This window comes from Paenibacillus sp. FSL R5-0887 (assembly GCF_038002305.1).
GTDB classification, from domain to species: domain Bacteria; phylum Bacillota; class Bacilli; order Paenibacillales; family Paenibacillaceae; genus Paenibacillus_AQ; species Paenibacillus_AQ odorifer.
The window spans coordinates 1,499,010-1,960,382 of the sequence record NZ_JBBOCE010000001.1 but is presented as its reverse complement, the minus strand read 5'-3'; the positions used below and the strand labels follow the sequence as shown (position 1 = coordinate 1,960,382).

Here is a 461,373-nt window from a genome sequence, read left to right as displayed (position 1 = left end):
CGGTCGTATAGGAGTTTTTTTGGTGATGGAATATGTGTCGAGCGCTTTTCCACGATATACCTCCAAGCTATATATAGGATGAACTTGTAAGATCGTTTTTTATATAGTTTGTATTTATTAACATGAATATAGTATAACTCATAAACCCTTGGTTGTATTTTACCGTTCAAAAAACTTAATTCCATTTTGGGAAAAAGTGATATAATGAAATTACGACAGATTATATAAGGGTGGATTCCATGAGAACAACTATGAAAACAAATATGATACCGAATACAGACCTGAGGATAAGTCTATTGTTTCAGTTGTTTTGGGTATTTGTTCGAATTGGTCCTGTAACCTTCGGGGGAGGTTATGCGATGATCCCTATGATCGAACGGGAAATTTCCGCTAAACGAAAATGGCTGGCTGAAGAGGAGATGGATGAAATTCTATCTTTAGCTGGTGCTGCACCTGGGGGTGTAGGTGTAAATGCAGCAGCATTCATTGGTTATCGTCTTGCTGGTGTGAAGGGTGCGATTGCTGCAATCGCAGGGATAACGATTCCGACCTTTATCATTGTTTGTTTGCTTAGCGCCGTATACTCCCAACTGGCAGACCAGCCAAAAGTCATTGCCGCTATGAAAGGGATAAATGGTGCTGTTATTGCCTTGATCCTAGTAGCTGCATATCGAATGGCCAAGAACGCTATAATTGACAAGACTACCGCTGTTACGGCGTTAGTTATACCGGTTGTTTTACTGGTTTTCGGAATTAATCCCATTTACGTGATTGCAATTGGTTTATGTATTGGGTTTGTATATCTGCAAATTAAACAGCTCTTTGGGCTCCAAGTTCGAACGGAGAAGGAGTCCTTGAAAGCTTCTGATGAAGAATCGAATTATCCGGAGTATTACATCTAGGGGGAAGCGATGTGATTTGGAGTTTATTTTTCACTTTTATAAAAATTGGCCTTCTCTCGTTTGGAGGAGGGTACGCCATCATTCCGATGATTCAGCATGAAGCCATGGCTGGGGGTTGGTTATCCGAAGGGGAATTCCAAGAGGTAGTTTCCATCGCAGGGATGTCACCCGGGCCTGTTGCAACGAACAGTGCAACCCTGATCGGATATCGTATAGCCGGAATCGAAGGAGCGATTGTGTCAACATTAGGCATGGTTCTGCCCTCATTTTTAATCATCATCGTTATTTCCGTCTTCTTTTATCGGGTGAGGGACAGTCAATGGATTAAAACGTTATTTTATGGTTTGCGGCCAGTGATTACAGGCTTGATTGCCTATGCTGCGATTCGTTTTGGCTTAAATAGCGTGGAACATGCTTTTATTACTTGGCAGACCCTTGGCATGTTGATCATTGTATTCGCTGCACTTTATGGTTTAATGAAATATAAGCTGCATCCGCTCACCATTATCGTTGCTTCTGGCATTCTTGGGGTAGCTTTTTTTTAGACAGAGCCGGGACGATCCCAGATTGGAGGTAAATCATGTCAGAGAATATACGGGCTTGTTGTTCAGCTAGTCGAAATCAAGTCGCGAAACAAGAATCTATTGATGTTTGTAAGGAGAACACAACGGTTCAAGGAATAACAGGGGTGAAAGATTTCTCGGACATGATCCTTATCCCTGGAGGCACTTTTCTTATGGGGACGGATGATAAGGAAGGGTTCCCCGCAGATGGAGAAGGGCCGACTAGGAAGGTTACCTTATCTTCCTTTTTGATGGATGCAACGGCGGTTACGAACAAGCAGTTTGCTGCTTTTATCAAGGAAACAAACTATGTTACAGATGCGGAACGATTTGGATGGTCTTACGTGTTTCATTCTTTTGTTTCCATGGAGACTGGGAAAAAGGTGACCCAAGTAGCCACTCAAACCCCCTGGTGGTGGGTGGTGGAGGGAGCGGATTGGTGTCATCCTGAAGGTCCGGATTCCCATTTAGATGAACGACTTGATCATCCGGTTATTCACCTATCATGGCATGATGCGGATGCATATTGTCGCTGGGCTGGTAAACGTCTGCCTACGGAAGCGGAGTGGGAGTATGCCGCACGAGGAGGACTGGTTCAGAAACGGTATCCTTGGGGGGACGAATTAAAACCAGGCGGAGAGCATCGCTGTAATGTATGGCAGGGAAAGTTTCCCGATAAAAATCATGCCAGCGATGGATTTGCAGGTACCGCACCTGTAAATTCCTATCTGCCTAACGGCTATGGTCTTTATAATATGTCAGGAAACGTGTGGGAATGGTGCGCGGATTGGTTTACTAAGGATTATCATTTATCTTCCGAAGCCGTGAATCCGAAAGGTCCAATAAGTGGTGTCGCAAGATCAATGCGCGGAGGATCGTATTTGTGCCATAAATCTTACTGCAACCGTTATCGGGTGGCGGCTAGAAGCAAAAATACTCCAGACAGCTCTGCCGGAAATATTGGCTTTCGATGTGCGGCTGATTATACAGGTTAGAGCACTTTTACGACTACTACATAAGAAGGAGGAACTTCCTTGTCCTCTATCATCCATAGTCAGTTTGACATCAGCGTGCTGGACGTCCTAAAGATTCAATATCAGAAGCGGATCCTGTTCGATTATGTCCAGTCTTGTTATACCGTCTCTTATATCCAAAAAGGTGAGGTATTGACGACATCCTCCGAAGGAGAATATGTTGCTTCTGCCGGAGATGTGATGATCCACCGTCCTAACGAGCCTTTCAATGTGATCTCCAAAACGGATGGCGTACATTATCTGTTTAATATTAACGCTAAAGTTAAAGACGGAGATGACTTTTTTAAGTTATTCCCTTTAGGCAAGGTGATTCGGGTCCGGGATCGAAGCGAATATGAGCGAAGGTTTGACGAGTTGCGAAGCCTGTGGTTGCAGGAGGAAGATGATTTCAGGAATGTTCAGGTCGGTTCATTGGCATTTTTTCTTCTTTATGAAATTATGGAGAGTACCAAGCTTGGCGGGCGCCGCTCTTCACGAGATCCCTTTATCACGGACCGCTTTAACGAAGCGTTGCAATATATGGAGGAGAGGCTTGATCAGGAGATTAGTAGAGAGGAGCTTTCCAAGCTCTATCATATGAATCCTGTTTATTTTAGCCGGGCATTTCAGAAAATATATAAACTGACACCCATGCAAATGCTGCGAAAATTGCGGCTGCAGCAAGCTAAACAAATGCTGGAATATACGGATTATACAATCGAGCATATCTCCCAGAGATGTGGTTATTATGATGCTTCACACTTCAGCAAGGTATTTCGTGGCGAATACGGCAAGGGGCCGGCAGAGTACCGGAAAAGTATCGAATTTACAAAAACAAACATCGCTGCTCCATAGCGGAGTTTTCCATATTCATTTACTCTTATAAGCATGAGCAGATCATTCTAAGCTCCCCGAATCGAGCGTAACCATTTCGATGAAAAGGAAAGGCAGGGAATAACTCATGAGAATCTTGTATTTGGATTTGGATTCGCTTCGCCCGGACCATCTGGGATGTTATGGCTATCATCGGAATACCTCCCCGAATATCGATTCAATCGCTAAAGAAGGTGTCACCTTTACCAACTACTATTGTTCAGATGCTCCTTGCCTGCCGTCTCGTTCCGCCTTAATGTCGGGGCGATTTGGCATTCATAATGGGATTGTAGGGCATGGCGGAACCGCTGCTGATATGCGTAGAGAAGGAGCCAAACGTGAATTCAATGACCGTCTGGGGATGGAGAGCCTTCCGGCTATATTAAGGCAAGCGGCGATGAAAACCGCATCGATCAGCACCTTCTCCGAACGACACTCGGCGTGGACCTTTAACGCCGGGTTCCAAGAAGTGTTTAATGTTGGTGGCAGAGGGCATGAGACGGCAGAGCAGGTGCTTCCAGTGGCACTTAAATGGCTTGAGGATAACGGGGAGTCCGAAAATTGGTTTCTGCACCTGAATTTCTGGGATCCGCATACACCTTATCGTACACCCGAGAGCTACGGTAATCCGTTCGAGAAGGAGCCTTTACCCGATTGGATCACGGAAGAAGTGTTTGAGCTTCACCGAAATAAGAAGGGGCAGCATAGTATTGAAGATATGAATGCGCTCGCGAAATCGCATTATCAGCAGCATTTCAGGCATCAGCAGGAGATAGAGAACCGTGATGACCTGCGTGTTATCTTTGACAACTATGATGCTGGAGTTAAGTATCTGGACGAGCATCTCGGGAAAGTTTTTTCTAAGCTGAGAGAACTTGGCGTGATGGAAGATACGGCTATCTTGATCTCTGCGGATCATGGAGAGAGTCTGGGTGAACTAGGAATTTACTCCGAACATGGCACAGCAGACGAGGCGACTTGCCGTATTCCGATGATTGTTCGCTGGCCAGGGGGCAAGAAGGGAATTGTGGAGGAGGGGCTACATTATCACCTTGATCTAGGACCTACATTAGCAAGCCTTTTGAATTTGAAAGGGGCTGCTTCTTGGGATGGTGAAAGTTATGCAGGTGCCATTCTGGAGGGGAATTTGGGAGGGCGTGAGTATCTCGTAATCTCACAATGCGCGCATGTGTGTCAACGCAGCGTCCGATTTGCGGATTGGTTATATATACGTACCTATCATGACGGACACCATGGATTCCCGCAAGAAATGCTGTTTGATTTGAAGCATGATCCTTATGAACAACATAATCTTGTCGAAGTACGTAAAGACGTTTGTATGGAGGCTGTCTATCTGTTGAATGAATGGCATGATCATATGATGGGCTCCATGGATTGTGATATCGATCCATTATGGACGGTACTTATGGAAGGTGGACCCTACCATGCCAAAGAGTATCTGAGCGCATCCTTATAGGATGCTTAATAATATCCTAATAAATGCGGCGAATGAAAGACATATGAAAGGGAGGTTGCCCTGAATGGGCAACCTCCCTATTTATGTTCTCGCTTTTTGTGGATCTATTAAAGATCCGGGAAGCCTCAAAACGGTCTTCGTCCCGCTACCCTCCTTACTGTACAGCAGAACGCCGCAAGGATCGCCATACTTAAGATTTAGACGATTATTGACATTTAGGAGACCGATATGATCTCCTGATTCTATATTCTTACCAGCCAGCAACTCCGTAAGTTGTTCCAGTCTTGTTGTATCGATACCTACACCATTATCTTCAACCACGATTTCAAGCAGCCCCGCTTCGTTTTTCTCTACGGAGATCAGCAGAATTCCTTGTCCTTGTGCCTCAAGCCCATGACCAAGCGCATTTTCAACAATAGGTTGAAGGATCATTTTAGGCACGGGAATGTGTAACCATTCCTGTGGACACAACAGCTTGTAAGTAAATTTGTCCGGGAAACGGCCTTGGTAAATCCTCACACAAGATTCCGCGATTTTCAGCTCTTCCCCAAGAGTTACCTCCTCTTTGCCTTTGATGCTGTACTTGAGCATTGTGCTTAAGGCGGTAGTCATCTCGAAGATATCCCGATTTCCTTTTACGATCGCAACGCCCTTGATTGTATCTAAAGTATTGCTTAAGAAATGCGGATTAATTTGACTTTGTAAATACGAATATTCCGCCCGCTGCTTTTCCAGATCGGTCAGATAAAGTTGAGTTGAAGCATCGATTAATTGGTCCGTCAAATCGTGGATTCGTGTGGTCATATCGTTGAACTGTCGAGAGATGATTTCAATCTCAGCATAGCCCTTTAAATCGACCTTGTTGTTCAATATCCCCAGACTTCCACCCTTTAATTGATTCATATAGCGCATAAGCCTAGACAACGGTCTTAAGAGATTCATCATAAGTACAGAATAGGGAATAGAGACGACCAGCAAGATTAAGGCTAGAAGAGCATAGCTGACCTTCTTCAATTTCTCCAGTTCTTTCATTAAATTATGGACAGGAACAGCAGTTATGATTTTTCCAGAGATCTCCGGTAAGCTAAAGGACTGAATTGCATATTTCTTTCCATGAACCGTCTCGACGATGGACTCTCCATCCCTTCCAGTTGCCCGAGTTTGAAACTGCTGGAGCATATACTCCGGCTCATTGCTATTAGAGTAGATCATGCCTTTATCATCCATCATAAAAAAGCTGGTTCCGACCAATCGGGGATACTCAGAAATTTCAGTTTGAATGGCTTTCATATCTACAATAACTGCGAGATAGCCAATTTTTTCACCATATAGGGACGTGTCACCTGAAGCGAAGATGTTCATCCCGAAAAGCAGTTTTCTCTTGTCGATGACTTTGTCTGGAGGACTGTATCCGCGATAATGAACGATTCCATCCTCCTCAGCTGTTTTCATAAGATCGATAGCATATTTTGTTCTTCCTGCTAAGGAAATACGTGTGTTTGAGCTACCGATAACAATAATATCTAAGATATCCGTGTTCATATTTCGGGCGATGCTCAACAATCCTTCAACTTTCTGGGATAGATCGTAGACTCGAAGCTTATCATTCTCGACTAGGAACTTTTGGACGGTCGAATCGTAACCCACATTCATCATCATGGAAGAAACGTTGGCATAGTTGTCAGAAATCCGTTGCTTGAGGAGGGAGACCAGCTCCGTATTGTATTGCGTATTTTGATTAATGATAGTCTCGCTTGATAGTTGGTAGACTCGTGAAACGATGATTGGGATAATGGCAACAATAAATAACCCGAATAGCAAAACCTGAGTACGGATGGATAGTCTCTTAAATGTTTTCATTGTTTTGTTCCCTATATTGTGTAGGTGTCATTTTGAGATGCCGCTTAAAAATTCGTGTGAAATAGAAATAATCCTGAAAACCGCATTTCTCACCGATTTGGTAAATGGAAAGGTTGGTTTCGATCAGCGTTTTACAAGCGTATTCAATTCGTAAACGACTGATATGTTCGATGATGGTCTCGCCGGCCTCTTTTTTGAATAATTGGCATAAGTAATTTGGGCTTAAAAAAAACTGATTGGCTAATTGCTGGATCGAAATTTCTTGATTGAAATGGTTGCGGATGTATAACATGATTTCTTTGACTTTGTGGTTTGAGATTCGTGAAATATCAGATTCGTTTCTGTTCATAAAAATATCAAGTGTCATAAGAATCAGATCATCAATCATAGCTTCAGCCGTGCCGTACCGATAATAGAGCTGTTCATATCCTTCAAAAAAACGGCCGCTAACCCGAGTCCCTTCCCGAGGAAATAAGTAGAGGATCGATGTATAGAGCAAATAGGCTTCTTTAATGGTGAACGTTCCCTCTTTGAATAATTTCTTTATCGATTCCATGGCTGCTATGAAACCGAGCCGGTCTTTATTATGAAGAATCCGGGAAATCTCTTTGAGCTTCTCGTCGATCGGTATTTCCTGTTGTGGATTCACCCGGTAACATCCGGGCATCCCCGTTGTGAACATACTGAAAGCAGCATGAGAGGCGGACTCTAAAGACGCATCCAATTGGTGTATATCCGAAATAGGAGGACCGATCCCGACTCCGCACTCTTGTACAACTTCTGTTTGTTTAAGACCCTGGAGGAAGACTTCGTATTGGCACTCTTCCAATAAGTAACCATACCGACGGCGGCTCATTGGGAAGACCAGGGAAGAGAACTGCCTGACATCTACAGGTGAACTTAACCCTTGGATAACAATGGGGATATGAGGGGTATCTTTCGACAAGGGTATTTTCTTCTCATCCAACCATAAGTTAATTCGTTCAAGATCTCCGGAACAAACCGCTTCATAAAGTTCGAAGTCGTGGATAGGTTGTTCTTTAACTGTCTTGGAATCGTGTTGCTGGGCTATTCGGTTGAGCATTCCTTCAATTTCTTCGATTTCAAAGGGTTTGAGACAATATCCGAAAGTACCATAATTCATTGCTTTTTGTGCATAAGCGAACTCGGCATGTCCGCTGAGTACGATAAAGATCGTATCCGGCGCGATGGCCTTGCCACGTTGAATGAGCTCTAGTCCATTCATAACAGGCATCTTGATATCTGTTAGAACAAGGGTGGGGCGAAGCGATTGAATTAATTGAAGGGCTTCTTGCCCGTTTTCGGCATCGTCGATCACTTCAAAGCCGTATTTCTTCCAATTCACTCCTGCTTTAATTCCTTCTACAATCCACTTCTCATCATCTGCAATAATTACTGAACGCATAAGTGAATCCCCCTCTCTTTATAGAGCTCTTAGATTTATCCTAGCGATTGTGGACCAAGGGGGGTATGGACGATCTTACGCTCACTATGTCCGATATTACGTGCCACAGGAAGGTCTCCCGCAAAGGTGTGAAAAATCCACATGATCGGAGTTGTATTCTCTATACAAGAGAATTTACACTCCCGATATAATTTACCATATAAATCGCTTACAAGCATAACAAACTCATACAGAAAGGTGGGGAGAAGATTGGCTGATTCTGTAACCGCTCGTACGCCTAAACGAAACTTAAAAACTCGTGCTCCAAAGCAAAGTTTAGGAAAAACGATTTTACAGTACAAGTATTTTTACCTCATGGTTCTACCGGTGTTAATCTGGTATGCCCTCTTCAGCTATGCTCCCATGTACGGTGTAACGCTAGCGTTCAAAACATTTAATTACAGTGAGGGGATTCTGGGAAGTCCTTGGGTTGGGTTGGAGAATTTTCAAACGCTGCTGACCGACCCCGATTTTCGCAAGGCGTTTTGGAATACGGTCATTATCAGCTTGATGAAGCTGGTCACTCATTTCCCGATGCCCATTATCCTGGCGATTGTTTTATATGAGTTTTCCAGGACAAAAATGAAGCGGTTTTTTCAGACGATCCTGACGTTCCCGCATTTTATATCGTGGGTTGTACTGTCGGGGATTATTATCAATATTTTAAGCAAGGACGGGATTTATAACCAGATCATCATGCTGTTTGGTGGAGATCCGAATTCTCCTCTTGTCGATGAAAGTGCATTCAGACCCGTTCTGTATATCACGCATGTGTGGCGAGAGATCGGTTGGGATTCAATCATTTACCTGGCGGCTCTGGCAGGGATCAATCCTGAGCTGTTTGAAGCGGCTGAAGTGGACGGAGCGAACCGGTTTCGCCGTTTGCTAAACATCGCATGGCCGGGTTTGAAGAGTACAGTCGCAGTTCTGTTAATCCTTCAAGTTGGACAACTACTAACCCAAGGTTCGAGCTTTGAGCAAATTTTCAACCTGTATAGTTCGCCGGTATATTCGGTTGCCGACACGATCGATACTTACATTTATCGGACTTCCTTCACGATTGGAGGAGACTTTGGATATATGACCGCCGTGGGTGTCGTCAAGTCCATTATCAGCCTAATCCTTTTATGGGCGGCCAATACGTTCGCTAAGAAGATGGGCGAGGAAGGGCTGTATTAATCTGCAGGAAAAGGGGAGAAGCAAGTGACCGACACAACGGTTAAAAAGAGAAAAAAGTGGAGTGTCTTCGATATCGTCGCATTCGTGGTTCTGGGGCTCCTAGCAATAGTAACATTTTTTCCTTTCTATAATGTTCTTATTATCTCTGTGGCAAAGTTCGAAGCGATTAGTAAAAGTGACTTTTATATTTTTCCGCTTTCGTTTGACCTGTCCGCTTACAAGCTTTTGCTTCAGGATATGAAGTTTTGGACTTCCATCTTTAATTCTGTCATCGTAACTGTGGTTGGCGTGTTGTTCAGTATGACAATCTCTGTGGCGGGAGCTTACGCATTATCCAAGCGGGGTATGCCCGGCAGAAACATAATGCTCAGCTTGATCTTGTTCACTATGTTTTTCAATGGCGGTTTAATTCCTTTTTACTTAGTCGTCAAGGATCTAGGATTCGTAAACAATATACTCGTCATGATCATCCCCGCGGGTCTCAATACGTTTTATCTAATCATTATGAAAAACTATTTCAATACCATTCCAGAAAGCTTGGAAGAATCGGCTAAGCTGGACGGGGCGAATGATCTGTACATTCTTTTCAAAATCATTATTCCGATCTCTGCTCCATTCATGGCGACTTTTGCTTTGTTCTATGCTGTGGAAAGATGGAATGAATGGTGGTATGCGCTGATTTTTATCAGTGACGCTGCTAAAGCACCACTTCAGATTTATCTGCGGGAGACACTCATTACTTCGAATTCCTTGCTAAGCCAAATGGCACAAACGATGGCCGAGCAGGAGCAGACGGGGAAGGTCTACACACCTGCACTTCAAATGGCAGCGATTGTAGTTTCGAGTATTCCGATTATTGTTGTTTATCCGTTCCTGCAGAAGCATTTTAATAAAGGGATTATGGTGGGTTCAATAAAAGGATAAGAAAGATTTTAAATAGATTGATTCTATCCTAAAATAGTATAAAGGGAGGTTTCAAGCATGCATAGAAAGAAAATAATGACATTGGCATTATGTATAACTTTGTTGGCTTCAGTACTCACGGCTTGCGGTGGAGGCAATAACGGCAAAGGGCAGGCTGGTTCAAACGGTGAAACATCTCCGAATTCTTCTAACTCCACGGATAATCCTTACAAGGATCCAATGACCATTTCTCTTGGGTTTTGGGATGCGGATGCCGAGATTGCTAACATCGAAAAGGACCCGATCGCTAAACAAGTATTGGAGAAATTCAACATCACACTAAAACCTGTCAATTTGTCTTGGGATGACTATACCCAGAAGATTCAAATGTGGGCCGCTTCCGGCCAATTGCCAGACATTTTCGCGATCGACGCCGTCGGCACGCAATATCAGCGCAAATGGGTGAATCAAGGCGTTGTCAAAGCGCTCCCGGATCTTTCAAAGTATCCAAACCTTGCAAAATACTTCGAATCCCCAGATATTAAAGGATTAGGAGTAGATGGAAAGTATTATACTGTGCCTCGCCGGATGTTCCCGAGTGTTGATTGGAGCGCACTGGATCGTATGGTCTTCTATCGTTGGGATCTTGCTCAAAAGGCAGGGATCACCAAAGAGCCAGAGACATGGGAAGAGTTTGAAGCCATGCTTGATGCAGTCGTAAAGTCGGATCCGGAAGGCAAGCATGTTACTGGTCTTACGACGACAACTACCAAGATGCTGGGCGGATTCTTCTGGTTGTATGGCAACCCGGTTGCTACTAGTGATGGAAGCGGCAGTGATTTTAAATGGATCAAAGAGGATGGAAAGTTTATCCCTGCTGTATTCTCTAAAAATGCGCTGCCAGCGCTGCAAAACATGAAGAATATGTACGAAAAAGGATTGATCGATCCAGACATCGCGCTCGTCAAACCAGCAGAGTCCTATGACAATTTCGTAGCAGGCAAAGCAGCTGCTCTTCTAAGCGGTGGAGGTTTCATAAATTTAAATAGCGATATGTATGAAAAACGCTGGAAAACAGCTTATCCGGATAAGGATATGACGGAGAGCGTGAAGGCGCTCAAGCCGCTTATCGGTCCTGATGGTGAACGCTCACACGCCATCTTTAAAACATACTGGTCAGAAAGCTATTTCAGCAATAAGATTGACGATAAAAAGATGGATCGCATCATGGCACTCTATGATTATGTGTTGTCTCCTGAAGGCAAGGATCTGTTGACTTATGGCATCGAAGGTGTAGATTATAAGCTCGAAAATGGGCAGAAGGTTGTCATTGAAAAGGGTTCATTAAATGAGAAGTATCCAGCTAGCAGATTTCTGAAGAATTTGGTGGCTTATGAAACTTCAGATAGCTATAACATGGATAACCCGACGATTGCTAATGAAGGAATCCGCAAAGAAGCTGTCGATTACATCGACTGGATTCAGAACAATACAAAGGTGCCAGAATACGACATTCGGTTAACTTATATGTCCACCCCAACAAAGGATAAATTTACTGTGCTTGACCATGATGATTTGCTTAAGATCATGCTTTCCAAAGAACCCGTTGAGAGTTACTGGAATAGCATTGTGAACGATTATAAGGCTAAAGGTCTTGATAAAATGATAGAGGAAGTAAATGAGAAGGCCAAGGAACAAGGTATTGAATAATGGATGAATAGAGAAGATCCGGGCGGAAGTAGCCCGGATCTTCCGTTTAATTATTTGAAGTATGGCTTAGACTGTGCGGCGCTACTGACCGCATACTTATAAGATTGGGAGGGTAAAGTCTATGAACCTTAGCATTCACTTGACAGGGTTAACCGAGAAACAGTTAGCAGCTGTTTCAGAAGTAGCGGGAATATTGAGTATTCGAATGGAACGCTCAGGGATACCAGTGATTTGTAAGAAGCAAGGGAAGGGCATTCAAATATCTTACGATGAGGCTCAGGTCACCATTGCGTATGAACAGGAACATCAATTGTTCCGGGCACTCAGCCGATTTCTTGAGAACGTACGCCGTGGAGAACGAGTTGAAATTAATGAACGGCCGGTTTATGAACAGTTAGGCTTCATGGTAGACTGTTCGCGAAATGCGGTTCTTAACTATGAAGGATACAAGGAATTGATCCGGCGTTTAGCGCTTATGGGATATTCAACGGTTCAGTTGTATACGGAAGACACCTACGAACTGGAGGGATACCCTTATTTCGGCTATTTGCGAGGCCGATATACAGGAGATCAAATTCGGGAGCTGGATCAGTATGCCGCGTTATTTGGCATAGAACTGGTTCCTTGTATTCAGACCCTGGCCCATCTCGGCCAAGCGTTGAAATGGCAGGCACATGCACCGCTTGTGGATTTCCAGGATATTCTCCTTATTGATGATCCCAGAACTTATGAGTTAATTGATCGAATGTTTGCTTTTATGTCGGCTCATGTAAGCAGTCGCCGCATAAATATCGGGATGGACGAAGCTCATATGATGGGACTTGGTAAATACCTGGATAAGCATGGGTATCAGGATCGAACCTCATTAATGTTAAAACACTTTAGCACTGTTATAGAGATCGCCAGAAAATATGGTTTCCAGACTATGATGTGGAGCGACATGTTTTTCCGTCTGGCCAGTTCCGGAGAATATTACGATGCTGAAAGTCCAATTAGCCCTGATATTGTAAAGCTGATTCCTGAAGATGTTACCTTGATCTACTGGGATTATTATTCGGAAACGCAGGAGAAATATGACGGGATGTTAAGCAAACATAAGCAGTTGAATGATCATATTGGATTTGCAGGTGGTGCTTGGAAATGGATGGGCTTCGCTCCAAACAATGAATTCAGTCGCCATGTCAGTCTGCTGGCTCATGATAACTGTGTTAAGTATGGAATTCAAGAAGTGTTGATTACCGCATGGGGAGATAATGGCGCTGAAGCTTCCGTTTTCTCGGTTCTTCCTACCCTTCAACTTTGGGCGGAGCTCTGCTACACGAGATGTTTCGTGGAGAACCATGTCAAAGAAAGATTCAGTAGCTGCGTGCAAGGCAATTATGATGACTTTATGGCACTCGATGCGGCCAACTTGGTTCCGGGTAATTCGGCACCGGGGGGATGTTCTATCAATCCGGCTAAATACTTGCTTTATCAAGATATTTTATGTGGTTTGTTCGATCGATATGTTATTCCTAGCGCGTATTCGAAGCATTATCAGCAAAGTGCAGAAAAGCTCGAACAGGCGATCACTCGCAATTCGCCTTGGCAATCCTTATTCTCTGTACAAGCCAGCTTGTGTCGCTTGCTCGAAATAAAGAGCGAAATCGGGATTTCTATACGCGAAGCTTATCATCGTGGAGATTTAGAGGAATTGGCTCACTTTGCCAAGGTGACTTTGCCACAATTATCTGATTTGGCCAGACAATTCATGGACGACTATCGAGTGCAATGGGAGCAGGAAAATAAGGTGTTTGGTCTTGATGTCTTTGATCTTCGTATGGGAGGATTGCTTCAGAGAATCAGAACGGCGATTCATCGAATCAATCGTTATGTCGAAGGGAACGTGGAACAGATTGCTGAATTAGAAGAGGAGCTTCTGACGTTCGACGGCCTTGTTGACGAGGGCGACCCCAGGGCGATAAGTGCGAATTTATGGCACACGATTGCAACACCGTCCGTGATCGCTGGGATTTAAGAAGGGGGTGAGGTTATGATTGATACTAATCTGGACAATCAAAAGGGCACAAAGCAGCCTAACCTTCTGCTTATCACCGTAGATCAGATGCGTTTTGATTGTCTGAGCATTATGGGACATCCCGTCGTTGAGACACCCAACCTGGACGCTCTGGCATCAAGGGGGATCTTATTTGAGCACGCGTATTCGGCTACCCCCAGTTGTATTCCCGCCAGGGCTGCTATCATGACAGGAATGGGGCAGAGATCACATGGCCGGGTTGGTTATCAGGATAAGGTTGAATGGAATTACGCCCATACGATTGCCGGAGAGCTTGCTCAAGCTGGTTATCATACGCAGTGTGTTGGCAAGATGCATGTGTATCCTGCACGTAATCTATGTGGATTCCATAATGTGGTGCTTCATGATGGATATCTTCACTACAATCGGGATAAGAACCAAACGTTCCATGATGAACACTATGATCAAGTGGACGATTATTTGCAGTGGCTGCGAAGACAAACTGATGCCAATTCGGATATCACTGACTTAGGCCTCGATTGCAACGCCTCAACGGTTGCCCGCCCCTGGCACTTGCCGGAAGCGATGCATCCAACGAATTGGTGCGTAACCGAGTCGCTAGACTTTTTGCGAAGAAGAGATCCTGGGAAACCATTTTTCCTATGGTCTTCCTTCGTTCGCCCCCATTCCCCCTTGGATCCGCCACAATGTTATCTAGATATGTACAAGGACTTGGAATTTCCTGATCCTCCAATCGGAGACTGGGTGAACGAGAGTGCGGCCTTAAACGCAGCTAAGGATCCAACTTCTTCGTTCACTAATTTGCCAAAGCGCAGATTGGATCGTGCCCGTGCCGCGTATTACGCGCTAATTACGCATCTTGACGACCAAATTGAGAGGTTGATCAATGGGCTGCAGGAGTATGGAGTTTTAAATAAAACTTTGATTCTATTTACTTCTGATCATGGTGAAATGATGGGGGATCACCATTACTTCCGCAAATCTCTTCCTTATGAGGGAAGTGCTAAGATTCCTTTCATAATGTTTGATCCGGGAAAAACGCTTGGACTTCTTGCCGGCTCCCGGCTTGATTCCATTGTAGAGCTTCGTGATATTATGCCCACATTTCTTGAAGCTGCTGGCGTCCAAATACCATTTACAGTAGAAGGGCAAAGTGTGTTGCCGCTGTGCAGGGGAGATCAGACATTATGGCGATCTTATATTCATGGGGAACAAGCCTATGGAGAAAAGTCCCACCACTTCTTAACGGATGGAAGAGAGAAATTTATTTGGTATTCTCAGACAGGGGAAGAGCAGTATTTTGATCTAGTGGCAGACCCCTCAGAGAAGATTAATGCGATAGACTGTACTGATAAATTTGAGCGTATAAAAGAGTGGAGAGAGCGTCTTATTCAAGAGCTGGAGGGACGAGAGGAAGGGTTTGTAAACAACGGCGAATGGATTGCCGGACGCCCAATTTCTCATATTCTAAAGGCATCCGAATTGGGAAAATAATCATAACGTAGGGCAACCTGAACTTTCAGGTTGCCCTACGTCTGTTACGGAAAGATTAAGGAGTTTAGCGTGTATTTTGATTTACCAGCTACTCCGGCGTTCAGGCAAAGGGTCCTGATCTTGAATCATTCGATGGACGAGCAATTCAATCATCGAATGGCGAATATCACTATAATCGGGATCTTCAAAACGATTGGAGTTCTCATGAGGATCCTCTTTCAAATCATACAATTCACCGTAGGTCTCACCTGCAAAGATTACCAGCTTATAGCGTGTTGTACGCAAACACTTAGCGTTAATGCCGCGATCATGAGCAATATAAGCGGTTAGGGCAGAATTACGCACATGGGACTCTCTTCCAGCCAGCACCTCCATCTGTGACACACCTTGAATTCCGTAGGGAGTTTTGAGACCTGCGGCTGCAAGCAGTGTGGGGACAATATCAACATGTTCCATTAAAGCAGGGACCCGTTGCCCGGAAGCAATCCCAGGACCGCGTACGATCATCGGGATTCGTGTTAACCCTTCATAAAACCACGGCCCTTTGTAAATCAGCCCATGGTCACCGAGCAGTTCTCCGTGGTCGCTGGTGAAGAGGATGACTACATCATCGTACATTTCTTTTTGATGCCAAGCTTTTATAATACGTCCGATCTGCTCATCAATGAAGGTAATCATCGCATAATAATTTCGGGTGAGCCGTTTCATATGCGCTTCATTAAGAGAATGCTCCTCACCGCCACCAGGCCAATATCCTCCCTGGCTCTGACGCAGCAGATGTGGAGGACGAAGATGCACGTCGTCTGCTTCGCTGGCTGGAGATGGAATGTCAGTGTCAGCGTACATATCCGCATAAGCTTTTGGAGTCAAAGGGGTGATGTGGATCGACGAAACTGGTCCATAAAAATAGCGGTTGTTCGGTTTTGTGAGAGAGGATCACATCGATGCTCCGTTCAGCAATCCAGTATGACTGGTGTAGCTCTGGAGGGATTTCGCTCTCCCACACATCGTTTTGAGCATTAGAAGCTCTGTAACGGTCCTTGCTGAAACGTTCTGCCGCTTCAGGGTTGCGCTCTCTAAGCCACTCCATATATTCCCCGATACAATTGTCTTCCGTAATATGATGTTCATCAAATCCGTAGTACGTTCCATCGGAAGCTCTTCCGCGGTCACGATAAGCAGGCTCTTCATATTCTTGTGAAAAGTCCCCCTTCATCTGAGGGCGGAAATGCATCTTTCCTATACCGATGGTTTTATAATCCGCTTTCTTTAAATGATCGCATAAGGTAAGTTCGTCTTCTCTGAGTGTGGTACCGATGTTCCAGGCACCGTGAACATGCGGATACCTGCCTGTAAAAATGGAAGAACGTGAAGGCGTGCAAACAGGACTAGCGCAGTAAGCACCAGTGAAGAGTGTGCCTTCCGAAGCAAGCTTGTCAAGCTCAGGTGTCAGTACGGAAGCGTTTTCGATACCTAGTGCGTCCGCACGCATTTGATCTGTGGTAATTAACCAAATATGAGTTCTTTTTGACATCCGTAACAACCCCCTATGAATATAGTGTATAGCATCACAAAAGCCTCTAGCAACCAATGAATTCTCCATATATTTCATTAGAATCGTCCATATGGGTTGATATTTTTATTACCTATAATTAAATAGTCTATCTCAATGTTGGAGGAGAAATTATATGCGGAAGTTATCCATATCAGGGGATCATTTTACATTAGACGAACAACCCATCCGGTTGCTTTCTGGTGCGCTTCATTATTTCCGGATCGTTCCGGAATATTGGCAGGATCGTTTGCTGAAGCTGAAGGCTTGTGGATTGAATACTGTTGAAACCTATATTCCTTGGAATTTACACGAACCAGAAGAGGGGAGCTTCAATTTTGCTGGATTTGCTGACATCGAGGCTTTCGTTAGACTTGCTGGAGAGCTTGGTTTGCACGTGATTTTGCGGCCAAGTCCTTATATTTGTGCGGAATGGGAATTCGGTGGATTGCCAGCTTGGTTACTTGCGGACAATAACATACAGCTGCGTTGTAATGATAACGTCTATTTATCTAAGTTGGATGCCTATTTCGATGAGTTGCTTCCACGTCTGCGGCCTTTGTTAAGCACTAACGGTGGGCCTGTGCTTGCTCTTCAGGTAGAGAACGAATATGGAAGCTTTGGTAGTGATAAGACTTACCTGAATGATCTAAAAGCAGGAATGATCGCCCGCGGCATGGACGTTCTGCTGTTTACTTCAGATGGAGCTGAAGATCATATGCTCCAAGGGGGTATGATTGACGGAGTGTTCGCCACCGTGAATTTCGGTTCACGGGCAAAGGAAGCCTTTGCTAAACTACGTGAATATCAGCCTACGGGACCGTTGATGTGTATGGAATTCTGGAATGGATGGTTTGACCACTGGATGAAACCGCATAATACACGCCCCGAATCTGAAGTAGCGGAGACTTTGGATGAAATGCTGGCTTTAGGAGCCTCTGTTAACTTCTATATGTTCCATGGGGGGACGAATTTTGGATTTATGAATGGGGCAAATCTTTTTGACAAATATGAGCCCATCGTAACCAGCTACGATTATGATACGCTGCTGGACGAATCCGGCAAGCCAACTGCAAAATTCTATGCAGCTCGAACAATAATTGAGAAATACGTAACGTTGCCGCCCCTGGAATTACCGCCGTTAATAAAGTCACAAGCTTATGGTAAAGTGTTGATGACAGAAGCAGCACCACTGTTCACTCAGTTAGACGTTTTGTCTCACCCAGTACATAGAGCATGTCCCGAGCCAATGGAGAAACTGAATCAGAATTATGGGTTCATTTTGTATTCGACGAAGATCAGTGGACCCCGCAGCAGTACGGAGCTCTTCCTTCAAGAAGTACGTGATCGTGCGCTTGTATTCGCGAATGGGGCCTTTGTCGGTACAGTTGAACGCTGGGATCCGCGAGGAATTCCATTAGAGGTTCCAACGGAGGGACTGCAGATCGACATCCTTGTGGAGAATATGGGGCGTGTAAATTATGGCCCGCTGCTTCGTGATCCAAAAGGCATAACCTGTGGCGTTAGACTCGGCTATCAATTCCTGCATGATTGGACGATTCGTTCTTTGCCTTTAACCCATCTTAAGGGATTATCATTCACACCGATAGATTGCGAGCAACGTCAGCAGCCCACTTTTTACCGGGGGAGCTTTCAAGTCAGTAAGCCTGAGGATACTTTTTTGCAGCTGGATGGATGGAGTAAAGGTCAGGTTTTTATAAACGGCTTTAATTTAGGGCGCTACTGGGAGCAAGGTCCCACTAAAACACTGTACTTACCAGCGCCGCTTCTGCGTCAAGGTGATAACGAGCTAATCTTATTCGAACTACATGGCGTAATGGAGCCAGTGGTTACTTTTGTGGATACACCGGAGCTCACATGATATTTAACGGGTGAGGAAGTATCATGATTCTATAGTATGGGTCTGATGATTTTTAATATATAATCAAAACAGCCCAACAATTTATAGGAACTGAAAATGCACGATTAGGGTGGGTTAGAGGAGGATTTTAAATGAGCTATGATTTGATGGCATTCGAGACGTCTAAAGCACCGCAAGAGAGAGCAGCGTTTATGGAGTGGTATGAACAGCAAGTGCAGTGGTCGGAAGACCATGCCTATAATGATCCATCAGTTTTATCGGAGGCGTTGCAACGCTTTTATAGTGAGTTGTCTGAGCAATTTCCTAATATGAATGTAGAGGACGAGATTTTTGAGGCGATGGAGGAAGCCGGAACGGATAACCGGTTGACTGACTACTCACTTGGCTCATCCGTCATCTATGCAGCTTTCGCTTATTCTGTAGCTGAGGAAGCTTATATGGCGATGCGGGAGTTGGCTATAAAATACAAAGTAGGATTTTTTGATGTAAGCAGCAACGAAGGCGATATTATTTTTCCTTGAAGCAAAATGATTTAGAGTGTAGACAGCTGGTTGCTCTCCTAGTTGTTAATAAAGTAGTGGCAACCAGCATGTTTTCTATCTTCTTTACTCTACAACAGACGGAATAATACAATCCTTAATCAGAGGCCACCGGTCACGAGGCTGAAGTGTGAATTCTGAGGCGATGGCTACGACAAGTTTTTTTTCTGGAATGCAGCAAATGACATTACCACCATCACCTAACGCTGAGTAGGTGTAAACCCCGTCTTCTTCGCGTAGCCACCACAAGTAACCGTAATGATTAGGGTTCATCGCTGTTGATTTCTCAATCCATGTCTCCGAAATGATCTGATTATTCTCCCATTGTCCATGGTTCAAATATAATAAACCAAAACGCGCCATATCGCGTGGAGACAACGTAAGTCCCCAACCTCCTGTGGTGATACGATTGGGGTCTTCCACCCACCCCTTCACCTTAACCCCAAACAAATCATCGAACCCAAATGAGCTCATCTCATAATCCGGGATTTCATTCATTCCGATAGGTTTAAATAAACGTTCGTTGGCAAACTCACGGGCACTTTGTCCAGTGCTGCGCGTGATGATGGCAGAAAGCAGATGTGCTCCAGCGGTAGAATATTTGTAATCCCCAATTGTTCCTTGTTGGCCTAGCATATCCAGCGTATATTTTACCCAGTCAGGCTGCATACACATTTGCTCCAGCGGTTCGTGCCAATCTGCAAAAGCATAAGGTGCGGTCATCGTCAGGAGATGGCGTAAGGTGATTTCTTGTTTTTGCGGATCTTGAGCAGCGTTTGGAACATAGTCCGGGAAAAACTCCAGTACCTTTTGATCTGCATTGTTAATACAGCCAGCCTCTATGGCAATGCCTATGAGCGCGGATATGATACTTTTTGTTACAGAGGCCACATGATGTGTGTCATTCGGGCTAGCGCCATTATAATATTTTTCATAAGCAATAGTTCCATTTCTTACCACAACAATCCCGTTGATATTGCTATACTCGGATTTGATCCTTGATTCTAGCTCTGAAAGCATATTAGCATCCATTCCTAAGTTTGCGGGGGCTGAGATTTGCCAATCTGAAGTTGGATAATTGTTTTTGAGCATGAAAGGTACTCCTTTATGAATTTTTTTTCTTTACTGGAAAATAGACCTCGGTAACCAGATCCTCAGGCACAGCAACCTGTGTCGGGTCCGTTAAGTAGATTTCATAAGGTGAGTTCACCCATTCATAACCTTCATTTTCTATCCATTCTCTCAGCTGAGCATAGACCGAGGTCAATTCTGAATAGGCGCCTTTAAGAACAGATCTCGCACAAAGAGCATCAGGCAAATCTCTTGTACCTTTTACACTCTCTTTTATAGGGAGGGCAAACTCTGTATCATTTCCGGCTGGATTATATTCATGGCTGTGATATATCGTTATTGGCGTACCGAGCAAAGTGAGTTTTTCCGTGGCGATTTTTTCATATAGCCTGCTAAAATAATGTCCATAACCTAACGCATAGTCATCACTGCTCAACATCTGACGCGTAAAAAGAATATTCATAGGCTGAGTTTCAACAAGCTCTACTTTTATCTCATTCAGGTAGGACATCATGGGAATACCTTTCTCCAAATTTAAAACATCACTATTGATTTGTTGTAAGGTGTATTCATAAGCGCTTATTTTCTCCTGTATTTCTTTTTTCTTGAGATTAAGGGCTGAGTAGAGCTTCTCTTCTGAATGATTCTGTTCCCATTGTAAAATGTCTTTGATTTCTTCCAGCGAGAAACAATAACCTTTCAGACGATTGATAAAAAGCATTTTTTTAAGTTGTTTAATGGAGTAATACCTATAACCGTTCTCAGGGTTAATCTCATCGGGATGAATTAATCCGATCTCATCATAATATCGAAGCGTCTTCGTAGAAACTTCGCATATCTTCGAGAATTCTCCAATTGACAGCAAAAAGTCATCTCCTTTTTTCGTTTTAATTAAGCTTCCAAGCCAAAACATCGATGTTTGGTTCTAGCTCTACTTAACACCTTACCCTAAGGTCAAAGTCAACAGCAAAATAGTGAACCGATTCTAAGGTTACGACAATATATAGGTGAATGGCCATTCAGAAAGGAGTAGCCTACTTGGAAATTGAAGAGTTGAGTGACCTAATAAAATTACATGGCAAAGCAATTTACGCATTTTGTTTTACGCTTGCGGGGAATAGGGTGGATACGGACGATCTCTATCAGGAGACTTTTTTAAAAGCTATGGAAATGCGGCATAAAATGGACCTGAACCAAAATCCGAAAGCGTTCCTTATCTCGATTGCTATCTCATTACGCAAAAACAAACGCAGAAAATGGGCATGGCGGCAAAGAATTGCACCTACAGCAGATTATAATGAAGCGGTCGATCTGGCGTGTACTTCCGATGGAGAGGTTATGCCAGAGGATGCATTGCTGTCCCAGGAGCTTCGGCACATGATTCATGCTGCCGCAGACCGGCTGAATGAGAAACTGAAAATACCGCTCTATCTGTACTATACCGCAGAAATGACCGTTGATGAGATTGCTTCAGCGCTAAGGATTCCACCGGGCACAGTTAAAAGCAGACTTTTCCAAGCCCGCAAGGCGATGAAAAAGATTTTGGAGGTTGAATCCCAATGAATGACTCCGAAAAGTTGGATCAACTGCTAAAGCAAGCGCTAGCTTCTACAGCAGAGCCGACAGAGGAATTAAACGAAAGAATCATCCAACAGTTTAAGGAGACTAAACCAATGAAACCAGCCTATAAAAAAAGAGTTTCTATTGGACTAATGGTTGCTATATTCACGCTTGTAATGTCTTTAACGGCTTATGCAGCTACACAGCTATTTAGCCCCAAGCAGGTTGCTGAGCATCTGGGCCAGCAACTGCTGGCAAAAGCATTCGAAAGCAGGGATGCTGTTGAAATCAACCAATCGGTTATATCTGGTGATTATAACGTGACGTTGAATGGAATAGTCTCGGGGGAAGGTCTTTCAGAACTGAGTAAGTCTGATCAGAATATTAACCCAAACAGATCCTATGCCGTTGTATCCATCGCCAGAATAGACGGTGGCCCCATGCCTGCTACAAGTGAACCGGAGTATGGCCAGGATCCATTCTTTGTGTCACCGCTTATAAAGGGACTAAAACCATGGCAGGTTAATATCACAACAATGAATGGTGGCTATAGCGAGGCTGTTATAGATGGAATTATGTACCGGCTGATTGAATGTGATGGAGTGGAGATGTTCGCTGACCGAGGGGTATATCTAGCTGTCAGTAATGGTAGTTCTTTTTTTAGCAAAGATGCGTTTGCTTATAATGAAAGTACAGGGGAAATTAGCGCTAATAACGATTACAAGGGGACCGCTATTCTATTTGAACTTCCGCTGGATCCAACCAAAGCTGACCCTGTCAAAGCTGAGAGCTATTTACAGGAGCTGTTGAAAGAACCCTCTGCCGACAGCAAAGTTGATTCAGCGGTTTCAACAGATGCAGCTGCCTCTATTGATGATGATGAGAAGGAACTAATTAAAAAAATAGAGGATATGAAGAAAAAAATCTCCACCGGCACGATTATCCCTGAATCTGTAAAGGAAGTGCGTGTTGATGAACAAGGGGCTTTCAATTATGAATACGATAACTGGAGTGTTAAGCTTTTTGTCCAAAATATGTTTGAGGAAGGGCAAATCGGTTACTCGGATTCCGTAAGTTTCAGTGCGGACGATAAAGAAACTAGGGCACTTCAATTTTCCAGAGATGAAAAGGGTGTAATCACGGGCAGGATTATTATTTTGAATTAGAGTATCATTCAGATAACTTTTCACAAGACTTATCTATATTCGTTTTATTTATCGTCCATGACCTTCAGATCAATTCTTTGATCGGTCAGTAAAGAATTTAACGAAGAATTTAAAGCAGGAGAGATTGTTGAATATCAAATCATAATAGAACAAAACGAAGTATCTATTCAAAAGATTAAGGCCAATAAGTAGCAGACTCAATGATTGCAATGAAAAAAGCAGGTGGACTAGCCACCTGCTTTACCGATCACCACACTTTAATATAATTTTTGCCCTTATTCAAAAGTGTAAGAGGTCCTAAAGTGCTTTTATTCTCTTTCTTGTTATCCAGAAAATCTGTATCCAGAATTATATTGCTGCCATCCGGATTCTCAAACTCGGCATCCACGATGCGCACCCGCGGCAAAGTCTCAGTTGAATGTACCTCACCTAAGAAGTTAACGAAGCTTTCAGGCAGAGCAATGGAAAGGAATCCCTCATCTCCTTGATCTACAATAAAGAAGTCTGGATCAAAGCTTTCTTCAACTAGCTTTACATTCTCTCTTTCGAAAGGCTCTGCACTGTTTAAGTAAGCGTTGTTATTAATGAACATAGGCTGTTCAACGAGTTCAAACTCCTCAAGATCACCGTGTAACTTATGGACATTCTCGATATACTCCGCCAAAGAGGTGGTGTAGTGATTGAAATGTGATGTGCCCACGCCTGTCCATCCGTCTTTTCCAACAATGATATTGTTATAGAACCGATCGTCCCCACCATAAATAAGTGAGAAACCGGCAATTTTTGTACTATGCGGAAGATGATATTGCGTGGACCGGTTTAGTACCTTTCGATGAACCATCCTGCCGCCGATCAGATTGTTGATATAGGCTCCACCTTGGGCTACATTCTCTAAAGCATGTTTAGCTGTCAAGATATTATGGTCAACAATGTAAGGGCCATGGCTTACTTCTATAAACAAATCCCGATGATTTTGATAGAACAGATTTTTGCTGATTCTTGTCCCTTGGGTCTGCCAATCCAGCCATAAACCTAAAGTACAATCGTGAATCCGGTTATGGTGGATGTGAGTATCGATCGGTGCGTGAAGCTTGATCCCGGCAATTTCGTGGCCCCAGAATTCCCGTTTTGTCGCAATGTTGTAAATATGGTTATGATGAATTTCGCTGAAAATACAACCTAAGTGGCCGACGATGGCATTTTGGCCGCAATCATAAATGGTATTATGGCGGATAAGATGTGAACCGATCGATTCTTTGCTCCAGCCCTGACGCTCAGCAGTAAAGACGGATTCAAGCTGATATTGATATCCGGGTTTGTCTTTTCGAAGGGTGCGGTAATTATGGCCTGTGGAAGCTTCTTTGCCGATACTGATAGCGCTGCATTTGGCATCGTGAATGATATTATTTTCAATAATCCAGCCTTTGCTCCAGTTAGTGCCTAGCAGTCCGGGCTGGTCTGCCGTTGGAGGTGCCCAAGGTGTTGCCGCATGCGCCATTTCAAAACCTTTTACAGTAATATAATCAATTCCGGTTTCTTCAGGGTAGAAACAAGATCTGCGTACATTGATTTCTACCAGTTCTTTGTTCGGGTTGGCACCTTGGAAATTAGCGTAAATCGTGGTGTGGTCAGGGCTTACTTCGGCAAACCAAACGTAGGTCGTCTGTTTTGGATTTTGGACCGGAACCATCTCTTGTGTCCAGAGATCCTTGAACTCCAGCTTTTCGACAGGAGCTGCCAGTTGATCATACTGACTGACCTCATAAAAAGACATGCCATTTAGATATACATCCCCTAAGTGTCTTGTCTCCTCTATAGTGACGAGCCAATCGCCAGACACTTCCTCAACATACGGATTAAAGCTGCCAAAAAACGTGTTCGGCAAGATCACTTTCCATATTTGGTTCTCAACCTGCTGCCAATCTTGTATATGCTCAGAGCCTTTTATGACAACCTGCTCGTCTTCAGCGGCTTGATAAATAATTCTTCTTTGTTCGCTTAATCCTTTGTATCTCGGTTTTACCCACTCGCGATATATCCCTTCATGAACGATAACCTTATCCCCAGCCACAGCTACTGAAGCCGCTTTATTGATGGTTAAAAAGGGATCCACCTGAGTGCCTTGACCTTGATCTGAACCGGTTTTTGATATGTGATATTCCATTGTCCTATAACCTCCGCTTGGTTGACTTTATCCAATATTATAGGAAATAACGTTGTTAGTTCTATACTTTATATAGTACACTTTAAGACAAAATTAGTGTTTTCGTGAAGGAGAATCTACTTGTGGCCCTTTTTTGAAAAACATGGTGTCAGCGAAAAAGATTACTTTAAACTCATTCCATTGAAAAACTATCATTTTCCACTTCATTTTCATCGGGCATTTGAGATTATTTATGTCAAAGAAGGGCAGTTATCTATCACCATTGATGGGAAAAGCTATCAGGTACAGAAAAATGATCTGGTTTTTATTTTTCCTAATCAGATGCATGAATTTGAGACGATTGATTTTTCGGAGATTATGGTAATCCTCTTCTCCACAGAATTGATAGGTGATTTTCACATGAATTATAAGAGCTTTATTCCAACTGACAATGTTCTCCATGCTGTGAATGAACCTGATTGTACAAAGCTGGATTCGATTTATAGCCAGAAAAGTTTCCTGTATGGTGTATGTGCGCAGTTGATCTGTCAGACATCATTTGCTCCGGTCAAACAGTCCCCGCAAACAAAGGTGCTCTATAAAATCCTGCTTTTTGTAGAACAAAATTATTCTGCCGATTGCACATTAAAAGCTGTAGCAAAATATCTGCAATATGATTACCCGTATTTATCAAAGCTGTTTGTCCAGCTGATGAAAATGCCCTTCACAGATTACTTGAATCACTATCGGATCTCACAAGCATGTTATATATTAAAAAACTCGAATCTGACTATTGGTGAAGTTGCCAACCTTTGCGGCTATAGTAACTTACGGTCATTTCATCGGAATTTCCAGAAAATCACCCATCAATCGCCGAAAGGGTATCGGGTTTCCAATCCTCCTGATAAGGAAATGAACTAGAAGACTTAAAGGGGGGAGGGAAGAGAATAAAAAGAACTCCAAAACCACGAGTATAGTGGTCTTGGAGTTCTTTTTTTTATTTTTGCATCATAATTCTGTAAATCAGCATGGCGGCTTCGGCACGTGTGGAATGGGCAGTTGGTGTAAGCTGCTGCTGAGAGTCTCCTTTAATAAGACCTGCTGATACCAGCGCCGCAATATCATTTGCCGCATAATTAGAAATTTGATTATGGTCGGTGTAGCTGTCTAATGCAGAGGGGGAGGAAGCGGTCGTATTCGATTCCCATACCTCAGCAGCCTTCAATGCCCTAGCTGCCATAACAAACATTTCTTGTCTGGAGATGGAGTCATGAGGGTGGTAAAGGCCGTCGGTTTGGCCCGTAACGACCCCTAATTTCTGAGCTGTCATAAGTCCCTCATAAAAATAATCGTTAGGTGACACATCAGCAAAGCTATTTCCTTCTGCTGCAGATAGACCTAAAGCTCTAACCAATAAAAGTGCGAAATCTGCACGTGTAACAGTCTGGTCGGGCCTAAACTCTGTTTCTGTTACACCATTAATGACCCCTTTTGATGTTAGTACTTCTACAATAAACTTCGCCCAATGAGAATCAGATATGTCCCTGAACGTTTTGTGATTGTAGACGGCGGCATATTGCCCAGATGAATTTGTTGTTGAGAAAATAGCTTGCTTCTTATCTGAATCATAATTCCCGCCTACTACCGGTTGGATGACTCCGTGCGCATTGACGTTCCACACTACAATAAAGGCGTTGTTCAATGGAACTACAGCAGCTGGATAAGGAAGCCCAATTTGTATGGCCGAATTTAAACTCTCTAATTGAACTGTTGTACCATCCAAAAGTAACTCGTAATCAATAAGCAAACTTTCACCCAATTGCTTCTTTAAACTTCCTGTTGTATCGACAGGCTTGAGGAGCAAGGTAACCGTCTTCACATTGTCCAGTGTCTTCGCCGGGAATAGATTATCCGGAAGTACAAAGGTAGCTAGTGATGTATTGATCTCCAGCTGCAATGTGGATGCTCCAACAAGAAATGCTGCGGCAGGGAGAGTGACTTCAAATGAGCCAACATTTGACGATTGTTCCTCTGCGAGCTGAATTCTTAGGATTTTGTGGCCTGCGGAATTAGGTTTGGCTAAAGCCATAATCTTTTGTAAGGAAGATTCAGTCAATATTGCGCTAGCTTTTTCTCCATTCATAGTAGTAGGTATCTCAATCCTTGCGCTACCGTCCAAATGGAGTATAGTAGTGGCCGAATCTCCAACCGATGATCCGGAACTGCCTGAGCTCGCGGCAGCCGTCGGACTTGGAGAAGCGGTCGGACTTGGAGAAGCGGTCGGACTTGGAGAAGCGGTCGGACTCGGAGAAACAGTCGGACTCGGTGAGGCCGTTGGGCTTGGAGAAACAGTCGGACTCGGAGAAGCCGTCGGACTTGGAGAAGCCGTCGGACTCGGAGAAGCCGTCGGACTTGGAGAAGCCGTTGGACTCGGAGAAGCCGTCGGACTTGGTTCCGGCCCATCCAAAGGAATGAACTTCAAGAAATCGCCCCAGATTATATTCCCGTCAGTATCCCGAGAGTAATTGACTACAGGATTTAAGCTGACAAAGTTAGAATCACTCAGTTCTAAACCTGATTTATTCGCCGATCGCGTACCGTCAAACATGAAATTATTGTCCGCAGCTAAAGAAGCTGGATATTGGTCTTTTGCAATGTTGGCAGTTCGGTAAGATAAGAAACCGTCAATCGTAAAGTCTGCAGTAATGTGATCATAAGTGGTGAAGCTTATATTACCACGCGTATTGTTAAATCCGATGTTGTTGATGGCGATCACACCTGGATTACTATTGCTTGTAAAACCATAAGCGCCATTACCAAAGGCGATGGAATCGCGGATGGTATGTGTGACATGAATGCCTTCGCCACCAAGCTTGAAGCCATTTTTATCACCGGCACCTACGGTTCCGTCTGTTAAGAACCCATTGTTGAAGGCGGCGCTGTGCTCAATCAGCACTGAACCTATTGCACCTGAGCCTGCTTTCGTATATAAGTCCCAGCCATCGTCGATATTGTTATGCGCCAGACAACCTCTAAAAATATTACCAACACCCGCAGTCAATTTTGCCGCAAAGCCATCGGCATTATTGTCAGATGGATCACGGTTGTCGAAGGAGGTACTGTTGAGAATTAAGTTGTAGGAAGGCCATTCACTGAGTTCTATCGCGGTACCATCTGTTCGGCTGATTTGTAGACCAGTGTCACCATTCGCATAGAAACGGCTATTTTCAACGATGTTATAATGGCCTCCCACCGTAAAGCCCTTGGTATTCCCAGCTGAGCGAGTGAAATCAAGTCCTTTCACATGCCAATAGTTTCCGCTCAAGAGAACGCCTTCTGTTTTTTTGTCAAAATCAAAGATAGGTCTTGCTCCTGGTGCTGCTTCTATATACTTTTTGGCGGAGGCTTTGCCATCATTGTACTTTTTAATCTCAAGTGGTGATTTCCGCACATAACGACCCTCAAGCACAATAATATGCTGACCTGGTTTAACGAAATCAATCGCAGTATCGATATCAAGTGGGAGATTGATTGTTCCATCTCCGGAGCTTGATCCGGTGGGGGATACGTAGATATCATCATCTTCGTTATAACTTTTTAGGGTGACGGTAAAGTTGCTGATGATCTTCTCATAAGAGGTCAAATACTGAGTATCATCTGGTAAAAAAGTAATGCTGAAGTTCGTATCTCCTTGATCAAGAAGTCTCGTGGGAATAGAAAGACGTTTACCAGCTATTGCCTCGATATCCTGAGCGATGATCGTAGAACCTTGCTTCAACGTCACCGTTCCGTTGACATTAGAGCGCACAATCATTTGGTAAGCTGGATCTGAGGTTTTACTTAGTGAAAGTATATTTAAGCTAGGTGTGACGGGAGTCGCAGGTGGTTCTATTTTAGGAGAATCTGTAGCTGCTGAAGTGACTGTTAATTGAATATTGCTTACATTAATTGTGGCTAAACGAGCAGCATAGAATCCGACATACATTTTTGAATCCTGTATGCTTAGAATGTCTGGTGTGAAATGAATAGCTTGCTGGCCATTATTGAGCTGTCCTGTAAAACCACTATTCGTCTTTGCTAAGGTTAAATGGTAAGGTGCTGCTGGAACAGTATTGGCAGGTGCAGGACGTTCTTTTTGAAGCATGATGGTTTGAATCCCTTTACTGCCAGTCCCATCCGTTTTTTCAACTCCCGTACGGACAAAAAGCTGTGTGCCCAGATCGCTTTTCGTCCCGCCGCTATAACCACCGATGGCAGCTATATTGGATGCAAAGACGCTAGAATTTCCTTGTGTGCCGATGACGTCACGTGCCATAATGCCAAAAGATTCTTGCCCGTCATATGGATTTTTTGCAAAAGCCAACACTTGGATATCCGCAGACAGCACGAAATTATCTTCCGCAGCATCTAGCTCGGTGTAATAGAAGGTAATGCCGTCATGATCTTCGGTGACTTTACCGCCGCCTTCCAAAGCGATCAGTTGGGCGGATCCATCCTCGTTGACAATCGTCTGATTGTTAGCAGCTGAAGTGGACTGACCGAATTGAATGCTTTTCCAAACGGGATCGATCCTTTCTTTTACTGTAACGGAATACGTAATGGGCATAATAGAAGAATCGGTAGGGAGTATGCCAATTTCATACACTCCAGCTGCCTGATTGTCGAACTTGGAAGTGTCGAGCGTATAGCTGTTTAGCTTCTCTCTATCTGAATTATCATACACTTTGGATACGAAGAGATCTTTGCTGTCAAAGTTTTCGTTAATAAAAAAGGTAGTTTTAGGATAGCTGGTGACTTCGATGCCTACTAGTTTTTTAACGTTGACCTTAACTTGAAAAGAGGTTGTTAAGCCTTTATGCGTAATTGTGATTTTTTTATCCCCAGGTGTCGTGGTGTCGAGAGGAGAGACCTTGTATTCATTGTTCAACAGCCGAATCTGTGTACCATCACTGTAATGAGCATAAACCACAAGTCCTTCTAGTTTGAGGGAGTCCCCGATATAGTAGAGTGTTTGTTTAGGTTCATTTCGAATTTCTAAAGCGGATAACGTCGCTGCTTTTACTTCCACATTAAAGGTCGATGTGATTGCCGGCGCCTCTGTTGAAGTAACGGATACCGCTGTGGAGCCTGATTGCGTAAATAGATACGGTAATAAATCGCTGATCGGTTGTCCGTTAATGGAGAGGGAATAAAGATCACTGGTCAGTTCTTTGGTCAGGAAGCCGTCGTTATAATTGGCAACAAGAACAAGGCCTTCTGGATCGAAGGTATCCCCTGGGTAATATACGGTTTTAGCTGGATAATACTTCACTGATAATGAGGTCATAGATAATGGAACGATTTGCAAAGGAATGCTCACGAAAGCACCGTTGTAGTTAATGGTTATGATATTTTCTCCAACCTTGCTGCTATCAAAGCCTGTAACAATATAATCCGTAGAAGACAAAACTGCTTCACTCTCATCAGAAAAAATAGCCTTAACGACTAATCCAGTCAAATCAAGGGGCTCACCAACCAGATAAGTGGTTTTCGTCATTGCGCTCGTATCAGCGGTTAAGCTGGTTACGATTTTGGATTCAAGCTGGATGTCTATGTCACTGAAAGTAACAGTTGCATCTCTAGCTACATAAATTCCGGCAAAAAGAGTATCTGTGAACGTATCGTCCAGAGTTATGATTTCGGTCTGATCACCCACACTTAATCGATAAGTATCTCCTGATTTTTTAATACTTAGCGAATATACAGCTCCTGCGGACGGGGCCTGGATATCGCTAAAAGGATTTAACTTCACTTGGGTATCTTTTTTATAAAAACCTTTCATTACCTGATCCAAAGCACCGACCGCCGCGTAGTTAGAAGTAGTTGTGTTTGTATCTCCGTTCGTCCCAATACTGTCGCGGAGCATAAGACCGAAGGATTTCTGGTTAGGTGTGCTGACAGTGCTATTGCTATTAAAAGCAATCACTGAAGCGGTCGCTTTCAGTTCAAAGTTCGCATCCACAGGAATCTCTTTCGAATAAAAAGATAATCCCTCATCGCTGCTGGAGATTTTGCCGCCGTAAGTCGTCATCGTTACAGAGGTTGGACTTTCAATTATTGGTTCGGGGTTCTTAGCTGGACTAGTATTGCCTCCGAAGGCGCTGAAGCCCCAAGGTCCTAGCTCGATTTGGCCTTCTTGACTGAATTGAATGTTTCGGAACGTAACCGTAGTATTTCTAGCAGTATAAAGGCCCGCATATTGAATGGAGCCGTCAAAGCTTTCGATCGTTTTGGTTTCATTGCCGATGCGGACAATATACAGATTTCCGGTCTTTTTGATGCTTAATTCGTAATTCTCTCCTTGGGCAGGGCGATTAGCGTTATCAAACACGTACCCAAGTTTCTGTAGGCTTGTATTTTGCAATTTGTGAAACGCTTTCATTTCTTGATCCAAAGCACCCAAGGCGACATAATCTCCAGAGTAGGCTCCGAATTGGTTATCCCACACATTGCCGCGCAGCATTATTCCGAAGGAAACTTGGTTATTGGCTGTCCAAGCATCCACGTGAGCCGTTGCCTTTAACTCAAAATTAACACTTGGATCAACTTCTTTAAAGTAATAAGCGATACCTTCCGTGCTGCCCGATACTTTACCTCTATCGTTCGAGCTTCGCAGTGTTGCTGATCCATCCGTGTTCTCCGTAATGCCAAAGTTGGCCGCAGTAATCTTGTCTTGCCCCCCAACATCACCAAATACGCTGCCTTGCCATTCACTTTGAATGTTAATCATTCCTTCATAAGGATCAGGTGCTTCCTCTGCAAACATCGATAACGGAAAAGAGGAACACAAAAGCAGGAAGGTTACGAGCATGGCTAACAAACGTTGTTGTTTTCTCAATGATTAAAACCTCTCCTTATATGATCGATTTTGACCAAAGCTAAGCTTGATCATCCGAAATTATACGTTATCACTAAAGCGTACAGCTATAATCAATACGCCATATAACGCTGTTTATGCAGCAGGAGAGGGAGAATCTGAGTTAATGACACCCGGTTTATGCCTTTGCTTCTGCTATTTACGTGGAGTTTTCGGAGTCTGTTGCTGGTGGTTAGTACGCTGGCGTGGTGGTTACGGGTGCCGAAGTTGTCGGTAAGTATGCTCGCAATGGAAGTCCGCGATCGTTTGAGCCAAAATTACATACTCGGTTGTCGTTAGTGAACCTGAGCTGCCGATAAGTACATTCGCAGTGGAAGTCCGCGACCGTTTGAACAATAATTACATACTCGGTTGTCGTTAGTGAACCTAAGCTGCCGGTAAGAACGCTTGCAGTGGAAGTCCGCGACCGTTTGAGCAAAAATTACGCCCGCGATTGGAGTTACGGACCGTAGTGCAGCTATTTCAGCTAATTCGCTCATTTTCCCTGAGTTTCGGACTGCATAGCTCTTAATGAGCTGAAAAAGTGGAACTGAGGAGTGTTTTTGAGTAAATAGCTGCAACTGAGTCCGATAACGTGGCGAAAACGGTGAAATTCAGCAAATAAGGGCTGTACGGTCCGAACGTATGGAGTGCATTGGTGATAGTCGTAGGTATTCTGTAAAATGCGTAGATTCTGGGGAGATTAAAGCCAACATATGGGTTTGAGCTGTTGTTAAGTACTTTCCGCATGGTGGTTACGGACCGTAACGCAGCTATTTCAGCTAATTCGCTCATTTTCCCTGAGTTTCGGACTGCATAGCTCTTAATGAGCAGAAAAAGTGGATCAGAGCAGTGTTTTTGAGTAAATAGCTGCAACTGAGTCCGATAAAGTGGCGAAAACGAGGAAATTCAGCAAATAAGGGCTGTACGGTCCGAACGTATGGAGTGCATTGGTGATAGACCTAGGTATTCTATAAGATACGTAGATTCTGGGGAAATCATAGCCAATACACGGGCTTGGGCAGTCATTACTTCCGCGGTTGTCGTTACGGACCGTAACGCAGCTATTTCAGCTAATTCGCTCATTTTCCCTGAGTTTCGGACTGCATAGCTCTTAATGAGCCGAAAAAGTGGATCTGAGGAGTGTTTTTGAGTAAATAACTGCAACTGAGTCCGATAACGTGGCGAAAACGAAGATAATTGGCAAATAAGAGCTATACGGTCCGAAAGTAGGGACTTCAGCTGGCGAGAGTGCATAATGGATGGCAAACAGATTAAAACTGGCTTACAAAGTGAACCAAATCATCTAAATATGGCTCAACAACAATATGTCGTGGAAAAAAGACAGCGGTCAAATATGTTCTTAATGGTGATGAGGCATTCTTTTTTGAGAGCATAGAGTGATCAGCATCAGGAATATAGAAGACGGAGAGTAGGTTTTCAGGAATTTTTTCACGGTAAACACGTTCGGTTTCCTCAACATCTACATTTATATCTTGCCCGCCAAGAACTAAGTGGACAGGTGTAGTGAAGTTTTTTAAATCCCCGCTCGCATCTGACTGATAATTTTTAGCGAAAAAACCCCATTTTTCTTTGGAAATTAAATCGTCCGATTGTGCAATTCGCAAGTAACTTTCATACGACGCCTGTTCTTTAAGTAGCAGTAGGATTTGCGCGTTATAATCTTCTCTCTTTTTTATCTCCTGTTCTGAAAAACCTTCTAAAATCATCTCTTGTCTGGTATTGTATTGTCCTTGAGAAATCCATTGAATGGCGGGGGATACAAGAATACTGAAGGCGAGATCAGGCACTTTTTTAACAATCTTAGGAATCACCCAGCCCGCCTGACTTGCTCCCCACAAACCAATAGCTTGAGCATCAATCATAGGTAAGGCTTTAGCCCAGTTAATCGCATATATAGTTTCTTGTGCTCTATCTTCCATGCTTTGTTCTAGCCAGTTCCCTGAGGAACCCCCAATACCCGGTTTGTTAAGAGATAAGGAAGCATATCCGGCAGAGGCGAGCTTTTCCCACAAAGGTTTATATCCATCATCGTAAGTATCATTAACTGGGCCATCCCCATGAACAAAAACTACCAGTCCGACGGTTCCAGAGTAACTTTCGGGCAGAACTAAGGTTCCTGTTAGTTGACCTTGAGGTGTATCTATTTCAATTTTTTGCTCAGTCATTGAAAAAGAATGTTGCTGTAGTACGAACAGGACCGCTGCAATCAACAACGAAATGGTAATCATCCAGACAGTTAGCTTAATTTTCTTTTTCATTCATTGCTCCCCCAGATTGTAGCGATGTTTTTCTTATCATGTAATGCCAAACAGGCTCTTTAAAAAGTAAATGTCTTACCGCGCTATAGTCAGATTTATGGATCTCAAAGTTCAACTGCTGGTACATATTAATGGCTCGTTTATTATTGTTAGCAACATGTAGCGTTAATCTTTCAACCTCAGAATGACTGTTGACAAAATCCGCCGCCCAAACCAGCAACTCTTTGCCAATTCCCTTATTACGGTGACTGGACCGAACAGCCAAATGAGCCACATAACACTCTTTTGCTCTAGGTTGATAATCCAAAAAATATAACCCAAGGATTAACTTACAAACATTTAAGTATCCAAATTTCTTGAATAGCTGCAAAAAGGGAGCCCGATTCAGTGGTTTAATTGATCCTTTTTTAAGGGAGAGCGTATCCTGCCATTTTAAGTAGATAGTGCCAACCACTTCTCCGTTTTCATAAGCGATTATTTGTTTAGATGATAAGGAAGAAGAATCTTGTTCCCAAAGTCTTATAAGTAGATCAGCAATTTCATTGTCCTCGAGAGAGAGGAGAGAGTGAAATTTCCCGTGAAATGCATCTACCAAAAGCCTGCTTACAGCCTCACGATCTTGTTCCTGGTAATGGGCGATGATAACCTCGTTTGTACTCATTTAGTGGTATCATCTAAGGCATGCTCGATTTGAATTTGAAGCTCATAATGAAGCTTGTCGTTGTTAAACATGGATAGGTACGATTTCTCCAAAATGATGATTGGTCCCAATACCATGTAGTGATGCCCATTTAAAAAGTGTTCCAGCTTGGCAATCTCATGATCTACATCCTGATCGTCTGTTACAAAAAATGCTTTATAGAGATAACACCCTTTTTCTAAAACAATGTCAGGGGCGGGAGTGGTTTCAATGGTTTCAAAGCATAAGGTTACTTGTTCAGAATCGTATACATAATGCAAATCTGTTTCAAATAAATGATGGTATTGCGGTCTTTTTTCATATAAACTTCGTGCAGTTATTGTTTCGTTATCCTCTAGCACCAACCACTTTTTCAGATAACGATTATCCACATGTTTAATTTGATACTCCCCCTCCATGTTGCCATAATCTGCATGCTCTTTTAGTACCTTTTGTATAAATTGTTGCAGCATTATTAATTGGTTTATTTCTGTGTTGATTTTGTTTAACGATTTCGCTAACAGCAGTCGGTAGTCATTCGTTGCGGATTTATTCATACTTTGGTTAATGGTGCTGACAGGGATGTTTAATTTGCGGAGTAACAGGATATGTGCCAATTGATAGATTTCATCGATGCCGTACATCCGGTACTGATTATTGTCTATATAGGATGGAAACAGGATTTCTTTTTCTTCAAAATATCGAATCTGGTGGATAGATACATTCATAAGTTTTGATAGTTCGCCAATTGTAAGGTACGGATTCAAGGGCGGTGCTCCTAACTGTAAGTTATTTGATAAAATAACTATAAACCTTAGGTCAGACCTAAGGTCAAGCGTTGATTAAAATACGGACTAAGCAGAGCACTTTTTTTCTGAATAATGATTAGTAATAGTAATAGTAATAGTAATAGATGGTAATGAAAAAGACTTAGATTTTGGAAGGACAATGCGGGGGTGCAACGGATTAGATTCATGATCATTTTTTTGTATGAGCCTTGCTGGTATGACCCTAGAGTTGCCATTACGGACCGTAATGCAGCTATTTTAGCTAATTCGCTCATTTTCCGTGAGTTTCGGACTGCATAGCTCTTAATGAGCTGAAGAATTGGGTCAGAGCAGTGTTTTTGAGTAAATAGCTGCAACTGAGTCCGTTAGTGTGGCGAAAACGAGGGGAATTGGGAAATAAGAGCTATACGGTCCGAACGTAACTTTGATAATCAAACCAAACTAATCAAACCAAACTAGTCAAGTCATCACATTCTAAGCTGATAGGTTCGATTGCGTTCTTTTCCACCGACGATCTCTAGTAGCTGCTGTTCAACTAACTCATGTAAAACACGTCGGGCATGGCGATTAGTGACTCTAAGATGGTGGGTGAGCTCTACAGGTGTGAACGGACGCAGAAGACGTCTTGCGAAACGAAGTGTTTCAGCTTCTAACCAAGTTAATGAAGAGGGCGCGTCTGAAGCCATGAATTTGCCGATGAATGCGAGTACTAGTTGTTGACATAGCTGAGGCTCGTCCGTGATTGAGGGATAGGCGATGGATAGGAAGGTCCAACCGTCTAGCGATAATAAGGAATGGCGTCTACATAAATCTTTGAATCGTCGTACATCAAGATCTCTAGCATGTGGACCGTAACCTTGAATCTCAATTCCACCCTTTGCTCCACCTGGCATATAGGCCAGATCAAGATAACGATAACCATTGTTGAAATCGCGCACTTCCCATTCGGGGAACAAGTAGTTGAAGTTTCCTACAGCAGGAAACCATACCGCACGCAGAAATTCGACTGTTCCATAGCCCAACCCTTTTGCAAGAAGCTCCTGTCTGCGGGGATTGTTCTCCTTATCCAAGTTGATCTGTAACCATTCCTCTAGTTGCTGTTCGAATCTGGACATTTTGTATATCCTCCTTAAGTAATTTTTTGAAAAAAGAAAAAGCCGCTCCCATACAATTCCTCCTGAGCTTAGCCCAGGATAGAGATTGTATAAAAGCGGCGTGTTCTTCACGACCTATAGTTGCTATTATAACGAGTGCTGGGGATTTCTTCAATGAGTTACTGTGTATAAAGATGACGAATTCTAGTAGGTTTTAAAGGAAGGAAGCTAGCATGGTGAACGAGCTGAATTTGCTGAAGTTAATAGTTACTCTAAAAGCGGATTCTTCCCCCCGCGCGGCCGCATGGCTTTTCTAGGACGATCATCATGTGCTTACTGATCCGCAAAAATGGATTACGTGCTCTGCGCAATATCATTATTCATTTTCGAACGTTGCGGACCGTATTGCAGCTATTCGTACATTTTCGCTCGTATTCCAAAAGTTACGGACTGCATAGCTCTTATTAGCTGCAAATCGACTCAAAAAAGGGTGGTTATGAGCATATAGTTGCAACTGAGTCCGATAGCGTGGCAAAAACCTCGGTTTTCAACAAATAAGGTCTTTTGAGCCCGCAAACGCGCAGTGTAAGTATTCAGAGTTCCCAATGACGTCAGAATTGTCTATCTAGTCCAAGTCGTCAGATTATACATGTTGTCTATGTCACCAAAGTCATGTAACTCCGGGATGAACGGACCGTATTGCAGCTATTCGTACATTTTCGCTCGTATTCCAAAAGTTACGGACTGCATAGCTCTTATTAGCTGCATATCGACTCAAAATGGGGTAGTTATGAGCGAATAGTTGCAACTGAGTCCGATAGCGTGTCAAAACCTTCGTTTTTCAGCAAATAAGGTCTCCTGAGTCCGCAAGTGCCGGGCAGATGCGTTCGAGTCGCCAAAGTAGCACAAGTCGCCCAACTGGTCCATTCATTTCATCATTAAACTCATCATGCTCATTTCGTCATCTTACTCATCGTGCTCATACCGTCATCCTACTCATCATGGTCATATCAGACCCTCTTTTCATACAAGTCCCGCTTTTTCCGAAAAAAATCCTAATAAAGGCCTATTACTTTGTCGAATTGTGAAGGAAATTAGAAAATTTTATAGAATTATCTATGTTCATCTAAACTTTTTACTCTACATCACGTGTTGCAGGATGGCCCTGGTGATTGCTGCAGCTTTACTCTTCCATAAAAGGGGCCGATACGATGCTCAAAAGGACATTACTTATCTATCTGATTGGTTTAATTTTATTATCTGCGATTCCTCTATCCATTCTTATGGGTCACGATAAACAAGGAAGTCACCTGCAAGTGCAGCGTGGAGTCATGGATCTCGCGGCTTGGGATTACGAACAGGATAAGATTATCAAGTTAGATGGTGAATGGGAGTTTTATTGGAACCAGCTATTAACTTCTGAGCATTTTAGGGCGGGTAGCGCAGATATACCTGATTCTACAGCTTGGATGGAGGTGCCCTCCCGGTGGAACGGCAACATCGTTAATGGAAGCCCTTTACCCGCCTTCGGTTCCGCCACCTATCGGATGGTTCTAAAAAACCTGCCCGTAAGCGGGGTATTCGCCTTGAAAAAAACAAATATCCGCTTTTCAAGCAGGATTTTTGTTAATGGACAGTCAGTTATTGAGGATGGAAATCCTGCTGCTAATGAAGCTGATTATCGGTCAGGGAATATCCCGCTGATAGGGCTTTTTTCGTCTGATAAGGGAGATGTAGAAATCATAATTCAAGTCTCCAACTTCGATTATGTAAATGGGGGCATTCCGGTTTCTTTATCCTTTGGTGAGGAAGCAGCAATGATGGAGGTTCAGCAGAAGAGTACGGCCCGTGAATTTAGCACCGTTGCTATTTTAGGCACACTTGCCCTTATCTTTTTTATCTGCTTTGGGGCAGCGTCCTTATACCGTAAGCAGGATTACTCTTTACTTGTGTTTGCAACTATTTGTTTGCTGTTTGCGATATATCATGGGTTGATCGGCGAGCGTTCACTCTTACTCTTTTTCCCTAAACTTTCGTTCATAGTGCTCTACAAAGTAAAGGATATAAGCTCCATCTCCTGCTTTATTGTGCTCGCAATATTTTTTTACCAAATGCACAAAAGCATAATATCTTTAAAATTTACTCAAGCCATAACGATTGTTTTAGGCAGCTTTATAATTCTGGTCGCCATCCTGCCGATTCGTTCTTACACGGTCATTTATCCGTATGTGATTATTTTATATGAGCTGATGTTAATTTGGATGTTATGTAGAGTGGCCACCCTGTATATCAGAAGCGCAGAAGTAAATAGAATCAAATTGCTGCTGATGTTTATGGCGATTCTAGCTATTAATCTATATTCCATAGACATTATTTTGTTTGCTCTTTCTATAAAAGAGAACCTTTGGCTCGGGCAGTTTTACATTGTGGCTTTTAATATCATCATGATCGTGCTGATTGTTCTACGTTTTTTTGAAGCCTACCATACCATAGACGAGATGAAAAACCAGCTGATCGGGCTGGATAAAATTAAAGATGAATTCCTTTCCAACACCTCACATGAACTAAAAACACCTCTAAATGCCATAGTGAACATTACAGCTACGCTGCTGGATGGGGTTGAGGGTCCAGTTAATGAAAAACAAGCGCAGAATCTAGCGATCGTAATAGGGAGCGGCAGAAGATTAACACATATGGTAAATGAACTACTTGATTATTCCAAAATGAAGTATGGAGACATCACATTATACAAAAGCAACCTGGATTTGAAAGCCGTTGTTGATTCCGTCATGGGTATTCATTCTTTTTTGCTCGGAGAAAAGTCGATCCTGCTCGTTAACAGAGTCGCTTCGAATTTTCCTATGGTGAATGCAGATGGCAATCGTCTGATTCAAATTTTCCACAACTTGGTTGATAATGCGATTAAATTTACGGAACAGGGTGAAATAGAGATTAGTGCCAGAGTTATTCAGGAGTGGGTGGAAGTACGTGTGGCAGACACAGGTTTGGGTATCTCACCGGATATGCAGGAGCGTATTTTCAAAGCTTTTGAGCAGGTGGATGAGGCGGAGATTCATAGTCATGGTGGAACAGGGCTCGGATTAAGTATTACTAAGAAGCTAGTAGAACTGCATGGTGGGAACATAGCTGTGGAATCTACAGTGGAAAAAGGTTCGGTGTTTATTTTTACACTTCCACGGTGGGATAAAGCGGTTAAGCCAATCTCGAGGCCAACCCTTAAGGCGGCACATTCTTATAAAGAATTAAGTTTCTCCCATGGTAGTTATCCCCTTTATATCAAAGGCGAGATCAATGAGCCCATTTTAGTAGTGGACGATGATTTTGCCAATCTGCAATCTATGATCAATCTGTTTAAGCTAGAGAAATATTCTATTGTGGTTGTCAATCGCGGGCAGATGGCACTTGAGGAGCTAGCGAAAAACACAGACTTTTTTCTGGTGGTACTGGATATTACCATGCCGGACATTTCGGGTTACGAGGTTCTGCAAAAGATTAGAGAGAGATTTACTCCTTTTGAACTGCCTGTGTTAATGTTGACGGCCAAGAACAGGGTGAGCGATATGAAGATGTCCATGGATAACGGTGCAAATGACTATGTGGGAAAACCTTTTGAAGCTGAAGAGCTAATGGCACGTGTTAAAAGTCTGACCCGATTGAGAGCTTCCGTGAAGACTGCCAAAGACGCCGAAATTGCTTTTTTACGATCCCAGATCAAACCTCATTTCTTATACAATGCTCTGAATTCAATTGCTGAACTATGTGTGGAGGAACCTGAGAAGGCCGAAGAGTTGACACTGCAGCTGTCCCAGTATTTGCGAAGCAGCTTTGATTTCAAACAACTGGATTCACTAACGAGTCTGGAGAATGAGCTTGAGCTGGTAGAGGCTTATATCAATATTGAAAAAGCACGCTTCGGTGCCAGATTAAATGTGGAATATGATGTGAGAGTGAATACGGATTACCGAATTCCTCCGCTGATTCTACAGCCTTTGGTCGAAAATGCAATAAGGCATGGCCTAATGTCCAATTTGCGGGGTGGCACGGTAATTATATCTGTAAAAGAATTAGAGAATTCTGTGATTAGCTTTATTGTGGAGGATAATGGATCTGGAATGAGTGAGCATAAATTGAAAGAAGTAATGCAGTCAGATGTAGATAAAAGAGGGGTGGGGCTGTGGAATATCAGTCAGCGCATCAAGCTATTATATGGAAAAAATATTCATATTCAAAGTGCTGAAGGATTAGGCACAACGGTATCTTTTGAAATTCCAATACAGCAGCTTAAGCGGATGGGAGGTTGAGGCATGCTGCGAGCGATTATTGTAGATGATGAGGAGTTATCGGTAAAACGCCTGAAGCGGATCTTATCGCAGAGCGGAGAGATTGATGTCTATGAGACGTTTTTGAATCCTGCGGAAGCCTATGCTTTTGCGAAGGCCAATCCGATAGATGTAGCTTTTTTGGATATTTCTATGCCTGAGACGAATGGGATGAAGCTTTCTAGCCTTTTGCATGAATTGGATGAATCGATAGATGTGGTTTTTGTAACCGGATTTGATGAGTATGCGCTGCAGGCTTTTGACCTAAGTGCAGTGGATTATCTTTTGAAGCCTGTAACTGCGGAGCGGTTGTCTAAGACGTTAGAGAAACTCAAAAAAATAAATCGAAATACAACGGCTGAGCCTACGTTAGAAGTTTTTTTATTTAATGGTTTAAAAGTGTACCGCAGAACGCAGAACAGAGAGCTAATCAAGCTGAGAAGTCCAAAAACAGAAGAATTATTTGCTTTTCTGGTTAGTAAAGGGACGGTTAGCCGGGAGGAAATTATCGACACGTTGTGGAGCGGATTGGAGCCTGAAAAAGCATGGAAGAATCTGAACTCGACGCTGTATTATATTCGAAAAGCAATCGGCGCCAATTATATAAAAGCTAGCAGGAATGAAATTCATGTAGTAGAAAGCAGCATTTATTGTGATCTGTATGAATTTGAGCGATTGTTAAAGCAAATCAGGCAAACCTCTGAAAGACATGTTGAATGGATGATTCAAGCAGAAGTTTTATACACAGGAGCATTACTCAAAGGAAAAGCCTATGAATGGGCCAGTGGCAGGACGCGCAGACTCGAGCATGAATATATAGGATTGCTAGAGCTGGCTGCAAGATTTCATTTGGAGCAGAATCAGCAGCAGCAAGCACTGCATTATTTTGGAGAAATATTAAAATTAGATTCCTTGCGAGAGGACATCTATCATGAAATCATCAACTTATTAATTGAATTAGGGCGAATGAATGAAGCACAGCGGAAATTTGGTCAATTGGAAGAGATGCTGCAGCAAGAGCTTGGAACAACACCCGATCCTAAACTTAAAGCTTTAATGAAACAGAAGTTATTGTAATGGAAGGAACCTTCGAAAGGATGGCTATCGAGGGTTCTTTTTTTGTTTATTTTTTGTTTATCTTAATTTTGTATAATACTCACGATTATTGTCGAATTAAGGACATGATTTATGCTAGAGGGGGAAATAGAGTTTGAAGCCATCATTTATGAAAATAGGCATTAGTATTTCGTTATGTACTGGACTTGTGGTGCAGGGGGTAGGTCCTATGCAAACTCCAATCATAAGTGCAAAAGCTAGTTTCGGTTGGATCGAGAATAGCCCAGCTATAATAACGTCGATCAATGAAGATGACTATTCCAACGCAGGAGTTGAGGTAGCCAGCTTTTTGACAGGAAAAGTATCGGATCCAGCGTCAACAGGGATTGCTGTAGTAGCTTTAGATAATACCAAAGGGGCCTGGCAGTATTACAACACGGTGGGACGAATTTGGTATAATATCGAGCCGGTGTCGAACAGTAATGCTTTTCTGCTGCTGAAATCGGAGAAAATCCGTTTTGTCCCGGCGAAAGACTGGAACGGAACGGCATCCATTAGCTTTAAGCTATGGGATACAACAGCATCCGGTTATCAAAATTATCAAAAAAATGCGAATACCACAGTATCTGCCGCGTTCAGCTCAGATCCGGGTATAGCCGTAATTACTGTAAATCCAGTGAACGATGCACCTTATCTGACAGAACTAAATGGTGGGGACTATCTTAGTTTTGACGGTAACGGGGATTATGTGACGTTCCCGGATCAACGGATTTATGGGAATTCTTTTACAGTTGAAGGATTTTTGAAGGTAGATGCTTTTCAGACATGGATGAGATTTTTTGAATCATCGATCGCAGAGCAGAACCACAATATTTTTGTAGGTTTTAACGGTAAACGGATGAATTTCACTGCCTACACTAATAAGGGAGATATTAATGTCACTGAGGATTTCCCGATTTCTAAATGGGTTCATGTCGCAATTGTTTATGATCACAGTCAGAAAAAGGGACGGATTTATTGGGATGGTGTACTTAAGGCAGAAGGGGCCATGGATTTAAGTACAGTAGGAAACGTTGCACGTCCGAATAACTGGCTTGGAAAAAGCACGTGGAGACAGGACGGAGATTATAACGGCGGAATGAGAGACGTTAGGTTCTGGAGTAAAGCCAAGACCCAAAGTGATATTGTTCGAGAAATGAATGTCGACTTGACAGGCTCGGAGCCTAATCTGGCTTTAAACTATAAATTAGCGAATAGCAATGATGGGAATGTCGCTATTAATACCTCTGGTCTTCCCCTTAAGAACGGTACAATTACTGGGGCAACCTGGAAGCAGGACACAGGTTTTATGGGGAATACTACAACCGATAAAAACAAGTCGGTCTCACGATCCTTTAAGGTCCTCGATGTGGATGGAGATGACCTACAAGTATCAGCTACTTCCTCGAATACGCTCTTAATTCCGAATAATGGACTGAAAATAAGTGGAAGTGGTGAGCAACGAACTTTAGAAATAACACCCGCAGCGAATGCTTTTGGCACCAGTGTGATTTCTGTTAAGGTAAGTGATGGAGCATTAAGCAACACCTACACTTTTAATGTGACCGTGAACAATACGGGGGATGTAATCGTAACCGGAGTGACCCTGGATAAACCAACACTCAGTTTAACGGAAGGAGAAGCAGGAGACACGCTTAGTGCCGTAATAGCACCTATTAATGCCACGAACAAAACAGTAAATTGGAGCTCAAGTGATGAGACTGTTGCAACCGTTGTAAACGGGGTGGTAACTCCAGTTGGCGTTGGAACAGCGATCATCACGGTAACGACTACTGATGGAAGTTTTACAGCTTCGTCTGTAGTAAATGTGAGTGCTCCAATCCCGCCGGTTGTGGATGTAACTGGAGTGAAGCTAGATCAGGAGACACTGAATTTAACAGCTGGTGAAGCTGATGGACTCCTCAAAGCAACAATAGAGCCTGCCAATGCAACGGATAAAGACGTGATCTGGAGCTCGAGCGATGAAACAGTCGCGACCGTTGTGAACGGAATAGTAACTCCGGTTGGAGAGGGGACAGCAGTTATTACGGTAACGACCAAAGATGGAAGTTTTACAGCTTCGTCTGTAGTAAATGTGAGTGCCCCAATCCCGCCCGTTGTGGACGTAACTGGAGTGAAGCTAGATCAGGAGACACTGAATTTAACAGCTGGTGAAGCTGATGGACTCCTAAAAGCAACAATAGAGCCTGCCAATGCAACGGATAAAGACGTGATCTGGAGCTCGAGCGATGAAACAGTCGCGACCGTTGTGAACGGAGTAGTAACTCCGGTTGGAGAGGGGACAGCAGTTATTACGGTAACGACGAAAGATGGAAGTTTTACAGCTTCGTCTGTAGTAAATGTGAGTGCTCCAATCCCGCCGGTTGTGGATGTAACTGGAGTGAAGCTAGATCAGGAGACACTAGATTTAACAGCTGGTGAAGCTGATGGACTCCTAAAAGCAACAATAGAGCCTGCCAATGCAACGGATAAAGACGTGATCTGGAGCTCGAGCGATGAGACAGTTGCGACCGTTGTGAACGGTGTGGTAACTCCGGTTGGAGAGGGGACAGCAGTTATTACGGTAACGACCAAAGATGGAAGTTTTATAGCTACAACCACAGTTAATGTAGCCGCTCCTAAGCCACCTGACGTTATCGTAACTGGGGTGACTTTAGACCAGACAGAACTTAACTTAACGGTGGGTGAAGGCGAGGGAACTCTACAAGCGACAGTAGCACCTGCTAATGCAACAAATAAAGGTATGATCTGGAGCTCGAGCGATGAGACAGTAGCTAAGGTTGTTTATGGAGTAGTAACGCCGATTGGTGAAGGAACAGCCATCATAACGGTAACGACGAAAGATGGTAGTTATACGGCTTCTACAACCGTTACTGTGAAGGCACCTGTTAAACCAGTTACAGCACCTGGAATTCCAACATCCGTAACTGCAACTGCAGAGAATGCTCAAGCAATCATCACCTTTATCCCGCCGGTGAACGATGGAGGCAGCGAAATCACAGGATATATTGTAACTGCTAATCCGGGAGGTTTGACGGTTACAGGAACTGGAAGTCCTCTGACAATCAGTGGTTTGACGAATGGAACAAGCTATACCTTCACGGTACAGGCAATCAATAAAGCTGGCATCAGCGAATTCTCTGCTGAGTCCAATGCAGTTGTTCCTAGCACTCCATCTGGTGGTGATGTTGTTGTTCCGTCGCAACCAACCCCATCACCAACTCCGGCACCTGTGGTAAATGCTGCTTCCATTCTAATCAATGGTAAAGCTGAAACAGTGGGAACCGCAACGAATGGTAAACGGAATGAGCAAACGTTAACCACTATTGTGTTAGATCAGAAGAAGCTAGAGGACAAGCTCGCCACTGAAGGTAAAGGTACAGTAGTTTCTATCGGTGCAAATAGTAAATCTGATGTTATAGTTAGCGAATTAAATGGACAAATGGTTAAAAATATGCAGGGTAATCAAGCGATTCTTGAGATTAAAGCGGGAAATGCGACATTTACACTGCCTGCTCAACAAATTAATATTGACGCTTTGAACGAGCAAATCGGCAAGTCGGTAGCTTTGCAAGATATTAAGATACAGATTGAAATTAGTGCTCCTACAGCCGATAAAGTTAAAGCTTTAGAAGCAGCTGCGCAAAAAGGAGCCTTCTCATTAGTTTCCGCGCCAGTTAATTTTACGGCTAGAGGTATCTACGGAGATAAGAGTATTGAACTTTCCCAATTCAATACGTATGTTAAACGTACCATAGCCATTCCTGAAGGGATGGACCCGAACAAGATTACAACGGGAGTGTACGTTGATTCCGAAGGTTCGGTACACCATGTTCCTACTAAAGTGGTTGTAATTGATGGCAAATATTTTGCTACTATCAACAGCTTAAGCGGAGGTACTTACTCCGTAATCTGGCATCCGCTTGAATTTAGTGATGTAGCTAATCACTGGGCAAAAGAGGCAGTGAACGATATGGGCTCCCGATTAGTCATTGAGGGAACAGGTAGTGGTCAATTTACTCCGGATCAAGCCATTACCCGTGCTGAGTTTGCGGCGATTGTTGTGCGCGGTCTGGGACTTGAGATGGAACAAGCTGCAACACCATTCTCAGATGTAAAGACCACGGATTGGTATAACAGTGCGATCAACACGGCATTTACTTATCAATTAATCAATGGTTTTGAAGATGGCATGTTCCGCCCTGATGAACATATTACCCGTGAACAAGCGATGTTAATTATTGCTAAAGCGATGAAAATTACAGCGCTACAGACTAAGCTTTCTGTTCAATCGGCTGACGTTTTGTTAGCTCCATTTACAGATAGTAGTGAGGTTTCTAACTGGGCAATCAGTGGAGTTACTGACACTTTGCAGGCAGGCATTATCATGGGAAGAAGCAGTAAAGGGCTTGCTCCGAAAGATGATATGACCAGAGCTGAGGTTGCAGAGATCGTGAAGCGGCTACTTGAAAAGTCGGATTTAATCTAATCTACTGAGCTCCAGAATTGTGATCATTAGAGGATTCGTTCAAAGAACATTGAACGAATCCTCTTTTTTTTTTATGGCTTAGCTCGTTTATACGATAATTAATCATTAATGATGTATTTCAGACAGCACAATCAGGCCATGCAGAACGGCTGAAAGAAATCCTGAAAGTTCATCCGCACCTTGCGAATATGGAGAATAATATATTCGATAGTGATGGTTATACTTCCTTACATTCTGCTGCTTTTCATACGGATAATGTAGAACTAATAGAGTTGTAAATCGAACATGGCGCCGACATTTCTGCTAAAATAAAAAGTGGTGAATCTGCATGGTCGGTTGCGATTAAGCAGAGTAATCATAATGTTGCAGAAATTCTTCGCGGAAAAGGAGTAGTCTTGAATGAAAATCACAGTGGATGATAAGAATGATTCAACGGTAGCTATAATTTCTGGTGAGGAGATCATAATCAATAATGTAAGGGATGCCTTAGACTTAATGATGAATGTGAAATACCAAGGATGCGATAAAATGCTTCTGAGGAAGGAACAGATTACGGATGATTTTTTCGAGCTAAAGTCTGGAGTTGCTGGTGAGATTGCACAAAAATATACAAACTATCAGATGAGAGTTGCTATCGTAGGAGAATTTACAAGCTATAACAGCAAAAGTCTGAATGATTTTATTTACGAATGCAATCAAGGCGATAAAATGTTGTTCAAAAGTACTGAAGCTGAGGCTTTAGCGGCCCTACATTTATGCAAATCGTGGAGATGATCCAGAGAGGAGTTATATCATGGATGAAAGTAAAATCACATATGAATCGATCGATGCCTATATTTCCGGGTTTTCGCTTGAGGTTCAGGAAATCCTTAATACGTTAAGAAAGGTGATAAAAGAGGCGGCACCGGAAGCAGAGGAAAAAATAAGCTATCAGATGCCTACTTTTGCATTACACGGAAATTTGGTGCATTTCGCTGCTTATCCCAAGCATATTGGATTCTATCCAACTCCAAGTGGAATTAATGCTTTTAAAGATGAATTATCAGGCTATAAAGGTGCTAAAGGTTCCGTTCAATTCCCTATTGATAAGCCTATGCCTTATGAATTAATTAGCAAGATTGTAACCTTCAGAGTCGCTGAGAATCTAAAAAAAGTTGAAGCAAAATAAGGTCTCTACTGGTATGAAATAGAGAGGTCCATCTGGTCAGGGCTGGAAGTGTGCATCCATTGTTGATGTTCTTCTTGATGCTGGTGAACATTGGATCCACTTCCGAGGCACTCCTGCCTCTTTTTCCTCATTTCGGACGTCGTACAAACGCCAGTATGATATCCTGGGCATAGTCCCCGAACCCACTTCCGAACAGATTTAGTCCTCGTTTATTGAGTGCATCCTCCCGAATTTCAAAACGTACACGAATAGGTTCATTAAACGCCAGCTTTAAAGAGCTGATTGTAGTGGAAGATGAGAGAGAACCATTACAGCTGCTGCCCGATTCCGAGACACTCCATGTAGTAAGAGCTCCATATTCAGTTCCACTTCTCCAACGTTCAGGGGTCAGTTTCCCTTTGCGGTTCCCGAAATCGGAGGGACAGGTCCAAGTCCCGACTAACTGGTCATTGATGGATAAGCTGATATCACTGGCCCAATCCTCTCGAAATGAAGGGGCTTCTGAGCATACTTCTGCCGAAATGCGGATTTCGTCCAACTCGACGCCTGGAGGCAGGGGGTTGGCAAAATAGTATTCGACATAACCGGCTTCTGCGAACCATAAGAGAGAGGCATCGACTCGTTCAGGCATGTAGAATGCTCTTGGATCATCTTGGGAGCCAATGACACCACCATCTTTTCCGGCCATCCCGCAGGACGGTTGTATGGAGCAGTGGGAGAACATTCCGATGGGCATATGTATTTCCTCAGTTTGATGCAGCCCATCCCCTAGCTTTGAAGGGAGATCGAGTTGAATAGAGCGACAGGTGACCGCACAGATTTTTTCGCGATTTGCTCCTTGTGTAGATGAGATAAGATTAACCTGTTCTAACGTCTGCACATTGATAGATATCGTTGGCTGAGCTACACCTAACGTCTCAGCTAATTGACTGACACTCATAGGCTTCTCTCCAAGGGCTTCAAGAATGCGGACGCGGACGTCACCAGACAGTGCTTTAGCTACATCTAAAATGCGTGACGCGGGATAACGTATCGTTTCTTGTGAAATATCATTCATCATATTTGTTCCTTTTCGTATAGGATGGGTTGAGGTTATTGTACAATGAAGAACGAGTATTGTAAAATCATAATAAACATTGCGAAAAACATATACTGGTGCTAAAATGGGCTCAACTTCTTATTTTGAAAGGCTGTGCTCGCCATATGACAACTTCTATATTAGCTTCTGAGACACTTGCGATTCCTCGTTCTGAACACCCTCATCCACATTGGCAACGTCATGAATGGATGAATTTGAATGGGCAATGGTCATTTAAGTTTGATCCGAACAATGAAGGTATGAAGGCGTTATGGTACTCCAATCCTGAAATCGCTTACGACTCAATGATCACTGTACCTTTTTCTTGGGTAAGTCCCTTATCCGGAATTGGCTGCGATCAACAAGGAATAGGCTGGTATCGCCGCACCGTGAATGGGCAGGCTGTTGACCAACAAACACGATTGTTTTTACGTTTTGGGGCAGTAGATTATTCATGTGATGTGTGGATAAATGGAGAACATGTAGGTTCACATCAAGGTGGATATGGTTCATTTGAATTTGATATTACACCTTACTGGGCAGCTAATTGTGAGAATAATATTGTCGTAAGAGCTGAGGATTTCGATCATGCTTATCAAGCGCGGGGCAAACAAGGATATGGAGAAATCCGTGGAATTTGGCAGCCTGTATGGCTTGAAGCACGTCCCGAAACTTATATGAAAGATGCAAAGTTTGTGACCCGTATAGATGGACAGGTGAAGGTAACTACAAGAATAATTGCGCATGAAACGGGTTCGGCAGAGTTTACGCTGCAATTCGCTGATCATTCTGTTGTTCATACAGAGAAGCTGCAGCTTATAGCAGGGGTGAACGAATGTAAGCTGTCTATCGATGTTCCCAATCCGCATTTGTGGAGTCCAGAAAATCCTTATTTATATGAAGGTGAATTGCAGCTCAGTGGATCGTTTGGTACAGATACAGTCAGCACTTATTTCGGAATTCGCGAAATTCAGACTGCCCGCTTTGAAGATCGTGATTATCGGTGGATCACCTTAAATGGTAAGCCGATATATTTGAACGGTACTCTTGATCAGTCCTATCACAAGACAGGGTTTTTCACCTATCCAACGGATGAAGACATGCGGGATGAAATTTATCTAATGAAACGTTTAGGGCTAAACATGGTGCGAATTCATATTAAGCCCGAAGAACCCCGAAAGCTGTATTGGGCGGATAAGCTTGGCATTCTTGTTATGGAAGATATGCCTTGTTTCTGGGGTAATCCGGATGACAAGGCCAGAGCCTCCTATGAGAGAGAAGCCCTTGAGGTGATTGAACGAGATTATAATCATCCATCTATTTTTTCGTGGGTTATGTTCAACGAGACCTGGGGTTTGAAGACAGATGCTCAGGAGGCTAGCCTCACAAGTGATGTACAGCAGCAGAGTAGTTATCTTAAAGAGACACAGGAATGGGTGCGGGAGAAATATCGCTGGGCGAAGCAGCTTGATCCGACTAGAATTGTTGAGGATAACTCGCCGTGTAATTATGATCATGTGGAATCGGATATTAATACATGGCACTTTTACATTAATGGTTACGAGCAGCTGCAAGCCCACTTAAATGAGGTTGTAGATAAAACATTCCCGGGATCGGAGTTTAACTGTATTGGCGGCAACGTACAGTCTGATGCCCCTCTAATGAATAGCGAATGCGGTAATGTGTGGGGGATAGAAGGTGGTGCAGGGGACAGTGATTTGGCATGGCATTACCGCTATATGATGAATGAATTCCGGCGGCATGATAAGCTATGTGGATTCGTATTTACTGAATTCCGTGATGTTACGAATGAGTTCAATGGTTATTACCGGCTAGACGGGAGCGATAAGGATTTTGGATATGGGGATTTTGTTCCCGGGATGACGATTGCGGATCTGCATTCCCCAGATTTTATCGTGTTAGATGCTCCTCCATGCCAGACAGTAGAAGCAGGGCAGAGTGTTAAAGTACCTTTGCTAGGTTCCAGCTTCGCGGACAGCTATCACGGTCATAATTTGAAGCTGAGATGGGAACTGTGGTACGACAATTTGGGGACTCGGGTCACTGCGCAAAGTGGACATATGTCTGTGAAATGGGATAACTTTGGAAACACTATACTTCCTTCTTTGAACATTACAATGCCTGGTCAGGAGGCGGCTGCAATACTTGCTGTTTCTCTGATTAATGAGAAGGGTGAAGCGATCACGCGGAATTTCATTACTTTTGATGTAAGAGGCGGTAATAACACTGTATTGTTTAAAGGTGAAGGAGAATTTATTCAAATTCCAGTGGGAGCTTATACCGATCATAACTTTAAGCATCAATGGGATGCTATCCAAGGATCTAAGATCAATGGTGCTGGGCAAGGTCAGTATGTATACGAGGTTACACTGCCAGATGCAGCAGATAAATCAATGATTGGTGAGATCGAAATCATCTTCGAAGCAAGTGCTAAACGATTGCTGGCGCGGCATGTTGAAGGTACGAAGCTTAATGATATGGGCCTTGATCTTATGCATGGGGCAGATGCGAGGGTGGAATATAATCCGAATACGTATTATATGACGGATGAAGAGCGTCATCCTTCCCGAGTGAACGTTCTGGTGGATGGGCAGCGGATTGGTTCTTTCTATTTACCGGATGATCCGGCTGATAGCAGAGGGATTTTGTCTTGGCATTATCAGCCAATAGCGAATAAGCTGGATGAGGCTGGATCTTATGGCTACCTATGCAAGGCAAGTGTACCGGGGCAGTTAGCAGCGAAGCTGGATCGCAATCGTGTTTTCCGTTTGGAGCTGCAAGCAGAGGACGGCGGGCTAGCTTTGTATGGCCGTAATGCAGGTCGTTATCCACTGGACTTGTTGATTCGTTATCGCTAAATAACCTTAATATGAAAATAAAGCAATCCCAGCTAAGAAGCAGGGATTGCTTTTTTATCGGTATTGCAAGGTATTATTAAAGTTCTTTATCATTAATGCTGTTTAACCAGCTTTCAATCTCCCCAATGACCGAACTAATGCAGCCATCTTCAAAAGGTGAAGTCAGGCCCGCAAGTTCAACCAGCTTGATAAAGGATTTGCTTCCTCCAGCTTGACATAACTCTAAATAATCACTCCAAGCGGATTTAAAATCTTCATTTGAACGTTTCCAGAACTGGAAGGCACATAGCTGTGCTAGTGTATAGTCAATGTAATAGAACGGGGAGGCGAAGATATGGCCTTGCTTATGCCAAAATCCACCCTGTTCCAGATAAGCATTACCTTCATAATTGCGGTGCGGCAAATATTTTTTCTCGATTTCTCGCCATGCTTGCTTACGTTCAGCAGGGGTTGCTTCAGGATTGCTGTAAACAAAATGCTGGAATTCATCTACAGTAACTCCGTAAGGAATAAACTGAAGGCTATCTGCCAAATGATTGAAACGGTATTTGTCTGCATCCTCTTCAAAGAACAATTCCATCCATGGCCAAGCAAAAAACTCCATGCTCATGGAATGGATCTCACAGGCTTCATAAGTAGGAAAAGCATATTCAGGTACATTAATATTTCGGCTTTCATACACCTGGAAGGCATGCCCCACTTCATGGGTCAAGACATCAATATCCCCTGAGGTTCCATTGAAATTTGAGAAGATAAAAGGTGCTTGGTATTGGCTGAAGTAAGTACAATAGCCACCGCCTTGCTTACCTTTTTTACTTACTAAATCCACTAGATTGTTATCCAACATAAAAGTAAAAAATTCATCAGTTTCCGGAGAGAGCTCTTTGTACATCTTGGATCCGTTAGCTACAATCCAGTCAGGATCTCCTTTAGGAGTGGCATTGCCAGTCTTGAAGCTGAAGTTCTCGTCATAAAACTTCAAGGCATCCAGACCTAGGCGTTCAGTCTGCCGTTTCTTAAGCTGTTGGGAGACGGGTACGATATGCTCCAGAACTTGTTTCCGGAAGTTGGCTACCATGTCGGCGTTATAATCGGTACGCATCATCCGGTCATAACCTAGCTCAACAAAGTTGCTGTAACCAAGCTTTTTAGCAATGCGGTCACGGACTTTAACTAGCTCGTCATAGATTCGATCAAAGTCACTCTCATGTTCAGACATAAAATCATATCTGGCTTGTGAAGCACGTTTGCGCATATCGCGGTCCGTGGACAATTCAAAAGGAGTAAGCTGAGTCAGTGTCCGTTCTTCGCCTTCGAATGGAATCTTGGCGGACGCGATAAGCTGAGCGTATTCTGTAGAGAGTTTGTTCTCCAATTGTAAATCTTCGATGATTTCTGGACTAAAAGTACGCAGAGCTACTTCTGCAAGCTGAAGCAGCTGCGTGCCCCATTCTTGTTCGAATTCGGCTCTGTATTTGGAATTGACGAGTGCTTTGTAGTAGTCCGTTATGTATTCCTGAACGATAGGGCCAATCTCGTCCATGAATTCCTGTTCAGCCTTGTAGAATTCATCTGTTGTATTGATCGAATGGCGAACGCTAACCAATGTCTGCAGGGTGTCAAACTCATTGCGAAGCTTGTTAATAGCGGTAACGGAAGCCTTTTGCACTTCTAATGGCTCGGTGTCATTGAGATCTTTAAGCAGGTTGTTAAAATCCTGTTTGAACTTCTCTACATCCGGGCGCTCATAGCGATAATCATTAAATTTCATTAACTATTCAACTTCCTTTCTATACCAGATAGTCTCTATTATATATTCTGAACAGCAATTTACGATAGACCTGTGTTAGCTGTTTTTGAATAAAAAAAGAACAAATGGACAAAAGTGTAAAAACTTGTTAGATGAAATACGGTTTGATATTATCTAAGAATATAGTAGAAATGATATTTATAGCGATTACTTAGCCTTTATTTAACCCTCATTCACTGAATACGGGTTATCTCTGTTTATATACGAAGTTTTGTATTTTTCCACTTTACATCCTTCCTCCCTCTTTTTTTGCTGTAGCCGCACAACTGTCGACAAACTTAATATATCATGATATATTATTATGTATAAGATGAAAAAATTAGAGTCAGGAGATAACGAAAGTCATGAGTGAGACAACATCATCCAAACCGATGTATGAAAAAATATTTGATGAAGTGAAGCAGCTTATCGTTAATAAATCCTATGGACAAGGGGAACGGGTTCCCTCTGAGAAAGAACTGGCTGAAGCCTATAATGTTAGTCGGATTACGAGTAAAAAAGCTCTGGAAATGCTCGCCGCGGAACAATTAATTGTGAGAAAACCGGGGAGAGGTTCATTTGTGGCAGATCCAGCAGTCGATTACATGGAATCAGCGATATCTCCGGGGACGGTCTCCGACGGAACTGTTTTTAATTCCTTTAACCATGAGGAAAAGACGATCGGTCTGGTTATTACCGACTTTGGCAACAGCTATGGCACAGGCTTAATTTATGGCATGGAGCAGGCTTCACGTGATAATGATTGTTTTCTGGTTTTAAGAAGAACGTTTGGGGTGCCGGAGAACGAAGAGAAATCTATTCAGAAGTTGCTCAGCTTAGGTGTAGATGGTCTGATCATTTTTCCGGCTCAAGGCGAATTTTTTAATGCGGAGATTCTAAAATTGGTGATAGGGCGGTTCCCGCTAGTTCTGGTAGATCGCCATTTAAAAGGAGTGGCAGCAGCATCAATCAGTACTGATAATATGCAGGCTGCACTCAAAGGTACGGAGTATTTATTTGATCTCGGGCATACTCATATCTCCTTTCTCTCTCCACCTCCAGCGGATACCACAGCTCTTGAAGAGCGGGTAGAGGGATTTATTCAAGCGCATGCGGAACGGGGAATAGCTGTAGACAAGGGATTGTGGGTCAGCGATTTGACCTCAACACTACCGGATTCCTTCAACGATGAGAATATTGAACATGACATTTCGCGGCTAATTTCTCATATGCAAAAGAATCCAACAATAACGGCGCTTTTTGCTGTGGAATATAATATTGCGCTGCTGGCTAGAACTGCGGTCCAACGACTTGGGCTACGAATTCCAGAAGATATTTCGATCATTTGCTTTGATAGTCCGCCAACTCCACTTGGTTCGGGTTATGCATTTACCCATTTACGGCAAAATGAAGAAGAGATGGGGCGGCTTGCAGTAGAAAATGTATTGCGAATTATGAACGGGCAGAGTGTGTCCAATAAGATAATGCTGGAAGCTGAGTTAATTTCTGGTGAATCCACAAGCTCCGCTAAACAATCTATCTCTAAATAGAATTTTGGCTTATTCTCCAAATTAAACATATATTAGTTGTTATAAAAACCTATCTTTTTGGATGGGTTTTTTTATTTGTTTTAGATATGTATTTATCATTATGGATGTATTGATATATCATTATAATAAAATAAACATATTGACATACTAATCACATGACAATATACTAATCAATGAAAGCGCTTCAAATTTAAAAAGTAAAAGGGGGTATTATAACTGAAAGCAACTAGAGAAATACCCGAGTCAATGCATAAACTGGCATCTAGCGTAAAAGCACAGCTGAGTGATCGCCCGAAATTAGCCGAAATGTTCGAGAAATGTATGGCCAACACCTGGAACACAACCTTAAAACGAATGCCAAACGGAAGCACTTTTGTTATTACCGGAGATATTCCAGCGATGTGGCTACGGGATTCCGCCGCACAGGTCAGACCTTTCCTAATCCTTGCCTCCGAAGATGAAGAAATTGCAGACATGATTGAGGGACTTGTACGTAGACAATTTACTTACATCCAGCTTGATCCGTATGCTAACGCATTCAATGAAGAAGAAAGTGGGCATGGCCACCAAGAGGATCTGACGGAGATGAGCCCGGGAGTCTGGGAAAGAAAATATGAAATTGATTCGTTATGTTATCCAATCCAACTGAGTTATCTGCTCTGGAAGAATTCGGGCCGTACTAGTCAGTTTAATGAGTCGTTTGTAACAGGCGTAGAAAGAATCATAACATTATGGACTACCGAACAGAACCATGAGCGCGATTCAAAATATCTTTTTCAACGGATGAACTGTCCGCCCACGGATACGTTAGCTCGAGAAGGCAAAGGGACGTTGACGGCTTATACCGGAATGACTTGGTCTGGATTTCGTCCTAGTGACGATGCCTGTGAATATGGGTATTTGGTTCCGGCCAATATGTTCGCGGTGGTTGTTTTACGATATGTGTGTGAAATTGCCCGTAAGATTTTAGGTGATCAGGAGCTGGAAAAGAAAGCTAGAAAACTATCTGACCAGCTTAATAAGGGAATAAGTGAGTATGGAATTGTAGAACATCCAGAGTTTGGAGCGGTCTATGCTTATGAAGTAGATGGTCTGGGACAGGTGAATTTTATGGATGATGCAAATGTACCTAGTCTACTCTCTATCCCTTATTTGGGTTATGTGACTGCTGATGATCTTATTTATAAAAATACCCGTGAACTTATTTTAAGTAGCACTAATCCTTATTTTTTCGCAGGAAAAGCGGCTGCTGGCATTGGAAGTCCGCATACGCCAAATCGGTATATCTGGCCCATAGCTTTAGCGATGCAGGGAATGACATCTACCCGCTTTGAGGAACAGGAAGCCTTACTTCATCTGCTGGAGAAGACGGATGCAGGAACTGGATTTATGCATGAAGGGTTTCATGTGGATAATCCTGATGAATTTACACGTCCATGGTTCTCTTGGGCAAACATGATGTTCTGTGAGCTTGTACTCATGCGCTGTGGTAAGCAGATTAAGCGCGGATGAGACCAACAAGGTTTGAATAATCGACTCTAAAGGGGATAGAGAACATGAAAAAATGGCTGGTTACCTCAATTGTTTTGGTAATGACTACTGCACTTGCTGCGGGCTGCGGTGGTAATAACGGATCTGCGGACAAAGAGACCGGAAACACAAGCAAAGCTGGGAGCAGTACCGGGAAAAAGACAGAGCTTACCTTCTGGGGAGATTGGGGCGGTGAGGGGCAGAAGCAATTCGAGACCATGGTGGATGCTTTTAATAAATCGCAGGATAAAATTCACGTAAAATATGTGCTGCAACAGGATATGATCACGAAATTCCTAACTTCTGCGACCAATGGCGGCACTCCTGATGTACTGTTTTGGGACCGTTGGAGAACTTCGCTGTATGCCCCGAAAAATGTACTGCATCCGGTGGATGAATACTTAACGCGTGACGGTATTTCCGAAGATGATTTCTACAGTGAATCCCTACGGGAGCTTTCATACGATGACAAATTATATGGGCTGCCGCTTACAGTAGATGCCCGTGCTCTTTTCTATAATAAGAAGCTGCTCGCAGAAGCAGGACTTCAGCCTCCAACAACTTGGGATGAGTTAGAGGCAGCGGCTACGAAGCTAACGAAATGGAATGGAAATAAATTGGAGACTGCAGGTTTTTCTATGGGAGATTTGGGACTTTTTAATATGTATCTCCAACAGGCTGGCGGCACCATGCTTACAGAGGATGGAAAGACCAATTTTAATAATGAGCAGGGCAAGCAGGTGCTTGAGTTCTGGGATCGCCTAATGAACAAGGACAAAGTGTATAAAGTAGGGTTCGAACTTGGACTTGGTGAAGGGCAAGATGCTTTTGTCACAGGTAAAGTGGCTATGCTGTATTCCGGTCCGTGGATGCTCAGCACCTATAACAAATATGGTAAAGACCTGGATTATGGAATCGTTCCTCCTCCGGCCGGACCAAATGGTGATAAAGGTAGTGTCATGGGTGGATTTGGGCTAGTGATTCCAGAAGGCTCCAAACATAAGGAAGAAGCATGGGAGTTCATCAAATGGTGGACAGCGAACAAGGATAACGCGTTGCTCTGGGCAAAGACGAGTCTAAACCTGCCGGGTTATAAGCCATCGATGGAAGATCCATTTTTCAAGGATGATCCAAAGTGGCAGCCGTTTCTGGAAACGTTGGAGTTCGCCAAGGTTCGTCCGAACCATCCTGGATATTCCGTGATGGAGACTGATGCTTTGGCCCCTAATTTGCAGCTTAATCAGCAAAACAAGATGAGCATTGATGAGACCTTGAAGAAATCGCAAGAAGAGGGCGACAAAATGCTGAAGGATAATGAAGTAGTGAAATAATAAGTAAGACATTTGAAGTGAAGGGAGGTTTCGCCTCCCTTTTGCTTAGGAGGGGGTAGCTGAAATGGCTTCCATCAGAAAGCTAGAGAAACATCAGGCGCGGACGGCTTATCTGTTTATTACACCCACGGTATTGCTGTTTACAGTATTCACAGTCATCCCTGTGGTAATGGCGCTATATTTAAGCTTTACCAACTACGATGTACTTAGTAGAAACGATTGGATCGGTTTTGATAACTATCGCCGTTTGATAGAGGACAGTTTGTTATGGAAAACATTCCGAAATGTATTTCTGTATTCCATCATTTTCGTTCCATTTAATATTCTGATTTCGCTTCTCCTCGGGATTCTGCTTAGTCGATCCTGGCGTGGGGTAAAGTTGTTCCGCACATTGAATTATCTGCCTACCCTTACATCCGCCGTTGCTGCTGCTACCGTTTGGATCTGGCTTTTGCATCCTGAATTTGGTTTGGTTAACGGATTGTTGTCTTATGTTGGGATTACGGGTCCAGCTTGGTTATCCGAGACCCGAACGGCGATGTTATCCATTATTATGCTTACCCTCTGGCAATCGGTAGGTTCTAATATGATTATCTACTTGGCAGGTCTGCAGGGCGTGCCCGACTATTTGTATGAATCTGCACGGCTGGACGGTGCTAATAAGCTGGCTTGTTTCCGGTTTATTACTTGGCCGCAGCTGCGACCAACAACCTTTCTTGTCAGTACGATGTCAATCATTGGTGCGTTGCAGTTGTTCGACCAAGCTTTTGTGCTGACGCAGGGTGGTCCGGCGAATATGACAAAGACTCCAGTTTATCTGATCTATCAGCAGGGCTTTAATCAATTGCAAATGGGGTATGCGTCTGCACAAGCATTTGTGCTTGCTGTGGCGATTCTCATTTTCTCACTAATAAACATGCGGATCACAAAGGCGGAGGAGTCCATTGTATAAGCCGGGCTTGCCATGCAGAAGGGGGATAGAGGTATGGATACTAGCGGAAGTTCGTTATTAAAAAGAAGCTTAAGCAAATCTATCTATTATATAGTGTGCATAGTTATTGCTATCGTAATGTTTCTACCTTTTTATTGGAGTGTTCTTACATCCTTGAAGCCTGACGAAGAGATCTTCGCCATGCCCATCCGGTGGTTTCCTTCACATTTGACCTTAGAACACTATCGTAAGGCATTTACTACGGTTCCGTTTGCGCTCTATTTCTGGAATTCGCTTGTACTTGCAGTGGCGGGTGTATTGGCGAATCTGTTCTTTGGTTCTATCAGTGGTTATGCGTTCGCAAAATTGAATTTTAAGCTCAATAAGCCGATATTCCGCGTGCTGCTTGCGGCGATGATGATACCAGGCATTGTGACGATGATCCCCACGGTTTATGTCATGCGCCATATTCCTCTTTTTGGAGGAAATGATATTTTTGGTAGCGGGGGTAACGGGCTGATGAACTCATTCTGGGGGATTATTCTTCCGGGCGCTTCTGGAACCTTTGCTGTGTTCTTCATGCGGCAATTCTTTCTCACCTTGCCTAGTGACATGATGGAAATGGCCCGGATCGAAGGCTGTGGAGAGTTTAAAATATTTTGGCGGATATATTTGCCGTTGACTAAACCAGCGCTGGCTACTTTAAGTATCTTTACCTTCCAAGCGGGCTGGAACAGTTTCTTGTGGCCAATGATTGTGCTGAATGATCCCGACAAAGCAACGATTCAGATGGGACTTCAAGCTTTTTCTTATAATTTTCAAACAGACTACGGTCCAATGATGGCTGGAGCGCTAGTAGCAATCTTGCCGATATTGGTGTTGTTTTTAGCTCTTCAGCGTTATTTTGTACAGGGGATAGCCTTCAGTGGTATTAAGGGTTAATGCAATAAAAATCGAACCAGGGAGAGAGTCTATATGAATCAATTGGAGATAGGGATTTGGGAGGAACGGGCGAATCAAGCACAAGCTGCATTGGATTCATTCTTCTGGAATGAAGCGATCAAAATGTACAATATAGAAACACCTTGTCCAAATGGAGAATGCAACACTATTTTTCATTATTGGTGGATGGCCCATGCTGTGGATGTATTGGTAGATGGACTACAGCGGACTGGAGAGAACTGGTATGCCAAAAGGCTTTCCGCACTTCATGAAGGTCTGCTACAACGAAATGGTGGTATGTGGCCAAATGAGTTGTATGATGATATGGAATGGATGGCTCTCGCGTGGCTTCGTGCTTATCAAGCAACAGGAGTGGAAGGTTATAAAGATACAGCCCTTCTTTTATGGAACGACATTCAGACAGGTTGGAACGAGCATATGGGCGGTGGAATTGCTTGGCAGAAATCACAGTTGGATTATAAAAATACACCAGCCAATGCACCGGCAGCTATACTTGCGGCACGCTTGTATCAAGCTTTTGGTGAAGCTGGCAATCTTGAATGGGCGTTAAAAATATACAGATGGCAAAAAGAGCATCTAGTAGATCCGGCAACGGGTTTTGTATGGGATGGCATGAATCGCACTGGCGATGGAAAGATCGATAAAGATTGGAAATACTCCTACAACCAAGGTGTTTTCATTGGCGCAGCAGTTGGACTGTACCGTATCACTAAAGAGCAGGAATATTTAGAGGATGCTCGTCTAACCTTTGCCGCCGCAGCCCATGAACTTGCTGACTCTGAGGGAGGTGTGCTGCCAGATGAAGGAAATGGTGATGCGGGACTGTTTAAAGGAATCCTGATTCGCTATACAGCTGAATGGGTCAAAGCTGATTCCGCAGCAGTTAAAGCTGTAGATTTCCTGCGAGCGAATGCAGAATGTCTCTGGGAACAAGGAAAGTCAGAGGATAAAGTGTTGTTTGGCACAGATTGGACTTCGACTTCCGCTGGTGTGATTCAGCTCAGCTCCCAGCTTAGTGCGATCAAGCTGCTGGAGAAGATGGCTGAATTAACTAAAGAACAGGGTTGAGGTGAGTTCTTAATGACACAAGCAAAGGAAGCCATAGAAGCAGTCAGTTGGCAGGAAAAGTCCGAGTGGTTCCAACAATGTCTACTACGTAATTATTATAATGCTGAGACGGGGATCATGAACCAATGGTATCCCAGAGCGTACAACGTTGCGGGGGAAAACTTTTATTATTGGTGGCAGGCTCATGTCATTGATATTTTAGTAGATGGTTATGAGCGTAGTGGAGATCCTGTGTATTCCTTGAAAATTAAGGAGCTAAGTCAGAGTCTGCAAGCTTATAACGGGGGGACTTTCAGGCATAATTACTATGATGATATGGAATGGACAGCATTGGCGTTGCTGCGTGCTTATCGGGTAACAGGACATGAAGCCTATTTAAATGCTGTGCTTGATCTATGGGAGGATATTAAGACGGCTTGGAATGAACAGTTGGGTGGAGGTCTGGCGTGGAAGAAGGATCAGCTAGATTATAAAAACACACCTGCCAATGCACCTGCCGTCATCCTTGCAGCCCGGTTATATGAACTTTTTCATAAGCAAGAGGATCTGGAGTGGGCGCTCCGTATCTATGAATGGAACAAGACATATTTGATGGATTCTACGACTGGTTTTGTGTGGGATGGGATGAATAGACTTGGGGATGGCCAGATCGATTACGACTGGGAGTTTACTTACTGTCAGGGAGTGTTTCTAGGCGCTGGCCTAGAGCTTTACAAGAATACGGGTGATGTTCATTACTTAGAAGATGCGATTCGAACGGCTAATACATGTATTGATCGGTTATGCGATCCAATTAATCTGATGTTGCCTGATGAAGGCATTGATGATACTGGATTGTTCAAGGGCATTCTGATTCGTTATTTGGTTCAGCTCTGTAAAATATCTCCTGTAAATATCCGTATTCGCGAGGTTATATTGGCCAATGCAATGCAGTTGTGGGAAAAAGGTCTGGATAAACAACTGGGTCTGTGCAGTTCATCGTGGGAAGTGAAACCGGAGCTTCCGGTTCAGCTGAGTATTCAACTCAGCGGCTTGATGCTTCTGGAGGGTGCTGCGGCACTGGTGAACGAATAGCCTGAAATATATAAAGACACCTCAAGAGAGGTGTCTTTTTGTTGTTTAAATTAACTATCTGCAATTAGAAAATCCGATGTTTCCAGCCATTTAATTTAGCGATAGCCTCAATATAATAGTAGTCTCCATAGATCAGGGATACATCAATGAAGGAATTGCCACTGCCAGTTCCGTGCAATAAAATCGCTTCATGCTCCGGCAGCTCCCAGGTTGCGTAATTTTCCGTCAGTGAGCGCAGAATTCGCTCCGCTGCATTTGCATATAGACTTTTTTCGCCTAAGGGTACGATATCTGCAAGCTCTAATAATCCTGAAGCGGCTATAGAGGCTGCGGAGCTATCTCGGAACATCCGGGTATCATCCTCTAGGCGGAAATCCCAATAAGGGACTTGATCCTCAGGCAAAGCAGAGATGAAATAATGTGCGATCCGCTTAGCAGTGTTCAGGAAACGTTCATCACCAGTGTGGCGATAAGTATTGATAAAGCCGTACAATCCCCAAGCTGTTCCTCGGCTCCAAGAGGATTCAGCCGAGTAGCCTTGACCGCCAAAATTCTCAAGATAAGCACCTGTCTCTGCGTCAAAAGAAATAATATGTTTGGTGGATCCATCCTCACGTATGCCAAATTGCATTGTCGTTTCGGCGTGGCTAATTGCAATATGCTTATAGCGGGGATCACCTGTCACTTTGCTGGCCCAGAACAGCAGGGAGATATTTAACATACAGTCGATAATTACCCAGCCGTATTTATCTTCATTCCATGCGCGGATGAATTTGCCTACAGGATTATAGCGGGCAGCGAGGAAATTCGCAGCTTCAATTCCTCTGCGCAGGGCATCTTCGTCACCTGTAATTGTATGTTTGATTACAGCTGTCGGAAGGAATTGGAATCCCACATCGTGATGCATCTCAACCGTTGGTTTAACAAACCATTCCTCCAAGGTACCGTCCCAATGCCAAGCAGCCTCCTTGTAAAGATCTTTTCCGGTCATATCATGCATGATCCAGAGGAGTCCAGGCCAGAACCCTGTAGTCCACCAGTCTGAACCGATATCATCAAATTTGCCATCTTTCCCGGCGAAATGCGGGCACTTGTCACCGATCTGCTCTACCATACGTTCCACTTTTGTATCAAGTCTACCCATGATTTCCTGCCAATAAGGGCTTGTCATTATTATTGCCTCCAGTGTAATTAGGATGTTATGAGTATAGCTTTCTAAAGCTCAGGAAAGTTGTGTTTTGATATAAGGAAATGTTTGATTATTGTCATGTTGAAGTTGGCTTATAATTTAAAACTGACAAAATACAAACATTTCTGCATAACACATTAAAACTTTATCGGTGTTGGAAGCGATACAATCGAAATGAACAGGAGGATGGTAAAGTGGATGATTTACAAGTATATAAAGCACCTAAAGATATCCCGGGACGTGAGGATTATAAGGTTAGAGTACGGCAGCCTGAAGGAGAATGGCATAGCTTGTTTATTTACGAGGTTAAGGTAGATATGCATGAGGTGCGTCCTGCATCCATGGCTTATTTTGATCTGGAAGGTACAGTAGAAGTTGAAGTCACCTGTCTTTATACGGAGATTGATTGTGTGAACATTGCTCCGGCTTCGCGAGGGATCTCTTACGAATATCATGGAAATACCATTTTGTTTAAGCTAACAGGTCCGCAAAAGTTATCGATTGAGATCAACGGTGATATTTTTCGAAATCTGCATTTATTTGCTAACCCTAAGGAGAAGGATGCCCCTCAACCAGAGGATGCTAATGTTCTAGTAGTCCAACCGGGTATACACCGGAAACCTGATCTTTTACGGCTGCTGGATAATGCCGCTGCTGATCCTCGTGAAAAAAGGAAGGTGCTTTATTTCGCTCCAGGCACACATTATATAGAAGAAACAGTATTGCCGGTCCCTTCGGAAACCACGGTGTATCTTGCCGGAGGTTCAGTGCTTGTAGGTTCCTTGGTATGCGAGGGAGTTCATGATGTATCCATTCGTGGTCGCGGTATAATTTATCTTGCGGATTTTCATCGATTCTCGGCCTTTCGAGGGATACGAATTATTTTTTCGCGATCCATAAATGTGGAAGGTATTACCGTGATTGATCCGCCACATTACAGCATTTTCATCGGGCAGTCTGAGCAGATTGTGATTGATAATTTCAAATCGTTTAGCACTCGGGGGTGGTCTGATGGCATTGATATTATGTCTAGTTCCGAGGTTAGAATCCGGGATGTTTTTATGCGTAATTCGGATGATTGTATTGCTATTTACGGCTCGAGATGGGATTTTTATGGGGATACCCGTAATATTAGCGTTCGTGATTCCATTCTGTGGGCGGATGTCGCTCATCCATTAATGATTGGTACACATGGGGACCATGAACGGAACGGGGACACCATTGAGTCTATTGTTTTTGCAAATATTGATATCTTGAATCATCACGAACCGCAAGAGAACTATTGGGGGGCAATGGCGATTAATGCCGGGGATCGAAATAGGGTATGTAATGTTCTATATGAAAATATACGTGTAGAGCGTATTGAGCGGGGGCAGCTAATTGATGTGCGGGTGGTCTATAACAAGGATTACAATCCAGAGCCGGGGACAAGCATCCGGGACATTACATTTCGCGACATCAGCTATAGCGGGACGGCCAACCCTTCACGAATTTATGGATATGACGAAGAGAGAGCTGTTGAAAATGTGACCTTTGTCAATTTAAGGATCAATGGTGAACTGGTGGACGCCCCCCGCCCAGAGCTGATAGATATTAATCATTTTGCTAAAAATATACTCTTCGTGACTGAAAAAAATACGGTTGTGTAGATTGGATCTAATTACTTTTTCTATATTTTAATGGCGTCGTCCCTAGGACTCTTTTGAACAGTTGATTGAAATAAGAGGCATTTGGAAAACCAACAGTGATTCCGATTTGCTCCACAGGCAGGTCTGTCGTTCCTAACAAGCGGCAGGCCTGTTTGATCCGGCGGGCAGTCAGATAATCAACAAGCCTTCCTCCGGTTTCCTGATGAAAGATTCTGGAGATATAGGATTTGGACAAGTGAATCTCCTCAGCCAACTGATCCAGATTAACCTCCTCATGATAATGCTCTTCGATAAAACTCATGATTTTCTCAGAATAACGCAAGGTTCGCCGTTCTCCGGATTGGAATACATGCTGATCTTCAGTTCCTATATTGCTCAATAATTGAAGAATTAACAGTGAAATGTCTTCGGTATCCTCAGTCAGACTGACTTTTTTATTGTGATTATATTGCTCCAGAATCCACTCCACAGACTCAACGTGATCCTTAAGATCAAAGGCACAATGTGTATTTTTCCCTTGCCAAAGCGCTGTGAATAAAGCCTTCCTTTTCGCAAAACCCTCCAGCAGGTGTTCAGCAACATGTGGATCAATGTAGAAGATGGTTCGTTCAAAAGGACATTCGGGAGAAACCTCAGAATAGATCCGGTGCAGCTGATAGGGCTGGAAAAAGAATAACATTCCCCTGCGGATATCGTACATCTGCTGATTCACAACAACGTTTCCCTGTCCGCCATACACGAACATGACTTCACAGCATTGATGCCAGTGATAATAACCTTTGTAATAGTCGTCGGTATATATTTTATAATCCCAAATCAAGGTCTTATGTTCTTCAAAAACAACAGGTTCGAACAGCTGCTTCATAGGCCCTCCAAGATGACAAAATACAAACATTTTCTTATATCTCATTATAACTTTAATCGTTATGAAAGCGATACAATAAATACGTTAAACTATGAAAAATCCGGTAGTGGAGGGTAACATTATGACGCAAAAAATTGTTAATCCGGTGTTGGCAGGTTTTCATCCAGATCCGTCTTTTATTAGAGTAGGGGATGATTATTATATCGCAACCTCTACTTTTGAATGGTTTCCAGGTGTAGAAATTCATCATTCCAAGGATCTAGTTCATTGGCATTCCATTTCACGTGTGCTGACAGAAGCCTCACAAGTAGATCTGCGTGGTAACGTAAGCTCTGGTTCCATTTGGGCACCCGCGCTTTCTTATGATCAAGGCGTATTTTATCTGCTATTTACAGATGTGAAATCTCGCAAAAGTGTATATAAAGATCTGCATAATTATTTAATTACAGCGACGGATATCATGGGCCCGTGGAGTGAGCCGGTTAGACTTAATGGCAGCGGATTTGATCCATTTTTATTCCATGATCTGGATGGGACCAAATGGCTGCTTAATATGCGTTGGGATTTCCGTAAAAATCACAATAACTTCTCTGGCATCATTATGCAGCAATATGACCCGGAGACTGGCAAATTAACGGGACCTATCCATGAAATTTATAAAGGGACACCTATCGGAGTGACCGAAGGTCCGCAATTGTACCAGAAGGATGGGTACTATTACTTACTGACAGCTGAAGGAGGCACTGGCATCAACCATATGGTCACCTTAGCTAGAAGCCGAAGCCTCACAGGTCCTTATGAGACGGATCCGGATTTCCCGATTATGACCACGGCACATGATCTGACCTACCCGTTTCAGCAAGCAGGGCACGGATCGCTCGTAGAGACTCAGAATGGGGACTGGTACATGGCGCATTTATGCACACGCCCGATTCCGGGAACGTCAACGATGAATCCGTTAGGCCGGGAAACTGCGATTCAACGTTGTGAATGGACAGAGGATGGCTGGTTGCGATTGGCCCACGGAGGGAAGCTGCCTGCATTGGAGACCGTGGCTCCTGACCTGCCGATATTCACTTTTGAGGAGCTGCCAAACAGAGATGAATTTGATGGAGAGGTTCTTGGATTTCCATACCAAAGCTTGCGTGTGCCTTTTGATGAATCTTGGGTTAGCTTGAAGGAACGTCCGGGTTTTCTTCGTCTGCGCGGCAGAGAGTCATTAGCTTCACTGCATGATCAGAGTTTAATTGCCCGGCCGATTCAACATTTTGAATGCTTAGCTACAACCTGTCTGGAATTCGAGCCGGATAGCTTCCTGCAAATGGCTGGGTTAGTCCTCTATTATGATGACAGTGATTACTATTATTTGCGTGTTACCGCAGATGAGATTCGTGGAACTAGTTTGGGCGTTGTGCTGTGTAGAGGTGGCAAATACGATGAGATTTCCTCTATGCAGCTATCTGTGAAAGATTGGGATCGTTATTATCTAAAGGCGGAAATTCATGGACGTGATCTGTTGTTTTATGCTTCATCAGACGGGGTGAATTGGACAGCTGTCTGTACTCCCTTAGATTTTGGTACGCTTTCGGATGAATATGGCGGCAAGCTTGGCTTTACCGGTTCCTATGTCGGGGTATGTGCTCAGGATTTGGATCAGCAAGCGAAGCCGGCTTATTTTGACTACTTTGAATATAAAGCTTTATAGGTGTTCGGAAAAACCATAACATTCTTCATAGTCTATTTTAGGATAAAATGTTAATTTTTACTTATCTTACATAGAAAGGGATGTTTATGATTTTGAAAAAGACTTATAAAGCCGCAATAACCTGCACGCTCTTACTGAATCTGGCCCTGTCCTCTGCTGCAATGGCCGCACCTATCGACGTCGACGTCAGTAATTTGAAAGAAGTCCAAACTTCTGGACCGGAAAAGGTTTGGGTTGGAGAATGGAAGGGCGACGATACGATTATTGTGGACACACAAGGAAATGTTACTACAGTTGGAGAACTCAAAGAGTCATCAAGCTTTGTACCCCCGGCAGATGACAATCTTATTAATAATGAATTGTTAGCACCGGAGCTAATAACACCTACTTTTGAACCTGATTCTCCGCAAGCAACTCTAGCTTCCGCTTATGGTCATGCGTGGCCGTATACAGCCGAAAATAGTTATGGGATTAACTGTTATGGTTATGCCTTAAGATTTCCAGGGGCAATCAACCCTGGTGATGGAGACGGGGTCTCAAATGTCAGAGATCCTGCCTATTTTACTAACGTGTATTATACTGCTGGTCTTGTGGTTCAAGATGGCAATACGAATCCTTTATACTTTAAACCGGGTTGGCGGATACTTCCGGGCCGAACTGCAGCGATTAATTCCGATGAACATCGAATTGCACTAAGAGTGGGATGGATCGACTCAAATGGTAATGGTAAAGTCGATATTCCTGAGGATAACGTAGATTACCACTTCATGCTTCAAAATAGCTCAGGTCTATGGTCAGAGAAACATGGACATCAAGCGTCTCAAAATACGGGAATTTCAGATCCTAGCAATTTCGTCTGGAGCAATGGTTCTCTTTATGGTTTTTACAATAGCGTAACCGTTTATATTGCTGCAAAAGTATTTTAGAATTTCATAAAACATTACGTATGGAATAGCGATAGTCTTTTTTTTTGAAGATTATGGCTATTCTTTTTTTAGTGTCGAATTGTTTATGGGATTTTGTATACACTTTTGAGTTTTAATGTGATACAATTAAATTGTACACAAATTAAAATAAGGTGGTTATTTTGATGGTATGGGTAGCTAATATTATGGTCGGTGTTGTTGCGTTAATACATATCTATATTGTTTATTTAGAAATGTTCGCTTGGTCAAAGCCAAAAGGGCTTCGAGTCTTTGGAATGACACAGGAAATTGCGGATGCTTCTAAAACACTGGCAGCGAACCAAGGGTTATACAATGGATTTTTGGCGGCAGGTTTAATTTGGGGATTGGTTCATCCGAATGTAAATTTCGGCCATCAAATTGAAATCTTCTTCTTATCAACTGTTATAGTGGCGGCGTTATATGGCGGACTGACGGTGAAAAAGTCTATTTTATTTATGCAAGGACTGCCAGCTTTAATTGCATTAATCCTCGTGGTTTCGATTTAAGATAACATAGAAGTAATCGATTAGGTTTCTACCTCGCGTACTTGCGTGGTGGAAGCCTTTTTTGCGTAAGATCAAGAAATTATTGGGTAATGAAATGCGCTGGATTAAAAACAGGAATTATGGATGGTGTACTAAGAAACAATAGAGAAGTGGTTGATTAATGTGTTTTAGGTACAGGTGTGGTCCTTAGATAAGATGTAAGGGACTTTAACAAACCTATTGCATGCTTGTGTGGGCTGAAAGAGTAGACGAAATGGCGTTTAATCTGAAAGTTCTAGACTTTAAAAGCAAATTCTCATCATAAAAAAAGAGCTGCTACCTAGCAGGGAACACCTGTCAGGGACACAGCTCTTTTTATGTGCTGGTTTAAATGAGGATCTTATTTAATAGAGGCTGCATAAATCGCTTCTACAGATTTAGAGAGGAGCGCGTTAAACTCTTCTTCTGACTGCCCAGCGCTTAGTCCCTGTGATAACGCACGTGAGAAGCTGGCGATCAGTCCTTGATTATGGGCGAGCTTATCGTTGGCCTCTGCTTGTGTGTAACCGCCGGACAAAGCGACAATTCGCAAAACATGAGGATTCTCCATTAATTCACGGTAGAAATTATTCTCCGTTGGGATGGAGAGCTTAAGCATGACCTTCACGTCTTTGCCCAGCGTAGACAATTGGGCTGATAGTTCTTCTTTTAGCAGCTTCTCTGAAGCCGTTTTATCAGCACTGTGGATATCAACTTCCGGTTCGATAATAGGTACGAGTCCCGCTGCTAAAATCTGCTTACCGATTTCAAACTGCTGTTCAACCACCTTTTTGATACCGGAAGGATTAGCCTCTTTAATCACCGAGCGCATTTTTGTACCAAAGATGTTACGTTCGTTGGCCCGCTTCAGAAGATCACTCAAGCCGGGAATAGGCTTCATTAGTTGTACTCCGTCTTCAGGGTCGGCAAGACCTTTATCGATTTTCAGGAAAGGCACAATCCCTTTTTTCTCCCATAGAAAATCGGCAGTATATTGCCCGTCTATGGAACGATCCATTGTGTTCTCAAATAAGATTGCACCCAGTATATGCTTTGAATCAAATGCAGGGCTCTTGATAATGCGCGTTCTCATCTCGTGAACCAACCCATACATTTGATCTTCATTAGAGTAACTGTCCTCTGCAACACCATATTGCAGCAGCGCTTTTGGTGTACTGCCACCACTTTGATCCAAGGCAGCTATAAATCCCTGTCCCGTCCGAATTCTTTCCCATTGCTCCATATTCATGAAAATACTCCTTCCTTTCGTGAACTGAATGAAAAATCTTATGTTCATTAACTATAACACTTAATGTACCGGCTCTAAACAAATGGCATTGTAAACTTGGCTGGTAACTAGTCTATTGTGAGGTGGTTTGAATCTGCGTTATAAGGACTTCCGGATCTGATTGATCCATGGGGATGACGAGATATCTACGTGTAAGGTCTCCTGAGTCCGATCTCAAGATGGTGAAGGCTTGCAATCTTAGCATACGAGAACGAATCGACGTATAATGTCAGCTGAGTCCGGACTAACCAAGATTGATGATACTACAGCATCGTTCGGACTGTATTGCAGCTATTTGGTGTTTTTGGAGCATTTTTCAGAAGTATCGGACTGCATAGCTCTTATTGCCAAGTATTTGCTCCAAAGAGGGGTGGATTTGGTTCAATAGCTGCATCTGAGTCCGATAGCATGGCGAAATGGGCTAAATCTGCGAAATAACGTCTCCTGAGTCCGAACTCATAGTTAGTGTGGACATCCAGTCTAGGTTGACGAGTATGAATCGATGTTTATGGTCATCTGAGTCCGGACTAGCCAAGATTGAAGATACTACAGCATCGTTCGGACTGTATTGCAGCTATTTGGTGTTTTTGGAGTATTTTTCAGAAGTATCGGACTGCATAGCTCTTATAGCCAAGTTTTTGCTCCAAAGAGGAGTACATTGGGTCGAATAGTTGCATCTGAGTCCGATAGCATGGCGAAATGACCTGAATCTGCGAAATAGCGTCACCTGAGTCCGGACCATCGATGGCAAGAACATGTAGCCTCCGCAGACGAGTAAGAATCGACGTATAGCGTCACCTGAGTCCGGACTAGCAAGATTGAAGATACTACAGCATCGTTCGGACTGTATTGCAGCTATTTGGTGTTTTTGGAGCATTATTCAGAAGTATCGGACCGCATAGCTCTTATTACCAAGTTTTTGCTCCAAAGAAGAGTGAATTTGGTTCAATAGCTGCATCTGAGTCCGATAGCATGGCGAAATGACCAAAATCTGTGAAATAGCGTCTCCTGAGTCCGGACCATCGATGGCAAGAACATGTAGCCTCCGCAGACGAGTAAGTATCGACGTATAGGCGTCACCTGAGTCCAAACCCATAGTTAGTGAAAACATGTAGCCTCAACTGACGAGAACGAATTGACGTCTGAGGTCATCTGAGTCCGGACTAGCAAGATTGAAGATACTACATTACCGTTCGGACTGTATTGCAGCTATTTAGTGTTTTTGAAGCATTTTTCAGAATTATCGGACTGCATAGCTCTTATTACCAAGTATTTGCTCCAAAGAGGAGTACATTGGGTCGAATAGTTGCATCTGAGTCCGATAGCATGGCGAAATAACCTGAATCTGCGAAATAGCGTCTCCTGAGTCCGGACCATCGATGGCAAGAACATGTAGCCTCCGCAGACGAGTAAGTATCGACGTTTAATGTCACCTGAGTCCGGACTAGCCAAGATTGACGATACTACATCATCGTTCGGACTGTATTGCAGCTATTTAGAGTTTTTGGAGCATTATTCAGAAGTATCGGACCGCATAGCTCTTATTGCCAAGTTTTTGCTCCAAAGAGGAGTGAATTTGGTTTAATAGCTGCATCTGGGCCCGATAGCATGGCGAAATGACCAAAATCTGTGAAATAGCGTCTCCTGAGTCCGGACCGTCGATGGCGAGGACTCGTAGCCTCCGCAGACGAGTAAGTATCGAAGTAGAATGTCACCTGAGTCCGGACTAGCCAAGTTTGAAGATACTACATCATCGTTCGGACTGTATTGCAGCTATTTAGTGTTTTTGGAGCATTTTTCAGAAGTATCGGACTGCATAGCTCTTATTACCAAGTATTTGCTCCAAAGAGGAGTACATTGGGTCGAATAGTTGCATCTGAGTCCGATAGCATGGCGAAATGACCAAAATCTGTGAAATAGTGTCTCCTGAGTCCGATCCATAGTTGTGTGGACATAAGGCCACGGCAGACGAGTACGAATCGACGTATAAGGACTCCAAGGTCCGATATCGCCGCAGCCGGAGATGCGGGTAAACATAAATGTTACTCCAAACTGAAACTAAAGACGCTCTATGCGAACTTTAAAGTGATCCCCCAAAGCGCACACTTAGCAAACTTCAAGACATCCACACGGTTCACCTAGCAAACTTCAGGACATTCCCAATGGTTCACCTAGCAAACTCAAGACATTCACAGGGTACTCTTAGCAACATTAACCTATCCCCAATGGTACTCTCTGCAAACGTCATCTCATCCCCAATCGTTCTCTTCACAGACTCCAAGTCACTCCAATGTGCTCAGCAAAAATTCCTTTGAAGTATTCTCAAGTAATATTCCTCGAAGCAGTCACTTTTTATGCTTAATTCCCAAACTTGGAATCAAATCGCATAGTCTTCATCAAGGCGCGCGAGACCAAACCACTCTATTACTTAAAGTTAGTTTGAAACACAGGGGAAGGATGAGCTTATTTAAGCGACTGGGAATTTTGTTTATGTTGTAAACAGCTTTGGATGAAGAATTTTAAATCAGAGTGTGTAAAGTCAGAACGCCAAAAGCCATGCTGGGAGCGGGTTGTTATCTTATTTTTGGATTATTTCCTAGTAAATTAATACGAATAATCCAATAAGATAATTGGTGTGACATTAATCATAATTACCAATTCGAAGCTTTGTGAAAATAATAACTTTTCGTAAATGTCGAAATGAGGTTGACGAATAAAAATATCAGTCGTATGATTGATTCTACTGAGTATGCTAGTAATTAAAAGTAAGTTAATAAATAATATATAATAGCGGGAGGAATGAAAGTGGAATCATCAACATTTGTGCTTTTTGGCGCTACAGGAGATTTAGCAAAACGTAAAATCTATCCTGCACTATATAACCTCTTTTTAGATGGTCAAATTTCAGGTCCTCTCTCAGTGATTGGATTAGGAAGAAGAGAAGTTTCAACTGAAGCTTTCCGTAAGCAAGTCCTGCAATCTTTGCAGACATTTTCTAGACAGCCAGCAGTAGAATCTCCACAGTTGCAGGTTTTCTTGGAAGCTTTTGAATATAGCGTTCTAGATGTAGGTAATACAGAGGATTATTTGAAGCTCCTGGAGCATGTTAAACGTCGTGAGCAATTTTTTAACATTCCGGAGAATCGGATGTTCTATTTATCGGTGGGTCCTGAGTTTTTCAAGGAAATTGCCGCCAATATTCACTCCAGTGGTCTGGGATCTACGAAGGGCTGGAAGCGTCTGATTATTGAGAAGCCTTTTGGTACAGACTTGCAAACAGCAAGAGAGTTAAATGACAGCTTGAATGCCGTATTTACTGAAGAGGAGATTTTCCGAATTGACCACTTCTTGGGTAAACCGATGGTTCAGAATCTGGAAGTTCTAAAATATTCAAATCCTGTGCTTAGAGCACTGTGGAAAAATCGGTATATCGCAAATGTGCAAATTACGGCGAGTGAGATTGTTGGCGTTGAAGAACGGGCAGGCTATTATGATAAAGCTGGGGCACTTCGTGATATGTTCCAGAACCATATGCTTCAATTGCTCATGATGATGGCGATGCAGCTTCCAAAAGGCAGTACACCTGAAGAGATCCGTGGGAAGAAAAGATATGTCATGGAGCGCCTCATTCCGCTAAGTAAAGACGAAGTTAATCAATATGTTGTCCGCGGACAATATGCTGAAGGTGAAATTAAAGGTAAATCTGTTGCAGGCTACTTGGATGAACCCGGAATTAGCCAATCCTCACAAAATGAGACGTTTATTGCAGCGCGTTTGTTTATAGATGATCCATTGTGGAATGAAGTTCCGTTCTATATCCGTACTGGCAAGAGAATGAAAGAGAAATCAACAAGAATCGTTATAGAATTTAAAGAACCGTTTAATGATAACAATAACAAAAATAAAGGGAATGACGTTCCAAATCTGCTCATCATCGAGATCGGTCCAAATGAAGCCATTACGCTTCAGTTGAATACGAAGGATCAGCTGCAAAAAGGGAAACTTGAACCTGTCCTCGCTACTTATGAAGCCGGAACTTCAGACGTACCAGAAGCTTACGAAAATCTGATCTTTGATGCACTTCGTGGTGACGCCACTTTCTTCGCTCATTGGAAAGAAGTCGAGCTGTCATGGCAATGGGTTACACCAATCCAGGAAGCTATGGAAGAGGGGCTAATGCCACTTCATACCTATGCTTCAGGTTCTTATGGTCCAGATGCGGCTATGGAGCTTTTGGGTGAAGACCGCTGGTGGTTTGATGATACAGATCAGGAGTCAGATCTTCTCGACGCTCAAGCAGAAGTTGCAGCAGCGCAGGAATCTATACGGCCAGGGGCTTAAGCCCCTGCCTGTTTTTTTTGCCAATTTAGCTAAAATACATCACAAGAATCTATAAATCGGAGGGAATTTACATGAAAGTAGGATTAGTTGGGTTAGGAAAAATGGGTTTTAATTTGGGTCAAAATTTGCTGGATCATGGACATGAGGTTGTTGCTTTTGATCTGAATGCACCTGCTGTAGAAGAAATGAAAGCTAAAGGCGCTAGTGGAGCAGTAACGCTTCCAGAATTGGTACAGCAATTGGAAACACCAAGAATCATTTGGATCATGGTTCCGCATCAGGTCGTTGATTCTGTAATCGCTGAACTTACTCCACAGTTGTCTAAAGGTGATATCGTTATTGAAGCAGGAAACTCGCATTATAAGGAATCGATTCGTCGGTATGAGGAATTGAAGGAGCACGGAATTCACTTTATGGATGCAGGTACCTCTGGCGGTATGGAAGGGGCGCGTAATGGCGCTTGTTACATGGTTGGCGGAGATCCCGAAGCTTGGGAAGTTGTGGAGCCTATTTTCCGTGATACAGCTGTAGAAAGCGGCTTTTTATATGCTGGTAAAGCAGGTAGCGGCCATTTTCTAAAAATGGTGCATAACGGTATCGAATACGGCATGATGGCTGCTATCGGTGAAGGTTTTGAGGTTCTGGAAAAGAGTGAATTTGACTACAACTTTGAGGAAGTAGCTCGGGTGTGGAATCATGGCTCTGTAATCCGTTCGTGGCTGATGGAACTTGTGGAACGCGCCTTCTCGAAGGACGCTAAACTAGATGAGATTAAGGGCATTATGCATTCGTCTGGTGAAGGCAGATGGACGCTTGAAACCGCCTTTGATTTACAAGCGGCGACTCCGGTTATCGCAATGGCGTTATTGATGCGTTACCGTTCCCTTGAGACCGACACATTCACTGGAAAAGTAGTTGCTGCACTGCGGAACGAGTTCGGCGGACACGCTGTGGAAACTAAATAAGATTGGCCGACTCTGAATTGAGTGTTTACAAGCTCGAATTTCTCGCAATTTATGTTGCGGAGAAATTTGGGCTTTTTATTTTAAGGGGAATAGATAATGGGAAGTATAGATGGAGTACGAATTTAATGCAGTTTACATATTTTAGGGGGAGAAGGGTAAGTTAGGAAGCAAGGGGGAGATTTCATGCAAAGTGGAATTCGTGAGCGACTTCATTTTCTAAATAAATTTCTGCATGCGCCCCGACAATATGGTAGTGTGACTCCCAGTTCACATTGGCTGGCCCAGACGTTGCTTGATCCAGTGCCTTGGAACCAAGTGCATTCTATGGCTGAGTTGGGTGCGGGGACTGGTGCAATCACAAGGTTTATTCCGCGTGGAGAAAAGACCGGTATGAATGTTCTTTTATTTGAAATAGATCCTGATTTTCGCAGTCAATTAAGAGAGGAATTCCCTGGATGTTTCTGCAACAATGATTGTCTCCGGCTGCGTCTTGCGCTTCATAACAGCAGTCTGGAGAAGCTGGATTGTATCGTGAGTAGTTTGTCTTTGATGAATTTCTCGAAACCAGACCGCACTAAGTTTATGGAACAGATCATTTCTTCTTTAAAAGAAGGAGGGTGGTTTATAACCTATGAATATTTTCCGCGGATGAAAACAGAGTTGAGCCAGCATTTTGAGATCCTACACACGAAGTGGGTGCTGCTGAATTTTCCACCAGCGCTTGTATATATTTGCAGGAAAAAAACTACAACGCAAGTGCAACGCGAAAATCCCAAATCAACAGTCAACGTAATCCCAATCTCTCAGGTTTATACAAAAAGATAATCATCTTTATATAACAAATGCCGTCACCCATTACTCATTGGGAAACGGCATTTTTAAATGGGCTGCGAAGGCGTTTGAGCCCGATTAATAGAGAATCTCAATATTCTCTTTGTTCAGGCGCTTCAACCAAACCTCAGAAGGCTGGCGGTCTGTGATCAAAAAGTCGATTTGGCCAAGCTCGATCAGCTTTGTAAAGGCGGTCTTATCGAATTTGGTGTGATCGGCCAGGAGTATGACCTTGTTAGCTTGACGTAGCATATATTTCTTGAGCTCACACTCCGGTTCATTAGAATCTGTGATGCCTCGCTCCATATCTATTCCTTTACAACTGATAACCGCAGTGTCCACATTGTATCTTTGAATGGTGTCATGTGCTACAGGACCCACGAGTGACATGGATCGGTAACGTAAAGAACCTCCGGTAGAGATGATATCCATCCCAGAATTCGAGAACTCATGCAAGATATTAATCGAGTTCGTGATAATGGTCAGATTGTTTTTATTGCCAAGCAGTTTTAGAAACTCAAAGGCTGTGGAGCTAGGATCCACCATTAACGTATCTCCATCATTGATTAAATCTAGCGCCTTAAGGGCGATTCCCCGTTTGATATCTGTATTCAGCGCATTGCGTGTAACAAATGGCAAATCCTCGTTCGTGTGACGATTCAGCATGGCCCCGCCATAGGTTCGGCTTAGAATTCCATCCTTCTCCAGCTTCTCCAAGTCTCTGCGTATCGTCTCTTCTGTAACTTCAAACATCCGGCTTAGATCAGAGACTAATACTCGTTTATCCTGATGAACAAGATCTATTATTTTTTTGCGTCTTTCAGCTGCAAGCATAGGGATCACCTTTCCGAAATCTGTATATTCCTTAATCATAGCTCCAAATATCTGTGTTTTGCAATAAAATCAACGTAGAATCATGTTTGTTTTCCAATAAATATTCACAAAACGGATATAAAACAAATAAAAACAACATAAATAATATTTAAAATGTTGACAACAAAGATTTGCGGGCATACGATGAAGGAGAAAATAAGTCCTGTAGTGGTAATTAGATTTGAAAGATACCAGAGCCGGCCCAGTTGCGATTCAGAGGCCAGCCTGAGGCGCTGCAGCCGGAATACTACGCTCTAGCTTGCAGAGTTGTGTGTAAAACTTTGGTGTTGATAAATTAACTTTAGGAGGCTGGTCAAGCATGAGCACGCATGTGTATTATGTTCCATCGATCAATATTATGGGCAAGGGATGCTTGCAGGAGATTGGTCCATACATCCAAGAGCTTAAATTAAAAAAGGCGCTTGTTGTTACGGACAAATTCCTTATGAAAAGTGGCATTGCTGGTAAATTGCTGGCGGTATTGGACGAAGCGGGGATTGAATATGCCATCTATGATGAAGTGAAACCCAATCCGACCTGTAAAAATGTCCACGATGGCGTTGATTATCTCAAAGCGCAGAATTGTGATTATCTGATTTCCATTGGCGGTGGATCACCACAGGATACTGCCAAAGCCATTGGTATCATTGCCACAAATGGCGGTCATATCAAAGAATATGAAGGTGTACACAAGTCTAAGCATAAATCACTGCCGATTGTCGCCGTGAATACCACTGCTGGTACTTCGGCTGAAGTGACCATTAACTATGTAATCACAGACGAAGAACGCAAAGTGAAGATGGTTATGGTAGATAAGAACAGCCTTGCGACGATTTCAGTCAACGATCCTGAGCTTATGGTTGATAAACCCGCTGCACTTACCGCGGCCACGGGTATGGATGCATTGACTCATGCGATTGAAGCGCTGGTGACGCCGGGAGCATATCCGGTAACCGATGCTACGGCACTAGCCGCAGTGGAGCTTATTTTTGCTAATCTGGCTCGTACTGTGAAGAATGGCCATGATATCGAAGCGCGTGAACAGATGGTATACGCGATATTCCTTGGCGGATTGGCTTTCAATAATGCGGGGCTTGGTTATGTGCATGCGATGGCGCATCAGCTGGGCGGCGTATACGATCTGCCGCACGGCGTATGTAACGCGATGCTGCTGCCTTTTGTGGAAGAAGAAAATGCCAAATATGTGCCTGAGAAATTCAGATCCATTGCTAAAGCGATTGGATTAAATGTAGAGAACCAAACAGATAAACAATGCGCAGATTTCGTAATTGAGTCGATCAAGGCGTTATCTAAAGAAGTAGGGATTCCAGCCAAATTATCCGAGCTTGGCGTAGAAGAAGTAGATCTTGATCTTCTGGCTGAAAATTCGATGAAGGATGCTTGTGCACCAGGGAACCCTTTTATTCCTACTAAAGAAGAAGTTATTACACTGTTCAAAAAAATATTATAAATCACCCCTTATCATAGGAGATTGTTTATGAATAATCACATCGCGGTTGACATCGGTGCCTCAAGTGGGCGGCTGGTGCGCGGAATATTGCAAGAAGGTATTCTTTCCTTAGAAGAGCTTCATCGCTTTAGCAATAGCTTTACGGAACAAGAGGGTTCCTGTTTCTGGGACATTGATTATTTAGTAGAGCAGATTATGATCGGGCTTCGGAAGGCTAAAACCGATGGAATTACTACCTGTACGCTCGGTATTGATACATGGGGTGTAGATTATGTGCTGGTAGATGCGGACGGGAATCGTGTTCAGGAAGTATACGCCTACCGGGACCGCAGAACGGATCTGGCTGTGGATCAGGTGGCACAGCAGCTTTCACCACAAACCGTCTATGAAAAGACAGGAATCCAGCAGTTATCCATCAATACCTTGAATCAGTTATATGTTCATAAAGAAGAAGAGCTAGCGCAAGCGGATCAGATTTTACTTGTACCAGATTATCTATATTACCGACTGACTGGCCGTAAAATCAACGAGGTTACGATTGCATCTACAACACAGCTGTTGAATCTGGAAAGCCGGGATTTTGACGATGACCTATTAGAATTTTTGAATATCAGGAAAGATCAATTTGCAAAATTAACTGAGCCTGGTGTAGTGGTTGGTCCTCTTGACGAAGCTTTAATCCAACAATATGACCTGCCTGAATGCCAGCTGATCTGTGTGGCTTCCCATGATACGGCCTCAGCAGTGCTAGGTGCTCCACTTCAAGAAGGCTCAGCTTATATCAGCAGTGGAACTTGGTCTTTACTCGGTGTAGAAAGAACGGAGCCTCTAAATTCTCTAAAAGCCATGCAGGCTAACTACACCAATGAGTGGGGAGCCTACGGAACTTATAGATTCCTCAAAAATGTAATGGGCTTATGGCTTATTCAAGAGGTTCGCAGATTACTGAACAATTGTTATAGTTTTGCGGAGCTTGCAGAGCTTGCACAGGGAGAAGAGGGGTTTCGCAGCCTGATCCCTTGTAATGCACCAAGGTTTCTTAATCCATCGAACATGATAGAAGAAATCCGCAGTGCCTGTATGGAGAGTGAGCAGCCCGTTCCGGAGACACCTGGACAGTTAGCACGTTGTGTTTTTGACAGCTTGGCGTTATCCTATCTAACTTATTTAGAAGAGTTGGAGGAGCTGACAGAACGTCGGATCGAGGGATTGCAAATTGTCGGCGGTGGGGCGAACAATCGGCTTTTATGCCAACTAACCGCTGACGTTATCGGCAGGGAAGTAAAGGCTGGACCAACGGAAGCGACTGCTCTAGGAAATATAGTAGTGCAGATGATTAGCACAAATTCCATTGCAGACATAACTGAGGCAAGAGCTATTATCGAACAATCTTTTGAAATAACATCATACATTCCGCAGCCGATCAAGCATTTTAATAACATTCTAAATCGCTGGAGAAGCCTTCATCTGTCCAAGGTGAATGAGCTTATCTAAGCGAAACAGACGTTGCACTAATTTAGGAGGATAAACAGCATGGATCAGAGCATTATCACTAGTTATAACGAAGCCAAAAAACTATACGCAGCCCACGGTATTGATGTGGATAAAGTGCTGGAGCGACTCGCGCAAATTAAAATTTCCATACATTGCTGGCAGGGTGATGATGTAAAAGGTTTTCTTTTTAAGGAAAAAGAACTAAGCGGGGGCATTGCGGTAACGGGAAGTTATCCGGGCCGAGCGGGTACACCAAATGAACTACGTCAAGATTTAGAAAAGGCGTTATCTCTTATTCCTGGTAAACATAAGGTTAACCTGCATGCTATTTACGCAGATACAGATGAACCTGTAGATTTGGATGAACTAGAGCCACGACATTTTCAATCCTGGGTGGATTGGGCGAAGGAACAGGGCTTAGGGCTTGATTTTAACCCTACTTGTTTCTCACATCCGAAAGCAGCCGATGGATTCACCCTCAGTCATTCGGACGCGGAGATTCGGAATTTCTGGATCAGACACTGTAAAGCTTCACGTACGATCGCTGAGCATTTTGGGCGGGAGCTGGGTCAGCCTTGTGTGACGAATTTTTGGATTCCAGACGGATATAAAGATACGCCAGTAGATCGGCTAGCACCAAGAGTACGTTTAAAAGAGTCGCTGGATGAGATTTTTAGTCAGGAAATAGATCCGCTTTATAATATGGATGCCTTGGAAAGTAAACTGTTTGGAATTGGTTCTGAAAGTTATGTGGTTGGCTCTCATGAATTCTATATGGGTTATGGTTTAACAAATGGAAAAGCGATCTGTTTGGATGCGGGACATTTTCATCCTACAGAAGTGATTTCGAATAAATTATCTTCGATTCTGATGTTCAGTGAGCAGCTGCTGCTGCATGTCAGCAGACCTGTCCGCTGGGACAGTGACCATGTGGTAACAATGGATGATGAGCTGCTGGAAATCGCCCGTGAATTGGTTCGCGGGGATTTACTTCCTCGTACGAATATTGGATTGGATTTCTTTGATGGCAGTATCAATCATCTCGCGGCATGGGTCATTGGCACCCGCAACACTATTAAGGCGTTGCTGCGTGCGATGCTGGAACCAGTGGAAGAGCTTAAGCAAATCGAGCGGTCCGGGGATTATACTTCACGTCTTGCTCTGGTAGAAGAGTTCAAATCGTATCCGTTTGGAGCGGTCTGGGATTACTACTGTGCATCACAAGGTACACCGGTGCGTGAGCAATGGCTTACAGAAGTGAAAAATTATGAACAAGACGTTTTGTCTTTAAGATAAAAGTGGATACGGAGAGCAGCAAATACAAAGGAGAGAATAGACTATGAGTACATCGTTGTTAGAATCAAAAGGTTATATTGCCAGTAGTGAAGCTCCATTTATTCAGGAAATGTCAGAGATCACCCGTCATATGTGGGAGCTTGGCTGGGATGAACTGAATGGTGGGAATGTCAGCTATTTACTGGATGAGAATGAGGTGGCTAAGTATATTAATGTACTGGAGCCGTTGCGCACGATCAAACTCACCTTTCCGGTAAAAGAATTAGCAGGCAAGTATTTTATCGTAACAGGTTCGGGCAAATATTTCAGAAATGTGATTAAAGACCCTGAAGCGAATCTGGGTGTGTTAAGGGTTAGCGGCAATGGCGAAAGTGTGGAAGTATTGTGGGGATTGCGGAATGGTGCAGTTCCTACGAGTGAGCTCGCTTCGCATTTTATGAGTCATATTGAACGTCTGAAAGTAGATCCCACACACCGTATCGTGCTGCATACACATGCTACAAATGTTATCGCGATGACCTTCACGCATGATCTGGACGAACTGAAGTTTACCAAAACGTTATGGGAAATGTGCACAGAGTGCCTTGTTGTTTTCCCTGATGGCGTCAGTGTTATTCCGTGGATTGTTCCGGGCAGCAGTGAAATCGGCCGTGAGACTGCCAAAAAAATGAAGGATCACCGTTTAGTCATCTGGCCGCAGCATGGGATTTTTGGCACTGGCTCCACCATGGATGCTACCTTTGGTCTAGTAGAAACGGTTGAAAAGGCTGCGACGATCTACAACTTGATTGGCGGTAGAGAAATCAAACAAAAGATCACAGACCAACAGCTATGGGATTTAGCTAAAGCATTTGGAGTTACACCTAAAGCGGGGATTCTTGAAGTCTAGAGAGTCATTATAATTTGGTGAAAACCGGACATTCGTAGATTCTGCGAGGTCCGGTTTTTGTTGTCTTTTTCTTAAAATTTGCATTTCCCATCTTTTGGGTGGATAATAAGCTTACTTAAAGTAATCAATTAATAAATTGGAGGTAACATATGAATACAGAGCAACTATTTTTACCTTTTCAAGTGGGGAATCTTTCGCTGTCGAACCGATTTGTAATGGCGCCGATGACACGCGCGCAGTCTCCGAAGGGTGTGCCGGGAAGCAATGTTGCCGCTTATTATCGTAGACGTGCAGAGGGTGGAGTGGGATTAATTGTTACTGAGGGTACTGCGATAAATCATCCAGCGGCTGTCAGTCACCAAGATATTCCTAATATACATGAAGATGCATCTTTAGAAGGCTGGAAGAAGGTTGTGGAAGAGGTTCACGCAGCTGGCGGCAAGATCATCCCGCAGCTTTGGCATGTGGGGATGGCGCGTACAATCGGCGAGTATCCTAACGTTGAAGCCCTTCCTGTAGGCCCTTCGGGTCTGAATTTAGCAGGTGAGCCGGTGACAGAGCCGCTGACCACAGAAGAGGTTGAAAGTTTAGTAACAGCCTTCGCTCAAGCGGCGGCAAATGCCAAAAGCGTTGGCTTTGATGGCATTGAGCTGCATGGCGCTCATGGGTATCTGATAGACCAGTTCTTCTGGGATAGAACGAATAAACGTACCGATCGTTACGGTGGTGATTTGGTAGGAAGAACAACATTCGCTGTCGAGATCATTAAAGCATGTCGTCAAGCGGTTGGACCAGACTTCCCAATCGTGCTGCGCTTTTCCCAGTGGAAGTTGGGGGCGTATGATGAGAAGCTGGCGAAGACTCCAGAAGAACTTGCGAGTTTCCTAGCACCGCTTAGCGAAGCGGGTGTAGATATCTTTCATTGCTCGACCCGACGCTTCAGTCAACCTGAATTTGCTGGCTCTGATCTTAATTTAGCTGGGTGGACTAAGAAGCTTACCGGGAAGCCGTGTATTACAGTAGGCTCTATTGGCCTGCAAAGCGATTTCTTCGAGGAAGATAAAGCTCAGAAGCCTGAGGATAATATTGATGAGTTAACTGAAAGGTTCGATCGGGAGGAGTTTGATTTGGTTGCAGTGGGCAGAGCGCTTATTAGCGATCCGGCTTGGCCTGCCAAAGTACAAAGTGGAGCGATAGACGAAATCATCCCATTTACTCCTGAAGCGACGAATACGCTTTACTAAAACTAGCAGAATATACAATGACTATTTTTTTAGGTAAGAGGTTGTGTAACTGTTTCAAGAGTAGTGTATCTGCTTATAATAGTAGCATACCCCCCTTAATATGATAGAACTTGACCCTGCCAAACGTTGGCGGGGTATTTTTTTGTCGATATGCAACGCTTCATTACATCATTAATAGACCGGGCACTTCTATGTTAGGCCAGCATTATGTTATAATTTTAAATTAGCAAAGTATAAAAATAATTGTTGAACAATAGAGGACGTGAAAACAGCATGACAAAGGGGAACCATAACTCACCGGACTTAAAATCCGGCAAGGGTTCTAAGGATTATTCGAAATATTTTGATTTTAGTGATGCAAAGGTAATTAGTGAAGAGGAAGGTAAGGTTACTTACCGGATTAAAGGAAGAAATGTGCAAATTAATAGCCAGCCTGACTATAAAGAAGGAAAACGGCGCGGCAAGGAAGAAATAGAAGTGCATTATGATTTCGAGATTCCTGAAGAGATGCAGAATTTCGGAGTGGGCAAATATTATCATATAACGACTTATGGCTGCCAAATGAATGAGCATGACACGGAAACGATGAAGGGCCTATTGGAACAGATGGGCTACCGCAGTGTCGCTGACCGGAATGACGCGGATCTCATTTTGCTGAATACTTGTGCGATTCGGGAGAACGCCGAGGATAAGGTATTTGGAGAGCTAGGACATCTTAAGAACCTGAAGATCGAGAAGCCGGGTCTGTTGTTAGGGGTATGCGGTTGCATGTCGCAAGAGGAAGGCGTAGTCAACCGGATTATGTCAAAGCATGGCTTCGTGGATATGATCTTCGGTACGCATAATATTCACAGGTTGCCACACCTCATTAAAGAAGCGGTATTTAGTAAGGAGCTTGTGGTTGAGGTATGGTCCAAAGAAGGCGACATTATTGAGAACTTGCCGAAGAAGCGGGAAGGCATGCGCGCTTGGGTGAACATTATGTATGGTTGTGATAAGTTCTGCACGTATTGCATCGTACCGTTTACACGCGGTAAAGAACGCAGTCGTCGTCCAGAGGACGTTATCGCTGAGGTGAGAGAGCTTGCGCGCCAAGGCTTCAAGGAAGTAACGCTATTGGGGCAGAACGTAAATGCTTACGGTAAAGACTTTACGGATATTGATTACACCTTCGGGAACCTGATGGATGATATGCGTCTGATTGATATTCCGCGCATTCGTTTTATGACATCGCATCCACGAGATTTTGACGATAAATTGATTGAGGTTTTGGGCAAAGGCGGCAACTTGGTGGAGCATATCCATCTGCCGGTTCAATCGGGAAGTACTGCCGTTCTTAAGAAAATGAGCCGTAAATATACCCGGGAAGCTTATCTGGAATTAGTACGCAAGATTAAGATAAGTGTGCCGAATGCTGTATTAAGTACCGATATTATCGTTGGTTTCCCTGGGGAGACTGATGAGCAATTTGAAGATACCCTATCGCTTGTGCGTGAGGTTGGGTATGATATGGCATATACGTTCATTTATTCTCCACGTGAGGGCACACCAGCAGCGGCGATGGAAGATAATGTACCGATGTCGGTGAAGAGTGAACGTCTGCAAAGATTAAATGATCTCATCAAAGAGAACAGCCGGATTATTAATGACCGAATGCTGGATGAAGTTGTAGAGGTGCTGGTTGAAGGGGAGAGTAAGAATAACTCCGAAGTCCTTTCCGGCCGTTCCCGCGCTAACAAGCTGGTTCATTTTGAAGGTCCTAAGGAGCTTATCGGCACATTTGTGAACGTGAGAATTACAGATACCAAAACATGGTACATTAAAGGGGATATTGTGGTTGAGGCCGCAGCTGTTCATTAATCACATACGAATGGGGAGATGACTAATGAGTACAGAAGAACAACAGTTGAATAAATATGGAATGAAAACTTATAATACCCGTGATCTGATCGTTCGCGAGGATATTATGGGCAAAGCTAAAGAACTAGCATCATTAATCTCAACCAGTGAAGAGGTACGCCATTTTCAGCAGGCTGAGCAAAAAATTCTTAATCACGAGCGTGTGCAAGGACTGATTGCGACCATTAAGAAAAAACAAAAAGAAATCGTGGCCTTCGAAAGCTTCAATAATAAAGATATGGTCGCCAAAATTGAACGTGAAATTGAAGTGCTGCAAGATGAGATCGACGGTATTCCAGTCGTGAACGAATTTCAGCAAAGCCAGAGCGACATTAATTATTTGCTTCAGCTGGTAATTTCCGTGATTAGAGATACCGTTTCGGAAAAAATAAATGTGGAAGCCGGCACTGAAGCGCCTCCGACCACATGCGGATAACCCACACTCAGTTCAGGGGGCGGATGCAGATCCGTCCCTTTATTTCAATATAAGAGGTAGAAGTAAAGTACATGAAAATACATAATCCTTATAATTCAACGACAACGTCGTTTCTCATATAGTCTTTTTTGTAGGATAATGTAAAATAATGGAATTCATCTGTTGATTTATGAAGAACATGTTTGGTACATTTAAAGATACGAATAAGTAAAACTACAGCTTCGGAAAAGGATGGGGCAATTATGAGCGACAATGGGGAATTAACCTATAACGCCAAAAAATATCGTACACCGGATGGTGTTCCGGCCGACATTGTAATGTTTACACTTACCAAACGCGAGCGGAAGACGGTCACCAAGACGCTGCCTTTACGTGAGTTGAAGGTAATGTTAATTAGACGGAAAAAATGGCCATGTGCAGGCATGTGGGCTCTACCAGGCGGATTCTGTCAGGAAGATGAGTCTATATATGATGCTGCAACTCGTGAGCTGAAAGAAGAGACCGGTGTTGATGGAGGTCACTTAGAATATCTTGGGGTTTATAGTACACCTGGCCGCGACCCTCGGGGATGGATTATCAGTCATGCCTTTTTCGCTTTAGTAGAAGAGTGGATGCTGGAGCAAAGACAAGCTTCCGACGATGCGGGTGAAGTGGGTTTATTTACGTTGCAGGAAGCGTTAGAAGAACTGGAGCTCGCTTTTGACCACCATGAAATCATCAAGGATGCATACGTACGTATCCAACAGCAAATGCTGCAGACAACGATAGCAAGACAGTTTTTGCCTAGGCATTTTACGCTAAGTGAGCTTTATCAGGTAATTCAGACAGTAGTGCCAGAATTTAAAGAACCAAATTTTATTCGTAAAATCACGTCAACACGCAGCCGTCAGGGTATATTAAAAGAAGTGAGAGATGAAGAGGGCAATGCACTCAGCTCCAATCAATACTCACAACGCCCGGCTCAGTTGTATATGTTTACAGATCACGAGCCATTGTTGTCCATTTATACGTAGTGTCTTAAATCAGGGGAGGGACGATTCTCATGAGAGCACTAATAGTAATTGACTTTACCAATGATTTTGTCGATGGGAATTTACCGGTTGGGCAGCCTGCAATCGATATCGAGCCAAGAATCAGCCAATTAACGTCTGAGTTTGTCCAAAATGGCGATTATGTTGTAATGGCTGTGGATTTACATGAAGACAATGATCCTTATCATCCCGAGAGTAAACTGTTTCCACCTCACAATGTACGAGGGACTAGAGGGCGGGAGCTTTATGGAAGTTTGAAAACTGTTTATGAAGCTGACCAGGATTCCATCTATTGGATGGACAAAACTCGATATAGCGCTTTTAGTGGAACTGATCTGGAGATTAAGCTGCGGGAACGTGGCATTACTGACCTTCATTTGATTGGCGTATGTACAGATATATGTGTTTTGCACACTGCGGTGGATGCATATAACAAAGGTTTTACTATTACTGTGCACGAAGATGCGGTCGCCAGCTTCAACGCGGATGGACATAAATGGGCACTAAATCATTTCCGGGGAAGTTTAGGAGCAGACGTTGTTAAGGCATAATACTATAAAAAACATACACATACAGCAACGTGGATATTAGGAGATGAGGACTTGAAGAGAGAACTTGCGCTACATACAGATAAATATCAGATCAATATGATGTATGCTCACTGGGTGAATGGAAGCCATAAGCGAAAAGCTGTATTTGAAGCTTATTTCCGCAAATTGCCTTTCGGAAACGGCTATGCCGTGTTCGCAGGACTAGAGCGTATCGTTGGGTACATCGGCGGCTTGCGTTTTACCGAAGATGATATCCGTTACTTGTCGGAGCAAGAAGAAAATTACGCTCCTGCCTTTTTGGAAGAATTGCTGCAATTTCATTTTCAGGGCAACGTTTATTCGATGAAAGAAGGGGCGTTGATTTTCCCGGATGAACCGCTAATCCGTGTGGAAGGGACGATCATGGAAGCGCAGCTGGTGGAGACCGCTATTCTGAACTTCATGAACTACCAGACGCTGATCGCTACGAAGGCTTCCCGAATCAAGCAGGTAGCTCCGAATGATATACTCCTGGAGTTTGGTACCCGTCGGGCACAAGAAGCGGATGCGGCGGTCTGGGGCGCTAGAGCGGCCTATATCGGCGGCTTTGATGCAACCTCCAACATGCTGGCAGGTAAAATGTTTGGCATCCCTACCAAAGGTACACATGCTCATTCTTGGGTTCAGAGCTTCAGCAGTGAGCAGGAAGCTTTTGATGCTTATGCCAAGGTGATGCCTGATGAAGTTACACTATTAGTTGATACCTTCGATACGTTGCGCAGTGGTGTGCCGAATGCGATTAGAACCGCCAAAAAGCTTGAAGCTCAAGGTAAAAAGATGATCGGTATCCGTTTAGACAGCGGTGACTTGGCCTATCTATCCCGGCAGGCACGGAATATGCTGGATGAAGCGGGGCTCGATTATGTGAAGATTGTGGCGTCCAACGATCTGGATGAGAATACAATCATGGATCTGAAGCTGCAAGGTGCAGCCATCGACACATGGGGTGTAGGCACACAATTGATTACGGCTTCGGATCAACCCTCTTTGGGTGGAGTTTATAAGCTGGTAGAAATTGAGTCCGCAACTGGAGAAATGGTACCGACAATCAAGATTTCTTCTAACCCTGAAAAAGTATCCACACCAGGCAGCAAGGACGTATTCCGGATTATCGGGAAAAATGGCAAAGCGCTAGCAGATTATATCTGCTTCCCGGAAGAGGAATCTCCACGTAACGGCGGTCGGGTGAAGCTGTTTAATCCGCTGCATCCATACATGCACAAGTATGTGGAGCGTTATGAAGCGCTGCCTATGCTTGAGCCGATTTACGTGAACGGCTTCCAGGTCTATACTTTGCCGGATCTGAATGAAGTTCGCCGTTACCATCGGGAGCAGAAGGATCTGTTCTGGCCGGAATATCTGCGTAAGCTCAATCCAGAGGTGTACCGGGTGAATCTGAGTGAGAAGGTCTGGACCAGCAAGCAACAATTGATCGCGGAGCATATTCAGCCGGAGATCGAGTAGATTTTGTAGTTTCGATGGAAAGAAGCACGGGAAGATTAGATTCCCGTGCTTTTTTGCGTTTGGGTGAAGCCGACGTTTGGGTGAAGCTGACGTTTGGGTGAAGCTGACGTTGGGTGAAGCTTTCGTTTGTTAACTTCGAACGCCGTGAGTTTATTTTCTGAAAGTATATTAAGCTAGTTTGTCCGCGTATATCTGATTTGGCTTTTGTTGCATTTTGTGCAACAGAACACTAGTTAAAGTATATCGACAAATTATCATACCCCCAAAAGAATAAGTACATCCCTTAGAATGAGGCGAATCCGGTGCGATTAGGTAAATCAACGGTATAAATCCCGTAGAATGAGGCGAATCCGGTGCGAGTGAGCAAATCAACGGTATAAATCCCGTAGAATGAGGCGCCCGGTGTGAGTGAGCAAATCAACGGTATAAATCCCGTAGAATGGGGCTCGTCCGGTGCGAGTAGGAAAATCAACGGTATAAAACCCGCAGAATGAGGCGTATCCGGTGCGAGTGAGCAAATCAACGGTATAAATCCCGTAGAATAGGGCGAATCCAATACGAGGAGGCAAATCAACGGTATAAATCCCGCAGAAGGAGGGGAATCCGGTGCGAGTGAGCAAATTAACGGTATAAATCCCGTAGAATGAGGCGCATCCGGTACGAGTAGGAAAATCAGCGGTATAAATCGCGCAGAATGAGGCGCATCCGGTACGAGTAGGAAAATCAACGGTATAAATCCCGCAGAATGAGGCGAATCCGGTGAGAGTAGGCAAATCAACGGTATAAATCCCGTAGAATGAGGCGCATCCGGTGTGAGTAGGTAAATCAACGGTATAAATCCTGTAGAATGGGGCGAATCCGGTGCGATTAGGTAAATCAACGGTATAAATCCCGTAGAATGAGGCGAATCCGGTGCGAGTGAGCAAATCAACGGTATATATACCGCAGAATGAGGCGAATCCGGTGCGAGTGAGCAAATCAACGGTATAAATCCCGCAGAATGAGGCGAATCCGGTGCGAGTGAGCAAATCAACGGTATAAATCCCGTAGAATAGGGCGAATTCGATGCGAGTAGGCAAATCAACGGTATAAATCCCGCAGAATGGGGCGCATCCGGTGTGAGTGAGCAAATCAACGGTATAAATTCCGTAGAATAGGGCGAATTCGATGCGAGTAGGCAAATCAACGGTCCCATAAGAAAAGGTGTATCCCCGTTCTACGCGATCGCGAAGAATAATGGATACACCTTTTTTCATGTAAGTGCGAGATATATAGTTTAGTTCTTCTTTCGGAATTTAGCGAATGACCAGATGGTAAGCATCAGCAGGAAGCCCAGACATGTGCCTATGCTGATCCGGTTCTGAGTGTCGAAAAGGAAGGAAATCGTGATAACCGACAAACAGATAAGCGTCAAAATCGTAATATAAGGGAAACCCCACACTTTAAAGCTTGGCTCTTTAGGATAGGTTTTCCGCAGCTTCAGCTGTGATAGGCAGATGCTGATCCATACCAAGCTTACTACGAAGCCGGGAACAGCCATCAGCAGCCGGAAAAGTCCATCCTGTGCGAAGTACGCTAACATAGAACCAACAAAAAGAACTATAGCGCAAAGTTTAAGACTGTTGATCGGCACACCTTTTGCTGAGGTCTTTGCTAAGCTACGTGGAGCTTCACCCTGTGAAGCCAAAGAGTGCAACATCCGTGTGGCGCCGTAGATACCAGAGTTAGCAGCAGAGAGCACAGCCGTAATCAGTATGAAGTTCATAACATGGTCAGCACCCTTAAGTCCTGTAGCTGCTAATACCTGCACAAAGGGGCTGGTATGCTCGTTAAGCTGATTCCAAGGAATTAACCCACAGATGATCAGAATTGGAATGGTGTAGAACAGAATAACACGTAAAATGAAGCTTTTGACAACTCTAGGCAACACTTTTTCTGCATCTTGAGTTTCTGTTAAAGTTAGTCCAATCAGCTCAGATCCGCCGTAGGAGAACATGACGACCAGAAGGGCAGAGAAGATAGGTGTCCAGCCTTGTGGGAATAATCCGCCATAATCCGTAAAATTACTTAAATAGGGAGTCCCTTCAGACATAGGCAATAGCCCAAACAATAATGCAGCTCCCAGAATAATAAAGATGATAATCATAGCTATTTTGATTCCTGCTAACCAAAACTCCGTCTCTCCATAACCGCTTACACTCATCATATTGATGCCAATAATTAAAGCACCACTTGCTAGACTCAGTAGCCATAATGGAACATCCGGTAACCAGTACTGCAAGAAGCTTCCTGCCGCCAGCACTTCGATTACGCAGACAGTCAACCACATGAAGCAATATAGCCAACCCACGATGAAGGAGAGCCGTTCTCCAAAAGCCTCGCGGATGAATTCCTTCATATTTTTGTTCGGGTATACCGTGGCCATTTCGGCAATTGCACCCATAACGACTAGTAGCAGCAAGCCTGCCAATACATAGGAGAGAACAACCCCTGGTCCAGCAATGCTTATCGTCTCAGAGCTTCCTTTAAAAATCCCCGTACCGATTACGCCGCCCATCGCCATAAAGCTGATATGCCGTGGAAGCAATTTTTTCTGTAATGATGCTTCGTTTGACTTCACATTTAATGCCTCCTAAGTAGGTTCAAAAAATTACACCAAGAATCAGTTTATCCTGAAATGGACTAGTTGAAAAGTATAAATGATACACATTTGTAGAAATAGAGGTGATTTTTCATCGGTGTGTGATATTTATCATGAAGAATGTGATGAATTTAACATCTTAATTTTTAATTTTATTGCTAAATGAAAGTAGATAAATAAGCTTAGGCAACACTTGGAAAATGCAAGATTTATCACTTCGCGTCTTGCAAAATCAAGTTACAATCGTTGAAAAAGTCAAAAGGATATTATACTAGATGACATTCTGAAAGGGGCTATGTCGGTGGTACAGTTACCAAAAGTGAACGAGCTCGGATTTTTTGAGATTCGTCTGGAGTCAATTGGAGGGTTGGGTGCGAACCTGGCTGGTAAAATGCTTGCAGAAGCAGGTGTTGTCGGTGCTGGAATGAATGGGGTCAGCTTTTCATCATATGGTTCGGAGAAGAAGGGATCAGCGGTAAAAGCGCATATCCGGTTTTGTGATTTGAATACGCCTATTCGTGACACGTCTCCGGTTGAGCGTCCGCATGTTGTTGGGGTATTTCACGAAGCATTAGCAAAGACAGTTAACGTAATTAGCGGAATTTATGAACATAGCACAGTATTGGTGAACTCAGCAAAATCGCCGGAGGAATTGAAATCCTCCCTGAATATGATGGCAGGAACTATTGCAGTCGTTGATGCTACAACGATCGCCTTAGATGAGAAAAACCGCGTTAATATGGCGATGCTAGGCGCGTTGTTCCGGATGTGTGATTTCTTGGACCCTGAAATTATGAAAGGCGTTATAGAGACATCACTAGGCAAAAAATATCCACAGGCAGTACAGTCAGCACTGACTACTTTCGACCGTGGATTTAATGAAGTTAAGTTTATGCATTTTCCACTGCCTGCGGGCGTGACAATGCCTGAGTTCGTGCGGTCTGATATTTCCGCATTGGGTTATGAAACACAGCCTATCGGCGGTACCATTACGAATCCTGGCAGCAGCTTTTTAAAGAACTTGAGCATTTCTCGCTCCGGTTTGCTGCCTCATTTTAAGCAGGAGGATTGTATTCATTGTGCGCAGTGCGATACGGTGTGTCCTGATCTGTGTTTTGTTTGGGATGAGCAGCCTGATAAGAAGGGGCGTCCACAAATGTTCCTGCAAGGTATTGATTATCAATACTGCAAAGGCTGTTTAAAATGTGTAGAAGCTTGTCCTACAACTGCCTTGTCTGGCGAACGTGAGGAAGAGGGCTACGCAGAGAGTCATACGGTCCGGCATATTTTTGATCTCGTTACTGAGGCCTAATTAACGGAGGAAAGGTGGAATACACGTGGCTATAGATTATGAAAAAGAAGTAGGCTCTGCTAAAGTAGAGCAGAAATTCCTATATGAATCCGGCAATGAAATGGCGGCTTATGCTGCTCATCAGATTAATTATCATGTAATGGGGTATTTTCCGATTTCTCCATCGACAGAAGTAGCGCAATTTCTTGATACGATGAAAGCGAATGGCCAGCATGATATTATGCTGATTCCGTCAGATGGCGAGCATAGCTCTGCTGGAATCTGTTATGGCGCTTCAACGGCTGGCGGACGTGTATTTAATGCTACCAGTGCCCAAGGTTATATGTTCATGCTTGAGCAATTGCCTGTACAAGCTGGTACGCGTATGCCTATGGTTATGAATCTAATCTGCCGTTCGATCTCTGGACCGCTGAATATTCACGGGGACCATTCAGATTTGTATTTTGCTTTGAATACAGGTTGGCCTATTTTAATGTGCCGGGATCCACAATCTGTTTATGATATGAACCTAATGGCATTGAAGCTTGCGGAACATGCTAAAGTTCGTCTTCCGGTAATGGTGGCTTCAGATGGATATTTCACCTCCCACCAGAAACGCCGCGTTCAAGCTTTTACTCATCGGGAGGATGTTCATAAATTTGTTGGACCGCAGCCTCCAACAGGCTTTACCGATACTTTAGACCGCAATAATCCGGTAACGGTTGGTCCTTATATGAACGAACCTGACTATATTAACAACCGCTATCAGCAGTCCGTAGCTATGTACAATGCGGGTGAAGTTTTTGAAGAAATTGCGAAGGAATTTGCTGAGTTAACCGGACGTCATTATCCAATGATCGAGGAATATCGGATGGAAGATGCTGAAGTAGCCGTATTCTTGATGAATTCTGCCTCTGAGATTATTAAGGATGTTGTGGATCAGCTTCGGTTGCAAGGGATCAAAGCCGGTGCAATCTCGCCGAATATGATCCGTCCTTTCCCGCAGAAGCAAATTGCTGAAGCGCTGAAAAATGTTAAAGCAATCACCGTTGGTGACCGTGCAGATTCTGTTGGCGGACATGGTGGTAACATGGTCAATGAAATCAAGGCAGCCCTGTTCACATATGGCAACACTACGACTAAAGTAATTAGCCGTATCTACGGTTTGGGTGGTAAGGACTTCTACGCAGAAGACGGTCATGCCTTTTTCCAATTAGCAATAGATGCTGTTGCTGCAGATCGAGTAGACATACCATTTGATTATTATGGCCACAATCCGGGTACACCAGATAAAGCTCCGCAACGTCTTCTGAAGCCAATGGACTTTGACTCACTGAAGACAGGCTTAATCACTGTGAAACAGGATGAAGCAACAGGCAAATTAAGCGTACGGATTCCGCCGCTGCGCAGCTTGACGAAGAAACCTAAACGGCTCTCCCCAGGGCATGGTGCGTGTCCAGGTTGTGGAATTTTCTCAGGACTGGAGACTTTCTTCAAAGGAATTGAAGGGGATATCGTCGCACTTTATCATACAGGCTGTGCCATGGTAACGACTACGGGGTATCCGTATTCCTCCCATAAATCAACGTTTATCCATAATCTTTTCCAAAATGGAGCAGCTACCTTGTCCGGTGTCGTAGAGATGTTCTGGGAACGCAAACGTCGCGGTGAGCTGGATGGACTAGGGCTTAAAGAGGACTTTACATTTGTTATGGTAACCGGAGATGGCGGTATGGACATCGGGATGGGACCGGCAATTGGAGCTGCACTGCGTGGTCACAAAATGATTATTGTAGAGTACGATAACGAGGGTTACATGAATACTGGAGCACAGCAGTCCTATTCGACACCACTGGGTCACCGTACTTCAACCTCCAGTATCGGCAAGCAGCAGCAAGGTAAAGTTACTCAGCATAAAGATACAGCACAAATTATGGCGGCTACTAACATTCCTTATGTCTTCACGGGTTCGGAGGCTTATCCGCAGGATCTGGTGAAAAAAGCGGCAAAAGCACAGTGGTACGCACAAAACGAAGGTTTGGTGTATGGTAAAATCCTGATCGCATGTCCGCTAAACTGGATGTCTGATGATAAGGAAGGCACGAACATCGTATCATTAGCTGTTGAGTCTTGCTTCTTCCCGTTATATGAAGTAGAGCATGGTTCTACGAATATCACATATAATCCTGAAGATAAGGGCAAACGTGTTGAGCTCTCAGCATGGCTGAAGACAATGGGTAAAACTCGTCATTTGTTGAAACCTGAGAATGAGCCAGCTTTACACAGCTTCGAAGAAGAAGTTGAGCGCCGTTGGAATCGTCTCAAGGCAAAACACGAACATCCTGACTTATAAGCTGTGTCTATCTCCAGTATATAAAATATGAAATAACCCGGCAGATTTGTCTGCCGGGTTATTTTGTGGTTAGGGAGCATTTGCGCGTAAGAAGCAGTTTTCGGACCCCACTGACCTTAAACAAAGCTTTCTCTCCCGTTTGAAATTCTAACGGACTCCAAAGCAGTTATCGGCCCTAAAACTCCCAAAATGAACCCTTTTTGAAGGAATAGTGTCACTGGAGTCCGCGAAACTTCTGAAAAAGCTAAAAACCAGCAAATAACGTCTCTTAGGTCCTATGTGTAAAAGACTTGGTCATTTACAGTTAGAATAAAGTCCAGTTTCCTTTTACTCTTGCATGTTGTTCTGCTCTAACCAGAAGATAGCGGGTACAAATGACAAGACAAGCACTACCTACGATTAAAGCGCCGAGAGCCCACCACCAGCTAGTACCGATATTATCGTATAACGCCCCGCGCACAAGAACCAGACTATATGTGAGTGGAAACAGAAGGGATAAACCCGTTGCCCATGCTGGGAATACTGCTGGTGGAATACGAACCCCGCCAAACAGCTCCATTGGTGCTTGAAAGATGTAATAGAGTAGCCCTGAATCCCTTGAGAATAGAGATATCGCACACAGCAAAGCTCCCCATATAACCGCTGATATCATGATAAGTATTAATACAGGTAATAAGGCGCCCCAGTTAACAGTCGTTACGTCCGCAAGAAAAATGAAAGTCAGAATGGAGAAGCAAGCGAACATCCATATTCCGTGAAATAGTGAATATACGGAACGTCCATACAGGAAGGCCATTTTTGACGCTGGCGTTAGGAACACTACCTCAAGTGTGCCCCCTTTGCGTTCTTGTTCGAATAACCATGCGGCTTGCACAACCGTCCAGTATAACTGAAAGACGAGATATCCGCTCAGCAGAAAAAGGGGAATCCGTCCATCTGGTATTACTTTTGAGAGTGCTGATCCTGCTCCGGTTCTAAAGGGCTGCATAGTAAAGTAGGTGGTTAAAAAGGTGAGCGCCGGCCAGAGTAGAAGTGAAAAAAACACTGCGCGTCCCTTAACTCTATTTCGATGCTGCTTAGTGATCTCCGCGCTAAGGGTAAACCATAAGCTATGTAAGTTCATGATACCCTTCCTTCCGAAAGGAGGATAATCGCATCCTCCAAAGTAGGTTTTTCGGATGCGAAGCTTTTAATGCTAAGCCCCTGCTCAGTAGTCCATGGCAGCAGCTCTGTAATGATTCTATCAGCCGAAGGTGTCTTTACAGAAATGCGCTGCAGTCCATCATTTTGAAGTTCTAGTTTTTCTGTTGCGCAGACACCCATTAATTCCGCAGGCTGAGTAAATGTTCGTAGATGCTCTAGTAGCTTGGGACGAAGTGATTCATGCCAGCCTGTAACCTCTAAATGAGCAGTTTGCGAGCCTGCAACCTGATGGACAATCCGTTCAGGTTTGTCACAGAGCAGAAGCTCGCCTCGATTCAGTACATAAACTCGGTCACAAAGTTCTTCGACCTCCTGTAAATAATGGCTGGTCAGAAGGATACCCTTTCCACTGTCCAGTGCAAGCTTTCTTATCGTACTGCGAAGCTGCCTGGCAATAGGGGCATCAAGACCAAGTGTGGGTTCATCTAGAAATAAGTATTGTGGATCATTGATAAGTCCGCGGGCGATTTGCAGCCGTTGCTTCATCCCTTTAGAATATTGTTCAACGGGTTGGTCAGCAGCTTGGGTCAAACCTACTTCCTCCAGAAGACGTTCTGCTTCTCTAGCAATTTGAGGGCTGTTCATTCCATAGAGTTTACTGAAATATTCAAGATTCTCTCTACCAGTGAGCCGCCAGTACAACATTCGTTCTCCTCCGGCGATCATATTTACTTTTTGCTGAATGGCCTGTCGATTCTTGTGTAGTAACATTCCATCGACTTCAATACTGCCGGAGGTTGGCTCTAGGAGAGTAGAAAGCATACGTATTGTAGTGGTTTTTCCAGCGCCATTTAGACCGAGAAGACCTACGATTTCCCCCGCAGCGATATCTAAAGATAGTGATTTCACTGCTGTCACTGATCTTTTTTCCGAACGGAACCAGCTCAGTTTATGTTTGCTCTCGTAAATCTTAGTAACTTCATGCATATTAATCAATGGTTTCACTCCTCCAAGGTTTTAGAATCGTTCGAACAACCAGCGCTCTATGCGCCGGTTTGTCCATTGACCAACCGTTATGTATACAACACTAAGCAGTATGATTGGCCATATGTCAGGTAATCGTATTGCTTCTCCAGTTAGCAACGAGCCTCGAAGGAGTTGTAGCGCATAGGTCAATGGGAAAATCTCACCTATAACCTGCAAATAGTCAGGCAAGTATTGCCTTGGAAACTGAAATCCACACAGTAGAGCAGTTAGCGTAAATAGAGTATTTTGCACAATGAAGGTGTCCCTTGTATAAAGCATAATGCTTCCTAGCACCAGCGCCATCGCATAACACGATAGTAAAAATAGCAAAATTCCCACGAGGACAGATATGAAGTGAACAGAGGGGAGTCGAAGTCCTGCCAAAAGGCCAAAGAAGAGAACCACCAGCAATTCCGCCCCACTTCGATACAACTGCTGGACAGCGTTTCCTAGAAAATAACCGCTCCGGCTTGAAGGGGAGAGCAACAGTGCCTCAAGTGTACCTTCCCTCCATTCGGTAATAAGTGCCCTGGATACATTCATCATCATACTGACGGAAAATATACTGAGCATACCTCCAATAATTACATAGGTCAGATAGTCATCATTGCCACTATAGATAGCAAATTTTGAATCTATATCCCCTTTGATTAGATACACATAAGAAAAATAAGAGATGATGACTAGATAAACTCCATCAATAATGTGCCCGAATGTAAAGGTCCAGGGAAAGGCTCTAAGATTAGATTTTTGGTTTCTTTTTAGGGTTGCGATAGCGATATGCCACATATGTACTCACACCTTTCGTTAACCTCATTGTTCAAGGTACTGCCTTTGCAGGATGAGCAGATTATCAAAGACTTCTTTGTTCACTGAATAAAATAAATAGTTCCCTTTTCGCTGTGATTGGGTAAATCCTGCTTCACTTAGTTGTTTTAGCTGTTTAGAGACCGCAGCTTCAGAAATACCCAATATTGGCGCAAGCTGCTTGGTACAATGCGGCCCGTTCCACAGCAGTTTCAGAATTCGCATCCGCGTATCATCACTTAAAGCTTTGAGTTGGCGCAACAGGTCACTCGGCGGTCCCTCACTAAAGGCAAGACCGGGAACATCCACCGTGAGAGGCAAAAATAAAGTGTCTTCGAACCAGCCAACAAGCAGATGCGGAAATATGAATGTAGAAGGAAAAACGTACACTTGTCCAAGCTGGTCATAAGGAAAGTAATACGTTACAGCCTTTTGTACTGTCAGAGTCCCGTTCTCTGAGAGGAGGCGTGGGTGGAGCGTATTTAATGCCTTTTCCGGGGAACGACTGGCTAAGTCTTGAAACTGAGCGGCTGAGATGTTCATAAATGGTTCGATATAGTCCCATTCCTGCCCGAAATAATCATGTTCGTATGTAATTAATGTTGAGATTAACAGCTTGCGAACACTAGCCAGATTGTTTATCAGGTACTTCACGTTTCCACTCAACTTCATCAGCGAACGTTTGCTTTCAGATTCATTCAGCCATTCGACTATGGTACTTAGTGCAATTTCTTGATTCATAAATAGATACACTAGCTCTGCATCCGGAAGTTTTTTGAGTAGGGTGATTCCTTGATTGCAAGAAATAGGGACACCCATACGGTCCGGTAAATCTAGCAGAGCGATCCAACGTTCTGACAACTGCCCAAGTGTGTGGATGTTCTCCTGTAGAGCAAGAGGCATTCTTTTCTTGAGCTCCAGAGCCCATTGTAATCTTGTTGGATGGTGTTCTGGTTGATGGAAGACATGCAGACTGCATAATAACTCATGAAAAGGACTGACGACCGTTTTGATCTTTCTATTTAAAGTTTGGAGTGAGCTCATCTCTTTCCTTTCCGATTAACTGTTTGGTTAATCAAAAACCACTTTCGCGTAAAGTGTTCAAAATTATAGGGGGAATGATCAGGATTGTCAAATCTTTTATGCAGAAAAAAGCGAGAGCACATCCCCATGCGTTGGACAAGGATGTTTCTCTCACTTATAGGATTCTTTTAATAGAGTTATGAAGTAGAGTTTTATCTTCTGCCTCTAGGCATCATGGAGTTATCGCACATGATATCTTTAACAGAATAGGTGTAGCAATGGCGAGGAACTGGGACACAGTGATGGCGTCTAACGATTTCTACCGGGTGAATAACATTCACAACTTGAGGGTGGTAATAATCTTGATAAACCACCTTAGGTGGGTCAGTGACAGTTTGGGCCGGACATTTTGGACATTCTTCTGACATTTCCTTCAGCTCCTTTGTGTGTGAACTTACCGTATTATACGCACAGAACAAAGGTATGCTTGGTTATTTGTCTAGTTTATAAAAAAATGGGTGGGATTATTGTTTGTATATCTCTCGCATTACATGACGAAGCTCCGGGATAATTAGCCGTTCCATAGCCAATTTAACGGCTCCAGTGGAGCCGGGCATAGAAAAAATAGCTGTGTTGCCAATCGTACCTGCAATTGCTCGACTAAGGATTGCCGCCGAACCTATATCCTCTGTGTAGCTTAACATTCGAAAAATCTCACCGAAGCCCGGCAGCGTTTTATCCAGCAAGGATGAAACAGCTTCGTAGGTGGTATCACGGGGAGAAATTCCTGTTCCACCCGTGAGCAGTACGGCTTCAACTCCAGTGTGATCAGCGTTTTTATAGAGTAGTTCACGAATGTCTTGATAGTTGTCTTTGATAATGGTACGGCCTATAACTTCATATCCGGCAGCCTCAAGCATGGATTGGATTAAAGCTCCACCGGTATCGGTTTCGGTAGTTCTGGTGTCTGAGACGGTAATGATATAGCAGGACACGGACTGTGGTGCTTCCTTCCGATGTTCTTCAACGGATGACAATGAGATCAGCTCCTAAATTAGAGATGTTCTCATGATAGGGTATGGGGGAAGCAAAGACAAGTTTCGTTATCCAGCGCTAATCTTTTGAGGATATAGGGGTGCAGCTTGCGTGCTTTGGCATCATGTAGTAAACTCGCTACCATACCCGTAATTTGCAAGGAGCGATGAATCATGGAACAGGTTGTACCTGTGTATATATTGTCAGGATTTCTGGGAAGCGGCAAAACTACCCTGCTGCAGCGCCTGCTGGAACATTGGAAAGATCAGGGCTTACGCCCGGCAGTAGTGATGAATGAGCTGGGTGAAGTGAATCTGGATGGGCTGCTGGTTGAGCAAACCGTTCCTATGGCAGAGCTGCTCGGCGGCTGTATCTGCTGTTCTATTCGAGGGGATCTCAGCACAGAGCTAACAACTCTTATCAAGAAGGAATCACCTGATGTTGTTGTTATTGAGGCCACAGGTGCGGCGAACCCGCTGGAAATTGTAGATGGCGTAACCGAAACTTCACTGTATCAAAAAGTAGAGCTGAAAAGCTTGATCACCGTCGTTGACGCCGCGCATCTGCTCGAATTGTACCGTGCGCAGCAGGGCGCAACCTATCGACTGATGCAGGAGCAAATTCGCTGCGCCTCTGTTTTGATTCTGAATAAAACTGACCGTGTCTCAGCAGATGAAGCGGAAGAGATCACAACCGTTCTGCGAAAATGGAATTCTTATGCACCGATTATGCCAGCGGAGCGTTGTGAGATCGACACAGAGGAGCTCCTGCGTAGCGCAGGTGGAGTTCTTACGGATACACAGCTTGAAGAGAGCGACAGCGAAAGCCATGTGCATGAGGAAGCTCTGCAATCTTCAGGAGCCACCCACGCTTCCCACGATCACGTGATGGCATACACACATTACTTCAAACGACCTGTCAACAGCGAGACCTTTGAACAGTTCGTCAAGGAGCTTCCGCGTGATGTTTATAGGGCTAAAGGCATTGTGACCTTTAATGACACCTCCAGTCGCTTTCTTTTTCAATATGCTTACCGTGAAGCTGATTTTATGAAAATCACACCTCAAGGCGAAGTGCCAGACGTAGCTGTATTTATCGGGGAACATTTCTCATCCAGTGAGTTACGCACGAAGCTGCTGGAGATGGAAGGACGTATTTTAGTTCGGCCTGGAACGATCAAAAGAAGCCTGTAATCCGTTCTGCTTCAGAAGAAGCTGTGGTTCATTCCTAATCTTGTAGGTTAATAGTAAGGCATACCATTAAAAATGCAGGAGGTTGAAGGCTATGACCCGAATTCAATATCAGGAGTGCATTGACGCTTGTCTCGTAAGTATGAATGCCTGTAACTACAGCTATGTCTCAAGCCTAAAAGAATATGATCTTGCATCTCTTCGTGAGAGCATGCGACTCGATCGTGAATGTGCGGATATTTGTTCTTATGCCATTCAAGCAATGACCCGTCAAAGTCCGTTTGTATCTGGAATTCTAAAACTATGTGCAGAAATATGTGAAGCATGCGCGGATGAGAGCAGCAAGCATATACATAATCACTGCCAAGAATGTATTAATGCCTGCCGTAAAGCTGCAGAGGCATGCCGTTTGATTAGCGATGCTGTTGAGGTATACGCGTAAGATCGTATAACTTAACTCTCATATATGAACTGATAGCCAGATTGTTGCTGTAGAAATATAGCAATAGTCTGGTTTTTTATATCCAGGTCTGTTTGATTCATGCTATTGGTAGAAAAAAAGGAAACAAGCATGTAGAATGCTAAATACATACAGATTTAACCTTTTACATATTATTGATAGCGCTTACAAAAAAGATTGGAGGAGCAGTATCATGCAAAAGGTCCTTTTAGTTGATGATGAATTTATTATCCTGGATGGCATCTCATCGGTAATGAACTGGGAAGCATTGGGCACAGAACTTATTGGAACCGCGCAAAATGGCTTGGAGGCATTAGAATTAATCAAGCAAGCTATACCTGATATTATTATTACCGATATTCGTATGCCGGGAATGGACGGGCTGGAGCTGGTGGCGACGGTTACAGCGCTTCATCCTGAGACCTCTTTTATTATGCTGACAGGCTTCTCAGAATTCGATTATGCTAAGATGGCGATGCAGTATGGGGTTAAACATTATTTACTGAAGCCGTGCAGCGAAGAGAGCCTGAATGAAGCGCTAAGCGAGGTAGTTCAGAAGCGAGAGGAACGGCAGTACGAGGAGAACTTTATCCTATCGATAAAATATGGACTGGAACGTGTACTTCCACATGCCAAAGAACAATTCCTGAAGGAGCTTGTGACGAACAAGACCTATGGTGTGGAGGAATGGAAATATTTTGGTGAGCTGTTTGGACTGAATTTTCAGAGTCAACGTGTTAGGCTACTGCTGGTAGAGATTGAAGGAGAACATGAATATGAGCATTTGTTCGCGGTCAGTAATATTGCGGGAGATATTTTTCAACATCATATTTTAAGCTCCACCGTAGGGCGGCGTGTTCTGTTATTAATGGAAGATGACCTGTCTGAAGCTGCTTTATTTGAGAAAATAGACAGCATCCGCGCTACCTTTATGAAATATTATCATATTGATCTGACGGCCGCATTAAGTGAACCTGGAGAGTTGACGCAAGTAAGGCGTTTATTCACGCAGACGATTGAATGTCTTAGCCATAGATTTTATCTGGGGGAAGGGAGCTTAATTACAGAAAAAGATATCAGCATTCCAGAGGATGAGGAAGGTCTAGAGCTGCAACTGGATCTCGAACACCTCGTTATGCTCATTAAAGCGGGGCACTGGGCAGATGCTGAATGCGAGCTGTTGTCACTTTTGCATCAACTTCTGAATCTTAGATATGACATTGCCAAGACCAAATCCTATCTGATCCAGATCTTCATGGAGATTATACGTTTGAGTGATCAGAACAAGATGCAGACGTATATTGATAAGCTGCCCCGAATGATGGAGACTAGCACGCTCCAGTCTTTTCAGCAGTTTGTAATGAGTATTGCAGAAGAGATTACCCTTGATCGTTATAGCCGCAATCGCAGTAAGCAATCGCAAATGGTGGCAGAGGTAAAGCGTATCGTGGATAGGCGTTATTGTGAAGAGACATTAACTTTGCAGACTGTTGCACAGGAGATTTATATGAATCCTGATTATGTTAGTAAGATGTTCAAGAAAGAAACGGGGGAAAAGTTTACGAATTATGTTATGAAATACCGGATGCAAAAAGCGCTCGAAATCATCGAAGGATGTGCACATTTTACGATTGGACCTCTAGCTGAAGAAGTCGGTTTTGGAGATAATGTATCCTACTTTAGCAAAGCCTTCAAGAAATTCACGGGTTTTTCTCCTTCCGAATATAAAAAAACGGCTCCATAATTGTTTCATTTAAAGATTGCCCATATACCCTACGTACTTGATCGATAAGTACTGTGGGGTATTTTTGTGTGCGAGGACAAAGAGGGTTCCACGGTTTTGAACAAATAATTACCGGATATGAACATGGGGAAAGGACAGCTTTACCTGTAAAGTTATGTGCATAAGGAAGCTAGTCATATTACATACGGGGAGGCCAACCAATGGAGCTTAAGCATCAGCTGCTGACCAAGAAGTCCGGTATGAAACTCGGCAAATGGTCTTATGTGAAAAAAGAACTGCAGCGGAATAAATATGTGTATATCATGTTAATTCCCGTGGTGCTCTTTTATCTGATTTTCAGCTATGGGCCGATGTACGGTCTGCTAATGGCTTTTCAGAAATCCTATAGTCCTATAAAAGGGATTATGGCGGGGCAGTGGATCGGGTTTGATAATTTTAAAATGTTTTTTGAAAGCTACTACTTTTGGCGGATTATTAAGAACACACTGATTCTTAGCTTTTACAGTATTATTTTCGGATTTCCGGCACCCATAATATTGGCTTTGCTGTTAAATGAGGTCCGGAATAAGTGGTTCAAAAGCACGATTCAAACCGTTAGCTATATGCCGCATTTCATTTCAGTCGTGGTTGTTGTCGGCATGTTAAAAACATTCTCAGCACTTGATGGCGGGTTGTTTAACGTAGTTCGTAGCTTTTTTGATCTACAGCCTGTGATGTTTCTGGCAGAGAAGGATATGTTCCGGCCACTTTATATTCTCTCCAACATCTGGCAAGGTGCGGGCTGGGCTTCCATCATCTTTTTGGCGGCGCTTAGCGGAATTGATCCCCAATTATATGAGGCTGCCAAAATAGATGGCGCAGGTCGCTGGAAACAGCTTCTGAACATTACCCTGCCGGGAATTATGCCTACTGTCGTCGTTATGCTGATTCTGCGTCTGGGCGCGGTTATGAATTCCGATTTTCAAAAAATATTACTGATGCAGACCGCTCCAACCTATGAAACCTCGGATGTTATCTCAACCTTTGTATACCGTTCTGGGGTGCTGGAAGGCAATTATACGTATTCCACAGCCATTGGATTAATTAACGGGGTTATAAATTTCTCACTGCTTTTGCTTGCCAACTCTATTAGTAAAAAAGTGAACTCCACCAGTCTTTGGTGAGGAACAGGAGGTGAACCTATGCGACGTTCGGCAGGTGAACGTATCTTTGACTGTATTAATGTGTTGCTGTTGTTAGGCATCATGGCTGTATCGATTTATCCGCTCCTGTATGTGCTGAATTCCTCTGTGAGTGATCCGAACGAACTGCTGCGTTCCAGGTCATTAATGCTGCTGCCTGAAGGCTTTCAGCTCGAAGCTTACAAAGCGGTATTTCAAAATTCGAAAATCTATAGTGGATATTTAAATACACTTTTTTATGTAACTGTTGGGACAATCGTTAATTTATTGATGACATCAATCGCAGCGTATTCCTTGTCCAGATCAGATCTTTTCGGTAGAAAAACACTGATGAAGTTAATCACATTCACGATGTTTTTTGGCGGAGGGATGATCCCGACTTTTCTGCTCATTCAGAACCTCGGGATGGTCGATACCCGCTGGGCGATGATTATACCTGGAGCGATTAGTACTTTTTATTTTTTGATAATGAAAACTAGCTTTGAGGGAATACCGATCAGCTTGATCGAGTCGGCGAAGCTTGACGGAGCTAATGATATCTTGATTTTATTCCGAATTGTACTGCCACTGTCCAAATCTATTCTCGCGGTTATGACTCTTTATTATGCGGTTGACCATTGGAATGATTATGTAGCCCCGATGCTGTATTTGCGCAGTCAGGATCTCTATCCGATTCAAATTGTAATGCGGGATATTCTGATTAGCAGCAGTACAGAGTCAATGGGAGCTGGGGTAGATACAGGCTTCGCTATCGGTGAGAACATCAAATACGCCACTATCATAATCTCAACGTTACCAATCATGCTGGTGTATCCGTTTATCCAGAAATATTTTGTTCAAGGCGCTTTAATCGGTGCCGTGAAACAATAAATAACATTTATTTATGGAGGCGATTTTGGGTGAAAAGAAAAATAGGGGCCATGATGTTAAGTTCCGTCCTTCTTTCTACAATGCTGGCTGGCTGTTCAGGCAATAATGATGGAACTAGTGCGGGTAATAAGGCGGGAGATCATAAGGGGAATACTACCGCAACTAATACGCCGGTGGAGAAGCTGACAGAAATTCCACTGCCAATTACAAAAGACGGAATGACGATTAATTACTGGCGTGCCAATGATGGTAAGCTTACCGCTTCTTTGGAGAGTTTTGGTGATATGGCCAGCTATAAAAAGAAAGAAGAGTTGACTGGCATCAAAGTGAAGTTTACGCACCCACCACTTGGACAGCAGAAGGATCAGTTCAACCTGTTGATTTCTACGAAAGAGCTTCCAGATGTCATTTATTATAATTGGGCGGATGCGGTTGGTGGGCCGGAGAAATTAATTGAGGATGGCCGAATTATCCGTTTAAATGAGCTGATAGAACAATATGCACCGAATCTTCGCAAAATCATTGAATCCGACCCGGATGTAAAAAAACAAATCACACTGGATGATGGAACGATCTATATGTTCCCTCTTCTGAAGCTGGATGCGCTGAAGCTGAATGCCACTTCAGGGTTGATTATGCGCAAGGATTGGCTCGATAAGCTGGGACTGAAGCCGCCGACCAACATTGAGGAATGGCATACTGTTTTGAAAGCGTTTAAAGAAAAAGATCCTAATGGCAACGGGAAGGCCGATGAGCTGCCGTTCACTGGAAACTGGGGTCCTGGTGACCTGACGAAGCTGCACGATTTCTCACCAGGGTTTGGGGTAATCGGCGGTTTTCAGATGAATGGGGATAAGGTCGAATACGGGCCGATTCAGCCAGGTTATTCAAGCTTCTTGGAAACGATGGCCACATGGTATAAGGAAGGGCTTATTGATCCGGAAATTATGACCAACGATGGCAAAGCCTTTGATTATAAAGTGACGAATAATTTAGCCGGTTCTTATGGCGGTGGTGTCTTTAGCGGTATGGGTAAATTCTTCAACCTGATGCGCGATACCGATCCGAACTTTAATCTTACAGGTGTACCTTGGCCGGTTTCTCCTAGCGGAACAGCTTATGCTACTTTTAATATGAACAATAAAGTATTGACGTATGGTGAAGCAATCACTACCGGAGCGGATAAGGATAAACTGAAGGATATTGTCCAATGGATGGATTTCAATTACAGCCCACAAGGACATGAATTGTTCAACTTCGGAATTGAAGGTGAGAGCTATGTGAAGGAAGGAGAAGGAATAAAATTCACAGATGTCATTACCAACAATTCTAAAGGTTTGACTTACGATCAAGCGTTAGCCTCATATGCGCTTTCGATTATGGATGGACCCATCAATCAGGATAGCCGTTATTTGGATGCTTTATTGTTCGATGAGGGGCAACGAGAGGCTAATGCTTCTTGGATGAAGGCTAGCTCTGATTTGACGCTTCCTCCGTTTCGTTTGAGCGTTGACGAAGCCAGCAAAAGCACTTCCATTATGAGTCAGGTCAACACGTATCTGAATGAAACGATGACAGCAATCATTAATGGCCAGAAACCAATCTCAGAATTTGAAAAAATGGTGGATACGATCAAAGGAATGGGCATTGAAGAAGCTATAAAAATCCATCAGGCTGCGTATGACCGTTACATGGCTAAATAAGCGGATTAAGAAGACTATCCGGGTTATCCATAATGTGGTATACAAGTTATATTACAGTGACAAAGGAGAGCCCGGATGAAAGTTTATCGGAATTTGAGTATTAAAATGAAGGTGTTCCTGATGATTGTTCTGATACTGATTCTGATTATATCCATGGCGTTCGGTTCTTTATATTATGCCTACTCTATTTATGACAAGCAGCTTTATGACAAGTCGTATCGGCTGCTTAATTTGTCTTCGACTACGATTGATATGGAGCTTAAAAAGCTGGAATCCATGACTTTGACGATGATTGCTGATCGGCAAATTCAAGAAGGCCTTAAGGAATTGCGCAAAGATGATTCCGATTTTACTGGATATGTTACACGGCAGATGATTGCTGATCGGTTATGGACGCATATCAGTATGGACGAACGTTACATTCAGTCTGTACATTTGATCGATTCCCAAGGGAAGGTCAGCAGATACGGAGAGACGATTCTGTTCACAGAGGAGAAATCGGCACGAATGACCCGAGAGGCAGAAGCGGGGAATGGTGCTGTACGTTGGTTGTATCCTGACGATTCAGATCCGATGCTGGTCATGGTCCGAGAAGTGAGAGCTTATGATCCAATGACGCTAGATAAGCTGGGCACGCTCTATTTACGCATTAATATAGGGAGGTTAGCCCAAGATTACGCTGGTGTGGCCGCAGAAGACAGCGATATTATTTTGAAAGCAGGTCAGGAACTGGTTTATCCTTATCGGAAAGTGGCGGACGGTGTAACAGCGGTTTTACAGCCTTTAAAATCAGGGGCTGGATACGAAATCAAAGAGATGAATGGAGAAGTTGCCTTTGTATCACAGAAGCAATCTTCCTACTCTGGATGGACTTACTACAACTATGTTTCTTATAATGATATTTTTGAAAAAACCATTTGGCTGAAGAATACAATGATCATTGTATTTGGAATTGCGATTGTGATTATAATTGCGCTAGGGATGAGCTTTGCCCGTAATCTGACACAACCGATTCGCTCGCTGATCAGTCAAATGAAAGAGGTTCAATATGGAGATCTGGACAGTATGGATACTAAGCTGATGGCTCCTCCACTTCAGCAAATGGATGAGGTGGGGTTATTACAACGGACATTTCGTCAGATGATAACACAGATTAACACATTGATCAAAGAGAACTATGCCAACCAGCTGATTATAAAAGAGACAGAATTTAAGGCTTTGCAAGCGCAGATTAATCCTCATTTCCTCTATAACTCACTGGATTCGATCCACTGGTTAGCTAAAAAAAGTGAACATGCACAGATTTCGAGCATGGTTGTCTCGCTTGCTTTTCTTCTTCGGTCATCGATCAGCTTGAAACAAAATGTAATCACAGTCGCGCAAGAGCTAGAAATTGTGAAGCATTATATCACTATTCAGAATTACCGGTTTCAGAAACGTTTGGATTTTCATATGGAGATTCCAGAGGTCTTTAATACTGTCTCTATTCCAAAGCTAACCCTGCAACCGCTGTTGGAGAATGCTATTCAATATGGTGTTGAGACGATGATTGAACCTTGTCAAATTCTATTATATGCTGAACCATTTGATGGCAAGCTAGCGATTGTAGTTGAGGATCGTGGGCCCGGAATGGAAGCAGATTTCCTCAAACGATTACTAAATGGGGAAGTAGAGACTAGAGGCACAGGTATTGGCTTGCTTAACATCCGTGACCGGGTCAGACTTGCCTTCGGTGAGGAATATGGCATTTATGTTGAGAGTACGGTTGGGTTTGGAACAAAAGTCAGTGTTCTTTTGCCGTTCCCGCAGGAGGTGTAGGTGATGCGCAGATTCATACTTAGCTTGGCACTGCTATGCATGATTACAACTCTCGGAAGCTGCGGGCAACAAACGGACCTTCCACCAGAGAATGCAGTAGAAAAAATTAACCTCCGGATTGCCTGGTGGGGAAGTGACTTCCGGAATAACGCTACAATTCAGGTTATCCAAATGTATGAACAACAGAATCCTCTGGTGAAAATTGAATATGATTACAGCGCCTTTAATGAGTATTGGAAAAAGCTTGCACCTAGTGCAGCAGGCAATGTTCTTCCAGACATTATCCAAATGGATATCTCTTACCTTTCGCAATATGGAACTTTGAATTTATTGCAAGACTTGTCACCTTATATTAAGAGCGGACTTATAGATACGAGCAGCATCAGCGACAACAATCTTGCCGGAGGTAAACTAGGCGAGCAGCTATATGGTTTTAATCTAGGGATTAATGCTTTGTACAGTGTGTATGATCCAGAAGTTTTTAAGGAGCAGGGAATTGAGCCTCCAGGGACGGATTGGAGCTGGGAGGATTTTGAGCAGATCGGCGTTACTTTAAAGGAACAGGGGAAAGGAATTTATCTGGGAACTTATCTGACGCCAGAACAGTTTTTTGCTTATTATTTACGGCAGAATGGAGCGTCATTGTTCTCGGAAGATGGAATAACCCTTGGCTATAGCGATGATCGCTTGTTTGTAGAGTATTTCGGACGTATGCAGCGTCTGATGCAGGAAAAACTGATTTTCGAACCTGATATCTGGACGTTAGATGTTAACAAACCGGATCAAGACCCTTTTTACAAAGGGGAAGCATTGCTGGGTTGGGGATATTCTAATCAGTTTATTAGCACTGTTCAGCGTTACGGAAAACCGCTGGCTTTAGCCACCATGCCAGGCCCGCACAATGATCGCGGCTTATTCTTGAAACCAGGGATGTTTTTTTCGATTTCAAAAAGCTCTAAGCAAAAGGAGGAAGCAGCAAAATTCATTAATTTCTTTGTCAATAATCTGGAAGCTAATAAAGTGCTTAAGGGAGAACGTGGCGTCCCGGTGTCCTCAGCTATTAAAGAGCAGATGAAGCCATTTCTAGAGCCAGAGCTTGCACAGGTTTTTGAATATATTGACTGGGTGGAGCAGAATAGCAGTCCGATGGATCCACCGGATCCGGTGGGTGCTTCAGAAGTAACTAGCGTATTACGTCAATTATATGATCTGCTTATGTTCAGCAAAATCACTCCTGAAAAAGCTGCCGAACAGTTCCGCCTTCAAGCCGATGAGATTTTATCTCAGAATATAAAATAAACAAAAAAGGGGAGAAATACTGGATTGAAAGTAAATTTTAGAAAGGGCTGCTATAGCAGTTCTTTCTTTTTTTTGATTCCTAGAAGAGGAAATTCGTAGGGAACCGGAGAATTAACAGTAGATATGAAGGGAGAATGTTAAGTGGCGAACTTAGTAGATCGTAACTTTGCCGGCGGTAGTATAGGTGTTGCTACTTCCCTAATTGAATTAGAGCAGATCAGTAAACAGTATGGACGCCGACCCGTATTGGAGGATGTATCGTTCACTATTGAAAAGGGAACTGTAACTGCTCTGATCGGACGAAACGGATCCGGCAAAAGTACCCTGTTGTCAATCTTAGCTGGACTTGTCCACATTTCCTCAGGAAAGCTGAGTTGTAAGGATCCAAATCTGAGAATTGGTTATGCACCTGAGATGTTTCCAGGGTTGAAGCTGACCCCAGAACAGTACTTACGAAGTATGGGTCAGATTAGCGGCCTTGCGCCAGTCCTGATCGAACAGGAGCTAACAACGTTATTTCAACTTTTTAAACTGGAGCACTTTCGCAAGCAGTCGATGCTAAATTTCTCCAAAGGAATGCTGCAAAAAATTAATTTGATTCAAAGCTTGTTGGGAAGTCCCTCGTTGCTGCTTCTTGATGAACCTATGTCGGGCCTTGATCTCCCCTCAATGAATAAGTTAGCTGATCTTCTCATCGTTTTGAGAAATAAGGGGACTGCTATAGTCTTCTCTGTACATGAACCCCAATGGATTGAATTGCTTGCGGATCAGGTTCATGTGATACATGAAGGGAAAATTGTAAAGTCAATTCAGGGGTCAGAGAAGCTAAACATAAAACCCTCTACATACATACTATTGTCTAATCTGTCGATTCAGAAACTGCAGCAATTGAAGGAAATGGCAGGTTTCATTTCAATAAATACGTTTAAGGATAGTTGTAACATAGAACGTACGGCGTTGACAGTAACAAGTTCAGAATCAGATACTTTTTTGCGGGTTATCTTGGAGTCGGGTGGTTCAATACAATCGGTAGAACCTCGCGGAGGATCGCATGACTTAGAAAAATGGATGAATCCTAGGAGTTGAACAGGGGGTCTTACGTGTATCCGTTTATCGTTTACATGCTGCGAAGTTATACTCGATCTCAGCGTTATTTCGGCCCGTTAGCAGGGATTGTGATTGCAGTCTTGATATTGTATTCTTATAAGCCCAATCCAGTTATGAATAGCTATGCCGCTACAGCAGTAATGCTCTTTATAAGCTGCGCTTGGATGAGTCTTAGTTTTTTGAATCATGAGCACGCTGTTCATCGGCAGATTGCAGTTGTTCACATGCGAAGTGCGGCTAAACATAGTGCAGGTGGTATCTTAACGCTTGCATTTCTAACGCTGCTGCTAGATCTATTGATTGTCCTTTATCCTTGGGTAACGGGTCATTTTGCAGAATCACCCGGGGGATATCGGTTAATTCTCGCGCTCATAGGACATGGATTATTGGGTATGCTTGGTGTGGCTATTGCCCTATTCTTTCAATCTTCTTGGGTTCAAAAAGGCAGTCATGCGACAGGTATGTTGTTAGCTATCGTTATACTATCACTGGGCGGAGCACAAATCAGCGAAAGTTTGCCTGGTATATTTCATTTTTTGATCTGGTTGTTGCCGCCAGTAACTCCTGTAATGGAGGCCATGATGAAAGCTGATACTTTGTCATTAGCGGAGTTGTTAGGTTCCTTTGCACAAGCATTAGTATATATAACACTGCTTATCGGTTTTTATTTGTACAGATCAAGACAGAGGGATTACAACAAAACATAACTTGTATAGATAAAAGGAACAAGGATACAGAAGTGGGGGAAAAGATGAAGGATACATATGTACCTGAGAGTGAACAATCAAAAGAGTTATTCGCCTATTTTGGACTGGCAGTTTATTATGGACAGGCCCTCGAGCAGCAGCTTACCAACTTGCTATTGCTTACTAAGCTATCACAAGGAAAAACGCCAACAGAAGCAGATCTGACAGACCTTTATCAGCGAAAACTCAGCAATTCACTCGGCCAACTCATCAAAGAAATCCAACATCATTTTCCTTTCTCGGAGCAAGAAACCGCTCAGTTGGAGGAAGTATGGAAACAACGTAATTACATCGTTCATGATTACTTTAAAGAGCGTATACAGGAAACCTTTACGCCTGCCGGAAGGGCTAAAATGATTCGGGAGCTGAAACGTTTTAAAAATAAAGCAAGTAGACTTGAAGTTAAACTGCAAGGCTACTGCACAGAAATGTTCACGAAACTTGGATTAGAGGAGGAAAACTTATTGTAATAATCCTTCTAATCCGCAAGCTGTTACAACCTCTGGTCTAAAATGAACCGAAGAAGCTCTAACACAGCGAGAGAGTGCAGTTAAAGCTTCGCCTAATGCCGGAATCATCTCCGGTGTTAGGCTTTCTCCAGGTTCCCACCACCAATTGTTAATATTCAATGTTTGGCTCTTCTTATCCATCACCGGTTCAAATCTGCCAACAAAACGATCATTATATAATATAGGCAGTACATAGTAACCATATTCTCGTTCTATTGCCGGCTTATAGACCTCCCAGCGGTAATGAAATCCGAATAATTGCCGAACCAGCTCACGTTCCCACAACAAATTATCCAGCGGAGCCAAAACGGCCGCAAATGAATCACGTGGTTGAAGCCCAATCTCTTCAGATTCTTGCAGTATCACAGACTCCAAGGTTGGAGCATCTATACTGCGGATATAAAGCGGAACCTTAATCCCCTCGACCCAAACTTTTCTGAGACTATCCTTCTCCAGCAATCTCTGAATCGCCGCCGCACGCTCTTTGCTCTTCAGTCCGGATATGCCCAGCCATCCGTCTCCAGATTTATTCCATAACAAGCCGATACTTCCTATTCTACGTAACACATACCAATCATGAAATTGTTCTTCCGTGACATTTGGATCGGCTGAACTCAGCAGCTCTGAGGGTAACAAACGTTCAGCGAAATCATAATATCGCCGGGTATGTACACGATGGTGGACAACAATCTCTCCCCAAAAGTACATGCTTTCCATTGCAGCTCGTGATAATCTTGTCGGAGCCCAAGCCCAATCTACTTTTTCCTTTCCGTCTAAATCCAGAGAGGAGAGGGGGCCACGCTTCTGAAGCTCTTCACGAACCTGTGCTACAGCGACCATTACAGGCTCATTAGCCTGATGGTGGGAGGCAGCAGCTGTTCTTCTCCGCTTAAAATAAGGCCAATCCTCTGTACAATAAATTGACATGTTCTTGTCCCAGCCATCAACGAGCAGTCTGTCTTCATACAGAAGCTCTTGGACCAGTTTTGGCGTAAATCCCGGAATCCGTGCCTGGAGGACCAGCTCATGATTATGGCCAGCGATATTAAGGGGGTCATATTGGATGCAGCCTACGTGACGAACATAGTCATAAATACTAAGTTTTCCAGAAGGGATAGCTCCAGCAGTTAACTTTTGATGAGATAGCAGAAAAAGCCTGGCTTGTTTCTTAGTCAAATTATAAGTAAGCATCGTTTGCTCCTCCAAGGTTATGTATTAATTTCCATAATACAGAACATCTGTTCTAAGATCAAGCAGGAAAAAACCCTGAATCACAATGAAGTGACTCAGGGTTGTAAATTACATTTTCTCAAGAGAGGGTTGCAAGTTTCCGAGTGCTGGACGGTTGCTTGCGCCAGCGTTATCGTCAGAGCTGTTAGCAGCAGCACCTACTTGCAGCTGGTACATACGGAAGTATCTTCCGCCAAGCGCCATCAGTTCATCATGGCTGCCGCGTTCTACGATCTCTCCGTGATGCAGGACTAGAATCTGATCTGCACTGCGAATCGTGGATAAGCGGTGAGCGATGATGAAAGTGGTGCGTCCTTTTTTGAGAACTTCCAGCGCATCCTGAATGACGCTTTCCGTTTCTGTATCGATGTTGGAGGTAGCTTCATCTAGAATGAGAATAGCTGGGTCAAAGGAGAGAGCTCTCGCAAAAGAAATCAATTGCCGCTGACCCGCAGATAAAGTACTTCCTTTTTCGATGACAGGTTCATCAAATCCTTGTGGAAGATGAGCGAGTAACTTATCCGCACCAACCTCACGCAAAGCACGTTCTACCCGTTCACGGGAAATTCGTTCATCCCCTAGGCTGACGTTCGAAGCAATGGTGCCCGTGAAGAGGTACGGATCCTGCAGCACGATGCCCATGTGATTCCGCAGCCACTGCTTCGGAATATCCGTAACCTTTTGACCGTCAATCGTAATATCGCCTTTTTGTGGATCATAGAACCGGAACAGCAGATTGATGATTGAGCTTTTGCCGGAACCCGTATGACCTACAAGAGCGACAGTTTCACCCGGGCGTGCTTCAAAGGAGATATCGCGCAGGACGTAGTCTTTTTTATAAGCAAAAGATACATTCTTAAATTCCACTTTCCCTTTGTAGCGTGGCATGGAGCCGTCCGTAACATTCTCTCCAGGTTCATCCATAAGCGTAAACACACGTCCTGCAGATACCATAGAAGTATCCAGGTTCGCCAACTGGTTCACCATGCCTGTGATAGGCTGGAACAAACGTCCGAGCACATCGACAAAGGCATACAGAACGCCTAAGGATACAAAGGTTGAACCAGTAATACTGCCATGTCCGAAATACCAAAGCACCATCACAAAAGAGAGACTGCGAAGTGAGTTCACCAGATTGTGGGACGTGAAAGCATTCAGATTTAACATTTTATTCTGATATTTCAAGTAATCATCGTTCAGGTTCTCAAATTCTGCACTAAGCTGCTTCTGACGGCGGAATATCCGGACGATTGACATCCCCTGAATCGATTCATTAATAATGGCGTTAATTTCACTTAGACGTGAGCGAATGATCGTATTGTATTTGGTCGCAATTTTGCGATAGAGCACGATCCATAACACAAGAATAGGTACAATGAACAAACTGATCAGACCCAGACGGACATCAAGTAAGAACAGAGCGATATATACGCCAGTTATATTGATAATACCGGTGCTGAAATTGGAGAGGACGGCAATGAATAGATCCTTAATCGCCTCGGTATCATTTGTAACCCGCGACACTACCTTACCAGCAGGCAAATTGTCAAAAAAATGAACGGGTAGTCGCTGGATATGCGCGTATACATCTGTCCGCAGCTTCCGGATTACCTGATTCGCCGAAGATTGCAGCCAATAGGTTTTTCCGAATTCAGCAAAGATGGAGATTACAAGAAAAATAGCATACATTCCGACCAACTGATAGATTCCAGGAAGCTCGGGTTTGTAAAAAGCGAACAGCTCATCGGCCGACAGCTTAACCGCGGGATAGATAACTTCGTTATCACCACGGGTGATATGCATCTCTCCATCGATGAACTTTCGTTCACCGTCAGGCTGTGTTACAGCTTCGTTAATAAAATAGAAACTTCTCCCTGCTTGAAGAACACGAATTTCTTGGCCTTTAGTTTCACCAGGCTCAAAGCGATCGCCGCGTTTGTATAAATTATTGTTATATTCAGCCGCCTTATCGGGAGACGTAGTGCTGAAATAGGGCTTCTCGATGGCTAGCATGTGATTGTCGATCATGCTTTTGGCTATAAATGGACCTGCCAGCTCTGCCGCTACCCCGATTGAAAGCAGCAGAAGGGCTGCGATAAAGGTTTTCTTTGCGGTCAATGCATATTCCAGCAGGCGTTTGCCTGTACTTTGTGTCAACCGTGACACCTCCTAAAATGTTTTGCGTAGTCGTAGCTCGTTTATTTATGGTTGTAGTTTAATCATTCGATAAGTTATTTTCGACTTGCTGCCGATCATATTGTTCACGGTACCAGCCATTCAAATCCAATAGTTCCTGATGTGTACCTCGCTCAACGATTTGTCCGTTATCCAGTACAACAATCATATCGGCATGTTGGACGGCGGAGAGACGGTGAGTAGAGATTAATGTGGTTTTTCCGGCACGTTCATTCCGGATGTTGTCGATAATCTGAGCTTCCGTACGAGCGTCAACGGCTGATAAGGCATCGTCCAGAATAAGAATATCTGGATTAGCGATAAAAGCTCTGGACAGAGAGACACGTTGCTTTTGTCCACCGGAGAGGGAAACACCACGTTCACCCACCAGAGTATCCAGACCATCGGACAATGTGCCCAGGTCGTTCTGGAAAGCGGCAGCTGTAATGGCTTGCATAATCGTATCGTCATCGGCGTTGTCTAGACCAAACTGAATGTTTTGCCGAACGGATTTGGAGAAAAGGATTTGCTCTTGTGGAACATAACCCATCCAGCTATGCAGCTGATCCAGGGAAATCTGTTGAATAGGCACGCCAGAGATAAGGATTTCTCCATTACCTGTCGGATATTCGCGGAGCAATTGTTTGAGCAGTGTAGATTTCCCGCTTCCTGTACGCCCGACTACACCTAATGTCTGCCCTTGGTTCAGGGTTAGGTTGACATGGGTTAGATTGTCTATCGTCGAAGAAGGATAACGGAAAGTCACATCGTTAAGCTCGATTCGAGTAGGGTGGGGAACTTGAACGGGATGGGCAGCATTTTGAACATCGGGTTTGGAGTTTAACGTCTCGTCGATACGTTCGAGGGAAGCTCCACCACGCTGCATAATGTTGATCAATTCTCCAATAGCGAACATCGGCCATACAATCATACCGAGATACATATTAAAGGAGACTAGATCACCCAGTGTGATCTGATTGCGGAATACAAGGTAAATCCCATAAGTAAGACCAATAATGTAGCTGAGTCCGACACAGAAGCGGATGGTTGGTTCGAAGAAAGCATCGACACGAGCTACGGCCATATTTTTGTTGTAAACATCTTCAGTAATATCCGAGAAACGTTTTTCATCAAGACACTCTTGGACATAAGCACGGATTACGCGCACACCAGAGACAGATTCGAGCACTTGGTCATTCATATCTCCGAATGCATCCTGCGCTAAGCTGTACCGATCATGAATAGCTTTACCATAAAAAATCATAGCTATTGCAATTAGAGGTAATGGTAATACTGCTGCAAGGGTCAGCTTCCAACTGACGAGAAAGCCCATCGCAAACAGCACAACCGTAAGGTAGATTGTAGAATCCACCAGTGTAAGCATCCCGAATCCTACGGTAGCTGAGACGGCTCTGATATCATTGGTTGCCCGGGCCATGAGGTCACCAGTTCTATTTTTTTCGAAGAACGAAGGTGTCATAGTCATAAGATGATTCATAAATCGGGAGCGCAGCAGGCGCTCAACAAGGTTGGAACCTCCGAAAAGTTTGTGCATCCATATGTAGGTAATCCAATAAATAACTAGCAGCAAAATGAAGATCATGCCGATATATTTGGCAAGCGAAGCTGTAGTAATCGAACCGCGTACTATGTCGTCAATGGCATTGCCTAGCAGACGTGGAGGGAGTAATTCAAGAACGCCCACACCTATGAGTAATATGAGTCCAATCAGGTAACGCCTTTTTTCTCGGCGAAAAAACCAGCCGAGATCGCGAAGAACAGAGAACAAGTAAATCCCTTCCTTTCAGGTTGTAATGATTGCTTGTGATGCTGATAAAAGCGCAAGTGATTATCTCTTCAGCAAACAAAAAAGGCATATCATCCGAAAACGGACGATATGCCTGTAATTTACAGCTATCATGCGCACGGTGCGTTACAGCACCAAGCATGTGAGAGACCTTCAAGAACTAAAGTTATACGGTCCATAAGACTCGCAAAAACTTCAGGATGGCTTAATCACTTGGGCTGCTTCGGTATTCGGTTGAGTAAAAATTCCAACAATAGTAAAATAATATGGCTGTAACTTCGTAAACACCGCGCTCACCCCTTTCATTAATTTGGTAATAACTAGAAGACGTTTAGTTATGTTCAGAGTTTATCATCCGGTTCGCGAATTTGTCAAACTTAATTTTAAATGGATTGGGAAATCATTAATTGCATAAAGTTGTTTGAATATCGACTTATTTTCGTTATGATTAGAATATACAAAGGAGCTGAGAGAAATGAACATGGAAATTAGTCAAGCAGCGGCAGCTTGGTTTAAGAGAGAATTGGACCTTAAGAATGGAGACTATATTCGTTTATTTCCCCGTTATAGCTCGGGAGGTGGACTTCACCCCGGTTTTTCGCTGGGCATTGCTACAGAAGCACCTGGGCGTCCAGCTATTCAGGTCAAACAGGATGATATTGTGTTCTACATGGAGGAGCAGGACTTGTGGTATATGGAAGGTTATGACCTATCTATCGTATACTCTGAGTCAGAGGATGACATTGAATATAAGTACGAACCAAAGCCGGTATCCGGCGAAGTGCAGGTATAGTTGTCTTAATGATTGTTTATTTTAATCAGGAAAAGCCCTTGCCAAAAGGCAGGGGCTTTTCAAATGCTGTCTTTAAAATGAGGGTATTCCAGTTGGAGATACATAGGTGTTATCAGTGCAAATTGCGTGAGGTTTCTTCCTCCAGAGCGAAGTCGAAGTCGTCAATATCGTACACCTGAACTGGAACTCCACCCTCGATGATCCGTTGAATCAATTCAAATTGATCCGTTAGGATAGGTACTTTCTCACGTTGTGAGGACAGCAGAAGCTCTGTTTCGATGGGATCGAACATCTCACCGTAGGCAGCGGTATCCATACTGTTAATGATGGTGATTTTGGATTGCCCGCCAAGGAGAATACCTGAGCTTTTCGCCCAAGGCACAGCTAAACAGCGGTTGATCTTCTTCGCGTTGAGCGGTTCTTCAAAATAAGCAATGAGCTCACTTATCTTCAACTTAACATGCTTGTCGTCGTCCGGACGGTTCATCAACGGATCATCGCTGTCTCGCAGTTCGTATAGTTCCATCACGGTAGTATAAGGCACTATATATTCTACAGGGCTGCTCGATACGAGAAGCTGGCCGTAAATCGCCATCATGACGGCTTCCGTCACAAATTGTCTAGACATCGTTATCCTCCTGAAGTTCGGTACTGCAATTGTACTTATGATCTAAAATTATAAAAACACTGTAGAGAGCAAAAGTCAACTGTACTTAGCAACTCACTAAAGAGAAGGGACAGAATATTCCTGTGAAGCAATGGAAATCATATTTTACTTTTGTACGACCTTATATGAAATTGATTGTGTTTACGCTGTTTATCGGCATGATCAAATTCAGTATTCCGCTAACACTGCCAATGATTCTGAAATACGTGGTCGATGACCTCCTAATGAACCCGAGCATGGGGATTGAGGAACGGGTATCACATTTGATGCTTATTTTGGGTGGTGCCTTAATTTTATTTGTTATCGTAAGAGGGCCCGTAGAGTATTATCGCCAATACTTTGCTCAGCTTATCACAAGTAAAGTGTTGTTCGATATGCGAAATAAGCTTTACAGTCATTTACAGCGGCTGTCGCTGCGGTATTATCAGAATACCAAGGTGGGAGAAGCCATCTCCAGATTTATTAACGATGTTGAGCAGACCAAAAATTTGGTCGAAGTCGGCATGATGAATGTATGGCTCGACACGTTCACACTAGTTTTTGCTTTGGGATTTATGTTTTATTTAAATCCGGTGCTGGCGCTCGTGTCTATCTCGGTATTACCTTTTTACGCAATTGCAGTTAACAAATTGTATAAGCGGCTTAAGCTGTTAACGAAAGATCGTTCCCAAGCTCTGGCTGGCATTCAAGGTTATCTCCATGAACGGATTCAAGGGATATCAATCATCCGCAGCTTTACGATGGAAAAAGTGGATCAGAAGCAGTTTGAGGACATCAACGGTAACTTTCTTAAAAAAGCGATGGCGCAAACCCGCTGGAATGCTATGACCTTCGCAATTATTAATACATTAACGGATATAGCACCTCTTTTGGTCATCGGATATGGTGGTTATCAGGTCATTCATGGCAATTTGACAGTAGGTACCTTTGTAGCTTTCTTTGGCTATCTGGACCGGATGTATTCCCCGCTGCGGAGATTGATTAATTCCTCGACGGTGCTTACGCAAGCCTCTGCTTCTCTTGAACGGGTGCTTGAGCTGCTGAATGAGCCTTATGATATTGTAGACAAGCCGGGAGCAAAAGTGCTAAAGGATTCACGTGGTGAGATTGCTTTTGAGAATGTATGGTTTAAATATAACGAAGAGAATGATTGGGTCTTAAAAGATATTAATCTGAGTATTCAGCCCGGACAGACCATTGCGTTCGTCGGAATGAGCGGTGGAGGAAAGTCCTCCCTTATAAGCTTGATCCCGAGATTCTATGACATCAGTAAAGGCAGCCTCCAAATGGATGGTTATGATATACAGGAATTAACACAGGAAAGCTTGCGTAGGTCTGTCGGCATGGTCCTGCAAGATAATTTCTTATTCAGCGGATCTGTGCGTGAGAATATTTTGTTCGGTAATCCTAATGCCACGGAAGAAGAAGTCATTTCAGCAGCAAAAGCTGCCAATGCGCATGATTTTATTGAGCAGCTGCCACTGGGTTATGAGACAGAAGTGGGAGAACGTGGTGTTAAGCTATCCGGAGGACAGAAGCAGCGGGTTGCTATCGCAAGGGTATTTCTCAAGGATCCGAAGGTTCTTATATTAGACGAAGCTACTTCGGCGCTGGATCTGGAATCGGAGCATTTAATTCAACAAGCGCTGCAGTCTCTTTCTTCGGAACGTACTACACTAATTGTAGCGCATAGACTATCAACGATTACACATGCGGATCAGATTGTCGTACTTGAGAATGGTGAAATTACTGAACGGGGTACGCATGAACAGCTGATGGCGATAGAGGGTAGTTATGCGCGATTATTTAACGTACAGCATTTAGACGCTTAATATTTTTTTGGGAAAATACTTGAACACCTTAGTGGTCCTCTCGAAAGAGAAGGCCACTTTTTTTGAATTCCAATCAGGGTGGCGGCACACAGTAACTTATACTATGGCAAAAATTCTAAACGGAATCTGAGTCTTTTCGGAGATCATGTGCGTCTAAAGCTTATAAACATCATGAAAGGAAGTGAGGAACGTGAATAAAACCACGCTTGAGGAAAAGGCGATAGCAGGTGATGAAGACAGCTTTACTGCGCTTATTGACGGCATGCAGGAGCGTTTATACCGAATGGCCTACTCCTATGTGCGGAATCAAGAGGATGCGCTGGAGATTGTGCAGGAGACCGTCTTCAAAGCCTATATCTCCATTCATAAATTGAAGCAACCGCAATATTTTAAAACTTGGCTCACCAAGATCGCTGTCAACTGTGCGCTGGACTTTATCCGTAAATCTAAAAAAATCGTGTATATAGATCAAGAGCTGGGAGGCAGCTATGCTCCGAAATCTAGGGAAGAAGTTATGGACTTGCATGAAGCGCTCAGCGGCCTTGATGAAAAATCAAGAATGGTGATTGTGATGAGATATTTGGAGGACTTGCCCATAAAGGAAATTGCAGAGGTTCTCGATATGCCCCTGAGCAGCGTCAAAACCGTTATTTATAGAGGTTTGGAAAAATTAAAAATAAGTATGGAGGAGAGTGAGTACTTTGGATAAGCAACTAGAACGTCTACAGCAAGCCTATAATGAGATTGAAATTCCTAAAGAACTATCATTCGCTTCTCGTAAAGGAATTGAAAGAGGGAAAATCTATAAACAAAAAAATAGTTCTTCAAAACGTGCCTTGAAATGGACAGGATCAGTAGCTGCGGCTGTATTGATTTCTTTTACGGTGGGTGTAAATACGGTTCCTGCTTTTGCGAGTAGTATGGATCAAATACCGGTTCTAGGTAAGCTGGTCAGTGTTCTGCAATTTACGGAAGGAAGTGCAGGCGGTGGAACCATTCAGGATGGAGTAGATGTGAATTTTATTTCGGTGAAACAACTGAAGAATAGTGATCAATTGATTTTGAATTTTGCAAATCCGGATGAAACACAACAGTTAGCAAGCTCATATAACGTAAAGTTTACGGAAAATCCGGCAACAATGACGATTACAGTAAGTGGGGCCAGAAAATTCTCAGCAGTCAAAGATCTGGAGACATTAAAACAAAGCCGATATGTTCAGGATGCTTATCCACTAATTACACTAGATGATTCGGCTATTCGGTTCAATGTCACGCTTACGGACTCGGTTGCTTATGAGGTAAAGGAATATAAAGAGCCAGCACAGGTAGTGATTACGTTAAAAGAGAAAGGAGACGAAGCAAAAGAGGGCTCTGTATATTCGTTAAGAACGGTCTCACAGCCTTCTGGTGAGGCGCTGGGTATGGCTGAAGAAATGTTATATGGGTTAGAGGATGTGCGGATGTTAAAGGATGAGAAAGGCTTATATCTCGTGGAAGCAGGATATTTTAATACAGAAGAAGAGGCTTTGAAGCAGTTGCAGAAAATTAAGACAGAGTATGGCGTTGAAGATTTATTAGTCGTTGAAAAAAGAGCGGTGCAGCAAATTCCGCAGTCCATTTCTCAGGTGGAGGAATAGAGAGAAAGATGGTTGTATAAAAGGCACAATAAAAAAGACCGCCAAAAGCGGTCTTTTTTATGTGCTGTTCTATTACATTTTGCCGATCATAAGTGATAAAATGCCGGCTGCGATCAGCGGACCGACCGGAACGCCTTTAAATAACGCAACCCCGATCACCGTGCCAATCAGCAGACCTGCAACAACTGTGGGTTGGTTGGTCATGAGCGTAGCACCGCGGCCTCCAAGAAAAGCGACAAGAATGCCGATAGCGATAGCAAGCAAGGACTTCCAGTGCAAGAAGGATTGACCGACTGTCTGCAGTGATATTTTGCCGCTGGCTAATGGGGTCATGACCCCGATGGTCAGGATGATAATCCCGATGGTTAAACCGTATTTTTCTAGCCAAGGAAAAGTTTGCTGTAAGCCAAGTACTCTTAGCAATAATAGGACGACCATTGCTATTGTTACAGGGGAATTGCTGCTGATAATTCCGAGCGCTGCAAGTCCAAGCAAAAGCAAAGAGGTCATGTCCATATTAATGTTTCAACTCCTTAGGATTAGAACTTTCTTTTGACACAATGTGATCTGCAATAAGCTTACCATGCCCTCTTCCGGTCTCAATAAACACTTCGTTAGCATTGCGGCCGGAGGCGATTACTCCAGCAACATACAACCCTGGAACATTACTTTCCATGGTAGAGGTGTTAAAAGCAGGCTTATCCATGTCGTCGTCCATGATCACACCTGCTGAAGTGAGGAGGGTACGGCTAGGACGGAAGCCAGTCAAGGCAAGAACGAAATCATTATCCAATGCTTTCTTGTCCCCCTTATGATCCGTAACAATTACTGAGCTTGCAGTAATTTCAGTGACACGCGAGCCTAAGTGCAGAGTGATTTTCCCTTTTTGCACCATGCCTTCAAAGATTGGCCGAACCCAAGGTTTAATATTCTCTGAGATGCTTTCACCACGATATACCATATCTACCGTAGCTCCTACACGCATAAGCTCCAGCGCTGCATCTACTGCGGAATTACTGCCGCCAATTACAGTTACCTTCATTCCCGTGTAAGGATGGGCTTCACCGAAATAATGAGTAACTTTAGGTAGTTCTTCACCTGGAATGCCAATCATATTCGGCTGATCAAAATAACCTGTTGCTATAACTACATTTGCAGTGATACGTTTCTGATGCTCACCACGCATATTTGACGTATGTACGGCAAAGGTTCCATCTTCAAGCGGTTCAATGGATAATGCTTCTTCATAAGCGGCGATCTCTAGACCATATTGCTCGGCGGCTCGGCGATAATAGACAAGCGCTTCATGACGGAAAGGCTTGTCGTTGGTCGAAGTGAAAGGAACATCCCCGATTTCTAATAACTGAGCCGTACTGAAAAATTGCATATTTGTTGGATACAAATAAATGGAGTGCACAATAAAGCTTTTTTCAATGATAAGGCTGGACAGGCCTTGGCGTTGGCATTCAATAGCTGCCGAGAGGCCGCAAGGACCTGCACCGATAATAATGACATCTTTCATAAAGCGGGTTACCTCCTGATTGTTACTATCTTTTCTTTAAATCCTACCCTAAATTCATGAATTTTTCCATAAGAGCAGATTGAGTATAATAACCATTGCAAGAACAACGTTGATTATTATATAATTAGATATATATCTAATGTATCAATGTATTGTGAAATTCTAGGAGCGTGAACCCAGTGCAGTTGGAGAAAATCGTGAGTTATCATAAAGCTTTAGCTGATCCAACGCGTCTTCGCTTATTGTTGCTTCTGTCCCAAGGAGAAATGCACGGGCAAGCGCTGGCTGAGAAGTTGAATTTATCGCAGCCTACAGTCACTCATCATGCGGCTAAATTACGTGAAGCGGCTCTAATAAAGGAAAGACGCGACAAAAATACAGTTTACTTTAAGTTGAATCCGGAGTTTATCAATAATGGGGCTGAAGCTTCACTGCAATTTATTTTTTCGAAAGGAGCTGAGAATATGGAAGAGCAATTGCCTGAGAATAGTCTTCAGGATACTGTAATTCGTAATTTTTTCTCTAAAGATGGCCGGCTGCGGCAAATTCCCGCACAATACAAGAAGAAATTGATAGCGCTTCAATACATGGTTGAGAAGCTGGAGCCAGGTGTTGTTTATACGGAAAAGGAAATCAATGAGTTTATTAAGCAGTTTCATGAAGATTTTGCCACTATTCGTCGTGAATTCATCATGCATCAGTTTATGTATCGTGAGAAGGACAAGTATGAACTAAATCCTCGAGAAGTATGGACTCGGTGGGAATATGTCAAATAATGATCTTTTAAATATTAACATTCTGTGTCGATTTGAAATGTACTGATTAATTATTCGAATTTCGAATAAAATGGAATTGTAAGCGTTATCTGAGACATATTTAGAAAGGAGACTTTCGTTATGTTATTTAAACGCACAAAAAAGCAACCCAAATCAGATCATGTAACCGTCACATTACCTCAAGTGAAACAGGCGATTCGAAAGTTCGAAGAAGATATGCCTGGACCTATTAATAGAACAGCATTAATCTTAGAGGACAAAAGAATCGATATGAGTCGTCTGAAACGTTATTTGGGTGGAATACCCGAACGGAATTTCTATATGTCTCGAGAGACCTATGAAATTTTCGAGGAAGAAGACAAGTTAGTACCGTATTATCTGGATTTAGTTCAGGCTGCTGTAGACAGTTATATTAGTGATACAGGCAAGCTACCGCTGCTTGAAGACACCTGGTTGCCAGAGGTTCATTATCGGTTGTTATCTACAGAAAGTTATCTAAAAGAAACACCTCCTTTTCCGCTGTATATTACGGATGAAGAAATGATGCTGACCCATCGGGCAGAGCATTTCGAGTAAAGGAATGACGCAGATATGAATCTTCACAAAGACTGTTCAGTAAAAGGGAAGCCACAAATCCTTTTTGTTGAATAGTCTTTTCTTTGTCTCTAAAGGCATAGTACAATTACATTCTGTAGGTTAGGTTTGAAAATTAACAGCATGTAAGGGGAATTGCTTGATGAAGGAAGTACAGGCTATTTTATTTGATCTGGACAATACTTTAATGGATCGCGACTATACATTTCGCAGCTTTAGCACTCAGTTCGTGCAGGATTTTCTTGGGCATCTTGAACCTGCGGAAGCGCAGGCCGTGATCGAGGATATGATCCACAGAGACGCTGATGGCTACCGTGATAAAGACGGATTTTTCTTAGAACTTAGTGAGATCCTGCCTTGGGAAAAGCCTGTGACGGCTGAACATATCCGAGCGTATTATGATGCGAGCTACATCAATCATGGTGCAGCCATGGAGCATGCTTTGGAGGTTCTGGAGTATTGCGTGGAGCGTGGATATACTTTGGGGCTGGTCACCAACGGTAAAAAAGAAATCCAGAACACCAAAATTGATATTCTCGGCCTGCGAGAGTACTTCAAGGCTATAGTTATATCTGGAGAAGTTGGCATTGCGAAGCCTGATCCTGCGATTTATCAATTAGCTTTAGACAGGCTGGGTGCCTCTGCGGATCAAACCTTGTTTATAGGGGATCATCCGGTAAATGATATCTGGGGGGCAGGTAAGGCTGGCCTTGAAGGGATATGGCTGCAAAGGAAACATCCTTGGGATGATCAGCTGGACATCCAACCTTGGAAAATGATCCGTGAGCTGAAAGAATTAAAGGCTATTTTGTAATCTGGAAAATTTGGGGTTGACATTTTACTGCTGCACCAATTATGATAACAGCATCTTAAATTTCGGAAGGAGACGATGTTTTATGACAGTTTTAAATGTAATGAACTCAACTGTTGTGGATACGTGTCTTCCGGGAACAGCTGCTGCCGAATAATTGATTCGGGCAGTTTAGCAGGTAAGCTCAATTACGCTTATTAGAGCCACCGGGAACCGTATAGGGTCCGGTGGCTTTTTTGCGTGTGTAGAAAGATTGGATTTGGTGTAATAAATCCACATGTCTATATACCGCCGCCGGAGTCTTTATTTCCGGCGGCTTTTTGTGTTCTCGGAAAACGCCAAGGGGCAAGAAAAAACATAAACATATCTTTTAGGAGGAAATGAATGAATAGCATAAAGCAATATGGTTGGAATGAAAACTGGAGTACAAAATGGAATGAAAAGTGGAGTCATGCAGAGGATAAACAATTTATTCCCGGGAGAATCGTTGGTGACTTTGGCAGTAAGTACAAGGTGTTAACTGATGTAGGAGAGACGTGGGGAGAGCTTGCCGGGAAGCTGAGACACACATTTGTAGCCTCGGGTGATTTTCCTGCCATTGGAGACTGGGTAGCATTGGCGATGCAAGATGGCGGCGAGCATGGAATCATACATGGCGTATTGCCTCGGCAGAGTGTGATCTCACGCAAGGTCGCAGGAAATACACAAGATGAGCAAATTGTTGCCTCCAATGTAGACACATTATTTCTGGTCAGCGCGTTGAATGATGACTTTAATGTTCGCCGGATGGAGAGATATCTGATCATGGCTTGGAATAGTGGGGCAAATCCAGTTATTCTACTCACTAAAGCGGATCTTTGTCATGATGCAGACAGTAAAATCGCTGAAATGGAGAGCGCGGCTCCCGGAGTATCAGTACATGCTGTTAGTGCAATACAAGATGAAGGACGCGAGAAGCTGCTGCCTTACATTGGTGAGGGTCAAACAGTAGCTCTTACGGGCTCTTCCGGTTGTGGGAAGTCGACAATGGTCAACTGGCTATGCGGGAAGAACCTTCAGATTACGCAGGATGTTAGAGAAGGGGATAGCCGCGGACGTCATACTACTACCCACCGTGAACTGTTTGTTTTGCCGGATGGGGGGATTATCGTAGATACACCGGGGATGCGGGAGCTGCAGCTCTGGGAAGATGAAGGTGGTCTTGATCTAGCGTTTAGTGATATCAGCGGTCTAGCTTCTAAGTGCCGGTTTAGTAACTGTAGACATGAACGCGAAGAGGGCTGTGCTGTACTGGAAGCAGTCCAAACAGGTGAACTGGAAGAGAAGAGACTATTCAACTACCGAAAAACACAACGAGAAGTATTGTACCAAAATAATAAAGAAGCCAAGCTTAAGAGAAAAAGCGCAGCTTCCACTAAAGTGAGTTCATCCAGAACCAGAGGATACGGATGGCGTAAAGAGCTGGATGAATATTAAAAAGAATTGATATAACGGCATAGACATTGAAAAAGGGCGCCCATTAGCTTTTGACAGCTAAGGGGCGCCCTTCATTATTGAATTGAATCTAAACGGTTATGGTTTAGAAGGATGCAGCAGTTTCCTTAGCCAGTTGCAATCCGTTTTCAATGATTTCAGCGGATTGTGCTGGAAGTTGGTTGTGGCCTTCGATGATTACTTGTGTAATATCTTTAATTCCCCACAGGTTAAGGTTACCAACGATGAAGTTTACTGCCATTTCAGCACTTGCAGCAGGACCTTCAGAGTAGATACCGCCTCTTGCATTCAGAACGATTGCTTTTTTACCTGTCAAAAGACCAACTGGACCTTCAGCAGTGTAAGAGAATGTTTTACCAGCTTGGCAAAGGTAATCTACATAAGTGTGCAATACAGCAGGTACAGTCATGTTCCACAGTGGGAAACCGAATACTACCTTATCTGCAGCGATGAACTGATTAAGATATTTATTAACGATAGCGGCACCAGCTGCTTCCTCAGGTGTTGCTTCGTATCCTTGAGCGGCTTTATACATACCAGTGATCAGGGTATTGTCGTAGTATGGAAGTTGCTCTGCGAACAGATCAAGCTCAGTGATTTCATCTTTTGGGTGGTTGAGTTTGTAGCTCTCCAAGAATTCATTGTACAGCTTAACACTTACGGATTGTTCTGCTGGACGGTTGTTTGCTTTAATAAATAGAACTTTAGACATTATGATTTCTCCCTTGCATGTGTGTATTTAATATTAACTATATTTAATATAGCATATAATCTTTTGTTTGTAAATTATTTTTTTGTTCTTGAAATTTGTTTGCGCTTAAGGAGTTTGAAAAAATGAAAACAAGGTTAATAGGTGATACAAGAGAACAGGAAATAATTTCCTGTCTCTATAAGTTCCAGAATGATCTAAAAGGAGCGATTGACATGTCCATCGATCGGTTTATCATTAAAAAATTGGACAGCTGTCACGAAGAGCATACGCGTCAGAATTTAGTGAAGCTATTTAGACTTCGAATCCAGAAAGCTGAAAAAGCAGAGCAGAAGAATTACAAGATCAGCTGATAATTGCTTAGCTCTTCCTAATAGTCGATTTTTCGCTGAATGAGACAGAGTCCTTGGGTTAAAAAAGTCCGTAAATATAGCAGAGCAGTGATCCTCTCGTTAAGGGGGGATCACTGCTCTGCGTTTTTTAGTCCTGGCAGATTGCTTCAGCATAAAGGGGCAGCAAATGAAAGCCAACCTACGACAAACGTCACTTTTGGCAGGTGACATAGTAGGGTCAGGCCACCTGATACATCTAATCTGCTAACCAATGCAAAGTCATTTGTTGAGTTACATACCAAGTCAACTGCTAAGTTACACACTGAGTCAGTCACACGCCAAGTTAACGGCTAAGTTACTAACTGAGTCACATAACTAGTAACGTGTAGGTTACTAACTGAGTCACACATTAAGTCAACCGCTAAACGACTTACTAAGCCACACAACAAATCTCCCGCTGAGTTACCCACTGAGTCACACACCAAGTTAACGGCTAAGTCACCTCACTGACTAACACAACTAATCACCCGCCGAGTAACTCACTGAGCTACACACCAAGTAACACCAAGTCACCCGCTGATTAACTAACCGAGCTACACACCAAGTAACACCAAGTCACCCGCTGATTAACTCACTGAGCTACACACCAAGTTAACGGCTAAGTCAGACAACAAATCACTCGCTAAGTGACCTTCCAAGTATCCTCAGCGGCCAACGGACTCAGATGACGCTATATACGAATTTTTAGTCATTAGAGCAAAGTTTCGGACTCCAGCGCAGCTATTCAGCTTTTTGAGGTCGATAATTAGTGTTTTTCGCGCCAATAGTGACTCTGGGGTCCGATAGGATTCCAAATGAGCCCAAAAGTTGCGATTAAGGTCATCTGAGTCCGAAAGCAGTGGCTATGAGTTCAAAAGTAGCGACTAAAACTACAACAGTAGCAACTATGTACACGATAATAGCAATTAAAGCAAACTGAGTTTCGAATTTAGATTACTGCGGACTCAGATGACGCTATATGCGAATTTATGAGCATTAGAGCAGAGTTTCGGACTCCAGCGCAGCTATTCAGCTTTTTGAGGTCGATAATTAGTGCTTTTCGCGCCAATAGCGACTCTGGGGTCCGATAGGATTCCAAATGAGCCCAAAAGTTACGATTAAGGTCATCTGAGTCCGAAAGCATCCAACTATGAGTCCGAAAGCAGTGGCTATGAGTTCAAAAGCAGCGACTAAAGCTACAACAGTAGTAACTATGTACACGATAGTAACAACTATGTACGCGACAGTAGCAACTATGTACACGACAATAGCAACTAAAGCAAACTGAGTTTCGAATTTAGATTACCGCGGACTCAGATGACGCTATGTGCGAATTTATGAGCATTAGAGCAGAGTTTCGGACTCCAGCGCAGCTATTTAGCTTTTTGAGGTAGATAATTAGTGTTTTTCGAGCCAATAGTGACCCTGGGGTCCGTTAGAATTCCAAATGAGCCCAAAAGTTACGATTAAGGTCATCTGAGTCCGATAGCAGCCGGCTATGGGGATGGCCGGCAAGCAGAAATCCAACAGTGCCATGAAATAGCACAAATCAGTACAAAGTGGCATCAAGCAGAACTAAGTAGAACCAAGCAGAACCAAGCAGAACCAAGCAGAACCAGCGAACCAAGGTCCCTGACTTTGAGAGTTGAAGCTATGTATGCGCAAATAGTATCTAAATCAAACGGAGTGTCATTTTGGATCAAGTTTAGCTTCAAAAAGACAACGAGTCCAAGCAGCACCTCTTGGCTACTTAGGACGTTCCTTATTAGAAAGCTGAGGACAGCAATGTTGTGACAAAAAAACTACCCCTCCATTAATAGAGGGATAGCGCCAATGAATCATTTTCACTGTAACTGTGCAATATAGCTTCAGAGCCTTTAATTTCGATACTAATCAGAGAATTGAGGCATTTCTGGAGGGCACTTTTGCCCTTTTGAATTTTGAGCTCCAGCGTACTGTTAAGTAATCTAAGTACTTTTTGAGTGGGCTGTTTATTTTCTGTTGTGAAATACACAGGTACAAGTTTGTTCTGAAATGTGATGAGCATTCTCATTTTGAAATCACCTCGCTACAAGTATTTCATGTTAATGATCATACCCCTTGTTTCTTAATTTTACCTTAAAATTAGCTTATGATAACATAAAGATTGCTAGTTTAATATACATTTATATGTAATACAGGAAGGATACAATAATGTGAATGAGAAAGAACGAACGGATTTAACGGATTTAACGGAATTTTTATTTCCAGATCGGGTAACCGACCAAGTAGTTTTAAATGAATTGTTAAATACTGCGTCTACAGCAGAAAGGATAGGTAGATTCAAATATAGAGAGAAGGAGAAAACTAAAGATCTGTGTTTACAAATACATAAGGATAAAATACTAGCCTACTGCAATAATACACCGGACTCTCCTCCGTGTGTGCTGAAGAACAGAGAGGAAACAGAGAGCTTTTGTCTCGAGTTGTTCGAATGTGAGAGAGCGATGGAGCCCTTTGCTCATGGGATTCCGGCGTTACTAATGTCAAAAAAAAGGTTCGAGGAGCTGAAAAAAGGCTCTGATTCCTCTACGGTTCACAGACTCTCAGAGTGTTTAGCTGCAGAGACAGGAGATGATGTCCATTCCAACCATCTTGCACGAGTGATGAAATGCTTCGACGCAGAGGGAGAATTGCGACTCTGTATTTCTAGTGAAAATGGCTGGAAGTTTCAGTATGCTAGCTTCATAAGTGATCATTCAAGTGGCTGGTTGCTGCGAATGAGCAGCGATCCTTCCCAAGACTGGATTGTAGCTCTTCCTATATCGAAAGCACAATTATGTGGTTCTGTGGCAGAGTGGGTGTTTCATTCCTCCTCTTTTCCTAGTCCACAATAACCGTTGAATAGGGAGGAAGAGTAAGCTGATCTGAATTTAAGGTCACTTTGTCAGCAGTTGTCTTTTGGATCTTGGTGTAAGAGATACCCTCAACATTTGGATGAAGCGTAATGATTTGTTCATCTCCAGTTAGGTTATGAACAACGAGGACTTGATCCTCTGTTGTTATACGTTCGTAGGCCATTACCCCTGCATTGCCAGAAGTGTAGTCTCGAATTCCGCCATCACGGAGCGCAGGGACTTCGTTTCTTAACGCAATGAGTTCGCGGTATCTTTTAAGCAGTGAGCTGCTGTCGTTAGTCTGGCTTTCGACATTAATGCTAACATCATCAGCGTTATTGCTGCCGACCTCCCAAGTAGTCTGCCCCTCACCCTGATCCGCTGTCATCCATCTCATGGGCTCACGAATTCCTTCATCTGGTTTTACACCAAGCATTCCTATTTCTTCACCATAATAAATAAAAGGATTTCCAGGCAAGGTTAACAGCAGGGCTGCTGCCATTTTTGCATGATCCAGATTGCTGTCTAATTGACTCATGACTCTGTTTTGATCATGATTTGTCAAAAAAATTGCATCGGTAAAATGGCTATCAGATATTTTGGAGTACAAATTATACGTACGTTCCAGCGTAAAGGCAGTCCCGCTGTCTTTTTCAGTTTTCACGGAATTAATAAGGGTCTCAGCTAACCCGAAGTTAAAACTAGAGTCGAAGGCTTGATCCAAATAAGCCCCTACGGTGACTGCAGAATTCTCCCATACTTCGCCGACAATATAAGCTTGAGGATTCACTTCATTCATCGCTTTGCGGAAATCCTGCCACCAAGATACATTTTTATTGGTTGTGGCTTGGCTTTTGTCGCTTAGAAGGTCTTCGTAAATATGTTTAGCAGCGTCTAAACGGAATCCATCAACCCCTTGTTCCAGCCAAAACTTGCCGATATCTTTCATTTCATTACGAACTTCCGTATGATCAAAATTTAGATCAGGCATGCCTTCCCAAAAGCCACCTAGATAATGACTACCCAGTAAAGAGTGCCATGCACTGCCACTACCAGCGGCACTAGCTCCATTGGCAGGGCGTCCTTGATCTTCGGCCCATATGTACCAGTCGCGATATTTGCTGTCTTTATTTTTAGCGGAATCTACGAACCAAGGATGTTCTTTGGAGGTGTGATTCACGACCAAATCCATAATTACTTTAATCCCACGTTTATGGGCCTCCGTAACGAGCTCTTGTAAATCCTCAATCGTCCCATAATCTGGATTGATTGCACGATAATCCGTCACATCGTAACCATGATAGCTTGGTGAAGGATTAATAGGCATAAGCCAAATCCCACCGATCTCCAGATCGTCTGTGGTGTCAGGATTTCCGTCATTTAAGTAATCTAATTTCTTGGTAATCCCTTTGAGGTCACCGATGCCATCCCCGTCAGAGTCATAGAATGAACGAACAAAAATCTCATAATAAACCGTTGAGGGCTGTTCGTCAGTGGTAATGGTTTTTGCAGCGGGAGGTGTTGTAGTATTCTGAGCTGTATTTGCTTGTGGCGATGGAGAAGGGGAGGCAGAGGAAGGAATATTGTTATTATTTCCTGAACAACCGGATAGCAGAACGGCAGTTAAGCTAAGAGTCAAAAGTCCGTTTATTGTGTGTTTTTTGGCGATAGATGTTGCTCGTTTATCCATATAAAATAACCCCTTCTGCTGCAATTTTCCTATAAAGGAAATGGTAAGCGCTTTAATTCTTATAGTACTGTAATCAAATCCTCAGGTAAAACGTTTGCACAGATATAAAAACAGCAAATCCAGTGATATTTATCCATAAAATCAAAAAAAACCGCTAATATCATGGATATTCTTTTAATTCCCCACGATATTCGGGATTTTAACCTTTCAGTAGGCATGTGCATATGCTTTAAGCAAGGGCGAAGGACCCGGTAAGAAAGGAGAATGAAGAATGAAGATTCGGAAAAAGCTGTCATTGTCGCTCATGATCATTACTTTATGCTTTTCAGTACTTGCCGGTTGCGGCGGAAAGTCAGAGACGGTAAAGGTGAAGATTGGGGAGGTTACCCGCTCTGTCTTTTATGCACCCGAGTATGTTGCCTTGACTCAAGGTTTCTTCAAAGATGAAGGGCTGGATGTAGAACTGCAGACGATTCCCGGTGGCGATAAAACGATGACTGCATTGCTCTCAGGAGCTATTGATGTGGCGTTGGTTGGTTCAGAAACCTCCATTTACGTGTATCAGCAGGGCTCGGATGATCCGGTCATTAATTTTGCACAGCTGACTCAAAGGGATGGAACATTCCTGTTCGCCCGGAAGGCTGATGGAGATTTTAATTGGGATAAAGTGAAGGGCTCTACCTTCCTTGGTCAAAGAAAAGGCGGAATGCCACAAATGGCAGGCGCGTTTACTTTATCTAAAAAGGGAATTGATCCTGCGAAGGATATTACCTTGATCCAAAATATCGATTTTGCTAATATTGCCGGTGCATTTGCTTCAGGTACTGGGGATTATGTGCAGCTGTTTGAGCCGCAGGCCTCTATCTTCGAACGAGAAGACCGGGGAGCTGTAGTGGCATCGTTTGGGGTGGAGAGCGGTTATTTACCTTATACGGTATTCATGTCAAAAAACAGCTACATTAGCAAAAATGGAGACACCATGCAAAAGTTCACTAATGCCATCCAGCGTGCTCAGCTTTGGGTGAAGGAACATAGTCCTGAAGAAATTACGGATGCCATAATAACTTATTTTGATAAAACGGATCGTGACATTGTGATTTCTGCTGTAAAACGCTACAAGGAACAGGACACCTACGCCATTAATCCGGTTGTTGATAATGAAGAATGGAATAATCTGCTAGATGTTATGGACAACGCAGGTGAACTTAAAGAACGTGTTCCAGCAGAAAAGATCGTGAATAATACTTTTGCTGAAAAAGCTGAAAAGACCATAAAGAGCAGTAGCTCTAAATAAGAGAGATAAGATCCTAAATGGATTTTGTTAACTATAAGGAGGGGATGACCTTGCTTCCAGTAGTGCAATTAAAGGGAGTAACGCATGCCTATCTCGGCGATCGGGAAGCTTCACTGGCCGTTGAGGATCTAAATCTTAATGTCGAGCAAGGAGAATTCGTCAGCTTAGTAGGCCCAAGTGGCTGTGGTAAGACGACTCTCCTATCGATTATTGCCGGACTGCTGCAGCCCTCTGAGGGTGAAGTATTCGTAAATGGCCAACCCATTCTAGGCCCTTCACCTGAGGTTGGATATATGCTGCAGCAGGATTATCTTTTTCCTTGGCGGAGTATTCTTGACAATGCCGTGCTTGGACTGGAGCTGACCGGAAGCTTAAACGAGGAGAGCCATAAACGGACTTTGGAGCTGCTGCGCGAGATGGGACTAGAAGGGAAAGAACAGGCCTATCCTTCTCAGTTATCCGGAGGGATGCGGCAACGGGTGGCTCTTGTACGAACATTAGCTACCAATCCAGGACTGCTGCTGTTAGACGAGCCGTTCTCGGCACTTGATTATCAGATCAAACTTCAGCTGGAAGATTTAGTCTCAGAGACCTTACGCAGCCGGGGAACCACGGCTATTTTGGTCACGCATGATCTGTCAGAAGCGATTGCGGTCAGCAGTAGGGTTATTTTATTGCAGCGAAATCCAGGGAAGATTCGTAAAGTTTTTCCTGTTCCGGAGCTAATCCGCTCAGCCCCACCGCTGTATGCGCGTGATCAGCCAGGGTTTGCGGAGCTTTTTCATGAAGTATGGACAGAGATGGAGATCGCAGGGAGGGAAAGCTAATGAAACGAACAGAGCAAGCGGGAGTCTTAGCTTCCCGTGAACTGTGGCTGCAGCAAATGCATGTAGATTTCAAAAAAACTAAACAGCGCCGGCGTAATCAGGTTATTGCTGTAAGAAGCAGTCTGTTGTTGCTGTTCTTTGTGTTGTGGGAAGCGGGAGCAAGAATGGGCTGGATTGATGAGTTATTGTTCAGCTACCCGACAAAAATCTTCAAGCAGATTTGGCAGGATATGATCAGTGGAAGCTTGTGGCCTCATTTGGGGATGACGGTAGGAGAGACTGCAGTAGGCTTTGTTCTGGGAACCTTGTTAGGAACGCTGCTGGCAGTGATTATTTGGTGGTCTCCGTTTTTATCAGCGGTGCTTGATCCGTTTATGGTTGTCTTTAACAGTATGCCGAAGGTGGCCTTGGGGCCGATTTTTATTGTAATGTTCGGGGCGGGTTTCACCGCTATCGTTGTGACAACCTTATCGATTACGGTGATTATTACTACACTTGTTGTTTACAATAGCTTTTGCAGTGTGGATCCTAATCTGGTGAAGGTGGTCCGCTCTTTTGGAGCTTCTAAAGTTCAGGTGTTTTTTAAAGTGATTCTTCCGGCATCTTTTCCAACGGTGGTCTCTACCCTAAAGGTGAATGTGGGAATGTCATGGGTCGGGGTTATCGTAGGAGAGTTTCTAGTAGCAAAATCCGGTCTTGGGTACCTGATCATATATGGATTCCAGGTGTTTAATTTCACGCTTGTAATGTCCAGTCTGCTGATTATTGCAGCCGTTGCAACGGCAATGTATCAACTGGTAGTGTATCTGGAGAAGCGCTTGTTATACCGTCGGTAAGTCTAATGTAACGTTGTGTCCATTCACAAAATCTTGTAACATGTCTATATCTTTACCTATTAACGGTTAGTGCTTTTAAGGAGAGATAGGGTTATGGGATTTCGTGTGATTAAAACAGCTGCTGCGACGTTAATGTCCGTTCTTCTCGCGTCTGCAGTAGGCATACCCAATGCACAAAGTGCAGGGCTTTTAGCCATTCTGGGTGTGGAGGTTACCTTGAAAAGGAGTTTCCGGACGATAACGGCGCGTTTTTTGGCCTCGCTCGTGGGACTCTTTTTTGGGTGTATTTTATTTTGGATATTAGGGTTTCATTACTGGGTACTTGGACTGTACGTTCTTGTTGGCTTTCCGATGATTGTGAAGTCTGGCTACAAGGAAGGGATTGTCACTAGCTCTGTTATTGTGTTTCGTGTGTTTGGACAAGCTGAGTTATCGCTACATGTGTTGTTGCAGCAAGTAGAGCTACTGGCCATAGGTCTCGGTTCAGCGGGGGTGGTCAACTTAATTTACATGCCACAGACTGGGGGAGTTATTTATGGAATCCGCAAGGAAGTGGATCGATACTTTTCAGTTATTTTTACTCAAATGGCCCGTACTTTGCGTGAGCCTGCGTATATGTGGGATGGCAAAGAATTAATTGATGCGGATAATGCAGTGCAGCGGGGACTGACAGCAGCTACTCGCGAGATGGAGAATCATGTAATTCATCCTGATGAAGCTTGGAATGTCTATTTCTATATGCGTAAGGAGCAGCTGGAATCGATACAAAGCATGATGCAGCTGATTTCTCAAGTATATCGCCATTTACCGCATGGAGAGATGGTAGCTGAATTGTTCGACCAGCTTAGCGGAGATGTTTTGGCTGAAGAATATACAGGCCGCACGGAACATTTGCTGGAAGAGCTTGAACATGAGTTTGAAAGCATGGATTTGCCAGAGACACGTGAGGAATTTGAAGTGCGATCAGCAATTCTGCAGCTTTGCAGAGAATTGGCACTGTATTTAAAAATTGCGAAACGCCATAAAATACCGGTCAGCTATAAGCCTGAGAAACGTTTGCTCACCCGGAAAAAAGCTTAAAATTAGGCTTTAATAAAGTGAAGTATTAACATTCGCCCCTGAAATCACGATAAAATATGTATGAACTAAAAGTTGATCTTCGAAAGGGATTAACAATTATAGGGTGAGTTCAAATTCAAGCAGGGAATTCATATACGAATTTTCCGCATTGGCAGGTGAGGCGTATGGACAAAGATATGGAATCATTTATCGGAAAACAACTTGTAGCTAACCTCTTTAATGACAAAGGAGTATTTGTTTTACCCGCATTGACTTTATTGAGTGCTGAACATATTAGATTAATTCGTCAACATAAGATCACTCTGGAATCTCATGACGTCGTCCAGCTGGATAGCGCGGAATTTTTCCAGCTTGCAATTGATGATTGTACAGCTGCGATTGAGAATATTTTTGAACAGATTCGTCATAACAAAAATAAAAGAATTCCTATGCTGGAAGTTAGAAATGAAGTGATTCCGTTTATCCAGCAGGTAAGCGAAAAGAATGACTTCTACGGAGTATTGGCTGCTTTGCAGACCAAAGATGATTATACATACAGACATAATGTAGCTGTGGGCATAATATCTACCCTGCTAGGCAAATGGCTGAAGCTAAAGTCTGAGGATTTGAGCATGTTGACCATTGCAGCAACTCTTCACGATATCGGCAAAATGAGAATCCCGGATGACATATTAACCAAGCCCGGTCCATTATCCGACGAAGAGTTTCAGCTGATGAAAAAGCATACGACCTTTGGGTATGAGATGATCAGGGATACGGTAGGCACAAACCATACTCAAGCGCTAGTAGCCTTACAGCATCATGAAAGAATGGACGGCAGTGGTTATCCATTTGGTGTGCTTGGAAACCGGATTACTGATTTCAGTAAAATCGTTGCTGTGGCTGATGTGTTTCACGCGATGACCTCCGACCGTTTTTATCGCAAAGCGGCTCCTTTATACGAAGTATTACTGCAAATGGAGGAGAGTGTGTTCGGTAAGCTCGACCCTTATATTTGCAGAGTGTTTATTAATAAGTTAATGCAGTCAATGCTAGGGAACGAAGTGGAATTGACAGATGGGCGAAAAGGAAAAATTGTTATGATTCTTGCTACAGACCCTTTGCGGCCACTGGTGAATATTGATGAGGATTTTATTGACTTAAGCAAACACAGATCGCTTGGAATTGTGCGGGTAATCCCGCAATAGCTGGTGTTTTAAGGTTTTTTGAGGGGGTAGGAATGGCTCCGGAACAGGTTGGACCATTTTTGGAATCTACTCATATATGTACAAAATTTGAAATAAAATGAACTATGAGTCTCCTGAAAAAGCCTTCTTGAGGGCTTACTCAAATTTATTTATAGTCTAACAATCAACAAATGCCTAGAACCTGCATACACTTGATAGTGAATGATTGTATGGAGGAGGTTCAAAGATGTCATTAAGCCATAAACGTCAAACAAGGGAGATCATTACGAAGGCAATTTGCGGCAAAGGTCGTAAGTTCTCTACAGCAACCCATACCGTGACTCCGCCACATCATCCGACTAGTATTTTGGGGGCTTGGATTATCAACCACCAATACGAAGCGGTTGCCGCCGGGAACGGAATCGAAGTAATTGGTACTTATGATGTAAACATCTGGTACTCGTACGACAAGAACAAGCAGACCGAGGTAGCAAAGGAAACAGTCTCTTATGTGGAGCTCATTCCGCTTTCCTACCTGGACACGAGACACCGCACTTCAACAGTTGAGGTCTCTGCGGAGGCAACGCAGGAACCCAACTGTGTAGAAGCGGGCGTATCGCCAGGCGGAGGCAGTGTGACACTTCGCGTAGAGCGCGAATTCGAAGTGGAGTTGGTGGCTGAGACCAAAGTCCGTGTGTATGTCACTGAGCAAAGTGATGATCCAGAAGACAAGGATTATGATTTTGAAGGTGATAGCTTCGATTACGATGATCTGGACCCTGACAATCTGGATGATGAGCTGTAAGGAAGGATACGCCGCCGTTAACTGAGTATCAATGGGTTATGGTCCATTATATGTAGGGAGTGCGGCGGCGTAGAGGGCGAATGCCCTCCTTTTTTTTATTTATTTTTAGGATGAAAAAAGGTTCACGCTCGGATGGAGGCGCTAAAGAGTATGAATGAAGGTCTTAAGGTGTATTCAGAATTGTCTGTGGCAGAGAGAGAGTCCAGATTGCTTAGAAGCGGGGTTGAAGCAACGCTGACGCCCTCTGGAAAACGGTTTGTCGATACATATGCTTCACATGCTACTGAGAAGGGCCACAGGCAGTGTTATAAGATATTGGTTTATCATTTGACTGTCCTCCACATCTCTTTGCTTGGAGCAGGTCTTGGAATGCGTGCGGCCGCCGATAATTACAGCGAAGCTGTGAGGATTGCTAATGCCGAGAGCAATACCACGGGAGGCCGAGTGCGGGGAGAGCTTCGCGGGGTGATGAAATTGCTCCAGCGGATTGCTGTCCGCACGCTGTACAGCTTGGGGCTGGATAGCGGTGAGGTCCTGCTGAGGGCAATGGGGAACCGGAGGTATGTGGTGGAGGGAGTCACTCCACTAGTAAAGACCTCCGGGCAACGATTGCCCGAGCCTTATCGTTCCGCAGCGTTAGCGCTGGAACGAAAGCTGGCTCTGGAGCAGCCGGGCCGCAGCGGCCTGCTGATGGGCATGGACCCGGAGTTTATCATCCTCCGGGAATCCACCGGCCGCGTCGTGCCTGCGTCGCGGTACCTGCCCACGGACGGCGTCGCTGGCTGCGACGCCGGACCTCCGGGAACGCGCGGCGCGTTCCCGGTCGCGGAGCTGCGCCCTCAGCCGTGCGGGGAACCGCGCGCACTGCTGGCGCAGCTGATGTCCGCCGCGGCGCTGGCGGACCGGCTCATCGCCGACCGCTCGCTGCGCTGGCGGGCGGGAGGCATGCCGCTGACGGGCTGGGCCCTCGGCGGCCATCTGCACTTCAGCGGCGTGACGATGACGGCGCCGCTGCTGCGCGCGCTCGATAACTATCTCGCGCTGCCCATGCTTCTGCTCGAAGACGTCCGCGCAGGGGCGCGTCGTCCCCGATACGGCGTGCTCGGCGATTTCCGGACTCAGCCGCATGGCGGCTTCGAGTACCGGACCTTGCCGAGCTTTCTGGTATCCCCGGTCATCGCTAAAGGCGCGGTCTATTTGGCTCACCTAATCGTGAGCCATTATGAGGACCTGACGCAACGCCCGCTCGACCGGGAAGACCTGCATATCGCCTACTACAGCGGCGATAAATCTCCGCTGCGCGCCGCAATCCCCCCATTGCTGGCGCAGCTGCGTTCCCTAGGCGGCTACGAGATTGCCGCCCCCTATATCGAGCCTTTATTCGACTATATTGCCGCTGAACGGACGTGGGATGAATCACGTGATATACGTGAGTTATGGTGCAGCAAAGTAAAAGTGTGATTTTACTATTTGGTCTACATGTTAACAATGGTCCATGAACCGATATCTTGAAAACCAAGTCGTTTATAAATAACTCCGGCATGTGGGTTGTCATAAAAGAGGCACAATGACTTTCCTTCATAGAGCAGGTCTGCACATAGCTGTGCCATTACGCGCGAAGCAAGGCCTTGCTCTCTGAATGCTTGATGTGTGGCAACCCCTACAATCATCGCTGACATGGAATTTTCCGCTGAAGTTGAAGCGGTGACAATGACCTTATCTTCCCGTTCCATATAATAGGTGCGGCCGGTGTTGCTTTCCAGCGTTTTACGCAGGCTGGTTCTTGAACCATTCCGGCTGCTTTCAAATTCTTCAATGGTATCCGTGAGTGCGCAAATCGCTTCTACATCCTGAACCGTAGCTTTTTTAATAGGCTCAGCTGAAGAGAAGGACTCACTTATTTTATTGTTCATTTCTTTTAATTCAGCAAAATACAGCTGTTTTACTTGTTTGAAATTAATTTCCCCGTCAAAAGCCTTCACCACCTCTGAGGCTCCGGAGATCATATGTATGTCATTATCCTTTCGGATAATCTCAGCGAACCCCTCGACATCAAAAGGGCCATCTGCATAAGGAAGGTAACTTCTATAGAAGCGCAGCAGAACGGCTTTTATCCGCCCGTCGGCTGGATCAATCTCTCCCCATAAATCCATGAAATCCTGCTCAAACCCAAAATTCTCCACATCGCCAATGATAAATAAATTAAGCGCCGGCTCTTTCCGCAGCAATGCCATCAGCAGCTCTTGATCATCCTTCGTTAGCTTTCGTATCATATTGTATTCTCCTTTGATTTTTATATGGGCTGACGCTCTGTGTTAAGATTTTACAATATTTAAAAGCAGAAGAATATACCTCAAGTAAGTGTTTGTCTGATAAGTATTCTAGTCTTTCGTTGTACTAATGTGAGGTTTCAGGGTAACTTTGTCCATCAATTTTCTGTTATAATGGGGGACAGCATTAAATAGGCATGGAGGTTGACCATGGCACAATATACGCCGATGATAGAGCAATATTTAAAGGTAAAGGAAGGGGCTAAGGATGCCTTCCTATTTTTTAGACTGGGCGATTTCTATGAAATGTTCTTTGAAGATGCCATTTTGGCTTCCAAGGAGCTTGAGATTACGTTGACAGGCCGCGAAGGCGGGGGCGAGGAGAAAATCCCTATGTGTGGAGTGCCTTACCACGCCGCCGAGGGATATATTCAACGCCTGATAGAAAAAGGATATAAAGTCGCCATTTGTGAGCAGTTAGAGGATGCTTCAGTCACTAAAGGCATGGTGAAGCGGGATATTGTACGCGTCGTGACACCAGGAACCGTGATGGATGGAAAAATCATTGCTGACAAGAGCAATAACTACCTCGTTTGCGTCACCGAAAGTGACGGAATGATGGCATTAGCTGCCTGCGATTTAACAACTGGTGAGCTGTATGTTACTTCGGTATTATCTGGAGCCGAATGGCTGCGTGATGAGATTGGCATTTATGAACCGGCTGAGATCATCGGAGACGCTGCACTTTTGGAGATCCTGCGAAGCGAAACGCCGCTGTTAGCCAAACCTGTAGTTTACACCCCTTGGGAGAAACGCGAGGAGGAGCTGGCACGTCGTCAGTTCGGTGAAGCGGCATGGGTACGTCTAGAGAAGGAACGTGGACAATGTCTGGCGCTTCTGATCTCTTATCTGAATGAGACCCAGCGACGTTCGTTAGGGCAGCTTAGTCAGATTTCTCCTTATGAACCAGGCAATTATATGATTCTAGATCCATTTACACGCCGGAATCTTGAACTAACCGAGACGGTTCGCGAACGCTCCAAAAAAGGATCCCTGCTCTGGCTGCTGGATCGAACGGAAACGTCGATGGGCGCCCGTCTGTTGCGCCGCAGAATTGATAAGCCGCTATTGCAGCGAGCTCCGATCGAACGGCGCCTAGAGGCTGTCGATTATTTGTACAATCAGTTTATCGTTCGCGAGGACCTGCGTTTAGCGCTTAAAGAAATTTATGATTTGGAGCGTTTGGTGGGTCGTATTGCTTTTGGCAGCGCCAATGGCCGTGATATGAATGCTCTGAAATTATCGCTGGCACAAATTCCTGCATTGAAGGATTTATGTATGACCTCCGGTTCAGCTACTTTACGAGAGATCGGTGCAAGTATGGATGAATGCGCTGAGCTGCGAGAGGATATTGACCGCGCAATCGTAGAGGATGCCCCGGTGTCTGTGCGCGACGGTGGAATTATCCGTTCCGGTTATCATGAACGTTTGGACGAGCTTAGGGAAGCTAGCAGTAACGGTAAACGTTGGATCGCTGAACTGGAAGCTAAGGAAAGACAGGCCACTGGCATTAAGTCACTGAAGATCGGCTATAACAAAATCTTCGGGTATTTCATAGAGATCACCAAATCCAATCTGGCTGCACTGCCGGAAGGAAGATATGAACGTAAGCAGACGCTTGCCAACGCAGAGCGTTTTGTCACTCCTGAGCTTAAAGAGAAGGAAGCACTCATTCTTGAAGCTCAGGATAAAATGACGGATTTGGAATACAGCCTCTTTACCGAGCTGCGTGATCGCATCAGCGGGCAAATTCCCCGCCTGCAAAATCTTGCGGAAAAGGTTGCCGAGATTGATGTGTATCAATGCTTGGCGGCAGTTAGTGCCGAACATCGTTTTGTGAAGCCAGTCCTTTCGGATGGTTATGATCTTCGGCTTGAAGGGGGCCGTCATCCCGTTGTGGAGGCGGTGCTTAAAGATTCTGCTTTTATTGCAAATGGAAGCATGCTGAGTAAGGAAGAAGGTAATATTCTTCTAATTACAGGTCCTAATATGGCGGGAAAAAGTACTTACATGCGTCAGGTGGCGCTGATCTGCATCATGGCTCAGATTGGATGTTTTGTACCAGCAAACAGTGCTGAAGTTCCGCTTATAGACCGGATCTTTACTCGTATTGGAGCAGCTGATGATTTGATCGGTGGACAAAGTACATTTATGGTGGAAATGGCTGATATCCAGGTTATGACAGAGAAAGCAACAGCTCGTAGCTTGATTATTATTGATGAGCTGGGAAGAGGTACCTCGACCAGTGAAGGTATGGCCATCGCTCAGGCGGTTATTGAATATGTACATGATGTTATTTCTTGCAAAGCTCTAGTTTCGACGCATTTTCATGAATTGGCTCATTTGGAAGGAAGTCTTAAAGGACTGCGGAATTACTCTATGGCTGTTCAAGAGAGCGGTGATAAAGTTAACTTCCTGCGTAAGCTAGTTCCTGGAGCGGCTGACAGCAGCTATGGCATCTATTGTGCACGTCTTGCGGGTCTTCCTGAAGGGATTATTGACCGAGCTTATGGTCTCTTGCAGAGCATTGAGCAGGCAGCCCATCCTGGTGGTTCTGAACTTCATTACGGGGGAAGCCTCGAAAGACAGGCGGCTGTAAGAGAAGTTGCTAGCGCATCCTCGATAGCGCAAGCCGTAAGTGTCATCACTGAGGCACCTGTAGAAAATGAGGTTGTTCAGTTGTCTATCTTTGGTGAGGAAGAACCACGCAAGAATCGCAAAGGTAGTGCACATCAAGTTGCGGTAACTGAAATCCAAGAGAATCCTGCGCTAAAAGAGTTCATTTCTTCTGTGCGTGACGCTGATCTTATGAATATGACGCCGCTGCAGGCGATGAGTCTGTTGAACGAGCTGAAGATGAAGGTTAAGGATCTGCAATAAAGATTTTATAATAATTGATTGCCTAAATAAGAGGTGAATGAAATGGCCAAAATTCATATATTGGACGAGCATATTGCCAACCAGATAGCTGCGGGTGAAGTAGTAGAGCGGCCAGCTTCTGTTGTAAAGGAGCTTGTCGAGAATGCAATTGACGCTGGCAGTACAAGAATTGAGGTATCGGTAGAAGAGGGGGGCTTGCAGAGCATCCGCGTTAAAGATAATGGCTCCGGGATTGATCCTGAAGATTGCGAGACCGCCTTTTACCGGCATGCTACAAGTAAAATTCTGAATGGCCGCGATCTATTTCAAATCACAAGCTTAGGCTTCCGCGGAGAGGCACTTCCCAGTATTGCCGCGGTCTCCAAGGTATCGCTTCTAACTGCAACTGCCGATGACGGCAAAGGGCGCCTAGTAGACATTGAGGGTGGCAATCTCATGCGAAATGAGGACGCTCCTTCCGGCCGGGGAAGTGATCTTGCCGTTCGTGAATTGTTTTTTAATACGCCGGCAAGGCTGAAATATATGAAGAGTATTCAGACGGAGCTGGGCCATATCTCAGATGCCATGTACCGCATGGCGCTGGCTCATCCGGGGATCTCTTTTACCTTGCATCATAATGGCAATCAGCTGCTGCATACGCTCGGAAATGGTGATCTGCTGCAGGTCATCGCAGCTGTTTACGGAACCAATGCCGCCAAAGCAATGCTGCCGATTACGGCAGAAGACTTGGATTACCGGATTTCCGGATATATTAGTCGTCCAGAATGGACACGTTCCAATCGAAATGCAATCACTACTATTGTCGGTGGACGTTATATTCGCAGTAATGGACTGAACGCAGCAATCATGCGTGCTTATCACACCTTGCTTCCGATTAACCGTTATCCGTTATTAGTTCTTGAACTGGATATGCACCCCTCTTTGGTAGATGTCAATGTACATCCAGCAAAACTCGAGGTTAGATTCAGTAAGGAGAATGAGCTTTACACCTTTGTTGAGCAGGAGATCCGCAAAATACTGCTGGGGCAAAGTCTGATTCCACGTCCAAGCAAGGAAACAATCGGACCCAAGGGCAGCAGCTCCTTTATCCAGGAGCAATTTGCTTTTTCCAAAGGAGCTGTTCCGCCGTCATCTTCGAATGGTGATGAGAAGGATACAGCCCCTACGGGATCTGCCAGCTTCTTAAGTGGACTACAGTCATCGAACCTTGACCGTAATTCCCGTGATTTTAGCAAGGATGGTCAGGCGGATCATCAGGTAGCTCGCGAGGTAGCTCCAGCTTACGGATCAGGCTATCCGTCTTCATCTTCGCAGGGGCGCCAAACTAATGCGAATACTAGTTATTCCAATAGCTATCGCCCGCAAGAAACGTCAATGGCGCAGAAGCAGCTCCCTTCGGTTGAGAAGCTATGGGCTCCACCACAACAAGAAGAGCCTGGACTTCCGGCCTTTCCTGAGCTTAATTATATAGGCCAGCATCATGGGACCTATATTATTGCCCAGAATGATGGAGGACTCTATTTAATCGATCAGCATGCGGCACATGAACGTATTAATTACGAATACTTCTATGAAAAATTTGGTCGGCCGGAGGATGCCTCACAGGAGCTGCTACTGCCGATTACACTGGAGTTCACGCCTTCTGAAAGTCGTCAGCTTAGTGAACGTCTACATTGGTTTCAGCAGGCCGGGGTATACCTTGAGCACTTTGGCGGACAGACCTTTCTTGTTCGTTCTTTGCCCTATTGGTTTCCTGAAGGGGATGAGAAGGCGGTCGTTGAAGAAATGGCGGAGTGGGTCTTAAGCGAGCGTATGATTGATCTTGCGAAGCTACGAGAAAAGTCATCGATTCTGTGTTCATGTAAAGCCTCGATTAAGGCCAACCATAAACTAACAGAACAGGAAGTGGAGGCTCTGTTGTCCCGACTGGCAGAGTGCAAACAACCGTATACTTGCCCACATGGACGGCCGATTGTGATCTCTTTTTCAACCTATGATTTAGAGAAATTGTTCAAGCGGGTTATGTAATTATACATTTTTTGAAATTTGTTAAGAGCAAGACTGGAGGCACCATGATTATAACTACGGGGTATAGCCCGATAATGGAAATAGTAGAACGCGCGCAAAGCCTTGCGGAGAGAACGGGTTGTAGTTATGCTCCACGTGAGAAGCTCTCCATTACAAGGATGGTTGAACATTACGGAGATGAGGATATTCTGATTCTATCTCAGGACGCTGTTCGACTACACCGCTTAGGAATGGAGCCTATGGAGTTTCATCCGAGCATGGGCTTCGTTCGCGCTAAACGAATTCTAAAGGGTGAGATCGAGCCGATGCTTGTTGCGGCTCGAATGCTTCCCGGAGATAGCGTATTGGATTGTACAGCTGGATTAGGAGCTGACTCCTTACTGTTTGCTGTACATGGTGGTGAGTCCTCAGAGGTAACCGCTTTGGAGAGCTCATTACCGCTGTACGCACTGCTCAGTGAAGGGATGTCTCATTACACCTCTGGGCAAGTAAAGGTCAATGAGGCTTTACGCAGAGTTAATGTCGTGCATAGTGAACATTTGGTTTATTTACGGTCTCAACCAGATCGAAGTGTGGATATTGTTTATTTTGATCCTATGTTTCGCGTGCCACTGACGGGTTCTGCCTCGATTTCCCCGCTGCGGCAATTCGCTAACCGTGCAGCCTTATCGACAGAGAGTGTAGCCGAAGCGGTTAGGGTCGCCCGTAAGACTGTTCTTTTAAAAGAAAAGGCTTTGAGTGGCGAATTTGAACGCCTAGGGTTTACTGAGCTGCTCCGAAGCAACTCCAAAACATCGTACGGGGTGATACACATTGACAACTAAAGAAAGGCATAAGGTTCTAGTGCTGTTAGGACCAACTGCCGTAGGCAAAACCCGGTTAAGTCTGGAGCTGGCAGCGGCTTATAACGCTGAGATTATTTCCGGCGATTCGATGCAGGTTTATCGTGGCATGGATATTGGTACAGCTAAGATTACACCCGCCGAAATGAACGGCATTCCCCATCACCTGATCGATATTCATGATCCGCAGGATGCGTATTCTGCCGCTGAATTTCAAGAGCAGGGCACTAGACTCATCGAGGAGATAAGCGCTAGAGGGAAGCTTCCCTTTATCGTAGGGGGGACTGGACTGTATATTGAGTCTTTATGTTACGGCTTTCAGTTCTCGGAAGCAGTGGCTGATGAAGCTTTCCGTAAAGAGCAGGATCAATTTGCGGAAGAACATGGAGCGCTTGCACTGCATGCCAGACTCGAGGCGGTTGATCCAGTCAGCGCAGCCAAACTTCATCCTAACGACCGTCGCAGAATTATCCGTGCACTGGAAATTCAACACCAGACAAACACTACACTTTCCGCTTCTCATGCTGCTCAAAAGAAGGAATCTCCCTATGACTTATGTCTCATAGGTTTGACAATGGACCGGAAAATACTATATAAACGTATTGAGGACCGAATTGATAGCATGCTGGCGGATGGTCTCGTTGCTGAGGTGAAGGGACTGCTGGATAACGGTTACAGCAGAAGCCTTGTGTCCATGCAGGGATTGGGTTACAAGGAAATTGCCGCTTACCTGGCGGGAGAGCTGACGCTGGAAGAAGCTGTGATACTGCTTAAACGCGATACTCGCCGATTCGCCAAAAGACAGTTGTCATGGTTTCGCCACATGAAGGAAATCGAGTGGATCGATGTCGAAGGTGAACAAAACTTTTCTGAGAATTTCTCAAAAATACGTGGTATAATAGCAGGAAAGTTTCTCTCAGGTCTTGAATATACTTCTGAACAATCTAATTGAACCATTGGGGGTACGTCATATGAACAAGTCCATTAACATCCAAGATACATTCTTGAACCAACTACGCAAAGAAAATATCCCTGCTACGGTATATCTGACCAACGGTTTTCAAATCCGGGGAATAATTAAAGCATTCGACAATTTTACAATCGTCATTGACAGTGATGGACGCCAGCAAATGGTGTATAAACACGCAATTTCCACGTTCACACCACAGCGTAGTGTATCACTGATGCAAGACAGCAGTAGTGAAGAATAACATTTATCAAAAATGAATTGAAACCTTTCTTGTTTATAAATCGTTTGAATAGAGTGTGAGAGAGCAACCTGTGAAGGTTGTTCTTTTCATTCATGGCAGACCATTTATGTTTATTTCCGAAAGGGAGTCAGGAGGCATTATGTCTAGAGACGATACATCCAGGACGAATCACAATAGAGATAGAGGATCGTCCAGTTCCAAATCAAAACCAAAATCAAAAACAAAAAAGAAAAAGAAATTTTTGACGAAGAAGCGTGTGCTGTGGAGCTTGTTCTTCGCTACGGCATTGGCCATTTTCTGTGCATTAGGTGGATATCTGTTCATTATGCTAAATGGTCAAAAGCTTCTGCTTGAGAACCAGGATAAGCTAACAGTGAATGAAACGACTAAGGTATATGACCGCAATGCTAATTTAATCGGCGAATTATCACTGGAGAAAAGTGATCCAGTAGAGTATGAAGAAATTCCACCGTTATTGGTTAACGCTTTTGTAGCCACAGAGGATAAACGTTTCTTCGAACATTCTGGTGTGGATTTATGGTCGATTGGCCGGGCAGCAGTAAAGGATATAGCCGCACGAAGTATGGTAGAGGGCGGTAGTACCATTACTCAACAGCTCGCCAAAAACATCTTCCTGACACGGGACAAGACGTTTTTCCGTAAAGCAACTGAGGTGTCGATTGCCGTAGCCCTGGAGAATCAGAAATCTAAAGAAGAGATTATTACCATGTATCTGAACCGGATTAACTTCGGGGGTACAATTTACGGAATTAAAGCAGCATCAGTAAGATATTTTGGTAAAAGTGATTTGAGTCAGCTTAAGGTTTGGGAAATCGCGACATTGGCGGCCATGCCAAAAGGCCCGTCTCGTTACAACCCGCTGCGTAACCCTGATCTTTCGAAGGAACGCCGGGCAGTAGTGCTTCAGCTTATGTATGAGCAAGGGTACATTACGGAGCAGGAAAGAGACGAAGCAAAAGCCGTAGATTATAACTATAAGCCGCCAGAAAAGAAACAGCGTTATCAAGCATTTATTGATTTTGCAGTAGATGAGGCGGAAGAAAAATTTGGATTGTCAGAAGATGATCTGAATATCGGCGGATACAAAATTTACACTACCATGGATAAGCATGCTCAAGAAACGGTTGAAGATGCTTTTGCAGATAGTGATAATTTTGAAAAGAGTGTAGATGAAGAGCTGGTACAAGGCTCGATGACGATTGTGAATCAGGAGAATGGCAGCATTGTCGCACTCCTTGGCGGACGGAATTATGAGAAAAAAGGCTACAGTCGTGTAACTGGCAGCCGTCGTTCTCCAGGTTCTGCTTTCAAACCAATTGTCTCTTATGCTCCAGCGCTGGAAACTGGGAAATTCACCATGAATTCAACGCTAAGCAACGAGAAGCAATGTTTCGCGAACTATTGTCCAACCAACCTGCACGGATATTCTAAGAGCATCAACATGAGTGATGCCATTCAGAAATCAGAGAATATTCCGGCTGTTTGGCTGCTCAATGAAATTGGTGTGAATACCGGATTTAAATTTGCCAAGAAACTAGGCATTGGATTGGAAGATGAGGATAAGAACCTCTCGCTGGCTCTTGGAGGCATGAGCAAAGGGACCAATACGCTGGAAATGGCGCAAGCCTACAGCGCTTTTGCAAATGGCGGCGAACTAAGAGAGGCTTATTCCATTAAATCCATCTCTGACAGCAGTGGTGAGACGGTCTACAAAGCGAATACAACGCCTGAGCGAGTGATGAGTAAGGAAACAGCTTATCAAATGACTGAGATGATGCAGAAGGTCGTGGAGAGCGGTACGGGTAGAAAAGCTAGGATTGACCGTCCTGTTGCCGGTAAGACCGGTACGACGCAAAGTGGATATTCTGGAATCAGCTCGAACCGTGATGTATGGTTTGTAGGCTATACGCCAGAATGGACTGCAGCAGTCTGGATGGGTTACGACAAGCCAAGTAAAAAGCATCTGCTTAAGAACAGCAGTCCGCTTGCCGCTGCTTTCTGGGGTAAGGTCATGGAGGAAGCGCTGAAGGATGTTCCTAAGAAATCCTTCCCGCAGCTCGATAACGAGATTGCTCCTGAGCCTACTGAAACACCAGAAACAGCTCAGACCGTTACTGGACTATCAGCAGCATATGATCCTTCTACGATGACTGTAAATCTCAATTGGGAGGCAGTTCCTGTTGCCGGCGTTGAGTATCGTATTTATCGTAGAGAGACATCGGAAGCTGAATTTGGCTCACTGTTAAATACAGTGACTACCAGCGCAGGCGATTTTAGTGCACTGCCTGGTTTGGTTTACGAGTATTATGTAACTTCTTATGACCCTGCGCTAAAAGTGGAGAGCGAACCCTCCAATGTGGTTAGTGTATCCGTGCAGGATGAAATGCCGACCCCTGAACCCACCATAGATCCTAATCTTCCGACCCCGACCCCAGAGGACGGTGGCAACAACGGAGAGAATGGAAATGGTGGCAATAACGGAGGCGGCAATGAGGGAGGCGGAAATGACGGCGGTACTACAATCCCTGAAATCACCCCGCCACCGCCAACACCAATGCCGACCCCAACTCCAGAACCCACTATCGGTGGAGAGGGTTCCGGCGATGAGAGTGGGAATGTATCCACAAACCCTGATCCAGAGACAGGTTTTGTGAACGGGGATTCTTCCACTCAATAAAACGAATTTGAATTTCGAACAATAGCTTTATCCATGGCAGTCCAGCTTTGCTTTATTTATAGAGCGAAGCTGGACTGCCGTTTTTATTAGGTTTAGAAGAAAAATTTCTTGTATTTTGCGGGATATTTTGAGTGTATCCTCTAAATGTGTTAAGCTGAATAGACCATACTGGAGAGGGTAATTTCTATGAAACGTAAATTCGGAGACCGGGCCAACTGGCGCCGGATTACGCGTCGCCATTTTGCCTGCCGCTATGTGGAGAGCCGGGAATTCAGCGGATATATTACGCTTTATACCATCTACGGGCTGAAAGAACCACTGTGGAAGAGCTATGGACGACATACATATCGTATTGCAGATAAAGGTTATTCCTGGCTGCAATATTTTCCGAAAGATAGTCACTATATTGTGACGGCTATGTTCGACGAAAAACAAAATATTGTTCAATGGTACATAGACACCTGTAAAGTGCAAGGCGTTACTGACCAAGGTGTGCCTTGGTTTGACGATTTGTATCTGGACGTGGTAGTACTTTGGAACGGCGAGGTGTTTTTGCTCGATGAGGATGAACTGGAGGAAGCACTGGAGAGGCAAGACATCTCAGAAAACGATTATAAGCTAGCCTGGGAGACTGCCCATAATATTTTACGTGGCATCGATGCTCATGCTTTCCCTTATTTCTCACTCTCTTTGAAACATCGTGCCGAATTATTTCATCATGGAGAATTCAGGAGGAAATAAAGATGGAATGGTACGTTTATGGAAGAGACTCTTCCCCGATTCGGATTGTTCGCAAAAAACGCCGAATTTGGTCTAAACGAACGTTGCTTATTGCTTTAATGGTTATTGTTGTAGTTGGTTTGTTGTGGTGTGCGTACGCATTGAGGAATATCAATAAAGCTGCAACGACAGATCCTATGCTCAAAGCCGATACAGGGATCATTCTTGGCATGTCTATGTGGGGAGATGAACCTAGCCCGGGATTGAAGGAACGATTGGATTACGGGCTTAAGCTTTACCAAGAGGGGATGTTCCCGCATTTCATAGTTTCTGGAGGTTTGGATAAACCTGATCTGAAATATACCGAAGGTCAAGGTATGCGCAATTATTTAGTAGCTCATGGAGTTCCGGATAGCGCCATTTCTGTTGAAAATAAAGCTACCAGCACTTACGAGAATCTTCTGTATAGCAAAGCAATTATGACAAGTGAGGGATTGTCCTCAGCAATTATTATTACGCATACATATCATGGATGGCGTTCACACGAAATCGCGGACGAGCTCGGTTATGTGAATCCTGAACTGGGGCTTACTGAATCCACTGTTCTGTCGATGACAAGGCATAAGTCGCGTGAAATTCTAGCCTATACGAAATGGAAAATCCAGCAGTTGTTCCTGTAATTGTTCTCAATTATCAGAATCTTCTAATAACGCTTCCTATTCCGGAAGAGACTTGATTAGAAAAGCCAGCCCCCAAATGGACTAAACTCTAAATGGGGGCTATTTGTTATTTGTAGATCAAAAATAATGGGGTTGTGAAATGATAAAAAAATAAATGTCTGCTTATGACTTTTATGCATTTCGGTCATTCTATCCTCGTGTACCATCGTAGAAGATGCGAGAGATAGCAGGGAATCCAATGTCGAAACCCCATTCTTTAAAACAAGTGCATGATGTTATTCAGTTATTGCATATAATGCTCTAACGAGGTGATTACAATGGGTGAAGAAAATTTAAGAAAGATAACCATTAATGATTCCAGAATGAATATAACTTTCAAAAATCAAGACCCAACAAATATTACGAATGAAACATTGGAGAGCGCGCTGGCTCAAAATAATCATTTAGAATCTACAAAAGAAATCCTGCAAGAGCTTCATGAGCTTATCGGTCTTGAAAAGGTGAAGGATCTCATATATGAAATTCATGCGCTTATCCAAGTGGAAAAAATGAGACAAGAACTGGGGTTAAATGTAGTTAATCAGGTTTATCATATGTTGTTTAAAGGCAACCCCGGGACTGGAAAGACAACTGTAGCAAGAATCGTTGCCAAGCTGTTAAAGAATATGGGCATATTAAGTAAAGGTCAATTAATCGAAGTAGAGAGAGCGGATTTAGTGGGGGAATACATAGGGCATACAGCTCAAAAGACCAGAGACCTTGTTAAGAAGGCTATGGGTGGCGTATTATTCATTGACGAGGCTTATAGCTTGGCTAGAGGCGGAGATAAGGATTTTGGAAAAGAGGCAATCGACTGTCTTGTAAAGGTTATGGAGGACAGGAATGATGATCTCATCATTATCTTAGCGGGTTATCCAAATGAAATGGAGATGTTCATGGAGGCTAATACCGGGCTTCCCTCACGATTTCCAATTCAACTCGATTTTCAGGACTACACAACAGATGAACTGATATTGATTGCACATAAAATGGCTGCTGAAAGAGACTATATAATTACTCCAGAAACAAACGGGAAACTAAAAGAGTTAATCCTTAATGAGAAAATTATTGAAGAAAACTTTAGTAATGCCCGTTATGTACGCAATATCCTCGAACAGGCAATCCGCCATCAAGCGGTTAGATTAATAAGCAGGCATGTCAAAATTTCTAAACAATCTTTGATGGAGATCTTACCGAGAGACCTTGTTCTTCCGGTCGATGATTATTCAAAAGGGGAGAGTATAATCTCTTAAATAAATTGACACCGGCTAAGTTTATACGTGCTTAGTCGGTTTATCTTTTATAAAAGATTGAAGATTATCATAATGAAAATGCGGACAGAATGGTGAGCCGTTCCATTATCAGCCTATATTACCAATGAAACTTATGATAAAATGTTTTGAAGCGCTGTGAATGAACAGGTTCATCTGTATAACATCAGCAAGAAGTGAAAAACTGATTAAATGGTACACAAAGATTCTATTACCGTCATAAGGAGCATGAATAAATGGCAATAACTACGCATGATACAGAAACGGATATTCAAGATCGGGCGATATTGGTCACTCTCGTCACAGATAAAATTAAACGTACCGGTATTGACCCAGAGCTTTCTCTGCAGGAATTAGTACAATTAGCAGAAACAGCAGGTGTTGAAGTCCTGGATGTGTTGCGTCAGAATAAGGAAACACCGGATTCGAAATGGTTTATCGGGAAAGGTAAGGTAGAAGAGCTCCGCATGGCCGCTGATGGTCTTGGAGCTAATACGGCTATTTTTGATCAGGAATTATCTGGAGCGCAGGTACGGAACCTTGAAGAGTCTCTGGATCTGAAGATTATTGATCGGACGCAGCTCATTTTGGATATTTTTGCTGGGCGGGCCAAAACACGAGAGGGTATTATTCAAGTAGAGCTGGCACAGCTGTCCTATCTTTTGCCGCGGTTATCCGGTCAAGGCAAAAACTTATCCAGATTAGGCGGGGGTATAGGAACCAGAGGGCCAGGTGAAAGTAAGCTTGAGACCGATCGCCGTCATATTCGCGGTCGGATTACGGAGTTGAAACGCCAGTTGGATGAGGTAGTTAAAACCCGTGAATTGCACCGTGAACGCCGCCGTAAGGCAGGGGCAGTGCAGGTTGCTCTAGTCGGCTACACGAATGCTGGTAAATCGACGCTGCTTAAGCAGCTTACGGATGCGGATGTTTATATTGAGAATCAATTGTTTGCTACGCTTGACCCTACTTCACGTGTGCTTCAACTAACGGGTGGCAAAGAGGTAGTGCTTACGGATACTGTAGGCTTCATTCAGAATCTTCCGCATGATCTTGTAGCATCTTTCCGCGCAACGCTGGAGGAAGTCAATGAGGCCAATCTGGTGTTGCATGTAGTGGATGCCTCATCTCCAATGCGTGAGGAGCAGATGGAGATTGTACAAACTATTTTGCAGGACTTAGGGGCAGCTAGCAAACCGCAAATAGTACTTTTTAATAAAATCGATCTATGTGAGCCTGAGCAACTGGAAATGCTGCCAACAGGCATAGGGTTTTTGAAAATCAGTGCGTTTAACCCGGAGGATTTAACCCGGATTATTGAAATTATCTCTGATGAGTTGGCTGGAGATACGCTGAATTTTCGCATTCCTGGAGACCGAGGCGATATTTCTTCCCTGCTTTACAGAGTAGGTGAGGTTCTGGAAACCACCTATGATGAGAACGATGTTATCTATAACGTCCGTCTTAATAAAGAGGATTATGATAAATGGGGTTACATGCTTGCTGATTTTGTGGACCAGCCGTAATCTTCTTTGTTCCCCTAAAGTGGAAATGCTTGTTGTATAGGTATAAAATAATAGCTAATGACAAAAAGCGTCAGGCAACTGTCGCTTTCTGTCATTATGATGGCAAGTAAATGTAAGGAGCGAATAAGAACTAATGGCAGTTTTTGCAGAAGATATTTTAGGAGCGGCAGAGTCCGCAGAAGTTGAAATCGAAGGTGCAGTCAAAGCTCTTGATCGAATTGTCGATAAGAATCAATGGAAGGTTATTGAAGCGTTTCAACGTCATCAGGTCAGTGATTATCATTTTGCGGGTTCAACGGGGTATGCTTACAACGACCGTGGACGCGAAGTGCTGGATCTTGTCTATGCTGACGTTTTTGGTGCGGAATCAGCCTTGGTGCGCCCGCATTTTGCTTCAGGAACACATACCATTTCAACAGCCCTCTTTGGTGTGCTGCGACCAGGAGACGAGCTTTTATACATCACAGGTCGTCCGTACGATACCTTACACAAGGTGATTGGCCAAGCAGGAGATGGGACAGGCTCACTCGCAGACTTCGGAATTACATATCGGGAAGTTGCCCTTACATCAGAGGGTAAGATTGATTGGGAAGAGGTAACTCTCTCTATCAATGAGAAAACTAAAGTAATTGGAATCCAAAGATCGCGTGGTTATGATTGGCGTGCTTCCTTCACAGTAGCCGAAATAGGTGACATGACAGCGAGAGTGAAGTCATTGAAACCGGATGTTATTGTGTTCGTTGATAATTGCTATGGTGAGTTTACTGAAGAGCTTGAGCCTCCACAGGTTGGAGCGGATCTAGTAGCGGGTTCATTAATTAAAAATCCTGGAGGTGGAATTGCTGAGACGGGTGGATACATCTGTGGGCGCAGAGATCTAGTAGAGCTTACAGCGTACCGTCTTACAGCTCCTGGTATCGGTGGCGAGGTAGGCGCAATGTTAGGAACTACCCGCGGGTTATACCAAGGCCTATTCATGGCTCCGCATACAGTTGGACAAGCCCTTAAAGGCAGTATTTTTGCGGCAGCTGTATTTCAACGCTGCGGATTTGAGACGAAACCAGCGTGGAATGAACCTCGTACAGATTTGATTCAGGCGGTTTCCTTCGATGGACCGGATCACTTGATTGCCTTCGTGCAGGGAATTCAACGTGCTGCGGCGGTAGACAGCCATGTAGTTCCAGAACCATGGGATATGCCGGGATATGAACATCCTGTCATCATGGCGGCAGGTACGTTTATACAAGGTGGTAGCTTAGAGTTATCGGCAGATGCGCCTATCCGTGCGCCTTATATTGGCTATATGCAAGGGGGATTAACCTACTCCCATGTCAAATATGGCGTTTTGATGGCACTCCAAAGTATGCGTGATCGAAAATTACTGTCAGAAAATCTTACACACCATTGACACGCTGTATTAGGAAATGTACAATGAGATCAGAAAAAGATCATTGGAAGGTTGGATGAGTCATGGGTGATGAAATCCGCAGAAATATGGCATTATTTCCTATTGGAATTGTAATGAAGTTAACTGATTTATCTGCAAGACAAATTCGTTATTATGAACAGCACAGTCTAATCGTACCTGCACGTACCTCTGGGAATCAACGTTTGTTCTCTTTTAATGATGTTGAGCGCCTATTAGAAATTAAGGCCTTGATTGAAAAGGGTGTTAACATTGCTGGCATCAAGCAAGTAATGAACCCAGTCTCGAAGGAATCCGAAGAAGCTACAGTGATTACCCCTGACACAGAGGTTAGACGTAGAGAGCTATCAGATTCGCAGCTTCACCGTTTGCTGAAGCAAGAACTAGTTTCCGGTAAAAGACCGGGACAGGTATCGCTTATTCAAGGTGAGTTATCCCGGTTTTTTAATAAATAATAATATACAGAGTTTTGAAAGGGAGAGGATCACGTGAGCTTTTCTAAAGAGGATATTTTACGCATTGCCAAGGAAGAGAATGTTCGTTTCATTCGTCTGCAATTTACAGATCTGTTAGGTACTATCAAGAATGTAGAGATTCCGGTTAGCCAATTGGAAAAAGCACTCGACAACAAAATGATGTTTGATGGTTCCTCCATCGAAGGTTATGTACGGATTGAAGAATCCGATATGTATCTCTTCCCAGACCTTGATACTTGGGTAATCTTCCCTTGGGTGACTGATAGCCGTGTTGCACGTCTGATTTGTGACGTGTATATGCCGGATGGTACTCCATTTGCTGGAGACCCACGTGGTATCCTGAAGCGTTGTCTGAAGGAAGCCGAAGAAATGGGCTTTACAGCGATGAATGTTGGACCTGAACCTGAATTCTTCTTGTTCAAAACAGACGAAAGAGGTAACCCAACTACAGAATTGAATGACCAAGGTGGTTATTTCGACTTAGCTCCTACAGACTTAGGGGAAAACTGCCGTCGTGAAATCGTATTGACCCTTGAAGAAATGGGCTTTGAAATCGAAGCTTCCCACCATGAAGTGGCTTCCGGCCAGCATGAAATTGATTTCAAATATGCAGACGCGATCACTTCTGCTGACCAAATTCAAACCTTTAAGCTCGTTGTGAAGACGGTTGCCCGTCAACATGGCTTGCATGCAACTTTTATGCCTAAACCATTGTTTGGTATTAACGGATCTGGTATGCACGCTCACCAATCCTTGTTTAATGGCAAAGAAAACATGTTCTACGATGAAAGTGACAAGCTAGGTCTGAGCAAAACTGCACGTTATTATATGGCTGGTATTTTGAAGCACGCTCGTGCTTTTGCAGCGATTACTAACCCAACAGTGAACTCTTACAAACGCCTTGTTCCTGGTTATGAAGCACCTTGTTACGTAGCTTGGTCTGCAAGTAACCGTAGCCCGATGATTCGTATCCCAGCTTCGAGAGGGCTTAGCACACGTGTTGAAGTTCGTAACCCGGACCCGGCAGCTAACCCATACCTCGCACTTGCTGTTATGTTGAAAGCAGGGCTAGACGGAATTAAGCGTAAGCTTGATCTTCCAGCTCCAATTGACCGTAACATCTATGTGATGTCTGAGGAAGAGCGTATTGAAGAAGGCATCCCAAGCTTGCCATCCGATTTGAAAGAAGCGCTAAGCGAAATGATCCGCAGCCATGTAATTACCGAAGCTCTCGGCGAACATGCGCTGGCTCACTTCTACGAGCTGAAAGAAATCGAATGGGATATCTATCGTACACAAGTTCATGAGTGGGAAAGAAACCAATACATGACGCTTTACTAGAACCTTTAAACCCTTGGCGCTCTAAGCGTTGAGGGTTTTTTTTGTGGGGGTAAGGATGATAGGAGATATTGTAGAGGTTTATGAACACCTCCGTAATGCCCCCAAAAAATGTAGTGATCATTCGAGGATGCTTCTCATATGAGCTTCAAATTTATCCATGCTGCTTTCATTTATTTTCTTTGAAATATGTGTGTATATGTTCGCTGTGATTCTCATACTACCGTGACCTAAACGTTCTAGTACATACTTCATATCGTTACCAGCCTCAAGTATAAGAACAGCATGAGTGTGACGAAAAGAATGAATCGGCATCGCCGGGAGACCAATACGTTTCAAAATTCGCGAAAAAGAATTGAATAAAGAAGACTTTGGCATGAAGTTTCCATCATCTCTACAGAGTACTAGATTCAAGTTGTGCTTGTATAACTCATTCCAAGCTAATTTGTTTTGGTTCTGATACTTAAAATGTTGTTTCAAATCTTGAATAAGAGGTGTGCTTATTTGTATTGTTCGTACTGAATTAAAAGTCTTTGTATCTCCAAAATGTTCCTCTTCGCTATCAGCGGAAAAATCCAGTGTTTTGTTAATGGTTATCATACCTGTTTTGAGATCTACATCATTCCAGGTTAGCGCGGCAACTTCACCTTTCCTCATACCCGTTTCAATTAATACACGATAGAATATCCAATAAATATAACCATATTGGTGGGCAGCCCTAAGAAATGCAGGTATATATTCGGATTCTATAAATTTTAAACCTTTAGGTTTTACGGAACCTTTTATTGTGACTCCTTTACACGGGTTTTTCTCTAGTTTACCTATAGTGACAGTTTTCTCAAGTGCACTATTCATGGTATTATGAACAATTTCAACAGTGCTTTTACTATAGCCCTTATCCGCCAATTGATTTAGGAATTTTTGATAAAGAATAGGCTTAAGCTCTGTCAATTTAATCGATTGGAAGAAGGGAGCAATATGAGTTTTAATATTGTTCTGATGCTGAATAAGTGTGTTCTTTCGAATTGTCCCCACCTTATATTCTTGAAGCCAGTCATTCAAAAACGACAATAACGGTAGGTCACTTTGCTCGAAACTTTCTGCTAACTTTCTCTCAAAAGTAGCTGCAGCTATTTGCGCTTCTTTTTTTTGTTTCAAAACCTCGTTGAGACTTTTCTTTAATCTTTTGGGTAATGGGATCTCTGTACTTTGATCGAAATTCCCATCTCATTCTACTGACCTCACTTTTTTAGTGTCTTGTTCCTCTCTTTATGGGGCGCAGATTATGTTAACCTTATCCGGCCCCCGTTATCACTGGGATTATTCGGTTGGAAAAAGAACTTGAGCCGCTGAAGAAGAAAATAGAAGATTCCAAAGATAGAAATGAGCGTGAATTCTTACGTAAGGAGATGGAACCGATCAAATTAGATAAAAATATGATGTCTGCAATTATAAGTGATCTAGATTATTCAATTGAATGGATGGAAACAGGATATCCTCCAGGATGGCGTAGAACGATTGATAGAAGATCTGGAGCTCAACGAACAAGTGTATGGGATCCTGCATGGATGGAATATCTCACAGCCTATGAAGTAGAGTTTCAACAGGAGGAAGAGGAAGGACGATGTTTGCAACCTCATGAACAATATGCTATTGAGGATGCCATGCACAATTTATCTGAGAGAGAAAGGCAATGCTTCGTTCTACACCACGGTTGTGGAATGTCACTAAAACAGATTTCTGAAGAACTTGATACTAAAAAAGCACAGTACAATCTTATCTGGATCGCGCTACAACAAAAGTAGAGATTAACAAGGAATGAGTCTATTTCTCCAATGTGACTAATCTTGCCGTACGCCTGCCACCTATATATAGGAGGAACCTATTAACGGTTCGACTCTTATAATGAATGACGTGTAAAAACTCACGCCAGCCGATGAGCTCACGGTTAATTGAGCTCGACAATGATATAAACGAAGCAAGGGGAGCACTGGCCTAAAGCCTGGCTTCCCTTGCTTTTAATATTTTTCAAAATTTCTCTTCGTGTTTATATACCGTACGACCATCATCAACACCGCTAACTGGTGCCCGGCTATACTGATAGATTTTACCATTCTCTTTGCGATAGAAATATCTCGAACTTAAATCATCGTTAAAAATGACTGTTGTGCTCACAAGAGGTGCTTTACCTACTTGTGTATAAATTTCACTTAAGTCTTGTTTTGCATAACCCCTTTGATTAATTAAATAGGATTCTACTTCACTATTCATTTTATTCTTAAACGATTGCAATACTAAAGTTCCAATGCTAATCAACAATACTAGAGAAAACACAATTACAAAGGATTTCTTTTTCATTAAATTGCCTCCATATGATAAAAATGGGAAAATATCATTTACATAATATGTATTTTGGTATATTGTAATATACATATTATATCATAGAAAGGAAGAAAATGGATGAAAAAAATGTTATTAAGCTTATTTATGGTATTTGGTTTTATGTTGTTATTATCTGGTATAGCTAGTGCGGACACTGTGACTGAGGCCACCTATTTATCCCCAATTAATGAAAATGAGGATTTGTTAATTAAGCCATTCGCTGAAATCGGTCCTACGTATCCAGGTACAAGCATAGAAATGAAGCCGGGAGATGTAATACATAATCCAAAATCTATATCTACTTTCTTCGTAGGACATGTTGCAATTGTAGGAAATGATTTGCTTCTTCGTCATTCTCATCCTCATGGTCCAGGAATAACAGAAGGAATTTCTAATTATGTCAGCCGTTTTTCAACTGGTGATAAGTTTACCATTCTTCGTCCAAGAAACGGAAATGGAGCTGCTGCGGCTACTTGGTCTCAGCAAAACATAGGTAGTATAACTGCGTATGCTTTCTGGCCTAGCCCAGTTTATGTTCCTTCGAATTATTGTTCTAAATTTGTTTGGCAATCTTACTGGTTTGGAGCTGGCAAGGAAATAGTTGGTGGTGGAGACGCTGGGATCATGGTTCCCCCAGGCTTGGTATATATTTATCCTTCAGATATCCTGAATTCGCCATCATTTGTAACTATGGGAGCTTTCTATAAATAAGTATACTTTGAGTCGCTGAAAAGCGGCTCTTTTTGTATTGTAAATAGCCCATAATCTAAACCCCAAAAGCTGCAGAGGTGACGGCGAAGTAAGGTACATGGGTAAATAGTAGGAGGAAAATACTTCCTTTTCGTCGAAATATAATGTCGAAGGGAGGTGCTAGGATGCCTACATTTAATAACATGAAAGACCTGATGAAAGCTATGCAGAAGAAGGCAGATCAAGCGTCTGGTAACGTATCATTAAAGGATTTGTTAAACGATCAATTTATTAAAAAACATTCAGATTTTGATCGTGCTCAAGATTTTTTTGATAAAGCGCCGTTCACTCTTGATTCAGAAGACGATTTTGAAAAGATCGAAATGAGTGTAAAAGATGGTTACGTAAGAGATCACTTCAAATTCCAAACTTGGGATGAGATGATTACAGCTGCAGGGAAAGAATATGTAGCTAAATTCTTCAAATAAATTAAATGGGCACCTTCGGGTGCTTTTTTCATGCCTATAAATGGACAACTCTACGAGTCAGTAGATGAGAATCTGAATCAGGCTCAAATTACCGAGCAACTAACTCAGCAACTGTTCATGAAGAATCGAGAGAAGCGGACGCTTAGTATAGAGGCTCTAGGAGATTACCGAATGCGGGTTGGCTGCTACGTAAATCTATATATTAATGCAATGAATATAAATAAATTTTTCTTGGTTGATGAATGCACCCATAAGAAAGAAGGCGGTGTGCATACCATGGATCTGGAACTAAGGCTGGTGTAACCATGCTGGATGCTATTAAGCAAGCAGCTGTTGAAGCGATTAACGCTGCAGGGCCGGTAATCGTACAACTTGCTGTAATAACAAATGAGAATCCTCTTGAGGTTTTAGTCGATAATAGGCTATCTCTCTCAGAGGATTTTTTAATTGTCCCTGAAAAATTGAGTGGTTTAAAAGTCACCATTGGCGCACAGGAAGTGGAGATTCGCAAGGCTTTAGCGGTTGGAGATAAGTTATTACTCATTCGCATGCAAGGTGGTCAACGCTACGTAATAATGGATAGGGTGGTGAGCGTTTGATACCACAGAGCGATAACGTGCTACTGAATGAGGATATGGAGGATACACCCCAACCAAGTCTTACTTATAAACTAGACCTTGTAAATGGGCGTATAGGATCCGTGGTAGTGGATGGATTGGATGCCGTAAAACAGGCAGTTATAAAAATACTTTCGACAATCCGATTTGAAAACCTGATTTACAGTGACAATTACGGTAGTGAGGCAGATGTTGGAGCGGTGCGGGGTCGGGCGGTGTTTGAAACCGAAGTGGAACGCTGGACTAGGGAAGCATTACTTCAGGATGATCGTATCGTCTCCGTAACCAACTTTAGATTTAACTATGATGGCGATGCGGTACTCGTCTTGTTTGATGTAGAGAGTGATTATGGAAACTATACAGACCGATTGGAGGTGAATGGCGGTGTATGAAGATCAAACGTTTGAAACGATCTTAGAACGGATGTTAGACCGGGTACCAGATGGGCTGGACAAGCGAGAAGGTAGCATTATTTATGATGCTATGGCTCCAGCAGCAATGGAATTACCTCAGATGTATGTTGAGTTGGATATCAATGCAAATTTAATATTTGCTGATACTGCTAGTGGCGATTATCTGGATCGATCGATTGCGTGGTCTGGTGTTACCCGCAAAAAGGCAACAAAAGCCCAACTAAGAGGGCTTTTTTATAATACTTCTAACACCTTAATGGATATTCCAGTTGGTAGTCGCTTCGCTATTGGTGCAATCAACTATAAAGTAATCTCTCGACTCTCATTAGGGGAGTATCGTCTTGAGGCAGAGGTTGAAGGAGTTACGGGTAATCAGCACTTCGGAGCCTTAATTCCTATAGGTTTTATTAATAATCTAGAAAGGGCTGAATTGACGGAGTTACTTATCCATGGGACTGATAGAGAGACAGATGATGCATTACGGCAGCGGTACCTCGATTCTGCCAGACGGCCAGCAACCAGCGGGAATAAATATCATTATATTGAATGGGCTCTTGAAGTTTCCGGAGTGGGCGGCGCTCGTGTATTCCCATTATGGTCAGGTCCGAAGAGCGTAAAAGTTGTGATTGTAAATACAGAAGGTGCCCCAGCCTCAAGCGTTCTTGTGAATCAAGTACAAGACTATATTGATCCAGCTGCTGGGAAAAGTGAAGGACAAGCACCTATTGGGGCAGTAGTCACAGTTACTTCAGCAATCGGTAAGACGATCAATATATCAGCTAAGGTAACTTTAGCGCTTGGTTATACCTTGCAGGGTGTAAAGAATTCCTTTTTGGAGCGATTGGAGACTTGGCGTAAGTCAGCGTCTTTTGTATCTACTTATGTAAGTCAGGCCGTAATTGGATCAATCCCTTTAGGGACTGACGGTGTTATTGATTATCTTGGGTTGCTACTCATTGGAGCTGTTGGGAACATCGTTCTTACAGAAGAAGAGGTGCCATTGATCGGTATTGTGGAATTGGGGGTGTAACATGGCCTACCCGAGTAAAGTTGATGTATTCCAGGAGAAGTTGAATAAAAGCCCAACGGGAAACAATAATGTCATTGAGGAACGGATAACACTTGTAGCAGGCGTTTATGAGGGGTTACTGAATCACGATAATATCAATAACGCTACTGTCCAAGTCTATAGTGGTAGTAAATTGACGGGTGATAAATTGACAAACTGGACGTTAACCATTCCGAGTGATACACCATGGCGCAGGTTAATTAAGATATTTAGTGGAGCTGCTGAAGTTTACGTAACCTATGAAACACCAGGGGACACGGTAGAGGCTGACGATATTAATGTGCTACAAAAGTCTGTAACAGCCACACAAACAGAGGTAGAGCGGTATAAATCGAGTGGTCTTATAGACGGTGGGACATTTACGAAAGGGGTATAAGATGGCACAGACGATACAAATAAAACGTGGTACTAAAGCTCAACTTAGCACGTATGGTGCATTGCTTGTTGGTGAATTGGGTTTTTGTACAGATACGAAAGAAATATATATCGGAGACGGTACAACAAACTCAATGGTTGGGCGAGCCTTGTCAGGTGCAGAGGCTTCGTGTCCGGTGGCGGCATCGGTTGGACGTCTTTTTTACGTCACGAGCGGGGCGAATAGTGGATATCTTTATTTTGATGATGGGGCAGCTTGGAGGCGAGTGAACGCCCAAGCACTCAGTGATTTAACAGGGTCGCTTGATAATATAGCGGATGGTGCTACTTTTGCAAAGATATTAAAGGCTGATGTTAGTGCAGGACATATCAATAAGGTGTCAGAGGGCACGAATACTAAAACTGCAGCTGAGATTAAAAGCCATATTGACGATGCCGCTAAACACCGAGTCATTAATGATTCTGGTACAGCCATTACCGATATCTGGTCCGCACAAAAAATCAAAAATGAAATCGAATTAGCAAAACATAATATCGAACCACAAGCATCGGTAAAAGATCAACATTTATTAGCGCCACCAGCAAGTCCAGCAGAAGCGGACCGTTATATCATTCCAGCATCAGCGACAGGGGTATGGGCAGGTAAGACAAGCCAAATAGCAGAGTATCAGTCTGGAGCTTGGGCTTACTATACCCCTGCTGTAGGTTGGACTGCATATGTGGATGATGAGCAAAAGATCTACAGCTGGAATGGAACGGCATGGGTTAGGACTGGTGGTGCCCTACAGACGATCACAGCGGGCAACGGTCTTACTGGTGGTGGTCAATCAGATTCCGTTACATTGACGGTTGGAGCCGGGAACGGGGTTGTTGTAGATTCTACAACCGTTGCAGCCAAGGCAGGCAAAGGTATTGTTGTGAATGCGACAGGGATTGAGGCTAATATTGATAGTTCCAGCATCGTCTACGATTCAGCTAATGGCAATAAACTTACGGTGGCTACGATCGATGGCGGTACGTTCTAGGAGGCGAGGCAATGGCTAGAAAAGTAATGATCCAGATCCGACGAGGTTTGGAAAGTGCCATCGGAACACTAGCTATCGGTGAACTTGGCTATTGTACCGATACAAGCAAACTCTACATTGGTACAACAAATGGCAATGTGTTGTTGGTGGCTGCTCAAAGCGCAGGGGATATGCTTAAAAGTATTTATGATACGAACAATGATGGCAAAGTGGACTACGCTGCCAACGCTGATGCTGTCCCTTGGTCCGGTGTAGCTGGGAAACCAGCAACGTACCCACCATCAACACATACGCACTCCGAATATATGAGTAAGGGTCCCGTAACATGGAAGCAATTGAAGGGGGTGTGATGTTTGAGCTATGGAGAATCTTTATATAGCACTCTTCTTTTCACGGCTAATGAATTAGAGGATATAGACGATGTAAATACGGTTGATCTTATGAAATACCTACCGCCATATTACAAGGGTATTCAAGAAATAGAAGAACTGCAGCAATCATTAGGCATTGAAATATATGGCTTAACTACGAGGGTTCAAGAGGTGCTAGATCAGGCATATGTTGAAACTGCAACATGGAGCCTTGCGCGTTGGGAGGCTGAACTTGGATTAAGCTCGGATCCATCAAAGTCTTATGTCAGTAGACGTGAAATGGTCAAAGCTAAAAGACGAGGAACAGGCACAACGACACCTGAAATGATTCAACGAACAGCATCGGCTTTTGCTGGTGGGGAAGTATCGGTAGAAGAAGTTCCAGGGGAATATCGATTTATCGTCCGATTCATAGGCATTCTAGGCATTCCACCGAATATGGCTGGGCTATTTCAGATACTCGATGAAATCAAGCCGGCACACTTGGCCTATGAGTTTGCTTATACGTACACATATTGGGATTCGCTTAAAACGATAACTTGGAATACTGCTGGCACCGGAACGTGGAACGACTTAAGAACTTTTGGATAGGAGAGTGACACATGCAAACCACAGGAAATTTGGGCTTAAAGAAGCCAGAGGGAACAGATATCGTTGATATTGCCGATTTGAACGGAAATATGGATATCTTAGACACGATTGTTAATAACAAGGTTGATAAGGTCACAGGTAAACAGTTATCTACCAATGATTACACAGCAGCCGAGAAAACAAAGATGGCGGGTATCGCAACAGGAGCAAATAACTACGCACATCCTAATCATACGGGGGATGTAACCAGTAACGGAGATGGAGTAACAGCTATTGCTCCATGCGTGATTGTGGATGCTGATGTAAGTGCCTCCGCTGCCATTGCGTGGAACAAACTCAATAAAACAGGTGCATCCCTGGCGGATCTGCCCACACGTTCAGCCGCAGACCTTAACAGCGGCACACTACCGGCAGCAAGACTCCCGGCGATCTCCGGTGATATTACAATGGCAGCTGGTACAAGTGCAGCGGCATTAACAGCTGGAGTAATTGTCAACTCTGATATTAATGCAACGGCAGCAATTGATGCTTCCAAGATTGGAGGCGGTACGGTATCAAATGCAGAGTTTGGATATTTAGATGGATTAACAGGCGGTATCCAAAATCAAATAAACACTATTTTAAATCCTCCTAGAGCACAATATAGAAGTAGTATTGACAAAATAATCCCTAGTGGAACATGGATATCTCCTGACTGGGATGTACAGGTAATAGACACAGATTCCTTTATAACCTCTGCAGGAATTGAGACTGTGGTTATTAATAAGTCAGGGATGTACTTTATCCAAGCTACTATTGGAGTGTCTGTCAGTAATTTGGGTATCAGAAACATGAAAATACTAAAAAATGAAACTGAAGAAGTTGCATATAACAGCAACGCATCTGGCGGTGCATATTCGAGCCGAAACAATGTTACGGCAATGCTAATATTAAATGTTGGGGAAACTCTAAGGATTCAAGTTTTTCAAGATACAGGAGGAAATCTGACACTAATGAGCTCTTTGTCTAAAATGTCAATCATTAGATTATGCCCACCTTGAAGGGATGAACCCTATCAAGCGAGACTGTTTGCGCCCACACAGATCACTAAACTAAACGACAATTACTTTATAGTTGATTGCTGGCATCACAGAGTTATCTATACAGATGACATCAACCAACCATTGTGGAACTGGAATACAGTTGATTTTGAATTCGCGGGGCCGCACACTATTGCGAGTGATGGGGATATATATGTTGTTGATAATACCGGTTGCCACGAAGTGATTGTTATAGACTCGAATTTTAAATTTAAGCAGAGATTTAGTGGCATTAGTTACCGTCCACACCATACTGAGTATGATCCCTTAACACAAGCATTTTACGTTGTGACAGGTCAGAATATCTTTTGCTTTAAAAAGAATAATGGTAATCTATTTTTGGATCACCAGTGGTAATTACAAACCTGATTGACACCTATATACGCTCAGTTCGGATTATAGATAATAAGTTTTATTTTGTAAGTGGTCCTGGTAGGATTACCGTCATTAATTATCAGGACGGATCATACGACGTTGATAGTGAGTTTGTTGTTCTAGACGAGATGTATAGTATGAATGATATCGCAAAGATTGGGGATTACTGGTACATTACTTCAACCACCAACTTCAGTGGGAATTCTTCGCCTATGATTATACGCCTAACAAATTTAAACCAACTTGAGTTCGGAAGGTATGAGAATATATATGAGTTATTGGGGTTTAGCGACATTCCATTTTTCATAAGCGAATTTGGTGGAAAGGTTTATATCACTGAAATAGGTAACAGGTATAATGGTTTCCTTTCATTTGATGTTAATGATATTTCTTTAAGTAATGTTTATAAGAATGTAGAATTTGAAGGGGCATTATCAGAATCTATTAAAAGGAAAAGCATTTATCCAAGGTAGTCATACACATGTTTAAATTTATAGTTTATAATAAGGATCGTATAAATACGGAGGTGGTCTTTTGAAATACTGGAGAAAGTCATTTTCGCTCTCCATTTTAATAGTGTTCACACTTATGTTTTCATCATGCGCACAAGCATCTGACAATGATTATACAAGTAGATTATATACACCAACCTATACTACTAAGATTTCTGGAATTTATTTTATTGTAGATTGCTGGAACCATAGAATCATTTATAGTCGAGACATGACTAAACCAATTAAAGAGTGGAAGACATTAGATGATGATATTGCAGGTCCACATTCTATAGCAGGTGATGGCATAACATTTGTTTCAGAGGATTCTGGCAGAGATAGATTAATCGTCTATACTCTAACTTCTAAAGGATTTAAAAAAACACAAGTAATTGATAAAATTTATGGTAGGCCACATAAAACTATTTATGATCCCACCGCGAAAAGATTCTATGTGTTAACATCGACAACGCAAGAGATATACACGTTTGAGTTAGATAATGGACAACTATCCATTACTAACAAAGTCCATTTAGATTTTTTAGAAGACACATATACTCGGTCGTTTTCCATGATTGACGGAAATATGTACTTCGTCAGTGGGCCAAGAGAAATTTCTGTTGCTAGTTACAATTCTGCTGGGAATATTAATTTGGTAGAACAGTACCCAGTTCCTGAAGAATATAGCACAATGAACGATATAAAGAGAATTGGGGACTACTTTTATATGAGTGTATACCCAGAGAAATTTATACGCGTCAAGAGCCTATCTGATTTTTCTTTAGTGGAAAATATTTATAATGATTTAGGATTTAAAGGCACTCCCTATTTTATGTCCTATTTTGACGGGGAATTCTTCATTCCGGAAATTGATAGCTACTCTGGTATAAAATCTTTTAAAGTAAATGATAATGAAATTATCGATGTTAAGACGATTAATGATTCCGGGCGACCAGATGAAAAGGTACTAAAAAGGAAAAATGAATTTCCAACTTAAATTATTAACACGTCGTTAAAAACGGCGTGTTTTTATTTTGCCCTCGGATCTGATTCGGGGGCTATTTATATTGATCAATAGATAGAGAGGGGAGTTGTTTTATGTCAGTTGGGGGAGTCAATCTAGGAGGAGGGACCGGAGGTGTAGCCTTGGAGAATCGTATGGATGATGTTGAAAATCGTTTGTCCGGAATGTCCGACGAGTTGATGCGCTTCGGCGCAGAACATGCCACATTTAGCACTGAGCTGCGATTGCTTAAAGAGAAGCGGTCTAGACATGAGGAAGATGTAAAACAAATCAAAGAATCCACAATCGAAATGAAGATCCAATTCAACGAGATTATGCGGCGGTGGGATACATTGGATTCTCGTGTGTTTCAGTTATTACAACAATCGCAAACGGATAGTAAGAGCGAACGGAAAGTGTTTATCGATCTACTTAAATACGTTCTGTCCGGTACTATCTTCGCTATTATCGCTTTTTTATTTAAAGGAGGGGCGTAATGTTAACCTTAGATCAAGTGAAAAGTAAATCATCTACGAGATTGATTGGTTTACATCCCGTAGTTTTAGCAGCTGCAACAGTTATAATTGAACGCTGTTACGCTCGGGGAGTGCCTATTGTTATTACTCAAGGATTACGAACTATTGCGGAGCAAGACGCTCTCTACGCACAAGGGCGATCAAAACCCGGATCTATAGTGACCAATGCTAAAGGCGGGTATAGTTATCACAATTTTGGTTTGGCTGTTGATTTCGCTTTGCTGCTGCCAAATGGGTCCAGTGTCTCATGGGATATGAACCGAGACTACAACGAAAACAACATCAAAGACTGGATTGAAGTAGTGGAAGAAGCTAAGAAGCTCGGCTTTGATTGGGGCGGTGACTGGACATCATTTAAGGATTACCCTCATTTCCAATTGGTCTTTGGCTTAACTCTTACTCAGCTGAGAGCTGGTATCAAACCATCAGAGATTGCTATGGCAAAAGCAACGGCTATTATAGATCGACTAAAAGAGGAGGTAAAGGAAGACATGAGTAAAATTGAGGAGTTAGAAGCAATCATAACGAAACAGGATGAGCGCCTAATGGACGTAGAAAAGCGATTAAACATCTCGGGCAAGGAAACATATGCCATCAATTATAGTGAGGCTATTACAGCTGCTAAAGCGGTTGGAGCGATTACTACATCGGCAGAAAAATCAAAACTAGAACTTAATGTGGTTCAAATGTTGTACAATATGGGATTATTTGCGAAGGAAGATAAATAATTTATGGACAATGAAAACCTAACTAATGTACTGGCGTTTGCCTCGGTGATCGCCGTTTTTGTGTTGGCAGGAGTTCAATTTGTGAAGAAAACATTCAATGTTCAAAATAATTTACTTCCAGTCATCGGATTAGTTATAGGCCTTTTAATCGGAGTAGTAGCTTACCCGTTTACTGATTTATCTCTGAGACTAAGGTTATGGTCCGGCGGCCTTGCAGGGTTGTCTGCAACGGGGTTCTTTGAGCTGGCGTTCAACAAGAGAGAAGGTAACACGAAGGATTGATGTAAAGCCCACTAGCTCTAGGCTGGTGGGCTTTTTTGTTGGTTATAATGCGAAAAAATTGTCTGTAATTAAATATCCATTGTACATCGGTCTTATATTTTCCTTTTTTAGTGCGATAAAACCTCCATATTATCAGCGGTTACTCCAATTTTACTTACCTGAATACCCTTGGCACCATAATTCCCCCAAGTATCAATACGGCATTCTCCATAACCGATCCTAAAATACCCTTTGTCCCCCCAGCTAACGTCCCAACTATTTTTACAAATCCAACATCCACCTTGATCATTATCATCGAAACCAACAATTATTACGCAATGCCCTCCTTCTAAATTCCCAGATAAGTGTTTATATACACCGGAACCATATGAGTAAAAATCTCTATATACATCGAAACATGCAATCGCTGGCCCGTAATTTATAAGCCATTCTTTAATGTTGGTACTATTGGACAGCCTAGAGGACGAAGTTAATTTATACTTATTTCGATTAGGATCAAGTTGTAATCCTGAGCAATCCTTTGTCTGTAACCCTTTATTATAGGGGTAGCATGCTTCTTCAGCGATTCCTGAGTTCTTAAATACATTTAAGGCAGGATCAGGCCACCATCCATTTTCACATTTTCCACCATTACAAAAAAATAAATGGGCTTCACTAATATCTACAGTCAAGCTTGGATTACCTAATTGCTTTTTTAAAGTTCCTTCGATAGCGCCAATTACACCAAAAGCAACACATGAACCGCATGAACTTTGGTTCTTAGGGGGGGTTATAAAATTCTCACCATTAACATTACGAAGATCATAGTTTTGAGGGAGAATTGTTGTACCTGGGTTTGATGGATACGCTGCGTTTGTTCTGTGATCATCCGGTGCATTTGCTCCTAAATATTTCTTTCTCTCTGCTGGTGGTAAATTAGAAATGTCATTATCTTTAGTCGTCCATGGATTTCCTGCATCATTTAATGCTTCTTCTATGTTCTTTTTAAACTGTTGTTCGTAACTCATGTGTACCACTCCTTATCAGCTTTTTTCTAAAAGACAATAGTAATATCTCCTTTTGAATAGAAAATACACAGGGATTTTATAAAGTGGTTTGGAATGTATACAATTTGTTACGGAATAGAAAGGTGCCCAATGAAAGAATTTCGCTAAACCTACTGGACTGATCAAACTGTTCGAAACGTAGCCATGCTTCCTCGAGCACAAAAAAGCCCCGTCAGCAATTTTGCCTAACGGGTTATTTTTTTGTTCCTGTATTTCAACGCCGGCGGGCTTTAATCAATGCCGCGATTGAGACAACCATGCCAGCAGCAATGACAATCCAAGTGATAACATTCAGCATATACATTCCTCCTTTAGAGGGGCCGTAGCCCCTTAATGTTATTTCGAGTCAGACGGGAGTAGGTGCCTCAAAAAACTTCCAACTAGTCACGGTTATCTCTCTCATTTCCGTCCCGGTATTGAGGGTTACGGTTTTTGTCTGTTTGTTGAAGGTGTACACTCCGCTGAATCCGTTCAGCGTTACAGTTTCCCCGTTGTCGTGAGCCTTTGAATAACCATCTTTAACCACGTAATAGATGCTTGCTTCCTGCTCAGTCCAATTGATGTGAATCATTTTTTGCTTATTCATGACATCACCTCCGCGTATGCCCGCCGGCAGATTTATTGTATTGGCATTCCGATTGCCATTTTGTTATGATTGGGTGGAGAGCAGGGGGGGCAACCCCTACTCTCCGGGAACCTATTTACGTTTGCGTGGTCCGCGGCGTTTTTTGGTTCCTTTCTTTTTGTCCTTTAGCAGCAGTGTTGCGATAATGAGCTGAATGATTGCTGTAAGGAGCGTTACCCAATCTTTCATGTACTGTCTCCTTTCTGGAAGTTAAATGTTTTACTTCCTAAATATAATATTCTATAATGTGAAAATAAGAGTACTGAAAGGAGTTCAGTATGGGATTCTCATATAAACCGCTTTGGCGGATGCTTATTGATAAAGAGATGTCAAAATCTAATTACCGGGAAGCGCTCGGTCTATCTTCTGCCACACTGGCAAAAATGGGGAAAGGTGAGTATGTTTCTATGGAAGTCTTGGACAAAACGTGTAATTACTTTAACGTTCCATTAGATCAAATCGTGGAGCATATAGCTGAATCTGGACATGAAGACATCTCACAAATAAAAGAGCCACCACAGGGTTAATCCTGGGTGACTCTTTTTTTATACAATAAACTCTGTAAATGCTGGGCTTCGAAGCATGCCAGATTTGGTCCAGTTCCTCATTCTTACTTTTGCTCGTAATCTTGGTTCAAGATGTACAAAATCCTTATCCTCGCCTTTTACAAGTTGCTGGGCAACGCCTCTGAGTGCCTGCTTATGGATCGGTGACGCGCCAAGTTCAGGACGTAGCTTTCCGGACGTACCGGATGGAACAGCAGCCAGCCACCCAAATTCCTGTTTGCGATAACCTGTAATAAATACTTCTGCATAAGTCCAATTGATGACCTTTTGCCATGCATGAGAGCGGCGGCCAGTCTCGTATACGCTGTTTTTATGCTTACCTACTACGCCTTCCATACCACGAGTTTCGATCTGTTCAAATAAAGCCTCTCCAGCACCTTCCACATGAGGTACTATTCCAAAGTTATTAGAGGGTTGAGTTAATCCCGCCAGTATCTCCTTACGGCTCATCAGGGGCAATCCACGAAGATCCTGGCCTTTGTACATCAAGATATCAAAGATAGCATAATACGCCGGGAGCGTCCCGGTGAGTTGCACTATTTTCTCTGCTCGTCTTGTCTGAAAACGACTCATAACAGATTCGAAATCTGATACTCCGGTTGTAGGATCAACACAGGCTATTTCACCATCCAAAACAACATCGTTCGCAAATGGAAGATGTAATTCAGGATACTGCCGAGTGCAATCAATATCATGCCGTGTATATAACCGGATCTTACCAGACTCTTGAGAATAAATAAGACGATGCCCATCTATCTTTGGTTCATATATAAAATCACTGTGACTGAATGGTCCAGCAGCAGTTTGTAATAACATAGGTGATATAAACATATAAAACCTCCTTCATCCAATTATAGCTCGTGGCTACAAAGGATAGAGGAGGCAAGTATTGGGAAAAGCTATTTTGTTAAAGTATACTCACTAACTTCAAACGATAGGATCTTGTCATGCACAACGTAATCGGTTCGTTTAGTGAATGGGCCTTTGTTGTTGTCATGCTTATCAATTCCGTAACGAGCCGATCCGGAAGCTGAGTCATACCAGTTTAAAAATGCTTGAACCTCTGATATTGACAAGTCGTATTCTTTCACAAGGTCGGTATTCATTATTATTGTCAGAATTGCACGATCGCCTGACTGCTGTTCTGGAGTCGGTGAAGGCGTAACTGTTGGATCGGGACTTGGTGTTACCGTAGCAGTAGGTGTAGGCTCAATTGTGGCTGTTGGTTCTGGAGTTGCTGTAGGCTCAGGAGTAGTGGCCGAATTATAGAAATCAATATCAGTGATCTTTAAGTCAACATTTGCAATCGGTGTAATTGTTACATATCTCGCAGTAGGAGACACTCCGTTTGTCTGCTTTAGACTTCCATCATGATTTGTACCATAATAATAATCTGTATCAAACCCAGTTACATAGGACTTAGCCTCAGAGTAAAATTGAACTCTTGCCATTGCACTAATGTTTAATCTCCAAGAGTCAATTTTAGAATTAGTACCAAGGTCAACGGTTAAAATTTTTCCCGCAGGAAGTGTATAGAATGTAGCTTCGTCCCCATCCGTTGCGAGGTAAGTAGACTCATATTGACTTGTCCAAAGGGTAGAGTAAACAATAGCTTGTTTACCATGCAGATAGCCACCTGTATAAGCATATGTTGATGGGATTGTGGTAAGAGTTGTGATTAATGCAATAATTAAAACTGCAATTAAAGAAGTGAGGCTAAGCTTAATTTTTTTTGACAATTCATATTCCACCTTTTTTATTTTTTGTAGGATCAGATTATGGTAACTGCAGCGTTCTGTCTAAACATAATTTCTTAAATATGTAATTAAAAGAATATTATAATTATTAATTCATAATAATGACATTTAGTGATGGGATTTCCGTTGATTAACGAACGCATGTTTGGTTATAAGGCAAACGAACGTTCTTATTTTGGGGGGCTATCAACTTGCAAATGCAGATTGGTCAAACCGTTGAAATTGTTTACTTAGATAAAGTCGGCAAGATTACTCAGCGTAAAATTGAAGTTAAAGGCATAAAGGATGGGAAGATTCGTGCGACATGCTTAAATACAGGAGCGCCAAGAGTGTTTCTAATGGTAAATATATTAGCTTGGCAGCCAAGTGATAAAGGAGCAATTGCATGAAGTCATTAACGGATAAAGAAAAAGAAATACTCAAATCATTAATTAAGATGATCGAAATCAATCACTATCCACCAACGTTACGTGAACTTGCCAAGGAGGTAGGGTTGTCATCTACAGCGGTAATACATGCGCACATGGAGCGCCTAGAGATTAAGGGGTACATACAGAGAGGTAAGAACATGCCACGAGCGCTGAGAGTTATTAAGGGAGTCGACGAAGACAATGAAATCATAACAGCGTAAGAAACTTGAAAGTAATGGACTATGGGAGGGAAGTCGGATGATAATGCCTGAGCATAAAAATAGGATTCTGGACGATTCGCTGAAAGAAGAGGTGCGATCAAAGCCTGATTTAGATCCTCAAGCATTAGCTGAAATCTCACAGGTATTAGCTCAATCTTTAGAGGATTGCAGTCTGATCACGATTACATTGTTTGGGGAATATGAGGACAGATCCATCCATGGAATAGTCATGAGAGTCGATCGGCAGTTGAAACAGATTAAGTTCCATCATGATGACGATTGGGAATGGATTAAACTAGAGGAAGTTATTGAGGCAATCACTTAATCGAGTGTCGCTTTATCTCGTATTAAGCTAACAGGCAGGATAGTTCAATCGTTTCTCGAATTCTTTTTGAGATGGAGTAATTTACGAACTTCGTGAATATAACGTTATGGCTTCACTTATCTTTTTACATCACTTTAAGCCACTCGGTATCGTGTAATAAACGTTATACGACATACAAACTAAAATATTTCGAAAATATATTGACAAGAAATTGAAATTTACATCTTAGCAAAGAAAAGGAGATTAATGTATGAGTATAAAATTTAGAAAAGTAAGTGATTTTAACCGTGGGTTAATCTTTGAATTGTTGACAGATGCTTATTTATTTGATTGCAGATATGAACAAAATTGTAGTTCAGATTGGCAGGAATTTAATAATTTCTTCTTTGATAATTTACAGATTGCGGATGAATGTGGGTTTATTACTACATTAAACGATGAAGCAATTGGTTTTGTTTCATGGGACCCAAGAAATGTACCTGATTATGTGGAAATCGGACATAATTGTATTGCTACAAAACAAAAAAACAATGGTTATGGTAAAATGCAACTCCAAGAAGCTGTTAATAGAATCATAAAAAATGATGTTAGGAAAATTGTTGTAACTACTAATATCGACTTTATACCTGCTCAAAAAATGTATGAGAGTGTTGGATTCAAAATACATCAAAAAAGAAAAGTTGTTGGTTTTGTTAGAAAACATATAGATTATGTATATTCTTTAGAAGGCAGGAACTACACATAACACCATAATATCGCATCGGGACATTCGGTAAAATTCATTACGCTAACGGGAAACGATAGCTCAATAAGACACCTAGCTAATACGATTGTGAGAATCGCCTCGTCAGTGATAATGCTGACGAGGCATTATAATTTGATAGGTCATATATCAAATTCAGCCCATCCTAGTGGCATTAATTTGAAGTCGACCTCATCGAGGGCTTCTGGTTCAATAATTACTAGTAGTGGTTCATGTATGTCAATTAACGAACCTATACGTTCGCTGATTCCAATAAAAGTACCAATAGCTACTACTCTTCCACACCTTCCACCAAATCCGCTATCGTGATTGTCACAGATACGCACGGACTATTCCGGCTTTAATTCTTCCCATCTCATAATTTAGGGGGTGCTCCTAGTTCTTCAAAAGTACTCTGGGACAATCCAAAGTAAGCAGCACTGTCATTTGAGTAATGGTACTGTCGTTGTATCGTTATCATCAGTGGCGTCTCCGGGATCTAATCATTGCAATGATGGACAAAACAAGTGATACTCCGATAACAATCCAAGTGATTATATTCAACATTCATAACCCTCCCGCGTATGCCCGCCGGCTAATTTATTTTCTAGAGCATGTGTGTTATGATTGGGTGGAGGAAGGGGCTCAATCCCTTCCTCGGGAACCTATTTACGTTTGCGTGGTGCGCGGCGTTTGGTTCCTTTTTTCTTTTCCTTTAGCAGTAGATAAGCTGTGTAACATTGTATTGCTGCTGTTAGGAGTTGTACCCAATCCTTCATCCCTTATCTCCTTTCGGGAAGTTTTGATTTCACTTCCTGTATTTAATATATCACATACTGTATATTAAGTCAAATATAAAGTTTGACTTCCTGTATTTTTTTTATTATCATAGATACATGAAGTAGTAGGAAGGTGAATATAATGCCGTTTTCGTACAAGCCCTTATGGGTGCTATTAGCGAAAAATGAAATGAAGAAGCAGGATTTAAGGGAGGCACTTGGCCTTGGTCCGTCCACGATAGCGAAGATGGGTAAGGGTGAGAATATCTCTTTGGAAGTGCTGGACAAGCTTTGTAGTCATTTCGGAGTACAACCAAACGATATCATTGAGCATGTAGAAGAGCCGTCTCAGGATTAAACCTGGACGGCTTTATTATTGCTAAAAAAACATTCGTGTAGATCATCTTTTCAGCAAACAAATATGAGAGATGCAGCATAACTTTAAACTTTGTAGATACATATTTATTTATAGAAGACAAAGACGGGGAGCCCCCAGCATCGCCCCCGTTTTGCTCCCAGATACAACAGTTAATAACCCCATATAACTTTTTCGAAAATTAATATTTTCATTAATATAAGGTGTTTGCACCCCTTTATTATCTTTAACTTTGCGGTGAATCTAAATCGTACTCAGGTTCACGAGTGGGAAAGAAACCAATACATGACTTTGTACTAGAACCTTTAAACCCTTGACACCTTTGGTGTTGAGGGTTTTTTTTGTGTGAGCGTGGGAGTAGTAAGGGACCTCTATAATGACGGTGCCCACAAAATGCCCACAAATAAATAGTGGGTGCTATTCGAGGATAGATCTCATGTGGGCTTCGTACTTTTCCATACTACTTTCTTCAATCTTCTTGGAAATGTGAGAATAGACATCAGATGTAATTGTAATATTTCCGTGTCCGAGTCGCTCCTGAACATACTTCATATCATTGCCTGCTTCTAGTAGTAGCACTGCATGAGTGTGTCTTAGTGAGTGAATCGGCATGGGTGGAAGACCGATCCGTTTCAAAATTCTCGAAAAGGAATTGAATAAAGAAGACTTTGGCATGAAGTTTCCATCATCTCTATAGGAACCCTTCCAAGCTAATTTATTTTGGTTCTGATATTTAATGTGTTGCTTTAGATCGCTAATGATAGATTGACTAGTTTTATCGTTCGTTGCGAATTAAACATTTTTGTATCTCCGAATAGAGTTGCTTCATCCTCAGCTGAAAAATCTAACGTCTTACAAATGTGGCAGCCGGTTTAGAATCTGAACCTCCACCGTTGTGGTAATGGTATTCTCCGTTTTCCAGTCCCCACTTTGCGCAATTTGTGCGGCAATAATGACCCCCATTTGCATCTGTGCGTCCTGGATGTGCCTCAGCAAGTACAGGCATCAATAATAAGAAAAGTGACATGAAGCTTGAAACAAAAATTCTTTTCATAAAAAATAAATACCCCAATGTTTGATTCTTGGAGTAGTCTATCAGAATACATTTTCACTTATCCCTTATTAAGCTAACTGGGCAGGATAGTTGAATGATTTCGCGAATAACTTAAGTCATGACGAATTTACGAAGTTCGCAAAAAGGCGTTAGCCGAAAGAAGTTCTTAGTTTAGGAGGAGTCTATATGATATTAGAAAAGGTTATAAATAGAATTGAAATAAAAAGTGAATATAAGGATTTTGTTGATAAGTATATAGATAATATACTTACCGAATTCAAAGGTAAGATTCATAGCATTTATATGTGTGGCTCGATTCCAAAAGGAACTGCTAAACCTTTTACGTCAGATGCAGACTTTACTATTGTATGTGTAAATCCCAAAGATATTGATTACGAAAGATTGTCAAATATTAAAGACAGGCTTTTGGAAGAATATCCAATAGTAACTAAGATTGATACGATAATTTGCTCGATTGACGATGTATTAAGTAAACCAAATGAGTGGGGTTTTTGGGTAAAGATAATTTGTGTTTGCATATATGGTCATGACGTTGGTGAAAAAGTACCACCGATAATTATTTCTCCAGAGTTCATTTTAGACTTAAATACAGAGACCAAGGAGGAAGTAGATCGTATACATAGTTTACTTTCTAATGCTAGTGATAACACAATGAAAATTAGATATATTAAAGGTTACTCTAAGAGATTAATTCGTGCATTATACTCTTTGGTTTTAGAAGATACAGGTGTATGGCAAGATGACATTATTAAGATGAAGAATGCCATATTAAACTATTGTGAGATTGACTCCGCTTTAGTTGATTATCTGTATGCTTGTTACTTGGATAGTAATGTACTTGTTGAAGAGTTTCTGGGAATTGCAGATGAAGTATATAGCTATTTTGAGAACGCCTTAAATACAATGGCTGCTTCCAGAACTTCCTTCGGCTAACACCATATTGACGCTCCGGGTCACTCTGAGAAGCGAGTGACCACATCCAGCCCCCTAAGCCCGTCGGGACGTCACTGCGTTAGGTGTTCGGCAAGCCTCACAACTATAAGCAGCGACTCTAATTAAAACATAAGACTATTGAGCTAACGGGAACTTTAGTTGAATAATACACATTAATGAGCAGGCGCTACGGTAGCCTGCTGTTTTCATTGAAGTAACGGGCAGATTTGCACAATAGTCACCGCAGTTTAATGCGACTTCAAAATAAAAAGGAGAAAAGACCCATGAATCTACACTTGGCAGATTAACAGGTCGAATCGCAATAGTAACAGGTGCAAGTCGCAGCACAGGAATCGGTGCTGCAGTGTGCAAAGAGTTGGCCTATCTAGGCGCTGATGTATTTTTTACACACTGGGTTAGTTACGATCAACAGATGCCCTGGGGTAGCAATAACGAGGAGCAAAAGCAACTTTGTGAGGAAATACGTTCCATGGGCGTTCGTTGCGAACACCTAATGATGGATCTTTCTGCACCTGAAAGCTTTGTGGATTTATTAAATAACGTTGAGCAGAAGCTAGGAGAACCTTCCATTCTTGTTAACAATGCTTGTTATTCGGTTAACGATGACTTAACCACGATTACCCCAGAGTCTTTGGATGCACACTACGCAATTAATGTTAGGGCGGTAACTATGCTTAGTGTGGAATTCGCTAGACGGTTTACGCAATCGGCAGGTGGTCGAGTTATTAATATGACATCGGGCCAATCACTAGGCCCCATGGCTGGTGAAATCTCGTATGCCGCAACGAAAGGGGCAATAGATGCTTTCACACGAACTTTTGCAGCAGAGGTGGGTCCGAAAGGCATCACCGTAAATGCGATAAATCCTGGACCCACAGACACCGGCTGGATGACTCCTGACCTACGACAGCAGTTATCTAAGCAATTTGTAACAGGTAGAGTAGGATTGCCTAAGGATGCAGCTCGTCTGGTTGCATTCTTAGCCACCGATGATGGGGAGTGGATTACCGGCCAAGTTTTACATTCCACGGGTGGATTCAACTAACGGAGAACGATAGCTCAATGAGACACCTAGCTAATACGATGTGAAAATCGCCTCGTCAGTGATAATGCTGACGAGGCATTATAATTTGATGGGTCTTATATCAAATTCAGCCAGTCCTGGTGGCAGTGATTCGAAGTCGACTTCTTCGAGGGCTTCTGGTTAAATAATTATTAGTAACGGTTCATATATGTCAATCAACGCACCTATACGTTCGCTGATACCAATAAAAGTACCAATAGCTACAATACTTCCGCACCTTCCACCAAATCCGCTATCGTGATTGTCACAGATATGCACGGACTGTCCCGGCTTTAAATCTTCCCATCTCATAATTTAGGGGGTGCTCCTTGTTCTTCAAAAGTTCTCTGGGGCATTCCAAAGTAAGCAGCCCTGTCATTTGAGTAATGGTTCTGTCGTTGTATCGGTAGCATCAGTGGCGTCTCCGGGAAACTATTTTCGTTTGCCGCGCGGGCGACGTTTTATGGTTCCTTTTTTCTTGTCCTTTAGTAGTAGATAAGCTGTGTAACATTGTATTGCTGCTGTTAGGAGTTGTACCATGTAGAAGAGTCATCACAGGGATAACCTGAACTGCTCTTTTATTGCTCAAAAAATTTTGTTTTATCTGTAATCAACTCTACGAGTAAGCGTCATAATAAAACCTTGCTGACCATGATGTTAGCAGGGTTTTTGTTCATACATTAAATTTCTTCCCTCACGGAGGCAATGGATCCTATGATTCATCCACCAATGATTCCGGAGCGAAGCCAATTAGCGATGGTTATCCGATATCTACAGTTAATTTTAACGGCGATGATTCTCCCAATACGATCTTCAAGCCACTTTTAAGATAGCGATATTCTGGATTCTATTCCCTAGATTGAAATCTTCAATTGCATTTGTAGTACCTCTTCTGATTGAAAATTGGGCTATATTTCCTGCACACATAAACGCCCACAAAATGCTTACAAATAATAGAAGGAAGACAATGAAATCCGTAATCGTTTTCTCAGACAACCCTTTATTTTAACGGAATTAGGTACTATTCAGACCATTATAAAAAGGGAAAACTGTAAACCGGACTCGGTTCACGAGTGGGAAAGTAACCAATATATGACGCTTTACTAGAACCTTTAAACCCTTAACGCCTTTGGTGTTGAGTTTTTTTTGTGTGTGGGGGTAAGGATAGGAGATATTGTAGAGGTTTATGGACGCCCCCGTAATGCCCCCCAAAAATGTAGTGATCATTCGAGGATACTTCTCATATGAGCTTCAAATTTCTCCATACTGCTTTCATTTATTTTCTTTGAAATATGTGTGTATGTGCGCTGTGATTTTTATGCTACCATGACCTAAACGTGTTATTCCAAAGCTTGAAAGGGGTAATAAGCTGGCTAAACGATTTTATGAATTGGACTATAAGAATGCTCTCCAACTTGGGGCAAGCCATTTTCGCGACAGGTGAAACTTCTTAGCCTCTTATAAGGAGAATGCTATGACTCAGTCAAATGATTGAGTTTTTGAATTGCGAGCTCGGCAACTTTTGATAAATTTCACTCGTATGTTTCGTTATCGATAATCAATTCAAAGGCGAATCCAAAGCATGCGTTACCTTTGAATTCGTTCTTGACTAAAATGTAAAAAAGCCAGAAGGCTTAACACCATCTAGCTTAGCTGCATAGCGAAAAGTGGATTATTAGGATGAGGGCAAAGAATATGGTTTTTGAGGGAATTGTGCTGCAGACCATAGTCCGACAGTTGGAAAGTAAACGTTCGATCATATACGAAGTATCAGAAAGAAATGCGGGGAATAATGGTGGTATGGATAGAGCTGACGCATCGTTCACACACATCGTGCTACTAAGTTCTAGCATATTAGCCTGCATAAAACACGACACATATCTAATTGATTTAGAAGGCGGGACATTTGATTGGATCGAGAATGTGGATGAGTTCAACGTGTTAGGGAAGGCGCCGTCATGACACAGGTACAAGATAAGACTTACATTTGCACTCGAGAGAAGACAGAGGGGACACGCTTAATATTATGAAAGTGAAGTTGTGTATTTCTGAAGGGCAGTCGATACAATGACTACTGATTTGCAGCTGAATTTAGTAGCAATAAATTATTATACTTCGCTGCATGCTTTTGCTCATCGAGAATAATGCCATATAAAGTATCCTTATAAACGCCATACGGAAGACCGAACCATATCTTTCGATACTTTTCAACCGCTGACAATTCACCTTGAAAGGCTTTTTGCAAACCATTGTTATACGAATTAACTTGTTCAGGGACTTCGTCGCTAACTCCTGTCACTTCATGTCCTGTCAATTCTCTGTACATTTGTCGAAACATAAGATTATGCCCACGTTCATCATTCCGAATAGAAGTAATAACTTCAGCTTGTTCTTTATTCGGAGCAAGTTGAATGAGTTGGTCATAAAAAAGTTCGTCATTTCGTTCACCTTGGACTGAAGTCCTCATTAATTCAAGAGCCTCTTGAGTTGAAGTTGCCCAAATGGGGACAAATTGAGATCTGAACCAATAAGGATACACCATATACATTAGAAAAACCTCCAATAATTTATAAGTATTCTATCAACAATCATATGCTCGCTAACTGATTGTATGAGTATGATCTCACTTCTTACTTTTTCTTAATTAGACCAAAGTCAAAAAAGTGGACGGTAAGAAATAGATTTTCTAGTAAATTGCTCAGCAAAACGAGCAGGTGAAAGATACCTTATCGACGTTTGCGCACAATTGGTTTTCCTTATAATTTTCCAGTCGCCATCCTATGATTTCACGTGTTCACAGATTCATTACGCTAGCCAGATACAACCGACATCCCCGGCAAGGAATATATATAATGACAATGACCCAAACCCTGTTGGGTTTGAGAATCTTAAATTGTTGGTTTAAAGTGTTTGTAGCGATGGGATTATTATGCTTTTACGGGCTCCTCCGGTTGTGGAATCAACAAAGTCAACGGGCTATGTGGGAGCTGCAGCTCAGGGAAGATGAACGTGGATTTAATCTAGCTTTTAGTGATATCAGCAGCTTAGTGACTAAGTGCCGCTTTAGTAACTGTAATCTAACTGTAATCTTAAACTGATAAAACTTTAACGCCTTTGCCATTGAGGGTTTACTTTGTTTTTGTATAGGCAGCCTGCTGGCCTTTTGAGTATCATTTATGATATACCTATAAAACGCCTACAAACAGTTTGTTAATCGAGGATATTATACAGGCTAATAATTTCGATGTGTAAGAAGTTGTTCATTTATCATAAATAATGGGATATCATTGGAGATAGAAGAATTAAATGCAGAGACGGAGGAGTGAATTTGGATATAGTTTGGTCAAACTTAATATTAACTTTGATAATTTTCGGGATATTAGTGGTTTTGATTTTTAAAGGTATTAGTTTATTAGTAAGAAGTTATAAATCAAAAAAATAACTCTATAGACGATTATACATAGTCATGGTCAGTCATTGGTTATATTCCCGCATCGCTCTGACTATAAAAGGATTTATCAAAGAGTATTGACACAAGACCTGAGTTTCAGATCATTAAGGATGGCGATTTACAGAACCCCCCCCCGCGGTTGGCTGTGAGTCGCTATTTAATTTTTTTCTGAAAATGTGTTAAGTAAAGTGTTTTGTGGAATTTGTTTTACTTAATTGATGTGTCGTCTACCTTGCTCTTGCTCAGTCCAATTAACCTTATGAAACCGAGAAGAACTAAGATCTCATGGGTCACTTTATGGAATCTGGTGGCATTAATTAAGATAGTAGGTGCCCGAATCGTCCGGGAACAATTTGAATTTCGAGCACAACTCCATAGCTGTTAATAAGAACGAGTCGATTGTTTGAAATTTTTCAATCCGTAGCAATAAAATTGAGAAAAGGTTTGAAGAATAAGAGAACACGTCCACTCATGTGGGTAATAACTAATATAGTAATAAGGAGGTGCGTAATGAAAAAAATATTATTAACTACAGTTACTAGTATTCTTCTGTCTTCCTCAATTCTCGGTGCATGTAGTAACAATAAAACAACAGACGAGGCAAAACCTACAGCGTCAAGTGCAGCGACAATGCCAGTTGTTGAAGCTACAAGCACTCCTGAACCTTCTGCTACTCCTTCTATGGAGGCGCAGGAGTCCGCCAGTCCGGAGGCCACTGATCCTCTAACATCCGATCGGCCAAAGACCAAAGCATTTGGTGAACAGGAGGGAGGGGTCTCAGGGCAAGAAGGTACACTTGGGAAAGGTGATGGATATTCCCTGTATGTTTTTCAGGGTTTCACACTAGACTCACAGTCTGGTCGTTTATCATTAACTGAGGATCCAACCTATTATGCCGAAATTAAACACTTACCTGCCGATTACGATCTCACAGCTTTGAAGCAGCAGGGACAAACCGAGCTTTCTGCAATTGGCAAAGCAAACGACCATAGCGGGGAACTAATTGAACATCCTCTAGGTTTTGCAGAATTATATCTGCAGGCAACCGGTGATAAAGGGATAGAAGATTATATGGTCTGGAAGAATCAGGCGGGGGAAGCTTTTCTTTTTCGGATACACAATCCTAAGGGGGATTCGTCGAATAAGTTTGCACCTTGGGTGATGGTTTCACTGGCAACACTTGAACTTGAAAGGAATTAAGTGTGATCAGAGCCGTAGGAGTTGTGCGGAGTAGAAGGGGTGTGCCATAACCATAATCAAAAAATGGTTGTTGGCTCACTTCTTCTTCTTTTTTGGTACCTTACTTCATTCGAACGCCAATTTCCGTTTGCTGAGGTTGCAAATTTCGCGTATCAGCCCGCTATAGGACCCAACAGACCTTATATGAAGCTTTATCTCACATTTGGGATACTAAAGGACTCCATAGTCGCTATTGGCATTAAAAACGCTCAATATGAGCCTCATCCTTAGGAATAACGTCACTGGAGTCCGAAACCATGCTTCAAAGGCTCAAAATTAGCAAATAGCGTCATCTGGGTCCGAAAGTCATGGCACGTAGTAGAGGGATTTAATGTTAAAATATCTTATATATAGATAACTAATTCTTTCCTGGGAAGGAGTAAGTTCATGCAAATTTTTATTTACATAGGATTGGGCTTTTTTATAATTGCAGGTATATGTGTTGGAGCCTTCACGACAGGTACACAACAAAGAGGTAACTTTTATTCGGAATCTAAGCAAGACCGTAAAGCTAAAAACAAAGTAGCGAATTGGTCCGCTTTAGGTGGTCTTATTTCATTAGCTGTAGCTGGGATTCTTTATTTGTTGTAAATGAACGCACAACATAAGGAGGAGTGTTGCAGATGGTGAAGATTTTTAATGAAAATACGGTCTCTTTTACACAAAAACAGTCCCCGATCCCAGAGTTTGCTTGGCATACGAGTGAAAGGTTAGCTGAAATGGTGGGCTCCAAGCATTTAGTTTTTGATATCAGATCTTTAGATCCTGATAAATATTCTTTTCCTTATCATTTTCATAGAAATGCTGAAGAAATATTTGTGATTTTAACGGGAAAAGCGATGTTAAGAACACCCGAGGGTTTTACGGAGGTTACTGAAGGGGATGTAATATTTTTTGAAATGGGACCGGAAGGGGCGCACCAGCTTTATAATCATTCCGATGCACCATGCAGGTATCTGGATCTCCGAACGAATCAGGGAATAGATGTTTGCGAATATCCAGACTCAGGCAAAATCAACATTTTGCCCTATCAAGAAATCTATCAAGCAGATGAACAGGCGGATTATTGTAAGGGAGAAGAGCATGTAAGGGGAAAATGGAATGGGGGAGCGTAATTGAGTAAAGATCGTTGGTTTACAGTAACGGAAATTGATCCGACCACCTATGCAATCAGTGAATATGGACATTGGGAAAAGGTGCATTCTTTTTTACTCTTGGGGCAAAAACAAGCCGCGTTAATTGATACGGGATTAGGTATTGATAATATAAAAAGAATAACGGATCAGTTAACGGATTTACCTATCGCTGTCATAACTACGCATGTGCATGCAGATCATATTGGCAGTCATGGGCAATTCGAGACAATCTATGTTCATAAAGCGGATGAGGATTGGCTGATTAACGGAATAAAAGGCTTGTCCCTTGCCCAGATTCGAAAAGATATGAGCCGGGACATCACCCTTCCTGTTCCTGAAACCTTTGATCCTAACACCTACATACCTTTTCAAGGGAAGCCAACAGCTCTTTTACAAGAAGGGGATGTGCTCGACATAGGCGGGCGTAAAATAGAAATATACCATACACCAGGTCATTCGCCAGGTCATATCAGCCTTTTTGATCATGCCAACGGATATCTGTTTACAGGTGATTTATTGTATGACGTTACGCCAATCTATGCCTTTTACCCTTCGACTAGTCCGGTTGATTTAGTGGCATCCTTAGAAAAGATTACGGAAATTCCAGGAGTTACCCAAGTATTCGGTTCTCATAATACACTGGGTTTAGATCCATCTATTTTACAAGAGGTCAAAAAGGCGGTTCGTGAGTTACGTGAGCAAAAGGTAGTAGCACATGGTACGGGCATTCACCAGTTTGATGGGTTTAGTGTGCAATTTTAGATTTTTCTATGTCGAAAACAAATGAGGGTATGGCGATATGGTGTCTACATCAAAGGCTTTTGCTAGATCAATGGATTCTTATTTAAACTACATTAAAATGCCTTGGGGGAGATTGTTTTATCATTCCGCTTGGCAGCAAATTGACAATCACTGCAGCTCTGAAGAGGTTCAATCTATTTTAGATATCGGCTGTGGTTTTGGGATAACCAGTCGTGAATTCGCAAAAAAAGGTTATACAGTTACAGGGATAGATCCGACTCCAGAGATGATAGTCATTGCGCAAGAGTCTGCATGTAAATACGGTCTTAACATAGCCTTTAGATCGGCAACGCTACAAGATGCAGATGTATTAGCGGAGGGATATGACTGGATTTTTTGCCATAATGTGCTTGAATATCTCGATGATCCAAAACAATTGTTAATGGACATTAGTAAAAAACAAAATGCAAACGGAATGCTTTCTCTTATAACTCATAATCCAGTGGCAAAAGTGATGAAAAAAGCCATTATGAATAAAGATCCTATGGGAGCTATTGACAGTATTGGGAACACACGGGAATATAGCGGCATTATTCAAACAGACATTACCATCTATACAAAAGATCAATTAGTGGAATGGCTCGCGGAGTGTGGTTATGAGATTAGCAGTATATACGGAATACATAATATCTACGGATATATTGTGGATAATGAAATAAAAATGGATGAGCAATGGCATGAAGAAATGGTGGAGCTAGAGCTTAAGTTAAGCAGTTTATCTCCATACAAGGACGTTGCTATTTTCACACATCTTATTGCGCAAAAAGCAACTTAATTATTCAGATACGATTGACCTGAACAGTGCATGTAATTGTTGTACTTGGGAGTAAGCTTCCTTGTACTGGTTGTCGGATTGTTGAATAGGCAATAAACCCGGCAAGAAGGAGATACAATACACAGGCGTTTCTTTGCTGTTCATATATATTTTAAGCGTAAGCTCTTCTATCACATTAGCTTCTTCATCGGTGTCCTTAAGGACATTAATATCTGCACTTGTTGCAGTAGTTTTGCTGTTTTGATGTCTTTTGGATACTTTTGAAAGGGTAAGTGCGTTAACCACAATCTCGGATCCCATTACATTATCAAATGAGTATAGCTTTGCTACTGCTTTTTTGTTACTCTTCGGATTTTTGGTGCCAATTGCTAATTTTTTATTAGGCTCGTTAAGTGCGATCAAGTGAGATTGATTGGGGGGAATGAATGTTTTGGTGAAGCTGATGTTAAAAGATGAGGTCGCATTAACTAGCTTAGAAATTTCAGATGAAGCAGATAGCGTTTTCAATTTTATAATGGCGGCACTTATAATTAAAACAACTCCTAAAATAGCAAATAAGTACATCAGGATAATCAGCATATAATCACACCTCCTAGTTATCTCATTAGACTCAAATTGTTGCTTATTGAAAGATATGCCTGAATGATCTCCACTAGTATCTTTTAAAAGGGAAATTCGTGGAATTATAGGATCGACTTCACGATTAACCCAAAAAAAGCACCCAGAGAAACCTTCCGATTCTGCAAATGATGCAAAATTGGGGGTTGCTGCAAGAGTGCTTTTTAAGGTGATTATGTAAACCTATAGAAAATTGAAGGCAGTGATATGATCGGTATAAACAATCAGCTGTTTGTATTCGATCGGAGTCCCATAACTAGCATAAGGTCTTACAGCAACGTCATTGAGGACAACAAAGTTATAGCTGAAATTTTTATCAGGGTGTTCTGCTCCCAAATAAGATATGTATTCGTCTACAATTACATCATCCATCAAAGATTTTAAATCAAATACATCCTCTTTGTTGGAGACGGTTGGAGAGACGATTCCCTGAATGCTGCCAAAAGAGGTGAGCAAATTCACTTTTTTTCCACTAGCTTGTTCATCATTTAAAAGTAAACCGGACAGCTTACCCAGTGCATCGACTTTAAAATCGACGAGGGTTCTAATTTTTGAATTATTCAAACTAAACACATCCTTTTCAATTTGCAATCCTGTTAACAATATTCGACATATAATCACCAAACTCCTAGTATGCTAATGAAAAAATACTTACTTATGTAATGACCCCCATTTTTTAATGTGATTTGGGGGTTGCCGAGCCTCCATTCGAATTTAATTTCTTATCGTTACTCGTGTGCCTATAGGGACAATAGCAGCGAGTGCTAACACATCCTCGTTGTACATCCGGATGCAGCCGTGGGACACCTCTTTCCCAATGGAGGAAGGGTCATTGTTTCCATGAATTCCGTAGTGTGGTTTAGACAGTCCCATCCAAAAGACACCGAAGGGACCCCCTGGGTCGGGTTGTTTGTTAATAATAGTGAATTCACCCACTGGGGATTGGGTTAACATCTTACCGATGCCGACAGGGAAACCTCTAATCACAATATCATTGTCCAGAAGATATAACATTCGTTGGGTCAGATCTACAATAATTCGGTAGTTGGGCATTATACGCAACACTCCTTTCTAATTAGGATATGAGCAGAACGCCTAAAGGGTTATTCATAGAAAATGGACATTTTAACCATTGGGAACAAATGTTCGTAAGTGGTTGGAAAAGCAAAAAAACGTAGAAAAAAGGCTGTTCCGCATATGCGGACCAGCCTTTTATGTTAGAAGTGCATACTTAGTGGATATCTCGAAACAATCCGATGACTCTTCCGAGAATAGTTACGCGATTAAGGCGAAGCGGCTCATAAGCTGGATTCTCCGGCTGAAGCCGTATATGATCACGTTCCTTGTAAAAGGTCTTAACGGTTGCTTCATCTTCTTCGGTCATGGCTACAACGATATCTCCGTTGTCCGCTGTTTGTTGTTGGCGAACAATCACATAGTCACCATTCATAATGCCTGCGTCCACCATACTATCACCCATGACAGACAGCATAAATACTTTGTTGTCACCTACATAGTGAGTAGGAAGTGGGAAGTAGTCTTCGATATTCTCTGTAGCAGTGATAGGTACCCCGGCGGTAACTTTACCTACGACAGGAATCCGTGAGATGGTCTGCGCGAATTGGTGAACATTCTCTGAATCCTCTTGGCCTAGTAATTCTATTGCACGTGGCTTCGTTGGATCTCGACGAATAAGTCCCTTCTTCTCAAGCCGGTCCAAATGACCGTGAACTGTGGAGCTGGAAGCAAGGCCAACAGCTTCTCCAATTTCCCGGACGGAAGGTGGATAACCCTTGCTGCGGACTTCGCTTCGTATAAATTCCAGGATCGCCAGCTGGCGACTTGAAATCTTTGACATTGGAATCAACCCCATATAGTAATGTTTGGGAAAATTATAACATAGAACTACCGTTCGCACAAACATAAGTTCTAACTATTATAAATATTAATCTGCTAGAGTTAAAAAATGGTAGACAAATGATAATAAAATGAACCGCTTGAGTCTCTCGAAAAAAAGAGAACAATTGTTCTGAAATAGTATTGAACAAAACACATGTTCGTGTTATTATAAATTCGAAAGTAAGAACAAGTGTTTGGAGGATGATGATTATGCTAAAATACAGTACATACCGCAGCATCTACGATAAGGCCCCAGTGGTTGAATCTATAGGACATAATGACGTTGCCCGTAATTCAGCTAAGGTGAAAGAGATAACGGAACGTTTGCTTGGAGGGATGATTTCGTTGTTCCGTCAAGATTTCTTTATTAAGTTAATATTGATTTTCGTGCTAGTATTATCTGGCCTAACAGTAGTGGGAAATGTATTTGCAGGATCGACGACTATAATGAAGGAAGAGAAGCGGATTGTGGTTGAACGTGGAGATACACTATGGAGTATTGCCCTTAAGAATAAACCAGCTGATATGAAGACAGTTGTTTATATAGAAGGAATTAAACGTTCAAGTGGGATTAAGAGTAGTCAAATTAACGCTGGAGACATACTTACTTTACCTATTTATTAATTTTCTGAGAACATAATAGAATGACCAGTAGAGCTTGCAGGGAGTAGACCTTGACAAGCTCTTTTTCTCATGGCAGAGTTAGAATTAATTTATAGGGGGAGGGAAAGTATTGAATATTGATGAGTTGGTCGCGCGAATTAACGAATTGGCACGCAAACAGAAGAGCGTAGGCCTTAATCAAGAGGAAGTGGCGGAACGCGCCAAGCTTCGTGAAATTTACCTGGGGAATATCCGCAATAACTTCCGAGCACAATTAAATACTATTGAAGTGGTAGATAACGATGAGCATGAACAAGGTAACAAGGGGCTTAAACATTAGCTCGCTGTTTCTTTTCATAGATATTTCAGGATGACTAGGGGGAACGCACATGGCCCGTTCTTGGGAAAGAATGGTTCAACGCAACACACAGCAAATCAACAAGCAAAGAAAGAAGCAAGGCAAGGATACGATTTATGCCTCTAAATCTCCTACCCAGAATGCCGAAGTCTTTAAAGGTCGCAACATTGCATTTCCGGTAGTGTTAGTGATACTTGGCACTATGTTTTGGGTAGTTGGTTCTATTGATCAGGCCAAAGGTAATGGCATGCTGGCTAATTGGCTGGGAGTAGTACTGTACTATTTGCTGGCAGCGCTATTGTTCTTCCGTCGTCCGTACTTGAAGGTGGAAAAAGCAAGACTGTCCACTATTAAATTCAATCGCGAACGCGGACTTCCAGCTGCAGATATTGAGAAAATCACCCTTTCGCGTGGAGCTGTAGTCATTAAGCATAAAGGGAAACGTACGAAATGGATTTTCACAAAACTTATGAATCGCTATGATACTAATGCGATGAGTACACGATTAGAAGCATTTGCTAAAGCTCACAACATTGAAGTAGTTCACGAATAGAACTAGACCAGTTAAAGGGAGAGGGAGACCTGTAATGCCAATTTCTGCTGTACTATTTGACCTTGATGATACATTGCTGTGGGATGATCGGAGCGTCGAAGAAGCATTTCGTTCTGCTTGTGAAGCCGCCGGGGATACGATCGATCCACAAGAACTAGAAGTTGCAGTTCGTAAGGAAGCAAGTAGCTTATATGAATCTTATGAGACGTTCCCATTTACAAAGATGATCGGAATTAATCCATATGAAGCACTCTGGGCTAACTTTACGGCAGGTGAACAGCCAGAATTCCGTCAATTGGAGCAGCTTGCACCGGTATATCGTAAAGAGTCTTGGCGTCGCGGACTTGCAGCGTTAGGGGTGGAAGACGAAGCACTAGCTGAGACCTTGGCAACTAAATTCGCAGCAGAGCGCAGAAAACGTCCATACATCTATGAAGAAACAATGCATGTACTGGAGCAGTTACGGGGTCAAGTGAAGCTTCTGCTACTTACGAACGGCTGTCCTGCACTGCAACAAGAGAAACTAGATGGTGTGCCCGAGTTAATTCCTTTCTTTGATCATATTGTGATTTCCGGAAGCTTTGGTAAAGGCAAACCGGATAAGGAAATTTTCCTGCATGCTTTAGAGCTTCTTGATGTAACGCCTGAGCAAGCGGTTATGGTCGGCGATAAGCTGACAACGGATATCCGTGGGGGGCTGGCAGCAGGGTTGACCACGGTCTGGATTAATAGAAAAGGTAGAGCACCTAGTCTTGATATTCATCCGGATCATGAAATCAATCACCTTGAGGAACTTCTTCCACTAGTTCAATCCTTGTAAGATATACAGAGCTATTAGCTCCAATATAAAGACTTTATAAAAGCAGCGAGTTTCTGAGATCCTAAGAAACTCGCTGCTTTTCTGTACATACATACTAACATAAGGATTTCATTAGATTTTTAAGTAAATGATTTAAGTCACAAGACTAATGCGGAATTGATGCAAAATACTGAAAAACCAATAATAATGTGTATAATAGATGGAGATGTATAACATGAATTGGTAGATTTTTATTATTCGATAATGATTGGGAGGGCTCCAAATGATGAGATCGAAGAAATTAGTCGCTGTATTATTAGGTGCAACACTTCTAGTACTAGGTGGATGTTCTTCAAATGGAACCAAGCATTCAGAAATACATAACATGAATATGAACATGTCTATGGAACCTATCAAAGTCGAACTACAATGGAGTCCTGAAGAAGTTGTTGTAAATCAAAAGGTAACCTTTGAAGCTGTGGTGACCCAAGATAACGAGGCAGTAGATGATGCAAAAGAGGTTCTGTTCGAAATTGTGAATAAAAATGATGAGGGACAGAAAATAGAGCTTAAGGGAAAGCTAATTGGTAAAGGAGTCTATCAAGCAGAAGGGACCCTTGAAAAGGAAGGACAATATAATGTCACTTCACATGTGACAGCCCGGACACAGCACTCTATGCCTAGCAAAGAGCTGTCTGTGAAACCATGATTCAAAGGTTCGCAAAGGTTACTGAGCAATAACAGATAAAGCAGAGTGGAAAGGAAGGCTTTTCGAAATCCCTTTATTCTGCTAAACTTACTCTAATGTTTTACTGGGGGGACTATTAGTTGGCTAAATATACACTTGAGGAAAGCTTACAACAAAGGATTTTGATCCTTGATGGCGCAATGGGCACGATGATCCAACAGGTGCCTCTTACTGGAGAAGATTTTGGAGGCGATGAGCTGGACGGCTGTAATGAAATGCTGGTATTAACACGTCCAGAAGTCATTCAGACGATTCATGAGCAGTACCTCGAAGCAGGGGCTGATCTCATTGAGACTAACACATTTGGTGCAACCTCTGTTGTGCTAGCTGAATATGATATTCCTCAGCGGGCACGTGAGATCAATCTAGCGGCAGCAGAGTTGGCTCGCAGAGCAGTAGACAAATATGACACACCTGACCGTCCGCGATACGTCGTGGGGGCTATGGGTCCAACAACAAAAACGCTCTCAGTAACTGGAGGCGTTACTTTCCAAGAGTTAGTTGATAGCTATGAGGAACAAGCAGTGGCATTGATCGACGGTAAAGTAGATGTTTTGCTGCTGGAGACCTCTCAAGATACACTTAACGTTAAAGCTGGAAGTATTGGTATTCGTAATGCTTTTGAAAAGACTGGCATCACGTTGCCGGTTATGATTTCCGGAACAATTGAACCAATGGGTACTACATTGGCGGGTCAGAATATTGAAGCATTTTATATCTCATTAGAACATCTGAAGCCTATCTCTATGGGCCTCAACTGTGCGACTGGTCCTGAGTTCATGCGGGATCACATTCGTTCGCTTTCGGAGATCTCCTCCGCAGCCGTGAGCTGTTATCCAAACGCAGGATTGCCGGATGAGAACGGACATTATCATGAATCTCCAGATTCTTTAGCTCGCAAGATTGCAGCCTTTGCCGAAAAAGGCTGGCTGAACATTGCGGGGGGGTGCTGTGGAACGACACCAGAGCATATCCGTGCGATGAAGGAAGCACTTTCTGAATATCCTCCACGCCCGCTGACAGGTAATCATCCGCCTGCACTTTCAGGCATCGAGCCTATCTATATTGAGAACGACAACCGTCCATACATGGTTGGTGAACGTACGAATGTACTTGGCTCTCGTAAATTTAAACGTCTTATCGTCGAAGGTAAATATGAGGAAGCCTCAGAAATTGCCCGTGCTCAGGTGAAGAGTGGGGCACAGGTTATTGACGTGTGTGTACAAGACCCTGACCGTGATGAGATTGAAGATATTAAGCTTTTCTTAGAACTGGTTGTGAAAAAGGTTAAAGTACCCCTGATGATCGATACTACCGATCCTAAGGTTATCGATTTGGCTTTGCAGTACTGTCAAGGTAAGGCGATAATTAACTCCATTAACCTTGAAGATGGTGAAGAAAAATTCGAGCTGGTGACGCCGATCATTCATAAATATGGTGCAGCTATTGTTGTGGGTACCATCGATGAGACGGGACAAGCCATTAAGGCGACAGATAAACTGGAAGTGGCTAAACGCTCCTATGACTTGCTAGTGAATAAGTACGGTTTAGCAGGAGAAGATCTTATTTTTGACACGTTGGTGTTCCCTGTAGGAACCGGAGATGAACAATATATCGGTTCAGCAAAAGAAACGATTGACGGCATTCGTTTGATCAAGGAAGCACTTCCAGGCGTTCATACGATCTTGGGCATTAGCAACGTCTCCTTTGGATTGCCGGAAGCGGGTCGTGAAGTGTTGAACTCCGTATTCCTTTATGAATGTACAAAAGCTGGATTAGATTATGCGATCGTAAATACAGAAAAAGTGGAGCGGTATGCTTCCATTCCTGCTGAAGAACGTCATCTTGCTGAGGAACTGATTTATAATACGAATGATGAGACGCTTTCTGCTTTTGTAGCTGCTTTCCGTGGTAAAAAAGTAGAGAAAAAAGAGAAGATTTCCAACCTGTCACTTGAAGAACGTTTAGCTTCCTATGTGGTTGAAGGTACGAAGGAAGGACTCATTCCTGACCTTAATGAAGCATTGACTAAATCTGGTCCGCTGGAGATCATCAATGGACCGCTGATGGCAGGGATGTCGGAAGTCGGCCGGTTATTTAATAATAATGAATTGATCGTTGCTGAGGTGCTGCAAAGCGCTGAAGTGATGAAGGCTTCTGTCAATCATCTAGAGCAGTTTATGCAGAAGGATGAGACAGCGGTTAAAGGAAAAATTATGCTGGCAACCGTAAAAGGGGACGTGCATGATATTGGTAAGAATCTAGTGGAGATCATCCTCTCCAATAATGGTTATCAGATCATTAATTTGGGTATAAAAGTACCACCAGAGACCATTATCGAAGCCTTCCGTCGAGAAAAAGCTGATGCGATAGGATTGTCCGGGTTGCTTGTGAAATCTGCTCAGCAGATGGTCCTCACCGCTCAGGATCTACGTACAGCAGGGATCGATGTTCCGATTATGGTTGGCGGCGCAGCTTTGACCCGTAAATTTACGAAGACCCGTATTCGTCCAGAATATGACGGTCTAGTATTGTATGCTAAGGACGCTATGGACGGGCTGGATATTGCCAATCGGCTTATGAACCCTGAAGAACGGGAGAAGATTGCCGAGGAAATTCGTGTGGAGGCAGAAGCAGCGGTTGCGGTGGCGCCTAAGCAAGAACTGCCGAAACTAACCAGAGCAGTGCGTTCCAAAATATCTCCAGATGCACCTGTATTTGTTCCACCGGATTTAGAACGCCACGTACTGCGTAACTATCCATTGGGGCATATTATCCCCTATGTGAATATGCAAATGCTGCTGGGTCATCATTTGGGGTTACGGGGTTCTGTAGAAGCCCAATTAGCTGCTGGAGATCAGCGGACTGTTGAACTGAAGGGTACCGTAGACGATATTCTCCATCAAGCGATGCTAGAGGGTACCATTACTCCACATGCTATGTATCAATTCTTCCCTGCACAATCGCAAGGGAATGATATTATAGTGTATAATCCACAGAATACGTCCGAGATCCTGCATACCTTTACTTTCCCGAGACAAGGGGTAGAGCCTCATCTGTGCTTGGCGGACTTTTTGAAACCTGTTGACAGTGGTATTATGGACTATGTTGGATTCCTAGTTGTAACAGCAGGTCACGGTGTACGTGAATTGTCTACTCAGCTGAAAGAAAGCGGAGATTATCTGCGTTCACACGCCTTGCAGTCGGTTGCACTTGAAGTGGCAGAAGGACTGGCGGAACGCGTCCATCATATGATGCGCGATACTTGGGGTTTCCCGGATCCGGCGGATATGACGATGAAGCAAAGACATGGGGCAAGATACCAAGGAATCCGTGTTTCATTTGGTTATCCTGCATGCCCGGATTTAGAAGATCAAGGTCCACTGTTTAAGTTGTTATCTCCGGAGGATATCGGTGTTCACCTTACAGAAGGCTTTATGATGGAGCCCGAAGCTTCCGTTTCGGCTATGGTATTTGCCCATCCAGAAGCGCAGTATTTTAATGTAGAGAAGCTGTAATTCTTTCATTTATATACCTGGTCTGTAGGGGATTGTATCCCTTTCAGCGGAACCTCCCGTAACTGGGGGGTTTTTTGCTGGAAGAAGGTCGTTTAGAATTGAAAAGAGATGGTTGAGCCAATAAGCAGAAGGGAGGAAAAAGAATGGATTTATATTTTTTAGGTACTAATGCAGGTGTGCCAACGCTACAACGCAATGTAACGTCCGTTACATTAAGACTGCTGGAAGAACGTCGCAGTATTTGGATGTTCGATTGTGGGGAAGGTACACAACATCAGGTTCTTCGTTCACCGATTCGGCTAGGAAAGCTGGAAAAGCTATTCATTACCCACTTGCATGGTGATCACCTATTTGGTCTTCCAGGTCTATTATCAAGTCGTGGTTATCAGGGAGGGACAGCGCCGTTAACGGTGTACGGACCCCCTGGATTAAAAGCTTACTTAGAGATCTCCTTAGCTGTGAGCCAATCCCGAATTCCTTATAAGATTGAGATTGTAGAGCATTCAGGAGGAATTATATTCGAGGATGATAGCTTTAAAGTTGAGGCTGCATTACTTGAGCACCGCATTGACAGCTATGGCTACCGGGTAACGGAAAAGGATAGTCCCGGAAGCCTCAATACGGAATTGCTTAAGAGTTATGGTTTAAAACCGGGACCGATTTATGGGAAATTAAAAAAAGGTGAAGATGTTGTTACGGATGAAGGTGTACGAATCTGTGCTGCTGATGTTGTCAGGGAACCCAAACGAGGACGTATTGTTACTATCCTTGGAGATACAAGACCTTGTTCGGGAGCCTTAGAACTCTCTCTTAATGCAGACCTTATCGTTCATGAAGCAACCTTCGCCCATGATCTGGCTGACATGGCGTATCAATATCATCATAGTACAGCCCGTCAGGCTGCAGAGTTAGCAAAAGAAGCCAAAGCAGGACAGCTGTTGCTGACTCATTTCAGTTCTCGTTACAGCTCGCATGAAGAGTTAATTCCTTTGCTTGAGGAAGCTGGACTCCTATTCCCAGAGACATTATTAGCTGAGGAATTTAATGCATATCCGGTACCTCGCAGACTAAATGGGCAATAGGGGGAATGATTATTTTCCGGGAAAGCGCAGGAAATGACAGTGCTATGCTAAAAAATGCTGGATGGGACGGTTGTTCGATTTCATTCGACGAAGTGTGTTAGATTTAAAGTAATCACGGAGTAAAAGACGAACGAATGGCTGGACATATTGCCGAAAATCAGTAGGTGATATCTTCCACCTAAAGGGATTGAGTTTTTCTGTAAATCCAAGCAGGGCAAAGGCTACAAGTTTGTTAATACTATTATTTATTTATTATATTAATTAAATTTATTGTGGAAACTGAGGGGTTAGTGATGGAACAAATTGAAGGATTATTGATTGATCTAGATGGTACATTGTACCATGGGCATAAAATGATTCCCGGTGCTGATCTGCTGATAAAAGCTCTTCGTGAAGCGGATATCCCTTTTTTATTTGTTACTAATAACTCATCGCGTACGGCAGCTAACGTTGCTGCCCACTTAAGTGGAATGGGAATTGAGGCGAAAGCTGAGGAGGTATGTACCTCTTCTATGGCAGCCGCACGTTACATAGCTGAGGAATCACCTGGGGCTACAGTGGCGATACTTGGAGAAGAGGGACTGCGTATGGCTTGCATTGAGGCAGGGCTCCAAATCGTCACAGAATCCCCTGATTATGTGGTGCAAGGTATCGATCGTTCTTTTAATTATGCTTCGTTAGCTCAAGCTTCGCGTTGGATTTTGAGCGGGGCAAAGTTTGTGCTCACCAATCCAGATTTAATGTTACCATCAGATGATGGGGTTATGCCGGGTGCGGGTACGATTGGTGCAGCAATTGAGGCTGCAAGTGGAGTGAAGCCAGTAGTGATCGGTAAACCTGAATCCCACCTGATCAAATATGCGACAGATCTTCTGAACATTCAACCTGAACATGCTGCTGTTGTTGGGGATAATATGCGTACGGATATCGCTGCGGGTGTTAATGCGGGCTGTCGTACAATCCTTGTTCTTACCGGTTTAACCACTACAGAGAATCTGGAGCACTATAAAAGCATCACAGGGATCACTCCCGATGAAATATGTGCCGATTTAGCTGAACTTAAAATGTTTCTCGGTGTATAATAGCTAGGGTCTTATTTACTTCACCAACTTAGAGGGGACGATGAGTATGCCAGAATTGCCGGAAATGGAGAATTATAGACAGCTGCTTAGCCAGCGTATTATAAATGTTCCGATAACTAATGTAATTGTGAACAGAGAAAAAACAATTAACATGGAAACAGAAGCTTTCATTAATGCCTTGATCGGTGCGCGTGTTGTTTTTGTAGAGCGGCGTGCCAAGTACATTTTGTTTCATCTCCATGATGGGCGAAGATTACTATTACATTTAATGCTGGGTGGATTGCTTTTTTATGGTTCAGAAGAAGAACGGCCGGATCGTAATACGCAAGTAGAAATCGCATTTGGTGATCAGATCCTTTATTTTATGGGCCTGCGGTTAGGGTTCTTACATTTAGTATCCGTGAAGGAAAGCGAAGCAACGATGGGTAAGCTTGGACCTGAGCTGCTGGATCGACGGATGACGCCGGAACGTTTTGCAGGAATATTAAAAGGGCGGCGTGGTGCGTTAAAAAGTCTGTTAGTGAATCAGCATGTAATGGCGGGTATTGGAAATTGTTATGCGGATGAGATTGCTTTTGACGCAGGGCTTCTGCCTTCAGTTTTAGTACAAAATTTATCACCTGAAGCCATTTCCCGCCTGTATCAAAGCATTCAAAAAGTATTAACTGATGCGACAGAGATTGGCGGATACATGGAAATGCCATTTATGACCGGTGATACGGTTACGGGTTCTTATAATGATCAATGTAAAGTCTATGACCGTGAGGGCGAGCCTTGCCTACGCGATGGGGGAACGATTATCAAAACAGAGCTGTCTGGACGCAAAGTATTTTTTTGCCCAGACTGTCAGCATGAAGCCTAAACCCAAAGTAGGGGCTCATGTCAGCATTCGTGGTGGATATGGGAGAGCTGCCCGATTTGCTTGGGAGAGCGGTGCAACAAGTTTTCAATATTTTCCGAAAAATCCGCGCAGTCTGAAGTTAAAGACGGTTGATATTCGAGATACAAGGGATTGTGCACTCTTTTGCCAAGAAAAAGGGATCACCTCTATCGCCCACACCCCTTATGCAATCAATATGGCTGCGAATAGGGATGACGCTACCCCGCGAAAGGTGTATGTAGACTCCCTACTTAATGATCTGGAAATTGCTGAAGCCTGCGGTTCCTTAGGCATTGTTGTTCATTTTGGACATTTTGCTGGAATGGAGCCGTTACAAGGCTATCAAAATATTATACAATGTATGAATGAGACGCTGGAGTCATGGGAAGGTAACGCCAAGCTGCTAATCGAGAATCAAGCGGGCAACCATGGTACCGAAGGGATTACACTTGAAGAATTGGTGAAGGTTCGTGAGCTTAGCCAGTTTCCCGAGAAGATTGGATTTTGTCTGGATACCTGTCATGCTTTTGCGGCGGGAATTTGGAATCCTGAGCATACGGAAGACTTGCTTGAACGAGGAAACCAGCTTGGATTTTGGCCGCATCTTGTAGCTGTTCATCTAAATGATTCTAAGTTTCCCTTTGATTCGAGACGGGACCGGCATGCTGGAATAGGAAAAGGTTATATCGGCGAAGAGGGTCTTAAGCGCTTAATAACTTCTGATCCATTACGTAAAAAATCTGTTGTTTTGGAAACTGAAAAGGGTCCAGATGGCAGTCATCGGAATGAAATAGCTACTGTTCGCAGTTGGTTTGAAGCGGGGGCTAGAAAGTGACTCATATCTATATGGACGATCTCCGTAAAGGTCCGCTTGGATTTGCTTTAGCCAGGACAACAGAAGAATGTCTTCTGATGCTGCGTGAGTGTGAGGTTGGTATTTTATCGTTAGATTATGATATGGGACCGGATGATTATTCTGGTGGGGAAGTGGCTAGACGGATTGTTCTGGAAGGACTGTACCCCCGTGAAATCTATCTACACACCTCCAGTGTTTTAGGGAGAAAAGAAATGAATGAAATCTTATACGCGGCTAAACCTGAGGGGATGATCTTGTTTAATGGTCCCCTAAGTTCTGATAAGCTTTATGATATCGCTGGGGAGACGGATCTGAAATGAAGGAAATGAATGAAGCGGATTTACTGGAGATACTTACGAGACCGGGAGAACCGCTGGTAGTATTTTTGCATACTCCGCTGTGTGGTACCTGTAAGGCTACAGAACGCATGTTGGAAGTAGCGGCACATCTATTGCCTGCTGAACTCCAAATGGTTGCCGGAAATGTAAACATGTTGCCTAATCTGGTCCAACAATACCGGATTACCAGTGTCCCTGCTCTACTTGTGGCTTCTGCTGACCGGATAGAGAATCCGCATATTTATTATTCAATGGTTTCAGTTGAGCGGATTCTGGAATACATAAGGAGTGTTATATCATGATCATTTCATTACAACATTTATCTCTGCGCAGAGAAGAAAGCCTAATCTTGGACGATGTATCGTTAGAAGTGAAGGAAGGCGAAAACTGGGTCATTTTGGGACGAAATGGTTCGGGCAAAACAACAATTTTGGAGATTATGACAGGTTATTTATTCCCTAGCAAAGGAACTGTTGAGGTATTGGGGAATAAATATGGTCAATGTGATTTACGCGAGGTTCGTAAAGAGATTGGTTATATTGGTCCTTCCTTAATGGAGAAAATGTCTTTAAATGATCCGGTGTGGGAGGTTGTAGCTACAGGAGCTTACGCTTATTTGCGTTTCTACGAGAGCATTCCACACGAAGTGAAGGAGAAGGCAATCCGCTTGCTAGAGGATATGAATCTGGGCAATATGGCACTTCATCCTTTTGGAACCTTGTCACAGGGAGAGCGAAAAAAAGCAATGCTGGCAAGATGTCTTATGGCTGACCCCAAACTACTGATTATGGACGAGCCTTGTGCAGGTCTTGATCTGTACGAAAGAGAAAAAATGCTGGCTGAAGTAGACAAGCTGAGACAACGTAATGTCTCCGTTGTATATGTAACTCATCATGTGGAAGAAATTGTCCCGCTTTTTACACATGTTGCTTTAATTCGCGACGGTAAGCTAGCTGGTTCCGGACCGAAAGAAGAAGTATTAACCAAAGAAATGATCTTGGCCACCTATGATATTCCTGTTGATGTAGAATGGGATAGCGGTCGTCCCTGGATTAAAATTAGACCTGGAGGCAAAACGATTTGAACGAATTAAGACATGATAACGAAGAGCAGACCACTGCTCCGGAAGAAATGGTGTACTCCCGATATATTTGTACAGCTAATCACGGCTTTGCGCCATATGCTCAGGAAGAGCTTCGGCGCTTGTTCGGCGCAGTGAAGAGTACGCTGCTGCTGCCGGGAGAAATCTTTCTAGCCACCTTGCAGTCTGAACCCGAGGAAGTATCACGATTGCTCACACAGAATCTGCCCATTTTCCTTCGTCATATACAGCCTGTGCAGTTTCAGGATGAAGGAACCATGGATGCGTTACAGCGTTTGGCTGTGTATTTAAGCCGCCGCAGTGAGCTAGAGGGGGAGAAAATATCCCTAAATGTTCGTAAAGGGGATCCTTCCTTCTGGCAGGAAAGTCCGGGCGAACTTCGTGAATGGCTGCAGGAGCAAATGCAGAGCTTGGGTGCAGAATTTACAGTACAAGATCCGGCATGGGTCATTTCTGTCTACGCAGACGGGAATGCCTTATATGCAGGAGTGTCCAGACCAGAAGAGAATCTATCCGGCTGGAATGGCGGTGCAATCCGTTTCCGCAAGGAAGACGGACAAATCTCACGTGCTAAGTTCAAGCTGATGGAAGCGGAGAAGGAGTTCGCTATTCCTTTTTACAGCTTCCGTAATGCGCTTGATATCGGTGCCTCTCCAGGGGGCTGGACTTCTTTCTTGCTGGAGCGTGGAATGAAGGTAACAGCGGTTGACCCTGCTTTGATGCATGAATCGCTGCGTAATTACCCGGGTCTGAAGATCCTGCGCAAAAATGCCGGAGAAGTGAAATTCCGCGATAATGAATTTGATCTGCTTGTATGTGATATGAGCTGGAGTCCTAAGCTGATGGCGAAGCTTGTAACCGGGCTGCTGCACAGCCTGTCCCCAGGTGGAACAGCGATTGTGACTGTGAAGCTGATGCATAAGAAACCACTAGCGATGATCAAAGAGATCATTGCAATGTTTGAGGGCGAACGTATGCAGATTCAACGGGCCAAGCAGCTGTTTCATAATCGTGACGAAATAACACTTTATATGATTAAATACTAAGTTAGATCCTAATTTAAAAATCTTAAGGGAAAGCATCCCGTTATTAACGTTATCGTAATCTGCGGTAACAACGTTAATGGCGGAAGCTTTCTCTTTTTTTATGTGAAAAAGGGGGAAGTTCAGGTGAATTTTGCATCGAAGCTTGGGGTAGGGCAGATAATGGACGCCAGATACAGAATTATTGATCAGATTGGAACAGGTGGAATGAGTATTGTCTATCTTGCGGAGGATCTGCGTTTAAAGGGGAAACGCTGGGCTGTAAAAGAAAGTGTAAGCTCAGAAGAACTACCTTCAGACATTGAGGCGGAAGCGGAGATGCTAATGGGTCTGGATCACCCGCGGCTTCCACGTATTGTTGATTACTATCTTTCGGATCAAGAAGGGTATTCTTATTTAGTTATGGATTATATTGAAGGGATAACTTTAAGTCAGCTGATGAAGGATAATCCCGGACCTTTACCTTGTGAGTTCATCCTACAAATAGCTAAACAGCTTTTAGAAGTCCTGCAATATTTACATGGTCATCATCCGCCCATTGTTTATCGTGATTTAAAGCCCTCTAATCTTATGTTAACTAAGCAAAAAGAATTGATGTTAATCGACTTCGGAATCGCTCGAAATTATAGAAAAGGAATCGTTGAAGATACGGTGAAGCTAGGTACAGTTGGGTTTGCGGCTCCTGAGCAGTATGGGAACGGGCAGAGTCAGCCGGTTTCTGATTTATATGGTCTTGGTGCATTGCTTTTATATATGGCTACCGGAGGCTTATGCAGCCACTGGGAGTCTGGAATGGAAAATAAGTTGCGTGACCATGTTCCCGCAGCTTTTATTCCTATAATTAGACGTTTATTACGGCCTCATCCGGAGGAAAGATATCAGGAGGCAACAGCTGTTATTCAAGCGCTGGTTCGTGTGGAGAATGATATGGATGAAGGTAATCCTTTAGCAGTGTCTGTGCCCCTAGCGGTTGATAAACGGAAGGCTAAAGTGATCGCCTTACTTGGAGTAGGGCCGGGACTTGGAACAACACATACTTCATTTGCAATTAGCAGTTATCTGGCACAGATCGGTTCAACAGCTTGGGTTGATCTATCACCGGATTCATCGGTTTATGAGCGCATGCACAATATGGTTGATGTGCAGAGCGCTTCAGTTCCTGATGAGAGCTCTGAGTCTGTATTTTCCTGGAGGAAGGTTCATTACTGGAAGCGACCTCACCATGGGGATGTAGCAGAGCTTATGAGAGGAGCTTATCAATTTGTGGTATTAGATCTGGGCACGGGTGGATTTGATGGAGCGCTGGAAGAAATCAAGCATAGCGATATTCCCATTCTAATTGCTTCTGGCGCCGATTGGCGATTGGAGGAATCTTTATTATGGATTAAACGGAGTGGGCTGCAGCCTGAACGGGAATGGAGAGTGGGTTTACCACTTGCTGAACACCAATCTGTTGAACTGTTGCGAAATTCTTTAGGTATAGATAGGGTTTATAATTTACCATGTCAGCAAGATCCATTTTTACAAAAAGGGAAGTTGGCAGAAGTAATTGCTGAGCTGTTAGGGGACATTAAGGGCGAGCGAAACGTTGGAAAACGCCGTGGTTTTTTCTTAAGATAGGCTATTGGGACTAACATTTAATTCAGTGTTCCGCTAAAGTGTGATAAAATATATATTTATACGTGATTTGATTTACGCATTATTTAAGTATAGACAGGAGCTTGCGGAGAATTTATGAGTTTACTTACTGTAGAAGACGTTTCCCACAATTTTGGGGATCGGACATTGTTCAAGAACGTGTCTTTCCGGTTGTTACCAGGAGAACATGTTGGAATTGTTGGAGCAAATGGCGTTGGTAAATCGACGCTAATGAACATTTTGACAGGAAAGCTTTTGAAGGATAATGGTAAAGTAGAGTGGACCCCTCGGGTGCGTTACGGTTATTTGGACCAACATACGATTCTTACACCGGGCAAAACGATTCGCGATGTTCTAAAGGACGCTTTTTTGCCACTGCTTGAGTTGGAGCAGGAAATGCTGAAGATCACAGAGCAGATGGGTGATGCTTCGCCTGAGGAACTAGAAGTACTACTGGAGCAGATGGGAGACATTCAGGAACAACTGGATATCGGAGATTTCTATCTGATTGATGTAAAAGTAGAGGAAATGGCCAATGGTTTAGGCCTGTCCGTGATTGGGCTAGATCGTGATGTTGCTTCTCTCAGTGGTGGTCAAAGAACCAAAGTGCTGCTGGCGAAGCTGCTACTGGAGAAACCCAATGTACTATTGCTTGATGAGCCTACCAACTATTTGGATGTTGAACATATCGATTGGCTGACCAACTATTTGAAACAGTACCCATATGCATTTATATTGATTTCCCATGACACTGAGTTTATGAATAAAGTCGTTAATGTCGTTTATCACTTAGAGTTCGGTAAATTGACCCGTTACACGGCGAACTATGAGAAATTCCTCGATATGGCGGAGATGAACAAAAACCAGCATATCGATGCCTATGAGAAGCAACAAGATTTTATCAAAAAACAAGAGGACTTCATCCAGCGGAATAAAGCGCGTGCTTCAACTTCAGGCCGGGCAAAAAGCCGTGAGAAGCAGCTTGATCGTATGGACCGAATTGATCGTCCTGAAGAAGCTGCTAAGCCGACCTTTAAGTTTAAAGAGAGCCGGGCAAGCGGCAAAACCGTCTTCGAAGGAATTGATTTTGAGATTGGTTATGATCGTCCGCTGCTGCCACAGCTAAACATGGTCATTGAACGTGGAGAGAAGATTGCTATTGTTGGCTGCAATGGTGTGGGTAAATCGACACTGCTGAAGACAATTCTGGGAGTGATCCCAACATACAGCGGCAAAACCTATCTTGGGGATTATCTGAACCCTGCATATTTCCAACAAGAAGTGAAAGCAGCTAGTCTTACACCCATTGAGGATGTCTGGAATGAATTCTCCAGTTTAACTCAGAACGAAGTTCGTGGACATCTGGCACGCTGTGGCCTAAAAAATGAACATATTACACGTCCGCTTAGTATGCTGAGTGGTGGGGAGCAAGCGAAGGTGCGTCTTTGTAAGCTTTTGATGCGCGAAAGCAACTGGGTGCTGTTCGATGAACCTACCAATCACCTTGACGTTATCGCTAAAGCAGAGTTGAAGCGCGCTTTGCAAGAATATAAAGGCACAGTCCTGCTTGTATCTCATGAACCTGATTTTTATGAAGATTGGGTTACGAAAATTTGGGATGTTGAGCAGTGGTCAGCTGTACAGGTATAGAATAATCATAAATCCGGAGAATAGCAGAGATCCTGCTGTTCTCCGCTTTTTGGATATGGGGAGGAGATAATGCATGTTTCATAACGCTGGGCGAGAAGATCGATACTCACGGCAGATACGTTTCACGCCATTTGGTACTGAAGGACAGCAGGGTCTCGCAAAATCAAAAGTGCTTGTAGTTGGTGCGGGTGCGTTAGGTACAGGGATTGCAGAGACATTAGTCCGCTGTGGGGTTGGGCATGTTCTCATCGTTGACCGCGATTATGTAGAGTGGAGTAACCTGCAGCGCCAACAACTGTATACCGAGATGGATGCGCAGGAGAGAGCTCCAAAAGCCATTGCAGCCCAGAACAGACTGCAGCAGATTAATTCTGAGGTTGTCATAGAAGCGCATGTTATGGATGTGCGGAAGGAAGAGCTGGAAGGACTCATCTCAGGGGTGGACCTGATTATGGATGGGACTGATAATTTCGATACACGTCTCATCATTAATGATATTGCTCAAAAGAATAATATCCCTTGGATTTATGGAGCTTGTGTAGGAAGCTATGGAATTACATATACGATTTTGCCTGGAGAAACGCCATGTCTTCATTGTCTTTTAGGTACAGTTCCACTAGGGGGAGATACCTGTGATACAGCGGGTATTCTTCCCCAGGCCGTACAATTGGTCACTGCAAATGCTACAGCTGAGGCGTTAAAGCTTCTCGGTAACCATAAGGACCAATTACGAAATAAACTGCTGACTTTCGATGTATGGCGTAATGAACATCAAGAAATTGGCGTGAAAAGTGCTAAAAAGGAGAATTGTCCTTCTTGTGGGACTCATCCGATCTACCCTTATCTAACAGCCTTAAATACGGAACGAAGTGATGTGCTTTGTGGCAGGGATACCGTACAGATCCGCCCTGCCCGGCCGCAGAAACTTAACTTGCAGGAAACAGCCAGTCGTCTGTCTCGTTTAGGAGACGGTGAGGTAGAGAGCAATCCTTATCTAATTTCCTTTAAGGAAGGTCCTTACCGGATGGTGATCTTCGCAGATGGCCGGGCATTGATTCATGGAACGAAGGATATTGCCGCTGCCCGTAGCTTTTATCATCGATATTTTGGATAAAAAGCATAATAAACAGATCTTCAGGCCATTTCATAGGAATGTTCTCTTTGTTTTCCGGGGATTCTATATCTATTAATGGGATGCTGATGCATGTCTGATGGATACGGGGGATCTTCGTGAGTGAGCAAATGATATGGTACATGTCTGCGGGAAACGGAAGAGGAGAGGAAGAACTAGACGCTATTGCGAAAGTGTTTAATGATATCGGTCTGCAAATAACAAAAAGCGAAGATCCCGAAGATCTTCGCTTATCCATTTCTGAAGTAGAACCGGTATTGCTGCTTGCTGATTTAGGCGAGGTGGGAACATGGGAAGGATGGAAAATCATTTCCGCAGTAAGAGATGAGGGAATGATTCTTCCGGTCATGGTGATTTCCGAAGAATTATCTGGTAACGGAGCAGTTGCGGCCTTTTTAGCCGGAGGGAATGATTTCATGACAAAACCACTACATACCGGTGAATTTAAATGTAGAATTCTAAATTTATTAACCCTCACGGGTCGGCGTCGAAATTTAAAACATCTGTTAAAGGTAGATGGTTTAATGCTCGATCCCAGCCGCAGGCTGGTCACCCGTGAAGGGATCGAGCTTAAGATGACGCATAAAGAATTCGATCTTCTATATTATCTCGCTGCGAATCGAGGGATTATATGTTCCCGCGAGGAAATACTCAAACAAGTATGGGGATATCAATTCCATGCAGATACCAATGTTGTAGATGTATACATCAGGCATATCCGCTTAAAAATTGATAAAGGGTACCGGAACAAGTTGATTCATACTGTTCGCGGAACAGGATATGTAATGAGGGTGCCCGAAGGCAGCACCACATCCTGAGACTAATTCTCTTTTATAGAAAAGACTCTACTATAGAGCTGTTGTTTACAGTACGCGGCGAGCCTTTAGATAAGTCTTTTTCCATGTACCAGAATTAAGATCAGAAACCGTAACACCTGGTTTACCGTAAGTGTGCAGAATTTTACCGTTTCCAGCGTAAACAGCTACGTGAGTTACATTTTTACCAGTTGCTCTGCTGCCGCTGGAGAAGAATACAAGATCGCCGACACGAAGGTTAGCTTTGGATACAGCAGTTCCTACTTTTGATTGAGCCGCAGCTGTGCGGGGTAATGATACATTATATTTATTAAAGATATGTTTCATAAAGGAAGAGCAGTCAAAAACCTTAGTAGTAGAAGTAGAGGCTCCGAATTTGTATGGAGTTCCCATAAAGTTTTTTCCGAAATTGACAACGCTTTGTCCTTTGGACACCGTAGCGGCTTCAACTTTAGTTGCACCTACACCAGTTGCCATCATTGTTCCTAAGCCCATTGTAGTAACCATTCCTATAACAATCGCTTTTTTTATCCATTGTTGTTTATTCATGTTGTAAGTACCTCCAAAGTTAGTATATCAATCTGTCTTGCTTGGCTTGTCTTGCTTGCCTGATTCGTAGTATAGCAGGTTATCTATGTCATAAAATTTGGTAGAGCAGCAATAAAGTGAGGCTGGGCCTGGGTTGTAAACGTTTTATTAAAAATTCATTAAAAGTTACAAAAAATTAATAACTTGATATTTTGAGCAATAAAATAAGCCGCAAACCCCTTGATATATAAAGGATTTAACGGCTTTTTAATTTTGAAACAAAAGTTACAAGGATGTTTCTATATCACTATGTATTTAGTCTTTGCTCTGGATAATCAGCAATAATCCACTACGTATTCTAACTGTTCCAGTGGAGGAAATCAGTTTGTTGCTTACACCTAGAGATTGCCCTAGCTTTAAAGTAGCATCGTTCAAAGGATATTGAAATCCTTCTAATGTAATCCCTGTTACTTCAGGAGTTAATGGAAGCAAAGATACATAGGTGTAGCCCAAATCTTCAATGACTGTTTGGGATCCGGTAAGTGTCACATAGTTATTAGAATCCATCACGTAGCAATTGATTTGCCGTTGCAGAGCCCTTGTCATCATTTGAATGCTGGCTAAGGAGTGATCAATTCGAGTGCCTGTAACTCCTAATAGTAAAATAGAATCAGGTTGCTGATTCATTGCAATATCGAGTGCCATCTCACTGTCGGTTAAATCCTTGTTCACGGCGTCACAAGTGATTGTTTTTTTACTTTTGGATTGAATATCCTGAAAAGCCTCAGGCGATACAGAATCAAAATCACCTACCGCAATATCGGGTATATATCCATGTGAGATGAGGAATAATGCACCCCGGTCCGCACCGATAATAAAATCTTCTTCATCTAATAGAGCGAAATAATCCGGAGATAGTTCTCCACCGGCAAAAATAACAACTCGTTTGGATGGCATAACATCCATTCCTCCTCTAAAACTCTAGTTGGTTATCCTGTCCCAGTATAATGCAGATCGAAAAGTTGCACAATTGACCAAGACAACGCTAAAATGATAGTGTGCGATTTTTTATGTGCATAAATTCATATTTACTAATGTTTTAACAATTGGGAGGTGAATGAAATCGTAAACGTGCTATTTGTCTGTCTGGGTAATATTTGTCGCTCACCAATGGCGGAGGCCGTTCTGCGCCATAAGATTGATGAACGAGAGCTTTCACATAAGATTCTGGTTGACTCTGCAGGAACTGGAGATTGGCATATAGGTAAGGAACCGCATGAAGGGACTAGACGTATACTTGATCAAAACAAGATTAGCTATGCAAATATGGCAGCGCGTTTGGTCAGTAGCGAGGATTTTCAGAAGTTTGATTATATCGTCTGCATGGACAAGTCTAATGGAGAGAATGTTCGAAAGGTTCTTGGTGGAGAAGAGGCTAAGCTTTTGTTCTTCATGGATTTATTGCCTGAGGAAGAATTGAGAGAAGTACCAGACCCTTATTTTACAGGTAATTTTGAACAGGTATATGATTTGATCAATGCAGGCTGTGACGTGTTGCTAGAAATGGTGATAAGAGAAAAGCTGTAACCCGGTTGGGTTCCAGCCTCTCTGATTAGTATTAAAGTAAATTAAGGAAATTTGCTGGATTAAACTGTAAGCGTAAACACGGCTGAAATCTACATACGTTCTTTAGATGTTCATTTTTTGCTTCTATCAATAAGGCATTATGTGTTTAAAAAATAGAGTAGAGATTCAGGGAGTTCCTTTTGCCAAAAGCCCCAGAGATGACGACCGTCTTTCTCCCGGTAGGATACGGTAGCTCCACGTGCTTCAAGCAATGCTTTTGTTTCTCTGTTCATCTGAACAAAATCATAGGTCCCTGTATCAGTCTGGTAATCTGTTTCCTGCAGTCCAACGACCATATTAATGTTGAGCCAGGAGAGATCTTCTTCTTTAGCCAGCATGGCTTGTGATTCGGGATAGAATGCACCGGATAGGCTGATGATACGTGTGAAGATAGCTGGATAAGCAAGAGCGAGATGGAGGGAGACGCTGCCTCCAAGGGAATCACCGGCTAAGATTCGTTCGTCGGGTGTACGGCGTACGGGATAATTTTTTTCAATGAAGGGAATAATCTCTTCGGAAAAGCAAGATAGGTACTCCTTGAATCGGCTGCCGAACGGAGCGTATTCTTGAGTCCGAACAGCGACGTTAACTTCTACACCAACGATAATGAAGGGCTCGACATCTTCTTCTATAATAAGTTGTCCAGCAAGTGTAGCAATGCGTCCAAAGTTGAAAAATTCTTCTCCGTCTTGGCAGTACACCACGGGGTAACTCAGAACTTCATTGTAGCCTGGGGGCAGATAGATACGTAATTTACGTTCCTCCTGCAGATGTTCACTCCAAAGCGTTTCTTTTACAATTGTGCGTTTCAGAAAAACAGAATCGCTCATCGTTGTCACGTCACCTTTCTTGTCGAATTTTGCAATACACACAGGGTTACGCTAAAATTATTAAATGTGTAACTGTGTTATTAATCATTTACTTGTTGGAAAAGTGTTAAACTGTTATATAAAATTTCCTCACCTGTTATACATACAAAATTTGAAGGAATATAAATTTTATAAGTATTTCTTTGACGAAAGTAACTAAACAGGTGTATAATAATATTATAACAGAGGCAGCTGATATTCAAATTTTTTTATTGAGGTGAAGATAATGAGTAAAGTTCCTTATGAAGTGTATACAGAGGACGTCGAGGCTCTATCGGTACTTTCCCCGGATGGAGAAATTATCAATAAGGATAAGATGCCCGATTTAACCGACGATCAACTGAAAGAAATTATGTATCGTATGGTATTTACCCGTACTTGGGATGATCGTGCAGTAAACCTTGGCCGTCAAGGTCGCCTTGGTTTCTACGCACCGGTATCCGGTCAAGAAGCTACCATGATTGGTAGTGAGTTTGCTTTGGAGAAAGAAGACTTCTTATGCCCAGGCTACCGTGATATTCCGCAGCTAGTATGGCACGGACTTCCATTGTACCAAGCTTTCTTATATTCCCGCGGTCACCAACATGGTGGAGCTATTCCTGACGGGGTTAATGTATTGATGCCACAAATTATCATCGGTGCGCAAATCCTGCACGCTACTGGTATTGCTATGGGCTTCAAATTGAAAAAACAAAAGAATGTTGCAATTACTTACACTGGTGATGGCGGTTCTTCAGAAGGTGACTTCTACGAAGGCTTGAACTTTGCTGGTCGTTTTAAACTGCCTGTAATCTTCTTTGTTCAAAACAACGGGTATGCGATTACGACTCCGTTCGCTAAACAAACGGCTTCCAAATCGATCGCTCACAAAGCGGTTGCAGCTGGTATTCCAGGGATTAAGGTTGACGGTATGGACATCTTTGCAGTAATCAGTGCTGTACGTGATGCTGCAGAACGTGCACGTAACGGCGAAGGTGCTACATTGATCGAAGCTGTAACTTACCGTTTCCGTCCACACTCCCTTTCTGACGATGCAAGTAAATATCGTTCGAAAGAAGAAGAAGGACAATGGAGTGAAAAGGATCCAATCGCCCGTCTTGCCAAGTATTTGGAGAAGAAAGGTCTTTGGACTGAAGAAGATACACTGCGCGTGAAGGATGAAGCGAAAGCTACTGTTAACGAGCAGATCAAAAAAGCTGAACAAACCGAAAAAATGACAATACCTGGCTTGATCGACAGTATGTTCGAAGTAACACCTAAACATCTGGAAGAGCAAAAAGCCGATTTTGAATAAGGGGGATATCAGGCAATGGCACAAATGAATATGAAAGAAGCGATTCGCGACGCGATGCGCGTTGAACTGAATCGTGACCCTAACGTTCTTATCTTCGGAGAGGATGTTGGTAATGTAGGTGGCGTTTTCCGTGTAACTGAAGGTCTGCAAAAGGAATTTGGCGAAGATCGTATTTTTGATACACCACTAGCTGAGTCCGCTATCGGCGGTCTGGCATTTGGTCTTGGTGTACAAGGCTTCCGTCCGATTGCTGAAATTCAATTCGTAGGTTTTATCTTTGAAGCACTGGATCAAATCGTTGTTCAAGCAGCGCGTTTGCGCTGGCGTTCTGGCGGTAAATATAACGCTCCAGTAGTATTCCGTACTCCTTTTGGTGGCGGAGTTAAGGCTGCTGAGCTTCACACTGACTCACTCGAAGGTTTGATCGCACAAAGCCCAGGGATTAAAGTTGTAATTCCTTCAAACCCATATGATGCTAAGGGACTTCTAATCGCGTCTATCCGCGACAATGACCCTGTCTTCTTCATGGAGCACTTGAACCTTTATCATGCATTCCGTGCTGAAGTGCCAGAAGGTGAATATACAGTTGAACTTGGTAAAGCGAACGTAGTACGTGAAGGTTCTGACGTTTCGATCATTACTTACGGGCTGATGGTACATACAGCTACCAAAGCAGCCGAGCAACTCGAAAAAGAAGGCGTTAATGTTGAAATTATCGACCTTCGTACTGTAAGTCCAATCGACATCGATACTATTGTAGCGTCTGTGAAGAAGACTAACCGTGCTATCGTGGTGCAAGAAGCACAAAAGAGTGCGGGTGTAGCTGCTGAAGTTATCGCACAAATCAATGAAAAAGCACTACTGCACTTGGAAGCACCTGTGCTTCGTATCGCAGGTCCTGATACTGTGTATCCATTCGCACAAATAGAAGATACATGGCTTCCAAACCCTGCACGTATTATTGCAGGCGTGAAGAAAGTTTTGGAATTCTAAATATTTTTACGAGAAACAGTTGTCATCCATATGGATGACAACGTTGTTTCATCTTATAAAGTTTAAATCATAAGGTTAGTCCCAATTTCACGAGGAGGTTTTCAAAGTGGCAAAGTTTGAATACCGATTTCCTGAACTAGGTGAAGGTCTGCATGAAGGTGAAATCATCAAAATGCATATCAAAGCCGGTGACAAGGTAACGGATGATGATATCGTAATGGAAGTTCAAAATGACAAGGCGGTAGTTGAGGTGCCTTGCCCAGTAAACGGTACTGTATTGGAAGTTCTGACAAAAGACGGTCAAGTATGCCGTGTCGGTGAAGTAGTGGCTATTATCGAAGCAGAAGGTGACGTGCCTGATCAAGAGGGTGCTGCTACTGAAGCTCCTGCTGCTCAAGCGCCAGCTGCACCAGCTGCTCCAGCATCTAACAAAGCATCGAATTTTGAATATCGCTTCCCTGAGCTGGGTGAAGGTCTGCATGAAGGTGAAATCATCAAAATGCATATCAAAGCCGGTGACAAGGTAACGGATGATGACATCATCATGGAAGTTCAAAATGACAAGGCGGTAGTTGAGGTTCCATGTCCAGTGAATGGTACTGTATTGGAAGTTCTGACTAAAGATGGCCAAGTTTGCCGCGTAGGCGAAGTTGTAGCTATTATCGCTGCTGAAGGCGACGTTCCTGAACAAGAAGGTCATGCATCTGCTGAAGCCGATGCAGCAAAAGGAATTGCAAACACTACTTCTTCCCCTGCAGCAACAAGCCCTGCTGATGCTAAAGAAGGCGGATCTGCAAGTGTAACACCAGCTCCTGACCGCGATGTTTTGGCTACACCAAGCGTTCGCAAATTTGCTCGTGAGCAAAAAGTGGATATTTCCAAAGTGAACGGAACTGGTAAAGGTGGTAAAATCACTCGTGAAGACGTAGAAGCCTTCTTGAAAGGTGGTTCTACACCAGCAGCTCCTGCAGCAGCAGCGTCGTCTGAAGCTCCTAAGGCTGCTAAGACCGAAGCTAAAGCAGCACCTGCAGCAGCTAGCGGTAACGTTAGTCTTGAAGAAGAACGTGTACCATTCAAGGGTATTCGTAAGGCGATCTCCAACGCAATGGTTAAATCGGCTTACACTGCTCCACACGTAACCATCATGGATGAAGTAGATGTTACTGAACTGGTAGCATTCCGTACACGTATGAAACCTATTGCTGAGAAAAAAGGCGTTAAGGTTACTTACCTTCCATTCATCGTTAAGGCACTTGTTGCAGCTTCCCGTCAATTCCCAGCACTCAATGCTATGATTGATGAAGAAGCAGGCGAAATTGTCTACAAGAAATACTACAATATCGGTATCGCTACTGATACACCAAACGGTTTGATCGTTCCAGTTATCAAAGACGCTGACCGTAAGAGCATTTGGATGATTGCTAGCAGCATCACTGACTTGGCCGTTCGTGGCCGTGACGGTAAATTGTCTGCTAACGAAATGAAGGGCAGCACGATCTCCATCAGTAACATCGGTTCTGCTGGCGGTATGTTCTTTACTCCAATCATCAACTTCCCTGAAGTGGCTATCCTCGGAACTGGCCGTATCAGTGAAAAAGCAGTTGTGAAAAATGGTGAAATCGTAGTTGCTCCAGTAATGGCGTTGTCACTCAGCTTTGACCACCGTATTATCGATGGTGCGACTGCTCAAAACTTTATGAACTACATTAAATCGCTGCTCAATAATCCTGAGCTGCTGGTTATGGAGGTATAATTATGGTAGTAGGAGACGCTTCACTAGATATTGATACATTGGTCATCGGTGCAGGTCCTGGTGGGTATGTGGCGGCAATTCGTGCCGCCCAGCTCGGCCAAAAAGTCCTCATCGTGGATAAATCGGAACTCGGCGGTGTATGTTTGAACCGTGGATGTATTCCTTCTAAAGCCTTGATCGCTGCTGCGCATCAATTTGAATCCGCACAGCATGGTGAAGTTTTCGGCGTTACAGCTGAGAATGTTAAAGTGGATTTTGCCAAAACTCAAGAATTCAAGAACAGCGTAGTTAAAAAAATGACTAGCGGCGTGACTAGCTTGATGAAGGGCAACAAAATTGAAGTATTTAACGGTGAGTGCATGTTTATCAGCGACACAGAAGCACGTGTGTTCAATGATCATGAATCTCCACGTTACCGCTTCAAACACTGCATCATTGCTACAGGTTCCCGTCCAATTGAACTTAAACCTTTCCCATTCGGCGGACGTATTCTGTCTTCGACTGAAGCTCTGGAACTTCCAGAAATTCCGAAGAGCATGATCGTAATCGGTGGTGGATACATCGGTGCCGAGCTTGGTCAAATGTACTCTAAATTTGGCACTAAAGTAACAATCATCGAAGGTTTGGATACTGTACTTCCAGGCTTCGATAAAGATATGACTCGTCTTGTTGCGAAAAACATGGCTAAAACTGGCATCGAAATCGTAACTAACGCTAAAGCTGAAAGTGCTGTTCAGAACGACAAAGAAGTAACCGTGAAATACTCTGTTGGTGGCGAGTCCAAAGAAGTTACAGCAGATTACTTGCTTGTAACTGTAGGTCGTCGTCCTAACACTGACGGTGAACTTGGTCTGGATCTGATCGGTCTTGAGCTCGACGAGCGCGGATTGATCAAAGTTGATCACCAAGGACGCACAAGCATTCCTACCATCTTCGCTATCGGCGACGTTGTTCCAGGTCTTGCTTTGGCTCACAAGGCTTCTTACGAAGGTAAAATCGCTGCTGAAGCAATTGCAGGACTTACATCTGTTGTTGACTACAAAGTCATCCCAGCTGTTGTATTTACAGATCCTGAGTGTTCAAGCGTTGGTTTGACTGAAAAAGAAGCAAAAGACAAAGGCTACAAAGTGAAAAGCGGCAAATTCCCATTCGCAGGAAATGGTCGCGCAGTATCTTTGAACAGCCCAGAAGGCTTCATCAAAATTGTTGCTAACTCCGAGAACAATTTGGTACTGGGAGCTCAAATCGTTGGTATCGAAGCTTCTAACTTGATCGCTGAACTTGGTTTGGCAATCGAAATGGGCGCAACGCTTGAAGATATCGCTTTGACTATTCATGCGCATCCAACCCTTGGCGAAATCGTCATGGAAGCTGCTGAATTGGTTGAAGGTCACCCAATTCATGTAATGAAATAATTTTTCTCCAAAAATTGCTCTAGCAGGCAACAGAAAGGCGGACGCAAATGCGTTCCGCCTTTTTTTGTGTTTTCCACTTTTTTGAAAAGAGATATACTGGGAGGAAGAGCAATTACTTAATCTGTATTTTATAAATATAGGGAGGTTCAATGATGAGAGCTGATAAATTAAAGCCTGGAGATGAGCTGCGTATTATCTCTCCTTCCAGAAGTTTGTCATTAATCGATGCTCAGCAAAGAAAAATCGCTAAAGAGCAGCTTGAACGGTTAGGTTTTCGGATATCCATTTCAACAAATTCTTTTGAGATGGATGATTTTGTTTCCTCATCTATTGATTCAAGAATTGAGGATTTGCACGAAGCCTTTTTAGACCCCAAAGTGAAAGGAATATTAACGACCATTGGGGGCTTCAATAGTAACCAGCTGCTGCGTTATATCGATTATTCAATCATTGCAGAGAATCCAAAGCGTTTATGTGGTTATTCGGATATTACTGCACTAAGTAATGCGATTTATGCTCAAACAGGATTAGTTACATACTCCGGACCGCATTTTTCCACATTTGCGATGCTCCACGATAATGAATATACTATCGAATATTTCCGCAAGCTGATGATGGACAATAAAGAAATTCTAGTGCAGCCTTCCAAGCATTGGAGTGATGATGAGTGGTATCTGGATCAGGAAAACCGGATATTTATTAAAAATGAAGGTCCGTTCATTATCAATGATGGGGAAGCGAGAGGAACGATTATTGGTGGCAATTTATGCACTTTAAATCTTTTACAGGGAACAGAGTATATGCCAAGTTTAAAAAATTCTATCTTGTTCATTGAGGATGATTATGAGTCAGCACCTGCAACCTTTGATCGAGATCTGCAATCCCTAATTCATCAGCCTGAGTTTGAAGAGGTCAAAGGGTTGGTGATCGGCAGGTTCCAAAAAGAATCGCGTATGTCAAAGAAGCTGCTGACCACAATTATCCGCTCAAAAGAAGAATTATCCGATATTCCTGTGATTGCAGACGTGGACTTTGGACATACATCGCCGATGATTACCTTTCCTGTGGGTGGACAAGCAAGCCTTCGGGCTTATGGGGCAAGAGTGGAGCTTAGGATAGCGGAGTAGAGATACAATTGCTGAATCAATCCTTTATAATTGAATAGGTAACCCGATTATTAAATATATTTAAAAATTATCTTACCTTCTACAAAAATCGGATTTTTCAGATATAATATATGAGGTGAAATATTACGGAGGTGCAATACTTTGACGAATGAGTTAGAACAAACCTATTTGAATTTTTTACAATATATTTTGGATCATGGTGTGAAAAAAGAAGATCGTACAGGAACTGGTACAATTAGTGTATTTGGTTATCAGATGCGATTTGATTTATCAAAAGGCTTCCCGCTGTTTACAACAAAACGTACACCGTTTCGCTTAATTGCAAGTGAGTTATTGTGGTTTATTAATGGCGATACCAACATTCGTTATTTATTGAAAAATAATAATCATATTTGGGATGAATGGGCTTTTAAAAGATGGGTTGAATCGGACGAATATGCAGGCACGGATATGACAGACTTCGGGAATCGTTGTTTAGTTGATGAAGATTTTAATCAATTATATCAAGCAGAGATGAAATCATTCTGTGATCGTGTCTTAGAAGATGATGAGTTTGCTGCGAAATATGGCGAGCTAGGAAACGTTTACGGTAAGCAATGGCGGAATTGGACATCTTCAACTGGCGAATCAATCGACCAATTACAAGATGTTATTCATCAGATCAAAACAAATCCTGATTCTCGGCGTTTAATTGTCAGCGCATGGAACCCGGAAGATGTTATAAATGCTGGGACGAAAGGAAGCAAAGCAGCGTTACCGCCCTGCCACGTTATGTTCCAGTTCTACGTTGCAAATGGTAAACTAAGCTGTCACTTGCTGCAACGCAGTGCGGACTCTTTTCTCGGGGCAAACTTCAATATTCCATCTTACTCTTTGCTTACGCATTTAATCGCATACGAATGTGGGCTAGAAGTAGGCGAGTTTGTATACAGCATTAGTGATGCGCATATCTATTCAAACCATGTTGAGCAAGTGAAAGAGCAATTATCAAGAGAATTAAGAGCACTGCCTACACTGGTTATTAATTCACAGAAGAAATCAATTTTTGATATTGAACTGGAAGATCTGGTCATTGAGGGGTACAATCCGCATCCTTCGATAAAAGCGCCGATCGCAGTATAACGTAATTGTAAATGAAGATTCGCAAATATAATTTTTGGCAATATAGTTTTTTACTTTAGTATGGAGGAAGGAGAGAACTTCATGAGTATTAGCTTAATATGGGCAATGGGTGCCAATCATGTCATAGGAAAAGATAACGATATGCCTTGGCATTTGCCGCTGGATTTTGCTTATTTCAAAGCAGAAACATTGGGCAAAAGAATGCTAATGGGCCGCAAAACATGGGATTCGCTCGGAGGCAAGCCCTTGAAGGGCAGAACGAGCCTAATTCTAACTAGGGATACTGATTATTCAGCTGAAGGTGCAGAGGTTCTACACACGCTTGAAGAGGCTCTCAACGAGGGTAGAAAAGAAGATGAGCTGATGGTAATCGGTGGTGCGGAAATTTACCGGTTGATGTTGCCGTATGCTGACAAGTTGATGTTGACGCAGATCGAACAGGATTTTGAAGGAGATACCCGGTTTCCTGAGATTGACTGGAGGATGTGGAAAGAGGTCTCCAATATCAAGGGAATTCGTGATGAGAAGAATCCGTATGATTACCGTTTCCTTGTTTATGAACGTACGGAATAGCAATAAAACGTTTTCTCTGACATAACATGTGAAATAGTACAAATAATCAGTAGATTTATCCATTACTGTGCAAAAGTGATGAATGTTACTATAATTAAAATTAGAAATGATTATGTATAGGTATAGAATAGAATGTGCAGGTACTTCATTGCGTTGCTGACAACCATACGAAGCCGCAATATGCTACAATGTACTATACTTCAACACGAAGAGAACGGATGGGGGAAACGTAAACATGTCTACACCTACAGGTTTTATGGAGTATAAACGGCAGCTCCCAGGTGATCGGGATCCTGAGCAGCGGGTAAAGGACTGGGAAGAATTCCACCATCATTTATCCGAGGACGAGCTTCGGACACAGGGCGCACGTTGTATGGATTGCGGAACCCCCTATTGCCATACAGGTATTGATATGGCTGGCGGGACCTCAGGTTGTCCAGTACACAATTTAATTCCGGAGTGGAATAACTTGGTGTATCGCGGACTCTGGAAAGAAGCACTGGAACGTCTGCATAAGACAAACAACTTTCCTGAATTCACAGGCAGTATTTGTCCCGCTCCCTGTGAAGGCTCTTGCACAGTGGGCCTGATCGGACAGCCGGTAACCATCAAAACAATTGAACTTGCGATCGTTGATAAGGGTTTTGAAGAGGGCTGGGTTGTACCTAATCCTCCGGAGAAACGGACTGGCAAAAAAATTGCAATCGTAGGCTCTGGACCTGCTGGACTTGCCGCCGCAGCACAGCTTAACAAGGCTGGACATTCTGTAACTGTATTTGAGCGCAGTGACCGCATTGGCGGACTGCTGACATATGGAATACCTACTATGAAGCTTGATAAAAAAGTTGTACAACGTCGTGTAGATTTGCTGGCCGCTGAAGGGATTAACTTCGTAGTGAACACTGAGATTGGTAAAGACATTCCGGCTCAGCAGCTTGTTGATGAGTATGATGCGGTCATTCTGTGTGGTGGAGCTACTAAAGCACGCCGTTTCAACATTGAAGGCAGTGAGCTTAAGGGCGTTATGTATGCCATGGATTATTTAAATGGCACGATCAAGAGTTACTTGAATTCCAATCTGGAGGATGGTAACTATGTATCCGCTGAAGGTAAAGATGTAATCGTCTTGGGTGGCGGGGATACAGGATCTGACTGTGTTGCCACAGCGCTTCGTCATGGCTGCGGCAGTATCACTCAATTTGGTACACATGAAAAAGCGCCTCTGCAACGGGATCCGATTGCTAATCCTTGGCCACAATTTCCGAATGTGTACAGCTTGGATTATGCGCAAGAAGAAGCGAAAGCTATTTTTGGCGATGATCCGCGTGAATTCTCTATCATGACCACTAAATTTGTTGGGGATGAAGAGGGGAACTTGAAGGAGCTTCATACGGTGCAGATCCGCCGGATCGTGGATGAGACAGGTCGTAAAATCTACCAGCCCGTTCCTGGAACGGAAGCTGTATATCCTGCTCAACTCGCTCTCATCGCTATTGGTTTCGATGGACCGGAGCAAGATATTGTTGAGGAGCTTAACCTGGAGACTGATCGTCGTACCAATGTGAAAGCACGTTACGGCAAATTCAATACGAACGTGGATAAAGTGTTTGCTGCTGGCGATATGCGTCGTGGTCAAAGCTTGGTGGTCTGGGCCATCAATGAAGGTCGCGAAGCTGCACGTGAAGTGGATAAATACCTGATGGGCTCAAGCGTTCTTGTCTAGGCATTAATTCAAGAAGCCGTTTCAAAAGCAGTTTACCTGCTGGAGAAGCGGCTTTTTTTGGAGCTGACGCTTGACGGAAATATTATTTTCATATAGATTTAATACAATATTTAAATGACAAAAGCATTGACCAAGGACTTACGATCCTAGTAGCGTTAGAACAGAGAGGGAACTCACCGGCTGAAAGGTTCCTCAAATACGTGTGGATGGTATCCTGCCTGGGTAGCTGCAGCGTATAACCGCTGCCGGAATCGGCCGTTATTCGATCGAGGATCGCCAAATCAAGTGTAGACTATGTACGGGCTGGCGGTTAAATAAGGGTGGTATCACGACACATTCGTCCCTGACGAATGTGTCTTTTTGCGTTTAGAGCGTTCATTTTTTAGGGAGGGTACAAATATGCGTCAAAGTAATCTTTTATTAACAACTCTGCGTGAGGCACCTTCAGAGGCGGAGACAAGCAGTCATCAGCTACTGCTGCGTGCGGGATATATCCGCCAATTAGCAGCGGGTGTGTATACTTATTTACCGCTTGGAAGACGTGTTTTACGGAAAATAGAAGCGATTGTGCGGCATGAGATGGATGTCTCTGGGGCTCAGGAGGTATTGATGCCATCTATGCAGCCTGCGGAGCTCTGGAAAGAATCAGGCCGGTATGAGGTATACGGTAAGGAGCTGATGACACTGCGGGATCGTCATGAGCGGGAATTCATACTAGGTCCTACACATGAGGAAGTAGTAACCACACTCGTACGGAATGAGATCAGCTCCTATCGAAAGCTTCCTATTACCGTATATCAGATTCAGACCAAGTTCCGAGATGAACGCCGACCACGTTTTGGACTGCTGAGAGGCAGAGAGTTTTTGATGAAGGATGCTTACTCTTTTGACACAAACCTGGAAGGTCTAGATAAATCATATATCCAAATGTTCGAGGCTTATCACCGGATATTTGAGCGATGTGGATTGAAATTCCGTGCTGTCCATGCGGATTCCGGTGCGATTGGAGGCGAGGGTGGCAGTCATGAATTTATGGCGCTGGCTGATATTGGGGAGGATACGATTGCTGCATGCACCGTTTGTGATTATGCGGCCAATCTGGAACAGGCAGAGTCCGTGCGGCCTGTAAAAAATGAAGTTGTCATACAAGTACCGGAGATAGAGAAATTCCTCACTCCTGATTTGCGCACAATTGAGCAACTAGAGCAGGAGCTAGATATCCGGCCAGACCAGATTATCAAAACATTAATCTATGAAGGTGACGGACAGATTTTTGCTGTACTGGTCCGGGGTGATCATGAAGTCAATGAAATAAAGGTAAGTAAATATTTAGGAACGAATGAGATTAAGCTTGCTGACTACGAGTCTGTGAAATCCTTAGCGGGCGTTGAAAGTGGATTTGTAGGACCTGTAGGCTTAACGCTTACTGTCCTAGCAGATGCGGCAGTAGCTGATATGACTCAAGGGATTACAGGGGCGGGAGAAAAAGATTATCACTTCCGTAATGTCGTACCCGGCAGAGATTTTTCGCCTTGGCATGTGGGGGATTTTCGGAATGTAGCAGAAGGTGAAGTTTGTCCGCATTGTTTGGAGGGTATTTTGCATTTTCATCAAGGGATTGAAGTGGGTCATGTCTTCAAATTAGGTACTAAATACAGTGAAAAGCTAGGCGCTTCTTACTTAGATTCTTCAGGCAAAAGTCAACCTATGATTATGGGCTGTTACGGAATTGGTATCTCACGGCTTTTATCCGCTATTGCTGAACAGCATCATGATGAGGATGGATTAATGTGGCCAGCAGCATTGGCACCTTATCAGGTTCATATCTTGATAATGTCCGTCAAGGATAGTGAGCAGCAGACGGTTGCAGAAGGTCTCTATGATCAACTAACCAAGCTTGGCATAGAGATGCTGATTGATGATAGGGATGAACGCGCTGGCGTGAAATTTAAAGATTCAAGCTTGATCGGGATACCTCTATCAATAGTTGTGGGCAAGGAAGCATCACAGGGAAGAGTAGAGTATCTGAACCGAAACACAGCGGGGAAAGAAGTCTTAGAAATTATGGAAGCTGTGTCTCGGATCAAACAATTCTATTCACAGCTGATATAAATGATCTTTTTTCATTTAATGGGAATGCCAATGATCAGGGCAGGAGAGTGTTGCTGGTAATTTTGTGAGAGTATTGCCTTTTGCCGCATTGATCTGTGCCTGAGTGAGAAAGAGAGCTTCTGCTAAATTAGCACCTCTGAGGTCAGTATCGCGAAAGTCTGCCCCAATAAGGTCTGCACCTCTGAGATTAGCGTCCCTAAGGTCTGCGGCTATTAAATAGGCTCCTCTCAAATTGGCGCCTCTGAGATCGGCTCCTGTGAGCTTAGCTCCCATAAGGTCGGCACCTCGACTGAAATTCTTCGCTGATTTCTTTAGTTTACGGCGAGCCTCAGTTCGTACAAGCTCACTGACCTGCAACAGTAACATATTGATTTTTGCTCGATGAGCGGCAACATCCACTTTTGCAAGTGCTTCAGGATTAAGTAAAGTGAGCTGTTCCGTTTCATCGAGAGCTGTTTGCAGCTCCGTATGGATTGTACGGGTTATTTCTAAGTTTAAAGATTCATGTAAATACCAGAGCAGCTCGTGCAAATGCCACATGATCGGAAATACCTCGAACATTTGCTTCGCAGTTTTCGGATTTTTCCTCCAGTCTTCTCCAGCATAAGTGACTTGAGAAATCTTTTGCCCAGCTCCAAAACAGTCATAGACCGTGCAACCACGGTAGCCTAATTCTCTTAGCTCTGTATGTACACCACAGCGAAAGTCCGACTGTAGATTGTGACATGGCTGTCCAGCGTCTTTGTCTCTAGCGAAATCTATGGAAGCAGCAAAAGGCAATGCGGCACAACACAAGCCAAAGCACTGCTCACAATCCGCCTTCAGGGCAGAGAGGCTTCGATCAGAAAAAGGTTCAGTAAATCTGTGATTCTCATACAAGGTTTGTTTCCCTCCGATATATGAATACGCTTATACCAACTTATTTTAAATCAAACGAAAGATTATGAAAAGTCCGGTCGATTAAAAAAAACCGAGGTTAATGTTATAATAGAGTACTGGACCTATTTTGGACTTAAGAACGAGAAGGTAAGGAGCGAATGTTTTTGAAGACACTTATTATTGCGGAGAAACCGGACATGGGGCGGAATATCGCCGCCGCAATAGAACCAAAGGCTAAAAATTACCGTTCCTATCTTGAAGGGGAGCAGTACATTATTACATGGGCAATAGGGCATCTAATCGGATTGGCTGAGCCGGATGCATATGATGTGAAATACAAAAAATGGAATATTAATGATCTTCCCATTATTCCGGACCCATTCAAGCTAGTTCCTAATGCGCGGACCATTGATCAGCTGAAGGTAATCGGAGAGCTGGCTAAACGAAGCGATCTGCTGGTAAATTCTTGTGATGCCGGGCGAGAAGGCCAGCATATATTTTCGCTCATTCAGCGGCATTTGAAGCTTGAACATCCTGTGAAGCGGCTGTGGATTTCCGATTTGACACCAGAGACAATCCGCAAAGGCTTTCAAGAGCTAAAGGATGGGGCGGAGTACGAGAATCTAACCAAAGCAGCAAAAGCGCGCAGTGAAGCCGATTGGTTAATCGGTATGAACGGATCACGTGCATTTACTACGAAACATAATGTGCTGCTGTCGGTGGGGAGAGTTCAGACCCCAGTACTTGCACTTATTTATGATCGCCAGAAGACGATTGAGGCGTTCTCATCCCTTAAGTTTTTTGAGGTGGAGGGCCATTTTACACAAAATGAAATGACCTATAAAGGCATGTGGCAGGGTGACCGGCTGACTGATAGTGAGAAGGCGGAGGCGCTGGCTGCCAAGGTCAAAGGAAAACCGGGACGTATTGACTCTTATGAGGTTAAGGAAACGAAAGAGTATCCGAATAAACTGTATGATTTAACGCTGCTGCAGCGGGAGGCGAATGGGAAGTACGCTTTTTCCGCTAAAAAAACACTCGATATCGCACAAGCCTTATATGAAAAGCATAAGGTGATATCCTATCCGCGGACGAATTCTAACTATGTTACAGAACAAAATATTCCGGAGATGCATAAGACTTTATCTGCGCTCCAAGGGACGGCTTATGATGAATGGGTGAAGGGCGCGAATCGTAATCTCGTTCATAAAGGAAACAAATTTATCTGCAATCCCTCCAAGGTCGAGGATCACCATGCGATTTTGCCTACATATCGGAAAGCAACAGGGCTTAGTGTTGATGAGGGAAAGCTGTATGATTTGATTGTGCGGCGTTTTTTGTCACAGTTCTATCCGGCTGCGGAATATAAAGTGCATACGGTTATGACTGATGTAGAGGACGAAAAGTTCAAAACTACTGTTAAGGAATTATTAAGCCTCGGCTGGAAGGTCATTTACGCGGACCAGAAGAAAGATAAAACGAAGTCGTCCAAAGGAAAAAACAAGGATGATGAGGAAGACGAAGAGATTGAAGTGAATGAACCGTTCGCAATCGCTCCGGCAGATGAGGTGATCTGTAGTGACGCAATCGTTAAAGAGAAAGATACACAGCCGCCAAAACACTATACGGAAGGCACGCTGCTTAGAGCGATGGAAAGTGCCGGAAAGCAGATTGAAGACGAAGAGCTTCGGGATGCTATGAAGGATTCAGGGCTGGGTACTCCCGCCACCCGTGCTGCAACCATTGAACGGCTTAAGAATGTCGGATACATTGAAATGCAAGGCAAAAAAATCGCCATCACGCAAAAAGGACGAACGGCTATTGAACTGATACGTGGAGCGGGCATCGAGCTGTTGACTTCACCTGAAATGACCGGCCAGTGGGAACGTCGCTTGAACGAAATATCAAGAGGAACGGCGTCGGACGGACAATTTATGGAGAATGTAAAAAGATTTGCCTGTATGATCGTGGACAAGGTTCGTGTGCAGTCTCGGGCGTCCAAAACTTCTTTTGAAGGGGAAACTCCTTCTGTGAATACAGGGGCTAAAGGTCGGAGTGGTGGAGGTACATCTCGTAAAACCAGCGATAAACCTGCCGCGCCAAGAAAACGTAAACCAGCTAACGAAGAAGAATCAGCAAATTCAGGTCCGAAAATTATCGGAAACTGCCCGCGTCCTGGCTGTGGCGGGATGATTTTTATGGGTAAAAAAGGCTACGGCTGCTCTCATTACAAAGAAGGCTGCAAGTTCGTGATCTGGAAAGAGAACCACGGGCGTACCCTTACAGATACACAAGTAAAGGCATTGATTGAAAAGGGTCGTACGGGTAAGCTGAAGCTTGCGAGCGAAGACGGCACCCCGCTGGAAGGCAAACTTGTGCTTAATAATATGGATACGGGTCAATTAACAGTGGAGTCATAGTCTGACTGGAAGTTTATATGGAAAACGGGTGATTACATCACATTTGCATGTACGAAGCCGCTAGCGGACACAGATGACCCAAAACGCGGGAATACGTCCTTTTTGGACTGCTATCGGACCGCATAGTCGTTATTGGCATGAAAAGGGCTATATATGCACCGCTTGCGGGAGAATAGCAGCACTGGAGTCCGCAAACTTGCTCCAACGGCAATAAATTCGCCAATAGATTCAGCTGGGTCCGTAGTCAAGACTATTAGTCGGACTCGCCGTATATGGGATATGGTTTCAGTGTCGGCTGTGGGAGACTATATATTTTACACATAAAATTCATTAGATAAAGAGTGTAGGACATACCTATCTTAAACGGGATGTAGTAACTTGTGCGCACAAGATATTATGATTACGTAGGGGGCTGATCTTCACTCTTTTTCTATCTTGCGGGATAAATCCAGAGGTTACATTTTGATAGGGCAGTATAGTCACTACTAGAATGGAAGGAAGGATGACAACATGGGAATGCGTGGATATTACTTTGCTATGGATGACAACCTAGTGCAACAAATTGTTACAGGCGACATTGCATTGAATAGCTTGAAAATAGACGATTATCCCGGACTGGACATTGATAGATCCTGGGAGGCGATTCACTACTTGCTTTGTGGAGTTATTTCCGATGGAGATGCCCCTCTTAGTTATGTTGTTCCGCTGACATCAGACAAAGGCATCGATTTTGGCTCATTCGGGGCGTTTTCCTTACGTGCCAAGCAAGTTGCAGAAGCGCATCAGGTTATTTCTGAGCTGGATGAAGCGCAGCTCCGCTTGCGGTATGATTTCCCGGCCATGGTTAAGGAAGAAGTATATCCTCTTGAACCTGATATTGTTTCAGACGAGGATAAGGATGCGTTCTTTGCCTACCTGCTACAGCATTTTAACGAAATCCGGCGTTTCTACAGCCAAACTGTAGCCGAGGGCAAAGGCCTCATCTTTTATATTTTCTGATTCTAACCAAAAGATGATACACGTCTCCTGATTCCATTGAGCGCGATAAAAAATAGAACCTTGGACTGATGAAGATTATGACGATTTGAGAAATAATGACCAATTTCGGGAAACGGTAGGTTCAATTAATCAATGAGACGAAGAGGGGGAAACAAAAATGAAGACGATCAAGTGTATGATGGACCACCTTTACTGGGCGGACGCACGAATCTTAGAAGCGCTCGAGGAGAATGAGATGAAGAACAAGGACCTTCTGAAGCTGGTTCGGCATGTCGCGGTTGCGGAACGAGTCTGGCTGTCCCGATTGCAGGGCAAGGGTAGTGCGCAATATTCGTTGTGGGAGGAAGCAGAGGACCTGACGGCGATCCGAACGATGTTCGAAGAAAACGTCGAGCAATATCGTGTGTATATCGAAGGGCTCGAGGAATCTGATTTGGACGTGAGGGTCGATTATGCGAACCAGAACGGAGTCCCGTTCCAAACGTCCGTCCGGGATATCTTGTCGCAGGTCATTTTACATGGGCAATATCACCGGGGACAGATCAACCGGGCACTTCGGATGGAATTGGCAGAACCTGTCCAAGTCGATTACATCACGTTCGCCAGACTCTAACAGGGCCTAATCATCACCATTACCCGGAATGAGATGGGCATTGAACTCCTCCGAAATGATTTAGTTTACTCATGCAGGCTCATGAATTCGTAGGATTTTACCTTTAGCTAAATGTGAGATAAGAAGGAAATTGAAGAGGCGGTGGCTTGGAACAACTGTAAGGGCATGTGATTTTCACTCCCATGTCTCAACGGGTCCGAGCCCTTTTGTTTAATGCCTCCCGAACTCCATGCTTCTTGTCCATCCTGCGAATGCATGACACGCTTAAGCTGCTTGCGGAAATAACTTTGACAGAACGATAGGGTTATACACCGACCACTAAATGCAAAGGGGAAATCTGAGATTCAATATGTATTCCTTAACGATCCAAACGAAATAGTGGTACCGTTTCATGATGAGATTCCGAAATAGTAGGACCAAAACGTTTGAATTGTCATCTCTTTTCCGCAAGTAGAATCAAGCAATGCAAATTCCATTACTCTACAATGACTATAGAGTGGTTGAAACGAGGTGAACAGACCAATTGTACGAGTGGCACAAGCAAATCCAAATAATCGTTAATGAAATTGACGAGTGTATTAAGAATCGTAACAGTGAAGCAATAACGCTACGATTCCTTTCTCACAAGTTAGGTTATTCCGAATTTCATACTACGAGAAAATTTAAGGAAATATCGGGAATGCAATTTAGGGATTATCTACGGCATAGAAAATTAGCCTTTGCACTAAAAGAGGTTCGGGATAGTGAAAAGAGCATTTTGGATATTGCTTTTGATTATGGTTTTTCATCACATGAAGCTTTTACCAGGGCTTTCAAGGGAACATATGGTGTAACTCCAAGTGAATACCGGAAAAAGCCTATGCCTGTCGCCCTTCGTACAAAAATAAACTCTTTCGACCGCTACTTTTTCGGATTTGGAGAGATTGGTATGATGAAATCTACAGATGATCTTAACATTTATTTTGTAACCATTCCCACTCACAAATTTTTGCACATTAAAAACTATGAGAGTAATGGGTATTGGGATTTTTGGCAAAAGCAAAGTCTTATTACAGGACAGGACTGCGAAACAATTTGCGGCTTACTCGATAGTATCAAGGGCAAATTGGATGACGATGGCGGGAGTGAATCTAACGGTGGCAGCGGTCAGATTATGGCTTACATTAATGACCCGGATGGCAGACTCTGCGATTGGGGTATTCCACGTACAGAGTGTTTTGGTGTACGTCTTCCTTTTGATTATAAAGGTGAAGTACCTCCACAAATGCTTATGATTGATGTTCTCGAAGCCGAGTATATTGTTTTTGAACATGGGCCATTCAATTATGAGCAGGAAAATCGTAGTGTAGAGGAAAATATGGAAAGGGCAATGGCAACTTTTAATTTTGCAGACACTGGTTACTGCTTTGATACTTCCCCTGGGAGAATCATTTACGTTTATCACGATCCGGAGCGGTTTTTGAAGTATATCAGGCCAGTAGTGAAGTTGACCTCCAAGCTAATCGAAACAGATTAAGCAGGTAAGTAAAAGGTTGGTGCTATGTGCTGATGAAGAAAATAAGCAGACCGGAGTGTAGTCTCCGCATTCATATCGTCGCATGATTAGTTAGGTTATCTGCTTTAGAAGTAATATAAGTTTAAAGGTCCTTATTGTTGTTTGAATTATTGACAGAAAATTCCTATTGTTTTATATTAAACTTAATTAATAATTACCAAATGCGATGAAGAGGACAAGTAGATCTGGAAAAGCCGTTCAGAGAAATGCCGGTTGGTGCGAGGCAGCGGATATCCGAATCCAAAAATCACCTCAGAGCAGTCCCCCGAATTATAGTAGATGGGACCGGGATTCTACCGTTACAAAGAAGCATCGTTGTTGGACGATGGCAAAGAGGGCGTTTATTATAAACGTCAATCAGGGTGGTAACGCGGAGCAACTCCGTCCCTAATGGGATGGGGTTTTTTGCGTCTTCATAAATTAATTATTAAATTGGCAGGCGAAAAATCAACAAACCGTAAGAAGAACGATTAGTTCGAAAAATCCGGAAAAACGTTGACCAGATGAAAGGGGGATATTGCAATGCAATTCAAGTTGTATACGGATGTGTATGAGTTTTACAATGATACCTATGGTATGCTGATGCGTCATGAAGCACAAAATTTGATTCCTCTTGGCAATATCATAATTGGACATGAAGGAAAAGACAAAACAGACTGGCGTGACCCTGTAAATTGGCTTATGGTAACTATTTCGGATGCTAGGGGCATACAACTTACCGCCATAATGACACCGCCACACAATATTACGCTTTATGCAACAGACAACATAATTAACCCAGAAGCTATAAACTGTCTGGTAGATGGGCTGAAAGACCGTGAAATTCCAGGTGTGATGACCGAAAAAACCTTGGCAGAGTATTTTGCCAAAGAATATACTTTGCGCAAGGGAACAACCGTTAAAACAATCATGACCCAACGTATATATGAACTTACGGCAGTAAACCCAGACATTCAAAAGGTTGGTATCGTTCGATTGCTAGATAAAAAGGATATTCACTTTTTCCCATACTGGGCTGAAGCATTTTATGCAGCGGGGAGTTATGGTAAAACAGAAATGTCCATCCCGCAAGATGCAGACCCTTACCTCTACCGAATAGCATCGAAAAAACTATATATTTTAGAGGAAAACGGGATACCCGTTTCTATGGCAGGATATACAAGGGAGATGCAGACGGCTATTGGCGTGGCATTTGTATATACCCCTCCATATGAGCGCGGAAAGGGTTACGCAACTTCAATTGTGGCGCAAATAAGCCAACTTGCATTGGATAAAGGGTTTACTAGATGCGTCTTATATACCGACTTAGCAAATCCCACATCTAATAGCATTTATCAAAAGATAGGCTATATGCCAATCTGTGATTCGCTTCAGTTAAAATTTGAATAGTAGAATGATGCGGACAGAACTTCTACTACTTTAGAAAATAAGAGCAGAATATTCACTACGGATTGAAGATCTTGAAGGTCGATTGATCAAGCTTTGGGAGAAATATAGAGTTACAACCAAATGCAACTGTTTAACTCCGGGGTTGACGAGGTATAAAAAAATGAGTTGACACAAAAGTAGTTAGGGACCATACTACATATATGAACAACAATAATAAAAAAATAAACGACATTGAGGCTATTCCCTCGCTTGTACAATCCAAGCGTCAGATTGATCGCTATAACCTAGACATAGACGCACAGGCTATACTCGTCGCGTCTAGGCTAATGGCAGCGGGAGCCATGCTTGGACACGCCTCGGAGATTCATTTCTCTAGATTCGGTTTATCAACAGGGCGTTATCGTTTATTGGCAGATCTTGAAGATAACGAAGGAGAAGAGTTGCCTTCGCAATTAGCGGAGCATCTAGGAGTTACACGTGCTACAGTGACTGGTCTTATCGACATTCTTGAACGAGATGGGCTAGTATCTCGGCGATTAAGCTCAGACGATGGCCGTCAGAAATCAGTTGTTTTAACGGAAGAAGGAGCGAAGAAGCTCCGTGAAATGGCTCCTGAGCATTTCGCTCGGCTGGAAGCTATGGTGGGGTTGCTCAACATCGAAGAACGCAGCGTATTTCTCGACTTGCTAGGTCGAGTTACACAAGGCATTTCAGCACTTACGGGCGAATTAGGCTCGAAACCAAAGGGGAAACATCAGTAATGAGTAGAATTGGGCTAGTGAAGCTAGCCTATTTTTACTCTTATATAGTTAGGCGCCTAATTATAGTTCGCTGAAATCAATCGTTGAACTATTTCAAAGAAGAAGGGAGCAAGTAAATGAACCAGATGAAATACCCGAATCAGACAGATGATGTTTACAGCATCAAGGCTGTTGGTTCCAAGAAAAAGACTTTTGTACTATGGCGTGAAGTTGTAATGGCCTATGCTGCTCCTGCCATTATGGCAGGTATCGGGGGATTGGTTACTGCAGATAGGGGGCTTCAAATAGCGGCATTGACCACTATTGGCGGTGCATCCGCCTTGATGGCCTTGATGATTGGACTTTTGTTGCATAGTCGAGTGGGCCATTTGCGATGGGTCATCGGTGCACCTCACTTGGTTGTGGTAGGGGTATTCGCAATGGCGGGGTCCTCATTTGGGCTATACGCTGCATGGGTGACATCTGTTGTAGTAGAAATTATGATTCCGAGTAATCACTTGGTCTGGGTAAATCGTGTCTGGATCGATTTCCCGTTGTCTGGATTCATAGCGAGCACGATAGTGACATGGCGGTGGCGACTTGCCGTCACAACTGATTTTTCATCCAAAAGGAGAAGATAAAAATGATAGTTATTATGGGAGCAACAGGTACGATTGGAAGTGCGCTTTTGGAACGTTTGGTTGATCTTGGTGTACCTGTCAGGGCGCTGAGCAGAGAGCCAGAGAAGTTGCATGATCAAATCGGAGAAAAAAGCCGATCAATTATCGAGGTCGCTTTTGTGGATGCTTCTGACCCTACATCGGTGCGCCGCGCGTTTACAGGTGCTAGCCAGCTCTTCCTTGCCATGTCCAACAGTCCAAGACAAATCGAATTGGAAACCTCAATCATTCAGATTGCCACCGAATCTGGAATCAAACATATCGTAAAAATATCCAGTCCAGCCTTTGAGCAGAGCGCTCCAGTGGCAGTGGCGGGCTGGCATCAAGAAATTGAGAACACGTTGAGGGTATCGGGTATCACCCATACCGTATTGCGCCCTTATGCGTTCATGCAAAATTTAATGCGCTTTGCACCAACGATCACAACCCAAAATGTTTTCTTCGGCTCTATGGGCGTTTCACCGTGTAACTTTATTGACTGTCGCGATATTGCAGACGTTGCCGTAGAAGTTCTGACCAACGACAAGGTATCAGGCCATATATATACGCTTACTGGTTCGGAGATTTTCAGTTATCCCCAGATCGCGAGTCGACTATCTGCCCTGCTTAATCGGCCGATAAGTTACATCAACATGGACCCTCAAGTACTACTCCGTAATCTTATTGAGCATGGGAATCTGCCTCCTTGGCTCGCGAACCACGTTGTGGAAATTCAAACCATGTCTAGGATGGTGCCAGAAAGTCCAAATGACACTGTGAAGCGTTTACTCGGCAGAGATCCACGCACACTAGACGCCTTTCTACATGAGTGTGTAGATAATTTCCGGTAGAGGCGGAGTCCACCTATTCTGATATTTGTATCGATAACAGTATTTTATTCCGATTCCCATATCTAAATGGTTCAGAGTGTATCCCAAAGGTCATAAAATGACTGCCGGGATGCACTCTTTTTATTATGTCCTAAGGAACTCAACTCATAGAACTAGTTCTTCTATAGCATTTATATCAGCATTACAAGAAATAAGCTAAAATTCGTCAATAAGTTAGTGTTATTTACGAAATAACACTAAAAAAGCTAATAAAAAATTAACGAAAAATTCATATTATAAGATTAAGTTATATTAATAATAACTAGTTATGCTAACTAAAGTAACATTTTTTCTTGACAATCTTTGTGGAAAATTTTAGAATGTAAGCGATTACTCTTAGTTTACTAAGTGATATTCAAAAGAAGACATTCGTAAGTTCACAAACAAACATCGGAGTTTAAATTTAGGGGGGCAAAGCATGAAAAGGTGAAGGATAACATCATAGATAACAAGATAATAAAATATTAGTTTTTTTGTTTTATGACTATGTATGAGGGGGTTCACTTGAGGATGAAAAAAAAGAACGCGTTCTTAGCTCTACTTCTGTCATTTTCTTTGTTATCTGTGACTGCTTGCAGTAATTCCTCTAATAGTGCCAATGAGAACGGTAAAAATGCTGCAGGTAATAGCAATACTTCGGTAAAAGCAACCAGTGATGTAGGTCAAACGGCAGTTAAGAATGAAGGCGCTTCTGATCTTGAAATTAAAGCGGGAAGTTCGGTAACCGTTTTCAATCCAAAGATCCCGACACTCGATCCTACACAATGGCAAGGACAAATTCTGGTAGGGCAAGGAACTTTGCTCGAAGGGCTTTATGGCTACAATCAGGATAATGAAATCGTTCCGAAAATTGCGACAGGTTATACCGTTTCCGATGACAAAAAAACTTGGACGTTTACCCTCCGTAAAGATGCCAAATGGTCAAATGGCGATCCTGTAACCGCCCATGATTTTTATTTTTCTTATATGTATCAATTGGATCCAGCTAACACAACCGCACAACTTTGGCTAAGCGTACTTAATTTTGTGAAGAACGGATATGCATACCATGCCGGATCTGTAAGTAAAGAAGAAGTTGGTCTAAAAGTAGTTGATGATTACACACTGGAAATTACGACCACGCTGCCTCACGCTATTCTGGGGGATATGGTTCTTTCCGGGTCGATGCCTATGAATCCTAAAGCGGTCGAAGCGAACCCTGGTAAGTGGTTTGAACCGGGGGATTTTGTGAGCAATGGCCCTTACATGGTTAAATCTTTTACACCTAACGGTGAACTCGTCATGGTGAGCAATCCGAATTATGTAGGTGCAGCCGGCCAGCTTAATCACGGCAATGTAGAGACCATCCATGTTCTTCCGGCGACAACCGTGCCGGTGGAGGATTATATGTCCGGCCATGCAGATGTCGTTCTAATCCAAAGCGCGTCTGATTTACAATACGTGAAGAAAACGGAGGAGCTAAAGTCCCAGCTGTATACTGCAGCGACTTATGCGATCAAATATTTGCTCTGGAGCAACCCGACAACGGAATCTCCATATGACAAAAAAGAGGTGCGCCAGGCTATCGCCAAAGCGATCCAGCGTAAACCGATCGTAGAATCGGTGCTGAACGGCATGGGCGGGGCGACCAATATCTTTGCTTCACCAGGTTGGCCAACGGAAAAACTGGAGCAAGGACTTCCGGAAGATCTCGAGGCAGCCAAACAATTATTGAAGGATGCTGGTTATGAAGGCGGTAAAGGTCTGCCAACCCTATCGTTGTATGTTGGGGTCAAGCAAGTAGATGCTCAGGGTGAACAAATCGCTTTGGCGTTAGGTCAATTACTGCAACAAAATCTTGGTATTAAAACAGAGCTAGTTCAGCTCAATGAGGCGCAGTTTAACGCTTATCAGTACAGCGGACCTCAGGGCGATGCAAAACCAGGCTTTATTCTGGCGTCGGGCGCAACCAACTGGAGTGAACCAGGAAGTTTGGACATGGGTGCAACGCAGCAACTATATTCCATAGGAACACTGGATGCCCCGCTAGAAGCTACGAAACAATTCGTGGATTGGACCAAGGAAACTTATTATAAACCGGCTATTGAAAAATATGGGGATCCGGATAATAAGAACGCCGGTGTAGAATGGAGCGACTGGGCAGCATTAGAAAAAGCTGCTAAAGAGGATATCGCCTTTTTGGATAAATGGACAGCAGAGCAGCCTGCAGATTGGCAGCCTTATTTGAAACAACCGGGGCTTCCAACGGCCGCTGAACAATGGCAACAGATTGTAGACCTTTGGAAAAATGCTAAAAATAACGATGAAAAACATGCCGCCTTTGTAACCGCTTGGACCTTCGTAGCACCAAACGCGCCAGGTGGCAAGTTGAATCAAAATGCACTTGATGTACAGGTATATTACAACAGTTATCAATCTGATACCTTAAGAGATTTGAGAATGTGGCAAGCGCAATTCGTAAATGCGCTGACCGTCGAAGACGCTGCTCCTATCGCGGCTAAGGTAGTTAATAACCTGCTCGAAGAAGCTTATGCTGTTCCGTTGTATTATCAACAGCAATACTTCTTGGTAAAACCCGGCATTACAGGAGTGCAATCAAATCCTTGGGCATGGGGCAACTTCTATGGGCTGCATCTTTTATCTGTAGAATAATCCTAAATGGGTTGAATAATTACCAATCGCGGGCGCCAATTATGGTGCCCGTGAATCGGTAAAGGAGGGTCGGATTTGACCATATTGAAATTTATTTCAAAGCGCATTTTACAAATTATTATCACTTTAATCTTGGTCATTTCAGTTAGCTATACTATGATGTATTATTCACCTGGCGGTTTCATGAATACGAATACCATGGCTACGGCACTGGCTCCGCTGCAAGGGCAAAACCCTGTTCTCTATCAACAAGTCATGGACCAGTTTCAAAGCCGGTATGGTTTGAATTTACCGCTGTGGCAACAAATCATGAAGTATATATGGCATCAATTAACCTTCGATTTCGGTAATTCGATGCAGAATCCGTCTTTGCAAATTGCGACTCAACTGAAGCAGGCTTTGCCGATCAGTACACTTTTGGCCTTTGGATCTGTTGTTCTTTCGGTAATTATCGGGGTTCCGCTTGGCATTATTGCAGCACTCAAACGTAACACTTGGATTGATTATGTGGTAAGCACCATCTCATTGACGGGTCAGGCCATTCCGGCATTTGTTCTCGCGGTGATTATGGTTTTGTTATTTGGTGTTGTGTTTCAAGGAATTTTGCCTGTAACGGGATGGGGTCACTGGAGGCAAGCAATTTTGCCGATTATTTGTTTATCTGCGGCGAATGTCGGTGTTGTTGCCAGATATATGCGGGGCAGTCTGATCGAAACCATGAGGTCGGATTTTATGCGAACCGCAAAAGCTAAGGGTGTCAAATATTGGCCGATGATTTTTAAGCATGGTGTCAAAAACTCGCTGACTGCGATGATAACCGTCATCGGACCTCAATTTGCTTTTACCGTGATGGGCACGATCTGGGTGGAGCAAATTTTCGCCATTCCAGCGCTTGGTCAGGTGATGCAGACGGCATTTACCAGTTTCGACTATCCGCTCGCCATCACATCTGTATTTCTGCTGGGATCCATGATTATGATTATGAATTTACTCGTTGACATTATTTATGCCTTTATTGATCCGCGTGTCAGATTATAAGCGGCACAGACTATACGAACCTAGGAGGGGGAGCAATTGGCTGGCACAGTTGCAGCAACTCAATCGGATGTAGCTTTGAAGAGAAAAAAGAATCTTCAGAGATCCCAGTTTTATCAAGGTTGGAAGCGATTTAAAAGACATCGTCTTGCCGTTATTGGTTTGGTTTGGGTTATCCTTTTTTTGATCGCGGGGATCATTGGACCTTGGGTGGCCCCATATGACTATCGCACGGGAGATTTTTTGGCCATCAATCAAGGGCCGACCTGGCAGCATATTTTTGGTACGGATAATGTGGGGCATGACATGTTCAGCCAGATTCTGTTCAGTGTTCGAAGCGCTCTGATTATTGCTTTTGGCGCGACTTTGGTCAGCTTCATTATCGGGATCATATTGGGCTTGTGGGCCGGATTGCGCGGCGGAATCGCCGATATGATTATTATGCGTGCTGTGGATTTTATGATGACCTTGCCGGGATTTTTGTTCGCCTTGATATTAGTCATTATGCTGGGACGTGGGTATTTATCTTTGATTCTAGCAATTGGAATTCCGGGTTGGGCGGGGTATGCACGCTTGATCCGAAGTCTGGTCCTAAGTATGCGGGACGGGGAGATGGTGGAAGCGGCAAGAGCGTTAGGCGCATCTCAGGCGCATATTGCCAGACGGTATATGTTGCCGAATGTTATCGGCAGTATGGGTGTCTCTCTCGCCTTCGGGATTCCCGGTGATCTCATCCAGATTGCAGGCTTAAGTATTTTTGGCATGGGGCTTCGGCCGCCAATCCCTTCATTTGGGAGTATGATTGCTCAAGCCAGTGAGAATATTCTCGGCTTTCCATGGCTGCTGTATTTTCCGGCAGGTATCTTTGCAATAACCTTGCTTTCGTTTCTGTTTGTAGCAGACGGTCTCCAGGAAGCATTCAGTCCGAAAGGAGGCAATTAATATGGGTGAACCGCTACTTTCTATTGATGACCTTCATGTGAAGTTCTCCCGCAGTGAAGATGAAGTTTATGCCGTAAACGGCGTCAGTTTTTCGATCAATGAAAATGAATCCTTGGGGATTGTTGGTGAAAGTGGCTCCGGTAAGTCAGTTACATTGATGTCATCAATTGGGCTCATCCGTGAAAATGGAAAAATAACATCGGGGACAGCTCAGTTTAATGGTAAGGACTTACTTAAAATGCGTCCCAAACAATTAGAAGATATTCGTGGACGTGACATCGGCGTTGTTTTTCAAGATCCGATGACCAGCTTGAACCCGATCATGCGTATCGGGGATCAAATAATGGAAGCCATGCTGACACATCAATATGCAAACCGGAAGGAAGCTTTTGACCGCACCATTCAGCTCTTGCATGAAATGGGGATTCCGGATCCTAAATCACGATTTAAAAGTTATCCTCACGAATTTTCCGGGGGGATGCGCCAACGTATCATGATTGCTATTGCTTTGGCATGTGAACCGCAATTATTGATTGCCGATGAGCCAACAACCGCGCTTGATGTCACTGTGCAGATGCAGATTCTTGCACTATTGCAGGATTTGCGCAGAAAACATGGGATGAGCGTAGTGATGGTAACGCATGATTTTGGCCTTGCGACCAACTTTTGTGACAAAATCATCGTGATGTACGGGGGCCAAATCATGGAGAAAGCCACTACGGACAAGTTCATAAGTGAGGCGGCGCATCCCTATTCACTTGGATTGAAACGCTCCATTATCGAAGTGGGCCACAAGGGAAAAGAAATAATGCCTATTCCAAAGACGGCAAAGACACTTACACAGACATTGACCGGCTGCCCATTTGCCGATCGTTGCTTCTATACAACTGAACGGTGTCAGAATGAAGTTCCCAAGCTTCGTGATTTTAGCACCGATCATCAGATCGCCTGCCATCATGCTGAGGAGGTCGCTTCCTATGCCCAATAATCCGCTCTTGCGCGTAGAAAATGTCTCGAAAACTTTTCGGGTACAAGGAAAAAAGCTGCATGCCATCGAGAATGTTTCTTTTACCCTGGAAGCGGGGAAAACACTGGGGCTTGTTGGGGAAAGTGGCTCAGGAAAATCAACCTTAGGGCGAATGGTTCTGCGTCTACTCGAATCTGACAAAGGAAAAATATTTTTTGAGGACGTGGAGCTCTCAAAGGCAAATAAAGAGAAGCTACGGGCGATGCGCCGGGATATGCAAATTATTTTCCAGGATCCCAAGGCGAGTCTCAGTCCGAGAATGACGGTAGGAGACGCTATTGAAGATGCGATGGCTATCCACAAAATTGGAACTAAAGTAAGCCGGCATGAGCGTGTGATCGAATTACTTGAGCGGGTCGGTTTGCCTTCTGAAGTCCAATACGCTTATCCGCATGAACTGTCAGGTGGACAATTGCAGCGGGTTGGGATTGCCAGAGCGTTGTCACTGAATCCCAAATTGCTCATTTGTGATGAACCGGTGTCCGCATTGGATGTATCTATTCAGGTTCAAGTCATTCAATTACTAAAGGATTTGCAGAAGGAGTTTAACCTGACTTATATCTTTATTTCGCATAATTTGGCAGTAGTGGAGTATTTGAGTGATGATATCGCGGTTCTTTATTTAGGAGAGGTGGTTGAGCAAGCTCCGGCGGATGAATTGTTCAAGAAACCTACGCATCCTTACACGCAGGTCCTGCTAAATTCGATTTTGAAGATTCCGGATAGTGTGGAGCAGAAGCAGCAGATGGTATCGATTCAAGGCGAGGTGCCATCACCGCTTAATCCACCAAGTGGCTGCACTTTTCATCCGCGGTGTTCTTTTGCCTCGGATGTATGTATGGCTGTCAAGCCTGAACGGAAAATCGTGTCAGAAGGCCATAGTGCCGTGTGTCATTTGGTAGAATAAGCAGTGGCTTAATTAAGTAATCAGCAGATGACTTCTGTATATCACAGAAGTCATCTTTTTTAATTCATACACACAAAAAAGCCCTGTAAGAAGGTCACTTTTTTCAAAGTGAACAGCTTATAGGGCGCAGTTTAAAGACTGATTACTGCTTGTCAATCGCTGCTGCTAACCCTTCATACGAAGAATCCTGAAGCAGCACTCCGTTCACCATAAATTTAGGAGTACCGTTGACTCCGTAGGAACCAGCGATCTTAAAGTCTTCTTTTACATCGAACATATAGGTATGATTCTTGAGATCTGTTTCAAATTGGGCGTAATCAATGCCCTCGATGTTATTCTTAACGAATTTTAAAATGAATTTCTGAGTGGCCCAAATTTCGCTCTCATCGCCTTGATTAGCGTACAGCTTATGAAGGTATTCCCAGAACTTCTCGTTGCTTTGCTTGTAGATGGCTTCGCCGGCGCTAGCGGCAAGATAAGAGTCCCGGTCCAAAAATGCAAAGTTCATGAAGAAAAGTTCCACTTTTCCGGTATCTACGTAGTCTTTAATAAAAGTATCCAGATACTTTTCAGTCCACATTTTGCAGGCGGGACATTTGAAATCTGCGAATTCGATAACTTTAACTTTGGCATCAGGACTTCCAAGATGAGGTTGCTTCTCATATTTCAGCCCATCAACAACAATGCTTCCCTTTACGTCGGTGTAGTTGGGTAGATCTGCTGTATCATCAGTCTTATTGCTTAAGATGAAAACAATTACAGCGAGAAGGATTACAACAACGACACCTAATATCATGGGAAGCAAAGGTCTTTTGGTCTGAGATTGTTTAGCTGACACTTTCTTATTCATATCTCACCTCCTAGACAATATAGGAATACTATAAAAATAGTATAATCATCCAGTAGGTAGTGAAGATATGTCATTTGTAACAATGCTACGTAACGTTGTAGCTAGTTATTAGTTTTTGAATTTAGCGGCTGAGCGAATGACAGGGGGCACCTCGTGGATGGACGAAATAGTCATCACGGCTTGCTGCATCTCTTGCTCCAGCTCGATAAGGTTATAGCTCCATTCATTTTGCTGCTTCAGGTAAATACTGTTGATGCCTGCGGTAACTGCGGGAAGTACATCTGTACGTAACGAGTTGCCAATCATCCAGGTACGTTTGCGGTCAAAGCTTTGGGTAGCCAAAATATTTTCAAGCGCCTCAACATTTTTATGCTTCCGAATATAGATACGATCGTCAAAATAAGCATCCAGCTTCATTTGTTCAATTTTACGTTGCTGAATGGTGTCGTCCCCGCCAGTATACAAGAATAAATGGTGACCCTCTTGCTTCAGCGTATCGAGTGTTTCAACCATGCCAGGGTAAGCTTCAATTTCTTGGTCATAGACGCTTAGGCCGAGCTTGTGTAATTGCTGCTCTTGAAAGCGATCTGTCGGACGGTTATATTTGGCGCAGAAATAACGGTAGGTGGCGATTAAGGATTTGGGAAAGTTGTCGCTGGCCAGGCCACTTGTGTTGACGGTATCAACATCAATTTCTATTTGCTTGCTGCGTAATTCACTGGTGCTTGGACCAAATTCATTAAACCAATCAGTCATGAGCTCGAAATATTGCCCTAAAATTAAATCGAAATATTTGTTGCAATGAACCAGCGTATCATCTAGATCGAAAATTACTTGTTGAGTTGTGTATTTCATATCTCTCACTCCTTGGATCTGTATCTGTATAGTGTTCTATAGGTGAATATAAGATTCTAGAAACATTTGAAGCTCAGAAGCGCCGTCTGGACGGATACTGAAGCGCTCGTCTTGTTCCCCGCGAAGATGGATACGGAGTAAACCGGCTACGCGTAGGATCATTAGGTGATGCATAAGCATTTCTCTGGATTGATTTAGATCGGACTGCATCTCCCATAGAGATTTGGGTTCATGGGCGACATACCGAAGCAATCGGAGTCTGGTTGGATCTGACAGTGCCTTGGTCATGCGCAATAGCACCATCGGTGGTTCATTTTCATCTTCCAATGGCACATCTACAGGATACTGTACAATCACCATAGTTTTGTAGAAGCAGTAGGTGTTAATTGGTCGATTATGAACGGTAGGCAATAATACTATAGTCTTAAGATCCCGTATATCCTCGAAAACTACACCACCGGATGCATATTCAATTAAAGAAATAGGGTCCATTTTGCTTTCCAGCATTTTTTTCTCAGAGGCATCTTCAATTAATAACGGTAAAATCTTGTGTTCTACATGACGAAAATATTGCTCATACCAGAGTCTAAGAAGCGGACTATAGCTGCTCTTGATCCGGGAAGCTTCATCTATGGTGAAATCATGAATTAACGGTGCGATCTGCTGATAACACTCTTTTATAGAAGCTGAATCCAGATCATCCAGGAAATGCAGCACTGATGTTGCGGGCCCTCGGCTGTAAACCCAAGCATATAACACATCATAATCTGTAAATGGCCACTCGGCAGCTTGCATGAGAGCTGTTACTTTATGAGGAGTAATGCGATCTTCCACATCACTAACCCAGTGGGGACCGAGGTCTAAATTGGAGATCCATTTTCTGGTTACATATATCATAAAACTGTCCAACAGTTCATAAACCGGCGATACGTCGATTTTTAATTCGTAATCCATGTAACATGCACCCCCAGAAATCCGTAACTTCTCATATTATCTCTTGTTTTGAAGAGGGTTGTCCACTATAATGTTCGGTGTTTGCCAATTGGCGTTAGATCACATCATTGTTTTTATTATAGGGGGATATCATCCGTGTCAGACCGGCTTAAAGTATCTATACGAAGTAATAGCAAAATGACTTTCATGATTCTTATTACCGCTACTATAGCCGCAGGGCTTAGCCAAGGGCTGTTGCTGCCCATTCTATCCATTCTTTTGGAGCAAAAAGGAGTCTCCTCGTCACTGAACGGATTGAATGCTGCTGCACTATACATAGGATCATTTGGGATGACCTTGATTGCTGAACGTGTTCTTGGAGCGGTTGGATTTAAAAAATTGATAGCTGGTGGGATTAGTTTAGTCTTAGTAAGCTTGCTCATGTTTCCCTTTTTTACAGGGATCAAGGTATGGTTTGTATTGCGTCTGCTTGTGGGTGTAGGCGATGCTGCGATTAATTACGGGGCCCAGCTTTGGGTTCTGCTTATGACACCTGCCGAGCATCGAGGGCGTAATCTTTCACTATATGGCATGTCCTATGGTCTGGGTTTTAGCTTGGGACCACTTGGGATTAGTCTGCTGCGTTATGGACAGGCCGTGCCTTTTATTGTTCTCGCATTTCTATTTTTGTTAGTCTTAATCCTTGTGACTACAATTCTGCCGGATTCCCGGCCAGATAAAGCGGAGAGTGGTGAAAGCCAGGTTCGCCGTTTCGGTCGTTGTTACAGCTTAGCCTGGTTCGCTTTAATTCCAGCCCTTTTATATGGCTTTATGGAAGCCAGCTTAAATAGCAGCTTTCCGGTATATGGTCTACGTATCGGTTACAGCACAGATCAAATTGCAGCGTTATTGCCTTTTGCGGGGATTGGAGGACTGCTTCTGCAGTTTCCATTAGGTCTGTGGAGCGACCGGTTTGGCCGCAAGCGGGTACTGATTATTGCCGGGATCGGAGGCGGGATCGCCTTTGCGATGTTGCCGCTGGCAGGTGATCATTTTACATTGACAATGGTGCTTCTGATGATCGCAGGAGGACTAGTAGGTTCCTTTTTCTCTTTAGGTCTAAGTCTGGCTGCGGATATTTTACCAAGACATCTACTGCCTGCTGCCAATGTGGTTGCTTCTTTCCATTTTAGTATTGGCAGTATTATCGGCCCCGGCATTGGTGGTTTGTTGCTGCAAGTGGGCTTAAGCGGCGGTATTTTCGCCCTGATGGGTGGTTTATATATCGTGTTCGGCTTGCTGGGGTTATTATTCTCGCCACAACCTAGAAATTGAGGTAAGATAAGAACGAGTGCTCGCATGGAAATTGAACTCACATTCAGAGTACACTATAGATTATAGATGAAGACAGGGAGAGGCTGAACTATGATCACAGTTGAACACTTAGCCAAGGCAGTTGGGGAAGACAAAAATCCGGTCCTGCAGGATATAGGATTTCAATTAGAGCCGGGTGAACTCGTAGCCATACTTGGAGCGAGTGGGAGCGGTAAGACCACTTTATTACGCTGTTTAGCGCTGCGAGAGAAGTGGGACAGAGGGAATTTTAGAGTGGACGGTACGGATATTATGGCGAGTGCCTTTTCCGGAAAAAGAAAAATTCGCCGGGAGTGGGCTTACCTGGAGCAGAATGCAGAGCTCAATCCTAACCGCACAGCGCTGAAAAACGTGCTGATCGGCCAGTCCGCACAGACGCCAATGTGGCGTATGGTTACAGGGATGGTTCGTTCAGATGATTATATGGGTGCGATGGATGAATTAGATGCCCTTGGACTTCTTGACAAAGCGAAGATGAAGACTAGCCAGCTAAGCGGTGGTGAACGTCAGCGTGTAGCGATTGCTAGAGCATTAACTCATGGTGCAAAAGTTATTTTAGCGGATGAACCGGTTACGGGTCTGGACCCCAAATCGGCAGAAAGTGTATTGGAAACTTTGCGCAGACTGTGTAAAGAGACGGGTCTTATCGTAGTGACGGTGCTGCCTATTGAACTGGCTGAACGTTTCGCTTCACGTATATGGGTACTAGAAGATGGACGAATTAAGCATGATATAAAGGGACGTAGATTAACGTCTCAGGAACGCGCGAATTTGTAAAGTTCGGACACGGATAAGGAAAAGAGTGATGAGGTTGAGTATAAAAAGTCTTAGGTGCCTGGCAGCTGCAACACTGTCGTTATCCGTACTTTCGGGTTGTACTTTCATCAGTGATCCCGTTTCGAAGATGAAAGCTCCGCAGCTGTCTGCTGACAAAGCAACACTTATGGCTGCTATTAATTCACATATTCCAGCGGGTACGGAGTTGATCCGCCCGGTTAATGATGAGAGCTCAATTTTCACAGAGGATCTCAATAACGATGGAATTATGGAGTCGTTGGTGTTCTATAGAACGCCAAGCGAAGCTGTAGAGATTCACGGGATGATCTTAGAGAAGCAAGGAGATGCCTGGGTCAAAAAGCTTGTTTTTGATGGGGATGGAACTATGCTGGAGTCCGTCGATCTGAAAGATATGACAGGTGACGGGAAGCTGAATATCATTACAGGTTATTCACGCGGGGAAGAAAAAGGCCTCGTCGTGTATAGCTATTCCAGCGGATCATTGGAAGAAGTGCTTTCACTTCCTTACACCAAATATATGCTTGATGATCTTAACAAGGATGGAATTGAAGACATCACCGTTGTTTATTTTAAAAGAAATGAATTTGCAACCATTTCGATCTATCAGTACAATGATGGCTTTAAGGTGCTCGATAAGATCGAGGATATCGATCCGTATTTTTTTAATTATTACAATATTGTCGCAGGAAAGATTGCCAAGGATAAAGAAGGAATCGTATTGGACGCTTCGGTGGATTTCCAATCCGCCTATAGCTTAATTGTTCTTATGGAGCATAACAAGCTGCGCGTGGTTTTGCCAGGTGATACGAGGACTTACAAAGATCGTCTGATTGCAAGCGAAGATATCGATCATGATGGCATTATTGAAGTTGGATTGCTTGAAGCGCCAAAAGGATGGGAGTATTTCGACCCCGCAGATATTCCTTATTTCACCTCCTATTATAAATGGGATGGAAAAGATGGCCTAACCTTTGCAGTCCAGCTATATCGTGATCCATCGGATCGCTTTACTATTAATTTTGATCCAGAGCTGCATGGAAAGGTAAGTATTGATACGAAATCTGTTCTGGATAAAAACCTTAAGTTCATCATGACCGATACCGGAGAGACTTTTGCTGAGGTTTCCTTCTTTTCTCCTTCGGAATGGGATAAGGCTAAGAATGAAGGCTGGGAGCTGCTTGGACGGGATTTAGATAAAGTCATCGGCTACCGTGGTGAGCTAGAACAAAGTACAACTAAAGAAGGAAGCAATAAGATTGCCTCCCCTATTGAAAGGAAGGGAATAGATGAGTAAAGTTCTGATATTGGAAGATGAAGAGTCCATTCGCAGTTTCATAGTCATTAATTTGAAGCGTAATGGTTTCGAAGTGCTGGAGGCTGCTGACGGGAATGAAGCATTGCATAAATTAACCACTATACCTGATATTGATATTGCGTTATTGGATGTTATGGTTCCCGGCATTGATGGATTTGAAGTTTGTAGACGGATTAGGGAGACTAATGAACGCTTGGGAATTATTTTTCTTACCGCCAAGGTTCAGGAGCAGGATAAAGTTTACGCTTTGTCCGTAGGTGCAGATGATCATGTTAGTAAGCCATTTAGCCCAACGGAGCTAATTGCGCGTATTCAATCTTTGCTGCGCCGAGTAAATGTGCATCGTGAACAGTCGGCCAAGGTTTCTTTTCATTCGGGGCCTTTCAGCTTGGATCTTATTACCAAACAATTCAAACGTGATAATGTAGCCATTGAACTGACGCCTACGGAGTTCTCTCTGATTCAATTCTTTCTTGAAAAAGAAAACACTCCACTTAGCCGCGATCTTCTGTTGGATCATGTGTGGGGCAAGGAGTATATGGGTGATCCCAAAATTGTAGATGTAAATATCCGGCGCTTACGCCAGAAGATTGAGAACAATCCTTCGGAGCCGGAATTTTTGCAGACTGTATGGGGGCACGGATATAGATGGAAAGGCCAAGGACAATGATTAAGAAGGGGATGCGCAGACAGATTGTTCTGCACTACATTCTTGTAGTTTTTTTGGCGCTTCTCCTCGTAGAAGTTATCTTCCTGCTGGCCATCAGAACATATTATTATGACAGTGTATACAGCAAGATTAAAAATCACATTTCTGTTTCAGAGTCGTTTTTTCAAAAGAACATGATACCCAGCGATAATAGCATCTATCTGCTACAAGAAGTACTGGAGAGGTTCTCATTGAGCAAGACGGAGCTGGAAATCTTATCGCTAAATGGGGATATCATCACTAGTTCCACTGGCTTTCAGCCGGATCGGACCATTACGACCAGTGATGTACCAGAAGCCGTTGGCGGCAGCGTTGGACGCTGGGTAGGGCGTCAGGCAGGCACGAATGAGAGCGTAATGGCGGTTTCCAAAATGCTGCAGATTCATGGACAGGATAAGTATGTCCTAAGGTATATTACTTCACTAGAAGAAATCAATAATGATTTGCTTAATCTTACCTTATTGTCTACTGCTATTGCTGCAGCTGTTATGGCTGTAGTTGTTGGGTTTAGCTTCGGATTGGCCAATTCGATTGTGAAGCCGCTGAATAATATTACGGCAGTTTCAGCCCAGATGGCCAAGGGGAGATTCAACGTACGGATTAAGGGAGACTATAAATTTGAGATTGGTGATTTGGCTTCAACGCTGAATTATATGGCTCAGGAGATTGTACGCAGTAATCAGATCAAGGATGATTTTATCTCGTCCATTTCTCACGAGCTGCGGACACCTCTTACAAGTATCAAGGGCTGGAGCGAAACCTTGGTTTCCGGTGGGTATGATCCGGAGGAGACAAAACTTGGAGTCAGCATCATCTCCAAAGAAAGTGAACGTCTGATTGGGCTGGTGGAGGAAATTCTCGACTTTTCTAAGCTGCAGCAGAACCAAATGAAGCTGTCGATTGGGGTTGTAGATGTAAAGGTGCTGCTACAAGAGACCATACTGAATGTTTGGGCTAAAGCGGAAAAGAAACGAATTCATCTGCTGCTGGAATGTGAAGACGCGATCTTTGTTAAAGGGGATGCCAATCGATTAAAACAGGTATTCTTGAACTTGGTAGACAATGCAGTAAAATTCTCACATGAAGATTCCAGTATTGAATTGTCAGCAAAGAGGCTGTCTGCTACAGAAACAGCGATTATGGTACGAGACAGCGGGATAGGGATTAGTGAAGCGCATATCTCCAGAGTTAAGGACCGTTTCTTTCAAGTGGATGCACTTAATGGAGGAACAGGCTTGGGGTTAGCGATCTCACAGCAGATTGTAGAACTTCATAATGGGACACTTGATATGGCAAGTGAGCTTGGAAAGGGAACGGAAGTAACCGTCATCTTGCCTCTTACTGAACCACAGCCGGAAGTTAACTCAGATGAGGTAACTCAAATTACAGCTACCTTTCCTGAATTAGATGATTGGGAGACGTGACCTGAGATGGGGATAACGAAGAATTCGATCCGTATAGTTCGTGGAGAGCCTGATCGGGTTAACGACATCTTGAGGCTGTTGCAAGAAGCGGCAGGATGGATGGAGCGTAACGGGATTAACCAATGGACACCCGGACAATTTAATGAGACCGATATTGCAGGATATTTCGCTGACAGACATGTTTATTTAGCCCTTGACGATGGGGCTGTAGTTGGCATGTTCACGTTGCAATTCAGTGATCCACAGTACTGGGGCCGTAAAAATGATGAGTCCTACGCTTATTTGCACCGATTGGCTGTGAAAGACTCCCACCGCGGCCGAGGACTTGGACAGCAAATGCTTAAATATGCAGTAGTTCTAGCCAAAGATCTAGGCTGTAAGAGTCTTAGGTTTGACACTGTGGCACATAACATTAAGCTTAATCGTTATTATCAGAGCATGGGTTTTCACTACATGGGCACTAACGATATGGGAAATGGTCGTTTAGTGAACTTATATGAACATTTTGAGGAAGGTGCTGAGTCAGACCGTCTGATCCTAAGGTTTATATCGGAATCTGATTTTGAACACTTAAAGCGCTGGAGTGTTTCTCCAGAGTATCTGAAGCAGTGGGCAGGACCTTCGTTAACTTATCCTTTAGATGATGAGCAGCTTGTTAAATACTTAAAGGATGCTAATCATCCAGGCTTATCCGATCGCCTTATCTTCTGTGCAATTCAAGAAGCTACGCAGCAGGTAGTGGGCCATATTAGCTTTTCAGTCATTGACCGGGTTAATCGTTCTGCACGTATCGGCAGGGTAGTGGTAGATCCTGAGTTTCAAGGTAAAGGCATTGGCAAACGTATGATGCAAGAAATGCTTCGAATCGGATTTGATGGTCTGGACCTGCATCGTCTGTCTCTGGGTGCTTTCGATTTCAATACGGCTGCCCTGAAAGCTTATGAAGCTGTTGGCTTTAAGCGGGAGGGTGTTCAACGTGAGTCTGCTTTATTCGGTGAGCAATATGTAGATTGTGTGGAAATGAGCATATTAGACAGAGAATGGACGGCTAGCCGTAATTCATAAAATCACTAATTCTTTACAACCGAAGGGGCTGTTGCTCTGGTCATGATCGACCAGGACAACAGCCCCTTTTTATATAAAGTATTTTTCTATATAATGGTTGTTATGAAGGAAGAACTTCACGCAAACGTCCTGTCTTCTCATACACATCCTGAAACAGACGGGAAGGTTGGTTTCGGACCGCCGGCTTGGCAGCCACAGTCTCATGTGGTCCAACGACAACGATATTATTTATGCTTCCCTTGATGACTGCTCCATCCTTAATGATTGCCCCTTCACCAATAATGGCATTCTCAATCAGCACTCCACGGCCAATGCGAACTCCAGGCATAATAACACTTTGTTTGATCTGGCTCATCTTACCGATTTCTACCCCATTAAAGACTACAGAACGTTGTAGACTACCTTCTTGGGAGCAGGATTCATTCACGAGAGAGTCCGTTGCTGGGTTCTGTACACGTGGTTTATGAACTGCAAGCTTAGTCCGGCGAACCCGACTATACATAGGCCAATGAGTCTTGTCTAACTTCATGCCATTGTCTTTTTGCAGAAGGTCCATATGTGCTTCCCAGAGACTGCCGACTGTACCTACATCTCTCCAGTAACCCTTGAAACGGTAAGCGAATAAATCATCGTTCTGATCCAGCATGGTAGGAATTACGTCTTTACCAAAGTCATGACTGGAATTAGGATTAGCTGCATCCCGCAACAAGTGCTCCTTCAGATAAGCCCACTCGAACAGGTAGATACCCATTGAAGCAAGATTACTTTTTGGTACTTTAGGTTTTTCCGCAAATTCGGAAATTTTCAGATCATCGTTTACGTTCATTACTCCAAAACGACTAGCCTCATCCCAAGGAACCTCCATTACGGAGATGGTTGCTTTTGCTCCTTTTTCAATATGATAATTCAGCATCTTACGGTAATTCATATGGTAAATATGGTCACCGGATAGAATGAGCACATGTTCTGGGTTGCGGCTATCAATAAAGTCAATGTTTTTATAAATCGCATCAGCAGTCCCTGTATAACTGTCTCTGCCTTCAACACCTGAAGGAAGCAGTGTGACACCTTTATCCTTTTGACTAACTAAGCCCCAAGGCTCACCTTCACCGATATGATTATGCAAAGAGTCAGCTTCGTATTGTGTCAGAACACCTACTGTATCAATGTTCGAATTTACACAGTTACTTAGCGGGAAATCAATAATTTTATACTGTCCACCGAAAGGGACTGCAGGCTTAGCCATACTGGAAGTCAAGGGAGCCAATCTGCGGCCTTCCCCTCCTGCCAATAACATGGCGATACAATCTTTTTTGTTGTTCATTTGTTATCCCTCCCATTATTTTGTCAATGCTTGTAATATAAACTTACGACAAGCGCTTGAAACGACATAGGTGAAATATATTGCTTTGTAAACAGAAAAATTACAATTAATATTTCTTTATCAGAAAATCTTTTCTTTTAACATCAAAACATTTTCAAAATGGTAATATTCGGGTAAGGTAATAGGTACAAGCACATTGAAAAAGGTGGTGTAGAATTGGCTGAAAAAGCAAAAATCGAGACCCTTCCGTCAGCTGCTGATATCTATCTGTTCCATGAGGGCACCAATTATCGCAGCTATTCTATGCTGGGTGCACACACTGCCGCTGAAGAAGGCGTTACCGGTGTGCGCTTTACCGTGTGGGCTCCTCATGCGACATATGTAGGACTAGCTGGTGATCATAATGATTGGGACGGAACACAGGGCGTGGACTCGTTATATAAGATACCCGATTCAGGATTTTGGAGTCGTTTTTTTCCGGGAATACAGCCGGGAACTTTTTACAAATACAGGATTCTTGCCTCAGATGGATCAAGTTTCCTTAAAGCGGATCCTTTTGCTTTCAAAGCTGAGGTTCGACCGGCAACGGCTTCGGTAGTAACAGAACTGGATGGCTACCGCTGGGGAGATGCAGCATGGCGTAGGAAAAGCAAAGCTCCATATCAACAGCCAATGAACATTTATGAAATGCACTTCGGTACCTGGCGTCAAAAAGAGGATGGTGAGTTCTATACCTACCGGGAAATGAGCGAGCTGTTAATTCCTTATTTGGTGGAGATGAACTATACACACGTGGAATTTATGCCGTTGGCAGAACATCCATATGATCTATCCTGGGGTTATCAAGGGACGGGGTATTTTGCGGCAACCAGCCGTTATGGCGAACCCCATGAGTTGATGTATTTGATCGATCAGCTGCATCAGGCAGGTATCGGTGTGATTTTAGATTGGGTTCCCGCTCACTTTGCCAAAGACGCACACGGATTACGTATGTTTGATGGAGCGCCACTTTATGAATATGCCGATCCAATGTTAGCTGAAAAACCAGGCTGGGGGACACTTTCGTTTGATTTCAGTAAGCCGGAGATTTCTTCATTTCTTATTTCTAATGCGCTGTTTTGGTTCGAGTATTATCATATCGACGGAATGCGTGTAGATGCGGTTACGAGTATGCTTCGATTAGATTTCGAAAAGCGGGATCATCAATATCGGCGGAATGTTAATGGTGGATTGGAGAATCTGGAGGCCATCAAATTTATCCAGAATCTGAACAAGGCTATCTTTCATTATTTCCCAAAAGCATTGATGATGGCTGAGGAGTCCAGTGCTTGGCCGGGGGTTACTGCACCAGTGCATGAAGGGGGCCTTGGCTTCAATTACAAATGGAATATGGGTTGGATGAATGATACGCTAGGCTACATAGAACATGATTTTGGTGGGCGCCCTTATCATCATAATTTACTTACGTTCCCAATATGTTATGCTTATGCCGAAAATTACGCATTGCCGCTATCGCATGATGAAGTTGTTCACGGCAAGAAGTCTTTGTTAGACAAAATGCCGGGTGCTTATGAACAAAAGTTCGCAGGCCTCAGGCAGCTGCTGGGATATCAGATCTCTCATCCCGGTAAAAAGCTTCTGTTTATGGGTGGGGAATTCGGTCAGTTTATCGAGTGGAAGGATCAGGAGCAGCTGGACTGGCTGCTTTTGGATTATGAGAGCCATCGTCGTATGCTTGCCTACACGGCTGCACTTAATAAACTGTATCGCTCCGAAAAAGCGTTGTGGGAGCTGGATCATTCTCAAGAGGGTTATCAGTGGATTGATGCGGATGACAATGATCAAAGTGTGATTTCGTATATACGCCGAGGGAAGAAACCAGGAGATACGCTGCTTATAGTCATCAATTTTCAACCGGCAGAACGGCACAATTATCGTATAGGCGTGCCACGGGCCGGGACTTATGAAGAGCTCTTTAGCTCAGAAAATGTAGAGTATGGTGGCTCCGGATTGCACAATGTCCCTCAAAAGAGCGTTAAGCTGGAATGGCACAATCAGGTGAACAGCATAGAGCTGACTCTTCCGCCCCTTAGCTTCCTGGTGTTTAAAAAAACGTCACGAATGGGTAAGAATAAAGAGGCAAAAGAGTTATAGATCTAAGTACGAATAGAGAATCCGTACAGTTTAAGGGGGAAATAATCATGAAAGTTTTATTTGCCGCAGCTGAAGCCCATCCTTTTGTCAAAACGGGTGGTTTGGCCGATGTCATTGGAGCATTACCTAAAGCGCTGAAGGCTGCCGGGGTAGATGTACGAGTGATTTTGCCTAAATATCGTGGGATTCCTGACAAGTTCACCGCTCAAATGGAGCATTTAACGGAAGTGTATGTTCCAATTGGCTGGCGAAAACAATACTGTGGAATTGAACGCATTATCTATGAGGGTATCCCCGTTTATTTTATCGACAACGAGTATTATTTTGGCCGTGATGGAATTTATGGTTATATGGACGATGGTGAACGGTTTGCGTTCTATAATCGTGCAGTGCTGGAGTGTCTGCCAGCCATTGATTTCCAGCCTGATGTACTGCATTGCCATGATTGGCACGCGGCCGTAATTCCAATGCTGCTACAGGGGCATTATCGCCACAATCCATTTTACAGTGAAATGCGGAGTGTATTTACAATACATAACCTGTTGTATCAGGGAGTGTTTCCTTATGAGGTACTTGGAGAGCTGTTAGGTCTGGATAGCAGCTATTTTGGTAGTGTGGAGTACTATGGTAATGTGAATTTCTTAAAAGGCGGGATTGTATTCAGTGATCGGGTCACGACCGTCAGTCCGACTTATTCAGAAGAAATTCGCACACCTTATTATGGTTACGGCCTGGATGGTTTGTTGAACGCACGGTCAGATGTTTTAAGTGGGATTGTGAATGGCATTGATACTAAAAGTTATAATCCAGCGACAGATTCGAGCCTTGTTACCCGTTATCGTTCTAATTTGACCAAGAAGACGGAGAACAAAGTAGCCTTGCAGGAAGAGCTGGGATTACCTGTGGATGCTAATATCCCAATGGTAGCCATGGTCACGCGTCTCGTGGACTCCAAAGGTTTAGATCTGCTTACCCGAGTGCTGGATGAGCTGCTATATCACGAGGATATTCAATTTGTGCTGCTTGGAACAGGTGATGAATCCTACGAGCGTTGGTTCAAGGAAGCGGCATGGCGGTATCCGACCAAGCTGTCTTCACAGATCTTATTTAATGATGCACTCTCACGAAAAATATATGCTGCCAGCGATATCTTCCTTATGCCGTCTAAGTTTGAGCCCTGTGGCATCAGTCAGCTGCTCGCTTTACGGTATGGTAGCATACCCGTTGTCCGTGAGACAGGTGGCCTAAATGATACTGTGCATGCTTATAATGAAGAAACCGGTGAAGGCAATGGCTTTACGTTCAGCAATTATAATGCACACGATATGATGTTTACGCTGCGCCGGGCGCTTTCTTTTTACAAGCAGCCTGAACATTGGAAAAAGATCACAAAAAATGCTTTCGCGGGAGATTATAGCTGGAATGTATCCGCTCAGCAGTACATGGATATCTACGATGATATAACCAAATAAAGTTTAACGAATTCTGTAATGGGTTAATAAGGGATTGCACCTGGGAGTATGGTAAATACTCTGGGAGCAGTCCTTTTTTTATGAAATTAGGAATAAACAGTCGAATGATTTAGCTAGTATAGGGGATAGTAAAAATGTATAAATTTAGCTTCAACGTGAATAAAAGTGATTTTTTAACTGCGTATTATAGAATTCCCCTCATAGAAATCCATTAAAAGGAAGTTATTGTCACAATTATGCCTTTGCATATTCATGCGTTCTGATTTATAATAAGTCAGTCATTGGGTCAACTTAGATTTTTTCATATGAATAGGGGAGATATAGAAATGAACAAATGGGGTAAACTTAGTTTAGGAATGGTATTAGCGGTAGGTCTGCTCTCAGGCTGCGGTCAAAATAAAAATGATAATGATACCGCTGCTAGTGGTAATGCAAATTCCGGTGCAGTTACTAAAAAGCTGATTATGGGAACAAGTGCAGATTTTCCTCCGTACGAATTCCATAAAGTAGTGGACGGAAAAGATACCATCGTAGGTTTTGATATCGACATCGCTAAGGAAATTGCTGCCGACATGGGCGCTGAGCTTGAAGTTAAGGATCTGCCTTTTGATTCACTGCTTAACGAATTGTCCAGTGGACGCGTAGATATGGTGATTTCCGGTCTTAGCCCGACTGAAGAACGCAAAAAAGCGGTTGAACTTTCAGATATTTATTACAAAGCAGAGCAAGCTATTGTAGTGCGCGAAGCAGATAAAGATAAATACGCTACTATGGATGCGGTGAAGGGTACCAAAATTGGTGTACAGACAGGCTCTATTCAAGAAGAAATCGCCAAAGAGATTGAAGGCGCAAAAATCACTTCTCTTGGTAAAATCTCCGAGATCGTTCTGCAATTGCAATCTAACCGTATCGATACAGCAATTATTGAAGGACCTGTAGCCAAATCTTTTGTTAAGAATTTAGCGGGTCTTGTAATTACCGATGCTAAGCCTGAAGTAGAAGATGATGGATACGCAATTGGGATTAAAAAAGGCAATACAGAGCTTCTGGATAAAGTAAATGCTACACTTAAACGTCTAGAATCAGAAGGTAAGATTGATGAATATGTAGCGGCTGCCAGCGAGCTTGCTGAAAGCACGAAGTAAGGAATGTATATTGTTTTAGGTCTGCTGAAGTAAATTGTATGTGTATTACAGAAAATAGCGGAACTTTGCTATTTTCTATTTTTTTGGAGATAGGAGGATAAGATATTGGATATTACTTTATTTAGAATGGCTTATGATTATCGTGATCTTTTCTTGACTGGACTACAATATACCTTGCTACTTGCTGTTCTTGGTGTATTATTTGGCTTCATTCTTGGGATTATCGTCTCTCTACTACGCATGTCAAAATGGAGAGTTTTACGTTTCTTAGCCACAGCTTGGGTTGAATTTTTGCGGGGCACTCCAATGCTTGTGCAATTGTTTCTCATCCATTACGGGCTGGCGACATTTGGGATTGAGTTTACTCCGATTCAGTCCGGGGCGATTACACTCTCCATTAACAGTTCTGCTTATCTGGCAGAAATTTTTCGTGCCGGGATTCAGGGTGTCGATCGTGGACAAACGGAGGCCGCACGTTCACTTGGAATGAAACAAGGGATGACCATGCGTCATATTGTACTTCCTCAGGCACTTAAAAGTGTTCTTCCGGCAATCGGTAATGAGTTCATTACCATTATCAAGGAATCATCGATTATTTCATTTATCGGAGTAACGGATTTGATGTTTCAAGCTCGTACAGTTACAACGATTTCGTATGATGGCATGACACCACTCGTGATTGCTGCATTTATGTATTTTGTTCTAACATTTACGCTTTCCAAGATCCTAGGTAGACTCGAAAGGAGGCTGAATACCGATGATCGCCGTTAAGAACCTGCAGAAGCATTACGGAAAGCTGGAGATTCTCAAAGGAATCGATTTGGAGATTAAAAAGGGTGAGGTTGTCGTTGTAATCGGGCCCAGTGGTTCGGGAAAAAGTACCTTTCTGCGCTGCTTGAATTTATTGGAGCAGCCTACAGGTGGCGAGATCACTTTTGAAGGGGAATCGATCACCTCAAAGAAGCATGATATCAATGCAACGCGTGAGAAGATGGGGATGGTTTTTCAGCAGTTCAACCTTTTTCCGCACAAAACCGTTCTGCAAAACATTACGCTCGCACCGATTAAAGTAAGAAAACAGCAGCAGGCTGTGGCCGATAAATTCGCAATGGAGCTCCTCAAGACTGTAGGCCTTGAAGATAAAAAGGATGTTTATCCAGCTCAATTGTCCGGTGGACAAAAGCAGCGGATCGCGATTGCTCGTGCATTAGCCATGCAGCCCCATGTGATGCTTTTTGATGAGCCTACCTCAGCGCTTGATCCGGAAATGGTAGGAGAGGTACTTGAGGTTATGAAAAAGCTTGCCGAAGACGGAATGACAATGATTATTGTTACACATGAGATGGGCTTTGCCCGTGAAGTGGGTGACCGCATTCTGTTTATGGATGGCGGGTTCATCGTTGAACAGGGTACTCCTGAACAAGTATTTGGTAATCCTACACATGCTCGGACTAAGGATTTTTTAAGTAAAGTATTATAAAGAATTCGTCAAAACGGCCCTGGACAAGTATCCGGTGGCCGTTTTGTTATAGGGTCCTGAGGGTAATGTGGGAATATATCGCTGGGGGCTGAGTTCATTTATTTATGTAAACCATGTATAATAGATGGTCAGTCAATCAACAGGAAAAGGAGTACATACATAATGAGAGATGATCTACGCCGGATAGGCATTATTGATATTGGTTCGAACTCCATTCGTCTTGTAATTTATGATACAACGCGCGAAGGAGGCTATAAGATCATCAAGGAGTGTAAGTACTCCGCTCGCCTTAGTGAGAAGATTACAAAGGAGAATAGACTGGAACAAAAGGACATGGAAACGATAGTTCCGGTCTTGCGGCAGTTTAAGGAAATCTGCAACGCTTTTGCAGTGGAAACCATTCGGGCGGGTGCAACGGCAGCCATTCGTAATGCGGCTAACTCAAGTGAAATAATAAGCTTTTTGTCACAATCCTCTTCCATTCCGATTGAGGTGATCAGTGGCCACCAGGAGGCATATTATGGCTTCTTGGGTGTTATTAATGCCTTTAATGTAGAGGATGGTTATGTCATTGATATTGGTGGCGGGAGTACTGAAATCACTCTTTTTTGTGAGCGGCGTTATCAACACAGCATTTCTTTCCCGTTCGGGGCAGTAAATACCAACCTAATGTTCGGTCAAGGTGGGAATTGGAGCGATGAGCAGATTCACAAGCTGCAGACCTTTGTTCTGGGCAGACTGGTTGAGCATGATTGGCTAAATGCCAAAGCTGGACTTCCTTTATTCGGTTTAGGAGGGACGGTTCGTTCCTTAGGGAAGCTGGATCAGAAGACACGAGCATACTCATTGCCTAACTCCCATGGCTATACGATGACCAGTGAGACGATCGAGCACTTTATGAACACCCTACCTTCAATGCCTTACGAAAAACGTAAGGATTTAGATGGATTATCTAAGAGTCGGGCGGATATCATTGTATCCGGGTTGATTATTTTCCATACGGTGTATCAGTATATTGGGGCGAGTGAGGCGGTAATCAGCGGGGAAGGGCTCAGAGAAGGCTTGCTGCATGATCTGCTGGAGCCGGAGCAGCCAGTGCGTGATAGTGCATTGGAATATAGCTTAAACACGATCATTCGCTTTGATATTCATACTTCTAAACGGTATTTAGATCATATCAACAAGCTAGCACTCAGCCTGTTTGACGCATTTAAAGATGAATCGAATAGAGCAGAGCACGAGATGTTAATTTACGTGTCCATCATGCTGCATCGTACGGGAACGAATATTAACTATTACCAATCCAAAAGACATACTTTGTATTGGTTGATGAATTCACCGATTCGTGGACTTACCCACCGTCAGCTTATTCTTTGCGCTATGATTGCCTCATACAGCACAAAAAGCCGGAAGCAGAAATTGTCCCAACAACATAAGGACATTTTGCTGCCATCCGACGAAGAGTGGATTCATAAGCTCGGGTCGCTTGTCCAGCTTAGCATTGCGTTGGACAGCACGGAGATTGGAATTGTAAGCGGCCTGAAGGCCAATCTGCACGGCAATACGCTTCATCTGGACTTAGAGGGCGCATCGTCACTGCTAATTGGCCTAGAGGACATTGAGAACGCGATAAAAGCATTTAAGAATGCTTGGGCGGTGAAGGTAAAACTCGGCTTCCCTTCCAACGTGTAACATCCATCGCAGCAAACTGGCTCCGGAAAGGGGCCTTTTTGTCGTCTGGTTGTTCGTAATATCCATTAGCCTGCAAGAAGCTGGCTTTAACATTATCTTTTAGAGACAACTCTAGAATCTTGACGATCTGTTTACGGATGCCGCTGTCTCTGACAGGACACATCAGCTCAATCCGGCGGGTTAGGTTTCTAGTCATCCAGTCGGCACTGGATAAATACACCTCAGGTTTGCCGCCATTTTCGAAATAATAGATCCGGGAGTGCTCCAGAAAACGGTCTACAATACTGCGTACGGTAATGTTTTCGCTTAAGCCCTCTATTCCCGGACGTAGGCAGCAAACCCCTCGCACGATTAAGTCAATGGAGACACCGGCTTGGGCTGCGCTATATAAATCGTCTATTACTTGCTGATTAGAGAGCGAGTTCATCTTGGCGATTATGCGAGCGGGTCTGCCTGCCCGTGCATGTTCAGCTTCACGCATCATTAGCTTTTGCAAGGATAAGCTCATATTCGTCGGTGCAACAATGAAGGAATGCCAGTCAAAATTAGCCGAATATCCAGTCATTTGATTAAACAGCTCAGAAGCGTCCAGTCCGATATCGCTTTGGGCGGTGAATAGACTGAGATCCGTGTAGGCCTTGGCTGTACTGTCATTATAGTTTCCTGTGCCTACATGCACGTAACGGCGCAGTTCAGGGCCTTCCTGGCGGACAATCAAGGTCACTTTGGCATGCGTTTTGAGTCCGATCAGACCATAAACGACATGACAGCCTGATTTTTCAAGCTGGCGTGCCCAAGCGATGTTCCGTTCCTCATCAAATCGAGCTTTTAACTCTACAACCACTGTAACTTGCTTACCAGACTCCGCAGCATTGGCTAGTGCAGTAATAAGTGGAGAATTTCCACTGACACGGTATAAGGTCATTTTAATCGCCATCACTTGCTCATCCTCTGAAGCTTGAATGATAAAGTCTGTCATTGCATCAAAAGACTCGTAAGGGTGGTAGACTAATACATCCCGTTCACGCAGCACCTCGAAGAAATCCTCATTTTCTTGAAATTCAGCAGGATAAACCGGCTCAATAGGTGGATAGTTCATGTAACCAAAACCTTTTAAGCTTCCGGCAAAATTACGAAGAAAGCCTAGATCAAGCGGACCTTCAATTTCAAATACGAAGTCCTCCAGCTCAAATTCCGCTTGCAGCTGCTCAAGAGCATAGGGATGGATACCTTTTTGTACTTCCAAACGGGCTGGCACCCCGCGACGACGCTTGCGCAGCTCTTTTTCGATCTCTTCCAGTAGATCCTCTGCACCTTCCTCATCGATTGTAAGATCTGAGTTACGAGTCAAACGAAACTCACTAACCGCAACAGGTTCGTAACCGCTGAATAAGGTTTGAATGTGATGGCGGATCACATCTTCAATAAATACAAATTGTCTTTTCTTACTATTAGAGCGGTGGGGAAGAGGGATACATCTTGGCAGATTCGAAGGAATTTGCAGGATAGCAAAATAAGGCTCCTCTTCAAGACCATTCTTACGAGTAAGAACAACAGCTAGGTAGATAAACTGGCTGTGCACGAGTGGAAACGGCCGGCTCTGATCAACAGCCATTGGCGTTAGTACAGGATAGATGATATCCCGGTAATACTGTTCTATGGACTGCTCTTGGGCATGGGTAAGATCCTCATAATCCACAAATACGATGCCTTCTTTATGCAAACTCCGCGAAATATCACGGAACGTCCGGTATTGATCGGCAATGATTTTGGTTACGCGTTTGATGAGGCGTTTATACAGCCCGGAAGGGGTGTAGCCTGTGAAATCTTTTTTAGTATAGCCTGCCCGGATCTGATCCTGAATTCCCGCCACACGAACGCTTATGAATTCATCCAGATTGCTCGAGACGATCGCCAGAAATCTGGCACGTTCCATTAAAGGGTTATCAGGGTCCTGCGCCTCCTTGAGTACGCGGCGGTTAAATTCGATCCAGCTCAAATCCCTATTGAGGTAAGCAGTGGCTGGACTGCTCTGATTGTTTTTAATCTCTTCTGTATTCATGGGACCTCCAAATATGCTTCGATGTCTATATCTCAAATCTATTTATCATATTCTATCATTTTACTATTGGATGAGGCACGAAATGTTAAATCTATGTAAAATCTCAAAGAATATTATTTAATTATCTTATATAATAGGATGTGATTGTCGCTATTTAGTTAACATAATCAAAATTACGTTAACTTCTTAATGGACAAAAGACAATAATTAAACATGTTATTTCAGAATGGTAACAATTACATACGCATAGGTTACAAAATTGTGATATATTAAGTCCTGTCAGTTTTACAAATGACAACAATACATCAGGACATCACACAAGATGTACATAAGTACAGGAAATGTACACGAGCGTATACGGAAGTCATACCGCTTACGCCCATCTAAAGAGGAGGCATTTATGAAGAACAAGTTCAGAACCATTAAAACCCTTGCTGCAGTTATGGGAATTAGTGCATTGCTGCACACCGCTCCTGCTTTTGCAGACAGCGTTCATATTGCAAAGGAAGGCAATACTTTCTATACTCTATCTCAGCAATACAATGTCGGTGTTAATGATTTAATGAAAGCTAATCCAAACGTTGCTGCTCTTAATATTTACGATGGACTTAAAATAACGATCCCAAGTAAAATGCAAGCAGAGTCTGTGGCTACGACAGAAACTCCAGTGCTTACACCAAGCCTGAATGTTACTCCAGAATCAAAAACAGTTGAAGCATGGGGCAAGTCCTTTAACTACGAGAAATCGATACAAGTTAAGGCTTCTGCTTATTCCTCAGCGGCTAGTGAGAATGGAGGCTGGGGTGCCGTTGATTATTTCGGGAACCCACTCAAGCTAGGAACCATCGCAGTTGATCCAAGTGTAATTCCTCTCGGAACAAAAGTATTGGTTACCGGACATTCACACGCAGGATTGCCTAAAGAAGCTTTTCTGGCTACTGCAACCGATATGGGAAGTGCCATTAAAGGTAACCGGATCGATATCTTTATCCCAGGCAGCCAAAGCTTTGTAGCCGATTTTGGTTATCAATATGTACAATTATACATTGTTAAATAGCTAGATAAAAATATAGAGATTTATTATAAAGATATGAAATGGGTTAAAAAGGTTAAACAAGAAACGGAGGGAGTCCTTAGCGGCTGCCTCCGTTTCTTGTTTATTTATTTTTAGAGACCTGCAGCAATTGAGGAACGGTAACAAAAGAATAGCCACGTTTACGCATAATCGTGATTACCTCAGGTAAAGCCTGAATCGTTCCGCGAAGATCACTACCCGGCCCACCTCCACCATGCTGAAGGATAATTGCTCCTTTTCCAGCATTAGCTAAGATGTTATTTCTAACTTGAGTTTTGGAAAGTCCCTTCCAGTCCAACGAATCCACATTCCAATTTACAAGCTTATAACCATGATTTTTTGCCCATCTCAACTGTTGCTCAGAGATATCTCCATAGGGTGGACGAATCAAGCGTGGTTTATATCCGGCTAAGGTTTGAATAATGTTCTCGGTCTCAATGATCTGTGATCTGAAATCATGCATCTTTAGCTTTACAAACTGAGGATGATCATAAGAGTGATTTCCAATAGCATGTCCTTCTCTAATCATTCTCTTCACTAGAGCGGGATGTTTCTCAGCTCGGCTTCCCACCACAAAGAAGGTTGCTTTGACATGATATTTCTTAAGAACATCTAGCAATTGGGGTGTAAACCTTGGGTCAGGCACATCATCAAAAGTTAAGGCGATGACTTTATTCCGAGGACCGCTGGTCTTAAAGGTCTCGGGATATTTGTGTAATAGCTGACTCAGAGACAAGCCCTTAGTGTTCTTATTGTTGCTGCTCGTTGAATTATTTGTAGTAGAAGTTCCCGCAGATATCGCCTTGTCTTCGTCAGTGGTTTGCGTGCTTTTAATTTGATCCTGTGAGGATTTCTGACTCTGAGCTGGGGCTGAAGCAACCTCTGCTGAAGAGGTTGGAAATAGCAGGACAATGATTGATCCTAATACTACTAGCAGTTTCTGGACTCTCCGTTGATCATACATCCCCATATGCCTCCTTTACTACCTGATCATCACCATATTCTTCATTGTTATCTCCATTGAAGGATGAATTTATGCCGTTTCTTCAAGGGCTCTGGTAAAGATTTCTTGCACACCCTAATGCGTGTATACTAAATAGAACGGGATATTCCCGGGCCAATTATAGACAGGTGGAAGGATGGGGACAAGGATGTCAGAATTGTTTGCACCTTATGAATTGAAGGGTTTAACGCTGAAAAATCGTATTGTTATGCCGCCTATGTGCCAGTATTCGGTGGATAAAGAGGATGGAATTCCTAATGCTTGGCATTTTGTTCATTATGTAAGCCGTGCTGTTGGAGGTACTGGTCTAATCATTGTCGAGATGACTGGAGTCCACCCGGACGGTAGAATAACGAACCGGGATACAGGGATTTGGAGTGATACACATATAGAGGCTTATCGTAAGCTCACAGAAAGTGTACATGCCTATGGGGCAAAAATAGCCATTCAACTAGGTCATGCTGGACGTAAAGCAGTCGATGCTGAACCGCCGGTTGCCCCTTCTGCAATTCCATTTGATGCTCGTTCTAAGCAGCCACAGGCGCTTTCTAAGGAAGGCATCCTTGAGATGATAGAAGCCTTTCGTGCTGCCGCTCGTAGAGCTGTGGAGGCAGGATTTGATACTGTGGAGATTCATGGTGCGCATGGCTACTTAATTCACCAGTTTCATTCACCTCTGACCAACATCAGATTGGATTCATATGGACAAGATCCAGCACTTTTTGGAGTACAAGTAGTTGCAGCAATTCGAGAAGTAGTGCCAGTAGATATGCCCTTGATCATGAGGGTTTCCGCGAAAGAATATGTTGATGGTGGATATGATGCTGACTATGCCCTGGCGTTTTGCCGCCGATATAAGGATGCGGGAGTGGATATGTTCCATGTGTCTTCAGGTGGTGAAGGTCCCATTGGCTCTAATGGTGGACCTAATGCGGGCCCAGCCTACCAAGCAGATCTGGCAGAATATATTCGCAGTGGATTACAAGTGCCAGTAATTGCGGTAGGACGGCTTGAAGCCTATTCTGAGGCACAGTCCATCATTGCAGAAAAAAGGGCGGAGCTTGTAGCTATTGGCCGTGGGATGTTAAGTGATCCTTATTGGGCTTTACATGCTGAAGAAGCGCTTGGTGGCGTACATGATGTACCTAAACCTTATGAACGTGGGATTTGGAAAAGAGGCTAGAGCGTTTTGGATGTGAAGTTTGTCACAGATTTTATGCTCCTTCTAAGGCAATCTTAATAAAGATAAAATTTGAAGGAGCTTGATAACGTGGGGACGGTTCTAAGTAACGAACGGCTGACAGATGGTGTGTATCACCTTAAGGTAGAGACGAATAGTGGCGGAGCAATGGGTCAATTCTACATGTTACGGGCATGGGGAGCTTACCCCATCCTATCCAGACCCTTAAGTATACATGAAGTACACGAGGATAGTGTTGAATTTCTGTATCACGTCGTTGGGGAAGGTACGGAGATATTCTCACGACTGGGTTCAGGTGATTCGGTAGAGCTTGAGGGCCCTTTTGGAAATGGATTTCCACAGGTCGAAGGGAAGGTTGCACTCATCGGCGGTGGGATCGGAATTGCACCGCTTTATTATTGTGCGAAGCAGCTTCCGGGGAGTGATATTTTTTTGGGCTTTAGCCGTGAAGCTTACCGGACAGAAGCGTTTCGCCCACTTGCAAGTGAGCTTGTAGTCGATGTTGGTGGTTTAATTTTGGATAGTGTGGATTTCAGCCAATATGATCATGTCTTTGTCTGCGGCCCACACCCTATGCTTAAAGCTGCTCAACGTAAAGGCATTGCTGCTGAAGAAGCAGGCAGTAGAACGAAAGTATACCTTTCTCTAGAGAACCGAATGGCTTGTGGGATTGGAGCCTGTCTGGTCTGCAGTGTATCCTGCCGTGATGGCCAAAAGAAGGCCTGTGCAGACGGACCTGTGTTTCTTTCTGAGGAGGTGCTTTTCCATGACTAAGTTGAACACAACAATTGCTGGCGTTCATTTTAAAAATCCAATTATAATGGCCTCTGGAACGTTTGGTTTTGGCCGTGAATATGGCAAGCTGTATGATGTGTCTCTGCTGGGCGGAATCTCTGGCAAGGGGTTAACCCTCAATCCGAAAGCGGGGAATCCCGGCACTCGTGTATATGAGACAGCTTCTGGTATGCTGAATAGTGTGGGACTCGAGAATCCGGGTGTAGCTGCATTTTTAGATAAAGAATGCCCTTATTGGGAAACACTCGACACCGCTCGTTTGGTCAACCTGGGTGGAGGCACACTTGAAGATTATGTTCTTGGAGCTGAGATGATTCAGCGGGATGCAGATGCTCGTGCGAGTGCAGGTAAGACAGCAGTAGACATGATTGAATTGAATATTTCTTGTCCAAATGTTAAAGAGGGCGGCATTGCGTTTGGGATCCAAACTTCAGAAGCTCAAAAAGTAGTACAGGCTGTTAGACGCGCAACTAAACTGCCCCTCGCTGTAAAGCTGTCGCCGGGAGCCGAAAATATCGTTGAAATGGCACAAATGTGTCAGGAGGAGGGTGCAGACGCTGTCTCGCTCATCAACACTATCTCAGGAATGAAGATTGATGTCCGCCGTAGAAGCAGTGTATTCAATAACTTATATGCTGGATTGTCTGGACCTGCGATTAAGCCTGTCGCTCTGCGTATGGTGCATCAAGTTGCACAAAACGTAACGATTCCCGTGATCGGAATGGGTGGCATCACTTCAGCAACGGATATCATCGAGTTTATTATGGCAGGTGCTGCAGTTATCCAAGTGGGAACTTATAATTTCATGAACTTGCGTGCAGGTAGTCAGCTAGTTGCAGAGCTTGAGCAATTTATGGTTGAAGAAAATATTCAATCACTAGAGGAAATACGGGGCATTATATAAAGTGAAGTAGTGAGGGGAATACTATTGACTACTAACCAGATTGATCCTGAGGATATTGAGCTGAAGGCGACGGCTGTCGGACGTGATCTCTTGCTCTTAATTAGTGGAGGGGTTCGGCATATTGGTGCCACGAGTACTGCTTATCTGGAGGGGGAGCAGGTTAAAGTACTGACTTCAGCGGTTCCTCATCATAAAGAGCACACGATAAGCGAGCCCATTGCGATCAGAGTAGCTGAAGCGCTGAACAAGACGGTCACAGTAGTGATGGGGATTCATTACGACAATCTCACGAAAGAAGGTATTATGGAAGTCGTGGAAATTGTGAATTTAAAAGTAAATCAATATTTAGCGCAACAAATATGAAACGGTAGTGGCAATTCTACGTAAAAGATAGCATGTGAGGAATTAAATTATCTTTTGGAGGAATGAAACCATGTCTATATTTAAAAGATTGCGCGATTTAACCATGTCTAATGTGAACGCGATTATTGACAAAGCAGAAGACCCGATTAAAATGACAGATCAATACATTCGTGATATGACCGAAGATTTAGAAGATGCAGAAAAAGCTGTAGCGGCGCAAATCGCCATTGAGAAGAAATTCAAACAGCTGTATGAAGAACAAGAAGCGCTTGTTAACAAACGTACCCAACAGGCTCATGCAGCAGCTCAAGCGGGTAATGTTGACCTTGCTCGCCGCGCTCTGGAAGAGAAAAATGCTGCTGAAGCTAAACTGGTAGAATACAAAGCCAGCTTTGATCAGAACAAAGCCTCTGCGGATAACCTTCGTGGCAAGCTTGAAGAGATGCGCAAACAGCTTACCCAAATGAAGAACAAACGTGAGACATTGGTTGCACGTTATAATGCTGCCAAAGCTCAAACCGAGATCAACAAGGCAATGAGCGGATTTAGTTCCGATTCAGCGTCTGCAGGACTCAAACGTATGGAAGATAAAATGCTGCAAGCAGAAGCTCAGGCTGAAGCCAGCAATGAGATGAGTTCAGGCAATAAATCTCTGGATGATGAATTCGAGAAGCTGAACAAAGATCAAGCGGTTGAAGATGAACTGGCGGCTCTGATGAAACAATACGAGAAGCAATAACATTTGATCTTTAGCCGGTTCACGGCTGGTGTTCACAGGCGAAGGGGAGACAGAAATTCGTTTCTTCTTCGCTTTATCTATGCTTATGAAAGGCATGCAAAATGATTAAGCGGGGGCTATAGAATGGATCTCCATATTCTGGTGTCCATGGTCGTGTGGACGGTGAGCGGCGCTGTGTTGCTGTTTGTACTGATGTATATAGATTCACTTTTTACTCGTTATAACGATATAGAAGAGTTAAAGGCTGGAAATATGGCGGTGACTACACGGTTTGTAATGAAGCTTTTAGCTCAGGCCTTCATTTTATCTTCATCGATAGCGGCTTCCAATAGTTTGCTAGATGCGTTGCTGATTTCGTTGGTATCATTTTTGCTTTTGTTAATTTTAGAAAGAACGGTTCGACTTCTACTAGCAAATTGGGGGAAGCTGGATCTGGATCATGGTACACAGCTTGGTAAAATCGGATATGGCCTGCTATCAGGTTCACTGCAAATTACGGGTGCTTTAATTATTACTGCCTTTATGTAGGAGGAACGATCAAGTTGAGTATGTGGAAACGTATAGGTAACCTTTTCTCTAAGCCAGCGCCTCAGGAAGTTCAAAAAAGTATGCTTAATTTGTCTCCCGGAGACATTTGTGAAGTATCGCTTGTCACCTATGAAGTTACTGGCCGGACACATAATCGGGGCCGTAATGCTGTTGTTCTGACCCTTAGAGATGGAAGCCAGATAGCTTATCTTCATATAGAAGAGCGGGAACAGCTGCAATATGGATTGTACAGACCAATCGATGGGCGGTTAGATAATCCTGCTGAGGTTCCAGCAACGCTTGAGCTCGATGGCTATACATTTTTCCTGGAGGAAGAATATGAAGGTTTTGTTGCTGTTGCAGGTCAGACTCCATTTATGAACGGTGGAGAGCAGCATGTGTGGCAATATCAATCAGATGATTCACGTCTACTGCGTGTAGAGTGGCAACATGGACGGTTTATGCTTTATGAAGGGGAGAAAATAATCCCTGGGGATGTAAAGGTAATTAGAGCATCCTAGACTAGTAGAGAAGTAACGGATCACTATACCGGAAAAAATATTGTAGAAAAGGCTGCTGCCCATAAACATGGATGGTGGCCTTTTGTGTTTATAATTTTACTTCAAGAGGTCTCATGTTAAAATAATACCTATTACTGCAAACATCGAAGTTTCAGAACGGAGGTCTTTATGAAGGATAATAGATTTCAGCGTGAAGCGCTGCAAGTAAAAGAAGCTCAGGCCAAAATAATCAAATATGCCAATCCGCTAGAATCAGAAGACGTATCGCTGGATGAGTGTTGTGGACGTTATTTGGCTGAAAAAGTGATCGCTCCACACCCATTTCCTGCGTTTAATCGATCTAGTATGGATGGATATGCGATTATCGCGGGGGATACCCGTAACTGTGTTAATGGACAAGTGGTATGGTTAGAAATTATGGATAATATTCCGTGTGGCGCAGTGCCTGCGGTAGATATAACTCCGGGAACAGCCGCAAGAATTATGACGGGTGCACAAGTACCGGTTGGTGCAGATGCTGTGGTGATGCTGGAGGTCACGGAGAGACGTGAAGAGGAAGGAAAGACTTACGTTGGAATTCGAAAAAAACTAGAAGCAAACAGCAATATCACACCTCAAGGTTTCGAATTAAGCCAAGGTGATCTTGTATTGCCTACAGGAAGGTTAATCTCTGCGGGGGATATAGCTGTTCTTGCAGCGTTTGGATTACATACCGTGAAAGTCTATCGTCGTCCCAAGGTAGCCATCTTTGCCACAGGAACAGAGCTGCTGGAAGTGCATGAGCCGCTGGAGCCTGGCAAAATCCGCAATAGTAACTCCCCTATGCTAGAAGCTCTAGTCAAAGAAACAGGGGGTGTTCCAGTAATGTTAGGCGCTATTGTGGATGATCTGGAGCTGGCTAGAAGTAAAGTACAGATGGCGCTGGAAACTTATGATTTTGTGATTACAACGGGTGGCGTTTCTGTGGGGGATTATGATATCATGGGCGACTTGGTTCGCGAACAAAGTGGTAATATGTTGTTCAACAAAGTGACGATGCGTCCGGGAAGCGTAACTACTGCTGCGGTTAGAGGGGGTAAGCTGCTGTTAGCTTTATCAGGAAATCCGGGGGCTTGTTTCGTTGGGTTTCAACTGTTTGCACGGCCTGTGATTTCACTGATGCAAAGTGCTTCTAAGCCTTTTTTACCGGAATGGAGCGCTACACTCGGCACAGATTATAAAAGAGTGAATAATTTTACTAGATTTGTGCGAGCTCGGTTAGAAATTAAAGACGGCAGCCTGTTTGCTTATCCGGCACTCATTGATGAATCTTCCGTAACGGTCACGATCAAGGATAGCGACTGTTTGATAGTTGTACCCCCAGAAGAAAAGGGGCTATCTGCCGGAGATAAGGTAACAGTGATCAAGCTGCCAGGAGAGATTCGGGGCTAGATGTGGAGGGTACTCTGGCCATCGAGGATTAAAAGGTATTTGATATCCACGCACGCACAGAAATCGCCATATAATTGCTTAGACAACGTTATTATTTCCAACATTTCAACATATGAAAAATTCACAATAGATAAACAAAAAACAGTTTTCGCGCTAACCCAATAGTCGCTTACAACCGGTTTAAAGGGAGATTTTACCCCAGAAACTAGAATAAGAAAACCCACTTGCGTACCGTAAGTGGGTTTTTAGTGCAACAATAAAAGGGTTAGGGGTGCCCGCCGGTTGTACTCAAATTTGAAAAAAAGCGAGAATGAAATGCCCGGGTAGGCAACACTATCATAGCAATTCTCCTATCGGAAGAGTCGCTGCTCTGCTGGTTGGAGTTATTAGCCTACACCACTGCCGAGATTAATCCCCCGCGGATGCTTAAGGACTCAGATGATCTTATTTGTTTATTTATCACCTTTTAAGCGGGGTTTCGGACCTCAGCGTCGCTATTTCATAGAATGGAGCTCATATTTACGTATTTCAGGCCAATAGCGACCTTGGGGGTCCGTTAGCCACCCAAATGTGAGATAATCCTGCATTTAAGGTCCGCTGAGACCGATAACAACTCTGCACTAGCGAAGAGCGGCTACTCATCCGAAGTATAAGCTCCCCTTGGTGATGATTAATTATCGGTACGCCGCTCGATCGCCTCGGACATCGTTTTATCCGTTAGATGAGCGTAGATCTCAGTTGTTTCGGTGGATGCGTGCCCGAGCTGTTCCTTCGTTTTATAAATATCATTTTGCAGATAATAATCTGTTGCAAAAGAATGACGCAGCTTATGAACCGTAAGATACGGTTTACCAAAGCGTTTAGCGTACTTAATAATCATTTCTTGAATCGCACGTTTGGTCATACGTTTGCCTTCTTGACGCCCGTTAGGGAGAGAGATAAACAAGGCTTTTTCTCTCTTGGGTGTTTTGTAGCGAGATTGGCGCAGACTAAGATAAAGAGCTAGATCATCTTTAGCTTGCTCTCGAAAATAGACAGGTGTCTTGAACGTTTCGTCATTATTCCCTTTGCGGGTGACATATAGCAGCTTGTTGTTAACATCCAAATCGTCTACGTTTAGATTGACTACCTCAGACACACGCAGGCCAGAGTTCAGAATCAAGCTGGCAATACAGGCGTCGCGCTCATGATTTAATTGAAACGAATAATAAGCTTGTTTGTTACCTTCCACATCCCGTCCATAACCTTCATAAATGTACCCCACAAACTCCAGTAATTCCTCATCTTCCAAAATCTTACCCTTTAACTTAGCGGCAGTATCCTTTGGCTTATGTGTTCGTTTGACTTCAACCTTAGCCATAATGTTGCGTTTAAGCAATGGATAAAAGTTCTCATCCTCGGCGATTTGACTTAAATAATGAAATAAGGAGCGTAATGCAGATAACTTACGGGATACAGTAACTCGAGTGTTCGTTCCCTCGGCGCGGGTAGTTAGATGCAACCGGTATCCGACAATACTGTCCATATGTAGGGTTTCCAATTCTAGAAGTGTGATCTCGGTATTTGAGCCTGCTTGAGATAAGCCCTCTGCCCGCAACCAGCCGAAAAAAGATTCATAATCCCGGATATACTCCAGCAGTGTGGAAGGGGAGAGATCAGGGCGTTTATAATCAATAAACTGCTGAACGAACCAGGGCATGAGGGGTAGCTTTTGATCAAGTTTTTTACGGTCATCGTTCTTTTGAACGCTCATGTGATTCACCTTTTTCCATAGATTGCATAAAATCTCTTCCTTCTATCTTAACATGTTTTGTACCAGATTGGACTTCGAATGAAGGGGAAACTAGGTCCGAGCCTTGCTCCTGATGCCGCTAAGCTTTATGATGTGAAGTAAACATAAATGTCAGAGGTGCACATAATGAAACTTGAAATTGAGCTGGTTCCCAAAGAACGTAAGCATACTATAAGCAGATTAATGCAGTTCTACCTATATGATTTCACCCGTTATTTAGAATTTGATGTCAATCAAGACGGGGTATTTCCGGCCTATCCAGGACTAGAAGCTTATTGGAGTAGCGGAAATAATAAATTCGCATATTTGTTTAAGGTGGACGGGCATATTGCTGGTTTTGCTTTGGTGGACAGGTTATTGCGTAATCCTGAAGGCCAGTTTTATATGACTGAGTTTTTTGTGATGCAAAAATACCGCCGAAGTGGTGTAGGTACATGGGCTGCGCATAAGCTCTTTGATATGTACTCTGGGGAATGGAAGGTTTCACAAGTCCGTGCGAATATACCTGCTCGTGATTTCTGGCATAAAGTGATCGGGGACTATACCCATGGAGAGTTTCAAGAGCGCTTTAATCCACAGCAAGGCAACCCCAGCCAATACTTCAACACATTAACTATTAATAGGATTAAGAAATAAAAACCGTTATATTGCTGGTTTCTTTTAGCTATGGAGCTTGCTACTAACGGCAAATGGATTGAAAAAGGGGCTAAGCGAGTGAGCGCTAGACAGTAGAGAATGACAAAGAGAGCGTCAAGACGGAAGGTCAGGAAATTGTGATTTTTTATAAAACTGGCTAGCTATTAAGAACATATACGAATTGTGATGTAGGGAGCATCTTATGCTCTCTATTGTAGTTAACATAACATTTATTATGTCAACCTATTAAACCATTCACCATAAAAAAGGTCGTTGGTTTATTTTTTGTGTTCAAAATACCCAGTCAGTGAGGGCAATATTGCATATCTTATGATGTACTCAATTACAAAGGAGGAGTCAACAATGGGCGAATTTGCAGGAGGATACGGTGGTTTCACTTCCACAGGAGCTATTCTGGTTCTGTTTATCCTGTTGGTTATCATTACTAAAACCCTCTGTCTGTAATCCTTTAACTTCACAAATTAAAGGTTCCGTCAGTCTAAATGACTGGCGGATTTTTTATGTCCGATATGTACATTGGGGGAGGAGAATACATGTGACTAAGGAGATTGACATAAAATAATTCAAAATATATATTAAACAATGTTCAAATATTAAACGGTGTTCAATCCACAAGGAGACGAATTTATGACTAAAGAACAACGAAAAGTACGTGAGCGTGAAGAAATGAGAAATCTGATCCTGCAAAATGCAGCTTTATTGATTGCCGAAGAGGGAATAGAGAAGCTGTCTATCCGAAAAATCGCTGAGAAAATCGAATATTCACCGGGAATTATTTATCATTATTTTAAAGGCAAAGAAGAGATTATCGAGAACTATTTGCAACAAAAATATACGGATATGCTTTCTGAGCTTCAGTCTGTGCAACAAGAGGTACAGCAGGAATTACCTCCAGATACACTTTTAAAACGAACATTGGAGAAGTTCATCAGGATGTCTCTTTCTACGGGTGTAGAATACCGGAATGTCATGCTAAACGATACACCGGCTGTTCTTAGTTACACAGCTGTTCTATTTAGAGGAGCTGCACAGGAGCGTAAAGCGATTGGGATGCTCTGCCAGGGCCTGCTCAGATCTGAAGCACAAAAAAACCGTGAAGAAGCTTTCGTAGAACTCACTGCTCAGGTGATATGGAGTGCAGCATTCGGTTTAATTATGCGGTTGCTTGTCGAAAAGGATCTGCCTGATGATCAGGTCGAAGCTCTGATTTCATGTCATTTGGATTCAATGGTTGCTATTGCTTCCAGGTGAAATCTAAATATTTTCATGAAGGGAGGGGGAGGGTGTTATAAAACATATAAGGAAAGTCGTAGTGCTGTCGGTGTTGATTTCGGTTATTGCAGTGTTTGCAACAGCGGTTGGGTTGTTTTCAGATGGGATAAGTGATGGAACAAAATATACTTTCACGTCAATATGGGGCGAGGATGTAAAGCTTCAGGGGTCAGGAGTGTACAGCCATGATTCTGTCTCTGCGGCGGCACAAGCTAAAGCACAGGATGGAGTTACATTATTTCTTGCCATACCTTTACTGCTCAGTTCACTCATCATGACAATTAAAGGCTCGATAAAGGGGAGGATGCTCCTTACGGGCACTTTGGGGTACTTTTTATATACTTACGCATCCTACAGCTTTCTGACGATGTACAATTCATTGTTTTTAGTTTATGTGCTGTTGTTTTCTTTAAGTTTTTTCGCATTCATCCTAGCCTTATTTTCCTTCGACAAAGAATCCATTCATACATACTTTAAAAACAGTTTACCTTCTAAAGGAATCGGCTTTTCCCTAATGGTTATTGCTTTTATGATTTTATTGCTCTGGCTAGGGAAAATACTGAATTCACTACTGGGGGGAACACCGCCACAAGGGCTAGAGCACTATAGTACGTTGGTAATTCAAGTTTTGGATCTTGCGATCTTAGTCCCATTAGCAATTGTAACGGGGATTATGGTCATTCGTAGACAACCTTTTGGGTACCTACTGGCAACTGTCGTTGTTTTTAAAGGAGTTACATTACTGCTAGCAATTACGGCAATGCTGGTGGCAATGATCTATAGCGGTGTGGCTGTGTCTATAGCCGAGTGTGTAATTTTTCCGACGATGACTGTAGCTATTGCTGCTTGTATGGTTATTTTGTTAAAGCATGTACGTGAACCCTTAAGATAATAAGTGACCAGCAAGCGGCAGGGAGTGATTAGAATGAAGACAATAATTATGTATACCTCGAAATATGGGTGTGCGGAAAAAGCGGCTTATTTATTAAAATCTCAACTGGGCGAAGAAACCGAAGTAGTTAATTTGATGCATGTTAAAGAGCCGACACTAGAACGATATGATACGGTCATCTTAGGAGGATCTGTTTATTATGGAAAAATCCAAAAACAAATGACTGATTTTACAACAAAATATCAAAATGAACTAGGGAAAAAACGAGTAGGATTGTTTGTTTGTGCAGGAGCAACAGGTGAACAGGCCTCACAAGAATTGAAATCTGCGTTTCCAGAAGTGTTATATGACCAATCGGTGACGAAAGAAGTTTTTGGAGATGAGATCTATGAAGAGAAGCTAACTTTGCTAGACCGGTTTGTACTGCGGATGGTAAAAGGAAAAAATAAGAACGTAAATGGGTTGTCAAAAGAGACGATAGAGCGTTTTGCTCTTGCTATGAAAAGGTTGTGAAAGTGAGTGGACGAGCGAGCTTATGAACGCACTTCAGATTATAGTTAACATAATTATGATTATGTTAACTATAATCTTGACAATCAAAAAAAGTAGTCCTTCTTGTGAGAAGAGAGTAACTTCCTCGTATTGAGTCTCTGTTCATCGAAACATGAAAAACCCTACAGAATCGTGCAGATAAAGTCGGGAAGATAAAAACCATCTCTGATAACCTTATAATTAACGAGGGGAGGCAACGTCATGGATACGCTGGTACAACTGAACAAAGCAATAAACTATATTGAGGAGAACCTAACAAATCCCATTGATTATCAGGAGGTTGTGAAAATAGCCTGCTGTTCGGAATATCATTTTACTCGTATGTTCTCCTTCCTAGCAGGCATTACTCTGTCGGAATACATCCGGCGTCGACGTCTAACTTTGGCAGCACTCGAGCTTTCACAAAGTAATATCAAAATTATCGATGCTGCTCTGAAGTATGGTTATAATTCGCCGGATTCCTTTTCTAGGGCTTTCCATAGCCTGCATGGGGTTAGTCCTTCGGAAGCTCGGGTCCATGGACATTCCCTTAAGGCGTTCCCTCGGATGTCGTTTCAGCTGACTATCAAAGGAGGAAATGAAATGAATTACCGGATTGAAAACAAAGAGTCTTTCCGCATCGTGGGCATAAAAAAACGGGTTCCAATCATTTTCCAAGGGGTCAATCCGGAGATTGCGTCGATGTATGAAGGGTTGACGCCGGAAATGATTGATGAGATGAAGAGATTTTCTGATGTTGAGCCCTCAGGGTTTATAAGCGCCTCTACAAATTTCTCTGAAGGACGTATGGAGGAAAAAGGAGAGTTCGATCATTATATTGGCGTTGCCACTACAAAAGACGCATGGAATGGCTTGGAACAGCTGGAAGTGGCGGCCTCTATGTGGGCTGTATTCACAGTCGTCGGCTCTTTTCCGAGTGCGCTACAAGAGATCTGGGGGCGAATATATTCGGAATGGGCTCCGTCATCGGGATATGAGCTAATTAAAGGGCCTGAAATTCTATGGAATGAGCACAAAGATATCACATCGCCAAATTTTAAAAGTGAAATATGGGTGCCTATCACTAAGAAATAAAAGAGTTTGGTTGGACTATTGAAACTGAGCGCTGAATATCCTTTCACAACGAAGCTGCCGCGAAAAATCATTCCGGCAGCTTCGTCAAGCTATAGGCAGGATATTTCGAAAATGTTGTAGAAGTACAATTGGTGAATTGAATGATTTTTAGAATGTAGTAGATTTCAATTTTTATGACTCAGACGAAGATTGAATCAATGAATCCTTCTATTTTAAAGGAGTCCCTTATGACGAACGAGAAGCTTTTGGACTTACTAGGCAGGTATGATATCCAACAGCCTGAGATTATTTTCTTAAGGCATAACGAGAACAGAACCTATCGTGTTAATGACAGAACGGGAAAATCATATTTACTCCGTATTCATGACCCTTTTATAGAGGACATGAAAGGTCTGCAACATACATACAGCGGCATTCTTGGAGAATTGCAAATGCTTGAGAAGCTGGGAAGCTGGAGCACCAACGAAATACAGGCTCCCGTAAGAAACAATGAGGGTGAACTTATTACGATCATTGAATACGAAGGTGAACTGCTAAACTGCTCCGTCCTCACCTGGTTGGATGGAAGAGACATGAATATGAATGATGTTAACAATCTTGAACTGGTAAAAGAACTGGGATCTCAAATAGCAGAACTGCATACTTTTTTTCGGCAGTACGAACATTCAGGTATGGAGATTCGCCCGAGTCAAGGCAAAGCTTATAATGAACGGATGATCCGTGTGATTCATTCGGGTGTGAAAAAGAATTTATTTACGCCTCCTGATGCTAATGTCATTGAACAAACGCTGCAATTGATCAACTCCCGGTTAGATGACCATGGCGGGGAGGCTGGCCCGGACCTTATTCATGGGGATTTGTGTATGGGTAATATCATCATCACAACCGAAGGAAAGGTGCGTTTTATCGATTTTGGCTTTTTCGGAAAAGGTTATGCTTTACTTGATGTAGCCATGGGAGCTATGATGCTGCCTTCCGATCGAAGAGATACTTTCCTAAAGGGTTATTACAGAGAGTGTGAAAATACAGCGAGTGATCTACTACAGTTAGAAGGTTTAATGTTGGTCGCTATTATTGGGTATTACGTCTTCCAGATAGAGAATGTACATGTTCATGATTGGATGCGTGAAAGAATGCCCAAATTATGCGCTGAGTATTGTCGCCCCTTCCTCAATGGTGAAAGTATATTTTATAAAATATGAAATGGAACGTTCAGGTTGAACTAACGAGGACTGGTATGTTTGATAAAAATTGATTATAACCGTTTATCACCAAACGTGTTATCAAAAAAATAGTAAAATAATACTGTTAAGCGCGATGGCTGTCGATTAGCATTTATTTCGATTATATTCTAACAAGGAATGAAAGGGGGAATGGTGTTGATTGAACATAGCAATCTTGAAGAATTTCAAGATCCGGTAAATTACGATCTTGAATTTGACGGTGAAATGGACAAATATCAGTTCTATCTTGAGCTTGCCAGATCGAGTCCTGGGGAAGTGTTAGAACTTGCTTGTGGTACAGGCTTAACAACGATCCCCCTCTCGAAAGCCGGTATAACAATGACCGGTGTAGATATCTCTTCAGCGATGATTGCGTATGCGCGGTTGAAGGCGAAAGGGCTGACTGTTACTTTTATGGAAGGTGATGCCCGTACCTTCGAATCGGACAAGCGATTTTCGATGATTTATTTGACTGGTAATGCTTTTCAGGCATTTTTAAGTGATCAAGATCAAAGCGATTTGCTCACGACCGTTCACAAACATTTACAACCTCATGGAATCTTTGCATTTGAGACCCGAAATCCGGAGGGAACGGATTTATCCGATCAAGAGGAGACAGAATGGGGATCATTTATTGATAAGGATGGAAATAACGTCAAGGTATCAGGCACCCAATGTTACGATGCTGGCCAGCATATCATGCATTGGGTCACGATGCGTGATTGGGGGTATAAGCGAACGACCTCACGAATTGCTTGTCGGTTCACGGATCCGAATACGCTACATTCTTTATTAACTCGTCACGGCTTTTGCGTCGAACATCAATATGCTGACTGGGATAAAATGCCGTTTTCTCTGTCATCTTCATCTATCATTAGTGTTTGTAGGAAATGTTAGGAGAAACGTAATGCATTGCGATAGACCCCCCCCCCTCAGATTGAGGGGGATTTTGTTGTTTCTAAGTTTAGCATCCTTTTCGCATTAAGAATTTAATCGGTCCGCGGGCCATTCGTTTTCTGCTCAATAAATAAAAAAGAAGTCGACCCTCTCGTTGGTCGGCTTCTAATTGTTCTATTGCGCGGTCAGGATTTGTGGTCCTTCAGCGGTGATGGCGATCGTATGCTCGTATTGGGCGGCGAGCTTGCGGTCCAGCGTCCGGGCGGTCCAGCCGTCCTGATCAATTGTCATGTTGTAGGTGCCTTCAGTGATCATGGGCTCGATCGTGAATACCATGCCTTCCTTGATGCGGGGGCCTTTGCCGGGCTTGCCGACATGCATATAGGTCGGCTCCTCGTGAAGGTCACGACCGATGCCATGAGCGAGAAGGTCGCGCACGACACCGAAGTTGTTCGATTCGGCATGCCGCTGGATTGCGCTCGTCACGTCTCCGAGCCGATTGCCGGGCTGTGCCTGCGCGATGCCGAGGTCAAGGCACTCCTTCGTGACGCGCATCAGCTTCTCAGCCGTCGGTGAGATCTTCCCGACCGCATAGCTCCAGGCTGAATCGCCGAGCCAGCCGTCGAGCTCCGCTACCGTGTCGATCGTCACGATATCGCCTTCCTCAAGTGGCTTATTTGTAGGGAAGCCATGTGCAATTACGTCGTTGACGGAGGCACAGGTTGCATATTGATAGCCATTGTAGCCCTTCGTATAGGGTTTGGCGCCGTGCTTCAAAATAATATCTTCGAATATGCGCTCAATCTCGTTCGTTGTGATGCCCGGTTTGATGAGCGGAGCAATTGTGCGATGGCATTCGGCCACAACCTGGCATGCCTTGCGGATGGCTTCGATTTCATACTTGCTTTTTAAGATAACCATGTTTGTTTCAGGACTCCTTTGTAATGGCTTGCATCGCGAGTTGGGCGATTCGATCGACGTCCAGCTCGGAATTGTTCGCATAGTAGTGCAGCCCGCAGCAGCCGACCAACACGGCAAGCATAAGGTTGATGCTGTCGTCTTCGCGTTGGATAGTCGATTGGAGTGGAACATACAGTCTTTCCATGAATCGTCTCTTGGCAGGGTGCCGATCTTTCTCTGGCAAGCCTGTAAAATGCTCCGCTGCCATTTTGTAGACGAGATATGCGCGGGCATCTGACTGCCACAACTGGAGTAGCATCTTGCAATACGTTAACAACTGCCTGTTGTCAGGGGTGTCCCGGCTGATGTTCGCCCATTGAGTCAGGGTTTGCTCACATCGCTCGAAGCCGCTGCTCAGCACATCTTCTATTAGTAAATACCGGTTGGGGTAATAATGGTATACCGTGCCATAACCGAGACCAGCCTCGCGGGCGACGTCGCGAATATCAAAGCTTCCGCCTGTACGGAAGTAGGTGCGCGCGGCGAAGTCCAGGATTTGTTCCCTGCGCTGCATGCGTATGAGCTCATTTTGTTCTTTGGTACGGGGGCACATGGGCGCGTTAACCTCCTTTTTTATAGACCTGCAAATTTGTCAATATAAAGAGTGTAACGCATGAGGCGGAGAAATGCAATTGTTTGTTGGCGTTCGATGAAAACAACAAGGACACCATCATTGCGTCGTTAAAACGAAAGATGAAGAAGCTCGAAAAAGAAAATAAAAAGTTGCGAGAACAACTTAAGTTTTCCTATGCGGAGGTCTATCAAAGGATTTGAGGGAATGACTGTTAGCTTATTCAGCTAACGGGCAGCTTAGTTTAAGATCATTCTCGGTGAACTGTATCATAAATAGGGGCAAGTTTAACCCTTGAAACCAGTGAGCTAGGATCAATTTCGTTTCGAGTTAATGTAAATAATAGCCGTTATTTTAAAATATGCGACAAGAATTGCATTTAAGGAAACATTATTGTATGATTTTGGTGTGTTAAAAATTGGAAAATTCAATCGTCATTGTGTGGACAGTACGGAAACTACTTCAGCAGTTAATTATGGCGTAACCAAAGTTTCTTATACTCATTAACTAAGGAGAAGCAGCCTTGCGTAAGAAGAAATATGTTAGCATTGCCTCAATTACATTGATTGTGATTATGGTCGTTCTATTCTTCAGTATGAAAAATGTTCTTTTCGACGGCTCTTCTAACAAATCAGAGGAACAGGCCGCCACAACAACCAGTGAGATGATTAACGAGACAGAGAAACCAGCTGCCACAATAACGAATAAGGGAACCAATGAAAAGAAGAGCGTAACCGCGATGGAGGCACTGCGCCTTGGGTACTTAGAGGCGAAGAAGCTGACGGAAGAAGAGCCGTTACTTATTAACATAACAAGCACGGATGACACTTCTGTTTCCCAGGAACGAACCGATGGTTCGGATGGAACAAGAGATGCTTGGAATCTCGAATTTGGCAGCAAGAAAGGGAATGTTTTTATTTATATCAAGATCGATAATGGAATGGCCATTAAGACTGATGTGAAAAAGCACGATAAGAATTTACTTGTAAAAGGACAGTATGCGATATCTGATATTCAAATCGATTCTTCCGATGCAGTTAAACAAGCTGTTGAGAGACTGGGGATGAAACCAGGAAATCCTGCTATAGCAGATGACTGGATCAAGGGGTATCATTTTACTATCAGCGGGTATAATACTGATCCTAACTCCTCCAAAACACGTCTGCTGCTAAGAGTTATGGGTATCTCGCCGAATTCTCCTAATCGTGAGAATGACAGTTTGAGAATGAGCGCTTTCTTTGATGTCAAAACAGGCGAATTGATGAGCGCTACCGAGATGACAGGCTTCGACAAGGAAGGGAATACCATGTGGAAGAATAGTGAGCTTAAATACTGATGACGGCATAAATAAATGAAGAAGGAAGATATTTTCATAAAAATACAACATATTACCAAATAAAGAGTTATTATTGATGGAACTTACCGTGCGTTACTGCTCATGAGCAGACGCATGGTAAGTTTGTTTTTGTGTAAAGGCGTTATTAACTGTCTACTTGGTAAAGACTATCGCATCACTCAAGTTTATTGAAACTGGAAATATCCATTCTTCCAGGTGATGTATATGCTGTGTATATTCTTTAGTCCCCTGAACGGCGGTTAGGGCAATTGGAACCTAGCGGATCAAAGAAAGAGCATTCTTCTGCAAAGGATGGCCCAAAAAATTACCGTTACAAACAGCGCGGTGAACTGTATCACAAGTTGTGGTAAAGTAGAATGTTGAGTTGAGCTAAGAGCAGCAATGTTAAAAATTGCAGATTGTTGTTAAGTTACGAGAGTCGACACACATTGAATGCTACGTTAGGATTGAAAGGCTGCAAGATTGATGAATAAAGGGATGCAGGCGATTCGCAAAGCAAATAATTTTGAGCGATCCTAATAAAAGATGAGGTATATGTGATGCCAAAAAACGATAATATGCTGGCAATCCTATGGATGCTGAATTCGGGTGTTAAAATGACCGCAAAACAAATATCCGAAAAGTTAGAAATAAATATAAGGACAGTCTATCGGTATATTGATGCGCTAAGTGCCAGTGGAGTGCCTATAATATCGGACACTGGTCATAATGGCGGGTATAGCTTACTGAATAATTTTATCAGAGCACCTCTGCTATTTGATATTGAAGAAAAAAAAGCACTTCTTCATGCTGCTGTTTTTGCAAAAGAAGCGGGATACCCTTTGAGTGAGGCTTTAGGTAATGCGACATCCAAATTGAAAATGTATTCGAATCAGGAACAGGAAAGTGTTCTCAGCCATCATTTAGCCGGATTTGAAGTTATAAACCGTAGGGGAGACCCTTCTATTCAGCCAGTATTGGCGGAATTGGAGCAAGCTGTAGCAAACGAATTCTCTGTAGAAATTGATTATCACACACGCCGTGATGATCAACCCAAGACTAGGGTGATAGATCCCTATGGAATGGTGTACTGGAACAATAAATGGTATATTGTTGCATTTTGCCACCTGAGAAATGAGATCCGCAGCTTTCGGATAGAACGGATTTTACAAATCAAGCGGACTCAAAACATATTTAAACGTTCCGAAGCTTTTTTGGCTCGGGAATTTTTTTTGCGAAATCTATTACCTGATATAGTCGGCAAGGACGGGTTAATTGCTTTAATTATCGAAGGTAGGTCAGAGGCGTTGGATGACTTATGCCTGCATTGGTTTTTGGGGCATCATCTGAAAGAGCGTACATCAAATCAAGCAATCTTTTTACTTGAGGAAAAATCAATTCATACCTATGTTCCTAATTTTCTCTTATCCTACGGGAAATCCATTCAAGTAATCGAACCACAGAGTTTGAAGGAAAAACTTGTTGGTGTTGTGTCGGAGTTAATGGAATATTATCAACTTTAAAAACTTCACTGACAGCGGATGTCAGTGAAGTCATTTTATAATGATGATAATCATTGATTACCTGGTTGGTATCACTTGATGAATTGTAAAATAGGGAGAACTTGCAAATGAATAATACGGTATATCTTTATGTGTTTGACACAATGGCAGACTGGGAAATAGGTTACTTAACTGCCGAACTGAACTCGGGAAGATATTATAAAAAGGGGCTGGCCCCATCAAAAATAGTTACCGTGGGAATTGATAAGACTCCAGTAACTACAATGGGCGGATTAAAAATATTACCTGACATCAAATTGGATGATTGCAGTATTGAAAGATCCGATCTATTGATTTTACCCGGTGGAGATACATGGACAGAAACCATTCACCACCCCCTCTTAAAAATCGCTGAAAGGTGTTTAAGGGAAGGTATATGGGTTGCAGCGATTTGTGGTGCTACAATGGGACTTGCCCAGACAGGATTACTGAATTCACTTGGGCATACAAGCAATGATCTGGAATACCTTAAAATGATCTGTCCCACTTATACAGGAGAAAAGCATTATAAAATGGAGTCTGCTGTAACTGATGGAAAACTGATCACCGCATCTGGAATAGCTCCGTTGGAATTTTCTGCACACATCTTGAAAGCTTTGGATGTGTTTTCTCCAAAAACATTAGACGCCTGGTATAGCCTTTATAAGACTAGTGATTCTAAATATTACTATGAGTTGATGAATTCAATACAATAAAAGATATGGGAGTGTCAGGTAAATATACAAGAATGGAACACCCAACGACTTTACATCTATTACCCCATATATAACAGTGTGTTATATATGGGTAAGGACAAGATGCCGTATGAGTAACAATGCGATTTAAAATATTCGTTCCACAGAAATCCTAACGGAGTACGATAGTTAAGCATAAAGGGTTCCACATATTAGTCATGACTAATATGTGGAACCCTTTATTATATCTGACTTTCCTAAATCTAGATCTTGATAAATTGAAAAATAAAGTTGTAGACTGCACGTTGGCGTTAAGTTGTCTAAGAATACATTTGGATAAAGTGGGAGATATTACTGAAAACTTCTCCAGATGGGCGGTTATTATGAAAAAAATACTGATATCATTTTTGGCGATACTTATTTTTTCCACTGTTACAGTAGAGGCTGCGCCTGAATACGCAAAATGGGGCAAAATTGCAGTAGAGGAAACACAAAAACGATACAATGCAGTCATAATTGATTATAAGCACATTGGTCGTACTGAACTAACACCTAAAAAGTCTGAAGAGAAATTCAAACTATGGATTAGAAGCAAAGCAGGTAACGAGTTTGGAGTTTTTGTATCGATCCAATTTGACCCGCTAACTGATACAATCCAATCGATTCAGTTTTCCGAAACTAATCGTTAGATTTAATAAATCTCGCGATTACGCTAATGGGGCACGATAGCACAATGACAACAGGCTGCCGAGATCATAGGCAGCCTGTTCAGCTAACTTATCCTCTAATTGAACTATCTTAATCCCAAGGATGAAATCCCTCCAAAATGCTGTGAAATAACAGCTTTTTATGAACAAAAACTAAGCATAGCGTACCAAAAAGGACTGAATTTACTACTTTATTCTACAATTTCAACATATGAAAAATTCACAATAGAAAACTCAAAACCTATTCCTCTCCCTAGCTACTATCCACTAATTCTACAAATTCTACGCCCATACAAACAAAAACCATGAAAAAGGATATCTACACCAACCCTTATGTTTAAACAAGCTTTTTTTCTATTTTTATTGCTAATTCCATAGCTTGTAAGGCATAGTCTAACTCGATTATTGATGTAGAACCCTCCTCTAAGCATTGGAGAGCATGCGTAATACTCTTTTCAAAAGGATTAGCTTGTTCTAACAAAAGTTGCTGTTTACCTGCAGAGGTATATTCAATTAATGATCCTTCAACCGTGCCGTTCATGTCGTCACTTTCTTGATAGACTAGCTTTCCTTGTTCAAAATAAGCCTCATACCCTACGGAAAAAGGATAACCAGTTGGCATTTGTGAGGATACAACGATCTCTGCGGAGACATTCGTTTTCTGAAAATGGGTACGCACTAAAGCTTGTTCACTTCGTCCACCATCGGTTCCCCACACAAAGTATTCTTCTAACGATCCAAGCAGCCACGTTACAAAATCAAGTTCGTGAATCATCAGATTTGTGGAGATAGAATGAAGTCCGAGATCCCCCCAGAGAGGAGACGTTTCTCTTTTTAAGGTGAAGGCTAAAAGCTTTCCATATTTCTCATTAGAAGTGGTTTCGTATAAATATTTGTACGCAGGATCAAATTTAATAAATTGGTTCACGAGAATTCGTCTGCCATACAATTGTTCTGCTTCCTTCATCGCAAGGGCATCTTCAATGGTAAAGCATACGGGGGTTTCACAGAATACATGTTTTCCATGCTTAAGCGCCTCAACGGCATACTGTCTATGTAAAGTCACGGGCAGACAGATATCGATCACATCAATCGTGGTATCAAGCATGATATCCTCTATATTTGTGGTAATCTCAACGCCTAACGTTTGTTTTAAATTTTGCAGCTTAGCTTCATTTCTACCATAAACAATAACTTTGTCTACACGCTCATTTTTCGTCAATAATTCTGCATGATAAGCTCCGAACCCTGTTCCTAATACGGCAATTTTCATATGTTTCAGCTCCCTTTATGTAATGAACTAATCATAACCTGTTATTGTTGACAACATCATGGCAAGAATTTTGAAGTATACTAGATAAAAAAGAAAAGCTCGGAGGTTCTCATGCGCTTGCATCGTTTGATTGCTATTTTATTATTAGTGGAATCGAGAGGGAAAATGAAGGCCAATGAACTAGCTCAAGCCTTGGAGACCTCTGTACGTTCAATCTATAGAGATATTGATGTGCTAGCTGAAGCTGGAATTCCTTTGTTGTCTATGTCGGGGCCCAATGGTGGCATCTCCTTAATGGAGGGATACACAGTTAACCTGAAGCAGTTACATGGTGAAGATGTAATCAATCTATATTTAACAGGTATGGGCATCTATTCTGGGGGACATTCTGAATCGGGTCTTAAGCTGAAAACGACGCTGTTGAAATTAGAAAAAACATTGCCCGCATCCTACCAACCTGACATTCAGAAAGCGCAAAAACGCTTTTATTTCGATGACACACCTTGGTGGACAGAACGAATAGAAATTCCCTGTCTGGAATCTATTCGGACAGCCGTTTGGCGATCTCAGAAACTACAGATTGCGTACCAAAAGGTTAGCGGAGAAATATCATGCAGGAAATTACAGCCCTATGGTCTTGTGGTGAAAAAAGAGGAATGGTATCTTATAGCCTACTGTGAAGAAGCTAAGCACATCCGCACATTTAAATGTGAGCGAATTGCCTCTACGCAGCTTGTGGAAGAAGAGTACTCTATACCTATGGATTTTTCATTAGAAGAGCACTGGAAGCAGCAGGGACAGGTTTTTAAGCAAGCTTGTAAAGAGGAAGAGGTCTATCCTGTTGTGATTAGAGCCGATAAGAGAACAAGGTCTTCTTTATCTCAGCTAGAGGTCATGGAAATGAGAGAAGAAGGGGATGCATTCATTTTAAAGGTGAATATGTTTGGTTATGAAAGTGCATGTGCTAATATCTGGAGCATAATAGGACATTCCGAAATCATTGAGCCCTTAGAGCTAAGGCAATATGTGAAAGGCCAGTTGAGTTTTCTGCAGGGAATATATGATTAACCGTTTTTTCTATGTAAAAGAGACCGTAGCTATTGCATATTCTGCAAAGATACGGTCCCGATTTTCTGATAAATGAATTAATTCATATAGTTAGTTAACATAATAATGATTATGTTAACTAAGGTGAGTATGATCCAGTAAATGACATATTTAATTAGATAAGTTATCCTTTTATTGCTCTAGTTTCAACACCAAGTGTTAATTTCTCTCTGGCAACAAGTCTTTTGTGCGCTACGAGAAGAAAAGGAAGACCAAAAGCTGTTGTTAAAGCCAACGGTACGAAGATCGCAAGGCCATTCTGAGCGCCATAATGGTCTAACAACACCCCGCCGAAGATAGGTGCCATAACACTCCCTAAATTATTAAAGCCAATCGTACCAAAGTACGTCCCTTTCATTTCAGGTTTGGCAATCCGATCGATCAACATATCCATCATCGTAAAGAGTAAGACTTCCCCTATAGTGAACAGAACTACACTGATCATTAATAGAGCCACACCACCTGCAAGCCCCACTAAGAGAAGACTAAGTGCAACGCAGATATTCCCAAGGATTAAAGGGACAATCGGCGGGAATTTACTTGCCGTTCGTACAATGGGATACTGCACTACTAACACGGTTATAGCATTCAGTGACAACATATAGGAGAATAATTGCCCACCATTGGTGAAATGCGTATTCATCGCTAAATATTGAGCCATTGTTGAGCCGAAGTGACCGTATCCTAATACACAAAAGATGGTACCCAGGAGTACAGGTAGGAACACACGGTCTTTACCGGTGATTGTCAAAGCTTCGAGTAAACGTGGTGCTTGAGCTTGTGTACGGGCGGGCATGCTTGAACGATGTGCCTTAAATTGCATGAATAATACAATTCCATATGCAACATATACGATTCCTGCGATTAGAAAAGGAAAAGTTGATTCCGCAGAGCCAAGCTGTAGCCCAATGATTGGACCAAATACTACACCAAGATTAATTGCTGCATATCTAAGATTAAAGACAAGCAGCTTACTCTCGGGTGGTGTAATATCGGACAAAAGTGCCCGTGAAGTAGGCTCGAATACAGATCGACATAAGCCGTTCAAGGTGTTCACCAGGAAAAATACCCATAGATGTTGAGCCACTGAGAACCCGAAGAAGACGGCTGCCCAGCCAAATACCGAGATTAACATGACGATTTTACGGCCAACAATATCAGAAATATAACCGCCATAAAAACTGGCCAATACGCCTGCCAGCGAGCTAACCGCGACCGTAATCCCTGTTTGTGTCGGGGAAGCTCCGAGAACTTGGGTTAGATAGATGGATAAGAACGGGATGCTCATCGAGGTCACCAGACGTCCGAACATGGTGCCGATGATAATTGTCCAGGCTAGTGGGTGAATGTGCCTTAGATGCTGATTCATAATGATTACGATCTCCTAGTCTTATTGCTCTAATATTGTTGCTGCATATTCCTTGTTGATTTATGTATAATTATAATGATAAAAGGGGGAAGGAAAAGTGTAAGAATTACATTGACCATTTCACCTTTAAAGGAGTGAACCATTTGGACCAGATAAGTAATCATTTTTTATGTTTAGCAGCAGGCGTTACTAGTTCGTTCAAAGTGAATGAACCTGTTCCTGTGACGATAGATTTATTGGCTTCGATCCTGATTTGCACTCCACGTAATGTTAAATTCGTGCTGCGGAAACTGGAAGAGCAGGAATATATTCAATGGCAGCCGGGGAGAGGCAGGGGGCATATCTCTCAACTTACTTTTTTAAAAAGTATTGATGAGGTATTCGAGGATAGCTTTCAGGAGTTAGTCAGTAAAGGGAAGATAAAAGAAGCTATCGAATTGATGAGCAGCGATCAGGTGACCGGACCCTTAAAGGAACGATTATTAACGATGTTAAATAAACAGATGGGTTTCCGTAGTGAAGCAGAGTCAACCTCAGGGCTGGACGTCCTGCGGATTACCCGTAACCGGCATATGGAAGTGCTGGACCCTGCTTATGTATACACCGCTTTTGAATCCTATTTGCTGGGTCAAATCTATAGCACACTAGTTACTTATGACGCAACGACCGATACCTTTCTTCCTGGTTTGGCCCATATGTGGGAAGCTAATGAGGAGCATACAAGTTATATTTTTTACCTCCGCAAGGGGGTACGCTTTCATCACGGAAGAATCATGACCTCGAGAGATGTAAAAGAGACGCTGCAACGGCTTATCGACTTGAACAGCCCAGCGGTTAGCCTTTATAAGGATATCGAACGAGTAGAGGTTGAAGGAGATCATCGAATCCGGTTTGTGTTGTCACGTCCAAATCTCTTTTTTCTGCATCTGTTCAGTTGTATTCACATGTCCATTCTTCCTTATGATATAGACATCACTAGTGAAGTAAGCGGTACAGGTCCCTACCGTTTATTGGATCTGAATGAGGATGTTTTGGTGCTCGCAGCTTTTGATTTTTATTTTGGAATTCGGCCGCTCCTGGATCGTGTTGAGATTTGGTATTTGCCAAAAGAGGCTTCTAATGAACGCCAATACCAGCTGCCAGATCCTGAACATGGAGAGCTTTTACCTGATATCATCAGCAATCACAGTATAGATTACCCAGCCTTAGGCTGCAGATATATTCTGTTTAATTTTCATAGAGAGGGAATTCATCAGCAGCTATGGTTTCGCCAAGTGATCCGTATCCTTTACAGTCGAACGGCTTTAATAAAAGAATTGGGTGGCAATCGTATCACTCCAGCAGATAGCTTTTTGCCATGGGAGAGCAGTAAGAGAGAGCTTCTAGATCCAACTTTGGAACATGCCCGAGCGCTTTTAGCGGAAAATGGGTATCAGGGAGAAGTCATTACTTTAGCAACTAAGGATAAAAAAGAAGAACGAGAAGAAGCGTTATGGCTCCAAACACGCGCTGCCTCCGTAGGTTTGCAAATTGAGTTATATTTTTTCAATGAATTTAAGGCAGATCATATACAGACAACAGCCGAGATCCAGCTTGCTGAAGAGGTTTTAGAAGATGATTGGCAATGGGGAATGATTAACTACTTTAATAATAAATCTAATTATTTATTTTCTTTGCTTAGAGAGGACCAGATTTCATTGTTTTCGAAGGTATTAGGTCCTTTCACAGAATCTCCAAAGGGTGAACGGGTGAAACTGCTGAATCAAGCGGAGGGGATTCTTCGAGACAATTATTGGGTGCTGCATGGCTGTCATATGAATAAAAAAGCTCAGCTAAATCAAAGCCTGTTTGGTCTGCACACCGGTTCCTTCGGGTTTCTGGACATCTCTAAGTTATGGATTAAAACTAGGCTTTAAGGTTTTCTTTTGTTATACTTTCCAGGGAGGCTGTATCGATAGAATCGAATGGCGCTCTAGATGGATCAGATTTATGAATAGTAATTTATTTGTAGCCATGGAGGTGAACTCGTTGGATTTTGCTCAGATCCGTATGGACCGAGACAAAAGAACGGTCGATACTTGACTCTTTTTTTGCCATTCGGACCTGTTTAGCGGATAAGCTAAGCGGTCTTTTTATTTGTTAAAAATTAGGTGAAAAAAGGGGAGACTTACATGCGTTTTCTATTCGTGGGTGCAGGAGCTATTGGTGGTTATTTTGGAGGACGTCTGGTTCAAAAAGGGGAAGATGTAACTTTTCTAGTCCGTTCTACTAAACAAAAGCAGTTAGAAGATGAGGGTCTGGCAATAAAAAGTGTGCATGGTGACTTTCAGACTCCCGTTCGGACGATTACATATGGGGAGAAGGCAGCGCCTTTTGACTGTATTATTATTGCAGTGAAGGCCTATCATTTGCCTCAGGTGATGATGGATCTTACCCCTTTCGTCGGTGAACAGACTATGATTCTCCCGCTCCTTAATGGGTATAAACATTTTGGTATTTTGCAGCAGCATTTTGGAGCAGAAAAGGTACTGGGTGGTCTTTGTTATATCGAGACAACGTTAGGTTCTAATGGAGCTATCCTACAAAGTAGTTCTTTTCATAGTATTGTGTTTGGTGAATGGGCGGGTGGGGAGTCAGAACGAACGCAGAAACTTCTCAGTCATTTGGATAAAGCAGGATTCACTGTGACGCTAAGCTCTGATATTCAGCACGAAGTGTGGCAGAAATATATATTCGTAGCTAGTTTAAGCGGGATTACAACTTTAATGGATAGCTCGGTTGGACCCATTTTAGCCTCATCTACAGCGCGTACTATTTATGAGCAGCTTCTAAATGAGATCGTGAGTATAGCGCAAAGTGCAGGTATGCCTGTTGGAGCAGATATGGTGACTGCTACGATGCAAAAAATGGATTCGGTGCTACCCGAATTTACTTCCTCTATGCATAGGGATATGCTAAAACATCTGCCAGTGGAAGCTGAGCATCTGCATGGTGCACTTTTGGCGATGGCTGTACCTGGTCAAGTTGTGTATCCCATTCTCGAAACCGTATATGCCCGTTTGAAAGTATACGAAAGCGTTAATGATATGAGATGATCTGTATAAAATTACTTTAAGGAGCTGGACGATTATGAAGGAACTGAATCAAAAGATAATGACATTTCTAATGTTCGAAGGAAAGGCTGAAGAAGCTATGAATTTCTATACTTCTTTATTTGAACACTCCGAAATCATCAGTATTAAACGTTATGGAGCAAATGAAGCAGGTCCTGAAGGGAGTGTCATGCAGGCTACTTTTTCATTACATGGACAAGTCTTTATGTGTATAGATAGCTACGTGAAGCATGGATTCACCTTTACTCCAGCGGTATCCTTATATGTGAATTGTGAAAGTGAAGCCGAAATTGACCGCGTCTATGCAGCATTATCCCAGGGTGGACAGGTGCTCATGCCACTAGGCGAATATCCATTCAGTTCGAAATTTGGCTGGGTAGCGGATCAATTTGGTGTGTCATGGCAATTAAATCTTTCGGGGAATGTGTAATCGATTGATGTGTTGCACGGTCAGATAATATTCTGTATCACAAGGGGCCGAGTTCGTCTGTAAATGACGAGTTCGGCCCCTTAGTGTTCAGGCAGCGGAAAGGTCTGAGGAATCTTCTGATTTTAAATTACGATTGCAGCCCGCTTATGACTAATGAAGAAATTAGCTGTATATTAGCAATTAAAGCAACAGCTGTTAATTACATTGCTGAACAACGGTTGTGCGTTCATTAGTAATCGTGACTTTGGAATGACCTGATAAATATTCGGTATAACCGCACACGGTTTGTTCTTTAGACTGTCCGTTAGAGTTGGTATATCGAAGATATATAGCACCTTCACCATTTAAACTCAATTTTGGTTTGAATTTTTTCTTTTGTCCTGCTTTTATTGGACTTGTATACAATTTCTTTGAATCCGCACGAATTAATCCTACTTCGATAGAGCTAATATCAACATCAGATTGATTATCTACGATGACTGAGAAGCTTTTAAACGGACTCAGAAGATTTGATATCGTCCCAACACCAAGAGCAACTCCACAAGTAATCAGAAATATCGTAATCCCTATAAAAAATCGTTTTCTCATCCTTCAGTCCCCCTATATAAGTAAGACAGGGGTTACTTAAAAAATGTTACAACAAGGAGAAGTTAGTTATAAAAATTCATTACCAAATCAAGCGTGGACTTGCATGTTATTATAAATATATTCCATATTAATGATTTGAAAAGGGGTTTTGTATTGACTACTATCCGTCATTTTGAACAAGGTGACATGCCATTACTTGGTGAACTTTATAACACAGTATCTTCAAAGGGGAATGTTGTTTTTTGGTGGGTTGGCACAGAGGAAAATTGGGAAAATGTATATTGCGCTTTCGAGGACGGTAAAATGGTGGCCAAAGGTCAAGTGAGCATCATCAATATTGTTCCGCCCGGCCGTTCCAAGGATAGCAGACATTCGATCTACCTGAACTTAAAAACAATACCAGAACGTGAAGGCGATTATGATTTATTAGAAAAAGTTTATCAGTCACTCTTATTAAGAGCACTCGAATTAAAAGAAACGTTATCAAAGGATTACAAAACCACTCTATGTGTAGGGAACGATTCGGCAGAAGTCTTGAATACTCAATTTTTCGAAAAAGTGAAGGGCTTCTCTCATTATAATAGCTTATTTAAGATGAAACACAATCTAAGTGATGGCTTGTCTGAACCCACTCTGGCTAAGGAACTTGAATTCGCAACCTGGAATATGGAGACGCCTGAAGAAGACGAGCATTATTTGGAATTAGAAGCTGAGATTTGGCCGGAAACTCCGCTAGGGAAAGAACGGTTAGCTGAATTTAAACAAAATCCGCTCTGGACATCACTTGTTGTTCGAGAAGGGGAGAAGGTTGCGGGTAGCTTAATGGTCTGGCAGGAAGAGAAGGGTGGCTACATCGAAAATGTATTTGTACTTGAGCCATGGAGAAGATCCGGAATTGCTAAGTACATGCTTTTTCAAGCATTGAGCTATTTTAGAACCCACGGACTGGAAGAGGCATGTCTGATGGTGCTTACGGAAAATGATTCTGCATTACAGCTATATGAATCTGTCGGTTTCATTCTAACGAATGAGGAAAGACGCTATCGGATTGAACTATAAAAGTTTTTGTAAGTGAAGGATTACCAAGCAAAGTGCGATAGCTTTTTTGTCGAGCTTAGTTTCGAGGTTAAGGTCGCACTTTATTTGGTAACCCGTTCTGTGAATTATCTGCTAAATGCTTTCATGCCTTTTGCTTCCCATCACATTTCTTACATACATTAAGCTTTTCACCTGAAATGCCTTTCCCGAAGTACAACAGCTTAATACGTGTGCTGCCACAGATCGGACATGTTCCTCTAGCCCGGGATGGAATGCGCCAAAGTGCTTTGCCGCGTTTGTTTTTAGACATAATTTGCCCCCACCTTTACTCTTAATACTCCATCTTATGACCAAGAGGAACTTAAAGTTCGAAGAGCGAAAAGAATAGAAAATCGGAAGAAAAAGGGCTAAAAATCACCCTCAAAAAACAGCGTATAACTTAAATTATACGCTGTTTTGATTTTAAGGCGTTTTTTTAGGGGGAATGGGGCACTTGGACGAGTAAAACAGGTGGATTTTAAAGGAATATTTTATAAATAACGGATGTCGATGTCTTTGAATCTTCCCGCTGACATTTTAGGCATTCTGAATTGCAGGGAACCTTGTTTATAAGTGCCTCTGCTCTGATCTGGAATGACGGGAACTGGCAACTGAATAATCTCGCTATGATCTTTTCCTAAACCTGTTAATTTAATTTGTGTGCGATTGATTTGTGCCCATATACTTTCGGGGTGAATTCCGTTCGGAATACGAATTTTGGTAATCAGGTGATTATGAGTGTCGATATGCTCAAAACTTAAACTTGTGGTTTCGTTCATAAATGAAGAGGAGGTCGCTGCAGTTGCTTCACGGATTACTTTTTCGACATACCCGTCAATTTGGTTAGGATCCAACTTCCACTGCTCTTCAAGAGCTTTCAAGGATAACTTTTTCTTAAAAAAGGGATCTTCATTCATCCAATCTAAAGGGTTCGTCTTATTGGGACTCATAGCTCTGCGCCTCCTACGGTTTTTATCCATTGTATGGGCGTTTGACTTATTCAGTGACATCTGGGCGAATATCTACATAGAATAGCTTATCATTCCGAAAGGAGGAGTGGTTTGGTGGTTTCAATCATCGGCAATATTAAAATCAATAGCGTAGGCCCCAGCTCCACAGTCTTAGTAGGAAATACGGCATCCGTTATCCTGAGCAGCAACTCTAAAATTTATGCCGGTGCCAACTCCTTCTCCATAGGTGACTCTATAGGTACGAATATAACGAATAATGCGGCCAGCAGTACAAATACGATGGATTCAGATGTGGTGGATCAAGTATCACCTCCTTAAGGGTGGGGTTTAAATGAACATTACGGTATATCAATGCATATCGATCTATAATCTAAAAATCGGCACGATCTCTAATTCCTCGGTTCTTCAGGTAGGGACATCGGGACGAATCAATACTTTGTCTCATAATTATGAGACCTCTGGAGCTCCATCATCGGCTCCAACGACTCCAGTGGAAAAAATGGCTTCACCCCTTGTATCCTTACCGCCAGCGGCGGAACTATATGCACATCTGAATTAGGCTCTTTGTCCCCGCATACAATAAACCATAGGAGGGGGTTGTATGCATCCGTATTACGCTCAGCAGGTTTTTAATACACTAAGATTGCAAGCGGAGAAGATTCAACAGTTAGAGAAGCAGCTTCGCGATTTGCAAGGCGATGTAGACAGCATAAAGAACAATAAATCTGCAAGTATAGGACCTATCAATTATCATTTTGAACAATTAAAAATCGAAAAGCTGGAAGGCACTTTAAATATAGGCATTACACCGAATGAGGGAAACAATCTGGATGAAGCGATGATCAACGGTAAACCTATAGGGGAGCGGGAGGATGGTACAACTGCCTTATCGGATCAGATTCGCCCACAGATTTTGAAGTATGTGCAAGAAGAGGTTCCCTCGCAATTTTCACGTTTAGAAAAAGAGAAGAATTTAAGCATTGATGAGCAATATATCCAAATGGTGACTCAGGATCTGCTGAATCAAATGGATGGACGGATTAACGAGTATGTAAACCAACTCCCTGCCACAGAAGAAGGGCGTGGATACACTGATGAGGAATGCGCTTCTATTGTAGAGCAAATCAAACGAGATATCGTTATGGCAGTAGAGCGGCATTTGGAAATAAATATAACCGGAAGGCGGGAGACGAATGAAGATAACGGTGATCAATAGAGATATTAGTGTCAATGCAGTGAAAGTCGTTTCGATCTCGGGTTCATCAGTATTTTTAGTAGGGGATACTCAATCCATTCATTGCTCCTCGGCGTTTGACAGCGTAATAGAATATACTCAGAGCGCGCCAGATCAAGTCAAAAAAGGCAGTTAACCTATGCACACCTCACGCATACAAGATGTTTATATCAACAATCTGTCCGACAGTTCTATTTTTATTTGTGGATCTGTAGACCGGGTTCAATCTAAATTCCTGGGAAGCAAGGAGAATTATCTTTTTAACATAAGGGAGATTAATAATCACCCGAAAGATACTACACTCATAGACATCCCTATCCCTGTATGGACTAAGCAAGGGAATGAAGCGGATGAATTTGTGATATTAAAGGATTCCGCAGAATCAATGATTAATATACAATATATAAAAATTCTGTCGATTGGGTCTGGCACGACCTTCCAGATTGGAAACAGCGGGTCAGTTCATCTGGAGAGTCGAACCAGTGAGTTTAAACGAGAAGTGGCTGCAAAAGATGAGGAGTAACAACAACTATTTTAATTCTTTTGGCAGGGAAATCGCGAATATATCATGCTCCGTCTGGATGTAGAGAATACCATTCGCACTAAATAGTGTGCCGTATTGTTGTGCTCCGGTCTTTACTTTGCCAAGCGCTTTGCCTGTTTCTGCATTTATGATATAGAAGTAGCCATTCTCATAGCCAGTGTAAATCCCCTTACCGATCAATTGAACACTAAGCGCTGGACTGTCCGGTCCGTTGAAGCTTATAATGCGATTATCGTTCATTTGAACGCCAGTGATCTGTGCACCCTTTTGGAAAAAAGCCATGTTATTTACTGGTCCAGCCACCCAATTTCCGTACTCCTGATAACTTTTGGGTTCACTCGTTGTTTCTTGACCTAAGGTAAAGCGGTATAGTGGATGACCACCCCATTGGTCTAAACCTCCATCGACTGTATATAGATACGAGCCTTGAAGTGATGTGAAATAATTACCGAGTCTACTGACATCTTCGAGCGGTTTATAGTTCTTATTGGTCTTCGCTTTTCCAGTTTTAACATCAACATGTACCAGGGTCAACTGATAGCCTTTAAGAGGCACATTAGAGGCATCATTTGCAGCATTGGCTTGTTCGCGGAGTAATAATTCACCATCCCGGTAAGCAACAAAGCTATAAAATCCCTGAATTCTCCATAACTTCTTGCCTGTAGCCGGATCGAGTCCGAAAAACTGTGTGCGTCTATTATCAACGGTACTGGATACTACCAATACCCCGTTATAAAGACCGTCGATACTTCCTACATACATAGGGATGTCTTTATTCTCCCAGATCTTTTTACCAGTGACCGGATGATAAGCTGCAATTCCACCATGCTCGTTCCGGAAGTACAACACTCCGTTAACTAACTCCGCGAAAGCACCGATCTCAATCGGATCTTTGGCAGCCTTAACCTTCCAAAGCAATTTCCCCGTTTGAGCATTAACTTTTACAAGATAACCCTCATAAGTGATAAAGAAAACCGAGTTATTCGTTATAATCTCAGGATTTGTTCCGTTTTTGTAGGACCATTTAACTTTGCCTGTAGTGAGATCGGCGGCCTTTAGTGTCCCGCCTGATGAATAATAGAATAATCCATTTGCAATAGGAGCCAGTTGGCTATAAATTCCTTGACCATCTGCCTTGTCGTGCCATAAGGGTTTAATTGTGGTGATAGAGTCGACGGTTGTTGAAGAGGAGGCAGAGGTTGTTACTGCTGCTTGAGCACTAGACAAATATATACCAGCTCCAGATACGAGCAAGGAGGAAGATATAACGGTCTTTAGGATAAACGGTACATATTTCACGATTTTAGCTCCTTATACATCATTTATAATATATTGACGCAGAGAATGGATATTTGTTTCTCAATTGTAAAAATACACTTGTTAACATAATAAATATTATGTTAACAATAAAAAGCGAATCAGTTTCGCACAAGAATTCTGTGTGAACCAATTCGCCTAGTAAAAGAATATGTCAACAGTTGATTTGTTTAGAAACCTTCACGAAGCCATGTTGTCGCTAACTTGATAGCTCCTTTTTTAGCATGAGTCTCGGCTAAAGGATTCAGCATGACAAAATCATGAATGATGCCTTGGAAGCGGACAGCCGTAACATTCACGCCAGCTTCCCGCAATTTGGCGGCATAAGCTTCACCCTCATCCCGTAGCACATCTGCTTCACCAGTAATGACCAGTGCATCTGGTAAATCCCGCAGCTGTTCTAGGCTAGCACGAAGAGGGGAGGCCGTGATTTGATTACGTTCCTCAGGGTCAGTAGTATATTGATCCCAGAACCATTTCATGCCGTCCCGCTGCAAGAAATAGCCTTCGGCGAATTCATGATAGGATTCAGTATCAAACGAGGCATCCGTTACCGGATAGAATAATAGTTGTTTCGCTATCTTCGGCCCACTCCGTTCTTTAGCCATTAGAGTAATAGCAGCGGCCATATTCCCACCAACACTGTCTCCGGCTATAGAAAGCTTGCTAGTATCTAATCCGTGCTCGCTTCCTTTTTCAGCTGTCCACTGGAGTACTGCATAGATTTCTTCAATAGCTGTAGGATATTTAGCTTCTGGGGAGAGGCTGTAATTTGGGAAAACAATTGCGGCCTCCGCTCCGACAGCTAGTTCACGGATCAGGCGATCATGGGTATGAGCATTCCCAAACACCCAGCCTGCGCCATGAATGTACAGGATAACAGGCAGCGACGCTGATGAGGAGCTTGGGGGACGAACGATTCTTATGAAAACATCACCGTTAGGTCCACCTGGCACCATTAGATCTTCAATATCAACTTCAGGTTTATATATCTCACTGGATTGTACGCTATCTACCGTTTCACGGCCTTTTTCTGGCCCAAGGTCAGGTAGAAAGGGAGGTTTCGCATTATCATCGGCAAATTTTTGAGCAGCTGGCTCAAGAATAATCTTAGTTTTGTTTGGCATGATTTATCGTCTCCTTTGACTGGTCATAGTCTAGTATACCCTCTTCATTCCATAACCATCTAAGCAGCTGCTGAAACGAATGCCCGTTTAGGACTAGTTAGAGATTTGACGCTATTTGCACATTTATCGCCTATTGAGCACGGTTTCGGACACCAGTACAACTATTCCTTAAGGAGAAGTTCAAACGCAGTTAGAGCCTTACAACACCTTTTGTTGTTCCTTATGCATTTCAGGACCAATCTCTTCAGTGACACGTATCCTCTGTTTACGCTTATTACGGATAATCCAAACGAATACCAAAGTAATGAGTAGCGGATAGCCTATCGCCCAGCCCGTAAAAGGAAACACAGCAGCTGTTGCTAAAAAAGAAATCCAGCTTATCGTCACACCTAAGCGACTTCCTTTGAGCAGACGTATTCCTGCAGCACAACCTCCGATATAAGTCAGGATAAAAGTAGCATTCGGAAACTGGATCAGAGTGGTGATGGAGAGGGACCCGCTGCCATACAGCGTCATCACCGATACAAAACAGAGCAGAAGAAAAGCTATGCCACCGATAGGGGTATGATACTGTTTGGATATTTTACCCATCCATTTCGGCGCAGAGCCTTGGCGGGATAAAGCATAAGCCACACGTGAGGCAGCTCCTGCATAGGCAATAATTGTGGCTGTACAGATGAACAGACCGGTAAGTCCGGCAATAAATCCTCCCCAGCGCCCAAGAGGCTGACTAATAATCCAGACGAGTGAAGTGCTTGATCCACCTTTGAGGTAGCTTTGTGTACCAACAGTTGCTAGTGCGGAGAGAAAATATAGAATCCCTACTATAATAGCGGCGATAGTTACTCCTTTAACGGCGGCACGCTGTGGGTCCTTGAACTCCTCAGATAGGTGTGAGACAGCCTCCCAGCCAATAAAACACCAGAATAAGATTGCAGCAGCCTGGCCAATGCTCATCCATCCATGTGGGATAAAGGGAGTGAAGTGTTCGACTTCCATACGGGGCAGTGCAGTAGCAAAGGAGAAGACCAGCACAGCAACAATCGCTATAACTACCGCTATTTGTACCTTTCCAGCTACCTGCATACCAATCCAGTTCGTAATCAGGCCAATGACCAACATAATAGCGGCAATAGTAATTCTTGCAGATTCGTCCCAGCCCATAGCGGCGGTCATATAACCAGCTCCAGTCAGTGCAGCAACAGGTGCGCCAATCGGAACGGACATCAGAAAGAACCATCCTACCAGTGAGCCAGCTTTTGGACCAAAAGCAAGCGTTACAAAATGGGACACGCCTCCAGCGTTAGGGAATTTAGCAGAGAGCAGACCCATTGATAAGGCCATCGGCAAAATCAGCAACGACATAAATCCCCACGCCAGTAATGAAGCGGGACCCGCCATTTCTGCAGCTAAACCAGGAACAATTAAGACCCCAGAACCCAACACAGCCCCGATGTAAAGGGCGATAGCCTGAGGCATGCCAATGTTTTTTTGTAAAGTGTTTGAACCGGATTCCTTCATGTTTTTTTATCCTGCTTTCCTTGTCTTTTGTTCTAGAGTAGCAGATAATAGATCCATTGGAAAAACAGAATTTTTGAATAGTATCCATTCGATATTCCGATGGTTCATTTTCATTTAGGGGGAAATTCATGGAGTCACGTCATCTTTTTACCTTTTTAGTGGTAGTGGAGACGGGCGGTTTTACTAGAGCAGCACAGAAGCTTGATTATGCACAGTCCAGTATTACTGCACAAATCCAAGCACTAGAGTCTGAAATTGGCCAGCCATTATTTGATCGGATCAGTAAAAAGATTATCCTAACCGACGCAGGGCGTCGGTTGCTCCCGTTCGCTCAAGAAATATCCAGAATGCACACTTTAGCAGAGGACGCGTTACGCTCGGATAGTGAGCTTACGGGTTCTTTACGGATTGGGGCTCCTGAATCTCTAGCTGCTTTTCGCTTACCAGGTATTATTAAGGAGTTTCGCGCTAAATATCCGAAGGTGCAAATTCTTCTGAAGCCTGGAGCTTGCTGGGAACTATCAGATTTTGTGCGTTCGGGTGAACTGGATTTAGCGTTCTTGTTGCAACCTGAGACGGAAGATAAAGATTTAAATATAGAAACATTAGTACATGAGCCAATGACGCTGATCGCAGCGCCAGATCATCCCTTATTAAACCTTGCTGAGGTAGAACCCCTTCATTTAAAAGGAGTGACCATACTTCATACTGAAACGGGCTGTTCCTACCGGACTTTATTTGAACGGCATTTGAACAGTTACGGTGTATTTCCTGACCCCACGTTAGAGTTTTGGAGCATCGAGGCGATAAAGCAATGTGTGATGGCTGATCTTGGCATTGCCTTTCTTCCATTAATTACTGTAAAAAATGAACTCTCCGAAGGAAAACTTGCCAGGTTGAATTGGAATGATGAATCACAGCGTGTGGCGACGCAGATCGCCTATCATCATAAGAAATGGAAATCGCCCGTACTGACGGAGTTCTTACTTGCGATACAAAAACATGCTGAGCAATGGAGAAGTCTAATATAGATCAACGTTAACAAGGAGGCTCTAAGGCATGAATGAGTGGTGTGAAGACTACGAAGAAGGGCTGGAGGCCTTTCTCATCTGGATGAAGGATGCCGGGTACACTCCCTATACGCAAAAATCCTATTTAGTAGATGTGAAACAATTTTTAGACAGCCTGAATGGTAAAAAGCTTGAGACGGTGAAGAAGCTGCATGTCATTTCTTTTTTGACCTCTGTCCGCGAACGTGGAGTGAGTGATGCGACCCGTAACCGGAAGCATGCTGCGATTAACTGTTTTTTCAAGGCATTGATCGAGCTGGAATTACTTCAGAACAACCCGGCAGCCGGGATTAAGAAATCCAAAACGGAGATCAATCGTGAGCCGGTCTACTTAGATGAAAGTGATCTGGGTCGGTTTTTATCTTCTATAGATGGTAAATACAAAAAGCGCAATTTAGCAGTTTTTTTGTTGATGTCCTATATGGGGCTTCGGGTGGGGGAAGTCCACACGCTGAATTTGAGTGATTATAATGTAGAAAGACATTCCCTCCGTGTGTTTGGGAAGGGGCGTAAATGGCGTAATGTGCCGGTTCCCGAGGATGTAGTGCCTTTTCTCGACTCTGCGTTAGCAGAAAGGTTAAATCCTTGGCGCAGTAAAGAGGAAGCGATGTTCATTTCACAAAAAGGACGCAGGTTGTCGATCCGCGGCATTCAGCAAATTGCAGCAGATACCTTTGATCGTTTCCAAAGGGATGTGCCAGCAGCACAGCGACGTCCGTATTCAAGTCATAAGCTCCGACATTCCTTTGCAACCATGCTGCTGAGAAAAGGGGCAGATCTGCGCACTGTACAGGAACTGCTTGGTCACTCCTCGATCCAGACTACAACCGTATACACACATATTACCAGTCGTGAGAAGGAAGAGGCTATGTCTAAATTGCAAATCCAGCTGTGATAGAAAAGAAAGAAACCTCCTTAGAAAATCGATAACAAAAAATAACTTGTTATTATAACGGTATTGATTTATTCTAACAGTTATTAAGAGTTTTTTATAGGAGGTCCTAATCGTGAAGGATGTATTTCTAAAAGGGATGACTTATGGCTGGGGATCAAAACGAGGTGAATACCGTACAGAATATGCAGAAGATTCGATGAGAAAGCTGGCGGAGACAGGAAGTGAATGGATCGCCTTATCTTTTTGGACATGGCAAGACACAGTGCATTCAACAGAAATTCATTATGATTACGGTTACACGGTGACAGATCGTGATCTCGCACATGCGGTACAACTGGCAAAACAGCTTGGTCTTAAAGTTTGTCTTAAACCGGTTGTGAATTCGAGGGATGGCATTTGGAGAGCTAGGATTGGATTTCCGGAAGAGGGAGAGATTTATTGGGCAGCATGGTTCCGTTCTTATACAAATTTCATTAAACACTATGCAGAGTTGGCGGAAGAGCTTGAATGTGAGATGTTCTGTATCGGCTGCGAAATGGTAGGCACAGAGTCTAGAACTGCGGAATGGAGACAATTGATTCAAGAGGTCACCAATCTTTATACAGGGCCGATCATTTATAATGCCAATCATGGCAAAGAAGAAGGAATCGAGTGGCTGGATGAGGTGGATTTTATCGGAACCAGCGCTTATTATCCGGTAGCTTCCGTGCCGGGAGATTCTTATGAGAATATGCTGGCAGGTTGGGAGCGGCAGAAACCGCGGCTTAAGTCACTTTCTGAGCGATTTGGCAAGCCTCTCGTATTCATCGAGATTGGATGCCGAAGTGCGCATGGATGTGCCACCATGCCATGGGACTTTACATATACAGACTTACCGTATTCAGAAGATGAACAAGCCAACTTCTATCGGTCAGCGCTGGAAGCATTCTGGAATGAACCTTGGTTTGCCGGTTACTTCTGGTGGGACTGGAGCACGAAATTATATGCCTTGGAAGAGGCTTCCATTGACCGTGGTTTTGATATTTATGGCAAAAAAGCCGAACAAGTTCTCAAAGAATATTACAAGCAACCTATCACTAAATAAATTGATAAAAAAGATCCGGAATTTCAGGTGAGCCTGATCTGCTATAGGATCTTTTTGTCATTGGCAGGCTAAGTTAATTCGTGTTATATTAAAAACCGTCCTTTTCATAGTGGAGGCAACGCTCCACATATAAAAAGGACGGTTTCTTGTGTCTTTTGTAGTCAAAAAAGGCTGTTTCCAGCCATATACGCTTACAATTCTAGCTTAGCTATTTCTGCTTTTAGCTTCTCAGCGGATTTCTGGAATAAAGCCTGTTCGGTTTCATTGAGTGGGAGGTCCAGTACCTGCCGAACACCCGAGCGATCTACTACGCAAGGTGCACCGAGATAGACATCCGAAACCCCGTTATAGTTGTTTAATAAAGTAGAAACATTCAACACGGCGCCTTCATTATGAAGAATGGAGACTACAATTCGGTCCAGTGCAAGAGCTATTGCATAAGAGGTTGAGCCTTTGGCATCAATAATTTCATAGGCTGCATTCTTGGTATCTTGGAAGATTTCTTCGCGTTCTGCTTCGTCAAAACCAAGATCAATCCCAGCTACATTCGCAAGACTCCAAACCGGAAGCTCTGAATCTCCATGTTCACCGATGATCTGTCCGTGAATACTGCGAGGATCGATTTCTTTGTGAAGACCGATCAAATAACGAAAACGAGCACTATCAAGTACCGTACCAGAACCAATTACACGTCTGCGGTCAAACCCACTTATTTTCAAAGTCGCGTAAGACAGAATATCTACAGGGTTAGTTGCAATAAGTAGAATGGCATGTTGGTTATACTTTGTAATTTTTTCAATGATATCTTTAAAAATCGAAATATTTTTACGAAGCAGATCAATCCGGGTTTCTCCCGGTTTTTGTGATGCACCGGCAGTGACTATAATGATATCTGCTTCACGGCAGTCTTCATAAGTACCAGCCCATAACTTCACACCACCGACAAAAGGCATGCCGTGATTCATATCCAGTGCTTCGCCAAGTGCTTTCTGATGATTAACGTCAATAAGTACGAGTTCGGGCATACGTCTACGTAACAATAATGTATAGGCTGTAGTTGTACCAACTGCTCCAGTACCGATAACTACGACCCGATTGGGTTTTGGGGGGGCCATGTCTCCATCTCCTTAATATTTCAAATTTTTGGTTTCAATCTTGTCCATCATAATCGTTAACGGTAGTGTTTTCAAGCTGATCTTATTTAATGCATTACCCTAATTAAGGCCATACTAAAATGTGATTTTTATTTCATTATCTTAGCAAGACTAGACAGGAGAGAATGTAAGGATGGATTTATTTCGTAAAAAGGCTCTACACATACCCACAAGTTCTGAGGGGACGCAGTTAAACAAGACGTTGGGTGCCCTGGATCTAACAATGCTTGGGGTAGGAGCCATTATCGGCACAGGTATTTTTGTAATGACAGGAGTTGCCGCAGCAGAACATGCAGGTCCTGGTCTTATAATTTCTTTTTTACTAGCGGCGTTTGCCTGTGTGCTCTCGGCATTATGTTATTCGGAATTTGCTTCGACCATTCCTGTTTCCGGGAGTGCTTATGCTTATAGTTATGTAGCCTTTGGAGAACTATTAGCTTGGATCTTAGGCTGGGATCTTGTCTTGGAATACGGAGTTGCCGCAGCGGCTGTAAGCAGCGGTTGGTCAGGGTATTTTCAGGGGTTATTAGAGGGCTTTGGGATACATCTTCCAACCGCACTATCGGGGGCTTATAATGCACAAGCGGGTACAATAATAAATCTGCCTGCAGTAATCATCATTTTGTTAATTTCCTATTTACTGACTCGGGGAACCAAAGAAACGGCACGCTTTAACGCAATCATGGTTTTTATCAAAATAGCAGTGGTGCTTCTATTTATCGTAACAGGATTTTTCTATGTGAAGCCAGAGAACTGGACTCCGTTTCTCCCTTTTGGGTACCATGGCGTGATCAATGGCGCGGCCACAGTGTTTTTTGCCTACATAGGTTTTGATGCGCTAGCAACCGCTGCTGAAGAGGTGAAAAGACCCCAACGCGATTTGCCGATTGGAATTATTTCATCCCTTGCTATCTGTACGGTCTTGTACGTTCTTGTCTCACTCGTATTAACGGGTATTGTTCCATATACTGATCTCAATGTTAGTGATCCTGTATCTTATGCGCTTCGCTTTGTAAATCAGGATATGATTGCCGGTCTGATCTCTGTTGGAGCCATTGCGGGAATGACTACGGTACTGCTCGTGATGTTATTCGGTCAAACTCGGCTGTTATTTGCCATCTCACGTGATGGTCTACTGCCCATAAGTTTATCTAAGATTAATGCTAAAACACAGGTACCTGTACGAAGCACATGGATGGTAGGTATCTTAATAGCTGTGTTAACGGGTTTCATCCCACTGGACCGGTTGGCAAATCTGACAAGCATAGGAACATTGTTTGCCTTTTTTGTAGTGTCTTTAGGGGTAATCGCGCTTAGATATATTCATCCGGATTTAAAAAGAGGGTTCAGAGTTCCTTGGGTACCTTTCATTCCGCTGTTAAGTGCGGCAACTTGTGGTATTTTGATGTATAATCTAGGAAGTGAGACTTGGATTGGTTTTCTAATTTGGACAGTTGTTGGACTTCTAATCTATGCACTATATGGCTATCGTAATAGTAATTTGAATCATAAATAAGATTCAATCCATCCGAGAGGAGAGAGGTTATTGGCATCTAAGATTGCTGGATTGAAGGGAATAAGATTAATATTGATGCTGATTTTGTTAGCGTGGGTGGTCACGGCTTGTTCATCTCCTCCCCCGGAACCTACTCAGCAGCCCCAGCCGACAGAGGCACCTGAAGAAGGTCAGACGATAACCCTGATTACTCCAGACGCCAATCATATTGACAATGATAGCGCTCCGAAATATCAAATTCAGACTCGTCTTACAGATTTTCAGCTGCTTAGTGAAAGTGAGGGTCTGGCCTGGGGGGTTACCAAAAACGAACTCCGGTTGTACTTGACCCGGGATAACGGAGCAACTTGGGCTAATATTTCACCAGCACCAAATGTGCAGTTCCTCTCCAATCCTGTGTATGGGAAGGGGATTTTCTTCACGGATCCATCTCATGGTTGGATTATAAGAAGTGCTTTTGGCTCGACAGAAACGATTGTGCTGCGAACCACAGATGGTGGCCAAAGCTGGAAAATCTCATCTTTAGGAGATGTGAATACAGTATCCTCTGTATATTTCAACTCACCCAGAAAGGGTTGGCTGATGACCTCATGGAACGCTTCTTCCAATAAAGAGAACAAGGCACTTTTTTCAACGACAGACGGTGGGGCCACTTGGGAAGAAGTGATGCAGAATGAGCAATACAATCCGAATTTCCCAAATGATTCGATACCGTTTGCCGGGGTCACCACTGGAATGATTTTTCGCAATAGTACACATGGATTTGTGACACTACAGACAGGTGCTCTTCCCAAAATCTTTATGACAAAAGATGGCGGTAAGAGCTGGAGCCTCGGGCCAGCTTTTCTAGTTAACGAACGTTTAGAAGATTGTGACCGAGTAATTACTGGCAAACCGGAGTTCTTCGATGCTACTAAGTCTACTGGTTGGATGTCTGTTGGCTGTCAAAAGGATAAAGAAAAAACGATCACTTACCATGGATATTTTACAGCTAACGGCGGTGCTAATTGGAAATTCGCTTCCTTTGGATTGAACGCACAAGCTGGTGTTAATCGTCTAATTGCTCCGACTTTTTTGAATTCACAGATCGGTTGGACCATACTCGGCGACACCCTTTACCATACGATTGATCAAGGAGCGACCTGGTTACCTCTTAAAGAGAGCAGTGTACTGCGATCTAAGCTTTTGGAATATCCGGAGATTGTAAAGCTGCAGTTTTTTTCCACTGAGGTGGGGTGGCTTTTGATTGAGAAAAAAGAGGACAAGCGCTCGATACTGTTACAGACTACGAATGGTGGTATCAGCTGGCGCGTAATGTAATAAGGAATAAGAACCTGCCTGATGGTAGGTTCTTTTGTTGTTAGAAGAGTGGGGGGTTATTGTTGTTTGTGAATGATTGAATATAAGGAAAAAACTTATTTAAAATTTTCTTTATAAATGTGAAAAAAATCACATGACATTTAAAGAATCCTGTGATATATTTAACACATAGAAAACAAGTTCAAATTTTCACAAACTCAGACATCGAATAGGAGAGATTACAATGAAAACATTCGAAACAGATTATATGACAAGAAACCTTTTGCAACTTTGCTACAACTGTGATGACGCTCATCTTTGTGAAACTGAAGAACAATGCAGAGCTTGCTGGGCTGAGAATGGAATGTTAGACGATCAGACGGACGAAACTAAGAAATTGCTAGACCTAGTTCATGCTTAATTTAATAACTGAAAACTCTGTATAGAGACCACTCGAATTCTTGATTTCTAAGAAAACGAAGTGGTCTTTTTTGCATCTAGTCTCACTTATTTAATGCTTTCTGGACTAGATGAGGCATATACATGTACAGAAGTACTCAGAACGCAGCAATTAGGCTGAATTACAAGAGGAAGAAGGGGGAAACTGTCATGGGAATGGGCCCGGATCTTTCATGGATGTTTGATTTTGCCGGAACGGTGATGCCGATCTTTATCGTTGTTATGATTGGTATTCTTGCTATATCAGCAGGCAGGGGCTTGCTTCAATGGGGCAGGAACAATGGCTCCCCCATACTAACAATCCCTGCGCATATCGTTAGCAAACGGACTGAAGTACGACAGCAGCAGCTTCAGGAAGAGAATGGCTCAACTCGTACAAGTACAACTTACTATTTAACGTACGAGCTGGAGGGTGGTAGTCGCATGGAATTTAAAGTAGATGGCCATGAATATGGCTTGAGTGCAGAAGGCGATAGAGGAATGCTTACTTATCAAGGAACCAGATATCATGGATTCCAACGACAGCCACAATACTCAACTGCGGAGTAGTCATTTGTATTAAATCAAAACAGCGATCCTCATGCTCATGGTGGATCGCTGTTTTGCGTTTTGGTTATGTACCATTCAAGCTCATTGATCCTGTAGCTCTCAAAGCTCACTGACCTCGTAGTTCTCAAAGCTCACTGTAGGTGCGATCATCTATTAAGTGTCAGATCTTCATTACCCTCGCACCTTGCGGACCCAGATGACGTTATTTGCAAATTCACAGTCTTTTGAGCCTAGTTTCGGACTCCAATGCAGCTATTCATTAGAAAGAGGTTTATAATCGGTGCTTTGCGGGCCAATAGGGGCTTTGGGGTCCGTTAGAATCCGAAAAGTGGATTAATATCGCGAATAAGGTCAGCTGTGTCCGATAGCGCCTTCTGAGCGGGTGCTGACGTTGACGCAGTTGCTAACAAGAAAATCGATCTAACGTGGACATTGTGACTAACACAGACACCGATTCCAGCACCGATTCGACGCTACCACCGACGTGGACTCTGATGCTAAAGCTGTCGTTAACAAGAACATCGAAGCTGACGTTGATAATTGTTGCTAACATCGACACCGATTCGACGCTAACATCGACGTCGACTCTGATGCTGGCACTGAGCTAACTCCGACGTCAACTCTGATGCTGCCACCGACCCCGACTCTGACGCTTTAGCGCGGACATATGCAGCATATGGACATACGCAGCTTAGACTGTAGATAATGGGGATTTGCTGAGTAGTTAAAAGGAAAGATCCCTACTCTAAAAAATAGGCGGGAACTGTCACCTCTTAGGCGAATGCACATACTATACAGCATGCAGTTAAGAACGAGGTTGCTACAAGAAGTGACCCCAAGGAGGAGACAGCGTGGCCGTCATCAAAACGAACTCGGAAGATGTGAAGGTGCTGGCGCGGTTGATGAGAGCGGAAGCTGAGGAAGATGGAGATCTCGGCATGCTCATGGTCGGCAATGTTGGCGTCAACCGGATTCTTGGCAATTGCTTGGACTTTAATAACATTCGGAATGTGAATGATATGGTCTATCAAAGTCCTGGAGGTTTCGAAGCGCCGCAGAAGGGATACTTCTACCAGCGAGCCAGAGAAGCAGATATCCGTCTAGCCAAACGTGTAATTGCTGGTGAAAGAACCTGGCCAGCTACCAATGCTTTGTGGTTCTTCAGACCCGCAGGTGATTGTCCTGCAACCTGGTATAACCAACAAAACACAGGCCGCTTTAAAGCCCATTGCTTCTTTACTCCGACCGGAGAAGATTGCCCGACTGTATTTATCGGCAATTAGCATGGTAACTGTGCAAAGAGAATTACTCAATAAAATGAGTAATTCTCACAGAAAGTTAGTGTGATTTCAATTGTGTCCAAATGTAAGTTTCATTAGTGTCCAAAGGAGCTCATGCTCTGATAAACATTTAGGAGGTTTCAGTAAATGATCGTTCAACCTTACCGCCCCGTAACTTATACCATCGGTAGTGTCTCTTCTTCAGGTATGCCAATGTCTTCCGGAATGCCGATGTCATCAGGAATGCAAGGCATGGGCAGCATGCCACCCCAAGTAAGCAGTGGCAGTCCAATGACTCCAGGGGGAGTAGTAGTTCAAAATCCACCACAAACGTTCGAACAATCCTACATTGAGAATATTTTCCGCCTGAATTTAGGAAAAGTAGGTACGTTTTATTTTACTTATGAGAACAATAAAGACTGGAATGCCAAAGTTTACAAGGGTGTGCTGGAAGCGGCAGGCCGTGACCACATTATTATCAGTGACCCTGCGACTGGCCAACGCACCGTCTTACTTATGATTTATTTTGATTATGCTACCTTCGATGAGCCCCTTACTTACCAATACCCAGGTGTAATTGGCAATCCTCCAACGATGAGAAATTGTCGCTAAATTTAACCCATCTTCGATGAGAAGAACTCCAACGCCAAACGGTTAGGAGTTCTTTTTATTTGTGATGAATTTATGGAACAATCTTGATAATCATCGCCCATTTTTTTTCAAAAGGACACGCATGCTTGCGGTTTGCCCCAATATATTAATATAATAAAGTATATATTCAAAAACGTGATTCTAGACTGGAGATGAAACCATTGGGAAATTGATACTGAAAGGAACAAACGGCAAGCATTTTGCCAATACTCTGAAAAAACGAAGGAGGTGGGCCTATCCATCCATGTACGGAAAATGGTGGATAGGAGTATAAATTGAGCGACCCTTTACCCGGTATATTACATGTTGGTCTTATTATTTTGTTGGTATTGTTAAACGGATTTTTTGTTTCAGTCGAATATGCAATGGTGAAAGTACGAAGTGGTAGAATTGATACCCTGATTGAAGAAGGTAGTAAAAAAGCTTTTAATGCAAAAAGCATTGTCAGCAACCTGGATGGCTACCTCTCAGCCTGTCAGCTCGGCATTACATTGGCTTCGCTTGCGTTAGGGTGGCTGGGTCAACCAGCTATAGCTAATCTTATCGGGCCTTTATTAGGAAGCATAGGTTTAGGAGAAACTGCTGTTAATGTTGTATCTTTGGTTATTGCTCTTATGTTCATTACTATCTTGCATATCGTATTAGGTGAGCTTGCACCTAAGACCATTGCTGTTAACAAGGCTGAATCTGTCCTTTTACTAACAGCAGGACCGATGAATGTATTTTACAAAATCATGTATCCAGTGATATGGATCGTTAATGGGCTGGCGCGTGGTTTACTGCAAATTTTCCGATTAGCCCCGGCTTCAGAGCTGGGAACGGCGCATACGGAAGAAGAAATTCGTATTATCATGCAGGAAAGTAACAAAAGCGGCTTTATCGATAATACTGAAATGGCGTTAGTTGACAATATTTTTGAATTTGTGGATACCATGGCTCGGGAGATCATGATTCCGCGGACAGAGATGATCTGTCTGAATAATCATGTTTCTGCTGAGGAGAACCTTGAGATTGCCTATGATGGCATGAGGACACGTTATCCCGTCTGTGACGGTGATAAGGATCATATTTTAGGCTTCATCCATATAAAGGACTTAATTAAGGATCGTCCACAAAGTTATCAGAAATTAATTCGTCCAATATTGACCGTGCCGGAATCCATTCAGATTAGTGCTTTGCTGAAAGTTATGCAGCGTGCGAAGACACAAATCGCCATATTGATCGATGAGTATGGGGGTACTTCAGGAATGGTGACACTGGAAGATATCATGGAGGAAATTGTTGGAGAAATTCAGGATGAATTTGATGAGGAACGTCCCGGTGTTGAGAAGCTTGGCGAGGATGAACACTCCATTGACGGTTTGATGCTTATTGAAGAGATTAATGATCTTTTAGGTCTTCATATGGAGACTGAGGATTACGATACGATAGGCGGCTGGCTGTATTCTAAATTGGAGGTTAATCCACCTCAAAAAGGGCAATCCGTAGAATTTGATGATCATCTATTTATTGTAGAAGAGACTGAGAATAAGCGAATTTCTCGAATTAAGCTATTGCGGTTACAGTTATTGAATGAAGAAGCTGGAGCTTAATGGAATTATATATTTTTAAAATAAGAGCAGCGTTTCTCCTTTTGGAGTTACGCTGTTTTTTTTGACCATACTGTTTGCCAAAAAGAGATTAATAATTATATAATTTTAAATGTATATGATAAAAACTACATTAGTCCCTAGAGGACAGAAAGGAATTCTCCTTGAGTAAACCTAAAAAAAGTCCAAATGTTCCCCAGTTGAGCAAACAAGAGAAACGACGGGTAGAACAGGAGCAACAGAAGCAGAAAACGAGAATTTTAGTTATTAGTTCAATAGCTGTAGTAGTTATCATTTTTGTTGGATTGTTTATGTTAGCTTCGAAAGATGCAGCAAAGAATGTCTCTACAGGAGAACCGGTAGAATTCAATTACAGTGAGCTACCTAGGATTGGTAATGAGGATGCACCTGTTAAGCTTGTTGAATTTGGTGATTTCAAATGTCCAGCTTGTTCCCAATTTGCTGGCTCCATGAAACCGAAAATTGTTCAAGATTTTGTCAACGAGGGAAAAGCAGCTCTTTACTTTGTAAATATGGCTTTCGTTGGTCCTGACTCTGAGACAGCTTCACTAGCTGCATTGTCTGTATACCATCAGAATAAGGATGAATTCTGGAAGTTCTATGATGCTGTGTATGCGCAGCAAGGGGATGAGAGCGTGGAATGGGCCACTGAGGATTTCTTGGTAAGCCTTGCTGAAAAAGAGAAATTAGCGATCGATTATGATCTGTTGCGTAAAGACATCCAAGAGAAAACTTATGCAGATGAGCTGAAGAAAGACATTCAGTTGGCAACTGACGCAGGCGTGACAACTACGCCTTCGCTCTACATTAATGGAGTGAAAACGGCTGAACCTTTCGATATTGAAGCGATTACATCTGAAATTAACACCGCCGCAAAAGCAGTGGAGGCAAAGTGACAAAATTCCTATCTTTTTGCAAGCGTAACTGCCTCTATCTGGCCTGGTTCGTCTCTTTGGTTGCTGTAGCTGGTAGCTTGTATTTAAGTGAAGTCTTGAAGTATGAACCTTGTAAGCTTTGCTGGTTTCAGCGGATTTTTATGTATCCGCAGTTATTTTTATTGGGAATTGCCACTTTCCGTGGAGATAAGCGCATCATTCCTTATGTGCTTCCATTAAGTTTGATTGGTGGCAGTATCTCAATCTATCATTATGCGGAACAGAAGATTCCAGCGTTAAGTAAAGTTCTACCTTGTACAGTTGGTGTTCCTTGTAATAAAGATTACTTGAACTACTTCGGATTTATAACGATTCCTTTGTTAGCTTTAATAGCGTTTGCTCTAATAAGTCTCCTTCTTTGGTATGGACGTAGGGAAGAAGAAGTGATTGAAGTAGATGCTGAGGAGAGCTTAGGATTTTAGTTTTTACTTTGGAAGGTACAAAAAAGCTGAAAAGGTATTAAAATCACGGGCTAGAGGGATAATTGAAGATAATGAAAGAGAGCATCCAATAAGACGCTATATTTGAGCTTATTGGATGTTTTTTCATTCTTTTTTCATTTTTTTCAACGCTTTACTGTAGGCACTTTGTAGACTAATATTAGACCTTGTGAGAAGTTGAATATGCGCTGAATTTTCTTAGGAAAAACGGGGGAACCAAACTTGGCATTCATGCCAATGGGGTGAATCGGAACCGGGTCGAACAGACCTCTACCGTAGGGCTATAACCACAGCCCGAATCCGCCAGCTAACCTCGTAAGCAAGGTGGGAAAATGACCATGCATAAGCATGCGGATCATTTCCGTATGCTTATTTTTGTGTCTGCATTTATGAAATCCACCGATGAAAACAGCGCACGGAAATTCCGTTTCAGCTCCCAAAGAAAGGAACTGTATCCACCATGGTAAGCAAGGTAAAACGACTATTGATCGGACGTCCGATGAAGTCGAATGAACTCGATCATGAAAAGTTATCCAAGGTTAAAGCACTGGCTGTTCTGTCTTCTGATGCGCTCTCGTCTGTAGCCTACGGAACGGAACAAATTCTGATTGTACTAGTGGCTGCCGGGTTTACTGCCATCTGGTATTCCCTGCCAATTGCATTAGCCGTATTGGGCCTGCTGGCCATCCTGATTTTATCCTATCGGCAGACGATTTTTGCTTATCCGCAAGGAGGCGGAGCTTATATCGTAGCCAAGAGTAATCTTGGTATTCCGACAGGGCTGCTCGCTGGGGGTTCATTATTGGTGGATTACATTCTTACCGTAGCGGTTAGTGCCTCGGCAGGGACGGATGCGATCACATCGGCTTTTCCAAGTCTTCATAATCATACTGTTCTCATCGCTGTATCTGTTATCGTTTTATTAACAATCATTAATCTTCGCGGAGTGACTGAATCGGCTTCATTTATCGCAATTCCAGTGTATTTGTTTGTGGTTTCGATTGTTGTTCTGATTATCTCCGGTATCGTTAAATATGCAATGGGTGGCGCGCATGCGAATGTTCCTGAAATAGGCAGCGCCGTATCTAATGTAAGTTTGTTTCTACTATTAAAAGCGTTTAGCTCTGGTTGTTCAGCCCTAACGGGGGTTGAGGCCGTATCTAATGCGATCCCAAACTTTAAAGCACCCGCTGAGAAGAATGCAGCCAAGACGCTAATGATCATGGGACTTATCCTTGGCTTTATGTTTACCGGAATCACTGTGCTGGCGTATTGGTATGGGATTGTGCCAGATGAAAAGGCTACGGTTGTCTCTCAGATCGCTGAATCGACCTTTGGCCGTGGCGGATTGTACTTTTTCATTCAAGGGATTACAGCAGTGATTTTGTTCTTGGCAGCTAATACAGCATATTCAGCGTTTCCGCTGCTTGCCTTTATGTTTGCAAAAGATAAATATCTGCCACATGCATTTATGGTCCGTGGTGACCGCCTTGGCTTCTCAAACGGCATTATTTTTCTAGGAGTTATGTCTATCATACTTGTGACTGCATTCCATGGGAATACGGAAGGTTTGATTCCACTATATGCGGTAGGCGTGTTCATTCCTTTTACCTTATCCCAACTGGGGATGATGGTGCATTGGATCAAAACAAGACCCGCTGGATGGGTGAAAAGATTTGTAGTAAATACCATCGGTATGCTGACTACATTGACGATTACGCTTATATTTATCATTACTAAATTCTCGAGCGTATGGATGGCATTCATTTTCTTACCTGCTGTAATGTTCGTGTTCCACCGTATTCATAAGCACTATTTGAACACTGCGGATCAACTGCGTATATGTCCGGCTACGGATAAACCTGTAATTAAAGGAAGTACTGTAGTTGTTCCTGTTGCAGGGGTTACACGTGCTGTATTACATTCCATCAGCTATGCGAAGTCTCTAACAGATAATGTTGTTGCTGTGTATGTAGGCTTTGATGAAGAAGACATTCATAAGATGGAGCAACGGTGGGAGGAATGGAATCCAGGTGTACGCCTGATTGTACTTCGTTCCAGATATCGTAGTATCATTCGTCCGTTAGTGAAGTTTATCGATACGGTAGAGTGGAAGACCGCTGCGACGGATCACATCACGATTCTGATTCCACAGTTTATTACCAAACATTGGTGGCAAGCCGTGCTTCATAATCAGACCAGCTTTTTAATCCGCTCGTATCTAATGAATCAAAAGGACGTTGTAGTAGCGACTGTCCCGTATCATTTAAATAAATAAGTAGAAGATTAAAGATGAGGTTATATCCGGAACGTTCGGAATATAACCTCTTTTGTATTTTATATGAAGGAAATTGTTGCAAATCCACAGAATTTGAAATTTATATGTTGACACAGAGAATGAGAATCAATATCATTTAAAAGTGAAGCAGAGGTAAAGGTCACCTTTGAATATCAAAGCAGTTACATATAGGAGGGTTTTTAATGTTTTGGCTTAACAGAAAAAGATCAGGAAGCATGAAAGTGACGATGAGCGGACTAATAGTGATGACGCTAATACTTTCCGCTTGTGGTAATAATAATGCTGAAAGCTCATCAAATGCAGGAACAGCGCCTACAGCAGAATCTACAGAGGCACCTGCTGCACCTAAGACGTTAACAGATGCAATGGGTCATAAAGTAACGATTCCGGCTAATCCACAGCGCGTTCTGGGTTCATATTTGGAAGACTCTTTGGTAACTCTGGGTGTAACTCCAGTAGCTCAATGGTCAGTTACAAACGGCGTTCAGGATTATCTGGCCACTGAATTGAAGGATGTTCCTACAATTAGTTACGACCTTCCGTTAGAGGCTGTAACCAGCTTTGCTCCGGATCTTATTATCATCCCATCGGAGTCTTCTGTTCAGAACGGGATTTACGATCAGTTGAATAAGATTGCACCCACTTATGTAATTGGGGATGAACTAAATCAAGATTGGCGCAAATCGTTGCTCAAGATGGGTGAGATTTTGAACAAAACCCCTGAAGCAGAAAAAGCCATTAAAGATTATGATGTTAAAGCAGCGGCTGCGAAAGAACAGCTTGCAGGAGCTATTGGACAAGAGTCCGCGGCTATTTTATGGTTGGTGCAAAAAAACTTCTATATTGTAGACGAAACCCGCAGCAGTGGAGCTGTATTATATACAGACCTTGGCGTAACGCTGCCTAACTTAGTAACAGAGATCCCAGTAGGAACAAGAGCAACTTGGAATCCGATCTCACTAGAGAAGCTTTCTGAGCTGACCGCAGATCATATTTTCCTTGTAAATAGTGATAAGACTGAGGGTTCGGAGATCCTAGATAGTGCAATCTGGAAGGGCATCCCAGCTGTAAAAGCTGGAAATGTGCATGAAATGAGCTCAACAAGCAGCTGGCTTTACAGTGGTGCGAACGCTGGCAGAAAAATCATTGACGATGTGCTAAAAAGTCTTGTGAAATAAAAGTCGTAATTCACCATGAATGAGACTGATCATTTCGGTGGGGAAGGGCGTGCAGATCAAGTATCTCGGGATACAAAGATCTGCACCATTTTTTTATAAACCAATCCCATAGTACGGAAAAATCGATCCTGCAATTGTACAACATAAATATTTTTGCGATAATGAGAATGATTGTTGTTATCATATAAACCATTGTAACTATTGAATAAGGAGACGACTCATGGTTTCACCCTCAGATTTCGCAAATCGTATTAAAAATGAACCCAAAAAAGCTCTACATACCCGACCGGCAGCTGCCATTGGTATTCTTATTTTTGGACTTGCTGCCATTGCCTTCGGATTGGCACTTTCGGTCTCAGTGGGTGCGGCAGATATCAAGTTAGCTACGGTATGGGAAGCTATATTTCATTTCAATCCAGATTTACAAAAACATCAGGTGATTAGAGAACTGCGATTTCCACGTGCTATTGCTGGCGCCTTAGTCGGTGCTTGCTTCGCAGTAGCAGGGGCTATCATGCAGGGGATGACAAGAAACCCGCTTGCGGATTCAGGGCTGTTAGGTTTGAATGCAGGAGCAGGGGTAGCGCTGGCCATAGTATTTGCTTTTGCACCCTCACTCTCATTCACTTCACTAATGTTGTATTGCTTTATCGGTGCCGCTGTGGCCTCTTTTATCGTATTCGGAATCGGTTCGCTTTCTTTTAATGGCCTGACCCCCTTGCGATTGACATTAGCAGGTTCGGCAGTTAGTGCTTTATTGGTTGCTATTAGTCAGGGAGTAGCTATTCTTTTCAACTTATCTCAGGACATAGCCTTCTGGTTAGCTGGTGGGATGGGTGGAGCTAGCTGGACTCAGATCAAGATTATATTCCCTTGGGTGGCCGTAGCCTTAATTGCAGCGATGATGTTATCACGATCCGTCACATTGCTCAGCTTAGGAAGAGAAGTTGCGGTTGGTCTGGGGCAGCGGACAAGGTTAGTTCAATTGGCATGTATGATTGTTGTGGTTATCTTAGCTGGAAGTGCGGTTTCAACGGTTGGCCCGATTGCTTTTATAGGACTAATTATTCCACATGTTACACGTTATTTCGTTGGAGTGGACTACCGCTGGATTATCCCTTGCTCGGCAGTTCTAGGGAGCTTATTGATTATCTTTGCAGATATTGCCGCAAGAATGATAAATGCACCTTATGAGACACCGCTAGGAGCTTTAATTGCCATCATCGGCGTACCGTTCTTTATTTATTTAGCGAGTAAGCGGAAGGGGGAGCTGTAATGCCCAAATTAACCCTTACTCCAGATGAAAAAGAACGCCGCACACGCGCCTTAACGGTGTTAGTGCTCCTTGCTATACTGATCGTCGTTGTGTTTATAGTCAGTATGAATACAGGGTTTATGCGTCTATCCCCACTAGAGGTATTACATACACTCATGGGTGATGGAACACATCAGCAAAAGCTTATTTTATTTGATTTCAGATTACCCCGCATCGTAATTTCATTGTTAGTTGGAGCGGGCTTTGCAGTATCGGGCTGTATTCTACAAAGTCTCGCACGTAATGCACTCGCAGAACCGGCTACGCTGGGCATAAGTGCTGGTGCAGGTTTTGCGGTAATCATTTTTATCTCGTTTTTTCCGGCTACAACAGCAGCTCCGGTATTTGTCTTGCCTCTCCTAGCGCTTGGTGGGGCTGGCCTGACCGCAGCTTTAATCTATATTCTTGCCTACCGGAAGGCAGATGGTCTGTCTCCTACAAGGCTGATCCTTATCGGGATTGCGGTCGCTGCAGGAATCAATGCTTGCCAGCTTGTATTGGCACTTAGGCTTGATCCTAATAATTATCAATTTGTAGCTACTTGGATCGCCGGGAAAATATGGGGTGGGGATTGGAGATTCGTCCTTGCTTTGCTGCCTTGGATCGCGATTCTGTTACCGTTCGCCTTCTATAAAGCCCGGGTTCTAAATGTATTGAATCTAGGGGACCATACTTCATTAGGTCTAGGAATGCGTGTGGAGAAGGAACGTATTCTCCTTCTGGTAACAGCCGTAGCGCTTGCCGGCTCCTGCGTCGCGGTAAGTGGAGGTATTGGCTTCGTCGGCCTGATAGCACCACACCTGGCTCGCAGGCTGGTGGGACCCCGTCATCAGGTGTTATTACCTGCTAGTGCTTTGACAGGGGCGCTTCTTATGATTACCGCTGATACCATTGGTAGATGGGTATTGCAACCTGCCGAAGTTCCTACTGGCATTGTGGTTGCGATTATTGGCGCACCTTACTTTTTATATTTACTCGCCAAGTCGAAAGCGTAAATTAGTTCATACTTAGGAGCATAGCTCCATAAAACTTTTAAGGGAGTTGTAGATCATGTCAGAACGTTTGAATACAGAAGAATTAAGTATTGGGTATGCTGAGGCTACTATAGTTAAGGGATTGAACTTGTCTATCCCTACGGGGAAAATCACCGCACTAGTGGGCGCTAACGGCTCCGGTAAATCTACAATCCTCAAAACGATGGCCCGGATTATGAAGCCGAAGAGTGGCACCGTAATGCTGGACGGCAAATCGATCCATAACTTTTCAACTAAAGAGGTTGCTCGTCAGCTAGCGATTCTACCGCAGAACCCAACGGCTCCTGACGGTCTGACGGTATCTGAGCTGGTCAGCTATGGTCGTTTCCCTCATCAAAAGGGATTTGGCACGATGACCGCAGAAGATCGCAACATCATCTCCAATGCCATCTCTGTTACGGGCATGGAATCTTTTCATGATCGCCCTATTGACCGTCTCTCTGGTGGACAACGTCAACGCGCTTGGATCGCTATGGCGTTGGCTCAAGAAACAGATATTTTATTCCTTGACGAGCCTACAACGTTCCTAGATATGGCGCATCAGCTCGAAGTTCTTCAGCTTTTGCAAAAGCTGAATGAGGAAGAAGGCCGTACCATCATCATGGTCGTGCATGATTTGAATCATGCTACTCGTTATGCGCAGCATATGGTAGCGATTAAGTCCGGTACTGTGGTTAGCGAAGGCTCACCTACTGAGGTTATGACACCAGATGTATTGCGGGAAGTGTTTGGAATTGAAGCGGATATCGTTCCGGATCCACGTACGGGTGTGCCACTGTGTCTTCCTTACGAGCTTGCTGCCTATAAAGCTGTGTAATTATCATCTAAAATCATACAACGAACAGGCTCCCGTCATTGACAAGGGAGCCTGTTCGTTGTTACAGTTGTGGTTGCCTACAATTTCATAATAACTCTTTAAAATAGATCAAGGACCATCATTTATACATGGTTAAAGGAGCATGAAAACATGAATATTGACAAAATTCAAGATGATCTAGAGCAGCTAATGACTGCAGGAATAGTGAAAAGTCATGAGAATTTAAAAGATCACGTGTACACTAAAATGGGCGGCAAAGCTGATATTTTGGCTGCACCAGCTACTTATGATGAAATTCAAAAGATTGTTACATATGCAGAACAAAATGGGATAACCCTTACGGTACTTGGGAATGGCTCCAATGTGATTATCCGTGATGGAGGGGTACGTGGAATCGTTCTGCAAACAGCAGGACTTACCGAAATGGGAATTCGCGACAATCTCTTATATGCGCAATGTGGTGCCAAAATAATTGATGTTTCCAGATATGCGCGTGATAAGGAGCTTACGGGTCTTGAGTTCGCCTGTGGCATTCCAGGAACAGTTGGTGGAGCGCTCTATATGAACGCAGGTGCTTATGGCGGTGAGATCAAAGATGTCCTGCATAGTGCACTAGCTATAAATAAGAACGGGCAATTGGTAACTCTGCAAGGAGATGAGCTGCAATGGGGATACAGAAAAAGTGTATTCGCAAGCGGTGAGTATATTGTACTTGAGGCCAAATTTGCTATGACTTCCGGTGATGTTTTAACGATCAAGGCAAAAATGGATGAACTAACTTATTTACGTGAATCGAAGCAACCGCTTGAGTATCCATCCTGTGGGAGTGTATTTAAGCGGCCTCCAGGCCGTTTTGCAGGTCAGTTAATTCAAGAGAGCGGCTTACAGGGTACAAGAATCGGCGGTGCTGAGGTATCCAAGAAGCATGCGGGATTTATTGTGAATGCAGATAATGCAACAGCCAGTGATTACATCGGGCTAATCCACCATGTAAGAGCGACTGTGAAGGATAAATTCGGTGTAGAGCTGGAAACGGAAGTGGAGATCATTGGAGAAGAATAAATGATAAGCAAAAAGAGCCCGCAGATCGCTGTGGGCTCTTTTTGCTTATCATAATCATGTTCGTTTAATCTACTGAAAGGGTGTAATTAGCTCTGTCCGTAGTTATTTCTGCCTTGCGGTCGGCTAAGTCTACGATTTGAAGACCTTCAACAGCTAAATCATAAGTGGATTGTGGCAGGGATACCAGTTCACCATCGGCGTTAAGTGTGCTGCCAAAACCTCTTAATATCAGTGCACTTCCAAGATATTCATCAATTACGTCGTCTGCACTCCGGAAATCTACGGACTCTAAATTGAAATGAACTTTATCCAAATCACGAAGTTCTTTCTTTTCAATAGCGATTGTTTCATTCAAATGATTGTTAAGCCAATCCATAAGCTGCTGTATACTTTGTTCCATAAAATGCTCCCACCCTTAGCTCGAAGATTATTATGAATAAGTTACCCTTTTCTTAGGATTTGAATCCTTTTTTTTGCCACATCTTAATTAACCATATGAATAGTTTATGTGATTAAAAAGAAATCCGCGATCAAATTGCCGTGGTTTTTGAGCTTCCTAATCTCTACATACGCAGGTCTATCCACGTTAATCTGGAGTTATTTGCTGATCTATATAAGGTAACAGTAAAGAGTAGAACTTGTCAGGAGCGGGCTACCCATGGTATAGTTCAAGACGCAATATGCTTTAAGAAGAAGTCTGCGCTAAAGTTGTGCAGGAGAGGTTCGCGAACTCCCTCTATAAAAAACTAAGAATATATTAAACAGTACAAGCGGTTGCTGTCCTTTATCCGGACGTTGCTTCCGTTTCTTCTTAGTGGAGCCAAGTTTTCGAAATCTCGTTCTTCTTTCCATTACCGGCCAAGGCCGAAGGAAAAGAGAGGGGTTTTTTGTCGTGTCAGAAGGAAGATTGAAAGAGGAAATGCAGGAAGTTACTTTGCTTGGTAATCAGGGAACACAGTACAAGTTTGGTTATGATCCAGACATTCTGGAGGTGTTTGATAACAAACATCCCGGGCGTGATTATTTTGTTAAATTCAACTGCCCTGAGTTCACTAGCTTGTGTCCTGTAACGGGTCAGCCGGATTTTGCCACGCTGTATATTTCGTATATTCCTGAACAAAAAATGGTGGAATCCAAATCATTAAAGCTGTATCTGTTTAGCTTCCGCAACCATGGTGATTTTCATGAGGACTGTGTCAACATTATTATGAATGATCTGATCTCTCTGATGGATCCGCGTTACATTGAGGTATGGGGCAAGTTCACTCCGCGCGGAGGCATTTCAATTGATCCTTATTGCAACTATGGAAGACCGGGTACGAAGTATGAGGCGATGGCGGAACACCGCTTAATCAATCACGACCTCTATCCAGAAAAAGTGGACAACCGCTAAATTCCAACTTGTGATAAGGAGAGATTCATATGAACAAAAAAGCACTCGTCGTATTCAGCGGCGGACAAGATAGCACCACTTGCCTGGTTTGGGCATTGCAGCAGTATGAGGAAGTGCAGGTAGTTACCTTCAACTATAATCAACGTCATGCGGCTGAAATCGAAGTTGCAACAGAGATAGCAGCTAAGTTTAATGTAAAACAGCATATTCTTGATCTGGGGCTGCTCAATCAGCTGGCACCCAATGCACTTACCCGTCAGGATATAGATATCGTGGCTGGTGAAGGAGATGAGCTTCCAAGTACTTTCGTCGATGGACGGAATTTGTTGTTTTTATCTTTTGCCGCAATATTAGCTAAACAACTGGGGTACTCCCATATCGTCACTGGGGTTTGCCAAACGGACTTTAGCGGTTATCCGGACTGCCGTGATGTTTTTGTGAAATCATTGAATGTTACGCTGAACTTATCTATGGACTATGAGTTTGCGATCCACACTCCCCTAATGTGGCTGGATAAAAAAGAAACGTGGAAAATGGCCGATGCACTGGGGTATTTTGATTATGTTCGCGAACACACACTGACCTGTTACAACGGTATTATTGGCAGTGGCTGCGGTACTTGTCCAGCCTGTCTATTGCGTCAGCGTGGTCTTGAGCAATATGAGGCGGAGAGAATGGAGGCCGGTTCTTAATGCTTAACGAGGTTTCAGTCTGCAAAATATTTACGTTCGATGCGGCACACCAGTTAGTGGGACACAAAGGGAAATGCAGCAATCTGCACGGACATACTTATAAGCTCGAAGTAGTGCTTAAGGGCAAACCTATGGCCGCGGAAGGCCACTCGGATGAAGGCTTCGTCATTGATTTCAGCGATATCAAAATGACAGTACAACAAAGCCTTGTAGATCGTTTAGATCACGCTTTTCTTGCCATGGGAAATGAACCTGTGTTAGAGACGTTAACGAATACGGGCTCCAAAGTAGCCTTGTTGTCTTTCCGCACCACAGTAGAGAATATGTCTTCATATATTGCCTACAAGCTTAAGCAAGCAGGGTTGCCTTTGTACTCGGTAAAGCTATGGGAGACTCCAACCTCTTGGGCAGAGGTGCTGGCTGAAGATGTTCCGTATGAAGGGCCATCCTACCGTTTGTATGGAGGCTGTGACTGTGAGTAAGATTCCTGTAATTGAAATGTTCGGTCCAACTATTCAAGGCGAAGGTGCGGTAATTGGAGTGAAGACAATGTTTGCCCGCACCTATGGCTGCGATTATCGCTGCGGCTGGTGTGACTCCGCTTTTACTTGGGATGGTACGGCTAAGAATAAGGTTCGCATGATGGAAGCAGAAGAAATCATAAATGAATTATTGGCGTTAGCTGGAGATAATTTCGACTGTGTTACGATTTCAGGCGGTAATCCTGCCTTGATTGGTGAAGGAATGGGTACCTTCATCAATCTGCTTCATGAGCGTGGAATAATAGCAGCGATAGAAACTCAGGGGAGTAAATGGCAGGATTGGTTCAATGACGTGGATGTGCTGACAATTAGTCCTAAACCCCCAAGCTCAGGAATGACAACGAATTGGGAAATGCTAGATAACATCATGAGTAAGATGGAGAAACTGGGTCGTTCTACGCATAGCTTGAAGGTCGTAGTGTTTGATGATAAGGATTTTGATTATGCGAAAAACGTTCACCAGCGATATCCGAATGTGCAGCTCTTTCTGCAGCCTGGTAATGATGATGTCACGGAAGAGGGCAACATTTCTGCTCGGCTTCTGGGAAGGCTGGAGTGGTTGTTTAATAAAGTAATCGCGGATTCGGATATGAACAAGGTTCGTGTACTTCCACAGCTGCATGCATTGATCTGGCATAATAAGCGTGGCAAATAAATGATTGATGAAATCGTCCGGGTATCTGCTTACAGATACTCGGTTTTTAGTTTTAACATTTGTAACTTCTAGTAGGTAGATAGTCTGTCCCAGTTTCTGGTATGATTTTAAAAAAAGCTCTTGGAGGTTATTCATTTGGAACAATCAACAGCATTATTAATTATCGATGTTCAAGAAGCCATGTTCTCCTATGATCTAAAGCTGTACGATGAAGAGGGTGTGATGGACAGGATTGTCTCCCTTCAGCAAAAAGCTCGATTAGCAGGTACTCCTATTGTGTATATTCAACATACCGAAGATGAGGAGTACACAAAAGGTACACCCACTTGGCAGATCAGTCACCGCATCACACCGCAGGAAGGCGAAGTTATCGTTGAGAAGCCTACTTGGGATGCTTTTCACCGAACGGAACTGCAAGATGAACTCCAAAAGCTCGGGATCACGGATCTGGTGATCTGTGGGATGCAAAGTGAATTCTGTCTGGATACGACAATAAGACGCGCATACAGCATGGGATATAAAAGTGTACTGGTCTCAGACGCTCATAGCACCTTTGATAATGGGGTTCTGAGTAGTAGGGAGATCGTTAAGCATCATAATGCGATAATTGGAGGTAGATTCGCCCAGTTACGAGCTGAAAGCGAGGTTCAGTTCTAGATGAATACACCCCAGGCTGCCATGAAGCCTATTCAGCGTTCTCGCCTTAGATTGTTTGCTGGCAAACGATATTTTATTTGGAAAAGATATTTGAAATGGTGCACTGGACGAAGCAAAATAGCGAAGCAGCGTACGGATGAAACTTTAACTTATGCAGCTATGACTCATGCTACCCCGTTATTAAGAAGTCTTCGGAATGTAGATATGGTGCTTCAATACAATAAAATAACTAACTTACGGCTGGCAATTGCGAAGCTGGATGGACTTGTTGTGCAGCCGGGGGAGACTTTTTCCTACTGGAGAAGTATTGGTAAGCCCACTAAGCGAAAAGGGTATCTGCAGGGTATGGTGCTGCATTATGGTGGTTTTCATTCCGGGGTTGGAGGAGGCTTATGCCAGTTGTCTAATCTGATCTATTGGATGGCACTGCATACGCCACTTACCGTTATGGAACGGCATCGTCACAGTTATGATGTATTTCCAGATGAACAACGTACACAACCTTTTGGAAGCGGGGCGACCTGTTCTTATAACTATTTGGATCTTCAATTAAAAAATAACACCGCTCAAACGTATCAACTAAAGCTCTGGCTGGACGATAGCCATTTACACGGGGAGTGGAGATGCAATGAGCAGGCGTTTTATGATTATGAAGTATACGAAAGTGATCATAGGATTAGTCTAGAGCCTTGGGGCGGATATATACGCAGTAACAAGATCAGTCGAAAAGTATATACACGCTCTGGAGATCTAATTGGAGATGAAGCTGTAACTGATAATTACGCACTAATGATGTATTCTCCGCTTCTTCATGGATAAGAGGGTAGGGCTTAGGGATATAACATAGAAAGGCATGAAAATTATATCTCTAGACCATCTCCAAAGGAGCGGATTAACAGCATGAAAGCACTAACCTACCAAGGGAAGAAAAAAGTGAAAGTTAAAGAAGTAGCTGATCCGACGCTTGAGAAAAAAGATGACATCCTTGTTCGGATTACCACTACGGCGATTTGTGGCTCGGATCTGCACATTTATAACGGGGAAATACCAGGTATGCATGATGATTATGTTATTGGTCATGAGCCGATGGGGATTGTTGAGGAAGTGGGTCCTGACGTAACTAAAGTCAAAAAAGGTGACCGAGTCATCATCCCCTTTAATGTCGCCTGTGGGCAGTGTTTTTTCTGCCAGCATGAGATGGAGAGCCAATGCGACAATGCTAATGACGCCAAGGACACAGGCGGTTATCTTGGTTATTCCGATACTTATGGGGGCTTTGCAGGCGGACAAGCTGAATTGCTGCGGGTTCCTTATGGTAATTTCGGCCCTTTTGTCGTTCCTGAGGATGCAGAAATGGAAGATGAGAAAATTCTTTTCATATCTGATATTGTGCCTACTGCTTGGTGGGGAGTAGAAAGCGGCGGAGTGAAGCCAGGGGATACAGTCATTGTTCTCGGCTGCGGTCCTGTTGGACTGCTTACTCAGAAGTTTGCCTGGATCAAAGGTGCCTCAAGAGTCATTGCGGTTGATCATATTGGCTATCGTCTGCAGCATGCGAAGCTGACCAATAATGTTGAAGTTTATAATTTCGAAGAGATCAAGGATATTGAAGCTCATTTGAAGGAGATAACACATGGGGGCGCAGATGTAGTTATTGACTGTGTAGGTTTAGATGCCAAAATATCTGCTTTGGAGAAAGTGGAAACCACTCTGAAGCTACAGGGAGGCTCACTCAGTGCATTTAGAATGGCCTCGGATATCGTACGTAAATTCGGAACTATTCAGCTTGTGGGAGTTTATGGGCTTAATTACAATATGTTCCCTTTGGGTCATCTATTTGAACGCAACATTACTTTAAAAATGGGACAAGCGCCGGTGATTCACTATATGCCGTTGCTGTATAAGATGATTAAAGAAAATAAATTTGATCCTACAGATATCATTACGCATCGCCTGCCAATTAGTAAAGCGGAGCATGGCTATGACGTTTTTAGTGAGAAAAAAGAGGATTGCATCAAGGTTGTTCTGAAGCCGTAGCCTTTTAAGAAGCATGAGCTTTCGTCAGAAATGACATTGCTTGTGCTTTTTTTAGTGAAATCTTATGAAAATAGATGCATTTTTTCACGGTCTGCGTTAAATTAACATAAGTGACTTAAGATATTGAAAGGACGCGTAACATGTGAAACTTAAAAAACCGCCACTTCCGATTCCACTATTAATGTTGATAGGGATTGTGGCCATCTCTTTTTCCGCCATTTTTATTAAATGGTCTGATGCACCTGCATCTATACAAGGCATGTACAGATTATTATTTACCTCACTGCTGATGCTGCCTTTTGCAAGACCCTATAGTGGAGCTGCTTTTGCTCTTCGTAAAAAAGACTGGCTAATGCTCATCCTCTCAGGCGCAATGCTTGCGCTGCACTTTTTGCTATGGATGGGATCATTAAAGTATACTTCGGTAGCTAGTTCAACAATGATCATGGCGCTGGAGCCTGTATTCATTATGCTGGGTGTTTATTTTTTGTATAAGGAAAAGACAGCTCTGTCCGCTATTCTAGGGCTTGGCATTGCGATTGGCGGTGTCGTGTTTATCGGCTGGGGTGATATTGGAATCTCTGCAGATAATCTAAAAGGTGATCTATTATCGGTCGGAGGCACTGTCGCGGTAGCTGTACATATGCTGATCGGTCAAAAGCTAGTGGTGCGTATGCCCTCTTACTTATATAGCTTGATTGTCTTCTTATCAGCCGCTGGCGTGTTTGCCGTATACAATCTGTTCATGGGGATTTCCTTTTTTAATTATCCGGACAAGGAATGGGGAATCTTTGTATTGTTAGCAGTGGTGCCAACGGTGTTTGGCCATATTTTGTTTAATTGGTTACTACAATATGTATCCGCGACTACGGTTTCAATGAACATTTTAGGAGAACCAGTGGGTGCCAGTATCTTAGCGTATTTACTCTTGGGTGAGCAGCTAACAACCTTACAATGGGCAGGTGGGCTGCTCGTTATGATTGGCCTCGCAGTATATTTGTACGCGGGAAGAAGGAAAACTATCCGGATGGCTGATGCCATTCAGAATGCTTCATAACAGATATTTTACACATAAAGGGGTAGCAATGGATGGAAGAGCAGAATCAATATTCAAATAATCAGGCAGAAAAAAACGCTGTGCCAACAAGCGAAGAGCTTTGGAACGAAGATACTTATACCGCTTGGGTAACTCGGTTTGGTACACCGTCAGAAGCAGCTGCAAAATTAATAAAGGAACCAAGTGCAAAGCTTCACCCGCTCCTTTCTTTTTTTGGAGAGGTGAAGGGGAAGAAAATGATGAATTTAATGGGCTCAAACGGGATGAAGGCCGTGGCACTCTCATTACTAGGTGCGGAAGTAACAGTTGCTGACTTCTCGGAAGCCAATGCGCGATATGCGGCTGATCTTGCCCAAGAAGCAGGGGTACCACTAACCTATATCGTCTCAGATATTCTTAAGCTGCCAGAAGACGTCCTTGATGGTTCATATGACATCGTCTTTGCAGAGTTAGGCATTGTTCATTACTTTACCAACCTTACACTATTCATGGAAACAGCTCGCCGATTGCTATCTCCTGGAGGCGTATTTGTACTCCGCGATTTTCATCCGGTAACGACCAAGCTTATTTCCTCGAAGGGATCTACTGCGAAGGTACGCAAACACAAAGTAAACGGAGATTATTTTGACTCATCATTGGAAGAGAAGAAGGTATCCTATTCCAAGTATTTGCCTTCCACAGGTAAACCAGCAGGTGAACAAGAGCATAGTGTTGTGTATTGGCGCCGCTGGACACTCGGAGAAATTGTAACCGCAGCAGCTAATAGCGGACTAGTGATCCGCCAATTAGTAGAAGAACCTAATCTATCTTCCGACGTGTATGATAAGGGAATTCCTAAGACCTTCACATTGGTGGCTGGAAATGGCGCAAGCCTTTAGGAGGGTTCGCTGACATGTGATTTTTAGGGTATAACATTTGTGCTGAACTGAGGTGCTCTCGGTTCAGCTTTTTTTGTATGTAAAACATAAAATTTTAAACTTTTTTACGGAGATTATTCCATTACAATGGCAACTTATAGGGAATACAATGATTTTACATTCCGGATTGAAAGCGATTACTTTAAGGGTTAAGGCATTCTCAAAGAATTTGAGGTGGATATCAAAATGAACGAAGTGTTGCTTCGTATGGAGGGAATCAACAAGTTTTTCCCAGGTGTTCATGCTTTGAATGAATGTCAATTTGAGCTGAAGCGTGGGGAAGTTCATGCGTTAGTAGGAGAAAATGGCGCTGGCAAGTCTACCCTTATGAAGATTGCGACAGGTGTCTATTCCAAGGATGCTGGTCAAATGTGGTACAAGGGAAATGAAGTGGAGATTGTTAATACCCGTGAAGCACAGGAGCTTGGAATTAGTATCATCCATCAGGAATTGAATTTAATGCCTCATCTTACGGTCGCCCAGAACATTTACATTGGACGAGAGCCGCGAAAAGGTCTGAAATGGTTCGTTGATGATGTGGAGATGAACCGAAAAGTTCAGGTACTGTTTGATCAAATGAATCTGAAGCTGGATCCCAGAGTTTTGGTATCAGACCTGACCGTTGCTAATCAGCAAATGGTTGAAATCGCTAAAGCCTTGTCTTTCCAAGCCGAGGTATTGATCATGGATGAACCAACCGCCGCGTTAACAGATACAGAAATTAACGAGTTATTTCGAATGATTGAGCAGCTACGAGATAAAGGTGTGGGAATTATTTATATCTCTCACCGCATGGATGAATTGAAGCGAATTACAGACCGCATTACAGTTATGCGTGATGGTTGTTATGTAGATACCGTTCGTACCGATTCAATAACGATTGATCAGATCATCAGCATGATGGTTGGACGTGAATTATATCAAACGTCGAAACCAACGATTGCAAAACAGACTCAGCAAGTTGTCTTAGAAGTTCGGAAGCTTTCTAGAGGGCATGCGTTCAAGGATATTAGCTTTCATCTGTATAAAGGTGAGATTTTGGGCTTCGCTGGTTTAATGGGAGCTGGACGTACCGAGGTTTTACGTGCCGTATTTGGTGCGGATCCCATCGATGAGGGTGAAATTATGCTCCATGGAAAATCGGTTCGGATACGTCAGCCACATCAAGCGGTACAGCATGGTATTGGGTATTTGTCCGAAGACCGCAAACGTTTCGGATTGCTTGTGGATATGGATATCAGCATGAATAATGCGATTGCCTCCTTTTATAAATTCCGTAATTCATTTGGCTGGATGAAGGAGCGGGAGATGCGAAGCTCAGCGGAGCAGCATGTTGAAGCGCTAGCCACCAAAACTCCAAGTGTAGGTCAAAAGGTTAAGTTTCTGTCCGGAGGTAATCAACAGAAAGTGGTCATCGGCAAGTGGTTGACTAGAGACTGTGATGTACTCATCTTCGATGAGCCCACACGAGGTATTGATGTAGGCGCGAAAAGTGAAATTTATAAGCTGCTGGATCAGCTTGCGAGCGAAGGGAAGGCGATCATTATCATTTCTTCAGATCTTCCTGAGATTCTAAGAATGAGCCACCGGATTATCATTATGTGTGAAGGGCGTATAACAGGAGAACTCCCCGCAGAAGAAGCATCGCAGGAGGCGATTATGAAATATGCGACGAAACGTTCATAACTGTTCAAGAGTTAACCGGAGGTGTCAGGACTATGAAGATCGCGGATAAAGAGATTAGTCAGCCAGCGGGTATGAAGCAATCGGGAGGGCAATCCGGATTCAAACAAAAAATATTGGCATTTGCCAGTCTGATCATATTGGTCATCGTATTTTCTTTATCCTCCAGCAACTTTTTTCAATTCTCAAATCTTGTCGGAATTCTAGTTTCTACAGCTGTAATCGGAGTATTAGCGCTTGGAGCTACCTTTGTTATTATTACGGGCGGCATCGACCTTGCTCTCGGTACTGTAATGACATTCTCATCTGTTATGGTTGGAGTCATTATTACATTCTGGGGTCTGCCCGTCCCGTTAGGCATTGTAGGTGGGATTCTGGCTGGAGCACTGTGTGGCTTTGTCAGCGGTTTGATGGTGGCGAAGATGAACATTCCACCCTTCATCGCCACTCTGGCGATTATGATGGTCACCAAAGGCTTGTCGCTTGTCATCACCGGAGCCAAACCTATTTATTTCAACGATGATCCGATCTTCGCCAAGATCGCCATGGGTAAAATGATCCCCGGTATACCCAACACCATCGTTATCTTCTTATTACTCGGTATGATCGCAAGCATAATCTTGTCTAAGACGATTATTGGGCGTTACAACTTCGCGCTTGGCAGTAATGAAGAAGCTACTCGCTTATCAGGTGTGAACACAGTCAAATGGAAGATTATTATCTATTCCATTACAGGGATTTTTAGTGGAATCGCAGGTATTCTGATGGCATCACGTTTGAATTCAGCTCAGCCATCACTGGGCACTGGCTATGAACTAGAGGCTATTGCGGCAGTGGTCATTGGCGGAACTTCCTTAAGTGGAGGTGTAGGTTCTATTCTAGGCACGATTATTGGCGCACTGATTATGAGTGTGCTGACGAATGGCTTACAGATTATGTCCGTGGCTCAGGAATGGCGGACGGTCATTGTCGGTGTTGTAATCATCATTGCGGTTTACGCTGATATTCTACGCCGCCGTAAGCAATAAACTTGGTATGATCTCCATCCGGAGTGATATACAAAGCAAATGACGAGGGGGAAGATTCAAATGAAACTGCGTCGTAGAGGGTTTATCATGCTTGCCTGTCTATTATTAGTCACTACATTGCTGAGTGCATGTAACAACAATGATAGTAACAAGAGTGCATCCGGTTCAGACAAACCATACATTCCAGTCATATCAAAAGGGTTCCAGCATCAATTCTGGCAAGCGGTGAAGCAAGGAGCGGAGAAAGCTGCTAAGGAATTTGATGTTGAGATTACCTTCGAAGGTCCAGAAAATGAGAGTCAGGTGGATAAACAAATTGAGATGCTGCAAACCGCTCTCGACAAGAAGCCAGCAGCAATTGCGCTAGCCGCACTGGACAGCAAAGCTGCGATTCCTTATCTAGAAAAGGCAAAGGAAAATAAGATTCCGGTCATCGGCTTTGACTCTGGTGTAGACAGTGATATCCCTGTAGCAACAGCAGCGACTAACAATAAAGCAGCAGCTGCTTTGGCCGCAGATAAAATGGCTGAACTGATTGGCAAGAAAGGTAAAGTGGGTCTTGTCATACATGACCAAACGAGCAGCACAGGGCAACAGCGTCGCGATGGCTTCTTGGAACAAATGAAAGCAAAATATCCGGATATTCAAGTGTTAGAGCCGCAATATGGGGGTGGAGATCAGTTAAAGTCCACAGACCTTGCGAAAGCGATGATGCAGGCAAATCCGGATCTGAAAGGAATCTATGGCTCTAATGAAGGCTCTGCTGTAGGTGTGGCTAATGCAGTTAATGAATTGCAAATGAATGGTAAGATCGTAGTCGTCGGCTTTGACTCTGGCAAGCAGTTGATGGATGCTATCCGCAGTGGTGTTGTGGCTGGTGCTGTTACACAAGACCCCATTGGTATTGGCTATCAAGCTGTGAAGGCAGCTGTGCAAGCGATTAAAGGGGAAGCGGTTGAAAAGAACATCGACACGGGGTTCCACTGGTATGATAAAAACAATATGGATTCCGATGAGATCAAACCTCTACTATACGAATAGAGTTTAATAATAGAGGTTGCCTCCCGCAGGCGGCCTCTATTATGCTTATGCTGATAAGTTCAAAGTTGTGGAGGTGTTGGATGTATAAGATAATTCTGGTTGATGATGAAGATGAGGTTCGTGAAGGGATCAAACAAAAGATCTCATGGAGTAAATATGGGTTTGAGCTGGTTGGTGATTTTGATAATGGCAGAGATGCACTGGAAGCAATCGAGCAGCATCGTCCTGACGTAATTATTACTGATATTTGTATGCCTTTTATGGATGGACTGGGATTGGCCAGAGCTGTGATGGATAGGTACCGGGATATGAAGGTCATTATCGTCACTGGATATGAAGACTTCGAATATGCGAAGCAGGCCATAACACTGAAGGTGACTGAGTACTTATTAAAACCGATTAATGCACGTGAGTTTGCTGAATTTCTAAGTAAGATGAAGCAGGATTTAGATGAAGAGCATCTACAAAAAGCGAATTTAGTTAAGCTTCGTATGCAACTTAATCAGAGTCTTCCATTGCTGCGGGAACGATTCTTGGAGCAGCTGGTAACTACTCGAATGAAAAGCGAAGAAATCGAGAATAAATTGAGTTATTTTCATATTCCGTTGCAGGGTCAAGTGTACCTTGCGCTCGTTATAGATATAGAACTGGAGAAACGAAGCCAGGACCTAGCTTTTGATGCAGAGCTACTGCGTTTCGGCGCCTTTAACATTGTTCAAGAGCAGCTGGAGAAAGAGCAAGACGGAGTGGTATTCCAGACGAGAGATGGAAAAATCGCTGCGATAAGATCCGGCAATTCAGAGACGTTAGAAGTAGCAACGCAGCTTCTTGCAGAGCAAGTCCAGAGTAGCTTAAATAAATATTTGAAGCTGTCATCCACCATAGGCATCGGTAGAAAATATAATACTTTGCAACAAATTCCACTATCCTTCCAAGAAGCGGTCTCCTCCATAGAATATCGTTACCTTTTAGGCATAGATAAAGTTATCTCCATACAGGATCTTGAGTTTGGCAAGGGATTGGATCAGGCGCATTTCACCTCATGGGAAAAGCAATTCATATCCGCTTTAAAGACAGGTAAAGCTTCTGCTGTATCGGAAATTCTGTTGAAGTGGTTTCAGGAGCTTAAAAGTAATACCTCCTCTATAGAAGGCTGCCGTAGCAGCATCTATCAGCTGCTGGTTTCTTTGATGAATTATGTGGTCGACATCGGCTTCCCAAATACAGTAGTTGTTTCGCATAATATGTTTGCAGAGGTTGCTACGCTTAAGACGTTAGATGAAGCAAGGCATTATCTGGAGAGGACTTGCCATGCGCTGATACTTAAACTATCGGAACAGAGAACAACGGTTCGGACTTCTCAGATGCAAGCCGCAGAAGCTTATATTCGCGAGAATTATTGTAATGACAGCTTTTCACTCAATGAGCTGTGCAGCCATATTTTTATGAGCATCAGTTATTTCAGTGCAACTTTTAAACAGCATACCGGTGAAACATTTATAGAGTATCTGACTCGACTCCGTTTGGAAAAAGCAAAAGAACTCCTTACGGTCACACAGTTGAAGACATATGATATCGCTGCCAGAGTTGGTTATGCTGATCCACAGTATTTTAGTGTTATTTTCAAACGTAATGTAGGAAGCACACCGAAGGAATATCGACACCGGCAGAAGGAGAATCTCTCTCTATGAGATCACAGCGCTTTTTCCGCAGCCGAAGTATTCATACTAATATTGCAATCTCCTTTTCACTTCTTATCCTCTGCACAACTATTGTCCTGAGTTATACTTCCTATCGCCTGTCCTCAGCCGCGGTCAAGGGCAATTCTGTAGCCTATACTTCACAATTAATAGAACAAGTAAAACTAAATATCGAGAATTACATTGGTAATATGGAGAGCATAGCTGCTCTGGTGTTAACTAGCAGTGATCTAGAGAAATATATAAAAGGCTCGAAATTAGATGAAGAAGAGGCGCTTAAGAATAAACTGCTTGCCAGTCATTATCTCCGGTCAGTCGTTCAGTCCCGCTCGGATATTTCCTCTATATTATATGCAGGCTCAGATGGCATGACCGTTTCGGATCGACAGCATGCTGTTTTGAAACCGCTTCCTGAACTAATAGCTCAAGATTGGTATCAAAAAGCTATGAATCAATTAGACGTTGCAGTTTCTTCCTCTCATGTGCAGCACATCTTTCAAGATGAATACCGGTGGGTAGTCTCGATCAGCCGAAAACTCTCGAATGCGAATGCTATGACGGAAGCGGATCAACAAGGTGTACTGCTCGTAGATCTCAATTACAGTGTAATTAATAATCTATGTAAACAAATCGAACTGGGAAAACGAGGTTATGTTTTTATCGTCGATCCCGCAGGTAGCCTTGTCTATCATCCACAACAGCAGTTGATCTACTCCCAGCTCAAGTTCGAACAATTAGAGACGGTCCTTGGGATCAAAAGTGGATCTGTTACGGTTAATACGGGGAATGATCAGAAACTGTACACTGTGGACACTACCAGCTTTGGCTGGAAAATAGTTGGAGTCACTTATCCGGATGATTTGGTCGCGAACAAGCAACGTATGCAAGGAACCGCCGCCTTATGGGGAGCAATTAGCTTGATTTTTGCTATGGCTATATCGATATTTCTCTCTTACGCACTGACCAAACCGCTGAAGAATTTGGAGCTGAATATGAAAAAAGCGGAACGTGGAGAGTTCGACATACGCGTGGAGATTGAGAGCACGAATGAAATCGGCAAGCTTGCTCGTACGTTTAATCTCATGATGATGAAGATTAAAGAGTTAATGGGACAGATCGTTCTGGAGCAAGAGATGAAACGTGTGAGTGAACTGAAGGCACTGCAAGCGCAGATTAAACCTCACTTTTTGTACAATACACTTGATTCGATTATTTGGATGGCAGAGACAGGAAAGATGGAGGAAGTGGTTGAGATGACTTCATCTCTATCCAAGCTGCTTCGTTCAACAATTGGTGAGGGTGAGGAATTGATTCCGCTGGCCAAAGAATTAGAGCATATTCGGCACTATTTAACGATTCAGAACATGCGTTATCGTAATAAATTCACTTATTCCATAGAGGTACAAGAAGATATCCTAACCTGCAGCATTTTAAAAATGGTACTTCAGCCTTTGGTTGAAAATGCGATCTATCACGGCATAAAACATAATCCTGAGCAAGGGCACATTCTGATCCGAGCAAGACAAGAACAGAACGATATTATCGTACAGGTCATTGATGACGGTATTGGGATGGATGAAGAGCAAATGGGTAAGGTACTGCTGCAAAAATCAGATTTCAAGACTGGCAGCGGTGTAGGTGTCGCGAATGTGAACCATCGTATCCAGCTGTATTTCGGTGTGAAATACGGTTTGTCTTTTGCAAGCGAGATGGAGGAAGGAACGACGGCCACTTTACGAATACCTGTGATTTATGAGGAGGAGAGTCAATGAGCGCTTTACGGTCAAAAATTGGCCTGTATACTCTGCTACTGCTCTTCATTGTTACTTTGGGTTCATTAGCCTATCGTATGTTTACAAATGAGCTTGACGCAAAGGTTAGGACCATTATTTATGTGCCCAAGACTATCGATAGCAGTATTGAATTCTGGGAAGTGATGAAACAAGGTGTGGCAACTGCGGCTAAGGAGTTCGGCGCAGAGGTTCGCACGATTGGAACGGATACAGAGCTTGATGTAGATCAACAGATAGAACTGCTGGAGCAAGCAATTAAGGAAAAGCCTGACGCCATTATTTTATCTGCTACAGATTATTATCGCCTCATTCCAATCGCGGAACAGATCAAATCAGCTGGCATTACACTTATTACTGTAGATTCGGGCTTGAGCGGTGGTGTATCAGAGAGTTTTATTGCTACAGATAATTATGAAGCAGGACGTAAGGCAGGGCAGGAGTTAAGAAAATATATCGATCCGGAGGATAAAGTCGCTATCGTTAACTTTGTACAAGGCTCTGCCACCGCAATTGAGAGGGAAAGAGGGGCTCGTGATGCCCTTTTAGAGAATGGAGTTCATGATGTGCAGCCTACATTATTCAGTGATGGTTCCGTGCGAAAAGCGTACCAGTTAACTGTTGATTTACTAAAGGACGAGCCAAATCTAAAAGGGATAATAGGTCTTAATGAACCTTCTACACTAGGTGCTGGGCAGGCGATTATGGATATGGGATTTCAAGACAAAGTGAAATTATTTGGGTTCGACAATTCTAGCAATGAGGTGAAGCTCCTCGAAAAAGGGATCTTGCTTGGCACGGTTATGCAGAAGCCTTTTAATATGGGGTACTTAGCTGTGAAGACGGCGATTGAAGCTGTTGAGGGTGAGAAAGTGGAACGGATAATAGATACAGGCTCCGTGATCATCACGAAGGAGAATATGTATTTAAGTGAAAATGAGAAATTAATGTTTCCTTTTATAGAATAAATGAACAAGGTAGCTTCTAAAACCGTTTGCGGCTTTAGAAGCTACCTTGCTTTTTTAAAGATTAAGAGTCGTTACTATATCAACAAAGGATTGCTGCAACGGCGTTAAAATATGATCTTTACGCCAGCCGAGCACAAACCCGCCGCTTTCAGGCAGAATCCCTGGCAGGTTAGCATAGCTAAGCTTGCCTAGCTCAATCTCAGCTTTAACCGCCGCTTTAGAACATATACCAACACAATCACTCCCGCTAACTAACTGCTTAATCACTTCTGGAGAATTCAACTCGGATCGGTTCCATAAACGGATTTGATTGAATTGTGCCCATTGATCGGCATACCCTCGTAAACAAGATCCTTGCTCATGCTGAATCCACGGCTCATTGGCAATTTGTTCAGGTGTTAATTTCTCTAGGCCTTCAAATGGATGACCAGGTGCAAAAATTAGGACAGGTTCATCACGGACAATAAGCTGAAAATCAAAAGATTCGTCCTGCCAATCCGCAGTATGTAAAATGGCCATCTGAATATCCCGACTACGGAGACGCTCACGTAACAAAGCATCGCTTTGAACAGTCAAAGAGTTATTAATCCCCGGATAGAGTTTCATGAATTGGATTAACACATTAGGTAAAATATAAGTTGCAGGAATAAAACTGGCTTCCAGCTCTAATATTCCTTTTGAGGGGGAAGAAAATTGTTTAACTGTGCGCTCAGCTTCTGCTGTGAGAGAGACGATTTTGAGGGCGTATTGATAAAGGGCTCGTCCAGCATCCGTAAGCAGCACTCTTCCGCTTCGGTAAAGAAATAGAGGGGTTCCGAGCTCAGCCTCCAGATTCTTCATATGAAAAGAAACAGTTGGCTGTTTAAGGCCTAATTCTGCGGCTACATCGGTTACTTTTTTATATTTTTCAATTAGAACTACGATGTTCAATTTCATAATATTCATGACTTTCCTCCACATAATACTAAGTTGGATTATAAATTATATCTCCATTATAGATTATATCTATACAGATATACACTTTATATTGGTATTTTTTTCGTTCGCTTTACAAAGATAAGAAGTTTCTCTAACGAACGAGCTCTAGAATAAGAAGAGTCAGAGGGGCCAAGAAGTCCCGGACAACATATAACATATGCGTTTGATGAACTTTTACAGTAACCATGCATATGGGGGCCAAGCTCCACAACACCATGTTAAAGCTTTCGAAGCCAGTTTGGTATGAACTGATCAGGGAGCCATGCTAACAAACCATTTAGGAGGAGACAAAACAATGCAATTCAAAAAATCATGGATCATGACTTTGGCTTTAACAAGCGTACTGGCACTATCGGCTTGCGGTAACGGCGGGGCTAACAACACAGGAGGAAACGCTGCAGCAACTAACGAAGGAAGCGGCGGCGCTGAAATAAGTGGTTCGATTCTGGCTTCAGGTTCAACAGCATTACAACCCTTGGTTGAGCTGGTAGCAGAGAATTTCATGGATAAAAACACTGGCGTGGACATTCAAGTTCAAGGCGGTGGCAGTGGTACTGGTCTTACTCAAGTAGCTGAGAAACAAGTAGATATCGGAAACTCTGACGTATTCGCAGAAGAAAAATTAAAAGATGCAGATGCGGAAAAAGCAGCAGCACTCGTAGATCATCAAGTAGCAGTAGTAGCGATCGCAGCAGTATCTCATCCTGATGCTGGTGTGGATAGCTTGACTAAACAACAACTGGTGGACATTTTCACTGGTAAAATCACTAACTGGTCTGAAGTCGGCGGAGCGGATCAAAAAATCCAAATCATCAACCGTCCAGGCAGCTCCGGTACTCGTGCAACCTTTGAAAGCTTTGCACTTGGAACCAAAACAGAAGATATCCCAGGTTCGATTCAAGAAGATTCCTCCGGTACGGTTAAGAAAATGATCGGTGAAACTCCAGGGGCAATCGGATACCTTGCTCTTTCTTACCTGGATGATTCCATTAAAACACTTAGTCTTGACGGTGTAGAAGCATCTGTTGACAATGTTGTTTCTGGTAAATACCCAGTATGGGCTTACGAGCATATGTACACAAATGGTGAACCTAATGCAACAGTAAAAGCATTCCTGGACTTTTTCTTAACTGACGAAGTGCAAACAGGTGAAGTTGTTGAACTTGGATACATCCCAGCTGTTAAAATGCAAGTTGTTCGCGACGTTGCAGGAACTGTTACCGCTAAGTAATTTAATTCTAGGCAATGTTATTGATTAGAATCTCAAGTGATTAGAGGCGGATACATCTGCCTCTCTTTTCACTTTAGAAAGAGGGAGCAATTGAGGGTGAAACTAAAGAACTCACGATTCGAAAAACATCATATTGAAGATTTTGTTGGACGTACTTATATGTCCTTCTGTGTATTACTGTTGATAACAATCATTGTATCGATGGTATATTTTGTAGCGTCTAAAGGAATTTCAACCTTCACAAGTGGCAATGCTACAGTTTCTGAATTTCTCTTCGGTACAAAGTGGTCGCCTGAAGCGGATACGCCTTCCTTCGGAGCTTTTCCATTTATCTCGGGTTCCTTCCTGGTTACTTTGCTTGCCGCATTGATTGCTAGTCCACTTAGCTTATGCGCTGCGTTATTTATGACTGAGATTGTTCCAGGGTGGGGCAAAAAATTACTTCAACCTGTTATTGAGCTTTTGGCAGGGATTCCTTCGGTAGTATATGGTTTCATCGGATTAAGTGTAATTGTACCGTTTCTACGCAACAACCTGCCGGGCCAAGGCATCGGGGTAGCTGCAGGCGCGCTTGTGCTCTCGGTAATGATTCTTCCGACGATTACAAGCGTGGCTGCAGACGCGCTGGCTTCATTGCCGCAAAACTTAAAAGAATCTTCCTATGCGCTTGGTGCCACCCGGTGGCAGACGATTTCGCGGGTGATTATTCCAACAACCTTTCCTGCCATAATGACAGGGATTGTATTGGGAATGGCTCGTGCTTTCGGTGAAGCGCTCGCTGTACAAATGGTTATCGGGAACGCGCCATTCGTACCAAAATCACTCTTTGAGTCAGCTTCTACCTTGACCAGTGTGATCACACTCGGTATGGGGAACACGACCATGGGCTCACCTCACAATAATGCACTGTGGAGTATGGCACTGGTTCTCATGCTGATGACTTTCGTATTTGTCTTCTTTGTGAGAATGCTTGAAAGGAGAAATAAAATTTGAAGCCGAGAACCGTAAATAAAATTGCCACCAGTCTTATTGTATTTTTCGCGATGCTCATCGTTGCCATTCTACTTGGACTTTTGGGATATATCCTCTTTAGAGGCTTAAGCCATATCAGTTGGGATTTTCTTTTCTCCGCACCGCAAAAAATTCGAGCAGGTGGAGGGATCGGACCGCAGCTATTTAACTCCTTATTCCTGTTAGTACTGACACTTATTATTACAGTTCCGCTTGGACTGGGTGCCGGTATTTATATGGCGGAATATGCTCGTCCCGGTAAGATTACCGGCTTTATTCGCTTGATTGTTGAAGTGTTGTCATCTTTCCCTTCCATCGTAGTCGGCTTGTTTGGTCTATTGCTGATTGTTAACTATTTCAATCTGGGCTTCTCCTTAATCTCCGGTGCGCTGGCATTGACGGTCTTTAATCTACCGCTGATGGTGCGGATTACAGAGCAAGCTTTCCGTAGTGTTCCAAAACAACAAAAAGAGGCTGGTTTTGCACTAGGATTGTCCAAGTGGAAAATTGTTACCTCGGTGTTGTTTCCGGTAGCATTACCTACAATTATTACAGGTACTATCTTGTCCGCTGGCCGTGTCTTTGGGGAAGCAGCTGCGTTGATGTTCACAGCAGGGATGAGTAGTCCAAGATTGGATTTCACCAACTGGAATCCACTTAGTGCGAATTCACCACTGAATCCCTTCCGTCCAGCGGAAACGCTGGCTGTCCACATTTGGAAGGTCAACAGTGAAGGTCTAGCTCCAGACGCTGCACAAATTGCTGCGGGAGCTTCGGCGGTGCTTGTAATTATGGTGTTAATCTTCAATCTGGCAGCACGTTATTTCGGAAGATTTATTTATCGTAAGCTTACAGCTTCAAAAAGAATGAACTAATCATACAAATTAAAGTAGAGATGTAGGAGGAGTAATCGATGGGAACGTCGGCAACAGCAGTGCGTGAATCTTTTCAAACCGAAGACCTGAGTATTTTTTACGGAACATATGAGGCAGTAAAGGGGATAAGCCTTCCATTTGCTGAAAATACGGTTACTGCACTGATCGGCCCCTCCGGCTGCGGTAAATCAACTTTTCTTCGTTCTTTGAACCGGATGAATGACGAAATTTCTGGCTCAAAAACAAAAGGAAGCATCTGGATTGATGGAGTGGATATTAATGCTCCGGGTACGGATGTGATTAAGCTGCGTCAGAAGATCGGGATGGTATGGCAAAAGCCAAATCCGTTCTATAAATCGATTTACGATAACATCGCTTTTGGACCTAAGTATCATGGCATTAAAGGTAAAAAGGCTCTTGATGAGATTGTTGAGAGCAGTCTTCGCAAAGCAGCATTGTGGGATGAGGTAAAGGATCGTTTAAAAGATTCAGCGCTTGCACTTTCCGGTGGACAACAGCAGCGTCTTTGTATTGCTAGAGCGTTGTCGGTTAACCCGCAAATTCTGCTCTTGGACGAACCAGCATCAGCTCTAGACCCGGTCTCCACAGGTAAAGTAGAGGAGCTAATCAAGGAGTTAAAAGAAGAGCTTCGCATCGTTATTGTGACACATAATATGCAGCAGGCAGCTCGGATCTCTGATTATACCGCATACTTTTATCTAGGCTCCCTTGTCGAATATGATAAGACGGATAAAGTCTTTACTAATCCAGAGAATCAAATGACGCAAGAATATATCATGGGCCGATTCGGCTGAAGCTGTGAACATCGTTCCTTCAGGAACGGTGTTTTTTTTGTGAATTCAAAAGTTAATATGCAGAGAAACAATAACATCCGAAAGTTTCTGCGAAGTATATCGGTTGTTTTTATATGAAATTAACTGTGATTCGAATGGTTACCTGTTATTTGCAAAAGGTAGAAAGATGCTGTATCATTTGTGATAATGATTATCATTATTAATATATTAGGGAGTGGATCTTATGACGCAATCTCAACAGACTCAACAGAATAGTGTGGCCGAAATAATAAAAGAACGACGCTCGATTAAGCTTTTTAAAAAAGATCCACTTCCACAAGGCCTTTTAGAGGAATTATTAAATGTAGCGGTATGGGCACCGAATCATGGTGTGCGTGAGCCGTGGAGATTTATTGCCTTTCAAGGGGAAGGTTCGAAATTCCTAGCTGAATCTGCATTTGCTTTTGTAAAACGTGCTATAGCTGATCCAGAAGTGGCTGCTAAACGTAAAGAATATATCTCGAATATTCCATTAACAGTAATCGTAGTGATGCCTGAAGATCCTCGGCAGAGAGAGTGGGACGAGGATTTTGCAGCAGCGTCCGCACTTGTACAGAACTTCCAGCTCGCAGCTTGGGAGCAAGGTGTAGGGACAATTTGGAAGACTGATCCATACATCAACAACCCTGAATTCCGCACTAAAATTGGTGTGAAGCCCGGCGAAAAAATTGTAGCCATGATCCATGCCGGATATCCGGAGACTGTACCTGACAGCCGTCCACGCACAGACGCTTCGGAGCTGCTGAAGATCGTAGACTTCTATCCAGAGAATGGCGTAGTGGAATAAGGAAAGTCGAAGGCATTCGTATATTAAGAGCGGCGAAAGATCAAAAAGATCGAAAGATCATAAGCATCGAAAGATCAAAAGTATCCTTAGGGATGCTTTTTTTGTTGCTTTGACTAGCCGTAGTCGGGTGGGGGGGAGGGCTACTGGGTGCTGATCACGTTTCGCTGCCGGTTCCTCTGCTGATGTGGCTCAACCTTCTACTTACTTCATAGTGATCTCCTATTGACCTTCTGCGGGCTTCCTACTGATCTCCTAGTGGCTTCCTAGTGAACTCCTATTGACCTTCTGCGGGCTTCCTACTGATCTCCGTATCGGACTGTATTGCAGCTATTTGAGCTTTTTGAGTCACTTTGCCGATCTATCGGACCGCATAGCTCTTATTACCATGTAACTGTGCAGAATTGGTGTGGTTATGAGTAAATAGCTGCAACTGGGTCCGATAGCACGTCAATTAGCTGCAAATCTACGAAATAAGGACTCCTCAGTCCGATGCAACGGCGAATATGTGAACTAACTCCAAACTACCCAAACTAACTAAAGACCCTCAGTATGTTACGGACTGTATTGCAGCTATTTGAGCTTTTTGAGTCATTTTGCCGATCTATCGGACCGCATAGCTCTTATTACCTTGTAACTGTGCAGAATTGGTGTGGTTATGAGTAAATAGCTGCAACTGGGTCCGATAGCACGTCAATTAGCTGCAAATCTACGAAATAAGGACTCCTCAGTCCGATGCAACGGCGAATAAGTGAACTAACTCCAAACTAACCTAAACTACCCAAACTAACTAAAGACCCTCAGTATGTTACGGACCGTATAACAGCTATTTGAGCTTTTTGAGTCATTTTGCAGATGTATCGGACCGCATAGCTCTTATTACCTTGTAACGGCGCAGAATCTGTGTGGTTTTGAGTAAATAGCTGCAATTGAGTCCGATGCCCCGCAGAAAACACTCGAATTTGCATAATAAGGTCATCTGAGTCCGAAATATTGGCAAAAGTGTACTTACATACTAGCAAAGGCGGCGAGTTAGGCATCGCAGCTGACTGGCTATGGACTCAGTTACAATCACTCTTCACCATTTGATCCAACGGTGGGGAGAAAGTATTTCCTGACGGAGAGGGAATGGAAAATGAAGTCTGGATCCTAATATGAAACGTTGATCTTAATATGAAACGTTGCCCCTAATATGACACGTCGATCCTAAAGTCAAACGTTGATCCCACCAATTAAATGCAATATATAATGTACATAATGACCGATATAGATTACAATGGTGGAAAATGGAATGCATGACAAACATTAAAAGGGGTTATGGAGTGGGAGAGAACAAAAACATCAAGTTGAAGCTGGCTAGGATCCAAAAGAATCTTTCCCAAGAACAGTTAGCGGAAGTTGTAGGGGTTACACGGCAGACGATCGGCTTGATTGAAGCTGGTAACTATAACCCGACGATTAAGCTGTGCATAGCCATCTGCAAGGCGTTGGATACGTCATTAAACGATATTTTTTGGGAGGATTAGTTGTGAAAGGGCCAAAGATTAAAGATGAACGAATTATCACAGAAATTCAGAAGTTTAGTACGCACGGATTGTTGATTGTGTTAGTGGGATTTATGATTAGCCTTTTGGTAAAAGTATTTATCCTGGAGTGGGACATCAAATATTGGGTTGATACTTTTGGGATTATGCTGTTAGGTTGCTTGTATGTTACCGTTCGTTGTGTCAAAGATGGGACATACCTGCTGCCGAGTAAGGATGGAGAACTCAGACGGTTTAAGAAGATTCATTTAATATCGGGAGTTATCAGCACGATTATTTGGGCCACGCTAACATTTTTGCTTGATTTTAGAGAAGCGGGAGAAGTGGATATTAGAAAAAATATATCGAGTACTCTCGTGGGGTCGGTTGTTTTTTTCATAGGGGTCACTTGGGCGATGTGGTACATAATTAATAAATCCAACAAAAATGCTGACAAGAACATTGAGAATTAAAGATTAAAGATAACCACTTCTTGCAAAACTAATGTCATTAGTTTATATTTAAGCTAATACCATTAGTTTATCGGAGGGGTAAGGATGAGAGTAACACGTGAAGGTCATTTATTGCAGTTGACTTGGATGCCTAATTTTTTTCCAGTGAATTGTTACATTATTGAGGAAAACGATGGATTGACTTTAATAGATGCCGCTATGCCATTTAGTCTAAAAGGAATTATGGAGACTGAGGCGAAGCTAAATAAGAAGCTTACACGCATAATCTTAACGCATGCGCATGATGATCATATTGGGGCACTGGATGGACTGAAAAAGCAACGTCCAGAGGCTCAGGTGTACATCTCTGAGCGAGATTCGGCATTACTTCATGGAGATCGTTCACTTCGGGAAGGAGAACCTCAGACCCCTATTAAGGGAGGCGTGCCGAAGAAGATAGCTACCAAGCCAGACGTCCTTCTCCACGAAGGGGATACCATTGGCTCATTATCAGCGATTCACACTCCAGGACATACCCCCGGCTCTATGTCTTTCCTTGATTCACGCAGCGGTGCTGTAATCGTGGGGGATGCTCTTCAGACCTTCCGGGGAACTGCGGTGGCAGGAACCATCATCCCCCTGTTTCCTTTTCCAGCAATGGCTACATGGAATAAAGCTCAAGCTCTGAATAGTGCGATTAAGCTTCTAGAGTTATCTCCAGCTTTACTTGCTGTGGGTCACGGCAACTTACTTAAAGCGCCAAAGCAGGAGATGGAGAAAGCCATACGTAAGGCACAAATGATTCAGGATAGGAGTAATTAAATGTCACCTAGAGCAGGATTAGATCGTCACACGCTAGTGATTAGAGCAGCAGAAATTGCCGATGCTGAAGGTATAGAAGCTGTTACCTTGGCTGCACTAGCAGCTAAACTAGGTGTTCGTTCCCCGTCACTATATAACCATATAAATGGCCTGCAGGATTTGCGGACTGGGCTCGCCATTTACGGTTTAGAGTTATTATTTACATGCATGTCGAACGCAGCTGAGGGATTAAATGGAGATGCTGCTGTACACGCGATGGGCCGAGCATATGTGGATTTTGCTAGAAGTAGACCAGGTTTGTATGAGACTACACTACGAGCGCCTGAACAGGAGAACACGGAGCTTGAAGCGGCTGGTGAGCATATTTTGCAGTTTATAATTCAGGTGATGAAGAGTTATCAATTAGGTGAAGAAGGAGAACTTCATGCCGTAAGGGGATTACGGAGTATCCTACATGGATTCGCCTCTTTGGAGCAAAAGGGTGGATTTGGTATGGCGCTCGATACTAACGAGAGTCTAACCCGCTTGATTAGCACTTTTATAACCGGAATTGGAAATATGAAATCAGATTAAATTAGATTAGATCTAGGAGATGATGAACAAATGGGTCAGGAATATGAACAAGGTAGTGTCACCACTTATGGGGAAACAGCAGAGATTATTGCGAAATTGGGGATTTTACCGCTTGCTGCGCTGATTCCCGGGCACCCGTCTTTAAACGGCTTGACTAAGCCCGAGAATTGGCATACTGGGACAGATTTAGATCCGTGGTCATGGCGTGCGCAGTTTCCAGGTGAGGGCCTTGCAGGATACGGAAAGTTTATTAAGAAAAAGGCTATTTTGGTCTCAAGGGAGTGGTTCCCGGCATTTGTAGCAGCAGTAGGCAGTACCAAATCTATTGAAGAGCGGTATAAGGATGGGTTGGCTAGTAAAGAAGCTGTGACCTTACTGCAGATTGTTCGTGAACATGAAGGCATTGATACACGTAAACTTCGGGCAGAGGCTGATATGAAGGCAAAAGAAAAGAAAACAGCCTTCGATAACGCGGTTACTGAGCTGCAAGGATCGTTAGATATGGTGATCTCAGGCATCAACCAACGCCTGAATGATGAAGGTGATGTAAATGGTTGGAGCAGCACCTCGTTCGAGACGGTCAGTCACTGGATGTCAGATAACGGTTTATCCGCTTTTGAAGGGGATAGAGAAGAGGCCGTAGCTTGGATACAAACGAAGATGAACGGGGTATGGTCGCCAACAGCAATAGCTTGGACAAACAAAGCATTCTCATGGAATTAATAAAAACGGTTAATCACTGCTCCATAGAGAGTGATTAACCGTAAGCGTTTTCCAATAAAATTATATCCATCACATTAAGGTTCCAACATAGGCGCCAAGTAAGCAATCAGGAAATACAAGAATCCAAAAAGCAGCATAACATAGGCAGTGTATTTAATAGCATTAGATGCAACAATTCTTGAATCTACCGGTGGTTGAATTTCTAGCTGTTCTTCTTCGAGGCTGTCAACTTCTTTGGATACTGGGTCTCTCAACATGATAATCCCCTCCTTGGAAATTCAATCCTTAACTGTATTGTGACATATTTGTGAACGGAAATCAACAATAGTGTGAACAAATATTGAACTTTTATTCAAATTTGGGCATCTTACCACCTGAAATGTTGCTGTTAAAACAAAAACAACCCGCTTACTCTCTAATTAGAGAGCTAAGCGGGTTGTTTGAAGTTGGTTCTATCTAGGATCTAACGGGTGTTGTTTAAGCCTTAAGCCCAATCCCCATTACGGAAGATAGGTACTGTTGTTCCATCATCGTTAATTCCGTCAATATTCATTTCAGGTGAGCCCATCATAAAGTCAACATGGGTATGGCTTTGATTCATTCCTTTTTCCAACAGCTGTTCTTTAGTCATCGTAATTCCTTCTTGAATTGTGAAGGCATAAGCTGCACCTAAAGCCAAATGACAGGAGGCATTCTCATCATACAACGTAGTGTAATAAAGAATACCGCTCTCAGAAATCGGAGAGTGGAAAGGCACCAAAGCAACTTCACCAAGATAGGAAGAGCCTTCATCCAGTGCGATTAGTGATGCCAGAGTTTCTGCGCCTTCTTCAGCAGTAAAATCAATCACTTTACCGTTCTCAAAGGTCAGCGTGAAGTTATTGATTAGATTGCCGCCGTAGCTAAGTGGCTTAGTGCTGCTCACTTTACCATTAATACCAGACTTCAGAGGGGCAGTAAACACTTCTTCCGTTGGAATGTTGGCTAGGAAAGGGACGCCCTTACCGTTCACAGCTCCTGCCTGACACCAGATGTGTCCTTCCGGCAACTCAATAGTTAAATCTGTACCAGGTGCTGTATAGTGCAGCTTGCGAAACTTACTTTCATTCAAGGAAGCGCAACGAGTTTTGAGTCCATCTAAATGGCGGCTCCATGCTTCAATAGGATCTTCCTGATCCGCACGTGTGGCTTTAAAGATGGCGTCCCATAATAGTTCAACCTGCTGCTCTGATGGAGCGTCAGGGAACACTTTTGCTGCCCAAGAGGCTGATGGGAAGGCAAGGCCGCTCCAGCTCGCATGATTCCCCATTAAGTACTCACGATAAGGTGCTAGGGTCTGCCCAGAAATACGTTGATTATCGGCAATTCTTCCCGGTTCAACGCCTTTTAAAAGATCTGGGTCAGCGGAGATAATGGTTAGAAATGCGGCTCCCTTTTTAGCAAGATCCTCTAATTCATCGGCTTGCCACTGCGGCGGCTCCAGGAAGGAATCAGATGGAGCAAGATCATAACGTGTACGTAATACAACTTCATCACTATAATTCACCTTTACAAGTCTCGCGCCGGCTTCATAGGCTTTGCGAACCACAAGTCGCACAAGCTCTGCGGATACAATATCTGCATTCACAACGAGTGTCTGACCCGGTTGAATATTAACGCCAATCTTCACGGCCAGCAATGCGTAATTCTCCAGCTTTTGCTTGAAATCCAACATAGTTTCTATTCCTCCCAATATCCTGTATCTCTTGTGTGCTTAAATTAGAACGCCCAGTTTCCATTCAGGAAGACAGGTTCTTCAGTTCCATCAGCAGTTATCCCGTAAATGTTCATCTCAGCTGACCCGATCATGAAATCCACATGGGTTACACTATTGTTGAGGCCATGCTCAATTAACTGCTCTGGATTCATGTCTTTACCGCCTTCTAAACAGAAGGCATAAGCCATACCTATAGCAAGGTGATTAGAAGCATTTTCGTCAAACAATGTGTTGTAATAAAGAATGTTGGATTCAGAAATAGGGGATTTATGAGGAACCAAGGCAACCTCCCCTAAGTATTTCGCTCCTTCATCCATGCTAATGAGGTGCTCTAGCGCTTCTTGACCTTGCTCAGCAGTAACACTTATAATACGGCCGTTCTCAAAGCTAATAGAGAAGCCATCGATGATGTTGCCGCCATGACTAAGTGGCTTTGTACTTCTTACAGTGCCATTAACACCAGTCTTTAGTGGTGCAGTGAAGACTTCTTCGGTAGGCATATTGGCTACAAAAGAATGACCTTTTGCATTAATGCTGTCTCCTTGTGCCCAGATATGGCCTTCAGGAAGCTCGATGCTAAGGTCAGTGCCAGGTGCTATGTAATGCAGCTTTTTATATTTTTTTGCGTTGAGTACATTCGCTTTTTGCTCCAAGGTGTCAAGATGCTCCTGCCATGCAGCTACTGGATCTTCACGGTCAAGACGCACAGTGTGGAAAATGGCTTCCCAGAGTTTATCTACACGTTCTTCGGCTGGAACCTCAGGGAATACTTTATCCGCCCAAGCTTGACAGGGAACAGCTACAATACTCCAGCTCACTTTGTCGGACATTTGCATTTCACGATATTTGGTGAGGGCAGCTCCTCGTACTTTTTGAAAATTGGAGATACGTACTGGATCAATACCTTTAAGTGCATCAGGATCTTCAGCGATCACGTTAAGGATAGCCGCACCTTTTTCGGCGAATTCAGTCATTTCACCTGCGTACCAAGTAGGAGGCTGAGTGAATACCTCTGGTGCAGCGTGTTCAAACTGTTGGCGTGTAATGCTTGCATCACTCCAGTTCACCTTAACTAAACTTGCTCCGATAGCATATGCCTTAGCGGTAATTAGACGTACGAAATCAGCGGCAAGAATCGGTGCATTCACCACTAGAATTTGCCCGGGTTGAACATTAACACCTATTTGTACAGCTAAATCTGCATATTTACTAAGCTTAGCCTGAAAATCAGTCATTGTAATTTCCTCCATTTACTAATAGTTTAGTACTTTACAAGCATTGTACTAAATTATTAACCGCCGGATGAAAAAAGTCAATTACGTGGAATTTACAGTGCAAAGAGAAGGAATTACATTCATTTCAATGATATACTGAAAGGGTAGCTGATTTGATGATAGGAAGGAAGATAAGTGGATGAATTTAGAGATCGTAAGTGCTGAAATGAGCCGTAAAGAAGATAAAAGTTATGTAGGGAGGACTGTATTCACTCTCGAAAATCATAAGGCTCCATATGAAATTACTTTCTTCAGTACAAGAGGAACGGAATGGGATTACAGTCTAAGCTTTGCGGGTGAGCCTGGGAGCGAGGAACAGTTCTTAGAAACGGATGCATTGCTGGAGAATAACGATGATGTGTACAACCAGTTGCTGGATGCTGCACTTGATCAACAAGAAATCGTGGAAGAACAATAATATTATTGATATGACGCCAGCGGCATTATCTGGTAGCCGCTGGCCATATCATGATTATCCAATCGTTATCTTACCTTCTGGGTAACGGTACAGTTCTTTACTACCTTTTGGTTTCAAAGCATAAGCAAGTGTAAGTGGTCCGGTCCGGCCCATAAACATCAGGATAATCACTAGAACCTTTCCTGCCGTAGTCAGTTCCGGAGTAAGGCCCATAGATAAGCCTGAGGTTCCAAAAGCAGATACTGCTTCAAAAAGTACAGTTAGAAATTCAGCGCTCTCGGTTAAGGATAATAACATCGTAGCGATGACAAGCAGCATAAGAGACATTAATGTAATAGTAAGGGCTCTATATACATTTTCTTTAGCGATCCGGTGGCGGAACATTACAATATCTTCTTTCCCCCGTAATCGCGCAGCTACTGCAGTAACCAGTACGGCGAATGTAGTGATCTTGATTCCTCCACCCGTCGACCCAGGTGCAGCTCCGATAAACATCAATAGAATCATCAGAAATTGTGTGGATTGCCGTAAAAGTGGAACTTCAATGGTGGTGACACCACCAGATCGCGGAGTTACCGCTTGTAAAAAGGTCGCCCAAAACTTTCCGCTTGTACTCAAGGGCTTCAGCGTAGAATTAAACTCCAGTAAAAAAAACAGCCCCGCACCAATAACAATCAATATAAGAGAAGTCCAAAGAACAACCTTTGAATGAAGAGTGAGTCTTCTGCGTTTAGGAAAGTCCATAAGATCAGACAGAACGATAAAACCAATGCCTCCAAGAAATATGAGACTCATTGAGGTGAAGTTAACAATGGGATCATTTACAAAACGAGTAAGTCCGCTAAACGGCCCATGAATATCACCGAAGAGATCAAAGCCTGCATTATTAAAGATAGATATACTGTGAAAAATCCCATAATATGCTGCTTTCCCAAAGGGCATATCCATCAAAAACCTTCCAGCAAACAACACGGCCCCCGACAGCTGAATAACAAGAGAATAGATCAGGACTCTACGGATTAAGAGTACAATTCCCTGCATCGAATTTTGGTTCATGGATTCTTGCAAAAGGATTCGCTCTTTCAAGGATATCCGTTTATTAAGGACCAAGGTAATCAAAGTAGCCATCGTTACAAAGCCTAATCCTCCGATTTGAAATAAAATGAGTAGAACAACTTGTCCGAAGGTAGTTAGCTGAGTTCCCGTATCAATGACCGCAAGGCCTGTTACACAAGTGGCTGAAGTCGCCATAAATAAGGCATCGATAAAGGATATTTGTCCGGATGTTGAGGAGACCGGGAGACTAAGCAGAAAAGTCCCGGCAGTGATAAGGATTAAGAATCCTAGTGATAAAACTTTGGGCGGGGTCATTTTAAAACCACCGAAGTTCAGGTTAGCCAATGTAATTCTCCTGACGTACGTGATATTGGAGTAATGCTCACAGAATTATAACACAACTTACCAGCCCTTCCCTAAATGGAGGGAGGTAATTGACATATTTTATCGAATTATTCTAGAATAACACCCTATCCGTCAACTTAAAAGAGGAGGCTTTCTTAATGATGATAAGTCCGATTCTGAATCAGATTGGTGCTGTTTTTATTCCGGTAAAGGATATTGAGAAATCAAAACAATGGTATTGCCAATTGCTTGGACTCCCATTAGATGGAGAGGTATTATTCGGTCATTTATATGTAGTCCCTATGCAGGGACCGGGCATCGTTTTGGACAGTAAGATTTACACCGCTGAATCTGTTCTAAACATCCCTTCGTTTCATCTTAACACCGAGGATATTGATGCTGCTTATGATTATGTAAAGGCCAACGGAGGAGAGATTCTCACGGATATTGAGCATGATCATTGGTTTAATTTTAAAGATCCCGATGGAAATGTGATCATGGTCTGTCGTTGTTAATCGTTGTATAGAAGGGAGTAGACGAATGATAAGAGAAGCAGTGCCCGAAGACGCTACCTTCATTGAAGAACTTTATCGGATTTTGCTGCCTGAGCATCCAGCTATTCATGTATCTCCTGAGCGGCTGAAGCAGATAGCAGATCATCCGGAGAGTTTTCTATATGTGTGCGAAGAACAAGAAACAATTGTCGGGTCGTTACATCTTCATTTTTGTATGGATGCTTTGTGTGACGATAGGCCCTTTGCTGTCATAGAAAGAGTCATTGTGGCTGAAAAAGTACGAGGAAAAGGGTATGGCGCAATGCTAATGAGACATGCGGAGAATGTAGCAATCTCCAAGGGAGCCCTTAAAATTATGTTATCAAGTGCTGCAAAGAGAGAAGAAGCGCATCGTTTCTACGAAATTCTTGGTTATGATAGCAGCTCCAGCAAGGTATTCAAGAAGTACTTATAGTTATTTACGATTGGAAGTGATGATATGATGGTTACACTTAGAGAACTGGTGCCGGAGGATGCAGGTGAATTGCTTCGACTTCAGCATCAGTTAGACCAAGAGTCCAAATTTATGTTATTGGAACCGGATGAAAGACAAGCTAGTCTTTGTCAGGTCAAAGAAATGCTCGAAAGCTTTCTGGCAGCAGAAACTTCAATTCTTATAGGGGCAGAGATTGACGATCATTTGGCAGGTTACTTGTCTGTTAGAGGTGGAAGTGTTAGACGCAATAGACATAGCGCGTACATAGTGATTGGGATTCAGAAACAATATCAAGGGAATGGGATTGGGGCTGGCCTGTTCCGTGAGATGGACATCTGGGCTATGAACAATGGGATTGTTCGTCTTGAGTTATCCGTCATGACCCATAATCAAGCTGCTTTGGGGCTGTATACCAAGAGCGGGTTTGAAATCGAAGGGACGAAGCGGAAATCTCTTATTGTCGATGGTAAGTGGGTGGATGAGTATTATATGAGCAAAATTCTCCAAAAAGAAAAAAGGATAGAGTGTCAGATTTAATCTGATGACCCTATCCTTTTTTTATGAATAAAGGTTATGATTTCGTGATTTATGATGATTCAGTGTTGCTTGATTGTTCGATAACAACTTCAACCTTGCGGACACGGTATCTGTTCATCTCGCGGATGGTCAATGTTACATGGTCACGAACAATACTTTTGCCAATGGCTGGATCTGCGATATGACTGTATACCCAGCCTCCAACTGTGGTCACTTCTTCATCTTCGAAATCAAGCCCTGTAAGATCCTTGACCTCTAACAGAGATACCTTACCGTCGAACAGATAGTTGGTATCGCTTATTTTTTCGACTTCTCTGCGTTCATCACCGTCAAACTCGTCACGGATTTCACCAACGATTTCTTCCAAAATATCTTCAATCGTGATGAGACCGGATGTTCCACCATATTCATCAAGCAGCAAGGCAATATGCACACGCTCCAACTGCATACGAGTTAGAAGATTCTTGACCGGTGTCACCTCAGATACTGTCAGTACGGGTTGAATTAAGCTATGAAAATCAAAATCAGGATTGTTATCATACTGCAAATAGAGCTGTTTCGTGTTGATCATTCCGATAATATTATCCTTGCTGCCTTGTGCCACAGGGAAACGAGTATATTGCTCCTTGCGGATAATTTCGAAATTTTCTTTCAACGAATGATTGGTGAAAAGACATACCATATCGGTTCGCGGAACCATGATTTCTTTGGCGAGCATCTCATCAAAAGTAAAGATTCGGTTAACATAGCCATATTCGGCTTTATTGATTTTCCCGCTTTCGTAACTCTCGGACAGGATCAAACGAATCTCATCTTCACTATGCGCGTCTCCATGCTCACTAGCTGGTTTCATCCCAAAAAGACGAACAAGCATATTAGCGGAACCGTTCATGAACCAAATGAGAGGGTACAAAATTCTGTAGAACCAAATAATCAGCGGTGAAGTAATTTGACCGATTTTTTCCGGAATGTTTATAGCTGCCGTCTTCGGAGCAAGTTCTCCGACAACGACGTGCAAGAATGTTGCAATGATGAATGCGAGTAAAAACGCAAGAGGGTGACTCACACTAGAACTGATATTGGCCCAGTCGAAAATAGGAAGCAATAACTGTTCGAATGCAGGCTCTGCCAGTGCACCAATACCCAGCGCAGTGATAGTAATCCCGAGCTGACAAGCGGATAAATAGCCATCAAGATTAGCGGATACCTTCTGTACTGCCAAGGCATTCTTCTTTCCGTCAAGCACCATTTGACTGATCTGGCTACCTCTAAGTCTCACCAATGCAAATTCTGTTGCTACAAAAAAAGCGGTTAAAATAATCAAAATAACCACCAACGTCAAACTAAGTCCTATACCCATATAATCTTTACCATCCCTTTCGTTCCTAAAATAGGTTATACTCATTATTATGAGTTCTTATGAACTATTCTACGAACTTTTCAGTAAAATATCAAATGGTGGAGGGAAACAGATATGGAATCATTTGCATTGACTCGTGTGGAGATGTCCAGTCTACTGCTCTCATTGACCGGATTGTCAGACCGGAAACCGCTGAATATCCTCCAAGAGGCATGGGCAAAGTTTCACCGTGAAGAATTACAAAAGGGGACTTCGTTACCCGCTTTTTTATCAACCAATGTTCCACCCATATTACAAAAGATCATTAAAGGTGGCCATGTAAAAGGCTTTTCACTTGGTGAAATTGCTTCATTGGGCCATCTTATAGAGTATTCCACATTGACCGTCACAGCTATGCAAAATTGGGTCAAGCGCGACTTCAAGGAATATCTCGGTTCGCCTAAAGAAGGAAAGAAATATTCGGTTAATCAGGCGGCGCTTTTGTTTATTATCGATGATCTCAAATCCGCTCTTAACTTTGAAAGTATCCGCCAACTGTTCCAGCTAATGTTCCTAAAGCCGGATCGCGATGATGATGATCTAATTGAACCGGCCAAGCTGTATTACGCCTATGCAGGGCTTTTTGAGGAGATCAAAAGCAATCCATCGATTCAGACGCAATGTAAAGTAGATCAAGTGTTGCACAAGGAGTTCTCTTGGAAAGAAGATACCTCGTTAAAAAGCTCTATAGATCGTGTAATTAACCGGCTGACACATTTATCGAGAGCGCAGAGAGAATCCGTTCGTAATATGCTGCTTATCGCCACAATTTCTGTGCAGACCTGTTATTTTCAATCGCTGGCTAGACAATACTTTAATGCTGCTTTATTTCTTGATTTTTGAGCACTTCAATTTTAAAATGTATAAGTGAAACAATCAAAAGTAAGTTTATTGGTTAACAGGTTGAAATAAGGGGGCTTCGATGTGAATCAAATGACACTGCTGCGGAATCCGAAACAAAGGAAATTACTCTTCAGCGCTGGCTTGAGCTGGATGTTCGATGCGATGGACGTCGGAATGATTTCTTTTGTTGTAGCAGCTTTAGCTAAGGATTGGAATCTGGGACCGGAGCAGATCGGTATATTGACTAGTATTAATTCCGTCGGTATGGCAGTAGGTGCTGCAGCGGCAGGGATATTAGCAGACCGCTTTGGCCGTAAACCGGTATTGCTGTGGACACTCCTTATTTTCTCGGCGGCAAGCGGATTATCTGCATTTGCAACAGGCTTTGCGATCCTCTGTGTGCTTCGTTTTATCGCGGGGTTTGGACTTGGCGGTGAGCTGCCTGTCGCTTCTACCTTGGTCTCAGAGAGCATGCCTGCTCAGGAGAGAGGCCGTGCGGTTGTGCTTTTGGAGAGCTTTTGGGCAGTCGGTTGGATTGCTTCGGCATTAATCGCGTTCTTCATTATCCCTGATTATGGCTGGCGTATAGCTTTCGGAATTGGGGCTGTACCTGCACTCTACGCTTTATATCTAAGACGGGCGATTGATGATTCACCGAAATTTGCTGAGATTAAAAAGGCACCCGTTTCCTTAAAGAAACGAATCGCTACCGTATGGTCGCCAGAATATCGCCGTTCTACAATTATGTTGTGGATTTTATGGTTTACGGTGGTGTTCTCGTATTATGGCATGTTTCTATGGCTGCCTACAGTTATGGTACTTAAAGGCTTCAGCTTGGTCAAAAGCTTCGAGTATGTGCTTATTATGACGCTCGCTCAGCTGCCTGGATATTTTACTGCCGCTTACTTTATTGAAAAGTTCGGACGTAAATTTGTCCTAGTCATCTATATGCTGTTCACTGCAGTTAGCGCTGCATGGTTCGGAAATGCGACTACTGAAGGCATGCTGATGGCTGCAGGAATTTGTTTATCCTTCTTCAATCTTGGCGCTTGGGGTGGTATGTATGCTTATACGCCAGAGCTGTACCCAACGGCTATTCGTTCCACAGGCGCTGGTTTAGCAACTTCCTTTGGCCGGATTGGGGGCATTATCGCACCTTTGCTGGTAGGGGTTCTAGTAGGTAAATCTATGGCGATTGGCTCGATCTTTATGCTATTTTTTGTAACGATTATTATCGGTGCATTAGCGGTATTGTTCCTTGGCAAAGAAACAAAGGGAACCGAGCTTCTCTAAAGTGAGATTCTGCATTACATACTTGATGTTAATCTATCAACAATGCTAAAATATCAAGAAGAAACGATGTTGTCGTCCTGTATGGATGACCACTATTCACGTAAGAACAAAACGGTTCCTTCACAGTTGTGAACAGGACCGTTTTTTTACATTAATCCTTATTTATAAGGACGGAGCGATCGCACATGAGTAAAGATAGGAAACAGCCGCATTTCACAGAATTAGTCTGGGAAAGTACGGAACAAAATGTACCGATTCCGCCGCGAAATTCCCCTGAACCTGCGCTGCCTAAGTCATCTTCTAAGAATAATGGCAAAACAAATTCAACCCCTGAACCTTCATTACAGCTGCAGCTTTGGGATACAGAGATGGAAACGCCGGAGCCTGCGACTACCACCGAAGGGCAGTTCGTAACAAGAGCGAAGGAATTAGTTGAAAAAACTGAGGACTCAGCGCTTTTTATTCCTTTTAAGAGTTACTGGCCTACATATGGCCATATGACAGGCACGCAAAGCAGATGGTATTTTTATTGGCGGAATGAAGTTAGACAAGGCAGATATCTGAAAACAGATCTTTCTTATATTTTTCTGCATGTATATGAGCTTATTAATGGCGTGGGGTGGACTGACCCTAATGATGGCTATAGGCAGCTAAATCTGATCTGGGAAGCTTACCGGGAAAGTTATAAACGTTTGGATCAATATCTTGGCGGCTGGATCGCGGACTTCTCTTTTGTACATCATTTGGATGTCCCGCTTTCTATCATTGTGGCTCGTTCACGTGGTCTTGCTGGGGATCTGGCGGAACTTGAATTAATGAGAGGACTGACGACTGCTCCTGAGCAGCTAACCTTCGCAGTATTAACGGCAATGTCGGACTATGATATTAGTAAATCCAAGTTCTACATCGGAGAAGGCAATGAGGCTCTTGAACAATACATTCCGCAGGTCGTGGCGTTAATTAATGCTTATGTCACCCGGAAACACGGCTCCAATCTAGTGGAAATGTTTCCGCCAGGACCAGCGGTGATGCGGGAGCGTTATTTATTCCGTAGTGCCGTATATGATATTTCATTATATGGCTATTCTGTTCTTATACCGGTTGTACGTATTAGTAAATCTCCACCACTTCGCAGTCTGATTACAAGGCTATTTCGTCTGACTGAGAATAAACTCCGGGAACTGATGGGCTACCGCGGACGACTTAAAGGTATTAATGTAGATGCCGATATGGACGATTTGATCACTCGTTTTCTAAAGCGTGAGTACCTTAAAGAGACGCAGGAAGACAAAGGGCCGACAGTCGTCATAGATCCTGAGAAGCTAGAACGCCTGCAAAGTGATTCTGAAATTGTACGGACAATGCTTACGGTTGAGAATATGGACGAGCAAGATTACGAGGCTAGCGAGCTCGAAGCAACTATCGGTGAAATCGATCCAATACAAGATAGTAAGGAAGAATTGTTGCCTGTAGAGGTGATTGAAGAAGCTCAAGCGGTTAGCATAGGATCGGAGGCAGAACAGTTTGCCAATGCTTTAAGTCCACTACAACGGGAAGCACTGCTTGCTCTTTTGGATGAGAATGGAAGTCAAGCTTTACTGAAGCTGGCTGCTGCTAATGGCACGATGTCAGAGCTTCTAATTGATGAGATTAATGAGATCGCAATGGACATTCTTGGTGATCTGATCATTGAGGGGGAAGACATTGTTGAGGAATATATCTCTATGCTGCGCAATATTTAATGAGGTGAACTTTGGATGAGTGAATTAAAAATACCTAAACGAATGACAACTGCGCTAGTCAATTCGTTGACGGCTGGTGTTGTTCCGCGTATCGGACTAGAGCACATAGCCGTTGGCCGTCGGCCGGAGATTGAAGCCATATTAAGAGATATGGAGAACATTGCAGAGGGTGGAGCAGCTTTTAAGCTGATTACAGGCAAATTCGGCAGCGGTAAAAGCTTTCTGCTTCAGATGATCCGTAATTACGCGATGGATCGGGATTTTGTAGTAGCAGATGCTGACCTGTCCCCTGAGCGTAGGTTAGTAGGAACTAAAGGACAAGGCCTAGCGACTTACCGGGAGCTAATGAGCCATTTATCGACCCGCACACGTCCAGATGGTGGAGCGTTGGAGATCATCCTGCAGAAATGGATTATTACGCTACAGCAGTCCGTGATGCAGGAGAAGGAATATGGGCCTGATCACCCTCAGCTTGGTGAAGAAGTAGAGAAGCGAATTTACGCTGTAGCCTCTGAAATGCGCGGTCTGGTACATGGTTTTGATTTTGCCAAAGTACTCGCCTCTTATTGGAATGCACACAAGCTGGCCGATGATGACCAGAAACAGGATTCGCTTCGCTGGTTGCGTGGAGAATTTGCAACTCGGACAGAAGCCCGCAAAGCGCTTGGAGTTGGCGTGATTATTGATGATGATAATTGGTATGACTATATGAAGCTTTGGGCGGAATTTACTGCGGCTATTGGCTATAAAGGTCTGCTGCTGTTTATTGATGAAGGTGTCAATCTTTATAAAATTACGAACAGTATTTCCCGTCAGAGCAACTATGAAAAGCTGCTTACCATGTTCAATGATACGATGCAGGGGAAGGCAGAGAACTTAGGGATTTTTATAGGGGGAACTCCGCAATTTGTGGAAGATGGACGGCGTGGTTTATTTAGTTATGAGGCACTGCGATCGAGATTGGTTGCTGGCCGGTACGGGGCGGCGGGTCTGAACAATTATACTGGACCTATCATTGCTCTGGACATGTTATCACACGAGGAAATTCTGGTACTGCTGCAAAAGCTTAAAGAGATTCACGCCCTACATTATGGTTATGAAGCGCGTTTATCACAGGAACAATTGGTTCATTTTATGGAGGAAGCGGTTGGAAGATTAGGGGCTGAGGAACTCTTAACTCCACGGGAGGTAGTTCGTGATTTCATGGATCTGCTGCATACGCTCCACCAGCATCCGGAGATTACTTTTGAACAGCTAGTGGGCGAAAAAACTGCTAAGCCAGCTGAGACTGAGCAAAATGAACTGGATGGATTCCTGGCGGAGTTTGAATTATGAGTGATAATCCGTTCTATAGGCTGGCTCCCTTCATTAAAGAGTTTATTTATAAGAACCGCTGGGAGACTTTGCGTGAGGCACAGGTGGATGCCTGCCGGGTGCTTTTTGATACCCCGCATCATCTGCTGATTGCCTCAGGTACCGCTTCAGGTAAGACAGAGGCAGCATTTTTCCCAGCGCTTACTGAGCTGTATGAACGTCCTTCCGGTTCGGTTGGCATTTTGTATATCGCCCCTCTGAAAGCTTTGATCAACGATCAATTTACACGTTTGAATGATTTGCTTCGTGAAGGCAATATTCCGGTGTGGTACTGGCATGGAGATGTACCTCAAGCCGATAAAACAAAACTGGTGCAGAATCCTTCAGGCGTGCTGCAAATCACCCCGGAATCGCTTGAGGGGTTATTAATGAACCGCCCGAATGCTATTCCAGCGTTGTTCCATGATCTACGTTTTATTGTCATTGACGAGGTGCATGCCTTTATGGGAGCTGACCGGGGGATCCAGGTGTTAAGCCAGCTGGCGAGAATCTCACGAATGGCGGGATGTCATCCTCGCAGAATCGGTCTATCAGCTACGCTGAGTGACTACGCTTCTGTCACAGAGTGGCTGGCGGCGGGCACACGGGAGAGCGTTGAAGTGTCCGCTCCACAAGGCGGGCGTAAGCTCCGTTTAAGTGTGGAGCATTTCTCTTTCCCGGATGCACGGGATGAGGTGCAGGCGGAGCATTTAGAACGTGCGAAGCAGTCTTATTACGATTTTATTTATGATCATACGCATCTGAAGAAGGCGTTGATCTTCACCAACAGCCGCTCAGATGCGGAGACGGCGACCCTAGAGATGCGGAGGACGGCCGCGAAGCGTGGTGAACGGGATGTATTTCACGTTCACCATGGCAGCATCTCCGCGATGCTGCGTGAAGAAACGGAAGCCGCGCTGCGGCAAGGCACCGGACCGGCTGTTGCCGCAGCGACGTTGACGCTGGAGCTGGGTATTGATCTGGGCGAGCTGGAGCGAGTGCTACAGGTCGGCGCTCCCTATAGCTGCGCAAGCTTTGTGCAGCGGTTAGGCCGCTCGGGCAGGCGTGGAGACGCTGCATCCGAGATGATCTTTGTCACGCCCGAGGAAGAGGACGAGGAAGCTCAGCTTCCGGCGCGGATGCCGTGGACACTGCTTCGAGCGATAGCGGTAATTGAGCTATATGTGCGCGAGAAATGGGTGGAACCCCTGGTCGTGCGTCAGCTGCCAGTTGGACTGCTGTACCATCAGACGATGAGCATTTTGAAAAGTATGGGTGAGGCCGAACCGGATGATTTAAAAGAAGCGGTTCTGAGTTTGCCTTCGTTTAAAACCATAGATCCTACTGATTATGATATTTTCATGACCTATATGTTAGGCATGGGACAAATTGAGAAGATGGACGAAGGCAGCTTGATCATCGGGATGGCGGGAGAGAAGATCGTGAATAACTTCCGCTTCTACGCGGTCTTCAAAGATGATGAAGAGCATGTGGTCTATAACGGGACTGAGGAAATCGGATCGATCACAACGGTTCCACCACCAGGCTACTGTTTTACTCTGGCAGGTAAGCTTTGGAAGGTAGAAGAGGTGGATAATCGCCATAAAGCCGTTTATGTGAAAACCTCACGCGGCAAAGTAGATACGTTGTGGCTTGGTGCGGGTGGGGATGTACATACACGCATCATGAACAAGATCCGTGAAATCTTAGGAGCCACTTCATTGTATCCGTATTTAGCTCCGAGTGCGGCTGCGCGGCTCGAACGAGCCCGTCGTTTAGCGAAGGAAAGCGGAATGCTTGTGCGGTCCGTTATGCCGGCGGGTGGAGATTCCATGTTCATTCTGCCCTGGGCCGGTAGTCGGCAATTCCGTACGCTGGAGCGCCTTCTGAAGAACAACCTGAAGAGCCCTCTGGGACTGCGTTCTATCGTTCCCATGGAACCTTATTATATGGTCGTTGCGGGTAAAACAGATGCAGAAACGCTGGAAGCAGAGATCATTGCCGAAAGTATGGCTGCCACAGATCCATTATCATTGTTATCCCCAGATGAAGCACCCTACCTCGGAAAATACGATGAGTTCATCCCGCATGAGCTGCTGCGCAAAGCTTTTTCCTTGGATGGATTAGATGTCCCGGGTCTGATTGAGGTTTTAAAGCAGTGGCAGCAACCTAATTAACCTTAAGCAGTACCTGTTGAAAATACTCTAAATTGCAGACGTCCGCTTATGCGGGCGTTTTGTTATGTCCGGACCAATGCTGATATATGAACTTTCCTTAAGTTTCAAATGTTGCATAAGAATAGGGTGGAAGGAGAATAGTACTAACAGATTCCTATAGAGGATGATTGCGATGTGGCCTAAAATAGTCTCTTATATTCCGGACTGGACAATTTTTATGCAGGCGGCGATTACGCTGCTCTTTCCCGTTGGGATTTTTTATCTTTACAGGCATTTGTATTTTTATGTTGGAAGCGGACGCTCCAAGGAAACAGAGGCCAAATCACAGGATGCGGAACTGAAGAAGAATGACAATCGGGAAGTAAATCCGCAGCCTCCTGTGTCTACTGCTTTTACCCAGGACTATGATGCCGATCTGACAGCGATAAAAACGGCATTGGGGGAGAACAGTGATGTACATTTTCGTGAATTCTCAGTTAAAGGTATACAGGCACGTGCCGCATTGGTCTATGTAGAGGGGATGCAGCACGAGGAGCTAATCAATCAGCAGGTGCTGCAGAATCTGATGTATGCCGGCGAAACGCAGGCTTCAGAAGGAATATACAACTACTTGAAACAGAATATGCTCCCCTTAGCTCAGCTTAGTGAAGCCAAGGATTTAGACCAACTGCAGGAGTTTGTCCTATTCGGATACACTGCGCTGATTGTCGAAGGCATGCGTGAGATGTTGCTGGTGGGTTCTCCGCATGGATCCGTGCGTGCGATTACTGAGCCAACCTCGGAGGCTTTACTGCGTGGGCCTCGGATTGGCTTTACCGAGGTGCTTAGTGAGAATACCTCTATGCTGCGGCGCCAAGGGCTTAATAAGAATCTGGAAATGAAAATGGTTGAAGTAGGCAGCGAAATCAAGAAGAACCTGGTTATCGCTTATATGAAAAACATTGTAAATCCTGATCTGCTCCAGGAAGTGAAGGAACGTATCTCCAAAATTGATATGGACTTTATTCTGGAATCCGGCTATGTGGAACAGTTGATCGAGGATGATTATTTAAGCCCGTTTCAGCAGACACAGAATACGGAAAGACCCGATCGGGTAATTGCATCCTTGTTAGAGGGAAGAGTCGCGATTTTGCTGGATGGCACACCGTTTGCACTCGTTGTTCCAGTGACGTTCAGTATGCTTTTGCAGTCTCCTGAGGATTATTATGAGCGCTGGATTCCGGGTACACTTTTGCGGATACTCCGGTTTTGCGCATCATTTCTGGCTCTGTTGGCTCCGGCGCTGTATATTTCCTTTATCTCTTTTCATCCGGGACTGATTCCTACACAACTGGCGATCTCCATTATCGAAACACGCCAAGGTGTACCCTTTCCTGCATTAATTGAAGTGTTGATTCTGGAAATTTCCATTGAAATCTTGCGTGAAGCTGGAATTCGGCTGCCGAAGCCCATAGGTCCGGCAATGGGGATTGTCGGAGGTCTAATCATTGGAGATGCCGCGGTACAGGCTGGTATTGTAAGTCCCTTTTTGGTAATTGTTGTAGCTGTGACAGCGATCTCTTCGTTTTCCATACCGATGTACAGTGCGGGGATTACTCTCCGGATCTTACGATTCGCAGGCATGTTATTTGCGGCGGTCCTGGGCATGTTCGGAACCATCCTTTTCTTCCTGCTTATTTGCAGCCATCTGACTCGGCTTTCAAGCTTTGGAGTTCCTTACGTCACCCCTATTTCCCCTTTCCGCTTAAGTGACTGGAAGGATTTGTTCGTTCGTGCACCGTTATCGATCATGAAGCGAAGACCGGAGATGCTGAAGACCCAGAAGAAAAAGCGCAGGTCCTAGAGAATGTATTCTTAGCAGGAGCAGAGGGGAGACCACAGTGTTTAAACGAACTGATGATAAGATCACAACCTCGCAGGCTTCCATAATCTTGACCAATTCAATGCTAGGTGCGGGAATTTTGACTTTGCCCAGAAATGTTGTTAAGGCTGTGCAGACTCCCGATGCCTGGATTTCAGTAGTGCTGGGAGGTATCATCGTATCTTTGGTGATATTGGTTATGGTGAAGCTTAGCCAGCAATTTCCAGGGAAGACTGTCTTTCAGTATTCCAAAAGAATTGTTGGGAATCTTCCAGGCAGTGTAATGAGTACAATATTGATTCTGTACTTTATTGTGATAGCGGGTTTCGAAATCCGCGTTTTGGCGGAAGTAACGTTGTTTTTTCTTCTGGAAGGGACACCGATCTGGGCGATTGTGATGCCGTTCATCTGGGTGGGCACTTATCTGGTTTATGGCGGGATTAATTCCATGGCCCGCGTGTTTCAGATTGTATTTCCGATCAGTATTTTTATCCTGATTATTTGTTATATCTTAAGTACCAGAATATTTGATATCCAGCATTTGCGTCCTTTTCTGAGTGAAGGCATGATGCCGGTGATCCGAGGCATGAAGTCGAGCATCCTGATTTTTACCGGTTGTGAGGTTGTGATGACAATGACTGCCTTTATGGAGCATCCGCAGCAAGCGGTCAAGGGAATGTTGGTTGGTTTAAGTATACCATTTGTATTATATTTGGTTACTGTTGTGATGGTTATCGGCGGCCTATCTATCAATTCTGTAATCACAAGCACCTGGCCTACGATAGATTTGGTACGGAGTTTTGAAATATCAGGGTTCTTTTTTGAACGATTTGAATTTCCGTTGCTCGTCATTTGGCTGATGCAGATGTTCTGTAATTTTTGCAGCTTTTTCTTTAATGCATCACTTGGCATCTCCCAGGTATTCCACCTAAAGATCCATCCGGTTATGTTCGCTTTAATGCCCATCATCTTCATCTGTACGATGATCCCTCAACGCATTAATGATGTCTTCAGTCTTGGCGATGCGATTGGCTATATGGGTTTGCTGATCTTTATATTGCTGCCACTGTTATTGTCGATTGTATTAATCATTAGGAAGAAAGGACTCAAGCAGAATGTTTAGACTGCGGGATATTCGCTTACTGTTGGTATTCGTGATTCTGCTTACGCAGTCTGGCTGCTGGAGCAGTAAGGAGATTGAAGACTTGAGTGTTTATACGGGATTGGCGCTTGACAAGGGGGAGCCGAAAGGAGTCGAACGGGAATTCGAGGAACTTGGAGGAAGCTATTCAAAGAAAAATAAATTGACGGCTACGGTACAAATTGTGCCTGAAAAAATACTCGGAAACTCTGGCAAAGATGGCGCAACACCACAAACTCATTATCACAATATTTCTGAGACAGGGGATTCTCTGCTTGAGATATTCCGCCAAATCTCAATACGTAAGAACCGTCCGATTATAGGTCATCACCTCAAGGTTGTTGTCATATCTGAGAAACTGGTGCAACAGGAGAAGATCAGACGGCTAATGGACTTTTTACTGCGAGATAATGATATCCGCCCTAGCTGTCTTATATTTCTTAGCCAAGGGCCTGCATCCGACACACTTAAAACAACCTCGGAGGAGATTCCTTCTTTTCGTCTTGCAGACATGATTCATAACCACTTCAGAACCAGTAAAGTTATGAAGGGCATAACGTTGTCTAATCTAGATGCACTTATGTACTCCAGGCAAAGCTTTGTTTTACAGAACGTTGTGGAGGCACAAGGTGAGGTGGAATTTTCCGGAGCAGGTATTATCAAGGGAGACACAGGACAGTGGATTGGCAATATTGATCAACAGGATGTGGAGAGTATAGCCTGGATCAAAGGGGACATAAAAGGTGGGAGCATTAAAGCCTATAATCAGTTGAATGAAGCGATTACTTATGAAATTAAATCAGTTAAGAGCAAGATTACGCTGAAGGAGACTGCGGATGAGAAGTTCTCTATTCATGTAACCATTGAGTCTGATGGACGTCTTATTGAGAATTGGGATGATAATGAGCATTCCGCGGAAGTTGCCTATTTCAAAGAATTGGAGAAGATATTCGAGGAGAGATTAACCGAAAAAATCAATGCTCTTATTCACAAAATGCATTCCACCTATAAAGTAGATGTGGCAGGGTTCGGAAATTGGTTTAGCATAGAAAAACCGCAGGTTTGGAAAAAGATCAAGGATCATTGGGACGAGGAATTTATTCGGATGCCGTTGACCTTTGATGTTAAGCTTAAAATCACCGATTTTGGTTCCACGACTGAATGAAGGGTTCACTTGATAGCGTGTTAACTCGAAAAAGGATCTCAGCAGCCGATGATGGCTATTGAGATCCTTTTCGTGGTTAGTAAGTAGAAGCTGCAAAAACAAACACAACGACGAATAATATAATAATTGCGTACATCAGCGTGCCCACAATTCCACATACCAGGCCTGCAATCGCTAGGCCTTTGCCTTGTTCATAACGATTACGGATTTCCTTCAGCGATAAGGCGGATAGAATAATCGCAATAATTCCTAACAGAAAACCAATATAAGGCACAACAATAGAGAGGATTCCCAAGACAAAACCAGCGATTGATTTACCATTCGTCGGTGCCGGAGGGGGTGGAGGCTGATAATAGTTCAAATTGTCGTTTGTTGGATAGCTCATTAAAATCACCTCCAATAGAAATTGTTATTGAATGTAGTTAATCCAGTGCTCTAGCTGCACACAAGGGACAAGCCCAATAGATTCAGCTAGACGAATGGACGCTTGATTTCTTTCAAGGACGTGATAGCGTGGAATAAAGCCTCGTTCTAACGTTTCTTGTATGGCTGTGCGAACTACCATTTTCGCGTATCCGTATCTTTGAAATGCTTCTAAAGTATGAACAGCGCCGATTTCCCAAATCTGCTCTTCATTTCGGAACGCTAGGCAGGTACTAACCGGATTGTCGCCCTGAAAGATTGAAACGGAAAACGCTCCTTTTTGGAAATATTCCTCAATTTCTTCCTTATTGTAATGGTTAGCAGCCCAAAGTGGAAGTAGTCTGTCGTCAAATGAATGATTGATTGACACCTCTTTGTCCTTACTATACCTTAACCCCTCAGTTGTGCTGTAAGAGAAAAACCCCCGAGTTTTTTCTAAAGAAAAATGCGCAGACAGTGCCTCTTGGTACTTCACATCCTGTAGTTTAAACACAAGCTTCGCCTGTGCTGGGAGCAGTGGTAGTAAAGCTGGAAATATATCGGGGCAGCTGTAATCCAAAAATACGATGTAATCCGCTTGAGGATATACCCTATGATCATATGCGTATGCTGTGGCTGGAAGAAGTAATACAATACCCCACTGATCACCATGCTCAACTAGATGTGTTTCCATGACTTCGTGGAAGGAGTTTAACATTTTTAACAAGCTTACATTCTTTAAGGGATTCGTTTGTAATTTGTTTATGATTCGTTCGTTCTGGTGCACGTCCATCCACTCCTTGCTCAGATTTATATATTTTACTATAAATTGTACTTATGCAGATATTTATATTTTTTCCTTTACTAATCATTAATCTATTGAAGAAGGAAGGTTGACATTGGCTGTTATAATATATTAGGGAAAATAAAGCTCGCTGTTTGAAGCAGCATACGTGAACGGAGGCACATAATTTCATGACACAATCTATCACAGGCGCTGCTGTTCGTGTAGGAGAAGGTCTATCTAAGCAATTCATCCTTATTCTAGCTATTGCATCAGGACTAAGCGTGGCAAATATGTATTATAATCAGCCGCTCCTAGCTGAGATAGGACGCACATTTAATGCTTCCTCTAACGCAGTGGGATATGTATCGATGCTTACTCAAATCGGCTACGCGCTGGGAATGTTATTTTTTGTTCCACTAGGTGACATTCGTGAACGCAGAACACTGATATCAGGACTTCTTATTGCTGTATCACTGTCACTAATTGGTTTCGCTACCGCACAAAACCTCACTTGGATGTATATCGCCAGCTTTGCTATCGGCATAACTACGGTGGTGCCGCAGGTCATCATTCCTCTCTCGGCTGAGTTAGCTTTACCGGAGGAGCGGGGGAAGGTTATAGGCACTGTAATGAGCGGATTGTTTTTTGGTATTTTGCTAGCAAGAACAATATCCGGAATTATAGGGGATATGTTCGGCTGGAGAGCGATGTACTGGATTGCCGCAGTAGTCATGTTATTGTTATCCCTTATTCTTTATCGGCTAATCCCGGCAACGAAACCAGACAATAATTCCTCGTACTCAGATCTGCTGAAATCAATGGGACAACTGATTCGCAGATATTCGACGCTTCGTGAGTCATCTTTAATTGGGGCTTGCATGTTTGGCGGCTTTAGTGTGTTCTGGACTTCTCTAGCTTTCTTTCTGGAAGGAGAACCTTATCACTACAGTAGCTCTATTACAGGATTGTTTGGTCTTATTGGTGTAGCAGGTGCTGCTGGTGCTCCATTTATCGGGAGGTTAGCAGACAGAATTGCTCCTAAAAAGATTGTAGGAATCCTACTATTAATTACATTAATTGCTTACGGATTTTTTGGTTTAGCCGGATTTACGATCTGGAGTTTGATTGCTGGAGTTATTATTCTGGATCTTGGGGTACAGGGGTCACAGGTCAGTAACCAAACACGGATATATGCACTTGAACCAGCGGCTCGCAGTCGTATTAATACTGTTTTTATGGTCAGCACTTTTACAGGTGGAGCGATTGGATCCACGCTGGGAAGTTTTGCATGGCAGCATTGGGGCTGGAGTGGTGTCTGCTTAATGGGGGGAACGCTAGTTGTAGCCGCTTTATGCATATGGATCGTCTATAGAGTGATCGAGAAAGAGGATATACCAGAGACTAGCTAGAAACGTATTACAGTACCTTTTATTATACCCGGGAGGTGTTTGATCATCGCTGAGAAGACGAAAGTTATAGAGGTTGTCCCGTATAACCCAGAGTGGAAGGCAGAATTCAATAGATTAAAAGAACAGCTCTTATCTTATGTCGGAGATCTTATTATTTCTATCGAGCATGTGGGCAGTACTTCGATTGAAGGGCTAGCTGCTAAACCTATCATCGACCTTGATCTTGTGATGGACAGCTACGATGTACTCCCACAAATCATAGAACGTTTACAACAGCATGGATATGAACACCAAGGGAACTTGGGAATAGAGGGAAGAGAAGCGTTTCAAAGACTTCAGGAAGATGGATTTATGAAATATCATCTGTATGTATGTCCTAAGGATGGAAAAGGCTACTTGGAGCATATCGCTTTCAGAGACTATCTGCGATCGAATACAGCAGCGCGTCAAGCGTATGCAGAGGTCAAACAACGCTTGGCAGAACAACATCGTTATGACATTGATGCTTATTGTGAAGGAAAGACAACGTTTGTTAGCTCAATTTTATCTAAAGCCATGAAAGAAACGTAAGATACATCAATCACTTGCCCGTTCGAAGATGATTTCGAAATTCACTGGGAGACATGCCGCTCCACTTACGGAACTGCTTGGAGAAGTATAACGCGTCATTGAAACCGACCGAGGAAGAGATCTGGTCGATGGTCAGCGTGCCTCCTAGCAGTTTTTGTGCCTTATCCATACGAACCTTTAATAAATATTGTTTGGGAGACATGCCGATCTTTTGTTTAAAGACTTTAGAGAGGTGCGCCCTATGATAGCCTAGAGACGATGCCATATGGTCGATACTGATCTGTTGATGAAACTGTAGAGAAATCCAACGGATCGCTTGATCGATCTGACGGTCGATAACATCCGGTAATTCTATCGATTGAGAGGGAAGCGAACTTATGTTCGCAACACCGAATTTGTGCACTAGCAGCCGCAGCCAACCCGAAGCTTCTAAGCTCTCCAGTCGAGGATAAGCAGATTGCTGAAAGGATAAACGAATATGTTCATATACTTTATGTATCTCTATTAGGTTATCTAAGTGGATTATTGGCTTGTCCCTTGTAATTCCCACTTCGTGTAGTAGCTGTTCAACCGCTTCCCCTTGTAAGGCCACCCATACATATGTCCACGGACGATCCATGTCTGCCTGATAGCTAAATAACGCCCCCGGAAAAATAACAAAGGTATCCCCCTTACTACATCCCTGTGAATTACTGCCACTTTGAAAAACTCCTTCCCCATCAATTACTGTATGAATGAGATAGTAATCATGAACAGAGGGGCCCATTTTATGGCCAGGAACGGGTTTGCCTTCTCCGCTGAATAATACAGATAGGTCATGATCATCGGGAGCCAGATTAAACCCTGCTGTAAAATGATAATGCTCTAAAGCCATTTACTTAGAACCTCCCCAAGATTGCTTTTATAATACATTTAGATTATAGGATTGAATATACAAATGCAACAAACGTCCATATATCTCTTGTATTTCTCCATACTCATTGGGACCGCTCTCATTTATAGTGATTAGTGAAGAGAGCAGACGGTTATGATCTGACATCCTAGTGTTTATAAGGGAATTATAGTTTACTCTATTCCATAAAACTGCGATGTTAATACCGTTTACCTCACCTATAAGGAGGAATATTTCACATGTCTAAAATTACATTTATCGGAGCGGGTAGCACTGTATTTGCCAAAAACGTGTTGGGAGATTGTATGAGAACGCCAGCCCTGCAAGGGTTTGAACTTGCCCTGTATGATATTGATCTACAACGCCTGAAAGATTCCGAGAATATGCTAAATAATATAAAAGAGAGCAGCGGCAGCACTTGTGTTGTGAAATCCTATACGGATCGTAAAGAAGCTTTGCGTGGAGCTAAATATGTCATTAATGCAATCCAAGTGGGAGGTTACGATCCTTGCACCATCACAGATTTTGAAATTCCGAAGAAATATGGCTTGCGGCAAACGATTGCGGACACAGTTGGCATAGGTGGGATTTTCCGTAACCTGCGTACTATTCCAGTGATGCTGGACTTTGCTGCGGATGTACGGGAGGTTTGTCCGGACGCACTCTTTATGAACTATACGAATCCTATGGCAGTTCTGACCAATGTGATGAATACCTATGGCGGTGTAAAGACGGTGGGATTATGTCATAGTGTGCAGCATTGTATTCCGGGCTTGTTCGAGCATCTGGGTATGGATCAGACAGGTGTTCAGGCTAAGATCGCTGGGATTAACCATATGGCTTGGTTATTGGAGGTTACTAAAGACGGCGAGGATTTGTATCCGGAAATTAAACGCCGTGCCGCTGAGAAGCAACAAGAACATCACGGAGACATGGTCCGTTATGAAATGATGCTTAAATTCGGTTACTACATTACGGAATCTTCGGAACATAACGCAGAGTATCATCCTTATTTTATCAAACGTAATTACCCTGAGCTTATCGAACGGTTTCAAATTCCACTCGACGAGTATCCACGCCGCTGTGTAGATCAAATTGAACGTTGGCAACAAATGCGTGAAGAATTGGTTAATAACAAAGAACTTAAACATGAACGTTCGCATGAATATGCGTCTTATATTATGGAAGCTATCGAAACTAATGTGCCTTTCAAAATAGGTGGCAATGTTATGAATACAGGTCTCATCACCAATCTGCCAAAAGAAGCATGTGTAGAGGTCCCTTGTTTAGTAGATAGAAGCGGAGTAACTCCGACCTACGTGGGAGATCTGCCTCCACAGTGCGCCGCACTGAATCGTACAAACATTAATACACAGTTGTTAACGATCGAAGCAGCGATTACCCATAAGAAAGAGCATATCTATCACGCCGCAATGCTTGATCCACATACAGCAGCTGAATTGTCGATGGATGACATTACAAATATGTGCGACGAGCTGATCACAGCCCATGGAGACTGGCTCCCGGCGTATAAATAAATTAACTAGTTAGGACTAAGGAAGCCTGAGAAATCAGGCTTTTTTTGATTGTATTTCTACGAAAAACGAATGCTATCTTTAAAAAAGACCACGTCGTTTCTTCTTGCTTATCTGTCTAGGACAACTGGGGGACATCGGAATACACATATATGGATTATCTAAATGTGGAGGTGATCCTTTATGATCGTTGAAAGCTATACCTTAGCATCGTCCACAGCTTATGCTACTCCTTATTATGTGATTAGAGGTGAGCTTCCTGGTCCTGTCTTTATGGTGGTGTCGGGGATACATGGGAATGAGACAGGAAGTATTCGTGCCGCACAGATCATTGTAGAACGTTTTAACCAGAGAAGGTTGTATATACACCGGGGCACGATCATTGTAGTACCTCTAATGAATCAAAAAGCTTACCGCAAACGGATCAGAGGTGTACCCGATTTAAACCGCACCTTTCCACGTTCTAGCAAAACAGCGGCAAAACATCCATTAGCTTCAGCTTTGCTACAGCTAGTACTAAGATATCGTCCCACCTGGTTTCTGGATCTTCATGAAGCAAATGGGTTGTCACAAAAAAATCCGAAGCGACTTGGCCAGTCGATCATCGTCACTCCGGGAAGCCGAGGAACAGGTACAGCAAAACGTGTCATCAAAGGCATTAATCGAACGATTCCCAAAACCGCTTATCATTTTAATATCCGTTTACGGGAGCGCCCCGGCTCCTCAAGGGCAGCCGTTACCCGTATATTAGGGGCTAAAGCATTTACTGTGGAAACCTGCTGGAGCCTTGATCGTGAGCTACGGATTCGCTATCAGATAGATATTGTTAGCCGTTTTTTAAAAAGTGCGGGATTATTGTGATAGAGAAAATATCTGATAACTGTGTAAGCTGGTTCTTAGATCCTAGGAATCAGCTTTTTCGCCGATACTAGAAAGTTAATTGACAACAATGGGTATAGTGTATATATTACATATATACATTGATAACACATAAACTAGGAGTGAGGGCACGATTCCATGAACATATTGATATCCAACACTTCCGGTGAACCCATCTATGCACAGATTGTCAGCCAGATCCGCCAGATGATTCTGCAAGGAGAGTTAGTGTCTGGCACCCCATTACCTTCTATCCGGCTATTAGCCAAAGAGCTGCAGATTAGCGTAATTACAACGAAACGAGCCTATGAAGAACTGGAGAGAGAAGGGCTTATCAATTCAATTGTGGGGAAAGGTTCCTTTGTTTCTGGTGCAGATCAGGAGTTTATTCGGGAACAACGGCTACGGATTATGGAGAACAAAATGAAGGAGATTATCGACGAGAGTAAAATGCTGGGGATTAATTTTGCTGAGTTTAGTGAGATGTTGAAATTGCTTTATGAGGAGGAGACAGAATGAAAGAAGTCATTCAATTGGACCAAATATCTAAAAAATATGGCCATTTTAGCCTATGCGAACTTACGTTCGGTATTAAAGAAGGGTATATCACGGGGCTAATTGGACCGAATGGGGCAGGGAAAACAACATTAATAAAAATGATGATGGGGATGGTGTTTCCTGATCATGGCAGCGTCAAGATTTTTGACCAGGAGATGTCTATCCATGAAGCAGAGAATAAGGATCGGATTGGCTATGTCTCCGATGAAAATTACTTTTACGATCAATTAACCATCGATCAGATGAGTAAGATTATTGCTCCTTTTTATAGTCGTTGGGATCAAGAAACGTATAGGAAATACATAGAGATGTTCAAGCTTTCCCCGCGGAAAAAGATTAAGGAGCTCTCCAAAGGAATGAAAATGAAGTATTCGCTCGCCATTGCCTTATCACATGGTGCAGATCTGCTCATTATGGATGAACCTACTGCAGGACTTGATCCTATATTCCGAAGAGAGTTGCTTGATTTGCTTAGTGAGCATATCCAGGATGAGAAGAAGTCTATTCTTTTTTCAACGCATAATACGACTGATTTGGACCGGATCGCGGACTATATTGTTTTTGTGAACGAAGGGCACCTAGTATTTAATGAAATGAAAGAATCTCTAGCCAACAAATACATGCTGGTAAAAGGCAATAAAGAGTTGCTTGATCCGGATGTACGAAAATGGTTCATCGGGCTTAGAGAGACGGAAGTTGGTTTCGAGGGTCTTCTGAACAATCGCTCTGAGGGGGAACACTTCTTTAGAGGTCATGCCATATGCGAAACACCTACTCTGGAAGAAATCATGTATTTTACGGTAAAGGGAAACGCTTTGTATGTTTAATCTCTTGTTGCTGATTCGAAAAGACTTTATTCTCCTGCGGAATTTTATCCCTATATTTCTCTTGAGTATCTTGTTCATCGCATATGTTCAACTGGATAACTCCAGCATGTTTGCTACTTTTCAATCTTTACTGTTGCTCGTATACTCCTGTTCTATGGATGCACAGAATAACAACACAAAGTTTGTGATAGGGTTACCAGTAAGACGGCAAGAGATTATCTTGGCTAAATACTTATCACTTATTCCTTATTGTTTCATCGGTTTGGTTTGCTCTTTAGCTTTGTTACTAATTTCCTTTTCATTTGGATATTCCATTAGCCCGTTTTATTGGATAGGGGTATCTTTAACGTTACTTATGATTCCTTTGGCTGCGTCTATTTATCTGCCGATTCATTATTGGCTTGGTTCCAAAAACTATTACTTCAATATCCTTTTTAATGTAGTAATAACGATTACCACCCTGAACACTGGATCTTCACTCTCAAATTCATCCTTTTTCTTAACAATTACCGACATAAAGCTGCAGGATCATCTGTTGTCGATTGGTTTGATAGGGATTGTTTATCTCTCCATATTGTACTGCTCTTATAGGATTTCACTACGATTGTTTAGCAAGGAAGAGTTATAAGCTAAGGAGGACGTAAAGTGTATAAATCATTTTTTTTAATTCAAAAAGACTTCATTCTTCTGCGTAAATTTCTGATGCTGCTAATCCCCTTTTTTATTTTTATAGCTTACTCGAACTATCATAGCTTCAGTTTATTTACGGTAATGCCACCCATGCTGTTATTGATAAGCTCCTGCTCAATGGATACTCAGCAGATGACACAACGGTTTCTCGTTAATCTCCCTGTAAGGAGACAAGAGCTTGTCCGTGCCAAATATTTTTCGATCCTCCCGTATGCGCTTGTTGGGCTGGCAGCCACGTCCTTTACCTATCTCCTGATTATTGTAACAGGTAAAGCCGTAACCCCTCATTTTTGGCAAGAGGTTGGTATTACGTTATCCATATTCCCTCTCCTTGCGATGCTTTATTTACCGATTCATTACTGGTTAGGGGCAAAGGGAGCGCAAGTGGTTAATCTTGTTTTTATGATGATTGTAATGTTTGGACCGAACGTGTTTAGCTTTTTGATCCAGTGGATACCTGATGTGAACAGATGGCTGAGTTTTGGAGTGAAAGGTACAGTCATTCCCTTTATAATCCTAGGGCTGGCTTATGTATTCTTGCTTAGCTGTTCATATATCATTTCTCTGCGGATTTTTGTGCGGAAAGATCTTTGATTCGAAGGATTTGAGATTTTGAATGAATTCATATACCATTGTCACTACAAAGATAAATAGTAGGGGAAGGGTATACAACCAATGCCTAAAATGATCTATAGCTTTCGCACAAAAATGATTATGCTGCTGATGGCCAGTATGCTTGTATCCGGTGGAATTACCTTTTCAATCTATAAAATTCTGCAGAGATATTATCGATCAGAGGTCTTATTAGAAAATCCATTGACTAAAGTTCGCTACTTGATGCGGGATATCGGTGATGTTAATGCGTTTTTGATTATCTTCATTCCTTTGGCCATCTTATTCTTTTTTATATTTACTAAACCATATGCAAATTATTTCAAGGAAATCTCGAAAGGGATCCATCAGCTGGCGTCGGGTGATTTCTCGGAGCGGGTAGATATCCCATCTAAAGATGAATTCGGCCTTATTGGCCATGATATCAATCTGGCTATTGACCATCTTCAGGAAGCTATTGAGCGGGGCGACTTTGCGGAGAGCAGTAAAGATCAACTTGTATTAAATCTGGCACATGATCTGCGTACACCACTTACCTCCGTTATAGGTTATTTGGATTTTATCCTTAAGGACAATGAATTAACGCCAGAACAGACCAGACATTATACAACGATCGCTTATACTAAATCTCAACGTTTGGAAAAATTAATTGATGAGCTATTTGAAATCACAAGAATGAACTATGGTAAGCTTACGCTTGAAAAAACCTCGATCGACCTGAGTGAGCTTCTTTTGCAGTTAAATGAAGAGTTATATCCCGTTTTTGAGAAAAATGGTCTCACTTCCCGCTTGGATGTAACCCAACCTCTGAAGATAGAGGGTGACGGTGAGCTGCTGGCACGTGTATTTGAGAATCTCCTCACCAACGCAGCGCGATATGGAAGCGACGGTCAATTTATTGATATTCATGGTTATTTAGAGGAAAATGAAGTCGTTATTGAGATCATTAACTATGGAGATTGTATTGATCCGGAAGAGCTGCCGCGTATTTTTGATATGTTCTACACCGGGGATCGAGCGCGAACGCATCCCACAGGGAGTACGGGACTGGGCTTATTTATCACTAAAAACATTGTGGAACAACATGCTGGAACAGTTTCTGCACAAAGCAGTGTAGTGCGGACGATGTTTGAAGTGCGGCTTCCACAAAATAATTGAGAACGAAGTCAAGTGTCGACTGAGCAGGAGTAAAACCGAGATCTATGTGATCTTGTGGTTTTACTCCTTTTTTAATGGTTTGGTCAGCAAACAGGATGAATGTTACGGACATTTATTTGAAATTTTTAATAAATCGTGATATTATTAGCTTGCTAAGTAATTTGTAAGGCAGTACGGAGGAAATATCTGTGATAGAAGATGAGATAAGGGAACTACTGGATAGAATATCAGCGGAAATGCGTAGAGATTATGCAGAGCTGCTTAGAGAACTTAATCTTCATGTGGGTCAAGAACAGTTATTATGCCGGTTATGGAGAACAGATGGAATGACACAGATACAGCTAAGTGAACGCTTGAATTGTGAGCCTCCAACCATAACAAATATGGTAAAATCTCTTGAAAATCATGGGTTTGTTGTTCGAAAAAGAGATCCTGAAGATGGCAGAGTTAGCCGAGTGTATCTAACCCCAGCCGGACGTAATCTCTGCGAACCTGTGGAACAGATCTGGAACAAACAGCTGGATAAATTACTAGCCGGAATTATACCTGAAGAGCGTTTATTATTAAGAAGACTTATGAAACAAATGGCCGATAATTTAGCTTGAATCTGAAACTAATCGCCATAACCGTTAGTAAGCTAATTAAAACTAAGAAAAGAGGAACATAGATGATTACAAGTTTGACTCGCATCAATGAATTAGCTAAGAAAGAACGTGAAGTAGGCTTGACACAAGGCGAATGGGTTGAACAGATCGCATTGCGTGAAGACTATCTGCGTGAAATTCGTGGACAAGTTCGTAACAGTCTTTCTGGCGTGACAATTTTAGATCCGGATGGAAACGATGTAACCCCTGAGAAGCTTCGTGCAGCGCGTAAATAATCAATGAACTAAATAAGTGGAAACTACACCTTTAGATAACGTTAGATTAGCCTATGGTTAATCGACGGATATCTAAAGGTGTTTTTTGTTATATAAATCTTAACAGAAGCTTAAGTCGTTATCACTAGGAGCTGGTGAAAGTTAAGAATCAATTAAACTTGCGTTACACAGGATCTAAGACGGGATTGTTAGAATGAAATAGACAAAAGATAAGGGATAACATGAAGGGGTGCAGAAGTTGGAGAAACTAAAAGAAACATCAAGGAAGGAAATGAAAGTATGAAAAAAACTTTATTAATTTTACTTAAAGTAATAGTCGCTATAGTCATACTCCTAGCACTTTTTCTGGTGATCGTTTTTACAGTCAATGTGATCAGCAATAAAGTGGAGAAAGGAAAAATAGAACCCTATGGTCAGCTTGTACCTGTCGACGGGAAAAAGATGAATGTTACCATACAAGGGCAAGGCAAGGAAACAGTCGTGTTACTCCCAGGGTTTGGAACCGCATCACCCGTAATTGATTTCAAACCACTTGTAGATGAACTGACTCCTTTCTATAAAGTTGTAGTAGTTGAGCCGTTTGGTTATGGACTAAGCGATGTCACCACAAAAGAACGAACGGTCGACAATATCGTGAGTGAGCTTCATGAAGCTTTACAAGAATTAAAGATAGATCGTTATATTCTGATGGGACATTCTATAGCGGGAATTTACGGACTGGACTATGTGAACAAATACGAAAACGAAGTTAGTGCATTCGTAGGCATCGACAGCAGCGTACCCACACAAGGGGGCAACGATGAAGAATTTCCATCAGTAACCTATAAGCTGCTTAAAAACTCAGGATTTATGAGATTGCTGGTAAAGCTCAATCCAGCCCAAATCGTTACACCAAGTGATGATGAGGAAACTAAAGAACAAAATAGAATGATTTCACTTAAAAACATGATGAATCCAAATATCATCAGCGAAGCAGAGCATTTTAAAAGTAATTTCAAAGCCACGGAAACATTAAATTTCCCAAAAGATCTTCCTGTTATTTTCTTCCTAGTGAAAGAAAATACGGATGTTCCAGGCTGGGAATCCCTGCATAAAGAACAGATTAAAGACTCCTTACACGGGAAATTGATGTTGCTTGATGGGGAGCATTATTTGCACCATACCCGATCCAAAGATATCGTCGAGAACTTTAGAAGCTTTATGGGAGAGATAAAGTAAGAATGAATGAGAAAAGCCTGGTAATACAGGCTTTTCTTTTTTTGTATTTTCAAATAAGTGAATCCTTTAGAAAAAAATGATAAATTTATCAAAGCAATTATGGGCACTCTATATCCTAATCTTTATTATAGGAAGGACTACCATAGTATGTGCGGAATAGCAGGAATATTAAAATATAATGGACAGCCACCACAGGAAGAAACCTTAAAACAAATGACAGGGGTTATGAATCACCGAGGTCCCAATCATGAGGGAGTATGGCTCGATTCTCACATTGGACTTGGTTTTCGCAGATTGTCTGTAATTGATTTACGTGATGGTAATCAACCGATGACGAATGAAGATCGTACCCTTTGGATTGTTTTTAATGGTGAAATCTATAATTATAAAACACTACGAGATCAGTTAAAGCTAAAAGGACATCACTTTCAGACGCAATCAGATACAGAAGTCATTGTGCATTTATTTGAGGAATACGGCAAGGACTGTGTCCATCATTTACGTGGAATGTTTAGTTTTGCGATTTGGGATCTTAGGGAACAATCTCTTTTTGCTGCTAGAGATCATTTCGGAATCAAACCTTTTTATTATTATAAAGACGAAAATAATCTTTTATTTGCTTCGGAAATTAAAAGCATACTTGCAGTGCAAGGGGTACCCAGAAAGCTTCAATATCAAAGTTTATTCAGCTACTTAACTTTTCAGTATGTCCCGCATCCTGATACGATGTTTGAACACATTCATAAATTAGGACCTGCGGAGCGATTATTTGTTAACTCGGATGGTGAAATGAAGATCGAGAAATATTGGGAACCCCATTTTCAACCGGTAGAACGATCTTTAGCAGACTATGCCGAAGAAATTCAGTGGAAATTGAAAGAGTCTGTAAATCTTCATTTACAAAGTGATGTGGATAGAGGATGTTTTTTATCCAGTGGAATTGACTCCACCGCAATAGCTGCAATGATGAGAGCAGAAGAATCAACAAAAACCTTTTCGATTGGATTTGAAGGGCTGAACAATGAAACAATCATTGCAAATCAAACGGCAGCCAAACTGGGGACAGATCATTATTTTCACATTTTATCGCAAAGAGATTTTTTTGAAAGTATCCCGAAAACGGTCTGGCATCTAGATGAGCCTGTTGCAGACCCTTCCGCTATTGCACTCTATCATCTAAACCAGCTTGCAAAAGAACATGTCACGGTGGTCCTATCAGGGGAAGGCGCTGACGAATTATTCGGAGGGTACAGAATCTATAGAGAGCCAAATGCATTAAGACCGATAACCTGGATGCCTAACTTCATAAAGGATTCGTTACGAAAATCATTATCTGTATATCCCTATCATTTTTATGGCAAAAATTATTTACTTCGGGGTCTGACACCTTTAGAAGAGCGTTTTTTCGGAAATGCTAATATCTTTAACAAAAGCGGTAAAATGAACTTGCTCCACGAATCGGTACACGCTCAGAATAGCTTTTTACATCCCGCGGATATCGTTAAGCCTTTTTATGATAAGACAGCTCACCTAGACCCTACGACAAGAATGCAGTTTATTGATCTGAATTTTTGGTTACCTGGAGACATTTTATCAAAAGCAGATAAGCTGTCCATGGCACATTCATTAGAATTAAGAGTACCGTTTTTAGATAAAGATGTTTTTGAAACGGCTAGTAAAATACCTGTGTCCAATCGGATTGGCCAAAAAACAACAAAACTTGCTTTGCGTAAAGCTATGGAAGGAATCGTTCCGGAAGCTATTGTGAATCGCCCGAAACTAGGATTTCCCGTGCCCATTCGTGATTGGCTCAAAACTCCAATTTCAGATATAATGTTTGAACAAATACGCTATAGTGGCATTGAAGAAATATTCAATATGAATATCATCGAAGAGATGTTTGCCCAGCATCGGAGTAATAAAGGCGACTATTCGCGTAGAATATGGATAATTTACATTTTTTCAGTATGGTACACTCTTTTTATAAAAGAAGACCTGAAGCAGTTAAACAGTGCCGTGTTGTAATGGGGGAGTGGTGTGTTTGGAGATTGAGGAATACGCGTGGAATAAACATGAGCAGCAAATAAGAGAAACTAAAGGATTTACTTACAGTACTCCAAAGATAAAGATTATAGATAACCATGAATTAAGAAATCGACTTGAAGTCATGCTTGAAAAGCTGCCACAGAAGTTTCTGGCCAAATGGGCTTTGAAAGTAGCAGCTGAGCACCTGGATCATCTGGACCAACAGCTTGTAAATGACCCTCGGATTGATTTAGGTATAGAAACGCTAGAAAAGCGTATAACTGGTGAGATTAGAGCCTTTGATTTAAGAAAAGTTGGATTCATAGTCAATGAATTGGCCAAAGAGTCCACAACCGAGGCTAGTAAGTATGCTGCCCGTTCTTTTGCACAAGCCATTGCAACTGGACATATGCGAGGACACGCTATGGTTTGCAGTGACTATGCAGTAAAACTGGTGAATTACATATCAGATCATTCTTCAGTTGCAGAGGCAGCTACTAAAGAACGTGAGAGACAATTAAGGTTAGCTGAAGAGTTACTTTGAAATTGAAGGTTTAAAGATGAACATGTATGAGGATGATTCTAAAAGTTAAATAATGGTAATAAATAACTTTTTATATAATTGAGAGTTATGTAATCTAATGCAAACAATAATGCGTGACTTGATGAGCTTTAAAGCTTAATACTCGTTTTAGATAATACGATTACTAAATAAGAATCAATTGCTTAGGAAAGGGCAGTTATTTTGAACAGTTTTGAACATTGCCAAGATATCAGTTATGGATAGCTAATTAGTAATATTATGGAACTAATTGGTTGCTTCCAATAATTTAATAAACTACTTCCTCACAAAACCCGTATTTTGTACATATGTCACTAAGATGCGTTCTACTTAGATTATACATAGTTCTATATGGATTTGTCTGAGGACAAGAACTTGTACCCATTGACGATTTACGGTGTTCTTCCCTTCATACTAAAAACGCTTCTTTATTATAAATAAAAACCCGTTAATTTTCAAAAGATGAAAAATTAACGGGTTTTAAAAACTTAATCTTTTTACATATTTATCAACTGACTTTTGTAGCTTTAAGTTCTCTGATTTTAAATGGATGACCAATATAATCCTGCGATGCTAAGGGTTCCTTAGATATAGCTCGATTTTCGTTCTGTTATTTTTATAAGATCCCTCCCCTTTCTCGCAGTAAAAAAGCAATTCGGATTAAATACAAATTGCTTTTTCATTGAATACTGTGCTCCGGTACCTGAAGTATGTTGGGGATGACTCGATAATCACCTGTAGAACCTTAATTTGGATGTCATAATCTAGTTGAATCACGAAGCGGGAGCATTCGATATTCAGGTAATGATGAAGAAGCTCCACTTCCTTATCCAATGCAATATAGTCTCACCTTTGTCCAGAGCAAGCCGATAATACCGTGCGGACAATTTGGAGATTCGTTCAGTCTCCTGGACCTTCTCCTTTCGTGCATTCCATGAGATCAGTACCAGCGTTAATATAGAAAATGCTGACGCAAAGGCCCCCATTTCCACTTTACGCTTGAGTTGTTCGGTCTCTCAAGTCGTTTGAATCGGAAGCTATGGCGGGAAAACCAGCATGTACTGAACCAGTTCCGATGAATACCGCAGATCTTCCTATCGTAGAGTAATTGAAAACACTCATTTTCATGGAGCTGCACTCTAACTAGTAAAACGTTGGAGTGCAGCTCCAGTTATATGCAATGCGTCAGAACATCCAGTGCTTTTAGCTGACGAGCTGCGTAATACGAAAATTACATGTCGTAGATTGAGTGAGCACGCTTCTGTTTTATTAGTTACCTATATAATTTGACTCGCTAACTTCATTTTTGACCTGTATATAAAACAAAAAGGCATCAAGATTTGCTGTCCTGATACCTTTGAATTCTCCTGTATGAAATTCCCATTTTCTCCTTCAGATCAAGGCTATCCTTGGTTTCTTTTTATAACCAGAATAGATCTCTAAGAAAATTAAGCAACCGTTCCCCCGCTTTAATACCGAGAAACGGTTGCTGTTTAAAAGGGACTTTTTAAGTTTGTCTTCTTGATTGGGTGTGTATGACCAACTATGCGACTTCTGTTGTTATTGTCGTCCGACATCATTTCTCGTACTACATTTTATATTCAACCTTTTGGCGGTTTATTATAGTCTTTCCTCATGTCACTCATAAGATGTTCCGTATAATAGACAAATTACTTCCTGTCTATTATGGGATGATTTCATTACTTATACGTCAGCTTGTTTTTTTTAATCTTCGAGCTCTTTGATGATTTTCGGATATTTCTTATCCAAATCATTAAAATACAACAGGTGAAGATCGGGGATCTGATGGTAGTTGGGCGGTATATGGATCGGATTCAAGCGATTGAGCCTCTCCGGACAACGCCTGCTGGCACCGTTTTTTGGGATATTCAGATGCTAGGTTTGAGGGGGACCTCGGCGGCAAGAAAAATTCGGACGATCATGCCTCAAGCGCGAATTGTATTTACTACGGCGTATTCGGAGTATACGTTAGAAGCGTTTGAAATTCAATCTATCGACTATAAGCTATATCTGAACGTCAAGTCCGTACGGATGCGAATTTCGGCAAGCACCCTATATTCAGTGCCTCGGGGGAATTTCATATTCATTTGCCGTATACCCAAAGCAGGCAACTATCATGGAAAACGAGCAAGGAGAAGGAGATTAACGCTTTTTTGATCCACTAAATAGGGAAAGCTGTGAATGGCACGCTTTTGATAAAGTCGCTTTGGCCGGGGTTACAAAATTCAAAGTATCGCTTTTAAAGACCTTAGCAATTATTTATTTTTTGATAAATTGCATGATTCCTTTAGGAAAAGTATCCTCTACCTCTGTTCTTTTATCATACAGATTGTACCAAGCCTCAGCCACTTGATCAGGATCAAAACTTGTACCCTGTTTGATTAAAGGACTAATGGATAAATGGCCCACAAATACTCCAAGAGGAAGCAAACGCTCGTGTAAACTAAGAATATAGTTTCGGAGTCCAGACATGGCGATACCCGAATTTCCAAACATCGAGCTTGGACTCATTGCGGAAAGATCGCTTGTGAAAAGAAGTGCTCCTTCACCCCGTTCAATCATTTCTGGAAAGACTTGTCTAGCTGTATTAATAGCTCCGATGACAACATTGTTAAAAAATTGAAGTGCGCTCTCATCAGTCGTTTCCAGAACAGATGTTGTAGTAACATTTCCACTATGCGGGCTAAACTCCAAGACATCGATTGTACCGAACGTATTCTTAATTTCTTGAAAAGCTCTCATAAGTTGCATTTTGTTAGTGATATCGGCAGCAAAACCCTGAGCTTCAATTCCCATCTCACCAAGCTGTTCTGCATATTTGTCCAATTTCTCCTGTGTTCTTGAAACTAGGGCGATACGGAAACCGTTTTTTCCTAAAGTCTTGGCCAGCGAGAATCCCAGACCTGGTCCTGCACCGATAATAACCATTGTTTTCAATGTATACTCACCTTCCATAGAGACATTAATAGTCATGATATAGCCCAACATTGCCAAAAAGAGTTGCATAAGAGTTCAAAACCATATCAACCTTCTTCTATTCTCTGAAACAAAACGATTGGTTTTCGTGACTTCAATCGCAAATGGGAGTCAATTTCCTATAGATACAAATACTCTTCTGTACGATTATTTGTATCTAATTTAGACAGTGGAAGCCCTCCCGGCTTCTCCTACTTGATAACGATCTTCAGACATTGAACCTATTTAGCTGATGTCCCATCAGGACTACTCCTCCCTCATTTGTCAGTGTCCATCTTTCACTTTCTCTAAACGAATAAAAAACTTCTTTAATTCTGTATTCACAGTCTCTTGTGCTCAAAATGATCTTATCACATAAGAAAAAATATATAAAGTTGAGTTACTTGACTTTACATTATTGTTCGCTTATATTTGTCCTTGTAAGTATCTTGCGATGGAGGTTTTAACATGACTAGACTTAATGGTAAACGAGCACTTATTACGGGTGGCACCAGCGGAATTGGCTTGGAGACAGCCAAACAATTTCTGGCTGAAGGTGCTGAATTGATTGTCACCGGAGTAACTCCGGCAAATGTAGAAAAAACGCAAAAGGAACTTGGAAATCAAGTCCTTGTGCTTCAGGCAGATTCCCGAGACCTCAATGCTCAACGTCAACTGGCTGATCGAGTTGAACAACATTTTGGTAAACTGGATATTGCCTTTTTAAACGCAGGCGTATCTGACTGGCGTCCATTCGAGCAAATCGATGAAGAAGCCTTTGACCGCTTGTTTGCCATCAACGTAAAAGCTCCATTTTTCTTAATGCAGGCATTAACTCCAGTGATGGCGAACCCATCCTCTATCGTTTTAATGGGATCGAGCAGTTCTCATGCTGGATATGCACATTCCAATGCTTATGCGGCTACTAAAGGCGCCATTTCCACTCTGACCAAAGCCTGGAATTCCGACTTATTATCGTCTCACGGAATTCGCTTCAATACTGTGAGTCCTGGACCGATTGATACCCCGCTTTACGATAAGAACAAGCTAGGCGTGTCTGACGAAATTCGTGAGATGGTTATTAACCGCATTCGTGACGGGATTCCGGCTGGACGCATGGGTACTGCCGAAGAGATTGCCAAAGCTGTTGTTTATCTGGCTTCGGATGAGTCACGCTTCACCATTGGCGTTGACTTGGTTCTGGATGGCGCTCAAACGATTCTCTAATAGGTTAGCCCTATTGCTGCTTAAGCCCTCCGAGGGTGCTTAGGCAGCTTTTTCTTTTAGAACACGATCAACTGTTGTATAGTAGTGAAGAGGGTGCTATCCCTCTGATAAGACTTAAATCCAACTTTGGAGTGGAATTATGGGAACTAAATCAACTTACCATGAACGTATAAAGGAAGAAAAAAGGGCGTGCGCGATTGCCGCTGCACAAGAACTGTTTTTTGAAAAAGGGTATGCGCGGACTACTTTAGCTCAGATTGCAAAACTTGCTGGTCTCTCTACAGGTACACTTTTCAATCATTTCCCGACGAAGGAATTGATTTTTGAAACCATCGTCAAGCATTTTTGGGAGCTTGATCCCGAATGGGACTTTCCACCGGAGCTCGGCTCTCCCCTGCAAGGATTAATAAAGTTCGGACGAGACTACGCATGCGTGCTGACTCGTGATGGAATGGCTCCTTTATTCCGGGTCGTCATTGCAGAAGCCAAGCAGTTCCCCGAGCTCAGTCTTTTTCATTATGAACTGGGCGAAGGCGCCGTGCATCAGAAATTGACGCAATATTTAGTAGATGAAGTTCAATTGGGTAATATAAATCTGCCGCATGCATCAAAAACGGCCAACGAATTTATGAGTCTCATTTCCGGGCAGGTGCTATGGCCAAAAATGTTGCTGCTTGATTTCAGTATTTCACGAGAGCAGGCTTTTCAAATAGCGGATGAGGCTGCTCATACGATTATAAACAAGTATGCCGATTAAAAAGACGAATACGAGAGATCTCCCAATATGAGACTCCCTCGTATTCGTTTATTTACGTTCTTTGTAGAAATGAAGAACCATCAGGGTTTATTGATTATCACCGTATTTTTAGAGCGACTTTTGCTTCAGAGAACTCACCTCTATCTGTGATGCGGTTCTCCGCACTTTCTGTCATAATCCAACCTTTAGCGTGGTAGCCACTCAATAGAGACTCACAATCTACTTAGATATACATCTAATATGCAATCGGACTATATTCTTGTCCATTCCGGTAATCGGTACAAGTTCTTGTCCTTGGCTTGGGACAAGAACTTGTACCGATAAAACAAAAAAAGCCGCTATAATAGCGACTTCAATGGGATCATGTTCTTGTCCCTCGACAGGATTGTCTCACAATCTAGAAGTTTATATTATTTGATCTATTTATGACTTCCTCTTCCGAGTTCCGAGCAATAACCACATCATTAATTAGAGCCTTGCGATCTTTGCTGCGTTCTATAGATATCCCCAAAAGTCCCGACAACAATTGTAAGCCTCTTTTGAAGAGTACTATTATTTTTTAACTAATCAGCGGAAAACGAATCATAACTGTCGTACCGCACCCTACCCCGCTGCTAATGTGGACTGTACCTTGATGTTGATTGACGATCCAACGTGCGATCGATAGCCCTAGACCTGCTCAGTGATCCCCTCTACTTCTAGAGGAATCTCCCTTATAAAAGCGATTAAATACGAGTGGTAATTCATGTTCCGAAATACCCACTCCGTTATCCTTGACGGTTACAAGAACTGATTTCCCCTGCCTAAGACACTCAAGATCGATTTGCCCATCCGCCTGCGTATATTTAATGGCATTGTCCAACAAAATCATGAACAACTGTATGAGACGATTTTCATCTCCATTCATGAGCAATTCCGAGCCTTCGACACGAAGCTGTACCCGCAACTGCTTGTAATCCATTATTGGCTCCATTTTTTTGGCGATCTCTTTAATGATCTCGTCAATTCGCACAGGTTTGCATGAGATAACTTCCTCATGTGAATCGCCTCTTGCCAGAAGAAGTAGGCCGTCTACCATGTTGCTCATTCTTTTGGTTTCTTTCAGAATGGCTGAAATTGGAGCACTTTCTTCCTCGATCGTATGATCGGGATGGCGTAACAATATTTGTGTTTGCCCTCGGACGACCGAGGGCGGACTTCTCAACTCGTGAGAGGCATCTGCAACGAATTGCTGCTGCTTATCCCAAGCCTTCTGAATTGGTATGAGCGCCCGTCTAGCCAAAGAGTAACCTGCGATGATAGATAATAACGCGCCGACACCGATTCTGTATGGACCTCAGCCGCTCCATGTCGATTTGAAGTTCATCTCCTCATCGGAGCTGGCAGTACGAGTCGAGAATCCGCTCGTACTTTGGGAGCGCGACAATTCGCTCCATTCAATAATCACCGAGACATCACCTTCGTACCCTACCCCTACTCCTCAATGGATGGAGGATCGGTTCTGGGTATGGGTGCATTATGGAGCAATGAAGTTAGGCAGAGGAGAACTATTCGAGTTCATTGATTTGCTCTCTTACATACGAAGTGCCGTGCTCGGGTCCCTGATTCTTATGGATATCCGGCATCTTCCGTCAGGAGTACGTAGGCTGGAGCAATATGCCGCTCACGAAATAGAAGAGCTTAAAGAGACACTTCCACTCCACGACGCCTCAAGCAGTTACCACGCGCTGAAATTCTCCATAAAAATTTATAGAAGATTGCGTCAAGATACTGAAGGACTGATACGCAGGAAAACTGCTGAGCAAGCTGCTATCGCATATCTCGATTCTGTATACGATAGCGTACGCAAATGATGTCTTGTCGCAGAGACATATTGGAATGTTACCGGATCGGAAACAGCATTAGTGACATACAACATTAATCTAACGGAGAAGTACGACAAGTTCTGCTATAAGCACCAAACAGTGTGAAAAGCAGAAGATTACTTCAGTAATCTTAACTTTACAACCGAGGTTGGGAATGACGGAACCATGTATCCCGAAACCATGTATCCCGAAACCATCCCGCCAATAATCCTGCGTACGTCATGTTTTACAGAACATGAGGTTTGAAGTACAGGTAGATTCGGTGGTAAGAACGTTCAAACAGACTGAACTGACGAACTTCCGAATGTACAGGTCTAAAGTTAGAGCATATGGAAACATATGCACCATCAAACGATGGGGTGGCGTTTGAAATCCGGCTTGATGTCCGTGGCGGCGATTCCTTCAGCCGGCTCGGCTTCATGGTACATGAAAAAGGCGTCCGCAAAGATCACGCCCCAATCCGAGTTTGCATTGTCAACGATCTCCACATACAGCCTTTTGCCCAAATATTCGGAAAGATCCGCCTTATATTGCTCCATATTGGCAAGCCGCAAGCCCTGATCGGGATTTGGGAAGCCAACGTCAGCGAAGGCGCTATTGCCATACCGGGCAATGACTTGCCCTGTCTCGGCTTCCACGATATTTATATATGCCTTTTTTGGATTTTTTGCACCGGCAAGCTTGAAGCTGATCCAGCCGCTGCCGCCTAGCTTGAAGGTGCTGGAACGAAGCACGCCAGTCGCAGCCTCGTCATGCTTCCAGCCATTTAAATGAAAGGAACCTTCCTGGTTGTACGGAATTTGTTCCCCCCACCAAGTGGTTTCGTCCGATACACTGTCCTGATCGAACGCTTGGCCTTTGACAACCGTCCAGCCTGACATATCTCCAGTTTCAAAGCCTGAATTCTCAATTTGATAGACCGTATCCGTTACGGATGATCCCAAACCATTACTTGTATTTTGGTAGACCGTATCTGTAACTGACGATCCTATGTCCGCCTTTAGATCAGAAGCTTCCCCACCTTCCCATACAACTCCTGCTGCGGCTGTACCCTGGATTGCCGGAGTCATAAGCTGAAGAGCCATAACCCCAACAACCATTTTGAAGATCCAAGATTTACTACTGTTGGCATCCCTCATTAACAAGCCTCCTTAGTCACTTTTTATTCACGCCAAAATAAAGCGCTTCCATTTAGTGATTTACTTATTTGAGGCGTTTTTTTTCTTCATGGGGTAAGGAGCGCCTGGGCGCCCCGCGTTACCAAATAGACTTCATATCCCATATTTCCATGGACTTCACCAATGACTTACCATCTCCCCAGAGCTCAAGCCCTAATGCATCCTTACGGCTGGGATAAACCCGGGTCGTCAGGCTTTTCAAACCGTTGGCATAGGCTTCGACCATGGAGCGATCCAAATAGATATGCAGCTTCAGATTCTCACCTAACAATTCCAGCTTCCCTCCTTGAACCCCACTACACTTTTCACCTAGATGCAGTGTCGTTTTCGTACGGTCGACAAGGAACTTAGCTTCATTAAAATCATAATACAGCAACGTTTCCTCTTCTCCATCCGGTGTACACCGGACCTTGATTCCGAGTTGTGTGGCACTGCCTCGATCCAGTTCCAATTGAATCTCAAGCATGTCGCCTTGAACATCCCTCAACTGTACATTTACCTCAGCCAATGACGTGTCCCGGAGCGATAATCGTTTCCCACCGCGCAGCGACTCTAGCTCCTGAACCGGCTCGACTCCGAGCCGCCCATCCTCCCGCAAATAGACGTTTAGCGGCAAGCCGCCGTTATGAGCCCAGCCTGACTGGTATTCCAATTTAGAAGTACGATCACCCTGTGCAATCGTAAAGACGATATTTCGACCAGTCTTCGGATCAACCATGCCGCTCGGACCGGTAAAATGGAAATCACCGACATCTATCAATTGCGGTTCTTCTAGATCCGGGATAAATGAAAGATTGTCTTGATCCAGCTGCCCGATCCAATAGAATACCTCAACATCGGCACCCTTTCCTACAGGACTAACCAGCAGAAGATGCTTGTTTTCCCCCTTGTTGTCAGTGCCTAAGGGAAGAAGTACAGGCAACTCCCAAATGGGTCCAAGATAAGGGAACTTCTGAATATCCGCCTGATGGAAAGGCCCTTTGTATGTCCAATTCAGCATATCCTGCGAGGTAAATGCCAGCGCTGCCCCGCCTTCGCCTTCAATCCCTGACCCGACCAGGGCATACCAGCCGTTCTCATCCTTCCACACAAACGGGTCCCGAAAATCTCCGAATGCACCCATTCCCTTCTGCTGCACGATGAGCGGCACCGGGTGTTTAATCCACGTAATGAGATCCGGGTCTCCATCCTGCGGATAAGTGCTACGGGCAAGCGCGACGCTCTGATTCGGTGAAGCACTATCATTGCCTGCCGTAAAGAACAGCACTGGCAGTCCCTCTGCATCATAGGTTGCACTTCCAGACCATATCCCGTCCGGTGCGAGCTGATCCTTCTCAGGTGCCAGCGCTACAGGAAGATCACGCCAATGCACCAGATCTTCACTCACCCAATGTCCCCAATGGATATGATGAAAGTACGGTCCTTGCGGATTGTGCTGATAGAACAAATGATACTGCCCTTCAAAATAAATTGGCGCATGAGGCTCGTTCATCCAATGTGCCGGCGGGCTGACATGATACTGCGGTCTGTGCCGATCCGTAAGCAGAGGTGTACGATCCAGCTTGATGTCGTCATATCTCAATTGCGGCCGGACGCCTCCATGTGCGGAATCCAACACTTCCTGATAAAAAGCTGCTACGTCCTCATTACTTAGGGCACGGTTATAAATCTTCAACTCATCCATGATCCCGCTGAACATATGAAGGCTGAACACTTCGGCAAGCCTGCTGCTGTGATTATTCCTGCCGATGAACAGATCCGTGTCCAACGCCTCAGCCAGGCGGGAACCGCGGGGCACCGCTGCCGATATGATTTCGGTGCCGTTCAGGAACAGCTTGATTTCACCCTCTTCTCCATCGAATACAGCGTTCACATAAGACCACTCATTCTTAGGAAGTTCATAGCCGTCCGGCGACCAGATTTCCTTCCATTCTCCTCCCTCAAGCCCGATTTGGAAGGACCAGGAGCCGTGACGGAACATGCCAAGCAGATATCCCTGCTTAGCCTTGTTATTGTAGCGGTTCACTATGGCAGCCAGTTTGCCTTCATGTCCCCACTCATAGGTGCGCGGGGCAACCCAAACCCCAATGCTGAGAGCCGATAGAAATTCCGGCTCTCCGTTACACTCTTCTCCGTGGACAGAATGAGCAATATATGTTGAGTAACCATCGAAGAGGAGACCACTTCCTCTTACCCCCTGTCTCCACAGCGGAGTACAAGGGTCGGTAAACTCTGCGTTGTTGAATACATAATGAATCTCATCTACCGTCTTAGTGACGCTCTCCATAGCGCTCGCTCCGGTCCCTTCATCAAAAGCCCAATGCATCATTAGTCCCCGGTTACCGACTTGGCTACTCATGCCTCATTCCTCCCTGAAGACTGCCCTGTGCTAACACTCGGAATCTGTATGGACTTCAGCGTATGGATTTGAAGCGAGTTCAGGACAACCTGTCCTGATTGTGTACTTATCTGAATATTCTCAATCGGAGCATCCGGGAAAATCTGATCGGTTAACACAACCAGACCATTAGCCGCATAAACTTCAACTGCATTGCGATCCAGCCAGATGTGCAGCTTAAGCTTACCGTTCGTAGCGGCCAGGCTGGCACCGTGACGGCTTGCGAACGCCGGGTGGAAATCAGTCAGACCACTTTCTGAACGGTCGGTAAACAGCCATTCCTTAGCAGGGTCATATCCGATAATAATTTCGCTCTGCTGTCCGCCAGATTGCAGATGGATACATATCTCGTCCCCGGATTTGATATCAATCTCTCCTTTAATTTCTAACAGATCACTATTCGTCTGCTGTATAAAAGGAGTCTTCGGCGTAACTGTGACATCGTTCCAGCTCATAGATTCATTACGCAGCTGCTCTATTTCCCGGACAGGCATTTGGCTCAGCACGACACTTCCGTTCTTACTAGTCAGGGACAAGGCGCGGGGCAAAGTCATTGCACCTCTCCAGGAGCCGGTAGGCGTCTCGTTGGCATATTTCCAGTTGCTCATCCATCCGATGATTACGCGGCGTCCATCCTGCTCCGGAATATCGGACCAGGTAACTCCCGCATAATTATCTCTTCCATAGTCTAGCCACAGTATATGATCCGCAGGATTGTCATTGATGAACGTCTTTCCATCGAACTCTCCAATAAAATATTGCGTACGCGATCCCTCTGGACAATTGGGATTATCTCCGATGCTGATGATCAGCACCCATTTTGAACGCCCGGTGTCATCCACCGGCAGTTGAAACAGATCAGGGCATTCCCAGACGCCATCATGTGACCCTTCATTTATACCAAATTCACCGGTCAGCGACCATTCACGCAAATTCTCGGATGCGTAGAACAGGGCATGATCTCCAGCGACAATCACCATAATCCACCGTTCACTTTGCGGATGCCAGAACACCTTAGGGTCCCGGAAGTCTATCAGTTCTTCCTCGATCAGCACCGGATTTCCGTCATACTTATGCCAGGTCTTGCCCTTATCGCTGCTGTAAGCCAGGCTCTGCCGCTGGCGCGGCTGCCCCGTGTCCGAATGGTTATCGGCATGCGTAAAGATCGCGACCAGTCCATCTGAATCTTCGAATAAGCCGCTGCTGTTATTCCAATCCACTACACAGCATCCCGAAAAGATCGCTCCGTGCTCATCCGGGAATAGAGCAATAGGCGCGTGCTCCCATTGAATCAGGTCTTCACTGACAGCATGGCCCCAGTGCATTGGTCCCCATTTATTACCGTAAGGATGATGTTGATAGAATAGATGATAGCTTCCCTCATAATAGACTAATCCGTTGGGATCGTTTGCCCAGTTTGAGGGAGGTGTGAAATGAAACCCCGGTCTGAACCGCTCATCATTGAATTGTTTGCTGGACTCTATCATATCGTTAATCTCATCTGTCGTTGGCATGGACCCAAGAGCCCCCTTTCGTGTGGTTACCAGCGCTCCGGCGGCATTGGCAAAGGTCAGCATGTTGGTGATTTGCAGCTTGGTCAAATCCTGTAAAGAGCTTCCGCTTTCCAGAATCTTAAATAACATACTGCCCAGAAAAGCATCACCGGCTCCTGTTGTGTCAATGGTCTTGACCTTAAAGCCCGGTACATATCCCTCTTGACCAGCCAAACGGTAATAGCAGCCTTTTTCCGCTAGAGTGACGATAATGAGCATGATATCGAAGTTCTGCTGGAGCTCTTGTGAACCCTGTTCAACATCACTAGTTCCGGTTATAAAAGAAAGCTCTTCTTCTGAGATTTTCAGAATATTAGCATAATTCAGGCCCCAAAAAATATTCTGTCTGGCTTCTTCCTTGCTCTCCCATAAAGAAAACCGGATGTTAGGATCGAACGACAGTAGAACTCCTGCTTCCTTCGCCTTAAGAACTGCCGTCCTGGTAGCCGTGCGAGCAGGTTCATGGGTCATCGACAACGAACCAAAATGCAGCGCCTGACATGCTTCAATCCGCGCCAGCGGAACATCCTGCGAGTGTAAGAAGGTATCCGCCCCCGGTTTCCGGAAGAAGCTGAAGGACCGGTCCCCCTGATCGTCCAGATGGACAAATGCCAGCGTTGTACTCGCTTCATTGGTAACCGAAACTCCTGTTACATCTACCCCGCTGTTACGCAGAGCATTTTGCAGCAATGAACCGAATTGGTCTTCCCCAACTTTGCTGATCAGTGCTGATCTGGCCCCCAGGCGGGATAGCGCTGCGGCTACGTTAGCCGGAGCTCCCCCCGGATTGCATTCAAACTGATCATTCCCCCCAGTCGTCCTGCCTGCCGGTGTAAAGTCTATCAATACTTCCCCTATAGCGATGACATCAAGCACAGTTTCTCCCCACCTAACTTCTATTTATTTTTTCAGATTTTCGTTATAGCGATCCAGCCCTTTTTGATAGATCTCCATCAGTTCATTCAGGCCCATCTTTTCCAGTGTTTTAATGTAGTTGTCCCACGCCTCATCTGCGCCGCCATCCACAATGAATTTTCCTCTTTGGGTATTTACATATTTAATCAGTTCCGGCTCAATCTTATTGATGGTATCCAGTTCCTCCGGCTCAAAGAAGATGTTCGGATAGTTTTCTTTTTCCATATACGGATTGTAATATTTCTCCAGGTCCTCGGCGCGCTGCTGAGCCCGGGGTTCCATATCTACCACTTTTCCGAAGTCATCGAAAGTAATGATACCGGGTGCACCTGATCCCGGAGCAACCTTCTGTCGGAATTCACCTGCTGAGGCTCCTTCAGGAAGCGGTAAATTCACCAGTTTTCCGTTTTCGTCCTTCTTGTACACGACATCCAGTGGTCCCCAGTGGATTTGAGCAGCCATGTAAGGTTCATACTGCTGGTCAATCCAACGCATGGTGATTTCTGGATTGCTGTTCTCTTTGGTAATGACAAAAGACCCGCGCCCCGGACCGCCGCCATTAGCGCGTCCAATCGTCTGCTCGCTATCCGCGCCTTTAAGCGGAGACAATAGCACATAATCCTTGGCACGTTCGGTTCCGACAACTTCTTCGGCTTCCCACCAGACATAAGATCCCAGCGTCTCATCTGTCGTTTTACCTTTGGCCAGATACTGTGCTGCATCCTGAGTGAAGGATTCCGGATCAATCAGGCCCTGCTTATACCATTTTTCATGGAAATAATTCAAAGCATCCTTATATTCAGGCTGAGTTGCGGTGAAAATGACTTTTCCATCGCGGACGACACGGTGTTCCAGATTATCCGGAAGACCAAAGGCACCGAATAGTCCGGCAATATCCATGCACCACTGCATGTGCATAAAGCTTAACGGGATTTCATCCTGCTTGCCGTTGCCGTTCGGATCTTTTGTTTTGAAGGCAAGCAGCGCTTCCGTGTATTCATCCAGCGTTTCCGGTACTTTGAGGCCAAGCTTATCCAGCCAGCTTTTATTAATGACGTGAAAGAAAGGGTTGGTTCCAAGGTTGTTTTCTTCCCAGGACGGCAGACCGTAGATATGCCCATCCGGCGCTGTGATCGATGATTTGATATCAGGACGGCGCTCCAGAATCGCTTTCAGGTTAGGCGCATATTGATCAATTAAATCCTCCAGCGGAATTAGCGTTCCATCTTCACCATAATTGATAAGCTCGTAATCAGTGAATCCGGCTGCATAGAAGGCATCCGGCAAATCGCCACTTGCGAGAAGCAGGTTTTTCTTTTCTGTATAATCGGTATCCGGAATGTTCTCCCAATTAATCTTCACGTTGGTTTCTTGCTCCAGCCGCTTGAAGATTTCCATCTCTGAGAACTCTGGTGCCAGGGCCGCCTTCGGGGCTACCATTCTTAACGACACTGGTTTGTTTACAACGGGAAGACCGGTTGCATTGAAATTGTCTTTCTGATTGGAATTTTCCGCCTGATTGTTTGTACCGTTACCGTTACCCGAACATCCGCTCAGCGCAAACGCTCCTGCCAATACCAGAATCCCCGCATTTTTAAATAAAGAACTCATTTTCGATAACCTCCCTTTTGTTCATCCCGCCAGCTAATTACTCCTGTTTTGTTTTCATATATTGCTCTGAATACGCTGTGCATCCCCCCTTTCAAGTACCGCGTCAAAGTATTATCCTTTGATGGAGCCAATCATTACGCCTTTAACAAAGTACTTCTGAAGGAAAGGATACAAAATCAACAGCGGAAGACTGGATACCATAATGACCCCGTATTTGATCAGTTCCGTCACACGCATCTTGGCTGCATAGGATTCCACATCGATCATCATGCCGGAGTTGACCTGATTCTGGACAAGGATGTTGCGTAGCACTAATTGCAGCGGATACTTGCTCTCATCATTTAGGTAAATCAATGCATCGAAGAATCCGTTCCAGAAGCCGACCACATGGTATAACACCATTACCGCCAGGATGGACTTGGACAACGGCAGAACGATGCTCCAGAAGAATCTGGTGTTGGAACATCCGTCGATTGAAGCCGCTTCCCACATTTCGTCTGGTATGGATGACTGAAAAAAGGTTCTTACAATAATGACGTTAAAGACACCGCCTGCCCCGGGAATGACCAGCGCCCACATCGTATTCAGCAGGTGCAGATCTTTAATCAGCAGATAGGTGGGAATCAGCCCGCCGCTGAAAAACATGGTAACCAGCAAAAACCACATAATCAAAGACTTCCCGGCCAGATCCTTCCGGGCTAACGGATAGGCTGCAAATACTGTCACGGCTACTCCAATTAATGTTCCCAGCGTTGCATAAAGAATGGAGTTGCCATATCCGATCCAAATGGAGGAGTCACTGAATATCCGTTCATAACCGTCCAGCGTTAAGCCTTTCGGGAATAGCCAGACCTCACCGGAGTAAATGTAATTGGGGTCACTGAATGAGGCAACCAGTACAAAATACAACGGGTACAATACTAGCAGCATAATAATGGTCAACAGAATGTAATTGATGATGTCAAACCATACATCCCCTCTGCTCTTTCGCTTCAATAATTGATTCATAATCGTCTCCTCCTTACCACAGACTGGTCTCTGTCATCTTTTTAGCGATCCGGTTAACGGTGAAGATCAAGATAATATTAATAAGGGAGTTGAACAGGCCGACTGCCGTAGAAAAGCTGTATTGGGCTTTCTGAATCCCCATCTCATATACATAGGTAGGGATAATATTGGAGGTGGCGTAGTTTAGATCACTCTGCATCAAAAAAGCCTTTTCAAAACCGATACTCATAATGTTGCCGAGTGCGAGAATCAGCAAGATAACGATCGTCGGCAGTATGCTGGGAATATCTACATACCAGACACGCTTCCATTTGCTCGCCCCATCCATAATGGCCGCTTCATGCAGCTCGGGATTGACTCCCGCAAGTGCAGCAAGATAGATAATCGTGGCGAAGCCTGTTTCCTGCCAGATTCCTGATAAGATATACAAGGGACGGAACCAACCCTCATCAGCCATGAAGAGAATAGGCTGTCCGCCAAACGAGGTAATAATATGATTCACGATTCCGCTGTTTGGAGATAAAAAAACATTAAGCATGCCAACGAGTACTACGGTAGAGATAAAGTGCGGCGCATAAATCACAGTCTGTACAAATTTCTTATAGGACTTGCCCAGCATCTGATTCAGCATAATTGCGATGATGATTGGAGCCGGGAATCCAAATAACAGCGAAAGAAAACTGAGTGAGAGCGTGTTTGTGATGATTGTCCAGAAGTTATAGGAATTAAAGAAATCTACAAAGTGCTGAAATCCTACCCATTCACTTCCCCAGATCCCCTGGCTGGGTGAGAAATCCTTAAATGCAATTTGCACCCCATACATCGGATAGTACTTAAATACGAGGTAAAGAATAATGATTGGCAGTAAAAACAGGTACAGTTCGTAGTCGCGTTTGAACCTGCTCCATGGTTTGCGTTTTGGTTTGATCATGGAATGATTCGCCCTGTTAGTTGTTGTATTCACGCGTATTCTCCCTTTCGTGTACAATTAATTACTTTTGAAACGTTTCCAATTTAAATTTAGAAAAAACATTGGATAGATCTTTATCAAGAATCACCCGGATGTGCACATGTTTTCCAAAACTTTTTATAAGAACTGATCTATCTTAATTATTTTTGAAACGTTTCCAATTTAGAGTGAAAAACATCAGTTAGTAACGTGCTTCCACAGAATGAGCTGAAGTTTTTCGATTAAAGGGGATCATGTAGTTTCACCTTGTTTGAATTTAACGGGGATACGATAAACTTGTTTATCTAAAGGAATGCCATCAATCTTGTTATAGAGCAGTCTAATTGTCATGCGTGCCATCTCTTCCACCGGTTGCCTGATTGTTGATAGAATAGGATGAAAATAAGGATTATCCTGAATACCATCATAACCGACGACCTTCACATCTTCTGGTATACGAATGCCCTTCCTGCGTGCTTTGTCAATATAGCTGGCAGCGAGCATATCGGTAATGGCAAAGATACCATCTACATCGCCATGTTCGTTGAGGAACTCGTTAATATAGGCATTGTCATCTACTATTGGATCCGGCTTCTCGTAGATCACATAATCGATGCCTAAAGCCTCCGCTTCATGAATAAATCCTTGCCTGCGGTTCATGGTTTCGCTGAAAACGGAAGTGACACTCCCCATAAAAGCCGGTTTCCTGGCTCCTGCTTTCACCAGCTCTCTTAAAGCAAGACGTCCTCCCTCAAAATTATCTGAGGTCACACAGGTAATCTTCTTGTTAAAGTGTCTGTCGATGCTTACAATCGGAATGTCGTTGCTTACATTATTCTCGATATCGTTGTAAGTTATGCCAACAATACCAGCCACTTTGTTCTGCCGGAGCATTTCCAGATAATATAGCTCCTTTTCAGGCTTGCCTCCACTATTACATAACATAAGCTTAAAGCCTTCCCGGTCCAACTCATCCTCAATGTAATAAGCCAATTCAGAAAAGAATGGATTCCAGATACTTGGAAGTAGTAGAGCCACCATCTTAGATTTCTGCATCTTGAAATTCCTGGCCACTTCATTAGGGAAGTAATTCAGTTCTTGTATAGCTTCCTCCACTTTTTTGCGTGTCTTGGGTTTTACAGCGCCAGAGTTGTTAATGACTCTGGACACGGTTCCTACAGCAACGCCTGCTAAGTTTGCAACATCTTTAATACTTGTCATTTAACACCCCCGACCTCTCTATGGAAATTATAATATCACCAAAATGGAAACGTTTCAATATTTATTTTGGAAACGTTTCAACTTTTCTTCTGCTTGTAACAACGATCTGTTTTTACTGCTATGGATGTTCTAAGGTATAGCCTGCAAAAATCAGATCAGAAAATTAGATGAACATAAAATCGGCAATAGTACCATATTCTTGTCCATTATCGGCATGGGAGCAAGTTCTTGTCCTGAGCAAAGGACAAGAACTTGCTCCCTTAAAACAGAAAACCCGCGCTTGGCGCGGGCTCTAATGGGACTATGTTGTTGTCCACCGACATACAATGACACAAAGTTGCCTACATAAATATAGATGTCATCCTCCCTATAATGATAACAAAAAATCTATCTTCAAAAAAATTCTTCAATTAAAAATACTATATCTATTAGGTAATAGCCTACGGATTTTTTATGTTGTTCTAATTCAGTCAATTTATATTCGAGATACAAGTTCGAGTTAATCCGATATTTAGGCATTTTAAATATAGCTTCATCTTTGACCGCCACATATTCAGCGAAAACTCCTATTTTATTCACCGGCAACCTCGTATAAACTCGGTTACCAACCTGAAAATTAACAACATCTTTACCACATGCTTCTATAACACCAGATAGTTCATTACCTAATGTTAATGGGAAATCATAATCAGTAATCATTCGGATACTGCCATTTAAAATTAATGAGTACCTCACGATTATCGATTTCCGGTATCTTAACATTGTTTATTTCCAAATGAATTTCTTTTGAGTATTGTATTTGAGCAGCTCTCATGTTCTGCCAGCTTCCTCTCCATTTGAAAATTTTATGGCGTACAATTTTCAGTTGTACGCCAGTTGTGATTCCACATATTCTTATTGATGTTGAGTTTTTAATTCTTCCATTCTAGGGTAGTCTGTATAACCTGAGCTTCCGTTACCAGAGTATAATGTTTTAGGATCAACTTCATTTAAAGGTGTTCCTTTTTTTAGTCGTTCCACAAAATCCGGATTAGCTAAAGACCAGATACCGACTGGTACGACATCAGCAGTACCACTATCAATATCTACACTAATATCTTCAAGTGCCCGCCCTACTCGATTGACCAATAATGGATTTGTCCAAATTGAACGAATTTCATGGAGCAGTATTTCATTCCCTAAATGCATCACATGGAGGTATGCTAAATTATAATTAGCTAATTCTTTTACAAGATGGCGATAAACCTCTGGTCCTTGTGCGCCTTCAACAATCCCACCAAGAGGTGTTCCTGGTGAAATACGGAAACCGGTTCTTTCTGCTCCAATTTCTTCAACGACTGCTCTTGTTACTTCAATTGCAAACCGAGCACGGTTCTCCACAGATCCACCGTATTTATCGATTCGTTTATTAGAATTTTCACTAATAAATTGATTAATTAGATAACCGTTGGCTCCATGAATTTCAACCCCATCAGCACCTGCTTTAATAGCTGCTGCAGCTGCTCTTCGGAAGTCTGCAATAGTATTTTGAATATCTTCTTCACTTAGCTCTCGTGGGACGGGTATTTCCTGCATGCCTTTAGCAGTAAACATTTCTACACCAGGTGCGATCGCAGAAGGTGCAACTGCTTGTCGATGATGCGGAGTATTGTCGGGGTGCGATATACGGCCCACATGCATTAATTGTATATACATAAAGCCACCTGCTTCATGCAACGCATCCGTAACCTTTTTCCAACCTTCTATTTGCTTTTCAGTATAGATGCCAGGTGAATTTAAATAACCTTGACCATCATCAGATGGTTGTGTACCTTCACTAATAATTAATCCCATTGATGCTCTCTGAGCATAGTAAAGAGAGCTTAGTTCTCCAGGTGTGCCGTCCTTCTGTGCTCTACTACGTGTCATAGGTGCCATTGCTAAACGATGAGGTAATTCCATATTTCCAATTTTCGTATTACTCCACAATTTGTTCATTTATTATTCCCCTTTATGAATTAAATTAGAAATGAAATTGTTATTAAGAAAGATGAGGGTACAGTGCAGGAACGCCACCTGCAAGTCCACCTTGTATCATTCGGCTGTTATCATCAGCAATAATTTCAAAGCTGCCAGATTCTATGCCATTAATAGCTATTTTTGCGATATCTGCAGGGCTTGCTTTGGGGACTTCTAAGCTGGTTGTCATGTCTGTATCCATAAAGCCCACATGTAATCCTGATACTCTTATATTATGAGGATATAGATTTAAACGTAAATCGTTCGTCAATGCCCACTCTGCAGCCTTTGCAGCTGAATAAGCACCTACAGTTCCTGAACTAAACCAAGATAATGCGGAAAGAACATTTAAAATAGATCCTCCCCCATTTTTTTCAATTATTGGTGCAAAAGCACGAACCATGGACAGCGTACCGAAGAAATGCGTATCAAACTCCAAATGTATTTTTTCTACCTCATCGTCCAGCAAAGTGGCGCCAGTAGCTGAGCCTGCATTGTTGATTAAAAGCGTCACGTCCTTAGCGAGGATAACAGCTGCTTCAACTTCTTGAGTGTTGGTAATATCAAGCTTTACTGGTATAACGCCTGGAATGTTAATGGTTTCCGGATTTCTTGCACCACCATAAACCTTAGCCCCTCTGGATAAAAGCTCCAGCGTGAGATGGCGGCCAAAACCTCGATTTGCTCCAGTGACAAATGCTACTTGTTCAGAAATTATCATTTTTGTTACTCCTTTTATTCATCGTTTATTCACTATATGGGAATGATCATTCTAAAAAACATATAAGAAGGATCGTTTAAAGAGATCTTTAAACGAGACAAGACTCAGTTATGAGAACAATCATTCTAGAATATGCATAAGCAATTATATTTAAATAATAATTACTTATATAAAAGTTTAATTGATAAATCGGCTATTCGATGTAATTTTTCTTTAGGCACTGAGGTCCTAGTCATTACCCTTAATCCCACAAAAACAGAATGCAGATGTTCCGCTAGATCGTCGGCATTGAAATCCAAGCTAAATTCTTCATCCTGCTGGCCCCACAGAATAATATCTTTGAGCAGCTTCTCTGATAATGTGAACGATTCAATGGACTTCAAATCCACATTGGCATCGCGCATTGCTAATTCCACCGCTGAATTCACCATCAAACAGCCTGAGGGCGAATCTTCTTCACCATTTATTATGAAACTAAAGATAAGCTGAAGTGCCTCAGTTGCAGTCTTGGAACGTTTAACTTCTCTTGAAAGCTCAGCATTCACTTTATCGCGAAAACGGTCCATGGCTTTCAAAAACAGCGTATGCTTGTCGCCAAATGTGTCATATAAACTTCTTCGATGAACTCCCATATGCTCTACAAGATCTGTCAAAGATGTCTTCTCGTAACCCTGTTCCCAAAAAAGCTTCATCGCCTTATCTAATACTTCGTTCTCTTCGAATTCTTTGCTTCTTGCCATTCGATTCCCTCCCTAATAGTAAATGTAACATATTGAGAACGATCGGTAAAGAATAGATTTTCTAATCACTGTTGACGATGTGCTCTCTTAGCTTTCTTCTTCACTCCTTCCGACTGGTCTGTGGTGACTTACCTCCGAACGGATCCCTTCCCCATCATAGCGCGACTATGTAGGTAACTTTAAGTCAATAAACCACAATGTAGATACATTTGTGCATTTTTTTGACACAAATGTACCTACATAAAAAAAAGAAAAGCCTGATTTAACAAGCTTTTGTCGAGTAGCTTATGTTGGCACTTTTGTGTCTTTGGACAGTTCGTTATATACATGTCGGTGGACAAGAAGATTGTCTACTTCGGCTACGGTACTTAAAAGGGTAAAGTTAACGGGTGGCCGTTAGCTTAATAAAAAGACAGCCGATCATCTAGACGGCTGCGATCGTGTATGGATTGATCGTTCCCCATAAGCGTAATGATGTTGCTTCAGTCAAAAATAACTGCAATCTTATTAACCTGCTCCGTAATTTATAGCGAGGTTACGAACTTCACCTCCGGAAAGCGGCTATCTGGTCCTTTCATTAAGATTCCGTCTTGATTTTTCAGATACATATCGAAGAAATTCAGCATATAGGTATTGGTAACAGAGTCCGCTCTATCGGGCTCAATCTTTCCTGTAATGCCCAGCATTTTGAAAATCGGAGAAATGAACTGTACGTCGGTAAAATTCAAATGCTCCGTATTTTCGATATAGAGGACTTGTCCCCCTTCGTCGACCGCTTTGCGCATCCGTTCAAGCTCCAACTTTTTATCTTCCGTTACTTGATCCTCCCACTCTATGGTTGAGCCCATACGGTTAATTTCTGCATCCGTGTAGACCCGGTTATCCATCACCATTTTTAATTTTTCGAAATAGCTTTCCGAGTTGAGGAACAAAAACGGCTTTCGCAGTCTCTCTCTTTCACGCAGACGATAAAGCCCTCCATCCAGATCTATGCCAACCGCGATTCGCGGATCGTAAGAAGCGTCATAAGCCGTTGCTCCGCCGATAGAATGACCGAACACCCCGACATGGTCGAGATCAATCCAGCCTTTTAGATGACTTGGAATCTGCCCCGATTGGATAAGCTCGAATTGGTCCAGCACAAACACCACATCTTCGGTTAAAACTTTCCCTAACTTGTCGCGATTTCTGCTTTCCGTCCGATAATTATGGTCAGGCGAGAATAAGTCGTTGGTTGTGCTGGTCGTGATTCGACCGTCCGGAAACTCGGTTGCAAATGTGTTGTAGGTGTGGTCGATCATTGCCACGATATATCCGTGACTCGCGAGATATTCGGCTTGCGAAGTGTGGAGGAATCTAGAAGAGCCGTTGCCGGGATTCCCAAGGATCAGTGGGTATGAAGTCTGTGCCGTAGAGATTTCCGCCTCCGAATATGCATAACTGGATACGTACTTCAGGTGTTGAAAAGTAAACCCGGGAAGACCATAGTTTGCGGCCATATAACTTAAAATCCGCGTATCGGGAATAAAAGCAGTTCGCTTGCCACTACCAGCTTGAGTCGGATACCATACCTGAACCATCAATTCTCTTTTACCCTCTCTTGCTTTATCAAAAATCTCTTCTCTATTGGTATCCACAAAATGAAACGTTTGCGTTCCTACCTTAAATTCCCCTGTCAGTTCAGGGAGTTTAAATACAGGAAAAGCATACATGAGAACAGCTGTTCCGACCAGCATGATCGCTATAGCGGTATAAGCTGAACCCAACAGGAATCGAGGGATTTTTTGAAAACTGGTTTTTTTAAAATAACTATAACCTGAAATGGCTAAAAAAAAGACCGTTATGCAATATGGGAAAAACAGCTGCACTCTGTATCCTTCTACCGTCCAATGAATGACCAGCAAAACTGCGGCGATCCCGCTTGCAACGAATACTGGAATAATACGCTGACCTTTTTTTAATACAACTGTTAATACAAATAAACTGATGTTTGACAAATATAGCAATAATTCAAACAATCTCATCTCAAGTCTCCTTTAAAAAAAATTCATTTTCATTTGTTCCAATCATTCCTGCCTAGCTAGCCTAACCCCCCTCCTTTTGCTGCTTCAGTATAAAGACGGTTTCTGAATCCAAAATGTATCAGTTTCGTTTCTGTAAACTGCTTATTAGCTTAATAAAAAGGCAGCCGATCTTTTGACCGGCTGCCTTCTTATTTTGATAGAGTTATCGTTTCCCATTATCTTAGCTTAATGGATCACATTCGTAGTCTTAATGCAACCTACCACTTATTCCATTAATCTCCCTTTACTTCATTATCATTCGGAATTAATTCATACAAGGCACGAACATCACAACCGATGGAATCGGCGATCGATATGGCAATTTTGAGTGGCATCACTCTTTTGTTTTCAATAAAGTCGTAAACTCGTTCCGGTTTAAAAAGCAAGTCTTTTGCCAGCCATTCCGCTGACTTCCCGGATTCCATCAATCGTTCATTCAGTAAGCAACGTCCTAGTTCAAATTTCAAGAAGTGATGACCTCCCGCATAAGATAATACTTAACCTTAAGCGTTGTCCATTGCCAGCATGAATATACTTCATAAAGGGTCCTATAACGATGAAGTTCCCCATGTTTCCTGTTAGTTCAATCTGAGGTTTTCCTATTTTCAGCCCAATTTTCCTGTTCACAATTGAGATTAATGATGCATAATAGCACTGTGTAGAAAATCTGCTAAATCCTCATTGCTATATTGATTAATGATGTTCATATCTCTCACTCCGTGCATATATAAGCAATAACGCCCCATCTCGTGGTCTATAACATCGTCCACCTTAAGAGTAAGTTAGGTCAGTTTTTATGGAGTATATTGTGTAAACAAGCTTATGCGCGCTTTTTTATTGTTATAGAACATATGGATTTGGTTTGAATGACAGACTCATTCTTTAATATAGGGCGTAAACCCTCTTGAATATAGGTTCTCCACTAACTTGAAAAATTCTTCTGACGATAAATCCTTTTGACGCTGGAGCCAAAGACGAAACAAAGAAAGAGCAGTTGTCAGGTAAAACTCAATGAAGTATGGCGTTAGTGATTGGTTTTGCGGAACGTTTAATTCTAATTGATTCAAAGCGATTTCTTTTTTTAAGCGTTTTAAAAAACGGACACTTCCATAATCACCCAAAAGGGCATTAAGAACCAGGAGATGTTCTTTTTTATCCAGACAATAGAGCGTGTCTTGAACCGTATCCAACGATAGCTCTTTATTTGCCAATTCTTTTTTCATTTCATTCAATAGGTCATTTTCAACAGAGTCTAACAATTCGTAAATGTCAGTAAAGTATTGATAAAAGGTGCTGCGGTTATATCCTGACTTATTCGAAATTTCCTGAATCGAAATTTTCTCAATCGGCTTTTGGCTATATAACTCACAAAAAACTTCTACAAACTTTTGTTTTGTTTTCTCCGTTATTTGGGGTTGCTTTTTCATGTTTCCCTCCTACTGGTGAATAAGAATACCATCCGACAAATCATAAAAAACTGATGGTTGATCAAGGAATAATGAAGATTTATAATCACATCATACAACACGTTGTCGGATAATCCAAAGGGAATATTAATAAGTTGGGGTGGTTTATATGTCAGCAAAACAAGATAGAATTTTAATTTTTGGTGCAGGTGTCATCGGGAGCATGTACGCAATTAAGCTTATTGAAGCAGGGTTTGACGTTAGCCTGTTTGCACATTCGAATAGATATACATCATTAAGAGAAAATGGCCTGCAGTATATAGAAAAAGGTACAGTTAGATCGATACAAGTGAATGTCATGGATACGCTCGAAAATGACGATGTATACGATTTTATTTTCGTTACTGTTCGTTATGATCGGTCCGAATCAGCATTGTTAGCGCTAAAAGATAATCAAAGCAAAAATATAGTTACGATGATTAGTAATTCAATTGGATTTTCTTCGTGGCTGGATATCGTAGGGGATAGACTTATACCAGCTTTTCCCGGCTTCGGCGGACAGATTAAAGATGGAGTATTACATGCGCGATTTCTACCAAAGTTTATAGCGGCAACTGCATTTGGAGAAATTAATGGTGTAGCGACAGAACGCATAGAAAACCTCGCAAAACTATTTAAAACAGCAAAGCTTCCCTACGTTATTAAAAAAGATATGCAAGCGTATCTAATCACACATTCCGTATCAGATATTGCCATGTTGAGTTTTTTGCATTCTGAGAATAAGATTATTGACAAAAAAACAGCCAGAACCAGAAAGACGGCACGCAAAATAACAGTCACTTTAAAAGCGTATCTTAGGGAAATACAAAAAGCGGGCGTTTTAATTGATCCTCCAATACTTAAAATGGTGCTTAAATTTCCAAACTTATTTTTGGATCTCTTCTTTATGACATGGCTACGAACTAAGATGGTTAGGGATATGATGTTGCCGGATTATGCGAATAATGCTAACAATGAGATTGTACAGCTGAGTAATGATTTAATGAAATTTTTAAGTCAACATGATATCAAATCGGAAATACATGTTCCGTAATTTTTTGTTAAAATAGTATGGTATTTTTTAATTTATTTTCATTAAATCCTTCAATCAGGCATTAATCTGAATATGAAAATCTAAATATATAGTTTTTTCGTAGCATCCTTGAATAAACTACCGGGAAATGATAATTGAACAGCGGCAGTCCAAGACTTTATTTATCAAGTCTTGGACTGTCGCTGCTTTATTATCCGGGACAGTCGGCTGATAAACGCATTTCAGTATTCAAAGTTTTACTCACACCTGGGGTGATTCCTATCTTGGTTGTGGTTCTTGCCTGGATGCTGGCTCATAATATTTTGTATACCTATATCTCTCCTTTCCTGGATGATATGGGGCTTGAACCCTATCTCGGACAGGTTCTGCTTGGTTTTGGAATTATGGCACTGGTGGGAATCTGGGTGATTGGGATTTTCATTGATCGTTGGTTGCGTCCGTTGGTTCTCATCAGTCTTACCGGATTTGCTCTGATATCTCTTGTACTAGGACTTTGGAGTGAGCATGGTACTATTATCTTCATTTCTGTTGCGCTGTGGGGGCTGACATTCGGTGGTGCGGCAACATTGTTGCAGACAGCACTTGCTCAGGCTGCGGGGAAGCAAGGTGTGGATATCGTGCTGCCTATCAATACCTTCTTGCTCTGTTTGTTGACTGGTGTGCTAAAAGGCATGGATTTCGTCCATCCCAGATCCGTTAAGTAATCCGATGGCCATCCGTCTGCTATTGACTGTGAATTGTTCTTGCACGATCGTGGTAATCATTCATCGATTTGCACCACCAAAAACCATAAATTACATTAGATCGATATGTGAACCAGGCGGAATCATGAAACTCGTCAGGTTCTTTCTGCATTCTGGCTTTTGTTAAATCAAAGTAGTCCAGGTAAACATTAATGTATTATGTAACGAAGTATAAGTATACTTTACATTTGTTAAAAATCAGTTTATAATTTGATTCAAGAGGTGATGGTCATGAAGAAAGATTTCGGTGATTCGATATCCAATAAGGTTTATGAATATCGTGTACTTGCCAGAATGTCTCAGCAAGAATTAGCAGAGAAAGTCGGGGTTTCCAAACAAACCATTTTCGTAATGGAAAAAGGGAATTATGTGCCGACTCTGCTATTGGCTTTTCGAATTGCCGATTTTTTTAATGTTGATGTAAACGATGTTTTTACTTATTTGAAAGGAAATGATCAAAATGAAAATTAAGTCTATTTCTGATATCCATAACGCAATTTTTCACCCTTTAAAGTCCTGGGCTGAGCAATCTACGGGAAATTGGAATATTCTCATTGGAGTAGGTTTTTTACTGCTCATGGGTAGTGCGATTTTCACCTATGTATTTTATAAGAAGATTGGGCAAGACGATGAACGGACAAATAAAATCTTTTTGAAAAGCAGTTACTTTATGCTGTTGACAATTATTCTATGTGACATGATTTTTCCTAAAGAGTATATGTGGAACATCTTTTTCTTGTTCAAATATGCGCTAGCGTTTTTAGCTGGTGGAATTTACATGGCCATCCAGTATAAAAAGGATTTGTCGTAAGGAAGGGTCAGAGCGAGGACCAGCTAAGGATGGGGATTAGACAATGTTGATAAATATGCTAACTAAGTGGTATGGAAGTTCAATAGGTGCAATCGGGTTGTAAAATAAATTGCTAAAATCAAAAATATCCTTTTATGTTCCTTCCCCCCTCTGCTTCTAGCGGCAATGGTTACATGTTCTTGTCCTTTGATCGCGACAAGAACATGTATTTATAAATCAAAAAAACCGCGCTCTGCCCCGCCTCTTATGAGACTATTATACCGTTGAGTGTATACAAACCATGTAATGCTTGCTGTTAATAATGCTGAAGAAATCAAGACTGTAAGAACACTATATGTTTGCCAAATAAGTATCGTTGGCCAATCTAATGCACAGCACATTATACACAGGGCAATCGTAGCCATCAGCAAAATAGCTGTTACGATTATTCGCTTTTTTGTCATTGGCTGCCGCCCATTCATTTTTCTTCTGCGTAATCCTAAGAGAAAGAACAGAACGGCCAATAGGCAAAAAATAATTGTGGTAGACGATAAAATGATGTCCAAAAGCTGTGTGCCGCTTATTTCATATGACTGCGTTAGATTGCCGTCTAATATAGCTTTAACTTTTAGTACCATGCTTCTATTGATATTTGCACCGTTGGTCAGCAAGCTGACGGCTGTTCGTTCATTTGGCAGTATGATCACTTCGGTTCCAAAATTAGGATTTCCCCCGGGGTGCTCTATAATCGTTTGGTTGGCGTTTACCGTCCAGCCCGCCGCATAATACATTTCGTTGACAGCCGGAACAGACATATCACCCTGATGTGATTTTTCGATAACCGTATGGAATATTTCGGGTATGTCCTTCACAATACCCATCTGTATGCCCATCCAACGCGCCATATCCTTTGTACAAGAAATGATGTAGCCTGCGGGTTTATTCCCGGAATAATCCGGCGCGTTATATGGAGTTGTCATAAAAAAGGAAGAACGGTAGCCCTGTGCCAACTGTCCGGTGGCTTGAGCATCTTCTTTATAAACATACGTCTGGTGAAGACCTAACGGCTGAAATACCTGTTCCCTCATAAAGTCTTCATAGCTTTGTCCCGACACAATCTCAATAACCAAACCCAATACGTCATAATTAACGGTCCCATAGTTGTACTGTTCACTGGGAGGGAACGCCAACTCAACATCTACCAGCATTTCCACAGTCTTTTGCAGCAAATCTGGTGTATTGCCTTGTGGAATATTTTGAGAATGCTTACCATTTGTTAGGCCGCTAGTATGGTGAAGAAAGTTATTGAGTGTAAGGCTTTGCATATCAACAGGTTTTCCTTGATACTTTAACGTAAACCAAGGTAAATATTTTTGGACAGTGTCAGTCATTGACAGCAGCCCTTGTTCCTCCAACAGCAGAATACCCATGCCGGTAAAGGCTTTACTGACCGAGGCCAGTTCATATAGTGTGTTCTCACTTGCAGACAACCCACTTTCACGGTCTGCATACCCGGAAGAAAAGTAGAAAATTTCATCATCAGCTAGTATCGAGATTGACATTCCCGGCACACCTGATATACGACGGGCATCATCCAGCAACGCGTGTATTGCCGCAGATTGCGTATCTGACAACGCCGCATAACTTTGTGTTGCGAATCCTGAGAATACTATAAGTATCGCTATTACACAAACAATAGTCTTTTTCATAAGCTCTCCATTTCGAGTAAATTAAGCGAGGATAATATAAACAACCAGTAGTACGCCTTATCTGCCTAATGCGTCGCTCCATTATACTTAATGCTAGACGTTCAATGATTGGATTACTATTGTAAAATTCACAGACCCATGTATATTATTTCTTGTTTCGCAAAAAAGACCCCTCTGATTACTTAGCGGAAAGGTCAATGGTTTAAATCTTATGTCTACAATTTTTCTGCTTCATCATTACTATTTTATTAGGTATCAGCGTTGGTCTAACGGCAAAAAGAAAGGAGACTAACCAAAATGGCTAGTCTCCTTTCTTTTATAAAAATTTCACCCTATTTTGATAAAGCTCAGTGTAGGCAAGCTTCATTAATCTTTCCATGTTACCTGCCATCCATATGACTGAAGTTTAAAGTATTTATTAAACTCCGCAACTACGGACTTCGCGTTCTCTTTCGATGTTGCATGAAATATAGTTATATCGACTATATTACAGTCTGAAATTTCCTCCAAACCTTTAAGTCTTGATGCATCTACTCCAATCTGCTTTAGACTCATACAATTTTTGAGTATTGTTAAATCTCCAACCGGATAAGTGAACTGCTTTAATTTCTTCAATTCTCCTATAACCTCTATATGTGATTCATCTATTGCACAGCTATCTGTCTCAAAAACCGTTAGATTTTTTAAAGCTTTTAAGAATGATAAATGTGGTATTGTCACTTGTTTGAGCTCTAGTTTTATTAACTTACTAAGGTTTGAAATATAAAGCAGGTCGCCAACCTCCATTTCTTCTAAACTTAGTTCCTTCAAATTTTTTATAGTTCCTATTAATCCCCTATCAATTGAGTTCATTCTACATAATCTCAAACTCTTTAATTTCTTTATATCTTTCAGTGTATGTATATCTTTTAATGGAAGTCCTATTAATGTTAGCTTCCTTAACCCATCTAAAGAAACCAAGTACTTCAAATCAGACTCTTTAAAAGCTTCTGATCCTATCACAAGTTCTGCTAAAGAAGCCAAGCGTTGAAGTACATCAAAATTAGTAATTTCATCCGCATGTATAATAAGTTCTTTAAGATTAACCATATGGGTTAAAATATCCAAAGATATTGCTCCGTATTTTTGAGCTTGATCCGCTCTAATAAATACCAGTCTCTTTTTTTTCAATGTTTTTGAAGATACAAAACCACTTTCAACATCGTCTTTAAAATACTCTTCCCAAAATCCGCTTACAGGGATAAGGCTGTTCTCTTCGATATTCAAATTAGTCAAAGCCAAAATATCATCTAACAAACTTCCACTTTCACGGGATAATATGATTACATCTTCTTCTTCACGAATACCAATACTACTATTTCTGAGACTCGAATCGATAAATTCAAAGAAATGTCCCAAACTTTCTGCAATAACATAGGAAAAATGAGAATTATGATCTATCGTGATAATTTGCCCATAAACGCCCTTTTCTCCGGGGTCTAAATCTATTGCCAAAAATGAGCCACCACCATCTTCAGCAAAAGGAATCCAGCCTTCTCTGTAGTTCCCGTCTTTTATTACATCTGATTTGCTGGATATAATATCGTAAGCTGATTCCAAAAGGGACTTCCAGTTACTTACTATCGATTCAATGTTCATCCAACCAAGACCAGCCATAACGCCAAAAATCTGCTCTCCTTCTCCATTAGAATTCATGTATAACTTTCTGAAATCTTCTGGAAATTTGCAGTTCATCTTGCTCTCGAAAAGATTTATTTCTGATTCCTCAACTGCTGGATTCAGTAATTCCTCTACATTTGGTATATGCGATTTTAATGTCTCGATAAGTAAACACTCTTCTTTTTTATTAGCTAATGACATATAGTGGCCCCCCTTCTACAGAGTCATAATAGTTTCAGTAAACATCCTTGGTTGATCATCTATCATTTTGTTATGATTCATCTTCAACAGTTCCATAAATAATTAATTCTATCTTACATATGGAGCATCTATTTCCCGATTTAGCAATATCGTATCATGAATTTGTAAATATTGTTGTATTAAGTCATATGAAAAAAACTAAGAGTCATCTTAGGGGTTAATTTTATCTCTATATAAACTTCATTCACAACTAATTTTCACCCTATTTAATGGTACGGTTCAGCGTAACATCTATAGAACGCAGACACCTACACAAACACCTGCACCATTGTCTCCACAAGCCGCGTTGGGTACGATTAATGCTTACTACGTTCAGCAAGCTGGCGATGCGCCTGACCACTCAATATTTGACACTACTGGAGTAACAGATGTTACTCCGTCGAACTTAACCTATGTTGATTATGCATTGAGCGTGGACGAGACATCTCCATGGACAGTACTTGAAATTCAAGAGATTGTTAATGAAGTTCATTCAGGACTCGTATTGACAGCGATCGGCACGGGGCTTTCCCATGCCGTTTTGAATTCCATTTTTATTCCCGTTCTTACCTTTGAGCTTAACTTAATGACCTTGCCTGTTTGGGTGTCCTTATTGTTTTTCTAAGTTTTGCTTGCTAAGCGACTCTATTCAGCATCATTCTGCTCTTCCAGCCATCTCAAAATCGCTTGGTTTGTTTCTTCCGGCTTTTCTTGCTGGATCCAATGACCGCAATCCAGATTGACCACTTCTGCATTAGGCACGAACTTTGTCAGGTTTTCAGACCTCTGGACCGTATCCCGGTCACCATAGATCATGAGGGTCGGCTGTACCATGAAAATGAAGGGGGTTGCGATTTTGGATGAGCTGTTTCATCCCTTCTTCATTTAGCGATTTGATTTATGCCTCGCATTTAAAACGTTCTGACTTTTGATGAGAATTAAACCCTAATTGATTGAGAAATACAGTAGCTCCTCTCTCCTATAGATCAGGGAAACAATAGACCCAGATTTATGCAGTACCAAAAATCCTTTTAACCATTCTTTTGTTATTTATATTTCCTTATTCTGTAATATATTTTTTGCAATGTTGAAATTTTAGCCCTTCTTCAGATGAAGCGATCAATATTCCAAGCCTTCTTAATCGTGTTTCTTCTTTCTTGGCGCTCATTACCCACCAGATTGAATCTCTTTTATAGGATGGTGATAAATTAGTGAAGAATAGCCAGGCTGTTTGATTTGCCTTGATTTGTTCTTCATATTCTTTAGCAAGTTCCACGTTTCTTTGTTCAGAGGAATAGCCTTGTGCATCGGTTCTGTTGTTAAAGACGTGCATTCCTTCAGGTCTCATCTTTCCAAACTGTATTAGTGCTTTTACCTTCTTTACGTTCACAGCACTCCATACACTATTTACTTTGCGCGGAGTAAAGCGAATCTTATAGCTTTGTTTATCAATGGTTTTTCGTATACCGTCAATCCACCCAAAACAAAGAGCGGCATCTACTGATGCAGACCAAGTAAGGCTTGCACGACCTGTACTTATCCCAAAATAGCCCACCCAAATTTCACTAGCTTCAGCATGATGTTCTTCTAACCAATCGTTAAACTCTTCTTGGTTGTTGAAAAAAACTACATCTCCCATTGTTCCAGCCATTTTAAAATCGCTTGGTTTGTTTCTTCCGGCTTTTCTTCCTGGATCCAATGACCGCAATCCAGATTGACCACTTCCACATTGGGCACGAACTTTGTCAGGTTTTCAGACTTCGCAACCACATCCCGGTCGCCGTAGATCATGAGGGTCGGCTGCTGGATGATTGGGTTCACTTTCGCCAATAAGCGCCAGTTGCGGTCAAGGTTCCTGTACCAATTTATGCTACCCGTGAACCCTGATGTTTCAAATGCGGAGACGTAAACGGCCAGCTCGCTTTCGCTCAATACGGGCTCACCGAGCGGTGTTTCTGCTCTGGCGAGATTGATCAACGCCATACCTGGCTCAGGTGCTCTGAGAGGCTCGTTCTTCCGGTACAGGTTGCGAAGGAACCTGTATGTATTGTCTTCGAATACGGCGTCCGCGACGCCTGGCTGTCGATTGAAGTGGACGAAATAGAAATCGCCGCCAAGTATTTCTTCCATGAACTCAATCCAGGGTTTTTCTCCGCGCTCTTGGTAAGGCAAGCTCAGATTTATCACTTTATTGACGCGGTTTGGATGCAACAAGGTCAGTCCCCAAACGACGAATGCACCCCAGTCATGACCGACAAAGGTAGCGTCCTCGTATCCATAGTGATCGAGAAGCGCGATGAGATCACCCGACAAGTGTTCAATGTCATAGTCTGTTACTTCGGTCGGACGGGATGAGTTGCCGTAACCCCGCTGGTTGGGGACGATGACATGGTAGCCCGCTGCGGCAAGTGCGTCCATCTGATGGCGCCAAGAAAAGGCATGCTCTGGCCAGCCGTGGCAGAGTACAATAGGTTTTCCTGCGTTTTCTCGGCCTGCTTCAAACACTTCGAGTTCCACACCGTTGGCTGAAATAAGGGTGGGCTTGGGAAAATCGGTTGGATTAAACATTGAATTAAAACCTCCTTCTTGTGATACTTGTAGTATAATGAATAAAAGGTGACATCTAGGTGTCACCTTTCTGAAATCATGTAAAAAAAGAGGGCAATTATGGACAAAGTGGAGAGACTCATTTCGATTATCATGATATTGCTGAAAAAAGAGGTTGTTTCTACAACGGAATTCTCACAACTATTCAATGTCTCCAAAAGAACGATCCTTCGCGATATGGAAACATTGAGCTTATCGAACATCCCGATCTACTCTGTCAATGGGGTCAAAGGGGGCTACGGCATAATGGATGAATACAAGGTTGATAAACGCCTTTTAAGCAGCTCCGATTTACAGAATATATTAACTGCGCTCGGCGGATTGGAACAAATCCTCCGTACTGAAGAAGTTGAAAGAACGATAAAAAAAATAGAGGCAATGGTTAGTCCATTGTCTCTAAATCGTTCCATTCAACTGTCGTTTTATGATTGGGAAGGTCGGTCCGAGATTCTTGAAACCTTAAAGACATATCAAGAATCCATTTCAAAAAAGAGGCTGGTTTCGTTTGATTATACAGATAAGGACGGGGCTGTAACGAATAGAATGGTCGAGCCCTATGAGCTGCATTTTAGCGAATCGAGTTGGTACTTGAAAGGATTCTGTTTACATCGACAGGGATATCGAACTTTCAAGTTATCTCGGATCGATCATATTACTATGGATGAACGCGCGTTTCATCCTAGAGACGATTGGTCAGAGCAAGTACACGAAGCAAATTATCTACCTGAATTCGTCACGATTAAGGCCTGGATATCGCCTAGCATAAAAGATCAAATCATCGAAAGGTATGGTCGAAGAAGTATTGAAGACCATAATTCTGGATTTTTATTAGCAACCATTTATGTCCCACAAAATCGTATGGGATTTCAACTTTTAGCAAGCTTCGGCACTCATCTAAAAGTTGTAGAGCCCAAAACCTATGTTGAAGACTTTCGAAATTATTTATATCAAATGATGGAGAACTATTCCTGATATATTTAGCATTAAAAGCTTCAACCTTCAACTCAACTTTTCGCCCTATTTATGGTACGGTTCAGCCCGATTTGTCTTCACCGTGGGATACATCTGTTCCAAGATTTCAGCCACGTTTAGATTCTATTGTGATTGTGCGCCTGAGTCTGAACCAGCTAATCTTCTCAACTGCTGTGTTGCGGTCCCCATCTGCAGTTTCCGGGCAATCTGCTTGTTGCGCTTTCCTCTGATACCTTCAATAGTCCTCCTTGCTTCATTTAGAGTTATATATACTGGTTCTCTCAAATTAATCACATAATCTAGTGCTCCGAATAATAAAAAAAGCCCGCAAGCTAGTTACCTGCGGCTGTGAATTTAGGATATGTTGTTATTTATTATTATCTCTCCCCTCTGCAACAAGCCTTAGCCCACTTTCATGGAGTTAGTTGCTTGTGGAAGCTACAACAAAGGTTATACGCGTTGAATCGTGGCTATCATGACACCGGCAAATCCAATGCCTAACTGCACCAGTATTTCCGTGCGCCTAGGAGGACACGCTATGCGATTTTCAAGTGGCAATCGCCTCCTTCTGTTCCTTAGCTTTTGGGAATCCTTGATCCACACCTTGTTCTCTACGATTATCACGCAAGAGCTCGTACGTCACATACACCGGTCGCCCTGTTCGTGGTTCCAGCATAATCTCGGCATCAATGGCAAATACCTCACGCAGCGTCCGTACCGTCATTACACGCTCTGGCGAACCATGCTCCACCACCTGACCCTCACGAATCGCCACCATATAGTCGGAGAAGCGTGCTGCCAGATTCAGGTCATGCAGCACCATCACAATCGTCACCTGTTGACTGCGATTTAGTTCATAGAGCAGTTCCAGCACTTCAAGCTGATGCGCCAGGTCCAGATAGGTGGTGGGTTCATCCAGCAGGATCAGATCGGTTTGCTGGGCGAGCGCCATCGCAATCCATACGCGCTGACGCTGACCGCCAGATAGCGTATCGACCTCACGATGCTCAAACGCTGTAAGCTGTGTAACCGATAGGGCCCAGGCTACTACTTGCTTATCCTCTTTGGAGAGCTTGCCGAAGCCCCGTTGATGTGGAAAACGCCCATAGGCGACTAATTGACCGACCGTCAAACCGCTTGGGGCGGTCGGCGTCTGCGGCAGAATCGCCATCTGCTTGGCCACTTCCTTGGTGGACAGCGTGCGGATATCGGCGCCATTCAGATAAACCGTACCATTATTCGTCTTGAGCAGCCGACCAACTGCCTTTAGTACGGTTGATTTGCCGCATCCATTGGGACCGATAATCGAGGTAATCTGTCCACGCGGAATCTGCAAGTCCAGTTCTTGTACGATAAGCGTGTCATTATAGGCAATATCGATTTGTTGCGCTGTAATACTTTCCATGACGTCCTCCTAATTGGCCTTCGATAGTAAATAAAGAAAGTACGGAACACTGATGACCGTAATGACGATTCCCGTCGGCACATCTCCCCCCAAGCTAACCGTGCGCGTAATCGTGTCAGCCAGCACCACGACTAATCCTCCGGTCAGGCTGGCAGCCGGAACGAGCAATTTATGATCGGGCCCGACCAGTTTTCTTGCCACATGCGGAGCGATCAAGCCAACGAAAAAGAAGCTTCCGCCCACGGCCACACTGCCAGAGGATAAAGCAACCGCAGCGATCGACAACCCCAAAAACTGCCGCTTCACGGCAAGACCCAGCCCTTCTGCCGTCTGATTGCCCAGATGGAGGGTGTTGAGTATGCGAGACTTGTAGAAAATATAGCCGAGTAAAATCAAGACCCATGGTGCCAGTACGGAAATATAACGCCAATCAGCGCCCCATAAGCTTCCCGCCAGCCAATGCAGCATGAAATCCATCTGTGAATCATTCAGCTTGAGAGTCAGGAAGGTGGTCAGCGCTTCATACCCGCTTCCGAGTGCGACCCCGGTTAAGATCAAACCGATTGGCGAAATATCTCGCCCACGGCGATACGATAATAAGAAGATCAATCCCGCCGCCAATAATCCGCCAACAAAGGCCAGTAGTGGTAGGGCAATAAAGGAGCCCTTTCCTGTCGATGCGATGAATACGACGAAGAACAGGACAAACAAACCCGATCCCGAACTAATCCCCAGCGTCCCTGGACTAGCCATGTCATTACGCAGCAAACTCTGCATCACGACCCCAGCCGCTCCCATTCCCAGACCTACCAAGATCGACAGTGTGATTCGTGGCAGGCGAAAATCGAACACGATCAGATTTTGCTTATCTGTACCGTTTCCGAGGAGAACATTCAGCACTTCTAGCGGTGAAAGATTCATTTTGCCAGAATTCATGCTAATGACAGCAAAAATAAGGATGAGCACCATAAGCACTATATTGACGATAATGCCCCTTTGCACCGTATAACGCTGCTTGATCATTCAGATTCCCTCCTTTGCTTGCGAGCCAGGAAGAGAAAGTACGGCACACCAATGATAGAAAATATAATACCAATCGGTGTTTCGAACGGCTTATTGATCAAGCGGCCAGCCAGATCGGCCGACACGGTCAGCAACGCACCATATAGTGCAACTGCCGGAATAATGTAACGATAGTCGACACCGACCATGTATCGCACAATATGTGGGGTAATCAGACCAACAAACCCGATCGGACCAACTAAGACAACAGCCAATCCAGTCAGCACAAGCACGATAATCGTCGATAAACCTTTGACCAGTCCGCTACGAATACCGAGTCCACTTGCCACATCATCCCCCAAACTGAGCAGTGTAACAGAAGGAGATAGTGCCAGCGCCAGCAGTACACCACCAATAAATAGCGGTGAGATAATCAGCAATTCCCCCCACTTGACCCCCGCTGTACTGCCTGCCGTCCAGAATGCCAATGCTCGACCCAGATTATAATTGATCGCTAAATACTGACTGAGTGCGCCAAATAGCATGGAGATGGACAGTCCTGCCAGTACCAGCCGCTGAGGCGTCATCCCGCGCTTGCCCAGTGACGCGATGAAGGAAGTGATTCCGGTCGCGAGTGCTGCTCCCAAACAAGCAAACAGCATCATATGCCCATACGAATAACCCGGTAGAAAGGCCAGGCAAAGAGCAATCGCGAATGCTGCCCCAGAGCTGATCCCCATCAGCCCGGAGTCAGCCAGCGGATTTCGCGTCGTTCCCTGCATAATAGCCCCACATACCGCAAGGCTGCATCCGACGATCAGATCGGCTACGGTACGCGGAAGACGTAGGGTTTGTATAATTTGATGCTCAGTGAGCGTTGGATCAAATCGGAAAATAGCCTCCCATGCAGTCGCTAACCTCATGTCGGCGGCGCCGAAGCTAATCGACGCCGCCGACATGAGAACCGTTAATCCAAGCCCTACCACCATGTACATGGTGAAATTCACCGCCCCACGGCGGTTTTGTTCAGGCTTGTTTTTCATTACGCTTTCCTTTCCTTATCTACTGATAGTCATATTTACAAATTGGAGTACTTCTTTTTACCTCGTCAAAATCCTTATCTAGCCATAGCCAGCAATTGATTTACAATATGATCAATCAATGCACTGGAAGTCATTATATCCGTGGACCAAGATAGCGATGTACCCACCGATATGATCCGATTATGTTGCACAGCAGGTAGCGATTTCCAGACAGCATTATCAGTAGGGACTTCCGTATCTCCTATAGCGATTAGATAATCCCCTATGTAAGCAGCCAAGACCTCCATAGAGATATCTCCCCAATATTTATCTGTGTCAATAATATCAGTTTGAACTTTTGAAGGTGCCTTCATTTTAAGTCCATTATAAACAAGCTCGCCAACCGCATGCTTGGCTCCAGCGATGTAGTTACTTTTATCACTGAATTCCCCCATAGTAATCGTCACGTCTGAAAGACCTGCATTCTGAAGGGCTAGCTTCGCTTCTTCGATTTTTCCGGCATAAGCACTCAGAACAGCCTTAGCCTCTTCCTGCTTGTTCAAAACATCACCAATAAAATGTATCCGCTCTTCTGTAGTCATATCACCATAAGGGACATAAATTGTCGGGGCAATTTTGGATAAATCTTCATAATTTTCATCGCCCCATGCTAAAATAATCAGATCAGGCTCAAGAGTCATGACATCTTCCGGCTCCATAGCTATTTTAATAGAGTCTGTAATCTGGTTAGCAAAAACAGCCTCTTTCCCGTCCCTTGCCGCTCTCGCCACCCCTAAAGGAGTTACACCTAGGGCCACTACATCACCAACCAAATAATCGACTACAACACGCTGAGGGTTGTTCGGTACCTTAACGTCGCCCTTTACTGTGGATATCGTTCTCGTCTGCGAGACTGCTTCTGAAGCATTCGTCTCCGATACTTCCGGTTGTGTCGTCTGTTGTGTCTGCGCAGGGTTTGAATTCACCGTTCCCCCGTTATTCGATGGCGTTCCCGACGCACATGCCGACAATAACAGCATCAAGCTCATCGTCGCCGCCAAGATCATTTCTTTACTTCTTACTTTTCCAAACATGGTTGATTCCCCTTCTCTATAAGACTGGACTAGACCCGCTAGTTCCCTCTCATAGTAAAGAAAATGAGAATCATTATCAATACCATCAACCTGCATAGATAGTGCGTTTATTTTCCGATAATCACTTGGTGTCATCTTGTAATACTTCTTAAACATCCGAAACAGATTTTTCTCATCTGCAAAACCAGATCCTGTTGCGATCTCTTTAATGGTTGCTTCTGTATGTTTCAAGTCATGGCAGGCAGCTTCAATCCTTCTCTGAATGAGGTACTCCTGTAAGCTCATGCCTTCCTTTTTTTTGAACAGCCGCGTCAATTGCCCGCCACTGATCCCAAACATATCAGCAATTTCTTGGAACATAATCGGCTGCATGTAATGTTTATCGAGATATATCTTGGCAGAACAGGCTGGATCTGGCTGGAGATACCGAATTTCACCACTCTCAAAATCTCTGTACACCCCATGTATCAATTGATATAGAAAACTTTTGGCCTGCAGCTGATCCATCGCTTTGCCGCGGTTCCAGCCAGTCATCATCTGTTGAAACCAATCGAGTAACAAGATAGGATTGCTTGGTGTATAACCATACTGTTGAACAAATGGATTTACTTCCTCCAGTAATTGCTGCAGGTGCCTCTTGAAAAAAAGAGGTAATTCTGCTTTATAAAACACCATAAAGGTCTTCACATTCTCCCCTTTAGGCGAAATACTGAGCAGGCTCCCCTTCCCTCCGTGAACTAAACCAAAGCGCTCCATTCCAAATGTGGTTTCATTCAGTTGAATTTGTGCTTCTCCTCCACATGCATAGATAAACATGCTACTAGGCATTTTATACTGCTCCAACGGGTATTGGGACGCTACATTCTGAAAACGCACATCTATTAATGTAATGATCGAACGTGTCCAAATGTGGGCCATCGTATCGATCATCTCTGGTGTAAATACCTGGCTTGCTGCTGCTTCGTCTTGCATCTATCTGCGCTCCCTCATCTCACCTTTTGCAATTTATATATCACCTATCAATTGATATTGATTATCAATATCATAATTCATGAGGTAAGTATATCATCATTAAGTGACATTGGGGACAAGTTCTTGCCCTGAGCAAAAGACAAGCACTTGTACCGATAAAAAAAACCGCGCACAGCGCGGCATCCAGTGAGACTATGTTCTTGTCCTCTGAGCGAAGAATCGTTTCTATAATGTCAGTAGAAGATATTATTTACAGCTAAATATTCCGAAGCAGTGAAAGATTAAGTTCCGCTCTCCCTAAGTAGCCGCTGCAGATAACGGGGCGGTTAATGATTTCATACATTTTTTTAAGATCCGAAATGTACTCTTTGCTCCAAGTTTCAAAAGAATCGAATTCCGCCTTAGAAATTTGATGGTACTCCGGGGAGTCGGTTACCCCCGTAAGGACCTCATATGCATAAATATTATCGCCAAACTTTCCTACTGATTGGTATCTTCCTGTTTTCAGGCAGATATAATCGGTATATTTCACGGTCATCCCTCATCCTGTCATTGATTTCCTCAAGTCCATTAATTTAATATTGTATAAACCTAACTCCGTAGCAACTCGTCCCGCGCTTCCGTCAGTGCGAACCCCAGCAGATTTCTGCCCCGCCATTTCATGGGATTCTCAGCATCCGGATTGGACTGGCCCATGCCGATCCCCCAAATACGGTCCCGCGGGCTAGCCTCGACGAGGATGCGGTTCTTCGTCGAGTTAAGATAATCGTTAAGCTTCGGATTCTGCGAAAATTTGGCCAAGCTGGCTCTTTTGACGATGCTGTAACATTCCTTATCCCAAATATCTTTGTCAAAGTTTTGGACCGCACGTCCAAAAGCCTTCATCTCCTTTGGATGCTTAGCTTTAAGGATGGACTCCAGCATTTCGTCATCGCCGAACAACCTTGCCTTCTCGGCCATCATAAACTGCTCGGCGCATGAGTACTGCGTTCCCTCTAACGTGAACGGGCACAGCCACCATTGGCTGAAGCAGCTTTTATCAACGCTCCCGTCCTTAGGCGGTGTATGTCCCCAAAAAAACACGAATTTGAACTTTTTTCCTTCGTTATATGCTTTTCTTAACTCATCGATATTGTAAATCATCGTTAACCCTCCAAATTTCTCCGATATAAGCGGGATGGTCTATGCCCCGCATTTTCGGTATAATGATCGGTCTCCACTACAAGATCGGCTACTTTACGCCGGAAGGCCGCCTTCAACAGCTCTTTATCCATAATTACCTCATAAACCTGCTGCAGTTCCGTCAAGGTAAAAAGCTTCGGCATCAAGTGCAGTGCAATATCGGTGTAATTCACTTTTCCCCGTAACCGATCAATAGCGCATGCTATGATCTTCGCATGGTCGAAGGCCAATCCGTCATTCGATACGATCTCATAATCCGTGCCAGTCGATGTAGTCTTCGCTGTCATAGTCCTCGCCACGACCGCCGAAAGTTCTTCTTCTTCACTGCTTAGTTTGAGTTCGTACTCCAGCGTCTTGATGTATCCGTCCACAATCAGTTCTTTTTGCTCCCGCAGCGGCCGATAGGATACCTTGAACCAGGCGGCGTCTGCTGCATCATCTCCTGCCTTAAGCTCCAACTTGTCGCTATTGATCAAAGCCATATAGCTGCAGCTTATTACCCAGGTTCGTGGGTCGCGCCCGATATCACTGAACGTATACAACTGCTCCAGATAAACGTCTTCTACGCCGGTTTCCTCGCATAGTTCCCTTACTGCTGCCTGCTCAGTCGTCTCATTCGGTCGGACAAAACCGCCAGGCAGCGCCCATTTGCCCAGGAAGGGGTGAGCCCCCCGGCGAATTAGTAGGACGCGTAGCTCTTTTTCCGGTAGTTTGCGATAACTGTCAGCCTCGTCTTCCGTCACAGTGAAGATAACCATATCCGTTGTCACTGAAGGACGCTCGTAATCGCCTGCCTTGTATTGCTTCAAAAATTCAGATTCCGTAAGTCCATCCTTATCCAACAAATCCAAGTGGGTATGCCTCCTTTATATTTGATTTAACCGTTCAGCTCTCCGAAATAGTTCCCGTAGGGCTCGAACTTTGCCAACACTTCATCTACCTTGCGTATACGTTCCTCCAGGCTCCCCCGCAGCGTAATATAGGGGATCCGCCGCTTCTTCAAATCCGCGATAATCTGTTTATGAAAGACATGCCGCTTCTGATCCCCGCTGCGGTCCCACGTATCGTCGTAAGGAATATCGTCAGCGCATAAGAAGAACAGATCATAACGTTGCGCGTTCTCCAGAGCGATCCGGGTTAACAGCTCGGGGGCTCGGCCGTGGTAATCTAGGGCGAACATATACGTCGTGATCGCATTGGTATCGACGAACAGAACCCGGTTCGCCGCAAGCATTGCCTGTTCTTCGCGCTCGATATGACCCACCGCGATTTCATCGAACGCTTCCAAGCCGATTCGGCGGTCCACCTGATGTTCGGTCCAATAATCGCGTCCGTATTCGCTTGCGAACGTTGTGCAATATCGCTGTGCCAGTGCTTCGGTGATCGTCGACTTACCCGTTGACATCGCTCCAACAAATACCAATTTCGTGATCAAATCCCGGTACACGATATCACTTACGAACTCCCTGTACTGATATGGATTGGAACGGACCATCGTCGCTGAGATCGGGACCCGCTCTCGGGCTTCATCCACCCGCCGGTCTATTGCACCCAAAGCGAGACTCATATGTTTGCCGTAGAATTCGCTCGAGTAAAAATGCGTTACTTGCTCTCCGTTCAGCAAACCGAGTATATACTGTTCTTCCCGAACCTCATGCTCCCTGTCATCCGAATATCCATCCGGACCATCCCAAGCTTCGATTACCCGGACTTCCGGATAGAGCCTGCGAATCCAATTTGCCCGGACATGAAGCGGGATCGGAGTGACTGTCGTTTCGTAAATGACTAGGATCAATTCATCGACCTCTTGTAGCGCCGTTTCAATCATGAACTGATGGCCTTTATGCAGCGGGGCAAACTTCCCCAGTGTTAGTCCAAGCGTGTTCATGCCGCCACCTCCTTCGCCCCTTTATTCCAAATATAGTACCCGTAAACTGCGTTGACCAGATACGCGCTCCACATCACGATCATCAGTAGGCCTTCCCCGCTGCCCTCCAGCATGCGAATCGCCCACAGCAGCACCGTAAAGAGATTTAGCACGATATAGACCAGCCATTGTTCCTTGAATCTTCTAACCATTAAGAAGGTCGCCACAACAGATAGCACCGTTGTAGTGGCATCAATGTAAGGCGAATTCTGTCCCGGAATGAACGAAAGCCCAAATCCGAGCAGCAAACAGCCGATTACACAGACCATCCCAACGAGGAGCAGTCTTCTAAGATCCATCTGCCGCATGGTCAGTCTACCGTCTTTTTGGCGATTATTTTTCCACATGTAGAAGCCAATGACATTCATTGGAACAAAGAATAGCAGATTCAGCATAACCTCTCCAAACAAACCGTTAATATAGGCCAAATAAGCATAACCGATGGTATTGTACATGCCGAAAACATAGCTCATCAGGTTGCCCTTCGCTGCAAGCACCACGCATAACACCCCAGTAATAAATACCGTGAATCCGAATAAAGAGTCCTTTGTAATCACTGTAAACCCGACAGCGATTGAGGTAAATAGCATCAACCACGTAATTTCGAACAGAGTCCAGTTAGCCGCCACCTTTTTCATCTTGCATCCCTCCGCTTTTTCCACTCATTCATAGAGCGAAAAAAAATAGTTGTACTTAGTATCATTTTGTTAATAACATATTGTTACTATCAAAAATAACAGAAAATTCTGCGAAGGGCAAGCAAATTCTTCCTATTTCCACAGGCAGTTACTTATTTAAGGCTTCTCAACAGAACTAACTTTAAATTTGTAAAAATAAAAAGAAACCCCTATTAAAAGGGATTTCCTCTAATCTTGTTATACTAACGTACCAATAGGTGGACTGTTTTTTAAGGTTTACTATTCCGTCTTTCTACTCAAATAAATAATCACCCTCTTTTTCTAAGAGAACAGGTAAATATTGAGCTACCATTTCAGTAAACACGAAATCATCCCCACAATTAAATTGTGCACTTCATTACATAAACCCGTCTTCGGGTTCACCAACATCAAATCCTAATACTTTTGTCGCTTCCAATTTAAATCTCTCTATCCAAGAACTCCAATCACTATTACTCATCTGTGCGTAAAATGATAAACCACTTGGCTCCACTGAAGCCACAATAAAAACATCATCATCTTCCTGCCCGAACCAATAGGGAATTCCATTTTTATAAATCGTCATCAACTTATAAGAGTCAGTAGCTCCGATAGAATAACTCTAAGCTCAAGTTCCGTCTGCTCTGACTTCACGGATTTTTCCAGTTTTGCACGGCTTCCGAATATCCGGTATAGAACCTGCTCTTGTTCATATATTTCTTTAGGTGACAGCTCTTGTAGCAGCGCTTCTGCTAGCTCGACCCGATCGATCACGAAGTTTTTGACAGATCTTGCTTCCTCATTTCCTGCTAGCAGGATGTCTACTAGGACTGGCATAAGCTCAGCCTCCACGCCGTGCGCATCAATAAAGGTCTCCGCATAACTATCCTGTATCATTTGGTGCTCCGAATCTACCATCTCCATATAACGAGAGACGAGTGAGAAATATTCCTTGCTATATAATCCTAATCCGAGTACAGCATAGGTACCAGGCATGACCGACTTTTCACCCGGTTCCGTGTCCTTGTACCACGCATAGGGCTCCATAGCGATATCCGCATACGCAGCCAGCTTAGGAAAAAGAGACGGATAGGCTAGTGCACCAGCAAAAAACTGATGAAGACCTGATTTAGCCATTTTTTTTAGAGGAAGATAGTTCCTTTGTTTGCTTTTCAGCTTCAGGTGATATTCCTTCGGGAATCCCTGCTGCAGCAATTGGGTAATGTGATCCAATGCTTCTCCATAAGCTGCTTCCTCCTCGTTCAAAATCCGGACTTCAATGCTCTGTGTTACATCATTATTATCAACTTCAACACGGGTCCCTTTATATACTGGAGTGAATTTCCCGCTTCCCCCCAGGATATACTCCGCTGCGTGTTTTGAACCAAGCTGGACAGCTAGTTTCAAATATTGTTCCCGGATGTCCGGTTTCGTTTTTCCAATTTGCAGAGCGGCATATACAAAAAAGGAAAGTTGATCTGCATTCGGATCCATAAGCGCCATATCCTCTTTAGGTATCCAATCCATTCTAAAGCTGCCTGTACGCACAAAATAGCGTGGAAGAAAAATATTTTGAATCCAATTATCCATAGCCAAAGTATACTGGCCAGTCCATTCGTCTAAGCGTCGCCTATTACTTCTGAGCTTGTCGGATAAATGCTCAATTAATGGGCCAACCGCATTTTCTTCTTGCTTCATAAGATCAGGGTTCATCAAGTGATGAGAAAAGAAAAACTGGTCATCAACACTCGGCAATACGGGAAGATCAGACATGATTTTGGATGTTATAAACTTCTGTAATGATTTGCGGAGTTCGTTCAGCTTCTCTTCGTTAACCAGATGCACGCAAAGTGTTAAGTCTTCGTCCTCCATTTCAAAGGAAAGTACGATCTGGAATCGGTAATCAAAAAAACGAGGACCTAACTTCTCTGATAAAAAAAGCTCCTCCACTTTCTTGCATAATGCCGGGTAAAGTTCAGATCTAATTAATTCATCCGTGAGTTCGGCGATATAAGGACCTGCTTCGATTTCATAAGAGCTGTCCGTCCAATCGAACGGTTCTTCAACATCAATATGTATTTTTCCGTCACGCCAAGCTACCTGAAGATAATCCTTTATCCCTGCCTGGAGCGGACGATTTTCTATGAATTCATTTATTCTTATAGTCTCTTTGTTGTATATGGTTATCATCTCGCTCCACACATCGTCTAAAAACCTCTGTACTGCTGCGTTCATTCCCATTCCTCCTCATAGTTAGTGCTAATAGAACCTAGTACTCCTCATGCAGATTGAAGACGGAGCAGCAGTTGATCAACCAGATCTGTCTCTCGCAGCTGGTTGATCCAGCGCTGAGGGATATGCTCATACCCATATCGGATTCCGGCAAGACCACCTGTGATACAGGCTGTTGTATCCGTGTCGTTGCCTAAGGCAACTGCTCGTTTGACGGCATCTTCGTAGGAAGTGCAGGTTTGGAGGATCATACACGCACTGAACAAGGAATCCACAACATAACCAGATCCTTCGCCATAGAATACTTTATCTGGATGAATGTTCTCTTCGAGCTCCCGTTCATGCTCAGGCATCTGCTGGTAGATCGTTCGAAGCTTGCTAAGAGCAGTTCGGTAGCACAGATTGAAGTCTTGCTCTTGCAACAGTTCACGTGCAATTAACACATAGAAGGCACAACATACCTGATTACAGATATGTGCATGAGTTACAAGGCATTGAGTATGTGCATCCTGAACGAGTTGTTTATCTGTTCCTTTGTGCCACAAGGCAAGTGGTAGCACGCGCATTAGCGCCCCATTCCCTTTCCCATCAGGAACTGTATTGCCACTCTCGTAAGGGGACATTCCATGGTAATAAGTGGTCAGCGTACGACTGGTTTGTATCCCAACATCAAAAACTATTTGGGCTACTGCCCATCTACCTTCATGATACCAGTCGACCAATTTGTCTGCAAAATCAGTTAGCTCCAGCGTACCTTTATCAATCAGACTCTCCAGCAGACATAGTGCCTGCGCACCATCATCCGACCAGGTGCCGGCAGGAACATCTCGGTAGGTGGGCTGAAAGCCCACAGGAGGAGTAAACTCAATCTGCTCCAGAGGTGGGAGCTGCTCCGCTGATCTGAATTCATAGGGGACACCAAGAGCATCTCCAATCAATAAGCCGTAAAGCCCACCCTTAATCTTATCCCACATGTTGTATTCTCCTTATCACTAGATATAATTTGGATCAAGCTGTCTACAAATATATAAGCCTACCCTATCAATATTTAAACTGTTTTGTATCATGTAAATAAAAATTGAAGAAATAAGCTTCCAATGAACAATACGATAGTAATCTAAGCCTTTTTTGAAATCAATAATATATAACAAAAGATGAGGCTGTTTTTAAAATCAACAACCTCATCTTTTTTATGAATCTTTCCCGAATAATTACGTGTCTCTACTTAAATAACCATTCAACTTTTTCTGCGTATTCGCAGTTTATTTTAGTCCCTATAATTAGCTAGGATGAAGTGCCCGGGCCATCGCATCCATATAGCCCTGAATAGCGCGCTGACTCACTTCTGTTTCTGGAGCGAAAATTTCGAAAAGGTGAAAACAACCGGGATACAGGTGGAATTCAACATCTACACCTGCTTGTGCAAGTCGTGCCACATACTCCATTGTCTCGTCTCGGAATAGATCGAGCTGACCTATACAAGTATAGGCTGGCGGCAAACCTGCCAAGTTCTCCGCTCTCGAGGGTACTGCATAAGTAGATTCTCCTCTGACATCGCTCTCCTCGCCCAGGTACATGTTCCAAGCTGCTATGTTGTCTGTTCGTTTCCAGATTGCGCCTGCTTCCGTAATCTCATGACTGGACGATGTGATGTTACGGTTGTCAAGCATCGGGTATAATGGCATTTGGAAAATAAGAGACGGTCCTCCTTTATCACGCGCCATCAGCGCGAGTGCTGCTGTCAGTCCGCCGCCACCGCTAGCACCGGCAATTGCAACCCGATCCACATCAATGCCAAGCAAGGCTGCCTCCTCCGTCATCCATACCAATCCAGCATAACAATCTTCGATCGCCGCCGGATAAGGGTGCTCGGGAGCAAGCCTATAATCAACCGATACGACTATACATTCAGCTGTCTGAACAAAGCGTTCGCATAATTCGTCGTCCATATCCGGATGTCCTAACACGTATCCGCCCCCGTGAATCCATAGCATGGCAGGTAACAAGTCATTCGTTCGCCCGGCAGGCTCATAAATTTTCACCAGCATCTCGCCTCCATCCCTCGGGATTTTGCGCCTGGTTGTGTTTACATGCTCTGATCCTTCCACGGATGCAGCTGACACTAAGCTCCTGCTCCACTCTAAATTCTTCTCCAATTCAAACCCAGGAAATTGTGAATAAACCTCTCTTAATTCTGGTAGTATACGTGGTTCAACACTCATAATAATCCCTCCAAATAAAATAATGAATTCGTTCGTTTACGTCTTATTCATAGATAATCCTTATCCCATTTGAGCTTCCCACTTGGCAATTTCCTCTCGTACTCGCGGCGCAACCTCTGTACCGAGCAGTTCTATAGCCCGCATAACCAACTCATGCGGCATCGTACTTAAGGGAACATACATCATGAATCGTGTAATCCCTACATGCTTACGCAGATGGATTATTTTTTGGGCGACTGTTTCCGGATCCCCTACATACAACGCACCATCAAAGCGTCGGGCAGCATCATAGCTGGAACGATCGTAGTACGCCCACCCCCGTTCTTTGCCGAGCTTATTCATACCGTACTGGGTAGACGGAAAAAAGAGTTCTGCTGCCTGTTCCGTATCTTCTGCAACAAATCCGATGGAATGTGAACCTACCTGAAGCCGTGATACATCATGTCCGGCATGAGCTGCCGCCTTTTTATACAGTTGTACAAGCGGTGCAAAATTGGTTGGGTTTCCACCGATAATCGCCAGGACTAATGGCAGACCCAGAAGTCCTGCACGCACGGCAGACTCCTGGGTACCGCCACTACCAATCCATACGGGTAAAGAGTGCTGAACAGGGCGCGGGTACACACCCAGATTATTTATCGCTGATCGATGTCCTCCACTCCATGTAACTTTCTCAGATTCCCGTATTTTCAGAAGCAGCTCGATGTTTTCATTAAATAAATCCTCATAGTCATGCAAGTCATACCCAAAAAGCGGAAAGGATTCAACAAAGGAACCCCGGCCCGCTATAATCTCGGCACGTCCATTGGATAAGCCGTCAAGCGTGGCAAAATCCTGAAACACACGGACAGGATCAGCTGATGAAAGGACCGTCACAGCACTCGTCAATCGAATCCGCTTTGTTAGGGGGGCTGCAGCAGACAACACCACTGCGGGTGATGAAGCTGCATAATCTTCACGATGATGCTCACCTATGCCAAACACATCAAGTCCTACCTGATCCGCAAGGACGATTTCTTCGACGACTTCTCGTAATCGCTGTGCGTGACTCATCACAACTCCGGTCTCAGTATCAGGCTTTGTTTCTATGAACGAAGTAACACCTATTTCCATAGTTAATCTCTCCTTATATTTTCTCTAGCAATTCGCCCGACATCATCGGTGCAACCCAATTTCTTAAGAAGAATGCTCAAGACAACGGATTAAAGCCGTCCAATCCAACTCACCATAACCATTGGCAATTCCTTCAGACAAGTGATGGTGGATAAGCTGACCTAAAGGTAGAGGAGTTTGAACGGACCTCGCTGCCTCAATAGCCAATGCAACATCTTTTAACCCAAGCTTCATTTTAAAACCGGCCGGTTCAAAGCGCTGTTCGCTCATGATCGCTCCATAGTTCTGATATATTGGAGATTGAAAAAGAGCATTCACGACATTCATAAATCGGGACGAATCAATACCGTGCTTTTCTACCATTAGCTGCACTTCCGACAAAGCTTCCAGCATTGAAGCAATTAGAAAGTTAACGCCAATTTTCACAACGTTCCCTTCTTCGCCGTGATCCCCAATCTCTACTATCTCTTGACCCAATACTGTTAAAACGGGAAGTACCCGTTGTCTTGCTTGTTCCGGACCAGCTAAAATAATACGCAATTTAGCTTCTTTAGCGGCATCTGGGCGCCCCATCACCGTGGCAGACACAAAGTGTTGCTTTCGCTCCGCATGCGAGACGGATAATTTTCGAGCCAGATCTACGCTGATTGTACTGGCAGAGATGTGAATTCCATTTTCCGACAATCCATTCAGAACACCATCTGGTCCCTCGACGACCTCCTTCAAAGCAGCATCATCAGAAAGCATGGTAATTACAAGATTGCTTTCTTTCACTGCCTCTAGCGGTGTTTTGGCATATCGTGCTCCCTGTTTCATTAAGGGTTCAACTTTTTCAGGGGTCCGATTAAAGATGACTAATTCATAACCCGCTTTCAACAGATTTTGGGCCATTGGGAGCCCCATATTTCCAAGCCCAATAAACGATACTTTCATTAGACACCTCTCCTTATTTTGAGGGATTTCTCAATAACGGAATGATCATTCCATAATAATTAAAAAAAATATAGTCTAACACATACTCCTTAATTAGCACCTTCAAAATATGGGAAATATGATAACGGAACGATCGTTCCGAAATAATTAAAAAAAATTAGATTCCTGCTATTACAAAGCTAATCATCTCTTTTGCACGTTCCGGATTCTGATCTGCTTTGGCCATAATATTAATGCTTTGATGTAAATTCAACAATAAATAAGACAACGCTTTGATATCAGTCGTTTTATCAATTTCTCCCCGTTGCTGGCCCTTTTCTAAAAGGTCACAAAAAGCTTGCTCTAATTCCAAAAAACTAGTCTTTATCAACTCATTAATTTTTTCATCTGGCGACTCCAATGTTGTAGCTACATTCGTAACAAAACACCCGCCCGGCAGGCTGGTATCGTATGCTGAAGCAATATGATACTCAAAAAATTGAAGAATTCCATCTCTAACACTAGATGCATGTTCAAGAATAGCCTGCTTATTGAAATTCCCCTTTTTATAATGCTCAAGGGCATCTGTATACAAGGTTTGCTTGTCGGAAAACGTATCGTAAAGGCTGGATCGGCTAATGCCCATCACCTCTAGTAAATCCGGTATGCTAGCCGCTTCGTATCCTTTTTTCCAAAACACCAGCATGGCTTGATGCAGCGCTTGATCTTTGTTAAATTCTTTTGTCCTAGCGATAAGTAACACCTCCCGTCATTGAAATATAACATATCTGAACTGATCAGTCCAGATTTATAAAATAAACGGACACTCATATTGGTGTCCGTTCTTAAGAGCAAATACTTAGTCATTGAATTGCTCATAAACATCTTTTATCCAAACATCAATGTTTGTTGCATATTGTTCTAGTTTAATGATCAAATCAGCTAGTTCAGAGTTAGGCATCTCGTTTACGGTAAAATATAATAGCTGCTGTAATAAAGATCAGTGTCCATAACAGGGAAATACCTGTCCCTTCCATTGGTGTAAGGACATTTATTTCATCGGAGGAAGGCGGCATATACATATAATATCCTGCTGTATCTGGAAAAAAATATTTAGTATTGTGTAGAAAATCTTTCGACAATGGACTGACAATGAAGTAATAGCCAAGCAGTACCACTAAAGCAGGCGTAGTTCGTCTTAATAAAGCACCTATAGCTGCACTGAGAAGTGTGGTTAAAGTTAGATAGCCTGTTGCACCTGCTAATGATTTTATCATTTCGTCTATTTCAATCACTACTGCTGTGTCTTTCATCATGATAAAGGTATATAGTACACCTGATGCAGTAGTAAAAGACGCCGCAGGAATGGTTATAATGGTCAAGGCCAAATACTTCGTGGATAATTGAAACCCTCGCCAAGGTATCGTAGTTAAAGTAGTTCGAATCTGTCCCCCTGTATACTCTGAACAAGTAGCTAAGATACCAAGAATAATGAATCCTGCTTGAAGATATCCCATAGAAGAAAGTCCTGTATTCAGTATATTTTGCGTTCCTGCTGCCCCTTGTAGATCAACAGAAGTAAAAGCGGCGGCTAAACCTAAATTAAGAATGAATGTAACCAAAAGAGTGAGCCCTATCAATGGTAATGTAACTAATTTATCCAGTTCAGCACCCAGGATTTGTGTTATCTTTCTACTAGATGAGACACTCATGCTGCAACGTCCCTCCTATGGAATACAATAGCTGCAACAATGAAAACAACGACTACCCAGGCAAACATGACTAAACCGCCTGTGAAAGGGGTGTGAAACCTCTCGAATAAACTGCCTGTGGACGTGTTGTCTGTAAACATAAACATTTCAGCGCCAGCTCTATCTGGTAAGTAAAACGCCAACTTTGTAACCCTATACAACAGGACACTAAAAGATACAACGGATGAATTTATTATGAGCACAGCAAGCGGGAGGATGCCATTCTTAGTTAGCAAAGTAATTCCAAGTGCTAAAAGAGCAGTGAATGTCCAGTAACAAATGGCACCGATAAGTCTGGACCATTCAAATGCAGGGGCATATTCACCAAGAATAAGATGCGTTGCAGACACAGTTGTCATAATAGCAACAATACAAAGCAGTATGCTGATCAAAGTCACAGCGCCTGCTTTTGCCAGCAAAAAATGAAGACGGGATGAAACAACAGTTAAACTCGTTGTAATCTGTTGTCCTCCACCAGATTCACTGCTCTCTGTCAAATACTCACTGCTGACAGCAAGCACACCAAGAATAATAACGCCTTGCACACCAAGAGCTAACCCGATATAGCCAACTTCCGATAGCCGCGTGCTAACTCCAGCTATAATCTCCTCTTTTTGTGCTATGCTGTCCAAGGCAGCAATAAGCGCTGGGGCAAACGCTCCAATGAGATAAGCAAGCCAAATACCCGGTAAGGAGAACAATTTAGATAGTTCCGCGTTGAATGCTCTCATACAACTTCACCCGCATTTTCAGATGTCAGGGCAAAAAAGGCTTCCTCCAGCGTGGAATAGTTACCTATTACTTCTTCCAATGTTCCATCTGCAACGATAGTTCCATGCTTAATAATCACCACATCATCAACCGTCTCTGCAAGCTCTCCCATTAGATGACTGGATAACAACACCGTATTTCCAGACTCAGCACGTTCACGTAAAAATGTCCGAATCCACCGAATTCCTTCTGGGTCGAGCCCATTTACGGGTTCATCTAAAATCAATACTTTTGGATCACCGAGTAGCGCAGCTGCTATTCCAAGTCTCCTCCCCATACCAAGAGAATACTTCCCAACTCTTTTTCCGGCTGCATTAGTAAGACCTACTATTTCCAGAACTTCCTCGACACGTGAGTTAGACAATCCTGCGGCACGGGCAATCCAACGCAAGTGTGCCCGTCCTGTTCGCATACGATGAGCTCCAAATCCATCAAGTGCGGCACCTACTGTGGATACAGGATTCTGTAATTCTGCGTATGGCTTTCCATTGATTAGTGCACTCCCTGAGGTAGCACGATCTAATCCAAGCAGGATGCGAAGTGTAGAGCTTTTACCTGCTCCATTTGGACCTAGAAAACCAGTTACTCTGCCAGGTCTAGCTTTAAAACTGATACCTGATAAGATTTTCCCAGTTCCGCGATGTTTGACTAAGTTATTAATTGTAAGCAACCATAACACTTCCTTTCTGTTATGGTTCTAATTATAAAGAAGCAAAGTTACATCTCGGTTATCCTGCTGTTTACTTCTGGTTTAACTTTAGGTTAAGCTCTACCAATAGCCACTGTTGTGCCGTTTTCATTTGATGTAAAGTCAGCTTTAAGCTTCATTTTATTCAACATATAATTTGAAGTCGATAAACCTATCCCCGCCCCACGCTCATAGGAAGAGTTATCCATCCCCGGACCTCTGTCTGCAACAATGATCTGTTCTTTTTCTACATCAACCACAATGTTTACATATTTCCCCTCTGCTGCATGGCGAAGAATATTCTGAAATAAATTATCCAGAACACGTGTCATCCATTTAGGATCTGCTTCCCAATAAAAAGTCTTCTCTGTCGGTAAATCAACCTCGATCCGGATTTCTTTTTCTTCAAATACAGGATACCACGCAGCAACAGATGCTCTTACTAAACGTCCAATATCTGTTGAAGTGGGCTCAAAAGGATGTTTTCCTGATGTAAGCAATGTATAGGAAAGTAAATCATCCATTAGATCTCCGACTCTAGTAATCGTATGGTTCATCTCTGATAATGAGTTTTGTCCTTCTAGACTCATTGATTCTTTATTTAATCGGGTGACATGTCCTCTCAAAATGGTAAGCGGCGTTCGTAAGTCGTGAGATAAATTCGCGATGAGTCGATGTCGTAACAATTCCTCTTCATGTTCTCGCTTGCGACTGTCTTCAAGCTGTTGAATCATCCAACTAAAGGAACTTCCTAACTGGTCTATTTCATCCATACGATCACTTTGAACAGCTATTGGTTTAGGAAATGAGTTATGATTAGCTGAAAATGACATGACTTCCTGTAAGCAGGTGAGACGTTTACGAAGTCTCAAGAAGAAAATCCAAGAGATTACCACAAATGCGACAATAATAAAACCAAACACAAGAAGTACAATGTAAAAATAATTTAACTTATTCAGCTCTTCTTCATTAAAAGGAGACGCAATGAACGCAGATAAGAAAATAAGTACGATCGGAGGTAAAAAGATAAATAGAAAATGTCCTTTTAGAAAACGACGAAATAGTGATTTAGTCTGTCTCATAGTTTCACCCGATAGCCTATTCCCTTCAACGTTTCAATAATCTCTGGGGAGTCTGGATGGCGTTCCAGCTTTTGACGCAGTCGATGAATATGTACCATTAATGTTTTATCACCTGTGATATAAGCTTCTTCCCAGATGGCTTCATAGATTTGTTCTTTTGGTAAAACTTGATTAGGGTGGCGTAAGAAGTACATCAAAATATGATGTTGTTTCCCTGTCAATATAATTTCTTCTCCTGTGTGTTTATCAAATACCATTTGGATGTCTGGATCTACTTCAATATAATTCCCTAATGAAATGCGTTCGGAATGTGTTCCGCCCTTTCGACGGATTAATACTTCTAATCTAGCAATTAGTTCATCCGTATGGAATGGTTTCGTTAAATAGTCATCAGCAAATTGTAACCCTTCTACCTTATCATCTATCGATGTTCGAGCAGTTAACAGCAAAATAGGAACAGCAGGAGCTGCCTTTTTTAATCGTTTCCCCACAGTAAATCCGTCTAAACCGGGTAACATGATATCCAAAATAACGATTTCATGCTGATTTACTTCTTTTTCAGCTCCTTCACCAGAAAGCAGCCACTGTACTGAAAATCCTCGTTGTTCCAATTCTTCCTTTACCCAACTGCCGATCTTCTCATTATCTTCAATATATAACACGTTTCTTTTCAAGTAACTTCCCTCTTTCTAAACCGAGTTCACTATTAGACAGATTAACACAATCTAAAGAATTGTTTCCAGTTAAGACAATTTTATTGTTCGTTAATAGAGGACATTCACCGCCAAGTTATCGTCTATGCCGGGCGCACACTAGAAAACCCTCTAACATGGCAGTGCATGTTAGAGGGTTTCGAGCGTAGCTGCTAATTTTAGGAAATACTACTTCATGATACTAATGGATTTCGAAGTATTATCGAAGAATATATTTGCACCAAAATACTCAGCAATGAAACGTAATGGGAGCATAGTACGACCGTTTACAAGTTCAGCTGCTACATCCATCGCTGGTGCAAGTTCACCGATCTTAATCGACAAAGTCTGACCTTTCAAAGTAATCATTACGGTTTTCGTAACGTTATCCCAGCTTATGTTTGCTCCTAAGCTCTCGGCAACGAAGCGCAGTGGGACTAACGTTCTGCCTTTAACTACCGTTGAAGCAACGTCCATACTCATTTCGATTCCGTTTAATCTATATCCTGTCTTTCCTAGAGTGAATTCCAATTTCACAGGTTCAGGCTTGGCTGTAACGAAGAGATAACCTAGTCCTTTTGCCGTGAAGGTAAAATTACCTGTCTCATGCTCATAGTTGCCGCCTAAACGCTCCATGTTACCGTTCAATTGAAGCATAACACCGCATAACAAGTTAAGCTCGTTTGTCGACAACTTCTCTTTTGACAGATCGAAGGTTACGGGTATAAGCCCTGTATAATCCGTTACTTCCCGGCTATCCACGAAGATCTTTAATTCATATCCCCGCCCTATAGCTCCGCCTCTTTCATCTACAGGTATAATGACAACCTTCATCCGCTTTCCTGTATTCAACTGCTTCAACAATTCAGCGGACAATTTAACAGATACGGTGTCATTCGTAACGATTAGCGGTTTGTCGGCATTAATAATCGCACCGATCGTATCGCTTTGAATCTCAAGCTCATCTTTTCCGGCTGACATCGTCAATTTAATGGAATTTCCCTTCTTCAGCTGCTCTTTGATTGTAGCATCAATACGCTCCGTTACTGATGACTCTGGCGAAGGAGTCGGCGTACTGCTGTGGCCATTTGAATTGCCGCCATTGTTATTGCCATTATTGCCACCACTGTCATTTGTAGTAATTACAATAGTTAACTCTATCGTATCCATGCCAGCATGATTGGAAGCCGTAATATTGAATTTGTAAGTTCCCGCTTCAGTAGGCACGCCTGAAATAACGCCCGTAGCTCCTTCTAAATTCAGTCCAGCAGGTAAATAATTATCACTCACTTTCCAGGTAATCGGTTTGTCGCCGTAAACCGCTAATGTTACCGTATACGGTTGTCCAACGTTGCCGCTTAGCAGATTCTTAGTGATAATCTCCGGAGCTGTATCCACTGGCTTATCTTCTTTAATCTCGATGCTCAATGCTCGCTCATCTCTACCAAAATCATTCGTTGCTGCAACAGTGAATTCGTAATATCCCGCCTCTAGAGGCGTACCCGAGATAACGCCTGTTGCTTCATCTAGGTTCAAATCTACTGGCAAATCTCCTCCCTGGACCTTCCAAGAAATCGGTTCACTGCCATATACCGCTAGTGTTACTGTATACGGTTGTCCAACTTTGCCATTTGGTAAATTCTTAGTGATAACCTCCGGAGCTGTATCAACTGAGACATCTTCAGTGATCACTATATTGAACTGTTTTGTGTCACTGCCAACGTCATTGTTTGCTTGAACTTTGAACGTAAATTGACCCCATTGATCCGGTGTACCAGAGATAACACCAACATCTTCATCCAAGCTCAATCCTGATGGTAATTGCCCCTCTACAACGGCCCATTTGATCGGCTTATCGCCATCAGTGGTAAGAACTGCCGAATAAGGTTGTCCTACCTTGCCATCCGCAAGCGAATTCGTCATTATCGTTGGTGCCGTACCTGCGTCTTCAGCCCATTTCGCATATAATTTAATATCCCTTGTAACAGGATCAGCATCGAAATTCCAAGAATCGTTTAATCCTGTATCTTGATACCAACCGCCGAAAACAGTTTTATCTTTTGTCGGCGCTGTTGGCTCGGTAATTGTACCGCCCATGTCAGCGAACTTCACCGCAACTTCACTGCCCCCATTGGAATCAAAAGTTACCGCATAAGGGTTGTGCGCGCCGATGGAAGGCGTTCTAGCGCTAAGTGAATTGCCGAAGAAGTCTGTTCTCTCCGTCATATGAGGCAGAGCATTCGCCCGATCCACATATGGGCTTACAATCTCGGCACCTGCACCATAGGCCAGGTTATTACCATCCGCAAGACGGAACCCGTTCATCGCACTGTAATCAAGCTTGGCCTCCACTGTTCCACTGTTGGTAATCCAATGTTCAGGCGCAGATTTATAGTCTTTTAATATAGAATTCAGTTCCTCTTCCGTTACATAGCGGTTGTCTGTTGCTGTTACGCCTGCACCTAGATATCCGCCTCCACCTGCGTTCATGCTGCCAAAAAGATTAGCCGGATACACAATGTTGTTCGTAAACCGTCCGGCTGCAAATGGAGCTGATGTTCCCCCGCCTTTCAGACCAACCTGGTTGTTTGCCCCAGTGTAGGCAAATATATTATTTTGGAAATAAATGTGCAAGTTGGAGGCTGTCGGGTCAAATACTAACGAACTGCTATTCTTCAATGGTGTGACGATGACATTGTTATAGTATAAGCCACTTAATTCCTCGCTCGTTGAAGAACCTCCTGCAAGCAATATTAGACTGTTAAAGCTCTTGTTAAAATCGGGGCTGCGGCCGTCGTTCACGCTAATATTATAGCGAACGATATTGCCCTTGGCAGCATTCATCTGTAAGTACCAACCACCATAGTTATTTCGGCTGTAATTGTATTCATACACATTGTCCTGACAATAGTTGTCAATGTCCCAAGCCATACCGTCATTACTTGCATGATAAGGGTTATCCACAGCTTCATTATAGCGGAAGATGGTGCCTTTACTTGCCATAATCCACGCAGCCGCATAGTTTTGCGAACCTAGATATGTTGGTGTTGTATTATTTGGCCCCCAGTTCCTAACCAGATTGCCGCTCTTATCGCTTAAATAGCTATAACCGTTGTCTGTGACCACATTTCGTTCCACAAGGGAGTTGTTCCCGCCGGACATGACAATGCCATCTCCAACCGAACTAGAAACCCAGTTGTTTCTAAACACAGCGTTGGATGCCCAAGGATAGCTAGAATTACTCCAAGTAATGCCTGTGTTATTAGTCCCAGGATTGCTTGGCCCGTAGGCATTATTGCGAATACCTTCGTTATCACAACGAAGGGTTTTGTTGCCTTCAACCAATATATCCACATAACCATTAATAATGATACCGCCGGATACCTTACTTGCTCCATTTGCTTGGTGCAGCCCATTAACATCATGAACATAGTTATCTCGAATGACGATTCCTTGCATACGAGCATCAGCATAATCTTGAATATTAAACTGACCTTGTCCCAGCTTGGAAATCCGTGACATTACAGCGATACCGGAGCGGCCGTCACCTGCCGCATTGCCGATGTTCGTTACTTCAATTCCACTGACTACCCAATAGTTTACGTCATATAACTCTATGGTACCGTTTAAGGAAATGCCTGATGGGCTCGACGCTGTTCCTCCACCATTAATTACCGGGCGTTGGTTAGGGTCGGTCGTATTATATTTTGTAAGTGTAATCGGATTTCCTTCCTCACCATTGCCGCGCAGTCTGATTTGTTCGTTCCATACGCTATTCGCATCCAGATAAATAGTTGAACCTGGCATAAATACATATTCATTAATCTTGGAGATTGATTTCCATGCCGTAGCTGGTGTGCGTCCATCTGCATGATCGTCACCGTTATTGGAGAGATAATAATCACGGACTTCAAGGGGTACAATGTTCAACTCGAAGGTGATTTCGGCAGGATACAGATCAAGTCTAACGGTATATTTTCCCGGCACGATATTATTTCTTGTGAATGATTCTTTGTTAATCTTCAATACATTACCGCTAACCGTATAATCCACATCCCGCAGCAGAGTTACAGCACCGATCTTCACTCCAGCCAGATCCGTTAAATCAGGATTTACGGTGATATTATAGTCATCCAGACCAATAACATATGTGCTGTCTTCCAAGTGACTATACTCTTTAGGCAAGAGCTTTAGCGTAATAGAAGCTGTTCCGGTTTGGGCTGCTATTCCACTATCGATAACATATACGTCATCGATAAAATGCCTGTTCTGTATATCCTTAACCGTTCCAGGCTTGTTGCCCCAGTTCGTAGCAAGCTGCAATGCATCGATCTTGGAAATATTGTTCTTAACTGGAGTATCAAAATTTCCGCCAGCTGTTGTTTGCCTTTGAATGTCTTGTCCATCGATTTTATAGGTTGTTCCTGTTGATGTAACGAACCATTGAAATTTATGCCAACCTTCGCTTCGCTTGACATCTACAGGATAGAATCTCCCGGATGAACCGGGTCTGACTGCGTAATTGGTCAGATTTGCGGCCCAGTCACCATCTCCATTGCCATAATTTATTGCGATATGTTCATTGGACGATGGGGTTAAGCCAAAGACAGCGTGGTCATTGGAAGCCGCTCTGCCATCATCATAGTACCAAGCAGTAACGATTGTTGTCTTACCGGTTGCAGGGGCATAATTATAGGTACCTGGAACAGTCGCCACCTGACCGGCGCCGCTTGATGTCGCGGCCTTTCCTCCGGTACGGGACATCACATCGCTGTGAACATATCCGTTCGCACCATTTGAAAATTTCTTCTCCCCTTCAAATCCATCGTAAAACTTAGTGTCAGCCTTATTGAAGTAATCAACGCTCACATGTACAGTAACTTCTTCGTTCCCTGTCGGAATATAACCTTTCTTAACCGTCACGAATCCGGCATCATCAACTTCAATCTTATCCTTGTCTTGATCCGCCGGACTGAAGCTGATGTTATCAGCAACGAACACATCAGCTGTGTCAACCATTAACCGCGTTCTATCTCCTGCCCGTAATGTATCGTTCTGGCGAATTAGCGCAATGTTCGCTGAATATTGTGCACTCTCCCCTGACTCATCAGAGTCTAAGAATCGTGACGTTGCGTTGCCGTTTGCTTTTATTTTAAATGTATCATTTAAAGTCGGGGACAAAGCCGCATCATTGCTTGTTGCTGCAATCGGGCTTCCTTTAGCTACACCATTACTGAAGAGTTGAACCGAATAGGCAGATGCGTTAGCGACGCGATCCCATGTAGCGTACGTGCCGTTCCATCTGGCATTTGCCGGTGTAGGCAATTTCTCGATCTTTAATATTCCGGATGCTGCAACTTCTTCACTGATATCTCCCGCATTATTTATGACAATAGCTGTAACAGTGTAGTTGCCCACTCCCAGTGCCCTTGCATAGGGCAGAACATGATGCCTTTCATGATTGTTAGGCTGGTCGGGTCCCCCATTTTTCGATAAATAATAACCAACAGGTCCACCGTCTTTGAACAGTGTTACTAGAGTATCGCCGTAATTGGAAGCACCACTATAAATACCCGTGTCCGAGTCAAGCGTTGGATTAATTGGTGCATTCACCTGCGTATTGGTGGTTATCAACAACGGTACAGCATGGGATTTCACCACAACTCCCTCTGCCGAGGAAACCTCGCAATAATAAAAATTGCCTTGTTGTGAAGCTGCGTCCACATTGGAAAGTGTTAATACTGCCTTGTCAGCTCCGCTGACTTTTGTCCCGCTCAAGCCAGTCTCGTCATCAGATAAATACCATTGATAAGCAGTAGCAGCGGCTGATGCCGTAATGCTAAATGTTGCTGTCTCACCTTGTTTCACTTCTGCCGCTGTTGGCTGAGTGCTTATTTCTAAATTTGGCAATCCGCCGGGAGGTACCAAATTCACTGTTAATGTTCTGGTTCCTGTTGTTGTAGCCACATCTTTTACAACATAAAAATCGTCGATTAGATGTTTATTTTTAATATAAGCTTTGTTCCCTGTCTGGCTATTCCATCCTCCCGCTATTTTAGGCTGAATGGTTGTACCGCTCTTCATAGCTCTGTAAATATCACTTTGCGCTGAATCGGATATTAATGTTCCGTCTATTTGTAACGTCGCACCATTTGGTGTAATAAGCCACTCGAATTTATGCCAGCCTGTGGAACGTAAAGCCCCGCTATCTTTCCAACGGTTGCCTGCTGTACCCGCTGATGATGGTGCATAAGCCCAAGTATATTTCGTTGGGTTATGAATAACATCTGCCTCTGAACTTTGATAGAATGTCCCGGCAAAGGTGGCATTTTTGCCATCTACAATAGCAAATTGCGTTCTATCCGTCGCAGTCTTCTCCTCATTAGGATACGGGTCAAAATACCATGCCGTCATCTTATAATTGCTGCCAGCCGGCAATGCCACATCTTGAGCTACCTTTTCATTATTCGTATCATCCGAAGGTGTAATCGCTTTCAATCCAGAACGGGACTGTGCATCGGACAGCGTGAATGACGAGCCTAATTTGCTCATAGATGTCATCGGACCATTGTTGTTCTCGAAGTCCTCCATGAATAACACTTCTGAGTCAGGGTAATAACCCGCCCTGGCCGTGATTGTCACCGGGACGCCCGGAGCATCTGGCGACGCAAATGTATAACCGTTAGATAACGTAATGTTCCCCTGATTATTAACAGTTAAAAGTTGCGAATTGCTGGAATCATAACTTACCTCGTCAATAACCGGTCCTTTAACCAGACTGCTTAAAGGTGAACCTTTATACGTAAGATTTACCCTACCTGTTTGACCTGCCGCTTGTGTCAATTCTAGTACAACGGAGTCAAAAGATTCGCTCCCTCCCGCAGCTGACACTTCGGATGAAGGTGCCAAGCCGAACAGAGCAGGGAATGCCAACGTTGTAGCTGTAACTATCGACAAAGCTTTTTGCATCCATTTCCATCGTATCATTCCAAAATTTCCTCCCTTTGAAATTAATAAATTTATACTTTATAAAAAATCTGTATCTATGGAAGTCTCAATAGACATAGATTTTTATAAACTTAAAAACTAACTATTCTAGTTCACTACAAACTCACTGAATCGATTACCGTTATACACGATCTTCAATTCATTCGTATTTGCAATTAACGCGCGCAAGTCAGACTCCGCCGATCCGTATAGAATGGAATCTTTCACTTCTTCCAGTTTAAGCTTGGTGATTTCCGGTTTTGTGGTTAATGTAGCAACGACATCCTCACCCATATATTTACCGATTACTGTCTCACCTACAGAAGCAGCAGCTAAAGACTCCCAGAACTTAAGAGACTCGGTATCTTCTTTGGATATATCTAAACGATTTAGCACTTTCTCTTCTTTGACTTGTCCCGCTGTCGCTAACGCAGCCGTTAATTTATCAGCTACACGAATATAATCCGCACTTTTTGATGCATACTCAACTTGTAACTGGGCGTCGCTCATTTTCGTTTTCTTTACCTGGGTTTCTATCAAATCCGGCCAACGGGCGCCACTTAAATATTGCATGTATTGATATAAATCAAACTGAGGCAACCCATAGTAAGTCTCTCCTGAATCATCCATCTTAGCTCGCTTAACATTTTCTTCTTGCATGTCGGATTTAAGCTCATCAAAGCTTTGGTAAGGGGCGATTCCTCGCTTGTCTGCAATAAATTGCTCCTGCTTGGACATTAGCAATGCTGTCATCGCAGAATTTTTGGCGTATTCAGAGGGGGTTTCATGATTTTTGCCGTATTGATGTGTCCAGAAGCCCTCATCTACTTGGGCCCCATAAGTTCTGAAGAAATAGTCTACCGTTATAGCTCTCTGCTCTTTGACAAAAGATTGAAATTCTTCCTCTGTTACGGCGTATCCATCTACTGTAAATATCCAATTTTCAGGCAGTTCCACCTTTTTGTTAGTTAAGCCCAACATGAGTAAAGCAAGAACAATCAGAGCGGTAAACAAGATAATCACTGTTGGTTTTCGTCTTGTAATCCCCATGACAGCCTCCTCTCCAATATTCAACCTAGCTTTGCATGAAAGCCATGACAGTGAAATTCTTCGCCATTGCAGGAGAAGTTCCCAAATTTAAATGGTTAGACATTATTGTAAGTTTAGCCACACCCTAATATAAGCGCTTATTTAGACTGAATTAGAACAAATTTGACATGTTCAAATTACCACGTTTGGTTGAAAACGCCCTGCTAATCTAGCATGAGCAGTATTATGTAGATATCACCCAGTTGAGAGCCTTGAAAGATTAGCTTTTTGTATAGCTCTATACTAAATTCCAGGAAATAAAAAAGCCGAATGGATTGTTCTCATCCACTCAGCTCATAAGTTTATTTTACAATAATCTGTATCGTATCACTTTCCGTTGTTCCACTTCCATTCATAAACTCACCGCGATATTGATAGATGCCAGGGGATTTCCCTGAAATTTGTGAAATGGCCGATTGAGCACTTGGTGTTTGTGAAGATAAAGATTGCGTTTCAATAAGTTCGCCATTTTCATATAATCGATACTGTACTGCGTTCGTGCCCCACCACATATTAGCAGTAATACTATAGTCGCCATCTTGATCCCAGTTGTCACTAGACAACACAGGCTTGCCGGGATTCGCCTCAGCCACGGTGACGGTGTGTGGATCACATGAAGTCGTTCCATACAAATTCGATAACTCACATGTATACACATAGGTTCCATTCGGCTTTCCTTGAATAGGAATAATGGAAGTCTGGGCGGCTGGCGAAACATCGGCCAGTGACTTCGTTTGGATCAATTGACCATTCTCGTACAACTTATACAGTGAGCCATTGTTTCCCCACCACATATTCATTGTAACCTCATAATTGCCATCATTTATACCTGTCGCAACACCGCTATTATTCGAAAGTGTCGGTTTACCTGGCACTCCATTTGCAAGCAATTCCGGGCTAAAGGAATGCCGTTCGAACTTGACTGCATCAGCCCTCGTATAAATCATATCGGCAGGTAGAGTTGGCGGATCTACCGTTGTCGGAGTAACCCTTGTTAGACGAACGTACTCGCTGCCGTCTCCAGTAAAGTCGAACGTTCCTAGATTAACCCAACCTGACGAGCCAATGGTTGCATCAATATACGTGACCTCGGTAACCGACTGATGCTTCACTTCCACTTTGACATAGTTATCGTTTGCCGTCGTATGGACGAGCTTGTAAATGGAGACCGTATATTTCCCCTCTGGGAAATGGCCTTTCCACGTCGCTGATGAACCTTGAACGGTAGAATAACGGGACTTAACCCCAATTTTGTATCCAGCTAAATTGCTTTGGCTCCAAGATCCTTCTGTCGTGTATAACCCAGTCGTATTCGTGCTGTCGACAATAACCGTTAAGTCCCTGATCGCAATTGTCATAGAAGGTGTTGTTAAGGTCACCCCGTCAATCGTTACAGTGGCCCATACCTCAATATGATCCGTTTCTCCGTCGAGACTTAGAAGGGTCAACATACCGCTACTGTCCACTTCAGCCAGATCGGTTCGATCAACGAAATACTGCACATTTGCCTGTGATAGATCACCAATCAGACCGTTATCCAAATAGCCGGTTACGCTTAGTTGTGCGGTTTGAGTCATTTGCAGTTCACCCCGATCCGACAGGATCACCACAGACTCCAATTGCGGCATACTGTTTGGATCCACCCACATCATCGCATCGGCAACTACCCGTGACTTGTTGGCCTTATTGGTTAATTCGACATATCCGCTATCGCCTGCTGCAAAAGGATAATCTCCCAGGTGCACCCAAGTCCCATTGGCCGTTGTCTCATCAACGGTAACCGTCTCGGAGCCTCCACTATAATAAACGGTAAATGAGGCATTTGTTGCCCAATTTTCACTTGTAGCGGTTATTTGCGGAAGCTTGTAATACACACTGTAAGTAACACTTTCCGGCAGCTCAGGCCGCCATTTAATTCTGCTTGTCGCTGTGCCGGCAGTCGATTTGGCGTACACATAGTTATCATAGTAATAGTCGTTAGCTGTTGTATCCCGTATCCAGACGCCTTCTGTCTCTGCCTCCGTATTATCCACAATGATCGATGAACTCTCCTGCCAATCCGGTTGAACTGGAGTTTCTTGTACTTGATCAGGCAAATAGAGTGTCCGCTTGCGGGTCTGTTTCCCATCCGATTCCACATAATAAGTGAAGGTTTGGGATAAATCGTTTACCCGTATCGACCATTCCATCGGATAGATCGTATCTGGAATGGTTGTATACGTTACTCCGCCATCCAAGGAATAATGGATCGTCGCTGGTTTTGTCGTTTTTGCCTGCACATAAGCATCATAGGCCGTTTCGTCGGGCTTGACGATCAGCATACCTTTAACCGCATCTATTGGACTGTGGATATCGAAGAAATAGCTTGCATCCGATGTATCAGCAGTTCTGACCTGGTGCAGCGGCACATCAATGTTGAGTCCTTCTACAATGATAGCGGTTATTCCTTTGCTTGAAACCGTGGCTTGAATGATTCCACCACTCATAACCGCTTGCTCTGGTGTGCCATTGTCGCGGATGATGGTTACGGTATAATCTTGTGCCGGGTTGAACCCAATGATTTGCGCATTCAATTCGATCGGAGTCTGGACTTCAGCTGATGATTCGTTGCTTAACCCGATGTAGAATTTATTCCCGCTCTCTCCCGTTATCCAGTTCAATTGAGGATGGTTGGTCTTGATAATCCCCTTGGGCATCCAGAGCCAAACGTCGGAATTACCGTAAAAATTCCCTGGTTTATTTCCATAGAGGTGATATTTGAACCATAAAAAATTAGTTTCAAAAACAGAAGGAAATGTAATACTACCATTTGATTTCAACGTTTGTTCGCTGATCAAATAATCCATCGTTTGCCCGAGCTGTCCCGGGATATGGTGATAATAGATGGATGTAGCCCCGCTTGGGCCTTCCAGAGGAAACTCTGGCTCAAGTTGGCTAACGGCGAAGCCCTTATAGTAATAACCTGGATAACTAGAATATCGTCCAATAACTGCATTATGAGCAATATCCTGCAGCAGTTTATCACCTGTATAGAGCGACAATCTCAGCATGAATGGAGCTTCCTGAGCATTCATCCGATAATAGCCAGTTGTACTTCCCGCTTCAAACGTCAATCCATTGGGAGAAACAAGCCAACTATCCGCTTGTACGCCTCCGGCTACATCTTCTGGGAGCTTGATCCGAGGATATTGATATTTACCACTTTCCGGCCAATGGAACGACTCCGCGTAATTATACGTCTCAGGCTGCGGAATCGTAACGCTACCTTCAGGAACCGGACGAGCAACAAACATCGTTGCATACCGTTTGGCTTCCTTATAAGCTGCATTCAAGTATTTGGGATCCTGAGTTTCCTCGTAAAGCTCCAAGATCTCCATCCACAGCTTGCTATAATAATAAATGAACTCATTTTTACTCACATTGACGGATGCAGGCGTATCAATATGCTGCATGATATAGCTGTCGGCTGCATCCTTGGCAGCCTGTAAATACTGCGTATCTCCCGTCATACGATACATCATCAGGGGTTGAATGACAGGACCACGGTCTTTCTGGTCAGGATCACGCACGAGGTATTCTTCCTGTGCCAGTGCTCCAATTCCTGCCGAAGTACCCATCATCTGATTGAGAGCGGTTACGCTTGAAAAATCAAACGGCAAGGTTGCCATTTTCCATAACGACGGCACACCGTATACTGGCTTTTGCGTAGGCGACCAGCCTATACCATTTCGCGATAAGCCATACTGGACGGACGGCAATGCTCTCGTATCGTAGAGCTGGTCATCCCCAGTCAAATAGTAAGCCCCCAAAAGAACTGCATTCGAGCTTGTTCGAACGCTATCCTCGTTTTCGATGTCAATAAAGCCCTTGGCACGGCTCCACCACCCGCTGGGTGACGGGACATAATCAACAGAGTCATCCCCTTGCGGCTCTATCTTAAGTAAATCGATCATATTGAACATCGCGTCAGTAAGCGACTGATCTGATACATTTTCCCGGTATGCAGAATAACCGTACTCTTTGCGAAGAATATCCGCGTAGGACTCATACAATTTGCTTTTTTGAGCGATTAGTCCCATATGAAATTGATAAGTGCTTTCTGCGTTCATTTGCGAATAGGTCCCTAATTGAGGAGCATACAAGATTGGCTGCACGCTGCCTTCGTTGTTGACAAGGCTCATGCCGAGCCTTTGCTTCGTAACGCCTCCCGTCGGTTCAAATTCAACCGGAAGCTCATCCGACGGTACAAATACCCCATATGTCAATGGATTCCCCGAACCGTCATTCTTCTCAATTAGACTCATCGGAGCGCTTAGTTCCCTTAAGCTTGTTGATTCCACTGAACCTACCATTTTGGCGTGTGATCTGAAACCATTTAACACTTCATTGACGTCTGAGATTTGCTCTGTTGTGAAGGACTGATAACCGATTACATAATTGCCATCCTTGCGAGGTGTAAAGGCGAAGGAAACATCAGGTTTGTCCCCTGACATAGACCAGTTCACTTGTAAATCGTAATCGCTTTCATGTGAAGAATCGGTTAATATCGCCGTGTGGCTGTCTGGGAATTTGATCTCGTCGAATGTAATCCAGCGTTTGTTCATCGTATCGTAATAATTGGTTCGACTCCCCGCATTCCCATCCAATAAGACCCATTGTTCTTCAAGTCTTTCCGCCACATTATTAACAGGCATCCAGTTCCCCGTATCCGTATCCTTGTAGAACATATCACGAACGATGGTTTTGCCTTCATCCCAAGCAGCTTCATAAAAGGTAGCCTTATAGCTGGCATTCTCGATGCTGCCTTTTTCCGTGTAACTGAGATTCGCCAATGTACGGCTGCGCAGCGGAGGCAACGGCGGAGCTTGCTGCCGTATATTCCCTTCAAATTTGACCGCATCGGCCCGCGTAATGATTTTTCCAGTCGTAGGTTGTGTTCGAGTCAGTCTGACAAATTCGCTATCATCACCACTGAAATAATAGGACCCCAAATCAACCCATCCGGCCGATGGCCCCGACGAGGGTCTCAGATCCATAAACATGACATCTGTAATCCCATTGTGAACAATTTCGATTTTAACATTACTGTCTGCTTTATCCGCCCAATCAAGCTTGTTGAATGAAATTTTCGCCGTCCCTGCTTCTAATCGCGGATTCCATGTGATGCTTCTTCCTACTGCATCGGTAAATTTGGAACTAGAATTATTATATCCCTTCACTCCCGTACTTGTAGTCCAATCAGGAGCGGAGAACCCGTTATTTGCGTTATTTACATCAGTAGTGACGACATCATCAATCGTGATGCTTCCATCATCAATGATGATCGTCTTATGAGGCTCTTTTTGCTGAATATTCCCTTCGAACTTGACCGCATCTGCACGAGTAAGTATCGTGCTGGTTGTGCTGGTAGACCGAGTTAATCTAACGAATTCGTTACCAACTCCGGAAAAATAGTACTCTCCCAAATCAACCCATCCCACAGAAGCGCCAAACGAAGGCCTCAAATCCATAAAAAGAACATCCGTCGTTCCATTGTGGACGATTTCAATTTTTACATTGCTATCCGCTTTATCTTCCCAGTTAAGCTTGTATAACGAAATTCTCGCCGTTCCTGCTTCCAATCGTGGATTCCATGATATCGTTCTGCCTGCTGTACTCGTATATTTGGAGCTGGAGTTATCATACCCCTTCACCCCTGTACTTGTGGTCCAATTTGGAGCCGAATATCCGTTGTTCTCGTTACCCACATCAGGTGTCACAACATCATTGATCGTGATGCTCCCGTCATCGATGATAATCGTCTTATACGGTAAGGTCTCTGCATAAGCGGTCCTTATTCCGTCTAGGCTGAAAGGAACTAATATCGTCACGATGAAAACGATTAAGAAAAACAGCTTCCTTTTTATCATACAACTCACAGCCTCCCTTAAGTTGATAACGCTTACAAATTAATAAAACCCTCCTTTGTTCGAAGATCATAAAGAAGCAATCAGCCGTATTCTTCTGGCTAATCCCGCTCCGTCATTTTTATCATAGCATGTCACGTAACTGTGAAATTTCTTTGATTTCAAGAATTTCTTATAAGATTTTAAGCAAGAAGAAACGACATTGTCTTCCTTTAAAAAGAGACCTACATCATAACTGGCCGCTCAACTGCAGTCAGTATGATATAGGTCTTTCAATTGGAGAAAACCTTATGATTAATTATAATGGCGGCTGCACCAATAACAACTTCCCAAGCTGGATCACCGTTTGATCATACCAATCTGGATGCTGCCGAACATGCTCAATACTTCGTTCATTGCCGCATGCCTCAAATACAGCCGCTTTGTCTGTCTTTTCGGTATCGACTTCGAAGCGCACCGTATGTTTCCCATTCGGGAGCTCCGGCAAGAATACATACTGATTACGATTATGATCGTTGTGTAGTGTGAATCGATCGACAATAAAGGGTTCCCCACCATCCACCGACACCTTCAATCTGCCAGAATCAGGCCCCCCGATATCGAATAACCCGATATGGGTTCCCTCGAACTGCACCGTAATAGCCTCTCCAGGATCGACTGCTCGCCACAGGCCGGGGAACAACCAATTGTACTCGCGTACTAAAGCACAATCATCGGGAGTCATGTAAGACCATCCTGCGGAAAAATCGGTAAGACTATCCAATGACAGCATGCTCGCATATTCCCAAGGATTAGCCGGGACCAACGGATTCTGAGGTAAGTGATGTACTGACCTTCCTGGATGATCCTGAAGTTCTCTAATTTTTTCAAATGACCGGGTGATCGTATCCGTGTAAATCTGATGTCCTTCGGGAATAGTCGGATGGATCGAATCATGTGTAAAAACAACGGCTCCGGAAATGGACACGTCTTCCCTTGAGGTGAAAACGAGTTTTCCCTCCGACACCAAGTGACTGACCGCTACGCCCAGATGAATCGAAGGAATACCGTAATAGTCGGCCACTTCCTCTTGCATTAGAGCCCCCTTCTGGTATTCTCCAGACTGAAATAAGGCCACATCCCGCTCCTTCAGCGTATAAACGAACAGGATATCAGTAAACCGGCTCCGCTTGCGGATCTGACGGACAATCCCTTCGATCCGCGCCTTGGATTCGGGATCTCCGCCATCATTACCGACAAATTCAACAAATACTAGATCAGGTCGATGACGCAGTACATCTGTCTCCAAACGGGCACAGCCCAAATCCGATCCTGTCCCATCAATGCCTGCATTCACAGAGCGGATATCCGCCTTAGGATATTGCTTACGAAGCCAATCCGCCGTCATAACCCTGTAGCCTTCAGAACGTGTATTACTGCCGCCGAAATAGACGATTGTTACGGTATCCCCATTTTCCAATTTTTGAATTATATTGGGGAGCCCTTTACGAGGGAATAATTCCTTCATCGTGACTTCACCTGTCCTCATTTATCGATTTTAGGAGCAAACAATTTCACAGCAAACACTTCAAAATAAGGCGAACCATAAGTTGCGCCGAAATTAATCCGGATTCGGGTTACACCATTCGCATCTATCTTATGTTTATTCAACGTGAGATAATTTCCACGAGTTATGATTGTCCTCTCGGTTCCGTCTTCTAAGGTCAAGGTCATATCATAATCTTGGATAAGGGACTCAATCGGGTCGTTGAAATGCTCCAAATCCAGCTGCGAATTAAAAACAAGATGGATTTCGTCCAGATTTTTGGGGCTTGCAAAACAGAATTCCAACCATTCCTGTCCTTCCGAATGTTCAGAAATCCAGCCATTCGGTTGGCCATAAGGTCTGGAGTAGCCATTGACAACATTCTCAGGACTATACATATTCTGAGCTGGCACCAGGTCCTTAAAGCAAATGCTCTTATTGAATTTCTTCAGCCTGGACGGCTCTTCCGGCCTATAGTGGAAGCTGACCGCTCCTGTCAATTTCTCTTCATTACCGTATATGGCAAGGCTCGCCGTGCCCTCCAATATGATGTAGATTTTGTCGTCAGCCGGTTTCTTGCAGTCCAAGTCTAGCGTAATCCAGTCGTCATGACCGGCTGTAATAACCAAGTGGTAGTCTCTCAACTCGCTGGTTGGAATGTAGTTTTCCTTTCGTTCCCCGCCAAAAAGCTTCACATGTAGAGTTTCCGAATGCTTGGAGCTATTTTTAATTTTGAACCGTACGCTTTCAGCCACGGATGTCTGAATCGGCAAGACCAAACATAACCCTTTCTCCAAGGAAATCTCTTCGGTTGGATGAAGATTGTCATAGCTGCGCTGAGACGAGGCACGAATAGTTAATCCGTCAGCGAAGTAAGGATCCAATTCCTCTTGAAGGCCTACAATGGTTTGTCCGTCTCGAAGCAATAGCGCCTGCAGCTCCCCCATATGAGCTTCGACTATAGCAGCAGGGTCTACCTCATATTTCGAGCACAACGAAGCAGCTGTTCCAACCGCCTGCCCCATACAACCGCAGGTTGCCATAACCCTTGTAGATCCGAAAGCCACATGGGTAGCACTTATATTGCGACCAGCGAACATGAGATTAGGAATATTTCGTGAATATAAACTGCGGAAAGGGATATTGTACAATCCAGGCACGAAATTCCAAGCTGTAGCCGGCCCCTCATCGTAGATGCCCTTATTAGCATGTAAATCCATATACCATCCACCGACCGATACAGCATCTTCGAAATGCGGCTTTGCTGTGAGATCGTTCTGAGACAACATGTGATCCCCAATAAACCGCCTCGACTCCCGCTTTCCCGGGATCGGGCATACATAATCCAAAATGAGATTGTCTACATCATCAAATTCACCGCTATTTTTGAGATAATCCCAAATCCCGTATACCAATTTCCGCAGCTCTAACGCGATGTCTTCATTATTTTTAATAATATCCATATGTCCGCCGTATTCCAACCACCACAATCCGCCAAGCCCGTTGATTTTTCTTGGAAAAGCCCGATGATTTAAGCCTTTTCTGATACTATCGAAAAAGGTTAACTTCGTAATATCATACGCAAAGCCAGGTCTTTTGTATGGAACGGAATATCCTACGTCACGGGCTTGAAACAGGATCGTATCGCCCATGGTGTAATGGTCCGCCACTTCAGGAGCCAATTCTTCCTTGTATTCATGTTTCGCTTCTCTCCCCCATCGGAAGAGAGCACCTGCCTGATATCCGACAACTCCATCTCCGGAGCAATCGATATAGGTTCGGCTTTCAAAACGAAATTTCCTTTCGGAAGCCAATTGAAGACCATCCACCCATTTAATTCTGCCGTTCTCCATGCCCGTCTCATGCACGCATGTATTCAGAAATAGAGAAATGTTAGGCTCAGCATAGACCATATCCAACAAGACCGTATCCGAAAGCGAAAGCATCAGCTTCTTGTTGTATAACGGATTATAGTGGAAAATCTTCAACTTGAGTTCTTCCACCAACCCTCCTTCGCGTGCATAATAGGATGGACTGTTTCCGAGATATGCCGACCCGTTGATATGAACCCTGACCTCGCTGCTCGCATTTCCCCCAAGAACCGGTCGATCATTAATAAGTGACACTTGCAGCCCTTGGCGTGCGGCAGCAATGGCAGCGCATATCCCAGCAATACCTCCGCCGACGACGGTTACATCTCCTTTAATAAGCTCCATTTTGATAACCTCCATGATTAGATCCTTCTATCATGGTAATCCTTTTGCTCCCTTTTTTTTTACATGATTTCGCGAAAAAATCACACATTTTTTGCAACCTTAATTGGATTCATACCGTGTCATTTTTATCCGATATTGCTTAGGAGTATCACCCGTATATTCTTTAAATAATTTGCAAAAATAACCTTCATTCACAATTCCTACTTCTTCGCACAATTCCAATATAGAATAATCCTGAATATTTAACAGCTCGAGAGCTAATTGGATTTTTTTACGATTGATGTAGCTGATAACGCCTTCGTTCATTGTTTTTTTGAATAAGCTGCTAAAATACGATGGAGCTAAATTCACTTCCTCGGCAATCGCCTCGAGCGTTAATCGCTGTTTCAGGTTTTTCTCTATAAACCGCATAGCACTCATGATTTCTATACGATGTAAAAGTTGGCCGGCGTGTACATATTCGAAGGTAAAGTCGCCGATATAGGCAAGCTGCTCCCGAAAAGCTAAAAATTCTATGGGAAACTCTGCTACTTCCGTAGCCAACTTGTTTCCCGATTTAAACTTCACAATAATGTCTCTGTACAAGTCTCTTAACATAGGCGCCATGATGGACTTATGGATTTTATGGTCCGTAACAAATTGGTTCAGATCAGCAAATGCTTTCTCCAGCTCTTCCTTGGAAACCTTTCTTTTCACCCCAGCAAGAAAATCAGCCAATTTCTGCTGAAATTCTTCTTTTCTGTCATTATGGTAATGGAACCGATGCATGGGTGTTTTTACTACTTTCTCTGTATGATAATAGAAATCATCACTCACATTTTGTGCTTCCGTGTAAGCTTGTTTGATGGATTCCCAGCCTCGGTGTGGACCTCCAAAAGCGACGGATACCCTTTGATTCAAATATTGATGCAAATGGGAGACGATCTGCCCCCCCAATGTCTGGCAATCATATTCCGTTTCCAGATCACTACGATTATTTTCCCAGGATAGAAAGCCAATAAACCGATTATCGGATAGATCCGCAGCTACACCACTGCCACCATTCATCACCGTTTCTTCGATTATATTTGTAATCGCATACCTCAATATGTTCTGATCAGACGCTGAATAATCATTTCGGAAACTTTCATACATATTCATTTCGACAATAAAGCAGCGATAGTTGGCTTGAAAGAAATGGAACTGCATACGATTGGCAAAATCTGATGCCCGATGAGAAGGGATTTCGCCTCTGATAAGCTCGTTAAAAAATTGCTTGCGGACTCTATATTTATTTTCAAGCACGGATACGTTTAAAGATTGAAATTCCGCTTCTTTTTTCTTAACTTCATTTAAAATCCCGGCTGCCTTATCTAAAGCTCGATCCAAATCCGCATCTCTGAGCGGAACCTTAACAATGTACTCCAATACGTTGGCTTGAATAGCTCTCTGGGCGTATTCAAAGGATGAATAAGCGGTCAAAAGAATGAATTGGGTATGGGGAAGCTTTGGCTTTAGCTGCTCAATCATGGAAATCCCATCCATTCGCGGCATGACGATATCAGATATTACGATATCCGGCTTAAGCTTTACGATCTCCTCTATCCCCTTCAGCCCATTATTCGCTTTTCCCACTAAATGAAATCGCTTATCCCTAAGGGAGCGCTCGTGAAAAAACAATTCCAATCTCTGAATGATTAGATCTTCATCGTCAACAATGAAGCAGGTGTAGTCTCTCATCATCATGCATCTCCTTTAAACAAGCCTGCTGGGAATAAGGCGCGAACCCGGGTTATTTCCTTAGGTATGCTTATGATTTGGAGCCCGAACTGTTCTCCGTAGTGAAGTCTGATTCGGTCATGAATATTGTTTAACCCGATTCTTTTCCTTTTCAATTCCACATCCCCCGGTTCTGAAATTAAAATATGCTTTATTTTATCAGTTGGAATTCCCTCGCCCTGATCAACTACTTCTATGATGACGTTGCCACCCTCCCTGTACGCATGAATAGTAATAGGGCCTTCGATCCCCCCTCCGTTATAACCATGGAAGATACTATTCTCCACAAGGGGCTGCAACAGCATTCGAAAAACCGGAAAATCTATTAGCCCTGCTTCGATATTTTCGATTAATTGGAAGTTTCGGTTATAGCGGATGTTCTGGATCGCGATATAGTCTGATACATTCTGCAATTCCTGACGCAGTGATACCTTCTCCGAAGCGTCAGCTATCCCATATTCCAATATTGAAATGAGAGACTCGATCACCACATCTACTTTCTCTATTTGTCCGAGTCGTATGACATTACTGATAGAACCAAGCGTGTTATACAGAAAATGAGGGTTTATTTGAGACTGCAGCACTTGAATTTCCAGCTTTCGTTCAAGTTCGTTATGAAGCTCTGCTCCCCGAATCAGTTCCACAATTTGCTGCAGCATACGATCGAATGCTCGGGAGAGATCTCCAAACTCATCATTTCGGTTAATCGATATTGTAGTTGTGAGGGAGCCTTGCTCCACCCGCTTCATTTTTGTTTTGAGTGCATAGAGCGGGTTCCTTATATATTTGGCAATAAAGAAGGAAACGAACAGACTTAAGAGAAAACCAGCAGCTAGAAGCTCGATATAATAGGTTTCCAATCTGGATAAAGCAGCTTTCAAGCGTGATTCATCGTTGATTGAGATGATGGTCCAGTTGAATTTTTCAGTCGGTTTTTTTAGAAGGGAAACTTGAATCCCCTCCTTGGTGTGCAGTTGAAGGTTTGTTTCTGTAGTATCCAGAATTTCTTCTGCTGACGTTTCACCGATTGAAAAAGTATGATCTTGAACATTCAGGGGGCCTTTATTTTCCGAAAATCCGGCAATGATTTTTCCCGATGCGGTGATTAGAGCCAAATTCATTTGTTCTTTTTTATTAATCTTGAACAAGGTATCTTCAATGGCATTTAGATCTAAATCTACTGCAATGGCCATAGGAAACGGAGCACTGTTCAGATATCGGACCATCGTAACTGTCCAGCCGGAATATTTAGATTTGTAAGGATCACTGACAAATGTAATCCTTCTATTCTTGTCAGCTGCATCAAACAATGGTTCTCTTTCAGCTAAAGGTTCATCAAATATTCGGGTAGGTGTACTTCCGCCTAGAATAGATAAATCGTTTTTGATCAAATAAATATTACTGACGTAATTACTGTTGAGTTCATAGAGCTCTCTTAATTGCTTTTTAATCACGTCCGGATTGTCAATGTTGGCTTTCACCGATGACTCGACCGAGAACAGCATCGTCTGGAAGGAGGAAAAATTAACTGTGAAATACTGATCAATCTTATCAAGTATTTGGTTGGTGTAATAAATGTCAGAGGTTCTTATTTCCTTTTGGACATAACGATAAGACAATTGGCTTATCAAGATTATGCAGCTTAATACAAATGCAAATACGATAAAAAATAGTTTTAAAGGCAAGCTGATTCTTCTTCGCATCGATCATCTTCCTTTTAAATCTGTAATAAACAAATAATAGCATATGATAAGAAGAAACGCCTTCGGCGTCCTTTTTAAGGACGATAAGCGTTTCTTCGAAAAATAGAAGGATAAGTATAAAGTAAAACTTATACTTTCTTATATTTCAATAAAGAGAGGGGCTAATTATAGCCGCTCTCTTCGTTTGATTTACTTGATTAAGCCTGCTTCTTTAAATTGCTTGATTACTGAGTCTTTATACTTCTGCATGTCAAACTTAGTTTCCAATGTATTGAGGAAATTGTCCCAGTTCGAAAGAGGTTCTTTGCCAGTCATAAATTTGACCAAGCTTTCATTAATGTAACGTTGGCGGTCAGCTGCCAAGGAATCGTTCGGGTCTTCAGTCAATAAATTCCCGGGCAACGTAGCCGCCACGTATTTCTGATTGTTCTCAAAAGCTTCTGCCGTCTTAGGATTCTGGAAGCTGAAGTACTCAGCATCATCACCACGACGCGGCATTCTATAATGATCGACCCATAAGTACTTTTCTTTCATTTCCTTAGATAATTCGGAGGTTTTATTTTTGATCTTGCCGTCTACCAAATCCCAATGAATCCCTTTAATTCCGTATGCAAAATTCGGATATGCTTCTTTGTCCGTAAAGAGATAATTCAGCATGGACAAGATCCGAATGATTTTGTCCTTATCCGCTTTCTTGGATATGGCCCATGAATTGCCTTGGAACGATTTTCTCTCTACAATTTGATCACCATAAGGACCTGTCATTGGAGGAATGACGATCCATTCCGGCACCTCTCCACTGATTTCTTTCATTTTTTGCTGATAATCTGGTTCCAGCCTGCGGGCATCTCTTATCATGAAGCCAACTTTACCCTTAAATAGCTTTTGGTCCAATAAATCGGGAGTATTCATCGTCACCCAGTCTGGATCTACAACTTTAGCTTCCATCATTTTATTGATATAAGCGAGCGCTTCTTTCATTTTTGGGTCGGTAAACAGGAACACCGGTTCATTGTCTTTCACATCAATGGCTGAGGGAGGATTGACTCCAAACATCCACATCAAACTATCGAAGCCATAGGTTTGCAGATTGCCTTCTTTATTCATACCGCCTATGAATCCGTACGTATCATTTTTGCCATTGCCGTCCGGGTCTTTCTCTGTAAAGGCTTTCATAACTTCAAATAGCTCGTCAGGTGTTGTTGGCACTTCCATATTCAGCTTTTTCAGCCAATCATTACGGATAAAGAAGCTTCGACTAATACCGTTTACATTATCATAACCTGGAACTCCAATGGTTTTTCCCTGATAGGACATCGCCTCCCAGGAGTCGTTGCTAAAACGTTTCTGCAATTCAGGAAATTGATCCAGATACGGTGTCAAATCCGCAAGAACGCCTTGGTCATAATATTGCGCGAGATCAGCACGGCTCTTCAAAAAGATCAAATCTGGAATATCTCCGCCAGCAATGAGCGTATTTAATTTAGTCGTTGCTTGCCCTGATTGAGGAATCATCATTTCCAAGTCGATATTTACTGCTTTCTCCAACATTTGGCGTTGGATATCTTCTTCACGGGGAGGAATCGGAGCAGCAGCATTGAAAGTTCCTTGGTTAAACATCGAAATTTTCAATTTGGTTTCAAAGGGACTAGACTGGCCTTGTGAATTACCCGAAGCTGTCGATGTAACCTCTTTTTGTTCCCCACAGCCTGACAATACTGTTCCCACACCGACCATTGCTGTCAGAATAGCAAATGTAATCGCTTTACGTTGCATAATGACCTCTCCTTTGCTTCTATATTATCACGGTTTCCCCGTAACAACTCAGGTTGGAATATCTTTTTAACCTTTAACCGATCCCAAGAGCACACCTTTGGTAAAATGCTTTTGCATAAATGGGTAAACGATCAAAATCGGAACTGTAGTCACGACAACTGCTGCCATTTGTATAGCGAACGTACTAACAGCTCCGGTATTGGCAAGCGAATCAGCACTTTGTGTTGCGACGTTAAGCAGGATGTTGCGCAAGATCACTTGGAGCGGCATTAAGTTGGAATCATTGATATAAACAATAGCATCGAAGTAACTATTCCAATGCCCGACTGCGTAAAATAATGAAATTGTGGAAAGGACGGGCAAGGACAGAGGTAAAATGATCCGCCATAACGACTGAAGTTCACTTGCACCGTCTACCCTCGCTGATTCCTCGATTTCAGCAGGCAATTGCTCGAAAAAGCCTTTAATGATCACCAGATTAAACGCACTAATGAGATTGGGAATGATCAATACCCACGGACTGTTTAGCAATCCCAGAGAGCGGACTAGTAAATAAGTCGGAATTAATCCTCCCCCAAACATCATGGTAAAGACAATGAATAGTAAAAATGGGCTGCGACCCGGCAAATATTTTTTGGATAACGGATATGCCGCGATTACCGTAAAGAACACATTGAGAGCAGTGCCTACAATCGTTCGAAACAATGTGATTTTATACGCCTGCCCAATACCATGAGAAATGAATACTTCTTTATAGGCTAGAAAGGTAAAGGTTTCTGGTATAATAACAATTCCTCTTCTTAGCACTTCCGATTCTGGCGTTACTGAAACAGCAACCACATATAGAAAGGGTAGTAAGCAAAGTAGAGCTAGCAAAATAAGAATAAAATAAACGAATGCTTGCCAGACCTTTTCTCCGATTGTCAAATTGATCATTTTGATAACCACCTCACCAAATTTGCCCATCGAATTTTTTGGCGAGCTTATTCGCTGCCAACACTAAAACAAATCC

The 461,373-nt window shown here is 43.2% G+C and carries 406 protein-coding genes, 7 pseudogenes, 2 riboswitches and 1 other annotated feature (2 of these 416 running past the window's edge); of the genes and pseudogenes, 281 read left to right on the top strand and 132 right to left on the bottom strand.

Translation table 11 applies throughout. The features are described from left to right. Nucleotides 1-53, bottom strand: the 5' end (the start) of a protein-coding gene (locus MKY14_RS08785) for an ROK family protein (protein ID WP_076129734.1). Its footprint begins 1,147 nt before the window's first position; the window shows 53 of its 1,200 coding nt (coding positions 1-53); it begins with the start codon at nt 51-53; its stop codon lies off the left edge, out of view. Nucleotides 54-239: 186 nt separating this feature from the next. Between MKY14_RS08785 and MKY14_RS08780 the strand changes: the two genes are divergently transcribed. The 5 genes from MKY14_RS08780 to MKY14_RS08760 all read left to right on the top strand — a co-directional run bounded on the left by MKY14_RS08780 (nt 240) and on the right by MKY14_RS08760 (nt 4,828). Further along, nucleotides 240-902, top strand: a complete 663-nt coding sequence (locus MKY14_RS08780; RefSeq protein WP_340976328.1) for a chromate transporter — start codon at nt 240-242, stop codon at nt 900-902. 11 nt (nt 903-913) lie between these two features. After that, nucleotides 914-1,447 (top strand): chromate transporter, encoded by a 534-nt coding sequence (locus MKY14_RS08775; protein WP_076129733.1) that lies wholly within the window; start codon nt 914-916, stop codon nt 1,445-1,447. Nucleotides 1,448-1,482: 35 nt separating this feature from the next. After that, nucleotides 1,483-2,460, top strand: a complete 978-nt coding sequence (locus tag MKY14_RS08770; RefSeq protein WP_340976326.1) for a formylglycine-generating enzyme family protein — start codon at nt 1,483-1,485, stop codon at nt 2,458-2,460. 39 nt (nt 2,461-2,499) lie between these two features. Beyond that, nucleotides 2,500-3,333 carry an AraC family transcriptional regulator gene (locus MKY14_RS08765; protein WP_340010432.1) on the top strand — a complete coding sequence of 278 codons (834 nt, stop codon included), beginning with the start codon at nt 2,500-2,502 and terminating at the stop codon, nt 3,331-3,333. 106 nt (nt 3,334-3,439) lie between these two features. After that, nucleotides 3,440-4,828, top strand: coding sequence for a sulfatase (locus MKY14_RS08760; RefSeq protein WP_076309059.1), 1,389 nt, complete (start codon nt 3,440-3,442; stop codon nt 4,826-4,828). 81 nt (nt 4,829-4,909) lie between these two features. On the opposite strand, the gene MKY14_RS08755 is transcribed toward MKY14_RS08760, so the two are convergent. Continuing rightward, nucleotides 4,910-6,688 carry a cache domain-containing sensor histidine kinase gene (locus MKY14_RS08755; protein ID WP_340976322.1) on the bottom strand — a complete coding sequence of 593 codons (1,779 nt, stop codon included), beginning with the start codon at nt 6,686-6,688 and terminating at the stop codon, nt 4,910-4,912. Further along, the gene (locus MKY14_RS08750; protein WP_340976320.1) at nt 6,675-8,114 is read right to left on the bottom strand and encodes a response regulator; all 1,440 of its coding nucleotides are present in this window, start codon (nt 8,112-8,114) and stop codon (nt 6,675-6,677) included. The genes MKY14_RS08755 and MKY14_RS08750 overlap by 14 nt, the downstream gene beginning before the upstream one ends. Nucleotides 8,115-8,363: 249 nt before the next feature. Here MKY14_RS08750 and MKY14_RS08745 point away from each other — a divergent pair, with 249 nt between their 5' ends. The 5 genes from MKY14_RS08745 (at nt 8,364) to MKY14_RS08725 (ending at nt 15,477) form a co-directional block, all read left to right on the top strand. Further along, nucleotides 8,364-9,332 (top strand): ABC transporter permease, encoded by a 969-nt coding sequence (locus MKY14_RS08745; protein ID WP_076194905.1) that lies wholly within the window; start codon nt 8,364-8,366, stop codon nt 9,330-9,332. Between the two features lie 24 nt (nt 9,333-9,356). Continuing rightward, nucleotides 9,357-10,256 (top strand): carbohydrate ABC transporter permease, encoded by a 900-nt coding sequence (locus MKY14_RS08740; protein ID WP_076129726.1) that lies wholly within the window; start codon nt 9,357-9,359, stop codon nt 10,254-10,256. 57 nt (nt 10,257-10,313) lie between these two features. Continuing rightward, on the top strand, nt 10,314-11,945 hold the full coding sequence (locus MKY14_RS08735) for an extracellular solute-binding protein (RefSeq protein ID WP_340976314.1): 1,632 nt from the start codon (nt 10,314-10,316) through the stop codon (nt 11,943-11,945). Nucleotides 11,946-12,066: 121 nt separating this feature from the next. Continuing rightward, nucleotides 12,067-13,962: a family 20 glycosylhydrolase gene (locus tag MKY14_RS08730; protein WP_340976313.1), complete on the top strand. Its 1,896-nt coding sequence runs from the start codon at nt 12,067-12,069 to the stop codon at nt 13,960-13,962. Between the two features lie 15 nt (nt 13,963-13,977). After that, on the top strand, nt 13,978-15,477 hold the full coding sequence (locus MKY14_RS08725; protein WP_340976311.1) for an arylsulfatase: 1,500 nt from the start codon (nt 13,978-13,980) through the stop codon (nt 15,475-15,477). 84 nt (nt 15,478-15,561) lie between these two features. Here MKY14_RS08725 and MKY14_RS08720 read toward each other — a convergent pair. Then, a pseudogene (locus MKY14_RS08720) lies at nt 15,562-16,975 on the bottom strand (sulfatase-like hydrolase/transferase); the annotation flags it as partial. 190 nt (nt 16,976-17,165) lie between these two features. Between MKY14_RS08720 and MKY14_RS08715 the strand changes: the two are divergent. Together MKY14_RS08715 and MKY14_RS08710 are read left to right on the top strand one after the other, a co-directional pair. After that, nucleotides 17,166-18,911: a glycoside hydrolase family 35 protein gene (locus MKY14_RS08715; protein WP_339243814.1), complete on the top strand. Its 1,746-nt coding sequence runs from the start codon at nt 17,166-17,168 to the stop codon at nt 18,909-18,911. Between the two features lie 131 nt (nt 18,912-19,042). Then, nucleotides 19,043-19,432 (top strand): hypothetical protein, encoded by a 390-nt coding sequence (locus MKY14_RS08710; protein ID WP_076141900.1) that lies wholly within the window; start codon nt 19,043-19,045, stop codon nt 19,430-19,432. Between the two features lie 84 nt (nt 19,433-19,516). On the opposite strand, the gene MKY14_RS08705 is transcribed toward MKY14_RS08710, so the two are convergent. After that, nucleotides 19,517-20,542 (bottom strand): serine hydrolase domain-containing protein, encoded by a 1,026-nt coding sequence (locus MKY14_RS08705; protein WP_340033208.1) that lies wholly within the window; start codon nt 20,540-20,542, stop codon nt 19,517-19,519. 13 nt (nt 20,543-20,555) lie between these two features. Beyond that, entirely contained in the window at nt 20,556-21,386 is an 831-nt protein-coding gene (locus tag MKY14_RS08700; protein ID WP_340976308.1) for a MerR family transcriptional regulator, read from the bottom strand. Between the two features lie 173 nt (nt 21,387-21,559). On the opposite strand from MKY14_RS08700, the gene MKY14_RS08695 reads away from it, so the two are divergent. Further along, a complete protein-coding gene (locus MKY14_RS08695) occupies nt 21,560-22,084 on the top strand; it encodes an RNA polymerase sigma factor (RefSeq protein WP_081386240.1) in 525 nt (174 codons plus the stop codon). Beyond that, a complete protein-coding gene (locus MKY14_RS08690) occupies nt 22,081-23,247 on the top strand; it encodes a hypothetical protein (RefSeq protein WP_076129716.1) in 1,167 nt (388 codons plus the stop codon). The genes MKY14_RS08695 and MKY14_RS08690 overlap by 4 nt, the downstream gene beginning before the upstream one ends. Before the next feature lie 247 nt (nt 23,248-23,494). Here MKY14_RS08690 and MKY14_RS08685 read toward each other — a convergent pair whose 3' ends face one another. After that, entirely contained in the window at nt 23,495-25,411 is a 1,917-nt protein-coding gene (locus MKY14_RS08685; RefSeq protein WP_340976306.1) for a right-handed parallel beta-helix repeat-containing protein, read from the bottom strand. 120 nt (nt 25,412-25,531) lie between these two features. Between MKY14_RS08685 and MKY14_RS08680 the strand changes: the two genes are divergently transcribed. Continuing rightward, entirely contained in the window at nt 25,532-26,311 is a 780-nt protein-coding gene (locus MKY14_RS08680; protein WP_340976304.1) for a helix-turn-helix domain-containing protein, read from the top strand. Between the two features lie 76 nt (nt 26,312-26,387). On the opposite strand, the gene MKY14_RS08675 is transcribed toward MKY14_RS08680, so the two are convergent. The 5 genes from MKY14_RS08675 to MKY14_RS08655 all read right to left on the bottom strand — a co-directional run bounded on the left by MKY14_RS08675 (nt 26,388) and on the right by MKY14_RS08655 (nt 37,149). Then, the gene (locus MKY14_RS08675; RefSeq protein ID WP_340976302.1) at nt 26,388-32,267 is read right to left on the bottom strand and encodes a bacterial Ig-like domain-containing protein; all 5,880 of its coding nucleotides are present in this window, start codon (nt 32,265-32,267) and stop codon (nt 26,388-26,390) included. Nucleotides 32,268-33,559: 1,292 nt separating this feature from the next. Next, a complete protein-coding gene (locus MKY14_RS08670) occupies nt 33,560-34,567 on the bottom strand; it encodes an alpha/beta hydrolase family protein (RefSeq protein ID WP_340976300.1) in 1,008 nt (335 codons plus the stop codon). Further along, on the bottom strand, nt 34,551-35,228 hold the full coding sequence (locus MKY14_RS08665; RefSeq protein ID WP_076309318.1) for a GNAT family N-acetyltransferase: 678 nt from the start codon (nt 35,226-35,228) through the stop codon (nt 34,551-34,553). The genes MKY14_RS08670 and MKY14_RS08665 overlap by 17 nt, the downstream gene beginning before the upstream one ends. Further along, nucleotides 35,225-36,013 carry a MerR family transcriptional regulator gene (locus MKY14_RS08660; protein WP_076129711.1) on the bottom strand — a complete coding sequence of 263 codons (789 nt, stop codon included), beginning with the start codon at nt 36,011-36,013 and terminating at the stop codon, nt 35,225-35,227. Before MKY14_RS08660 ends, MKY14_RS08665 begins: the two co-directional genes overlap by 4 nt. A gap of 488 nt (nt 36,014-36,501) precedes the next feature. After that, nucleotides 36,502-37,149, bottom strand: coding sequence for a transcriptional regulator (locus MKY14_RS08655; RefSeq protein WP_076219940.1), 648 nt, complete (start codon nt 37,147-37,149; stop codon nt 36,502-36,504). A 1,190-nt stretch (nt 37,150-38,339) separates the two neighbouring features. Here MKY14_RS08655 and MKY14_RS08650 point away from each other — a divergent pair. The 5 genes from MKY14_RS08650 to MKY14_RS08630 all read left to right on the top strand — a co-directional run bounded on the left by MKY14_RS08650 (nt 38,340) and on the right by MKY14_RS08630 (nt 48,241). Continuing rightward, on the top strand, nt 38,340-41,450 hold the full coding sequence (locus MKY14_RS08650; protein ID WP_340976297.1) for an ATP-binding protein: 3,111 nt from the start codon (nt 38,340-38,342) through the stop codon (nt 41,448-41,450). 3 nt (nt 41,451-41,453) lie between these two features. Next, complete coding sequence (locus MKY14_RS08645; protein WP_076129707.1) at nt 41,454-42,545, top strand: response regulator; 1,092 nt, start codon at nt 41,454-41,456, stop codon at nt 42,543-42,545. Between the two features lie 133 nt (nt 42,546-42,678). Next, nucleotides 42,679-47,073 carry an Ig-like domain-containing protein gene (locus MKY14_RS08640; RefSeq protein WP_340976294.1) on the top strand — a complete coding sequence of 1,465 codons (4,395 nt, stop codon included), beginning with the start codon at nt 42,679-42,681 and terminating at the stop codon, nt 47,071-47,073. A 399-nt stretch (nt 47,074-47,472) separates the two neighbouring features. Beyond that, nucleotides 47,473-47,847 (top strand): DUF4180 domain-containing protein, encoded by a 375-nt coding sequence (locus tag MKY14_RS08635; protein WP_076128242.1) that lies wholly within the window; start codon nt 47,473-47,475, stop codon nt 47,845-47,847. Between the two features lie 19 nt (nt 47,848-47,866). Then, complete coding sequence (locus tag MKY14_RS08630) at nt 47,867-48,241, top strand: iron chaperone (RefSeq protein ID WP_076304056.1); 375 nt, start codon at nt 47,867-47,869, stop codon at nt 48,239-48,241. A 127-nt stretch (nt 48,242-48,368) separates the two neighbouring features. Here MKY14_RS08630 and MKY14_RS08625 read toward each other — a convergent pair whose 3' ends face one another. After that, complete coding sequence (locus MKY14_RS08625) at nt 48,369-49,301, bottom strand: ArsR/SmtB family transcription factor (RefSeq protein ID WP_254848923.1); 933 nt, start codon at nt 49,299-49,301, stop codon at nt 48,369-48,371. A gap of 143 nt (nt 49,302-49,444) precedes the next feature. Here MKY14_RS08625 and MKY14_RS08620 point away from each other — a divergent pair, with 143 nt between their 5' ends. Next, the gene (locus tag MKY14_RS08620) at nt 49,445-52,198 is read left to right on the top strand and encodes a glycoside hydrolase family 2 protein (RefSeq protein WP_340976291.1); all 2,754 of its coding nucleotides are present in this window, start codon (nt 49,445-49,447) and stop codon (nt 52,196-52,198) included. Nucleotides 52,199-52,274: 76 nt separating this feature from the next. Here MKY14_RS08620 and MKY14_RS08615 read toward each other — a convergent pair whose 3' ends face one another. Further along, nucleotides 52,275-53,969: a M3 family oligoendopeptidase gene (locus MKY14_RS08615; RefSeq protein ID WP_076184489.1), complete on the bottom strand. Its 1,695-nt coding sequence runs from the start codon at nt 53,967-53,969 to the stop codon at nt 52,275-52,277. A 383-nt stretch (nt 53,970-54,352) separates the two neighbouring features. Here MKY14_RS08615 and MKY14_RS08610 point away from each other — a divergent pair, with 383 nt between their 5' ends. The 7 genes from MKY14_RS08610 (at nt 54,353) to MKY14_RS08580 (ending at nt 62,434) form a co-directional block, all read left to right on the top strand. After that, nucleotides 54,353-55,537 carry a GntR family transcriptional regulator gene (locus MKY14_RS08610; protein ID WP_340976289.1) on the top strand — a complete coding sequence of 395 codons (1,185 nt, stop codon included), beginning with the start codon at nt 54,353-54,355 and terminating at the stop codon, nt 55,535-55,537. A 246-nt stretch (nt 55,538-55,783) separates the two neighbouring features. Further along, nucleotides 55,784-57,049, top strand: coding sequence for a glycoside hydrolase family 125 protein (locus MKY14_RS08605; RefSeq protein ID WP_340976287.1), 1,266 nt, complete (start codon nt 55,784-55,786; stop codon nt 57,047-57,049). 44 nt (nt 57,050-57,093) lie between these two features. After that, nucleotides 57,094-58,398, top strand: coding sequence for an ABC transporter substrate-binding protein (locus MKY14_RS08600; protein WP_076184486.1), 1,305 nt, complete (start codon nt 57,094-57,096; stop codon nt 58,396-58,398). Nucleotides 58,399-58,462: 64 nt separating this feature from the next. Then, on the top strand, nt 58,463-59,350 hold the full coding sequence (locus MKY14_RS08595) for a carbohydrate ABC transporter permease (RefSeq protein ID WP_036688088.1): 888 nt from the start codon (nt 58,463-58,465) through the stop codon (nt 59,348-59,350). A 33-nt stretch (nt 59,351-59,383) separates the two neighbouring features. Next, nucleotides 59,384-60,271 (top strand): carbohydrate ABC transporter permease, encoded by an 888-nt coding sequence (locus MKY14_RS08590; RefSeq protein ID WP_076142466.1) that lies wholly within the window; start codon nt 59,384-59,386, stop codon nt 60,269-60,271. 33 nt (nt 60,272-60,304) lie between these two features. Further along, nucleotides 60,305-61,360: a glycoside hydrolase family 76 protein gene (locus tag MKY14_RS08585; RefSeq protein ID WP_340976285.1), complete on the top strand. Its 1,056-nt coding sequence runs from the start codon at nt 60,305-60,307 to the stop codon at nt 61,358-61,360. A 12-nt stretch (nt 61,361-61,372) separates the two neighbouring features. After that, nucleotides 61,373-62,434: a glycoside hydrolase family 76 protein gene (locus MKY14_RS08580; protein WP_076128258.1), complete on the top strand. Its 1,062-nt coding sequence runs from the start codon at nt 61,373-61,375 to the stop codon at nt 62,432-62,434. Between the two features lie 64 nt (nt 62,435-62,498). Here the strand turns inward: MKY14_RS08580 and MKY14_RS08575 are convergent, their stop codons facing one another. Beyond that, nucleotides 62,499-63,605, bottom strand: a complete 1,107-nt coding sequence (locus MKY14_RS08575; protein ID WP_340976283.1) for a glycoside hydrolase family 88 protein — start codon at nt 63,603-63,605, stop codon at nt 62,499-62,501. A gap of 212 nt (nt 63,606-63,817) precedes the next feature. On the opposite strand from MKY14_RS08575, the gene MKY14_RS08570 reads away from it, so the two are divergent. Continuing rightward, complete coding sequence (locus tag MKY14_RS08570; protein WP_340976281.1) at nt 63,818-65,272, top strand: glycosyl hydrolase family 28 protein; 1,455 nt, start codon at nt 63,818-63,820, stop codon at nt 65,270-65,272. A gap of 7 nt (nt 65,273-65,279) precedes the next feature. Here the strand turns inward: MKY14_RS08570 and MKY14_RS08565 are convergent, their stop codons facing one another. Next, nucleotides 65,280-66,137, bottom strand: a complete 858-nt coding sequence (locus tag MKY14_RS08565; protein WP_076128265.1) for an AraC family transcriptional regulator — start codon at nt 66,135-66,137, stop codon at nt 65,280-65,282. A 121-nt stretch (nt 66,138-66,258) separates the two neighbouring features. Between MKY14_RS08565 and MKY14_RS08560 the strand changes: the two genes are divergently transcribed. The 3 genes from MKY14_RS08560 to MKY14_RS08550 all read left to right on the top strand — a co-directional run bounded on the left by MKY14_RS08560 (nt 66,259) and on the right by MKY14_RS08550 (nt 69,295). After that, nucleotides 66,259-67,842, top strand: coding sequence for a glycoside hydrolase family 43 protein (locus MKY14_RS08560; RefSeq protein ID WP_340976279.1), 1,584 nt, complete (start codon nt 66,259-66,261; stop codon nt 67,840-67,842). A 92-nt stretch (nt 67,843-67,934) separates the two neighbouring features. Then, nucleotides 67,935-68,768, top strand: coding sequence for a hypothetical protein (locus MKY14_RS08555; protein WP_139330181.1), 834 nt, complete (start codon nt 67,935-67,937; stop codon nt 68,766-68,768). A gap of 164 nt (nt 68,769-68,932) precedes the next feature. After that, nucleotides 68,933-69,295, top strand: coding sequence for a DUF1304 domain-containing protein (locus MKY14_RS08550; RefSeq protein WP_340976278.1), 363 nt, complete (start codon nt 68,933-68,935; stop codon nt 69,293-69,295). Between the two features lie 379 nt (nt 69,296-69,674). Here MKY14_RS08550 and MKY14_RS08545 read toward each other — a convergent pair whose 3' ends face one another. Further along, nucleotides 69,675-70,562 (bottom strand): fructose bisphosphate aldolase, encoded by an 888-nt coding sequence (locus tag MKY14_RS08545; RefSeq protein ID WP_076194668.1) that lies wholly within the window; start codon nt 70,560-70,562, stop codon nt 69,675-69,677. A gap of 2,844 nt (nt 70,563-73,406) precedes the next feature. On the opposite strand from MKY14_RS08545, the gene zwf reads away from it, so the two are divergent. The 3 genes from zwf (at nt 73,407) to MKY14_RS08530 (ending at nt 76,732) form a co-directional block, all read left to right on the top strand. Next, the gene (gene zwf / locus MKY14_RS08540; protein WP_076278115.1) at nt 73,407-74,942 is read left to right on the top strand and encodes a glucose-6-phosphate dehydrogenase; all 1,536 of its coding nucleotides are present in this window, start codon (nt 73,407-73,409) and stop codon (nt 74,940-74,942) included. 71 nt (nt 74,943-75,013) lie between these two features. Continuing rightward, complete coding sequence (gnd, locus tag MKY14_RS08535) at nt 75,014-75,907, top strand: phosphogluconate dehydrogenase (NAD(+)-dependent, decarboxylating) (protein WP_036688068.1); 894 nt, start codon at nt 75,014-75,016, stop codon at nt 75,905-75,907. A 183-nt stretch (nt 75,908-76,090) separates the two neighbouring features. Beyond that, nucleotides 76,091-76,732 carry a class I SAM-dependent methyltransferase gene (locus tag MKY14_RS08530; protein WP_339168225.1) on the top strand — a complete coding sequence of 214 codons (642 nt, stop codon included), beginning with the start codon at nt 76,091-76,093 and terminating at the stop codon, nt 76,730-76,732. 84 nt (nt 76,733-76,816) lie between these two features. Here MKY14_RS08530 and MKY14_RS08525 read toward each other — a convergent pair whose 3' ends face one another. Continuing rightward, nucleotides 76,817-77,572 carry a DeoR/GlpR family DNA-binding transcription regulator gene (locus tag MKY14_RS08525; RefSeq protein WP_038574551.1) on the bottom strand — a complete coding sequence of 252 codons (756 nt, stop codon included), beginning with the start codon at nt 77,570-77,572 and terminating at the stop codon, nt 76,817-76,819. Between the two features lie 358 nt (nt 77,573-77,930). On the opposite strand from MKY14_RS08525, the gene MKY14_RS08520 reads away from it, so the two are divergent. The 10 genes from MKY14_RS08520 to MKY14_RS08475 all read left to right on the top strand — a co-directional run bounded on the left by MKY14_RS08520 (nt 77,931) and on the right by MKY14_RS08475 (nt 89,425). Further along, the gene (locus tag MKY14_RS08520; protein WP_076184475.1) at nt 77,931-79,082 is read left to right on the top strand and encodes an iron-containing alcohol dehydrogenase; all 1,152 of its coding nucleotides are present in this window, start codon (nt 77,931-77,933) and stop codon (nt 79,080-79,082) included. A 27-nt stretch (nt 79,083-79,109) separates the two neighbouring features. Then, the gene (gene rhaB, locus MKY14_RS08515) at nt 79,110-80,576 is read left to right on the top strand and encodes a rhamnulokinase (protein WP_076302637.1); all 1,467 of its coding nucleotides are present in this window, start codon (nt 79,110-79,112) and stop codon (nt 80,574-80,576) included. Between the two features lie 39 nt (nt 80,577-80,615). After that, complete coding sequence (gene rhaA / locus MKY14_RS08510) at nt 80,616-81,872, top strand: L-rhamnose isomerase (RefSeq protein WP_076280044.1); 1,257 nt, start codon at nt 80,616-80,618, stop codon at nt 81,870-81,872. 43 nt (nt 81,873-81,915) lie between these two features. Then, nucleotides 81,916-82,761 (top strand): rhamnulose-1-phosphate aldolase, encoded by an 846-nt coding sequence (rhaD, locus tag MKY14_RS08505; RefSeq protein WP_036688060.1) that lies wholly within the window; start codon nt 81,916-81,918, stop codon nt 82,759-82,761. A gap of 149 nt (nt 82,762-82,910) precedes the next feature. After that, a complete protein-coding gene (locus tag MKY14_RS08500; protein ID WP_076280043.1) occupies nt 82,911-84,005 on the top strand; it encodes an NADH:flavin oxidoreductase in 1,095 nt (364 codons plus the stop codon). Nucleotides 84,006-84,278: 273 nt separating this feature from the next. Next, nucleotides 84,279-85,865, top strand: coding sequence for a tRNA (N6-isopentenyl adenosine(37)-C2)-methylthiotransferase MiaB (miaB, locus tag MKY14_RS08495; RefSeq protein ID WP_076194685.1), 1,587 nt, complete (start codon nt 84,279-84,281; stop codon nt 85,863-85,865). A 25-nt stretch (nt 85,866-85,890) separates the two neighbouring features. Further along, nucleotides 85,891-86,340, top strand: a complete 450-nt coding sequence (locus tag MKY14_RS08490) for a RicAFT regulatory complex protein RicA family protein (protein ID WP_076128288.1) — start codon at nt 85,891-85,893, stop codon at nt 86,338-86,340. A gap of 242 nt (nt 86,341-86,582) precedes the next feature. Beyond that, nucleotides 86,583-87,353, top strand: coding sequence for an NUDIX domain-containing protein (locus tag MKY14_RS08485; RefSeq protein WP_036688055.1), 771 nt, complete (start codon nt 86,583-86,585; stop codon nt 87,351-87,353). Nucleotides 87,354-87,382: 29 nt separating this feature from the next. Next, complete coding sequence (locus MKY14_RS08480; RefSeq protein ID WP_076194688.1) at nt 87,383-87,922, top strand: cysteine hydrolase family protein; 540 nt, start codon at nt 87,383-87,385, stop codon at nt 87,920-87,922. Between the two features lie 51 nt (nt 87,923-87,973). After that, nucleotides 87,974-89,425 (top strand): nicotinate phosphoribosyltransferase, encoded by a 1,452-nt coding sequence (locus MKY14_RS08475; RefSeq protein WP_076194691.1) that lies wholly within the window; start codon nt 87,974-87,976, stop codon nt 89,423-89,425. A 368-nt stretch (nt 89,426-89,793) separates the two neighbouring features. Here MKY14_RS08475 and MKY14_RS08470 read toward each other — a convergent pair whose 3' ends face one another. Together MKY14_RS08470 and MKY14_RS08465 are read right to left on the bottom strand one after the other, a co-directional pair. Then, nucleotides 89,794-90,606, bottom strand: coding sequence for a hypothetical protein (locus MKY14_RS08470; protein WP_340010403.1), 813 nt, complete (start codon nt 90,604-90,606; stop codon nt 89,794-89,796). A 95-nt stretch (nt 90,607-90,701) separates the two neighbouring features. Continuing rightward, a complete protein-coding gene (locus tag MKY14_RS08465; protein ID WP_036688050.1) occupies nt 90,702-92,045 on the bottom strand; it encodes an amino acid permease in 1,344 nt (447 codons plus the stop codon). A gap of 322 nt (nt 92,046-92,367) precedes the next feature. Between MKY14_RS08465 and MKY14_RS08460 the strand changes: the two genes are divergently transcribed. Both MKY14_RS08460 and MKY14_RS08455 read left to right on the top strand, forming a co-directional pair. Then, nucleotides 92,368-93,378 carry a 2-oxoacid:acceptor oxidoreductase family protein gene (locus tag MKY14_RS08460; RefSeq protein ID WP_076184469.1) on the top strand — a complete coding sequence of 337 codons (1,011 nt, stop codon included), beginning with the start codon at nt 92,368-92,370 and terminating at the stop codon, nt 93,376-93,378. Nucleotides 93,379-93,403: 25 nt separating this feature from the next. Beyond that, nucleotides 93,404-95,710 carry a thiamine pyrophosphate-dependent enzyme gene (locus MKY14_RS08455; protein WP_076128294.1) on the top strand — a complete coding sequence of 769 codons (2,307 nt, stop codon included), beginning with the start codon at nt 93,404-93,406 and terminating at the stop codon, nt 95,708-95,710. A gap of 304 nt (nt 95,711-96,014) precedes the next feature. On the opposite strand, the gene MKY14_RS08450 is transcribed toward MKY14_RS08455, so the two are convergent. The 5 genes from MKY14_RS08450 to MKY14_RS08430 all read right to left on the bottom strand — a co-directional run bounded on the left by MKY14_RS08450 (nt 96,015) and on the right by MKY14_RS08430 (nt 100,752). Next, complete coding sequence (locus MKY14_RS08450) at nt 96,015-96,833, bottom strand: ABC transporter permease (protein ID WP_076128296.1); 819 nt, start codon at nt 96,831-96,833, stop codon at nt 96,015-96,017. Beyond that, on the bottom strand, nt 96,830-97,840 hold the full coding sequence (locus MKY14_RS08445; protein WP_076128439.1) for an ABC transporter ATP-binding protein: 1,011 nt from the start codon (nt 97,838-97,840) through the stop codon (nt 96,830-96,832). Before MKY14_RS08445 ends, MKY14_RS08450 begins: the two co-directional genes overlap by 4 nt. A 30-nt stretch (nt 97,841-97,870) precedes the next feature. Continuing rightward, nucleotides 97,871-98,668: an ABC transporter permease gene (locus MKY14_RS08440; RefSeq protein WP_340976276.1), complete on the bottom strand. Its 798-nt coding sequence runs from the start codon at nt 98,666-98,668 to the stop codon at nt 97,871-97,873. 24 nt (nt 98,669-98,692) lie between these two features. Then, entirely contained in the window at nt 98,693-99,730 is a 1,038-nt protein-coding gene (locus MKY14_RS08435) for an ArsR/SmtB family transcription factor (RefSeq protein ID WP_081393629.1), read from the bottom strand. A gap of 503 nt (nt 99,731-100,233) precedes the next feature. Continuing rightward, the gene (locus MKY14_RS08430) at nt 100,234-100,752 is read right to left on the bottom strand and encodes a MogA/MoaB family molybdenum cofactor biosynthesis protein (RefSeq protein ID WP_076128304.1); all 519 of its coding nucleotides are present in this window, start codon (nt 100,750-100,752) and stop codon (nt 100,234-100,236) included. Between the two features lie 165 nt (nt 100,753-100,917). Between MKY14_RS08430 and MKY14_RS08425 the strand changes: the two genes are divergently transcribed. From MKY14_RS08425 to MKY14_RS08375, 11 genes are all read left to right on the top strand, one after another. Next, a complete protein-coding gene (locus MKY14_RS08425) occupies nt 100,918-101,937 on the top strand; it encodes a CobW family GTP-binding protein (RefSeq protein WP_076128306.1) in 1,020 nt (339 codons plus the stop codon). Nucleotides 101,938-102,028: 91 nt separating this feature from the next. Then, nucleotides 102,029-102,376, top strand: a complete 348-nt coding sequence (locus tag MKY14_RS08420) for a four-helix bundle copper-binding protein (RefSeq protein WP_076128308.1) — start codon at nt 102,029-102,031, stop codon at nt 102,374-102,376. A gap of 211 nt (nt 102,377-102,587) precedes the next feature. Beyond that, on the top strand, nt 102,588-104,138 hold the full coding sequence (locus MKY14_RS08415; RefSeq protein ID WP_340976274.1) for a response regulator transcription factor: 1,551 nt from the start codon (nt 102,588-102,590) through the stop codon (nt 104,136-104,138). A 200-nt stretch (nt 104,139-104,338) separates the two neighbouring features. Further along, complete coding sequence (locus MKY14_RS08410) at nt 104,339-105,301, top strand: ABC transporter permease (RefSeq protein ID WP_076128313.1); 963 nt, start codon at nt 104,339-104,341, stop codon at nt 105,299-105,301. A gap of 18 nt (nt 105,302-105,319) precedes the next feature. After that, nucleotides 105,320-106,189 (top strand): carbohydrate ABC transporter permease, encoded by an 870-nt coding sequence (locus MKY14_RS08405; RefSeq protein WP_076128315.1) that lies wholly within the window; start codon nt 105,320-105,322, stop codon nt 106,187-106,189. Between the two features lie 29 nt (nt 106,190-106,218). Next, nucleotides 106,219-107,892 (top strand): extracellular solute-binding protein, encoded by a 1,674-nt coding sequence (locus tag MKY14_RS08400; RefSeq protein WP_076128317.1) that lies wholly within the window; start codon nt 106,219-106,221, stop codon nt 107,890-107,892. A 75-nt stretch (nt 107,893-107,967) separates the two neighbouring features. Further along, complete coding sequence (locus MKY14_RS08395; protein ID WP_076128319.1) at nt 107,968-109,710, top strand: sensor histidine kinase; 1,743 nt, start codon at nt 107,968-107,970, stop codon at nt 109,708-109,710. A gap of 3 nt (nt 109,711-109,713) precedes the next feature. Then, the gene (locus MKY14_RS08390) at nt 109,714-111,009 is read left to right on the top strand and encodes an ABC transporter substrate-binding protein (protein ID WP_076128322.1); all 1,296 of its coding nucleotides are present in this window, start codon (nt 109,714-109,716) and stop codon (nt 111,007-111,009) included. 141 nt (nt 111,010-111,150) lie between these two features. Then, a complete protein-coding gene (locus MKY14_RS08385; protein ID WP_076128324.1) occupies nt 111,151-112,095 on the top strand; it encodes an ATP-binding cassette domain-containing protein in 945 nt (314 codons plus the stop codon). A gap of 14 nt (nt 112,096-112,109) precedes the next feature. Then, a complete protein-coding gene (locus tag MKY14_RS08380; protein WP_076128327.1) occupies nt 112,110-112,823 on the top strand; it encodes a hypothetical protein in 714 nt (237 codons plus the stop codon). 44 nt (nt 112,824-112,867) lie between these two features. Continuing rightward, nucleotides 112,868-113,332 carry a hypothetical protein gene (locus MKY14_RS08375; protein ID WP_038571625.1) on the top strand — a complete coding sequence of 155 codons (465 nt, stop codon included), beginning with the start codon at nt 112,868-112,870 and terminating at the stop codon, nt 113,330-113,332. On the opposite strand, the gene MKY14_RS08370 is transcribed toward MKY14_RS08375, so the two are convergent. From MKY14_RS08370 to MKY14_RS08360, 3 genes are all read right to left on the bottom strand, one after another. Continuing rightward, nucleotides 113,324-114,562: a winged helix-turn-helix domain-containing protein gene (locus MKY14_RS08370; protein ID WP_340976272.1), complete on the bottom strand. Its 1,239-nt coding sequence runs from the start codon at nt 114,560-114,562 to the stop codon at nt 113,324-113,326. The two genes, MKY14_RS08375 and MKY14_RS08370, sit on opposite strands and share 9 nt — an antisense overlap. A 108-nt stretch (nt 114,563-114,670) precedes the next feature. Then, nucleotides 114,671-116,758, bottom strand: coding sequence for an ABC transporter ATP-binding protein (locus MKY14_RS08365; protein WP_076184457.1), 2,088 nt, complete (start codon nt 116,756-116,758; stop codon nt 114,671-114,673). Nucleotides 116,759-116,816: 58 nt separating this feature from the next. Continuing rightward, nucleotides 116,817-118,565, bottom strand: coding sequence for an ABC transporter ATP-binding protein (locus MKY14_RS08360; RefSeq protein WP_340976270.1), 1,749 nt, complete (start codon nt 118,563-118,565; stop codon nt 116,817-116,819). 493 nt (nt 118,566-119,058) lie between these two features. Between MKY14_RS08360 and MKY14_RS08355 the strand changes: the two genes are divergently transcribed. After that, complete coding sequence (locus tag MKY14_RS08355; protein ID WP_036688019.1) at nt 119,059-119,376, top strand: HesB/YadR/YfhF family protein; 318 nt, start codon at nt 119,059-119,061, stop codon at nt 119,374-119,376. Between the two features lie 112 nt (nt 119,377-119,488). Here MKY14_RS08355 and MKY14_RS08350 read toward each other — a convergent pair whose 3' ends face one another. Continuing rightward, on the bottom strand, nt 119,489-120,004 hold the full coding sequence (locus tag MKY14_RS08350; protein WP_036688017.1) for a hypothetical protein: 516 nt from the start codon (nt 120,002-120,004) through the stop codon (nt 119,489-119,491). A 122-nt stretch (nt 120,005-120,126) separates the two neighbouring features. Here MKY14_RS08350 and MKY14_RS08345 point away from each other — a divergent pair, with 122 nt between their 5' ends. From MKY14_RS08345 to MKY14_RS08335, 3 genes are all read left to right on the top strand, one after another. Next, entirely contained in the window at nt 120,127-121,875 is a 1,749-nt protein-coding gene (locus MKY14_RS08345) for an ABC transporter ATP-binding protein (RefSeq protein ID WP_076128337.1), read from the top strand. 190 nt (nt 121,876-122,065) lie between these two features. Then, nucleotides 122,066-122,584, top strand: a complete 519-nt coding sequence (locus tag MKY14_RS08340) for a sigma-70 family RNA polymerase sigma factor (RefSeq protein WP_076128340.1) — start codon at nt 122,066-122,068, stop codon at nt 122,582-122,584. After that, nucleotides 122,577-123,512, top strand: coding sequence for a DUF4179 domain-containing protein (locus tag MKY14_RS08335; protein WP_076184455.1), 936 nt, complete (start codon nt 122,577-122,579; stop codon nt 123,510-123,512). Before MKY14_RS08340 ends, MKY14_RS08335 begins: the two co-directional genes overlap by 8 nt. Nucleotides 123,513-123,584: 72 nt before the next feature. Here MKY14_RS08335 and MKY14_RS08330 read toward each other — a convergent pair whose 3' ends face one another. Together MKY14_RS08330 and MKY14_RS08325 are read right to left on the bottom strand one after the other, a co-directional pair. Continuing rightward, nucleotides 123,585-124,028 carry a DUF441 domain-containing protein gene (locus tag MKY14_RS08330; protein WP_036688009.1) on the bottom strand — a complete coding sequence of 148 codons (444 nt, stop codon included), beginning with the start codon at nt 124,026-124,028 and terminating at the stop codon, nt 123,585-123,587. A gap of 1 nt (nt 124,029) precedes the next feature. Further along, the gene (locus MKY14_RS08325; RefSeq protein ID WP_076128344.1) at nt 124,030-125,034 is read right to left on the bottom strand and encodes a YpdA family putative bacillithiol disulfide reductase; all 1,005 of its coding nucleotides are present in this window, start codon (nt 125,032-125,034) and stop codon (nt 124,030-124,032) included. A 179-nt stretch (nt 125,035-125,213) separates the two neighbouring features. Here MKY14_RS08325 and MKY14_RS08320 point away from each other — a divergent pair, with 179 nt between their 5' ends. From MKY14_RS08320 to rsgA, 4 genes are all read left to right on the top strand, one after another. Then, complete coding sequence (locus MKY14_RS08320) at nt 125,214-125,810, top strand: DUF2087 domain-containing protein (RefSeq protein WP_036688006.1); 597 nt, start codon at nt 125,214-125,216, stop codon at nt 125,808-125,810. Nucleotides 125,811-125,930: 120 nt separating this feature from the next. Further along, nucleotides 125,931-126,386 carry a DUF3939 domain-containing protein gene (locus tag MKY14_RS08315; protein ID WP_036688004.1) on the top strand — a complete coding sequence of 152 codons (456 nt, stop codon included), beginning with the start codon at nt 125,931-125,933 and terminating at the stop codon, nt 126,384-126,386. Between the two features lie 160 nt (nt 126,387-126,546). Further along, a complete protein-coding gene (locus MKY14_RS08310; RefSeq protein ID WP_076128347.1) occupies nt 126,547-127,218 on the top strand; it encodes an HAD family hydrolase in 672 nt (223 codons plus the stop codon). Between the two features lie 381 nt (nt 127,219-127,599). Next, a complete protein-coding gene (rsgA, locus tag MKY14_RS08305) occupies nt 127,600-128,691 on the top strand; it encodes a ribosome small subunit-dependent GTPase A (protein WP_076128350.1) in 1,092 nt (363 codons plus the stop codon). A gap of 103 nt (nt 128,692-128,794) precedes the next feature. Here the strand turns inward: rsgA and MKY14_RS08300 are convergent, their stop codons facing one another. After that, nucleotides 128,795-129,421, bottom strand: a complete 627-nt coding sequence (locus MKY14_RS08300) for an FMN-dependent NADH-azoreductase (protein WP_340976268.1) — start codon at nt 129,419-129,421, stop codon at nt 128,795-128,797. Nucleotides 129,422-129,543: 122 nt separating this feature from the next. On the opposite strand from MKY14_RS08300, the gene MKY14_RS08295 reads away from it, so the two are divergent. Continuing rightward, entirely contained in the window at nt 129,544-129,771 is a 228-nt protein-coding gene (locus MKY14_RS08295) for a hypothetical protein (protein WP_038571602.1), read from the top strand. Nucleotides 129,772-131,602: 1,831 nt separating this feature from the next. Here MKY14_RS08295 and MKY14_RS08290 read toward each other — a convergent pair. Beyond that, complete coding sequence (locus MKY14_RS08290; RefSeq protein ID WP_036687997.1) at nt 131,603-131,842, bottom strand: hypothetical protein; 240 nt, start codon at nt 131,840-131,842, stop codon at nt 131,603-131,605. Between the two features lie 142 nt (nt 131,843-131,984). Between MKY14_RS08290 and MKY14_RS08285 the strand changes: the two genes are divergently transcribed. Next, the gene (locus MKY14_RS08285) at nt 131,985-132,665 is read left to right on the top strand and encodes a hypothetical protein (protein ID WP_312151785.1); all 681 of its coding nucleotides are present in this window, start codon (nt 131,985-131,987) and stop codon (nt 132,663-132,665) included. On the opposite strand, the gene MKY14_RS08280 is transcribed toward MKY14_RS08285, so the two are convergent. Continuing rightward, nucleotides 132,652-134,355: an alpha-amylase family glycosyl hydrolase gene (locus MKY14_RS08280; RefSeq protein ID WP_339187321.1), complete on the bottom strand. Its 1,704-nt coding sequence runs from the start codon at nt 134,353-134,355 to the stop codon at nt 132,652-132,654. The two genes, MKY14_RS08285 and MKY14_RS08280, sit on opposite strands and share 14 nt — an antisense overlap. Before the next feature lie 271 nt (nt 134,356-134,626). Here MKY14_RS08280 and MKY14_RS08275 point away from each other — a divergent pair, with 271 nt between their 5' ends. From MKY14_RS08275 to MKY14_RS08245, 7 genes are all read left to right on the top strand, one after another. Beyond that, complete coding sequence (locus MKY14_RS08275; protein WP_076279289.1) at nt 134,627-135,649, top strand: ABC transporter substrate-binding protein; 1,023 nt, start codon at nt 134,627-134,629, stop codon at nt 135,647-135,649. Between the two features lie 50 nt (nt 135,650-135,699). Continuing rightward, entirely contained in the window at nt 135,700-136,476 is a 777-nt protein-coding gene (locus tag MKY14_RS08270) for an ABC transporter ATP-binding protein (RefSeq protein ID WP_076142119.1), read from the top strand. Next, a complete protein-coding gene (locus MKY14_RS08265) occupies nt 136,476-137,312 on the top strand; it encodes an ABC transporter permease (protein ID WP_076128364.1) in 837 nt (278 codons plus the stop codon). The genes MKY14_RS08270 and MKY14_RS08265 overlap by 1 nt, the downstream gene beginning before the upstream one ends. A 93-nt stretch (nt 137,313-137,405) precedes the next feature. Beyond that, nucleotides 137,406-138,392: an aromatic acid exporter family protein gene (locus tag MKY14_RS08260; protein ID WP_076128366.1), complete on the top strand. Its 987-nt coding sequence runs from the start codon at nt 137,406-137,408 to the stop codon at nt 138,390-138,392. A gap of 164 nt (nt 138,393-138,556) precedes the next feature. Then, a complete protein-coding gene (locus tag MKY14_RS08255; RefSeq protein ID WP_051491532.1) occupies nt 138,557-139,579 on the top strand; it encodes an HD-GYP domain-containing protein in 1,023 nt (340 codons plus the stop codon). Nucleotides 139,580-139,805: 226 nt separating this feature from the next. Next, on the top strand, nt 139,806-140,363 hold the full coding sequence (locus MKY14_RS08250; protein ID WP_036687755.1) for an outer spore coat protein CotE: 558 nt from the start codon (nt 139,806-139,808) through the stop codon (nt 140,361-140,363). A gap of 150 nt (nt 140,364-140,513) precedes the next feature. Next, nucleotides 140,514-141,824, top strand: coding sequence for a putative amidoligase domain-containing protein (locus MKY14_RS08245; protein WP_340976265.1), 1,311 nt, complete (start codon nt 140,514-140,516; stop codon nt 141,822-141,824). 14 nt (nt 141,825-141,838) lie between these two features. Here the strand turns inward: MKY14_RS08245 and MKY14_RS08240 are convergent, their stop codons facing one another. Then, nucleotides 141,839-142,636, bottom strand: a complete 798-nt coding sequence (locus MKY14_RS08240) for a GNAT family N-acetyltransferase (protein WP_076184449.1) — start codon at nt 142,634-142,636, stop codon at nt 141,839-141,841. A 207-nt stretch (nt 142,637-142,843) separates the two neighbouring features. Between MKY14_RS08240 and mutS the strand changes: the two genes are divergently transcribed. From mutS to glnA, 13 genes are all read left to right on the top strand, one after another. Next, nucleotides 142,844-145,573: a DNA mismatch repair protein MutS gene (gene mutS, locus MKY14_RS08235; protein WP_340976264.1), complete on the top strand. Its 2,730-nt coding sequence runs from the start codon at nt 142,844-142,846 to the stop codon at nt 145,571-145,573. 42 nt (nt 145,574-145,615) lie between these two features. Then, a complete protein-coding gene (mutL, locus tag MKY14_RS08230; RefSeq protein WP_340976263.1) occupies nt 145,616-147,601 on the top strand; it encodes a DNA mismatch repair endonuclease MutL in 1,986 nt (661 codons plus the stop codon). Nucleotides 147,602-147,645: 44 nt separating this feature from the next. Then, entirely contained in the window at nt 147,646-148,425 is a 780-nt protein-coding gene (locus MKY14_RS08225; protein ID WP_340976262.1) for a class I SAM-dependent methyltransferase, read from the top strand. After that, on the top strand, nt 148,415-149,395 hold the full coding sequence (gene miaA / locus MKY14_RS08220) for a tRNA (adenosine(37)-N6)-dimethylallyltransferase MiaA (RefSeq protein WP_175619957.1): 981 nt from the start codon (nt 148,415-148,417) through the stop codon (nt 149,393-149,395). Before MKY14_RS08225 ends, miaA begins: the two co-directional genes overlap by 11 nt. A 19-nt stretch (nt 149,396-149,414) precedes the next feature. Next, nucleotides 149,415-149,654, top strand: coding sequence for an RNA chaperone Hfq (hfq, locus tag MKY14_RS08215; RefSeq protein WP_036687741.1), 240 nt, complete (start codon nt 149,415-149,417; stop codon nt 149,652-149,654). 139 nt (nt 149,655-149,793) lie between these two features. Continuing rightward, nucleotides 149,794-152,352: a transglycosylase domain-containing protein gene (locus tag MKY14_RS08210; RefSeq protein ID WP_076302618.1), complete on the top strand. Its 2,559-nt coding sequence runs from the start codon at nt 149,794-149,796 to the stop codon at nt 152,350-152,352. Nucleotides 152,353-152,538: 186 nt separating this feature from the next. Further along, complete coding sequence (locus MKY14_RS08205) at nt 152,539-153,093, top strand: DUF402 domain-containing protein (RefSeq protein WP_340976261.1); 555 nt, start codon at nt 152,539-152,541, stop codon at nt 153,091-153,093. 2 nt (nt 153,094-153,095) lie between these two features. Beyond that, the gene (locus MKY14_RS08200; RefSeq protein ID WP_076279293.1) at nt 153,096-153,752 is read left to right on the top strand and encodes a YdcF family protein; all 657 of its coding nucleotides are present in this window, start codon (nt 153,096-153,098) and stop codon (nt 153,750-153,752) included. Between the two features lie 317 nt (nt 153,753-154,069). Further along, complete coding sequence (locus tag MKY14_RS08195; RefSeq protein ID WP_076098759.1) at nt 154,070-155,044, top strand: AAA family ATPase; 975 nt, start codon at nt 154,070-154,072, stop codon at nt 155,042-155,044. A 254-nt stretch (nt 155,045-155,298) separates the two neighbouring features. Continuing rightward, nucleotides 155,299-156,588, top strand: coding sequence for a GTPase HflX (hflX, locus tag MKY14_RS08190; protein ID WP_076308353.1), 1,290 nt, complete (start codon nt 155,299-155,301; stop codon nt 156,586-156,588). Nucleotides 156,589-156,721: 133 nt separating this feature from the next. Beyond that, nucleotides 156,722-157,996 (top strand): methionine gamma-lyase family protein, encoded by a 1,275-nt coding sequence (locus MKY14_RS08185; protein ID WP_340976260.1) that lies wholly within the window; start codon nt 156,722-156,724, stop codon nt 157,994-157,996. 62 nt (nt 157,997-158,058) lie between these two features. Next, entirely contained in the window at nt 158,059-158,469 is a 411-nt protein-coding gene (locus MKY14_RS08180) for a MerR family transcriptional regulator (protein WP_019910684.1), read from the top strand. Nucleotides 158,470-158,502: 33 nt separating this feature from the next. After that, a complete protein-coding gene (gene glnA, locus MKY14_RS08175) occupies nt 158,503-159,831 on the top strand; it encodes a type I glutamate--ammonia ligase (RefSeq protein ID WP_036687730.1) in 1,329 nt (442 codons plus the stop codon). Nucleotides 159,832-159,948: 117 nt separating this feature from the next. Here glnA and MKY14_RS08170 read toward each other — a convergent pair. Further along, a pseudogene (locus MKY14_RS08170) lies at nt 159,949-161,059 on the bottom strand (site-specific integrase). A gap of 97 nt (nt 161,060-161,156) precedes the next feature. Here MKY14_RS08170 and MKY14_RS08165 point away from each other — a divergent pair. Next, nucleotides 161,157-161,633, top strand: coding sequence for a sigma factor-like helix-turn-helix DNA-binding protein (locus MKY14_RS08165; RefSeq protein WP_340976259.1), 477 nt, complete (start codon nt 161,157-161,159; stop codon nt 161,631-161,633). A 223-nt stretch (nt 161,634-161,856) separates the two neighbouring features. Here the strand turns inward: MKY14_RS08165 and MKY14_RS08160 are convergent, their stop codons facing one another. After that, entirely contained in the window at nt 161,857-162,186 is a 330-nt protein-coding gene (locus MKY14_RS08160) for a DUF3139 domain-containing protein (protein WP_340976258.1), read from the bottom strand. A gap of 102 nt (nt 162,187-162,288) precedes the next feature. Here MKY14_RS08160 and MKY14_RS08155 point away from each other — a divergent pair, with 102 nt between their 5' ends. From MKY14_RS08155 to MKY14_RS08080, 16 genes are all read left to right on the top strand, one after another. Continuing rightward, on the top strand, nt 162,289-162,921 hold the full coding sequence (locus MKY14_RS08155) for a hypothetical protein (RefSeq protein WP_340976257.1): 633 nt from the start codon (nt 162,289-162,291) through the stop codon (nt 162,919-162,921). A gap of 164 nt (nt 162,922-163,085) precedes the next feature. Further along, nucleotides 163,086-163,388 (top strand): hypothetical protein, encoded by a 303-nt coding sequence (locus tag MKY14_RS08150; protein ID WP_340976256.1) that lies wholly within the window; start codon nt 163,086-163,088, stop codon nt 163,386-163,388. A gap of 30 nt (nt 163,389-163,418) precedes the next feature. Continuing rightward, nucleotides 163,419-163,691, top strand: a complete 273-nt coding sequence (locus MKY14_RS08145; RefSeq protein ID WP_340976255.1) for an XkdQ/YqbQ family protein — start codon at nt 163,419-163,421, stop codon at nt 163,689-163,691. Between the two features lie 2 nt (nt 163,692-163,693). Continuing rightward, nucleotides 163,694-163,987 carry a DUF2577 domain-containing protein gene (locus tag MKY14_RS08140; RefSeq protein WP_340976254.1) on the top strand — a complete coding sequence of 98 codons (294 nt, stop codon included), beginning with the start codon at nt 163,694-163,696 and terminating at the stop codon, nt 163,985-163,987. Next, entirely contained in the window at nt 163,984-164,397 is a 414-nt protein-coding gene (locus tag MKY14_RS08135) for a DUF2634 domain-containing protein (RefSeq protein ID WP_036684205.1), read from the top strand. Before MKY14_RS08140 ends, MKY14_RS08135 begins: the two co-directional genes overlap by 4 nt. Then, the gene (locus MKY14_RS08130) at nt 164,384-165,448 is read left to right on the top strand and encodes a baseplate J/gp47 family protein (RefSeq protein ID WP_340976253.1); all 1,065 of its coding nucleotides are present in this window, start codon (nt 164,384-164,386) and stop codon (nt 165,446-165,448) included. Before MKY14_RS08135 ends, MKY14_RS08130 begins: the two co-directional genes overlap by 14 nt. Before the next feature lies 1 nt (nt 165,449). Then, on the top strand, nt 165,450-165,863 hold the full coding sequence (locus MKY14_RS08125; RefSeq protein WP_340976252.1) for a phosphoglucomutase: 414 nt from the start codon (nt 165,450-165,452) through the stop codon (nt 165,861-165,863). Between the two features lies 1 nt (nt 165,864). Next, on the top strand, nt 165,865-166,887 hold the full coding sequence (locus MKY14_RS08120; RefSeq protein WP_340976251.1) for a DUF2793 domain-containing protein: 1,023 nt from the start codon (nt 165,865-165,867) through the stop codon (nt 166,885-166,887). 11 nt (nt 166,888-166,898) lie between these two features. After that, nucleotides 166,899-167,237 carry a hyaluronate lyase N-terminal domain-containing protein gene (locus tag MKY14_RS08115; RefSeq protein WP_340976250.1) on the top strand — a complete coding sequence of 113 codons (339 nt, stop codon included), beginning with the start codon at nt 166,899-166,901 and terminating at the stop codon, nt 167,235-167,237. Nucleotides 167,238-167,240: 3 nt separating this feature from the next. Continuing rightward, complete coding sequence (locus MKY14_RS08110; protein WP_340976249.1) at nt 167,241-167,849, top strand: putative phage tail protein; 609 nt, start codon at nt 167,241-167,243, stop codon at nt 167,847-167,849. 11 nt (nt 167,850-167,860) lie between these two features. Next, nucleotides 167,861-168,889 carry a hypothetical protein gene (locus tag MKY14_RS08105; protein WP_340976248.1) on the top strand — a complete coding sequence of 343 codons (1,029 nt, stop codon included), beginning with the start codon at nt 167,861-167,863 and terminating at the stop codon, nt 168,887-168,889. A 551-nt stretch (nt 168,890-169,440) separates the two neighbouring features. Continuing rightward, nucleotides 169,441-169,776 carry a hypothetical protein gene (locus tag MKY14_RS08100; protein ID WP_340976246.1) on the top strand — a complete coding sequence of 112 codons (336 nt, stop codon included), beginning with the start codon at nt 169,441-169,443 and terminating at the stop codon, nt 169,774-169,776. Between the two features lie 61 nt (nt 169,777-169,837). Further along, on the top strand, nt 169,838-170,791 hold the full coding sequence (locus MKY14_RS08095; protein WP_340976244.1) for a hypothetical protein: 954 nt from the start codon (nt 169,838-169,840) through the stop codon (nt 170,789-170,791). A gap of 101 nt (nt 170,792-170,892) precedes the next feature. Continuing rightward, a complete protein-coding gene (locus MKY14_RS08090) occupies nt 170,893-171,294 on the top strand; it encodes a hypothetical protein (protein WP_340976242.1) in 402 nt (133 codons plus the stop codon). After that, nucleotides 171,294-172,061 carry a M15 family metallopeptidase gene (locus MKY14_RS08085; protein ID WP_340976241.1) on the top strand — a complete coding sequence of 256 codons (768 nt, stop codon included), beginning with the start codon at nt 171,294-171,296 and terminating at the stop codon, nt 172,059-172,061. The genes MKY14_RS08090 and MKY14_RS08085 overlap by 1 nt, the downstream gene beginning before the upstream one ends. Nucleotides 172,062-172,064: 3 nt before the next feature. After that, nucleotides 172,065-172,343 (top strand): holin, encoded by a 279-nt coding sequence (locus MKY14_RS08080; RefSeq protein WP_340976240.1) that lies wholly within the window; start codon nt 172,065-172,067, stop codon nt 172,341-172,343. Nucleotides 172,344-172,450: 107 nt separating this feature from the next. Here the strand turns inward: MKY14_RS08080 and MKY14_RS08075 are convergent, their stop codons facing one another. Together MKY14_RS08075 and MKY14_RS08070 are read right to left on the bottom strand one after the other, a co-directional pair. Beyond that, on the bottom strand, nt 172,451-173,350 hold the full coding sequence (locus MKY14_RS08075; RefSeq protein WP_340976239.1) for a C1 family peptidase: 900 nt from the start codon (nt 173,348-173,350) through the stop codon (nt 172,451-172,453). Nucleotides 173,351-173,735: 385 nt separating this feature from the next. Next, nucleotides 173,736-173,975, bottom strand: a complete 240-nt coding sequence (locus tag MKY14_RS08070) for a hypothetical protein (RefSeq protein ID WP_340976238.1) — start codon at nt 173,973-173,975, stop codon at nt 173,736-173,738. A 317-nt stretch (nt 173,976-174,292) separates the two neighbouring features. Between MKY14_RS08070 and MKY14_RS08065 the strand changes: the two genes are divergently transcribed. Further along, complete coding sequence (locus MKY14_RS08065) at nt 174,293-174,541, top strand: helix-turn-helix domain-containing protein (protein ID WP_340976236.1); 249 nt, start codon at nt 174,293-174,295, stop codon at nt 174,539-174,541. 18 nt (nt 174,542-174,559) lie between these two features. Here the strand turns inward: MKY14_RS08065 and MKY14_RS08060 are convergent, their stop codons facing one another. Then, nucleotides 174,560-175,411, bottom strand: coding sequence for an ATP-dependent DNA ligase (locus MKY14_RS08060; protein WP_340976233.1), 852 nt, complete (start codon nt 175,409-175,411; stop codon nt 174,560-174,562). A 68-nt stretch (nt 175,412-175,479) separates the two neighbouring features. Next, complete coding sequence (locus tag MKY14_RS08055; RefSeq protein WP_340976230.1) at nt 175,480-176,319, bottom strand: hypothetical protein; 840 nt, start codon at nt 176,317-176,319, stop codon at nt 175,480-175,482. A 215-nt stretch (nt 176,320-176,534) separates the two neighbouring features. Here MKY14_RS08055 and MKY14_RS08050 point away from each other — a divergent pair, with 215 nt between their 5' ends. The 5 genes from MKY14_RS08050 to MKY14_RS08030 all read left to right on the top strand — a co-directional run bounded on the left by MKY14_RS08050 (nt 176,535) and on the right by MKY14_RS08030 (nt 179,172). Then, entirely contained in the window at nt 176,535-176,726 is a 192-nt protein-coding gene (locus MKY14_RS08050; RefSeq protein ID WP_076306146.1) for a hypothetical protein, read from the top strand. Beyond that, nucleotides 176,723-176,968, top strand: coding sequence for a LexA family protein (locus tag MKY14_RS08045; RefSeq protein WP_340976228.1), 246 nt, complete (start codon nt 176,723-176,725; stop codon nt 176,966-176,968). The genes MKY14_RS08050 and MKY14_RS08045 overlap by 4 nt, the downstream gene beginning before the upstream one ends. A 37-nt stretch (nt 176,969-177,005) precedes the next feature. Beyond that, entirely contained in the window at nt 177,006-177,293 is a 288-nt protein-coding gene (locus tag MKY14_RS08040; protein ID WP_340976226.1) for a YolD-like family protein, read from the top strand. A 250-nt stretch (nt 177,294-177,543) separates the two neighbouring features. Further along, entirely contained in the window at nt 177,544-178,038 is a 495-nt protein-coding gene (locus tag MKY14_RS08035) for a GNAT family N-acetyltransferase (RefSeq protein ID WP_340976224.1), read from the top strand. 918 nt (nt 178,039-178,956) lie between these two features. Further along, nucleotides 178,957-179,172 (top strand): helix-turn-helix domain-containing protein, encoded by a 216-nt coding sequence (locus tag MKY14_RS08030; protein WP_340976222.1) that lies wholly within the window; start codon nt 178,957-178,959, stop codon nt 179,170-179,172. A gap of 435 nt (nt 179,173-179,607) precedes the next feature. Here MKY14_RS08030 and MKY14_RS08025 read toward each other — a convergent pair whose 3' ends face one another. Together MKY14_RS08025 and MKY14_RS08020 are read right to left on the bottom strand one after the other, a co-directional pair. Beyond that, nucleotides 179,608-179,865 (bottom strand): tyrosine-type recombinase/integrase, encoded by a 258-nt coding sequence (locus MKY14_RS08025; RefSeq protein ID WP_254847683.1) that lies wholly within the window; start codon nt 179,863-179,865, stop codon nt 179,608-179,610. A 199-nt stretch (nt 179,866-180,064) separates the two neighbouring features. Further along, a pseudogene (locus MKY14_RS08020) lies at nt 180,065-180,217 on the bottom strand (YHYH domain-containing protein); the annotation flags it as partial. 213 nt (nt 180,218-180,430) lie between these two features. Here MKY14_RS08020 and MKY14_RS08015 point away from each other — a divergent pair. After that, nucleotides 180,431-181,198 carry a nucleotidyltransferase domain-containing protein gene (locus MKY14_RS08015; RefSeq protein ID WP_340976219.1) on the top strand — a complete coding sequence of 256 codons (768 nt, stop codon included), beginning with the start codon at nt 180,431-180,433 and terminating at the stop codon, nt 181,196-181,198. A 295-nt stretch (nt 181,199-181,493) separates the two neighbouring features. Continuing rightward, a pseudogene (locus MKY14_RS08010) lies at nt 181,494-182,264 on the top strand (SDR family oxidoreductase); the annotation flags it as partial. A 2,089-nt stretch (nt 182,265-184,353) separates the two neighbouring features. On the opposite strand, the gene MKY14_RS08005 reads toward MKY14_RS08010, so the two are convergent. Further along, nucleotides 184,354-184,830, bottom strand: coding sequence for a ferritin-like domain-containing protein (locus MKY14_RS08005; protein ID WP_076281709.1), 477 nt, complete (start codon nt 184,828-184,830; stop codon nt 184,354-184,356). Nucleotides 184,831-186,243: 1,413 nt separating this feature from the next. On the opposite strand from MKY14_RS08005, the gene MKY14_RS08000 reads away from it, so the two are divergent. From MKY14_RS08000 to MKY14_RS07980, 5 genes are all read left to right on the top strand, one after another. Next, nucleotides 186,244-186,933, top strand: coding sequence for a hypothetical protein (locus MKY14_RS08000; RefSeq protein WP_076128397.1), 690 nt, complete (start codon nt 186,244-186,246; stop codon nt 186,931-186,933). Between the two features lie 426 nt (nt 186,934-187,359). Further along, the gene (locus MKY14_RS07995) at nt 187,360-187,563 is read left to right on the top strand and encodes a DUF5316 domain-containing protein (RefSeq protein WP_076279299.1); all 204 of its coding nucleotides are present in this window, start codon (nt 187,360-187,362) and stop codon (nt 187,561-187,563) included. Between the two features lie 35 nt (nt 187,564-187,598). Then, entirely contained in the window at nt 187,599-188,087 is a 489-nt protein-coding gene (locus tag MKY14_RS07990; RefSeq protein ID WP_179086256.1) for a cupin domain-containing protein, read from the top strand. Next, a complete protein-coding gene (locus tag MKY14_RS07985; protein ID WP_076128401.1) occupies nt 188,088-188,870 on the top strand; it encodes an MBL fold metallo-hydrolase in 783 nt (260 codons plus the stop codon). Between the two features lie 37 nt (nt 188,871-188,907). Next, nucleotides 188,908-189,684 carry a methyltransferase domain-containing protein gene (locus MKY14_RS07980; protein ID WP_340976215.1) on the top strand — a complete coding sequence of 259 codons (777 nt, stop codon included), beginning with the start codon at nt 188,908-188,910 and terminating at the stop codon, nt 189,682-189,684. Here the strand turns inward: MKY14_RS07980 and MKY14_RS07975 are convergent, their stop codons facing one another. From MKY14_RS07975 to lexA, 4 genes are all read right to left on the bottom strand, one after another. After that, nucleotides 189,685-190,263 carry a hypothetical protein gene (locus tag MKY14_RS07975; RefSeq protein ID WP_340976211.1) on the bottom strand — a complete coding sequence of 193 codons (579 nt, stop codon included), beginning with the start codon at nt 190,261-190,263 and terminating at the stop codon, nt 189,685-189,687. Nucleotides 190,264-190,485: 222 nt separating this feature from the next. Then, nucleotides 190,486-190,866, bottom strand: coding sequence for a hypothetical protein (locus MKY14_RS07970; RefSeq protein WP_340976208.1), 381 nt, complete (start codon nt 190,864-190,866; stop codon nt 190,486-190,488). Nucleotides 190,867-191,016: 150 nt separating this feature from the next. Beyond that, nucleotides 191,017-191,355 carry a L,D-transpeptidase gene (locus MKY14_RS07965; RefSeq protein ID WP_076128407.1) on the bottom strand — a complete coding sequence of 113 codons (339 nt, stop codon included), beginning with the start codon at nt 191,353-191,355 and terminating at the stop codon, nt 191,017-191,019. A 178-nt stretch (nt 191,356-191,533) separates the two neighbouring features. After that, on the bottom strand, nt 191,534-192,160 hold the full coding sequence (gene lexA, locus MKY14_RS07960; protein ID WP_036687720.1) for a transcriptional repressor LexA: 627 nt from the start codon (nt 192,158-192,160) through the stop codon (nt 191,534-191,536). A 251-nt stretch (nt 192,161-192,411) separates the two neighbouring features. Here lexA and MKY14_RS07955 point away from each other — a divergent pair, with 251 nt between their 5' ends. The 18 genes from MKY14_RS07955 to MKY14_RS07870 all read left to right on the top strand — a co-directional run bounded on the left by MKY14_RS07955 (nt 192,412) and on the right by MKY14_RS07870 (nt 210,401). Then, nucleotides 192,412-192,825 carry a LysM peptidoglycan-binding domain-containing protein gene (locus MKY14_RS07955; protein WP_076128409.1) on the top strand — a complete coding sequence of 138 codons (414 nt, stop codon included), beginning with the start codon at nt 192,412-192,414 and terminating at the stop codon, nt 192,823-192,825. Between the two features lie 109 nt (nt 192,826-192,934). Then, nucleotides 192,935-193,144 carry a DUF896 domain-containing protein gene (locus MKY14_RS07950; protein ID WP_036687717.1) on the top strand — a complete coding sequence of 70 codons (210 nt, stop codon included), beginning with the start codon at nt 192,935-192,937 and terminating at the stop codon, nt 193,142-193,144. Nucleotides 193,145-193,193: 49 nt separating this feature from the next. Next, entirely contained in the window at nt 193,194-193,715 is a 522-nt protein-coding gene (locus tag MKY14_RS07945; RefSeq protein ID WP_076128411.1) for a hypothetical protein, read from the top strand. 34 nt (nt 193,716-193,749) lie between these two features. Next, nucleotides 193,750-194,535: an HAD family hydrolase gene (locus tag MKY14_RS07940; protein WP_036687714.1), complete on the top strand. Its 786-nt coding sequence runs from the start codon at nt 193,750-193,752 to the stop codon at nt 194,533-194,535. 262 nt (nt 194,536-194,797) lie between these two features. Further along, nucleotides 194,798-195,223, top strand: a complete 426-nt coding sequence (locus tag MKY14_RS07935) for a FixH family protein (protein WP_038571571.1) — start codon at nt 194,798-194,800, stop codon at nt 195,221-195,223. Nucleotides 195,224-195,402: 179 nt separating this feature from the next. Next, a complete protein-coding gene (gene metH / locus MKY14_RS07930; protein ID WP_370511261.1) occupies nt 195,403-198,780 on the top strand; it encodes a methionine synthase in 3,378 nt (1,125 codons plus the stop codon). A 143-nt stretch (nt 198,781-198,923) separates the two neighbouring features. After that, nucleotides 198,924-199,862, top strand: coding sequence for a ribonuclease Z (rnz, locus tag MKY14_RS07925; RefSeq protein WP_340976203.1), 939 nt, complete (start codon nt 198,924-198,926; stop codon nt 199,860-199,862). Between the two features lie 293 nt (nt 199,863-200,155). Then, nucleotides 200,156-200,944: a TIGR01457 family HAD-type hydrolase gene (locus tag MKY14_RS07920; protein ID WP_076128417.1), complete on the top strand. Its 789-nt coding sequence runs from the start codon at nt 200,156-200,158 to the stop codon at nt 200,942-200,944. Nucleotides 200,945-200,990: 46 nt separating this feature from the next. After that, nucleotides 200,991-201,806 carry an Fpg/Nei family DNA glycosylase gene (locus MKY14_RS07915; RefSeq protein WP_076309786.1) on the top strand — a complete coding sequence of 272 codons (816 nt, stop codon included), beginning with the start codon at nt 200,991-200,993 and terminating at the stop codon, nt 201,804-201,806. Then, complete coding sequence (locus MKY14_RS07910) at nt 201,796-202,659, top strand: deoxyribonuclease IV (protein WP_076281716.1); 864 nt, start codon at nt 201,796-201,798, stop codon at nt 202,657-202,659. Before MKY14_RS07915 ends, MKY14_RS07910 begins: the two co-directional genes overlap by 11 nt. Continuing rightward, a complete protein-coding gene (locus tag MKY14_RS07905) occupies nt 202,656-203,000 on the top strand; it encodes a cyclic-phosphate processing receiver domain-containing protein (protein ID WP_340976200.1) in 345 nt (114 codons plus the stop codon). Before MKY14_RS07910 ends, MKY14_RS07905 begins: the two co-directional genes overlap by 4 nt. Then, a complete protein-coding gene (locus MKY14_RS07900) occupies nt 202,997-203,320 on the top strand; it encodes a thioredoxin family protein (RefSeq protein WP_076128425.1) in 324 nt (107 codons plus the stop codon). The genes MKY14_RS07905 and MKY14_RS07900 overlap by 4 nt, the downstream gene beginning before the upstream one ends. Beyond that, on the top strand, nt 203,317-204,102 hold the full coding sequence (locus tag MKY14_RS07895) for an ABC transporter ATP-binding protein (RefSeq protein ID WP_282579836.1): 786 nt from the start codon (nt 203,317-203,319) through the stop codon (nt 204,100-204,102). The genes MKY14_RS07900 and MKY14_RS07895 overlap by 4 nt, the downstream gene beginning before the upstream one ends. Before the next feature lie 47 nt (nt 204,103-204,149). Continuing rightward, complete coding sequence (locus MKY14_RS07890) at nt 204,150-205,166, top strand: SAM-dependent methyltransferase (RefSeq protein WP_340977036.1); 1,017 nt, start codon at nt 204,150-204,152, stop codon at nt 205,164-205,166. A 123-nt stretch (nt 205,167-205,289) separates the two neighbouring features. Next, nucleotides 205,290-206,783, top strand: a complete 1,494-nt coding sequence (locus tag MKY14_RS07885; protein WP_340976199.1) for a serine/threonine-protein kinase — start codon at nt 205,290-205,292, stop codon at nt 206,781-206,783. A gap of 114 nt (nt 206,784-206,897) precedes the next feature. Next, entirely contained in the window at nt 206,898-208,451 is a 1,554-nt protein-coding gene (locus tag MKY14_RS07880) for an ABC-F family ATP-binding cassette domain-containing protein (RefSeq protein WP_036687697.1), read from the top strand. A gap of 73 nt (nt 208,452-208,524) precedes the next feature. Beyond that, nucleotides 208,525-209,565 carry a ThiF family adenylyltransferase gene (locus tag MKY14_RS07875; RefSeq protein WP_339168131.1) on the top strand — a complete coding sequence of 347 codons (1,041 nt, stop codon included), beginning with the start codon at nt 208,525-208,527 and terminating at the stop codon, nt 209,563-209,565. Nucleotides 209,566-209,681: 116 nt separating this feature from the next. Continuing rightward, nucleotides 209,682-210,401 (top strand): response regulator transcription factor, encoded by a 720-nt coding sequence (locus MKY14_RS07870; RefSeq protein ID WP_076128431.1) that lies wholly within the window; start codon nt 209,682-209,684, stop codon nt 210,399-210,401. A gap of 45 nt (nt 210,402-210,446) precedes the next feature. Here MKY14_RS07870 and MKY14_RS07865 read toward each other — a convergent pair whose 3' ends face one another. Beyond that, entirely contained in the window at nt 210,447-210,947 is a 501-nt protein-coding gene (locus MKY14_RS07865; protein WP_076128433.1) for a C40 family peptidase, read from the bottom strand. Nucleotides 210,948-211,241: 294 nt separating this feature from the next. Continuing rightward, nucleotides 211,242-211,883, bottom strand: a complete 642-nt coding sequence (locus tag MKY14_RS07860; protein ID WP_036687693.1) for a thiamine diphosphokinase — start codon at nt 211,881-211,883, stop codon at nt 211,242-211,244. Nucleotides 211,884-212,048: 165 nt separating this feature from the next. On the opposite strand from MKY14_RS07860, the gene MKY14_RS07855 reads away from it, so the two are divergent. After that, nucleotides 212,049-212,513 (top strand): low molecular weight protein-tyrosine-phosphatase, encoded by a 465-nt coding sequence (locus MKY14_RS07855; protein WP_340977033.1) that lies wholly within the window; start codon nt 212,049-212,051, stop codon nt 212,511-212,513. A gap of 137 nt (nt 212,514-212,650) precedes the next feature. On the opposite strand, the gene MKY14_RS07850 is transcribed toward MKY14_RS07855, so the two are convergent. Next, the gene (locus MKY14_RS07850) at nt 212,651-213,382 is read right to left on the bottom strand and encodes an alpha/beta hydrolase (protein WP_076279314.1); all 732 of its coding nucleotides are present in this window, start codon (nt 213,380-213,382) and stop codon (nt 212,651-212,653) included. A 265-nt stretch (nt 213,383-213,647) separates the two neighbouring features. On the opposite strand from MKY14_RS07850, the gene pdhA reads away from it, so the two are divergent. The 9 genes from pdhA (at nt 213,648) to MKY14_RS07805 (ending at nt 225,533) form a co-directional block, all read left to right on the top strand. Continuing rightward, entirely contained in the window at nt 213,648-214,715 is a 1,068-nt protein-coding gene (gene pdhA / locus MKY14_RS07845) for a pyruvate dehydrogenase (acetyl-transferring) E1 component subunit alpha (protein WP_038571556.1), read from the top strand. 15 nt (nt 214,716-214,730) lie between these two features. Continuing rightward, nucleotides 214,731-215,708: an alpha-ketoacid dehydrogenase subunit beta gene (locus MKY14_RS07840; protein ID WP_038571553.1), complete on the top strand. Its 978-nt coding sequence runs from the start codon at nt 214,731-214,733 to the stop codon at nt 215,706-215,708. A 106-nt stretch (nt 215,709-215,814) separates the two neighbouring features. Next, nucleotides 215,815-217,461 carry a 2-oxo acid dehydrogenase subunit E2 gene (locus tag MKY14_RS07835; protein ID WP_340976197.1) on the top strand — a complete coding sequence of 549 codons (1,647 nt, stop codon included), beginning with the start codon at nt 215,815-215,817 and terminating at the stop codon, nt 217,459-217,461. 2 nt (nt 217,462-217,463) lie between these two features. Then, entirely contained in the window at nt 217,464-218,876 is a 1,413-nt protein-coding gene (gene lpdA / locus MKY14_RS07830; RefSeq protein WP_036687684.1) for a dihydrolipoyl dehydrogenase, read from the top strand. A gap of 152 nt (nt 218,877-219,028) precedes the next feature. Next, nucleotides 219,029-220,003 (top strand): S66 family peptidase, encoded by a 975-nt coding sequence (locus MKY14_RS07825; RefSeq protein ID WP_340976195.1) that lies wholly within the window; start codon nt 219,029-219,031, stop codon nt 220,001-220,003. Between the two features lie 141 nt (nt 220,004-220,144). After that, the gene (locus MKY14_RS07820; protein ID WP_340976193.1) at nt 220,145-221,125 is read left to right on the top strand and encodes a thymidylate synthase; all 981 of its coding nucleotides are present in this window, start codon (nt 220,145-220,147) and stop codon (nt 221,123-221,125) included. 81 nt (nt 221,126-221,206) lie between these two features. Further along, complete coding sequence (locus tag MKY14_RS07815; protein ID WP_340976192.1) at nt 221,207-221,698, top strand: dihydrofolate reductase; 492 nt, start codon at nt 221,207-221,209, stop codon at nt 221,696-221,698. Between the two features lie 235 nt (nt 221,699-221,933). After that, nucleotides 221,934-223,421: a glutamate synthase subunit beta gene (locus tag MKY14_RS07810; protein WP_340976188.1), complete on the top strand. Its 1,488-nt coding sequence runs from the start codon at nt 221,934-221,936 to the stop codon at nt 223,419-223,421. Nucleotides 223,422-223,820: 399 nt separating this feature from the next. Continuing rightward, nucleotides 223,821-225,533: a proline--tRNA ligase gene (locus MKY14_RS07805; protein ID WP_340976185.1), complete on the top strand. Its 1,713-nt coding sequence runs from the start codon at nt 223,821-223,823 to the stop codon at nt 225,531-225,533. Between the two features lie 15 nt (nt 225,534-225,548). Here MKY14_RS07805 and MKY14_RS07800 read toward each other — a convergent pair whose 3' ends face one another. Beyond that, the gene (locus MKY14_RS07800; RefSeq protein WP_340976183.1) at nt 225,549-226,412 is read right to left on the bottom strand and encodes a pentapeptide repeat-containing protein; all 864 of its coding nucleotides are present in this window, start codon (nt 226,410-226,412) and stop codon (nt 225,549-225,551) included. A gap of 164 nt (nt 226,413-226,576) precedes the next feature. Between MKY14_RS07800 and MKY14_RS07795 the strand changes: the two genes are divergently transcribed. The 13 genes from MKY14_RS07795 to MKY14_RS07735 all read left to right on the top strand — a co-directional run bounded on the left by MKY14_RS07795 (nt 226,577) and on the right by MKY14_RS07735 (nt 242,240). Further along, entirely contained in the window at nt 226,577-228,832 is a 2,256-nt protein-coding gene (locus MKY14_RS07795; protein ID WP_340976181.1) for a type IA DNA topoisomerase, read from the top strand. 510 nt (nt 228,833-229,342) lie between these two features. Then, a complete protein-coding gene (locus MKY14_RS07790; protein WP_076130031.1) occupies nt 229,343-229,831 on the top strand; it encodes a YfbM family protein in 489 nt (162 codons plus the stop codon). A 157-nt stretch (nt 229,832-229,988) separates the two neighbouring features. Next, on the top strand, nt 229,989-230,444 hold the full coding sequence (locus MKY14_RS07785; RefSeq protein WP_340976178.1) for a DinB family protein: 456 nt from the start codon (nt 229,989-229,991) through the stop codon (nt 230,442-230,444). Between the two features lie 523 nt (nt 230,445-230,967). Further along, nucleotides 230,968-231,960 (top strand): helix-turn-helix transcriptional regulator, encoded by a 993-nt coding sequence (locus MKY14_RS07780; protein WP_340976175.1) that lies wholly within the window; start codon nt 230,968-230,970, stop codon nt 231,958-231,960. A 196-nt stretch (nt 231,961-232,156) separates the two neighbouring features. Further along, nucleotides 232,157-232,391, top strand: a binding site (T-box leader). 130 nt (nt 232,392-232,521) lie between these two features. Further along, on the top strand, nt 232,522-233,388 hold the full coding sequence (locus MKY14_RS07775; RefSeq protein WP_340976174.1) for a GNAT family N-acetyltransferase: 867 nt from the start codon (nt 232,522-232,524) through the stop codon (nt 233,386-233,388). 200 nt (nt 233,389-233,588) lie between these two features. Then, nucleotides 233,589-234,149, top strand: coding sequence for a MarR family winged helix-turn-helix transcriptional regulator (locus tag MKY14_RS07770; RefSeq protein ID WP_076279322.1), 561 nt, complete (start codon nt 233,589-233,591; stop codon nt 234,147-234,149). A 116-nt stretch (nt 234,150-234,265) separates the two neighbouring features. Then, on the top strand, nt 234,266-234,769 hold the full coding sequence (locus MKY14_RS07765) for a hypothetical protein (RefSeq protein ID WP_248548720.1): 504 nt from the start codon (nt 234,266-234,268) through the stop codon (nt 234,767-234,769). Nucleotides 234,770-234,771: 2 nt separating this feature from the next. Next, nucleotides 234,772-235,638: an SDR family oxidoreductase gene (locus tag MKY14_RS07760; RefSeq protein ID WP_340976171.1), complete on the top strand. Its 867-nt coding sequence runs from the start codon at nt 234,772-234,774 to the stop codon at nt 235,636-235,638. Between the two features lie 549 nt (nt 235,639-236,187). Beyond that, entirely contained in the window at nt 236,188-238,329 is a 2,142-nt protein-coding gene (locus tag MKY14_RS07755; RefSeq protein WP_340976170.1) for a peptide ABC transporter substrate-binding protein, read from the top strand. Nucleotides 238,330-238,404: 75 nt separating this feature from the next. After that, complete coding sequence (locus tag MKY14_RS07750; RefSeq protein ID WP_036687660.1) at nt 238,405-239,367, top strand: ABC transporter permease; 963 nt, start codon at nt 238,405-238,407, stop codon at nt 239,365-239,367. A gap of 36 nt (nt 239,368-239,403) precedes the next feature. Further along, nucleotides 239,404-240,306: an ABC transporter permease gene (locus MKY14_RS07745; RefSeq protein ID WP_081383373.1), complete on the top strand. Its 903-nt coding sequence runs from the start codon at nt 239,404-239,406 to the stop codon at nt 240,304-240,306. A 1-nt stretch (nt 240,307) separates the two neighbouring features. Further along, nucleotides 240,308-241,294, top strand: coding sequence for an ABC transporter ATP-binding protein (locus tag MKY14_RS07740; RefSeq protein WP_076281726.1), 987 nt, complete (start codon nt 240,308-240,310; stop codon nt 241,292-241,294). Beyond that, nucleotides 241,284-242,240, top strand: coding sequence for an ABC transporter ATP-binding protein (locus MKY14_RS07735; protein WP_076130038.1), 957 nt, complete (start codon nt 241,284-241,286; stop codon nt 242,238-242,240). The genes MKY14_RS07740 and MKY14_RS07735 overlap by 11 nt, the downstream gene beginning before the upstream one ends. 142 nt (nt 242,241-242,382) lie before the next feature. Here MKY14_RS07735 and MKY14_RS07730 read toward each other — a convergent pair whose 3' ends face one another. The 3 genes from MKY14_RS07730 to MKY14_RS07720 form a co-directional block, all read right to left on the bottom strand. Beyond that, the gene (locus tag MKY14_RS07730) at nt 242,383-243,090 is read right to left on the bottom strand and encodes a DsbA family protein (protein ID WP_036687653.1); all 708 of its coding nucleotides are present in this window, start codon (nt 243,088-243,090) and stop codon (nt 242,383-242,385) included. Between the two features lie 108 nt (nt 243,091-243,198). Further along, a complete protein-coding gene (locus tag MKY14_RS07725) occupies nt 243,199-243,945 on the bottom strand; it encodes an HAD family hydrolase (RefSeq protein ID WP_076098782.1) in 747 nt (248 codons plus the stop codon). A 36-nt stretch (nt 243,946-243,981) separates the two neighbouring features. Next, nucleotides 243,982-244,899: an ArsR/SmtB family transcription factor gene (locus tag MKY14_RS07720; protein ID WP_076213494.1), complete on the bottom strand. Its 918-nt coding sequence runs from the start codon at nt 244,897-244,899 to the stop codon at nt 243,982-243,984. A 177-nt stretch (nt 244,900-245,076) separates the two neighbouring features. Here MKY14_RS07720 and MKY14_RS07715 point away from each other — a divergent pair, with 177 nt between their 5' ends. The 6 genes from MKY14_RS07715 (at nt 245,077) to MKY14_RS07690 (ending at nt 251,563) form a co-directional block, all read left to right on the top strand. Beyond that, the gene (locus MKY14_RS07715) at nt 245,077-246,213 is read left to right on the top strand and encodes an MFS transporter (protein ID WP_341004285.1); all 1,137 of its coding nucleotides are present in this window, start codon (nt 245,077-245,079) and stop codon (nt 246,211-246,213) included. A gap of 90 nt (nt 246,214-246,303) precedes the next feature. Beyond that, nucleotides 246,304-247,029, top strand: coding sequence for a phosphonate ABC transporter ATP-binding protein (locus MKY14_RS07710; RefSeq protein ID WP_339168107.1), 726 nt, complete (start codon nt 246,304-246,306; stop codon nt 247,027-247,029). Nucleotides 247,030-247,063: 34 nt separating this feature from the next. Beyond that, a complete protein-coding gene (locus MKY14_RS07705; protein WP_248548717.1) occupies nt 247,064-248,344 on the top strand; it encodes a hypothetical protein in 1,281 nt (426 codons plus the stop codon). After that, a complete protein-coding gene (locus MKY14_RS07700) occupies nt 248,337-249,035 on the top strand; it encodes a response regulator transcription factor (RefSeq protein WP_036687642.1) in 699 nt (232 codons plus the stop codon). The genes MKY14_RS07705 and MKY14_RS07700 overlap by 8 nt, the downstream gene beginning before the upstream one ends. Beyond that, the gene (locus MKY14_RS07695; RefSeq protein WP_051491526.1) at nt 249,032-250,498 is read left to right on the top strand and encodes a HAMP domain-containing sensor histidine kinase; all 1,467 of its coding nucleotides are present in this window, start codon (nt 249,032-249,034) and stop codon (nt 250,496-250,498) included. Before MKY14_RS07700 ends, MKY14_RS07695 begins: the two co-directional genes overlap by 4 nt. 6 nt (nt 250,499-250,504) lie before the next feature. After that, the gene (locus MKY14_RS07690) at nt 250,505-251,563 is read left to right on the top strand and encodes a GNAT family N-acetyltransferase (RefSeq protein ID WP_081387749.1); all 1,059 of its coding nucleotides are present in this window, start codon (nt 250,505-250,507) and stop codon (nt 251,561-251,563) included. A 100-nt stretch (nt 251,564-251,663) separates the two neighbouring features. Here the strand turns inward: MKY14_RS07690 and MKY14_RS07685 are convergent, their stop codons facing one another. After that, complete coding sequence (locus MKY14_RS07685) at nt 251,664-252,887, bottom strand: glucose-1-phosphate adenylyltransferase (RefSeq protein WP_076130041.1); 1,224 nt, start codon at nt 252,885-252,887, stop codon at nt 251,664-251,666. Nucleotides 252,888-253,103: 216 nt separating this feature from the next. Between MKY14_RS07685 and glgB the strand changes: the two genes are divergently transcribed. The 6 genes from glgB to MKY14_RS07660 all read left to right on the top strand — a co-directional run bounded on the left by glgB (nt 253,104) and on the right by MKY14_RS07660 (nt 260,830). After that, nucleotides 253,104-255,041: a 1,4-alpha-glucan branching protein GlgB gene (glgB, locus tag MKY14_RS07680; RefSeq protein WP_076302596.1), complete on the top strand. Its 1,938-nt coding sequence runs from the start codon at nt 253,104-253,106 to the stop codon at nt 255,039-255,041. A 47-nt stretch (nt 255,042-255,088) separates the two neighbouring features. Next, nucleotides 255,089-256,513 carry a glycogen synthase GlgA gene (gene glgA, locus MKY14_RS07675; protein ID WP_076308327.1) on the top strand — a complete coding sequence of 475 codons (1,425 nt, stop codon included), beginning with the start codon at nt 255,089-255,091 and terminating at the stop codon, nt 256,511-256,513. 326 nt (nt 256,514-256,839) lie between these two features. Continuing rightward, complete coding sequence (locus tag MKY14_RS30795; RefSeq protein ID WP_036687634.1) at nt 256,840-257,658, top strand: transporter substrate-binding domain-containing protein; 819 nt, start codon at nt 256,840-256,842, stop codon at nt 257,656-257,658. A 105-nt stretch (nt 257,659-257,763) separates the two neighbouring features. After that, nucleotides 257,764-258,429, top strand: a complete 666-nt coding sequence (locus MKY14_RS30790; RefSeq protein WP_232061382.1) for an amino acid ABC transporter permease — start codon at nt 257,764-257,766, stop codon at nt 258,427-258,429. Then, a complete protein-coding gene (locus tag MKY14_RS07665; protein ID WP_340976166.1) occupies nt 258,416-259,138 on the top strand; it encodes an amino acid ABC transporter ATP-binding protein in 723 nt (240 codons plus the stop codon). Before MKY14_RS30790 ends, MKY14_RS07665 begins: the two co-directional genes overlap by 14 nt. Nucleotides 259,139-259,300: 162 nt before the next feature. Then, nucleotides 259,301-260,830, top strand: coding sequence for a Ppx/GppA phosphatase family protein (locus MKY14_RS07660; RefSeq protein WP_076130045.1), 1,530 nt, complete (start codon nt 259,301-259,303; stop codon nt 260,828-260,830). On the opposite strand, the gene ppk1 is transcribed toward MKY14_RS07660, so the two are convergent. Beyond that, nucleotides 260,778-262,892 (bottom strand): polyphosphate kinase 1, encoded by a 2,115-nt coding sequence (gene ppk1 / locus MKY14_RS07655; RefSeq protein WP_076130046.1) that lies wholly within the window; start codon nt 262,890-262,892, stop codon nt 260,778-260,780. The genes MKY14_RS07660 and ppk1 overlap by 53 nt on opposite strands. A gap of 400 nt (nt 262,893-263,292) precedes the next feature. Between ppk1 and MKY14_RS07650 the strand changes: the two genes are divergently transcribed. Then, nucleotides 263,293-263,949 carry a 3D domain-containing protein gene (locus MKY14_RS07650; RefSeq protein WP_076130047.1) on the top strand — a complete coding sequence of 219 codons (657 nt, stop codon included), beginning with the start codon at nt 263,293-263,295 and terminating at the stop codon, nt 263,947-263,949. A 100-nt stretch (nt 263,950-264,049) separates the two neighbouring features. On the opposite strand, the gene MKY14_RS07645 is transcribed toward MKY14_RS07650, so the two are convergent. Then, the gene (locus MKY14_RS07645; RefSeq protein ID WP_076184412.1) at nt 264,050-264,931 is read right to left on the bottom strand and encodes a polysaccharide deacetylase family protein; all 882 of its coding nucleotides are present in this window, start codon (nt 264,929-264,931) and stop codon (nt 264,050-264,052) included. A gap of 187 nt (nt 264,932-265,118) precedes the next feature. On the opposite strand from MKY14_RS07645, the gene MKY14_RS07640 reads away from it, so the two are divergent. The 8 genes from MKY14_RS07640 (at nt 265,119) to MKY14_RS07605 (ending at nt 271,452) form a co-directional block, all read left to right on the top strand. Continuing rightward, nucleotides 265,119-266,153: an NADH:flavin oxidoreductase/NADH oxidase gene (locus MKY14_RS07640; protein WP_340976164.1), complete on the top strand. Its 1,035-nt coding sequence runs from the start codon at nt 265,119-265,121 to the stop codon at nt 266,151-266,153. Nucleotides 266,154-266,240: 87 nt separating this feature from the next. Next, on the top strand, nt 266,241-266,945 hold the full coding sequence (locus MKY14_RS07635) for a dihydroorotate dehydrogenase electron transfer subunit (protein ID WP_076098787.1): 705 nt from the start codon (nt 266,241-266,243) through the stop codon (nt 266,943-266,945). After that, the gene (locus tag MKY14_RS07630) at nt 266,938-267,870 is read left to right on the top strand and encodes a dihydroorotate dehydrogenase (RefSeq protein ID WP_076098788.1); all 933 of its coding nucleotides are present in this window, start codon (nt 266,938-266,940) and stop codon (nt 267,868-267,870) included. The genes MKY14_RS07635 and MKY14_RS07630 overlap by 8 nt, the downstream gene beginning before the upstream one ends. Before the next feature lie 24 nt (nt 267,871-267,894). Then, nucleotides 267,895-268,233, top strand: a complete 339-nt coding sequence (gene lpdD, locus MKY14_RS07625; RefSeq protein ID WP_076218215.1) for a prenylated flavin chaperone LpdD — start codon at nt 267,895-267,897, stop codon at nt 268,231-268,233. A gap of 70 nt (nt 268,234-268,303) precedes the next feature. Beyond that, nucleotides 268,304-268,972, top strand: coding sequence for a PspA/IM30 family protein (locus MKY14_RS07620; RefSeq protein ID WP_036687619.1), 669 nt, complete (start codon nt 268,304-268,306; stop codon nt 268,970-268,972). Nucleotides 268,973-269,095: 123 nt separating this feature from the next. After that, nucleotides 269,096-269,500, top strand: a complete 405-nt coding sequence (locus tag MKY14_RS07615) for a DUF350 domain-containing protein (RefSeq protein ID WP_036687618.1) — start codon at nt 269,096-269,098, stop codon at nt 269,498-269,500. A gap of 14 nt (nt 269,501-269,514) precedes the next feature. Further along, nucleotides 269,515-270,021, top strand: a complete 507-nt coding sequence (locus tag MKY14_RS07610; protein WP_076130052.1) for a DUF4178 domain-containing protein — start codon at nt 269,515-269,517, stop codon at nt 270,019-270,021. A 168-nt stretch (nt 270,022-270,189) separates the two neighbouring features. Beyond that, entirely contained in the window at nt 270,190-271,452 is a 1,263-nt protein-coding gene (locus tag MKY14_RS07605; protein WP_076308324.1) for a molybdopterin molybdotransferase MoeA, read from the top strand. Between the two features lie 670 nt (nt 271,453-272,122). On the opposite strand, the gene xerS is transcribed toward MKY14_RS07605, so the two are convergent. Continuing rightward, nucleotides 272,123-273,205: a tyrosine recombinase XerS gene (xerS, locus tag MKY14_RS07600; protein WP_076190208.1), complete on the bottom strand. Its 1,083-nt coding sequence runs from the start codon at nt 273,203-273,205 to the stop codon at nt 272,123-272,125. A gap of 165 nt (nt 273,206-273,370) precedes the next feature. Here xerS and MKY14_RS07595 point away from each other — a divergent pair, with 165 nt between their 5' ends. The 8 genes from MKY14_RS07595 to MKY14_RS07560 all read left to right on the top strand — a co-directional run bounded on the left by MKY14_RS07595 (nt 273,371) and on the right by MKY14_RS07560 (nt 279,811). After that, on the top strand, nt 273,371-273,880 hold the full coding sequence (locus MKY14_RS07595; RefSeq protein ID WP_076184408.1) for a GNAT family N-acetyltransferase: 510 nt from the start codon (nt 273,371-273,373) through the stop codon (nt 273,878-273,880). Between the two features lie 363 nt (nt 273,881-274,243). Next, on the top strand, nt 274,244-274,345 hold the full coding sequence (locus MKY14_RS07590) for a sporulation protein YjcZ (RefSeq protein WP_197069683.1): 102 nt from the start codon (nt 274,244-274,246) through the stop codon (nt 274,343-274,345). Between the two features lie 183 nt (nt 274,346-274,528). Further along, nucleotides 274,529-275,152 (top strand): TetR/AcrR family transcriptional regulator, encoded by a 624-nt coding sequence (locus MKY14_RS07585; RefSeq protein ID WP_076308322.1) that lies wholly within the window; start codon nt 274,529-274,531, stop codon nt 275,150-275,152. Nucleotides 275,153-275,213: 61 nt separating this feature from the next. Next, nucleotides 275,214-276,065 carry a hypothetical protein gene (locus MKY14_RS07580; RefSeq protein ID WP_339187252.1) on the top strand — a complete coding sequence of 284 codons (852 nt, stop codon included), beginning with the start codon at nt 275,214-275,216 and terminating at the stop codon, nt 276,063-276,065. Nucleotides 276,066-276,098: 33 nt separating this feature from the next. Beyond that, on the top strand, nt 276,099-276,578 hold the full coding sequence (locus tag MKY14_RS07575) for a flavodoxin domain-containing protein (RefSeq protein ID WP_340976162.1): 480 nt from the start codon (nt 276,099-276,101) through the stop codon (nt 276,576-276,578). A 240-nt stretch (nt 276,579-276,818) separates the two neighbouring features. Next, the gene (locus MKY14_RS07570; RefSeq protein ID WP_076281735.1) at nt 276,819-277,691 is read left to right on the top strand and encodes an AraC family transcriptional regulator; all 873 of its coding nucleotides are present in this window, start codon (nt 276,819-276,821) and stop codon (nt 277,689-277,691) included. 227 nt (nt 277,692-277,918) lie between these two features. Next, on the top strand, nt 277,919-278,893 hold the full coding sequence (locus MKY14_RS07565) for a phosphotransferase enzyme family protein (protein WP_076184404.1): 975 nt from the start codon (nt 277,919-277,921) through the stop codon (nt 278,891-278,893). Nucleotides 278,894-279,070: 177 nt separating this feature from the next. Continuing rightward, nucleotides 279,071-279,811 (top strand): class I SAM-dependent DNA methyltransferase, encoded by a 741-nt coding sequence (locus tag MKY14_RS07560; protein ID WP_081383371.1) that lies wholly within the window; start codon nt 279,071-279,073, stop codon nt 279,809-279,811. A gap of 174 nt (nt 279,812-279,985) precedes the next feature. Here MKY14_RS07560 and map read toward each other — a convergent pair whose 3' ends face one another. Both map and MKY14_RS07550 read right to left on the bottom strand, forming a co-directional pair. After that, a complete protein-coding gene (map, locus tag MKY14_RS07555) occupies nt 279,986-280,732 on the bottom strand; it encodes a type I methionyl aminopeptidase (protein ID WP_076277026.1) in 747 nt (248 codons plus the stop codon). A gap of 7 nt (nt 280,733-280,739) precedes the next feature. Then, the gene (locus tag MKY14_RS07550; protein WP_340976158.1) at nt 280,740-281,324 is read right to left on the bottom strand and encodes a TetR/AcrR family transcriptional regulator; all 585 of its coding nucleotides are present in this window, start codon (nt 281,322-281,324) and stop codon (nt 280,740-280,742) included. A gap of 95 nt (nt 281,325-281,419) precedes the next feature. Here MKY14_RS07550 and MKY14_RS07545 point away from each other — a divergent pair. From MKY14_RS07545 to MKY14_RS07525, 5 genes and pseudogenes are all read left to right on the top strand, one after another. Next, nucleotides 281,420-281,545: pseudogene (locus MKY14_RS07545) on the top strand (DUF6262 family protein); the annotation flags it as partial. Nucleotides 281,546-281,865: 320 nt separating this feature from the next. Further along, nucleotides 281,866-282,678, top strand: a complete 813-nt coding sequence (locus MKY14_RS07540) for a hypothetical protein (RefSeq protein WP_340976156.1) — start codon at nt 281,866-281,868, stop codon at nt 282,676-282,678. A gap of 560 nt (nt 282,679-283,238) precedes the next feature. Next, nucleotides 283,239-284,201, top strand: coding sequence for a helix-turn-helix transcriptional regulator (locus tag MKY14_RS07535; protein WP_340976154.1), 963 nt, complete (start codon nt 283,239-283,241; stop codon nt 284,199-284,201). A 107-nt stretch (nt 284,202-284,308) separates the two neighbouring features. After that, a complete protein-coding gene (locus MKY14_RS07530) occupies nt 284,309-284,935 on the top strand; it encodes a type 1 glutamine amidotransferase family protein (RefSeq protein WP_340976151.1) in 627 nt (208 codons plus the stop codon). A gap of 362 nt (nt 284,936-285,297) precedes the next feature. Further along, complete coding sequence (locus MKY14_RS07525) at nt 285,298-285,603, top strand: DUF3889 domain-containing protein (protein WP_076179956.1); 306 nt, start codon at nt 285,298-285,300, stop codon at nt 285,601-285,603. Between the two features lie 355 nt (nt 285,604-285,958). On the opposite strand, the gene MKY14_RS07520 is transcribed toward MKY14_RS07525, so the two are convergent. Further along, complete coding sequence (locus MKY14_RS07520) at nt 285,959-286,894, bottom strand: Gfo/Idh/MocA family protein (protein ID WP_076279340.1); 936 nt, start codon at nt 286,892-286,894, stop codon at nt 285,959-285,961. A 111-nt stretch (nt 286,895-287,005) separates the two neighbouring features. Between MKY14_RS07520 and MKY14_RS07515 the strand changes: the two genes are divergently transcribed. Then, nucleotides 287,006-287,962: a helix-turn-helix transcriptional regulator gene (locus tag MKY14_RS07515; RefSeq protein WP_340976147.1), complete on the top strand. Its 957-nt coding sequence runs from the start codon at nt 287,006-287,008 to the stop codon at nt 287,960-287,962. A 163-nt stretch (nt 287,963-288,125) separates the two neighbouring features. On the opposite strand, the gene MKY14_RS07510 is transcribed toward MKY14_RS07515, so the two are convergent. Continuing rightward, nucleotides 288,126-289,370 carry an MDR family MFS transporter gene (locus tag MKY14_RS07510; RefSeq protein ID WP_076126732.1) on the bottom strand — a complete coding sequence of 415 codons (1,245 nt, stop codon included), beginning with the start codon at nt 289,368-289,370 and terminating at the stop codon, nt 288,126-288,128. A 143-nt stretch (nt 289,371-289,513) separates the two neighbouring features. Between MKY14_RS07510 and MKY14_RS07505 the strand changes: the two genes are divergently transcribed. From MKY14_RS07505 to MKY14_RS07495, 3 genes are all read left to right on the top strand, one after another. Continuing rightward, nucleotides 289,514-291,286, top strand: a complete 1,773-nt coding sequence (locus MKY14_RS07505) for an ABC transporter substrate-binding protein (protein WP_340976143.1) — start codon at nt 289,514-289,516, stop codon at nt 291,284-291,286. A gap of 255 nt (nt 291,287-291,541) precedes the next feature. Next, nucleotides 291,542-292,465, top strand: a complete 924-nt coding sequence (locus MKY14_RS07500) for a ketopantoate reductase family protein (protein WP_340976140.1) — start codon at nt 291,542-291,544, stop codon at nt 292,463-292,465. A 34-nt stretch (nt 292,466-292,499) separates the two neighbouring features. After that, nucleotides 292,500-292,913, top strand: a complete 414-nt coding sequence (locus tag MKY14_RS07495; protein ID WP_339810127.1) for a VOC family protein — start codon at nt 292,500-292,502, stop codon at nt 292,911-292,913. A 195-nt stretch (nt 292,914-293,108) separates the two neighbouring features. Here the strand turns inward: MKY14_RS07495 and MKY14_RS07490 are convergent, their stop codons facing one another. Further along, nucleotides 293,109-293,501 carry a hypothetical protein gene (locus MKY14_RS07490; RefSeq protein WP_076184390.1) on the bottom strand — a complete coding sequence of 131 codons (393 nt, stop codon included), beginning with the start codon at nt 293,499-293,501 and terminating at the stop codon, nt 293,109-293,111. 186 nt (nt 293,502-293,687) lie between these two features. On the opposite strand from MKY14_RS07490, the gene MKY14_RS07485 reads away from it, so the two are divergent. Continuing rightward, nucleotides 293,688-294,560, top strand: coding sequence for a GNAT family N-acetyltransferase (locus MKY14_RS07485; protein ID WP_081387192.1), 873 nt, complete (start codon nt 293,688-293,690; stop codon nt 294,558-294,560). Nucleotides 294,561-294,681: 121 nt separating this feature from the next. Here MKY14_RS07485 and MKY14_RS07480 read toward each other — a convergent pair whose 3' ends face one another. Both MKY14_RS07480 and MKY14_RS07475 read right to left on the bottom strand, forming a co-directional pair. Next, nucleotides 294,682-294,849 (bottom strand): hypothetical protein, encoded by a 168-nt coding sequence (locus MKY14_RS07480; protein WP_169744777.1) that lies wholly within the window; start codon nt 294,847-294,849, stop codon nt 294,682-294,684. A gap of 220 nt (nt 294,850-295,069) precedes the next feature. After that, nucleotides 295,070-295,528: an Hsp20/alpha crystallin family protein gene (locus tag MKY14_RS07475; RefSeq protein WP_076126722.1), complete on the bottom strand. Its 459-nt coding sequence runs from the start codon at nt 295,526-295,528 to the stop codon at nt 295,070-295,072. A gap of 114 nt (nt 295,529-295,642) precedes the next feature. Between MKY14_RS07475 and MKY14_RS07470 the strand changes: the two genes are divergently transcribed. Genes MKY14_RS07470 through MKY14_RS07450 form a run of 5 tightly spaced genes read left to right on the top strand, consistent with a single transcriptional unit; the run spans nt 295,643 to nt 297,306 of the window. Then, on the top strand, nt 295,643-295,867 hold the full coding sequence (locus MKY14_RS07470; protein ID WP_036687577.1) for a spore germination protein: 225 nt from the start codon (nt 295,643-295,645) through the stop codon (nt 295,865-295,867). 13 nt (nt 295,868-295,880) lie between these two features. Beyond that, on the top strand, nt 295,881-296,108 hold the full coding sequence (locus tag MKY14_RS07465) for a spore germination protein GerPB (protein ID WP_340976136.1): 228 nt from the start codon (nt 295,881-295,883) through the stop codon (nt 296,106-296,108). A 42-nt stretch (nt 296,109-296,150) separates the two neighbouring features. Beyond that, the gene (gerPC, locus tag MKY14_RS07460; RefSeq protein WP_076126719.1) at nt 296,151-296,765 is read left to right on the top strand and encodes a spore germination protein GerPC; all 615 of its coding nucleotides are present in this window, start codon (nt 296,151-296,153) and stop codon (nt 296,763-296,765) included. Then, complete coding sequence (locus MKY14_RS07455; RefSeq protein WP_111504304.1) at nt 296,743-296,919, top strand: spore gernimation protein GerPD; 177 nt, start codon at nt 296,743-296,745, stop codon at nt 296,917-296,919. Before gerPC ends, MKY14_RS07455 begins: the two co-directional genes overlap by 23 nt. 3 nt (nt 296,920-296,922) lie before the next feature. Continuing rightward, complete coding sequence (locus tag MKY14_RS07450; protein ID WP_076126717.1) at nt 296,923-297,306, top strand: hypothetical protein; 384 nt, start codon at nt 296,923-296,925, stop codon at nt 297,304-297,306. A 6-nt stretch (nt 297,307-297,312) separates the two neighbouring features. Here MKY14_RS07450 and MKY14_RS07445 read toward each other — a convergent pair whose 3' ends face one another. The 3 genes from MKY14_RS07445 to MKY14_RS07435 all read right to left on the bottom strand — a co-directional run bounded on the left by MKY14_RS07445 (nt 297,313) and on the right by MKY14_RS07435 (nt 301,292). Then, nucleotides 297,313-298,626, bottom strand: a complete 1,314-nt coding sequence (locus tag MKY14_RS07445) for an outer membrane protein assembly factor BamB family protein (RefSeq protein ID WP_340976133.1) — start codon at nt 298,624-298,626, stop codon at nt 297,313-297,315. A 188-nt stretch (nt 298,627-298,814) separates the two neighbouring features. Then, nucleotides 298,815-299,771: an alpha/beta hydrolase gene (locus MKY14_RS07440; RefSeq protein WP_340976131.1), complete on the bottom strand. Its 957-nt coding sequence runs from the start codon at nt 299,769-299,771 to the stop codon at nt 298,815-298,817. A gap of 198 nt (nt 299,772-299,969) precedes the next feature. After that, nucleotides 299,970-301,292: an APC family permease gene (locus MKY14_RS07435; protein WP_076184385.1), complete on the bottom strand. Its 1,323-nt coding sequence runs from the start codon at nt 301,290-301,292 to the stop codon at nt 299,970-299,972. 128 nt (nt 301,293-301,420) lie between these two features. Here MKY14_RS07435 and MKY14_RS07430 point away from each other — a divergent pair, with 128 nt between their 5' ends. The 3 genes from MKY14_RS07430 (at nt 301,421) to MKY14_RS07420 (ending at nt 304,341) form a co-directional block, all read left to right on the top strand. Next, on the top strand, nt 301,421-302,323 hold the full coding sequence (locus MKY14_RS07430; RefSeq protein ID WP_340976129.1) for a LysR family transcriptional regulator: 903 nt from the start codon (nt 301,421-301,423) through the stop codon (nt 302,321-302,323). Between the two features lie 28 nt (nt 302,324-302,351). After that, nucleotides 302,352-303,257: a tyrosine-type recombinase/integrase gene (locus MKY14_RS07425; RefSeq protein ID WP_312149448.1), complete on the top strand. Its 906-nt coding sequence runs from the start codon at nt 302,352-302,354 to the stop codon at nt 303,255-303,257. A 112-nt stretch (nt 303,258-303,369) separates the two neighbouring features. Next, nucleotides 303,370-304,341 (top strand): glycoside hydrolase family 113, encoded by a 972-nt coding sequence (locus MKY14_RS07420; RefSeq protein ID WP_254848918.1) that lies wholly within the window; start codon nt 303,370-303,372, stop codon nt 304,339-304,341. 191 nt (nt 304,342-304,532) lie between these two features. On the opposite strand, the gene MKY14_RS07415 is transcribed toward MKY14_RS07420, so the two are convergent. Next, nucleotides 304,533-305,456: an L-lactate dehydrogenase gene (locus MKY14_RS07415; protein ID WP_036687562.1), complete on the bottom strand. Its 924-nt coding sequence runs from the start codon at nt 305,454-305,456 to the stop codon at nt 304,533-304,535. Between the two features lie 172 nt (nt 305,457-305,628). On the opposite strand from MKY14_RS07415, the gene MKY14_RS07410 reads away from it, so the two are divergent. From MKY14_RS07410 to murB, 15 genes are all read left to right on the top strand, one after another. After that, nucleotides 305,629-307,011, top strand: a complete 1,383-nt coding sequence (locus MKY14_RS07410; protein ID WP_076302576.1) for an amino acid permease — start codon at nt 305,629-305,631, stop codon at nt 307,009-307,011. 30 nt (nt 307,012-307,041) lie between these two features. Next, nucleotides 307,042-308,331 carry a VPS10 domain-containing protein gene (locus MKY14_RS07405; RefSeq protein ID WP_081386226.1) on the top strand — a complete coding sequence of 430 codons (1,290 nt, stop codon included), beginning with the start codon at nt 307,042-307,044 and terminating at the stop codon, nt 308,329-308,331. Between the two features lie 223 nt (nt 308,332-308,554). Further along, entirely contained in the window at nt 308,555-308,731 is a 177-nt protein-coding gene (locus MKY14_RS07400; protein ID WP_169744776.1) for a hypothetical protein, read from the top strand. Between the two features lie 194 nt (nt 308,732-308,925). Beyond that, entirely contained in the window at nt 308,926-309,318 is a 393-nt protein-coding gene (locus MKY14_RS07395; protein ID WP_036687780.1) for a DUF2500 domain-containing protein, read from the top strand. 851 nt (nt 309,319-310,169) lie between these two features. Then, nucleotides 310,170-310,601, top strand: coding sequence for a cell wall hydrolase (locus MKY14_RS07390; protein WP_076126705.1), 432 nt, complete (start codon nt 310,170-310,172; stop codon nt 310,599-310,601). Nucleotides 310,602-310,745: 144 nt separating this feature from the next. Beyond that, entirely contained in the window at nt 310,746-311,210 is a 465-nt protein-coding gene (gene gerQ, locus MKY14_RS07385) for a spore coat protein GerQ (RefSeq protein WP_036687556.1), read from the top strand. 314 nt (nt 311,211-311,524) lie between these two features. Continuing rightward, nucleotides 311,525-312,841 (top strand): hemolysin family protein, encoded by a 1,317-nt coding sequence (locus MKY14_RS07380; protein ID WP_036687555.1) that lies wholly within the window; start codon nt 311,525-311,527, stop codon nt 312,839-312,841. Nucleotides 312,842-313,002: 161 nt separating this feature from the next. After that, nucleotides 313,003-313,755: a DsbA family protein gene (locus MKY14_RS07375; protein WP_081386224.1), complete on the top strand. Its 753-nt coding sequence runs from the start codon at nt 313,003-313,005 to the stop codon at nt 313,753-313,755. Then, a complete protein-coding gene (locus MKY14_RS07370) occupies nt 313,752-314,216 on the top strand; it encodes a disulfide oxidoreductase (protein ID WP_076126701.1) in 465 nt (154 codons plus the stop codon). The genes MKY14_RS07375 and MKY14_RS07370 overlap by 4 nt, the downstream gene beginning before the upstream one ends. 194 nt (nt 314,217-314,410) lie before the next feature. Further along, nucleotides 314,411-314,570: riboswitch (cyclic di-AMP (ydaO/yuaA leader) on the top strand. A 124-nt stretch (nt 314,571-314,694) separates the two neighbouring features. Then, complete coding sequence (locus tag MKY14_RS07365) at nt 314,695-316,512, top strand: APC family permease (protein ID WP_076126699.1); 1,818 nt, start codon at nt 314,695-314,697, stop codon at nt 316,510-316,512. A gap of 203 nt (nt 316,513-316,715) precedes the next feature. After that, on the top strand, nt 316,716-317,711 hold the full coding sequence (locus tag MKY14_RS07360) for an iron-hydroxamate ABC transporter substrate-binding protein (protein WP_340391829.1): 996 nt from the start codon (nt 316,716-316,718) through the stop codon (nt 317,709-317,711). 220 nt (nt 317,712-317,931) lie between these two features. Further along, nucleotides 317,932-318,987 carry a FecCD family ABC transporter permease gene (locus MKY14_RS07355; protein ID WP_076217749.1) on the top strand — a complete coding sequence of 352 codons (1,056 nt, stop codon included), beginning with the start codon at nt 317,932-317,934 and terminating at the stop codon, nt 318,985-318,987. Beyond that, nucleotides 318,987-320,021, top strand: coding sequence for a FecCD family ABC transporter permease (locus tag MKY14_RS07350; RefSeq protein WP_076302575.1), 1,035 nt, complete (start codon nt 318,987-318,989; stop codon nt 320,019-320,021). The genes MKY14_RS07355 and MKY14_RS07350 overlap by 1 nt, the downstream gene beginning before the upstream one ends. A gap of 55 nt (nt 320,022-320,076) precedes the next feature. Further along, nucleotides 320,077-320,877, top strand: coding sequence for an ABC transporter ATP-binding protein (locus MKY14_RS07345; RefSeq protein WP_036687549.1), 801 nt, complete (start codon nt 320,077-320,079; stop codon nt 320,875-320,877). A 150-nt stretch (nt 320,878-321,027) separates the two neighbouring features. Further along, complete coding sequence (gene murB / locus MKY14_RS07340; RefSeq protein ID WP_076304129.1) at nt 321,028-321,939, top strand: UDP-N-acetylmuramate dehydrogenase; 912 nt, start codon at nt 321,028-321,030, stop codon at nt 321,937-321,939. Nucleotides 321,940-322,003: 64 nt separating this feature from the next. On the opposite strand, the gene MKY14_RS07335 is transcribed toward murB, so the two are convergent. Beyond that, entirely contained in the window at nt 322,004-322,339 is a 336-nt protein-coding gene (locus tag MKY14_RS07335; RefSeq protein WP_036687547.1) for a hypothetical protein, read from the bottom strand. A gap of 312 nt (nt 322,340-322,651) precedes the next feature. Next, a riboswitch (PreQ1 riboswitch) is annotated at nt 322,652-322,695 on the top strand. A 163-nt stretch (nt 322,696-322,858) separates the two neighbouring features. Between MKY14_RS07335 and queF the strand changes: the two genes are divergently transcribed. The 15 genes from queF to MKY14_RS07260 all read left to right on the top strand — a co-directional run bounded on the left by queF (nt 322,859) and on the right by MKY14_RS07260 (nt 338,099). After that, complete coding sequence (gene queF, locus MKY14_RS07330; RefSeq protein ID WP_036687775.1) at nt 322,859-323,332, top strand: preQ(1) synthase; 474 nt, start codon at nt 322,859-322,861, stop codon at nt 323,330-323,332. A 29-nt stretch (nt 323,333-323,361) separates the two neighbouring features. Continuing rightward, the gene (gene queC / locus MKY14_RS07325; protein ID WP_280753137.1) at nt 323,362-324,024 is read left to right on the top strand and encodes a 7-cyano-7-deazaguanine synthase QueC; all 663 of its coding nucleotides are present in this window, start codon (nt 323,362-323,364) and stop codon (nt 324,022-324,024) included. After that, complete coding sequence (locus MKY14_RS07320; RefSeq protein WP_280753138.1) at nt 324,024-324,506, top strand: 6-pyruvoyl trahydropterin synthase family protein; 483 nt, start codon at nt 324,024-324,026, stop codon at nt 324,504-324,506. The genes queC and MKY14_RS07320 overlap by 1 nt, the downstream gene beginning before the upstream one ends. Beyond that, the gene (gene queE, locus MKY14_RS07315; protein ID WP_340976123.1) at nt 324,499-325,221 is read left to right on the top strand and encodes a 7-carboxy-7-deazaguanine synthase QueE; all 723 of its coding nucleotides are present in this window, start codon (nt 324,499-324,501) and stop codon (nt 325,219-325,221) included. Before MKY14_RS07320 ends, queE begins: the two co-directional genes overlap by 8 nt. Before the next feature lie 135 nt (nt 325,222-325,356). Further along, nucleotides 325,357-325,878, top strand: coding sequence for a cysteine hydrolase family protein (locus MKY14_RS07310; RefSeq protein ID WP_076184376.1), 522 nt, complete (start codon nt 325,357-325,359; stop codon nt 325,876-325,878). After that, complete coding sequence (locus MKY14_RS07305; RefSeq protein ID WP_340976120.1) at nt 325,879-326,697, top strand: VanW family protein; 819 nt, start codon at nt 325,879-325,881, stop codon at nt 326,695-326,697. A gap of 81 nt (nt 326,698-326,778) precedes the next feature. Then, nucleotides 326,779-327,915 (top strand): zinc-dependent alcohol dehydrogenase, encoded by a 1,137-nt coding sequence (locus MKY14_RS07300; RefSeq protein WP_340976118.1) that lies wholly within the window; start codon nt 326,779-326,781, stop codon nt 327,913-327,915. A 142-nt stretch (nt 327,916-328,057) separates the two neighbouring features. Next, on the top strand, nt 328,058-328,972 hold the full coding sequence (locus MKY14_RS07295) for a DMT family transporter (protein WP_175617319.1): 915 nt from the start codon (nt 328,058-328,060) through the stop codon (nt 328,970-328,972). Between the two features lie 32 nt (nt 328,973-329,004). Next, nucleotides 329,005-329,850, top strand: coding sequence for a class I SAM-dependent methyltransferase (locus tag MKY14_RS07290; RefSeq protein ID WP_076126683.1), 846 nt, complete (start codon nt 329,005-329,007; stop codon nt 329,848-329,850). A 225-nt stretch (nt 329,851-330,075) separates the two neighbouring features. Then, nucleotides 330,076-331,575, top strand: coding sequence for a sugar ABC transporter ATP-binding protein (locus MKY14_RS07285; protein WP_076184373.1), 1,500 nt, complete (start codon nt 330,076-330,078; stop codon nt 331,573-331,575). A gap of 32 nt (nt 331,576-331,607) precedes the next feature. Beyond that, nucleotides 331,608-332,600, top strand: a complete 993-nt coding sequence (locus MKY14_RS07280) for an ABC transporter permease (protein ID WP_076184372.1) — start codon at nt 331,608-331,610, stop codon at nt 332,598-332,600. A gap of 60 nt (nt 332,601-332,660) precedes the next feature. Then, entirely contained in the window at nt 332,661-333,641 is a 981-nt protein-coding gene (locus MKY14_RS07275; protein WP_076277598.1) for an ABC transporter substrate-binding protein, read from the top strand. Nucleotides 333,642-333,721: 80 nt separating this feature from the next. Continuing rightward, the gene (locus MKY14_RS07270) at nt 333,722-335,332 is read left to right on the top strand and encodes a response regulator (protein WP_248548692.1); all 1,611 of its coding nucleotides are present in this window, start codon (nt 333,722-333,724) and stop codon (nt 335,330-335,332) included. Continuing rightward, on the top strand, nt 335,329-337,113 hold the full coding sequence (locus MKY14_RS07265) for a cache domain-containing sensor histidine kinase (protein WP_340976114.1): 1,785 nt from the start codon (nt 335,329-335,331) through the stop codon (nt 337,111-337,113). The genes MKY14_RS07270 and MKY14_RS07265 overlap by 4 nt, the downstream gene beginning before the upstream one ends. Then, nucleotides 337,110-338,099 carry a substrate-binding domain-containing protein gene (locus MKY14_RS07260; RefSeq protein ID WP_340976113.1) on the top strand — a complete coding sequence of 330 codons (990 nt, stop codon included), beginning with the start codon at nt 337,110-337,112 and terminating at the stop codon, nt 338,097-338,099. Before MKY14_RS07265 ends, MKY14_RS07260 begins: the two co-directional genes overlap by 4 nt. A gap of 54 nt (nt 338,100-338,153) precedes the next feature. Here the strand turns inward: MKY14_RS07260 and MKY14_RS07255 are convergent, their stop codons facing one another. After that, nucleotides 338,154-339,044: a LysR family transcriptional regulator gene (locus MKY14_RS07255; RefSeq protein WP_339187189.1), complete on the bottom strand. Its 891-nt coding sequence runs from the start codon at nt 339,042-339,044 to the stop codon at nt 338,154-338,156. Between the two features lie 328 nt (nt 339,045-339,372). Here MKY14_RS07255 and MKY14_RS07250 point away from each other — a divergent pair, with 328 nt between their 5' ends. From MKY14_RS07250 to MKY14_RS07205, 10 genes are all read left to right on the top strand, one after another. Further along, nucleotides 339,373-340,308, top strand: coding sequence for a phosphate ABC transporter substrate-binding protein PstS family protein (locus MKY14_RS07250; RefSeq protein WP_076126671.1), 936 nt, complete (start codon nt 339,373-339,375; stop codon nt 340,306-340,308). A 90-nt stretch (nt 340,309-340,398) separates the two neighbouring features. Next, nucleotides 340,399-341,301, top strand: a complete 903-nt coding sequence (gene pstC / locus MKY14_RS07245; RefSeq protein ID WP_036687519.1) for a phosphate ABC transporter permease subunit PstC — start codon at nt 340,399-340,401, stop codon at nt 341,299-341,301. After that, entirely contained in the window at nt 341,298-342,194 is an 897-nt protein-coding gene (gene pstA / locus MKY14_RS07240) for a phosphate ABC transporter permease PstA (protein WP_036687518.1), read from the top strand. Before pstC ends, pstA begins: the two co-directional genes overlap by 4 nt. 38 nt (nt 342,195-342,232) lie before the next feature. After that, nucleotides 342,233-343,009, top strand: coding sequence for a phosphate ABC transporter ATP-binding protein PstB (gene pstB, locus MKY14_RS07235; protein ID WP_036687516.1), 777 nt, complete (start codon nt 342,233-342,235; stop codon nt 343,007-343,009). 223 nt (nt 343,010-343,232) lie between these two features. Beyond that, on the top strand, nt 343,233-343,835 hold the full coding sequence (locus tag MKY14_RS07230) for a nitroreductase family protein (RefSeq protein WP_076099095.1): 603 nt from the start codon (nt 343,233-343,235) through the stop codon (nt 343,833-343,835). Nucleotides 343,836-345,154: 1,319 nt separating this feature from the next. Beyond that, nucleotides 345,155-345,358, top strand: coding sequence for a helix-turn-helix transcriptional regulator (locus MKY14_RS07225; RefSeq protein ID WP_036676881.1), 204 nt, complete (start codon nt 345,155-345,157; stop codon nt 345,356-345,358). Nucleotides 345,359-345,360: 2 nt separating this feature from the next. Next, nucleotides 345,361-345,828 (top strand): DUF6773 family protein, encoded by a 468-nt coding sequence (locus MKY14_RS07220; RefSeq protein WP_340976112.1) that lies wholly within the window; start codon nt 345,361-345,363, stop codon nt 345,826-345,828. Nucleotides 345,829-345,912: 84 nt separating this feature from the next. Further along, complete coding sequence (locus MKY14_RS07215; RefSeq protein ID WP_339168008.1) at nt 345,913-346,629, top strand: MBL fold metallo-hydrolase; 717 nt, start codon at nt 345,913-345,915, stop codon at nt 346,627-346,629. After that, nucleotides 346,630-347,202 (top strand): TetR/AcrR family transcriptional regulator, encoded by a 573-nt coding sequence (locus tag MKY14_RS07210; RefSeq protein ID WP_076190237.1) that lies wholly within the window; start codon nt 346,630-346,632, stop codon nt 347,200-347,202. Nucleotides 347,203-347,232: 30 nt separating this feature from the next. Then, the gene (locus MKY14_RS07205; RefSeq protein WP_339168005.1) at nt 347,233-347,925 is read left to right on the top strand and encodes an AlkZ-related protein; all 693 of its coding nucleotides are present in this window, start codon (nt 347,233-347,235) and stop codon (nt 347,923-347,925) included. A gap of 74 nt (nt 347,926-347,999) precedes the next feature. Here MKY14_RS07205 and MKY14_RS07200 read toward each other — a convergent pair whose 3' ends face one another. The 3 genes from MKY14_RS07200 to MKY14_RS07190 form a co-directional block, all read right to left on the bottom strand. Next, on the bottom strand, nt 348,000-348,182 hold the full coding sequence (locus MKY14_RS07200; RefSeq protein WP_076126661.1) for a hypothetical protein: 183 nt from the start codon (nt 348,180-348,182) through the stop codon (nt 348,000-348,002). A gap of 227 nt (nt 348,183-348,409) precedes the next feature. After that, the gene (locus MKY14_RS07195) at nt 348,410-349,639 is read right to left on the bottom strand and encodes an aminopeptidase (RefSeq protein WP_076126659.1); all 1,230 of its coding nucleotides are present in this window, start codon (nt 349,637-349,639) and stop codon (nt 348,410-348,412) included. Nucleotides 349,640-349,683: 44 nt separating this feature from the next. Continuing rightward, nucleotides 349,684-350,916 (bottom strand): aminopeptidase, encoded by a 1,233-nt coding sequence (locus tag MKY14_RS07190; RefSeq protein WP_036676902.1) that lies wholly within the window; start codon nt 350,914-350,916, stop codon nt 349,684-349,686. Between the two features lie 178 nt (nt 350,917-351,094). On the opposite strand from MKY14_RS07190, the gene MKY14_RS07185 reads away from it, so the two are divergent. Then, entirely contained in the window at nt 351,095-351,373 is a 279-nt protein-coding gene (locus MKY14_RS07185; RefSeq protein ID WP_076126655.1) for a hypothetical protein, read from the top strand. Between the two features lie 54 nt (nt 351,374-351,427). On the opposite strand, the gene MKY14_RS07180 is transcribed toward MKY14_RS07185, so the two are convergent. Then, entirely contained in the window at nt 351,428-352,744 is a 1,317-nt protein-coding gene (locus tag MKY14_RS07180; protein ID WP_340977028.1) for a TrkH family potassium uptake protein, read from the bottom strand. A 191-nt stretch (nt 352,745-352,935) separates the two neighbouring features. Between MKY14_RS07180 and MKY14_RS07175 the strand changes: the two genes are divergently transcribed. From MKY14_RS07175 to MKY14_RS07165, 3 genes are read left to right on the top strand one after another with little or no spacing between them, the layout of a single operon-like run. Beyond that, entirely contained in the window at nt 352,936-353,289 is a 354-nt protein-coding gene (locus tag MKY14_RS07175) for a VOC family protein (RefSeq protein WP_036677380.1), read from the top strand. Nucleotides 353,290-353,314: 25 nt separating this feature from the next. Beyond that, the gene (locus MKY14_RS07170; RefSeq protein WP_076184843.1) at nt 353,315-353,743 is read left to right on the top strand and encodes a GNAT family N-acetyltransferase; all 429 of its coding nucleotides are present in this window, start codon (nt 353,315-353,317) and stop codon (nt 353,741-353,743) included. Between the two features lie 24 nt (nt 353,744-353,767). Continuing rightward, entirely contained in the window at nt 353,768-354,301 is a 534-nt protein-coding gene (locus tag MKY14_RS07165) for a GNAT family N-acetyltransferase (protein WP_340976108.1), read from the top strand. A 49-nt stretch (nt 354,302-354,350) separates the two neighbouring features. Here the strand turns inward: MKY14_RS07165 and MKY14_RS07160 are convergent, their stop codons facing one another. Next, complete coding sequence (locus MKY14_RS07160; protein ID WP_076126650.1) at nt 354,351-355,661, bottom strand: hemolysin family protein; 1,311 nt, start codon at nt 355,659-355,661, stop codon at nt 354,351-354,353. A 114-nt stretch (nt 355,662-355,775) separates the two neighbouring features. Here MKY14_RS07160 and MKY14_RS07155 point away from each other — a divergent pair, with 114 nt between their 5' ends. The 8 genes from MKY14_RS07155 to MKY14_RS07120 all read left to right on the top strand — a co-directional run bounded on the left by MKY14_RS07155 (nt 355,776) and on the right by MKY14_RS07120 (nt 367,275). Continuing rightward, nucleotides 355,776-356,543, top strand: a complete 768-nt coding sequence (locus tag MKY14_RS07155; protein WP_036676915.1) for a DUF1836 domain-containing protein — start codon at nt 355,776-355,778, stop codon at nt 356,541-356,543. A 90-nt stretch (nt 356,544-356,633) separates the two neighbouring features. Then, nucleotides 356,634-357,836: an MFS transporter gene (locus tag MKY14_RS07150; RefSeq protein ID WP_036677382.1), complete on the top strand. Its 1,203-nt coding sequence runs from the start codon at nt 356,634-356,636 to the stop codon at nt 357,834-357,836. A 185-nt stretch (nt 357,837-358,021) separates the two neighbouring features. Then, the gene (locus MKY14_RS07145; protein ID WP_340976107.1) at nt 358,022-359,578 is read left to right on the top strand and encodes a TerB N-terminal domain-containing protein; all 1,557 of its coding nucleotides are present in this window, start codon (nt 358,022-358,024) and stop codon (nt 359,576-359,578) included. A gap of 15 nt (nt 359,579-359,593) precedes the next feature. Then, nucleotides 359,594-360,913, top strand: a complete 1,320-nt coding sequence (locus tag MKY14_RS07140) for an ATP-binding protein (protein WP_076126647.1) — start codon at nt 359,594-359,596, stop codon at nt 360,911-360,913. After that, the gene (locus MKY14_RS07135) at nt 360,910-363,108 is read left to right on the top strand and encodes a DEAD/DEAH box helicase (protein ID WP_340976106.1); all 2,199 of its coding nucleotides are present in this window, start codon (nt 360,910-360,912) and stop codon (nt 363,106-363,108) included. Before MKY14_RS07140 ends, MKY14_RS07135 begins: the two co-directional genes overlap by 4 nt. A 172-nt stretch (nt 363,109-363,280) precedes the next feature. Continuing rightward, nucleotides 363,281-364,951, top strand: a complete 1,671-nt coding sequence (locus MKY14_RS07130; RefSeq protein WP_076126801.1) for a spore germination protein — start codon at nt 363,281-363,283, stop codon at nt 364,949-364,951. Nucleotides 364,952-364,988: 37 nt separating this feature from the next. Continuing rightward, complete coding sequence (locus MKY14_RS07125) at nt 364,989-366,092, top strand: GerAB/ArcD/ProY family transporter (protein WP_339243627.1); 1,104 nt, start codon at nt 364,989-364,991, stop codon at nt 366,090-366,092. Continuing rightward, on the top strand, nt 366,085-367,275 hold the full coding sequence (locus MKY14_RS07120) for a Ger(x)C family spore germination protein (RefSeq protein WP_340976104.1): 1,191 nt from the start codon (nt 366,085-366,087) through the stop codon (nt 367,273-367,275). Before MKY14_RS07125 ends, MKY14_RS07120 begins: the two co-directional genes overlap by 8 nt. A gap of 76 nt (nt 367,276-367,351) precedes the next feature. Here MKY14_RS07120 and MKY14_RS07115 read toward each other — a convergent pair whose 3' ends face one another. Together MKY14_RS07115 and MKY14_RS07110 are read right to left on the bottom strand one after the other, a co-directional pair. After that, nucleotides 367,352-367,660 (bottom strand): DUF4190 domain-containing protein, encoded by a 309-nt coding sequence (locus tag MKY14_RS07115; RefSeq protein ID WP_076218054.1) that lies wholly within the window; start codon nt 367,658-367,660, stop codon nt 367,352-367,354. A 24-nt stretch (nt 367,661-367,684) separates the two neighbouring features. Continuing rightward, complete coding sequence (locus MKY14_RS07110; RefSeq protein ID WP_076126639.1) at nt 367,685-368,464, bottom strand: GNAT family N-acetyltransferase; 780 nt, start codon at nt 368,462-368,464, stop codon at nt 367,685-367,687. A gap of 188 nt (nt 368,465-368,652) precedes the next feature. Here MKY14_RS07110 and MKY14_RS07105 point away from each other — a divergent pair, with 188 nt between their 5' ends. After that, nucleotides 368,653-369,873, top strand: a complete 1,221-nt coding sequence (locus MKY14_RS07105) for an MFS transporter (protein WP_076126637.1) — start codon at nt 368,653-368,655, stop codon at nt 369,871-369,873. A 39-nt stretch (nt 369,874-369,912) separates the two neighbouring features. After that, on the top strand, nt 369,913-370,443 hold the full coding sequence (locus MKY14_RS07100; protein ID WP_282579831.1) for a GrpB family protein: 531 nt from the start codon (nt 369,913-369,915) through the stop codon (nt 370,441-370,443). Nucleotides 370,444-370,453: 10 nt separating this feature from the next. Here the strand turns inward: MKY14_RS07100 and MKY14_RS07095 are convergent, their stop codons facing one another. Then, a complete protein-coding gene (locus MKY14_RS07095) occupies nt 370,454-371,317 on the bottom strand; it encodes an AraC family transcriptional regulator (protein WP_340976102.1) in 864 nt (287 codons plus the stop codon). A 257-nt stretch (nt 371,318-371,574) separates the two neighbouring features. Between MKY14_RS07095 and MKY14_RS07090 the strand changes: the two genes are divergently transcribed. The 12 genes from MKY14_RS07090 (at nt 371,575) to MKY14_RS07040 (ending at nt 382,261) form a co-directional block, all read left to right on the top strand. After that, on the top strand, nt 371,575-372,873 hold the full coding sequence (locus MKY14_RS07090) for an alpha-glucosidase/alpha-galactosidase (protein WP_076132990.1): 1,299 nt from the start codon (nt 371,575-371,577) through the stop codon (nt 372,871-372,873). A 180-nt stretch (nt 372,874-373,053) separates the two neighbouring features. Further along, nucleotides 373,054-373,731, top strand: coding sequence for a M99 family carboxypeptidase catalytic domain-containing protein (locus tag MKY14_RS07085; protein WP_076280406.1), 678 nt, complete (start codon nt 373,054-373,056; stop codon nt 373,729-373,731). A gap of 156 nt (nt 373,732-373,887) precedes the next feature. Further along, on the top strand, nt 373,888-374,268 hold the full coding sequence (locus tag MKY14_RS07080) for a GntR family transcriptional regulator (protein ID WP_076126630.1): 381 nt from the start codon (nt 373,888-373,890) through the stop codon (nt 374,266-374,268). Continuing rightward, a complete protein-coding gene (locus tag MKY14_RS07075) occupies nt 374,265-375,134 on the top strand; it encodes an ABC transporter ATP-binding protein (RefSeq protein WP_340976101.1) in 870 nt (289 codons plus the stop codon). Before MKY14_RS07080 ends, MKY14_RS07075 begins: the two co-directional genes overlap by 4 nt. Continuing rightward, nucleotides 375,127-375,762 carry an ABC-2 transporter permease gene (locus MKY14_RS30785; protein ID WP_076280407.1) on the top strand — a complete coding sequence of 212 codons (636 nt, stop codon included), beginning with the start codon at nt 375,127-375,129 and terminating at the stop codon, nt 375,760-375,762. Before MKY14_RS07075 ends, MKY14_RS30785 begins: the two co-directional genes overlap by 8 nt. A gap of 17 nt (nt 375,763-375,779) precedes the next feature. After that, nucleotides 375,780-376,418, top strand: coding sequence for an ABC-2 transporter permease (locus MKY14_RS07070; RefSeq protein WP_076184854.1), 639 nt, complete (start codon nt 375,780-375,782; stop codon nt 376,416-376,418). Nucleotides 376,419-376,499: 81 nt separating this feature from the next. Further along, complete coding sequence (locus MKY14_RS07065; protein ID WP_036676951.1) at nt 376,500-377,594, top strand: HAMP domain-containing sensor histidine kinase; 1,095 nt, start codon at nt 376,500-376,502, stop codon at nt 377,592-377,594. A 188-nt stretch (nt 377,595-377,782) separates the two neighbouring features. After that, entirely contained in the window at nt 377,783-378,199 is a 417-nt protein-coding gene (locus tag MKY14_RS07060) for a MarR family winged helix-turn-helix transcriptional regulator (RefSeq protein ID WP_254848917.1), read from the top strand. Between the two features lie 62 nt (nt 378,200-378,261). After that, on the top strand, nt 378,262-378,474 hold the full coding sequence (locus MKY14_RS07055) for a DUF896 domain-containing protein (RefSeq protein WP_036676956.1): 213 nt from the start codon (nt 378,262-378,264) through the stop codon (nt 378,472-378,474). A 279-nt stretch (nt 378,475-378,753) separates the two neighbouring features. After that, a complete protein-coding gene (locus tag MKY14_RS07050; RefSeq protein ID WP_340976100.1) occupies nt 378,754-379,692 on the top strand; it encodes an alpha/beta fold hydrolase in 939 nt (312 codons plus the stop codon). A 147-nt stretch (nt 379,693-379,839) separates the two neighbouring features. Further along, nucleotides 379,840-381,717 carry an asparagine synthase (glutamine-hydrolyzing) gene (gene asnB / locus MKY14_RS07045; protein ID WP_340976097.1) on the top strand — a complete coding sequence of 626 codons (1,878 nt, stop codon included), beginning with the start codon at nt 379,840-379,842 and terminating at the stop codon, nt 381,715-381,717. A gap of 16 nt (nt 381,718-381,733) precedes the next feature. Further along, nucleotides 381,734-382,261 carry a putative immunity protein gene (locus tag MKY14_RS07040; RefSeq protein WP_340976094.1) on the top strand — a complete coding sequence of 176 codons (528 nt, stop codon included), beginning with the start codon at nt 381,734-381,736 and terminating at the stop codon, nt 382,259-382,261. 2,298 nt (nt 382,262-384,559) lie between these two features. Here the strand turns inward: MKY14_RS07040 and MKY14_RS07035 are convergent. Further along, nucleotides 384,560-385,228: an SDR family NAD(P)-dependent oxidoreductase gene (locus MKY14_RS07035; RefSeq protein ID WP_340977027.1), complete on the bottom strand. Its 669-nt coding sequence runs from the start codon at nt 385,226-385,228 to the stop codon at nt 384,560-384,562. A gap of 495 nt (nt 385,229-385,723) precedes the next feature. On the opposite strand from MKY14_RS07035, the gene MKY14_RS07030 reads away from it, so the two are divergent. Both MKY14_RS07030 and MKY14_RS07025 read left to right on the top strand, forming a co-directional pair. Next, nucleotides 385,724-386,482, top strand: coding sequence for an SDR family oxidoreductase (locus MKY14_RS07030; protein WP_076302996.1), 759 nt, complete (start codon nt 385,724-385,726; stop codon nt 386,480-386,482). 139 nt (nt 386,483-386,621) lie between these two features. Then, nucleotides 386,622-387,239: a TetR/AcrR family transcriptional regulator gene (locus MKY14_RS07025; RefSeq protein ID WP_076302995.1), complete on the top strand. Its 618-nt coding sequence runs from the start codon at nt 386,622-386,624 to the stop codon at nt 387,237-387,239. A 559-nt stretch (nt 387,240-387,798) separates the two neighbouring features. Here MKY14_RS07025 and MKY14_RS07020 read toward each other — a convergent pair. Beyond that, nucleotides 387,799-388,521 (bottom strand): annotated as a pseudogene (locus MKY14_RS07020) (sensor histidine kinase). 13 nt (nt 388,522-388,534) lie between these two features. On the opposite strand from MKY14_RS07020, the gene MKY14_RS07015 reads away from it, so the two are divergent. Beyond that, complete coding sequence (locus MKY14_RS07015; RefSeq protein ID WP_340976091.1) at nt 388,535-389,092, top strand: hypothetical protein; 558 nt, start codon at nt 388,535-388,537, stop codon at nt 389,090-389,092. 359 nt (nt 389,093-389,451) lie between these two features. Here the strand turns inward: MKY14_RS07015 and MKY14_RS07010 are convergent, their stop codons facing one another. The 14 genes and pseudogenes from MKY14_RS07010 to MKY14_RS06945 form a co-directional block, all read right to left on the bottom strand. Beyond that, the gene (locus MKY14_RS07010; RefSeq protein ID WP_340976088.1) at nt 389,452-390,243 is read right to left on the bottom strand and encodes a hypothetical protein; all 792 of its coding nucleotides are present in this window, start codon (nt 390,241-390,243) and stop codon (nt 389,452-389,454) included. Nucleotides 390,244-390,361: 118 nt separating this feature from the next. Continuing rightward, a complete protein-coding gene (locus tag MKY14_RS07005) occupies nt 390,362-392,641 on the bottom strand; it encodes a GH32 C-terminal domain-containing protein (protein WP_340976085.1) in 2,280 nt (759 codons plus the stop codon). Beyond that, complete coding sequence (locus MKY14_RS07000) at nt 392,638-395,109, bottom strand: PfkB family carbohydrate kinase (RefSeq protein WP_340976083.1); 2,472 nt, start codon at nt 395,107-395,109, stop codon at nt 392,638-392,640. The genes MKY14_RS07005 and MKY14_RS07000 overlap by 4 nt, the downstream gene beginning before the upstream one ends. A 24-nt stretch (nt 395,110-395,133) precedes the next feature. Further along, complete coding sequence (locus MKY14_RS06995) at nt 395,134-396,759, bottom strand: ABC transporter substrate-binding protein (RefSeq protein ID WP_340976082.1); 1,626 nt, start codon at nt 396,757-396,759, stop codon at nt 395,134-395,136. A gap of 111 nt (nt 396,760-396,870) precedes the next feature. After that, nucleotides 396,871-397,767 (bottom strand): carbohydrate ABC transporter permease, encoded by an 897-nt coding sequence (locus tag MKY14_RS06990; protein WP_076184861.1) that lies wholly within the window; start codon nt 397,765-397,767, stop codon nt 396,871-396,873. 13 nt (nt 397,768-397,780) lie between these two features. Next, nucleotides 397,781-398,698, bottom strand: a complete 918-nt coding sequence (locus MKY14_RS06985) for an ABC transporter permease (protein WP_175617341.1) — start codon at nt 398,696-398,698, stop codon at nt 397,781-397,783. A 270-nt stretch (nt 398,699-398,968) separates the two neighbouring features. Then, nucleotides 398,969-399,937: a LacI family DNA-binding transcriptional regulator gene (locus tag MKY14_RS06980; RefSeq protein WP_076184863.1), complete on the bottom strand. Its 969-nt coding sequence runs from the start codon at nt 399,935-399,937 to the stop codon at nt 398,969-398,971. A gap of 510 nt (nt 399,938-400,447) precedes the next feature. Next, nucleotides 400,448-400,751, bottom strand: a pseudogene (locus tag MKY14_RS06975) (alcohol dehydrogenase catalytic domain-containing protein); the annotation flags it as partial. Nucleotides 400,752-400,831: 80 nt separating this feature from the next. Beyond that, nucleotides 400,832-401,914, bottom strand: coding sequence for an alkene reductase (locus tag MKY14_RS06970; protein WP_076184865.1), 1,083 nt, complete (start codon nt 401,912-401,914; stop codon nt 400,832-400,834). Nucleotides 401,915-401,957: 43 nt separating this feature from the next. Continuing rightward, nucleotides 401,958-402,656, bottom strand: coding sequence for an SDR family oxidoreductase (locus tag MKY14_RS06965; protein ID WP_076133019.1), 699 nt, complete (start codon nt 402,654-402,656; stop codon nt 401,958-401,960). A gap of 161 nt (nt 402,657-402,817) precedes the next feature. Continuing rightward, nucleotides 402,818-403,396 carry a TetR/AcrR family transcriptional regulator gene (locus tag MKY14_RS06960; protein ID WP_076133021.1) on the bottom strand — a complete coding sequence of 193 codons (579 nt, stop codon included), beginning with the start codon at nt 403,394-403,396 and terminating at the stop codon, nt 402,818-402,820. Between the two features lie 524 nt (nt 403,397-403,920). Next, nucleotides 403,921-405,420, bottom strand: coding sequence for an alpha/beta hydrolase family protein (locus MKY14_RS06955; protein WP_339187162.1), 1,500 nt, complete (start codon nt 405,418-405,420; stop codon nt 403,921-403,923). A 272-nt stretch (nt 405,421-405,692) separates the two neighbouring features. After that, nucleotides 405,693-405,926, bottom strand: coding sequence for a transcriptional regulator (locus MKY14_RS06950; RefSeq protein WP_076106729.1), 234 nt, complete (start codon nt 405,924-405,926; stop codon nt 405,693-405,695). Nucleotides 405,927-406,334: 408 nt separating this feature from the next. Next, nucleotides 406,335-406,886: a TetR/AcrR family transcriptional regulator gene (locus tag MKY14_RS06945; protein ID WP_339187159.1), complete on the bottom strand. Its 552-nt coding sequence runs from the start codon at nt 406,884-406,886 to the stop codon at nt 406,335-406,337. Between the two features lie 148 nt (nt 406,887-407,034). Between MKY14_RS06945 and MKY14_RS06940 the strand changes: the two genes are divergently transcribed. From MKY14_RS06940 to MKY14_RS06925, 4 genes are all read left to right on the top strand, one after another. Next, nucleotides 407,035-407,958: a ketopantoate reductase family protein gene (locus MKY14_RS06940; RefSeq protein ID WP_339187157.1), complete on the top strand. Its 924-nt coding sequence runs from the start codon at nt 407,035-407,037 to the stop codon at nt 407,956-407,958. A 134-nt stretch (nt 407,959-408,092) separates the two neighbouring features. Next, nucleotides 408,093-408,662, top strand: coding sequence for an MFS transporter (locus MKY14_RS06935; RefSeq protein ID WP_340976078.1), 570 nt, complete (start codon nt 408,093-408,095; stop codon nt 408,660-408,662). Between the two features lie 270 nt (nt 408,663-408,932). Beyond that, the gene (locus tag MKY14_RS06930) at nt 408,933-409,172 is read left to right on the top strand and encodes a helix-turn-helix transcriptional regulator (RefSeq protein WP_036677000.1); all 240 of its coding nucleotides are present in this window, start codon (nt 408,933-408,935) and stop codon (nt 409,170-409,172) included. Further along, complete coding sequence (locus tag MKY14_RS06925) at nt 409,162-409,512, top strand: hypothetical protein (RefSeq protein WP_036677002.1); 351 nt, start codon at nt 409,162-409,164, stop codon at nt 409,510-409,512. The genes MKY14_RS06930 and MKY14_RS06925 overlap by 11 nt, the downstream gene beginning before the upstream one ends. 209 nt (nt 409,513-409,721) lie before the next feature. Here the strand turns inward: MKY14_RS06925 and MKY14_RS06920 are convergent, their stop codons facing one another. Both MKY14_RS06920 and MKY14_RS06915 read right to left on the bottom strand, forming a co-directional pair. Beyond that, nucleotides 409,722-411,200, bottom strand: coding sequence for a serine hydrolase (locus MKY14_RS06920; RefSeq protein ID WP_339187149.1), 1,479 nt, complete (start codon nt 411,198-411,200; stop codon nt 409,722-409,724). Nucleotides 411,201-411,566: 366 nt separating this feature from the next. Then, nucleotides 411,567-413,060, bottom strand: coding sequence for an SMI1/KNR4 family protein (locus MKY14_RS06915; RefSeq protein ID WP_339187147.1), 1,494 nt, complete (start codon nt 413,058-413,060; stop codon nt 411,567-411,569). Nucleotides 413,061-413,406: 346 nt separating this feature from the next. Between MKY14_RS06915 and MKY14_RS06910 the strand changes: the two genes are divergently transcribed. Then, nucleotides 413,407-413,724, top strand: a complete 318-nt coding sequence (locus MKY14_RS06910) for a hypothetical protein (RefSeq protein ID WP_340391774.1) — start codon at nt 413,407-413,409, stop codon at nt 413,722-413,724. A 20-nt stretch (nt 413,725-413,744) separates the two neighbouring features. On the opposite strand, the gene MKY14_RS06905 is transcribed toward MKY14_RS06910, so the two are convergent. The 3 genes from MKY14_RS06905 to MKY14_RS06895 form a co-directional block, all read right to left on the bottom strand. Continuing rightward, a complete protein-coding gene (locus tag MKY14_RS06905; RefSeq protein WP_217696906.1) occupies nt 413,745-413,915 on the bottom strand; it encodes an alpha/beta fold hydrolase in 171 nt (56 codons plus the stop codon). 244 nt (nt 413,916-414,159) lie between these two features. Then, the gene (locus MKY14_RS06900) at nt 414,160-414,750 is read right to left on the bottom strand and encodes a YdeI/OmpD-associated family protein (protein WP_232061375.1); all 591 of its coding nucleotides are present in this window, start codon (nt 414,748-414,750) and stop codon (nt 414,160-414,162) included. Then, a complete protein-coding gene (locus MKY14_RS06895) occupies nt 414,726-415,667 on the bottom strand; it encodes an alpha/beta fold hydrolase (RefSeq protein WP_076133036.1) in 942 nt (313 codons plus the stop codon). Before MKY14_RS06895 ends, MKY14_RS06900 begins: the two co-directional genes overlap by 25 nt. Before the next feature lie 99 nt (nt 415,668-415,766). Here MKY14_RS06895 and MKY14_RS06890 point away from each other — a divergent pair, with 99 nt between their 5' ends. Continuing rightward, entirely contained in the window at nt 415,767-416,678 is a 912-nt protein-coding gene (locus tag MKY14_RS06890; RefSeq protein WP_076126589.1) for a helix-turn-helix transcriptional regulator, read from the top strand. Nucleotides 416,679-417,225: 547 nt separating this feature from the next. Here the strand turns inward: MKY14_RS06890 and MKY14_RS06885 are convergent. The 31 genes from MKY14_RS06885 to MKY14_RS06735 all read right to left on the bottom strand — a co-directional run. Beyond that, on the bottom strand, nt 417,226-418,083 hold the full coding sequence (locus MKY14_RS06885; protein ID WP_076126587.1) for an ABC transporter ATP-binding protein: 858 nt from the start codon (nt 418,081-418,083) through the stop codon (nt 417,226-417,228). A gap of 9 nt (nt 418,084-418,092) precedes the next feature. Continuing rightward, nucleotides 418,093-419,106, bottom strand: a complete 1,014-nt coding sequence (locus MKY14_RS06880) for a FecCD family ABC transporter permease (protein ID WP_076279725.1) — start codon at nt 419,104-419,106, stop codon at nt 418,093-418,095. Continuing rightward, nucleotides 419,103-420,128, bottom strand: a complete 1,026-nt coding sequence (locus MKY14_RS06875) for a FecCD family ABC transporter permease (protein ID WP_076279724.1) — start codon at nt 420,126-420,128, stop codon at nt 419,103-419,105. Before MKY14_RS06875 ends, MKY14_RS06880 begins: the two co-directional genes overlap by 4 nt. A 74-nt stretch (nt 420,129-420,202) precedes the next feature. Beyond that, nucleotides 420,203-422,173, bottom strand: a complete 1,971-nt coding sequence (locus tag MKY14_RS06870; RefSeq protein ID WP_076279723.1) for an AraC family transcriptional regulator — start codon at nt 422,171-422,173, stop codon at nt 420,203-420,205. Between the two features lie 256 nt (nt 422,174-422,429). Then, entirely contained in the window at nt 422,430-422,705 is a 276-nt protein-coding gene (locus tag MKY14_RS06865; protein ID WP_076279722.1) for a hypothetical protein, read from the bottom strand. A gap of 59 nt (nt 422,706-422,764) precedes the next feature. Further along, nucleotides 422,765-423,316: an NADAR family protein gene (locus MKY14_RS06860; protein WP_076217641.1), complete on the bottom strand. Its 552-nt coding sequence runs from the start codon at nt 423,314-423,316 to the stop codon at nt 422,765-422,767. Between the two features lie 2 nt (nt 423,317-423,318). Continuing rightward, a complete protein-coding gene (locus MKY14_RS06855; protein WP_076277376.1) occupies nt 423,319-424,206 on the bottom strand; it encodes an NUDIX domain-containing protein in 888 nt (295 codons plus the stop codon). A 26-nt stretch (nt 424,207-424,232) separates the two neighbouring features. Then, a complete protein-coding gene (locus tag MKY14_RS06850) occupies nt 424,233-425,243 on the bottom strand; it encodes an AAA family ATPase (RefSeq protein WP_076279721.1) in 1,011 nt (336 codons plus the stop codon). Beyond that, nucleotides 425,240-425,920, bottom strand: coding sequence for a nicotinamide riboside transporter PnuC (gene pnuC, locus MKY14_RS06845; RefSeq protein WP_076184879.1), 681 nt, complete (start codon nt 425,918-425,920; stop codon nt 425,240-425,242). Before pnuC ends, MKY14_RS06850 begins: the two co-directional genes overlap by 4 nt. A gap of 397 nt (nt 425,921-426,317) precedes the next feature. Then, a complete protein-coding gene (locus MKY14_RS06840) occupies nt 426,318-426,524 on the bottom strand; it encodes a hypothetical protein (protein ID WP_254848967.1) in 207 nt (68 codons plus the stop codon). After that, entirely contained in the window at nt 426,524-428,173 is a 1,650-nt protein-coding gene (locus MKY14_RS06835; protein WP_340976070.1) for a DUF6138 family protein, read from the bottom strand. The genes MKY14_RS06840 and MKY14_RS06835 overlap by 1 nt, the downstream gene beginning before the upstream one ends. Nucleotides 428,174-428,217: 44 nt before the next feature. Then, nucleotides 428,218-429,144 carry an ADP-ribosylglycohydrolase family protein gene (locus tag MKY14_RS06830; RefSeq protein ID WP_340976068.1) on the bottom strand — a complete coding sequence of 309 codons (927 nt, stop codon included), beginning with the start codon at nt 429,142-429,144 and terminating at the stop codon, nt 428,218-428,220. Nucleotides 429,145-429,450: 306 nt separating this feature from the next. Continuing rightward, nucleotides 429,451-430,392: an alpha/beta hydrolase gene (locus MKY14_RS06825; RefSeq protein ID WP_340976065.1), complete on the bottom strand. Its 942-nt coding sequence runs from the start codon at nt 430,390-430,392 to the stop codon at nt 429,451-429,453. A 60-nt stretch (nt 430,393-430,452) separates the two neighbouring features. Beyond that, the gene (locus tag MKY14_RS06820; protein WP_036677037.1) at nt 430,453-431,505 is read right to left on the bottom strand and encodes an LLM class flavin-dependent oxidoreductase; all 1,053 of its coding nucleotides are present in this window, start codon (nt 431,503-431,505) and stop codon (nt 430,453-430,455) included. Nucleotides 431,506-431,568: 63 nt separating this feature from the next. Next, entirely contained in the window at nt 431,569-432,438 is an 870-nt protein-coding gene (locus tag MKY14_RS06815) for an NAD(P)-dependent oxidoreductase (RefSeq protein ID WP_076307866.1), read from the bottom strand. A 157-nt stretch (nt 432,439-432,595) separates the two neighbouring features. Further along, nucleotides 432,596-433,180 carry a TetR/AcrR family transcriptional regulator gene (locus MKY14_RS06810; RefSeq protein WP_256716028.1) on the bottom strand — a complete coding sequence of 195 codons (585 nt, stop codon included), beginning with the start codon at nt 433,178-433,180 and terminating at the stop codon, nt 432,596-432,598. Between the two features lie 190 nt (nt 433,181-433,370). Next, on the bottom strand, nt 433,371-434,129 hold the full coding sequence (locus MKY14_RS06805) for an ABC transporter permease (RefSeq protein ID WP_076126564.1): 759 nt from the start codon (nt 434,127-434,129) through the stop codon (nt 433,371-433,373). Then, nucleotides 434,126-434,899, bottom strand: a complete 774-nt coding sequence (locus MKY14_RS06800) for an ABC transporter permease (protein ID WP_340976062.1) — start codon at nt 434,897-434,899, stop codon at nt 434,126-434,128. Before MKY14_RS06800 ends, MKY14_RS06805 begins: the two co-directional genes overlap by 4 nt. Further along, entirely contained in the window at nt 434,896-435,618 is a 723-nt protein-coding gene (locus MKY14_RS06795) for an ABC transporter ATP-binding protein (protein WP_340976059.1), read from the bottom strand. The genes MKY14_RS06800 and MKY14_RS06795 overlap by 4 nt, the downstream gene beginning before the upstream one ends. An 83-nt stretch (nt 435,619-435,701) precedes the next feature. Continuing rightward, on the bottom strand, nt 435,702-436,709 hold the full coding sequence (locus MKY14_RS06790; RefSeq protein ID WP_340976057.1) for a sensor histidine kinase: 1,008 nt from the start codon (nt 436,707-436,709) through the stop codon (nt 435,702-435,704). After that, nucleotides 436,706-437,383 carry a response regulator transcription factor gene (locus MKY14_RS06785; RefSeq protein ID WP_076126558.1) on the bottom strand — a complete coding sequence of 226 codons (678 nt, stop codon included), beginning with the start codon at nt 437,381-437,383 and terminating at the stop codon, nt 436,706-436,708. Before MKY14_RS06785 ends, MKY14_RS06790 begins: the two co-directional genes overlap by 4 nt. A 207-nt stretch (nt 437,384-437,590) precedes the next feature. Further along, the gene (locus MKY14_RS06780; RefSeq protein ID WP_340976055.1) at nt 437,591-444,388 is read right to left on the bottom strand and encodes a stalk domain-containing protein; all 6,798 of its coding nucleotides are present in this window, start codon (nt 444,386-444,388) and stop codon (nt 437,591-437,593) included. Nucleotides 444,389-444,496: 108 nt separating this feature from the next. Beyond that, on the bottom strand, nt 444,497-445,438 hold the full coding sequence (locus tag MKY14_RS06775) for a hypothetical protein (RefSeq protein ID WP_076217652.1): 942 nt from the start codon (nt 445,436-445,438) through the stop codon (nt 444,497-444,499). A gap of 341 nt (nt 445,439-445,779) precedes the next feature. Continuing rightward, the gene (locus MKY14_RS06770; protein ID WP_340976053.1) at nt 445,780-451,386 is read right to left on the bottom strand and encodes a golvesin C-terminal-like domain-containing protein; all 5,607 of its coding nucleotides are present in this window, start codon (nt 451,384-451,386) and stop codon (nt 445,780-445,782) included. A 295-nt stretch (nt 451,387-451,681) separates the two neighbouring features. After that, the gene (locus MKY14_RS06765) at nt 451,682-452,890 is read right to left on the bottom strand and encodes an SGNH/GDSL hydrolase family protein (RefSeq protein ID WP_076126551.1); all 1,209 of its coding nucleotides are present in this window, start codon (nt 452,888-452,890) and stop codon (nt 451,682-451,684) included. A gap of 17 nt (nt 452,891-452,907) precedes the next feature. Continuing rightward, nucleotides 452,908-455,139 carry an FAD-dependent oxidoreductase gene (locus tag MKY14_RS06760; protein ID WP_340976051.1) on the bottom strand — a complete coding sequence of 744 codons (2,232 nt, stop codon included), beginning with the start codon at nt 455,137-455,139 and terminating at the stop codon, nt 452,908-452,910. A gap of 84 nt (nt 455,140-455,223) precedes the next feature. Then, on the bottom strand, nt 455,224-456,843 hold the full coding sequence (locus MKY14_RS06755) for a response regulator (protein ID WP_248548647.1): 1,620 nt from the start codon (nt 456,841-456,843) through the stop codon (nt 455,224-455,226). Nucleotides 456,844-456,845: 2 nt separating this feature from the next. Then, entirely contained in the window at nt 456,846-458,585 is a 1,740-nt protein-coding gene (locus tag MKY14_RS06750; RefSeq protein WP_076217656.1) for a sensor histidine kinase, read from the bottom strand. Between the two features lie 189 nt (nt 458,586-458,774). After that, nucleotides 458,775-460,361, bottom strand: coding sequence for an extracellular solute-binding protein (locus tag MKY14_RS06745; RefSeq protein ID WP_036677074.1), 1,587 nt, complete (start codon nt 460,359-460,361; stop codon nt 458,775-458,777). A 66-nt stretch (nt 460,362-460,427) separates the two neighbouring features. Beyond that, nucleotides 460,428-461,297 carry a carbohydrate ABC transporter permease gene (locus tag MKY14_RS06740; protein WP_036677077.1) on the bottom strand — a complete coding sequence of 290 codons (870 nt, stop codon included), beginning with the start codon at nt 461,295-461,297 and terminating at the stop codon, nt 460,428-460,430. 13 nt (nt 461,298-461,310) lie between these two features. Next, nucleotides 461,311-461,373, bottom strand: partial view of an ABC transporter permease gene (locus MKY14_RS06735; RefSeq protein WP_036677080.1) — the 3' portion only. 885 nt of this gene lie beyond the right edge of the window; the window shows 63 of its 948 coding nt (coding positions 886-948); the start codon falls outside the window, past its right edge; it ends in the stop codon at nt 461,311-461,313.

Coding starts and splice junctions, on each gene's coding strand:
- MKY14_RS08780 (WP_340976328.1), top strand. CDS start 240: ATGAGAACAACTATGAAAACAAATATGATACCGAATACAGACCTGAGG.
- MKY14_RS08770 (WP_340976326.1), top strand. CDS start 1,483: ATGTCAGAGAATATACGGGCTTGTTGTTCAGCTAGTCGAAATCAAGTC.
- MKY14_RS08760 (WP_076309059.1), top strand. CDS start 3,440: ATGAGAATCTTGTATTTGGATTTGGATTCGCTTCGCCCGGACCATCTG.
- MKY14_RS08755 (WP_340976322.1), bottom strand. CDS start 6,688: ATGAAAACATTTAAGAGACTATCCATCCGTACTCAGGTTTTGCTATTC.
- MKY14_RS08750 (WP_340976320.1), bottom strand. CDS start 8,114: ATGCGTTCAGTAATTATTGCAGATGATGAGAAGTGGATTGTAGAAGGA.
- MKY14_RS08735 (WP_340976314.1), top strand. CDS start 10,314: ATGCATAGAAAGAAAATAATGACATTGGCATTATGTATAACTTTGTTG.
- MKY14_RS08730 (WP_340976313.1), top strand. CDS start 12,067: ATGAACCTTAGCATTCACTTGACAGGGTTAACCGAGAAACAGTTAGCA.
- MKY14_RS08725 (WP_340976311.1), top strand. CDS start 13,978: ATGATTGATACTAATCTGGACAATCAAAAGGGCACAAAGCAGCCTAAC.
- MKY14_RS08715 (WP_339243814.1), top strand. CDS start 17,166: ATGCGGAAGTTATCCATATCAGGGGATCATTTTACATTAGACGAACAA.
- MKY14_RS08710 (WP_076141900.1), top strand. CDS start 19,043: ATGAGCTATGATTTGATGGCATTCGAGACGTCTAAAGCACCGCAAGAG.
- MKY14_RS08705 (WP_340033208.1), bottom strand. CDS start 20,542: ATGCTCAAAAACAATTATCCAACTTCAGATTGGCAAATCTCAGCCCCC.
- MKY14_RS08690 (WP_076129716.1), top strand. CDS start 22,081: ATGAATGACTCCGAAAAGTTGGATCAACTGCTAAAGCAAGCGCTAGCT.
- MKY14_RS08685 (WP_340976306.1), bottom strand. CDS start 25,411: ATGGAATATCACATATCAAAAACCGGTTCAGATCAAGGTCAAGGCACT.
- MKY14_RS08670 (WP_340976300.1), bottom strand. CDS start 34,567: ATGAAAAAGAAAATTAAGCTAACTGTCTGGATGATTACCATTTCGTTG.
- MKY14_RS08665 (WP_076309318.1), bottom strand. CDS start 35,228: ATGAGTACAAACGAGGTTATCATCGCCCATTACCAGGAACAAGATCGT.
- MKY14_RS08655 (WP_076219940.1), bottom strand. CDS start 37,149: ATGTCCAGATTCGAACAGCAACTAGAGGAATGGTTACAGATCAACTTG.
- MKY14_RS08650 (WP_340976297.1), top strand. CDS start 38,340: ATGCTCAAAAGGACATTACTTATCTATCTGATTGGTTTAATTTTATTA.
- MKY14_RS08645 (WP_076129707.1), top strand. CDS start 41,454: ATGCTGCGAGCGATTATTGTAGATGATGAGGAGTTATCGGTAAAACGC.
- MKY14_RS08635 (WP_076128242.1), top strand. CDS start 47,473: ATGAAAATCACAGTGGATGATAAGAATGATTCAACGGTAGCTATAATT.
- MKY14_RS08630 (WP_076304056.1), top strand. CDS start 47,867: ATGGATGAAAGTAAAATCACATATGAATCGATCGATGCCTATATTTCC.
- MKY14_RS08625 (WP_254848923.1), bottom strand. CDS start 49,301: ATGATGAATGATATTTCACAAGAAACGATACGTTATCCCGCGTCACGC.
- MKY14_RS08620 (WP_340976291.1), top strand. CDS start 49,445: ATGACAACTTCTATATTAGCTTCTGAGACACTTGCGATTCCTCGTTCT.
- MKY14_RS08615 (WP_076184489.1), bottom strand. CDS start 53,969: ATGAAATTTAATGATTATCGCTATGAGCGCCCGGATGTAGAGAAGTTC.
- MKY14_RS08610 (WP_340976289.1), top strand. CDS start 54,353: ATGAGTGAGACAACATCATCCAAACCGATGTATGAAAAAATATTTGAT.
- MKY14_RS08605 (WP_340976287.1), top strand. CDS start 55,784: ATGCATAAACTGGCATCTAGCGTAAAAGCACAGCTGAGTGATCGCCCG.
- MKY14_RS08600 (WP_076184486.1), top strand. CDS start 57,094: ATGAAAAAATGGCTGGTTACCTCAATTGTTTTGGTAATGACTACTGCA.
- MKY14_RS08595 (WP_036688088.1), top strand. CDS start 58,463: ATGGCTTCCATCAGAAAGCTAGAGAAACATCAGGCGCGGACGGCTTAT.
- MKY14_RS08590 (WP_076142466.1), top strand. CDS start 59,384: ATGGATACTAGCGGAAGTTCGTTATTAAAAAGAAGCTTAAGCAAATCT.
- MKY14_RS08585 (WP_340976285.1), top strand. CDS start 60,305: ATGAATCAATTGGAGATAGGGATTTGGGAGGAACGGGCGAATCAAGCA.
- MKY14_RS08580 (WP_076128258.1), top strand. CDS start 61,373: ATGACACAAGCAAAGGAAGCCATAGAAGCAGTCAGTTGGCAGGAAAAG.
- MKY14_RS08575 (WP_340976283.1), bottom strand. CDS start 63,605: ATGACAAGCCCTTATTGGCAGGAAATCATGGGTAGACTTGATACAAAA.
- MKY14_RS08565 (WP_076128265.1), bottom strand. CDS start 66,137: ATGAAGCAGCTGTTCGAACCTGTTGTTTTTGAAGAACATAAGACCTTG.
- MKY14_RS08560 (WP_340976279.1), top strand. CDS start 66,259: ATGACGCAAAAAATTGTTAATCCGGTGTTGGCAGGTTTTCATCCAGAT.
- MKY14_RS08550 (WP_340976278.1), top strand. CDS start 68,933: ATGGTATGGGTAGCTAATATTATGGTCGGTGTTGTTGCGTTAATACAT.
- MKY14_RS08545 (WP_076194668.1), bottom strand. CDS start 70,562: ATGAATATGGAGCAATGGGAAAGAATTCGGACGGGACAGGGATTTATA.
- gnd (WP_036688068.1), top strand. CDS start 75,014: ATGAAAGTAGGATTAGTTGGGTTAGGAAAAATGGGTTTTAATTTGGGT.
- MKY14_RS08530 (WP_339168225.1), top strand. CDS start 76,091: ATGCAAAGTGGAATTCGTGAGCGACTTCATTTTCTAAATAAATTTCTG.
- MKY14_RS08525 (WP_038574551.1), bottom strand. CDS start 77,572: ATGCTTGCAGCTGAAAGACGCAAAAAAATAATAGATCTTGTTCATCAG.
- MKY14_RS08520 (WP_076184475.1), top strand. CDS start 77,931: ATGAGCACGCATGTGTATTATGTTCCATCGATCAATATTATGGGCAAG.
- rhaB (WP_076302637.1), top strand. CDS start 79,110: ATGAATAATCACATCGCGGTTGACATCGGTGCCTCAAGTGGGCGGCTG.
- rhaA (WP_076280044.1), top strand. CDS start 80,616: ATGGATCAGAGCATTATCACTAGTTATAACGAAGCCAAAAAACTATAC.
- rhaD (WP_036688060.1), top strand. CDS start 81,916: ATGAGTACATCGTTGTTAGAATCAAAAGGTTATATTGCCAGTAGTGAA.
- MKY14_RS08500 (WP_076280043.1), top strand. CDS start 82,911: ATGAATACAGAGCAACTATTTTTACCTTTTCAAGTGGGGAATCTTTCG.
- miaB (WP_076194685.1), top strand. CDS start 84,279: ATGACAAAGGGGAACCATAACTCACCGGACTTAAAATCCGGCAAGGGT.
- MKY14_RS08490 (WP_076128288.1), top strand. CDS start 85,891: ATGAGTACAGAAGAACAACAGTTGAATAAATATGGAATGAAAACTTAT.
- MKY14_RS08485 (WP_036688055.1), top strand. CDS start 86,583: ATGAGCGACAATGGGGAATTAACCTATAACGCCAAAAAATATCGTACA.
- MKY14_RS08480 (WP_076194688.1), top strand. CDS start 87,383: ATGAGAGCACTAATAGTAATTGACTTTACCAATGATTTTGTCGATGGG.
- MKY14_RS08450 (WP_076128296.1), bottom strand. CDS start 96,833: ATGAACTTACATAGCTTATGGTTTACCCTTAGCGCGGAGATCACTAAG.
- MKY14_RS08445 (WP_076128439.1), bottom strand. CDS start 97,840: ATGCATGAAGTTACTAAGATTTACGAGAGCAAACATAAACTGAGCTGG.
- MKY14_RS08440 (WP_340976276.1), bottom strand. CDS start 98,668: ATGTGGCATATCGCTATCGCAACCCTAAAAAGAAACCAAAAATCTAAT.
- MKY14_RS08435 (WP_081393629.1), bottom strand. CDS start 99,730: ATGAGCTCACTCCAAACTTTAAATAGAAAGATCAAAACGGTCGTCAGT.
- MKY14_RS08425 (WP_076128306.1), top strand. CDS start 100,918: ATGGAACAGGTTGTACCTGTGTATATATTGTCAGGATTTCTGGGAAGC.
- MKY14_RS08420 (WP_076128308.1), top strand. CDS start 102,029: ATGACCCGAATTCAATATCAGGAGTGCATTGACGCTTGTCTCGTAAGT.
- MKY14_RS08415 (WP_340976274.1), top strand. CDS start 102,588: ATGCAAAAGGTCCTTTTAGTTGATGATGAATTTATTATCCTGGATGGC.
- MKY14_RS08410 (WP_076128313.1), top strand. CDS start 104,339: ATGGAGCTTAAGCATCAGCTGCTGACCAAGAAGTCCGGTATGAAACTC.
- MKY14_RS08405 (WP_076128315.1), top strand. CDS start 105,320: ATGCGACGTTCGGCAGGTGAACGTATCTTTGACTGTATTAATGTGTTG.
- MKY14_RS08395 (WP_076128319.1), top strand. CDS start 107,968: ATGAAAGTTTATCGGAATTTGAGTATTAAAATGAAGGTGTTCCTGATG.
- MKY14_RS08390 (WP_076128322.1), top strand. CDS start 109,714: ATGCGCAGATTCATACTTAGCTTGGCACTGCTATGCATGATTACAACT.
- MKY14_RS08375 (WP_038571625.1), top strand. CDS start 112,868: ATGAAGGATACATATGTACCTGAGAGTGAACAATCAAAAGAGTTATTC.
- MKY14_RS08370 (WP_340976272.1), bottom strand. CDS start 114,562: ATGCTTACTTATAATTTGACTAAGAAACAAGCCAGGCTTTTTCTGCTA.
- MKY14_RS08355 (WP_036688019.1), top strand. CDS start 119,059: ATGAACATGGAAATTAGTCAAGCAGCGGCAGCTTGGTTTAAGAGAGAA.
- MKY14_RS08350 (WP_036688017.1), bottom strand. CDS start 120,004: ATGTCTAGACAATTTGTGACGGAAGCCGTCATGATGGCGATTTACGGC.
- MKY14_RS08330 (WP_036688009.1), bottom strand. CDS start 124,028: ATGGACATGACCTCTTTGCTTTTGCTTGGACTTGCAGCGCTCGGAATT.
- MKY14_RS08325 (WP_076128344.1), bottom strand. CDS start 125,034: ATGAAAGATGTCATTATTATCGGTGCAGGTCCTTGCGGCCTCTCGGCA.
- MKY14_RS08315 (WP_036688004.1), top strand. CDS start 125,931: ATGTTATTTAAACGCACAAAAAAGCAACCCAAATCAGATCATGTAACC.
- MKY14_RS08310 (WP_076128347.1), top strand. CDS start 126,547: ATGAAGGAAGTACAGGCTATTTTATTTGATCTGGACAATACTTTAATG.
- rsgA (WP_076128350.1), top strand. CDS start 127,600: ATGAATAGCATAAAGCAATATGGTTGGAATGAAAACTGGAGTACAAAA.
- MKY14_RS08300 (WP_340976268.1), bottom strand. CDS start 129,421: ATGTCTAAAGTTCTATTTATTAAAGCAAACAACCGTCCAGCAGAACAA.
- MKY14_RS08295 (WP_038571602.1), top strand. CDS start 129,544: ATGAAAACAAGGTTAATAGGTGATACAAGAGAACAGGAAATAATTTCC.
- MKY14_RS08290 (WP_036687997.1), bottom strand. CDS start 131,842: ATGAGAATGCTCATCACATTTCAGAACAAACTTGTACCTGTGTATTTC.
- MKY14_RS08280 (WP_339187321.1), bottom strand. CDS start 134,355: ATGGATAAACGAGCAACATCTATCGCCAAAAAACACACAATAAACGGA.
- MKY14_RS08275 (WP_076279289.1), top strand. CDS start 134,627: ATGAAGATTCGGAAAAAGCTGTCATTGTCGCTCATGATCATTACTTTA.
- MKY14_RS08265 (WP_076128364.1), top strand. CDS start 136,476: ATGAAACGAACAGAGCAAGCGGGAGTCTTAGCTTCCCGTGAACTGTGG.
- MKY14_RS08260 (WP_076128366.1), top strand. CDS start 137,406: ATGGGATTTCGTGTGATTAAAACAGCTGCTGCGACGTTAATGTCCGTT.
- MKY14_RS08255 (WP_051491532.1), top strand. CDS start 138,557: ATGGACAAAGATATGGAATCATTTATCGGAAAACAACTTGTAGCTAAC.
- MKY14_RS08250 (WP_036687755.1), top strand. CDS start 139,806: ATGTCATTAAGCCATAAACGTCAAACAAGGGAGATCATTACGAAGGCA.
- MKY14_RS08245 (WP_340976265.1), top strand. CDS start 140,514: ATGAATGAAGGTCTTAAGGTGTATTCAGAATTGTCTGTGGCAGAGAGA.
- MKY14_RS08240 (WP_076184449.1), bottom strand. CDS start 142,636: ATGATACGAAAGCTAACGAAGGATGATCAAGAGCTGCTGATGGCATTG.
- mutS (WP_340976264.1), top strand. CDS start 142,844: ATGGCACAATATACGCCGATGATAGAGCAATATTTAAAGGTAAAGGAA.
- mutL (WP_340976263.1), top strand. CDS start 145,616: ATGGCCAAAATTCATATATTGGACGAGCATATTGCCAACCAGATAGCT.
- MKY14_RS08225 (WP_340976262.1), top strand. CDS start 147,646: ATGATTATAACTACGGGGTATAGCCCGATAATGGAAATAGTAGAACGC.
- hfq (WP_036687741.1), top strand. CDS start 149,415: ATGAACAAGTCCATTAACATCCAAGATACATTCTTGAACCAACTACGC.
- MKY14_RS08210 (WP_076302618.1), top strand. CDS start 149,794: ATGTCTAGAGACGATACATCCAGGACGAATCACAATAGAGATAGAGGA.
- MKY14_RS08205 (WP_340976261.1), top strand. CDS start 152,539: ATGAAACGTAAATTCGGAGACCGGGCCAACTGGCGCCGGATTACGCGT.
- MKY14_RS08200 (WP_076279293.1), top strand. CDS start 153,096: ATGGAATGGTACGTTTATGGAAGAGACTCTTCCCCGATTCGGATTGTT.
- MKY14_RS08195 (WP_076098759.1), top strand. CDS start 154,070: ATGGGTGAAGAAAATTTAAGAAAGATAACCATTAATGATTCCAGAATG.
- hflX (WP_076308353.1), top strand. CDS start 155,299: ATGGCAATAACTACGCATGATACAGAAACGGATATTCAAGATCGGGCG.
- MKY14_RS08185 (WP_340976260.1), top strand. CDS start 156,722: ATGGCAGTTTTTGCAGAAGATATTTTAGGAGCGGCAGAGTCCGCAGAA.
- MKY14_RS08180 (WP_019910684.1), top strand. CDS start 158,059: ATGGGTGATGAAATCCGCAGAAATATGGCATTATTTCCTATTGGAATT.
- MKY14_RS08160 (WP_340976258.1), bottom strand. CDS start 162,186: ATGAAAAAGAAATCCTTTGTAATTGTGTTTTCTCTAGTATTGTTGATT.
- MKY14_RS08155 (WP_340976257.1), top strand. CDS start 162,289: ATGAAAAAAATGTTATTAAGCTTATTTATGGTATTTGGTTTTATGTTG.
- MKY14_RS08150 (WP_340976256.1), top strand. CDS start 163,086: ATGCCTACATTTAATAACATGAAAGACCTGATGAAAGCTATGCAGAAG.
- MKY14_RS08145 (WP_340976255.1), top strand. CDS start 163,419: ATGCCTATAAATGGACAACTCTACGAGTCAGTAGATGAGAATCTGAAT.
- MKY14_RS08140 (WP_340976254.1), top strand. CDS start 163,694: ATGCTGGATGCTATTAAGCAAGCAGCTGTTGAAGCGATTAACGCTGCA.
- MKY14_RS08130 (WP_340976253.1), top strand. CDS start 164,384: ATGGCGGTGTATGAAGATCAAACGTTTGAAACGATCTTAGAACGGATG.
- MKY14_RS08125 (WP_340976252.1), top strand. CDS start 165,450: ATGGCCTACCCGAGTAAAGTTGATGTATTCCAGGAGAAGTTGAATAAA.
- MKY14_RS08120 (WP_340976251.1), top strand. CDS start 165,865: ATGGCACAGACGATACAAATAAAACGTGGTACTAAAGCTCAACTTAGC.
- MKY14_RS08115 (WP_340976250.1), top strand. CDS start 166,899: ATGGCTAGAAAAGTAATGATCCAGATCCGACGAGGTTTGGAAAGTGCC.
- MKY14_RS08105 (WP_340976248.1), top strand. CDS start 167,861: ATGCAAACCACAGGAAATTTGGGCTTAAAGAAGCCAGAGGGAACAGAT.
- MKY14_RS08100 (WP_340976246.1), top strand. CDS start 169,441: ATGAATGATATCGCAAAGATTGGGGATTACTGGTACATTACTTCAACC.
- MKY14_RS08090 (WP_340976242.1), top strand. CDS start 170,893: ATGTCAGTTGGGGGAGTCAATCTAGGAGGAGGGACCGGAGGTGTAGCC.
- MKY14_RS08085 (WP_340976241.1), top strand. CDS start 171,294: ATGTTAACCTTAGATCAAGTGAAAAGTAAATCATCTACGAGATTGATT.
- MKY14_RS08080 (WP_340976240.1), top strand. CDS start 172,065: ATGGACAATGAAAACCTAACTAATGTACTGGCGTTTGCCTCGGTGATC.
- MKY14_RS08075 (WP_340976239.1), bottom strand. CDS start 173,350: ATGAGTTACGAACAACAGTTTAAAAAGAACATAGAAGAAGCATTAAAT.
- MKY14_RS08070 (WP_340976238.1), bottom strand. CDS start 173,975: ATGAATAAGCAAAAAATGATTCACATCAATTGGACTGAGCAGGAAGCA.
- MKY14_RS08065 (WP_340976236.1), top strand. CDS start 174,293: ATGGGATTCTCATATAAACCGCTTTGGCGGATGCTTATTGATAAAGAG.
- MKY14_RS08060 (WP_340976233.1), bottom strand. CDS start 175,411: ATGTTTATATCACCTATGTTATTACAAACTGCTGCTGGACCATTCAGT.
- MKY14_RS08050 (WP_076306146.1), top strand. CDS start 176,535: ATGCAGATTGGTCAAACCGTTGAAATTGTTTACTTAGATAAAGTCGGC.
- MKY14_RS08045 (WP_340976228.1), top strand. CDS start 176,723: ATGAAGTCATTAACGGATAAAGAAAAAGAAATACTCAAATCATTAATT.
- MKY14_RS08040 (WP_340976226.1), top strand. CDS start 177,006: ATGATAATGCCTGAGCATAAAAATAGGATTCTGGACGATTCGCTGAAA.
- MKY14_RS08035 (WP_340976224.1), top strand. CDS start 177,544: ATGAGTATAAAATTTAGAAAAGTAAGTGATTTTAACCGTGGGTTAATC.
- MKY14_RS08030 (WP_340976222.1), top strand. CDS start 178,957: ATGCCGTTTTCGTACAAGCCCTTATGGGTGCTATTAGCGAAAAATGAA.
- MKY14_RS08025 (WP_254847683.1), bottom strand. CDS start 179,865: ATGCCAAAGTCTTCTTTATTCAATTCCTTTTCGAGAATTTTGAAACGG.
- MKY14_RS08015 (WP_340976219.1), top strand. CDS start 180,431: ATGATATTAGAAAAGGTTATAAATAGAATTGAAATAAAAAGTGAATAT.
- MKY14_RS08005 (WP_076281709.1), bottom strand. CDS start 184,830: ATGTATATGGTGTATCCTTATTGGTTCAGATCTCAATTTGTCCCCATT.
- MKY14_RS08000 (WP_076128397.1), top strand. CDS start 186,244: ATGAAAAAAATATTATTAACTACAGTTACTAGTATTCTTCTGTCTTCC.
- MKY14_RS07995 (WP_076279299.1), top strand. CDS start 187,360: ATGCAAATTTTTATTTACATAGGATTGGGCTTTTTTATAATTGCAGGT.
- MKY14_RS07980 (WP_340976215.1), top strand. CDS start 188,908: ATGGTGTCTACATCAAAGGCTTTTGCTAGATCAATGGATTCTTATTTA.
- MKY14_RS07975 (WP_340976211.1), bottom strand. CDS start 190,263: ATGCTGATTATCCTGATGTACTTATTTGCTATTTTAGGAGTTGTTTTA.
- MKY14_RS07965 (WP_076128407.1), bottom strand. CDS start 191,355: ATGCCCAACTACCGAATTATTGTAGATCTGACCCAACGAATGTTATAT.
- lexA (WP_036687720.1), bottom strand. CDS start 192,160: ATGTCAAAGATTTCAAGTCGCCAGCTGGCGATCCTGGAATTTATACGA.
- MKY14_RS07955 (WP_076128409.1), top strand. CDS start 192,412: ATGCTAAAATACAGTACATACCGCAGCATCTACGATAAGGCCCCAGTG.
- MKY14_RS07945 (WP_076128411.1), top strand. CDS start 193,194: ATGGCCCGTTCTTGGGAAAGAATGGTTCAACGCAACACACAGCAAATC.
- MKY14_RS07940 (WP_036687714.1), top strand. CDS start 193,750: ATGCCAATTTCTGCTGTACTATTTGACCTTGATGATACATTGCTGTGG.
- MKY14_RS07935 (WP_038571571.1), top strand. CDS start 194,798: ATGATGAGATCGAAGAAATTAGTCGCTGTATTATTAGGTGCAACACTT.
- metH (WP_370511261.1), top strand. CDS start 195,403: ATGGGCACGATGATCCAACAGGTGCCTCTTACTGGAGAAGATTTTGGA.
- rnz (WP_340976203.1), top strand. CDS start 198,924: ATGGATTTATATTTTTTAGGTACTAATGCAGGTGTGCCAACGCTACAA.
- MKY14_RS07920 (WP_076128417.1), top strand. CDS start 200,156: ATGGAACAAATTGAAGGATTATTGATTGATCTAGATGGTACATTGTAC.
- MKY14_RS07915 (WP_076309786.1), top strand. CDS start 200,991: ATGCCAGAATTGCCGGAAATGGAGAATTATAGACAGCTGCTTAGCCAG.
- MKY14_RS07910 (WP_076281716.1), top strand. CDS start 201,796: ATGAAGCCTAAACCCAAAGTAGGGGCTCATGTCAGCATTCGTGGTGGA.
- MKY14_RS07900 (WP_076128425.1), top strand. CDS start 202,997: ATGAAGGAAATGAATGAAGCGGATTTACTGGAGATACTTACGAGACCG.
- MKY14_RS07895 (WP_282579836.1), top strand. CDS start 203,317: ATGATCATTTCATTACAACATTTATCTCTGCGCAGAGAAGAAAGCCTA.
- MKY14_RS07890 (WP_340977036.1), top strand. CDS start 204,150: ATGGTGTACTCCCGATATATTTGTACAGCTAATCACGGCTTTGCGCCA.
- MKY14_RS07880 (WP_036687697.1), top strand. CDS start 206,898: ATGAGTTTACTTACTGTAGAAGACGTTTCCCACAATTTTGGGGATCGG.
- MKY14_RS07875 (WP_339168131.1), top strand. CDS start 208,525: ATGTTTCATAACGCTGGGCGAGAAGATCGATACTCACGGCAGATACGT.
- MKY14_RS07865 (WP_076128433.1), bottom strand. CDS start 210,947: ATGAATAAACAACAATGGATAAAAAAAGCGATTGTTATAGGAATGGTT.
- MKY14_RS07860 (WP_036687693.1), bottom strand. CDS start 211,883: ATGCCATCCAAACGAGTTGTTATTTTTGCCGGTGGAGAACTATCTCCG.
- MKY14_RS07850 (WP_076279314.1), bottom strand. CDS start 213,382: ATGAGCGATTCTGTTTTTCTGAAACGCACAATTGTAAAAGAAACGCTT.
- pdhA (WP_038571556.1), top strand. CDS start 213,648: ATGAGTAAAGTTCCTTATGAAGTGTATACAGAGGACGTCGAGGCTCTA.
- MKY14_RS07840 (WP_038571553.1), top strand. CDS start 214,731: ATGGCACAAATGAATATGAAAGAAGCGATTCGCGACGCGATGCGCGTT.
- lpdA (WP_036687684.1), top strand. CDS start 217,464: ATGGTAGTAGGAGACGCTTCACTAGATATTGATACATTGGTCATCGGT.
- MKY14_RS07825 (WP_340976195.1), top strand. CDS start 219,029: ATGAGAGCTGATAAATTAAAGCCTGGAGATGAGCTGCGTATTATCTCT.
- MKY14_RS07815 (WP_340976192.1), top strand. CDS start 221,207: ATGAGTATTAGCTTAATATGGGCAATGGGTGCCAATCATGTCATAGGA.
- MKY14_RS07810 (WP_340976188.1), top strand. CDS start 221,934: ATGTCTACACCTACAGGTTTTATGGAGTATAAACGGCAGCTCCCAGGT.
- MKY14_RS07805 (WP_340976185.1), top strand. CDS start 223,821: ATGCGTCAAAGTAATCTTTTATTAACAACTCTGCGTGAGGCACCTTCA.
- MKY14_RS07790 (WP_076130031.1), top strand. CDS start 229,343: ATGGGAATGCGTGGATATTACTTTGCTATGGATGACAACCTAGTGCAA.
- MKY14_RS07785 (WP_340976178.1), top strand. CDS start 229,989: ATGAAGACGATCAAGTGTATGATGGACCACCTTTACTGGGCGGACGCA.
- MKY14_RS07775 (WP_340976174.1), top strand. CDS start 232,522: ATGCAATTCAAGTTGTATACGGATGTGTATGAGTTTTACAATGATACC.
- MKY14_RS07770 (WP_076279322.1), top strand. CDS start 233,589: ATGAACAACAATAATAAAAAAATAAACGACATTGAGGCTATTCCCTCG.
- MKY14_RS07765 (WP_248548720.1), top strand. CDS start 234,266: ATGAACCAGATGAAATACCCGAATCAGACAGATGATGTTTACAGCATC.
- MKY14_RS07760 (WP_340976171.1), top strand. CDS start 234,772: ATGATAGTTATTATGGGAGCAACAGGTACGATTGGAAGTGCGCTTTTG.
- MKY14_RS07755 (WP_340976170.1), top strand. CDS start 236,188: ATGAAAAAAAAGAACGCGTTCTTAGCTCTACTTCTGTCATTTTCTTTG.
- MKY14_RS07740 (WP_076281726.1), top strand. CDS start 240,308: ATGGGTGAACCGCTACTTTCTATTGATGACCTTCATGTGAAGTTCTCC.
- MKY14_RS07735 (WP_076130038.1), top strand. CDS start 241,284: ATGCCCAATAATCCGCTCTTGCGCGTAGAAAATGTCTCGAAAACTTTT.
- MKY14_RS07730 (WP_036687653.1), bottom strand. CDS start 243,090: ATGAATAAGAAAGTGTCAGCTAAACAATCTCAGACCAAAAGACCTTTG.
- MKY14_RS07725 (WP_076098782.1), bottom strand. CDS start 243,945: ATGAAATACACAACTCAACAAGTAATTTTCGATCTAGATGATACGCTG.
- MKY14_RS07720 (WP_076213494.1), bottom strand. CDS start 244,899: ATGGATTACGAATTAAAAATCGACGTATCGCCGGTTTATGAACTGTTG.
- MKY14_RS07715 (WP_341004285.1), top strand. CDS start 245,077: ATGACTTTCATGATTCTTATTACCGCTACTATAGCCGCAGGGCTTAGC.
- MKY14_RS07710 (WP_339168107.1), top strand. CDS start 246,304: ATGATCACAGTTGAACACTTAGCCAAGGCAGTTGGGGAAGACAAAAAT.
- MKY14_RS07700 (WP_036687642.1), top strand. CDS start 248,337: ATGAGTAAAGTTCTGATATTGGAAGATGAAGAGTCCATTCGCAGTTTC.
- MKY14_RS07695 (WP_051491526.1), top strand. CDS start 249,032: ATGATTAAGAAGGGGATGCGCAGACAGATTGTTCTGCACTACATTCTT.
- MKY14_RS07690 (WP_081387749.1), top strand. CDS start 250,505: ATGGGGATAACGAAGAATTCGATCCGTATAGTTCGTGGAGAGCCTGAT.
- MKY14_RS07685 (WP_076130041.1), bottom strand. CDS start 252,887: ATGAACAACAAAAAAGATTGTATCGCCATGTTATTGGCAGGAGGGGAA.
- glgA (WP_076308327.1), top strand. CDS start 255,089: ATGAAAGTTTTATTTGCCGCAGCTGAAGCCCATCCTTTTGTCAAAACG.
- MKY14_RS30795 (WP_036687634.1), top strand. CDS start 256,840: ATGAACAAATGGGGTAAACTTAGTTTAGGAATGGTATTAGCGGTAGGT.
- MKY14_RS07665 (WP_340976166.1), top strand. CDS start 258,416: ATGATCGCCGTTAAGAACCTGCAGAAGCATTACGGAAAGCTGGAGATT.
- MKY14_RS07660 (WP_076130045.1), top strand. CDS start 259,301: ATGAGAGATGATCTACGCCGGATAGGCATTATTGATATTGGTTCGAAC.
- ppk1 (WP_076130046.1), bottom strand. CDS start 262,892: ATGAATACAGAAGAGATTAAAAACAATCAGAGCAGTCCAGCCACTGCT.
- MKY14_RS07650 (WP_076130047.1), top strand. CDS start 263,293: ATGAAGAACAAGTTCAGAACCATTAAAACCCTTGCTGCAGTTATGGGA.
- MKY14_RS07645 (WP_076184412.1), bottom strand. CDS start 264,931: ATGTATGATCAACGGAGAGTCCAGAAACTGCTAGTAGTATTAGGATCA.
- MKY14_RS07640 (WP_340976164.1), top strand. CDS start 265,119: ATGTCAGAATTGTTTGCACCTTATGAATTGAAGGGTTTAACGCTGAAA.
- MKY14_RS07630 (WP_076098788.1), top strand. CDS start 266,938: ATGACTAAGTTGAACACAACAATTGCTGGCGTTCATTTTAAAAATCCA.
- MKY14_RS07620 (WP_036687619.1), top strand. CDS start 268,304: ATGTCTATATTTAAAAGATTGCGCGATTTAACCATGTCTAATGTGAAC.
- MKY14_RS07615 (WP_036687618.1), top strand. CDS start 269,096: ATGGATCTCCATATTCTGGTGTCCATGGTCGTGTGGACGGTGAGCGGC.
- MKY14_RS07605 (WP_076308324.1), top strand. CDS start 270,190: ATGAAGGATAATAGATTTCAGCGTGAAGCGCTGCAAGTAAAAGAAGCT.
- xerS (WP_076190208.1), bottom strand. CDS start 273,205: ATGAGCGTTCAAAAGAACGATGACCGTAAAAAACTTGATCAAAAGCTA.
- MKY14_RS07595 (WP_076184408.1), top strand. CDS start 273,371: ATGAAACTTGAAATTGAGCTGGTTCCCAAAGAACGTAAGCATACTATA.
- MKY14_RS07590 (WP_197069683.1), top strand. CDS start 274,244: ATGGGCGAATTTGCAGGAGGATACGGTGGTTTCACTTCCACAGGAGCT.
- MKY14_RS07585 (WP_076308322.1), top strand. CDS start 274,529: ATGACTAAAGAACAACGAAAAGTACGTGAGCGTGAAGAAATGAGAAAT.
- MKY14_RS07575 (WP_340976162.1), top strand. CDS start 276,099: ATGAAGACAATAATTATGTATACCTCGAAATATGGGTGTGCGGAAAAA.
- MKY14_RS07570 (WP_076281735.1), top strand. CDS start 276,819: ATGGATACGCTGGTACAACTGAACAAAGCAATAAACTATATTGAGGAG.
- MKY14_RS07565 (WP_076184404.1), top strand. CDS start 277,919: ATGACGAACGAGAAGCTTTTGGACTTACTAGGCAGGTATGATATCCAA.
- map (WP_076277026.1), bottom strand. CDS start 280,732: ATGGTTATCTTAAAAAGCAAGTATGAAATCGAAGCCATCCGCAAGGCA.
- MKY14_RS07550 (WP_340976158.1), bottom strand. CDS start 281,324: ATGTGCCCCCGTACCAAAGAACAAAATGAGCTCATACGCATGCAGCGC.
- MKY14_RS07535 (WP_340976154.1), top strand. CDS start 283,239: ATGCCAAAAAACGATAATATGCTGGCAATCCTATGGATGCTGAATTCG.
- MKY14_RS07530 (WP_340976151.1), top strand. CDS start 284,309: ATGAATAATACGGTATATCTTTATGTGTTTGACACAATGGCAGACTGG.
- MKY14_RS07525 (WP_076179956.1), top strand. CDS start 285,298: ATGAAAAAAATACTGATATCATTTTTGGCGATACTTATTTTTTCCACT.
- MKY14_RS07520 (WP_076279340.1), bottom strand. CDS start 286,894: ATGAAAATTGCCGTATTAGGAACAGGGTTCGGAGCTTATCATGCAGAA.
- MKY14_RS07515 (WP_340976147.1), top strand. CDS start 287,006: ATGCGCTTGCATCGTTTGATTGCTATTTTATTATTAGTGGAATCGAGA.
- MKY14_RS07510 (WP_076126732.1), bottom strand. CDS start 289,370: ATGAATCAGCATCTAAGGCACATTCACCCACTAGCCTGGACAATTATC.
- MKY14_RS07500 (WP_340976140.1), top strand. CDS start 291,542: ATGCGTTTTCTATTCGTGGGTGCAGGAGCTATTGGTGGTTATTTTGGA.
- MKY14_RS07495 (WP_339810127.1), top strand. CDS start 292,500: ATGAAGGAACTGAATCAAAAGATAATGACATTTCTAATGTTCGAAGGA.
- MKY14_RS07490 (WP_076184390.1), bottom strand. CDS start 293,501: ATGAGAAAACGATTTTTTATAGGGATTACGATATTTCTGATTACTTGT.
- MKY14_RS07485 (WP_081387192.1), top strand. CDS start 293,688: ATGCCATTACTTGGTGAACTTTATAACACAGTATCTTCAAAGGGGAAT.
- MKY14_RS07480 (WP_169744777.1), bottom strand. CDS start 294,849: ATGTCTAAAAACAAACGCGGCAAAGCACTTTGGCGCATTCCATCCCGG.
- MKY14_RS07475 (WP_076126722.1), bottom strand. CDS start 295,528: ATGAGTCCCAATAAGACGAACCCTTTAGATTGGATGAATGAAGATCCC.
- MKY14_RS07465 (WP_340976136.1), top strand. CDS start 295,881: ATGAACATTACGGTATATCAATGCATATCGATCTATAATCTAAAAATC.
- gerPC (WP_076126719.1), top strand. CDS start 296,151: ATGCATCCGTATTACGCTCAGCAGGTTTTTAATACACTAAGATTGCAA.
- MKY14_RS07455 (WP_111504304.1), top strand. CDS start 296,743: ATGAAGATAACGGTGATCAATAGAGATATTAGTGTCAATGCAGTGAAA.
- MKY14_RS07450 (WP_076126717.1), top strand. CDS start 296,923: ATGCACACCTCACGCATACAAGATGTTTATATCAACAATCTGTCCGAC.
- MKY14_RS07440 (WP_340976131.1), bottom strand. CDS start 299,771: ATGCCAAACAAAACTAAGATTATTCTTGAGCCAGCTGCTCAAAAATTT.
- MKY14_RS07435 (WP_076184385.1), bottom strand. CDS start 301,292: ATGAAGGAATCCGGTTCAAACACTTTACAAAAAAACATTGGCATGCCT.
- MKY14_RS07430 (WP_340976129.1), top strand. CDS start 301,421: ATGGAGTCACGTCATCTTTTTACCTTTTTAGTGGTAGTGGAGACGGGC.
- MKY14_RS07425 (WP_312149448.1), top strand. CDS start 302,352: ATGAATGAGTGGTGTGAAGACTACGAAGAAGGGCTGGAGGCCTTTCTC.
- MKY14_RS07415 (WP_036687562.1), bottom strand. CDS start 305,456: ATGGCCCCCCCAAAACCCAATCGGGTCGTAGTTATCGGTACTGGAGCA.
- MKY14_RS07410 (WP_076302576.1), top strand. CDS start 305,629: ATGGATTTATTTCGTAAAAAGGCTCTACACATACCCACAAGTTCTGAG.
- MKY14_RS07400 (WP_169744776.1), top strand. CDS start 308,555: ATGAAAACATTCGAAACAGATTATATGACAAGAAACCTTTTGCAACTT.
- MKY14_RS07395 (WP_036687780.1), top strand. CDS start 308,926: ATGGGCCCGGATCTTTCATGGATGTTTGATTTTGCCGGAACGGTGATG.
- gerQ (WP_036687556.1), top strand. CDS start 310,746: ATGATCGTTCAACCTTACCGCCCCGTAACTTATACCATCGGTAGTGTC.
- MKY14_RS07365 (WP_076126699.1), top strand. CDS start 314,695: ATGGTAAGCAAGGTAAAACGACTATTGATCGGACGTCCGATGAAGTCG.
- MKY14_RS07360 (WP_340391829.1), top strand. CDS start 316,716: ATGTTTTGGCTTAACAGAAAAAGATCAGGAAGCATGAAAGTGACGATG.
- MKY14_RS07355 (WP_076217749.1), top strand. CDS start 317,932: ATGGTTTCACCCTCAGATTTCGCAAATCGTATTAAAAATGAACCCAAA.
- MKY14_RS07350 (WP_076302575.1), top strand. CDS start 318,987: ATGCCCAAATTAACCCTTACTCCAGATGAAAAAGAACGCCGCACACGC.
- MKY14_RS07345 (WP_036687549.1), top strand. CDS start 320,077: ATGTCAGAACGTTTGAATACAGAAGAATTAAGTATTGGGTATGCTGAG.
- murB (WP_076304129.1), top strand. CDS start 321,028: ATGAATATTGACAAAATTCAAGATGATCTAGAGCAGCTAATGACTGCA.
- MKY14_RS07335 (WP_036687547.1), bottom strand. CDS start 322,339: ATGGAACAAAGTATACAGCAGCTTATGGATTGGCTTAACAATCATTTG.
- queF (WP_036687775.1), top strand. CDS start 322,859: ATGCAGGAAGTTACTTTGCTTGGTAATCAGGGAACACAGTACAAGTTT.
- queC (WP_280753137.1), top strand. CDS start 323,362: ATGAACAAAAAAGCACTCGTCGTATTCAGCGGCGGACAAGATAGCACC.
- MKY14_RS07320 (WP_280753138.1), top strand. CDS start 324,024: ATGCTTAACGAGGTTTCAGTCTGCAAAATATTTACGTTCGATGCGGCA.
- MKY14_RS07305 (WP_340976120.1), top strand. CDS start 325,879: ATGAATACACCCCAGGCTGCCATGAAGCCTATTCAGCGTTCTCGCCTT.
- MKY14_RS07300 (WP_340976118.1), top strand. CDS start 326,779: ATGAAAGCACTAACCTACCAAGGGAAGAAAAAAGTGAAAGTTAAAGAA.
- MKY14_RS07290 (WP_076126683.1), top strand. CDS start 329,005: ATGGAAGAGCAGAATCAATATTCAAATAATCAGGCAGAAAAAAACGCT.
- MKY14_RS07285 (WP_076184373.1), top strand. CDS start 330,076: ATGAACGAAGTGTTGCTTCGTATGGAGGGAATCAACAAGTTTTTCCCA.
- MKY14_RS07280 (WP_076184372.1), top strand. CDS start 331,608: ATGAAGATCGCGGATAAAGAGATTAGTCAGCCAGCGGGTATGAAGCAA.
- MKY14_RS07275 (WP_076277598.1), top strand. CDS start 332,661: ATGAAACTGCGTCGTAGAGGGTTTATCATGCTTGCCTGTCTATTATTA.
- MKY14_RS07270 (WP_248548692.1), top strand. CDS start 333,722: ATGTATAAGATAATTCTGGTTGATGATGAAGATGAGGTTCGTGAAGGG.
- MKY14_RS07265 (WP_340976114.1), top strand. CDS start 335,329: ATGAGATCACAGCGCTTTTTCCGCAGCCGAAGTATTCATACTAATATT.
- MKY14_RS07260 (WP_340976113.1), top strand. CDS start 337,110: ATGAGCGCTTTACGGTCAAAAATTGGCCTGTATACTCTGCTACTGCTC.
- MKY14_RS07255 (WP_339187189.1), bottom strand. CDS start 339,044: ATGAATATTATGAAATTGAACATCGTAGTTCTAATTGAAAAATATAAA.
- MKY14_RS07250 (WP_076126671.1), top strand. CDS start 339,373: ATGCAATTCAAAAAATCATGGATCATGACTTTGGCTTTAACAAGCGTA.
- pstB (WP_036687516.1), top strand. CDS start 342,233: ATGGGAACGTCGGCAACAGCAGTGCGTGAATCTTTTCAAACCGAAGAC.
- MKY14_RS07230 (WP_076099095.1), top strand. CDS start 343,233: ATGACGCAATCTCAACAGACTCAACAGAATAGTGTGGCCGAAATAATA.
- MKY14_RS07215 (WP_339168008.1), top strand. CDS start 345,913: ATGAGAGTAACACGTGAAGGTCATTTATTGCAGTTGACTTGGATGCCT.
- MKY14_RS07210 (WP_076190237.1), top strand. CDS start 346,630: ATGTCACCTAGAGCAGGATTAGATCGTCACACGCTAGTGATTAGAGCA.
- MKY14_RS07205 (WP_339168005.1), top strand. CDS start 347,233: ATGGGTCAGGAATATGAACAAGGTAGTGTCACCACTTATGGGGAAACA.
- MKY14_RS07200 (WP_076126661.1), bottom strand. CDS start 348,182: ATGTTGAGAGACCCAGTATCCAAAGAAGTTGACAGCCTCGAAGAAGAA.
- MKY14_RS07195 (WP_076126659.1), bottom strand. CDS start 349,639: ATGTTGGATTTCAAGCAAAAGCTGGAGAATTACGCATTGCTGGCCGTG.
- MKY14_RS07190 (WP_036676902.1), bottom strand. CDS start 350,916: ATGACTGATTTTCAGGCTAAGCTTAGTAAATATGCAGATTTAGCTGTA.
- MKY14_RS07185 (WP_076126655.1), top strand. CDS start 351,095: ATGAATTTAGAGATCGTAAGTGCTGAAATGAGCCGTAAAGAAGATAAA.
- MKY14_RS07180 (WP_340977028.1), bottom strand. CDS start 352,744: ATGACCCCGCCCAAAGTTTTATCACTAGGATTCTTAATCCTTATCACT.
- MKY14_RS07175 (WP_036677380.1), top strand. CDS start 352,936: ATGATAAGTCCGATTCTGAATCAGATTGGTGCTGTTTTTATTCCGGTA.
- MKY14_RS07170 (WP_076184843.1), top strand. CDS start 353,315: ATGATAAGAGAAGCAGTGCCCGAAGACGCTACCTTCATTGAAGAACTT.
- MKY14_RS07165 (WP_340976108.1), top strand. CDS start 353,768: ATGATGGTTACACTTAGAGAACTGGTGCCGGAGGATGCAGGTGAATTG.
- MKY14_RS07160 (WP_076126650.1), bottom strand. CDS start 355,661: ATGGGTATAGGACTTAGTTTGACGTTGGTGGTTATTTTGATTATTTTA.
- MKY14_RS07155 (WP_036676915.1), top strand. CDS start 355,776: ATGGAATCATTTGCATTGACTCGTGTGGAGATGTCCAGTCTACTGCTC.
- MKY14_RS07150 (WP_036677382.1), top strand. CDS start 356,634: ATGACACTGCTGCGGAATCCGAAACAAAGGAAATTACTCTTCAGCGCT.
- MKY14_RS07145 (WP_340976107.1), top strand. CDS start 358,022: ATGAGTAAAGATAGGAAACAGCCGCATTTCACAGAATTAGTCTGGGAA.
- MKY14_RS07140 (WP_076126647.1), top strand. CDS start 359,594: ATGAGTGAATTAAAAATACCTAAACGAATGACAACTGCGCTAGTCAAT.
- MKY14_RS07135 (WP_340976106.1), top strand. CDS start 360,910: ATGAGTGATAATCCGTTCTATAGGCTGGCTCCCTTCATTAAAGAGTTT.
- MKY14_RS07130 (WP_076126801.1), top strand. CDS start 363,281: ATGTGGCCTAAAATAGTCTCTTATATTCCGGACTGGACAATTTTTATG.
- MKY14_RS07120 (WP_340976104.1), top strand. CDS start 366,085: ATGTTTAGACTGCGGGATATTCGCTTACTGTTGGTATTCGTGATTCTG.
- MKY14_RS07115 (WP_076218054.1), bottom strand. CDS start 367,660: ATGAGCTATCCAACAAACGACAATTTGAACTATTATCAGCCTCCACCC.
- MKY14_RS07105 (WP_076126637.1), top strand. CDS start 368,653: ATGACACAATCTATCACAGGCGCTGCTGTTCGTGTAGGAGAAGGTCTA.
- MKY14_RS07095 (WP_340976102.1), bottom strand. CDS start 371,317: ATGGCTTTAGAGCATTATCATTTTACAGCAGGGTTTAATCTGGCTCCC.
- MKY14_RS07090 (WP_076132990.1), top strand. CDS start 371,575: ATGTCTAAAATTACATTTATCGGAGCGGGTAGCACTGTATTTGCCAAA.
- MKY14_RS07085 (WP_076280406.1), top strand. CDS start 373,054: ATGATCGTTGAAAGCTATACCTTAGCATCGTCCACAGCTTATGCTACT.
- MKY14_RS07080 (WP_076126630.1), top strand. CDS start 373,888: ATGAACATATTGATATCCAACACTTCCGGTGAACCCATCTATGCACAG.
- MKY14_RS07075 (WP_340976101.1), top strand. CDS start 374,265: ATGAAAGAAGTCATTCAATTGGACCAAATATCTAAAAAATATGGCCAT.
- MKY14_RS30785 (WP_076280407.1), top strand. CDS start 375,127: ATGTTTAATCTCTTGTTGCTGATTCGAAAAGACTTTATTCTCCTGCGG.
- MKY14_RS07065 (WP_036676951.1), top strand. CDS start 376,500: ATGCCTAAAATGATCTATAGCTTTCGCACAAAAATGATTATGCTGCTG.
- MKY14_RS07055 (WP_036676956.1), top strand. CDS start 378,262: ATGATTACAAGTTTGACTCGCATCAATGAATTAGCTAAGAAAGAACGT.
- MKY14_RS07050 (WP_340976100.1), top strand. CDS start 378,754: ATGAAAAAAACTTTATTAATTTTACTTAAAGTAATAGTCGCTATAGTC.
- asnB (WP_340976097.1), top strand. CDS start 379,840: ATGTGCGGAATAGCAGGAATATTAAAATATAATGGACAGCCACCACAG.
- MKY14_RS07035 (WP_340977027.1), bottom strand. CDS start 385,228: ATGGTTATTATCGGTGCAGGACCAGGTCTGGGATTCTCGCTGGCCAAG.
- MKY14_RS07030 (WP_076302996.1), top strand. CDS start 385,724: ATGACTAGACTTAATGGTAAACGAGCACTTATTACGGGTGGCACCAGC.
- MKY14_RS07025 (WP_076302995.1), top strand. CDS start 386,622: ATGGGAACTAAATCAACTTACCATGAACGTATAAAGGAAGAAAAAAGG.
- MKY14_RS07015 (WP_340976091.1), top strand. CDS start 388,535: ATGATAGATAATAACGCGCCGACACCGATTCTGTATGGACCTCAGCCG.
- MKY14_RS07010 (WP_340976088.1), bottom strand. CDS start 390,243: ATGAGGGATGCCAACAGTAGTAAATCTTGGATCTTCAAAATGGTTGTT.
- MKY14_RS07005 (WP_340976085.1), bottom strand. CDS start 392,641: ATGAGTAGCCAAGTCGGTAACCGGGGACTAATGATGCATTGGGCTTTT.
- MKY14_RS06995 (WP_340976082.1), bottom strand. CDS start 396,759: ATGAGTTCTTTATTTAAAAATGCGGGGATTCTGGTATTGGCAGGAGCG.
- MKY14_RS06990 (WP_076184861.1), bottom strand. CDS start 397,767: ATGAATCAATTATTGAAGCGAAAGAGCAGAGGGGATGTATGGTTTGAC.
- MKY14_RS06985 (WP_175617341.1), bottom strand. CDS start 398,698: ATGATCAAACCAAAACGCAAACCATGGAGCAGGTTCAAACGCGACTAC.
- MKY14_RS06980 (WP_076184863.1), bottom strand. CDS start 399,937: ATGACAAGTATTAAAGATGTTGCAAACTTAGCAGGCGTTGCTGTAGGA.
- MKY14_RS06970 (WP_076184865.1), bottom strand. CDS start 401,914: ATGAACAAATTGTGGAGTAATACGAAAATTGGAAATATGGAATTACCT.
- MKY14_RS06965 (WP_076133019.1), bottom strand. CDS start 402,656: ATGATAATTTCTGAACAAGTAGCATTTGTCACTGGAGCAAATCGAGGT.
- MKY14_RS06960 (WP_076133021.1), bottom strand. CDS start 403,396: ATGGCAAGAAGCAAAGAATTCGAAGAGAACGAAGTATTAGATAAGGCG.
- MKY14_RS06955 (WP_339187162.1), bottom strand. CDS start 405,420: ATGAGATTGTTTGAATTATTGCTATATTTGTCAAACATCAGTTTATTT.
- MKY14_RS06945 (WP_339187159.1), bottom strand. CDS start 406,886: ATGAAAAAGCAACCCCAAATAACGGAGAAAACAAAACAAAAGTTTGTA.
- MKY14_RS06940 (WP_339187157.1), top strand. CDS start 407,035: ATGTCAGCAAAACAAGATAGAATTTTAATTTTTGGTGCAGGTGTCATC.
- MKY14_RS06930 (WP_036677000.1), top strand. CDS start 408,933: ATGAAGAAAGATTTCGGTGATTCGATATCCAATAAGGTTTATGAATAT.
- MKY14_RS06925 (WP_036677002.1), top strand. CDS start 409,162: ATGAAAATTAAGTCTATTTCTGATATCCATAACGCAATTTTTCACCCT.
- MKY14_RS06920 (WP_339187149.1), bottom strand. CDS start 411,200: ATGAAAAAGACTATTGTTTGTGTAATAGCGATACTTATAGTATTCTCA.
- MKY14_RS06915 (WP_339187147.1), bottom strand. CDS start 413,060: ATGTCATTAGCTAATAAAAAAGAAGAGTGTTTACTTATCGAGACATTA.
- MKY14_RS06905 (WP_217696906.1), bottom strand. CDS start 413,915: ATGATCTATGGTGACCGGGATACGGTCCAGAGGTCTGAAAACCTGACA.
- MKY14_RS06900 (WP_232061375.1), bottom strand. CDS start 414,750: ATGGCTGGAACAATGGGAGATGTAGTTTTTTTCAACAACCAAGAAGAG.
- MKY14_RS06895 (WP_076133036.1), bottom strand. CDS start 415,667: ATGTTTAATCCAACCGATTTTCCCAAGCCCACCCTTATTTCAGCCAAC.
- MKY14_RS06890 (WP_076126589.1), top strand. CDS start 415,767: ATGGACAAAGTGGAGAGACTCATTTCGATTATCATGATATTGCTGAAA.
- MKY14_RS06885 (WP_076126587.1), bottom strand. CDS start 418,083: ATGGAAAGTATTACAGCGCAACAAATCGATATTGCCTATAATGACACG.
- MKY14_RS06880 (WP_076279725.1), bottom strand. CDS start 419,106: ATGATCAAGCAGCGTTATACGGTGCAAAGGGGCATTATCGTCAATATA.
- MKY14_RS06875 (WP_076279724.1), bottom strand. CDS start 420,128: ATGAAAAACAAGCCTGAACAAAACCGCCGTGGGGCGGTGAATTTCACC.
- MKY14_RS06870 (WP_076279723.1), bottom strand. CDS start 422,173: ATGCAAGACGAAGCAGCAGCAAGCCAGGTATTTACACCAGAGATGATC.
- MKY14_RS06860 (WP_076217641.1), bottom strand. CDS start 423,316: ATGATTTACAATATCGATGAGTTAAGAAAAGCATATAACGAAGGAAAA.
- MKY14_RS06850 (WP_076279721.1), bottom strand. CDS start 425,243: ATGAACACGCTTGGACTAACACTGGGGAAGTTTGCCCCGCTGCATAAA.
- pnuC (WP_076184879.1), bottom strand. CDS start 425,920: ATGAAAAAGGTGGCGGCTAACTGGACTCTGTTCGAAATTACGTGGTTG.
- MKY14_RS06840 (WP_254848967.1), bottom strand. CDS start 426,524: ATGACGATTTATAAAAATGGAATTCCCTATTGGTTCGGGCAGGAAGAT.
- MKY14_RS06835 (WP_340976070.1), bottom strand. CDS start 428,173: ATGAACGCAGCAGTACAGAGGTTTTTAGACGATGTGTGGAGCGAGATG.
- MKY14_RS06830 (WP_340976068.1), bottom strand. CDS start 429,144: ATGTGGGATAAGATTAAGGGTGGGCTTTACGGCTTATTGATTGGAGAT.
- MKY14_RS06825 (WP_340976065.1), bottom strand. CDS start 430,392: ATGAGTGTTGAACCACGTATACTACCAGAATTAAGAGAGGTTTATTCA.
- MKY14_RS06820 (WP_036677037.1), bottom strand. CDS start 431,505: ATGGAAATAGGTGTTACTTCGTTCATAGAAACAAAGCCTGATACTGAG.
- MKY14_RS06815 (WP_076307866.1), bottom strand. CDS start 432,438: ATGAAAGTATCGTTTATTGGGCTTGGAAATATGGGGCTCCCAATGGCC.
- MKY14_RS06805 (WP_076126564.1), bottom strand. CDS start 434,129: ATGAGTGTCTCATCTAGTAGAAAGATAACACAAATCCTGGGTGCTGAA.
- MKY14_RS06800 (WP_340976062.1), bottom strand. CDS start 434,899: ATGAGAGCATTCAACGCGGAACTATCTAAATTGTTCTCCTTACCGGGT.
- MKY14_RS06790 (WP_340976057.1), bottom strand. CDS start 436,709: ATGAGACAGACTAAATCACTATTTCGTCGTTTTCTAAAAGGACATTTT.
- MKY14_RS06780 (WP_340976055.1), bottom strand. CDS start 444,388: ATGATACGATGGAAATGGATGCAAAAAGCTTTGTCGATAGTTACAGCT.
- MKY14_RS06775 (WP_076217652.1), bottom strand. CDS start 445,438: ATGGGGATTACAAGACGAAAACCAACAGTGATTATCTTGTTTACCGCT.
- MKY14_RS06770 (WP_340976053.1), bottom strand. CDS start 451,386: ATGATAAAAAGGAAGCTGTTTTTCTTAATCGTTTTCATCGTGACGATA.
- MKY14_RS06765 (WP_076126551.1), bottom strand. CDS start 452,890: ATGAAGGAATTATTCCCTCGTAAAGGGCTCCCCAATATAATTCAAAAA.
- MKY14_RS06760 (WP_340976051.1), bottom strand. CDS start 455,139: ATGGAGGTTATCAAAATGGAGCTTATTAAAGGAGATGTAACCGTCGTC.
- MKY14_RS06755 (WP_248548647.1), bottom strand. CDS start 456,843: ATGAGAGACTACACCTGCTTCATTGTTGACGATGAAGATCTAATCATT.
- MKY14_RS06750 (WP_076217656.1), bottom strand. CDS start 458,585: ATGCGAAGAAGAATCAGCTTGCCTTTAAAACTATTTTTTATCGTATTT.
- MKY14_RS06745 (WP_036677074.1), bottom strand. CDS start 460,361: ATGCAACGTAAAGCGATTACATTTGCTATTCTGACAGCAATGGTCGGT.
- MKY14_RS06740 (WP_036677077.1), bottom strand. CDS start 461,297: ATGATCAATTTGACAATCGGAGAAAAGGTCTGGCAAGCATTCGTTTAT.